We start from the raw sequence: 461,373 nt of genomic DNA on the forward strand, positions 1-461,373 counted from the left end.
GGATAATACGATCAGCACCGATCTTTTCAAGCACTTTGTGATGATAATAGTTTTGCGCTTTCACCCAAATATTAGGGATGTTCAGCTCCTTCAATAACAGCGTCGTCAGCGTGCTTGCCTGAATGTTGGCGCCGATTGCTACGATGACATATTCAAAATTTCTGATGCCGAGCGACTGAAGCTCGCTTTCTTCCGTTGAATTTGCCCGCACAGCATGCGTGGCATAAGAGGAGTATGCGTTGACCCGCTCTTCGCTGATATCGACCGCAAGCACCTCATGCCCCATTTTAAAAAGCTCTTTACAGATGCTTCCGCCGAAACGGCCGAGTCCGATGACGGCAAATTGTTTATTTTTGATTTTTCCCAATCCTCATAACTCCTTAAGAAACTGTTTTCGTCACTCCAAATACAACAAACAAGAATGTACTCCTGTTTCAAGGGTTTGTCAATGCGAGGGCCGGAAGAAAGAAAACAGCACAAAAAAAGACCGGCTGACAAGCGATGGGCTTGTGCCGGTCCGTTTTTCGCAATTATTTGCAGTTGCAAGGCTGTGTCGGCGGTGTGCTGCGTTTTTGAACAACAATTGTGTCCTCAGCATAGAATTTAGAGCCGATGCTTAATGATTTATTTTCTGCACGGAACTTATATGTACCTGCAGCAGGCAATGTTTTATTATTAAGAGAAAGCTTGAATTCCGCTGCGCCGAGCAAATCAATGTTTAACGGAAGTCTGACTGTTTTGCCGTTATTCAGAATCTGTCTTTCACGCAAAGCGTGTCCGTTGACTGTATCTTTTGTTGTAGCCGCAAATCCGCTAGGAAGGGTAAATTCCATAACGCCTAAGCTCAGGATCGTGTTCGGACGGTACGTCAATTCGATATCAGAAAATGACCATTCCTGCTGGCTGGCACCTGTATATTTTGCAAATAAGGTAGCAGTCGCTTTCGTGGACATTTCCGGCTCGTGAACGGTTGAGCCTGACTCAGCGGCGAATGACGCTGTCGGCAGAGAAAGAAGCAAAACCAGGCCGAATAAACTTGCCATGACAGTTGAGAAAAATTTCTGTTTCATTTTCATAAATCCCCCTAAAAAAAATTTGCTGATTGTTCTTAAAAAAGAACGACCATACCTATAAAAATTTACCATCAATTTTAATGGAAGTAAATGGGGTTATGTTCCTATATTTTCTCAAAAATAATCAAATCACGACAAAAAACGCCTGATTTTGATTCAGGCGTTTTTTTCGTCCGTTTCTATCGGAATAAATTTAAAAATCTCCCCGCTCTGAACCGAGTCAGCGAGACGCTTCAGCCAATGATAATAAGCTTTCGAACTTTCAAGCTGATCATATAACTGCCGCGCTTCTTCCTGTAATTCCGCGTTGCCTTCCTCGGCCAGCAAAACGGACTGCAAATCCGCCTGGGCCTGTTCGATGGCGGACAAATTCACCTGAACTTCACGATCCCATTTCGGCGGGAAGAAATTCGTGAAAAACGTAAAGAAATCTTTTTCCGCTACAAACGTATGCTTCCGTGTGCCGCGGTGAAAGGTTTTTTTGACCACATTTAAATCCTGCAGCTTTTTGACGCCTGTGCTCATACTCGGTTTGCTCATCTGCAGTTCCTCACGCATTTCGTCAAGCGTCATTTCATCCCTCATATACATTGTTCCGTATAAAATCCCGACACTCCGGGTGATTCCGTAAAGATCCATCGTCTCTGCAATGGAATCAATGACAAGATCCCTGGCTTGTTCTATAGCTGCGAATTCTGGATTCTCATCCATACTGTCCCTCTTTTCCTCTTGAAGTTTAAATTTGTTAAGTCATTTCTTTATGTTCTTAATCTTAACGAATCATGACAAAATGTCAAAATCTAAACGGACTGACCGGGTTTTGACAGGCAAAAAAACATATGTTAAATTAATATTGTTAAAAACATTAAATTTTTATTTAACAAACTTACTTTTCGGTAAGGAGGACTCTTATGAGCAAAACGCTTTATATCGGCGGCGAATGGATCAGTGCAGAAAAAAAACAGACGCGCCGTATCATTAATCCATTTAATCAAGAAGAAATTGCAACGGTATGCGAAGGAGACCGGGATGATGCGGTGAAAGCCATCGCCGCAGCCAGAAAAGCATTTGATGAAGGGGAGTGGCCGGTGCTTTCCGGGCTCGAGCGCGGACAATTTGTTCTGAAAATTGCGGAATTAATCAGACGCGATCTGAACGAATTAGCTGAGCTGGAATCGCTCGATACAGGAAAAACGATTGAAGAAAGTAAAGCCGATATGGATGATATCGCAAATGTATTTCAATATTATGCCGGTTTGGCGGATAAAGACGGAGGCGAGGTCATTTCATCTCCGATTCCCGATTCCGTAAGTAAAATCGTCAGAGAGCCCATTGGCGTATGCGGACAAATTACGCCGTGGAACTATCCGCTCCTTCAGGCGAGCTGGAAAATCGCTCCCGCTCTTGCGGCCGGAAACACGATCGTTTTAAAGCCGAGCGAGATTACTCCGCTGACAACCATTAAAGTCTTTCAATTAATAGAAGAAGCCGGTATTCCGAAAGGGGTTGCCAATCTTGTGCTGGGGCCGGGCGCCTCTGTCGGCGACGAGCTGGCGAGAAACCTCGATGTCGATTTGGTCTCTTTTACGGGCGGAATTGAAACAGGCAAAAAAATCATGCAGGCGGCAAGCGGCAATGTGAAAAAGATTGCTCTGGAGCTTGGCGGCAAAAATCCGAATATCGTATTCCAAGATGCAGATCTCGAAACAGCTGCAGATCAAGCGCTGAACGCCGTGTTTTTCCATGCCGGCCAAGTATGTTCGGCAGGGTCCCGTCTTTTGGTGGACGAAGCCATTCATGATGAATTTTTAGCCGAGCTGATCAAGCGCACGAAACGCATAAAATTAGGAAACGGTTTTCATGAAGATACGGAAAGCGGTCCGCTGATTTCCGCCGAGCATCGGGCTAAAGTCGAAAAATACGTAGAAATCGGCATCGAAGAAGGGGCAAAACTGGAAACAGGCGGCAAACGTCCTGATGATCCCGCCCTTCAAAACGGTTTCTTCTATGAACCTACTATTTTCTCAAACTGCAAGTCTGATATGCGGATAGTCCAAGAGGAGATCTTCGGCCCCGTTTTAACAGTTGAGTCATTTTCTTCTGAAGAAGAAGTGATCAGACTTGCCAACGATACCATTTACGGGCTGGCCGGAGCGGTATGGTCAAAGGATATTGAAAAATGCGAACGCGTAGCCGCCAAACTGCGGATGGGAACGGTATGGATCAATGATTTCCACCCGTATTTCGCGCAAGCGCCATGGGGCGGGTACAAACAATCGGGCTTCGGCCGCGAACTCGGCAAAATCGGTCTGGAAGAATACACGGAAATCAAACATATTTACCGCAACACGAAACCTGCGGCTGTGAACTGGTTTCAAGCATAACGAGGAGGAGATACAATATGACATTAAATATGAAAGTAGAAAGCATGCATAAATTCCATACATTCGAAATCCCGACAGTCATTAAACACGGAATCGGCGCGATTCAGCACGCGGGAAGTGAAGTCAGAGCGCTTGGCGTCACAAAAGCGCTGCTCGTAACAGACCCGGGAATTTATAACGCGGGAGTGGCAAACCCGGTCATTGAATCTTTACAGGAAGCGGGCATCGAAGTCGTCCTGTTTAACAAAGTGGAGCCGAACCCGCCTGTACGTCTTGTAAACGAAGGATCAGAACTGTATAAAAAAGAAAACTGCAACGGCCTTGTGGCTGTCGGCGGCGGAAGCTCCATGGATACAGCGAAAGCGATCGGGGTAGAAGCGACACACGAAGGAAGTGTGCTTGATTATGAAGCCGCGGAAGGCAAAAAGCCGCTGGAAAACCGTATTCCTCCGCTGACAACGATCCCGACGACTGCGGGAACAGGTTCAGAGGTCACACAATGGGCGGTCATTACAGATGAGGAAAGAGAATTTAAATTCAATACGGGCGGACCGCTTATCGCCGCGCATTTAACAGTCATTGACCCTGAGCTGCACACGTCCATGCCTCCGCATGTGACGGCCATGACAGGTATTGACGCACTTGCGCACGCCATCGAGTGCTATACGATGAAATTCGCGCAGCCGATCACTGATGCCGTCGCTTTAATGGCCATTGAATATGCGGCGCATTATATTAAGCGCGCGTTTGCGGACGGAGAGGATTTGGAAGCAAGATACGGCATGGCGCAGGCGGCGATGCTTGCCGGCCTTTCATACGGCAGTGAATCAGCAGGCGCGGCGCATGCGATGAGCCAGACGCTCGGCGGCATCATCCCTGTCGCTCACGGACAATGCGTCGCAGCTATGATGGGGCCGGTAATGGAATACAACTGGAAAGGTTATCCGGAAAAATTCGCCCGCATCGCCAAAGCATTCGGAATCGATACAAGCAACATGACAACCGAAGAAGCGGCAAAAGCGTCCGTCAACTGGATGTATGATCTTGTAAAAGATTTAGAGGTGCCGAGTTTAGAAGAACAAGGTGTGTCTCCGGACATGATTGAACGTTTATCAAAAGAAGCCATGAAAGATCCGCAAACTTTCGGAAATCCAAGAGATTTGAATGAGAAAGCATACAACTGGATTTACAAACGCTGCTTTGACTTAACGCCGAAAACGGTATAATAAATGAACCCCGCTCCTTTACAGAGCGGGGTTTTTTAAGGATAATGTCAAGAAAAAGGCGGTGGTGGCTGATGTGGAAACGCATAACAGCAAAGACGGAAGGCGTATATATAGCGGATACCGAACAATTTGTTACCAAAAAGATGGACAAGCTTCGTGCGGAATACGGCGGGTTTCCCGGTGACTTGCATTTCGGACTGACAAAAAAGGCCGGCGCGCGTGAGCCGATGTATGAAAGAGGAACAGAAATTTTTAACCGGAGACAGATTTCAATCGTGTCCATGGAGGAATGTGATGACATTGCGGAGAAGATGGGGATTTCTCATATCTTTCCCGAATGGCTCGGCGCTAACATCGCAATCAGCGGTTTTTCTGCACTGACGCCGCTTAAAGAAGGAAGCAGAATGATATTTCCAAGCGGTGCGTCTCTGTTGTGCGAGGGAGAAAATGATCCGTGCATTCAGCCGGGAGAAGTCATTCAATCCTTTTATCCGGATCAGCCAAAACTCGCCGCGGCGTTTGTGAGGCACGCGATGGGCAGAAGAGGAATTGTCTGTATTGTTGAACGCCCGGGTGACATATGCACGGGTGATGCGGTCACCATCCATTCTTATGAACCGAAACGCGCCAAGAAAAAAATCGAGAAGGTCTGACTAGACGGGACTGACCCCATAATATGAGACAAACAAAAAACACCTTCAAGTTTGAAAACGGATCGTTGTTATCCGAAATTAGACTTGGAGGTGTTTTTCTATGAGGGCAAGAGTGAGTTATCCGGTTGAAGTCAAACAGAAGGCTGTAGAAATGAGATTGGCGGGCGTGCCTGTGAAGGAGATCATGCAGGAATTGAATATAAAGAATAAGACGCAGGTGCAGACATGGGTCAGGTGGTATAAAGCTGGGGACACACATCGATTCGAACAACCTGTCGGAAAGCAATATTCTTATGGAAAAGGTCCAGAGTATTCTTCCGAATTAGAGAAACTGCAGGCAGAAAATCGTTATCTGAGACAACAGAATGAAGTGTTAAAAAAGTACAACGAATTGGAAAGGAAGCTGATAGCGAAACGCCAGTCGAGCTTGTAGAAGCATTGCGCAGCACAATGACCATAAAGGATATCTGTATTCATTTAGGTATCTCACGAGCATCTTATTATCGTTGGAAGAAGAATCTGATGAAAGATAACCCTAAATACCATTTAGAAAAACAAATCGGCACGTTGTGCCGAGAACACAAGTATCGATATGGCTATCGGAAAATCACAGCCATATTAAAAAAGGGAATGCGTATGAATCATAAAACGGTTCAGCGCATTATGCAGAAGAATCAGTGGCAATGCCGGGTTAAGGTGAAAAAGCGTAAGAAGAATGGGCAGCCATATGCCGTGGCCGAGAATATATTGGATCGGAACTTTCAGTCTGATCGCCCTCTGGAAAAGCTAGTAACGGATATCACATATTTGCCTTATGGGCAGAAACAATTGTATCTTTCCAGTATATTGGATTTATACAATGGAGAAGTGATTGCTTTTACGATTGGCGATAGACAGGACACAGACTTTGTCTTACACACACTTGATCAGCTGCCCGCACTGCCAGAGAACTGTGTGTTACATAGTGACCAAGGTTCTGTTTATACATCTTATGAGTATCAGAAAGCTGTTAAAACAAAAGGCATTACCATGAGCATGTCCCGCAAAGGGACGCCCGCTGATAATGCCTCCATCGAATCGTTTCATTCCTCACTAAAGTCTGAAACGTTCTACCTCGACAGGTTGGAAAGCACTACGACGACCATCGTAGAACAAACTGTCGAAACCTATATACACTATTATAACAACATTCGTATTCAAACGAAACTAAACAACCAGCCGCCGGTCACATACCGACAGCTGGCTGCTTAAAGGTGTTTTGATCCCTGTCTCAAAAACGGGGGTCAGTCCCGACCTTCTTGATTTTTTGTTTGATTTCTTTTATTTGATTAATGTGACGCTTTTCATGATGGCCGATAAAATCAATCCACTGGCGGATCGTCAGTTCTTGAAAAACAGGATGCGGAAGCACACGTTCAAAGTCTTCCTCGTTTAATGATGAAATAACTGCGGTCAGCTGCTGTCTTGCCGTATCTAATTCTTGTTTTGCTTCAATGACTGATAATCGGTTTTGCTCAGGTTCGAGGTGTGACGGCGCCGGCCGTTTATCTGTTCTGTCCTCTATAAACTCCATCGGTTTTTCTTCTATTTCTTTTAACGGTGCGTCTTTTGCCTGCTTTGATAAAAGGGTCTGCGCTGTTTCGTCAATTTTCTTTAAATGGTCAAGGACTTCCCGCACGCTCCACTCATCAGCCGCGGGCTTTCGGTTGAATTCCTCATCAGAGAGTCCTTTCAGTTCTTCCCAGATCTGCTGTCTGGCTTCATTAAAAATGCTCATCCTATCTCCTCCTTTAGAGTAAACATATCATATCCGGATTGGATAATCATGTAATCAGCCTTCCTTATCAGAAAATTGAAACCATTTACCTTTACATCCGTATATAAAGTAACACTCCGACACCTCGGCCGAAAGGAGGATAGAAGATGGACATATTTCATCTGCCGCTTGAAACGGTCTATCTTTACACATTGATTATTTCGGGAAGTCTCACGCTTTTGATTCTGTTTTTTCAAGATGTGTTTCACGGCCTCTCGGAAGCCATTCCTGTTTCATTTTTAAACCCTGCATTGATTCTGTCTTTTTTAACAATCTTTTCAGCCTCAGGTTATATCGGCGAAATCGCCGCTCCGCTATCAAGTTCTGTCATTGCGTTGCTTTCATTTGTTCTTTCGGTTCTTTTGGTCAGCCTGCTTCACTTCTTCGTCCTTGTCCCGCTTTCATCAGCGGAAGAATCGCTCGCTTATCGGGAGACGGATTTAAAGGGCAGAGTCGGCAGGGTCATTACTTCCGTCCCGAAAGACGGCTATGGAGAAGTGATCATAGAGGGAATAGGGGGCGCCATTTCTAAATCAGCCGTCAGCTTTGATCAAGAACAGATCAAGTACGGAACTGCCGTATTAGTGATTGACGTGAAAGACGGAGTGCTTTTTGTGACGCCGCATGAACCAATCTGATATCTAAGGGGGAACTGTTATGACTATGCCGATTATCATCGTTATCGGAATCGTATTCTTTTTACTCATCGCACTTATTGCTGTATTTATTACGAAGTACCGGACGGCGGGGCCGGACGAAGCCCTTATCGTGACCGGAAGTTATTTGGGAAATAAGAACGTCCACATTGATGAAGGCGGAAATCGTCTGAAAATCGTCCGGGGCGGGGGAACGTTCGTGCTCCCGGTATTCCAGCAGGCAGAACCTCTCAGTTTACTGTCAAGCAAACTTGATGTCTCTACACCCGAAGTCTATACAGAGCAAGGCGTGCCGGTAATGGCCGACGGAACCGCCATTATTAAAATCGGAGGCTCTATCAGTGAAATCGCAACAGCAGCTGAACAATTTTTGGGGAAATCTAAGGAAGACCGTGAGCAGGAGGCGCGGGAGGTGCTGGAAGGCCATCTGCGCTCCATCCTCGGCTCCATGACCGTTGAAGAGATTTATAAAAACAGGGAAAAGTTTTCTCAGGAAGTCCAGCGGGTCGCGTCTCAGGATCTTGCTAAAATGGGGCTCGTGATCGTTTCTTTTACGATTAAAGACGTCCGCGATAAAAACGGCTATCTTGAATCATTAGGTAAGCCGAGAATCGCCCAAGTCAAGCGGGATGCGGACATTGCCACGGCAGAAGCGGATAAAGAGACGAGGATTAAACGCGCGGCCGCTGATAAAGACGCAAAAAAATCAGAGCTGGAGCGGGCGACGGAAATAGCTGAAGCGGAAAAAATCAATCAGCTGAAAATGGCGGAATACAGAAGAGAGCAGGATACAGCAAAAGCCAATGCCGACCAGGCATATGATCTTGAAACAGCAAAAGCCCGCCAGCAGGTGACAGAGCAGGAAATGCAAATTAAAATTATTGAGCGGCAAAAGCAGATTGAATTGGAGGAAAAAGAAATTCTGCGCCGTGAGCGCCAATATGACTCTGAAGTGAAGAAAAAAGCCGATGCCGACCGTTACTCGGTGGAACAAGCGGCCGAAGCCGCAAAAGCGAAGCAGCTCGCGGAAGCGGATGCCGAGCAGTACAGTATCGAAGCGATGGCCAAGGCGGAAGCGGAACGCGTGAGAATTGACGGTCTTGCTAAAGCGGAGGCTGAAAAGGCGAGAGGAGAAACCGAAGCGGAAGTCATCCGCCTGAAAGGTCTCGCAGAAGCGGAAGCTAAAGAAAAAATCGCCGAAGCATTCGAAAAATACGGGCAGGCTGCAATCCTTGATATGATTGTGAAAATGCTGCCTGAATATGCGAAGCAAGTCTCAGCGCCTCTTTCCAACATTGATAAAATAACCGTCGTTGATACGGGAGGAAGCGGTGAAAACGGCGGGGCCAATAAAGTCACAGGCTACGCAACCAATTTAATGGCTGGTCTTCAGGAAAGCTTAAAAGCATCTTCCGGAATCAATGTAAAAGAGCTTATTGAGAATTTTTCAGGCAAAGGAAACATAAAACAAAGTATAAATGAACTTACAAAAGAACTGAGTGATTCGAACGAACGGCACAGCCCGGAATAAAAAAACAGCAGGCGTAAACCGCCTGCTGTTTCAGTTCGTCCGCTTAGATTCAAGAAGCCGCGGCGCAGTCATGAATAATAAGATAAGGACAATGGCCGAAAGGATAAAAGAAGGAATCATATAAGTCGCGTTATAGACGGACGAATAAATCCATACCGGCGTGCCCTTCGGAGCATAGCTTCCGAAAAAGACAGCTCCGGAGACCACATGTGCCGCATAGCGCAGCACACTGCCGATGAAAACACCGCCTATAACATACATCGTTAAAGCGCCTCTTTTTTTATTCAATGCCGATTCCCGTACACCGGAAGCAAACAAGCCGCTGAAACCGAGAACTGCAAAGGCCGCGATGTAATCAAGAAATAGCTGGACCGGGTGCTGCAAAAACAAATTGCCGATGGCGATCTGGACAATCCCTGTCAAAAAGCCTGTCGTAAGCCCGGCTTTCACTCCCCAGCGGAATGAAATCAAAAAAATCGGAATCATCATAATAGAGACCGAACCGCCTTGGGGCATCCGGAGAAACATACCTGAGACAATGTCCAGAATGACAGCCGCCCCGGTCATAATCGCTATTTCAATTAAGCGCACAAGCCGTGTTGAATGATTCATAGTTTTCCCCCTGGTCAGACAACCGTAACAAGGATAAACAAAAAAGCAGCGCGGGGAAGGATGGGAAAAGGTCCGCGCGCTGCTTGCATAAACTGCAAATCATTTGGCTTTGCCACATCCCTACGCCAGCGTTAACTAACAGGTTCAAAGGGTCAGAACAAAATGTTCACTCTCAGCTTTAATGCTCCCCTTGTGGTCATCAAGTATTTAGTTCAATCTTACTATACAAGAAAATATGCCAAACCACAAGACAGCTTATCTTTCTATAGAAGAGAAACTGAAATAAGTATTAAAGAAAATAATTAATGATTTTTTTAAAAAAACTATTGTCATATTTTCAAAAGGGTGTTATATTATTAAACGTCGCTGATGAACAACAGACAACAACGAAAAGCTTCGCAAACAACTTAAAAAAAGTTGTTGACATAAAAGAAGCTGAGTGGTAAGATAATAAAGCTGCTTCAACAAGCGGTAATGATCTTTGAAAACTAAACAAGACAAAACGTACCTGTTAATTCAAAGTTTTAAATAAATCGCACAGCGATGTGCGTAGTCAGTCAAACTACTTTATCGGAGAGTTTGATCCTGGCTCAGGACGAACGCTGGCGGCGTGCCTAATACATGCAAGTCGAGCGGACAGATGGGAGCTTGCTCCCTGATGTTAGCGGCGGACGGGTGAGTAACACGTGGGTAACCTGCCTGTAAGACTGGGATAACTCCGGGAAACCGGGGCTAATACCGGATGGTTGTTTGAACCGCATGGTTCAGACATAAAAGGTGGCTTCGGCTACCACTTACAGATGGACCCGCGGCGCATTAGCTAGTTGGTGAGGTAACGGCTCACCAAGGCGACGATGCGTAGCCGACCTGAGAGGGTGATCGGCCACACTGGGACTGAGACACGGCCCAGACTCCTACGGGAGGCAGCAGTAGGGAATCTTCCGCAATGGACGAAAGTCTGACGGAGCAACGCCGCGTGAGTGATGAAGGTTTTCGGATCGTAAAGCTCTGTTGTTAGGGAAGAACAAGTGCCGTTCAAATAGGGCGGCACCTTGACGGTACCTAACCAGAAAGCCACGGCTAACTACGTGCCAGCAGCCGCGGTAATACGTAGGTGGCAAGCGTTGTCCGGAATTATTGGGCGTAAAGGGCTCGCAGGCGGTTTCTTAAGTCTGATGTGAAAGCCCCCGGCTCAACCGGGGAGGGTCATTGGAAACTGGGGAACTTGAGTGCAGAAGAGGAGAGTGGAATTCCACGTGTAGCGGTGAAATGCGTAGAGATGTGGAGGAACACCAGTGGCGAAGGCGACTCTCTGGTCTGTAACTGACGCTGAGGAGCGAAAGCGTGGGGAGCGAACAGGATTAGATACCCTGGTAGTCCACGCCGTAAACGATGAGTGCTAAGTGTTAGGGGGTTTCCGCCCCTTAGTGCTGCAGCTAACGCATTAAGCACTCCGCCTGGGGAGTACGGTCGCAAGACTGAAACTCAAAGGAATTGACGGGGGCCCGCACAAGCGGTGGAGCATGTGGTTTAATTCGAAGCAACGCGAAGAACCTTACCAGGTCTTGACATCCTCTGACAATCCTAGAGATAGGACGTCCCCTTCGGGGGCAGAGTGACAGGTGGTGCATGGTTGTCGTCAGCTCGTGTCGTGAGATGTTGGGTTAAGTCCCGCAACGAGCGCAACCCTTGATCTTAGTTGCCAGCATTCAGTTGGGCACTCTAAGGTGACTGCCGGTGACAAACCGGAGGAAGGTGGGGATGACGTCAAATCATCATGCCCCTTATGACCTGGGCTACACACGTGCTACAATGGACAGAACAAAGGGCAGCGAAACCGCGAGGTTAAGCCAATCCCACAAATCTGTTCTCAGTTCGGATCGCAGTCTGCAACTCGACTGCGTGAAGCTGGAATCGCTAGTAATCGCGGATCAGCATGCCGCGGTGAATACGTTCCCGGGCCTTGTACACACCGCCCGTCACACCACGAGAGTTTGTAACACCTGAAGTCGGTGAGGTAACCTTTTAGGAGCCAGCCGCCGAAGGTGGGACAGATGATTGGGGTGAAGTCGTAACAAGGTAGCCGTATCGGAAGGTGCGGCTGGATCACCTCCTTTCTAAGGATTTTAACGGAATATAAGACCTTGGGTCTTATAAACAGAACGTTCCCTGTCTTGTTTAGTTTTGAAGGATCATTCCTTCAAAACATAGGAACACCTGCTAAATGCGCCACTTCCTGTGGCAACGCATGTGTTAGCATGTCCTATGCGTTGTTCTTTGAAAACTAGATAACAGAAGTAATTCACATTCAATTAGTAATGCAAGATATCACGTAGTGATTCTTTTTAACGGTTAAGTTAGAAAGGGCGCACGGTGGATGCCTTGGCACTAGGAGCCGATGAAGGACGGGACGAACACCGATATGCTTCGGGGAGCTGTAAGCAAGCTTTGATCCGGAGATTTCCGAATGGGGAAACCCACCACTCGTAATGGAGTGGTATCCATATCTGAATACATAGGATATGAGAAGGCAGACCCGGGGAACTGAAACATCTAAGTACCCGGAGGAAGAGAAAGCAAATGCGATTCCCTGAGTAGCGGCGAGCGAAACGGGACCAGCCCAAACCAAGAGGCTTGCCTCTTGGGGTTGTAGGACACTCTGTACGGAGTTACAAAGGAACGAGGTAGATGAAGAGGTCTGGAAAGGCCCGCCATAGGAGGTAACAGCCCTGTAGTCAAAACTTCGTTCTCTCCTGAGTGGATCCTGAGTACGGCGGAACACGTGAAATTCCGTCGGAATCCGGGAGGACCATCTCCCAAGGCTAAATACTCCCTAGTGACCGATAGTGAACCAGTACCGTGAGGGAAAGGTGAAAAGCACCCCGGAAGGGGAGTGAAAGAGATCCTGAAACCGTGTGCCTACAAGTAGTCAGAGCCCGTTAACGGGTGATGGCGTGCCTTTTGTAGAATGAACCGGCGAGTTACGATCCCGTGCAAGGTTAAGCAGAAGATGCGGAGCCGCAGCGAAAGCGAGTCTGAATAGGGCGAATTGAGTACGTGGTCGTAGACCCGAAACCAGGTGATCTACCCATGTCCAGGGTGAAGTTCAGGTAACACTGAATGGAGGCCCGAACCCACGCACGTTGAAAAGTGCGGGGATGAGGTGTGGGTAGGGGTGAAATGCCAATCGAACCTGGAGATAGCTGGTTCTCTCCGAAATAGCTTTAGGGCTAGCCTCAAGGTAAGAGTCTCGGAGGTAGAGCACTGATTGGACTAGGGGCCCCTACCGGGTTACCGAATTCAGTCAAACTCCGAATGCCGATGACTTATCCTTGGGAGTCAGACTGCGAGTGATAAGATCCGTAGTCGAAAGGGAAACAGCCCAGACCGCCAGCTAAGGTCCCAAAGTATACGTTAAGTGGAAAAGGATGTGGAGTTGCTTAGACAACCAGGATGTTGGCTTAGAAGCAGCCACCATTTAAAGAGTGCGTAATAGCTCACTGGTCGAGTGACTCTGCGCCGAAAATGTACCGGGGCTAAACGTATCACCGAAGCTGCGGACTGTTCTTCGAACAGTGGTAGGAGAGCGTTCTAAGGGCTGTGAAGCAAGACCGGAAGGACTTGTGGAGCGCTTAGAAGTGAGAATGCCGGTATGAGTAGCGAAAGAGGGGTGAGAATCCCCTCCACCGAATGCCTAAGGTTTCCTGAGGAAGGCTCGTCCGCTCAGGGTTAGTCGGGACCTAAGCCGAGGCCGAAAGGCGTAGGCGATGGATAACAGGTTGATATTCCTGTACCACCTCCTCACCATTTGAGCAATGGGGGGACGCAGGAGGATAGGGTAAGCGCGGTATTGGATATCCGCGTCCAAGCAGTTAGGCTGGGAAATAGGCAAATCCGTTTCCCGTGAAGGCTGAGCTGTGATGGCGAGCGAATTATAGTAGCGAAGTTCCTGATTCCACACTGCCAAGAAAAGCCTCTAGCGAGGTGAGAGGTGCCCGTACCGCAAACCGACACAGGTAGGCGAGGAGAGAATCCTAAGGTGATCGAGAGAACTCTCGTTAAGGAACTCGGCAAAATGACCCCGTAACTTCGGGAGAAGGGGTGCTCTGTTAGGGTGCAAGCCCGAGAGAGCCGCAGTGAATAGGCCCAGGCGACTGTTTAGCAAAAACACAGGTCTCTGCGAAGCCGTAAGGCGAAGTATAGGGGCTGACGCCTGCCCGGTGCTGGAAGGTTAAGAGGAGCGCTTAGCGTAAGCGAAGGTGCGAATTGAAGCCCCAGTAAACGGCGGCCGTAACTATAACGGTCCTAAGGTAGCGAAATTCCTTGTCGGGTAAGTTCCGACCCGCACGAAAGGCGCAACGATCTGGGCACTGTCTCAACGAGAGACTCGGTGAAATTATAGTACCTGTGAAGATGCAGGTTACCCGCGACAGGACGGAAAGACCCCGTGGAGCTTTACTGCAGCCTGATATTGAATGTTGGTACAGCTTGTACAGGATAGGTAGGAGCCTTGGAAACCGGAGCGCCAGCTTCGGTGGAGGCATCGGTGGGATACTACCCTGGCTGTATTGACCTTCTAACCCGCCGCCCTTATCGGGCGGGGAGACAGTGTCAGGTGGGCAGTTTGACTGGGGCGGTCGCCTCCTAAAAGGTAACGGAGGCGCCCAAAGGTTCCCTCAGAATGGTTGGAAATCATTCGCAGAGTGTAAAGGCACAAGGGAGCTTGACTGCGAGACCTACAAGTCGAGCAGGGACGAAAGTCGGGCTTAGTGATCCGGTGGTTCCGCATGGAAGGGCCATCGCTCAACGGATAAAAGCTACCCCGGGGATAACAGGCTTATCTCCCCCAAGAGTCCACATCGACGGGGAGGTTTGGCACCTCGATGTCGGCTCATCGCATCCTGGGGCTGTAGTCGGTCCCAAGGGTTGGGCTGTTCGCCCATTAAAGCGGTACGCGAGCTGGGTTCAGAACGTCGTGAGACAGTTCGGTCCCTATCCGTCGCGGGCGCAGGAAATTTGAGAGGAGCTGTCCTTAGTACGAGAGGACCGGGATGGACGCACCGCTGGTGTACCAGTTGTTCTGCCAAGGGCATCGCTGGGTAGCTATGTGCGGACGGGATAAGTGCTGAAAGCATCTAAGCATGAAGCCCCCCTCAAGATGAGATTTCCCATTCCGCAAGGAAGTAAGATCCCTGAAAGATGATCAGGTTGATAGGTCTGAGGTGGAAGTGTGGCGACACATGGAGCTGACAGATACTAATCGATCGAGGACTTAACCAATTTGAATGTATGCTTACTGTTATCTAGTTTTGAGAGAACACTCTCAATGGTTTGGTGGCGATAGCGAAGAGGTCACACCCGTTCCCATGCCGAACACGGAAGTTAAGCTCTTCAGCGCCGATGGTAGTCGGGGGTTTCCCCCTGTGAGAGTAGGACGCCGCCAAGCCATTACACGCAAGTGTAATATACGGAGGATTAGCTCAGCTGGGAGAGCATCTGCCTTACAAGCAGAGGGTCGGCGGTTCGAGCCCGTCATCCTCCACCATTCCTATCATACATAAGTTGGCGTATTAAGCCGGTGTAGCTCAATTGGTAGAGCAACTGACTTGTAATCAGTAGGTTGGGGGTTCAAGTCCTCTTGCCGGCACCACCTTTATATGTTATACTATATAAGTCTCTTGTAATAAGAGCCATTAGCTCAGTTGGTAGAGCATCTGACTTTTAATCAGAGGGTCGAAGGTTCGAGTCCTTCATGGCTCACCATGTTTTTCTTGCGGATGTGGCGGAATTGGCAGACGCGCTAGAATCAGGCTCTAGTGTCTTTACAGACGTGGGGGTTCAAGTCCCTTCATCCGCATTGCCAAACGCGGAAGTAGTTCAGTGGTAGAACATCACCTTGCCAAGGTGGGGGTCGCGGGTTCGAATCCCGTCTTCCGCTCCAACTATACTATACCATCCATGCCGGGGTGGTGGAATTGGCAGACACACAGGACTTAAAATCCTGCGGTAGGTGACTACCGTGCCGGTTCAAGTCCGGCCCTCGGCACTTATTGTTGCGCCCGTAGCTCAATTGGATAGAGCGTTTGACTACGGATCAAAAGGTTAGGGGTTCGACTCCTCTCGGGCGCGCCATACATACTTTTGAAAAACGGGAAGTAGCTCAGCTTGGTAGAGCACATGGTTTGGGACCATGGGGTCGCAGGTTCGAATCCTGTCTTCCCGACCATTTTGGGGCCTTAGCTCAGCTGGGAGAGCGCCTGCTTTGCACGCAGGAGGTCAGCGGTTCGATCCCGCTAGGCTCCACTTGATTTTAATTGTTTTTTGGCGGTGTAGCTCAGCTGGCTAGAGCGTACGGTTCATACCCGTGAGGTCGGGGGTTCGATCCCCTCCGCCGCTACCATTGGACCTTTAGCTCAGTTGGTTAGAGCAGACGGCTCATAACCGTCCGGTCGTAGGTTCGAGTCCTACAAGGTCCACCACTTATACGGAGGAATACCCAAGTCTGGCTGAAGGGATCGGTCTTGAAAACCGACAGGGGTGTCAAAGCCCGCGGGGGTTCGAATCCCTCTTCCTCCGCCATATCTAATTTAATTATCATCGCGGGGTGGAGCAGTTCGGTAGCTCGTCGGGCTCATAACCCGAAGGTCGCAGGTTCAAATCCTGCCCCCGCAACCAAAAAATGGTCCGGTAGTTCAGTTGGTTAGAATGCCTGCCTGTCACGCAGGAGGTCGCGGGTTCGAGTCCCGTCCGGACCGCCATTTATAAAAAGGCTCGGTAGCTCAGTTGGTAGAGCAACGGACTGAAAATCCGTGTGTCGGCGGTTCGATTCCGTCCCGAGCCACCATTTAATTTAATATTGTTTTGGCGGTTGTGGCGAAGTGGTTAACGCACCAGATTGTGGCTCTGGCACTCGTGGGTTCGATTCCCATCAATCGCCCCAAACAACATGCGGGTGTAGTTTAGTGGTAAAACCTCAGCCTTCCAAGCTGATGTCGTGGGTTCGATTCCCATCACCCGCTCCATTTTTATATTGTCATGGGCCTGTAGCTCAGCTGGTTAGAGCGCACGCCTGATAAGCGTGAGGTCGGTGGTTCGAGTCCACTCAGGCCCACCATGATGATTTTCCACAGTAGCTCAGTGGTAGAGCTATCGGCTGTTAACCGATCGGTCGCAGGTTCGAATCCTGCCTGTGGAGCCATACGGAGAAGTACTCAAGTGGCTGAAGAGGCGCCCCTGCTAAGGGTGTAGGTCGTGTAAGCGGCGCGAGGGTTCAAATCCCTCCTTCTCCGCCATAAGGCCCGTTGGTCAAGCGGTTAAGACACCGCCCTTTCACGGCGGTAACACGGGTTCGAATCCCGTACGGGTCATTAAAAAAACCTTGCATACTATGCAAGGTTTTTTTATTATGCGTTCATAGTGTAAATGGTAAAAGACAAGTATGTGGCAAAAGCGCTCCATAATAAATAAGGGACCAGAAGCCAGGCTGAAGCTTTACTGTATTTACCGGCAATGAGCAACAGAATGAGTGTTGTCACAGCCACAAGCAGGCAATCGATAGATGCAGCAAGCAAATTTTTCTGTGTGAATTGAAAATAGCTGAATCCTTGATTCACGATATAATTGATGAGAAGCATCACCCAAAAAGCTTTGGATTCTTTACATGAAAACTTTGCGTATATCAAGGCTGCTGAGAGCGAAATAAGCGCAAACAAAACCGCCCATATGATGCCGATCACTGATCCGCTCGGCGTCCAGTCAGGTTTTTGCAGCGCGTCATACCATTCCCGGTCGATGGGAAAGAGAACCCCCGCTAAAGAAAACAAGACATATGTAATGATAAATACAATAATCGCACCGATATACTTCTTTTTCATTTGTTCCCTCCGTCATTTAAAGTCAATACGATAGTTCCCTTTTTTCGAAAGATTAAACCTTTTGTTCATGCATCATTAAGTGTATGAGTTTTCAGTGTGAAAATGCAGCAAACCATTTATTTGTATTTAAAAACCCCGGCAGGCCGGGGTTTTAATCAGCATGAAGATCGCCAAAGGTCGTCATAATTCCTTCTTCGTCCAGTTCCTGTTCATATTTTTCGTGTGCTTTGCTTGGATACACGGAAATGTTTTTTCCGGTAATATCTGTCGCGATAAAGTTTTCATAATCCTCAGCATAGCCGATGTTTTCTTCTGAGTTCATTGTCATATCCCCATAGCTGAGCGGAGGATCCTCTAAATCCTGAGGCGTTTCTGAGTTTCCGTATTCCTCAACATCCTGATAAGCATCTTCACTATCGTAAGTCGCCCGGATTGATTCATCATCATCAAATTCAAACTGTCCGAACGGTGTTTCCTCCTCAATTGGCCTGTCTTTGGAAACGGCATCCTGCGAGGAATATTCCGCCAATGTCGTAGCCGTCGGCAGAGCTTCGAGTCTGTCATAAGGAATGTCCTTTCCGCTGACTTCACATGTGCCGTATGTGCCGTTTTCAATTTGTTTCAGAGAGTAATCAATGTCGCGAAGGTGCTCCCGTTCATGGTCGAGCAGAGCCAGGTCTTTTTCCCGCTCGTATAATTCGGTCGCCTGATCGCCGGGATGATTGTCATAGGAAGACAATTCGCCGGATGACTGATACGGGAATTCATCAGTTAACTGAAATTGATCATTTTCTTTAAAGCGGCTCAAAATATCATGTCTGGCTTCTTCCAATTCTTTTTTTAAGTGTGTGATCTGTTCGTTTGTAAGCACATCAATCCCTCGTTTCTATGTGATGCTTACTGTTAGTATGAACGCTTTTGCGCAGAAAAATGGTGGATAAAAATAGTCATTTTCCCATGAGGAAGTAAAAGGATACAGTGATTGCCGAGAGTGGGGAAAGAAAATTCAAGTTTGTTTCTTTATTCATTTGCGCAAAAAGGTTTATAATAAGAAATGCAGGCATTTTGTCGTGCTCACATCTGTGTGTTTGACACAAAGTCATCACAGGTGTATTGTATTAAAAGCATTTAACGGATTATGGAGGAATGTCTCATGGTGACAACGGTGCAGCATACGTTCCGAGAGGAAGCAGATCATGCATTACATAAAGCCAAACAAGTCAACCATGCTGTCTTATTGAGCTATTCAAGACGTATTGCGTCTTTAGACCCTCTATCATTTTTCAAAGACGGAGCAAAAAAATATAAAGGCAAACGATTTTTTTGGTCAGAACCCGGTAGTGAATTAACAATAGTCGGTCTTGGCACAGAAGCGCTGTTCCAATCGAATGAAAAAAATGGAAAGCGTTATCACGACGTTTTTGAACAATGGGAGCGCTTTAAAAAGACGGCTTTTCATATTCATGAAGAAGAAGAGGCGGCGCATACCGCGGTCGGCCCTGTCTTATTCGGCGGTTTTTCATTTAATCCCGCTGAAGAGAGAGGAGACGAATGGAACGGGTTCGAAGAAGGACTGTTCTTTATCCCCTCACTCATGCTGACAAAGACGGCAGATGGTGATTATTTAACCGTCAATCAATGGGCGGCAGACGGTAATCAGGCAGAAGATACGCTGAAACGTCTGAAATCTTTTTCGGAAGCTTTTTCAGTTTCTTCAATCGAGTATGAAGAATATCCTGTTTTAACAAAAGCGGAAGAACTTGATGTGGAAAACTGGCTTGAAGCCATTAAAACAGCAACAAATGATATGAAAGCAAATCAATATGATAAAGTCGTGCTGGCAAGGGAAGTCGTTTTGTCATATGATGGGCCTATTCCGGCGGAGAGCGTTGTCCGCAAGCTTTTGAAGGACCAAACGACAAGCTATGTTTTTGCGATTGAGCAGGGAGATAAATGCTTTGTCGGCGCTTCACCGGAACGGCTGATCAAAAAATCCGGCAAAGACGTCATGTCCACCTGTCTGGCAGGTTCAATTAAGCGCGGAGAAAATCAACAAGAAGATGAGCGTCTCGGCAAAGAGCTGCTGCATGACGAAAAAAATCTCGCGGAACATGATTTTGTGGTTCAGATGATACACGATTCTTTCTTGTCGAGCTGCAGCGATGTGAAAAAGCCTGCAGGTCCGCAATTATATAAAACGAAAAGTGTTCAGCATCTATATACACCGATCACAGGCCATCTTAAAACGTCCGCTTCGCTGTTTGATTTAATTGAAAAGCTGCATCCCACACCGGCATTGGGCGGAGCTCCCCAGCAGAAAGCTGTTGAAGTTATCGCTGATATTGAACCGATGACACGTGGATGGTACGCGGCACCGATCGGCTGGATGGACGGCAGGGAAAACGGAGAATTTGTCGTGGCTATCCGATCAGGGCTGATTGAAGGCAAAAGTGCGCGGCTTTTCGCAGGCTGCGGCATTGTTGAAGATTCAGATCCGCAATCAGAATATGAAGAAACACAAATTAAACTAAAGCCGATGATCTCTGCTTTAGGAGGTGAAAGGCTTTGACAAACCCGATTACACATTATATCGGAAGTTTTATTGATGAATTCGCTCTATCGGGTGTCACCGACGCAGTTGTTTGCCCGGGGTCGAGGTCAACTCCCTTGGCGGTTTTGGCGGCGGCCCACCCGGATATTCAAGTCCATATACAGATTGATGAACGATCCGCAGGTTTTTTCGCACTCGGTCTTGCAAAAGCCCGCCAGCGTCCGGTCATGCTGATTTGTACGTCAGGAACGGCGGCGGCTAACTTCTATCCGGCCGTGATTGAAGCTCATTATTCAAGAGTGCCTCTTATTGTCCTGACTGCTGACCGGCCTCATGAATTGAGGGAAGTGGGGGCGCCTCAGGCGATTAACCAGCATTTTCTGTTCGGTAACTTTGTTAAGTTTTTCACAGACTCGGCTCTGCCTGAGGAAAATCCTCAAATGCTGAGCTATATCAGAACATTGGCCGGCAGAGCCGTAAGTGAAGCCGGGAAGCGCCCGATGGGGCCAGTCCATATCAATGTGCCGCTCAGAGAGCCTTTGATGCCGGATTTATCAGCCGGACCTTTTGAAAGAATGAGAAAGGGGCGGCACGTCTCAGTCACAACAGGGATTCAGTCAGCTGCTCAAGACTCTCTCTGTCATATTACAGAGCGTCTCGCGGGTACCGAAAGAGGTATGATCGTCTGCGGCGAAATTCACGGTGAAGCAGAAAAGCAGCAAATCATCGCGCTTGCCGAGATGCTTCAGTTCCCGATTTTGGCTGATCCGCTTTCAAACCTCCGAAACGGGGAGCATGATAAGACGCTGATTATTGATGCTTATGACTCGTTTTTAAAAGATGAAGAAATAAAAGAGGCGCTGCGCCCTGACGCTGTGATCCGCTTCGGTCCGATGCCGGTTTCTAAACCGCTCTTTTTATGGCTCAGAGATGATCCTGCCATTGAGCAGTTTATCGTCGATGAAGACGGAGGATGGAGAGATCCCACCCAGGCCGGCGCGCATATGATTCATTGCCATCCGTCGGTGTTTTTGGAAGCGGTCCGTTCAGCTGAAACCGGAAAGCGGCCGTCCGGATGGCTTGAGAAATGGCAGTTTGTCAATGAGCGTTTCCGGAGTCATTTACAGGACGCGAGCATGGATGATTTATCATTTGAAGGAAATGTATATCGTCAGCTTCAGCACCTTGTCCCTGAAGGCAGTTCGATTTTTGTCGGAAACAGCATGCCGATTCGCGACGTGGATACGTTCTTTGAAAAACAAGATCGCTCCTTCCGTGTCTATGCCAACCGCGGCGCTAACGGAATTGACGGAGTTGTCTCCTCGGCTATGGGACTGTGTGAAGGTACAAAAGCTCCTGTCACGCTTGTAATTGGAGATTTATCGTTTTACCATGATTTAAACGGGCTGTTAGCGGCTAAAAAACTTGGAATTCCGCTTACGGTTATTTTAATAAACAATGATGGCGGCGGGATTTTCTCGTTTTTGCCGCAGGCATCTGATAAGACTCATTTTGAAGAACTGTTCGGTACGCCGACGGGTCTTGATTTCCGGCATGCCGCCGCACTGTACGGCGGGACGTATACTTGCCCTGAGACATGGGAAGCATTTAAGGATGCGTATCAGCCGCAGGCGGACAAGCCCGGACTTCATATAATCGAGCTGAAAACAGATCGGACATCAAGAGTTCAATTCCATCGCGATCTGCTGCAGGCCGCAGTGCGGGAAGTGAAAAAAGAATGGAAACTGTAACAGTTAAAACGGCCGACGGCGTATGCTATCGTGCTGCTGATAGCGGACACGAATCATCTGAAGCTATTGTTTGTCTGCATGGATTTACGGGCAGCAAAGAATCATGGATGTTTTTACGCGGCATGTTTCCCGGCGAACGAATGGTGATGATTGACTGCCTGGGTCACGGGGAGACAGACGCGCCTGTGCAAGCGGCAAGGTACAGTGCGAGCCGGCAGGTTGCGGACCTTGCCGCCGTTTTTGATCAATTAAAACTTCACAAAGTGAAACTTATTGGTTATTCTATGGGGGGAAGACTTGCGTATTCCTTTGCACAGGCATTTCCGCATCGGGTGTCAGCGCTTGTTTTGGAAAGTACAACCCCGGGCCTCAGCACGCTTCAGGAACGCAAAAAGCGGATTCAGTCAGACCGGAAGCTTGCTGACTTTATATTGCGGGAAGGTATAACATCGTTTGTCGATTATTGGGAGGGCATTCCGTTGTTTGCCACGCAGCTTTCTCTGCCGGACAGCGTAAAGGCGTCCATCCGTGCCGGCAGGATGAAAAATAATCCGTCCGGACTTGCAGGCAGCCTGCTCGGAATGGGGACGGGCTCACAGCCTTCCTGGTGGGAGGCATTACACCGCATCAAAGCACCCGTTCTGCTCATATGCGGTGAATGGGATGAAAAGTTTTGCGCTATTAATCAAAAGGTGCATAACCTGCTCCCATCAAGTAAAATAGAGGTTGTCAAAAAGGCGGGGCACACGGTACATGTGGAACAGCCGCGAATTTTTGGTAAGATAGTAAGTGAGTTTTTATACGGCTTGTAAAGCATAAAGAAAATAGCTTTTCGGCCGGACTCAGGCAAAAATGAAGGAGGTCATATCAATGGCTGCAGAATGGAAAAGTGAACGTCAGTACGATGAAATCCTGTACGAGACGTATAACAGTATTGCAAAAATAACAATTAACCGCCCGGAGGTACATAACGCATTTACTCCTAAGACGGTATCAGAAATGATTGACGCGTTTGCTCGTGCGCGTGATGACTCCAATATTGGTGTCATCGTTCTTGCGGGAGCGGGAGATAAAGCATTCTGTTCAGGCGGAGACCAAAAAGTCCGCGGTCACGGCGGATATGTCGGAGACGATCAGATCCCGCGTCTGAATGTGCTTGATCTTCAGCGTTTGATCCGCGTGATTCCTAAACCGGTCGTAGCGATGGTATCAGGCTATGCCATCGGCGGAGGCCATGTGCTTCATATCGTCTGTGATTTAACGATTGCGGCCGATAACGCGATTTTCGGTCAAACCGGACCGAAAGTGGGAAGCTTTGATGCCGGTTACGGCTCAGGTTACCTGGCGCGTATCGTCGGACATAAGAAAGCCCGTGAAATCTGGTACCTGTGCCGTCAATACAACGCGCAGGAAGCGCTCGACATGGGGCTTGTCAATACAGTTGTCCCATTAGAGAAACTTGAAGAGGAAACAATTAAATGGTGTGAAGAAATGCTTGAGAAAAGCCCTACAGCCCTTCGTTTCCTTAAAGCGGCATTTAACGCTGATACAGACGGCCTCGCCGGAATTCAGCAATTTGCAGGAGATGCAACGCTTCTTTATTACACGACTGACGAAGCGAAAGAAGGCCGCGATTCCTTTAAAGAGAAACGCAGTCCCGATTTCGGTCAATTCCCTCGTTTTCCGTGATCAGATGACACTACGAAACAGCTTGAGCCGCTCTGGTCCAAGCTGTTTTCTTTTCAAAAACAGTACTTTTACCTCGGAGATGATAACATGCTGACAGAACAGCCGAATTGGCTCATTCAAAGGGCTCAGCTGACACCAGAGAGAATCGCTCTCATATTTGAAAACAAACAGATGACATTCAGAGAATTATATCATGCTTCTAAACAAATGGCCGCGCGGCTGTCCAAATACTGCTCGCTTAAAAAAGGGGACCGGGCCGCGATTTTGCTTTCTAACAGACCGGAAATGGTTTATGCCGTTCACGCCTGCTTCTTATTAGGGGCGGAAGCTGTGCTGTTGAATACGAAGCTCTCAAAACAGGAACGGTTGTTTCAGCTCGAAGATTCACAGGCAAAGCTTTTATTGACGGAGGACGGTTTTTGCCGCGAAGATTATGAATCTGCAGTCGCCGCTGCGGACGTGGACGAGCTGCAGGCCAAAGCCGCGGGAGACATTGAACCTGAAGCTTATGTAACGCTTGATGATACGGCGACTCTTATGTATACGTCAGGAACAACGGGAAGACCGAAGGGGGTGCAGCAGACTTTCGGTAATCATTATTCCAGCGCTGTATCGTCTGCGCTGAATCTGGGGGTCACGGAGCGGGACCGCTGGCTTATTGCGCTGCCGCTGTTTCATATCAGCGGTCTGTCTGCGCTGTTTAAGTCGGTCATTTACGGCATGCCTGTCGTGCTTCATCAAAAATTTTCTGTCACTGATGTGCTGGACAGCATCAGCTCCCATCAGGTCACGATCATTTCAGCGGTGCAGACCATGCTTTCGGGCCTGCTTGCGGAAACTGAACAATGTCCTGAATCACTGCGCTGCATTCTGCTTGGCGGGGGTCCGGCACCGCTGCCGCTCCTCGAAGAATGCCGCAGGAAACAATTTCCGGTATTCCAATCTTACGGCTTGACTGAAACCTGCTCACAGATTGTCACGCTTTCTCCGGAATTCAGCATGGACAAGCTCGGCTCGGCCGGTAAACCGCTGTTTTCATGCGAAATTAGAATTGAAAAAGACGGAAACCCTTGTGCGCCGTTTGAACACGGTGAAATTACGGTGAAAGGCCCGAATGTAATGAAAGGGTATTACCATCGTGACGACGCAAACCAGGCCGCTTTTCATAATGGATGGTTTAAAACGGGCGATCTTGGCTATTTGGATGATGAAGGGTTTTTATACGTGCTGGACAGGCGGTCGGACCTCATTATTTCAGGCGGAGAAAACATCTACCCGGCAGAAGTGGAAGCGGCGCTGCTTGCCCATCCGGCTGTAGCGGAGGCCGGTGTTTCGGGAGCCGAAGATCCGAAGTGGGGGAAAGTGCCGCATGCTTTTCTCGTGCTGACTTCTTCTGTCAGTTCTGAGGAGCTGACCGCCTTTTGCCGTGAGCGGCTTGCAAAATATAAAATACCGGCTGCTTTTTTCGAGGTTGACGGGCTCCCGCGGAACGCGTCCAATAAACTGATGAGACATCGGCTGAATGAGCTTCGTAAAGGAGAATTGTCATGATTAAGATTGAAAAAATCACCCTTTATCATGTAAGTATGAGGCTGAAAAAACCGTTTAAAACAAGTATTGAAACGCTGCAGGATCGTAAATTTTTGATCGTGGAAGCGATCGATGAAACCGGGAGAACCGGCTGGGGGGAGGTATCGGCGTTTTCTTCTCCGTGGTATACAGAAGAAACGATTCAGACATGCGCGCATATGCTGAGAGATTTTTTCATCCCAAATGTCGTAGGCCGCGAGTTTTTCCATCCGTCAGAAGTGCCTGACAGTCTCGCGCGTTTCAAAGGAAACCGCATGGCAAAAGCGGGGCTTGAATCAGCCGTGTGGGATCTATATGCCAAGAAAAAGGGGATATCTCTCGCAGAAGCCTTAGGGGGCAAAAGAGATAAAGTGCCCGCCGGCGTGGCGGTGGGTCTGGCTTCGGCTGATGAGATGCTTCGGGAAATTGAGCAATACGTAAAAGAAGGTTATCAACGTATAAAAATAAAAATTCAGCCCGGCCATGACGTTGAGCTGGTCAGAGCCATCCGCAGCCGTTTTCCGAACGTACCGCTGATGGCGGATGCCAACTCGGCATATGAACTGAAAGACATCAGCAGGCTGAAAGAGTTGGATGAATTCCAGCTCATGATGATAGAACAGCCGCTTCAGGCAGATGATATTGTCGATCACCGCCACCTGCAGAAACACTTGAGAACCGCGGTATGCCTTGATGAAAGCATATGCTCATATGATGACGCAAGGCGGGCGATTGAGCTTGGGAGCTGTAAAATCATTAACATAAAACCGGCGCGTGTAGGAGGCCTGACAGAGGCTTTAAAAATACATGACTTATGCAGAGAGCATCACATGCCGGTTTGGTGCGGCGGAATGTTTGAAACCGGCATTTCGAGAGCGCAGACAGTCGCGCTTGCTTCGCTGCCGCAATTTACGATACCGGGTGATATTTCCTCATCAGACCGATACTGGGAGGAGGATATTGTCACTCCCGACATGCGGATCGAAGAGGGATTCATCTCTGTTCCGGACGGTCCCGGACTGGGTGTTGAAGTCAATCAGGAAATAATGAGAAAATACGTCACCCAAATGGACGTTTTTACGACAAACAACTGATAAAAAGACATTTCAGCGAGTTGAGCTGCCTGTATGCTGCTGTTATATTGAAATTGTTCATCATCACCCCTTCCCCCGTTTGAACCGGCTGTATCAGCCGGTTTTTTTAATAGGCGGATGCGATGATTTTTTTATTCTTCAAACAGTGTCGGCTTTACATCGCAGGTGTTGCTTTCTGGCTGGGCAAACATGTACATCTTGATAAAAAATTCTGTGCTTGTCATGAATGCGATACTGATCGTACCGTCTGCCGCCTATATTTGCCGACGAACCGCCTTTCTGCCATGCATCTCATCCGCGCGATTTTCCCCGGCTCAAGGGCTGATTTCAAAAAGGCTTGCGGCACGGAAATGAAAAAGAGCTGTATAAAACAGCTCTTTTCTTTTATAAATCATGCGGTTTAAAGGTTTTGCAATCCGTTTCTTCACTTTTTTCAGCGGTTTCGCCTGTATGGCTGACCACATAAATCGCGTCGGCCGTGCATTTGTTTCCTCTGCCCCAATATGAACAGTTATTGACTTCACACAGAATTTTTTGGTCCATGCTGGCTCCCCTCCAAGATAAAAGGTACGCCATTAGTATGAGCCGCCCTGATTTTTGTTATTCCTCCTGGCGGATATAACGTCTGTCTTTCATAAAGAGCTTCCAGAAGAAATAAAACCCGGGAAACAAAATGATGAAAGCGACGATATACGTCATAAACAGCGCCCTGAAGGTTGCCGGCTCCGTAAATCCTGACATGACCGTAATATCCGGATAAATCATATAAGGAAGATGCGCCCGTCCGTATGCATAGCTTGCCAGAAAGTATTGAAGCGCAATGGCGATCATGGCGATTCTCGGTTTGCCGAGGTTGCGGCCGAAGCGCTTATTCGGCAAAAACAGAGCCACGCCGGCAATGATAAATGTGATGACAGACAGAATGAGCCATGTCTTGTCTTTCATCATCCCCGTATACAGCCAGCCGGCTTCAGAGCGTAATGTCAGCATAATGAAGAAGGCGAAAAGAAGCGACAGCGGCCCTGTTAGTAAAGAGCTCCGTCTGTAGATGCGGTACGCATGCTCCTCTTCCGCAACATTTGAAAAATCGGCCAGAAGCAGTGAAGATAAAAATAAAGTGCTTAAAATGGCAAAGCCGATAAACGCATACGCATTAAGGCTTGTAAAGACATTTGCCAAATTCAGTTGATACACTCCGCCCGTCTTCTCAATAAACCCTCCGTGTGTGACCGGAAGGACCAAAATCAGCACAGCGGGAATAATGAAACCTGAAATTCCGGAGATATATCTCATGATTTTTCTTTCCTTCGCCGTATTGGAGAAGACGAGAAAGCCGCTGCGGATGGCTAAGAGCAGCAAAATAATACTTCCCGGGATCAATAAAACGGTTCCCAGCACGAAGGTTGCCCCTGGAAAGAAGCTGAATAGGGCGACAACGATCGCGACGATAAAGACGTTGGTCACTTCCCATGTCGGGGACAAATAACGGTTGGCGATGTTTGTCGCCTTTGTTTGTTCTCTATTTAAATAAATCATCGACCAAAAGCCGGCTCCGAAGTCCATCGTTGCCATGACCGCGTAGATAAACACGAAGCCCCATACGATTGATATCGCAATGAGAGCATCCATGGTAATGTCCATTTTAATTCAGCCCTTTCTATAGTTAGGATTCCGCAGCTTTTACATCCTCCTCAACGGGATGTTTGCGGAAATAATAAAGCAGCACATAAATGACTGCGGCTGCCAAAATGGCGTAAACCACTGTAAACAGGATGAACAGCAAACCGATTGAACCGGTTGTCGTGACGACATCAGACGTTTTCAGGAGATGGTAAATCACCCATGGCTGCCGCCCCGTACAAGCGAATATCCACCCGAATTCAATTCCGATCAGACTGAGCGGTCCTGCGGTTAAAAATAAAATCAAAAGCCAAGTCGGAAAGCTGTCTTTCTTTAAAATTTTTCTCCACACGATGCCGATGATTGAGTACAAAATGAGCAGCATTCCGATGCCGACCATTCCGTTAAACAGTGTATGGATGAATAAAGGCGGCCACTCGTCTTTCGGAAACGCGTTCAATCCTTTGACGACGGTATCAAAGCTGTTTGCAGCCAAAAAGCTTAAAGCCCACGGCACTTCTATCGCCCATTTTACTTTTTCTTCTTTTGCATCAGTAAAACCCCCGATCGCAAGCGGAGCGTGTGATCTAGTTTCAAACAGCCCTTCTGCGCCCGCAAGCTTCTCAGGCTGGTATTCGTAAAGAAGCTGGGCTGACTCGTGACCGTTTAAAGAGGCAATAATGGAGAATATCCCGCCGATCGTTAAGGCGAGCAGCAGCGCTTTTCGGTGAAAGCGGTATACCTGCTCCTGTTTTCTCGTTCTCAGCATTTTATAAGCCGCAACTGACGCAACGATAAATGCCCCGGTCATGAAAGCCGTCAGAACGACATGGCCCGCGGTGGTGAAAAAGCTTGGATTAAAAAACGCTGCCCACGGTTCGACGTCAGTGATTTTGCCGTTTGAAATTTTAAAGCCGGCCGGCGTTCCTTCAAATGCGTGAACATTTGTGATTAAGACGGCAGATGCCGCGGCGCCGATCAAAACGAAAATAACGGCAATGATGCGCATCGCCGGAGTCAGCCGGTCAGCGGCGTAGACATAAATGGACATAAACAGCGCTTCGATAAAGAAAGCATAAATTTCAATCTGAAACGGGAGTGACATCACCCTGCCGATGACCTCCATGAATCCGGGCCACAAAAGGGCAAGCTGTGTACCCGCGATCGTTCCGGTCGGTATCGCCACGCCGAGCAGAACAGCCTGCGCCTTCGTCCACCTTTTCGCCATAATGGCATAATGAGGATCTTTTGTTTTTTGATAAATCAATTCAGCCATTAAAATCATCAGAGGCAAGCCGACACCAAGCGTCGCAAAAATAATATGAAAGCCCATGGTTGTCCCGAACAGACTTCTGGCTAATACTAAATCATCCACGATCATAAACCGCCTTTCTAAATTACCGTTTTATGTAATGTGGTTATATTATTTGCTGAAGCGATTAGATTATTCTTCCGATTCCATATATGTGCAGGGTTTAGAAATCAAGGGATCAGGGCATATATGATTGACAAGCGGATATTTAAGGTTTAAAATAAAACGTAATTATTACGATTTGAGAAAGGGAGATCAGCATGAAAAAAGATATTCATCCGGATAACCATCAAGTGATTTTTCAAGATGTGAACAGCGGCTATCGCTTTTTAAGCCATTCTACGAAAACGTCAGCGGAAACGGCAGAGTGGGAAGACGGAAAAACATACCCGCTGATTAAAGTGGAAGTCAGCTCAGATACCCATCCGTTTTATACAGGCCGCCAAAAGTTCAACGAAAAAGGCGGGAGAGTCGAACAGTTCAACAAAAAATACAATATGGGAAAATAAGACAAGCCCAATGGGGTTTGTCTTATTTATTGAGCACTTTGTCATCTCGTGCGAGGAGTGACGAAATGACCCGTCTTATGTTATATTGTGAATAAAAAAGCAGAAAGGAAACACCAAGATGAGTCTTCTAAACGATATCATGCAATTTAATGAGCAGTTCACTAAAAACAAAGATTATGAAAAATACCAAACATCTAAATTCCCGGATAAAAAAATGGCGATTTTGTCCTGTATGGACACACGTCTTGTAGAATTGCTTCCGCATGCGATGAATATGCGAAACGGCGATGTGAAAATTATTAAAAGTGCCGGCGCGCTTGTCGCCCACCCGTTCGGAAGTATCATGCGCAGCCTTTTAGTGGCCGTATACGAATTAAACGCCGATGAAGTCTGCGTTATCGGCCACCATGATTGCGGCATGAGCAAAATCAACAGCGAGGATATGCTCGATAAAATTATCGACCGCGGTATTCCGAAAGAGCGGATTGACATGCTGAAGCACTCAGGAGTTGATCTTGATCAATGGCTGAAAAGCTTTGGTTCAGTAGAAGCGAGTGTTACAGACAGCGTAAACGTCATTAAACACCATCCGCTATTCCCCGACAATGTGCCGGTGCACGGTCTGGTGATTGATCCTGAAACCGGTAAACTTGATCTGGTGATCGACGGCTACCAGCATATGGACTAATGTTTTTGTTTTTTGTCCGGTACGGGATCAACACCGCCCGGATGAAAAGGGTGGCACTTTAAAATCCGCTTCAGTGTCAGCCATCCGCCTTTTAATGCGCCGTGAGTCTTGACGGCTTCGATTCCGTACTGTGAACACGTCGGATAAAAGCGGCATGACGGCGGCGTCAGCGGAGATATGAACTTCTGGTATCCGCGGATGAACGCAATCATTATGGTTTTCATCAAAAAACCACCTTTCTGATGCTAGTATAGAAAAAAAATTTCAGATTGAAAAGCTTCCGCCACAATTCTTATCGGAAAACTGTGTTATAATGGATGCATATTCTGAAAAAAAGGGAGTGCCATTATGCCTTCAGTAGAAAGTTTTGAGCTTGACCATAATGCGGTTGTGGCTCCGTATGTAAGACATTGCGGAGTGCATAAAGTCGGAACAGACGGCGTCGTGAATAAGTTTGACATTCGCTTCTGCCAGCCGAACAAACAGGCGATGAAGCCGGATACGATTCATACGCTTGAGCACTTGCTTGCGTTTACGATTCGCACACATTCTGAGAAATACGATCACTTCGACATCATAGATATCTCACCGATGGGCTGCCAGACAGGCTATTATCTTGTTGTCAGCGGCGAGCCGACAGCGGAAGAAATTGTAGACCTGCTTGACGCTACGCTGAAAGAAGCCATCGATATTACGGAGATTCCGGCGGCCAACGAAAAACAGTGCGGCCAGGCGAAACTTCATGATTTAGAAGGCGCGAAACGTCTGATGCGTTTCTGGCTGTCACAGGATAAAGAAGATTTGCTGAAAGTGTTCGGATAAAAAACAGGCCTTTTTGCTGACATGCAAAAAGGCTTTTTTACATATTTCTAAAAAATGTCACACCTTATGTGTAAGCGTTTGCTAAAATAGAAGCAAACATAAAGGAGTGATGGGATGAAACGGGCTGTATTGGCAGGTATGTGCGGTATGGTATTTCTATTATCTTCCTGCGGGGGCAATTCGGACAAAACCTCCGCGGATGAAGAGCCTAAAGCGCTTGAGGTCAAGCTTACAGGACCGGAAACGACTGCACCGCATGAAAAAGCGGAATACAAGGCGGAAGTTTTTTACGGCGGCAAGCGTGTCACGGATGCGGATGAAGTCATGTTTGAAGTATGGAAAGAAGGAAAAAAAGGCAGCAGCAAAACAAGCAAGGCCAAGGAGGAAAAAGGGGCGTATCACCTGCGGACTGAATTTGATGAAGAGGGTGTGTATACCGTTCAATCCCACGTAACGGCAAAACAGCAGCATAATATGCCGACTGTAAAAGTGCGTGTCGGGGGTGCTGAAGCTGCCGATGATTCCTCCGGCCATGAGGAACAGACGCATCATCATTAAGGATTTTTTTTATCCGTCAAGCCTTTTGATGCGTCCTCCGGCGGGTCAATCGTATGTTTTACATTATAAGCTCTTACAGTCGACCAGATGGATAAAAGCAGCACGGCGAGCACGATAAGAAAGCCGAAGCTCAGAAGAAGCAGCATGAAATCCCTCCTTTTTAACAAATCATAACATATTTTCCATCCGTAAAATCAAGGGCTAAAAATTTTGTTTTAACACACGATATATAGGGTATATCAATAGTAAACCAAAGGAGGAAGATAGGCATGTCAGAAAAACTATTGGACGCAGTCAATAAGCAAGTTGCAAACTGGACGGTCATGTATGTGAAATTACATAACTATCATTGGTACGTCAAAGGGAAGGACTTTTTCACATTGCATGAAAAGTTCGAGGAGCTGTATAACGAAACGGCTACATATATTGATGATCTGGCAGAACGTCTGCTGGCATTAAACGGCAAGCCGATCGGCACAATGACGGAATCATTGAAGACAGCGTCTGTAAAAGAAGCGGAAGGCAATGAGAGCGCAGAACAAATGGTACAGAACATTTATGATGATTTCACTGTCATTGCGGAAGAGCTGAAAAGCGGCATGGATCTCGCAGATGAGGTAGGAGACGAAACGACCGGTGATATGCTGCTTGCCATTCACCAGAATATCGAAAAACATAACTGGATGCTGAAAGCGTATTTGGGATAATCAACAAGGGAAGACCGGGGCTATAAAGCACTCGGTCTTTTATTTGGCTGCCGAAGAGAGGTGTTGTCCATTTTTCTGAAAAATCCAGTCCGTTCCATTCACTTTTCATAGAATAATGTAAGGCCGTTTCTGTGAAAGGATGTTGGATCAAGTGGGCAAAGACTTTGGCATCTTTTCGTTTTTTGCAGTGATCGTGTCGGCAGCGGGGTTTTTCTTCGGAGGTTTTCAGTATTCGTTTCTGATTTTGCTATCGGTCATGGCGATTGAGTTTATCAGTACAAGCTTAAAAGAATCTCTTTTGCAGCAGCTGAGCGCAAGAAAGCTTTTTGCGCGGCTGGTCAAAAAAATCGTGACCCTGGCATTAGTCTCAGTTTGCCATTTTTTTGACCAGCTGCTTCATACCGAAGGCGCCATCCGTAATTTGGCTATCATGTTTTATATCTTATACGAATCGGTTCAGATCGTGATTACGGCAAGCTCGCTGGGCATACCGGTTCCGCAGGTGCTCGTCGACCTATTGGATACTTTGAAAAATAAATTCAAGCGCAAACCGTAACATTTGCTTCAAAGGAGGCTATACTAGCGGGTATGATGGTTTTCCTCTGAATTTTTGATAAAGGGCTTCCGAACAAACGCAACTGTGGTATGATGTATGGAAGATATGAAGGAACGGATTAGAGGGATAAACATGTACGAGTTTAAAGACTATTATCAGAACACTGTTCAGCTCTCCTTTGAACACCAGCCTTTTTCAGACAGCCCGAAGCACGTATGGGTCATATGCCGATATGGAGATAAGTGGCTTTTGACTGAGCACGAAGACCGGGGGTTTGAATTTCCGGGCGGAAAAGTGGAGCCGATGGAATGTGCGGAGGAAGCGGCCCTGCGCGAGGTGAAAGAAGAAACCGGCGCCGCGGTAAGACATCTGAAGTACGTCGGACAGTATAAAGTTCTCGGCAGGGAAAAGGTAATCGTGAAGAATATTTATTTTGCCGATATTGAAAAGCTTGAACAACAGGCTGACTATTTTGAAACAAAGGGGCCGGTGCTGTTCAGCGAACTGCCGGAGAATCTCCCGCGAAATAAAAAATTCAGTTTCATTATGAAAGATTCGGTGCTTCCGATCAGTCTGAAAAAGCTGAAAGAGGACGGCGTATTTCAATCATAAAAACGAAGACCCGGCGTTTACGCACGGGTCTTTTTTAAATTTTTCCTTTCGTCCATTTTCTTTCTAACAGTTCGACTCCCTGATACATCAATGTCGCAAAAATTGCGATGATCAGAAGGCTTAAGAACACAAGAGTGAAATTGAAGACCTGGAATCCGTAAATGATCATGTAGCCCAGACCTTTTTCGGAAACGAGAAACTCGCCGACGATGACACCGACCCAGGATAAACCGACGTTCACTTTAAGCGCGGAAATAATCGCGGGAGCGCATGCCGGCAGAATGACTTCTTTAAACATGATGCTTCTTTTCGCTCCGAAGGTTTTCATCACTTTAATATAGTTTTCATCCACTTCCTGAAAAGCCGTAAAGACGACGATTGTCGTGATAATGACACTGATGACTGCTCCCATGGCGACAATGCTTGTGAAATTCGGTCCGAGTGCCACGATGAGAATCGGTCCGAGTGCGACCTTCGGCATCGCGTTTAAAATGACGAGGTACGGGTCTAAAACCCGGGCGAGCCTGTTTGACCACCATAACAGAGCGGCGAGGCATGTGCCGAGAAACGTGCCGAGCAAAAAGCCGAGAACGGTTTCTCCTAAGGTTGCGCCGATGTGCGCCGCAAGGGATCCGTCCGCAATCTTTTCAACTAAAAGCCTGCAAACGGCGGAGGGTGAGCTGAAGATTAACGGATCGATCCAGCCCGCCCTGCTCGATATTTCCCATCCGGCAAAAAATACGATAAAAATGGCGGCCTGATACGCACGGATCCGGAGCTTTTCTTTTTGGTGTCTTTTCTTAAACTGCTGATGAAGCTGTTCAATCGTGCCGCTGCTGTTTTTCAAGGGAATTCAGCTCCTTCCATATGGTTTGAAACAGCGGCTGAAAGGCCGGATCCTGACGCGCGTCAAACGGATCTAAAGCCGCGAGCTCCTTAGGCACGGTGAATATTTGGTGGATGGTGCCCGGCTGATTCGAAAATAAATAGATCGTATCGCTCATGGCGATGGCCTCACCGATATCGTGGGTGACGAGCACGGCGGTTTTTTGAAAATCCTTTAATGTTCTGAAGACAAGGTTTTCCAAAGAAAGCTTCGTTTGAAAGTCCAGCGCGGAAAACGGTTCATCAAGGAGCAGCAGGCCCGGGTCCGGCGCAAGAGTTCTGGCAAGTGCCGCCCGCTGCCGCATCCCGCCTGAGAGCTCTTTCGGGTATTTCTTTTCAACGCCGATTAATCCGAGCTTAGGCAGAAGGCTGAGAACTTCAGCTCTTTTTTCTTCTGTTAATGTTTTTGAAATGTGTAAACCGAGCAGCACGTTTTCCTCAATTGATTTCCAAGGAAATAAATAATCCTGCTGAAGCATATAACCGATTTGGTGTTCTTTATGGTTCGGCACGCTTCCTTCAATCAGCACCCGGCCTTGCGCAGGAGTAATAAGGCCGGCCAGAATGGACAGGAGTGTTGTTTTTCCGCATCCGCTCGGTCCGAGAAAGGAGATGAAATCCCCTTTTTCAATCTGAAAATGTATATCTTTCACGGCGGTTGTCTTTTCTTTCAGCGAGAAATAAGTATGTGTTACATGATCCACATGTAAAAAAGACATTCATGTTCCTCCTATTGTTCTGAGGTGACTTTTTTGGCGATTTTTGTGTTGACGAGTTTGCTGTACGGAATGTGTTTCGGGAGCTCTCCGGCTTCATCCATAATAGATTGAAGCTGTTCCCATTCATCCTTTTGCAGAACTGGGTCTGCAGAGAATGACTTTTGTTTTTTATATCGCTCTATTGATGTTTCGATAATGGCCGGATCGGTATCGGCAAATTCCTTCTGAATCGTTTTTGCGATGTCTTTGGCCGGGTGGCTTTCCACCCATTGCTGGGCGCGATAGATGGCGCGGGTGAATTTTTCCGCCGTCTTTTCATTGGTTTTCAAATAACTTTCTTTTGCCATAAAGGTTGTGTATGGCATTTGGCCGGAAGCTTCTCCGAAGGATGCGACGATATGGCCGATGCCTTCTTTTTCAAATTGGGATGCCGTCGGTTCAAACAGCTGCACATAATCACCCGTTCCGGATGCGAATGCGTTGGAAATATTGGCGAAATCAATGTTTTGAACGAGGTTAATGTCTTTTTTCGGCTCTATGTGATTCTTTTTCAGGACGTACTCACCGGCCATTTGGGGCATGCCGCCTTTTCGCTGGCCGAGAAATGTTTTTCCTTTTAGATCGCTCCATTTGAATGATTTCTCATCCTTCCGTGACACGAGAAATGTGCCGTCCGTCTGTGTCAGCTGCGCGAAGTTGATGACCGGATCTTTTGCTCCCTGCGCCTCCACGTAAATGGATGTTTCAGAACCGATCAGCGCGATGTCTGACCCGTTTGACAAAAGCGATGTCATTGTTTTGTCTCCGCCCCATGTTGTTTGAAGTGACACTTGGAGCCCTTCTTTTTTAAAGAAACCTTTTGCTTCAGCGACATACAGAGGCGTATAGAAGATGGAGTGTGTGACTTCCGCCACCTTTACCTTTGTCAGACTTTCTTCCTGTCTGCAAGCCGGAAGAATGAGCAGGAAAAAGGCGCATATGACAAAAACGCAGCCCGTTTTGAGCCATTTGTTCACGGTGTAACCTCCTTGTTTTAAGCGTTAAAATAACCTTTTCTGCTTTACATATCGTATGATGGGTATAAAAAATGTGTGAGTGCCCATATTCACGTTGGGAAAGAATAAAAAAACTGATGATATAAGGAGGCCATTGTTTTGCTGGCAGAAAAGAAAAGGTTCCCGTCTCCGAGTCCGCATATCCGCCTCTTTGAGGTATGCTATGAGTCAGAAGGGCTGAAGGTAAAGGGGCTTCTTGCCGAGCCTGCGGCGCCGGGAACATATGACGGTTTTTTATATTTGCGCGGCGGCATAAAAAATGTCGGCATGGTACGCCCCGGAAGAATCGTTCAATTCGCTTCCCAAGGTTTTGTCGTGTTTGCGCCCTATTACAGAGGCAACCAGGGCGGCGAGGGAAATGAAGATTTTGCGGGAGAGGACAGAGAGGACGCGTTTTCTGCTTTCCGCCTGCTTCGGGAGCATCCGAACGTCAGAGAAGGGCGGGTGCATATTTTCGGTTTTTCCCGGGGCGGAATCATGGGGCTTTTGACCGCGATTGAAATGAGGCATCAAGCGGCTTCGCTCGTTTCATGGGGCGGTGTGAGCGATATGGTGCTTACTTATGAAGAGCGGAAGGATATGCGGCGGATGATGAAGCGGGTGATCGGAGGCACGCCGAAAAAGGTGCCGGATGAATACAGATGGCGTTCGCCGTTTGAAAACGCAGACCGCATTCAGGCCCCTGTGCTGCTCATCCATGGAGAGAATGATGAGAATGTTTCGATCGAACACGCCCGAATGATCGAGGACAAGCTGAAAGAGGCGGGGAAACCGGTGGAAACTTGGTATTACAGCGGTTTTACGCATTATTTTCCGCCGCAGGAAAACAGACGCATTGTCCGGCGGCTGGCGGAATGGATGAAGACACGGTAAGATGCCTGATTTATGATATGATAATAAAGAATAAGAGAATGAAAGGGGATTTTCATTTTGGGAATGCCTGTTGAATTTAATACCATGATTGTGACAAAAGGCAATGAAAAACGGATAGAGGAAAATATCTTTTTATTGGAGAAAGAGGGCTACCGCGTCTATCCTCTTGATATTCCGATGGACGTGCGCAAAACGAAAACCGGCGAGAAATCCGGCACCGGCGAGGTCCAAAAGCTCGAATGGGCGAACGGCCGGACAAGCATTACATACAGACTCACGTCGCTCCATTCGACAAACTGAAAAAACAAAAGCCAAGGGCATAAACGCCCTTGGCATTTTTGATTACACGAGAGGTCCGCCGGCTTTGGCAATCGAGTCCGCATGGGAAAACTTTTTAAAGTTTTCTTTAAACTCATTGGCTAAAAACAGCGCTTTTTCGTTGTATGCTTGTTTATCGCTCCATGTGTTTTCAGGCTGAAGAACTTCATCCGGAACGCCCGGAACATGAACGGGACTACGCAGGCCGAAAATGCTGTCTGCCGTCATGTCAGTCTGGTTCAGTCTGCCTTCAATAGCGGCCTTGACCATCGCTCTTGTATACGAAAGTTTCATCCGTTCTCCGACTCCGTACCCTCCGCCGGTCCAGCCTGTGTTGACCAGGAAGACTTGAACGCCGTGTTCGTCGATTTTATGCCCGAGCATTTCGGCATATACATGCGCCGGAAGCGGAAGGAACGGTGAACCGAAGCACGTGGAGAAAGTCGTTTGCGGAGATGTCACGCCGCGCTCGGTTCCCGCGAGTTTACTGGTGTACCCGCTTAAGAAGTGATACATCGCCTGTTCCTTCGTCAGTTTGCTGATCGGAGGAAGCACGCCGAATGCGTCCGCCGTTAAAAAGACGATCGCCTGCGGATGGCCGGCAATGCTCGGCTGCACGATATTGCCGATCATCTCAATCGGATATGCGGCTCTTGTGTTTTCCGTGTAGAAGGAATTGTCGTAATCCGCTTCACCCGTTTTTTCATCAAGCACGACATTCTCAAGAACAGACCCGAAGCGGATCGCACGAAAAATCTGCGGTTCTTTTTCCTCGCTGAGATTGATACATTTAGCGTAACATCCGCCTTCAATGTTGAAAACGCCGGAATCTGACCAGCCGTGCTCGTCATCGCCGATCAGTTTGCGGTCCGCATCGGCTGAAAGCGTCGTTTTCCCTGTGCCGGAAAGGCCGAAAAACAGGGCGACATCGCCTTTTTCACCGACATTGGCTGAGCAGTGCATCGGCAGTATATCCTGCTGCGGAAGCAGGAAGTTCATAATGGAGAATATTGATTTTTTCATTTCTCCGGCGTATTCGGTGCCGCCGATTAAAATGACGCGCTTTTCGAAAGAGACAATGATAAATGTTTCCGAATGCGTGCCGTCCGTCTCCGGATCTGCTTTAAAATGCGGAGCTGAGAGAATGGTGAAAGGCTGCGCTTGCGTGTCTCTTTCATCCGTCTCCGGTCTGATAAACAGCTGGCGCGCGAATAAATTGTGCCACGCAAATTCATTTACGACCGTAATCGGGAGTCTGTATTTTTCATCCGCTCCCGCGAATCCTTCAAAAACAAACAGTTCATCCCGCTGTTTTAAGTAGCTGACGACTTTGGCGTACAGCTTTTCAAATGCCTCTTCAGAAATGGGCTGATTCACCGCGCCCCAATCAATTTGATTTTCTGTGCTTTGTTCACGGACGATAAATTTATCTTTAGGTGACCGGCCTGTATATGCGCCGGTGGTGGCGCGTACGGCGCCCGTTGATGTCAGCGTTCCTTCATTTCGGCTGATCACTTTTTCGGTAAGTTTTGGAGCCGATAAATTATGATGCACATTCGGACTTGCAAGTAATGCTTGAAGATCTGCGGTTAAATCAACTAATTTCATAAAAACCTTCCTTTGCCGGTTTATTTGTATTTCGCTGAATGTGGAATTAGTATAACATATATCTGAAAATAGTCTATACTATTTGCGGTTTTTTGTTTGTGTTTTTCCATTGCTTCCCGAAATAAAGGCGCGTAATCGCTTTAATTCATATTGACACTTTCCGCCCTTTTACGATAAGATATTTCATTGAGCGGATACTCTTATCCCGAGCTGGCGGAGGGACAGGCCCGATGAAGCCCAGCAACCGGTTTCTCTGTAAAAAAGCAGGTGAAAACACTGTGGGAAACCAAGGTGCTAACCTGATGCAAGGTTTAATATTTTCCTTGAGCGATAAGAGTGAAAGGCACACAGACCAAACCCTTTCCTCGAGTGGAAAAGGTTTTTTTATTTCATAAAATATGCCAATTAACATTCTCTGATATAGTATGACATTGTATTAAGAGGGAGCGAGTTCCGTATCATATGAAAAGGTCTTGCAAAAGATCTTTTTTCAGGAGGAAAAGTGAATGAGTAAAAACCGTCGACTATTTACATCTGAATCTGTTACTGAGGGTCATCCGGACAAAATCTGTGACCAAATTTCTGACAGTATCTTAGATGAGATTTTAAAAAATGACCCGAACGCGCGCGTGGCCTGCGAAACATCTGTAACGACAGGACTTGTGCTGGTAAGCGGAGAGATTACTACATCAACATACGTTGACATTCCGAAAACAGTCCGTGAAACGATTAAAGAAATCGGCTACACACGCGCCAAATATGGATTTGATGCGGAGACTTGCGCTGTTTTAACATCAATTGATGAACAGTCTGCGGATATCGCAATGGGTGTCGATCAGGCTCTTGAAGCGCGTGAAGGCACAATGAGCGATGCTGAAATCGAAGCAATCGGAGCGGGAGACCAAGGCCTGATGTTCGGTTATGCGTGTAACGAAACGAAAGAGCTTATGCCGCTTCCGATCTCTTTGGCGCATAAATTAGCCCGCCGTTTGAGCGAAGTCCGCAAAGAAGACATTCTTCCGTACCTTCGCCCTGACGGCAAAACGCAAGTTACCGTTGAATATGATGAAAACAACAAGCCGGTCCGCATCGACGCGATCGTCATTTCAACTCAGCACCACCCGGAAATTACGCTTGAGCAGATTCAGCGCAATCTGAAAGAGCATGTCATTAATCCTGTCGTGCCTGAGGAACTGATCGATGAAGAGACAAAATACTTCATCAATCCTACGGGACGTTTCGTAATCGGCGGACCTCAAGGTGATGCGGGTCTGACCGGCCGTAAAATCATCGTTGACACATACGGCGGATATGCACGCCACGGCGGCGGCGCATTCTCCGGTAAGGATGCGACGAAGGTAGACCGTTCTGCGGCATACGCTGCGAGATACGTAGCGAAAAACATCGTGGCAGCAGGTCTTGCTGATTCTTGTGAAGTGCAGCTTGCATACGCAATCGGCGTGGCACAGCCTGTTTCTATTTCCATCAATACATTTGATACAGGAAAAGCTTCTGAAGAAAAACTGATCGAAGTCGTACGGAATAACTTCGACCTGAGACCTGCCGGCATTATTAAAATGCTTGATCTGCGCCGCCCGATCTATAAGCAGACAGCTGCTTACGGCCACTTCGGACGTCATGATGTGGATCTTCCTTGGGAGCGTACTGACAAGGCGGATGCGCTTCGCAAAGAAGCACTAGGAGAATAATTTTATAGCCGCTTACTTAAGCGGCTTTCCCTTTTTGTAGATGCTGCCATGCTTATTTTTTACATAGCGTGAAACCAATGGCGTAACAAAGCGTCTATAAAAAGGGGGTCCAATTAGAAAATTACACTTATGGAGGCTATACTATGTGTGGATTTGTCGGTGTTTTTAATAAGCATCCATTAACTCAAACCGCAGATCAAGAAGAGCTAATCAAACAAATGAACCAAATGATCGTTCACCGCGGTCCTGACAGCGATGGGTATTATCATGACGAGCACGTCGGATTCGGCTTCAGACGGCTCAGTATTATTGACGTAGAAAACGGCGGACAGCCTTTATCATATGAAGACGAAAAATATTGGATCATTTTTAACGGCGAAATCTATAACTACATTGAACTGAGAGAAGAGCTTGAAGCGAAAGGCTACACTTTCAATACAGATTCCGATACCGAAGTGCTCCTTGCGACATACCGTCATTATAAAGAAGAAGCTGCTTCAAAGCTTCGCGGAATGTTTGCGTTTTTAATCTGGAACAAAGCTGACCGCGTCATGTACGGCGCGAGAGACCCGTTCGGCATTAAACCGCTGTATTACACAACCATCGGGGATAAAGTATATTTTGCATCTGAAAGAAAAAGTTTAATGGCCGCTCAAAACGGCATTGATCTTGATACAGCTTCTTTACAGCAATATATGTCTTTCCAATTCGTTCCTGAACCGAGCACGCTTGACGCTGAAGTGAAAAAAGTTGAGCCGGGCAGCCAGTTTACGATCCGCCCGGAAGGCGACATCGCGTTTAAAACATATTTCAAAGCGAACTTTAAGCCTGTTCAGTCTGATGAAGATAAATTGGTGAAAGAAGTCAGAGACGCAATCTTTGACTCTGTCAAAGTTCACATGAGAAGTGACGTTCCTGTCGGTTCGTTTCTATCCGGCGGTATCGACTCTTCTTTTATCGTCTCAGTTGCGAAAGAATTTCACCCGAGCCTCAAAACATTTTCCGTCGGTTTTGAGCAGCAGGGCTTCAGTGAGGTTGACGTAGCGAAGGAAACGGCTGCCGCGCTCGGGATTGAAAACATCAGCAAAGTCATTTCTCCTGAGGAGTATATGAACGAGCTTCCGAAAATCGTCTGGCACTTTGATGACCCGCTTGCAGATCCGGCGGCGATTCCTTTGTACTTTGTCGCGAAAGAAGCGAAAAAACATGTAACGGTCGCGTTATCCGGGGAAGGCGCGGACGAGCTGTTCGGCGGGTACAATATTTACCGCGAACCGCTTTCGCTTAAACCGTTTGAACGCATTCCGTCCGGTCTGAAAAAAATGCTTCTTCATGTGGCGTCCGTCATGCCTGAAGGAATGAGAGGGAAAAGCCTCTTAGTCCGCGGCTGCACACCGCTTGAGGAGCGTTATATCGGTAATGCGAAGATTTTTGAAGAGCCCGTGAAAAAACAGCTGCTCAAACATTACAATCCAGAGCTTTCATACCGTGATGTCACGAAGCCGTACTTTACGGAAAGCCGTTCATACAGCGACATTAATAAAATGCAGTATGTTGACATCCATACGTGGATGCGCGGCGACATCCTGTTAAAGGCTGACAAAATGACGATGGCCAACTCTTTGGAACTGCGCGTGCCGTTCCTTGATAAAGTCGTGTTTGACGTGGCTTCTAAAATTCCGGATGAACTGAAAACGAAAAACGGCACGACGAAATACCTTCTGCGCAAAGCTGCTGAAGGGGTAGTGCCTGATCATGTGCTTAACCGCAAAAAGCTCGGCTTCCCTGTGCCGATCCGCCACTGGCTGAAAAATGAAATGAACGAATGGGTTCGCAACATCATTCGTGAAAGTGAAACAGATGCTTATATTGAAAAGGATTATGTCCTTCAGCTTCTGGAAGATCATTGTGCCGACAGAGCGGACAACAGCCGCAAAATCTGGACCGTGCTGATCTTCATGATCTGGCACAGCATCAATGTTGAAAAAAGACTGGTGCCGGAAGAGCTGAATCATCAGCCGAAAGAAGTCATTTTCGTTTAATCCAAAAGGCTTTCGATGTTATCGAAAGCCTTTTTTCTATTGTTTTTTTGTAAACCGTCTATTCCGCTCTGTTTTCGACAAAGTATTACGCAATATTCAGAAAAAGGTTATAATAGGACTAATCGGGTAGATTCCGGAAAGTGTTTTCTGGCTATTTCGTCTCGGTTTGTGTTTCTTTGTCAAAATCAGGGGGAGGGAGAGTTATGCAAAACAAAGAAAAAACGCTTCACCGCGGCTTGGAAGAGCGGCATATCTCGCTTATGTCGTTGGGCGCCGCGATAGGAGTCGGGCTGTTTCTCGGGTCGGCTTCTGCCATAAAGCTTGCCGGACCGGGGATTTTAGCCGCTTACGCCTGCAGCGGGCTGATTATGTTTTTTATTATGCGGGCATTAGGGGAAATGGCGATTCAAAAGCCTGTAGCCGGCTCATTCAGCCGGTATGCCAGAGATTATCTCGGTCCGCTTGCCGGGTTTTTAACAGGCTGGAATTATTGGTTTTTATGGGTTGTTACCTGCATGGCGGAAATCACCGCGGTCGGCATTTATATGGGCTACTGGTTCCCTGACGTGCCGTCATGGATATGGGCGCTTTGTGCACTCGTCATTATGACGGCTGTCAACTTTCTGGCGGTCAAAGCGTACGGTGAGCTTGAATTCTGGTTTGCGCTCATTAAAGTCTTGGCGATTCTGTCAATGATCGCGATCGGTCTGGTGATGATCGTATTCGGCCTCGGAAACGGAGGCGTTGCGCTCGGAATCAGCAATTTATGGAGCCACGGCGGCTTTTTCCCGAATGGGATTAAAGGGGTGCTGCTGTCGCTTCAAATGGTCATGTTTGCCTATCTCGGGATTGAGCTGATCGGTGTCACAGCCGGTGAGGTCAAAAATCCGGAAAAATCACTGGCGCGGGCCATAGATACTGTTTTTTGGCGCATTCTCATTTTTTACGTCGGAGCTTTGTTTGTCATTATGTCAATTTATCCGTGGCAGGAAATCGGTTCAGGCGGAAGCCCGTTTGTTTTGACATTTGAAAAAATCGGAATACCTGCTGCAGCCGGAATCATTAATTTTGTCGTATTGACGGCGGCCCTTTCTTCCTGCAACAGCGGGATCTTCAGCACGGGGCGCATGCTGTTCAATCTGGCGGAACAAAATGAAGCGCCTAAAGCATACGGTACGGTCACAAAAGGCGGTGTGCCGGGAAAAGCGGTATTGGTTTCAGCGGGCGCGTTATGCATCGGCGTTTTGCTGAACTACGTGGTGCCGGCGAAAGTGTTTACGTGGGTGACGAGCATTGCGACGTTCGGGGCGATTTGGACATGGTCGATTATTTTGCTTTCCCAAATGAAATATCGTAAAAGCTTACAGCCGGAACAACGGAAAAAACTGAAATATAAAATGCCTTTATATCCCTTTTCCTCATATATCTCATTGGCATTTCTCGCTTTTGTCGTTGTGCTGATGGCTTTTAATGCAGAGACCCGGGTGGCCGTCATCATCGGGCCTGTCTGGTTCGGCATATTATTAGCCGCCTATTACGGGAAAGGTTTCCATAAAAGAAAAGACATAGGTCTGGAAAACGGACAGACATTCGCCGAAAAAGCGTAAAAAAGAGCCCGGGACATGGGCTCTTTTTTTCATAGGATCGGGCCGGCGGGGGAAGAATAAAACAAATTCCTGAACATTTTGCTTCTGTTTCCTGACAATCGGGAGAATGCAAATGGTTTTTACTTAAATAATATTTTGAAAAATGGTACAGTAGTAAAACAAAGCTGATCTATTCTTATTTCTCTTGCAGTGTTTTATAGTATCGGCCTTTTTCAACATATTCCGTTCTGATTCTTTCCATGTCCCGTATGTCTTCTTCTGTCAGCCGGCGGATAACCTTTGCGGGCCGGCCGAACGCAAGACAGCCGGGAGGAATGGTTTTGCCCGGAGGAACGAGACTTCCGGCGCCGATAAACGCGCCTTCTCCGATTTCCGCCCCGTCAAGAATGACGGAGCCCATACCGATTAAAGCATTCTTTTTGATGATTGCGCTGTGCAGTGTAACCTGATGGCCGATCGTGACGTCATCTTCAATAAGAAGCGGGCGGTTCGGACTTTGATGCAGACAGCTCAAGTCTTGTATGCTGACTCTTTTTCCGATCCTTGTCGGCGCAACATCCCCCCGGATGACGGCTGAGAACCAAATGCTTGATTGTTCTCCGATCACGACGTCGCCCGTAATGACGGCGTTATCCGCAATGAACGCTTCAGGATGTATGTCAGGCGTAAATTGTTTATAAGGGTAGATTATCATGTCTCATCCTTCTTTCTCTAAATTTATGTAAGAGGTGAACTGCATGTGGACTTGGAAAGCAGACAGGCCCGTCGGTACCATTGTCATTATCCACGGGGCAAGCGAATACCACGGACGTTATAAATGGCTCGTTGAAATGTGGAGATCTTCCGGATATAACGTGGTGATGGGCGATTTGCCCGGTCAGGGAACGTCGACCCGCGCCAGAGGGCATATTCGCTCTTTCCAAGAATACATTGATGAAGTAGATATATGGATTGATAAAGCGAGAACGCTTGAAGCGCCCGTTTTCCTTTTGGGCCACAGCATGGGCGGACTGATTGCGATAGAATGGTTTAAGCAGCAGAGAAATCCCCGCATTACGGCACTCATTTTATCATCACCTTGTCTGGGTCTGCAAATAAAAGTCAATAAAGTCCTTGATTTTGCGTCTAAAGGACTGAACGTCCTCGCTCCGTCCCTCAGAGTGGATTCCGGCTTATCACCTGATATGGCAACGAGGAATGCGGATATGATTGAAGCGGATCAAAACGATTCTTTATATGTCACGAAGGTATCCGTAAGATGGTACAGAGAGCTTTTAAAAACCATTGATGCCGCTATGGTGCCGACTGATGCGTTTTTAAAGGTGCCGCTTTTGCTTATGCAGGGCGGAGATGACAAAATCGTCGATAAAATGAAGGTCCGCAAATGGTTTTCCGGTGTGGCTTCCCATAATAAATCGTACCGGGAATGGGAAGGGCTTTATCATGAAATTTTTAATGAACCGGAAAGAGAAACTGTGTTTAAGGCGGCAAAAGCCTTTACAGATCAGTATATTTGAATTCGCTGGGGGTGCATATGTTGACAGTACCGGAACATCCTTTTAACCTTATGACAAAAGTGTATCGGGAAATTTTTCCGCTCGTTCATCAGGAATTGAACATGTGGCGGGAAAAATCAGATTCCATTAAAAATACCGAACTGCGGCAGCAGGCGGCCGCAAGTATCCGCGATAAGTCGTTTCATTGTGAAGGCGGCGGCATTTTAGCCCTGCTTTCGGGAGAACAGAAACAGAAATGCGTACAATTTATCATCGCGTATCAGACAATCAGTGATTATCTGGACAATCTGTGCGACCGCAGCACCTCGCTTGATCCCGAGGACTTCCGCATGCTTCATCTCTCCATGCGTGACGCGCTGACGGTCGGTGCCGAGGTGCGGCCGTACTATCAGTACAGAGACGAGCGGGATGACGGCGGTTATCTTCATGAGCTGGTCAGAACATGCCAGCGGGTGCTCGGGTCAATAGAACATTACGGTATCATTAAACCTTATTTGCTTGAGCTGTGTGATTATTATTGCGATCTTCAGGTTCATAAGCATGTCGTTGAGCATGAACGCGTTCCGAGGCTTAAAGGCTGGTTTGAGCAGTACCGGTCACAGCTTCCGGAAATGGAGTGGTTTGAGTTCTCGGCTTGCGCCGGATCGACGTTAGGCATTTTCTGTCTCGTTGCTTACTCATTCCAGCCTGATTTTAACGAACATACCGCTGAGAAAATCCGCAGCAGTTATTTTCCGTACATACAAGGGCTGCATATACTGCTTGATTATTTAATTGACCAGGAAGAGGATCTGCTTGAAGGCGATCTGAATTTCTGTACGTATTATCAGTCTCATGAAGAAATGATGCAGAGACTGCAGCATTTTATTGAAAAAGCGGATGAACATTTGCAAGGCATTCCGCATGAAAATTTTCACCGGCTGATCAACAGAGGGCTGCTCGGCGTCTATTTATCCGATGACAAAGTCGCCGGCCAAAAAGAAATGGGCCGCCTCGCGCGAAAGCTGATCAGGGCTAGCGGAAAAACGTCATTTTTCTTTTATATCAACGGAAGAGCCTACCGCAAATTTCAGAAGATGGCTTGGACGAAAAGTTCGTAATGGGTGAACTGCGCCTCTCGTGTAAATCATGACGGCGCAGTTTTATTTATGACGTGAAGTATGAAATGAAACATTGTTTGCGCCTGCAGAATATGATACTTTAATTTTATGAAAAAATTAAAGTATTTAGCGGCCATAGCATTACTTTCCATTTCCGGAGGCTGCTCCGTCATCCATGCTTCCGCCGGCTATCATCCTGTCTTGATAGCGCACAGGGGCTCTTCTGCGATTGAGCCGGAACATACAGCTTTGTCTTATGCACGTGCGATTAAAGACAAAGCAGATTATATTGAGATAGACTTACGGGAGACGAAGGACGGCCGTCTGATTGCAATTCACGATAAAACGGTAGATCGGACAACAGATGGTAAAGGGATGACAGATGATCTGTCTTTGGCTCAGATTAAGAAACTGAATGCGGGAAAAGGAGAAAAGATTTTAACATTAGAAGAAATCATACAGAAATTCGGACAAACTGCCAATTACTATATTGAGACAAGAGAAAGCAACGGCAGCCTGGTGATGGAAAAGAAACTGATTGACATATTACAAAAACATAAGCTGATTTCCAGCCATAAAGCAGTCATTGAGTCTTTTAGCGGGAAGAGCTTAAAGAAAGTTCGATCTATGGATAAAAAAGTTCCTCTTGTTCGATTATTAAAAGATAACGAGGCTGAGGAGATAAATGATAAGCAGCTGCAAACCATCAGAACGTATGCTGATACAGTCGGGCTCAACGCCAAATTGGCAAATGAAGCAGTCGTGAAGCGCATTCATCACAATAAGATGAAAGTGCACGTGTTTTTTGATAAGGAAGACGAGCATACGCTGACGCCTATTATGCTGAAACAAAAAGCAGATGGTGTCTTTACGAATAATCCCGCTTATACACGCGGCGTGCTGCAAAACAGTAAATAAAAAGAGACATGCGCATTTTACGCTGTCTCTTTTTTTAACGGTTTCTTTTTTGCCGCAAGGTGCATTGCGAATTTGCCGATCAGCCCGATGACAAAAAATGCAGCAAACCACCAGTAATAGGTTTTTGCGAACTCAAATCCTAAATGTCTTGATAAAATGATGACGAACATCACATAGGGAACACTTGAAAATATGATGCGAAGAATATTCAAACTGCCGCTCCTCCCAGATGTTACACTTAAAAGATGTGCTTTTTTCCATTATTTCATAGTAATTGATTTTTCTTGAAAAGTAAACACAAAAAGAATCGGCCCGCTTATGACAGGCCGATTCTTTATTTGCCGGCAGATTTCTTTTCAATCGCTATAATAAACGGAGGGTCGTTTCGCTGGTTGAGAAAGCCGTAGCTCAGCACGCGCGCTTTTTCCTGATCAAGATTGCTGCAGTACTCCAGTAATGCACTTTTTTCCGTCTTGCCTTCAGGATGCCCGTGGTACACAACGAGAACGATCAGCCCGTTCTCCTTCAGCAGTTCAAGGAGCTGTTCGATCGCGGAAATGGTTGAGTGGCCATTTGTCGTAATGCTTTTATCGCCGCCGGGCAGATAGCCGAGATTAAACACGGCGCAAGCCACACGCCCGTGCGCATCCTCAGGCAGCGATGCCTTTATTTGATCATGGCTCTTATGGTGAAGCGTGACGCGCGGACTGAAGTCGGCACCGAGCCGCTCCTTCGTTTTAGCGAGTGCGTCCGCTTGAATATCAAAGGCATGGACATGTCCTGTCTCACCGACAAGGCCGGCCAGGAAATATGTATCATGTCCGTTGCCCATCGTCGCGTCAACCGTGATATCACCTTCCTGTGCGGCGGACTTCAGCAATTCTTTACTGAAAGGGAGGATGTGCATCAAGGTCATAGGGCGGTCTCCTCCCCGATCTTTCTGAAGAGCTTCCCTTGATAGCTTCCCCGTGTTTCCAGCTCTTTTTGAATGGCGCCCAGTACTTCCCACTTATTGACGCTCCACATCGGCCCGACCATTAATTCGATCGGCCCGTCTCCCGTAATGCGGTGAACGATCATTTCCGGGGGAATGATTTCGAGCTGATCACATACAAGACTTACATATTCTTCTTGAGAAAGGAACTCCAGCTTTCCTTTTTCATATTGCTTCACCATCGGTGTGCCTTTTAATAAGTGAAGCAGGTGAATTTTAATGCCTTGCACATCCAAATCAGCGACGGCTTTGGCCGTCTCCATCATCATGTCCCTGTTTTCAAGCGGAAGCCCGTTAATGATATGGGAACAAACGCGGATGCCGTGTTTTCTCAGTTTATTGACACCCTCAACATAGCAGTCAAAATCATGGGCGCGGTTGATCAGAAGGGCGGTCCGCTCATGCACGGTCTGCAGTCCGAGTTCAACCCACAAATAGGTCCGCTCATTCAGTTCGGCCAAATATTCCACGACATCGTCCGGAAGGCAGTCCGGACGGGTCGCGATCGACATGCCGACAACGCCGTCAAGCTTGAGGACGGATTCGAATTTTTCTCGCAGCTCCTCTACCGGAGCATGCGTATTCGTGAACGCTTGGAAATATGCGATATATTTGCCGTCTTTCCACTTTTCGTGCATGCGGTTTTTGATATCGTGAAATTGCGTGAGTAAGTCATCGGCCCGATTGCCGGCAAAATCGCCCGAGCCCGCCGCGCTGCAGAATGTGCAGCCTCCGTGTGCAACCGTGCCGTCCCGATTCGGGCAGTCAAAACCGCCGTCAAGCGCGACTTTAAACACTTTATGCCCGAAATGCTCCCGCAGATGATAATTTAATGTATGGTACCGTTTTTCCGTATTTGAATAAGGAAAAGGGTTATTCTCGTTCAATGTTCAAAAAGCCTCCCTCACATCAGATGCATCCTAAAATTGTAGCATGAATGATGGGGCGGAACAATGAAACAATTATGGAACGGTCAAGACGTAATATCTACCTGGTTTTTCTGTTGTTGTTTTAAACGTTTTGGAGAAATATCACTGAACAATGCAAAAATAATTCCTAAAATAAGAATTACACTGCCTACTTTGAATGTATTATTAAAACTGTCACTTATTTTTTCATTATATAAATTTGAAATTTTTTTCTGGATAGCCATAACTTCCTTCTTTTGAATATTGAAGCTTTTTTGTACTTTTTCTTTATACGGATCCGGGGTTATAGAGAGAATTTCTTCCTCTTTTTTGTTTAATTCAGCAATACTTTTGCTTCGATCGAAACCTTTACTGTCTGAATGCTTTAAGTGAGTTATTATCTCGTTCTTTGCATTTTTATCAAAAACCTGATTGCTTTCCACAATTTTAATGGCTTCTTTTTTCGCAGTAGCTGTGTGATCATTTATATTCATTGTAAGCACAGATGTAAGTATGGCAATGCCTAGCGCTTGTCCAACTGTCCGCATCATATTAAGAATACCTGAGGCAATTCCTACTTTCTCAGGAGGAATAAGCCGTATCCCTGAACTCATTGCTGGTCCTATTACAAGCCCTAAAGCTAAGCCGGTCAAACATAACAGAATAATTACTGACGTTATAGAACTGTCGTATCGTATGTATCCATATAAATATGTTGTGATTGTTAAACCGAGCATACCTAGACCCGAAAGCCAAATGCCCCCGAGTTTATCAGATAGCTTTCCAGAAAGTACAGAGGTAAACATAGATGATAGAGCTAATGTAGAAACAATTAACCCCGCTTCTAATTCAGTTTTTCCCATTAAATTCGTGAGGAGTAAAGTAATAATAAGGGTACCGCTTGTTAATCCAAGGCCCTGCATAAAGAGGGTGAAAGAACTGAAACTAAACGTACGTATCTTCAGCATGGATAAGGGAATCATCGGGTTTTTAATTTTAGATTCAATAAAGAAAAACAAACAGAATAATAATACAGAGATTACAAAAAGAGAGATAATTAATGGTGATGACCAGCCTAAGTCAGATACTTTTGCAAAACCAAAGGTTAAACAGAAGAGAGCTCCGGATAAAATAAGAATCCCCATGTAATCAATTTTTTTACTCACTGTTTCATCATAACTCTCAGTAATAAAAAATGCTGCTAAAAAAAGAGAAATCAGACCTAAAGGAATATTTATGAAGAAGATAGCTTGCCAATTAAAATTTTCAGTTAATAATCCTCCAAGTACAGGTCCTAATGTAGCTGCTAATCCTGAGAAAGCACCCCAGATTCCAATGATCATTCCTTTTTTATTTTGAGGTACGATAGCTAAAGCTATAGGCATTGTAACAGGTACAATGAAAGCAGCAGATAATCCCTGAATCACTCTAATTGTGACAAGCATTTCAATTGAAGTGCTCAAACATGCAATAACTGATGTCAAAATAAAAAGTGCTAATCCAAACATAAAAGCTTTTTTTCTTCCAAAATGGTCTGCCAGCTTTGATGCACCTACTAATAAAACCGCAAAAGCTAAAGTATAACCTGTAGCCACCCATGCTACTAGAGAAAGGTTACTCGAAAAATAATCCAGCATCTTAGGTAAGGCGATATTTACTATAGTGGTGTCCATTACTGAAATGAATGTACCTAATAATAATGCAGATAGCATAATTAATTTTTGAAAATTCAAACCTACAACCTCCATTAGATATTAATCTAAATTTAAATTCGATATATATCTAAAAACATGATAAATGTAATCTTAAGAGGCGTCAATATTATTCATAAATTGTTTTTTCATCCACTTTTCTCGAAATCATATTTTTATAATTCAACAATTTTGTAACTTGAAATAACTCAATAAGAGCTAAAATTGACCTGTAAACTAGCTGAGATGATTAAGGATTTCTGAAGAGTGTGACATGAGGAGAACACTCAGCAAGAGGTGAGGCAAGTCTAGTAAATCTAGGACTGCTCTTGATAATGCTCAGTCAGGTATGTGCTTAAAGGAAAATTCTTTAAAATTAGAAATGAATATTCTTTGAAAGTTCCCTTTTGATTGATAATATTAAAAATGTAAAATGTCTGGCATGAAGATAGTACAACGTTTTCCTTGTGGAAAAAGACTTTATGGGGTGTGAAAAAGTGCGGTTAATAATTAATGACAGTGTTTCAGAATTCTTTGACAAGATATCCTCTATTCTATTCTTGAAACACGAGGAATTCTTCAAAGATTATACAACCAAATTGGGGTTAAATTTAGATAATGAATATTTTGTATTACTAGATGACCTTAAAAGAATAAAAGAGTTAGATAGTGAGTTTTTAAATTTTTATTTTGGCAGCTTTTGCGACTACAAAGATGTTAGGAATGCAAATATTTTTTGTTTAGCCACAACCTTTTTTAAAATCCCACAAATTTATACGAAAGATTTTTTTGAAATTATTGATTATTTGTCTGTAGTTACAGAAAAAGAGATAAGAAAAAATATTTTAGAGTCTCTAATTTATTTACAAGGAGATCTTAAAACTGAAACATCTACCCAACAGTATTTAAATGATAGGGAAAGTTTATTTGAGCTACTTAATAATTTAAATATAAAGCCCGAATACAAGTGGATCATATTTAAGGTAATGAAATCTCCTAAAACTTATGTAGATCAATTTTGCAGCAAATTAATGTCGGTGAATGGTTATCTTAACGAGGCGATGTATAATTTAATTAAATTTAGAGATGAGTGGATGAATCAAGTAAAAAACATAAATATGGATTTTCCAAAAAAGATAATCAGTACGTTAAAAGGTAAGGAATACTTATCTTGTGATTATATTAATATATATCCAACGCTTTTACCTTACACTGCAACTATTACGAAAAGTGAAGATAACATTTATGTTGGACTTGGTTATAAAGTTGATAAAATTTTCGAAAATACATTAGGGAAAGCTGAGATTAATCATATCATTGATTTTTTGAAGCTTTTATCGGATAAAAGTAAGTTCAAGATATTAATCTTACTTAGTCATAAAAAAATGTATGCTAATGAGATTGCTGAACAGCTAAATTTAACCAACGCAACGATTTCACACCATATGAGAATTTTGACATTGCAAGGTTTAGTTGAGAGTACGAGAAATCAAAATAAAACATACTATTATCTTAATTCTTCAAAATTCGATTCTCTTTTGAACGGTTTGTTGAAAAAATTTAAAGCTGTTCCAGGCTTAGATGGGGATGAGTAAAAAAGGTTTTGGTCTTATAGTTGGTGTTAGTTTCGGGATGATAATTAAAGCTAATAAAAACAGATCGTCTAATGAATTGGATACCCAAAAAATATGATGAATCCTGGGTGTTTTACACAAAAAAGATAATTTGATGGTGAACAATTTAAAGCGAACCGAAGATCTTGTGAGTGATGTGGGAAAATTTTAATGTTTTTAATAAAAGAAGAATTAAGTTATCGTTCTAAAATGAAGGATTTTTATAAAGAGTTAATTCTGTCTTGATTAAGTTTTACATTTAATCGTATTTTATACCATCTCTGTCTTGTGTATGAATTACCTGATATTTCTTGTGAGAATTTATTTGGAATAAGAAATACTATTGATATGACATTATCAATAGGAGGACTGTTTAATGGCAACAAGACAATCAGTAGATGAACATCTCCAAAGAAGCGAACAGGCGTATGAATTTGCGAATGAGCAATTTATGACCGCTTCGAAACAAGAGCATTATAATGATAATGAGTACAGTGAAGCGCAAATGAAGCTTGAAAACGCGGTGAATGAATTAAACAAGCTGTCATTATCTGCGAATGATCAGCAAAGAGAGCAGCTTTATCGAATGAGATTGCAGCTGCAGACCTTGCAAAACAATATGATTTTGCAGCGTAATTTTGATTACTGACCGCGCCGTTTCAAATGGTTCAGCAAACCTGCCGGAATCCCGGCGGGTTTTTTTGTATTTTTTTTAAAAAAGAATTGACAATAGGGCGGAGTGTGTTTATTGTATTACGTGTACTACTTGATGTAATACACATAAAACACTCAAAAAATGAAATCGACATATAAATGTTAAGCATAGGGAAGGGGAACTTTCATGAAAAACAAAAGATCCGTAAAACAAGATGTGCCTCTTATTATCGCCGCCTCGGTTTTGGCAAGCAGTCTGTTTGTCGTTCTTGTCGTCATCGGTTTTCAATGGCAGAACATTTAAAGAAAGAGAGCAGCTCGTAAAAGAAAGAAGGGAAGTAAATGATTCAAATCGATCCGAGAAGCTCAACTCCGATTTATGAGCAGATCATACAGCAACTGAAAGAGCTTTGTTTAAAAGGGATCATGAAGCCGGGGGATAAACTTCCTTCTGTCAGGGAATTGGCAACGATCATTATCGCCAATCCGAACACAGTCAGCAAAGCGTACAAGGAGCTCGAACGCGATGGTGTCATTGAAACGCTGAGGGGAAGAGGAACGTATATATCGGAGAATGCAAAAACGACATTGGTTGAAGGGAAGATGACGATGATAAAAGAGCAATTGAAACAGCTCATCATCGATGCCCATTACGCGGGAGTTGAGCTGGAGAAGCTGCAGGAATGGATAAAGGAAATCAGCGCTGATGTGAAAGGAGGCAAGGATCATGATTGAATTGCGGAATCTCTCAAAAACGATAGACGGTAAAGAAGTGCTCAAGGATATTTCGCTCACCATCGGAAAAGGGGAAATTTTCGGGCTGCTCGGGCGAAACGGATCAGGGAAAACAACACTGCTCCGGCTCATTCAACAGATTCTGCTGCCGGATCAAGGGACGGTTTTATTTAATCAGGTGGAAATAAAGCGGCATCCGAAAGTAAAACAGAACATCATTTATATGCCTGTTGAAAATCCTTTTTATGACAAGTATACATATAAACAGCTTGTTGCGATTGTAAGCAGAATCTATCCGAATTTTGATGTGACTTACGCCAATGAGCTGATGAACAGGTACGGCATTCCGGAAACGAAGAAATACCGTGAATTATCGACAGGCCTGAAAAAACAGCTTGCGCTCGTCCTTGCCTTTGCTTCACGCCCGGCACTTATTCTTTTGGATGAACCGACGGACGGAATTGACGCCGTAACGCGTCATGATGTGCTTCAGCTTATGGTGGATGAAGTGGCTGAACGGGAAACGAGCATTCTGATTACCTCACACCGTTTAGAAGATATTGAGCGAATGTGCAACCGGATCGGGTTTTTGGAAGGAAATCAGCTGACGAATGTGATGGACTTGGATGATATGAAGGAAGAGTACATGAAAATCCAAATGGCATTTGAAGAAAACGTCGCCTTGAAGATCAGAGAACAAAACATACCGATTCTCGACCATGCCGGTGTGTTTTATACGGTGCTGATTCAAAAGAACGATGAGAAGAAAAAGAACTTTCTGCAAGAGCTGCAGCCGAAAGTATGGAACGAGCTTCCTGTGAACTTAGAAGAAGTCTTCATCGCGAAGTTTGGAGGGAACCGAAGATGGTAGACAGGGGATTGCTGTACAGGGAATGGGTGCAGAATCGAACTGTTCTTGTGATGGTCGGCCTTTTTTTAGCCGCGGTCAATCCATTTGAAGTGTTAAATACCTATCTGGTTTATCAAGGCTGTCTGGACACCCCGGAAGCATATTGTAACTTTTATGTGAATTCTTTGGATAGCGGAATGCTGAACTTGAACTGGGCGCCCGCTGTCATTTTGGCGGTTTGCTTATTCGGACTGGAGCGTACGAAAGGTACGATTGATACGCTTTTCAGTCTGCCTTATTCCCGCGCTCAGGTGTTTCACACTAAATTTTGGCTCGGGGCGGCGGTCATTGCCGGATTCCAAATCATCGGCTACGGGCTGGCTGAACTGCTCATTCTTCTGTTAAAGCCTGAGCGCGTATATTTCTTCCACCATTACAGCGTCGGAGAGATTATTGTGAGTGTTTTGGCTTTTACATTGGTCGCGAGCGCAGGCTGCTTAACGGGGAATACGTTCGCCCAGCTGTTAACGGCGTTTGCCGTGTCGATAGCGCCTTACCTGATTATTACGCTGCCCCTGTCCAATGTAGAAGTCATCTTCGGAGTCAGCATGTATGAGCTGATGCCGTCAGTCGAGGCTTATCTCAAAGTAAACAATCTTTTTCAATACTTGAATCCGATCATGTACATTGATACAGATTGGGTATCTGCCAGCAAGTATATATTACTCATCCCGGCAGTGATGAGCATTCTATTTTATGCCATTGGGTACTTTTGCTATGTCAGGCAGCCGGTGGAACGGAACGGCCGTTTTTTTCTCTGGAGACAGCTTGACCGGCCCATTCAGATTGTGGTGATTATAATCGCCGTTCTCGGTTTTGGCCTGGCGGGGTACTCGACGGGACAGACGATGACAGGGTATGTGGCCGGGATGCTGGTCGGAGGAGCGGTCGGATTTTTGGTCAGTTATTTTGCCATATATAAAAAAACGAAGCATGTGTAAGAGAGGAGGACCGGAATGATACCGCGGGGATTGTTGTACACAGAATGGAAGAAAAATCAGTGGTTGTTTTTATGCAGCGGCATTCTTTTAATGGCGGCAAACCCTTTTTTGGTTTATAACAACTACTCAACATATCAAGAATGTTTGAATAACCAAGCTCTTCAAGATTGTGAATTCGTTGTCAATTATACGAATGGGTCGCCTCTTTCCTTCAGCTGGATTGTGAGTGTCATCATTGCCGTCTTCTTATTAGGCTTGGAGCGGACAAAGGGAACGATGGATGCTTTGTTAAGCATGCCTTACAGCAGAGGCCAAATCTTTCAGACGAAATTCTGGCTCGGCGCAGCAGTCATTGTTGTTCCTCAGGCGATAGGCTATGGAGCGGCGTCATTGCTGATATCTTTGCTGAAACCGAGCCATACGTACGATTTTGATCATTTTTCAATCGGAATGATTGTCATCAGTTTTATGGCTTACGCCTTGTTAATGGCATCCGGCGCATTAACGGGACAGATATTCGCCCAGCTGTTAACGGCGTTTACAGTAACGGTTCTGCCCTTTTTACTCATCGGTCTGCCGGCTGCGAATTTGGAGGTCGTTTTCGATATTAGTGTGGGAGATCAATTTTCTTTTATCAGCAGTTATATCGAATCCCGTCTTTTTATATTTGTAACCCCTATTGGATATGTGTTTAACGACTGGATCAGAGAAAGGGATTTGGTTTTAATCATTCCGATTGTGATGAGCCTTGTCTTTTATCTGATCGGTTATGTCAGCTTTCTGAAACACCCGAATGAACGGAACGGCAGATTCTTTCTTTGGAGTAAGTTGGACCGTCCGGTGCAGATCTTGGTGATTGCCTTTGCTGTTATGGGTTTCGGCGTTTTCGGATATGGGGTCACAGACACGATGTTCGGCTATTTAGCCGGCATTATCTTCGGCGCGGTTATCGGGTTTTTCATCAGTTATTTTACGGTTTACAGGAAGTCAAAGCATATGTAGATCTGTTTGAGAATGAACAGTTTGGAGGAAGGCAAGGTGCCGATTAGCGGTTTGCTTTATAAAGAATGGAAGCAGCGGCAGATGCTGCTGCTTCTTACAGCGGGGTTCTTAGCTATTTTAGGCCCTTTGGCAATTATAAATGAGTATTTTCACTATAAGGATTGTTTGAGTGCGCTTCATCAATATTCAGGTTCAGTTTGTACGTTCAGTATTGATTACAGCAATCGGAATTTGATCGGGCTGCATTTCATTCCTCCGGTTATGATGGGGCTTTTTCTGATAAGAGGAGGCCGGGCTGAAAGGATGTTTACACTGAGTCTTCCGTATTCGAGAAGCCGGATATTTCATACGAAGTTTTTCTTGGGAGCAGCCGTGTTAGCCGGCTCGCAGTTTGTTTCTTACGGAGTATCTGACATATTGTTTCTAGCGCTTAATCCTGACGCTGTCCATCATTTTCAATCGTTCAGCGCAGGGATGCTGGTCATCAGCTTGATGATTTATGCATTAGTGACAGCTGCCGGCACGATAACGGGCAATTTAGCGGCGCAGCTGATCACAGCGTTCACGGTTTCCGTCTTTCCGATCGTGGTTATGACGATTTACCTGTTAAACGCTGAGTTCCTTTTTGGCAGGCAGGCTGTGCCGGATATTGATTTCCCTTGGAGCGGATTTCTGATCTATTTCATGCCTGCCGCTTACATCCATACATCATGGATGTATTACATGAAACACGCATTGTTAATTTCCGCATTAATGGGATGTTGTTTCTATCTATTCGGTTATGTGAATTTCCTGAAAATGCCGAGTGAACGAAGCGGACATTTTATCCTAAGCAAACACATTGAACGCATCATTCAATTGCTCGTCATGTCGCTCAGTATGCTGGGAAGTGCGGGGGTATGCGGATATGCTTATAACGGTTCGTATACCGGTTACATATTCGGCATGCTTATCGGCGCGGTTATCGGGTTTTTCATCAGTTATTACTTCATCTATAAAAAAACGAAACAGATATAAGGGGGAGTGGTGTACGTGATAGAAGTACAGCATATTGATCATTCATTTAAAATCGGCAGGAAAGGCAGAGAGAGTGAGGTTCCGGTATTGAAGGATGTCTCTTTGACCGTTGAAAAAGGGGAAATTGCCTGTATCGTCGGTCGGAGCGGTTCCGGAAAATCAACGCTTCTGAATTTAATATCCGGATACATAGCGCCGACGAAGGGCCGTATCGTCATTAACGGCACTGATGTGACGAGCTTCAGTGAAAAAGAGTGGGCGCAGTTCCGCCTCGGGCATTTCGGCTTTATTTTTCAAAGTTTTCAGCTCATTCCGAGTCTGACAACCTATGAAAATGTTGAAATGCCGCTTGCCTTAAAAGGCGTCAAACCGTCTGAACGCAAGCAGAAAGTCGCGGACATGCTGAAACGGGTCGGACTTGAGAATCATGCGAATCATTATCCGAATGAGCTGTCAGGCGGCCAGCAGCAGCGTGTCAGTATCGCAAGAGCCCTGATTTTAAATCCGTCAATTATTTTAGCTGATGAGCCGACGGGAAGCCTTGATTCAGAAACGGAACTTGAGGTGCTTGCATTAATTCAGCAGCTGAACCGGGAGCGTGGGATTACATTTGTCATCATTACGCATGACGATGAAGTCGCTTCGATCGCGCATTCAAAATTCCAGCTGCATGACGGTGTATTAAAAGGGGGCGTTACTGTTGAGATTTAAGGATCAGATTCACTTTATCAGAAGAAATATGAAGAAAAACCGGCTGCGTGTTTTCATGACGGTGCTGGCGACGACAATGGCGTGCGCGTTTTTAGTGGTGCTGGCTTCCGTCGGATTCGGCATCCAAAAAACGATTACAGACATTACGATGAGCCAGCAGATTGTTACGGAAATCAACGTGCTCGGCCAAGAGAACGGAAAAGCCGTGAAGAAATCAGACTTGGAAAAGTATAAAAATGTCAAGTCTGTCGTTGAAAGAACACAAGTGTATGAACCGAACAAAGCGTCATTGGGAAACCGAACAAATGAAGATTCAGCCATTGTGCTGACAAACATGAACGATGAAGTCAAAGCCAATATGGAGCTTGATCAGGGAAGAGTCGCACGCACAGAGAATGAAATCGTGGTCGGCTATGATTTTGCGAAGAACCTATTGACGAAAAAAGAGGCTGACGCTTACGACAAAGAGTTAAATGATCACCAAGGCGACATGTCGGAGGTGAAAAAACCAAAAGGCTATACGAAAGACCTGCTTAATAAAACGATACAGCTGAGCATCTCCAAAACAAACAAAGACGGAGACGTTGAGAAAACGAAAACGTACGACTTTAAAGTAGTCGGAATTACAAAAAAACCGTCCCAAGATTGGATGGAGGATACAAATATTTTTGTGAGTGATCAATTCAAGAAAGACTTCTCAACATTCTTGGATCTGAAGAATGGAAATGCGGAAAAAAGCATTAATGTGTATGCGGACAAATTCGATCATGTCGATCAGCTTACCCATGACCTCACGGATGACGGCTTTTATGTCAGATCTGTCACTACCGAGCTGAAGGGCGTCAACACCTTTTTCCTTGTCTTTAAAATCGGCCTGATCTTTGTCGGCTTTATCGCCGTCGTGATTTCTGCCATCGGTATTTTCAATACGATGACGATGGCGGTGACGGAACGAACGCAGGAAATCGGGATTATGAAAGCGATCGGCGCAAGCCCGTCCATCATCCGCAGAATGTTCCTGATGGAAAGCGCCTATATCGGGATATTAGGTTCTGTCATCGGCATTATCATTTCTTACGGAGTGAGTTTTGCCGTCAATCTGGCTGTGCCGGTTATCTTGAAAGCGGTAGGGGGAAATACCGGAGCTGAAGATCTTCATTATACCTTCTCCTATATCCCGCTCAGCCTCGTTGTGATCGCAGTTGTCATTTGTGCGGGGGTCGCGGTGATTTCCGGTATGAATCCGGCCCGCAAAGCGACAAAAACCAACGTTCTGACTGCATTAAGAAGAGAACTGTAAAGGAAAAAAGCCGGCTGGACATCAGCCGGTTTTTCCTCTATCTATCAGAAAAGGGCGGATACCATGTTTCACATTTTGTTAATAGAAGATGATAACACTTTATTTCACGAGATGAAAGAGAGATTAACGGGCTGGTCATTTGCGGTGCACGGAATAAAAGATTTCAGCCGGGTCATCCGGGAGTTTACCGAAATCAAGCCTGATTTGGTGATCATTGATGTACAGCTGCCGAAATTTGACGGCTTTCATTGGTGCAGAATGATACGCTCCCAATCAAACGTGCCGATTCTCTTTTTGTCCTCGCGCGATCATCCCGCGGATATGGTCATGTCGATGCAGCTCGGGGCAGATGATTTTATTCAGAAGCCTTTTCACTTTGATGTGTTAATCGCGAAAATACAGGCGGTGTTCCGCCGTGTGCATCAATACGGCACAGAACCGGCGCTGATGAAAAGATGGTGCGGAGCGGTCATTGACACAGAAACCAACACGGTCAGCCGTAAAAACGGTTCGGTCGAGCTGACCAAAAACGAAATGCTGATCTTAAAACTGCTGGCTGAGCAGAAAAATAAAATCGTCAGCCGGGAAGAACTCATCAGAAGCCTATGGAATGATGAGCGTTTCGTCAGTGATAATACGCTGACGGTGAATGTCAACCGGCTGCGGAAAAAACTCGATCAATTAGGCATCGGGAAAATGATTGAAACCAAGGTGGGGCAGGGATACATCGCAAAGGAAGAAGACGGTCTTTATGATTAAATCATTTCTGCTCGAAAGAAAGAGCTGGATCGCGATGTTTCTTTTGCAGCAGGCTGTGCTCCTTTTTGCGGCATATATTGATCCGTCTATTCCGTTTTTTTCGGTGCTGTATTTCGTTTACCTATCGCTTCTTGTGTTTCTTGTATTTCTCTTGTTCCGCTATCGTAAAGAGACCGCCTATTATAAAAGCTTAAGAGAGTGGGACGCCAATTTAGATATGTCTTACCTTAAAGCGCCTGACAGTCCGTTTGAGTCTATCGTTGAAGAAAGCATTGAAGGGCAGACAGAGCAGTTAAGAAAAAGCTCCCTCCATCTTCAGGCGGCGTCAGAGCATGAAAAGGACGATCTGATGTCATGGATTCACGAGGTCAAAACACCGCTGACAGCGATGCATCTCATGATCGAGCGCCTTGATGAACAGCCGCTGAAAGCCCCTTTGCTGTATGAATGGCTGCGGATTCACCATCTCCTGGACCAGCAGCTTCATCAGAAACGATTGTCCTTTATTGAAAATGATTTATCATTCCAGCGCATTCAGCTCAGACCGCTCGTTTTCAAAGAAATTAAAAATCTGCAATCATGGTGTATACAAAAAGGGATCGGGTTTGACATTCAGCTTGATTCACCAGACGTTCACAGTGACGGAAAATGGCTTTCCTTCATCATCAGGCAGCTGTTAAGCAATGCCGTCAAATACAGTGAAGCGGATGACATTACCGTAAAAAGCTATGAACAAAACGGCCGGGTGCATGTGGATATCGAAGACCGCGGCATCGGCATCGAGCCCAAAGATCTTCCGCGCATTTTTGATAAGGGATTTACCTCGACGCGAATGAGGCGTGATCACGCGTCAACGGGGATGGGCCTGTATTTGGCTCAAAAAGCCGCGGCTCCGCTTCTCATCCAGATCAGCGTGCGCTCTGAGCCGGAAAGCGGCACGGTTTTTACCTTGGTGTTTCCGAAACAGAACGATGCCGTCAGCATGTTCAGCGTGTGACAAAAGTGTCACATGCTTTTCTCTTTTGTTCGCTTAATCAAACGAAAAAAACGGCTTCTGTTTTTAAAATAAAGATAACCAATGTAAAAGGAGAATCAGAACGTGATGATTTTAGAAGCAGGCAATATCCAAAAAAGCTACGGAAACAAGCTGAATAAACAAGAGGTGCTGAAAGGAATTGATCTTCAGATTCACAAAGGGGAATTCGTCAGCATTATGGGCCCGTCGGGATCAGGGAAAACGACCCTTTTGAATGTGCTTTCCTCCATTGATAAAGTGAGCGCGGGCACCATTAAACTGAATGAGACGGAGATTACATCCATGAAAGAAAAGCAGCTTGCCGAATTCAGAAAACGGCATCTCGGCTTTATTTTTCAGGATTATAATTTATTGGACACCCTGACCGTGAAGGAAAACATACTCCTGCCGTTATCCATTACGAAAATGTCTAAGAAAGAGGCGGACCTGCGATTTGCCGAGACGGCAGAGGAGCTTGGGATCTATGATTTGCGACATAAGTATCCGAGTGAAATTTCCGGCGGGCAAAAACAGCGGACGTCTGCCGCAAGAGCTGTTATTCACGAGCCGGGCATTATTTTTGCTGATGAGCCGACCGGAGCGCTCGATTCAAAGGCTGCCATGGATTTACTGAATAAACTCAGCCGTCTGAATCAAAAACGCCGCGCCACCATTGTGATGGTGACGCATGATCCGGTTGCCGCCAGCTATTCCGGACGTGTGGTTTTCATTAAAGACGGCCGTGTGTATACACAGCTGAATAAAGGCGGCCAGGACAGACCGGACTTTTTTCAGGATATTATGAAAACGCAAAGTGTATTGGGCGGGATTCAGGCATGAGTATTCATCATTTGATCTTCCAGAACCTGAAAAAGAATATGAAAAACTATTACCTTTACGTTTTTGCGCTGGTGTTCAGCGCCGCCCTTTATTTCGCGTTTGTCACGATGCAATACGATCCGGCGCTTGATGAAATGAAAAGCTCCATAAAAGGAGCGGCGGCAATCCGGGCCGCCTCTGTACTGCTTGTGGCGATCGTGTCGGTATTTCTTTTATACGCCAACACCATTTTTATTAAACGGCGCGGCCGGGAAATCGGCTTATTCCGATTAATCGGCATGACGAAAATGCACATTTTCCGCATACTCAGCACAGAAAATTTCATTTTGTATTTCGGATCTATTTGGATCGGTATTTTTGCCGGCTTTTCTCTCTCGAAATTATGTATGATGATGCTGTTTCATACAGTCGGTGTGAAAGCCTCTGTCTCACTGTTTTTTTCAAGCAAGGCGCTCGTTCAGACGTTAATTGTGTTCGGGGCGATTTACGTGCTGATTATGATGATGAATTACTTATTTATTAAACGGCAAAGCATTTTGTCTTTATTTAAAACCGCGTCATCGTCAGAAAGCGGCATAAGACGGCTTTCTTGGGTGCAGATGTCGATCGGCGTTGTCGGTATTGCGGCCATTATCGCCGGCTATGCCGTGTCCGCGGATTTATTCGGAGGCAGTTTTACGAGCATGAATGAACTGTTTTCGGCCATGGTGTTTATTCTCGGCTCGGTCATTATCGGAACCTATCTGTTTTATAAAGGTTCGGTCAGCTTTCTGGCAAATCTCATCCGGAAATCAAAAGGCGGGTATCTGAATGTCAGTGAAGTGCTGTCTTTGTCATCCATCATGTTCCGGATGAAGTCAAACGCCGTCCTGCTGACGATTATTACGACTCTTTCGGCGCTGGCAATCGGTTTGCTGTCTTTAAGCTATATCTCGTACTATTCCGCGGAAAAATCGGCTGAGCAAAATACAGCCGCAGACTTTGCGTTTGATAACCAAAAGGAGACTGACTCATTTACCGCTTTATTGAAGAAAAACGGAATTGAACACAAAGTGAAAACAATCAAGACCATTCAAGCCGGTGTCAATATGAAGAACATCATAAACGGCGACATGAAAAGCTTTCAACAAGACCCGTCCAGCTTGGCGCTGCCGATTATAAGCGAGAAAGACGCAGAAGGGACGGAGCTTTCTGACGGAGAAGCCGTGTTTACCGGATATAATGATATGATGAAAAGATTTCTCGACCTGAAAACGTCAGGATCCATTGATATAAACGGCAAAACGGATAAAATACCGCTGGCGTATAAGGGCTTGAAGAACGACTTCCTCCTGTCATATACATTTACAAGCGGAGGGCTGCCGACCGTTATCGTCACGCAGCAGGTATTTGACCGGATCGAGAAAGATATCGACCCGTCCATTCAGGGAAAATCAAATCGGTTTTTCGGCATTACACTCAAACGTGAAGAGGACATCCAAAAAGCTGATGGTCTGTTTCAGGCGCAGCACTATTCTGACGGCGCGCTTTCACAATTTGAAACGGCTGACACCCAAAAGAAAAACATGGGGCTGATCATGTTTATTGTCGGCTTTTTGGGGTTAACCTTTCTGATCACCTCAGGCTGTATCCTTTATTTTAAACAAATGGGCGAGTGTGAGGATGAGAAGGCTGATTACACGATATTGCGGAAGCTCGGCTTCACAACGGGGGATCTGCTGAAAGGCATCCGCCGGAAGCAGGCGTATCATTTCGGGATTCCGCTCGTTCTCGGGCTGTTCCACAGCTATTTTGCCGTTCAGTCAGGATGGTTTTTATTCGGAACGGAAGTGTGGACGCCGATGATCATCGTCATGGCGCTGTATACGCTGCTGTACTCCATCTTCGGCATGCTGTCGGTGCTATACTATAAAAAGGTCATTCAATCCGCATTGTAAAACAAGTTGAGGAGCCTCCGCATAAGCGGAGGCTTTTTTTGTATGAATAGAAGAAAGCGATTTTTAAAAGAATAGACATACGTCATTTTCTCGCGCGGGGGAGCCTTATGCAGAAGTATTTTCAATTGAAATCTGAAACAGGAGCCTTTCATCTTTTTTCCAAGGAACACATTTTCACGCTGTTGGTCATCGGATTGCTTGGGGTGTGCGTGATCATATTCCGGAAACAGCTCAATCACGGCCGGCCGAATCGCGTTTTCCGCTATGTACTGTTCATTTTCCTTGCCGTGTCGCAGATCAGCTATCATATATGGCTGCTTTGTCATCATGCCTGGTCGCTGAAAACAGCTCTGCCGCTGCAGCTGAGCGACCTTTCCGTCTATTTGGCAATGCTGATGGTCATGACAAAAAGCAAAAAACTGTTCGCCTTCCTCTATTTTGCCGGTTTGGGCAGCGCCGTACAGGCGATGGCAACACCTGATTTAGGGGCGTATTCTTTCCCTCATTTTCGGTACATCGTGTTTTTCGTCTCCCACGGCTGTGTTTTTCTTACCTGCCTATTCATGGCCGCTTCAGAAAGGTACAGGCCGTCGGCGCGCGGACTGTGGGTGTCTGTGCTGGTCGTAAATCTGTACGGGGCGTGTGTCTTTTTTATTGATCGTGTGCTGAATGCGAATTACTTATATTTAATGAAAAAACCGAAGACCGCTTCGCTTCTGAACGTTTTCGGACCTTGGCCGTGGTATCTTCTATCAATGGAAGCGGCGGTGATATTGAGCTTTTTCATTCTGTATATTCCGTTTTGGCTGCTGAGGAAAAGAGCATGAGGCCGGCCTGTTTTTGTGAATCCAATCATTTGTAATTTTTTCAACATTCCGGCATTATTTTTTTCAGATTCTGATGTTGAAAAAAGACGTCCGCGGCGATAGAATGAATGTGCTATGATAACGTGTTTGATACGGAGCCGCGGCTTGCGGTTTCCGTTTTTTCATGGGGTTTTTTATAGAGAGAGGGGGATCGGTATGCCGCGCGCTTTGAAGATATTAATCATCGGAATGTTTATCAATGTGACGGGCGCATCTTTTTTGTGGCCGCTGAATACGATCTATATTCATAATCATTTAGGGAAATCGCTGACTGTTGCGGGGGTTGTTCTGATGCTGAATTCCGGGGCCAGTGTGGCGGGGAATTTATGCGGCGGATTTTTGTTTGATAAAATCGGCGGATTCAAATCCATTATGCTGGGCATTATGATCACATTGGCAAGTCTTCTCGGACTCGTTCTGTTTCATCAATGGCCCGTTTATATTTGGCTGCTCATCATTGTCGGCTTCGGTTCCGGTATCGTGTTTCCGGCCAGCTACGCCATGGCGGGAGCGGTATGGAAAGAAGGCGGGCGGAGAGCTTTTAATGCGATCTATGTAGCTCAGAACGCAGGTGTCGCCGTGGGCTCGGCACTCGGCGGGATGGTTGCGGCGTACTCGTTTACGTACGTGTTTTTAGCCAATGCTTTGCTGTATGTGCTGTTTTTCCTTATCGTATTTTTCGGGTTTCGAAATATCAAAACCCAAAATGCGAGCCAGGTTTCTGTTCTGGACTACGAGCCTGTCAGCAGCAGAACGAAATTTACGGCGCTTCTCATATTGAGCGGCGGGTATGTTCTCGGGTGGATTGCCTATTCGCAGTGGTCCACAACCGTTGCGTCACATACTCAAAGCATCGGTATGCCGCTTTCATTATACAGTGTGCTCTGGACCGTAAACGGAATATTAATTGTCGCCGGACAGCCTCTCATGGGAGCTGTTCTGAAAAAATGGTCCGGTGCGTTAAAAACGCAGATGGTCATCGGCTTTTGTATTTTTATCGTCTCGTTCGGCGTGCTTCTCAGCGCCAAGCAATTTCCGATGTACCTCACCGCAATGGTGATTTTAACCGTCGGAGAAATGCTTGTCTGGCCTGCCGTGCCTACCATTGCCAATCAGCTTGCGCCTAAGGGGAAAGAAGGATTTTACCAAGGATTCGTCAACAGTGCGGCGACGGGCGGCAGAATGATCGGGCCGCTCCTTGGCGGCGTGCTGGTTGATCAGTACGGAATGAGCGTGCTGCTGTTGATCCTGATGGTGCTTCTTGTTGTCAGCATCGCAGCGACGGTGCTGTACGACAAACGCCTGAAAACCGTTAATAAACAAAACGTCCAAGTGCGATGACGACATAAAAAAATCCCGCTGTTTCGGCGGGATTTTTTTGTTTATACGACCGGAAGCACGTTGACGGCGTCCTTAACGTTTAAATATGTCTTTAATGAAGAAAAGCTGGCATCAAGCTGATTCATTCTCATGGCGAGGGTAGGCTTGATACCGGTGATAATCAATTCTGTGCCGATTAATTTAAGCAGGTGGTGCAATTTGAAAATCCGGTCTGCGGTCTGTTCGTTTACCTCGGCCAGACCTGATAAGTCTATAATTAAGTAATCATCTTTAGATGCGGTTAATATGTCTGTCAAAGTTGTCACGATTGAATCAAATCGTTCTTCCGTTAAGTTTCCCACTAACGGCAAAGCGGAGATGCCGTTTCGGATCGGAACAATCGGTGTTGACAGCGTCGTGATTTCTGTGAGGGAATCCTCAAGGAGCTTTTCGTATTCTTTCTGCTCTGTAATGTCTTTTTGAAAACCGACAAAATAGAGCTTGTCTTCAACATAAAGAGGATCAATGTTGAGTTCATTCCAAAATGGGGTGCCGTCTTTTTTGACGTTTTTCAGCCGCACCGTGATCTTTTCTTTCTGGGTTAAGCTCTTTCTGATTTTCGCGACTTGTTGACGGTCGGTTTCTTTGCTTTGCAGAAATCTGCAGTTCTTACCTAATATCTCTTCGGAAGAGTAGCCTGTCATATCCATAAATCCCTGATTTGTATATATGATGGGATTGTCCTCAAGAGAGGGGTCTGTAATCACCACGCCGATGCGTGCGTGATCAAGCGCCTTTTTGATAAGCTCCAGCTGCTCCAGTTTTCCGAATACATTTGAGTCAGCCATGTAAAACCCCCTTTTGGCCGTAAAGCTGCGCGCTTTTTCAGCCGTGTTTCTCCCCTTTTTAAATGAATCTACAGTAACCGTAGCATAACATATGTTCTGATTCAAGCAGCCGAAGTTTGCAATTTGTCATTCGGGCTTGTCCTCATATACACTGAATATATAAAGGGAAGGCACATCATCGCTAAGTAAGTGACTAGGTCATTGTCACTGGGTGAAAAATGAATCTAATGCATCAAGCTTACCGATCATGTGTTCACATATAATGGAAGAAACAAGCTTTTTACTTTCCTGCTCAATCGCCGGTATGTAGATATCGAAAATCATCGTATTCGTAAGGGGGCTGGATGGCCTGAAGTCGCTTTACTAAATAAGGGCTTTAGGAAGGTGATGAAGATGCTGCATCAGGTAATAATTGCTTGTGTAATTGGAGGAATCATGGGGGTTCTCGGTCATGTGAAAAAGAGAGGCAGGCTGGAGAAACCCAGAATGACAAAGCGGTTTATCTATCTCGGTTTTTTGGAAGATGGTTTTATCGGAATGGCTGCTTCCATCTTACTTGTCTTATCCGCTGACCCCGATTCAGGAATTCAACTCGTCATCTTATCCATAATCGCAGGCTACGGCGGAGAAGCTGTTCTCAGGAGCTTTGATTTTGTCAGAGAACAAAACAGTGATTCGGCCGAAGCAAAACCACACCAGCAAAAAAATCCTCCATCAAAATAATATCCCCGCTCATGACCCGTTCCGGGTACATTCCCATTGTATACAAACCTGCTTGCACTTATGAACAGAATTCTATAAAATACAGGTAAGATTACGGTAGCGATAAGAACAGTGAAGAGGAGCAGTAAGAAGCAGATTTTGCAATCAGAGAGTTGACGGCCGGTGCAAGTCAATCAAGTCTGTTTCCGAACTCGCCTCAGAGTTGCAGCGGCAAAACCGCTGACGCATAACTGCGTTAAAAGTATCAAGTGAGTGCGGCTCAAAACCGCGCTAACGAGGGTGGTACCGCGGGAAATAAAAATCTCTCGTCCCTTTTTGGGATGAGGGAGTTTTTTTAGTTTTAGAATAATCTGAATATAATCTTTCTCATCCCGTCAATACTTGGACTACATACGCCGTATTCAATCAGAAGGAGGTTTTTACGTTGAGTTTTCAGCATGAAAAAATAGAAAAGAAATGGCAGAATTACTGGTTGGATCATAAAACGTTCGCCGTCAGTGAAGAGAATGACAAGCCGAAGTTTTACGCGCTTGACATGTTCCCGTATCCTTCAGGAGCCGGCCTTCATGTCGGACATCCGGAAGGCTATACGGCAACCGATATCCTTTCGCGCATGAGACGCATGCAAGGATACAATGTGCTTCATCCGATGGGATGGGACGCGTTCGGGCTTCCTGCCGAGCAATACGCGCTTGACACGGGGAATGATCCGGCCGAGTTCACAAAACAAAATATAGATAATTTCCGCCGCCAGATTCAATCGCTCGGATTTTCATATGATTGGGATCGTGAAATCAATACGACTGATCCGGACTATTACAAGTGGACGCAGTGGATCTTCACCAAGCTGTACGAAAAAGGGCTCGCTTACGTAGACGAAGTGCCGGTCAACTGGTGCCCGGCGCTCGGAACGGTGCTTGCGAACGAAGAAGTCATTGACGGCAAAAGCGAGCGGGGCGGCCATCCGGTTGAACGCCGCCCGATGAGACAATGGATGCTGAAAATCACCGCTTATGCGGACAGGCTTCTTGAAGATTTAGAAGACCTTGACTGGCCGGAAAGCATTAAAGACATGCAGCGCAACTGGATCGGACGCTCAGAAGGCGCAAACGTGCATTTCGCGATCGACGGCACTGATGACACGTTTACCGTGTTTACGACAAGACCGGACACGCTGTTCGGCGCGGCTTATGCCGTACTGGCTCCTGAGCATGAGCTTGTGGAGGCCATCACGACGCCTGAACAAAAAGAAGCGGTAGACGCTTATGTTAAAGAAGTTCAGGCGAAAAGTGACCTGGAACGGACGGATCTTGCGAAAACAAAAACGGGCGTCTTCACGGGCGCATATGCCGTAAACCCTGCAAATGGGGAAAAGCTGCCGATCTGGATAGCGGATTATGTCCTCGCCTCTTACGGAACAGGCGCTGTAATGGCCGTGCCGGCGCATGATGAACGTGATTTTGAATTCGCAAAAGTGTTCAGCCTGCCTGTCAAAGAAGTCGTAAAAGGCGGAAACACGGAAGAAGAAGCGTACACGGGAGACGGAGAGCATGTCAATTCCGGCTTTCTGAACGGACTGAATAAAGCGGAAGCGATTGAAAAAATGATCGCCTGGCTTGAAGAAACGAAAAACGGTGAGAAAAAAGTGACATACCGTCTGCGTGATTGGCTGTTCAGCCGCCAGCGCTATTGGGGCGAGCCGATTCCGGTTATTCATTGGGAAGACGGCACGTCAACAGCCGTTCCGGCGGAAGAGCTGCCGCTGATTCTGCCGAAAACCGATGAAATCAAACCGAGCGGAACAGGTGAATCACCGCTTGCCAACATTAAAGAGTGGGTGGAAGTCACTGATCCTGAAACGGGCAAAAAAGGCAGAAGAGAAACGAACACGATGCCGCAATGGGCGGGAAGCTGCTGGTATTTCCTCCGCTTTATCGACCCGAAAAATCCGGATCAGCTCGCTTCACCTGAGAAACTGGATAAATGGCTGCCCGTTGATATTTACATCGGAGGAGCAGAGCATGCCGTGCTTCACCTTCTGTACGCGCGTTTCTGGCATAAATTCCTCTACGATATCGGTGTCGTGCCGACGAAAGAACCGTTCCAAAAGCTGTATAACCAAGGAATGATTCTCGGGGAAAATAATGAAAAAATGAGTAAATCCCGCGGAAACGTCGTCAATCCGGATGAAATTGTGGCGTCTCACGGAGCAGATACGCTCCGCCTGTACGAAATGTTTATGGGGCCGCTTGATGCATCTATCGCCTGGTCTGAATCAGGCCTTGACGGAGCGCGCCGCTTCCTTGACCGCGTATGGCGTTTGTTTATCGAGGAAAACGGCGAGCTGACGGGCAAAGTGACAGAAGGCGCAGGCGAAACTCTTGAGCGCGTCTATCATGAAACGGTCATGAAAGTGACAGAAAACTTCGAAGCCCTTCGTTTTAACACGGGCATTTCTCAGCTGATGGTCTTCATTAATGAAGCTTACAAAGCGAATGAACTGCCGAAAGAATATATTGAAGGTTTTGTGAAGCTGCTTTCTCCTATTGCGCCGCATTTGGCTGAAGAACTGTGGGAAAAACTTGGCCACGAAGGTTCGATTGCATACGAGGCTTGGCCTGCATATGACGAATCAAAACTGGTGGATGATGAAGTTGAAATCGTCGTCCAGCTGAACGGAAAAGTAAAAGCGAAATTAATGGTTCCGGCTGATGCTGATAAAGCAGCGTTAGAACAGCTCGCACAAGCTGACGAAAAAGTAAAAGAGCAGCTTGAAGGAAAAACGATCCGAAAAATCATTGCCGTACCGGGCAAGCTTGTCAATATCGTGGCAAACTGACCGGACGAAGCCCCTCTCCTACAGAGAGGGGCTTTTTTATCAGCCTCTATCATAGAAATTGCACCGCGGGCTTTGGTATACTTAACACCATAAAGATGAATGGGAGTGTCACACATTGAAAATAAATGAAATCAGCACAGCCGTACTGGAAGAAAAATTAAAAGCGGGAGAAGAGCTGTATCTGATTGATGTCAGAGAAGACGAAGAAGTTGCCGAAGGAATGATTCCGGAGGCCGTTCACATCCGCATGGGGGACATCCCTGAGAAGATGGATGCGTTAGACAAGGACAAGGAATATGTATTTATCTGCCGTTCCGGAAAAAGAAGCATGAACGTTTGTATGTATTTACATGAGCAGGGCTTCCGTACGGTTAATGTTGAAGGCGGCATGCTGGAGTGGGAAGGCGAAACAAAGCCGAAGAAATAACGCTTTGAAGTGAAAGAAGAAAAGGGACGTGCGTCTTTTTCTTCTTTTTTTATAAAAAAACGGGAGGCGAATCAGGTGAAACCGATGATCCGCGCGATGAAAACAAACGATATCAAACAGGTCCGGCAAGTCGCAGAACGAAGCTGGCATCATACGTATGAAGGGATTATTCCCAGACACATTCAGGATCAGTTTCTCGAATCCGCCTATCAGGATGAGATGATGGAACGCCGGCTCTTGCATTCTCTGTTCTTTGTGGCAGAAGAAGAGGGGCGAGTGCTCGGTTTTGCAAATGCCACCCCGGTTCAAAAAGACGGAAATGCGGAGCTGACCGCCATCTATATTGACCCGGATTGCCAGGGAAACGGGATAGGCACGGCACTCCTTAAAGAATGCATCAGGCAGTCCGGCGGGGTAAAAAAGCTTTATGTCCATGCAGAAAAAGAGAACCGCATTGCCTTATCCTTTTATCAAGCGAAAGGGTTTCAATGGGTATGTGAATTTGAAGAAGATTTTAAAGGACACACTTTACAGACGGTCAAACTGGTACTGAACATATAAAAGCGTCCGGCCGCCCAGGACCGGAACGCGAATGATCAGTGATAAGCCGGAAGCCGGTCTTTGTGCGCTTCAAATAAGTCATCGCACAAAGATATGATGTCATTCATGGAAAGCTCGGCGCTCGTATGCGGATCAAGCATGGCCGCCTGATATACGGCTTCCTTTTTTAATGTAACGGCCGCTTCGATGGTTAAAAGCTGTGTGTTAATGTTTGTTCTGTTGAGCGCCGCGAGCTGCTCGGGAAGTTCGCCCGAATAGCACGGCATAATGTGGTTTTTGACGGCTGTGCAAGGCACTTCAACGACCGCTTTCGCCGGCAGATTCGGTATCAGCCCGGTATTCAGCACATTGCCGCCGAATGTGAACGGTTTGCCCGTCTCCATCGCTTCAATAATTCTCGAACCGTATTCTTTTGAGCGTTCATGCGTCAGGTTTTGGTTGTTGATGATGCCGTCTCTCATCGTTTCCCAATTGTTGATTTGTTCCGCGCATCTCCTCGGATATTCATCAAGCGGGATTTGGAGTTCATCTATCAGCTCAGGATACCGGCTTTTTATAAAATACGGGTGATATTCGGCATTATGCTCAGATGATTCCGTTACGTAGCAGCCGAATTTATCCATCAGCTCAAACCGCACCATGTCCTTATGTTTCGTCTTTTGTTTTTCGCGTGCCCGTCTTTTAATTTCCGGATATAAATCAATTCCGTCTTTTTTAATCTCCAAAAGCCAAGCCATATGGTTGATGCCGGCAATGCGTTCTTCCGTCCCTTCGTGATCCATGCCGAGTGAGTCAAACAGATCTTTGGTACATACCTGGACGCTGTGGCACAGGCCGACCGTTTTGACATTTGTATGTCTGAGCATCGCTCCGGTCAGAGAGGCCATCGGATTTGTATAGTTTAACAGCCACGCATCCGGGCAGACCTCTTCCATGTCTTTTGCGATGTCAAATAAAACGGGGATGGTGCGAAGGGAACGGAAAATACCGCCTATTCCGACGGTATCGGCAATCGTCTGGCGGAGACCGTACCGCTTCGGGATGTCAAAGTCAATGACCGTCGCGGGTTTATAACCGCCGACCTGAATGGCGTTTATCACATAGCCGGCGTGTGTAAGCGCCTGTTTTCGGTCATCGTAGGAGATGATGGATATACTCGTATTGTAGCGGTCTCTCATGTTTTCCAGCATGAGCTGGGATTCTTTCAGCCGTACAGCGTCAATATCATAAAGCGCGAATTCAAACCCGTTTAATGCTTCAGTCAGTAAGCAGTCCCCCAGTACATTTTTTGCGAAAATCGTGCTCCCCGCTCCGATAAACGTAATTTTCTTCAACAGAAATTCCTCCCTTTTCTTCTCAGCCTTTGACCGCCCCGGAGGACAGCCCTGAGATAAAATATTTTTGAAGCGCCAAAAACAATACGACCATCGGCAGCATCGCCATAATTGCGGCTGCGGCGACTAAGTGAAGATTGTTCGCATTTTCGCCGAAGAATCCCGCCATGGCCACGGTCAATGTCTGCACCTTTTGATCTTGTAAAAAGAAAATCGCAAATTGGTAATCGTTCCAGATAAACACGCAGGAAATAATGCAGACCGTTGCGGTAATCGGTTTCAACAAAGGAAACACGATTGTATAAAAAGTCCTGATCAATCCCGCGCCGTCCATCCTGGCGGCTTCCTCAAGCTCTTTCGGAATGGAAGAGCGGATAAACCCTGAATATAAGAAAACGGTCAGCGGCATATATGCAGCCGTATTAATGAGAATGGCTGCGGCATGCGTATTGATCAGCCCCGCATCAGCGACCATCTTGTATAAAGGAACCATGGAAGTCAAAGGCGGGATGATCATGATTGAAATCAAAAGGCCGAAGACGATTTTGTTCAGCTTTGTATTTCTTCTTGCGAGCGGGTATGCGGCAAGCGAACCCATGAAAATTAATAAAGCGGCGGAAACGGCTGTAATGATGATCGTGTTCAGAAAGGATTGCCCGAGAGAGGCACGTTCCCATGCTTCACGAAAATTCTGAAATGAAAAGGCGGATGGCAGCGACCATTTTGAACTGTAGTCACCTTTTGCTTTTAATGACGTGGTCAGCAAAATATAAAAGGGGACAATATGAACGCACGAGATAACGGCTGCCAACAGCGTAAAAATCCGCATTCGGGCTGTTTTCATGACATTTCCGTCTCCTTTCGCTTGAAATACACGAGAGCCGAAAAGCTGATGACAAGAATAATGACGGACATAAACACGCCTTGGGCGGCGGCATATCCCGCATCCTGCCGTTTAAAATATAAATCATACATAAACGTTGACATCGATTGAGAGGAATTGCCCGGCCCGCCTGCGGTCAGCGCGAAAATGACATCAAACAGCTTCAGCCCGCCGATGATATTGATGACCATGTTGATGGTGACAGCCGGCATCAATAAAGGCAGGGTGATGGTGAAAAACGGCTGAAGACCTCCCGCGCCATCCATTTTTGCGGCTTCGTAATAATCTTTCGGAATGCTTTGCAGCCCCGCCAAATATACAATCATCGCAATGCCTGCGTATTGATACGTGTTAATCATGACGATAATCCACGGGTTTGCCGCAGGGCTTGCCAAGGCGTTGACAGGACCGATTCCCAGTGCGCCAAGCACATCATTCAGCGCACCCCCGTCATATGAGAAAATAAAATACCAAATGTATCCCATAATCAGCGGACTGATAATGACGGGCAGGTAGACGATCGTTCTTGTGAGCGCCTTCATTTTTAAGCTCTGATTCAAGAGCAGCGCATATAAAAGTCCGAGCATATTCTGAAAAAAAGTGCTTCCGATGCCGTAAAGCAAAGTGTTTTTCACAACAAGCCACGTGTCCGGATCTGTAAAAAGCCTTTTATATTGAGTGACCCCCACCCATTGATACGTCTGTGAGAAGCCGTTCCAGTTTGTAAATGTGATAAAAGCGCCTTTGACAAACGGAAAAATCATGAAAATAAAAACCGTGGCAAGAGCGGGAACGTACATCCACCACAGTGACGCGGGTTTTACCGGCTTTTGATGTTGAAATCCTTGGGTTTCTTTTGCAAGATCACTCATTCTTTTTCAGCTCCCCGTGAATCAGATTGAAGCCGAAGCCGCTTATATTCCCTGCCGAGTTTCGCTGAAATTTCAGCGGGGGTTAAGATATCGGCCATCAGCTCCTGCCCGGCTGTTCCCATCACATCCCACATTCCGTTCGGCAAATAAAGGCGGTCAAAATAAGGCTGCACCTTAATATGCTGATAGCGCTTATAGTCATTTGCGTAGAAAATGTCCGTTTGCACATTCACTAATCCGGCCGGAAGCGAGGTCGCTTCGGCAATTGATTTTGCATGCTCGGGTCGGGCCATAAATGCGATAAACTGTTTCGCTTCTTCAAGCCGCGGGGAATTCTTGAATGCCGCCAGCGTGTAACGTTCGCCTCCGATCCAAACCGGCGCGTCTCCCTTGTGGACGGCCGGGGTCGGTATGATGCCGACTTTTACCTTCGGATTGATTTGAGCGACGTCTTGGCCGAGGGTGCCGCCCTGCAGCGTAAAGGCGATTTTGTTTTGCGCCATCAGTTCAATGAGCTGGGACCGTTTTGCCGTCATGGCATCTATATTGACCAGGTTTTCCTTTTGCATCTCTTTCAGTTTGTCAGATAAATAGGTGAAGTGTGTCCAGCGGAAGGTTCCGTTTAACAGTTGTTTTTTGTAACGGTGTGCGGGATCTGTGATGAGAAGCGGTGCGGCGAATTGATCGTAATATTGGGCAAATGAGCTTTTCTCATAGCCGGCAAACCAGAAGGGGGTGACTGTTCCGCCGCTTTTTTCTTTAATCTGTCTCAATGCCTTCATAAAATCATCCATTGTTTCCGGCGGTTTGATTCCGTATTTTTCCAACAATGTGCGATTGTAGGCCAGTCCGTCCTTTGCCTGATTCAGAGGGAAGGCGTATATTCTGCCTTTGGCGTCTTTGAGCATACTGTTTAAATTCGGATCGAGCCGCTTCGTCCAAGACATGCCGCTGAGGTCGGCGGTATATTCTCCGTAGCGGATTTTGGCCCAGCCGTGTGTGTCAAAAAGATCGGGCATGTCGCCGGCTGCCATTCTGACCCTCATCATATTTTCGTAGTCATTGCCTGGGAAATGAACGTTTACTTGAATGTCCGGATGTTCTTTTTGGAATGAATCAGCCAACTTTCTGAATACGGCGCGTTCGCTGTCTGAGGATATGGTGGAATAGACTGTCAATGTTTTCTGCTTTTCTCCGACGCCGCTCTGTTCTGCCGAGCAGCCGGGAAGTATCATGCAAGTAAAAGAAAGAAACAAAGCCAGTAAGCGTTTCATCTTTTCCTCCTTTAAATATGATATAAACGCTGCGGGACACGTCACCTCCTTTCTTGTGAGCCGCAGCTTTGTCTGACAATCAATGAAGTGGGGAGCGTCACGGCCAGCGGGACGGTTCTGCCGTTTAAACGGTCGAGAAGCAATTTGACACCCGTCCGGCCCATCTCTTCCGTGTATACTTTTACCGTTGATAACGGCGTGCTGGCGTATTCTGCCTCATCAATTCCGTTGAAGCTGACAACCGCCGTATCGCGCGGGACTTGAAGACCGGCTTCCTGCAGGGCTTTTAAAGCGCCGACAGCCATCGAATCACTTGCGATAAAAAAGGCATCGGGGAGACTTCCGCCTTTGATGGCTTCATTCATCAGCCGGAACCCTTCGTGCATGCTGTATTCGCCGATCAGTACATGCTCCGGCTCGGCGCCGGCCATTTGTAAGAAAGCGGTCAGACGCTTATCCTCAATCGTTTTATTGCTGTTTACACCGTCTATGACGGTATGTTCCCGCTCCCGGCCGCCGATATAACCGAGCCGCTGGTAACCGAGCGACAGAAGATGTTCTATCGCCTTTTGCGCTGCGGCATAAAAATCCACGCTGACGGAATCGTAGCGGGCGGGATCGGGGGTGCCGTTAACAAATACCGCGTGCCTGAAAGCGGCGCTGATATTCGTAAGCGCCTCGTCTTGCAGGCTGCCGATGACGATGACGCCGTCCAGTTCGTGAAACATATGCTCTTGAAAAGAACCGAGATGGATAGAAGATGTGATAAAAACTTTTTGTCGAAAGCATTCTTCCTCAATGCCTTTTCGGATCGCCGAAAAATAAGGATCCTGCCGTTCTTCTTCCGGTGACAGGCAGCTGACAACGCCGATCAGGGGCGCTGAATCGCTGCGGCTGCGGTTCTTCCGTTTTTTTGCCGACGGCTGATAGCCCAGCTCATCGGCGATCCTCAGAACTTTTTCTCTAGTTTCATCAGTCACGGCCAAAGAGTCATCCTTATTCAAAATTCTCGATACTGTCGCGCTGGATACAGATGCCTGTAAGGCAATATCTTTGAGACGGACCATTTCGCATCTCCTTTTTACTAAATATTTACTAAACAGAAATGACCTGGTTATTGTTAAAATGATATTATCATACGAGAGTAAGCGTTTTCAACAACTATTTTCGGTTACTTTTAGTAAAAATCAGTAAAAAAGAAAATCTGTTTTTCTCTATCATATTTCAATTGAACCGGAATAAATTGATAGAGAAAGGAGAGGGTGATGTGCTGAAGATAGCTGTTTTTGATGAGGAGCATGAAAAGGATCTGCAGACTGAAGTCAATACATTTTTAAAGGGGATTTCTGATGAACAGCTCGTTGATATTAAATATACGGTAGCGGCGGCCTGTGATCCTGAAGGTGAGCAGCTTTATTGTTTTTCCGCTCTCATTTTATACCGAAAATAAAGAAGCCCGGACGAAATGCCGGGCTTCGTTGTTCATTATGCTTTTTTGACGCGGGGACTTCTTGGTTTTTGGTATTTCTCCGCTTGTTTGATTCCTTTTCTCTCGCTCGCTAATGACTTGTACAGAGACACGATCATCAGAAGGATCACGACTGAAAACGGAACCGCGGCGAGAATGGCCGTGTTTTGCAGTGCGGCCAGACCGCCGGAATATAACAAAACCGCTGCCACGGCGGACTGGATGATGCCCCAGATGATTTTCACCCGGTTTGACGGGTCTAAAGAGCCGTAAGACGTTTGCATTCCAAGCACAAATGTCGCTGAATCCGCTGATGTAATAAAGAATACAGCGATCAGAACAAGCGTTAATACGGATGTCACCATTGTCAGCGGATAGTGGCTGAGTGCGCCGAACAGCATCGTATCCGTTGACATTCCCGCGACATTGAATACGCCTTTCTGCTGAAGATCCATCGCGGATACACCGAAGATCGCAAACCATAAGAAAGCCAATATACAAGGTGTCACCAATACCCCGATTAAAAATTCCCGGATCGTCCGGCCCCTTGATACACGGGCGATAAAAATGCCGACAAACGGCGACCAGGATATCCACCAGGCCCAATAGAAAATGGTCCAGCTGTTAATCCATTCGCGCTTTTGGGGATCATTCGGAGACAAGCGAAAGCTCATCTGCACGATATTTTGTATGTATTGGCCGATAGAATCGGTAAATGAGTTCATAATCAGCACCGTCGGGCCTGCAATGAGCATAAAGATCATTAAAATAGCCGCGAGCGCCATGTTGGTATTGCTTAAGTATTTAATCCCTTTGCCGATTCCGCTCCACGCAGAAATCAAAAATAACACGGTCACGACAGCAATCAGGATCAGCTGAATGGGAAATGTTTTCGGAATGCCGAATAAATAATGCAGACCGCCGTTGATCTGAGTCGCTCCGAGCCCTAAGCTTGTCGCCACACCGACAACGGTCGCAAACACGGCGATACAGTCAATCGCTTTGCCGATCGGCCCGTTTACTTTATCGCCCAAAAGCGGTGTCAGTGTGCTGCTGATCAAACCGGGCGCGTCTTTTCTGAATTGAAAATATGCGATACATAAAGCGACAACCGCATAGATGGCCCAAGCGTGCAGCCCCCAGTGGAAAAATGTGTACCGGAGCGCATCACGAAATGCTTGGGGCGTTTCTGTTTCACCTGAGGGAGAGCTGATGGCGTAATGGCTGATCGGTTCCGCAGCCCCGTAAAATACCAAACCGATTCCCATGCCCGCGCTGAAAAGCATGGCAAACCATGATAATAAGCCGAATTCCGGTTTTTCCCCGGGTTTTCCGAGTTTTATTGTGCCGATCGGACTCACAATGAGAAAGAGACAGAAACCGACAAATATAGAAACGACCAGCAGATAATACCAGCCGAAAGAATCCGTAATAAATTTTTGTGCCGTATCAGTGACTTGCTGCAGGCTGTCAGGAGAAATGGCCCCCCATAAAACCGCAGCGGCTGTGATGACAATCACAATCCAAAAAACACTGGAGATGTTCTTCTTCAAACGTTCTCACCCTCTGACTATTTTTTTCAATACGCCATTTTGTTTTAGTATGGTCGTACGATTGCAGATCATTCCTTTCTTCCTATTCCCTCTATCAGGTGAAACAAAACGCAGAAAACTCTATCATGTTTTTGGTCAATTATCAACGGGGACGCTCAGGTAAATGCGCTTTAAACCATTTAGAGCGAGCGTGAGAAACGTCCTGCATTCAAACCGGCGAGACGCCCTGTGACAAAGGCTGAAGTGATATTGTAGCCCCCGGTATAGCCGTGAATGTCGAGTATTTCTCCGCAAAAATATAAGCCTTCCATTTTTTTAGACGCCATTTGTTTCGGCTCAATCTCTTTTACGGAAACACCTCCGCCTGTGACAAACGCTTTGTCCAAAGAAAGCGTTCCGTCAGCGGCAACCGTAAATTGTTTGCAGTCTTTGACAAAAGCCCTGAATTGATCCTTCGGCAGTTCCGTAAAGCTTGTCTGCGGATCAAGACCGTTCCGTTCCAGAAGAAAAAGCAGGTACCGTTCCTGCATCCACGGCTTCAGCGCATTTTTGAGCGCTTTTTTCGGTGCGTCTTTCAGTTCCTTGTGCATCTTTTGAAATAACTCTTCCTCGTTGATGCCGGGAAACAGATCGATGCGGAGTTTGACCTCTGGCTGCTTTTTCAGTTCTTTGACGACAAACTGGCTGCAGCGGAGAATGGCGGGGCCTGACAAGCCGAAATGGGTAAACAGCATGTCCATCACGTGTGTGACGATTGGTTTGCCTTTTTTATTCAGGACGCTGACGGCCGCGTTTCTAAGAGACAGCCCCTGAAGTGTTTTTTGTTTAATAAACGGTTCTGACGACGTAACCGGCACTTCCGTCGGAAAGAGTTCGGTCACGGTATGACCGGCCGCTTCCGCCCATGCATAGCCGTCTCCGGTGCTGCCGGTATGCGGGACTGATTTTCCGCCGACCGCGATAATGACGGCGTCTGCGTTAATGTGTTCGTCATTGTTTGTCGTAATGCCCGCTGTCCTGCCGTTCTCGTACCGCACTTCTTTGATTTTTTCATTTGTGCGGATGGTGACGTTCAGTTGTTTTAATCGGTTCAAAAGCGCATCGACAACGCTTTGCGCTTTGTCCGTCACCGGGAACATGCGCCCGTGGTCTTCTTCTTTCAGCTGAATGCCGAGTTTTTCAAAAAAGGCGATGATATCTTCATTATTAAATTCGGAAAACGCGCTGTATAAAAAGCGGCCGTTGCCGGGGATGTGTTTGATGATTTCTTCAACGGGGAGGCGGTTGGTCACGTTGCAGCGCCCGCCGCCGGAAATCGCCAGCTTCCGTCCCAGCTTGTTTCCTTTATCGATTAATAATACGTCCGCGCCTTCTTCGCCTGCCGCAATCGCAGCCATTAAACCGGACGGACCGCCGCCGATCACAATCACGTCATAATGTTTCATATTTCATCAACAACTTTCTTTTTCACGTATAATAGGCGGAAATGTCCGCTTTCTGCTATTATAGCGAAAGAAAGGGAATCCTTAAACGTATTTTGTTTTTTAAAGAGTTTTCCCAAAAAGTTTCCCGCTGTAATTATTACCGTCTAATTGCCCAGTTGTGTTAAAATAGAAAAGTTGAATCTTCGTAGAAAATGGTGATGAGGAAACATGTCAAGCAAATTGTTAAGGGGCACGTTCGTGCTGACGCTCGGCACCTATATATCGCGGATTTTAGGGATGATTTATCTGATCCCGTTCGGAGCGATGGTCGGAGCGACGGGCGGAGCTTTGTTTCAATACGGATATAATCAATATACACTGTTTTTAAACATTGCCACGATGGGATTTCCCGCCGCGGTTTCAAAATTTGTCTCGAAATATAACTCCAAAGGAGACTATGAGACGAGCAGGCGGATGCTGAGAGCGGGAATGTCGGTTATGCTCGTAACCGGGATGATCGCTTTTTCAATTCTTTATATTTCGGCGCCGTTTTTTGCGGAAACATCTCTCGGCGGCACGAGTAACAACGGACTTACGATTGACCACGTCGTTTATGTCATCCGGATGGTCAGTCTGGCACTTTTGGTCGTGCCGATTATGAGTCTTGTGCGCGGTTTTTTCCAAGGTCATCAGATGATGGGGCCGACAGCCGTTTCACAGGTTGTGGAGCAGCTTGCCCGGATCATCTTTTTATTGGGCGCAACGTATTTGATTTTAAGAGTGATCAACGGCGGCCTTGTCATCGCAGTCGGATACGCGACTTTCGCGGCGCTGATCGGATCATTCGGAGGGCTTGTCGTCCTTTATATTTACTGGAATAAGCGGAAGGGCGATCTCCTGGCGATGAAGCCGAATCTCGTCCCGTCTGCGAACTTAAGTTATAAAAAAATGTTCATTGAGCTTTTCAGTTATGCCGCTCCTTACGTATTTGTCGGACTGGCGATTCCTTTGTATTCGTATATCGATACGAATACGTTTAATAAAGCGATGATTGCGGCGGGCCACAAGGATATCAGCCAGGACATGCTTGCGATTGTCACCCTTTATGTGCCGAAGCTTGTCATGATCCCGGTTTCTCTGGCGACCGCTTTCGGTCTGACGCTGATTCCGACGATTACTGAATCGTTTACGAGCAGGAATTATAAGCTTTTGAACCAGCAGATTAACCAGACGATGCAAATCATTCTGTTTTTGGTTATTCCCGCCGTTGTCGGGATGTCCGTGTTATCGGGCCCGGCCTATACGTTTTTCTACGGCTCTGAAAGTCTTCGCCCGGATATCGGACAGGATATATTGTTCTGGTACGCGCCTGTCGCGATTCTGTTTTCTCTGTTTACCGTAAACGCCGCGATCCTGCAAGGGATTAATAAGCAGAAATTTGCTGTCGTGAGCCTTTTCATCGGCGTCATTATAAAAGTGGTGCTGAACGTGCCGCTGATCAAGCTGTTTCAGGGAGACGGGGCCATCTTGGCAACGGCGCTCGGTTATATCGCTTCTCTTCTGTACGGTTTTATCATGATTAAGCGCCATGCGGGCTATTCGTATACGGTACTTATAAAACGGGTCATTTTAATCGCAGTCCTGTCCGTCGTGATGGGAGTCGCGGTCAAGCTGACTCAATGGCTGCTCAGTTTCTTTGTAACATACCAAAGCGGCCAGGTGCATGCGGCGATTGTCGTCTTTGTCTGCGCCGCTGTCGGCGGTGCGGTGTACATGTTTGCCGCGTACCGAATCGGATTTTTACAGAAAATGTTTGGAAATCGTCTGCCCCGTGTTTTGAGGAGAGGCAGGCATTCCGCCCATTGAGAAATAATGAATAGTCCGCTTATCGCGGGCTTTTCTTTTTAAAGGAGAGGATCAGGATGAGACTTGATAAGCTGCTTGCCAACAGCGGATTCGGCTCAAGAAAAGATGTGAAAAAAATCGTCAAGGCCGGGGCTGTCATGATTGACGGAGAGCCGGCGAAAGATGTGAAAACCCATGTCGATCCGGAAAAACAGGACATCACGGTATACGGAGAGCCGGCAGACTATCGTGAATTTATTTATGTCATGATGAATAAGCCGCAAGGAGTGCTGTCCGCTACCGAAGACAGCCGCCAGCAAACGGTGGTTGATCTGCTGACGCCTGAAGAACAGCGATTTGAACCGTTTCCGGCAGGACGTCTTGATAAGGATACGGAAGGCTTTTTGCTTCTGACCAATGACGGGCAGCTCGCTCATCGCCTGCTTTCTCCGAAAAAGCATGTGCCTAAAACATATGAGGTCCGGTTAATTTCACCTCTGTCACCGGAAGACATCGTTCATCTGGAAAGAGGCGTCGTCATTGAAGGAGGCTATAAAACGAAGCCGGCAGCCGTTGAAATCATTACAGAAAGCCCGGATGAAACGGTGATTCATTTGACCATTACAGAAGGCAAATATCATCAGGTGAAGCTGATGGCAAAGGCTGTCGGAAATGAAGTGGCTTATTTGAAGCGGCTTTCGATGGGGGCTGTTTCTCTTGACCCGGATCTTAAACCGGGAGAATTCCGCGAGCTGACTGAAGAGGAGCTCGAAACGCTGAGAGGCGCTGAAGTGTAATCGATATCAGAAAAGCCCAAAACAGATTTGTTTTGGGCTTTTTATATAGAGGAACAAAAAACAAGGCAAAGACGCTGCTTTGCCTTGCAGCATGTCAGGCCGAAAAGGGCCTTATGTAATTGTTCGCTTAAGATGTAATTTTCACTTTTTTTCGTGTTGTCTCCCACTTGCCTCGGCTAGGACTATGAACAAGATCATTGTATGCTAACACATTTAAGTCTCGCTGAATGGTTCTAGGTGTAATGCCGAATTCATCAACCAGTTCCTGTGTTGTCACAAGGCCTTTTTCCTGGATGAACATGTAAACTGATTTAATCCGAGTCAGCATACGATTTGTTGAAGGTTTCAAAAAACCACTCCCTATCATAAGATCGGATGGACTTGATATACCACAACTTTCGACTCTAAAACTTCGTACGAATAAGCAACAAAGGATGACATTCTGTTTTTTCTCTTTTAACTGCCTCCATTATACACGATATGGACAACATGAATCTAGGAATAAGCGCAGATAATTTTTTCCAAATGGGTGCCGCCTTGGTGCATTACTATGCCCGGTCCGCTTTTATTATTATGGAAACTGAAACTTTTTTTATACATGTCCGTATGAAAACGGGGGAGTGAGAAGTTTGGGAGAATTATTGAATGCAAACATTGTCTGCGCCGGTTATGCTGACAGGCCGAAGGTGATTTCTGATGTATCTCTGTCAGTCAATGCGGGTGAAATTGCCGGTTTAATCGGAGCGAACGGCGCGGGGAAAAGTACAGTGATAAAGGCGGTTCTCGGGCTTTCCCGGGATATAGAAGGCGGTATTGAGTGGAATGATTCATCTTATGCTTACATACCGGAGCGTCCGAGTTTTTATGATGAACTGACGCTTTGGGAGCATCTCGAGCTGACCGGGTCATTGCGGGGCATGGAAGGGGAAGAGTGCCGTGAGCGGGCAGGGCGGCTGCTTGAAGAGTTTTCGCTGACGTCTGTAAAACATGATTTGCCTTCCGGTTTTTCAAAAGGGATGCAGCAAAAATTGATGCTCATACAGGCATTTTTGGCGAAGCCGGATATTTACATCATTGATGAGCCTTTTATCGGACTTGATCCGATCTCAACGAAGCTGTTTACCGACATGCTGATTGCTGAGAAAGAAAGGGGCGCGGGGATTTTGATGTGCACTCATGTTCTGGATACGGCGGAAAAAATCTGCGACCGGTTTTATTTGCTGGATCAGGGCGCTCTGCTTCTTCAAGGCACGTTAGAGGAGCTTCAGGAAAAAACGGGGAGCCGTTCACTGCTGGATTGCTTTTATTCAGCGGTTCGGAGCAGTCAGCGATGACCGGGCGGGCTTTGTTTTTTCAAAGGCTGTTTCATTATTGGCGGTATCAATGGAAGGTGTTTCAGACGGTCATTGATTGGACGGTCGCGCTGTATATCGTTCTTCCCGCTGCCGCATTTGCCGTTTATCAATATGCTGAATGGCTGAACGGCAGGGGGCTTCTTAATGGAGCGGCAGGAGTATTAGGATGGGGCTGGCTGTATGTATTCAGTGCCTTGCTGTTGTGCACGGGTTTTATTCATACCTTTTTGCTGGAAGCGGATCACGTATTTTTGGTGCATGCAAAACATCTGATGCAAAAGCTGAAACGGTACGCGCTTTTGTATTCGATGTTCCTTTCCCTTATCAAATGGGGTGCGCTTGCCGTATTGTTATTTCCCTTATGGCACCAATACGGTGACTGTACCTTACCGGCATATTCGGGTATGTTTTGCTGTCTGTTCGGCTTCCATACCGCAATATTAGCGGTGCACCGGCACAGAAAAAACAGCAGGCGGACATTCGGGAATCAGGCGGCGGGCTGGCTGAAAGTGATGGTTCTGATGGCGGGTGCGTTTTTTATGATCGTCTTTGCCGCCGAATGGTATTGGCTTTGGCCGGCGGGATGTATATTGTTCATCTGTTCCGCTTTTTTGACTTGGAAAGGGACGGAGACATTATCGGCCTTTGAGGAAGAAGTGCTTGAGGAGAACAGGCGCAAGCTTTCATTCGCGGCCTCTGTTTTGATGCTCAGCCATGATGTGCAGCTCCCGAATGGTAAACATAAAGGGCGGAGCAAGCCGTTTTTATATCCCGGCTCAAAGCACATCTTTACAAAACGGTCGGCGTATACGGCGTGGAAAGAATTGTTCTTTAAAGTGCTGATTCGAAACGGCGGGTATCTCCGGCAGCTTTACCTTTTAACCGCGGCTTTTACGGCTCTTATTCTCGTTCTTCCGCTCTTAGTGAAGCCGGCAGTCCTCATTTTGTTTGCGATCGTCAGCCGCTATGCCGCGTCACTTTTATTTGACCGGATCACGGATAAACCGGTTTTAAGCGGTATCAAGAGAGACAGTGATGACTATTTCAGGGCGCGAAACAGCGCATTAACCGTCATTCAAATCATCTGTTCCGCCTGGTGTCTCATTGCCGCGATTCTTTCCGTTCTTTATATGTGAAAATCCCTTTCCGAAAAAGGAAAGGGATTTTTCTTAATGTCCGTTCAAAATAAAAAGCTGAATAAAAAACAGCACGGCGAAGATGATGACTAAAGGATGGATTTCGCGCCATTTTTTCTTAGCTGCTTTAACAAGCGGATATGAAATGAAGCCGAGTGCGATTCCGGTTGAAATACTGGACGTTAGAGGCATCGCCAAAATGACGAGAAAGGCCGGGAACGCTTCATCAAGCTCATTCCAGCGGATATTCGATACCGCACCCATCATCAGGCTGCCGACAATAATCAGAGCCGGTGACGTAATCGCGGACACTTCCGATAAGACGCTGACAAGCGGGCTGAAAAACATGGAAACGGCAAACATAACGGCAATCGTCAGCGCCGTCAGACCCGTTCTTCCGCCGGCCGCCACACCTGCTGAAGATTCAACGAACGCGGTCGTCGGGCTGGTGCCGAAGATGCTTCCCACCGTTGTAGCGGTCGAATCAGCCAAAAGCGCTCTTCTGGCATTCGGCAGCTGATTGTTTTTGATCAGTCCCGCTTGTTCGGCGACACCGATCATGGTGCCGGTCGTGTCAAAAATCGTAACGAGAAGAAAAGAAAACACAACAGCGTACAGACCGTGATGCACGACATCCCCGAGGGCTCCGAACGGATTTGTGATTAAAAGCCCCTCCGGCAGGTGCGGGAAGGACATGAATCCTTTCGCGAAATGAATCTGACCGGTCAAAAAGGCAATGATAGCGGTCAGCGCCATTCCGATGAACAGAGCCCCGTTAACATTCAGCACCATCAGTACAATACTGATGATAAGCCCGATAAGCGTTAAAATGACGGCGGGCGAATGAAGATCGCCGAGTGCGACCAGATTAGATTTATCAGCCGTGATGATTCCGGATTGGCGTAAGCCGATAAAAGCGATAAATAAGCCGATGCCGGTCGTAATTCCGTATTTTAAATTGTCCGGAATCGCTTCTATAAGTTGTTTTCTTAAAGGCGTTAACGATAAAATAATAAAGATGACTCCCGCGATAAAAACGGCGCTGAAAGCCGTCTGATACGTAATGCCGCTGCCTGTGCCGACAACGTGAAAGGCGAGATACGCGTTTAAGCCCATGCCGGGGGCAATGGCGATCGGAAAATTCGCAGCGAGAGCCATCCATAAAGTTCCGACAATGGAAGCGATAATCGTCGCGGTGAACACCTGGTCAAACGGAATTCCCGCATTGGAAAGGATCACCGGATTGACGACAATGATATACACCATTGTGAAAAAGGTGGTCAATCCCGCGGTAATTTCTCTTTTTATTGTCGTTTGATGCTTGTCGAGATGAAACATAAGTACCTCCAATGACGAACATTTTTTCAAAACATCATCTATATTATTCGTTTTATCGACATTTTGCAAGTCTTTATCAAGAAAGGGGATTTGTGATGAACTGGGAAGTTGAAGTCATCAGAAACAAAGAAGATCTGATCCGTGACACGCAGAAGTTTTTGCAGATCAACAGCGTAATGGACGAATCAACAGCCGGTCCCGGCCGGCCGTTTGGAGAAGGCGTCAATGCCAGCCTGACGTCACTGCTGGAATTCGGTGAAAAAGAAGGCTTCACCGTAAAGAATCTTGATGGCTATGCGGGCCATATTGAATGGGGAACGGGTGACGAAATCGTCGGCGTTCTGTGCCACGTCGATGTCGTTCCGCCCGGAGACGGCTGGACGAGCGATCCGTTTTCAGCCGATATCAGGGACGGCCGGATATATGCCAGAGGCGCCATTGATGATAAAGGGCCGACAATGGCGGCGTTTTATGCGCTGAAAATCGTCAAAGACATGCAGCTCCCTTTATCCAAACGCGTGAGAATCATCATCGGAACGGATGAAGAAAGTGATTGGAGATGCGTGGATCATTACTTCAAACACGAAAAAATGCCTGACATCGGCTTTGCTCCTGACGCAGATTTTCCGATCATTAACGCGGAAAAAGGAATTATAGATGCGTCACTGCGCATTGCAAAAAGCGCTTCTGACAAAGACGAAAAAAACGGGCTTCTGTCATTCCGTTCAGGACTGCGCTTGAACATGGTGCCGGATGCGGCTGAAGCGGTTATTGAAGGGGACGGTCTTGATGCCGTGCACGCATATTTCAGCAAATGGCTTGAGCAGTCAAAAACACAAGGTGAAGCAATTTCGGAAAATGGAAAACTGACGCTTCGGGTATACGGAAAATCATGCCACGCGATGGAACCGGATAATGGTGTCAATGCCGGCTTAAAGCTTGCTGAATGCCTTAACGGAACGGAGCTGGATGGAGCCGGAAAGCACTTTGTCAAAACCGTCAGTGACTATTTTTTAAATGATACACGAGGCAAAAAGCTGAAAATTGATTGCAGGGATGACATCAGCGGAGAGCTTACATTGAATGTCGGCACCTTTACATACAGAAAGGGTGAGGAAGGAGAACTCGGCATCAACATCCGTTATCCCGTCACTTCAGACAGCAATGTCATCCGTGATGCTTTTATGTCTGCTGAAGAATTCCGGCTTGAAGAATTTAAAGACAGCAAACCGCACCACGTTTCTGCCGATCATCCGCTCGTAAAGACGCTTCAAAAGGTTTACGAAGGACAGACGGGAAAGAAAGCGGATCTGATTTCAATCGGCGGAGGAACGTATGCGAGATCCCTTTCGGCGGGCGTCGCATTCGGGCCGCTGTTCCCCGGCCGGCCTGACAGCGCGCATCAAAAGGATGAGTACATTGAAATCGATGACCTTCTCCGGTCAACCGCTTTATACGCCGAAGCCATTTATGAGCTTGCCAAGTGATAATAAAAAGGGACGCCGAAAGCGGCATCCCTTTTTATCATTCAAATGACCATAAATCCGTTGATAAATAACGTTCTCCCGTATCGGCCGTCATACAGATGACGATCTGTTCGGAAGGGAGGCGTTTTGCGGTTTCAATGGCGGCGAAGCAGGCGGCGCCTGAAGACGGGCCGACGAGTATACCTTCTTCCCGGGCCAGACGGCGTGTTGTCGTATACGCATCTTCATCAGATATTTTCATGATTTCATCGTAAACGTCCTGATTCAGTATGCCGGGAATAAATCCGGGGCTTGTCCCGACAAGCTTATGAGCGCCGGGTTTTCCGCCAGACAGGACGGGAGATCCCGCAGGCTCGGCGACATGAACAATCATATCCGGGAAAAGCTCCTTCAGCGTTTCTCCGGTTCCGGTAATGGTTCCGCCCGTTCCCGCCGTTGCCACAAAAGCACCGAGCGGTCTGTTGAGCTGCTGAACGGCCTGATAGATTTCAATGGCGGTCGTTTTTCGGTGGGCATCTGGATTTGCGCCGTTATCGAATTGCATCGGGATAAAACTTCCCGGAATCTGTTCGGCGAGTTCTTTCGCTTTTTTGATGCTGCCGGGCATTCTTTCCGCCCCCGGTGTTAACACAACCTCCGCGCCGTACGCTTTCAGGAGGTTGATGCGTTCTTTCGTCATCGTGTCAGGCATGACGAGGATTGCCTTGTAGCCGCGCGCCGCCGCGTTCATCGCCAGGCCGATGCCTGTGTTGCCGCTTGTCGGTTCGATGATGACAGAGCCGGGTTTTAAATGCCCGCTGTTTTCCGCTTCAATGATCATATTGTAAGCCGCTCTGTCTTTGACACTGCCGCTCGGGTTAAACGATTCTAATTTTAAATAGACCTGTGCTGCATGTTCTGGCTGAAGACGATTGAGCTTTACGATCGGTGTGCCGCCGATCAGCTCCGCCGTGCTGTTTACGATTTTCAAGGCCGGCTCATTCCTTTCTGTATAAAACGTTCGGTACATAATATCCTATCATAATGAGCGGACAGGGTTCTCCTCTCCGCTTATCCGTTTTATAATAACACCATAACCAAAGAGGGGGAGATCCTCGTATGAAAGCTTCATTGCCGCATTATTTTATCGGCATTCCGATTCCGGCTGACATTGCTGAACCGATTTGGGAAGCAGCCAAAAAGGAGCCGGCGTTATCATTCAAAAAATGGGTGCACCCGCATGACTATCATATTACACTCATTTTTCTCGGAGCCGCGGATGAAGAACGGCTTGCGAAATTATCGTCTCTGCTCGCAGATGCTGCGTCGGCAGCGCAGCCGTTTACCGTACAGTTTCAGCATCTGGATATTTTCGGCGACCGCAGACAGCCGAGAGTGCTTCACCTTGAGCCCGAACGGAATGAACAGCTCTTTGATTTGCGGGAAAAAACAAAGCAGGCTGTTTTGAAAGCCGGTTTTCAAGTGGAAAAACGCCCGTATCACCCTCATATGACGATGGCGCGGAAGTGGGCGGGAGACCGGCCGTTTCCTGACGATGTGCCGTTTGAAAGCGGCAGGGTGCAAAGTGCCGTCAGCCGGTTTTCCTTGTTTCAGACCCATCTTGACCGGTCGCCTAAATACGAAGAAATCGCACAGTTTCAATTGACATAAACAAATATTCGGAGTGGAGAAATCACATGGCACAGATCATCAAAATTCACGACTGCATATCCAGATATGAACTTGATCCATATCATTATATGAACCAGTTTATCCGGCTGAAGAAAGAACGCTGGGAGACGCTTCTTGAAGCGTTTGACCGGAAGACGGAAGAACTAGAAACGAAAACGGCTGCCGGCGGGGAAACCGATCAAGCGCCGGCCAGGAAAAAATTTTCCTTAAAAAAGAGAAAAGAAGAAAATATGGCCGATATAAATGAAAAGAGGCACCAATGGTTTGATGAGCCGGAGGGAGAAGAGGCGCTGTTCGGGAATCTCCCGTCTCGAAAGTCTGAGCTCGCGTCTTTTTTCAAAGATCAGCTGTATGACTTTCAATTAAAATGGGCGAGCTCCACGCTTTCTCAAAAGTCTGAGCTTTCACAGGCGGTCAAAAGGGACGGGATGTTAAAAATGCTGGCTCAAAAGCTGCCCGATTCCTATTTTGTGATGTATCATCCGGTTCTGCAAATTCAGCAGGCGTCCGTCGAACTGAGCATGATCATCATCTCGCCGCTGGAGATTTTCTGCGCTGTTTTTATGGAAGCGGAAGAGGACAGCGTATATATCGGATCAAAACACCGTTTTTGGGAAGAAAGAGGCTCCGGCAGCACGCGCCAAGTATTGAATCCGTCTCTCAGCCTGCACCGGACGGGCTCGGTCGTTTCGCAAATCGTAAAAGAAAAGCAGGCCGACATTCCCGTGCGGAAGCTTTTGCTCAGCAGAACGTCTTATATTGATTATCCGGAGCCGCCGTACGGGCTGGAAATAGCTGATAAACGGACTGCCGCAGAGTGGCTGGAAAAGCAGCAGAAAAATACGGCGCCGATCAAGCACCACCAGCTGAAGGCGGCGAAGGCTCTTTTGTCTTACGGCTTGAGCGATTCAAGCCGGAGACAGGAATGGCTAGATTAAAACGGACGTTTGCCGGCTGTCTCTTCATCTATGAAGCAGGTGAAAACAAACGATGAGTCAATGGTTTTTTATTATTAATCCGGTCTCAGGAGGCGGGCGGGGCCGGCGTGTCTGGAAATCAGTTCAAAAAGAGCTGACCAGGCGCGGGGTCAGCCACCGCTCTTTTTTGACCGGGCATCCCGGACATGCGGAGGTGCTGGCGAGGCAGATTTCAATGATGCAGGATCATAAGCTTAAGCGGCTGTTCGTCATCGGCGGTGACGGGACGATGCATGAAGTCATTAACGGACTGAAAGGAACGGATCAGATTGAGCTGACCTTTGTGCCTGCCGGTTCGTACAATGACTTTTCCAAAGGGCTCGGTATTAAGAAGTCGGCGCTTCTCCAAGAAATCAAAAGTCTGCACCGCCCGCTCACACGGAAATTTTTTGCGGGAAACATCAACTTTTTTCATGACAAAGCGCAATCACTTTATTTTATTAACCACCTGTCTGTCGGCTTCGATGCCTCAGTTTTGAAGGCAGCCGCGAATTTTCCGTTATCGCGCGTTCTTCGGTTTTTGCGTCTCGGCTTTGTGATTTACCCGCTCGCGCATTTACATAAGGCCTCGAGGTTTCAGCCGTTCAGATTTGTTTGCACGGCAGACGGCCAGAGGCGTGAATTCCGCAATGTCTGGTTTGTCATTGCGGCTAATCACCCTTATTACGGAGGCGGCATGAAAGCGGCGCCTTCAGCAAATCCCCGTCAAAACCATTTTGATATTGTCATCGCAGAAAACCTGTCCTTTTTCTCGCTGTATCGTTTTTTATGGGCGATGAGCTTCGGCCGGCATATCAAAATGGACGGAGTGACGATGATAAAGGGGAAGGAATTCGTTTTTGAAACAGATGGGAAAATTCCGTTTCACGCTGACGGCGAGCTGATCGGAACGACGCCGTTTCGGCTTATGCCGGGCGGTGCGCCGTTGAAAATAAAAACATAATAAACAAATGAAACCCGTCAAATGTTTCACGGCAAAGAGCGGTTCGCGGCATAAATCTTCAGAATTCACAGGTGTTCTTGCTAGTTTTGCTTGACGAAGTTTGTGCTGTAGCGCTAAAATTTATAGGACGGCTATTGATTAGCATATGAGACTCTCAATAGCTGTCTTTTTTATTCTCATGAAATTGTTTATGACAGGCCGCTCCGCCAATAGAGAAAGGCTGGAGGCCTATTCTAAAATATTTTAAGAAATGATGGGTTGAACATTGATATGAACTGGTTGGGACAATTACTAGGTAGCGATTGGGAGATCTTCCCCGCCGGAGGAGCTACAGGAGATGCATATTATGCGAAACATAACGGCCAACAGCTTTTTTTAAAACGTAATAGCTCGCCCTTTTTAGCCGTGTTATCCGCCGAAGGCATTGTTCCGAAGCTGGTTTGGACGAAACGGATGGAAAACGGAGACGTCATTACGGCTCAGCATTGGATGGCGGGCAGGGAGCTGAAGGCAAAGGATATGAGCGGACGCCCGGTGGCTGAGCTGCTCCGCAAAATCCACACATCAAAAGCTTTGCTCGACATGCTGAAAAGATTGGGAAAAGAACCGCTTGATCCGGGCGCCCTTTTGTCGCAGCTGAAGCAGGCCGTCTTTGCCGTGCGGCAATTTTCGCCGCTTATTCAGGAAGGCCTTGCTTATTTGGAAGCTCATGTGGATCAGGTGCAATTCGGTGAAAAAGTCGTTTGCCATTGTGATGTGAATCATAATAACTGGCTTCTGTCTGAAGACAACCAGCTGTATTTAATAGATTGGGACGGCGCCATGATAGCTGATCCGGCCATGGATCTCGGCCCTTTATTGTATCATTACGTCGAAGAGCCAGCGTGGGACAGCTGGCTTGGGATGTACGGCATGAAGCTCACGGAAGGGCTTCGGCTGAGGATGGCGTGGTACATGTTATCGGAGACCATCACCTTCATCGCCTGGCACAAATCAAAAGGAAACGACAAAGCGTATCATGATGCCATGGAAGAGCTTCATGCCCTGATGAAGCGGATTGTCAAGTAGTCAGGAGTACGAATCCATCTGCTCCACCCATTGGGACAAATGGTTTTGGTGCTCCTGAATATGCGTGTCGATGGAATCGGCCGTGATGCCGGACTGGCTGTAGCGGTAGACATCCTCGAGCACGTTTTTTATATTTGAATCAAGCCCGGTGTTGGCCATCAGTGATTTGATGACGCGCTCCAGCTGTTCATACTCGGCAACCGTGCCGCAGCAATCCAATTGATGGTCGGCCAGTATGTCCTTTAATAACCGGACCTGATGTTCGCTTGTTAAGCCCATGATTCATATACACATCCTTTCTGTGTCATACATTGTGCAAAGCGGTGCGGTTTTATGCATCACATGAGTGTTCCGGACCGGGGAGCCTCTTTTTTTATGCAGCCGGCGCCTTTAAAAGGCGCTTGCGGCTCTTTATGTTTCATGGTATGTTGTTACTCGAAATTATAGATAGAGGTGTCAATCATATGAGAATGCGCCATAAACCTTGGGCGAATGATTTTCTGGCAGAAAACGCTGACATCGCCATCAGTGATCCGGCCCAGTATAAAGGGCGGTGGAACACGGTCTTTGGCAATGACAACCCGATCCATATTGAAGTCGGTACGGGAAAAGGGCAGTTCATTTCAGGAATGGCCAAGCAGAATCCGGATATCAACTATATCGGGATTGAGCTGTTTAAAAGCGTCATCGTCACTGCCGTCCAAAAAGTTAAGGACAGCGGGGCTCACAATGTCCGTTTGTTAAATATAGACGCGGAAACACTGAATGACGTATTTGAACGGGGAGAAATCAAGCGCGTATATCTAAACTTTTCTGACCCGTGGCCGAAAAACCGCCACGAAAAGCGCCGTTTAACATTTAAAACGTTCTTGAAAAAATACGAAGAAGTGATGGGCGAAACAGGTGAGATTCATTTTAAAACCGATAACCGCGGTTTATTCGAATACTCTCTGAAAAGCTTTTCCGAATACGGCCTGCTTCTGACGGAAGTCAGCCTTGATCTGCACAACAGCGATCCGAAGGGCAATATTATGACAGAATACGAAGAAAAATTCTCCGCGCTCGGCCAGCCGATTTACCGGGCCGAAGTTGAATGGAGAACAAAAGACAGACTCTGATGCGGGAGTCTGTTTTTTTATGCCGCCATTTGCTACCATTACATCAGGAGGGATCAAGATGGAGACATTGAATATTGGGAATATTTCATTAACATGGCTGGACGGCGGTGTAACACATATGGACGGCGGAGCGATGTTCGGCGTTGTTCCGAAGCCTTTATGGTCGAGAAAATACCCCGTAAATGACAAAAACCAGATTGAATTAAGAACAGACCCGATTCTGATCAGAAAAAACGGCCTGAATATATTGGTTGACGCGGGTATCGGCCGAGGGAAGTTCTCTGATAAACAAAAAAGGAATTACGGCGTAACACAGGAATCCAATCTGAAACAATCTCTTCGTGACCTCGGGCTTTCCTGTGAGGACATTCATATTGCCGCGATGACCCATCTTCATTTTGACCATGCATGCGGCCTGACGGAGTACAGCGGAGAGGAGCTTGTCTCTGTTTTCCCGAATGCCCGCATTATCACTTCTGCAACAGAGTGGCGCGAAATGAGAAATCCTAATATCAGATCGAAAAATACATATTGGAGAGAAAATTGGGAGGCGGTACAAGATCAGGTCGAAACCTTTGAAAACGAGTATCAGCTGACAGAAGGCATTACGATGCACCACACCGGCGGCCACAGCGACGGCCACAGCGTCATCGTCTTAGAAGACGAAGGGGAGACCGCTGTGCATTTTGCCGACCTGATGCCGACGAATGCGCATAAAAATCCGTTATGGGTGCTGGCCTATGATGATTATCCGATGACCTCTATTCCAGAAAAGCAGAAATGGCAGACGTTCGCGGCAGAAAAAGACGCCTGGCTCATTTTCTATCACGACGCGATTTACAGAGCGGTAAAATGGGGAGAAGATGGCGAAGTGGCCGCGTCTGTCAAACGGGAGAAAAAATAAGCGGATCGATGATTTGCCTGTATGAATTTCGGGAATAAAAGCAAACCTAAGACAAATTGCTTTGAAAGGAAGAGACAGGTGAATCAATTTCAAGTGACGAAAGATGGAGAAATCAAAACAACTCTGCGCGGATTAGAAGTGCTTTCTACGCCTTTTTTAAATAAAGGGGTGGCCTTTACACAGGAGGAAAGAGAGGAACTCGGGCTCGAGGGGTTTCTGCCGCCGAAAGTATTGACAATCGAAGAGCAGGCGAGGCGGGCCTACGAACAATTCAGTTCGCAGCCTGATGAGCTGAGCAAAAATGTGTACTTGACCGCTCTCCATGATCGGAATGAAACGTTATTTTACAGGCTGTTAAATGATCATTTAGGCGAAATGCTGCCGATCGTATATACGCCGACCGTCGGCACCGCGATCCAGCGTTACAGCCATGAGTACAGAAAACCCCGCGGTCTGTATTTGTCAATAGATGATCCTGAGGGAATGCGCGCCGCATTTCAGCAGTTCGGAAAAAATGAAAACATTGACTTAATCGTTGCCACAGATGCGGAGGGCATTCTGGGAATCGGTGACTGGGGCGTCGGCGGCATCGCCATTTCTGTCGGAAAACTCGCGGTGTATACGGCAGCGGCCGGAATTGATCCGTCACGAGTGCTTGCGGTCGTATTGGACGCCGGAACAAATCAGGAAAGCCTCTTAAATGACCCGCTGTATGTCGGAAACCAGCATTCAAGAGTGCGCGGCGAGAAATATGACCGCTTTATTGATGAGTATGTCTCGCTTGCCCGGGAAACATTCCCGAATGCGCTGCTTCATTGGGAGGATTTCGGTACGGCTAACGCCCGCGGCATATTAAAACGGTATAAAGATAAAGTCTGTACGTTTAACGATGACATTCAAGGAACGGGCGCGGTATCGCTTGCAGCTGTTTTAGCGTGTGCAAAAGCATCAAAAGTGCCTTTAAAAGAGCATAAAGTCGTCGTCTTCGGCGCGGGAACGGCCGGTATCGGAATTGCTGAGCAGCTGCGCGAAGCCATGGTGCATGACGGATTAAGCGAAGAAGAATCCTACAGCCATTTTTGGTGTATCGACAGAAACGGATTGTTAACGGATGATATGAAGGACTTGCGTGATTTTCAGGTTCCGTACGCGCGCCCTGCTGATGAAGTGAAAGAGTACGGCCGCAGCGGTGAAGGCGGATCAATTGATCTGGCGGAGACTGTGCGTCAGGCCAAGCCGACGATTCTGATCGGCACATCCACCGTATCAGGCGCATTTACGGAAGAAATCGTCAAAGAAATGGCCTCGCATGTCAAACGGCCGGCTATTTTGCCGATGTCAAACCCGACGACATTATCAGAAGCAAAACCTGAAGATTTGATTAAATGGACGGAAGGCCGCGCGCTTGTCACTACGGGTAGTCCGTTTCCGCCTGTTGCGTATAACGGCGTTACCTACCATATCGGACAGGCGAACAACGCGCTCGTATTCCCGGGACTCGGACTCGGCACGATTGTGACAAAAGCAAGGATCATTACGGACAATATGTTCGTTGCCTGCGCGAATGCCATCGCCGGTATGGTGGATGTCGGCAAGCCGGGGGCGCCGATGCTTCCGAAAGTGGAGGATCTCAGGACGGTATCGGCAACTGTGGCGGTAGCTGTAGCTAAAGCGGCCATTCAGGACGGTGTAGCGGAAACGGAACCCGAGGATCTGATCCAAGCGGTGCAGGATGCGATGTGGCACCCCGTATATAAACGAATTCGGCCGATGTAACCGAATAAAGCCCAAAACGCTGATGGTTTTGGGCTTTATTTTTTGCTTGTCCGAATTATGAGGCGACAGAATCAATGACATCGACAATCTGGCCTGTTTTTGCATTGACCATAACTTCATATTGCTCCAGTTCGCCGAATGCCGAACGTGTCACGCCGGTTTTGTATACCTGGATGGTTTCTCCGTTTACCTGGTAGGGCTCGGGCTCTGTGTAAATCCATGATCCGTCTATCGGCCCGCGCTGTTTAAAAGCCGCTTTCACGATACGGAGCGCTTTTTCTGAAGAGATATAAGGTTTCATCGCATACTTTTTCACTGCGATGGCAGCGCATAATCCGACTCCTGCACCTAAGAGAAAATGACGTAATTTCAATATGAAGCACCTCCAATTATGTCGTAGTTTTTATTATACAGAAGATGCCAGACGGTGTTAAGTAAAGCGGCGGTTTTCCAGCCCATTCAATCTGAGCGCTTGGAAAACGGTTGTTTTTCTAATAAAATAAAAGCATTACATAGAAATGAGGGGAAAATATGAATGAGGAAACGAAAACGCTTTTCCGGACGCTGACGCAGCTTCCCGGCGCACCGGGAAATGAACATCAGGTCCGCTCCTTTATGAAACGGGAGCTTGCGAAATATGCGGATGACATCGTGCAGGACAGACTCGGAAGTGTTTTCGGAGTAAGGCGCGGCGCTGAAGATGCGCCGACCGTTATGGTAGCCGGCCATATGGACGAAGTCGGGTTTATGGTAACGCAGATTACGGATAACGGCATGCTGAGATTTCAGACGCTCGGTGGCTGGTGGAGTCAGGTGCTGCTTGCCCAGCGCGTCGAGGTGCAGACGGATAACGGACCGATTATCGGCGTCATCTCAAGCATCCCTCCCCACATTTTAACGGATGCCCAGCGCGCAAAGCCGATGGAGATCAAAAATATGATGATTGATATTGGTGCCGATGACAGAGAGGACGCGGTCAAAATGGGGATCAGACCGGGACAGCAGGTCGTGCCTGTCTGCCCGTTCACCCCGATGGCCAACGAGAAGAAAATATTGTCCAAAGCGTGGGATAACCGCTACGGCTGCGGGTTAAGCATTGAACTATTAAAAGAGCTGCACGGAAAAGACCTGCCGAACAATCTGTACGCCGGGGCCACCGTTCAGGAGGAAGTCGGCTTGAGAGGGGCGCAGACAGCGGCCAACATGATTCAGCCTGATCTCTTTTTCGCGCTTGATGCCAGCCCGGCAAATGATATGAGCGGCGATAAGGAGCTGTTCGGCCGTCTCGGCGAGGGGGTGCTGCTCCGCATTCTCGACAGAACGACGGTCATGCACCGCGGGATGAGAGAGTTCGTCCTTGATATGGCGGAAACGCACAATATCCCTTATCAATATTTCGCTTCAGGCGGGGGAACGGATGCCGGACGGGTCCACATATCAAACAGCGGGGTTCCGTCTGCCGTCATCGGCATTTGTTCAAGATACATTCATACAAATGCCGCTATCATCCATGTCGATGATTATGCCGCGGCGAAAGAAATGCTCATTAAGCTGGTCATGGCGAGTGACAAACAGACGGTCGAAACGATCAGAGAAAATGTGTAAAAAAATAAGCAGGACCGCATAAAGGCGGCCTGCTTATTCTGTTTCAAATAAATAAGAGAGTGCTTTCATCGCTTGATTGACGGTTTCGACCGTGATATTCGCTTTTCCGGAAAGCTCTTTCAGCGGATGATGAAGTTCTTTCGGACGGATGAGAATGAGCGGCTTTCCTTTTGCGATGGCATAAGAAGCATCCATCGCGGTATTCCACTGCTTATATTTCTCGCCAAACAGGGCGATCACAAAATCGGCTTTTTCCATCAGCACCTCTGTACGGAAATTGTTGATATCAGAAGCTCTGGCGTCTTTTAAAACAGAATCGGGCTGCACGCCCATAATCTCTTCTCCGATATTGTCTGAGCGTTCATGGTTTTCCATCGGGCCGACAAACGTAATCGGCAGGTCCAGCGATGTTGCTTTTTGTTTGATCTCGTCCCGCCAATTACTGTGGATTTCACCCGCTAAATACACGACAAACTGCATCTTTTGTCCCTCCTTATGTACATATTCAGATTTTCGTACGGCTACAACAAAATGGTAAACGAAACTTGCTTGATAATGCAAATGAAATATGATAATGATATTGCATATAGTTGGTCTTGCTGTAAACAGTCTGGTATGATCCAATTGGACAAACATCAGCATATAAAAAACTCATAATCCAGATGGAGGAATGACAATGAAAAAGATTGAAAGCACGGAAGAATTGCAAAAAGCGGTACAAGACGATTGGGCGGTATTTATGTTTTCAGCGGATTGGTGCCCGGACTGCCGCTTTGTGGAGCCGTTTCTCCCTGAGCTGGAAGCGGACTTTCCTGAATTCACTTATTACTACGTAGACCGCGATCAATTTATTGATACATGCGCGGAATGGGAAATTTACGGCATTCCGAGCTTTGTTGTGTTTAACGGAGGAAAAGAAGTGAACCGCTTCGTCAGCAAAGACCGTAAAACAAAAGAAGAAATTGAGCAATTTTTAACCGATTCCCTTGCTAAAGCATAAAGGAGGCCACGGGCTTTGAAAATGACGTCAAGGAAGCTGGCGGATTTATTAAAACAGCGCCTGCAGCACGAGAACCGATCCTTCTTTTTTGACAGAGAAAAAGACACCCTCCGTGTTGAGGATCAAACGACCAAAAAAGGCATCACATTGGAGCTCCCGCCTATCATTGCGAAGTGGGAGACGAAAAAAGAAGAAGCGATCGACGAAATCGTCTACTATGTGTCAGAAGCAATGGAGGCGATGGAAGGCAGCGGACAGGAGATGTCCGGAAAGGAAGCCGGAATCTATCCGGTCATCCGCTCCACATCATTTCCCGATCAAACGAGCGACGGCATTCCGCTCGTGTATGATGACCATACGGCCGAAACGAGAATCTACTACGCGCTTGACCTCGGCAAGACGTACCGCTTAATTGACAGCCGTATGCTCGAGAAAGAAAACTGGACAAAAGAACGAATCAGGGAGACGGCGTCATTCAATCTCCGCTCTCTTCCTTCAGTTGTGAAACAGGATACGGTTGCGGACAATTATTTTTATTTTTTCAGGGCGAATGACGGCTATGACGCCAGCCGGATTCTCAATGACTCGATTCTTCATGAATACAAGCAGGCCGCTGAAGGCGAATTGGCGATTTCCGTCCCGCATCAGGATGTATTAATACTTGCTGACATTCGAAATGAATCGGGTTATGATATTTTAGGGCAAATGTCCATGAGCTTCTTTGCAAGCGGCACGGTGCCGATTACGGCCCTTTCATTTCTGTATAATGAAGGCAGACTGGAACCTGTGTTTATCATGGCGAAAAGCCGGCCGAAAAAGGATTAGAAAGGATTTTTCTTATGAACGCTTTTTACAATAAAGAAGGTGTGGGAGATACGCTTCTGATCTCTCTTAAAGATGCGGCACGCGAAGAAATCGGCTATGTAAGAGAAGGCGATGTCGTCAGAATCTTTAACAAAGAAACAAAAGAAACGACGGGCTTTAATATTTTTAACGTGTCTTCTTATCTACAGATTGAGGACAACGGCCCCGTCGCTTTGTCTGAGACATTCGTTCAGGATGTGAATGAAATACTGAACAGAAACGGCGTTTCAGAAACGCTGACAGTTGACCTTTCTCCGAAATTTGTTGTCGGTCACGTTGAATCGAAAGAAAAACATCCGAATGCGGATAAACTGAATATCTGCCAAGTGAATGTGGGAGAGGAAACCCTCCAAATCGTTTGCGGCGCGCCGAACGTGGACAAAGGGCAAAAAGTCGTCGTCGCTAAAGTCGGCGCGGTGATGCCGAGCGGACTTGTGATTAAAGACGCTGAATTAAGAGGCGTTCCGTCAAGCGGCATGATCTGCTCCGCGAAAGAACTCGCTTTGCCGGATGCGCCGGCGGAAAAAGGGATTCTTGTTCTTGAAGACAGCCGCGAGGCCGGCGAAGCATTTCAATTCTAACTCCCATAAATAAGCGCACAGAATCGAATGATGTGAGAGAAAGCCGTTAAGCAGGCCTGCTTAACGGCTTTCTTCAGTTGGGAGCTTAATCTTTTCTGAGCCGCCCGGCAATGGTATACTAAATATCGTCCCAGACTACTAAAAAGGGAGTTAGAGAGTGATTAAACATGAGTTGGCTGAATAAATTTTTTGACTTATTTTTAGGTGAAAAAGAAGAAGAGCATGAACGTGAACCAAACACGCATGCCCAAATCCCGAAACAGCAGATACCGGATCAGCCAGAAGGCAAATTCACGCGCATGGAAGATCCTAAAATATATTACGAATATCCGAAAGGGAATTTCCGCTTCCCTGTCGTTCCGGACGGCTATAAGCGAACGGAGCAAAACCAAAGACAGCGGGAAAGGCACGAACGCCGCCAGCCGTCCCGGGATTATGCCGCCGGGAAGGAGCAAACCGAGCGGAAACAGCATACACATAAAGAGCCTGATACGGTGAAAAAGCCCTTTAAACCGTCATCCATTCCTTCACCGGTTTACGGCTTTCAATCTCAGCACAGCATAAAAAAAGCGCCTATATCCGAAAAGCGGCGTGAAGAGAACGTAACACTGCTGTCAGAGGAGCAATTTGTTCCGCCAAAAGCCGGTCAGGAAACGGAAAAAGAGCCCGTCTTCACAACATCCGGCATAACAAAACAGACGAATGACCGGCCAGACCCGTTTGTGAAACAAGAAACGGAAGAAATCCCGGCCGTTAAAAAAGAGAAGCTTCACACCGAGGCTGAGAATGCAAAAGAGCAAGTGTTTGCAGCACCAGAACCGCAGCAGACTGAAGAGCGGGAGCACACGGAAAGCGCGGAGTCTGCCGGCTTTACAGAAGAACAAGAGCATGAACAAACCCGCCCGCAGCCTATTAAAGAGCCTGAGTATGAAGTATCCCGAACGGCTGAAAACACAGAGGAACAAGCGGCGCCGCAGGAGGAATATCAGGAGCCTGAGCCGGAAAAAGCACCGCCTTTTGAAACCGCAGAAGAACCGGTGTATACATACACAGAACCCGGATACGATGAGGAAGTTCAGCCGCAGTCTGAAGACAAGCCCGAATCAGCTGAAACCGACGCGGAACAGGAAACAGACTCGCAGCCTGAGTACAATGAAGTCACGCGGCATTCAGACCCCGAGCCTGAACCTGCAAGCATCGAGACTGCCGATGCCCCGTCCCGGCCTGCCGAAGAAAAAACGGAGCATCACGGACAGCCTCAGCCTGTGAAAAAAGCGGAGCGGCCGAAAGAGCGCAATGTTCCGTTTAACGTCATGATGCTTAAAAGTGATAAACACAAGCAGACGAAGACGCCTGAGGGCGGAGCGAGCTATGCCTTTCCGAATCTGTCGCTTTTGGACGTACCGCCGGCGCAAAGACATGACGACCAATCCTGGATTGAAGAACAGCGCGAGCTTTTAAACGTTACACTGAAAAACTTTAATGTGCGCGCCCAAGTCGTTCATGTCACACAAGGCCCGTCCGTCACACGTTTTGAAGTGCATCCTGAGCCCGGAGTGAAAGTAAACAAAATTACAAACTTAGCAGATGATATTAAACTGAGCCTGTCTGCCAAGGATATTCGGATTGAGGCGCCGATCCCCGGTAAAAACACGATCGGCATTGAAGTTCCGAACCGCGTAAGCAAAGTCGTTGATTTAAGGCAGATGATCAGAAGCGCAGCTTTCAGGACGAATCCGTCTCCGCTTACAGCCGCGCTCGGTGTCGATATTTCCGGAAACCCGGTCGTCATTGATTTGAAAAAGATGCCGCACGGGTTGATAGCGGGTGCGACAGGATCGGGAAAAAGCGTCTGCATCAATACCATTTTGGTCAGTCTGCTTTATAAGGCGGATCCGAGTGATGTCAAAATGCTTCTGATTGATCCGAAAATGGTCGAGCTTGCGCCTTATAACCAAATTCCGCATTTGGTCAGCCCCGTCATCACGGACGCCAAAGCCGCGACCGCCGCGTTAAAATGGGTTGTGGAAGAGATGGAACGGCGATATGAACTGTTTGCCCATTCGGGTGTGAGAGATATCGGCCGCTTTAATGAATTAACCGCCGATCATAAGACAGGCGAAAAGCTTCCGTACCTCGTAGTGGTCATTGATGAGCTTGCTGATTTAATGATGGTCGCGCCGAACGATGTGGAAGAAAGCATTGCCAGAATCGCGCAGAAAGCGAGAGCCTGCGGCATTCATCTGCTTGTCGCGACACAGCGTCCGTCTGTCGATGTCATTACCGGAATGATCAAGGCAAACATACCGACGAGGATTGCATTCTCCGTCTCAAGCCAGGTAGATTCCAGAACAATCATCGACATGGCGGGAGCGGAAAAGCTGCTTGGAAAAGGCGACATGCTGTACTGGGAAAACGGTACCGGAAAACCGGTGCGCCTGCAAGGCAACTTTGTATCCGACAGAGAAATTGACCGCGTCGTCTCTCATGTCAGAAAGCAGCTGCCGCCTTCTTATTTGTTTGAACAGGAAGAACTGATCAGGCAGGGAACCGCCCTCAAGGAAGAAGACGAACTGTTTCCTGAGGCGTGCCAATTCGTCGTGGAGCAAAACAGCGCCAGCACCTCAAGCCTTCAAAGAAGGTTCAGAATCGGTTATAACCGCGCCGCGAGGCTGATTGACATGATGGAAGCCGAAGGCATGATCTCAGAAGCGAAGGGCAGCAAACCCCGTGAAGTGCTGATTACGGCCGCTGACATTGCTCAAGAATAAGAATATCGTTCATTTTTCTCACAAACATGGTATGATAGTGGATGGACCATCAAAACTGCATCACTGTCACGCGCTGAAATATCATGCGGCAGGTTTAATCAAAAAGAAAGTTACAGATACTGACGATAACGTAAAAATAAATGGAAGCGCCGCTGTGCGGGCTTTTTGCCCGCGGCGGTCGCAAAATGAAATGAGCGTCATATACTGGGGAACAGATAGACGTTTGTTGGAGGTACGATTATGACTGTTTATCATTTTGTTGGAATAAAAGGGACAGGTATGAGCCCGCTTGCTCAAATCCTGCATGATACAGGGTATCAGGTGCAGGGATCGGATATCGAGAAGCAGATTTTCACTCAGGCTGCCCTTGAAAAAAGAAATATCCCGATCTATCCGTTCAGCGCCGATAACATCAAACCGGGCTTAACGGTAATCGCCGGAAACGCATTCCCTGATTCTCATCCGGAAATCGCAAAGGCGCTCGCTGAAGGGATTCCTGTCATCAGATATCATAAATTTTTAGCTGAATATATGAAAAAATACACAAGTGTCGCGGTAACGGGCGCACACGGCAAGACGTCCACAACGGGCCTCTTGGCACACGTGATGCAGCAGGCGAAGCCGACTTCGTTTCTTATCGGGGACGGAACGGGCAGAGGAAATGAAAGCAGCGAATACTTTGTATTTGAAGCCTGCGAGTACCGCCGTCATTTCTTAAGCTATCAGCCTGATTATGCGATTATGACGAATATTGATTTTGACCACCCTGATTATTTCGCCAACATTGACGATGTGTTTGATGCTTTCCAAAACATGGCGCTTCAAGTCAACAAAGGCATCATTGCCTGCGGTGATGACGAGTACCTGCCGAAAATTCACGCCAATGTGCCTGTCGTGTATTACGGCACGGGAGAAGAAAATGATTTTCAAGCGAGAAACATCGTGAAAAATACGGAAGGCACGACATTTGACGTCTTTGTCCGCAATACGTTTTACGATACGTTCTACATCCCGGCATACGGGCATCACAATGTCCTCAATTCCTTAGCGGTCATTGCAATCTGCCACTATGAAGAGATAGACGTGAACATGATTAAGCGCGGACTTGAATCATTCGGCGGCGTCAAACGCAGATTCAATGAAAAAGTGATCGGCAGCCAGGTATTGATCGACGACTACGCCCACCATCCGACTGAAATCAAAGTCACGATTGAGGCGGCGCGCCAAAAATATCCCGAACGTGAAATCATCGCGGTATTTCAGCCGCATACGTTTACACGGACGCAATCATTCCTTGATGAATTCGCAGAAAGTTTAAGCGCGGCCGATCGCGTGTATCTGTGCGACATTTTCGGCTCTGCCCGCGAGAACGTCGGCAAGCTCACGATCACGGATCTTCAGGAAAAAATCGATAACGCAGAACTCATTGAAGAAAATGACACATCCGTGTTAAAAGCGCATGAAGGCGCAGTGCTGATCTTCATGGGCGCCGGAGACATTCAAAAATATATGAGAGCCTATGAAAACGTCATAGCGTAACGAAAAAGCAGTGGGGCTCTCACTGCTTTTTTGCGCGTGCTGCAAAGGGATTTACCGAGAAACGGAGAAATAGTATACATACAGATCTTTCATATATGTTTATCATTTTAAGAATTGGGTATATACCACTATATCCTGCATTAAGGAGGTATTAGATGATCATCATTCTTTACTTAAGCGTTGCACTCATTGCCGTTGCATTTCTCATCCTCGTCATCTATCTGTCCAAAACATTAAAGTCCGTGCAGATGACTTTAACAAACGTTGCCTCGACTTTAGACGGCCTTGAAGGGCAGATGAAAGGCATTACCGCAGAGACAACCGAGCTGTTACATAAGACAAACCGTCTCGCGGAAGACATTCAGGAAAAGTCAGAGAAATTAAATACGGTTGTCCATGCTGTCCAGGAAGTGGGAACTTCCGTCCAGCAGTTTAATACATCCATAAAGCAGGCAGCAGGTTCCGTTACGGCCTCTGTAAGAGAGAATCAGGATAAGATCAGTCAGGTTGTCACCTGGAGCCAGGCCGCTATGGAAATATGGGACAAGTGGAAGCAAAAGAAAAAAACATCGCTTTAATCATAAGAAAAATCCACTAAGGAGGAATCATAATGAGCAAAGATGGAATCAATAGTAAGGATTTTTTAATCGGAACGCTGATCGGGGGAATTATCGGCGCGACAACGGCGTTGTTTCTGGCGCCTAAATCAGGCAAGGAGCTGCGCGACGATCTCGGCAGCCAGGCTTCTGCGTTAAAGGATAAGACGGACAGAATGACGGCCGACGCGAAAGAAAAAGGCTCTCAATATGTCAGCATCGCCAAAGACAAAACATCTAATATCACCCAGCTGGTAGCTGATCAGTCAGGCCAGATTATGAATAAAGTGAAGGATTTAAAAGACCGTTCTAAGAGCACACTAACCGAGAAAGCCGAAGAGACGAGAAGCGAAATGCAGGACACGGCCCAAAGCATCAAGGCCGAAGCGGAAGACGCCGGGGAAAAAGCCGGTCAGGCAAATCGCTGATCTTCAATAAGGAGAGATAACCGACATGACAAAACAGCTGATATCGTCTGAAGAAGAGTTCAAAAATGCCGCTGAGAAAGAAAACACGCTCGTGTTTTTGAAACACAGCACAACCTGCCCGATCAGCCAAGCCGCGTTTCAGGAGTTTGACGCCTTTGCATCGGAGCATTCGGAAGTGCCTTCTTATTACCTGCAGGTGCAGGACAGCCGGCCGCTTTCAAACTATATCGCCGAGACATACGGCGTGAAACATGAAAGCCCGCAAGTATTCGTCATTGCAAACGGCGAAGTGAAATGGCACGCGTCTCATTCACAAATCACAAAAAACGCAATAGAGCAGCACCTTTCATAATTGCTGGCCGCCGGTTGATACCGGCGGTTTTTTTTTTGAAAAAAACTATTGATCATTTCAGCCGGATCATGTAGGATATCAATATATACTGCTTCAACGCATAAAAGCTTAAAAGCGTTTTGGTGATAAAGTCGAATGTGAAAAAATTTATTATTTCATATTCCTATTTTCGCATAACTGTAGTAAGATGCATGTTAACCATTAAAATAAAACATAGCATAGAAGGGATGAAAAAGATGAGCAACAAGGAATTAGAGAGCCTAAGACAGCAGGCAGACGCACTAAACTTAGAAATCCTTAAATTAATCAATGAACGCGGAGCCGTTGTAAAAGAAATCGGTAAAGCAAAGGAAGCACAGGGTGTCAACCGATTTGACCCTGTCAGAGAGCGTACAATGCTTAACCGCATTATTGAAAGCAATGACGGCCCATTTGAAAACTCAACGATCCAGCATATTTTCAAAGAAATTTTCAAAGCCGGACTTGAACTTCAAGAAGAGGATCACAGCAAAGCGTTGCTCGTCTCCCGGAAGAAAAAAGCAGAAGATACGATCGTTGACATTAAAGGTGAAAAAATCGGTGACGGCGATCAGAGATTCATCGTCGGACCTTGTGCCGTAGAAAGCTATGAGCAGGTTGCCGAAGTAGCGGCCGCAGCGAAAAAACAAGGCATTAAAATCCTGCGCGGGGGCGCGTTTAAACCCCGCACAAGTCCGTATGATTTCCAAGGTCTCGGCGTAGAAGGCCTGCAAATTCTTAAACGTGTCGCTGATGAATATGACCTCGCGGTGATCAGTGAAATCGTAACGCCCGCCCACATTGAGCAAGCGATTGATTACATTGACGTCATTCAGATCGGCGCGCGGAACATGCAAAACTTTGAATTGCTGAAAGCCGCCGGTTCCGTTAAAAAGCCGGTATTGTTAAAACGCGGTCTTGCCGCAACAATTTCAGAGTTCATCAATGCAGCTGAATACATCATGTCACAAGGAAACGACCAAATCATTCTTTGTGAGCGCGGTATCAGAACGTACGAAACGGCAACGAGAAACACACTCGACATTTCTGCCGTGCCGATTTTGAAACAGGAAACTCACTTGCCGGTGTTTGTTGACGTCACACATTCAACAGGCCGCCGCGATCTCCTGCTTCCGACAGCAAAAGCGGCGCTTGCGATCGGCGCTGACGGCGTGATGGCCGAAGTTCACCCTGATCCTTCCGTTGCCCTTTCAGACTCTGCGCAGCAGATGGATATACCTGAATTCGAGAAATGGCTGAACGAATTAAAGCCAATGCTGAAAGTAAAAGCATAATACAACGTTCCGCTCTTTAAAGGCCGCCTCGCGCGGCTTTTTTTCGTATCTTCATTTTATTTAATTATAAAATGAAAGTGAACGTTTTCATCACTGGGAAAAACGTGTATAATTTCATGAGAGATATTTAAATTTGATGAATAATGAAAAATAATGTACACTACTGACTTACGCTTACAATCATAAACGACAGAATGCGAAATCGTACGACATTTCTTTACATAAAGTGTTTATGCTATAGATAAGGATAAGTGTATCCAGTAAAAGGAGTGGTTTCAGTGAGCAACATTACGATATACGATGTGGCCAGAGAAGCAAATGTCAGTATGGCGACTGTTTCCCGCGTCGTAAACGGCAACCCGAATGTAAAACCGACGACCAGAAAAAAAGTATTGGAAGCCATTGACCGGCTCGGCTATCGCCCGAATGCGGTGGCAAGAGGGCTTGCAAGCAAAAAAACGACTACGGTCGGCGTCATCATCCCTGATATCTCAAGCATTTTCTACTCTGAACTTGCGCGTGGAATTGAAGATATCGCGACGATGTACAAATATAATATTATTTTAAGCAACTCGGACCAAAATCTTGAGAAAGAACTGCATCTGTTAAATACGATGCTTGGCAAACAAGTGGACGGTATCGTATTTATGGGCGGCAACATTACGGACGAGCATGTCGAAGAATTTAAGCGCTCTCCTGTGCCGATCGTCTTGGCGGCATCAGTGGAAGAACAGGGCGAGACGCCTTCTGTCGCCATTGATTATGAACAGGCGATTTATGATGCCGTTAAGCTTTTCATTGATAAAGGGCATCGCGATATTGCATTCGTCTCCGGACCGATGCAAGAGCCGATCAACCGTTCGAAAAAACTGCAAGGGTACAAACGGGCGCTTGAAGAAGCGGCGATTCCGTTTAACGAGCAATTCGTAGCGGAAGGCGATTACACCTATGATTCCGGTATGGAGGCGCTTCAAAGTTTGATGGGCCTTGACCGGAAACCGACGGCGATTCTTTCTGCGACGGATGAAATGGCCCTCGGCATTATCCATGCGGCCCAAGATCAAGGTCTTTCGATACCTGATGATCTTGATATTATCGGTTTTGACAATACGAGATTGAGCCTGATGGTCCGCCCTCAGCTTTCAACAGTCGTGCAGCCTACGTACGATATCGGCGCCGTGGCGATGAGACTTTTGACAAAACTGATGAACAAAGAGCCGGTTGAAGAGCATATCGTCGAATTGCCTCACCGCATCGAATTAAGACAATCAACCAAGTCATAAAAAAACGGAAAAGCAAGCTTCACTCTGAGGGGTGGAATCTTGCTTTTTTACTTGAGTAAGGAGAAGATATGAAACGTTTTGATTATCTGACGCCCGTTGGCTTTATGTTAGGCTGTATTATTGTCGCAATCGGTATTCTGTCAGGGACGGGACTGGCGGGAATCAGTTCATTTTTAGATCTGACTTCTTTTTTAATCGTCACAGGCGGCCTTGCTGCGGCGATCTTTATCAGCTTTCCGCCGAGGGATTTAAAGAAAACCCCTTCTGTTCTGAAACAGGTATTCTCCCGTCAGGATGACAATGTGAAAGAGCTTGTCAGAGTATTTGTCAGCCTTTCGGAGCAGGCGCGCAGGCAGGGGCTTCTGTCTCTGGATGACCAGGCGCGTGAGATCAAGGATCCGTTTTTAAAAAAAGGGCTTTTGCTTGCGATTGACGGCTGGGACGAGGAAACGATCCGGCTGGTGATGGATTCTGAGATCGCCGCGATGGAAGAAAGACACAGAAAAGGAAGACGCGTTTTTGAAAAAGCCGGTGATTTCGCACCCGCCTGGGGAATGATCGGGACGCTCGTCGGACTCGTTCTCATGCTCAAAAACTTAAATGACCCGCATACCCTCGGACCGAACATGGCTGTTGCGCTATTGACGACGCTGTACGGAGCGCTGCTTGCCAACTTGGTATTTATCCCAATCGCGGCAAAGCTTGAAGAAAAAACGGAAAGTGAAATTTTCATCAAACAGGTCATGATCGAAGGGGTTGTCGGCATCCAATCGGGCAAAAATCCCCGCAACCTCGAAAGTCAGCTCGTCGTCTTCAGCTCAAGAGAAGACTGGCGTAAAGGACAGCCTGCGAACAAGAAAAAGGGCGCTGTCCATGAAGCTTAGAAAAGAGCGTTTTGAAAGAAGAAACAAACCGGAACATTCCGGCGGTTCACCGAGATGGATGGTGACGTTCGCTGACTTGATCACGCTCATTCTCGTGTTCTTTATATTGCTTTTTTCGATGTCGCAAATAGACGCGGAAAAATTTCAATCTGCCGTTTCATCGATTCATACAAAAGGCAGCGGGGGTGAACTGGCGTCATCAGACAAAGCAAACGAAAATAAAGAACAGGATTTGCTGTTACAAAACGTGAAGACATACATAAAAGCGCATCATTTGAGTTCGAAATTGACGGCGAAGCGCGATGAGCGCGGAGTGGTTCTTGTGCTGCAGGAGGCCGTTCTGTTTCAGACAGGAAAAGCGGATGTGCTGAAAAACGCCGAGCCGGTTCTGCATCAGATCGCGGTGCTTTTAAAAACAATTCCGAATGACATACAGGTAGAAGGCCATACGGACAGCCGCCGGATTTCCACCTATCAATTTCCGTCAAATTGGGAGCTGTCGTCTGCAAGAGCGGCGAGTGTGATCCGGTATTTTACCGCGAATGAAGACTTTTCCGCCAAACGGTTTATCTCTGCCGGGTATGCGGATACGAAACCTGTGAAGGACAACAAAAGTCCCGGACATATGAAAGAAAACCGCCGTGTAGAAATTGTGATCAAAAAAACGACCTCCTCATAAGGTCGTTTTTTATTTAGTTTTATACCGCTGCTCAGACCGGATGGCAAAAAGTGCTTTTTCCACGGTTTGGGCATTTTTTTCTGAAATTTCTTCTTTGCGGGGAATCGGAGGATATAATTGTTCAGGATCACTCCAAAAAGCGGGCAACGTGCAGGGGGAGTGCTTCTGCCATTTATCAATCCATTTCTGCGGTATGCGCTCCCCGGGATCAATCCCTTTCATCTCAAGCCAAATGCGGCTCCATGCTCTCGGGACGACTCTCCAAATATCGTATCCTCCGCCGCCGACCGCGATCCATCTGCCGCTGCAATATTGATGGGCTAATGAATGAGCGAGCCGCGGGATCTCCTGATAAATGGAGATTGTATTGGACAGGTGTGTCAATGGGTCGTAATAATGGGCGTCCGCACCGTTTTGGGTAAGAATCACATCCGGCTTGAAAAAAGCCGCGATTTCTGAGGCGGCCGTATTGTAAGCGTGAAGAAAGGAATCGTCCTCTGTGAAAGCGTCCAGCGGAATGTTAAAAGAATAGCCGTAGCCCTGCCCGCTTCCTTTTTCCAGTACCTGTCCCGTCCCGGGAAATAAATAACGCCCGGTCTCGTGAAAAGAAACAGTGCAGACATCAGACCTGTCGTAAAACGTAAATTGAACGCCGTCGCCGTGATGGGCGTCTGTATCAATGTATAACACTTTTGCCCCGTAGTTCTTCTGGATGTATTGGATGGCCACGGCGCTGTCATTATAGATACAAAAGCCTGAGGCCCTGCCGCGGAAGCCGTGGTGAAGGCCGCCTCCTAAATTGCAGGCGTGGCTAGCTTGTCCCGTCATGACATAATCAGCCGCCGTTAAGGTGCCGCCCACCAGAAGTGACGCGGCTTCATGCATGCCGGCAAAAACGGGGGTGTCTTCCGTTCCGAGACCGTAGCTTTCTCCTTCTGCGGCAGGGAGCCGGCCCGCACCCGCTAGTTCCACCGCCTGTATATAATCCTCCGTATGAACGAGAGCCAGCTCTTCTTTAGCGGCCGCGCGCGGTGTGACGATATCTCCTTCGTCAAACGCATCCGCCGCCTGAAGCAGATCGTATGTTAAAAGCACACGACGCTGATTGAACGGATGTTCCTGATGAAATTGATACGTCTGATAAGAAGGCGAGTAAACAAAAACGCTGTCTCTCATGGCTGATCCCTCAAATGTTTCGGCCATAAGACATTGTATCCGGCTTCTTGAACGGCACGGATAAAAGGGAGCGGATTCATCGTCTTCACCCGGAAGACGAGAATGTTCGACCCGGCGGACTCATGGGGATAGACGAGCACACTCAGGATTTGCAGCTGAAGATCACGGCACATGCAGCTGAGATCAGCAAGGCTTTTTGTCATATCCGTCACCAGGATTTCCACCTGTGATCCCGGCTGGGCCGCGCCTGTCAGGCTGACGAAAGTCCGGAGCACGTCGGTTTTCGTTAAAATGCCCGTCAGCTTATGGTTTACCGTAATCGGCAGACAGCCGATGCCGTGCTCATAAAAGGAAGCGGATATTTCTTCCACAAAGTCAAGCGGATGGGCGCAGATGACATTGCGCTTCATAATGGTCTCCACTTTGTTTGTCAGAAACGCGCCGCGTTCCTTTTGTTCAAAGCTGCCGGGGCCGGCCTGTTTAATGTCTCTGTCTGTGACAATACCGATGACGTGCAGCTCGTCGTCGATGACAGGGAGATGGCGGATATGATATATCTTCATTTTACGGACGGCTGTTTCAATGGAGTCGTGTTTTGAGACGGTGATGACGTCCCGTTTCATGATTTGTTCTGCAATCATCTTTTTATCCCCTTTGTATGTCAGTCAATACATAAATCGCTGATAAAAACGAAGCCTGTCGAACTGTTCAATTGACTCCTGACTGACGTGCCTGCCGATGCGGGCCATCAGACAATTGGCCGGATGAGAGCTGATTTCCGGTTCATCCGTTGCGAACCAGACAAGACCCCCGGCATTCATCATCTTTTCCATGATCTTTCTGTATTCCCACACATCTTTTTTCATTCCTTTTAAATCCCAATGCCAGTAATATTCCGTCGTCATGATGATGTACCGTTCCATCTGTTCATCCATCATGCTGACTGTCAGCAAAGTTTTTCCGACAGAACAGCCCCTGTAGCCGGGAGCGACCTCGATCGCCCCGAGTTCAAGGAGGTCTTCCATATTTCCGTCAGACCATCGTTCAAGCGGATCAGGATATAAATACGTCACATAGCCGATAATCGTCTGTCCGTCCCTGGCAATAATGATCCGCCCTTCAGGAAGCCCGGCGATCTCGATTAACGCTTTGTGCTGTTCATGAGGAAGGCGAAAGGCTGTCAGGCCTTCATGAAACTCATACTGTGCTAGATCCCCTGGAGGAACGGGCCCTTCTACTAAAAGAGGGCCGGCTGCTGTCTGAATTGATGAAGAATGGTACGTTTTATGATGTTTCACTGATTCACCGCCTGTCGGTTCTTAATAAAAACACATCTCTTTTAAGCATAACAAAATATAAAGCGTTTTCAATAGTGTTGTAATTTATATTTTAAAAATTGAGAAAACTGTGAACATCTACTATAATTAGTCTATAGATAAGCAAAGGGGGATGTTGCATGAATTTGAAAGCGTTGCCGGCGGAAAAGGGGAATTATCATCTGCGAAATTATGAGGAAACGTACCGCAGCTTCGATTGGAAAGAGGTCGAAGCGGCGTTTTCCTGGCATCAGACGGGGAAGCTGAATGCGGCGTACGAAGCGATTGACCGTCATGCCGAATCATTTCGAAAAAACAAAGTAGCGCTATATTACAAGGACGCAAATCGGGATGAAAAATACACATTTAAAGAAATGATGGAGGAATCGAACCGGGCGGGAAATGTACTGAGACGGTATGGAAACGTGGAAAAAGGGGACCGCGTTTTTATTTTCATGCCGCGTTCGCCGGAGCTTTACTTTATCATGCTCGGCGCAATTAAAATCGGTGCGATCGCCGGTCCTTTATTTGAAGCGTTTATGGAAGGCGCCGTCAAAGACCGCCTCTTGAACAGCCAGGCAAAGGTTGTCGTGACAACACCTGAACTGGCCGAACGGATTCCGGCGGACAGCCTGCCCGACCTCGAGCATATTTTCATTGTCGGCGGCAGCAAAGAAACGGGAGATAAAATCATTCATTATGATAAAGCGGCTGAGGGAGAAAGCACGAGACTTGATATTGAATGGATGGACAGAAGAGACGGCTACCTGCTTCACTACACATCAGGATCTACCGGAACGCCTAAAGGTGTGCTCCACGTTCATGAAGCCATGATTCAGCAATACCAGACCGGCAAGTGGGTGCTTGATCTTAAAGAAGACGATATTTACTGGTGCACTGCGGACCCGGGCTGGGTGACAGGGACGGTGTACGGGATATTTGCGCCGTGGCTGAACGGAGCGGCGAATGTGATCGTCGGCGGCAGGTTCAGTCCGGAAAACTGGTACGGCACGATTGAGAAGCTCGGTGTCAGCGTCTGGTACAGCGCTCCGACGGCTTTCAGAATGCTTATGGGCGCCGGGGATGAAATGGCATCCAAATTTGACCTTACTTCACTTCGTCATGTCCTGAGTGTCGGAGAACCTTTGAACCCCGAGGTCATCAAGTGGGGACATAAAGTATTCGGCAAGCGCATCCACGACACGTGGTGGATGACAGAAACGGGCGGACAGCTCATCTGCAATTATCCTTGCATGGAGATCAAGCCGGGTTCAATGGGGAAACCGATTCCGGGAGTGGAAGCGGCGATCGTTGACAATCAGGGAAATGAGCTTCCGCCGTACCGAATGGGGAATCTCGCCATTAAAAAGGGCTGGCCGTCGATGATGGATTCCATTTGGAACAACAAAGAGAAATATGATTCTTATTTCATGCCGGGCGGCTGGTATGTTTCCGGAGATTCTGCTTATATGGATGAAGATGGTTATTTCTGGTTCCAAGGCAGAGTCGATGATGTCATCATGACATCCGGCGAGCGCGTCGGCCCGTTTGAAGTCGAAAGCAAACTTGTTGAACATCCGGCGATTGCCGAAGCCGGCGTCATCGGAAAGCCGGACCCTGTCCGGGGAGAAATTATTAAAGCGTTTATCGCGCTCAGAGAAGGGCATGAGCCATCCGATCAGCTGAAGGAGGACATTCGCCTCTTTGTAAAACAGGGGCTTGCCGCGCATGCCGCACCGCGGGAAATTGAATTCAAAGATAAACTTCCGAAAACACGGAGCGGAAAAATCATGAGACGTGTGCTGAAGGCGTGGGAGCTGAACCTGCCGGCAGGCGACCTGTCCACAATGGAAGATTAAAGACGGCGTTGACATCGTATCTTATTTATGTTAAAAATGAGTAAGCTTCATACGAAAAGGTTTTGATTGAGACAAGTAGGATATCTGATTGTTCAAGAGAGCTGATGGCCGGTGAAAATCAGCACATAAGATATGCCGAATACACTCATGAACCGCTTTTGCGAACAAAGCTATTCCAAGGCTTTCAGTAGTGAAAGAACGGACACGGTCCGTTATCAAAAAGAGTGATAAAAGCTTTTTTATGCTTTTATTAGTAGGGTGGTACCGCGATTATATCGTCCCTTCGTTTTAAACGAAGGGGCGTTTTTTATTTTCATAAACAAAGGAGCAGACAAAATGACTAACTTATTAGAGGATTTATCATTCCGCGGCTTAATCCAGCAAATGACGGATGAAGAAGGACTGAATAAACAGCTGAACGAAGAAAAAATCCGTTTATACTCAGGGTTTGACCCGACGGCTGACAGCCTGCACATCGGACACCTTCTGCCGATATTGACACTGCGCCGTTTCCAGCTTGCAGGCCACCATCCGATTGCGCTTGTAGGCGGCGCGACGGGACTGATCGGCGATCCGAGCGGCAAAAAAGCGGAACGTACGTTAAATACTCAGGATATCGTTGTCGAATGGTCGCAAAAAATTAAAAATCAGCTTTCCCGATTTTTAGATTTCGAGGCCGGAGAAAACCCCGCTGTCATAGCGAACAACTTTGACTGGATCGGAAAGCTGAGCATTATTGAATTTCTCCGTGACGTGGGAAAGAACTTCGGAATTAACTACATGCTTGCGAAAGATACTGTAAGCTCAAGAATTGAAACCGGAATTTCTTACACGGAATTCAGCTACATGATCCTGCAATCCTACGATTTTCTGAATCTGTACAGAGAAAAGAACTGCAAACTCCAAATCGGAGGCAGTGACCAGTGGGGCAACATCACGGCCGGTCTTGAACTGATCAGAAAATCAGAAGAAGAAGGGGCGAAAGCTTTCGGTCTTACCATTCCGCTCGTCACAAAAGCTGACGGCACGAAATTCGGCAAAACGGAAGGCGGCGCCATTTGGCTTGATAAAGAAAAAACATCGCCGTACGAATTCTACCAGTTCTGGATCAATACAGATGACCGTGACGTCGTCAAATACTTAAAATACTTTACTTTCTTATCAAAAGAGGAAATTGAAGCTTATGCTGAAAAAACGGAGACGGCTCCTGAGAAAAGAGAAGCGCAGAAACGTCTCGCTGAAGAGGTGACTGTTCTTGTACACGGCCGCGAAGCGCTTGAGCAGGCCGTTCATATCTCCCAGGCGCTGTTCAGCGGCAATATTAAAGAGCTTTCCGCTCAAGACGTCAAGGTAGGATTTAAAGATGTACCTTCGTTTGAAAAAGACCGCTCTGAAGAACTGTCTTTAGTAGACGTGCTTGTGGAATCTAAATTGTCGCCTTCAAAACGGCAGGCCCGCGAAGACATTCAAAACGGAGCTGTTTACATTAACGGCGAGCGCCAGACGGACATCGGGCATCTTCTGACTGCGGAAGACCGCATTGAAGATCAATTTACCGTACTGCGCCGCGGAAAGAAAAAATACTTCCTGATCACGTACTGAAAATAAAAAGCAGTCCGGCCGCTCAATGCGGCAGGCTGCTTTTTTATGTTTTGTGAATACTGCACGGGGAAATGAGTACAGTACATAGTATAAGCAAAACAGGGAAGGGGTGCTGCGCCGTGAATTTCATGTTTACCATCGCAAAAGAAAGATTGCAGCGGGATCATTGGGAACAGCAGCAAAGCATAAACGCCGAAGCCAAAGCCGAGGAATCAGAGACGGAAGAAGAAAATCCGACATCATAAAGGGAAAGCCCCCATTCTGCGGAATGGAGGCTTTTGATTGTCACCATATCAGCCTGACGGCGGCCATCAGCACGACTCCTGTGATGACCGTGATGGATAAGCTTTTTGTCCGTATCGCGCAAAGCAATGTCGGGATGAGAACGATCATTGCTTTCCAATCAAAGGTCAAAGCGCTGTTTGTTTTCACAATCATGCTTTCCGTTACCAGAGCCGTCAAAATACAAAGCGGAATAAAGGAGAGCCATTTTAAAGCCAACTCAGGCATCTGAATGTTCCGGACAAATATAAACGGAACAATGCGCGGCACAAGTGTAACAATCATGCAGCCGAGTATAATCCAGATCATTTGTGTGCTGATGCTCATTTGTCCGTCACCACCCCGATCGTTGCCACAATCACGGTTGAGACGATGACCGCGATGTGTGACGGGACGAAATACGATAACAAGACCATAAAAATGATCATATAGAGTATTAAGGATAGGTTGTGCTTCAGCTTTTCCGACGCGGACGACTGCAATTGCAGCACAAGCAGCGCCGCAAACATAGCGGGCAAAGCAAAGTCCAGGCCGAGCGCGTAAGGATCAGATATCCATTGTCCGAGAAGCCCGCCCATCACGCAGGAAATAACCCAGCACATGTAAGCGGTTATATTGAGGCCGTTCATCCACTTATCGTATAACCTGCCGTTCTGAGCCGCTTTGTTCACCGCTACCCCGAAAGATTCGTCAGTAAGCAAAGCCCCGAAGCCGATATTTTTCGCCAAAGAGTATTTCGTGAAATACGGCGCGATGGTCAGGCTCAGCAGAAGGTGCCGCAGATTGACGATAAACGTCGTTAAAATAATGGCGGAAATCGGACTCCCGGAAACAAGGAGCGAGCAAATAATAAATTGGGCGGCGCCGGCATAGACACACAAAGATAACAAACAAATTTCAAGAATGCTTAGATGAGAGGCAACGCCAACGATGCCGAAAGCAAAACCGATGCTCATATAGCCCAGCAGCGTAGGCACACAATCCCGCACCCCCTGTAAAAACGTATCGTTCATTTCCCGGGAAACGGCGGTTTTTTGCACTTCTGTGTTAATCATTTTTTATACTCCTTTCATAGAGATTATAATGATAACGACTAATGAAAAAATCAAAGAAAATACGGTTCACATTTATATGAACCGATTTCCGGTGACGACATGAAATAACGAATGGTTTTGTTTCATCAGGCCTTCAACTTTCTCAGCCCCTACTTCTTTCACAAGCTCCGCGAACATCAGATCGTGCCTCATATATTCCATAGCCACGAGAACGAGAGCGGGATCTTCTGATTTAATGGCCCAGGCATTCGTCTGCGGAGAAAAATTGGCGATTAAGACTTCTTTATTATCGCGGGCAGCTATCGTTAATCTTCCGCCCATCCGTTTCTCCGCCACTTCAGGAGACATATTATGATTTGTCGTATTTCCGAGCTTCACTTCCGGAGGGCCGAACACAATCGAAAAGACGGGCAATTGTTCGGCGGCGCGTTTGTTAGCGGCTTCTTGAATAAAGGGAATCTGCTGTTCCCAGACAGACAGCCACAACTCTTCCTCGGCTTTTTCAATCATATCCTTCATCTCATTGATGACATGATCATTCGTGCTGATGCGGCGGATGACATTCATCTCCTGCTCGCTTTCCAGTGCCAATAACTTTTCCTCAAGGTAGCCGAATGAACTCTCGAAATCATGCCGGAGCCGGTCGATTAATTCCTTTCCGGCAAGCGGAGCATATGTAACCGGATCAGACGGCACAATATGGACAGCGCCTTTATCAACTAATTTCCCCAATACTTCATAGATCATTGAGCGGGGGACGCCTGACCTTTTGCTGATTTCATATCCGGTAACAGGCGAGTGTTTCAACAAGCCGATATATGCTTTACATTCATATTGAGAAAATCCAAACTTCTGTAATTCTTTCAGAACATCCTCCATAAACATCCTCCATAAACATCCTCCGTAGTGGTTATTCATGAAACTACTATAATGTAAGCGGTTATATCTTGTCAATGGGACTTGAGTGCTGAAAGAAAGATGCGCCTGTTTTGTCGCTTTCCAACTTAGTTTATGGTGAGTTACATGTATGGCTTTTGTGAAAAACGTTGCCGTAGACCCACACGAATGCCGTTTGATACGATAAATTCAAGAAGTTAAAAAGAGGAGGATCACGGTGGAAAACACCTCTAAAATCGCTTTTTTATCGGTTATAAGCAATTCCCTGGTCGTCATGCTCAAAATAGTGGTGGGGATCATAACCGGATCTGTCGCGATACTTTCTGAAGCCATTCATTCTTTTTTAGATTTGATCGCCGCCTTCATTGCCTTTATCTCCGTCAGGATTTCAAAAAAGCCGGCTGATACAGGGCATCCGTACGGTCATGGAAAAGTCGAGAATCTGTCGGGGACTATCGAGACGATTCTGATTTTTGCGGCAGGGATTTGGATGATATATGAATGCGTTCAAAAACTGGTGAACCCGGCGCCGGTTCATCTGCCTGTATTGGGAATTGTTGTGATGCTTGCGGGGGCTCTCATTAATTTGATCGTTTCGAAGTTCGTAAAAAGAGAAGCCGAAAAGGTTAATTCCGTGGCAATGAAATCAAATGCCCTGCATTTACTGACTGACGTGTACACATCATTAGGCGTAGCGGCAAGCCTTTTGGTCGTTACCGTAACGGAGTGGTACATACTTGATCCCATTATAGGTATGGTGCTGGCGGTGTATATCATATATGAAGCGTTTAAGTTAATGAAAGAAGCATTCCCGCCGCTGATTGATACCCGTTTGTCGGAAGAGGAAGAAAAAACAATTTTAAAGATTATTGAAACATTTCAACAGGAATTTATTGAAATTCACGATTTTCGTACAAGACGCTCCGGCCCGCAGGAGTATATTGATTTTCACCTGGTCGTAGCCTCTCACGTGACGATTAAAGACGTGCATGACCTGTGTGACCGCATTGAAAGAGATATTACGAATGAATTCAAACAAGCACAGGTAATGATTCACCCCGAGCCGGAGAGCGAGAGGAAGAAATAAATCGATCTTAAGTTTGCGTTTGTTCCCGGCAAAATGCCTGCAAAAGGCCCGTTCCCACGGGTCTTTTTGTTGTATAAATGACTATTTCTCGCTCATATGAGAGATAAGCTTATACACGTGAGGGGTTCATTTCATACGTTATGTTGTAAAGAAAAAGGGAGGTGAACAGAATTGAACGCTATTTCTGTTAAAGAAATTGAACATGGAGTTGCCGTTGCGGAAAGAGAAGGTTTAGGGGAGTATTTATACCAAGAACCGGTTTCTAAAAAATGTTCGCGCCGTTCCCGCAGCAGAAAACGGACACACCGTTCTCGCAGCAGAAGACGGACGCATCACCGGACACACCGTTCCCGCAGCAGAAGACGGACGCATCACCGGACACACCGTTCCCGCAGCAGAAGACGGACGCATCACCGGACACACCGTTCCCGCAGCAGAAGACGGACGCATCGCCGGACACACCGTTCCCGCAGCAGACGGTCTCATCAAAAACGTAGCCGCAAACGCTGTTTTAAATGCTGACTGCAGACTCTATTACAAGTAACGGGGATCTGCTATAATGGCAAGAGAACTGCATAAAAGATCCAGTATCATCATCTGCGGACACTGAACTGACAACATGGCGCTGTTTGTTCGTGTCCGTTTTTTATGTCAAAAAAGATGCCGGAGGATAAAAAGGAAGGGATGACGCCGAATGAAGCTGAATGAGGATTTTTATAACTCTGAAGGAAAGACAGTCTCTTTGCCAAACATAAGCAGCAAGCTTTTGCATATCACGGACAGCGGGCATATCAGCGTTGACTTCATCAGCATAAGCAGGCTGCGGAAGGCTTCGAAAATCGCGATCTTAGGTGACAGCGTCGCCCGGGGGCTGCGTGCGGAATACGGCTTTGGTGACATTCTGAAAGACCGGACAAACGCTGAAATAACCAATCTGTCTGTCAGCGGCGTTAATATGAGCAACAACGGAAGCGATAACATTTATCAGCAGGCGCTTAAAACAAAGGGACATGATGTCATCATTGTCCAGGGAACAGATGATGATTGGTGCAACCACATTCCCATCGGCACAGATGAAAAAGATATCACCACGTTTTACGGAGGCTTCTGCCAAGTGATCCAGCAGCTGCGGAGCGGAAATAAAGGCGCGAGCATCATTGTGGTGACCCCAACGAGACAAGCCAAAATGTCAAAAGGAAAAATCGTCCGCCGTGATACTGATAAAAATAAACTGGGCCTGAAGCTGGCTGACTATGTGAAAGCCCAAAAAGAAGCCTGCACACTCCTCTCTGTACCGTATGCCGATCTGTTTGATACTGATCTCATCGACCCGTATAATCCCGCTTTCCGCAGCATGTGCATGTCAGAAGGTCTTCATCCGAACGAGAAAGGGCATCAAATCATATTTCAGGAAATCTGCCGGAATTATTATTACTATTATGGGTAACACAGCGCTAACAGATTATTTTCGGCTTTGCTTTTCTAAAAGCTCAATTATTCTTTGAGATGCGTGTTTTTGCGCTCTCAAAAGCGAGACGATATTACCGGTAAAACCGATTAAAATGATAAGCAGCAAAATGATCATCCACATAGCGAACCTCCCGTCGAGTGTTGAAAAACCCACTCTTTATTTTACTTATTATGGATGGGGAGAGAATAGGTCTAACTATTGGGATTTCTTTATAAATCCATAAAAAAATGAACAGACTGAACGGGTCTGTTCATTTTTATTCGCTTATTTCAGCAGGTTCAATGATTCGCGATTAAAGGCTTCCAAATCGTCAGGCGTTCTGCTCGTTACGATGTTATGGCTCACGACGACTTCTTCATCTTTATAATGTGCGCCGGCATTGATTAAGTCTTTGCGGATGCTGCGGAATCCCGTGATATCTTTTCCTTTAAGAAGATCGGTATCAATCAGCAGCTGCGGGCCGTGGCAGATCGCGAAAACGGGTTTCTGATTTTCCACGAATGCTTTAGTGAATTCACCCGGGCGGTCATCTCCGCGCAGAAGATCCGGTGAAAAGCCTCCGGGAATCAATAACGCATCGAATTCCTTGGCGTCTGCGTCTGAGATCGCTTGATCGATCTTTACTTTCTCACCGTGCTTGCCCGTCACTTCTTTCCCTGCTTCCAAATCTATTGTCACCACACTGTGGCCCGCTTCTTTAAATGCTTCCGCCGGGCTTGTATATTCAATATCCTCAAATTGATCTGTCATCAGAACTGCGATTTTTTTGCTCATACATCATGCCTCCTGTGAATTTGTATATGACAAGAATATCAGGCAGATTCCCGCCTCACAACGTATTTGCTTATGAAAAAAGACCCCTCTGAAAAAGAGGAGCCAAAAGGTACGGAGGTCTGCTTAAACTTACGTGTTTAACCTGAGATAAGGCAAGAAATCGAACCAATTACTTTTTGCGTCTTTTTTTCTGCTTTTTACACCCGCATTTCCCCGGATCGCCCGGATCAATGACTTCGTGAATTGTTTCTTCCTTATAAACGTGGCGGGGAACATAACGGATATGCTCTCTGTTAATGTGTTTGATGGGATGGACGTAAACCACTTCTTTGTCAGTATACTTGTCAGTCACAATATACTTAGGGTCACAGTAATACACTTTCGATTTTTTACCCATTCATCTCACCTCCCGTACTTTATTAAATGCTGACAAGGAGGATTTTGCATCGGACAAGTACACCATGGCAAGTCCACAATTTTTCAGCTGCAATTTCGTTTTTCTGATTTTTCCTGAATCCGCCTCAAATTGGAACGGCTAACCCTTTTTGAGCGGGGAAATCTATAAAAAAGAATTCAAAAACGATTCTTTTCTCAGGTCAATCGAGATGCATACATCTTTAGGGGGATTTCAGAATGCTCGATGAAAAAACGATTGAAATCATTAAAAGCACAGTGCCGGTCTTAGAAGAGCATGGTGAAGAAATCACAGGCCGATTTTATGACCTGCTGTTTCAGCATCACCCTGAGCTGCTGAATATCTTTAATCAGACGAATCAAAAGAAAAAAACACAGCGTACGGCCTTGTCGAATGCTGTGATTGCAGCCGCAGCCAATATTGACCGGCTGGAAAACATCGTTCCCGTCGTCAAACAAATCAGCCATAAACACCGGAGTATCGGTGTTAAACCCGAGCATTACCCAATCGTTGGAAAGTACTTGTTAATCGCGATAAAGGATGTGCTAAAAGACGGGGCTGCTCCTGAGGTCATTCAGGCATGGGAAAAAGCATACGGCGTCATTGCAGACGCTTTTATCGGAATTGAGAAGGACATGTATGAACAAGCGGAAACGCAAAAAGGCGGCTGGAAAGACTATAAGGCGTTTAAAATTGATAAAAAGGTAAAAGAAAGCAAGGAGATAACGTCGTTTTATTTAAAACCGGAAGACGGACAAGTTCTCCCCGAGTTCAAAGCGGGACAGTATATCAGTGTAAAAGTATACATTCCGGACACGGGTTATACGCATATCCGCCAGTACAGTTTGTCGGATGTATCCGGTAAGGATTATTACAGGATTTCCGTGAAAAAAGACGGAATTGTTTCTTCATATCTGCATGACCAATTACACGAAAAGGATTCAATTGAGATCAGCGCTCCGGCCGGGGATTTCGTATTAGACCCTGATTCCAAAAAGAATCTGGTTCTCATCAGTGCCGGTGTCGGAATTACCCCGATGATCAGCATGTTAAAGACGGTTGCCAAAACCCAGCCGCAGCGAAACGTTCTCTTTATCCATGCGGCAAGGAGCGGAGAGTATCATGCGTTGCGGCATGAAGCTGAAGAAGCCGCGGAACACTCATCCGTTGACACCCTCTTTATTTACAGCGAGCCGTCCGAACAAGACCGTTCAGAAAACATTCGTTTTCGGGAAGGCCGGATTGACAAACAGCTGTTAGAAGAAGTGATGACAGATAAAGATGCTGATTTTTACCTGTGCGGATCACCGTCATTCATTAAAGAAATGAAAAAGCTGATTTCTGAATTCAATACACCGCCGGAATCCATTCACTATGAATTATTTGAACCGCAGCTGAGTATGGTGTGATTGGAGAAGGAAGGGCGATGATTTTAATGTATGAAGCACCCGGATTGGGTGCTTTTTTATTTATTCTAGATAACAGAACGAACAGGGAATTAGAGCGGGGTGTCCTGTCGATGGCTGCCGCTGAGTACGTTGTTTTGGATAATATAGGAACGCACACGCTGAGGAAAACATTCGGGTACCATTTTTACAGGCAAACAAAAGACGTTGCCATGTTGCAGGAGATTTTTAATCACTCAGACCAGCGGACAACCCTTCGGTACATTGGAATTAACCGATACCATGAACAACGCCAGAAAGAAATCCAAAATATAAGCAGGCTCATCTCATAAACAAGATGAGTCTTTTTTTTGCATATTTTTATTGATTCCCTTCAAAAAGCAAATGTGGAATTCATTTTGTAGGGATATTGCTTGAAAACAAGGGTGGCAAGGGCTGACGCACTTCGGGCAGTTGCACAGTATATAACATATGGGTAATTCGTGGATAATGTGGATACTTCCTGTAAATGTTATATAATAGGGGAAAAGTTTAGGAGTGAAAAATTTGAACTTTGATACGAAGTATCTTATTAGGTGGGGAATACCAGGATGGGTATTCATTATGTTAATAAGCTTGCCAATCTTATTTTTATATCATAATGAATTACTTAAATTAAAAATAGATATATCCAAGACCTTGGGTCTTTTTGTATCATTAGCTTTTTTCGGAGTAACTATCGGATACATAATGCAACAAATTCACTTTTCTAGTCGGTGGTCTAAAAATAAACAAATCATAGATGAAGCTGCTAGAATGATAAATGCTGTTGAGGAGCACGTTAAGGGTGTAAGTCTGTTTGAGTGGGGCGAAAATCATCATCAAGATTATTATGTATTTGAATATGTTTGGCATAGGGGGTTATTGAGATTAAAAGATGCTCAAAGAGATTATGTAGCTGATCGATATAGGCATATACTTAGCACAATTCATAGTTTAGGTACTCTTAGAGTTTCTCTGGTGATTTCCTTTGTGATTAATTTGGTCACTTTAACAAAATATAATTTTGATAGTTATTTTAATTCAACCTTAAATCCAAATATGTATATATTCAATTTAGTTATATTTATAATTTATCTTGGACTTATAGGTTGGTTGTTTAAAGTAGTATCAAAAGGTTACGAGCATTATTCAGCTAACTTAAATGCGTTTCAAGGTTATTTTTTGAACGAGCTAATAAATTGGGGTACTCTCAAAGAAAATAAGCAACAAGAGGAAGAGGAAGAAGTAGAAGCCAGTTATTAAAATGGCACAAACTTGGCAGAATAACGGCACACCATTTTCTTTTAAGTGAGGTATTATGGTAATAGGTAATAAATTTAAGAAGGTTCTCTGGTTCTCAAGAGAGCAGATAATAATTATAGTATTCTTCTCGATCCTATGAGAAGAGATTATAGGAGGATTAGTATGAAAATAAAATCATTATGGATAGTGGTAAAGAATATGTAACAGTGAAATTTGAATCAAAAGAAGACTTAGCGACTAAATTAGGACAATCATCAGATGAGGTTTTGTATTTTTCTGTAGATGATGAAGAAAAAATATATTTGAATGCAGAACACGTCTCCTCTTTTGAAATTCTAGATTAGCATCCTTCGGGTGCTTTTTTTGTTGCATACAATCGAAGGATTTCAGGGGAAAGGGAGGACTACTGCGAACAGCATAAGAGAACCACGCAAGCCTATGACCAATACCGGGAATCATCAGCTGCCAAACGGGGGTATAACAGCAAGTGGAGGCAGTCGCGCGCTGGTTACCTGTCCAAGCATCCGTTATGTGCTGTCTGCTTAATGCAAGGAAGAAGAACCCCGGCGACAGTTATCAATCATATCGTTCCGCATAAAGGCGGCATGAACCTCAAGTAAATGGGCCCTTATGCGCCTCGTGTCATGGCCGGTAGACAGCGACGGAGGATGGAGGATTTGGGAACAGAACATCAAATGAAAGAATGTACAAAATCCCCAAGACTAAAAATTAAATTCTTTTGCGTACACTTAACTTCATCTGTTTCGATGTTATTGTCTTCACTGTTATATACCGAGCATAAAAGAAAAATGGGTAAAAGCAAATTTGTGAAGCTTGTGTGTTTTAAAAAAGATAGGAGGATGTAACCCCTCCTATCTTCTCATTCTTCCTATCCTGATTAACTCCCCAATTATAGCTCCAACTATAAAGATAATTAATGGAATTGGAGTGAATTTATTACCCAAAACAACCATGTAAACAAAATAACAAGCACATAAAACAAGGAACAGAAGGATATATCTCTTTAATATCCTGTTAATACTAGATGTTGCCTTTTCTTGTTGCATATTTTCTCACCTCGTTTTTATGGTCGGCAAGTTGATGGGATTGGCCTGCTTCCAAAGAATTTGGGACTGTCTGCCGTTTTAAGGACTTTCTTTCTTTTAGAGTCTTCGTAGAATTTTGTTCTATTAGCATAAGGGTATGCGCTGCATTTAAAGGCATAACGGTATTGGAATACTGTATAGTATGCAGTTGTTTGGGTACCTGCTAAAAACGCTACAATAGCGAATACTACGTTGTAAGGTGTTTTTGTTAATGTTGAAATAGCTGTGGCTGCCACACCGACAGAAACGCCTTTTAAATTGTATTTATAATTGTATTTCCCCATGTATTTTCCACCGGGCGGTATCTTCATAGTTGACATATTAGAAGAAGAAAATACCCCATCTTCCTCCATAGTAAGGTTAAAATCGACCTCACCGTTTTTATAAAGTGTGTTTGTTTCGTTGTTATATTCAAATTTTGTAACTGTCCCATTTTCCTCAGTAACTTTAGCTTTATTCACAGCTGGGTCAGTAAAGTCGTAAGAATAGACATACTTTTCCCCATCAATCTCAAAAACATTCTCACCTACAGTATCATTTGACATTGATGCAGGGATGTTCAACATTTCATTGCTTTCTGCTTTGGCTTTAAAGTTAGGCATAATACCAACAACCAATGCAGTGACCAAAAACAAAAGTAAAGCTGACCTGAATTTCTTCAAACAATCACACTCCCTATTGTATATTCGTTACGACCCAAATTATACCGGGATTGTTATTTTTTAAGAATAGGGACAGCGAAGTGTAAATTCGACAATGGAGATAAATAGTCCGCTATAATACCGTTCTGAAAAAGTGGGTAAATAGCCTTTTTTTGAAATTGCGCGATGTCGAAAGAGAAAATTGCGCGATGTCGAAAAAAACTTCTATTAATTACATTTTATGTTAAAGGTATGCTGGAATATTATTTGAGAAAATTTAGAATATTTGTAGAAAGAGGGGTTTATCGTATGAGTAAACTGGCTTCTGAAAAAGTTGCAAATATATTAAATGATTGGTATATCGCGATAAAACAACAAGACGTCGAGTCTGCTGAGAAATATTTTAAAGAGATCAAACCGCTTTTAGATGAAATGGGAGACGAACCGATTAATTGGTGTATAGAGGATTTATAAAAAGCGCAGATACTCTGCGCTTTTTTATTTAAGTATTTTCCGAATCATTCGCAGCCCGTTTTTGGAAGAAGGATAACGGAAAGCGAAGTCGAAGCGGTTCGTTTGTTTGACGACGCTTTTTTTGTGCGTAAACGTGTTAAAGCTGTCAAATCCGTGATAGCTGCCGATGCCGCTTTCCCCGACGCCGCCGAATGGCAAATACGGCGTCGCGACGTGCATTAACGTATCATTGACACAGCCTCCGCCAAACGACAGATTCTCTAAAACAGCGCGCTCAGTTTCTTTGTTTGTGGTGAAGAGATACAGAGCGAGCGGCTTTGGGCGCGATTGGACTTTCTCGATGACTTCATCGATATCACCGTATGTAAACAGCGGAAGAATCGGCCCGAAAATCTCCTCCTGCATCACTGGAGAGTCATCCTTCACTTGATCTAGAATCGTCGGCGCTATTTTGTGGTGATCAGGATTAAATTGTCCGCCTGTAAGCGGGACGCCATCATTCAGAAAGCTGAGCAGCCGCTGATAGTGGCGTTCACTGACGATTTTGCCGTACTGCGGATTTTGTTCAGGCTGAGGGCCGTAAAATTCGCTGATCGCACGCTTCATTTCTTCTGTGAGCTTCGTTTTGATATCTTGGTGGACAAATAAATAATCCGGTGCGATGCAGGTTTGCCCTGCATTTGTAAATTTCCCGAAGACGATGCGTTTGGCGGCAAGCTGTATATCAGCATCCTTATGGACAATGCAGGGACTTTTGCCGCCGAGCTCCAAGGTAACGGGAATTAATTGTTTGGCGGCGGCCTCCATGACGATTTTTCCCACGGCAACGCTTCCAGTGAAGAAAATATAGTCAAAGGGCTGCTGTAATAACACAGTGCTGACGTCGGGCCCGCCCTCCGCCATAGCGACATAGTCACTCGGAAAAACGCTGCTGATGAGTTTGGAAAGAACAGCGGAAACCGCCGGCGTATATTCTGACGGTTTGAGAACGACCGTGTTTCCCGCTGCAATGGCTCCAATCAACGGAGAAAGCGCCAGCTGCAAGGGATAGTTCCAAGGCGCAATCACCAAAACGGTTCCATATGGCTCAGGGATAATGATGCTTTTCGAGCCTAGGTGAGTCAGAGGCGTTTTGACTCGTTTCGGTTTGATCCATTTTCCCAGCCGCTTCATCACAAAACTGATTTCCTCCAGTACAATTCCGATTTCTGTCGTGTACGACTCCTGTTCGGATTTGTGGAGATCCTGATAGAGAGCGGCTGTTATATCGGCTTCTTGTGTTTTGATGGCTTGTTTCAGCTTTTGCAGCATGTTCAGTCTCGTTTCTAGCTGTCTCGTATGCCCCGCCGCAAAATAGGCTTTGTGCTTGCTGACGATAGAGGGGATGCTGTTCATTCAGTCGCTCCTTTTTTGTAAGGTATGATGATTCATTATGTAAAAAATCGCTTCTTCTTGTCAAATGGGTTTTTCTAATGTACATGTAGCTGAAAAGCCAGTTGGCACATAAAAAAAGCCCCTGTCCGGGGCTTTTTTTAATAAAGAGAGGGAGCATCTGTCCATTATTCTGACAGCCCAAAAGAAAAACCCCGGAAACATTGTCATTACAACATGTCCGGGGTTTAATCCAATGCTCTTTAAAGAGCGTTTTACTTAACGGGAGTAGAACTCAACGATAAGCGCTTCGTTAATTTCCGGAGCAAGCTCAGAGCGCTCTGGAAGACGAGTGAATGTACCTTCAAGCTTTTCAGCGTCGAAAGTAAGGTACTCAGGAACGAAGTTGTTTACTTCTACAGATTCTTTGATGATAGAAAGGTTTCTTGATTTTTCGCGAACACCGATTGTTTGACCAGGTTTTACTTGGTAAGACGGAATGTCAACGCGGCTTCCGTCAACAAGGATGTGACCGTGGTTAACTAATTGGCGAGCTTGACGGCGAGTGCGCGCAAGACCGAGCTTGTACACAACGTTATCAAGACGTGCATCTAAAAGAATCATGAAGTTTTCGCCGTGTTTACCAGTCATTTTTGCAGCTTTGTCAAACAATGTGCGGAATTGACGTTCGTTTACACCGTACATGTGACGAAGTTTTTGCTTTTCTTGCAATTGCAAACCGTATTCTGATAGTTTTTTACGCTGTCCCGGACCGTGGGGACCTGGTGCGTAAGGGCGTTTTTCTAATTCTTTACCTGTACCGCTAAGAGAGATTCCTAAACGGCGAGACAGTTTCCAAGATGGACCTGTATAGCGAGCCATAATGTGACTCCTCCTTTGGTTTTATTTTGTGGAAAATAAAAACCGTCTGTTCGATCCGACCGTGCACATTTTGTTTTCATGTATCCTCGCTCCAGCAGCAGAGAGTTACACGATACACCTTACAGCTAAGGAACAAAATGCAAACACAGAAGCTGAACAAAAAGGCTGCAATATTTCACACAAAGAACATTATATGATTTTTCTCCGCCGCCGTCAACCATTTCTCCATGAAGAGTGCCGGTTTATGATATAATGTACAAAAATGAGTAGTACATGTTTAGGTGATAAAAATGAAAAAACAAACAATTGATGAAGTGACGGCCTTTCATCAGAAAATGCTTTCTTTTTTCTTAACGAAATCTGAATCCGTCTCATTATCCGACTCGCTGTTATGGCTGGCCTCAGCTCTAGAATCCTGCTTTACATCTCTTTCATTGACCCTTTCACCGGCAGAATCAACACGTTTCACCATAAAAACAGAAGATGAACCGCATTATGCTCCGCTGAAAGAGAGTGACGGCCGTTTTATGATCAGGAATCAGACGTCCGGCAGATCCTTTTATCTGTGCTCGGAAGGCGGGCTGCCGATCCCGGAATCATTGCCTGAGATCGTTACTCAGTTTATTAATCAATCTGTGAGACAAAGCGGGCTGTTTGACAAAACGAAGCATCAGCGGAAAATTCACAGAATGACAGAAATGTTCCATTCGCTTTTGGACCAAAATGAGGTTTTGGAAAAACTGCAGGCAAGTCTGAGTACGGCTTTCCGGTCTTTCCGTTTTTCACTGTTTATCACGCAGGATCAGGATACGGACAGACAGCTTCCCGCAAAAGAATTACATATGGACGGAAAAGATGCCGATCCGTCTGCCCTGAAGGTTTATTTATCGGGGAGACTGCTCAGAAAAGGCAGGTCATCTGCTTATCTGCCGATCAAAGGCCAGCAGGGGACTTACGGGGTTCTGAAGACGGAGGGGCTGCAGGATGCCGTTCTTTCGTGCAGTACTCTCAGTGAAATGCTGCTGCTTGCGGGCGCAGCGGGAAAAGCATTTGAAAATGCGCAGCTCTATGAGCAATCGAAGAAAAGCATTGCGAATCTGGAGCTCATTAATGAAACATCGCGCCAGCTGAATCAGCGCCTCAGACTCACTGATACGATGCGGGAGCTCGCCGCCATTATGACCCAATCGTTTCATGCTGAAGAAGTGGCTTTTTTTCATATTGATCATTTTGAGACGCAAAATCTGCTTCCGGGACATACCGCTTTTTTTAAGACAGAACGTGCGAACCCCTATATCAGCATTGTGAAAGAAAAGCTGTTCGAGGGAGAAAAGGGCGTGTTTATCGGCAGCGGAAAGACTGTATTCGGCGAAAACGGTTTCGGCTCGCTGATGGCGGTGCCGATGATCGAAAATGACACCGTCTTCGGGTTCGCGATTTTATTGAAAAAGGATTTGTATGCTTTTACGTTTGAAATGTATAAACTTTTTCAAGCGCTCATTCACCATGCGACATTGGCGGTCACGAACTCCATGCTGCGCGACAGGCTTGAGCATCTTGTTCAGACAGACCAGCTGACGGAGCTGTATTCAAGAACCTATTTGGATGAGAAAATTCAATACAGCATGAAAATTCATAAACGGGGTGTATTCATCCTCGTTGATATCGATAATTTCAAAAATATTAATGATACATACGGTCATCAAACGGGAGATTCGATCCTGATTCAGGTGGCCTCCGTTATGAAGAACCATATTCGTGAGCATGATGTCGCTGCGAGGTGGGGGGGCGAGGAGCTGGCTGTCTATCTGCCGAATATCAACGTGTCATCCGGAGAACGCATCGCTAAAAGGCTGGTTCGCGCCATCCGGGAAAATACCGAGCCGCGCGTGACGATTTCCTGCGGCGTTTCCTGCTGGTCAAAGACCGGCCCGATGCCGTTGAAATTGCTCGTTCAGCAAGCGGATGAGGCGCTTTATATCGCCAAACGGAACGGCAAAAACCGGCTGATCATCCATCAAAACAGCACGACGACATAAAAAAGGAGCCGGCCTGCCGGCCGGGCTCCTTTTTTTATCCTAATCGTTTTTCAAGCGTTTCAACAAACTTTGCTAAATAGGTTTCGTCCGTTTCATCAAAACGGTTTTTCACGGGGCTGTCAATGTCCAGCACACCGATCACTTCACCGTTTACGCGGATCGGGAGAACAATTTCTGACTGGGAAGCCGCGTCACAGGCGATATGTCCCGGGAACGCATTCACATCGGCAATCCGCTGCACGTCGCCATTAGAGTAGGCAGTGCCGCATACGCCTCTGCCGAACGGAATGCGCACACAGGCAGGAAGTCCTTGAAACGGTCCGAGCACGAGCTCGCCCTCTTTAGCGAAGTAAAACCCCGCCCAGTTGACTTCATGTAATGAATGGTATAAAAGCGCTGACGCATTCGCGTAATTTGCGATCGCATCCGTTTCATCTTCTGTCATGGCTTCGAGCTGTTTAAGCAGAAGCTGATAACTTTTTTCTTTATCTCCGGATTGTTTTTCGACATGAAACATGGAAAACCCTCACTTTTTCTATAATATCAAACAAAGTTCCGGCCGTTCTGCCGGCATTTGTCGAGAAGTTCTTACAGGAACGGCGCCTTTCTGCTTGAATTGTTACACATAAAGGGGTGAGCCGTATGAAAGTAAGCACCAAAGACAAAATTATTAACGCCGCTGTCCAGCTGTTTAACCAAAAAGGTTATTCCGGCACGTCCGTCCGTGAAATCGCAAAGTCAGCTGATGTAAATGTTGCGCACATCTCCTACTATTTTAAAGGGAAAGGCGGATTAATGGAACATTTAGTTTCCGAGTTTTACGAAGGCTATACTGAAGCGCTGGAAAAAGCCGCCGTCAGTATGAACGGTGAAGACGCGCAGGAACGCATCCTGCGGGTGATTTTCGATATTTTATCCTATCAGCACGATAACCGTCAATTAACGCGGTTTGTATACCGGGAAGTGACGATTGATTCCGTGCTTATCAGGGAAATTATGTCTACTTACTTAATGAAAGAAAAATATATTTTCCAGCTGGTGATTGAAGAAGGGCAGTCACGCCACAGGCGGCTGACGCTGCCCGTGCCGCATTTTATTCTGCAATTGAAATCCCTCTTGATGATGCCGTATCTCCAGCCTCAATATATTACGGAGGTACTCTATATGCAGCCTCATGAGCCGTACTTTTATAAAAGGTATTTTGAAGAGGTGAAGATCTGGATCGAAAGCGTATTCCGACGGCCTGATGCGGCGCTTATGAAGTAATGATGTTTTTGTACGTGTCGTAGGAACTGCCGACATCTTCCGCTTGATGGGCGTCCGACCCGAATATGAGCGGGATTTTTTTTTGCTTCGCCGTCTCAGCCATCCAATCCTCCATGTATACTTCCCCCGCAAACTTCTTTCTGAGCCCGGATGTATTCACATCCAGCTCCATTCCGTGTTCTTTCACGGCGTCAAGACAGCGGGCCGCAAGCTCTCTTATTTGAGGTGACATGCTGTAAGGGAAAAGGCGCGCGAATTTTTTGACGAGCGTGATATGGCCGACCCGTTTTGGCTTAAAGGGGCCGAGCGGTGTTACAATGGAAGAATACACAGTTTCATAGTATTGTTCATATACGGCTTCAACGCTTCCGAATTGTGCGACAAGCTGCTGAAAGGCGTGCTCGTCAAAATCGAGGCATATATAAGACGGACCGGTTTTCAAAAAATGAACGGATAAAATGCCGTCATCCAGTGAGGGGCCGTACGTGTTCAGAAACGCCGCGGTTTCCTCTTCATACCCTGTGATAAAATCGGTTTCTAGCCCAGTCAGAATGCTGATTTGTCCATCGTATTCCTTTTTCAGCTGTGACAGCCGCTCCAAATAAACCTCCATCTGTCTGAGATCCATCGCGCTGTCCTGAAGCGGTACGGGATCTTGAAATGACGGAGGAAGGGGGGCGTGCTCTGTAAATGTGATCGAGTCAAAGCCTCTTTCCAGGGCCTTTTCGACATATTGTTTCAGCGCATCCTTCGAGCCGTGAGGGCAAAAAGGGGTGTGGATATGAGCGTCTCGTTTTTCCATTTGTGTCACTCCATTAAAAAATTGCAGAATCCTGCCGAAATTATGCAAAAAGTTTTTGATTTCTGGTCAAAAAATGTTGGTTACATGGTATCATAATAACAATGAAAACGACAGATTTTCTCAATACATATATTGAAATCTTTCTGAATACATAAAACACCCTGACAGATTAAGAGAACAACAAGGGGGCTCATTATGGAGTTAGTCATCGGATTATTGGTTATACTGCTCGCGCTCTTTGCGGCGGGCTACTTTTTCAGGAAAAAAATTTATACGGAAATTGACCGGCTGGAATCATGGAAGATTGAAATTTTAAACCGTTCGATAGTGGAAGAAATGTCCAAGATCAAACATCTGAAAATGACCGGAGAGACGGAAGAGTTCTTTGAAAGATGGCGCGAGGAGTGGGATGAAATTGTCACAGCCCATCTGCCGAAAGTAGAAGAGCTCCTTTATGATGCCGAAGAGAACGCCGACAAATACCGGTTTAAAAAAGCGAATCAGGTGCTTGTCCACATCGACGACCTCCTCACTGCAGCAGAATCAAATATAGAAGGCATACTGCGTGAGATCAGCGACCTTGTGACGAGCGAGGAAAAAAGCCGCGGAGAGATTGAACAGGTGCGTGAGCGGTATTCAAAAGCGCGGAAAAACCTTCTGGCGTACAGCCATCTCTACGGAGAGCTTTATAACAGCCTGGAGACGGATCTCGACGAAATCTGGAGCGGCATAAAAGAGTTCGAAGAAGAGACGGAAAGCGGCAATTACATCAAAGCGAGAAAAGTGCTGCTTGAACAGGACCGCAGACTGGATCAGCTTCAGACATACATAGATGACGTTCCGAAACTGCTTGCGGACTGTAAACAGACCGTGCCGAACCAAATTGCCAAGCTGAAAGACGGCTACCGGGAAATGACGGAAAAAGGCTACAAATTGGAGCATATTCAAATCGAAAAAGAGCTGGATACACTCACAAATCAATTGAAACGGGCCGAAAACGCGCTACTAGAAGAATTGGATGTCGACGAAGCGTCCGCCATCCTTCAGCTGATTGATGAAACCATTCAATCGATGTATGAACAGCTGGAAGGCGAAGTGGAAGCCGGACAGTCCGTATTAAGCAAAATGCCTGAGCTGATCATCGCGTATGAGAAGCTTGAGGAAGAAAAAGACCGCACAAAAACCGAAACGGAGCTCGTCAAGGAAAGCTATCAGCTGACGGCGGGAGAAATCAGCAGGCAGCATGCCTTCGAAAAACAGCTGGAAACGATCGGCCGGCTCCTTGAGCAGGCGAGAGAAAAGCTTGACGGTGAGCATGTCGCTTACTCGCTGCTGATTGAAGAAGTCGAGGCCATCGAAAAGCAGATGGAAGAGGCTCAGAAAGAACATGCCGAATACCGTGAAAATCTGCAGGCGCTCAGAAAAGAAGAACTGCAGGCGCGGGAAACGCTGATGCATCTTCGGAAAACCATTTCTGACACGGCCCGAATGCTGCAAAAAAGCAACGTGCCGGGAATTCCTGAACAAGTCAAGGACAAGCTCGAGACGGCAAATCATCATATAGAAGAAACCGTCAGCCAATTGGAAGAGCTGCCGCTGAACATGGAGGAAGCCGCCAAACATCTGGCTGAAGCCGAAAAGGTTGTTGAGGAAGTCAGCGAAGAGGCGGAAGATCTTGTGATTCAGGTAAAGCTGATTGAGCGGATCATCCAGTACGGCAACCGCTTCCGAAGCCAGAATCATATTTTATCCGAACAGCTGAAAGAAGCGGAACGGCTGTTTTACGCTTACAGCTATAATGAAGCTTATGAGATGGCGGCAGATGCTGTTGAAAAAGCAGCTCCCGGCGCCGTGAAAAAAATTAAAGCTGATCAATCTGCTTCATAGACGCATAAGCAAAAACTGCACCCTGATGGAAATCAGAGGTGCAGTTTTTTAGTTTCTCACGGAATATAAAAAGCGCCTGCGGCTGATATACATCAAACCGCAGGCGCTGAATGTTACGATTTTGCTTTATTTAATTCGATGGGCGGGCTGGTAAAAAACGTGATAATGCAGCCGATGATCGCTCCGGCAATGCCCGGAAGCACCCAGCCGATTCCCATGCTGTAAAGCGGAAGATTTGCGTTTAAGAATGAATCTAATGATCCGAGCGGAATGCCTGCTGCCTTCAAACCGTCCAAGATACTGAACAGCCCTGTTCCGATCAGGCAGGCGATATAGACTTCGCGTCTTTCCTTAAAGATTTTATCAATAAAGGAAAGGACGATAATGACAATCGCCAGCGGGTAAATGGCTGATAAAATAGGAACTGAAAATGCAATAATCTCAGCAAGTCCGAAATTTGAAATCGCCAGACTGAACAGCGTGACAATCGTAACCACCATTTTGTATGATAAAGCGGGAATCAATTTTGAAAAATATTCGCCGCAAGATGTGACAAGCCCGATGCTTGTCGTTAAACACGCAACGGTGATGGCGGCGCCGAGAACGATGTTTCCCAGTGAACCGAACAGGTAATCAGATGAAGCTGATAAAATCTTTGCGCCTTCGCCGAGCGGCCCCACAGCGTCCGTGCTTGTCGCTCCCAAATAGGCCAAAGATAAATAAATGAATGTCAAACCTGCCGCTGCAATCAGACCCGCTTTAATACAAGCGGCGGCGAGCGCTTTACGCTGGGTGACGCCCCTGCTTTTAACAGCGTTGACGACAACGACGCCGAAGACGATCGAGGCGAGCGCGTCCATTGTTTTATAGCCTTCCAAAAATCCTTTGAACACCGGCGTTCCGGAATATGCCTGATGTACGGCGCCCAGTCCGCCCATCGGAGTGACAATGGCTTTTACGACGATGATTAAAATAATACCGAATTTAATAGGAGTCAAAATCTTTCCGACTCTGTCAACGATTTTGGAAGGATTAAGAGCTAAATAATACGTAATAGAAAAAAAGATCAACGTGAAAATAAATAAAGATAATCTTTCCGGAATGCCGCTTAAAAACGGAACTGCACCGATTTCATATGAAACGGTTCCGGTTCTCGGAATCGCGAAAAGCGGCCCGATTGATAAATAAAGCACAACGGTGAAAATAGTCCCGAATACCGGATGAGCTTTATCGGCAAGCCCTTTTGCGTCTTTGCCCGTTAATGCGATGGCGATAATACCCAAAAGCGGCAGACCTACGCCGGTCAGTAAGAAACCGCCCATCGCTTTCCAGACATTATGCCCCGCCGCTTGCCCGAGCTCCGGCGGATATATCATATTTCCTGCCCCGAAAAAAAGTGCGAAAAGCATGAAACCGATAATAACGGTATCTTTGACAGGTAGTGAGTGTTTCATAAAAATCCTCCTAAATACTATGTTGAAATATTCTGTCAATTAATTGTCAGATAATATAACAAAACGAACATTACTTATTATATGGCAATGTACAGAGAAGTCAATACTCGATTTATTGCGAATTTATATTTACTTTTGTTATGGTAGCATAAATATCATACAATGTACCGTTTTCATTAAAGGAGTAAAAAAATGATATATTTAGACAACAGCTCAACGACCGAGCCGTATGAAGAGGTTTTGGAAGTGTATAAACAGACGAGCAGCCGTTATTTCGGCAATCCTTCGTCTCTGCACCGGTTAGGAACTGAGACGGAACAGCTCCTTGAAGCGGCCGCTCAGCAAATAAAAAAAACCTTGCGTTTAAAAAATTATGATATTGTATTTACATCAGGCGCGACTGAAGCGAATAACGCTGCGTTAAAGGGAGCAGCCTGGGCAAACATGAGTAAAGGAAGACATATCATTGCTTCGGCGATTGAGCATCCTTCTGTGACGGAGACGCTTGATCAGCTGACAGAGCTGTTCGGCTTTGAAGTCACATATCTTCCGGCCGATCAAAACGGCTTCGTCTCTTTGAAAGACGTCAAATCGGCTATCAGGCCGGATACGATAATCGTCAGCGTCATGCATGTCAATAACGAAGTCGGCTCCATTCAGCCCGTAAAGGAAATCGGCGGGTTTTTGAAGCAGCACCGGAATATTCTGTTTCATGTTGATCATGTGCAGGGCATTCATAAAGTTCCGCTGTCTATAGAAGAAGCGGGCATTGACCTTTGCACCGTTTCAGGGCATAAGTTTCACGGCTTAAAAGGGACCGGAGCGCTTATCGTCAAAAAAGGAACGCGGCTCATTCCGCTTATCACGGGCGGCTCGCAGCAAAAAGGCGTCCGCGCCGGAACAGAACACACGGCAGGCGCCGTTTCCCTTGCGAAAGCGATCAATCTTTCCGCGCGTGACATGAACGAGCGGCTTTCTTCCGTGGAGGCTGCCAAGAATGCGCTCATGGAAAGGCTGAGCGGGACGGACGGGGTCGTTATCAACACCCCCGCTGAAAACAGCGCGCCGCATATCATTAATTTTTCCGTTCCGGGCGTGAAGGCGGAAGTGCTGCTGCACATGCTTGAGGAAAAAGGAATATATGTTTCCACAACCGCGGCATGTTCGGCAAGAGAGCACAAACCGAGCCGTGTTCTTCTGCAGATGAATAAAGGCGAACAGATTGCATCAAGCAGCATAAGAGTCAGCCTGAACTTCAGCCATACGGCTGACATCACGGAGCCGTTTATGGCCGCGCTGGTACCGGCTGTTCAAAAACTAAAAAAAATGATGAGGTAGCATATGAATTACGATCATATTTTAATCCGTTTTGGTGAAATATCCACAAAAGGAAAAAACAGACGCAGTTTTATTGAAAGATTAAAACAGAATATCCGCCTGGTATTAAAGGATTATAAAAAAGTAAAATACTTTTCAAACCGGGACCGGATGTCAATTACACTTAATGGAGAAAACCCGGAGGAAATTTGTTCCTTATTAAAGAATATATTCGGCATTCAAAGCTTTAGTCTCGCAATTAAATGCGAAAGCAAGCTGGAAGACATTAAAAAAACGGCTTTAGCCGCGATAGAAGGCGAATATAAACCGGGGAATACGTTTAAGGTCGAGACCAAACGGGCTTACAAACAGTTTGAATTAGATACGAATGCGATGAACGCTGAAATCGGCGGCCACATTTTGAAAAACACGGATGGATTAACCGTCGATGTGAAACATCCCGATATTCCGCTTCGGATTGAAATCAGAGAGGAAGCGACGTTCCTGACCATTCGTAACGAAAAAGGCGCCGGAGGCCTTCCTGTCGGTTCCGCGGGTAAAGCGATGCTGATGCTTTCCGGCGGTTTTGACAGTCCGGTCGCCGGTTTTTACGCGATGAAACGGGGATTATCAGTTGAAGCCGTACATTTCTTCAGTCCGCCGTATACGAGTGAACGGGCAAAGCAGAAAGTCATGGATCTCGCGGGATGCCTCGCGAAGTTCGGCGGCAGTATGACACTTCATATCGTGCCGTTTACAAAGACGCAGGAACTCATCCAAAAACAAATCCCGGAGAACTATACGATGACGGCGACGCGGCGTCTTATGCTGCAAATCGCGGACAGAATCAGAGAAGAACGGAAAGCGCTCGCGATCATTACGGGAGAAAGCCTCGGGCAGGTAGCGAGCCAGACGCTTGAAAGCATGTATGCGATCAATGCGGTGACGGCAACGCCGATTTTGCGCCCTTTAATCGGAATGGACAAAACAGAAATCATCGAGAAATCAAAAGAAATCGGCACTTATGAAACAAGCATTCAGCCGTTTGAGGACTGCTGCACCATCTTTACGCCGCCAAGTCCGAAAACACGCCCGAAAAAAGAAAAAATCGAGCACTTCGAAAGCTTCGTTGATTTTGAACCGCTGATTGCAGAGGCCGCTGCCGGCATCGAAACCATCACTGTTTACTCGGAGCAGGAAGCTCACGATAAGTTTGCCGGCCTGTTTTAAAACTGTATACAATTACCAAAGTTTTTTTGAATGAAGACATGTGTTTTATCACATTCTATACTCACAAGGAGGTGATACACATGTCACAACAATCAAACAGCGGAAACAGCAACCAGCTTTTAGTGCCAGGCGCTGCTCAAGCTATCGACCAAATGAAGTATGAAATCGCTTCTGAATTCGGTGTAAACCTTGGACCGGAAACAACTTCTCGCGCCAACGGTTCTGTCGGTGGAGAAATCACAAAACGTCTTGTCTCTTTTGCTCAGCAAAGCATGGGCGGAAGCAGCCAGCAGCAGTTTTAATCACAACTTCACATAATGGCTAAGAGAGCGGGGAATTCCCCGCTCTTTTTTCATGAGTATAGATAGAAGGCGGGAAGCAATTTATGCATATTTTTATTGTAATGGCCTATGTTTATGTATAATGGGGAAAGAAAGTGAGGAGTTGTTCGTGTTAAAACGAGAAGATTTAATCGCCCCAAAGAACTATAACCTTGTAAATGAAATCGAAAAGTTCAGCCGTTCCAAAGAGAAGAACGCGCTTATTTGGGAAGATCAAACAGGCGGTAAGAAAGTCTGGACGTATGAAAAATTGATGGAAGAAACGAATAAAATCGGAGCCCGCCTGAAAGGTCTCGGATTTGAAAAAGGCGATAAGCTGATTGTCATGGTTCCGAGAGTGCTTGAAGCGTATGCCGTTTATTTAGCGATCTTAAAAGCGGGGATGGTCGTCATTCCTTGCTCGGAAATGCTGCGCGCCAAAGACCTTGAATACCGGATCAAACACGCCGAAGTGAAAGGCGCTATCGTTTATCCTTCATTTATAAACGCGTTTGACGAGGTGAATACCGAGCAGCTGGTGACATTGTCAATCGGTGAAAATAATGTCGGCTGGAAAAACCTCCTAACGATTGAAGCGGACGGAGACAGTTTTCAAACAGCTGATACAACAAGAGAAGACATGGCGTTTTTGTCCTATACTTCAGGCACGACCGGCCAGCCTAAAGGCGTTGTACATACACACGGCTGGGCCTTTGCCCATTTAAAAACATCAGCCGGTGCATGGCTGGATATTTCTGAAGACGATACAGTGTGGGCCACCGCGGCGCCCGGCTGGCAGAAATGGGTGTGGAGCCCGCTGCTCGCAATTCTGGGAAGCGGCGCGACAGGAGTCATTTATCACGGCAGATTCAACGCCAAGACGTATTTAGAGCTGCTGGAGCGCCATCAAGTAAATGTCTTCTGCTGTACCCCGACGGAATACCGCCTGATGGCAAAAGTGGAGGAGTTGGACAAATATGATCTTTCTGCCCTTCACAGCGCAGTTTCTGCGGGTGAGCCATTAAACCGGGAAGTCATTGACGTATTCCGGAAGCATTTCGGCATTAAAGTGAGGGACGGATACGGCCAAACGGAGAGCACCCTGTTAGTCGGCGTCCTGAAGGACATGGATATTAAGCCGGGAAGCATGGGCAAACCGACCCCTGGAAATCAAGTGGAGATTATAAACGATAAAGGCGAAATATGCGAAACTGGCGAAACGGGCGATATCGCCGTGCATTTGAGCACACCGGCCTTATTCAAGGAATATTATAAAGATCCCGAAAGAACGAAAAAGCAGATTCGCGGAGATTATTTTCTTACAGGAGACCGCGCGAAAAAAGACGAAGACGGCTACTTTTGGTTTGAGAGCCGCAATGATGACATTATCGTCAGCTCCGGATATACAATCGGGCCTTTTGAAGTAGAGGACGCGCTCGTGAAGCATCCGGAAGTGAAAGAATGTGCCGTCGTGGCGAGCCCGGATGAAATCAGAGGTTCAATCGTAAAAGCTTATGTCGTTTTACAAGACGATGAAAAGCGCAGTGACGAACTTGTCAAAGAACTGCAAAACCACGTAAAAACGATTACGGCGCCTTACAAATATCCGAGAGAAATTGAGTTTGTCGAAAGCCTGCCGAAAACGGCGTCCGCAAAAATCAGACGTGTGGAGCTGAGACAGCGTGAAGAACGGCTGAAGGCTGATAAAAAAGCATAATACAGGATAAAGGGTGAGCGGGGATGAAAGCGATTTGGCACGGCGGCACCATCTATACAATGCTGGACAAGAATCATGTCACTGAAGCCGTTTATACCGAAGAAGGCGTCGTCAGGCAGACGGGCAGCTTCCGGGAGCTCCAAGGAACATACGGTGCGCCTGATACGGAGGAAATCGATTTACATGGAGCTGTGATGTTCCCGGGGTTTACGGACAGTCATATGCATTTAATCGGACACGGGGAAAAACAGCTTCGCCTCGATTTGTCGCAGCTGACGTCAAAAGAAGCGATACTGCGGGCCGCAAAAGAAGCAGAGTGTGAATTGGAAGATGGCGAATGGCTGATCGGCGAAGGCTGGGATGAAAATCTGTTTGAGCGGCCGGTTTACGTCACGAAGCATGACCTTGACCCGCTCTTTCCCGACCGCCCCGTCCTGCTGAAGCGGGTATGCCGGCACGCCGCCGCGGTTAATTCAGCCGCATTGCGCGCGGCGGGAATTACAACCGAAACACCTGATCCAAACGGCGGGATTATCGTCCGGGACGGCACCGGTCCGACAGGCCTCCTGCTGGATAAAGCCCAAGAGCTTGTGACACAGGCCCTGCCGCCCGTCTCACTTCACTATGTCAAACGCGCGCTTCAAACGGCGATTACGGACTGCTGGTCAAAAGGCCTGACCGGCGGGCATTCAGAAGATCTGGCATACTACGGAGACGCGTCCGTTCCCGTTGCCGCGTACGAGTCATTAACCGGCAGCGGCCTTTATCCTTTTCGCGCCCATCTGCTCGTACATCACGAAGCCGTCGACAGCTGGAGCGCTCTGGATAAATCGACCGGACCTTATCTGGAATACGGAGCGATGAAAATTTTTGCTGACGGCGCGCTCGGAGGCAGAACCGCTCTATTGAAAAAGGCTTACCATGATGATCCGTCTGTTTCCGGCGTTCAGGTGCATGATGACGAAACCCTTGCCGCTCTTGTTTATAAAGCGAGAGAGAAAGGGATGGAGATCGCCGTGCACGCGATTGGCGACCTTGCATTTGAAAAGGTGCTGGATGTTATCGAAAGATACCCGGCAAAGCCCGGACAGCTTGACCGGCTCATTCATGCGCAAGTATTAGATGACGGATTGATTGAAAGAGCCGCCCGGCTGCCGATCGGACTTGATCTTCAGCCGCATTTTGTGGCCAGTGATTTTCCGTGGGTGATTGACAGGCTCGGAGAAGAGCGGATGAAAACGGCTTTCGCCTGGAAAACACTGCTGTCAAAAGGGCTGCTGTGCGCCGGAGGTTCAGATGCCCCGATTGAGCCGGCCGATCCGCTTCTGGGCATTCAATCGGCTGTGCTCCGTACGAGCAAGCAGCACCCGGAAGGTCCGGCCTATTATGAAAAAGAGTGTCTGACCGTGTACGAAGCCATTCAGCTTTACACGGAGGGAAGCGCGGCCATCATCCATAAAGAACATAGCCGCGGACGGATCGCCCCCGGCTATGATGCCGACTTTACCGTACTCAGCGGTGATCCGTTCAGGACGGACCCGAAAAAGCTTCATGAATTGGAAGCGGTCAAAACCGTCGTCGGCGGCCGTATCGTATATGAAAAAGAGGACAGGCAGTGATGCCCGTCCTCTTTTTTTATGATAAAAATGATCGTTTTACTTTTTCCCAGAAAGAGTTGTCTTTCAGTTTCACCGTTTTGATTTTTTTATCGGATAGTCTAATCTCAACCTTTTTGACATTCCGCGTGCTGAGCGCTTCATTATCAAGCCCGATAATCGGATGCTCATTGCCGTCTTGCACCACCTGCAGTGTCAGCTTCCGGTCTGAGCTTAAAATAAACGAAGATCCGAGTGTACGGTATGTGTTGTTGTTCAACGATGCCAGTTCGGATACCTGCATGCAGGAAATCAAAGGATCAACAACGGCGCCTGAAACAGATTTATTGTAGGCGGTGCTGCCCGTCGGGGTGGAAATGATCATCCCGTCTCCTCTGAACGTCTCAAAATGAAGATCATCAATTAACACATCCATCACAAACGTTTTAATAATGCTTGAACGGATGGAAACCTCGTTTAAACAGTGAAAATGATTGCTGCCGTCCACCGTTACGTGAATGAGCGGGTATTTTCTGACCTCAAGCTGTTCCGCGGTCATGCTGGCCGCCATTTTTTCAGGCTCATCGCTGTGAAAATCACAGTACAAATGGGCTTTCCCTTTTTTAGCGATGCCGACATACAGGCAGTCATCACGGAATCCGGTTTTTCTGACGGCTTGCAGAAATGAGCCGTCGCTGCCGATGCTGGCGATAATTCCGGCATCCTCCGGTTGAGCCGCAACTGTAAAACCGTGCGATTCAGCAAGCTGCTTCAAAGAGCTGACTTGTTCTTTTGTTTCGTTGTTTTGTTTGTGAAAAAAATAAACATTGCGGCGAAGATCGGTCATATCCCCATTCCCCTTTGCTGTCATATTTACGTTTTTCTCCCAGCAGGTATTGTGTTAAAATACCTGTGGCAATAGTGTAACATGTTTCCTGTTTATCCGTTAAGGGAAAGCGCTTCATGAAAAAAATGAATCTTTTTTTACGGGGGAACGTACGAATATTGACAGAAAAGGAGGAGAACAAATGAATGCAAAAAGATGGATTGCGCTCGTCATCGCGCTCGGCATTTTCGGCGTATCAGTCATTGCAAGTGTGACCGTCGGGGTGCTGAAGAATATCGGAGATACAGGGTCTGACTTTGCATCACTGACAGATGACACAGAGGAAGTGACGCTGGATAAGGGCAGCCCCGGCAGTAAAATCGCCGTGCTTGAAGTGGACGGCACGATTGAGGATAACGGCGGGTCCGCTGGCCTGCTCAGCTCAGGCGGATATGATCACAGATCATTTTTAAAACAGGTTGAGCGTGCGAAAGAAGACAAAAGCGTCAAAGGAATTGTGCTGAAAATCAATTCCCCTGGCGGAGGCGTGTACGAAAGCGCGGAAATACATAAAAAACTGGAAGAACTAAAGAAAGAAACGAAGAAACCGATTTATGTATCCATGGGTTCCATGGCGGCATCGGGAGGCTACTATATTTCAACGGCCGCCGATAAAATCTATGCTTCACCGGAAACGCTCACGGGTTCACTGGGCGTCATCATGGAAAGCGTCAATTATTCCAAGCTCGCCGATGAACTCGGCATCAAGTTTGAAACCATTAAAAGCGGCGCGCATAAAGACATCATGTCCCCGACCCGCGACATGACGAAGGAAGAAAGAAAGATCATGCAGACAATGGTCAACGATTCTTATGAAGGATTTGTCAATGTCATTTCAAAAGGCCGGCACATGTCAAAAGCGGATGTGAAAAAAATTGCCGACGGCCGTGTTTACGACGGCAGACAAGCGAAAAAAATCGGCCTCGTTGATGAGCTCGGTTTTTACGATGACACGATCAGCGCGATGAAAAAGGACCATAAAAATATGAAAAACGCTTCAGTCATCACATACGAGGAAGGATTCGGATTAGGCTCGCTCTTTTCCATGAGCGCAGCGAAAATGTTTAAAAGCGAAATTGATTTTCTGAATATGAAAGAACTCATTTCGCAATCCGGTTCGCCGCGGATGATGTATCTCTATGCAAAGTAGGGGGGAAGAAAGAATGGACGCGACTTACGAAGGCTTTCACGGCAAAGAAGAGGAAGCCGAACAACAGAGGGCGCCCGAGCAGGCATATGCGGGCTTTTGGATCAGGTTTTGGGCGTTTCTTCTTGATTGGCTGGTGGTCTGGGGACTTAACCATCTCATCGTTTCACCGGTTTTCACGCTGATGAAGCTCCCGGCAACAAGCGGAATGTTTACAATCTCAGCTTATTCCGTCACAACCCTGATCGTCTACCTCGCCTATTTTGTGTTCATGACGAAATGGTTTCATCAGACACTCGGCAAGATGGTCTTCGGGTTAAAGGTCACTTCTTTGACGCCCGGAAAGCCGCTGACTTGGAGCACCGTCATTTTCAGAGAAGCGGTGGGGCGTTATATCGATAAAATCTGGATTCTCTATATCGTCATTGCGTTTACGCCCAAAAAGCAGGGCATTCATGATCTGATCGCCGACACAACGGTGATTCACGAAGCGCTGTACCGCAAATAAAAGCAGTAAACCCGGAATAAACGTCCGGGTTTATTTTTTTTGGTTTTGGCGATAATGCTGCTAAGGAAGTGAAGCTTATGGGATATGCCGCAGCAGCTGTTATTCTCATTCTCATTTTGGCCTGGCTGCTCATGAGGATGAAAATCCACCTGACTTTCGAATATCTTCACGATAAAGATAACGACAAACTGACGTTTAAAATCTCGGCCTTATACGGGCTGATCCGTATTAAAAAAACGCTGCCCGTCATTAAAGTAAACAGCGAAGACGCGTCAATTGATGTCAAACAGGACACAAAATCAGAAATGAAAGGTCAGAAAAAAGAGAAGAAAAAAATCACATATGAAGATGTCAAACAGAGCATTCACAGAATAGAAATGATTCTGCACCAAGTCTTTCAGATGCGCCAAATCGCCGCTTCATTTCTTGCGGGAGTCCGTGTTACGAAGTTCGAATGGGTGACGGTTATCGGAATAAAGGACGCCGCCGTTACGGGAATCGCCGCCGGCGGATTGTGGGCCGTAAAGGGAGGACTTACGGCGATGCTGTATGATCATCTGCGTTTCATACATGAACCGGTGTGCGAAGTCATTCCGTCTTTTCAAGTGCCTGCATCCAAGACGCATTTGCAGTGTATATTCTTTTTTCGTTTTGGACATCTTATAGGTGCAGCTTTCAAATTGCTCAAATACGGGCGGAACGGACTTTCTATCATACGAAAGAAACAGCCGGTTCCGGTTGCTTCAAAGAATGATTCATCAGTTTAAGGAGGAGCGCATATGGCAGACCATCCCATTCAAGGTTTAATGAAAACCGCTATGGAAAATTTAAAAGAAATGATTGACGTGAATACAATCATCGGCGATCCTGTTGAAACGCCTGACGGCAGCGTAATCTTAACGGTTTCAAAGGTCGGCTTCGGATTTGCGGCGGGCGGAAGCGAGTTTGGAGGAAAGCCGGCTGAAAAAAGAACCGATGATGATGAAAGAAAAGAGCAGAAGCTCCCGTTCGGCGGCGGAAGCGGCGGCGGAGTATCCATTACGCCGATTGCGTTTCTGATTGTCGGAACAAACGGCGTGCGTATGCTTCATTTAGACGAAAACACCCATCTGATTGATAAACTGTTAGACTCCGCGCCTCAAACGATTGAACGCATCCAGCATATGTTTAAAAAGAATGAAAAAGGCCGGAACCAAAAAAGAACGGATATCGATTTATAACAGAAAAGTTAACTGCCGCCCGCAGTTAGCTTTTTTTACGATGCGGCATAACCTTTGCAGTTTGCATAAAACTCGACTATGATAGAGCTATACATAGATAAAGGGAGGAATCAGAATGGCTGAAATTACATTTAAAGGCGGAGCCGTGACGCTGATCGGACAAGAAGTGAAACCGGGGGACCAAGCTCCTGACTTCACGGTTTTGACAAACGGATTAGAAGAGAAGACATTAGCAGATATGAAAGGGAAAGTAACGATCATATCCGTTATTCCTTCCATTGACACAGGCGTATGTGACGCGCAGACACGCCGCTTCAACGAAGAAGCCGCAAAACTCGGTGATGTGAACGTTTATACAATCAGCGCCGACCTTCCGTTTGCACAAGCGCGCTGGTGCGGAGCGAACGGAATTGATAAAGTTGAAACATTATCGGATCATAAAGAGATGTCATTTGGTGAAGCATTCGGTGTTCACATCAAAGAACTTCGTCTTTTAGCGCGTTCCGTATTTGTCCTTGATCAGGACGGAAAAGTCGTTTACGCGGAATACGTAAGTGAAGCGACAAACCACCCGAATTATGAAAAGCCTATCGAAGCTGCAAAAGCGTTAATCAAGTAAAGAGAGAAAAAGAGCTCCGGGTGCTGCCGCGGAGCTCTTTTCATGGCAAGGAGGAAACAGCATGCAACACGACCATGTCGGTCAGATTTATGAACTTTTAGATGAAGCCGCCCAAGTGATAGCAGAAGGCCTTCAGATTTCTTATATTGAGGGGCTTGCGGAAGCGGGAGAAATGTATTTTCTTGAAAAGGCCGACCAGCTTCCGCTTCAGGAAAAGCAAACCGGCGAGCTTAAAAGCCTGCTCGCGAAAGCAGACTTCAGAAAATGGGAGCATGAATGGATCCGCAAGGCGTTCCAGCTCGCCATTTTAAAAGGGCTGAAAGATAAGTCCCATCCGAACAGACAGATGACGCCTGATACGATCGGCATTTTCATCAGTTACCTCGTGAATAAATTTACGGGCGGCCGAAAAGGCCTGACATTGCTGGACCCCGCCTGCGGCACCGGAAATCTTCTGCTGACCGCGGCAAACCAGCTTTCTGACAAAGCGGCAAAAAGCTTCGGCATTGAAATCGACGATGTCCTTCTGAAGATCGCTTATGCTCAGGCGAATCTGCAGGAAAAAGAAATGGAGCTGTTCTGCCAGGACAGTCTTCAGCCGTTATTTATCGAACCGGCCGATGCGGTCATCTGCGATTTGCCGGTCGGCTACTATCCGAATGACGAAGGCGCTGAAGCGTTTGAGCTGAAAGCGGATGAAGGCCACTCTTTTGCTCACCACTTATTTATTGAGCAGAGCGTCAAACATACAAAACCGGGCGGATACTTATTTTTTATGATTCCGAACCATCTGTTTGACAGCGCGCAAAGCGATAAACTGAAGCGGTTTTTTGCGGAAAAAGTGTATATCAACGCCCTTCTTCAGCTGCCGGCTACTATGTTTAAAGACGAAGCGCAGGCAAAGAGCATTTTAATCTTGCAGAAAAAAGGCGAAGACGCAAAGCCGCCGAAACAAGCGCTTTTGGCGAATCTTCCTTCTTTTGCGAACCAGCAGGCGATGCGGGAGATGACGGCAAAATTGGATCAATGGATTCAAAAAGAAAAATAATGGCGAAAAAGCAGTGTGAGATGCAAAATCCCGCGCTGCTTTTGCTTTTTAAAATGAATGGGAATCAGGACGATAACACAAATTAAGGAAAGAAAATAACATTTCGTAAGACCGTGCCGTCCATTTGGCACAAATGAAATTTATCAGAAAATATCGACTTCATATTGTAAGCGGTACCAATGTGGATGTTGACTTGAAATGCTGAGTTGACAATGTTTAAATGGAAAAGTCAGATATTTTTTGGACTGCAGTTATGGTCTGGGAAAAAAGAACGAACAAACGAAGAAGAATTTTGATAGGAGCGTCATTTATGTCTAAAATTATTGCAATTAACGCAGGAAGCTCATCTTTAAAATTTCAGTTATTCGAAATGCCTTCAGAAAAGGTGCTAACAAAAGGTTTAGTAGAACGGATCGGTATCGCCGACAGCGTTTTCACAATCTCTGTTAACGGCGAAAAAAATACAGAAGTGACAGATATTCCGGATCATGCGGTTGCGGTGAAGATGCTGCTTCACAAGCTGACTGAATTCGGTATTATAAAGGATCTAAATGAAATTGACGGAATCGGCCACCGTGTGGTTCACGGCGGAGAAAAATTCAGCGATTCTGTTTTGCTTACGGATGAAACAATCCGTGAGATTGAAGAGATTTCAGAACTAGCGCCGCTTCACAACCCGGCTAACATCGTCGGCATTAAAGCCTTTAAAGAAGTGCTTCCGAATGTGCCTGCGGTTGCAGTGTTTGATACGGCGTTCCACCAAACGATGCCTGAACAATCCTACCTGTACAGCCTACCGTACGAATACTACGAGAAATACGGCATTCGCAAATACGGTTTCCACGGTACATCTCATAAATACGTGACACAGCGCGCAGCTGAGCTTCTCGGCCGCCCGCTTGAAGATTTGCGTCTGATTTCCTGTCACCTCGGTAACGGCGCAAGTATCGCGGCGGTAGAAGGCGGAAAATCCATTGATACGTCAATGGGCTTCACACCGCTTGCGGGTGTCGCGATGGGAACACGTTCAGGAAACATCGACCCTGCATTGATTCCGTACATTATGGAAAAAACGGATCAGACGGCAGATGAAGTATTAAATACGTTAAATAAAAAGAGCGGACTGCTTGGCGTATCCGGTTTCTCCAGTGACCTCCGCGATATCGTAGAAGCTTCAAAAGAAGGAAACGAAAGAGCGGAAACGGCTCTTGAAGTGTTTGCAAGCAGAATCCATAAATACATCGGTTCTTACGCTGCGAGAATGAGCGGCGTTGACGCGATTATTTTCACTGCGGGTATCGGTGAAAACAGCGTTGAAGTCAGAGAACGCGTGCTTCGCGGCTTAGAATTCATGGGTGTATATTGGGATCCTGCGCTGAACAACGTGCGCGGCGAGGAAGCGTTTATCAGCTACCCTCACTCTCCTGTCAAAGTCATGATCATTCCGACTGACGAAGAGGTCATGATCGCACGCGACGTTGTCCGCCTTGCACAGTAATGATCAAAAAAAGCACATCCTTTTAGGGTGTGCTTTTTTATTGAATGCCCCAGAATCAAACGTTACGATATGTTTATTACATAAACGATGAGGTGAAGCAATGAGTGTGCATGAACATAAACAAGAAGCCCCGTCAGCCGTGCGCTGCAAGGTGATTACAGTCAGCGACACGAGAACGAAAGAAACCGACAAGAGCGGGCGCGTCATGATGGACTTCCTCAGGGAAGCGGGATTTGAAACGGTCGCTTATGACATTGTTAAAGATGAAAAAGATGAATTGCAGAAAGCCGTTTTATCCGGCTGTATGGATGAATATACAGATGCGGTGCTGTTAAACGGAGGGACGGGCATTGCCGAAAGGGATGTCACAATTGAAGCGGTCACGCCGCTGTTTTCAAAAGAACTCCCGGGATTCGGCGAGCTGTTCCGCATGCTGAGCTATACGGAGGACATCGGTTCCGCCGCCATTTTGTCCAGAGCGGCAGCGGGTGTGATCCAAAATACCGCAGTCTTCTGCACGCCCGGCTCCTCAGGCGCCGTAAAGCTTGCAATGAGTAAACTGATTATTCCTGAACTGCCCCATGTGCTCCGGGAAATCCGAAAAGATTTATAAATGTATAAAAAGGCTCTGCTCCGCTCAAAAAAATGGGTGGGGTTTTTTTTATAAAAGGCTTGAAAAAACAGAATTTACTTGTTACAGTGTATACATACAAAATGCATTTTTATTAATTAAAACTAATTTTTATACAAAAGGGAGCTTTTAACATGGCAGAACAAAAAAAGGTTGTATTGGCATACTCAGGAGGTCTTGATACTTCTGTAGCGATAAAATGGCTGCAAGAACAGGGATACGATGTTGTTGCCTGCTGTTTAGACGTAGGGGAAGGAAAGGATTTGGCATTCGTTCAGCAAAAAGCGCTGGAAGTAGGCGCCGTAAATTCCTATGTGATTGATGCGAAAGAAGAATTCGCCCGGGAGTACGCGCTCATTTCTATGCAGGCCCATACAATGTATGAAGGCAAGTATCCGCTCGTATCTGCACTATCCCGTCCGTTGATCGCGAAAAAACTCGTTGAAGTCGCGGAAAAGGAAAACGCGGTGGCTGTAGCGCACGGCTGCACGGGAAAAGGCAACGATCAGGTGCGTTTCGAAGTATCCATTAAATCATTAAATCCTGATCTGGAGGTCATTGCTCCGGTCCGTGAGTGGCAATGGTCGCGTGAAGAAGAAATTGAATATGCCGCAAGCCGCGGCATACCGATTCCGATCAATCTTGACAGCCCGTATTCCATCGACCAGAACCTATGGGGACGCGCCAATGAATGCGGTATATTAGAAGACCCGTGGGCGGCGCCGCCTGAAGGGGCATATGACCTGACAGCATCTCTTGAAAACACGCCGGACGTTCCGGAAATCATCGAAATCGCATTTGAAGCCGGTGTTCCGGTTTCAATCGACGGCGTAACCTACCCGCTCGCTGATTTAATTCTCAAGCTGAACGAGACTGCCGGAAAACACGGCATCGGCCGGATTGACCATGTGGAAAACCGCCTGGTCGGCATTAAGTCCCGTGAAGTTTATGAGTGCCCGGGCGCCATGACTTTGATTACGGCTCACAAAGAGCTTGAGGATCTGACTTTAGTGAAAGAAGTGGCCCATTTCAAACCGGCAATTGAACAAAAACTGTCTGAAATCATCTATAACGGTTTATGGTTCTCGCCGTTAAAAGACGCGCTGCTTGCATTCTTGAAAGAAACCCAAAAACACGTCACCGGCGTCGTGCGCGTCAAGCTGTTTAAAGGCCACGCCATTGTAGAAGGACGTAAGTCGGAATATTCACTCTACGACGAAAAACTTGCGACATATACAAAAGACGATGCTTTTGACCATCACGCGGCAATCGGTTTCATTGAGCTTTGGGGGCTGCCGACGAAAGTAAACAGCATTGTGAAAAAGAAGGAGCAGATTGAAGCATGAAGAAGCTTTGGGGAGGCCGTTTTCAAAAAACACCGGAAAAGTGGGTCGATGAGTTCGGCGCATCCATCACATTCGACCAAAACTTAGTCAAAGAGGATATTACAGGGTCTCTCGCTCATGCGGCAATGCTGAAAAAATGCGGCATTCTGACGGAAGAAGAAGAAGGCGCCATCCGACAGGGGCTGCAGACCCTCCTGCAAAAAGCAGAGGAAGGAACGCTTGAATTCTCTGTTGATTATGAAGATATCCATTTGAATATTGAAAAAATGCTGATCGAAGAAATCGGACCGCTAGGCGGCAAGCTCCATACCGGCAGAAGCCGGAATGACCAGGTGGCGACCGACATGCATTTGTATTTGAAAGATCATGTCTCACATATCATCGTGCTGATTGAACAGTTCCAAAAAGCGCTGATCGAAAAAGCGGAGGCCAATGTCGAGACCATTCTGCCGGGGTACACCCATTTGCAGCGGGCTCAGCCGATTTCTTTCGCCCACCATCTGCTTGCTTATTTTTGGATGCTTGAACGGGATAAAGAGCGTTTTCGCGATGCTATGAAGCGGATTAACATATCGCCGCTCGGATGCGGGGCGCTTGCCGGAACCACGTTTCCGATAGACCGTAACTATTCGGCGGAGCTGCTCGGTTTTGACTCCATTTATGAGAACAGTCTTGACGGAGTCAGTGACAGAGATTTTATTCTCGAGTTTTTAAGCGGCAGCAGCATGCTGATGATGCACCTTTCGCGTTTATCAGAAGAAATCATTCTATGGTGCTCGCAGGAATTCAGATTCATTGAACTGGATGATACGTATGCGACGGGAAGCAGCATGATGCCGCAGAAGAAAAACCCCGACATGGCGGAGCTGATCCGCGGTAAAACCGGACGCGTATACGGTGATATGATGGGGCTTTTCACGATTATGAAAGGGCTCCCGCTCGCTTACAACAAAGACCTGCAGGAAGATAAAGAAGGCATGTTTGACACGGTGAAAACCGTTGAAGGAAGCCTTCAGATTTTCACGGGCATGATTGAAACGATGAAAGTAAACAAAGACATCATGAAACAAGCGACAAAACAAGATTTTTCAAACGCGACGGAACTTGCCGATTATTTAGCTAAAAAAGGCATGCCGTTCAGAGAAGCGCATGAAGTGGTCGGCAAGCTTGTGTACAGCTGCATTGAAAAAGGAATCTATTTAAGTGATATGGCATTTGAAGAATTCCTTCAAGCCAGCAGTCTCTTTGAAGAAGACATCTATACCGTGCTCGATCCGCATCATGCGGTTGAAAAAAGAATGAGCGCCGGCGGAACGGGTTTTCAGCAGGTAGAACAGGCGCTCGTAAAAGCAAAAGCCTGCGCCGGCATTTAATTTGCTGAAATTTCCTTCATATTTTCCCGTCATATCAGACACCCTACATCTATAAAGATGGGAGGTAGAAGGAATGCGCAAAGAACAAGACCGTTACATCTATGATGAAAAAGAAAGTGAAGAAACGGCCAGGCTCATCTCAGAGGCATACGAAAGCGGTTATGTCGGCATGGAGGAAGCCTCTGCTCCTTCAGAAAATTAAGCTGTCTGTAAAGACGGCTTTTTTTTCGTGCGGACGAAGTGCAAAAAAGTGATATTGCCGTTTGTTTATAGTAAAGTAGAGGGAGAAACGTCTTGATTTTATTGAAGCGGCAACGTTGCCTGGGGAGGGTATTCAATGTGCGACATGCTCTAATCACTGCCGGTACAAAGGGATTGGGCCGAAAAGTGACTGAAATGCTTCTGGAAAAAGGCTTTTCTGTCACAGTGAATTACAGACAAGACGAAGAAGCGGTCGCCTGTCTGAAGGCGGATTATCCCGGGTGCCATGACAGATTGCAATTCGTTAAGGGCGATGTAACCCGGAAAGAAGATCTCATGCGGATCGCCGATGCAGCCCTTCAGCGGTTTGGAAGGATTGACATACTGATTAACAATGCCGGGCCGTACATATTTGAGCGCAAAAAGCTTGCCGATTACTCCGATGACGAATGGTATGACATGCTTGAAGGGAATTTAAGCGCCGTTTTCCATCTGTTTAAAGCGGTTATCCCGGTCATGAGACAGCAGCGGTTCGGCCGGATTATTACATACGGTTTTCAAGGAGCGGACCATGCCCCCGGCTGGCTTCACCGTTCCGCTTTCGGAGCGGCTAAAGTCGGATTGGCTTCGTTAACGAAAACCATTGCGATTGAAGAAGCTGAATCAGGCATTACGGCCAATATGGTCTGCCCGGGTGATATTGTAGGAGATATGAAAGAAGCGTCTATAGAGGAAGCAAGACGGAAAATCGGCAAAGAAAAGACGCCGATCGGCAGGTCCGGGACCGGAGAGGACATTGCGAGAATCATCGCCTTTTTATGTGAAGATGATTCCGATCTTGTAACCGGAACGGTCATTGAAGCAACAGGCGGGCTGAATGTGATTAACAGGCATCAATCCCTGTAAGTTTTTTCGTTTGTCAAAAAGGGAACTTGATAAATATTAATTTTTTATGAGGTGAAAACGATGAAAGTGACTTATCACGGACATTCTGTCATTCAAGTGGAAACGAAAACCCATAACATTATTTTTGATCCGTTTCTGACCGGAAACAGTCTGACAAATTTGAAACCGGAAGAAGTGAAAGCGGATGTCATCCTGCTTACTCACGGACACAATGACCATGTCGGAGATACAGAGCAGATCGCTAAACAAAACGATGCGCTCGTCATTGCGCCGAATGAGCTGGCCGTTTATCTCGGCTTTAAAGGTTTAAACGTCCACCCGATGCATATCGGCGGAGCGCGCCAATTTGATTTCGGTAAAGTGAAACTGACACAGGCATTCCACGGATCGGCTGTCACTGATGAAGAAAACAAAACCATTACGTACACGGGGATGCCGGCCGGGATTTTATTGACGATTGACGGCAAAACGATTTTCCACGCCGGGGACACGGCGCTGTTCTCTGATATGAAACTGATCGGGGAACTGAATCACATTGACCTGGCGTTTCTGCCGATCGGTGATAACTTCACCATGGGCCCTGAAGATGCGAAACTCGCGGCTGAGTGGCTGAGAGCGAAACAGGTCGTTCCCGTTCATTACAATACATTTCCTGTCATTGAACAGGACCCTGACGCTTTCGCCGAAAGTCTGCCCGGAGGCGTCGGCAAAGTCATGGCGGTCGGCGAGTCCATTGAGCTTGCCTGACATATGTGTCAAAGACCTTCTGAATCAAGCATTCAGAAGGTCTTTTTGTGATGCCGCCTTTTTTCGGCGTCTCATTGCGAATGAATCCCCCGTACCCTTATAATAAAAGCAGAAGACTGTCCTTAGAGGTGAAACGCTTGGCAACAAAGCATGAACAAATCCTATCATACATAGATTCGCTTCCTGTCGGTGAAAAAATTTCGGTCAGAAGAATTGCGAAAGAAATGAAAGTCAGTGAAGGAACGGCTTACAGAGCCATTAAGGAAGCCGAAAACAAAGGATTCGTTTCCACTATTGAACGTGTGGGGACCATCCGGATTGAACAGAAGAAAAAAGAAAATATTGAAAAGCTGACATACGCCGAGGTCGTCAATGTGATAGACGGCCAGGTGCTCGGCGGAAAAGCCGGTCTGCATAAAACGTTGAATAAGTTTGTGATCGGCGCGATGGAGCTTGACGCGATGATGCGTTATACGGCGGCGGGGAACCTGTTAATCGTCGGGAACCGAATCAACGCCCACCGTCAGGCGCTTGAAGCGGGCGCGGCTGTTTTGGTAACAGGAGGGTTTAATACCGACGACAGCATTATCGAGCTGGCCGATATGCTTGAGCTTCCGATTCTCTCCACGAGCTACGATACCTTTACGGTAGCCGCGATGATCAACCGGGCGATCTATGATCAGCTCATAAAAAAAGAGATTGTGCTCGTGGAAGACATTTTGACGCCCGCAGATCGGACAGTGACGCTGTCCCCTAAGGATAAGCTGGAGAAATGGTACGAAAAGAACTATGAAACCGGACACGGCCGCTTCCCGGTGATCGATCAGCAGATGAAAATCCACGGAATCCTCACATCGAAAGATATCGCGGGGCATGACCGGTCAGTTCCGATTGAAAAAGTAATGACCAAAAACCCTGTCACGGTGATCGGGAAAACATCTGTCGCCTCAGCGGCTCAAATGATGGTTTGGGAAGGAATTGAAGTGCTTCCGGTGACAGACGGGCATCACAAACTGATCGGAATGATCAGCCGCCAGGATGTCTTAAAAGCGCTTCAAATGGTTCAAAAGCAGCCTCAGGTCGGGGAAAAGCTGGATGATATTGTTTCAAGGGGATTTAAAGAAGACGAAGATGACAAAACGCCGGCCGTTTATCAATATGAAGTCACGCCGCAAATGACCAATCAGCTCGGCACGATTTCTTACGGGGTGTTTACGACGATTTTAACCCAGGCCGCCAGCCGATTTTTACGCTCCCGCAAACGCGGCGAGCTGGTCATTGAAAGCATTACGATTTTCTTCCTGAAGCCCGTACAGATGGAGTCGGTCATTGAAGTGAAACCGCGCATTTTAGAGGCGGGCCGGAAATTCGGGAAAATGGAAGTGGAAGTGTCAAGCCAAAGCGGCATCGTTTCAAAAGCGATGCTCATGGTGCAGCTGATGGAGAGAAGTTAAGGGACGCACCCGGGTCCCTCGGCATTCATTATGCGTGGTCCCTCTCCGCTTCCTTTGCATGGATGGGCTCATAATGCTTATAGGCTCTATACCCGGCCCATGCGCTGCCTGCTCCGATTAAAATGAAGACGCCGCCGATGACCAGGGTCAGGACGGAGTGAAACAGAATCATTTGGTTTACTCCGTACAAAAGCACCAGCGCGCCTAATGCCATACTTGATTTAGCCGAAAAACATTCTTTTTCCAGCGCCCGTTTCGTCTGGATTCCTTTTACTTTGTAATACACGTAAAAGCAGGCAGAAAGCCCGATGAGAAAAACAAAAACCAGCATAAATGAAATCCTCCATTATATGAGTTTGCAAAACCGTTTATACCGTTGCTGAAAGATTTTCCTTTTCCATGGATAAAGAGTATGATTAAATGAATAAAAACGAAAAGGAGAAAGCGATGAAATCCGAACTGATCAGAACCATATCATTATATGACACCATTATCTTACATAGACATGTGAGGCCTGACCCGGACGCCTACGGTTCACAGTGCGGCCTTACGGAAATCCTGCGGGAAACGTATCCCGAAAAAAATATTTTTGCCGTCGGACAGCCTGAGCCGTCCTTGTCTTTTTTATATTCCCTCGATGAGGTGGATGACGAAACCTATAAAGATGCTCTTGTCATCGTGTGCGACACCGCAAACCAAGGCAGGGTCGACGATCAGCGCTACCATTCCGGCGCAAAGCTCATGAAAATAGACCACCATCCAAATGAAGATCCGTATGGCGATCTGTTATGGGTCGATACGAATGCAAGCTCCGTAAGCGAAATGATCTATGAGCTGTACCTGGAAGGAAAGCAGCACGGCTGGAAACTGAATACGAAAGCAGCTGAGCTGATCTACGCGGGTATCGTCGGTGATACGGGGCGCTTCTTATTCCCGAACACCACAAAAAAGACATTAAAATACGCGGGAGAGCTCATTGAGTTCCCATTTTCATCGTCAGAGCTGTTCAATCAATTGTATGAAACAAAATTAAATGTGGTGAAGCTTAACGGCTTTATTTATCAAAATGTGTCACTGTCTGAAAACGGCGTCGCTTCCGTGTTCATTAAAAAAGACATTTTGGAGACATATGGAACCACCGCTTCTGAAGCGTCGCAGCTTGTCGGAACACTCGGAAATATTTCGGGTATCCGCGCTTGGGTGTTTTTCGTAGAAGAAGACGATCAAATCAGAGTCCGGTTCCGTTCAAAAGGTCCGGTCATCAACGGAATTGCCCGGAAATACAATGGCGGCGGACATCCGCTTGCGGCCGGCGCATCCATCTTCAGCTGGGATGAAACCGATCAGATTCTTGCTGATCTGGAAGAGGTATGTAACGAACACAAGTAGAGGGGAGACCCTCTTTCTTAGTGTTCATCTGTCACGGGGATGAACCAGCAGCCGAAATCAGTCAGGTCTTCGTAGACGCGGAGATTACAGATTTGGAGTTCTTTTTTTATGAGGGAAGCGAGTGTGTCTGTTTCTGCATATGCGGAATAGCCTTGTCTGATTCGGGCTGCATGATCTTTTGCCAAGCGTCGTTCACTAAAAACCTCCATTTTCCCTTCCTCCCTTCAGAATCATTGAAAATGTCTCATCTACAGTTTATAAAAAAGCGGAGAAAAAAGCGACAGATCTATGGAAAATTTTTAAAAATGACATAATTACGTCGCAAAAGAAATATGAATTTCGACAGACAATCTCGTATAAATCGTCAGTTCCTTTACTTCAGCTTTAAATTCCTTCTCATTTATGGTGTATATTTTGTTTTCGATCGTCCGTTTTAAAAGCTCCTTTGTTTTATACACGCTTTCAATATCTTTTGTGATGACTTCAGAAATATTATCTTTCACTTGTTCCTCAAATTTCATCTTGTCAGGCTGGGCGATTCTGTATTTTTCCCCATTGATCAGCTTCACATCAACACTTTGGATGAGAAGTCTTTGCTTATTATCCTCATTTAATTTATGAAGATCCTTCTGATAGATGGAGATTTGGTTTTTTAAATCCCGCGCGTGCTCACGCTGCTTTTCAATTAACGTCACTTGTTCTTCCTGAAACGTTCCGTATGTAAACAGAAAGAACAGCCAGCTGACGATAGCTCCGCACATCATTCCCGCGAAAAAACGCTGCCATCCCGGTTTTTTATAATACTCGGGAATTCTCATGATGACATATTCTCCTGGGTCAGCCATGAAATGATCAGCCAGCCGGTCTGCGCGCCGCCCATTGCTGAAATAATTAAAAGAAGCTGTTTGAAGATGTCGCGCGTGTTGCCTTCGAACAGCCCCCGCTCGAAACTGTATACCGCGTCAAATGTTCCCCCGATGGCCGCGACAAGCGCCCAGATCTTCAGCCTGTTCGCCAATTTTGTGATCGCCGTCAGCGGAGGCTCGCCTGATAAATAAGCTCCGAGGCCGCCGATCAGCGCGCCGCCGAGCAACACACCGAGGGCGATAAAATAACTGCTGATGAAATTCGCCATAAATCCGGCTTCCTGATCCATATATACACCACCTCACTTTTCTATCATATTGAGCGAAACGGACAAGTATGATGATGAGTCAAAAAAGAACATTTGTTTCTTAAGAAAACCCGTCTTATAATGTAGAAAGGCAAAATGAACGTATGGGAAAGGAGTGGCGGCATTGTCTTTTGTTCACCTGCAAGTACATAGCGGCTACAGTCTGTTAAACAGCGCCGCTTCTGTAAAAGAGCTTGTTACACAAGCGAAGGAACTCGGATATTCATCATTGGCGCTGACGGACGAAAATGTGATGTACGGCGCCATTGAGTTTTATAAAGCATGCAAATCAAACGGAATGAAGCCGATTATCGGTCTGACGGCTTCTATATACACGGACGATACGGAGCTTGAAGCACATCCGCTCATTCTTTTAGCAGAGACAAACACCGGATATCAGAACCTGGTGAAAATCTCAAGTGCGCTGCAATCCATGGCAAAGGGCGGCATGAAGCGAAAATGGATGAAGAGCTATCATGAGGGGCTGATCGCCATTACGCCCGGTGAAAACGGCTACATTGAAAGCCTGCTTCAAGCCGGGAAGTTTGAAGAAGCGGTCCGGGCTGCCGAAGGATTCCGGGAGCTGTTCGGAGACGGCCGTTTTTATTTAGGGTATCAGCCGTTTAAAGGACATGAGACGTTATCAGAAGAGATTCTCCGCCTGTCAGCCGAGACGGAAATCGCTGTCTGCGCTGCGGGGGATGTCCGTTATATCAAGAAAGAAGATCAAGATGCGTACCGCTGTCTGTGCGCTATTAAAGCCGGAGAGAAGTGGGAGGATCAGAGCGGGAATCTGCCGGACTTATACTTGAGGGCGCCTGAAGAAATGGCAGAGCTTTACACGCGGCATCCGGAAGCGATTGAAGCAGCCGCGCGTATCGCCCGGCAATGCCGGGTCGATGTCAGCCTCGGACAGACACAGCTTCCGTCTTTTCCGGCGCCGGACGGCAAATCAGCCGATGACTATTTGGCGGAGATCTGTCATGAGGGGCTGCGCCTCCGTTTCGGCACTCCTGATGAGCGCGCTGTCCGCCGGCTTGAATATGAGCTGGACGTCATCAGGCGCATGAAATTCAGTGATTATTTTCTCATCGTATGGGACTTTATGAAGTACGCGCATGAAAAGGGCATTGTGACAGGTCCGGGAAGAGGGTCCGCGGCAGGCTCGCTTGTCGCTTACTCCCTTTTCATTACCGACGTGGATCCGCTTAAACATTCTCTGCTGTTTGAGAGATTTCTTAATCCCGAGCGGATCAGCATGCCGGATATTGATATCGATTTCCCTGATACGAGAAGGGATGAGGTCATTCAGTATGTACAAAATAAGTACGGGGCCATGCACGTCGCCCAGATTATCACCTTCGGGACATTGGCCGCAAAGGCGGCGTTAAGGGATACCGGGAGAGTGTTCGGAATCAGCCCGAAAGAAGCCGACCAGCTTGCCCGCCTGATTCCGTCAAAACCGGGAATGACGCTTGATGAAGCGAGGCGGCAGTCCGCTCAGCTGAACAGGAGGCTGTCCGAATCCGCCGTTCTTCATAAAGTGTTTCAGATCGCAAGGAAAATTGAAGGTCTTCCGCGGCACACGTCAACACACGCGGCGGGGGTCGTTCTCAGTAAAGAGCCGCTTTCTGAAGTTGTCCCTCTTCAAGAAGGGCATGACGGCGTGTATTTAACGCAGTATGCGATGGATCACTTGGAAGATCTCGGTCTTTTAAAAATGGACTTTTTAGGTTTGCGCAACTTGACGCTTATTGAATCCATTAAAACGATGATTGAAAAAGAGACGAATACGAAAATTGATTTTTCCGAGATTTCTTATCAGGATGAAAAAACGTTCTCGCTATTGTCAAACGGTGATACGACGGGTATTTTCCAGCTGGAATCATCAGGAATGAGAAACGTGCTGAAGCGCCTGAAGCCGTCAAGACTGGAAGACATTGTCGCGGTTAACGCGCTTTACAGGCCGGGACCGATGGAAAATATTCCGTTATTTATCGACCGGAAGCACGGCCGCGCGCGTGTGGAAGTGCCGCACGAGGACGTAAGAAATATTCTCAGTGACACTTACGGCGTCATCGTCTATCAAGAGCAGATAATGATGATCGCCTCGCGCATGGCAGGGTTTTCATTAGGTGAAGCGGATCTGCTCAGACGGGCTGTCAGCAAAAAGCAAAAGGACATTCTGGACAGAGAGCGAAGCCATTTTGTTGAAGGGTGCTTAAAAAAGGAGTATTCTGTAGTCACTGCAAACGAGGTCTACGATCTGATTGTAAAATTCGCTAACTACGGATTCAACAGAAGCCATGCTGTCGCATACAGCATGATCGGCTATCAGCTAGCCTATTTAAAAGCGCATTATCCGTTATATTTTATGTGCGGGCTGTTGACGAGCGTCATCGGTAATGAGGACAAAATATCGCAATATCTGCATGAAGCGAAGGGGAGCGGGATTCAAGTCCTTCCGCCGTCAATAAACAAAAGCGGTTTTCCGTTTGCGCCGGAAAACGGAGCCGTCAGATACAGTTTGCGGGCCGTTAAAAACGTAGGCGTCTCGGCAGTGAAAGATATTTATAAAGCAAGAACACATAAACCGTTCGAGGATCTTTTCGATTTCTGCTTTCGCGTACCCGCAAAAAGCGTGAATCGGAAAACCATCGAAGCCCTTATATTTTCTGGGGCCATGGACGAATTCAATCAAAATCGCGCCGCCTTGCTGGCCTCCGTTGATGTGGCTTTAGAGCACGCTGAACTTTTTCGTGCAGACGATGACCAAATGGGATTGTTTTTGGAAGAATCGTTCTCCATTAAGCCAAAATATGTAGAGGCTGAGGAATTTCCGCTCGTGGACAAGCTTCGGTTCGAAAAAGAAGCTCTCGGTGTTTATTTCTCAAGCCATCCTTTGTCTGCTTTCAGGGATCTCCTGAACAAACGGGGGGCGCAAGCGATCACAGCAGCGCGGCAGATGCCGAAGGGGCAGCTGTCAATCGGCGCTTTGCTCGCGGGCATCAAAACGATTCGGACAAAGACAGGTCAGCATATGGCGTTTCTCACATTAAGCGATGAAACGGGAGAAATGGAAGCCGTCGTGTTTCCTGACCAATATAGAAGGCTGTCTCCGCTGTTAAAGGAAGGCGCGCTTTTATTCGCCGCCGGAAAAATGGAAGAGCGTCAGGAGAAGACACAATTCATCATGTCATCCGCCTCTCTTCTTGAGCAGACGGAGGCAGACAGAGCGCCGTCTGTTTACATCAAAATCGAAGGCAGCCGGCACAATCAGGAGTTTTTGGAAAAGATGAAGCGTATTTTACTGGAGCATAAAGGGGAAACCGGCGTTTATCTTTATTATGAAAAAGACAAGCAGACGATCAGGCTGCCGGATACTTTTCATATTCAGGCGGACCATCAGGCGTTATACCGTTTAAAAGAGCTGCTGGGCCGCGAAAACGTCGTGTTAAAATAGTGGTAACAATAATCGTTTTGTTATACAATTGAAACAATTGTGCTATCTTATTTAAAGATTCTGAAATTTTTCACCTCCAGCGATTGTACCAGTCTATGCGGCAGAATATGTAACAAAGTACTTAAAAGGAGTGTTTAGAATGTCATTAAGAGAAGAAGCGTTACATTTACACAAAGTAAATCAAGGAAAGCTGGAATCAAAAGCAAAGGTAGAAGTCAGAAATGCAGATGACTTAAGCCTTGCCTACTCTCCCGGAGTAGCTGAGCCTTGTAAAGAGATTTATGACGATAAAAACAAAGTATATGATTATACAATGAAGGGGAACATGGTAGCAGTCGTAACAGACGGATCAGCCGTTCTCGGTCTCGGTAATATCGGGCCTGAAGCTTCACTTCCGGTCATGGAAGGGAAAGCGGTGCTGTTCAAAAGTTTCGCGGGCGTGGATGCATTCCCGATCGCGCTTGACACAAACGATGTGGACAAAATCATTGACACTGTAAAGCTGCTTGCACCGACATTCGGCGGTGTCAACCTTGAAGATATTGCGGCGCCGAACTGCTTCATTATCGAAGAGCGCCTGAAAAAAGAAACAAACATCCCGGTTTTCCACGATGATCAGCACGGCACTGCCATCGTAACCGTTGCCGGACTTGTAAACGCGCTGAAATTATCAGGAAAATCCATGTCATCCATTAAAGTTGTGGCAAACGGAGCGGGAGCGGCAGGCATCGCGATCATCAAGCTTCTTTACCATTTCGGCGTACGCAACATCGTAATGTGCGACTCTAAAGGGGCGATTTACGAAGGGCGTCCGGCCGGCATGAACGCAGTGAAAAACGAAGTGGCGAAGTTTACAAACCAAGACCGCAACGACGGTTCGCTTCAGGATGTCATTAAAGATGCAGACGTCTTTATCGGCGTATCAGTCGAAGGCGCGCTGACGAAAGAAATGGTGGAAAGCATGGCGAAAGATCCGATTATCTTCGCAATGGCCAACCCGAATCCGGAAATCATGCCTGAAGACGCGCGCGCAGCCGGCGCAAGCGTAATCGGAACAGGCCGTTCTGATTTCCCGAACCAGGTCAACAATGTTCTGGCATTCCCTGGAATTTTCCGCGGGGCGCTTGACGTTCGCGCGACTCACATCAACGAAGAAATGAAAATTGCTGCGGTTGAAGCGATTGCATCCCTTGTTTCAGAGGAAGACTTAAGCGCTGATTATGTCATCCCGGCTCCATTTGACAAACGTGTGGCTCCTGCCGTTGCGAAAGCTGTTGCGAAAGCAGCGATGGAAACGGGCGTCGCCAGAATTACGGTCGATCCTGAGGAAGTGGCTGAAAAAACAAGACAGCTCACGGTTATCGGCGAATAATAACACAAAAATGAAATGGCAGCGCGTTGGAAAAAAACAACGCGCTGCTGTTCAATATACGGACTGCTGGCATTTTTTTAAGGGCAGGTCTTAAAAAAATTTCAGCAGAATCCTTATTTCTTTTGAAAACGCTGACAGATAAGGCTGAACAACGCTTTTCACGGTATGAAATCCGTCCGTTTCCGTCTGTTTTGCAGCAAAAAATGTCGAATGGAGGATGACACCGTTTGACAAAAAAAGTACAATAGTTTCGGTAAAGTTATTATTAAGTCTATCTAATCGGAAGACATGCAGTGAAGAGAACCCTTCACAAAAGGGAGGTAATCATTTGTTAAAGGATATATTCACAAAAAAGAAAAAATATGCTTCCGTGCCGTCTGAGCAGGCAAAACATGATGTTCCGGAAGGCATTATGACAAAGTGCTCCAAATGTAAAAAAATCATGCTCACAAAAGAGTTAGATAAAAACCTGCGCGTCTGCATGAACTGCGGGCACCATTTCCCGATGAATGCAAAGCAGCGCATTGAAAGCCTCCTGGATGAAGATTCATTCGAAGAATTCAACCAGGGAATGATATCTGAAAACCCGCTCGGTTTCCCGGAATACTTAGAAAAAATCGAAAAAGACCGTGAGAAAACATCGCTGAATGAAGCGGTGGTTACCGGAAAAGGAACCATCAGCGGATTCCCTGCCGTGATCGCGATCATGGATTCAACATTCCGAATGGGCAGCATGGGTTCGGTTGTCGGCGAAAAAATCACGCTTGCAATTGAAAAAGCAAAAGAGGAAAAAGTCCCGTTTATCATCTTTACCGCTTCCGGCGGCGCACGTATGCAGGAGGGGGTCTTAAGCCTTATGCAAATGGCCAAGACAAGCTCTGCATTAAAACTGTTCAGTGAGGAGCAGGGACTGATTATTTCTGTCATGACCCATCCGACGACAGGCGGCGTATCGGCCAGTTTCGCGTCTCTCGGTGATTATAATTTCGCTGAACCGGGCGCCTTGATCGGATTTGCCGGAAGACGTATTATTGAACAGACGATCGGGGAAAAACTGCCGGAAGATTTCCAGACGGCGGAATTTTTATTAAAGCACGGCCAGCTTGATGCGGTGATTCACCGAAACGACATGAAAGACAAACTCGCATTTCTGCTGGACATGCACCAAACAGGAGGTGAGCATGAGTGGCTGCAAGATTAGAATTTGAAAAACCAGTGATTGAACTGCAGACGAAAATCGCCGAACTGAAAAAATTCACCCAAGATTCGGAGATGGATTTAAGCGCTGAAATCGCAAGGCTTGAAGACCGGCTCAGCAAGCTTCAGGATGAGATTTATAAAAACCTGAAGCCGTGGGACAGAGTGCAGATCGCACGCCTTCCCGACCGGCCGACGACGCTTGATTACATTCAATACCTGTTTACCGACTTTTTTGAGTGCCACGGAGACAGAACATACGGAGATGATGCGGCGATTGTCGGCGGAGTCGCCAAATATCACGGCATGCCGGTCACCGTCATCGGACATCAGCGCGGAAAAGACACGAAAGAAAACCTTGTCCGCAATTTCGGGATGCCTCACCCTGAGGGCTACCGCAAAGCGCTTCGTCTCATGAAGCAGGCCGATAAGTTCAACCGCCCGATTATCTGCTTCATCGACACGAAGGGAGCGTACCCGGGTAAAGCGGCGGAGGAACGGGGACAAAGTGAAGCCATCGCCAAGAACCTGTTCGAGATGGCCGGCCTGACAGTGCCTGTCGTTTGTATCGTCATCGGGGAAGGCGGCAGCGGAGGCGCGCTTGCATTAGGTGTGGGCAACCGCATGCTGATGCTTGAGAACTCGACGTATTCCGTTATTTCTCCTGAAGGAGCCGCGTCCATTTTGTGGAAGGACTCCAGCCTTGCGAAAAAAGCGGCCGAATCCATGAAGATTACTGCGCCCGATTTATTAGAATTAGGAATTATTGACGATATGATTAAAGAAGTGAAGGGCGGAGCTCACCACGATATCAAGCAGCAGGCGGGCTACATTGACGGTATACTTAAAGAAACGTTAAAATCTCTTCTTCAATTGAACGCCGAAGAATTGATCTCACAGCGCTATGAAAAATATAAAGCAATCGGGAAAGTTTCGGTTGAGGATCAATATATCGGGGTAAACTGAATAGACGTGAAGCCTATGGCTCACGTTTATTTTTTGTGATTTTTGTGATATTCCTTAAATTTTATTTAAAAACAATTTATTTAATTGTATAATAGGTAAGGTTTCATGGGAGCTCAGGCGTCCCTTTTCATTGTTTTAGGGCAATGATCATGATATGTTTAACATATATATGTTGCTGAGGTGAATAGGAAATGAAGCGTATAGGAGTTTTAACGAGCGGCGGGGATTCCCCGGGTATGAACGCTGCGGTGCGCGCGGTTGTGCGGAAAGCTATCTACCACGACGTCGAAGTGTACGGAATTTATAACGGTTATTCAGGATTAATCAGCGGAAAAATAGAGAAACTGGAGCTTGGTTCGGTCGGTGACATCATCCACCGCGGCGGAACAAAGCTGTATACGGCCAGATGTCCTGAATTCAAAACAGTTGAAGGCCGTGAAAAAGGAATCGAAAATTTAAAGAAACTCGGCATTGAAGGTCTTGTCGTCATCGGCGGAGACGGTTCATACATGGGTGCGAAAAAATTAACGGAACACGGGTTTCCGTGTGTAGGTGTACCGGGTACGATAGATAATGACATCCCGGGAACTGATTTTACGATCGGATTTGATACGGCGTTAAACACCGTAATTGATGCGATTGATAAAATCCGTGACACCGCTACGTCTCATGAGCGTACATACGTTATTGAAGTGATGGGGCGCCATGCGGGCGACATTGCTTTATGGGCAGGTCTTGCAGGCGGAGCGGAATCAATTTTAATTCCTGAAGCGGACTACGATATGCAGGAAATTATCGGCCGTTTGAAGAGAGGGCACGACCGCGGCAAAAAACACAGTATCATCATCGTTGCAGAAGGGGTAGGCAGCGGGGTTGAATTCGGAAAACGCATCGAAGAAGAAACGAACCTTGAAACACGGGTATCCGTTTTAGGGCACATCCAGCGCGGCGGATCTCCAAGCGCTTCTGACCGGGTTCTTGCAAGCCGCCTCGGCGCTTACGCGGTTGAGCTTCTGCTTAAAGGAAAAGGCGGACGCTGCGTAGGTATACAAAACAACAAGCTTGTAGACCATGATATTATAGAAATTTTAGAATCAAAACATACTGTTGAACCAAACATGTATCAGCTTTCAAAAGAACTGTCTATTTAAGGCGGAAGAAGCTGAAGATTTCAGAAGGAAGTGAACGAGTTGAAAAAAACAAAAATCGTTTGTACAATCGGTCCGGCCAGTGAAAGTGTAGAAATGCTGACAAAATTGATGGAAGCGGGTATGAACGTTGCTCGTCTGAATTTTTCACACGGTGATTTCGAAGAGCACGGCGCAAGAATCAAAAACATCAGAGAAGCAAGCAAAAAGCTCGGCAAAAACGTGGGGATTCTCCTCGATACAAAAGGTCCGGAAATCCGCACGCACGATATGGAAAACGGCGCGCTTGAGCTTCAGGCGGGAAATGAAATTATCGTTTCTACGAAACAGGTGCTGGGAACGCTTGAAAAATTCTCAGTTTCTTATGAAGGCCTGGCAGACGACGTGTCAGCAGGGTCTATCATCCTGTTGGATGACGGTTTAATCGGATTGGAAGTGCTAGAATCAAATCCGGAAAAACACGAAATCAAAACAAAAATCTTAAACAGCGGCACGCTGAAAAATAAAAAAGGCGTAAACGTTCCGGGCGTCAGCGTCAACCTTCCCGGAATTACTGAAAAAGACGCCAAAGACATCGTATTCGGTATCGAGCAAGGCGTTGATTTCATCGCTGCGTCATTTGTACGCCGTTCTACGGATGTCCTTGAAATCCGCGAACTGCTTGAAGAGCATAACGCGTCTGACATTCAAATCATTCCTAAGATCGAGAACCAGGAAGGCGTGGACAACCTGGATGCGATCCTGGAAGTATCTGACGGCTTAATGGTAGCGCGCGGAGACCTCGGCGTAGAGATCCCGGCCGAAGAAGTGCCGCTCGTGCAAAAAGAAATGATCAAAAAATGCAACGCGCTCGGCAAACCGGTTATTACTGCGACTCAAATGCTTGACAGCATGCAGCGCAACCCTCGCCCGACACGCGCTGAAGCAAGTGACGTTGCCAACGCCATTTTCGACGGCACAGATGCTATCATGCTTTCCGGTGAGACGGCTGCGGGACAATATCCTGTCGAGGCGGTTCAAACAATGTTTAACATCGCCACACGCACGGAAGAATCTCTGAACTACAAAGAAATTCTGTCTAAACGCAGAGATCAGGTCGGCATGACGATTACCGATGCGATCGGCCAATCAGTTGCGCACACGGCGATCAATCTGAGTGCGGCAGCTATCGTTACGCCTACAGAAAGCGGCCATACGGCGCGTATGATCGCGAAATACCGTCCGCAGGCTCCGATTGTAGCCGTTACGGTTAATGAGTCTGTGTCACGCAAACTCGGCCTTGTATTCGGTGTATTCCCGTCAAGCGGCCAAAACGCGAATTCAACCGATGAAATGCTTGAAGACGCGGTTCAAAAATCACTTGACAGCGGCATCGTGAAACGCGGTGATCTGATTGTCATTACAGCAGGTTCTGTCGGTGAATCAGGCACGACGAATCTGATGAAAGTCCACACTGTCGGCAGCATTATCGCAAAAGGGCAAGGCATCGGACGCAAATCTGCATTCGGTCCGGTCGTTGTTGCAAAAAATGCGAAAGAAGCTGAACAAAAAATGACAGACGGCGCAGTATTGGTTGCTTCAAGCACTGACCGCGACATGATCGCTTCACTTGAAAAAGCATCAGCGCTTATCACTGAAGAAGGCGGTCTGACAAGCCATGCAGCCGTTGTCGGTTTAAGCTTGGGCATTCCGGTTATCGTCGGTCTGGAGAACGCAACTTCAGTTTTAACAGAAGGACAGGTTATCACAGTTGACGCTGCCCGCGGCGCTGTGTATGAAGGCCGCGCAAGCGTTCTTTAAACAGCTTTAAAAAAGAGAGGGGGGTTCTCCCTTCTCTTTTGTCTTTAGGTTGATTTTCCTATTCCCATGCGGGCGGTGACGCGCTTTTAGAAGGGCAGGAGGGCAGAAAAATGAGAGTGTTATTCTTACTGTTTATCGTGTGTCCGGCAATTGAAATCGGTTTGTTTCTGCTGGCGGGAAAATGGCTCGGTATTTTTCCGACCTTCCTTCTCATCATTTTGACAGGCGTGTTAGGCGCCTTGGTGGCAAAAAGACAGGGAACCGATGTGTATCATCGGGTGATGCGCGACCTGCAGCACGGCAAAATGCCGGGGGAAGCGCTTCTTGACGGAATATGCGTCTTTTTCGGAGGCCTGCTTTTGATGCTTCCGGGTTTTCTGTCCGATATTGCAGGGGCCTGTCTTCTGATTCCGTTCACTCGGAACCGCATGAAGCCGCTTTTGTTCAAATGGCTGAGAGGAATGTCAAAAAACAAGCGGATCATTATCAAATAAAAACGGCAGCCTTCTTACAGGGCTGCTGTTTTTATTTGGACTGAACAGTAATATAGGCCCATATTTCTTTTAAAGCGCCCGTTGTGATAAAGGCCTGAATGAAAACGAGCAGCGCGGGCCCCGCAGCCAGTCCTAAAATTCCGAACAATTTAAAGCCGGCAAACAGAGCGATTAAGGTCGCAAGCGGATCAAGTCCGATTGACTTGCTTAAAATTTTCGGCTCCGTCAGCTGGCGCTGGATAAGAACCACAATATATAAAACACCGAGACCGATCGCTTGAGGAAGCTGACCGGCAATGGCCAAATACATAATCCAGGGAACAAAGACCGACCCGGCGCCGAGATACGGGAGAAGGTCCACCAGGCCGATAAAAAAGGCGATGGTTGCCGCATGCTCAATCCCTAAAAGAAAAAGTCCGATAAAGACAATGATCATCGTGAAAAGTATGAGCACGGCCTGCGCCTTAATGAAACCTGCCATCGCTTTTTTCAGCTCTCCCGATACGGCCTTGGCGTTTGCCGAAACCCGTTCCGGAAGAATGGAATAAAGCAGCGCCTTCAGCTTATGCCAGTCCTTTGTCATAAAAAAAGTCGCCAGCATTGCGAAAATGAAGACGGCAGCTGTATTGGGAAGGAAGGCAATCCATTTCGGCACCAGCTCCAAAAGATGTGAAAGCATCAGCCCCGCATTTTTAGCGGCTGTATCACCGAGGGTCTGAATATGCGTCACGATGGATGCCTGCTGATTGGTTTCAAGCCCGTTAAATAAGACGGTCAGCTCGTGGTACAATGGCTGAATGCGGGAAGTGAACAGCTCTTCGCAATACGTCATAAAGGCGCTGATATGGGGAGGGAGCGTTTTGGCCAGATAGGCGGTTCCCGAAATGATTTCCGCAACGAGAAATGTCGCCGCGCCGAGAAGAATAAGCAAAAAGAAGACCAGGACAATGACTGTATTGACTGATCGGGGCATCCCCGTCAGTTTGTCCAGCCAGTCAACTACGGGAATGATCGCTGATGACAGAATAAGGGCGATCAGAAACGGATAAGTTAACGGAAATGAGGCGTAACCGGCCGCTAAAGCGCCGCCGGCCGCAGCGAGTACAAACAGCGCGCGGAAAAAAACAGTTGCATAGTGCGGATTCACATCGATCCTCCTCTCGATGGCACGTCCTATTACATTAGTTTATTCGTCAAAAAAAAGGATATGAATACAGATATGATGAAAGAGGGTGCTTTCAGGATGTTTACACAGGCGAATTTATTTTTACTATTATTGCTGGCCATCGCATTGGTAGCCAAAAATCAGTCATTGCTTTTTGCCGTCGGCTTTCTCATTGTGATAAAAGCTGTCGGTCTTGATCAGAAACTATTTCCGGTTATTCAGTCAAAAGGCATCAACTGGGGGGTCACCGTCATTACAATCGCCGTTTTAGTGCCGATTGCCACAGGTGATATCGGTTTTAAACAGCTCGGAGAAGCGATGAAATCATATTATGCGTGGATCGCTCTCGGTGCCGGGATCGCGGTTGCCTTAATCGCCAAAAACGGTCTCACCTTATTGGAAAACGACCCTCATATTACAACGGCGCTGGTCATCGGCACGATACTTGCCGTCGCGCTTTTCGGAGGCGTCGCCGTAGGCCCGTTAATCGGCGCCGGAATCGCCTACTTGGCCATGCAAATCGTTAAAATATTCACTTCGTAAAGTAAAAAAGCGGCGTAAAGCTGCTTTTTTTGTGGAGAAAATTAGAGTTTGCACTTGCGCATTTTGTAGTTCAGACAAATGCCATTTGCATTATTCCGATGAATGAAGCGGCTTATCATGTAACAAAGAACTTCGGGATTGACGGCGCACATGGAGCGAAAACAGCGATAGTAGATTAAAAGCTGATGGGATTTATGGGCCTGCCTGATACCAAAGCAAAACTTGAAGTGTTGTCAAAATAAGCGGAGACCCTTTCCTTCAATTTGGAAGTTTGTTAAATTTATAATGAGAATGAAAAAACACAATTCGGTTGGTAGTCCGGATGCATGATTTAAAATGTCAGTAACCTTCCCCTCCTCGGGATGTCCATCATTCTTCAGTAAAATTTAGGAGGAGGGAATCGTTATGAAATTAACGGTTTACTACGATGGTCAGTTTTGGGTAGGAGTCATTGAAGTTGTGAATGATGGGAAATTAAGAGCAATTCGTCATTTGTTTGGACAAGAGCCAAAGGATTCAGAAATAATGCATTTTGTTAATAATCAACTTTTACAGACTCTCTCCCACACTGAACAAGAAGGGGTTTGTGTTAAAGCAAAATCTAAGAAATTAAACCCAAAAAGATTGCAGCGACAAGCTTCTAAAGAGATGAAAAATATCGGGATATCAACTAAGGCACAAAAAGCGATAAAACAGGAGCTTGAAGCAAGAAAAGAAAAGAAAAAACAACTGAATAGAAAACAAAGAGAAAAAATAAAGGAACAAAAATATTTAATCAGAAAACAAAAAGCAAAAGAAAAGCATAGGGGAAAATAGTTGGAGAGCCCGATGAAGCCCTTCGATTGAAAAGTTGAGCGGCATCAGTTAGTTTCTTCGGACTGATTTAGAGAAAAAAAGTATAAGTCAGAGCCCTTCTCGAGATGAGGAGGGTTTTTCTGCCATTTATTTAAAATCACTTACATCAGTAAATGAGTCAGTTTCAATTGATGAACGGTTTGATAAGGATATTTACAGCTGAGTACAAAAGCGAAAATCTTGTCTTAGCTGAAGTAATAATAACCTCTCTCTTTTATGAAGGGAGAAGACTTTTCGAAGTTATTAGATATTCAAGATGTAATAAAAAATAAAGGAATGCAAATGTTAAAGTGAAGGGAGATGATTACTATGAAAAAAATAATTGTATTGGTGATCTTATGTTTTTCGTTAAGCTCTATCACAGTGGCTGCTGCTAAACAAGAACACGGCCAGAACCCAAAAGTTTCTCAGGAGCTATTTGGTGTTTTTATGCATGAGCTTTTCTGTAAAAATATATTAGACAGTGCCCGTGAATTCTATAAGGATGACACACTCTCTGTTACCACTAAAGGAGGCGTTAAATTATCCGAAGAAAAAGAAGGCAGGTATATAGTGAAGTTCATAATTATCCCTCATTCAAAGCTTCTGGGTAAAAAAGGCAAGATTTCAGGAACCGATACATTGACTTTCAGAGTAGACCCCTTCCTTTTGGGTTCTGGTTCAAGGGACAGAAATTCAGCAGTTACATTCCTGCATTTAAAGCATAACAACTCCACAAGGCAAAATTGATAAAACAGGATACTCTACATAGGATGTCCTCTTTTGGTAAAAAGGTTCCTGTCTATCACGAATAAACAGAGCAGATGCGAATTTACGGGCCGAGTACGAAAGCGAAACTGAAATCATTATTGAAATGAAAAAATCCCCCGTTTTGGGGGATTACTTTTTCTTCTCTTCTAATAGTTGAATAATTCTTTGATTAGCCTGTTTTTGCGCTCTCAACAACGAAACAATATTCCCTGTGAAACCAATCAAAATGACAAGCAGAAAAATTATAATCCACACAAGGCCATACCCCCTAAGGTGTTATTACCGTCCTGAAAGTCGATTCACTTGTATTGTTTAGACCTTCATACATTGTACTTGTCTTGTATGGGGTTGGAAATAGGACAATTTGATAGTTTTCTTTATCTTCAACTTTCGGCATGTCAATTTCATATATATTTGTGGCATTCTCTTTAACACTGGTAAATGAAACAGGTTTCCCATTAACTGAGCTTTGTTCTGTCCCTGATAAGGCAACTAAGGCATAATCAAGATTCGTATCATGCGAATTAAAAATTTGCAAGTATGTTTTTTGGTTGCTTTTTGATTTGAATAGGATTTTATTTCCGGTTTGTTTTGACGTTAAAAATACTTGTTCGCCCGTTAATTCATCAGTTGTTTTTTGGGGTTTTAGGTCTTCTTTTTCATCCCGGCTTTTCCTGATGTAACGGAGAGTAAAGTTTTCCTGTAAACCTGATGCTATATCAAGGTTAGTGCTTTCTTGTTTGTAATCAGGCTCAGGAATAATAATGAAACTTAACTCGCTGAAATTAGAAGGCGGCTCAAATTCCAGCTTGATTTTTTTTACCGAATCTTTATCCATTTTGAATGTATAAGATTTTTTGTACCCTCCGTTATCTGCTTTGAAAGGAATTGTCTTGAAGTCTGAGAGGATAACCAATCCATATTTTCTTTTGTCATTAAAATAATGACTAAAAGATAATACTTTTTTGTATCTCTTCCCGTTTTTCTTTCCAATATCCAAAGAGTCTAAAATTTGCCCGTCCTCTTCATATAAACCGTATGAAACGGTGTCAGTGCCGGGGCCGGTCAAATCTTCTTGTTCATCATTGTACTTTTCATCATCTGTAACTGCAGAAGTCTGTTTGTTTTGATCTTTATTAAAAAAGTAAAGGGATGCGGCAACTGCCAAAATTACGAAGGGAACACAAATTAAAAGAATCTTTTTCATTCTCATTTTATTTTAAAGAGCGTTTTTTATGTTCCATTTTTTTTGATGCGTTACAGTTTTATATTTTTTTCTTACGTATTTGGAGTTGCCATATGCTTTCCCTTTACATCCATATCCCCCGGTTACTGTTCCCACAGCTTCCGCCCCGGCATAGTTTGAATTACTATTTGTATCAGTTTTGCTTTTTGAAAGCGCTCCGTTATTATAGTACAATCGTGATTTTGCCTCGATTGTATTTATTCTCATTTTTGCGCTGGCCTTTGTCAGCATGGCGTAATTGCATGCGAAAAAGTCCAGTCCCTGTCTACGCTTTTTTAAATTCCAGTTGGTCTTATAATCAGGTTTTGACGCCATTACAGTATACGGGCTTTCGGTTGCTGTCTGAAGAATAGAGCCAGAACCTTGCGAACTGTCTTCAATCGTAATCCATTCTTCATCAGTATTAGATGTAGCAGAGGCGGTGTCTTGATAAGAAAGCAATGATCCGGAAGCTAAAGTAAAGGTAGCCAGGAAAGGTAAAACAAATTTTTTCATCTCAAAATCTCCTTTTTTGTTATTTTGTTACAGTGCCGATTATACAGGTCTATATTTTTTTATGAATGGGGAAAAACATCTGTAGATTCGACAATAGAGAGAAATAGTCCGCTATAATACCGTTCTGAAAAAGTGGGTCAATAGCCTTTTTTTGAAATTGCGCGATGTCGAAAGGGAAAATTGCGCGATGTCGAAAAAAACTCCTATTAATTACATTTTATGTTAAAAGTATGCTAGAATATTATTTGAGAAAATTTAGAATATTTGTAGAAAGAGGGGTTTATTGATGAGTAAACTGGCTTCTGAATGTGTTGCAAATATATTAAATGATTGGTATATCGCGATAAAACAACAAGACGCTGAGTCTGCTGAGAGATATTTTGAAGAGATCAAACCATTGTTTGATGAAATGGAAGAGGATCAGGAAGTTTTGATGTATTATTCTTTGTTGGAGGAAAGGCACAAAATGTTTTTGTATCAGGTGAAAGGGGAGGAGCTTCCGCCCCATTCATATTTTAATGAAAACCACGCTGATGAAATAAAAAAAACAGACCATATGATTGAATATTATTTCTTTCTATTTGAAGCGTTATATGAGTCGCATAAAAGGAACTTTGAGAAAGCAATTACTTTATTCAAAATAGCAGAGAAAAAATTGAAGGATATACCCGATTGTATAGAGCGGGCTGAATTTTATTCGAAAGTGGCGTCTATGTATATGATGCTGCGGCAGAGTCTAATTTCTTTGAATTATATCAATGATGCGCTACAAATTTATAGAGAAAATGAAGGCTATAAACGAAAGCTCGCCACGTCTCTTATGATTGTTGGACAAAACTACACTGATTTAGGACTTTATGAAAAAGCGGAGGAAAGTTATTTAGAAGCAATCAGAATTTCGAGAGTTCTTCACGATTCACTTTTCACAGCTTTAATACATCATAATTTAAGTCTTACATATTCTGCAGCAAACCGCCCCCAAGACTGTATAAATGCCTTGAAAAAAGCCATCAGAAATAAAGAGTGGAGGGGCTCGGTATATTATATAAATTCCCTGTATATGTTTTTGAAAGAGCTTTATAAAATAGGGGATGTAAATAAAATGCCATATTATTATAAAAAGACAAAGGAATATTTTAAACGAAAAGAGAATAAGGTGTATGAGGCTAAAATAAATATTATTTACGGACTTCTGCAGCAGGATCAGAGGAAAAGCATTGAAACTTGTCGAGGTGGTATTTCTTACTTGTACGAAGTAAATGACCTTGATAGCGTTTTTGATCTTTCTTTGATTATTTCAGAACACTGTGAGAAGCATGGACTCTTTAAAGAGGCGCTTGAATTTTCTAAACATGCTATTTTAGCCGAGAAGAAAATGAAGCACCTGGAGGGATTATAATTGAAAAAAATTATTCTTTGTGCAGCCCTAACCTTTGTTACGTTAAGTGGTTTAGCTGTAGTCAAGATTAATCAAGCATCATCAGATGTTAAGATAACAGAGCGCCCGGTGGGTACTCTAAAATTAGCAGAGCGGCCAGTAGGCACATAAAAAAAGCCCCAGACAGGGCTTTTTTTTGCGCTCTTTCTGGCGTTCATTTGTGAATAACCCGGGTAGTGGTGCGTTGTCCTTTTAAACTCCCCTAAAACTCCCCCAATAAGAATACATGGTTTTACAAAGCGCCTGAAAGCAAGCGATTAAATTTATCAACGCAAAACCTTGATATATAGGGCTTTTAAAACATTTTTAGTTAAAAGTCTACAAATTAATCAGATTATTGTTTATAATAAGAATAGGCTTAAACTTAAATAAGCTTATAAGAATTTGTTATGTTCCTCTATAAGCATATCGGTTATGTAACCGCAATCAGTGAAATGTAAGCATTTTCTTAAAGGGGAAAGGGATTGTTTGCATGACTCATTTTAAGTAAGCCGTATGTTTTATATACTCTTTAAAGGGGAATTTTGATTGAAAAGGAGAGGTTGAATATGACAGCAACACGCGGTCTTGAAGGGGTTGTAGCAACAACATCATCTGTAAGCTCTATTATCGACGATACCCTTACATATGTAGGGTACGATATTGACGACTTGACAGAGAATGCAAGTTTTGAAGAAATCATTTATTTGCTGTGGCATCTGCGCCTGCCGAATAAAACGGAACTTGCTGAACTGAAAAAACAGCTTGCGAAAGAAGCTGCCGTTCCACAAGAAATCATTGAGCACTTCAAATCATATCCCCTCAATAACGTACATCCAATGGCTGCGCTCCGGACGGCGATTTCATTACTCGGTCTGACTGACAGTGAAGCCGATGTTATGAATCCGGAAGCGAACTACAGAAAAGCCATCCGTCTGCAGGCGAAAGTGCCGGGCATTGTCGCCGCTTTCTCAAGAATCCGCAAAGGACTTGATCCTGTTGAACCGAAGGAAGAGTACGGAATCGCGGAGAACTTCCTTTACACCTTAAACGGTGAAGAGCCTTCTCCGATCGAAGTGGAAGCGTTTAACAAAGCGCTCATTCTTCATGCGGATCATGAGCTGAACGCATCAACATTTACGGCGAGAGTATGTGTCGCCACCTTATCTGATATTTACTCAGGCATCACTGCCGCCATCGGCGCTTTAAAAGGACCGCTTCACGGCGGAGCCAATGAAGCCGTCATGAAAATGCTGACAGAAATCGGCGAAGTGGAAAACGCCGAGCCTTATATCCGCAGCAAAATGGAGAAAAAGGAAAAAGTAATGGGCTTCGGACACCGTGTGTATAAGCATGGAGACCCGCGCGCCAAACACTTAAAAGAAATGAGCAAACGCCTGACGAATCTGACGGGGGAAAGCAAATGGTATGAGATGTCAATCCGTGTCGAAGAAATCGTGACGTCGGAGAAAAAACTCCCGCCTAACGTTGATTTCTATTCCGCATCTGTATACCACAGTCTCGGCATTGATCACGATCTGTTCACGCCGATCTTTGCGGTCAGCAGAATGTCAGGATGGATCGCCCATATTCTTGAACAGTACGATAACAACCGCCTCATCCGCCCGCGCGCTGATTACACGGGTCCGGATAAGCAGACTTTTGTTCCGATTGATGAAAGAGCCTGATCAAACGGGAGGCTGGTGATTTTCATGTCGTTAGCCTCTTGTTAATCAAGCCCGGATTGGTTTACAATTTTGATAGAATCTTGGGAAAAGTCATTTTATTTTCTATACAAGAAAAATAAAATGTTTTCTAAATATGAATTACATACTGGGAGGTAATATTGTGTCACAAGGTGAAAAAATTACAGTCTCTAATGGAGTATTAAACGTACCAAATAATCCGATTATCCCGTTTATTGAAGGCGACGGCACAGGCCCTGATATTTGGAACGCCGCTTCTAAAGTATTGGAAGCCGCTGTTGAAAAAGCATATAAAGGCGAGAAAAAAATCACGTGGAAAGAAGTTTATGCCGGTGAAAAGGCTTATAATAAAACAGGTGAGTGGCTTCCTGCCGAAACGCTGGAAGACATCAGAGAGTACTTCATCGCCATCAAAGGTCCTCTGACGACACCGGTCGGCGGCGGTATCCGTTCTCTGAACGTGGCGCTGAGACAGGAGCTTGATTTGTTTACGTGCCTGCGCCCTGTCAGATATTTCACGGGAGTGCCTTCTCCGGTCAAACGACCTGAAGATACGGATATGGTCATTTTCCGCGAGAATACGGAAGATATTTATGCCGGAATTGAGTATGCGAAAGGTTCTGAAGAGGTTGAAAAGCTGATCAGCTTCCTGCAAAATGAAATGGGTGTTAACAAAATCCGTTTCCCTGAAACGTCAGGAATCGGCATCAAACCTGTTTCTGAAGAAGGCACAAGCCGCTTAGTCAGAGCTGCCATTGAGTATGCGATCGAAAACGGCCGTAAGTCTGTCACGCTTGTCCACAAAGGAAACATCATGAAGTTCACTGAAGGGGCATTTAAAAACTGGGGCTACGAGCTTGCCGAAAGAGAATACGGAGATAAAGTATTCACTTGGGCTGAATATGACCGCATTGTCGAAAAAGACGGAAAAGAAGCGGCTGATAAAGCGCAGAGCGACGCGGAAGCGGCAGGGAAAATCATCGTCAAAGACAGCATCGCTGATATTTTCCTTCAGCAGATCTTAACCCGTCCGAGCGAATTCGACGTCGTGGCGACAATGAACTTAAACGGAGACTATATCTCTGATGCGCTTGCCGCTCAGGTAGGCGGAATCGGGATCGCGCCGGGAGCGAACATCAACTATGAAACAGGGCATGCGATTTTCGAAGCGACTCACGGAACGGCTCCTAAATATGCCGGCCTTGACAAAGTCAACCCGTCATCCGTCATCCTTTCAGGAGTGCTTCTTCTTGAACACCTGAACTGGAATGAGGCTGCTGACTTGATCATTAAATCTATGGAAAAAACGATTGCTTCAAAAGTAGTAACGTACGATTTTGCTAGATTAATGGACGGCGCAACTGAAGTGAAATGTTCAGAGTTTGGTGAAGAGCTAATCAAAAACATGGACTGAACCTAAAGCAGACTTCTAATGAAGCCAAAAAAGGAGAAGAGAATCATGGGAAAAACACGCAGTAAAGTTTCTGTTATCGGAGCAGGATTTACGGGAGCGACAACAGCCTTTCTTACAGCTCAAAAAGAGCTTGCGGACGTTGTGCTCGTTGATATTCCGCAATTAGAAAACCCGACAAAAGGAAAAGCGCTAGACATGCTCGAAGCAAGTCCGGTTCAAGGATTTGACGCGAAAATCACAGGCACGTCCAACTACGAGGACACAGCCGGTTCTGATATCGTCGTCATCACAGCCGGAATTGCGAGAAAACCAGGCATGAGCCGTGATGATCTCGTATCTACAAACGAAAAAATCATGAGAAGCGTCACACGTGAGATCGTGAAATATTCTCCTGACTGCATTATCGTTGTATTGACAAACCCTGTTGATGCGATGACATATGCGGTGTACAAAGAATCAGGCTTCCCGAAAGAACGCGTCATCGGACAATCCGGAGTGCTTGACACTGCGCGATTCAGAACATTCGTCGCTGAAGAATTAAACCTGTCTGTAAAAGATGTGACCGGTTTTGTTCTTGGCGGACACGGTGACGACATGGTTCCTCTCGTCCGTTATTCCTATGCGGGCGGCATTCCGCTTGAAACGCTTATCCCGAAAGACCGTCTTGATGCGATTGTAGAACGCACAAGAAAAGGCGGCGGGGAAATCGTCAACCTTCTCGGAAACGGAAGCGCCTACTACGCGCCTGCTGCATCACTGACTGAAATGGTAGAAGCCATTTTGAAAGATCAGCGCCGCGTGCTTCCGACCATCGCTTACTTAGAAGGCGAATACGGTCATGAAGGCATTTACTTAGGCGTACCGACGATTATCGGAGGAAACGGCCTAGAGCAAATCATCGAGCTTGAACTGACAGACTATGAAAAAGCGCAGCTGAGTAAATCAGTTGAATCTGTCAAAAACGTGATGAAAGTATTGTCATAAGAAAAAAGGGAAGGCTTCCGAATCAGAAGCCTTCCTCTTTTTACAATTAATGAAAGCGTTTTCTTTTTCCCTGAGCGATCCTTTCTCTGAAAATGATCAAAAAGGCGAATTGTCTGAACGGGCAGTATTGGATAAAATGAAATCATAAAGTGATATGCAGCACATAAAATAGAGAAAATTGGATGTCGGGGAAAATAGACAGCGGAGGGCGCAGCATGAACAAAAAAATTTTAGTTGTAGATGATGAACAATCTATCGTTACTCTTTTACAGTATAATCTGGAACGGTCCGGCTATGATGTCATTACCGCATCAGACGGTGAAGAGGCTCTGGAGCTGGCAGAGAATGAAAATCCGGATTTAATCGTACTGGATGTCATGCTGCCGAAAGTGGACGGAATCGACGTCTGTAAGCAGCTCAGACAGCAGAAAATGATGGTCCCGATCTTGATGCTGACAGCAAAAGATGAGGAGTTTGATAAAGTGCTGGGACTGGAGCTCGGAGCGGATGATTACATGACAAAGCCGTTCAGTCCGCGGGAAGTCACTGCGCGGGTGAAAGCCATTTTAAGAAGGGCTGACATTTCTTCGCTGTCACAAGGCAGAGAAGAGGAAAAGGACGGGCAGATCCTCATCGGCGAGCTGAAAATTCTTCCGGAGCATTACGAAGCGTACTTCAAGTCAGAACAGCTGGAATTGACGCCTAAAGAATTTGAACTGCTTCTGTATTTGGGAAAACACAAGGGAAGAGTGCTGACGAGAGATCTTCTGCTGAGCGCGGTCTGGAACTATGATTTTGCCGGGGACACCCGGATTGTTGACGTTCATATCAGTCATCTGCGCGACAAAATCGAATCAAATACCAAAAAACCCATCTATATTAAAACAATCAGAGGTTTGGGGTATAAACTGGAGGAGCCAAAAATGAATGAATAAAGTCCGTGTGCGTCTGTTCGCTTTACTCGTTGTATGTATCATATTGGTTTTCAGTGTTCTCGGCCTTTTTTTACAGCAGCTTCTTTCTTCATCCGCTGAAGAAAGAACGGCGGATCAGCTGAAAAAGGAATCGGTATACATAGCGGGCCTTCTTGACACCGGCCGAATCGGCAATAAAAGCAATGAAACGGTAATCCGTGACGCCGGCCGCACCCTCGGTATAAACGTCGCCGTGCTCAACGAGAAGGGTGACGCCGTATATCATTCCGGCAGTCATGCTGATGATTCAGCCGTAAAGGAGTTCATTTCTCACAATAAAAGCGAGGAAGCCGTACAGTCGAAAAGCAAAGTCATCCGCGGCACTGCCGTAAAAAATGACGCCGGGAAAATTGCGGGGTATGTACTCGTTTCCTCTGAGATCAACGGCGGTTCAAGCGTTACCGGAGAAATGTGGGGCATGCTGGCAGCAAGTCTTTGTACCGCTTTTATCATTATCGTTTTCTTTTATACAAACATGACGTCCCGTTACAAAAAATCAATCGACGCCGCGACAAAAGTGGCGACGGAGCTGTCCAAGGGGAATTATGACGCCCGCTCCTACAGCGGTTACGCAAGGCGGTCGGACCGTCTCGGGCGTGCGATGAACAGCCTGGCGGTCGATTTAATGGAAATGACGAGAACGCAGGATATGCAGCGCGATCGTCTGTTAACCGTCATTGAAAATATCGGATCCGGTTTGATTTTAATAGACGGGAGAGGTTTTATCAATCTCGTGAACCGGTCATACACGAAGCAGTTTCATACAAAGCCTGAACGTCTGCTTCGGCGTCTTTACCATGATGCGTTTGAACATGAGGAGATCATTCGGCTTGTCGAAGACATTTTTATGACGGAGACGAAAAAATGCCAGCTGCTCAGACTTCCCATCAACATTGAGCGGCGCTACTTTGAAGTTGACGGCGTTCCGATCATGGGCCCTGACGATGAATGGAAGGGCATCGTCCTCGTCTTTCACGATATGACGGAAATTAAAAAATTGGAGCAGATGAGAAAGGACTTCGTCGCCAATGTCTCCCATGAACTGAAAACACCGATCACCTCGATTAAAGGCTTTACGGAAACACTGTTAGACGGAGCGATGAAAGACGAAAAGGCGCTTTCAGACTTTCTGTCTATCATTCTGAAAGAAAGTGAGCGGCTCCAATCTCTCGTGCAGGATTTACTGGATTTATCCAAGATGGAGCAGCAAAACTTTACGATGCGCGTAGAGTCCTTTGACGCCGCAAAAATTCTGCATGAAATTGAAGCGCTTTTGCGGCATAAGGCTGAGGAAAAAGGCATCAGCTTTCAGCTCGATCTCCCGGAAGAGCCGATTTTTGTGACGGGTGATGCGCACAGGCTGAAGCAGGTGTTTTTGAATCTGGCGAACAATGCCCTGACCTACACGCCTGAAAAAGGGACGGTGGGGATTTCGGTACATGTGAAAGAAACCGTTGTCGATATCAAAGTGTCCGATACGGGAATCGGCATTCAGAAGGAAGAGATCCCGAGGATATTTGAGAGATTCTACCGCGTGGATAAAGACAGAAGCCGCAACTCGGGAGGAACCGGGCTCGGCCTCGCCATCGTGAAGCACTTAATAGAAGCCCATGAAGGTAAAATCGAGGTCACAAGCGAGCCGGGACAGGGGACTGTATTTACCGTGACGCTGAAGCGGCAGCCGGAAGCGTGACCAGCTTTACAAAGGATTAACAATTTCTTCATGACCTGTTAAACCTATCTTGTTAGGATATAACAGAACCCCTTCATCCAAGGAGCCAATTTTGACGGCGGGAACGTGTTTTCTTGTTCCCGTCCTTTTTTGCGTTTTCACGGGGTTCGCTCATTTTCCTTTCAAATTGAACTTTGTTAAAATAAGAGAAGCTGTGAGATTAAAAAATAGAGGAATGACGAGCTTTTGCTCTTAGGAGGATATTGAATGACGGAACGAAAAAAATTAGTGCTTGTCGACGGAAACAGTCTGGCGTATCGGGCGTTTTTTGCATTGCCGCTTTTAAGCAATGAAAAAGGCATCCATACAAATGCCGTATACGGGTTTGCGATGATTTTAATGAAAATGCTGGAAGATGAAAAGCCGACCCACATGCTGGTGGCTTTTGATGCGGGGAAAACCACTTTCCGCCACAGCACGTTTAAAGAATATAAAGGCGGAAGACAAAAAACGCCGCCGGAGCTTTCAGAACAGATGCCGTTCATCCGCGAGCTCCTTGATGCCTATAACATCAGCCGCTACGAGCTTCCTGAATATGAAGCGGACGATATTATCGGCACCCTTGCCGTATCTGCTGAAAAAGAAGGCTTCGAAGTAAAGGTAGTTTCGGGGGACAAGGACTTAACCCAGCTTGCAACCGGGAAAACGACCGTTGCCATTACGAGAAAAGGCATTACTGACGTGGAAGATTACACGCCGGAGCACGTGCAAGAAAAGTACGGTCTGACCCCTTTGCAAATCATTGATATGAAGGGATTAATGGGGGATTCATCCGATAACATACCGGGCGTCCCCGGCGTCGGAGAAAAAACCGCGATTAAGCTTTTAAAGCAGTTCCATTCGGTTGAGAAACTGCTTGATTCCATTGATGAAGTCAGCGGAAAAAAATTAAAAGAAAAGCTTGAAGAATATAAGGAACAAGCCCTGATGAGCAAAGAGCTGGCGACGATTATGACAAATGCGCCGATTGAAGTCAAGCCCGAAGATTTAGATTACCAAGGGTTTGACCGTGAACAAGTTGTTGCCATTTTTAAAGACCTCGGTTTTAATACGCTTCTTGAGCGGCTCGGTGAAGAAAGCGGCGAAACGGCGGAAGAAAATTTTGAAGACATCAATGTTGAAACGGCAGAAGAAATCACTGAAGATATGCTCGTTTCGCCGTCCGCTTTGGTCGTCGAACAAATCGGTGATAACTATCACGAAGAACCGATCCTCGGCTTTTCCATCGTGAATGAAACAGGTCTTTATTATATTCCGAAAGAAATCGCCATTCAGTCTGAAGCTTTTAAATCTTGGGCTGAAGATGAATCGATGAAAAAGTGGGTGTTCGACAGCAAACGTTCAGTCGTCGCTTTGCGCTGGCAGGGAATTGAGCTGAAGGGAACGGAATTTGACGCGCTTCTTGCTGCCTACATTATAAACCCGGGCAATTCGTACGACGATGTCGCGAGCGTAGCGAAAGAATACGGGCTGAATATCGTTTCAAAAGATGAAGCGGTATACGGAAAAGGCGCAAAGCGCGCCGTTCCGGCTGAAAAAGAGCTTGCCGATCATCTCGCGCGGAAAGCGTCTGCCGTTAACAGCCTCCGTGACAAACTGCTGCACGCGCTGGAAGAAAATAATCAGCTTGAATTATATGAAGATCTCGAACTCCCGCTTGCGCTAATTCTCGGAGAAATGGAATCAATGGGCGTCAAAGTGGATGTTGAAAGACTGAAGCGAATGGGCGAAGAGCTCAAGGCAAAGCTGAAAGAATATGAAGAAAAAATCCATGACATCGCCGGTGAGCCGTTTAACATCAATTCACCAAAACAGCTCGGCGTCATTCTGTTTGAAAAGCTCGGCCTGCCGCCAGTAAAGAAAACAAAAACAGGCTATTCCACTTCAGCCGATGTGCTTGAGAAGCTCGCAGACAAACATGATATCGTCGCGTACATTCTGCAATACAGACAAATCGGCAAACTCCAATCGACTTATATTGAAGGGCTGCTGAAGGTCACGCGCAAGGATTCTCATAAGGTGCATACACGATTCAATCAGGCATTGACTCAAACCGGACGCCTCAGCTCAACGGATCCGAACCTGCAAAATATTCCGATCCGGCTGGAGGAAGGGCGGAAAATCCGTCAGGCTTTCGTACCGTCCGAACCGGACTGGCTTATTTTCGCCGCCGATTATTCACAAATTGAATTAAGGGTGCTTGCGCATATTTCAAAAGATGAAAATCTGATCGAAGCGTTTACGAATGACATGGACATTCACACAAAAACCGCCATGGACGTGTTTCATGTCAGTGAAGATGAAGTGACACAAGCGATGCGCCGCCAGGCAAAGGCCGTCAATTTCGGCATTGTTTACGGCATCAGTGATTACGGGCTGTCACAAAACCTCGGCATCACCCGGAAAGAAGCGGGCGCTTTTATAGACCGCTATTTGGAGAGCTTCCCGGGCGTTAAGGCGTATATGGAAGAATCGGTGCAGGAAGCGAAGCAAAAAGGATATGTCACGACCCTTATGCAGCGCCGCCGCTATATTCCTGAGCTGACCAGCCGCAACTTCAACCTGCGGAGCTTTGCGGAACGGACGGCCATGAATACGCCGATTCAGGGAAGCGCCGCCGATATTATTAAAAAAGCCATGATTGACATGGCAGCTGAGCTGAAAGAAAAAAACCTGAAGGCGCGGCTGCTGCTTCAGGTGCACGATGAATTGATTTTTGAAGCGCCTAAGGAAGAAATTGAAATATTAGAGAAGCTGGTTCCTGAAGTGATGGAGCATGCTTTGGCATTAGACGTGCCGCTGAAGGCGGATTATGCTTCAGGGCCGTCTTGGTACGATGCAAAATAAACAGAGAAAAAGGAAGTGATGATTGTGCCGGAATTACCAGAAGTTGAAACGGTCCGGCGCACTCTGACCGGTCTTGTGAAGGGGAAAACGATTGAATCGGCGGATATCAGATGGCCGAATATCATCAAAAAACCCGCCGAGCCGGAGGAATTCGCGCGGCAGATTGCAGGAGAAACAATCCGATCCATCGGAAGAAGGGGAAAGTTTTTGCTTTTCCATCTGGATCATTATGTCATGGTGTCCCACCTGCGGATGGAGGGGAAATACGGTCTTCATCAGGCCGATGAGCCTGACGATAAACATGTGCACGTCGTGTTTCACATGACGGACGGAACACAGCTCCGCTACCGGGATGTCCGGAAATTCGGCACGATGCATTTGTTTGCGCCGGGAGAGGAACAGAATGCATTACCGCTTTCACAGCTCGGGCCCGAACCCGATGATGAAGCATTTACCGCTGCTTATTTAAAAGAGCGGCTTGCAAAAACGAACCGCGCAGTGAAAACAGCCCTGCTCGACCAAAAAGCGGTCGTCGGCCTCGGCAATATTTATGTCGATGAAGCTTTATTCCGGGCGCGTATTCATCCTGAGACAAAAGCGAACAGTCTGTCAGACGGGCAGATAAAAACGCTTCATACAGAAATTAAAGACACCCTTCAGGAAGCGATTGACGCGGGCGGGAGCACCGTCCGGTCTTATATCAATTCTCAAGGGGAGATCGGAATGTTTCAGCTCAAACATTACGTATACGGCAAAAAGGATGAACCGTGCAAAACGTGCGGCACGATGATTTCTAAAATTGTGGTCGGCGGAAGGGGTACTCATTTTTGCGCCCGCTGCCAAAAAAAATCATAAACTGAAGCGGTTCAAGCAGGCGGCAGCAGAATGACTTTTTTCTAACACAGTTGATGACCTTTCTCCATATATATATTGTGATTCACCCAATAGGCATATGTCACAATTGCCGATCAAGAGAAAGGGAGAAACGGATATGGAGATTGTTTCTTTGCTGCTTTTGGCTTTTGCTGTCAGCTTGGACAGTTTTTCAGTCGGGTTTACGTATGGTTTGAGAAAAATGAAAATCCCGTTCAAAGCGATTGCCGTGATCGCTTGCTGTTCAGCCTCTGTGATGTTTATATCCATGCTGATCGGCCATTTTCTGACAAAGATTTTTCCCGTATCCGTCACGGAAAAACTGGGCGGACTGATCTTAATCGGAATCGGGGCATGGGTCATCTGGCAATTTTTCAAACCGGCTAAAGAGCCGGATTACTTATTGCATGAAAAAACGTTACTTAATCTTGAAGTGAAATCGCTTGGCATCGTCATTCATATTTTGAAAAAACCGACCAGCGCCGATATTGATCAATCCGGAACCATTAATGGAGTCGAGGCGCTTCTGCTCGGTATCGCCTTATCCATTGACGCGTTTGGCGCCGGGCTGGGAGCGGCCATTCTCGGCTTTTCTCCGGTTATGATGAGCGTGACTGTCGGGCTGATGAGCTCGCTGTTTGTTTCACTCGGCATAAACGCGGGGCATTTGCTTTCAAGATGGAATTGGATAGATAAAATGACATTTTTGCCGGGAGTCCTGCTGATTATCATCGGGATTTGGAAAATGTAAGAAGGAGTGGGCTTTTTGAGCTTGGTCATCGGTTTAACGGGAGGCATCGCAAGCGGCAAAAGCACGGTAGCGCGTATGCTGATCGACAAAAAAATAACAGTCATTGATGCGGATGTCATCGCAAAACAGGCGGTGGAAAAAGGAATGCCGGCTTACGGACAAATTGTGGAGGCATTCGGAAAAGACATCCTGCTGGAAAATGGCGGTATTGACAGAAAAAAACTCGGTTCTATCGTTTTCACTGACGAACAGAAGCGTCTGAAGCTGAATCAGATCGTTCATCCGGCGGTGCGTGCGGAAATGCTGAAACAGCGGGATGAAGCCGTTGCGCGAAAAGAGCAGTTCGTCGTTTTGGATATACCGCTTTTGTATGAAAGCGGGCTTGATTATCTTGTCGGCAAGGTGCTCGTCGTCACCGTACCGGCAGACATTCAGCTTAAACGGCTGATAGAGCGGAATTCCCTTACAGAAGAAGAAGCGATGAGCCGGATAACGTCGCAAATGCCTTTAGCGGATAAAACAAAAAAAGCTGACGCCGTCATTGATAACAGCGGCAGTCTTGAATATACAAAGCACCAGCTTGAGGAAGTATTGAGCGGCTGGGCATAAACAAACACCGTTCGGAAAGCCGAACGGTGTTTTTCTGGTTAAAAATCAAAATTGTCAGGGTCCGGACCGACACGGAGGTTTTCGTTCAGATCATCAATCCGCTTCATATCGTCAGCTGACAGTTCGAAATCAAAGACATTTGCATTTTCTTCAATACGGTGTTTTTTAGTTGATTTCGGAATGGTGATGACACCGTTCTGCAAATCCCAGCGCAAAATCACTTGAGCGGCTGATTTGCCGTACTTCTCAGCGATTTCCTGTAAGACGGTGTGATCAAGCAGCTGACCTTGCATCAATGGCGACCACGCTTCAAGCTGAATGCCTTGTTCAGTGCAGAAAGTAAGCAGTTCTTTCTGTGTCAGACGAGGATGGTACTCCACCTGGTTGATCATCGGCTTGATTTCCGTCTCTTTCATGAGATGTTTCAGATGGTGAATTTGGAAATTGCTGACCCCGATCGCCTTAATGCGTCCATCCCGGTAGAGGGTTTCGAGCGCCCGCCACGCATCGATGTACTTTCCTTCGACAGGCCAATGGATCAAATATAAATCCAAATAATCTAAACCGAGTTTTTCTAAGCTTGTGTCAAACGCTTTTAACGTTTCTTCATATCCTAAATCGGCATTCCATACTTTTGACGTGACAAAAATGTCTTCACGTTTTAATCCCGCTTCTTGCAGCCCTTGGCGGATGCCTTCGCCGACACCTTCTTCATTTCCGTAAATCGCGGCGGTATCAACGCTGCGATAGCCGTGCACCAATGCCGTTTTCACCGCGTTGACGAGTTCCGCGCCTTCCTCTACTTTGAAAACTCCGATGCCGAACCAAGGCATCTCTACTCCGTTATGCAATGTTGCTTTTGCTTGTAAATGTGTTGTCATGTATATATTCCTCCTATTAGTTGTCTGTTGAAACAATCAAAATGCGCTGAAGAAAAACTCACCTCCTTTCAAGGGCAGTGCGATCCCGCTTTTCAAGCTTCCTGCTCCATCCGGTTAATACGACCGCGCTGAGCACCATCAGCGCCCCGATCCAAGCGGTATGAATGATTCCGATTGAGTCTGTAATGATTCCGCCGGCAAATGAGCCGATCGCGATTCCGGCATTAAATGCCGCGATATTTAAGGCTGATGCTGTATCAACGGCGCTTGGCGCAAAACGTTCACTCAGCATCACAACATATACCTGAAGCCCCGGCACATTCATAAACGCCAACAGCCCCATGAAAATAATGGTGATCAGCCCGGCTGTTTTAAACGGTGCGGTAAAAGTCAGAACAAACAGCACAGCAGCCTGGACAATGAACATATAAAACAAGGCTTTCAGCGGATTTCGGTTTGATAAACGGCCGCCAATCATGTTTCCGATGGCAATCGCAATTCCGTAAACGAGCAGGATGGCCGCGACGGTTTCTTTCTGAAAACCGGTTACCTCCTGAAGAAGCGGAGATAAATACGTAAACACGACAAACGTTCCGCCGTAGCCTAACGCGGTAATGATAAATAAAAGCAATAACCGGCCGTTTGTGACGAGTTTGACCTGCTCGGAAAATGCGGTTTTCGTCCCTTTGCGCAAATGCGACGGAACGAGGAGCGCGTTTGTGAGGAATGCGATGATTCCTACCGCCACAATGACGGCAAATGCGATTCTCCATCCGAATTGCTGGCCGAGATAGGTGCCGAACGGAACGCCGGTCACCGTAGCCACCGTCAGCCCCGTGAACATGATGGAAATCGCGCTTGCTCTTTTATGCTCCGGCACGATATTGGCGGCGATTGTTGCCCCGATTGACATGAAAATGCCGTGGGAAAAAGCCGAAATAACCCGTGCCGCCAGTAAGACGCCGATTGAGGAAGCGCTCGCTGCGAGTGTATTTCCGGCGATAAAAATTAACATCACCCAGAGCAGCAGCGTTTTCCGCGACATGCCGGATGTGAGAGACGTTAAAACCGGCGCGCCGAATGTCACGCCCAGAGCATACATGGAAACGGTAAGTCCCGCCGTTGTCACAGGTATATGCAGATCTTGAGATATAAGCGGCAGCAGCCCGACGCTGATAAATTCGGTTGTGCCGATCGCAAAAGCGCTGACGGCTAATGCCAGCAGCGCTGGTAAATAGCTTTGGCGATGTGAAGACATCTGTTTTCCTCCTTGAACGATAATGTATGGTTGAAATGATGCCGGGTAAACGATATAAGTATAAGAGTACATTCCTTTTCAGCCGGCAAATGTCATTATGATCGATAGAAGTGTCATTGAAAAGAACGTACTTTTAAGTGCCATAGGCACTTTTTAGTTCCTATAGATGAGGAGGAATTACCGTTGCTGAAGAAAAAATACAATATATCCGTAGAGGCGGCGCTTGAAGTGATCGGCGGAAAATGGAAGTGTGTGATCCTCTGCCACCTCATGCGCGGGAAAAAACGGACAAGCGAATTGAAGCGGCTTATGCCGGACATCACCCAGAAGATGCTGACACAGCAATTGCGGGAGCTGGAAGCTGACGGCGTCATCAACCGGATCGTGTACAATCAGGTGCCGCCGAAAGTGGAATACGAGCTGAGTGAATACGGGCACAGTCTGGAAAGAATTTTAAACGCGCTGTGCGACTGGGGCGCGATGCATATTGCTAAACGGTACGGCGAGGTGTCTTCCGTTTTAGAGGACAGCATTTTAAATGACAAATTTAAAGAACCGGGACAAATATAAGAAAAAAGCAGGCAGCCTGAGACGCTGATCCTGCTTTTTTTATGGAAGAAAGATCATTTTATATGCAAAAAAACCGATTGAACAACATATTGATCGGTATAAGGGTGGATTTTTATCAAGTTGTACTGGCGGATTTCTTTTAATGTGTTATACTATATATAAATAAAGGTAAATTAGAGTGGCATATTAAAAAGGGGTGACCTGAGCATGAAGGTAAAAGTAGCAATCAACGGGTTTGGAAGAATCGGAAGAATGGTGTTCAGAAAAGCAATGGAAGATGATCAAATTCAAATAACAGCCATTAATGCAAGCTATCCCCCGGAAACGCTTGCTCATTTGATAAAGTATGACACAATTCACGGCAAATATGATCAAGAAGTTGAGACCTCCGACGACAGCCTGATCGTCAACGGAAAACATATTATGCTGTTCAACCGCCGGGACCCGAGAGAGCTTCCGTGGAAAGAATGCGGAATAGACATCGTCGTAGAGGCAACGGGGAAATTTAATTCAAAAGAAAAAGCGATGAGCCATATTGAAGCAGGGGCGAAAAAAGTCATTTTAACGGCTCCGGGCAAAAATGAAGACGTTACCATTGTCATGGGAGTAAATGAAGAGCAGTTCAATCCCGATGAACATGTCATTATTTCAAATGCATCCTGCACGACAAACTGTCTTGCGCCGGTCGTCAAAGTGCTTGATCAGGAATTCGGGATTGAAAGCGGCCTGATGACGACTGTTCACGCTTACACGAATGATCAAAAAAATATCGACAATCCGCATAAAGATCTGCGGAGGGCGAGAGCGTGCGGAGAATCCATCATTCCGACTTCTACAGGCGCCGCCAAAGCGCTGTCGCTCGTGCTGCCTCATTTGAAAGGAAAACTTCACGGTCTCGCTTTGCGTGTTCCCGTTCCGAATGTGTCATTAGTGGACCTTGTCTGCGATCTGAAAACAGATGTGTCGGCCGAGCAAGTAAACGCCGCTTTCCAAAGAGCCGCAAAAACGTCGATGTACGGAATTCTTGATTATTCGGATGAGCCGCTCGTTTCTTCGGATTATAATACGAATTCACACTCTGCGATCATCGACGGTCTGACAACGATGGTGATGGAAGACCGAAAAGTAAAGGTGCTCGCCTGGTATGACAATGAATGGGGATATTCCTGCCGGGTCGTTGATCTTATCCGTCACGTCGCCGCGCGAATGAAACACCCGTCAGCTGTGTAGACTAAAGATCATGGACATTTGTTAGAAAAAAACCCTTAACGGCATATTCGCAAAAAACACACCTTGCAAAATAAACTTAAACACAGTATACTATCTTTCGTGAACTTCTTGCTCGTGACTGCTTCGGAATTACTTAAAGGGTTAGGACCTCTCCGGACTAACTTTCCCCCGTGGTAAATGGCCGGGTCAGTTCTCGGAAATTCACTTTTTTAATTCTTGTTAAGGGGGGTCCATGATTATGGAAACAATGGGGCGTCACGTCATCTCCGAGCTGTGGGGATGCGATTTTGATAAGCTCAATGACATGGATTTTATTGAAAAAACGTTTGTAAATGCTGCTTTGAAATCAGGAGCTGAAGTGCGCGAGGTCGCATTTCACAAATTTGCACCGCAAGGCGTAAGCGGAGTCGTTATTATCTCTGAGTCACATTTAACGATTCACAGTTTTCCTGAACACGGATATGCAAGCATTGATGTTTATACTTGTGGAGACCTGGATCCTAATGTGGCTGCGGATTACATTGCGGACGCATTACATGCAGATACAAGAGAAAACATTGAAATACCGCGAGGAATGGGGCCTGTACAGATTAAACAGGCACAAGCGAAAGTACTGTAATTTTCAAAACGCAAACACAAGGGAGCTAAGCTGAAAAAGCCATTACGCGCTTTGAAGCTGATGCTCCTTTTCTAATGTAAAAAAACAGCATTGCTTTTTCTTTAAGCATTTTTTTTGTAAAATAGAAAAGATAAGGCCGGTCTATCGGCTCTCCCAACAAATAGGCTCATCCTAGAAACGTTGGCGGGCATTTACCGGAAGCTTGCGAACCGCATTACAGCAACGAAACAGATGGGAGCTGATCCAATTTGAAATGTCCTTCATGCCAGCACAACGGTTCCCGCGTACTTGATTCACGGCCTGCGGACGAAGGGAAATCAATCCGCAGAAGGCGGGAATGCGAAGCCTGCCATTACCGCTTCACTACATTTGAGAAGTTTGAAGAGATGCCTCTGATCGTCGTGAAAAAAGAAGGCGTCCGGGAAGAATTCAGCCGTGAAAAAATGCTGCGCGGGTTAATTAAAGCTTGTGAAAAAAGGCCCGTTCCTTTAAAAACATTGGAAGACATGTGCTTTGACATTGAAAAAGAGCTGAGAAACCAAGGTGTATCTGAAGTCAAAAGCGAACTTGTCGGAGAAATGGTAATGGACCGTCTGGCGAAAATCGATGAGGTGTCTTATGTCCGCTTTGCCTCCGTCTACCGGCAGTTTAAGGATATAAACGTGTTTATCGATGAATTGAAAGATTTAATAAAGAAAGAACGCTGAGAGAGCTAAGAGATTGTGTCTGGCTCTTTTCTCATGAGCAAAATTGGCATTTGATAGATCGCAGAAACGGTGTAAAATGAGAGTAGAAACATATCGGAAGGTTTGAGAATCATGGCTGACTATTGGAATGACGTATTACCTGTAGATCCTTATACGGTCAAAAGCCGTTCGCTTCTTCAGGATGTCGACAGACAGGTTTTGACACATCTGTACCAGCCGCTGATCGGTTCTTTTGCATTCTCCCTTTATATGACCTTATGGGGGGAGCTTGAGCAGAACCGCTTGTGGGGAGCGGAATCCACGCACAGGCAGCTGATGGGCATGATGCAGTCAAATTTAAAAAAGATTCATCATGAACAGGGAAAGCTTGAAGGAATCGGGCTGCTGAAAGTGTATATCCGGGAGTCCGAGCAGAAAGAGCGGATGTTTATTTATGAGCTGCTGCCCCCGCTCAGACCGAATGATTTTTTTGAAGACGGCATGCTGAATGTCTTTCTTTATAACAGAGTCGGTAAAACGAAATACCAGCAGCTGAGACAATTTTACACGCACCCTTCCGTCGGCGCGGGCGCAAGGGAAATTACCCGTCCGTTTAATCACGCTTTTGCCTCTTTTCAGCCGAGTGAATGGAAAATGACGCCTGATATGGAAGAGGCGATGAAGCTCCCCGAGGCCTATGAGACGGCGTCTGTCGGACAAGCGCCTTCCTATACGGTGACGGAGGAAGTATTTGATTTTGAGCTTTTCATGGCGGGACTGTCAGAAACGATGATACCGCGTAAATCAATCACGCAGGACGTGCGGGAGAGCATTAAAAAGCTTTCATATTTATACGGAATAGATCCTATCTCCATGCAGCACGTCGTCATGACCGCAATTAATGAACAGGATACGATAACGGCCGAAGCGCTGAGGAAAGCGGCCAGCGACTGGTACCAAATTGAAAGAAGCGGTAAGCTTCCGGAACTGATTGATAAAACACAGCCTGTCACCTTGAGAGAAAACCGGACGGAAAAGGACGATTCATTGAACGGCGAACTCATCGCACAGCTTGAGACCATATCACCGAGAAAGCTTCTTCAGGACATTGCGGACGGGACCGAGCCGTCAAAAGCCGACTTGCAGATTATCGCCGATATTATGTTCGAACAAAAGCTTGAGCCCGGCGTCACCAATGTGCTGATTTATTATGTCATGCTGAAAACGGATATGAAGCTGTCCAAAAACTATATCCAAAAAATCGCCGCCCACTGGGCCAGAAAGAAAGTCAAAACGGTACGGGAAGCAATGAAACTCGCAATAGAAGAGCACAGGCAATATCTTGATTGGGCGGACGGCAAAACAAACGGCGCGGCGCGCGGCAAAAAAACCGTCCGGGAAGAAAAGCGCCCTGATTGGATGAAAGAAGAAAAAACCGGAAAGAAACAAGAACAGCCGGCTCTTTCCGCGCAGGATCTTGAAGAACAGAAGAAAAAAATGATGGAAGAAATGAAAAAACTGAAAAAATACTCTGCCTATTGAGACAGAGAAGCGGGGTGATATTGAATGGAACCGATCAGCCGATCCTTAGAAGGCGTGACGAAAAGACCTGACTTTCAAAAACGCCTGGAACGAATGCAGCAGCAAGTCATGGCCGACGAAGACGTCCAGGCTTTTTTGAAGGAACAGAAAGATGTAATCAATCAAAGCATGATTGACAGAGGGTTAAATAAACTGTACGAATTCGTTCAGCAAAGCAAACAGTGCGCCTTCTGTTCGAAAGACAGCCGGACGAACAGCCTGCTTGAAGGCTATCATCCGAAGCTTGTGATCAACGGGCGTTCCATCGATATTGAATATTACGAATGTCCGGAAAAGAGAAAGCTCGACCGCCAGAAAAGGCAAAAGTCCCTGATGAAGAGCATGTATATCCAGCAGGATCTTCTCGGCGCGACGTTTCAGCAGATCGACATTACCGATCCGAGCAGAGTCGGCATTTTCCAGCATGTGACGGATTTTCTGAAGAGCTATAATGAAACGGGAAAAGGCAAAGGGCTGTATCTGTACGGAAAATTCGGAATCGGAAAGACATTTATTTTAGCCGCCATTGCTAACGAACTGGCGGAAAAAGAGTATTCATCAATGATCGTATATGTTCCCGAATTTGTCAGAGAGCTGAAAAACTCGCTCCAGGATCAGTCGTTGGAGGCGAAACTGAATATGGTGAAAACGACGCCCGTACTGATGCTTGATGACATCGGAGCGGAGTCAATGACAAGCTGGGTCAGAGATGAGGTCATCGGCACCGTGCTTCAGCACAGAATGAGCCAGCAGCTTCCCACTTTCTTCTCGTCTAATTTTTCACCTGACGAGCTGAAGCATCATTTTACGTATTCACAGCGGGGAGAAAAGGAAGAAGTAAAAGCGGCAAGACTGATGGAGCGGATTTTATATTTGGCTTCGCCCGTCCGTCTTGACGGGGAAAACCGCCGCCGTTCATGATGCCGGCGTCCAATGGGAAGGATTTGAGGGAATGAGGAATAAGAAGGCTGTCACTTGGGCTGCGGCTGCGGCGGGAGCGGGCCTTTTGCTGTGGGCAAACCGCAAATATCTGAATCTGTCGCCTAAGGAGATACGGCTGTGGGTGTTATCGTTCGGTGTTTTTGCGCCGCTTGTGTTTATCGGAATTTCCATCGTCAGGCCTTTTGTGCTGTTTCCCGTATCAATCGTTTCCGTCGCCGGAGGATTGGCGTTCGGCCCGCTTTTCGGCACCGTGTATACGCTGGCGGGCTCAATGGGCGCTGCCGCCGCGTCTTTTTTTGCGGCGGGGCTGTTTGCCTTTAATGAGAAAAGCCGTCATGGAAAAATGAAAGCCATTCAAAAGCAGATGAAAACCAATGGCTTCTTTTATATTTTTATCCTGCGTATTCTGCCTGTTAACTTTGATGTGATCAGCTATGCCGCGGGCCTATCGAAAGTCAGGCCGATGACGTATTTTTTGGCGACCGCAGCGGGCATCATTCCGGGGACGATCGTCCTGAATGTGCTCGGCGCGAGCTTTATGTCCGGAAATGTGCTGACCGTACTCGGCGTGATCTGTCTTTACATCGTATTTTTATCGCTTCCCGTTATATTTAAAAAGAAGGTGCGCCATTTGTTCGGCGGTGAAAGCTAACCTTTACGTCTATTTTAAAAACATCCCCCATATACTTGTAACAGATGCCGTAAGGGGGGACAAATATGCTTGAAGTGATCTTTGAAGATGACCACGATACCGCCGCTTTTTTACATCTCATTCAGCAATCGGACGACCGGAGACATTTTATTGTCCGTGAAGGCATAAAAAAAGTCGGAATCGCAAGGTCTGAAACGGCTTTTTGCGTTCAGCGCTTTATTGAGCCGATACTTGTCAGGTTTTTTTTGGAATGCAAAGAAGACGAGCATATGCTTTCGCTTATTGAGGATGCATACTGCTTCACCGATCAGGATGAACAGCAGCAAATCCTTCAGCTTGCACACAGCATTATGGAAGGAGAGCTTGATGATCATCCGTTCGAGCCGAAGAAAGAGCCGCGCACACAGTTTATTTCAGATGCGCTCCGGACGATTTCACTTGATGCGGGTGTTTTTTCCGTGCGTTCGTTTCAGACGTTCCGGCTCAGCAGGTATTATGAGCGGCTCAGAGAATACGCGGAGGCTGCGATAGATGAATATCGGATGGAACAGGAATATCAAAACTTTATCCAGTCTCTGAGAGATTATGTGACATCCAATCCGCCGCGGATGAAGAAAGTCCGCATCGTACATGACCGGGCTTTTACGCTGTGGGAGCTGCGCTATTTGTCAGAACGGGAACAGAAAAAATACATAGACAGACGGTTTGTGCGGGAGCACCCGATGTATATAGATTCCCATCTCCTTGCGCCGCTGATCTCCATTGCGCCTGAGACGGTAGAACTGTATACGGACAAACCGGAGCATATGATGTCCAGAACGATTCAAAACGTGTTTCAGGAGAGGGTGCGCCTTTTTCCGCTGGGCGCGTTTGCAGCCGAGAAGACGGAAGGATAGCCGTACGGACGGCCTTGCGTAAGCGGCAGGGCTGTCTGTGCGAAATCAGACGGAAAACCGAGTTGCATTTTTCTCGCAGACATTTTATAATACATAAAAGATTAATGATTGCTACACGTATTGATAAGGACATGAAGCATTGATACCGGCTTTATAAGAGAGGAGAGCCCAGGCTGAAAGCTTTCCAGCTATGGATCATTGTCTTTACCGCCTTTGAACTTCAGCTGTGAACGCCGGAAGAAGCGCCAGTAATAGCTGACGGGAACTCCCGTTACAGAGTTTAGAGCCGCAGGTGCCGAAACAATCGGCCGCGCGGAAAAAAGGGTGGAACCACGATTCCGTTTATTTAACCTCGTCCCTTTCATAGGGGGCGGGGTTTTTGATTTGCATAAAAAAAGGAGTGACGAAGATGTCAGATATGATCAACATCACATTTCCGGACGGAGCGGTAAAGGAATTTCCGAAAGGAACAACAACAGAAGATATCGCGGCATCCATCAGCCCGGGATTAAAGAAAAAGTCTTTAGCCGGAAAACTGAACGGACAGGAAATTGATTTAAGAACGCCGATTCAAGAGGACGGTGCCGTAGAAATCATTACAGAAGGCACAGAAGAAGGTTTGAACATCATGCGGCACAGCACGGCGCATTTATTGGCCCAGGCGATTAAACGCATTTATAAAGATGTGAAATTCGGAGTCGGCCCCGTCATTGAAAACGGGTTCTATTATGACATTGAAATGGAGCAGGCGCTGACGCCGGATGACCTTCCGAAGATTGAAAAAGAAATGAAACGCATCGTCGGTGAAAATCTGCCGATTATCCGAAAAGAAGTGAGCCGTGATGAAGCAAAAGCCATGTTTGCGGAAATCGGCGATAATCTGAAGCTTGAACTGCTGGATGCCATCCCTGAAGACGAAACGGTCTCTATTTATGAGCAGGGCGAATTTTTTGACCTGTGCCGCGGCGTGCACGTGCCGTCTACAGGCAAAATTAAAGAATTTAAGCTGCTGAGCCTTGCGGGCGCATACTGGCGCGGCGACAGCAAAAACCAAATGCTTCAGCGCATTTACGGCACGGCTTTCTTTAAAAAGGATGACTTGAAAGAGCATTTGCGCATGCTTGAAGAAGCGAAAGAGCGTGACCACCGAAAACTGGGCAAAGAATTAAAATTGTTTGCCAACTCTCAAAAAGTCGGACAAGGTCTGCCGCTCTGGCTGCCGAAAGGCGCGACCATCCGCCGCGTGATCGAGCGCTACATTGTGGATAAAGAGCTGAGCCTCGGTTATGAGCACGTCTATACGCCTGTCCTCGGAAGCAAAGACCTGTACGAAACATCAGGGCACTGGGATCATTATCAGGATACAATGTTCCCGCCGATGGAAATGGACAATGAAACACTCGTGCTCCGTCCGATGAACTGTCCTCACCATATGATGATTTACAAGCAGGACATTCACAGCTACCGCGAGCTTCCGATCCGGATTGCAGAGCTCGGAACGATGCACCGATACGAAATGTCCGGGGCGCTTTCAGGTCTTCAGCGCGTACGCGGCATGACGTTAAATGACGCGCACATTTTCGTCCGCCCTGATCAGATTAAAGAAGAATTCATCCGCACGGTCCGTTTGATTCAAGACGTATACGAAGACTTCGGCCTGAATGATTACACATTCCGCCTGTCTTACCGCGATCCTGAAGATACGGAAAAATATTTTGATGATGATGAGATGTGGAACAAAGCGCAATCCATGCTGAAGGCGGCAATGGATGAGATGGGGCACGACTATTATGAAGCGGAAGGCGAAGCGGCGTTTTACGGCCCTAAGCTTGACGTGCAGGTGAAAACGGCGATCGGCAAAGAAGAGACATTGTCAACTGTACAGCTTGACTTCCTTCTTCCGGAACGCTTTGATCTCACTTACGTCGGAGAAGACGGCAAACAGCACCGCCCTGTCGTTATTCACCGCGGCGTCGTGTCAACGATGGAGCGTTTCGTTGCTTTCTTAATCGAAGAGCACAAGGGCGCCCTTCCGACATGGCTTGCGCCGGTGCAATTCCAAGTCATTCCTGTATCACCGTCCGTGCATCTTGACTACGCGAAAAAAGTGCAGGAGCGCCTGCAGCGCGAAGGCCTGCGTGTCGAGCTTGACAGCCGGGACGAAAAAATCGGCTATAAAATCCGTGAAGCGCAAATGCAAAAAATCCCGTACATGCTTGTGGTCGGTGACCAAGAAGCGGAAAACGGCGCGGTAAACGTCCGGAAATACGGCGAGCAGAAATCAGAAACCGTCTCATTGGACGATTTTGTGAAAAAGGCTGTAGCCGAAGCGAAAAAATAACCGGAAATACAAAAACCCCGTTCATTCAGAATGGGGTTTTTTAGCGTATAAAATTATCTTTCTTTTTGTTTCTCTATAATCGCAAACAGCTCGTGAAGATCGCTGATCACGTAATCAGGCGCAATGTCCGTATCATTTTTCTTTTGCGTCCGGTTAACCCAGACTGTCGTAATGCCTGCCCGTTTCGCTCCCAATATATCAGTATTGAGGTTATCTCCGACCATCATGGCGTCTTCTTTTTTCAGGTTCAGGAGGCCGAGGCAATGTTCGAATATGGAGGCATCGGGTTTCCCTTTTCCGAAAGCGCCTGAGATGACGATTTCATTAAAATAAGGCGCGAGCTCAGGAACGCCGGCGAGTTTTTCTTTCTGCAGGCTGGGATCGCCGTTTGTCAGCAGAAGCAATTCATAAACACCTTTCAGCTTATCAAGCACCGCAAACGTTTCATCATACACATACGGACGCTGTCTGCGTTCCGCCGCGAAAAACTCCGCCAAATATTCGCCGTAAGCCGCATCGTCTATACCGACGCTTTTTAAGCCGTTCGTCCAGGCGTTTCGTCTGTATTCCGGCGCAATCCGATTCAGCTGTTTAAATCCTTCGCTGACCGGCTCGGAAAAATTCGCCCACAATCCTTCAAACGGATTAATGCCGATCATGACCGTATAAGGATAGGTTTCGTATGACATATACAATTCCCGTGCCGCTTTCCGAACCGCCTCTTCAAATGTATGCGGGTCAAGGCCATATTTTTTTTCCGCTTGTAAACATGTTTCCCTGAATGTTGTTCTGACGCTTTTTTCATCCCATAACAGTGTATCGTCCAAATCAAAAAATACGGCTTTCATGATCTTCTCCTCTTTGTTATATTCTGAAACTCTCTGCCGCAAGGCTCCCGTTTATTCTACAATAGATACATAGACTGTGAAAGATGTTTTCAGATGATTTGAAAAAAACAGGCAGGTTTGTGTCAGATTCTGTCTCAGGCTCTAAAACGTGATAAAATACAATTTGAAAGAACAGGTGAAAAGTATGCTGCATTTGATCATCATGATGCTGGAAAGAGTCGGAATTATCGTCATATTGGGATTTGTTCTGGCTCATACCAGATTGTTCAGACAGGCGCTCCAGCAGCCTGAGAGCTATAAAGGCAAAGCGGTGCTGATTTCAATTTTCTCGCTGTTCAGTATCATCAGCAACTATACGGGAATAGAAATTCAGCGGAATACAATCATGAATAATGACTGGGTGTTTCAAATTAATCCGTCCGGTTCAATTGCCAATACAAGAATTATGGGCGTTGAAATCGGCGGACTCTTAGGCGGCCCGTATGTGGGAATCGGCGTCGGCATACTGGCCGGCCTGCATCGTTTATCACTCGGCGGCGCGACGGCAGTCAGCTGTGCCGTCTCATCCGTTTTAGCGGGCATTTTGTCCGGCTGGATCGGACGGTATTTCAGAAAACGCTATGCGATGCCGACACCGCGGGTGGCCGCGCTTGTCGGACTCGGAATGGAATCGCTGCAAATGCTGCTCATCCTCTTGATGGCCAAGCCGTTTTCTGATGCTTGGACGCTTGTGAGCATCATCGGCATCCCGATGATATTGGTAAACGGGTCAGGGACTTTTATTTTTCTTTCGATCATTCAGTCGATTATCCGGAAGGAAGAACGGGCGAGAGCCCTTGAAACCCACAGGGTGCTGATGATTGCCGACCAGACGCTTCCGTTTTTCCGCCAGGGGCTGAATGAAAGCTCATGCAAAAGCGTCGCCGCCATCATTCACAGGCAAACAGGAACGGACGCGGTATCGCTTACGGATAACGAAAAGATTTTGGCGCACGTCGGCGCGGGTGCCGACCATCATATTCCGTCTGAAAGCCTGATCACCGGATTGTCAAAACGCGTCATTAAAACGGGTCATATTATGAAAGCGACATCAAAGGAAGAAATTGAATGCACGCACGATCCCTGTCCGCTGCATGCGGCGATCGTATTGCCGCTGACGTCAAACGGCAAAACGATCGGGACGTTGAAAATGTACTTTAAAAGCCCGTCAGGTTTAAGCCGGGTTGAAGAAGAGCTTGCAGAAGGACTCGCCATGCTGTTTTCCACCCAGCTTGAACTCGGCGAGGCGGAACTGCAGAGCAAATTGCTGAAAGACGCAGAAATAAAGGCGCTTCAGGCACAGGTCAATCCGCATTTTCTGTTTAATGCGATCAATACGATTTCTGCTCTTTGCCGTACGGATGTGGAAAAAACCCGAAAGCTTCTGCTGCAGCTGAGCGTCTATTTCCGTTCCAATCTGCAGGGGGCAAGGCAGCTGCTCATCCCGCTTTCTAAAGAACTGAACCATCTGCAGGCGTATTTATCATTGGAGCAGGCCCGTTTTCCCGGGAAATATAAAATCAGTCTTGAAATCGAACGCGGTTTGGAGGACATCGAAATTCCTCCTTTTGTGCTGCAGATTCTCGTCGAAAATGCGCTCCGCCATGCATTTTCAAGAAAGCAGGACAGCTGTGCCGTCAATGTCAGCGTGGTATCCGCCGGTCAGTCGGTTTTAATGCGGGTTGGAGATAACGGGCGGGGAATTGATCCGGAATTGCTGTCCGTGCTCGGAAACCGTCCGCTGCCGTCTAAAGAAGGGACGGGAACCGCGCTTTACAATTTAAATCAGCGGCTGATCGGGCTGTTCGGCCCCAAAGCAGCCCTGCGATTGGAAAGTGAGGCCGGCAAAGGTACGGACGTATCATTTGAGCTGCCTTTGAAACTGATGACTAAAGGAGAAGAACATGCTGAAGGTGTTAATCGTTGATGATGAAATGCTGGCAAGAGATGAATTAGCTTATTTGCTGAAACGGACGAATGAAGTAAGTGACATAAACGAAGCTGAAAATATTGAATCCGCTTTTGACAGTATGATGGATCAAAAACCGGATCTGCTGTTTTTGGACGTTGATTTGTCAGGAGAAAACGGATTTGACATTGCCAAACGGCTGAAAAACATGAAAAATCCGCCGGCCGTCGTTTTTGCGACGGCGTATGACCAATTTGCTTTAAAAGCCTTTGAAGTCGACGCGCTCGATTATTTAACGAAGCCTTTTGATGAAGAAAGAGTGCGCCAGACGATCAGAAAGTTTAAAAGAGTGAAGCGGGACAGGGCAGGAGCCGTCTCAGAGCAGCCGTCCGCAGCCGGAGCGCATAAACTGGCTGTATCAGCCGGTGAATCTATTGTCATTTTAGATACGAAGGACATTATTTTCGCCGGCATGGAGGACGGACACGTTTCCGTTAAAACGTTTGCCGCGTCTTATTCCGTTCACGAAACTTTGGCGGTCATTGAGAAAAAACTGCCTGATACGGGTTTCTTGAGAGTGCACCGCGCGTTCATCGTGAATACGGAGCATATTACAGAAATTCATCCGTGGTTTAATTCGACGTACAATCTTATCTTAAAAGACGGCTCTAAAATTCCCGTCAGCCGTACATACGCCAAGGACTTAAAAAAGCTGCTTCATATTATATGAGGCGGCTTTTGCATTTCAGCAGCCGTTTTTTGCATTTCAGAATGAATATTCAGCCGTTTGTTATGAAAGCGCTTTAAAAGGCGATTTCTCTTTTATAATGGACCTAACAAAGAGAAAGAGGTGAAGAAAATGAGTGCGAAAAAAGTGTACGGATTTCTGACACAAGCATTTGTTTTTGCCGTAATTATGCTCATATCTAATGGGATTGCAGCGATTGTCCCCATTCCTATACCCGCTTCCGTAGTAGGTTTGGTGTTATTATTTGTCCTCTTATGCCTGAAAGTGATTAAGCTTGAACAAGTAGAAACGCTGGGAACATCATTAACGTCACTGATCGGATTTTTATTTGTCCCGTCGGGCATCTCCGTGATGAATTCACTTGGCGTCATGCAGCAGTACGGCGTGCAGATCGCACTCGTCATCTTACTCGCCACCATCATTCTGTTAGGGGCCACGGGCCTTTTTTCTCAGCTGATCTTGTCTGTCAGCCAAAAACGTCAGAAGGCAGCCCCTGAAAAACAAACGGTGCGCCGTTCCAATCAGGAAAAAGAACTTGTGCAGCATTAGGAGGGAAATCGGATGAGTCCATATTTCGGTATTGTCGTTTCACTTGCGGCCTTTGGCATCGGCACGTATTTATTTAAAAAAACGAGAGGCTTTTTCCTCTTCACCCCGCTGTTTGTCGCGATGGTGCTTGGAATCCTTTTTCTGAAGCTCGGCGGTTTTTCATATGAAGATTATAAAAGCGGGGGAGACATTATTAAATTCTTCCTGGAGCCCGCGACGATCGCTTTTGCGATCCCTTTATACAAACAGCGTGACAAACTGAAAAAATACTGGTGGCAGATCATGTCTTCTATCATTGTCGGCTCTATCTGCTCAGTCACGATTGTCTATTTGATCGCAAAAGGCATTCATCTTGACGCGGCCGTTATGAAAAGCATGCTTCCGCAGGCGGCGACAACGGCAATTGCCCTTCCGCTGTCAAAAGGAATCGGCGGCATCACCGACATCACCGCTTTCGCCGTTATTTTCAACGCCGTTATCGTCTATGCTCTGGGCGCTCTATTCTTAAAATTGTTTAAAGTGAAACACCCAATCTCTAAGGGACTGGCTCTCGGCACATCAGGACACGCACTCGGTGTTGCGGTCGGTATTGAGATGGGGGAAGTAGAAGCGGCAATGGCAAGTATCGCGGTTGTCGTCGTAGGAGTGGTGACGGTGCTGGTCATTCCGGTATTCGTTCAGCTCATCGGAGGATAAACCCGGCCATAGACCCGGGTTTTTTTATTGTGTTGGCACGTCCGCGTGCGGCAAAGAACGAAATTTCACATTTTTCCTTGCGCTCGCCCCGGCATCGTGTTAAAATGAAAAAGTTGATCCGGAGAAGTCATTCTTGACTAATGATCCGGTATTGTGTAGAATAGTTATGAATTGAATATAAATCACAAGCAGAGGCACCCGCTTCTCACCTGATTGACACATTCATGTAGTTGGCAGGTTGACCGTACATTTTTATTTATGCAGATGTTCGTAGTGTGGGTGTGTTGTCATGCCCGCACTTTTTGTTTGCCTGCAGAATGCAGTCAAAAAGCGTTGTGAATCAATTCGAAGAAACTATGGAGGTGGCTCATTATTAGCAAAGATCAATTGGTTAATGAGGGTATCCGTGCACGTGAAGTTCGTCTGATCGGACAAAATGGCGATCAGCTCGGCATCAAGTCCCGTCAGGAAGCACTTGAAATCGCCGGCCGCGCAAATCTTGACCTTGTGTTAGTTGCAGCAAATGCAAAACCGCCTGTCTGCCGCATCATGGACTACGGTAAGTTCAGATTCGAGCAGCAGAAAAAGGACAAAGAAGCACGCAAAAATCAAAAAATCATTAACTTAAAAGAAGTTAGATTAAGTCCGACGATCGATGAGCATGACTTTAACACGAAATTGCGCAATGCGATTAAATTCCTTGAAAAAGGCGATAAAGTGAAAGCTTCTATCCGCTTTAAAGGGCGCGCAATCACTCATAAAGAAATCGGCCAGCGCGTATTGGACCGTTTCTCTGAAGCATGTGCGGAAGTTGCGACAGTCGAAACAAAACCAAAAATGGACGGCCGCAGCATGTTCTTAATGCTTGCGCCGAAAAACGAAAAGCAATAAGGAGGAAATCCCATGCCAAAAATGAAAACTCACCGCGGATCTGCTAAACGTTTTAAAAAGACAGGTTCTGGGAAGTTAAAACGTTCTCATGCATATACAAGTCACTTATTCGCCAACAAATCCCAAAAGCAAAAGCGTAAGCTTCGCAAGGGTGCTATTGTGAGCGCAGGAGACTTCAAACGCATCAAACAACAGCTTGCCAACATCAAGTAATCGGACAAGGAACAATTAGGAGGGAAATATAATGCCAAGAGTAAAAGGCGGAACTGTGTCGCGTCAGCGTCGTAAAAAGGTTCTTAAATTAGCAAAAGGTTATTTCGGTTCAAAACATAGATTATACAAAGTAGCAAACCAGCAGGTCATGAAATCAGGAAACTATGCATTCCGTGACCGCCGTCAGAAAAAACGTGATTTCCGTAAGCTTTGGATCACTCGTATCAACGCTGCTGCACGTATGAACGGTCTTTCTTACAGCCGTTTAATGCACGGTCTTAAGCTTTCAGGCATCGAAGTAAACCGCAAAATGCTTGCTGATCTTGCTGTAAACGATCTTACTGCTTTCAATCAGCTTGCTGATGCTGCTAAAGCTCAGTTAGACAAGTAAGTTGAAAAAGCCGCTCTCTTTCCGGGAGCGGTTTTTTTACGTAAAGGGTGACAATCAATGGCTCTCTTCATTTACGCCGTATTGATAAACGGATACGGCTTTTGGATCATGGGCGCTGATAAAAGAAGAGCAAAGGCGCACAGGTGGAGAATATCAGAGAAACGAATATGGCTCACAGCCGCCATGTTCGGCTCACTCGGCGTATGGATCGGCATGCGCACCTTCAGGCATAAAACGAAACACAAATCCTTTTTATACGGGGTGCCGCTGCTTTTTCTCACTGAAGCCGCCCTTGTGCTGATGTATTTGGTGTATAAAGAATAAAAAGCAGGAGAGCTTATCGCTCGCCTGCTTTTTTCGCTTTTTTGATGGGCTGGTCCCAATCAATCTTGCAATTCGGATACCGCTCCAATACCTTTTTTTCGACTTCTTCAAAATCACCTGCAGAAAAGCGGTTCAGCTTTTCCGGATTTTCGGTCCATACAAATATCGTATGAATAAACAGCGGATGATCTTTGGAAGGGATATGCTTTTCTCCTTCAAAGAGCACTCCTTTATAAGTAAGCTGGAGATTTTTTCGCGTGTTTTTCTGTTCGTCAATAAAATAAAAATTCTCTTTTGATTGCGCCAGTCTGAGCCTTCTTTTCGGGTTTGCGTAGAATTTGACGCCCATGTAAATAAAATAAATAAGAAGTGCAAGCAAGACAATCCTTAATACTGTAATGGCCATATGTGTGAAGGCACCTCCTCACCTTTGTCATGATCTGATGTAATACGAAAAACAAAACAAAAAGTTTCATTTTTTTAAAAGAAATAGATAAAAACATTTACCCGTTTTTCAGGCGAATTAATCGTATGCTTCAGCATTGGTTTTGTATAATAAGAAGGGTAGTGAAAAAAAGGAGGTTTATTGATGACAAAATTAGATGAAACGCTCACCATGCTGAAAGCGTTAACGGATGCAAAAGGGATACCGGGAAATGAGAGAGAAGTAAGACAAGTGATGAAATCATACATAGAACCATTTGCTGACGATGTCACAACAGACCGGCTGGGAAGCTTAATCGCCAAAAAAACCGGCAAAGAAAACGGTCCGAAAATCATGATCTCAGGGCATTTAGACGAAGTCGGTTTTATGGTGACGCAAATCACTGATAAAGGCTTTCTCCGCTTTCAAACCGTCGGCGGCTGGTGGTCTCAGGTCATGCTGGCCCAGCGCGTCACCGTCGTGACAAAAAAAGGGGACATCACGGGGATCATCGGTTCGAAACCGCCTCACATTCTGCCTCCTGACGCCAGAAAAAAAGCCGCCGATATTAAAGAGATGTTCATCGATATCGGGGCGTCCAGCCGTGAAGAAGCAATGGAATGGGGCGTTCTTCCGGGTGACCAGATTGTGCCGTATTTTGAATTTACAGTGATGAACAATGAAAAGCATTTATTGGCAAAGGCATGGGACAACCGTATCGGCTGCGCGATTGCCATCGATGTATTAAAAAATCTGAAAAACAGCGATCATCCGAATGAAGTATACGGGGTCGGAACGGTTCAGGAAGAAGTCGGGCTTCGCGGGGCGAAAACAGCGGCACATACGATTCAGCCTGATATCGCGTTCGGTGTGGATGTCGGAATTGCCGGAGATACACCGGGAATTTCTGAAAAAGAGGCACAAAGCAAAATCGGCGAAGGGCCGCAAATTATTCTGTATGACGCGTCAATGGTATCTCACAAAGGGCTGCGCGACCTTGTCGTGAACACGGCGGAAGAAGCGGGAATTCCTTATCAATTCGATTCCATTGCCGGAGGGGGCACGGATTCAGGTTCCATTCATTTAACCGCAAACGGAGTGCCGGCGCTGTCCATTACGATCGCGACGCGCTACATTCACACTCATGCCGCTATTTTGCATCGGGATGATTATGAGAATACGGTAAAATTGATCACAGAAGTGATTAAAAAATTAGACCGGGAAACGGTTGACCGTATTACTTATCAATAAAGATACGGAAGAATCTGCTTTTTTAAGCAGATTCTTTTTTTTGTCTGTACAAATATGAGCCCTGCGTCTACAATAAGAGAAGACATAGAAAAATCTGACAACACGTTTTTGAAAGCGCTTTAAAAAAGGGGAGGGTTTACAAATGAAAAACAGATTCAGACGCATGATCCGCTTTTCATGCGCAGCCGTTACAGCCGGTCTGCTGCTGATGTCTTCATCTCCGGCATCTGCCGCGTTTTGGGGGGCATCAAATGAATTGCTGCACGATCCGACAATGGCGAAGGAAGGAAACACGTGGTACGCTTTCGGAACCGGTTTGGAAGGGGAGAGGGGGCTTCGCGTCTTAAAGGCGGGCAGCGGCGGCGTATGGACCGTTCAGAAATCAATCTTTACTTCCCCGCTGTCATGGTGGGGCAATTATGTGCCGAATTACGGGCTGAATCAATGGGCCCCCGATGTTCAATATTTTAACGGAAAGTATTGGCTGTATTATGCCGTTTCTTCATTCGGCAAAAATACCTCCGCGATCGGTCTTGCATCATCTACAAGCCTCAGTTCGGGAAACTGGAAGGACGAAGGGCTCGTTATCCGTTCAACAAGCGCCGATAACTACAATGCAATTGATCCGGAGCTGACAATTGATAAAGACGGAAACCCTTGGCTTGCCTTCGGTTCTTTTTGGAGCGGCATTAAGCTGACAAAGCTTGATAAAAATACCATGAAACCGACGGGGTCACTTTATTCCATCGCTGCCAGACCGAATAACGGCGGAGCTTTGGAAGCGCCGGCCATCACCTACCAGAACGGCTACTATTACTTAATGGTGTCGTTTGATAAATGCTGTTCAGGCGTGAATAGTACGTACAAAATCGCTTATGGAAGATCCAAAAGCATCACCGGCCCATATCTCGATAAAAGCGGGAAAAGCATGTCAGAAGGCGGAGGGACGATTCTTGACTCCGGCAATGACCGCTGGAAAGGCCCGGGCGGTCAAGACATTGTGAACGGGAATATTTTAGTGCGTCATGCGTATGATGCCGAAAACAGCGGAATTCCGAAGATGCTCATCAATGATATCGATTGGAGTTCAGGCTGGCCTTCCTATTAATTGATCAGCCGGGCATGTGTGTCCGGCTTTTTTACTTGCAATAAAAGATTGACAGTTTGATTCCTCCTTAACTATAATAAAATTGTTCGTACAAATAAAAGGATAAAAGTTTTTTGGTTTATATTCGTACGTATATTTTTCAAAAATGCAAGCGCTTTATTTTGATAGGAAGGGGAAATGAATGTGCTTCAGAACAAAGAATATGAATTTTGGTTTGTAACGGGAAGCCAGCACTTATACGGAGAGGAAACGCTGCAGCTTGTCGATAAACACGCAAAGGGAATATGTGACGGCCTCAGCGGGGTGTCATCAAGATACAAGATCAGGCATAAACCGGTTGTCACGTCATCTGAAACGATCAGAGAGGTTTTGCGGGAAGCGCAGTATCAAGAAAACTGTGCCGGGGTCGTGACATGGATGCATACATTTTCCCCTGCGAAAATGTGGATTGAAGGTCTTTCCGCTTTTCAAAAGCCGATGCTTCATCTGCATACTCAATATCACCGCGACATCCCGTGGGAAACGATTGATATGGACTTTATGAACAGCAACCAATCCGCTCATGGAGACCGGGAATACGGGTATATCCAGTCAAGAATGGGGCAGACGAGAAAAGTCATCGCAGGCTATTGGGATGATGAGGAAGTCAAACATGACATTTCGCAATGGATGAACACTGCTGCAGCCTGGAATGAAAGCAGGAATATTAAAGTAGCCCGGTTCGGCGACAATATGCGGAATGTGGCGGTTACTGACGGAGACAAAGTCGGCGCCCACATCCAATTCGGCTGGCAGGTTGACGGGTACGGAATCGGCGATCTTACCGAGGTGATGAACAACGTCACCGACACAGAAATTGAGGCGCTTTATGAGGAATACGACAAATTGTATGTCATCAGCGGCGAAACAAAACGGGATGAAGCAAAAGTTGCTTCCATTAAAGAACAGGCGAAAATTGAACTCGGATTAACGGCCTTTCTCGAACGGGGCGGATATACAGCGTTTTCGACCTCCTTTGAAGTTTTGCACGGAATGAAGCAGCTTCCGGGTCTTGCCGTTCAGCGTCTCATGGAGAAAGGGTACGGATTTGCCGGCGAAGGCGATTGGAAAACGGCTGCCCTTGTGCGAATGATGAAAATAATGGCGGACGGAGAACAAACCTCCTTCATGGAAGATTATACGTACCATTTTGAACCGGGGCGTGCGATGATTCTCGGATCACATATGCTTGAAGTATGTCCGACGATCGCCCTTGATCAGCCGAAAATCGAAGTCCATCCTCTCTCAATCGGAGGGAAGGAAGATCCGGCCCGGTTGGTCTTTAACGGAATCGGCGGTTCAGCCATCATCGCCAGCATCATTGATATCGGCGGGCGATTCCGTCTCATTCTGAATGAAGCGGAAGGCAGGGAAATTGATCATGATATGCCGAATCTCCCTGTGGCGCGGGTGCTGTGGAAGCCGGAGCCATCGCTGAAAACAGCTGCAGAAGCATGGATTTTGGCGGGAGGCGCCCACCATACTTGTATGTCCTTCCGGCTTACGGCTGAACAGATGCTTGACTGGGCTGAGATGGCAGGCATTGAAAGCATCTTTATTTCCCGCAATACCGAAATACATGAGCTGAAAAAAGAGCTGAAATGGAATGACGTATTATACCGGCTGGGAGGGAATTGATATGGCGTATACGATTGGTGTTGATTTCGGCACATTGTCCGGCCGGGCGGTGCTTGTCAATGTCCGCACGGGCGAAGAAATCGCGTCTGCGGTAAAAGAATATACTCATGCCGTCATCGACCGCACGCTGCCGAAGACGGGTGAAAAACTCCCTCGGGACTGGGCGCTTCAGCATCCTGCCGATTATATCGAAGTTCTGGAAACGGCGATTCCGAACCTGCTTCAAGAGGCGGGCGCTGATCCAAAAGACGTGATCGGCATAGGAATTGATTTTACCGCCTGCACGATTTTGCCGATAGACGGTGCGGGGCAGCCGCTTTGTATGCTGCCGGAATTTGAACGGGAGCCCCACAGTTATGTGAAGCTTTGGAAGCATCATGCGGCTCAAAAACATGCAGACCGTTTGAACACGATTGCCGAAGACACAAAAGAAACATTCCTTAAAAGATACGGCGGTAAAATTTCTTCTGAATGGATGATCCCGAAAATCATGCAAATCGCGGAAGAAGCGCCGCATATATACAAGGCGGCAGATCGGATTGTGGAAGCGGCAGACTGGATCGTCTATCAATTGTGCGGTTCATTGAAGCGAAGCAACTGCACGGCCGGCTACAAAGCAATCTGGAATGAGGAGACGGGGTATCCGCCGGATCATTTTTTTGAAAAGCTCAACCCGTTAATGAAAACGATTACAAAAGATAAATTAAGCGGCACCATTTATTCAGTCGGGGAAAAGGCAGGAGGTTTGACCGAAAAAATGGCGGAGCTGACCGGGCTTCTGCCGGGGACGGCCGTTGCCGTCGCCAATGTCGACGCCCACGTGTCAGTGCCCGCGGTCGGTATTACAGAGCCGGGGAAAATGCTGATGATTATGGGAACGTCTACCTGCCATGTGCTGCTCGGCGAGGAAGAACATATCGTCCCCGGTATGTGCGGGGTCGTCAATAACGGCATCTTGCCCGGATATGCGGGATATGAAGCGGGACAGTCCTGTGTCGGCGACCACTTTGAATGGTTCGTCAAAACGTGCGTTCCGAGAGACTATGAGAAGGAAGCTGAGGATAAACACATAGACATTCACGAGCTGCTCAGCAAAAAAGCAGCTGAACTTGTTCCGGGGGAAAGCGGCCTTCTCGCGCTTGACTGGTGGAACGGAAACCGGTCAACCTTGGTGGACGCCGATTTGACGGGCATGATGCTCGGCATGACGCTGCACACGAAGCCGGAAGAAATCTACAGGGCATTGATTGAAGCGACGGCGTTCGGAACGAGGATGATTATCGAAACGTTTCGGGAAAACGGCGTACCGGTCGAGGAGCTTTACGCAGCCGGAGGAATCGCCGAAAAAAATCCGTTTGTCATGCAGATTTATGCAGACGTCACAAATATGGACATTCAATTATCCGGGTCTCCGCAGGCGCCGGCACTGGGCTCCGCGATTTTCGGAGCGCTCGCCGCGGGACGGGAAAACGGGGGATACTCCAATATTGCTGAAGCATGTGCGCATATGGGGAAATTAAAAGACGGCTCTTATGCCCCGAACCGGGAAAGAGCTGAGATTTATGACAGCTTATATGCGGAATATAAAGAGCTCGTTCACTACTTCGGCAAAGAAAACAATGTCATGAAACGCCTGAAAGCCATTAAAAACCGTGATTTTGCGAAAGGGGGGAGCCGCCATGCTTGAAGCGTTAAAAGAAGAAGTGCTCGCCGCCAATCTGAAGCTTGAGGAACATAACCTTGTCACGTTTACATGGGGGAATGTCAGCGGCATTGACAGAGAGAGCGGGAGAATCGTCATTAAACCGAGCGGTGTCGATTACAGTGAGCTGACCGCTGACAAACTGGTCGTCCTGAATGAGGACGGAGACATTCTCGAAGGCTCGCTGAAACCGTCTTCTGACACGCCGACCCATCTTTATCTGTATAAAGCGTTTCCGGCTATCGGCGGAATCGTTCATACGCACTCCCGCTGGGCGACGAGCTGGGCGCAGTCCGGAAGAGACATACCCGCTCTCGGAACGACTCACGCGGATTACTTTGAAAGCGCTATACCTTGCACGAGGGAAATGTATGAAGAAGAAATTGTGAAAGATTACGAATATCATACAGGCAAAGTCATAGCCGAAACTTTTCAAAACGAACCGTATGAACAAAATCCGGGTGTCCTCGTCCACAGCCACGGCCCGTTCTGCTGGGGAACGGACGCGCTGAATGCCCTGCATAACGCCGTTGTGCTCGAAACGGTAGCGGAAATGGCCTACCATTCGCTTATGCTGAACAAACAGCTCAGTCCGATCGACAGAGTGCTGCATGATAAGCATTTTTACAGAAAACACGGGGCGAATGCTTATTATGGCCAAACTTGACGCAGCCGGGTTTCTGATTGATTTAGACGGAACCGTATTCAGGGGGCGGGAGCTGATTGACGGCGCAAAAGAAGCCGTTCATACCCTTCAGTCATTGGGCAAAGCCGTTGTCTTTTTAAGCAACCGCGGCAATCTATCAAGAGCAATGTGCCGAAAGAAACTGCTGGGTGCCGGTATCCGCACGGATGAACGGAGCATCGTGCTGTCCTCCAGTGTGACGGCATCATTTTTAAAGAAGCATTATCCTTTGTCAAAGGCGTGGGTGTTAGGAGAAAAAGGGCTGACTGATGAACTCGCTTTAGCGGGTGTCGCCCTGGCGCAAAACCCGCAGGCGGCAGACTGGCTTGTCATCTCCCTGCATGAAACCGTCACCTATGAGGATCTGAATCTCGCTTTTAAGGCGGCTTCCTCCGGCGCGCGCATCATCGCCACGAACCGGGACCGCTCCTTTCCGAATGAAGGCGGCCATGCCATGGACGTCGCGGGAATGATCGGGGCCATTGAAGCATCCGCCGGAGCAAAAACGGAGCTTGTCATCGGCAAACCGTCTTGGCTGATGGCTGAGGCGGCATGTGAAGCGCTCGGACTTCCCTCTGAGGAATGCGCCATTATCGGAGACAGCCTCGAATCAGATATCGCAATGGGCAGCCTGTACGGGATGAAAAGCGTATTGGTTCTGACGGGGTCGGCCAAACTTGGGGAGCCCCGTCTATATGAACCTGACATCGTCCTTGATTCTATTAAAGACCTGACAGAATTAGCGAAGGAGGGAATCCTTTTATGAAACGTTCTCCTGAGGACATTCAATCCGAGTTTGACAAGGAAGGGGCCAGCCGCTCACCGATTCAAATAGAAGATATCGTGATCGGGGCGAATGCAAAAGAAGAGCTTCTCAGATTTCTGCAAAAAAAATGCTGGAATCATCCGGTCATCGTCTGTGACCGGAACACGTACGAGGCGGCGGGGCGTCTGCTTGCGGACGAATTGAGGGCAGGCGGGATCAAAGCGTCAAAAGTCATTATTCCGGAGCATGAAGCCGGGGCCGCCGCGGCTGATGAGAGGACATTGGTCTATACGCTGATCAATCTCGCGGAAGAGACGGATGTCATCATTGCGGCCGGTGCAGGAACGATTCACGACATTACGCGGTTTGCCGCCTGCCAGCGCGGATTGCCGTTTATCTCATTCCCCACCGCTCCGTCAGTCGACGGTTTTACGTCGGCGGGAGCGCCGCTCATATTAAACGGAATCAAAACGACGATTCAAACGAAAGCGCCGATCGCCTTATTTGCGGATACGAATGTATTAAAAGAAGCGCCCCGTTCAATGACAGCCGCGGGCTTCGGAGACATGCTCGGAAAAATAACATCGCTGGCAGATTGGGAGATTTCCCGCAGGGTTGCGGGTGAGCCGTACTCAGAAGCCGGGGCGAAGCTTGTGAAAGACGCGCTTTGGCAGTGCATTGATCACCGCGCTGCCATTGCCATGGGAACGGAGGCCGGCATTCAGATGCTGATGGAAGCGCTGATCGTTTCGGGTCTTGTCATGCTTGCGCTTGACCACTCCCGCCCCGCCTCAGGAGGAGAACATCACATCTCGCATTGGATTGAGATGGAAATGCTGAAGGCAAAACAGCCTCCGATTCTCCACGGTGCGAAGGTCGGCTGTGCGTGCGCGGTGCTGAGTGATATTTACAAAGAACTGGCTTGTCACGAAAAGCTTGCTGAACTGCCGCCGCACTTTCGCGAGGCGATTCAATCTGCATATGAAGGGCTTCCCGACGGCAAGACAATTGCCGGGTGGCTCGCATCTGCGGGAGGTCCCGCCTGTTTCGATGAGATCGGTGTAAAACAGGACCTTGTCAGCGATGCGCTTAAGCATGCGCACACACTGCGAGACCGTTATACCGGTTTAACCATCATAAATGAAAATGCAGCGCTCTTTGCACATCATTTGCATCAATAGCCGCACGGCCTAAAGTGGAAGGGGTAATGACATGAAAAAAACGACCGCTGTATGTTTGGTGCTGATGATGCTCTTCTTGTTTACCGCCGGCTGTTCACAAGAACGGACTGCCGGCCGGCCGGGAGAAACGGAGCTGACGTTTTGGACGTTTAACGGTCTGCACGAACAGTTTTATCAGGAGATGGTCAAAGAATGGAATCAGAAATATCCGGATCGCAAAATCAAGCTGAATACCGTTGTTTATCCTTATGGACAAATGCATGATAATTTATCGGTTTCACTGATCGCGGGTGAGGGGCTTCCCGATATAGCAGACGTGGAATTAAGCCGGTTCTCGAACTTTCTGAAGGGTAAGGATATCCCGCTTGCCGATCTGACGCCGCTGATTGAAAAAGACCGCGATAAGTTTGTGGAAGCGCGTCTGGCATTGTACAGCAAAAACGGAAAATTGTACGGCCTTGATACACATGTGGGGACGACCGTCATGTTTTACAACATGGATATCATGAAAAAAGCGGGCGTTGATCCCGCCTCCATTAAGACATGGGAAGATTACCGGCGGGCAGGGAAAAAAGTGCGTGAAGCCGCTGGAAAACCGATGGGAACGGTTGAAACAAACGACTCCGCCACATTCCTATCCATGATTTCGCAGCAAGGGTCAGGCTACTACAGCAAAAACGGAAAATTGATTCTGAACAGCAAGACGAATACAGACACACTGAATTATGTAAAGGACATGGTAAATGATAAAACCCTTCTGCCGGCTCCCGGCGGCGGCCATCACAGCGAAGAATACTACGGTTTTATGAATCAGGGCGGGGCAGCCTCAGTGCTGATGCCTATTTGGTACATGGGACGGTTTATCGATTATATGCCTGATTTAAAAGGAAAAATGGCGATTTACCCTATGCCGGCCTGGAAAGAAGGCGGTGACAGATCAGCGGGTTTAGGCGGAACAGCCACCGTCGTGCCGAAGCAGGCTGAACATCTGAAGCTCGCGAAAGAATTTCTCGGTTTTGCGAAAGGTTCGAAGGAAGGGAATATAAAGCTTTGGACGGTGCTCGGCTTTGACCCGCTCCGCTGGGACGTGTGGGATTCAAAAGAATTGAAGGAGAAAAACAAGTACACGGATTTCTTCCGGAACGGTACGTCAATTTTTTCCTCGCTCCTTGAAATAAAAGATGAGATCAATCCGATTTATCTGCATGAAGACTTCTCTAAAGCGGCTGATCTCGTTGTCAGACAAGTGCTGTTCGATGCCCTGAAGACGCAGGAAAAAACACCTAAGGAAGCCTTGGACGAGGCGGCAGAGCAATTAGAGAAATAGGAGAAGCCGCCCTATTTAACAGTGAAAGCGGGGGAGCTTTTATGAGACCTGTAAAGACAGAGACAGCGCAAACCGTTTCTGCAGTCCGGAAGAAGCCGCGCCGGCGCAATGTGCTGTATTCAAAAAAAGCGGCGCCTTATCTTTTTACGGCGCCATTTATCATTTCGTTTCTCGTTTTCTTTTTGTATCCGATTATCAGCGTGTTTATCATGAGCTTTCAACGGATACTGCCGGGAGAAATTACATTTGTCGGGTTTTCCAATTATACCGCTCTTCTTAATCCAACCTTTTATACGGCATTATTTAACACATTGGAATATACCTTCTGGACGCTGATCGTGCTGATTCCGGTGCCGCTTCTTTTGGCGGTGATTCTGAATTCGAAGCTCGTCAGGTTCAGAAATGTGTTTAAATCGGCTCTGTTTGTACCGGCTTTAACATCGACGATCGTAGCGGGGATTATTTTCCGTCTGATGTTCGGAGAAATGAATACGTCGCTTGCAAACGAGCTGATGATGAAGCTTGGCGCATCACCCCAAAACTGGCTCAACAACAAAGGCACCGGCATGTTTTTAATGGTGCTGCTTGCGTCATGGAGGTGGATGGGGATTAACATTCTTTACTTTCTGGCGGGATTGCAAAACGTGCCGAAAGAATTGTATGAAGCGGCTGAAATTGACGGGGCGAGTACGTGGAAAAAGTTCCGGCATATTACCCTTCCATTTTTAAAGCCGGTGTCCGTTTATGTGTTAACGATCAGTATTATCGGCGGTTTCAGAATGTTTGAGGAAAGCTATGTGCTTTGGCAGAATAATTCCCCGGGCAATATCGGCCTCACGCTTGTCGGTTATTTATATCAGCAGGGGCTTGCATACAACGAAATGGGGTACGGGGCCGCAATCGGAATTGTCCTTTTGCTTGTCATCTTACTAGTCAGTCTTGTTTCACTGAAACTGTCCGGTTCGTTTAAAGGGGAGGGATAAGCGTTGCGTAACAATCACATGTCTTCCGTGTACAGAGTTGCGTTCACCTTGTTTTTTATCATGCTGAGCCTGTTGTATATCTTTCCGATGATCTGTCTATTGCTCGGTTCTTTAAAGCCATCATCTGAGCTAATGCGCATCGGGCTGAATCTGCGCCTTGATCCGGATGTGATGAGCCTTGATAACTACACCTATTTGTTCAACGGGGGGAGCATTTATTTCAAATGGTTTTTTAACAGCCTGCTTCTCGGCGTTCTCACCACGGTTCTCACGCTGTTTTTTTCCTCTTTGATCGGCTACGGACTCGGTGTCTACGAATTTAAAGGCAGAAATATTATTTTCGTTCTTGTGCTGATCATTATGATGGTGCCTCTTGAAGTGATGATGCTTCCGTTGTTCAAATTGACGGTGGGTCTTCATTTGATCGATTCTTATACTGGGGTGATTCTGCCGTTTATTGTGTCGCCTGTCGCCGTGTTCTTTTTCCGGCAATATGCGCTCGGACTTCCGAAGGATCTGCTTGATTCAGCGAGAATGGACGGCTGCACCGAATTCGGCATTTTTTTCAGAATTATGGCGCCGCTCATGAAACCGGCATTCGGGGCAATGATCATTCTTCAATCTTTAAACAGCTGGAATAACTTTTTATGGCCGCTGATCGTGCTTCGGTCGAAAGAAATGTTTACGCTTCCAATCGGACTTTCAGGGCTGCTGAGTCCGTACGGCAACAACTATGACATGCTGATTTCCGGGTCCGTTTTTGCGATACTGCCGGTGATCATCATATTCTTGTTTTTCCAAAAATACTTCATTTCCGGACTCACAGTAGGCGGAGTGAAGGGATAGAGAGAGGGAGGAAATATAATGAAAAAAGCGGGGATTACAGCAGATAAAGAATATATCATCGGTGAAGTGGACAAACGGATGTACGGATCATTTATAGAACATATGGGCCGGGCGGTGTATGAAGGCATTTATGAGCCCGGACACCCGAAAGCCGACAAGGACGGCTTCAGAACAGACGTGCAGGAGTTAATCAAGGAATTGCAAGTGCCGTTCATCCGCTATCCGGGAGGGAATTTTCTCTCGGGCTACAATTGGGAAGACGGCGTCGGGCCGGTGAAGGACCGCCCGCGGAGGCTTGATTTGGCATGGCAGACGACAGAAACGAACGAAGTAGGGACGAATGAATTTTTAACGTGGGCGAAAAAAGTGAACGCCGAAGTGAATATGGCGGTCAATCTCGGGACGAGAGGGATCGATGCCGCCCGGAACCTCGTCGAATACTGCAACCATCCTGAAGGGTCGTACTGGAGCGACTTACGAAAATCGCACGGATATGAAAAACCTTACGGCATCAAAACATGGTGCTTAGGAAATGAGATGGACGGCCCTTGGCAGATCGGTCATAAAACGGCGCATGAATACGGACGGCTCGCCGCTGAAACGGCAAAGGTGATGAAATGGACGGACCCGACGATCGAATTGGTGGCTTGCGGAAGCTCAAACAGCGGCATGCCGTCCTTCATTGAGTGGGAGGCCGAGGTGCTTGAGCATACGTACGAGCATGTGGATTACATCTCACTGCATACGTATTACGGCAACCATGAAAATGATCTTGAGAACTATTTGGCGAAGTCGATGGATTTAGACCATTTTATTAAATCCGTCACAGCCGTATGTGATTATATGAAAGCGAAAAAACGCAGCAAAAAAACGATTCACCTTTCTTTAGATGAATGGAATGTGTGGTATCACTCAAATGAAGCGGATAAAAAAGTGGAGCCATGGATTACGGCCCGGCCGATTCTTGAAGACATCTACAATTTTGAAGATGCGCTGTTGATCGGTTCACTGCTGATTACCATGCTGCAGCATGCGGACAGACTAAAGATCGCCTGTCTCGCCCAGCTTGTCAACGTAATTGCGCCTATCATGACCGAAAAGGGCGGAGAAGCATGGAGGCAGCCGATCTTTTACCCTTACATGCACGCCTCTGTCTACGGGAGAGGGACTTCAATGAAGCTGCTGGTCACCTCCCCGAAATACGACTCAGCGGATTTTACGGATGTGCCGTATGTTGATGCCGCGGCCGTTTACCATGAAGAGGATGAAGCACTTACCATTTTTGCCGTCAACAAAAGCAAGGAACTGATGGAAACGGAGATCAAGCTGAGAGGGTTTGAAGATTACCGCATTATTGAGCATATCGTGCTGGAGCATCAGGATATGAAAGCGACCAATCAAAAAAACAGAAAAGAAGTCACGCCTCACTCAAACGGAACGTCTTCGGCAAATGCTGAAGGGATAACGGCTCATTTTACTCCGCTGTCCTGGAATGTCATCCGTTTATCAGGCAAATAATGTTCCGAAAAGCCGGGCTGCGCCGCCGGCTTTTTTTTACGCAAAAATCATCTCCTGTTATCTGATAATTGTGATAATATTTAGAAAAAGAGAAAAGGGGCTGGGATTAAATGAATGCGATTACAATCGTCATAGCGTCTATATGTATTCTGGCGATCGCCTATCGGCTTTACGGTACCTTTATGATGGTCAAAGTATTAAAAATCAATGATCAGACACCGACTCCGGCCCATGTGCTTGAGGATGGGAAAGATTATGTGCCGACGAATAAGTGGGTGTCATTCGGCCACCACTTCGCGGCAATCGCCGCTGCCGGCCCGCTTGTCGGACCGATTCTGGCAGCTCAGTTCGGCTATCTGCCCGGGCTTTTATGGCTGTTAATCGGGGCGGTGATCGGAGGAGCCGTGCACGATATTGTCGTATTGTTTGCATCAATGCGGAAAAACGGGAAAACGCTTTCTGAAGTCGCCAAAGAAGAGCTCGGCCCGGTGGCGGGTTTTTGCACGGGTCTCTCGATGCTGTTTATCATTACGATCACGATGGCGGGGCTGTCCATGGTTGTGCTGCACGCGCTTGAGAAAAACCCGTGGGGAACGTTTGCGGTGGGGATTACGATTCCGATCGCGATGGGGGTCGGCCTCTATTATAAAAAAACGGGCAATCTCAAACTCGCATCAACTGTCGGGTTTCTTTTGTTAATGGCCGGTGTTGTCATCGGGCCGCGGCTGCAGACAACGGCTCTCGGGGACATGCTGACACTGGATGCGAAAACGCTTGCAGTGGCGCTTCCTGTCTATGCGTTTTTCGCCGCGGCGCTTCCGGTTTGGCTTTTGCTGGCTCCGCGTGACTATTTAAGCAGTTTTATGAAAATCGGGGTTTTTGCCGCTTTGATCGCAGGCGTCTTTTTCGTCAATCCCGCCATTAAATTTCCGGCCGTAACGGAGTTTATTCACGGCGGAGGGCCGGTGATCGCGGGTCCTGTCTGGCCGTTTATTTCAATAACGATTGCCTGCGGCGCCATTTCGGGCTTTCATGCATTTGTCGGTTCCGGCACAACGCCGAAAATGCTGGATAAATGGAGTGATATAAAGCCGGTTGCTTTCGGAGCGATGCTTGTGGAATGTCTCGTCGGAATTATGGCGCTCATTGCAGCTGCCGCTCTTGAGCCCGCCGACTATTTTGCTATTAACAGCACGCCTGAAATATTCCGCACCCTCGGGATGAATGTCGTCCATCTGCCTGAATTGAGTAAAGAAATCGGGCTCAGTCTGGAAGGAAGAACGGGCGGCGCTGTTACGCTTGCCGTCGGAATGACGTATATCTTTACGGAGATTCCGTTTTTCAGTCATTTGGCTTCATACTTTTTTCAATTCGTCATTATGTTTGAAGCGGTGTTTATTTTAACGGCGATTGATGCGGGAACCCGTGTCGCCCGGTACTTGATTCAAGAGTTTTTCGGAGAGGTCTATAAGCCGCTGAAAAAAACAGACTGGCTGCCGGGCTCGATTTTCTCAAGCGCGCTCGCCTGCCTGCTGTGGGGCTATCTTCTGTGTTCGGGCGACATCAGCTCCATTTGGGCGCTGTTCGGCGTATCCAATCAGCTTATGGCGTCTGTCGGCTTAATTATCGGTGCGACCGTCGTATTAAAAATAGCGGATAAGCGGCGCTATATGCTGACATGCCTGATTCCTCTCGCTTATTTGTACGTGACCGTCAACTATGCGGGTTATTGGATGGTGCGGTATGTGTATTTGAACCCCGAAGCGGCGGGATACAACGTGCTGAATGGCGTTTTATCCATTATCATGCTCATTCTCGGGCTTGTGATTATCATTGCGGCTGTGAAAAAATGGGCGAATGTATGGCGTGATCCGAGTGCCAGACTGGAAGCTTCAATACCCGGATAAATCCGCGGCCGTCCGAACATTGCAGCATCATAAAAAAGCAGAGAGCCGATATGTCTCTCTGCTTTCATCTTATGACAAATCCGCCGCTTCCAAAAGGTAATCCGCCAAATGAACCGCGCGGACACGGCCTGTTAATCCTTCGCGTAAAATGCCGAGCTGCATTTGCAGAAGGCATCCGGGATTGGCTGTCACGATGACGGCCGCCTCCGTTTTTCCGGCGGCTTTCATCTTACTGTCTAATATTTTCATAGACATCTCTGACTCTGTTATATTATAAATTCCCGCCGACCCGCAGCAGCTGTCGGCCTTTTCCATTTCTCTGTACTCAGCCCCTTTAATGCTTTTCAAAAGCGTGCGCGGTTCCTCTGACGTATGCATCACATTGCGGAGATGGCAGGAGTCCTGATATGTGACGATATGAGGAGACTGCGCCCGCAGGTTTTTTTGATGGAACTTCAGATCAACCAGTACGGATGAAAAGTCTTTGAGCTTCCGGACGAATTGTTCGGCACGTTCCGCCCATCCAGGTTCATCTTTCAGTAAATGCGGATATTCCTGAAGAAAGGCGCCGCATCCGCCGGCGTTTGTAATGATATAATCAGCGTCAAGCGCTTCAAAAGCCGCGATATTCCGCTTGGCCAGTTCTTTTCCCATCTCTTTTTCTCCGCTGTGCCCGTGAAGCGCGCCGCAGCACGCCTGGCCGTCCGGGACCGCGATTTCACACCCGGCCGCCTGTAAAAGCGCCGTTGTCGCATGATTTGTCGCTAAAAACATCGTATCCATTAAGCAGCCCGAGAAAAAAGCGGCCCGTTTTTGGACGGGACCCGCGGCAGGAAGAAAACGCGGCCTTTCCTTCATGTCTTTCCGTTTCGGGGCGGGCGGGAGCACTTGTTCCATTGTGCGCAGATGTTCAGGCAAAACGCGCAGCATACCGGTTTTTCTGACGGCGGTCTGCAGTCCCGATCTTTGGTATATTCCGAGAAGATTCACGGCTGTCTGCATGCGGTTTTGATGAGGGAAAAGCCCGGTGAAGGCGGCTTTCCGCAAGAGGCGCACGCCCGGCTTATGCTTTTTATTTTGATGAATGATATCCCTCGCTTCTTCAAGCAGCTGTCCGTAATTGACCCCTGCCGGACAAACGGGCTCGCATGCCCGGCATCCGAGACACAGCGAAAGTGAGCGCTCGACATCTTCATCCGGCTCGATCAGTCCGTCTGTGACGGCTTTCATCAGGGCGATCCGGCCGCGCGGCGAATGGGATTCTTGAAATCCCGATTCAATATAGGTCGGACAGGAAGGAAGGCAGAAGCCGCAGCGCATACAGTTCAGCAATTCACCTTCATCCATGCGGTTTTTGAATTCTGTTTGAATTTGTTGCTGCTCTTTAGCCGTTGTCATTTCATCACCACCACGCGTTTCCTTGATGAATTGGCGAATATTTTTCCCGGATTCAGCAGATTTTGGGGATCAAGCGCTTGTTTGATCGCTTTCATGGCGGTGATGCCTTCTGTTTTCAGTTTCATTTCTAAATACGGCGCTTTTACGATGCCGACCCCGTGTTCACCCGTTATCGTCCCGCCCAGCTCAATCGCTTTTTCAAAAATGGCGGCAAAAGCTTTTTCGACACGTTCCATCTCCTCTGTATTTCGGATATCGGTGGTGCACGTCGGATGGAGGTTGCCGTCTCCGGCATGGCCGAATGTGCAGATGGACAGGCCGTATGTTTCTGCAATCTCGTTAATGGCTTTGACCATGCTGGCAATTTGTGATCTCGGCACGGTCGCATCTTCCAGAATCGTTGTCGGTTTCAGCCGGGCAAGGGCTGATAATGCGGACCGTCTGGCCTCTGTAAGCGCGAATGCCTCTTCCTCGGTTTCAGCCGTTTGGACGGATACGGCTGCTCCGTTTTTACAAATCGCTTCGATTTTTTCCATATCTCGTCTGACCGTTTCGATGTCACCGTCCTGTTCGATCAGCAGCACCGCTTTTGCGTCGGTCGGAAGCCCGATCTTGGCGTAATCTTCAATGACCTGCAGTGTCGGCTGATCCAGAAATTCGAGTGTCGCCGGAATGATTTTTTCAGCGATGATGGCAGAAACCGATTCCGCAGCCGCTTCAATATGTTCATAGAGTGCAAGCAGCGTTTTTTTCGTTTCCGGCTTCGGAACCAGCTTTAAAGTCGCTTCCGTCACAACGCCGAGCGTCCCTTCTGATCCGACGAAAAGCCGGGTCAGATCATAACCGGCGACATCCTTTGTCAGCTTTCCTCCTGTGCGGATGATATCGCCTGAAGCCAATACGGCTTCAAGGCCGAGGACATAATCCCGGGTGACGCCGTACTTCAAACCGCGCAGCCCGCCGGAATTTTCATTAATATTCCCGCCGATTGTCGATATTTTCATGCTGCTCGGATCAGGCGGATAAAATAAACCTTTTTGTTCAACCGCACGGATCATATCTTGCGTAATCACGCCCGGCTGGACGGTTGCCGTCAAATTTTCTTCATCGATTTCTAGAATGCGGTTCATATATTTGAATAAAAGCACAAGCCCGCCTTCAGACGGACATGTGCCGCCGCATAGGTTTGTGCCTGAACCCCTCGGCACGATCGGAATGTCATGCCTGCTGCAAATCGTTAATATACGGGACACGTCATCCGCGCTGCGGGGGGCGATGACCGCATCCGGCATGGCTTGCAGCTGAGGAGCCGCATCATAAGAATACACAAGACGGCCCGCCGCCGAATCATCATAATTCTCCTTCCCGACCGTCCGGATGAACGCTTCTTTTGCCTCTCGTGAAATCATGTTCTCCCAACCTCCCTGATAAGAAAAGCGTTTTCATTTAATTGTAAAGAAAAACGATTCCGCACACTATGGAGAAACATATGAAAAATGATGATATGATTACGTGCTTTTTGTATGTTGATCTAAAAAGCGCAGCGCCAAATAAAAAGCCGTTATGTCTTCAGGGCGGTCCAGCTTCATATTTGTCAGTGATTCCAGTTTGGAAAGACGGTAGCGCAATGTGTTGATATGAATATGCATGTCGTCGGCGGTGCGCTTTAACGATAATTGCCGGTCGAAAAAGGCGCGCAGCGTATCCAGAAGTTCTTCCCGGCCGAGTACATGCTCGAGAACCCGCCGTGAAAATTCCGACCTCGTGCGGGGTGTGATATCGGCAAGACACATATCCAGTTTTAAATCTTCTTCAAAGACGGCCTGCTTGTCACCGATTCCGGCTGAAAGTGCTTTATCTGCCTGTTCGTATGATTCCGTGAGGCGCTCTCCCGGAACGATCCGTCCGATGCCGGCGGTGACAGGCAGCCCAAAAACGGCGCCGATCTTTTTAATGAGCTGTGTTTTGGAAGCCGAATTTGCTTCATGATTAATGAGAATGCGTTCATTTCCCCAGCGGACAAACAGGTCTTCAGGGCATTCGTACTGCCAGAGCCGCCCGAGCTCCTCCGCTTTATATTGCTCATAACGGCCTTGAATGAGTATGATCCGGCGGTATGCGTGAAGGTCTGCGCCGATGAGCTTTGCTTTTTCTAAAAAGCCCGGAGACCATTCTTTCAGCTGCAGCCAATCAACCATAAAGGATTCAAGCATTCTCGCACGCCACTGCGCTTCTTCCATATGGCGCGTTTCTTTAATAAACAGCTCCGTCATTTTTCTGAGCAATTCTCCGAAAGGCAGGATATCGTCAGGGTCTCCTGTCAGGCCGAATACTCCGATCACTTCATGGCCTGAAAAAACGGGGAGGTTCAGTCCTGCTTTTACGCCCTCGAGCCGTTTTTCATCTTCTTTCGTAATGATGACATTCCGTTTTTCGCGCGCGCAGATCAGTGCGCCTTCATGAAACCATCCGGCGCGCGCCTCGTTGGTGCCCGCGATGATCATCCCTTTTGTATCGGCAATAATCACTTCGCGGCTGTACATATGTTTGACTTCGGCAATCAATTTCTTTGCCAGTTCCGGCTGTAACTGCATGGCGATCCCCCTCGCCATTATTATACAAAAAAAAACCGGGTGTCCCATCACCCGGTTCATGCTTATTGCGCAGGTTTTAATCCGCCTTCAAGTGTTTTGAGCATTTCATTTTTTTCTGAGTCCGACGCATGCTGCCAAAGAACTTCGAATAAGACGCCGAGGCCCGGAAGCATTTTTTCTTCACCGCTTTGGATGGCGTCAACGATAGTATGCTCCAGCTGATCCTGGTTATTGCCGGTTACATTGGCAATAACGGCGTTGCGTAAATTAAGATCCATTACAACCGCTCCTTTTTCTGAATGTGATACGCATATTCTTACCGCGCACGCGGTTTATTATGTGCTGTTCTTAAGATATAATAACAACATGCATGAAAAAAGGAGAGCACAGACATAAAGTGAAACGAATCGACTCTGCAAAAAACCAAAAAGTGAAGGACTGGAAAAAACTTCACACAAAAAAAGAGAGACTTAAAACGAATACATTTCTGATAGAAGGAGAGCATCTGGCAGAAGAAGCGCTCAAATCAAAGGGAACGGTAAAAGAAATTCTCGTAAACGATGAGAGCGCCATCCCGGCCGATCTGGACATGAGCATTCCGTGCTACGTGCTGAGCGAAGACGCGTTTTCAGCCGTGACGGAAACAGAAACGCCGCAGCGGATCGCCGCGGTCTGCCATATGCCGGATAAGCAGCCTGATCAGCTGAAGCGGCTGCTTCTGATTGATGCCGTGCAGGACCCGGGGAATTTAGGAACAATGATCAGAACGGCAGATGCAGCGGGGATCGACGCCGTTGTCCTTGGTGAGGGAACAGCAGACCCGTACAATGGAAAAACGCTGCGTTCAGCACAAGGTTCTCATTTTCATATTCCCATTTTGAAACGTCCGCTTGATGAGTTTACCGCTGAGCTGAAATCACAAGGCGTCGCGATCTACGGCACGGCGCTTGAAAACGGTGCGGCTTATCAAAGCGTGAAGCCTGAAGAATCGTTCGCGTTAATCGTCGGGAACGAGGGGGCGGGAGTGGACTCCGGCCTTCTGCAAAAAACGGATCTCAACCTGTACGTTCCGCTGTACGGGCAGGCGGAATCGCTGAATGTGGCGGTAGCGGCCGCCATCCTCGTTTATCATCTCAGAGGATAGGTTGCGAAAAGCCTTGGATTTCACTATAATAGATAGCAATAATGTAAAAACCGTGACAGAGGACGTCAATTTTTGCACACACTGCCTTCCAGGGAGAAAATGCCGCTGACTGAGAGCATTTTTATCGCAGCACAAAAATTGATTTTCACCTCTCGAGTTGTCACCGGGACCGCGCCAAACGCGCGTAAAGGTGAACCGGAACGATCGTTTCCGTTATGTCAATGAAGCTGTCGGCAGATGAAGTCTGCCTTAAAAAGGGTGGTACCGCGGCCACAACTCGTCCCTTCTCTCAAGGGGCGGGTTTTTTTGTTTTCTGAAAAAGGCATAGAACGGTTTGGTTTACATAAAAGGAGGATGCATGATGGAAGAGAAGCTTAAACAGCTCGAACTGGAAGCTGCAGAAAAAGTAGAAGCGGCGGGTTCATTAAAAGAAGTTAACGACATTCGGGTGCAATATCTCGGAAAAAAAGGGCCGATTACAGAAGTTCTCCGCGGCATGGGCAAACTGTCCGCCGAAGAGCGCCCGAAAATGGGAGCGCTCGCCAATGAAGTCAGAGAGCGCATTGCAGCAGCCATTACGGCGAAAAATGAACAGCTTGAACAAGAAGAAATGAATAAAAAACTCAGCAGCCAGACGATTGACGTCACGTTGCCGGGCAGTCAGGTAAACATCGGCGGACGCCATCCGCTGACGGTCGTTATTGAAGAAATTGAAGATTTATTTATCGGCATGGGATATACCGTCGAAGAAGGCCCTGAAGTGGAAACGGATTATTACAACTTTGAGGCGCTGAACCTGCCGAAGGAACATCCGGCCCGCGACATGCAGGACAGCTTTTACATTACAGAAGAAATGCTGATGAGAACGCAGACGTCACCGGTGCAGACGCGCACGATGGAAAAGCATAAAGGAAAAGGCCCCGTCAAAATCATTTGTCCCGGTAAAGTGTATCGCCGCGACAACGATGACGCGACACATTCCCATCAATTCATGCAGATCGAGGGTCTCGTCGTCGACCGCAAAATCAGCATGAGCGACCTGAAAGGCACGCTTGAATTGGTCGCCAAAAAAATGTTCGGCCAAGATCGTGAAATCAGGCTCCGTCCGAGCTTTTTCCCATTCACAGAGCCTTCTGTCGAGGTGGATGTGACCTGCTTTAAGTGCGGCGGACAAGGCTGCTCCGTCTGCAAAAAAACAGGCTGGATCGAAATTCTCGGCGCCGGCATGGTTCACCCGAACGTGCTGAAGATGGCTGGATTCAATCCTGAGGAATACCAGGGTTTTGCTTTCGGAATGGGTGTGGAACGTATCGCGATGCTGAAATACGGCATTGAAGATATCCGCCATTTCTATACCAATGATGTCAGATTCATTTCGCAGTTTAAACAGGCGTAAGAGGAGGATACACATGTTTGTTTCTTATAAATGGTTAGAAGATTACGTTGACTTGCAGGGAATCGACCCGGCCGTGCTTGCAGAAAAAATTACGAGAGCCGGTATTGAAGTTGAGGGTATCGAGTATAAAGGGGAGGGCGTAAAAGGCGTTGTCATCGGACACGTGCTTGAGCGCGAACAGCACCCGAATGCCGACAAACTCAACAAATGCCTTGTTGATATCGGTGCGGAGGAACCCGTGCAGATTATCTGCGGCGCCCCGAATGTTGATAAAGGACAGAAGGTTGCCGTTGCAACGGTCGGAGCCGTGCTTCCCGGCAATTTCAAAATTAAAAAAGCCAAGCTGCGCGGCGAAGCGTCTCACGGCATGATCTGTTCCCTTCAGGAGCTCGGCATTGAAAGCAAGCTCGTGGCGAAAGAATATGCGGAAGGCATTTTCGTTTTTCCGAATGATGCTGAAACGGGAGCTGACGCAATGGCGGCCCTTCAGCTTGATGATGCGATTTTAGAATTGGGCTTAACGCCGAACCGCGCCGACGCGATGAACATGCTTGGCGTGGCTTATGAAGTTGCGGCTATCCTCGGCGCAGAGGTAAAGCTTCCGGGGGCTTCATATGAAAAAGCGGCAGAAAAAGCGGCGGATGCTGTTTCCGTTAAGGTTGAAGATACGCAGGCCAATCCGCATTATGCCGCAAAAATCATTAAAAACGTCAAAATCGGCCCGTCTCCGCTATGGATGCAGACGAAGCTGATGAATGCAGGCATCCGCCCGCATAATAACGTCGTGGACATTACAAACTTCGTCCTCCTTGAGTACGGACAGCCGCTTCACGCTTTCGATTACGACCGGTTCGGTTCAAAAGAGGTCGTCGTCAGAAAAGCGGCGGAAAACGAAACCATCGTAACGCTGGATGAACAAGAGCGCAAGCTGTCAAGCAGCCATTTGGTCATCACAAACGGAAAAAAAGCGCAAGCCGTTGCGGGAGTCATGGGCGGAGCTGAGTCTGAAGTCCGTGAAGACACCACTGCGATTTTACTGGAGGCCGCTTATTTCGACGGACAGACCGTCCGCAAAGCGTCGAGAGACCTCGGATTGAGAAGCGAAGCGAGTGCCAGATATGAAAAAGGCATTGATCCGGCACGCGTTTTGCTGGCGGCTGAACGGGCCTGCAGTCTCATTCAGGCATATGCCGGCGGAGAAGTGCTCTCAGGCACGGTTGAAGAAAACCATCTGAAAATCGAAGCAAACAATATTCACGTGTCTGTTGAAAAAGTGAACGCCGTGCTCGGCATGACAATCGCTAAAGAAGAAATCATCAGCATTTACAAGCGCCTCGGGTTTGCAGTCGGTGAAGCTGAAGACGTTCTCGTCGTAACGGTGCCGTCGCGCCGGGGAGATATTAGAATAGAAGAAGACCTGATTGAAGAAGCGGCGAGATTGTACGGATATGACAATATTCCGTCCACGCTTCCGGAAACGGCCGGCACGACAGGCGGCTTGACACCGTATCAGGCAAAACGCCGGAAAGTGAGACGTTTTCTTGAAGGAGCGGGTCTTTCACAAGCGACCACTTATTCATTAACGAATGATAAAAAAGCGGCCGCTTTTGCGATCGAAAAATCATTCAACACGATGCTTGCTCTGCCGATGAGCGAAGAAAGAAGCATTCTCAGACACAGCCTCGTGCCGAATCTTCTTGAAGCCGTTTCATACAATCTGGCCAGACAGACTGATTCCGTTGCTTTATATGAAACGGGTTCTGTATTTCTGACGAAAGAAGAAAACACAAAACCAGTTGAAAAAGAACGGGTTGCCGGGGCTGTAACCGGATTGTGGCGCAAAAATTTATGGCAGGGTGAGAAAAAGCCGGTTGATTTCTTCGTCGCCAAAGGAATCGTTGAAGGCCTGCTGCATCAATTGAATGTGTCAGACCGGGTTGAATTTGTCCAGTCAGAACGCAAAAACATGCATCCCGGCCGGACGGCAAACATTCTGTTGAACGGTTCGCTTGCCGGATTTATCGGCCAGGTGCATCCGGCAATGGAAAAAGAGCTGGATATCAAAGAAACGTATGTGTTCGAGCTTGATCTGCACGCGCTTCTGACCGAGGAAACAGAACCTGTCGTGTATACGCCGATTCCGAAGTACCCGTCCGTCACGCGCGATATTGCGCTTGTGGCAGATAAAACCGTTACAAGCGGACAGCTCGAAGCCGTGATCAAAGAAGCCGGCGGCGCGCTGCTGAAAGAAGTCACCGTATTTGATGTGTACGAAGGTGAGCATATGGAAGAGGGCAAAAAATCCGTCGCCTTCTCGCTCCAATATGTTAACCCTGAACAAACATTGACAGAAGAAGAAGTGACAAAAGTACATGAAAACGTGCTGAAAGCGCTGGAAGAAACGTATCAGGCCGTATTAAGAGGATAAAGAAAAAGCTTGCAGATCACTCTGCAAGCTTTTTTATTATGACCGCTTCCGTTCAACAAGGCGTTTCGCTTTTTGCGTATTGGCAAAATGAAGTTTGGTGAACGTTCTGAGCGCACCTTCTCCCTTATTGATGATCAGCTTGGCGGCAGCTTCATCGACATGCGGCCCCGCGCCTTTCGGAATCGTCATCCCAGCCTCACGGGAAAGCTTATCCATTTCAATTAAGAAAGAATATCGCGCAATGATAGAGGCTGCGGCGACAGAAAGATGTATGCTTTCCGCTTTCGTGCTGAAAAACGTTTTTTCTTTTACGATATCCCGTCCGGAAAGATGCTTAAAATAAATGCCGGGCTCTGCGAATTGGTCAATCAGAATCGCTTCCGGTTTAACGCCGTTCATTTTTCTCAGCAGATTGGAAATCGCCTGATTATGAAGGAGCGCCTTCATTTTTCCTTGGCTCATGCCTTTTTCCTGCATCTGATTGTATTTTTCATTTTTTAACACAAGCAGGCTGTAAGGAATGGTTTTAATTAACAGTTTGGCGATTTCAATAATCTGCGGATCTTTTAAATCCTTCGAATCCTTCACACCGAGTTCTTTCATTAAAGAAAGCTTTGATTTGTCGGCGTAGGCGCAGGCAACCGTTATCGGCCCGAAGTAATCGCCTGTTCCGACTTCATCAGAGCCGATTACTGACATGGAGGCAATGCCCGCCGGGGGAGCGTAGAGCGGATCGGCCGCTTTTTTGACGGTTTTCTTTGCTTTCGGCGCCTCAGCCGTTCCCCAGCGGGCCGCTTCTGTGCCGGCGTTTTTTCCTTGAAAGAGAACCTTGCCCGAGCGGTAGGCTGTAATGGTACAGCCCGGAGGCTTGGCCTGGAAGACGGCGCCCTGCGGAACGGCGGGAGTAAGGGAGCCGGCATAGGATTGTTTCATTTGTTCCATAGCGGAAGCGGATACTTTTATAACAGAATGGGACACGATATAATCTCCTTTTTTGGCACTTTTCACTGTATATACCAGTGTATCATAACAGCCCGAGGCTCGTCTTTCCATTCAAACGATAATCGTGGTATGATAGGAACTAGGATTCTCGCGGAATGGAGGAGAAACGTTGTCTGACGGCAAAAAAACCAAAACGACAGTAAACATTTACGGCCAGCACTTCACCATTATCGGGGAAGAAAGCAAAGCGCACATGCGCCATGTGGCCGGAGTGGTTGATGATAAAATGAGAGAAATCAACGAGAAAAATCCATATCTTGATATAAATAAGCTCGCTGTATTGACTGCGGTCAATGTCGTGCATGATTATATGAAACTGCAAGAAAAATATGAAATACTGGAGCGGCAGCTTAAAGAAAAGGAATGAACACCATATGATAGATATCATCATCTTAGTTTTGCTCTTAATGGGCACATTGCTTGGATTAAAAAGAGGATTTATCCTCCAATTTATATATTTAACGAGTTTCATCCTCTCGATTGCGTTTGCGGCGCTTTTTTACAAAAATCTGGCCCCGCATCTGAGCTTTATACCCGCGCCTGATTTTTCCGGCGGGCAGGCGGCTCTGTCTTTTATTAAAGGAAACGTAGAGACGGCTTATTACAACGCGATCGCGTTTGTCATTTTGTTTATCATCGCAAAGATTCTGCTCCGGATTATCGGAGCGGCGCTTAATATCATCGCCAGCATTCCGGTTATTAAACAGATCAACAAACTGCTGGGCGGGGTGCTTGGGTTTCTGGAAGTCTATTTATTTGCGTTTATCCTGTTATACGTCGCATCCGTACTGCCGGTAAGCGCGCTTCAGGGTATGCTCGCACAATCGACGCTTGCAAATATCATCACACATCATACGCCGTATCTGTCAGGGCTCCTGCAAGAACTGTGGGCCCAGTACGGGGCATAAAAAACTTCTCTTGACCGGAGAAGTTTTTTTCAAGCTCTGCGTCAGTTGTGCCGGAGGAGAAAAATTTGTATGATGAAAAGCAGGAAACGACTGGGGGTTAACAGTATGCATAAAAAAGATATCATCAGGCTGCTTGAAACGATTGCGGTCTATATGGAACTGAAAGGGGACAACCCGTTTAAAATATCAGCCTTCCGAAAAGCGGCAGCGGCGCTTGAGCAGGATGACCGCAGCCTGTCGGAAATCGACGACATGATGTCTATATCCGGCATCGGAAAAGGCACTTACGGCGTCATTCGTGAATATATGCAGGAAGGTGTGTCCGGCACGCTTCTCCAATTGAAGAAAGAAGTTCCGGAAGGCTTGGTTCCTCTTTTGAAGCTTCCGGGCCTCGGCGGCAAAAAAATCGCCAAGCTGTATCAGGAACTGGGCGTTCATGACGCGGAATCGCTGAAAGAAGCGTGCGAGCAGCAAAAAGTACAGGGGCTCGCCGGTTTCGGCAAAAAAACGGAGGAGAAAATTCTTCAGGCTCTCGGAGAAGCCGGAAAACAGCCGGAACGGTTTCCGATCGGCTATGCGCTCGGCATTGCTTCAGTAATTGAAGAACATTTGGCCCGGCTGACGGATATTCAGAAATATTCCCGGGCCGGCAGTCTCAGAAGAGCGCGGGAGACTGTAAAAGATCTGGATTACATTATCGCTACAGATCATCCGGAGGCTGTCAGAGAACAGCTTCTTTCCCTCCCAAACGTAAAAGACGTGATAGCGAGCGGGGACACAAAAGTATCAGTCATCCTGACCTTTGAATATGAGACGAGTGTGGATTTCCGGCTTGTGACAGAGGAACAGTTTGCCACCACACTGCATCATTTTACCGGTTCTAAAGATCACAACATTAAAATGCGCCAGCTGGCGAAAGAGCGCGGTGAACGGATCAGTGAATACGGAGTAGAAACCATAGAAACAGGAGACGTCAAAACATTCCCGAGCGAAGAAGCGTTTTACGCCCACTTCGGTCTGCCGTTTATTCCTCCTGAGCTCAGAGAAAGCGGGCAGGAGGTCGACACGTACCGGGAAGAAACGGATCTTGTGGAGCATAAAGCGATAAAAGGCGATCTCCACATGCACTCAGCCTGGAGTGACGGCGCTTTTTCCATCAGAGAAATGGCAGAAGCGTGTATGGCAAAAGGCTATCAGTACATGGCGATCACCGACCATTCCCAATATTTAAAGGTAGCCAACGGGTTAACGGCCGAACGGCTCAAAAAACAGGCGGAAGAAATTGACGCGTTAAATGCTGAATTTGAAAATTTTCATATTTTTAAAGGCGTAGAAATGGATATTCTCCCCGACGGTTCGCTCGATTATGATGACAGTGTTCTGTCTGAAATGGATCTTGTCATCGCATCTATTCATTCAAGCTTCAGCCAGCCGGAACATGTCATTATGAAACGGCTTGAACAGGCGCTGACGAATAAGCACGTGGACATTATCGCCCACCCAACGGGACGCCTGATCGGCAGACGGGCCGGCTATGAAGTCGACATCGACATGCTGATTGAACTCGCCGCCAAAACAAATACGGCGCTTGAACTGAATGCAAACCCCGCGCGCCTCGATTTACGGACTGAGCACCTGATCAAAGCAAATGAAAAAGGTGTGACTCTGGTCATTAATACCGATGCCCATAATATCGAGATGCTCGATGATATGAAAACGGGCGTGACCGCTGCGCGCAAAGGCTGGACGGAAACAAAACATGTGTTAAACGCCCGGCCGCTACACGAGGTCAAAGCATTTCTGACGCGCAATGATTAAGTAAGGAGGATCACAAAACCGTGCAGCAAAAAGTGTTATCATCACTTGAATTTCATAAAGTAAAAGAACAGATTACCGCACATGCCGCCTCATCGCTCGGCCGGGAGAAGCTTCTGCAGCTGAAACCTTTGACGGATCTCTCAGACATCCAAAAACAGCTGGATGAAGTCGAAGAAGCATCCGCGGTCATGCGCTTGAGAGGCCATGCTCCGTTCGGCGGCCTGACCGACATAAGATCCGCTTTACGGCGGGCGGAAATCGGCAGTGTGCTGACGCCGGCGGAATTTACCGAATTGTCCGGGCTGCTGTATGCCGTTAAACAAATGAAGCACTTTATCAGCCAAATGACAGAAGACGGCGTCGACATTCCGCTGATACAGGCCCATGCAGAAGAACTGATTACATTGGGCGATTTGGAAAGGGAGATTAACTCCTGCATTGATGATCACGGCGAAGTGCTTGATCATGCATCCCCCGCTTTAAGGGGAATCCGCACACAGCTCAGGACACTTGAATCAAGAGTCAGAGACCGGCTTGAATCGATGCTGCGTTCATCTTCCGCTTCTAAAATGCTGTCTGACACCATCGTTACGATTCGGAATGACCGCTTTGTCATCCCGGTCAAACAGGAATACAGATCAAGCTACGGCGGAATTGTCCACGATACATCTTCATCCGGTGCGACACTGTTTATTGAACCGCAGGCGATCGTAGATATGAACAACTCGCTTCAGCAGGCGAAAGTAAAAGAAAAACAGGAAATCGAACGGATTCTCCGGATGCTGACGGAGCATACGGCTGAACACACACAAGAAATCGCTCAAAATGTGGAAGTGCTGCAGACACTGGATTTCATTTTCGCCAAAGCGCGATACGCAAAAGCAATGAAGTCGACAAAACCACTCATGAACGGAGACGGCTTTATCCGGCTGAAAAAAGCGCGCCATCCGCTGCTGCCCCAAGATCAAGTCGTGGCCAACGATATTGAACTGGGCGGAGATTATTCAACGATCGTTATCACGGGACCGAATACGGGCGGTAAAACCGTTACGTTAAAAACACTCGGGCTGCTGACGATAATGGCGCAGGCAGGATTGCACATACCGGCTGATGAGGGATCGGAAGCAGCAGTATTTGACAATGTGTTTGCCGATATCGGCGATGAACAGTCGATCGAACAAAGTCTGAGTACGTTCTCATCCCACATGGTCAATATCGTCAATATTTTAAAAGACGTGTCTGAAAACAGTCTTGTGCTGTTTGATGAACTCGGTGCCGGAACAGATCCGCAGGAAGGAGCGGCGCTTGCCATGAGCATCCTTGACGAAGTTCACCGGACAAACGCCAGAGTGCTTGCGACAACCCATTATCCGGAACTGAAAGCATACGGATATAACAGACAAGGCGTCATGAATGCCAGCGTTGAATTTGACATTGAAACGCTTTCGCCTACCTATAAGCTTCTGATCGGAGTGCCGGGCCGAAGCAACGCATTTGAAATCTCAAGACGCCTTGGGCTTCCGGAGCATATCATCGGCCAGGCGAAGTCAGAAATGACCGCCGAACATAACGAAGTCGATCTGATGATCGCATCGCTTGAAAAAAGTAAAAAAAGAGCGGATGAAGAGCTTTCTGAAACCGAATCAATCAGAAAAGAAGCAGAAAAACTGCACAAAGATCTTCAGCATCAAATCATTGAGCTGAACGCCCAAAAAGATAAAATGATGGAAGAAGCCGAGCAGAAAGCTGCGGAAAAACTGGAAGCCGCCGCAAATGAAGCCGAACAGATCATCCGCGAGCTCAGGTCCATCAAGCAAGAACACAGATCCTTTAAGGAACACGAGCTGATTGACGCCAAAAAACGTCTCGGAGACGCGATGCCGGCTTTTGAAAAATCAAAGCAGCCGGAAAGAAAGACAGAGAAAAAACGCGAGCTCAAGCCGGGCGACGAAGTAAAGGTGCTCACATTCGGACAAAAAGGGGCGCTGCTTGAGAAAACCGGCGAGAAAGAATGGAACGTCCAAATCGGCATCCTTAAAATGAAGGTGAAGGAAAAAGATCTTGAGTTTCTCAAGTCCGCTCCTGAACCGAAAAAAGAAAAAGCAATCACCGCCGTAAAAGGGAAGGATTATCACGTATCCCTTGAACTTGACCTCAGGGGAGAGCGTTACGAAAACGCCCTCAGCCGCGTCGAAAAATATTTAGATGACGCGGTGCTTGCCGGCCATCCGAGAGTGTCCATCATTCACGGAAAAGGCACGGGCGCCCTCCGAAAAGGGGTGCAGGATCTTCTGAAAAACCACCGCAGCGTGAAAAGCTCGCGGTTCGGGGAAGCGGGAGAAGGAGGATCAGGCGTAACGATTGTCGAACTAAAATAAAAAGGGAGTAAACGTCATGAATGCTTTTTGGGAAAATGAGCTTGTTGAAATCGCGGCTTATTACAGTGTAGCCGTCTTGTGTCTCGTCATTTTTCTGACCGTGTTTGAATTGGTGACATCCTATAAAAACTGGGTGGAAATCCAAAAAGGCAATCTTGCGGTGGCAATGGCGACCGGAGGGAAAATTCTCGGTATCGCAAATGTCTTTCAGCACAGCATCGCCCAGCATAATTCGCTTTTGCAAATGATCGGCTGGGGCGTATACGGATTTATTATGCTTTTAATCAGCTATTTTATCTTTGAATTTCTGACGCCCCGGTTTAAAATTGATAAAGAAATTGAAAAAGATAACAGAGCTGTCGGCTTTATTTCATTTGTCATCTCAGTCGGCCTGTCATTTGTGGTGGCCGCCGGGATTTAAGGGGACGGGGAAAAATGGAGAAGCTTGCGAAAGTGCTGCTGTCGGCAGCGGGAATTTTTCTGTTCATCGGACTTATTTATCTGGTCATGACATCTTAATACTGAAAAAAGGCTGCCGAACTAAAATCGGCGGCCTTTTTTATTGAGAATACCAGTTTATGCAGGCCGTATCAGAGCAAATGACGGCTTCCCAACTCATGGCGCGGATGACAGACGGCATGTCTTGACCTTCCATAAGAAAGAGTGTCGTAAAAGAATCATATATGCTCATAAAAGCGGCGCGCCGTTTTTCATCGGCAATGATCATGTCAGCCCGCAGCAGTCCGCATACATCCGAAGCCGCCGTTTGATTGAGTGAAAATATGCCTTTCTCTTCGACCGGCTCATAATAAGTGCAGTGCTTTATGCCTTTTGAACGGAACACATCCAAAAGTCCCGGAATTAAAAATGGTGAAGTGACATCGTCGCTCGGCAAGTACAGATCGGGATGAAGCCGATTAAACAGCCTGGCGGATTCAGGATGTGCATATTCCTCCCGCAGTGCCGTGACAGCAGTCATAAGCGCAAGCGCCGTCTCTTTTTCAGAGCGCAATCCGCAAACGGTCATGACGGTTTGCCAGGAAACGGGTCTGCCCATCGCGATGATCTCCTCATCACTCGGATAAATATGTTCATAAGGCCGTTTGCGCTTTTGCTCTTCCCACCCATCAGGCATCCGGACAAAGGGATGAAGCAAAAAGGCGGCCGACGTAAACGGCTTCGGCAGCTGGCGCAGGATAGGAACTCCCTCTTCAAAATGCAGCGTTTCCAGCAAGCTCAACACCTCCTGAAACTCGAAATTTCACATGAAACGCTTTCCAATTCCAATCACCCTTCTGCTATAATAATAGCGTATAGGAAAACAGAAGGGAGAGGTATTATGCAGTCTGAAAAGCCATGGCTTTCTCAATATCCCGAAGAGATTCCGCATGAGCTTGAATTTACCGATCAAACCCTGCCATCCAATCTGACAAACTCCGCAGCTCAATTCCCGAACCATACCGCCATTTATTTTCTCGGAAAAAAACTCACATTCCAGGACGTTCTCACAGATTCGTTAAAGCTAGCCGCTTTTTTACGCAAAACAGGCCTGAAAAAAGGTGACAGAGCCGCCATTATGCTGCCCAATTGTCCGCAGTCGGTCATCGCTTTTTACGGTGTATTGTTTGCCGGCGGCATTGTCGTTCAGACCAATCCTCTCTACACGGAACACGAGCTTGAGTATCAGCTGAAAGACAGTGCGCCGCGCGTGATCATCACCCTTGATATGCTGTTTCCGAAGGTGATAAAAATGAAAACGTTATCACTCGTCGAACGCATTATTACAACGAGTATAAAAGATTTTTTGCCGTTTCCGAAAAATATGCTGTATACACTCACGCAAAAACAACAGGTTCATATTGATTATGACGGATGCGAACAAATTCACAAATTAGCGGATATTTTAAAAAACGAAAAAGCGGAGGAAGCGGAGCCATTTGATATTGACCCTGCGCATGACATCGCCGTGCTTCAATACACGGGCGGAACAACCGGCTATCCGAAAGGCGTCATGCTCACACACCGGAACATTCAGGCCAATACAGAAATGTGCGCCGCCTGGATGTACAAAATGAAAAAGGGAGCCGAAAAGGTGCTCGGCATCGTGCCTTTTTTTCATGTGTACGGATTGACCGCCGTGCTCAATTTTTCCATTATGCAGGGATGTGAAATGATCCTTCTTCCCAAATTTAATCCTTTGGATACCCTGAAAACAATCGACAGGCTGAAGCCGACAGTTTTTCCCGGGGCGCCGACGATTTACATCGGGCTGTTGCATCACCCGGAGCTGAATAAATATGATCTGTCCTCCATTGAAAACTGTCCGAGCGGTTCAGCGGCGCTGCCGGTTGAGGTCAAACAGAAATTTGAAAAAGTGACCGGAGGAAAGCTTGTGGAAGGCTACGGATTATCCGAAGCATCACCGGTTACCCATTCAAACTTCATCTGGGGAAAAAATAAACCCGGCAGCATCGGCTGTCCCTGGCCCAATACCGACGCCGGAATCTATTCAGAAGAAAAAGGCGGGCTTGCGGGGCCGTATGAGCACGGCGAGCTGATCGTAAAAGGCCCTCAGGTCATGAAAGGATACTGGAATAAGCAGGAGGAGACGGCGCGTGTCATCAGAGACGGCTGGCTGTTTACCGGAGATATGGGATATATGGATGAGGAAGGATTTTTCTACATCGCCGACAGGAAAAAAGACATCATCATTGCCGGCGGATACAACATTTACCCCCGGGAGGTGGAGGAGGCGCTTTATGAGCATGAAGCCGTTCAGGAAATCGTCGTAGCGGGCGTCCCTGATTCCTACAGAGGGGAAACGGTGAAAGCATTTATCGTTTTGAAAAAAGGCGCCGAGGCAGATGCCGATGAGCTTGATGCGTTTGCAAGAGAGCGGCTTGCGCCGTACAAAGTCCCGAAGCTTTACGAATTCAGAAAAGAGCTTCCGAAAACGGCCGTCGGAAAAATATTAAGAAGGCGTTTAGTCGAAGAGGAAGATGCTTCCCGTGAAAACAAGGTGCCTTAAAAGAAAAACTTGACAAAATCCGGATTCCTTTTTATCATGAAGTTATGAATGAATAGTCATTCATTTATCGAAGGAAGGAACGATGACATTGAACCAAAAACGGCCAAAGTATATGCAGATTATTGATGCAGCAGTAGAAGTCATAGCGGAAAACGGCTATCACCAATCACAGGTGTCCAAAATCGCCAAGCAGGCCGGCGTTGCGGACGGCACCATCTATTTATATTTCAAAAACAAAGAGGATATACTCATTTCTCTTTTTAAAGAAAAGATGGGCCAGTTCATTGAACGCATGGAAGAAGAAGTGAAAGAAAAAACGACGGCAAAAGAAAAACTCGCCCTCGTTATTAAGCAGCATTTCACACTGCTCGGCAATGACCGCCACCTCGCGATTGTGACCCAGCTTGAGCTCAGACAGTCAAATATCAAGCTGCGCCTGAAAATCAATGATATTTTAAAAGGTTATTTAAACATGCTGGACACCATTTTGACCGAAGGAATCAAGTCGGGGGAATGGAAAGACAATCTCGACGTCCGCCTCGCCCGGCAGATGATATTCGGGACGATAGATGAAACAGTGACAACATGGGTGATGAACGATCAGAAATATGATCTTCCGGATTTGTCAGACAAGGTATTGGAGCTGTTGGTGTCAGGAATTCATCAAAACTAAAGGGGGTTGACGGATGAACAGCCTTTCGATGGCGGTAGAACAATCTGTTGCGGTGATCACCATTAATCATCAGCCGGCCAACGCGCTGTCCGGTGCGGTTTTAGACGAGTTGTCCGGTCTGTTCGACCAGTGTGAAACAGATGACAGCGTCAGAAGCATCATCATTCGCGGTGAGGGGAAATTTTTCTCGGCGGGCGCCGATATAAAGGAATTTACGTCGCTTGAAAATCTTGAGCAATCTTCTGCCATGGCGGATAAAGGCCAGCAGCTGATGGAAAGAATTGAAGGGTTTCCGAAGCCCGTTATCGCAGCGATTCACGGCGCTGCGCTCGGAGGCGGTCTTGAGCTAGCCATGGCCTGCCATATCAGAATCGCTACATTAGATGCAAAGCTCGGCCTGCCCGAGCTGAATCTCGGCATTATTCCGGGCTTTGCCGGGACGCAGCGGCTTCCCCGGTACGTCGGTACGGCGAAAGCGCTTGAAATGATCGGCACTTCAGAACCTGTGTCCGGAGAAGAAGCGCTCAGCCTCGGGCTTGTCACGATAGGCGCCGAACATGAGGAAGAGCTGCTGAAAAAGGCGAAAACGCTCGCGGGCAAGTTTGCGGAAAAAAGCCCGCAGTCGATGGCTTCTCTGCTTGAGCTCCTTTATTCAAATAAGATCTATTCTTATGACGGCGGCTTAAAGCTTGAAGCAAAGCGTTTTGGGGAAGCATTTGCATCAGATGACGCAAAAGAAGGCATTCAGGCATTTCTCGAAAAAAGAAAGCCTCAATTCGGTGGGCGAAGATAAAGGGGATAAGATTATGAATCTATTTGTACTGATGAAACGGACGTTTGACACAGAAGAGAAAATCGTCATTGAAGCAGGAAAGATTCAGGAGGACGGGGCCGAATTTATCATTAATCCGTATGATGAATACGCCATTGAAGAAGCCATTCAGCTGAAGGAAGAGCACGGCGGAACCGTTACCGCCGTAACCGTCGGCGGAGAAGATGCGGAGAAAGAACTGAGAACCGCCCTAGCGATGGGCTGTGACCAGGCGGTGTTAATTAATATTGAAGATGATCTGAGCGATCCTGACCAATACTCCATTTCAACTATCTTATATCATTATTTCAAGGACCAGGAATATGATCTGATTCTCGGCGGAAATGTCGCGATTGACGGCGGTTCAGGCCAAGTGGCTCCAAGGCTTGCCGAACTGCTGAACATTCCTTGCGTCACAACGATCACAAAACTGACAATCAGCGGTGATGAAGCTGTGGCAGAGAAAGACAATGAAGGGGATACCGAAATCATTAAAACCTCACTTCCTTTAGTCATCACGGCACAGCAAGGCTTAAACGAGCCGCGCTATCCGTCGCTTCCGGGCATTATGAAGGCGAAGAAAAAACCGCTGGAAGAACTTGAGCTCGATGACCTCGACATTGATGAAGATGATGCCGCACCGAAGCTCAAAACGATCGAACGTTTTCTGCCGCCGCAAAAAGAAGCGGGCAGACTGATCGAAGGAGAAGCCGCTGAGCAGGCGAAAGAGCTTGTGTCACTGCTGAGAAAAGAAGCCAAAGTCGTATAAACCGATATTAAAGAAACTGGGGGATGTCAGAATGGGAAAAAAAGTGATCGTACTCGGAGAAATTCGTGACGGCGCCTTACGGAACGTCACCTTTGAAGCCATAGCCGCAGGCAAAACCATTTCCGGCGGAGGAAATGTCATCGGCGTGCTGATGGGAAAAGGCGCAGCTGATGCAGCACCAGAACTCATTCAGTACGGTGCCGACAAAGTATTTACGGCCGATTCGCCGGGGCTTTCTCAGTATACGGCGGACGGATATGCCGCGGTTCTCGGGGATCTGATCGAAAATGAAAAGCCTGATGCGGTCATTTTCGGCCACACTTCTATGGGAAAAGATTTATCACCTAAGCTTGCGGCACGGTTTGAAACGGGGCTGATTTCAGACAGCACGGATGTAAGCGTTACCGGAGACAACATCGTTTTTACAAGACCGATCTATTCCGGCAAAGCCTTTGAACAGGTGATTTCAACCGATCCGTTCATTTTGGCGACAATTCGTCCGAATAATATTCAGGCATTAGAAAAAGACGCGAACCGGACGGGTGATATTGAAGAGCTTGCGGCGCCGCCGGCAGATTTGCGGACGGTCATTGAAGAAGTAGTCAAAAAAACGGCGGACGGCGTGGATTTATCAGAAGCGAAAATTATCGTAGCAGGCGGCCGCGGTGTAAAAAGCAAAGATGGATTTGAACCGTTAAAAGAACTTGCCGAGGTGCTCGGAGCAGCGGTGGGCGCTTCACGCGGCGCGTGTGACGCGGACTATTGCGATTATTCTCTTCAAATCGGCCAGACGGGAAAAGTCGTCACGCCGGATTTGTATATCGCCTGCGGCATTTCCGGAGCGATTCAGCACTTGGCGGGCATGTCAAACAGTAAGGTCATTGTTGCCATTAACAAAGACCCGGAAGCGGAAATATTTAAAATAGCGGACTACGGAATTGTCGGCGATTTGTTCGAAGTGGTTCCGCTTCTGACCCAAGAATTTAAAAATGCCAATATTCATTCATAATCATAAACCCTCTGGCTTATTTGTCAGAGGGTTTTAATTTGTGTTAATTGGTTCGTACAAATTAAAGGTTGATAAAATAAGAGATTGACATGTACGAACCAATATAATAAGCTTTTGTAAAGCGCTTACAAACTTATCCATTCAGCATACATCCCAGATACATAGATCGGCTGTAGTGCTTTCATTCTTATTAAGGGAAAGGAATGATCAAGTTTGTCTCACAATACGGCAGTCATTCAAACTGATATCACACGGGGAACCATTAATAAAAACATATACGGACATTTCGCGGAACACCTGGGAAGAGGCATATATGGGGGCATCTGGGTCGGAAAAGATTCCGATATTCCGAATACCGGCGGGGTCAGGACGGATGTCGCCGCCGCCCTCAAACAGCTTCAGATTCCCGTCCTCAGATGGCCGGGCGGCTGTTTTGCTGATGAATACCATTGGGCAAACGGCGTAGGGAAACGCAAAACCATGCTGAATACCCATTGGGGCGGGACAATTGATTCCAATGAATTCGGCACGCACGAGTTTATGATGCTTTGTGAACTGCTCGGCTGCGAACCGTACATCGCCGGAAACGTCGGCAGCGGAACGATTAAAGAAATGGCTGAGTGGATTGAATACATGACGTTTGAAGCGGGCACGCCGATGTCCGACTGGAGAAAAGAAAACGGGCGGGAAAAACCGTGGAAGCTGACATATTTCGGAATAGGAAATGAGAACTGGGGCTGCGGCGGAAACATGCATCCTGAGTATTATGCCGACCTTTACAGAAACTTTCAAACCTATGTCCGCAATTACAGCGGTAATGAAATCTATAAAATTGCCGGCGGCGCGAATGTCGATGATTACCGCTGGACTGAAACTTTAATGAAAAAAGCCGCTGATCTCATGGACGGGCTGAGCCTTCATTATTACACAATACCGGGCGATTTCTGGAAGGGGAAAGGATCAGCGACGGAGTTTACGGAAGATGAATGGTTCATCACGATGAAAAAAGCGGCGCATATGGATGAATTGATCACAAGGCACAGCGCCATCATGGATCAGTACGATCCCGAAAAAAGAGTCGGGCTGATCATTGATGAATGGGGCACGTGGCTTGATCCTGAGCCAGGCACGAATCCGGGCTTTCTGTATCAGCAGAATACGATCCGCGACGCCCTTGTCGCAGCCACGCATTTTCACATTTTTCATCAGCATGCAGACCGCGTACAGATGGCCAATATCGCGCAAACCGTCAACGTGCTTCAGGCAATGATCCTGACAGAAGGGAAAGACATGCTGCTGACGCCGACATATCATGTGTTTGATATGTTTAAGGTGCATCAGGACGCTTCTCTTTTGGCGACAGAAACAAAAGCAGCCGGGTACGAATGGAATGACGGCCGGCTCCCGCAAGTCAGCATTTCAGCGTCCAAACAGCAAAACGGAGACATACATATCAGCATTTGCAATATCGATCATCTGCAAAAAGCTGATGTGAAGATTGAACTGCGGGGCATGAAAAAGACAGGGAAGCCTTCGGGAACGATTCTTCACGCGGAAAAAATGAATGCCCACAATACATTCAGCAGTCCGGAAAACGTCAAACCGAAGCCGTTTTCCGGGTTTGCTCAAAAGGGCGGAAAACTTGAGGCGGAGCTTCCTCCGATGGCGGTTGTACTAATCACGCTGCCTGCGGATCCATCTTAAGTTTTGAACGCCTGCCGCCCGGTTATAATACACTGTATAAATAAGATTATTTCCGGCGGGTTCGGGAGAAAATAATATAAGCATTAAAATAGCATGAACGAATGGGAGATGCTATACTAAAAATCATCATTTGACAATTGGAGGAATAACAAATGGCTATCGTAAAAGCAACTGATCAATCGTTCTCAGCTGAAACAAGTGAAGGTGTCGTATTGGCTGATTTCTGGGCTCCTTGGTGCGGACCTTGTAAAATGATCGCGCCCGTTCTTGAAGAGCTTGATCAAGAAATGGGAGACAAACTGAAAATCGTCAAAATCGACGTGGATGAAAACCAAGAAACTGCCGGTAAATACGGCGTCATGAGCATCCCGACACTTCTCGTATTGAAAGACGGAGAAGTCGTTGAAACATCTGTCGGTTTCAAACCGAAAGAAGCTCTTGAAGAGCTTGTAAACAAACATCTGTAAGCCGAAAACTTCCGTTACGGCAGGGCGATTCCTTTGAAAGGGAATCGCCTTTTTTTGATCTTCCAAAAGCTGAGAATGGAGAAAAACAAGTGTTCGTGATACACTGAATGGACACGAGAAATGAATGTAAGGAAGGGTAACGTATGAATAAACAACTGAAAGAAAAGCTGGCCCTCCTTCCCGATCAGCCGGGCTGTTATTTAATGAAAGACCGTCAAAAAACAGTCATCTACGTGGGGAAAGCGAAAGTCTTGAAAAACAGGGTGCGATCTTATTTCACCGGTTCTCACGACGCAAAAACCCAACGGCTTGTGTCGGAGATTGAGGACTTTGAATATATCGTGACTTCCTCCAATCTTGAAGCGCTTATTTTGGAAATGAATCTGATTAAAAAATACGATCCGAAATACAATGTCATGCTGAAAGATGATAAAACCTATCCCTTTATTAAAATCACCCATGAACGCCATCCGCGGCTGATTGTCACCCGGAATGTCAAAAAAGACAAAGGACGCTATTTCGGCCCGTATCCGAATGTGCAGGCGGCGCGGGAAACGAAAAAACTGCTGGACCGCCTTTACCCGCTCAGGAAATGCTCAAAGCTTCCGGACCGCGTCTGTCTCTATTATCATCTCGGACAATGCCTTGCTCCATGTGTAAAGGATATATCTGAGGAGACAAACCGCGAGATTGTTGAAGACATTACCCGTTTTTTAAAGGGAGGGCATAACGAAATCAAAAAAGAGCTCGAAGCGAAAATGGCAGAAGCGGCGGAAAAGCTTGAATTTGAACGGGCTAAAGAATTCCGCGATCAGCTTGCTCACATCGAATCGACGATGGAGAAGCAAAAAATGACCATGAATGACCTTCTGGATCGCGATGTGTTTGCATATGCCTACGATAAAGGCTGGATGTGCGTCCAAGTCTTTTTCATACGCCAAGGAAAACTGATCGAACGCGACGTCAGCATGTTTCCGATGTATCAGGAAGCGGATGAAGAATTTCTGACCTTCATCGGCCAGTTCTACTCTAAAAACAATCACTTTCTGCCTAAGGAAATTCTGGTGCCTGACAGCGTTGACAGGGACATGATCACCGAGCTGTTGGAAACCGCCGTGCATCAGCCGAAAAAAGGCCCGAAAAAAGAGCTGCTTTTGCTTGCGCACAAAAATGCGAAAATCGCTCTGCGGGAAAAATTCTCGTTAATCGAGCGGGATGAGGAACGGTCAATCGGTGCAGCCGAACGGCTTGGCGAAGCGCTGAATATTTACACGCCGCATCGGATTGAAGCGTTTGACAACTCCAATATTCAAGGCACAAACCCCGTATCGGCCATGATTGTCTTTATTGACGGAAAACCGAATAAAAAGGAATACCGCAAATATAAAATTAAAACCGTAACAGGGCCTGATGATTACGGCTCAATGAGGGAAGTCGTCAGAAGAAGATACACGAGGGTGCTTCGCGAAAATCTTCCGCTGCCGGATTTAATCATCATTGACGGCGGAAAAGGGCAGATTAACGCGGCGCGCGACGTGCTCGAGAATGAGCTCGGCCTTGATGTCCCGGTAGCGGGATTGGCGAAAGATGATAAACACCGAACATCCAACCTTTTGATCGGCGACCCGCTTGAACCGGTGTTTCTGGAGCGGAACAGCCAAGAGTTTTACCTGCTTCAGCGTATTCAGGACGAAGTTCACCGTTTTGCGATCAGCTTTCACAGACAGATCCGGGGAAAAAGCGTCTTTCAATCCGTTCTGGATGATATCCCCGGAATCGGTGAAAAACGAAAAAAAATGCTCTTAAAACATTTCGGATCTGTCAAAAAGATGAAGGAAGCAAGCCTTGACGATATCAAAAAAGCGGGTGTGCCGGCCGCGGCGGCCCAGCTGCTGTTTGAAAAATTAAAAAAATAGTATTGTGCTTTTCTGAAAAATCTGCTAGAATGTGAACTAATTTCATAAGATCGTGTTATATGGTGAAGATAGAGGTGCGAACTTCATTAGTAAGCCTTTGGAGAATGATGGATTCTGCGAAAAAGGCTGAAAGGGGAGCGTCGCCGAAGTGTATCACATCCCATCGGTGTGATTTGCTGGCCTTGCATTAAATAAATGTAAGGCTGTCAAGAATTCATTTTCTTGGAGGGCTATCTCGTTGTTCATAATCAATCGTAATGATATGAAAAAGCAATGAGAGCTATTCCTCTCATTGCTTTTTTTATTGTGGACAAAACGCTCTTTTCTCCTCACCCGCACGAACCAAAATGTAAAGGGTGGTCTAGTATGGGTCTTATCGTACAAAAATTCGGAGGCACTTCCGTCGGCTCTGCCGAAAAAATTCAAAATGCCGCAAATCGCGCCATTGCTGAAAAGCAAAAAGGCCATGACGTCGTAGTCGTCGTTTCGGCAATGGGAAAATCAACCGACGCGCTCGTTAACCTCGCGGCTGAAATCACATCTGAACCAAGCAGACGCGAGATGGATATGCTTTTGTCTACGGGAGAGCAGGTCACGATTTCGCTTTTGGCCATGGCGCTTCAGGAAAAAGGATATGACGCCGTCTCTTATACGGGCTGGCAGGCGGGTGTCCGCACGGAAGCCGTTCACGGCAATGCGAGAATTACGGATATTGATATCACGGCGATTCGTTCGCAGCTTGCAGAAGGCAGGATTACAGTCGTTGCCGGTTTTCAGGGCGTAACGGAAGACGGAGGCATCACGACGCTCGGACGGGGCGGTTCCGATACGACGGCGGTCGCTCTTGCCGCAGCGCTGGAAGCGGATAAATGCGACATTTATACAGATGTTCCGGGCGTATTTACGACAGATCCGCGGTATGTCCGGTCAGCGAGAAAGCTGGCGGGAATTTCTTATGATGAAATGCTGGAGCTTGCAAATCTGGGAGCGGGTGTTCTTCACCCGCGGGCGGTTGAGTTCGCGAAAAACTACCAAGTGCCTTTAGAAGTGCGGTCAAGTACGGAACATGAAGCGGGAACATTAATTGAGGAGGAATCATCAATGGAGCAGAATTTAATCGTCAGAGGAATTGCATTTGAAGACCAGATCACGAGGGTGTCCGTTACGGGCCTGACAAGCGGACTGACTACTCTTTCAACAATCTTCACCGCGCTGGCAAAACGAAACATCAACGTTGACATTATTATTCAGACACAGTCGGACGATGGGGAAGCGGATATTTCTTTCTCAGTGAAAACGGAAGATGCCGCGCAAACGGTCGCCGTGCTTGAAGAATATAAAAACGCGCTTGACTATGAAAAAATTGAAACCGAAAGAAAACTGGCAAAAGTATCCATTGTCGGGTCGGGCATGGTTTCAAATCCCGGCGTCGCCGCGGACATGTTTGCCGTACTGGCGGAAAAAAATGTACAAGTCAAAATGGTGAGCACATCTGAAATAAAAGTATCAGCGGTTGTCAGCGAAAATGATATGGTGAAAGCGGTCGAAGCGCTTCATGATGCGTTTGAGCTTTCTAAACAGCCGTCTGCCGTGTAAACGGGCAGGCAAAAAGGCGGGACTTGGAGTCACCGCCTTTTTTCAATTATACAGGGTCCTTCATATCCCATTTTACAGTCAGGACGACTTTATCCGCTCTCTTTTTTACCTGTTCATAAGATTCTGCGATCTGATCGTTCATCAATTGAATCTGTTCGGCTATAAAACCGGCTTCAAGCTGAAAACAAGGCTCTTTCTGATGTTTGAGTCTGCTGGATACGAGCGGTCCTTCCAGTTCAAATTCCAGTTCTTGTTTTTTTGATCCTGCGTTTGTCAAAGTTCCCCAGCCGGCTTTTTCAAAAAAGGCGGGGATTTCTTCCCACGATTGAAGAGGAAATTTGCGGGCGAGGCGTTTTCCCGCCCAATACATCATCGATGAATGCTCCGGGCCGAGGATATCCGGAAGCACGATTTCCCGGATTAATTCGTAGCCGTATGCGCTGACGTCGAGTTCAGTTAAAGGTTCTAAAGCTGCTTCATAATTATTCTTCATATTATGTATTCCCCTCTCTCCTTCGTTTATTATAGCTTAAACAGGGGGGAGGATTACAGGATGATCCTATAAAACACGCGAAAAAATGTGAGAAAGATATCGCAGGAAAATAAAATTTTCCCTCCAGATAATCAATTCCGAAAATTATAATTTATGTACACGTTTTCTTGACGCCCTTTTGAGGGAGGAGTAAAATGAAATTGTCAATAAATTTTAATAAAGTGCTTACAATTGAAACGAAGTGGGGGCAGAGATTTTAGTACATTTCGCACTTAAATCAAACAGGGGGTAAAGTAATGTCTGGGAACAGAGAGTTTTATTTTCGAAGATTGCATTCCTTGCTCGGTGTTATTCCGGTCGGCATCTTTTTGATCCAGCATTTAGTCGTCAACCAATTTGCCGCAAGGGGAGCGGATGCGTTTAACAAGGCGGCCGGCTTTATGGACAGTCTGCCGTTCAGGTATGCGTTAGAAATTTTTATTATTTTCTTACCTTTAATTTATCATGCGGTTTACGGTGTGTACATAGCATTTACTGCGAAAAACAACGCTGGCCACTACAGTTATTTCAGAAACTGGATGTTTGTGCTTCAGCGTGTCACTGGAATTCTCACCCTTATTTTCGTCAGCTGGCATGTATGGCAGACGCGGATTGCCGCGCAGATGGGCGCTGAAGTCAACTTCGATATGATGGCGAATATTTTGAGCTCGCCGTTTATGCTCGGTTTTTACATTGTAGGCGTTTTATCGGTCATTTTTCACTTTTCAAACGGCTTATGGTCTTTTGCGGTCACATGGGGGATCACGGTCACGCCGCGTTCTCAAAGAATTTCGACTTACGTGACGCTGATTATATTTTTAGCGCTTTCATACGTAGGTTTAAAAGCGATTTTTGCGTTTGTGTAAGAGAACTAGATTACTAGAGGGAGAGGGGCTATCATGAGTCAATCAAGCATTATCGTAGTCGGCGGGGGTCTTGCCGGCCTCATGGCGACAATTAAAGCAGCGGAATCAGGCACGGCCGTTAAATTGTTTTCCATCGTTCCGGTCAAACGCTCTCACTCGGTCTGCGCGCAGGGCGGGATAAACGGAGCTGTCAACACAAAAGGGGAAGGAGACTCTCCGTTTGAGCATTTTGATGACACGGTATACGGAGGCGACTTTTTGGCAAACCAGCCTCCTGTAAAAGCGATGTGTGAAGCGGCGCCGTCCATTATCCACTTATTGGATCGCATGGGGGTTATGTTTAACAGAACGCCGGAAGGGCTCTTGGACTTCCGCCGTTTCGGGGGTACACAGCATCACAGAACCGCATACGCGGGAGCGACGACGGGTCAGCAGCTTCTTTACGCACTGGACGAGCAGGTGCGCAGATATGAAGTGGCGGGTCTCGTCACAAAATACGAAGGCTGGGAATTCCTCGGCGCCGTTCTTGACGATGAGCGCACGTGCCGCGGTATCGTAGCCCAAAATCTAACCAATATGCAAATCGAGTCATTCCGTTCTGACGCCGTTATTATGGCGACGGGAGGTCCCGGAATCGTATTCGGGAAATCAACAAACAGCATGATCAATACGGGATCTGCCGCATCAATCGTTTATCAGCAGGGCGCTTATTATGCAAACGGCGAATTTATCCAAATTCACCCGACAGCAATCCCGGGGGACGATAAACTGCGTCTGATGAGTGAATCGGCGCGCGGCGAGGGCGGAAGAGTCTGGACGTACAAAGACGGAAAACCTTGGTACTTCCTTGAGGAAAAATATCCGGCTTACGGAAACCTCGTGCCGCGGGATATTGCGACACGTGAAATCTTTGACGTGTGCGTGAATCAAAAACTCGGCATCAACGGAGAAAACATGGTGTATCTCGATCTGTCGCACAAAGATCCGAAAGAGCTTGACGTTAAGCTTGGCGGCATTATCGAAATCTATGAAAAATTCATGGGCGATGACCCGCGCAAGCTTCCGATGAAAATTTTCCCTGCCGTTCACTATTCAATGGGCGGACTGTGGGTTGATTATGATCAGATGACAAGCATCCGCGGACTGTTCGCAGCGGGAGAATGTGATTATTCAATGCACGGAGGAAACCGTTTAGGGGCGAACTCTCTGCTTTCCGCCATCTACGGAGGAATGGTGGCCGGACCGAATGCGGTGAAATATGTTTCCGGACTTGAAACATCAGCGGAAGACCTGTCTTCTTCATTATTTGATTCCTATGTGAAAAAAGAAGAAGAAAAATGGGCCGATATCATGAAGATGGACGGCGACGAAAATGCCTACGTGCTTCACCGTGAGCTCGGAGAATGGATGACGGCCAACGTCACGGTGGTCCGCCACAACGACAAGCTTTTGAAAACGGATGACAAGATCCAAGAGCTGATGGAACGCTTTAAGAAAATCAATATCAACGATACGACAAAATGGAGCAACCAAGGCGCGATGTTCACCCGCCAGTTCTCCAATATGCTTCAGCTTGCCAGAGTCATCACGCTCGGCGCATATAACCGAAATGAAAGCCGGGGAGCGCACTATAAACCGGATTTCCCTGAAAGAAATGACGATGAGTGGCTCAAAACGACGATGGCGAAACATGCCGGTCCGTTTGAAGCTCCGGAATTTGAATATCAGGATGTCGATGTATCACTGATTGCGCCCCGTAAACGCGACTACTCGAAGAAGAAGGTGGCGAAATAATCATGAGTGAGAAAAAGATACGGTTTATCATTACACGTCAGGATACGCCCGAAAGCGCGCCATACGATGAAGAATTCGAAATCAATTACCGCCCGAATCTGAACGTGATTTCCGCCCTGATGGAAATCCGCAGAAATCCCGTGAATGCAAAAGGAGAGAAAACCACTCCGGTCGCATGGGACATGAACTGTCTTGAAGAAGTATGCGGCGCCTGCTCCATGGTCATCAACGGGAGACCGCGCCAGTCATGTACGGCGCTGATTGATAAGCTGGAACAGCCGATCCGTCTGAAACCGATGAAAACATTCCCGGTTGTCCGTGACCTTCAGGTTGACCGCAGCAGAATGTTTGATTCACTGAAAAAAGTGAAAGCATGGGTGCCGATTGACGGAACTTACGATTTGGGGCCGGGGCCGAGAATGCCGGAAAAACGCCGCCAGTGGGCATATGAATTGTCTAAATGCATGACATGCGGCGTCTGCCTCGAAGCCTGCCCGAACGTCAACAGCAAGTCGAAATTCATGGGGCCTGCCCCGATGTCGCAAGTTCGTCTGTTTAACGCCCATCCGACGGGCGCGATGAACAAAGCAGAACGTTTAGAAGCGTTAATGACAGACGGCGGCCTCGGAGATTGCGGGAATTCACAAAACTGTGTTCAATCCTGCCCGAAAGGCATTCCGCTTACGACTTCAATCGCTGCTTTGAACAGAGATACCAATTTACAAGCATTCCGTAATTTCTTCGGAAGCGACAGAGTATAAGAAAGAGAAAAAGAGCCTCTTCCGCACGGGAGAGGTTTTTTTATAAGGAGCTGAAGGTGATGAAACAGCCGCAATATATTGATATCCCGTTTGAAGAATGGAGACAGTCGTTTTCTTTCTTTACTGAAGTATCGGTTCGTTTTTCAGAAACGGATATGTTCGGCCATATGAATAATGTAACCCCTTTCATCTATTTTGAAGAAGCGCGGATCGCTTATTTCAAACAGCGAGGCATAACGGCGCAAAACTCGGAAACGATGACGGTCGTCGCAAGCCAGCAGTGCGACTATATGCGTCAGGTGATGCCGTATGAAAATCTGCGGATTTATGTGAAAGCAAGCGCTGCCGGAAATGCGTCCGTCACCCTTCATTACCTTGGAGAAAATGAGTCGGGCCTGCCGTGCTTTACAGGTTCCGTCGTTATGGTTCAAGTGTCGAAGAAAAGCGGCAAAGCGGTCAGCTGGACGGAGCGGGAGAAAGGCATTCTGCTCGCCTGAACGGATAACTATTTCTCTAAGAGACGTCACCTCCGAAGCGCCCTTTACATATGATATCTTGACTATATAAACCCATTCGTTTCAGATTCGCTCTCACCTTAGCAAGGAGGGTTACAATACTTGAAGGAGAAAGATTTTCAATCAAAGCCGCTGCTGACCAAAAGAGAAAGAGAAGTATTCGAATTGCTCGTTCAAGACAAGACAACAAAGGAAATTGCAAGCGAGCTATTTATCAGTGAAAAAACTGTACGGAATCACATTTCAAATGCCATGCAGAAGTTAGGTGTGAAAGGGCGTTCGCAAGCTGTTGTCGAGCTTCTTAGAATGGGTGAGCTAGAGCTCTGATTCTTGCCGGTTTTCCTTCTTTTCGAGAAGGAGCCGGTTATTTGCGTTGGCGCCCGGGCTGATGGGCATGCGGTGAAAATCCCGGTTTTTCCTTTTTCTCCGTCAGTCTTGCATTTTCTTAAAAAAAGAAGGAAAATAGACACGGAGCGCATAGCCCAGAAAGATCCTTGAGTGAGGGATGGACAAATGACATCAAAATCTGTAGAGCATGTTGCGGATATCGAAAAATCACTCCGCCATATCGCTGCGATCATTAAACAAAAAGGAAGAGAAATCCTTAACCAATATGCAATTACACCGCCGCAATTCGTGGGGCTTCAATGGCTTTATGAATTGGGGGATATGACAATAGGCGAATTATCAGGCAAAATGTATTTGGCTTGCAGCACGACGACGGATCTGATAGACCGCATGGAAAAAAATAAGCTTGTCGAGCGGGTGAAAGACCCGGCTGACAGACGGGTCGTCAGAATTCATCTTCTCGCTGAAGGAGAGCGCATTATCCAAGAAGTGATTTTGAAAAGACAGGCTTATTTGCGGGATATGTTTGCGACATTTTCCGAAGAAGAAACAGCCGCTTTCGAAAAATCATTATTGAAACTGCAGCATGAAATGAAAAGAAAATGAGGCGATTTTGTTGGAACAGCCGATAGGAGTCATTGATTCCGGGGTTGGCGGGTTAACCGTTGCTAAGGAAATCATGAGACAGCTACCGAAGGAAAATATCATCTATGTGGGAGATACAAAACGCTGCCCGTACGGCCCGCGTCCTGAAGAAGAAGTTCTTCAATACACGTGGGAAATGACCGATTACCTGCTGGAAAACCACCATATCAAAATGCTCGTGATCGCCTGCAATACGGCCACGGCCATTGCCTTGGAGGATATTCAGCGCAAAACGGATATTCCGGTTGTCGGCGTCATTCAGCCGGGTGCGAGAACGGCGATAAAGGTCACGAAAAACCAGCATATCGGCGTCATCGGCACGGTCAATACCATTAAAAGCAGAGCGTATGAGCAGGCGCTGCTCGGGTTAAACGCAGAACTTCAAGTTGAGAACACGGCTTGTCCGCTGCTCGTGCCGTTTGTGGAAAGCGGACGGTTTCTTCAGGAATCAGCGGAGGAAGCGGTTGAAGCATCGCTTGAGCCTTTAAAAGGTACATCAATTGACACCTTGATTTTAGGATGTACGCATTATCCGATTTTAAAAGATCCGATTCAGAACTATATGGGAGAGCATGTGAAAATCATTTCCTCCGGAGACGAGACGGCGAGAGAAGTGAGCACCATCTTGTCTTATAAAGGTTTGTTAAACCAATCGAAACATGCACCGGAGCATCAATTTCTTACAACGGGAGAGCGGAACGGCTTCGCAAAAATTGCCGAAGACTGGTTCGGCCACGAAATCGGCCATGTCGAGTGCATCTCCCTTCAAGAGCCGGTCAGAAAATAAATCAAAAAAACCCGCTGTTTACGGCGGGTTTTTTTGCGCTTCCCGGTCTATTTCCCGGACAGGGCTCGTATACATCATAGTACAAACAGCCTTAGGAGGGAAAAGTATGCTGAAAAAAGGACCTGCAGTCATTGCTGCAACATGTCTTACTTCGGCTTTTGTGTTATCTGGATGCGGTTTGTTTCAATCCGATAAAACAGCCGGGGAAATTGACCCGCCTCAAGACATTTCATATGTAAAGGATGAAGCGGGAATTCAGGCAAAACCAAAGCAGTCAGAGAAAAACGGCACTTCTAAAGCCGACCAGCCGGCCAATACAGTCATGCGAGAGCTGTATCTGATTGATAAAAACGGCTATGTCGCAGCACAGACACTGCCTCTTCCGAACAGTGAGGGAACCGCAAAGCAGGCCCTTGAGTATTTGGTTCAGGGAGGGCCTGTGTCAGAAATCCTGCCGAACGGCTTCAGAGCGGTGCTCCCTGCGGATACGACGGTAAATGTCGATATTAAAAAAGACGGCACTGCCGTCGCTGATTTTTCGAAGGAATTTAAAAACTATAAAAAAGAAGACGAACAAAAAATCCTGCAATCGATTACATGGACGCTTACCCAATTCAGCTCAATAGATAAAGTCAAAATCAGAATCAACGGGCACGAACTGAAAGAAATGCCTGTGGGCGGCACGCCGATTACGGGCGATTTAAGCAGAAAAGACGGGATTAATATTGAAACGGCCGGAGTGAATGATCTGACAGACACCCATCCGCTGACTGTCTATTATCTGGCGGAAACAGAGACGAGCGAATACTACGTGCCTGTCACAAAGCGGATTGACAATTCGGAAACAAATGACATCACCGCTGCCGTTGAACAGCTCGCCGACGGACCGGGCAAAGCAAGCGGGCTTTTGACGGACTTTAATAACGATGTTAAGCTTCTCGGCAAGCCGAAAGTAAAAGACGGCCAAGTTACACTGGACTTTAACAGCTCCATTTACGGAAGCGCCGACGAAAAAACAAAAATGGTATCATCGGGCGTACTGGACAGCATCGTTCTCACATTAACCGAACAGCCGTCGATTAAAAGTGTTTCTATAAAAGTAAACGGAAAATCAGAACTGGTGAATGAAAAAGGAGAATCCCTTTCAAAACCTGTTTCGAGGCCGTCACAAGTGAATACGGGTAGTTTTTAATTTGCGATTTTTGATATACTAGTAAAAAAGAGGTTAGCGTTCCGGCTGCCTCTTTCTTTATTCACAATCCGGAACAAAAGGTTTATGTACATATAATCGGAGGTAAAATATGAGACACGACGGAAGACAGCACGATGAGCTGCGCCCTATCACATTTGATTTGGATTTTATCACTCACCCGGAAGGCTCTGTTTTAATTACAGCGGGAAATACGAAGGTCATCTGTAATGCATCTGTGGAAGACCGGGTGCCGCCATTTTTACGCGGCGGAGGAAAAGGCTGGATCACAGCGGAATACAGCATGCTTCCCCGCGCGACGAATCAAAGAACGATAAGAGAATCTTCAAAAGGAAAGGTCTCCGGCAGAACGATGGAAATTCAGCGGCTGATCGGGCGCGCGCTCCGGGCCGTCGTTGATTTGGAGAAGCTCGGCGAACGGACGATCTGGATCGACTGTGACGTCATTCAAGCTGACGGCGGAACAAGAACGGCTTCCATTACCGGCGCCTTCTTGGCAATGGCCATTGCGATCGGCAAACTCGTAAAAAGCGGCGTTATCAAAACCTCTCCTGTGACAGATTATCTCGCGGCCATTTCTGTCGGGATGGATAAAGAAGAAGGCCTTCTTTTGGATCTGAATTATGAAGAGGATTCGGCGGCTGAAGTCGACATGAATATCATCATGACGGGAAGCGGACGTTTTGTAGAGCTTCAAGGGACGGGCGAAGAAGCCACATTCTCCCGTGAAGATTTAAACGGACTGTTAAGTCTTGCCGAAAAAGGAATCCAGACGCTTATTCAAAAGCAAAAAGAAGTGCTGGGAGAAACATTGCCTGAACTGAAATAAGAAAGAGAGGCCTGATCACCGTGAAAGAAGCCATTATTGCGACACACAATCAGGGAAAAGTGAAAGAATTCAAGGAAATTCTCGAACCGAAAGGCTACAGCGTCTCTTCTTTGGCGGAAATCGGATTTACGGAAGAAATTGAAGAAACCGGACATACCTTTGAAGAAAACGCCATCTTAAAAGCGGAAGCCGTGGCAAAAGCCGTCAACAAAATGGTCATTGCAGACGACTCCGGTTTATCAGTGGACAACCTTGGAGGCAGACCGGGCGTTTATTCAGCCCGTTATGCCGGAGAAGCAAAAGATGATAAGGCGAACATGGACAAGGTGCTGTCAGAATTAAAAGGCATCGAAAAAGAGCAGCGCACGGCCCGTTTCCGCTGCGCCCTTGCCGTCAGCATGCCGGGGCAGGAAACAAAAACGGTCGAAGGTCATGTTGAAGGGTATATTGCGGAAGGACCCGAGGGAGATAACGGGTTCGGCTATGATCCCATTTTTATTGTAAAAGATAAAGATAAAACCATGGCCCAGCTGACAAGCGCTGAGAAAAACAAAATCAGTCACAGGGCTGAGGCGCTCAAGAAACTGTCAAAGCTGCTTGATTCATAAGGGGGAGCGTATGCAATGAAAGTGCTGATAATAAGTGACAGTCACGGCCTTGAAGACGAGCTGGAGACGATTGCAAAGCGGCACGAAGACGAAGCGGATCTGATGATTCATTGCGGTGATTCAGAGCTTGACGCCGCACATCCGGCGCTCACGCCGTATCACACGGTGAAAGGCAATTGCGACTTTGGCGGCGGGTTTCAGGATGAACTCCTTCTGGACGCAGGTTCAAAGAAAATTCTGGCCGTTCACGGGCATCTTCACGGCATTAAACAGTCACTTTTAACTGTTTTTTACCGGGCGGAAGAGCTTGGGGCGGATATCGTCTGCTTCGGCCATTCACATATTGCCGGGAGTGAAGAGCTTCGGGGCAAGCTTTTGATTAATCCGGGCAGCATCCGTCTTCCAAGAGTCCGCAATGTGAAAAGCTATGCCATTCTTACTCTTACAGAAAGAGAAGTCGCCGTGACATTTTACGACGAAACGGGTCGGGAATTGAAGGATTTGGGGACTACAATCAGTTTTTAACAAGTGATGGGGGAGATTTCATTCTTCCCCATCAAAAGTTTTTAAAAAAATATTGACTTATGATTTGAACCTGTATATAATAAATCTTGTCGCTGATACATAATGCAAAAGCTGTCCCAGTAGCTCAGCTGGATAGAGCAACGGCCTTCTAAGCCGTCGGTCGGGAGTTCGAATCTCTCCTGGGACGTACAAAAAAAGAGCTGGTGACATCAGAGTGAAAACTGATGCCGCTGGCCTTTTTTATCGGATGACTATATTGTCAAATCGCTGAAATCATGGTAAAATGATCAGCAGAACAATTTGATTTTCATGTCCCAGTAGCTCAGCCGGATAGAGCAACGGCCTTCTAAGCCGTCGGTCGGGAGTTCGAATCTCTCCTGGGACGTATAAAAAACCTCAAGCCCTGACAATGGGTTTGAGGTTTTTTTGTATTTTATTTTTATTTTACGAAACAAAAGTTCCGTATTTGATGAAAATTGTAAAGTAATTTTAATATAAATGAAACTTAATGTAATATTTACCGTAATAAATATATGTATAAAGATACTTAAGGCGCCCTTGAGTGATAAATTATCTAATTTCTATCATGCATTTTGTCAATGAATGATAGAAAGACAGCAGGAGGAATTAGCTTTTGAAGTACGCATTTGCATATAAAAATCACAATATAGAAACGATCTTTTGCGGAAAAGACGAGCTGTTTGAGGAACTGAAACAATTTCTAATCACTCAATGCGGTTTAATCATCGTTGAGGTTTCAAGGGCTGATTACTATACGGAGCAGGAAATGAATCAGTGGAATGACCGTTATACTCTGTGAATAAGAAAAGAAACCGGCCGTGGGAGGCCGGTTTTTGTATCATCTGAATCCGCTCGGAGCGCTGAAGCCCCCGGCATGGCCGCTGAAACCGCCCCCGAGCGCGCCGGGATGCGCCCCGGCGCCGAGGCTTCCGCCGACGTCACTGAAGGATTGGCCGTAGTACCCGGTTGTATAAGGGTACGGAACGAATTGCTGCCCGGCGAATGACAGCGTGCTTTGCGGGGTCTGCTGTCCGTATCCGGATTGCGGAAATCCCTGCTGAAAAGAAGGGCCGCCTTGATATGGTACTGTATGCATCGGGGCCGGAGGATAGTAAGACTGCGGCGGTAAGACCGGTAAAGGCGGAAATCCAGGAGGCAGGCCCTGCATGCCTGATAACATCTTATTCATGACATCACTCATTTCTTACGAGATAAGAACAGTGTATGCGTATGTCTGTAGAAAGAGCCTGTTCAATCGAACGGAATATCTGACAAGCATGCCGGAAGGACAGAGAAAAATTGTGTAATAAAATGTGACATATTCGTATATGAACGGAAAAATTTCATGTAATCTTGAGAGATTAATAAAAAAATGATAAAAACTTTTAACATTTACAGATCCCTTTGTACCAGTAATGAAAGCGTATACAAAATAGATTGATTAATCTAAATTGTCTAATAATTATAAAAATGCTGTTGACACTGTCTGCAAACGGGCGTAATATGAGTTCAAACAAAAATAAATAAATGATTCACGCTAAAAAGAAAAATCATAAAACACTGAAAAAACAAACAAGTGAAGGTTCTTTTTTAATAAAAGAGCTGCCATAATAAAAAGCGCAGAAGAGGATAAGTAGCTTTGCTGAAGTTTTTCACAGAGAGCCGGTAACGCTGAGAGCCGGTAAAACAAATCAAAGTGAACTCCCCTCAGAGTGCCGGTCTGAAATGTAAAGAGTAGGACTCGGCCGAGTGAACACAATGTTTACTCGTTATCAAAACGGATAATCATTATCCATGAGACGGTCTGCATATGACCGTAAACAAGGGTGGTACCGCGGAAAGCAAAGCCTTTTCGCCCCTTTTGGCTATCGCATGAAATGCTTGGCTGAATGTGGGTGGGAAGGCTTTTTTATTTGCGTCAGCCGGCGCTGCGTTTTATGAATTGGATTTTAGAAAGGAACATTGAAAAGGAGGAACTGAAAATGGGTACAAATGTACAGGCGGATTCTTTGTCTGCCGAATGTACAAAAACAATGAACGGGGCTCTGATGCTGATTGAATCATTAAAGAAAGAAAATGTCGAGATGATCTTCGGCTATCCGGGGGGAGCCGTCCTTCCGATTTACGATAAACTGTATCAATCAGGATTGGTTCACATCCTGCCCCGCCACGAGCAAGGCGCGATTCATGCGGCAGAAGGGTATGCGAGAGTCTCCGGAAAGCCGGGGGTTGTGATTGCTACCTCCGGACCCGGAGCGACAAATTTAGTTACCGGTCTTGCCGATGCGATGATAGATTCATTGCCGCTCGTAGTGTTTACCGGTCAGGTGGCCACTTCGGTCATCGGCAGCGACGCTTTCCAGGAAGCCGACATTTTAGGAATTACGATGCCGATTACGAAACACAGCTACCAAGTCCGCCGTCCGGAAGATCTCCCCCGTGTGATTAAAGAGGCGTTCCATATCGCCACGACGGGAAGACCGGGCCCGGTATTAATTGATATACCGAAGGATGTCGCAGCATTTGAAGGAGAGTTCAGATATGATCACGAGATCAGCCTTCCGGGTTATCAGCCTGTAAAAGAGCCTAACTATCTGCAGATCAGAAAGCTCGTGGAAGCTGTCAGCAGTGCGAAAAAGCCGGTTATTTTAGCCGGAGCGGGTGTTTTGCACGGTAAAGCTTCAGAAGATTTAAAAAATTATGCCGAACAGCAGCAAATTCCGGTAGCCCACACGCTTCTCGGTCTGGGCGGTTTCCCGGCAGACCATCCTCTTTTTCTGGGAATGGCGGGGATGCACGGCACATACACAGCGAATATGGCGCTTTACCACTGTGATTTGTTGATCAGCATCGGAGCGCGGTTCGATGATCGTGTGACCGGAAATCTGAAGCATTTTGCAAAATCGGCCAAAGTAGCGCATATCGATATTGATCCTGCTGAAATCGGAAAAATTATTGAAACGCAGATTCCAGTGGTCGGCGACAGTAAAATCGTCCTTCAGGAATTATTGAAGCAAAACGGAAAACAGGGACAGACAGAGGAATGGAAACAGCAGCTTTCAGAATGGAAAGAAGAATATCCGCTTTGGTATACAGACAACAGAGAAGAGGGCTTGAAACCCCAAAAGCTGATTGAGTATATTCACCAATTCACAAACGGAGAGGCGATTGTGGCGACGGATGTCGGCCAGCACCAGATGTGGGCAGCTCAGTTTTATCCTTTCCGAAAGGCTGATAAGTGGGTGACCTCGGGGGGACTCGGCACAATGGGCTTCGGCCTTCCGGCGGCTATCGGAGCACAGCTGGCCGATCGTAACGCCACGGTCGTTGCCATCCTCGGAGACGGCGGTTTTCAGATGACCCTTCAGGAATTAGATGTCATCCGGCAGCTGAATCTTCCTGTCAAAGTGGTTATCTTGAACAACGAATGTCTGGGCATGGTCAGACAGTGGCAGGAAATCTTCTATGAAGAGCGCTATTCTGAATCCAAATTCTCGGCGCAGCCTGACTTTGTCAAATTGTCAGAAGCCTACGGCATTAAAGGCGTCCGGATTTCATCGGAGGAAGAGGCGGAAGAAGAGCTTAAAAAGGCGCTTTCATCAAAAGAACCGGCCGTTATTGACGTCCGGGTCGCCAAAAGCGAGAAAGTATTCCCGATGATTGCGCCGGGTAAAGGACTTCATGAAATGGTGGGGGTGAAACCTTGAAACGCATTATCACATTAACGGTGGTCAACCGCTCGGGAGTATTAAACCGGATCACCGGCCTGTTTACAAAAAGACACTATAATATCGAAAGCATCACTGTAGGCCACACGGAAACAAGCGGTGTTTCAAGGATTACATTTGTCGTCCATGTGGAAGGCGAAAATGACGTAGAGCAGCTGACAAAGCAGCTTAACAAACAAATTGACGTCCTGAAAGTGACGGATATTACAAACCAATCGATTGTACAGCGTGAGCTGGCATTAATCAAAGTTGTTTCCGCACCGTCGGCCAGAACGGAAATCAATGGAATCATTGAGCCGTTCAGAGCTTCCGTCGTTGATGTCTCAAGAGACAGCGTCGTCGTTCAGGTTACCGGCGAATCTAATAAAATCGAAGCGCTCATAGAGCTGCTCAAACCCTACGGCATTAAAGAAATCGCGAGAACGGGCACAACGGCTTTTGCGAGGGGAACCCAGCAGAAGACGTCATCCAATAAAACAATTTCAATTGTATAACACAAAAAAGGGAGAGATTAAAATGGTAAAAGTATATTATAACGGTGATATCAAAGAGAACGTATTGGCGGGTAAAAAAGTAGCGATTATCGGTTACGGTTCACAAGGTCATGCACACGCGCTGAACTTAAAAGAAAGCGGAATTGATGTCATTGTCGGCGTCAGACAAGGCAAATCATTTACACAGGCCCAAGAAGACGGTCATCAAGTCTTTTCGGTAAGAGAAGCGGCTGCCCAGGCTGATATCATTATGGTTCTTCTTCCGGATGAACAGCAGCAAAAAGTATATGAAGCTGAAATCAAAGATGAATTGACGGCGGGCAAATCATTGGTATTCGCACACGGATTTAACGTCCATTTCCATCAGATCGTGCCTCCAGCTGATGTAGATGTCTTCCTTGTCGCTCCTAAAGGGCCGGGACACCTTGTCAGAAGAACATATGAACAAGGCGCAGGCGTACCGGCATTGTTTGCCATCTACCAGGATGTATCAGGCGAAGCGAAAGATACGGCTCTTGCTTATGCAAAAGGAATCGGCGGAGCGCGTGCGGGCGTTCTTGAAACAACATTTAAGGAAGAAACGGAAACGGATTTGTTCGGTGAGCAGGCTGTTCTGTGCGGAGGTTTAACGGCGCTTGTCAAAGCGGGTTTTGAAACGCTGACAGAAGCCGGCTACCAGCCTGAACTCGCATACTTCGAGTGTCTGCACGAACTGAAGCTGATCGTAGACTTGATGTATGAAGAAGGATTGGCGGGCATGAGATACTCTATCTCTGATACGGCTCAATGGGGAGATTTTGTCTCAGGGCCGCGCGTAGTCGATGCAAAGGTAAAAGAATCGATGAAACAAGTATTAACGGATATTCAAAACGGTACATTCGCGAAAGAATGGATCGTGGAAAACCAAGTGAACCGTCCTCGCTTCAATGCGATCAATGCAAGCGAAAACGAGCATCAGATTGAAAAGGTCGGCAGACAGCTCCGTGAAATGATGCCGTTTGTCAAACAAGGCAAAAAGAAGGAAGCGGTGGTCTCCGTTGCGCAAAATTAATGTTTTCGACACGACCCTTCGTGACGGTGAACAATCCCCCGGGGTCAACCTCAATTCCCGGGAGAAACTGGCGATAGCCAAGCAGCTTGAAAGACTCGGGGTGGACATTATTGAAGCGGGATTTCCCGCTTCATCCCGAGGTGATTTTTTAGCCGTGCAGGAAATCGCAAGAACGATTAAAAATTGTTCGGTAACAGGGCTTGCCCGATCTGTCAAAGGTGACATCGACGCAGCCTGGGAAGCGCTGAAAGACGGGGCCAGCCCGCGGATTCACATCTTTATCGCCACTTCTGACATTCATCTGAAGCATAAGCTGAAAATGACGCGGGAAGAGGTTAAGGAAAAAGCGGTTGAAATGGTGAAGTATGCAAAAGAACGCTTTCCGATCGTTCAATGGTCAGCAGAAGACGCATGCCGCACCGAACTTCCGTTTCTGGCTGAAATCGTTGAAGAAGTGATTGATGCCGGCGCGAGCGTCATCAACCTGCCGGACACTGTAGGTTACCTGACGCCGGATGAATACGGAAACATCTTTAAATATATGAAGGAACACGTTCCGAATATCAGCCGGGTAAAGCTTTCAGCCCATTGCCACGATGATCTCGGAATGGCGGTTGCCAACTCGCTTTCGGCAATTGAGAACGGCGCTGATCAAATTGAATGCGCCATTAACGGCATAGGAGAAAGAGCCGGGAACGCCGCGCTAGAGGAAATCGCCGTTGCGCTTCATGTCAGAAATGACGCGCATCAAGCCGATTCATCTCTCAATCTTCATGAATTGAAGCGGACGAGTGATCTTGTCAGCAAACTGACGGGTATGGCCGTTCCCCGCAACAAAGCAATCGTCGGAGATAACGCTTTCGCACATGAGTCCGGCATTCACCAAGACGGTTTCCTGAAAGAAAAATCAACATATGAAATCATTTCACCGGAACTTGTCGGCGTGACTGCTGATGCGCTCGTACTCGGAAAGCATTCCGGGCGCCACGCGTTCAAAGACCGCCTGAATACGCTTGGATTCCAGTTTGATAGTGAGGAAATCAATAAATTTTTTACGATGTTTAAAGAACTGACCGAAAAGAAAAAAGAAATCACCGATGATGACTTGATTTCTCTTATTTTAGAAGAAAAAGTGACAGACAAAAAAATCGGCTATGAATTTTTGTCTCTGCAAGTGCATTACGGGACGTCTCAGGTGCCGACTGCAACAGTCTCTTTGAAAAATCAGGAAAACGAACAGCTGATTCAAGAGGCGGCAACGGGGGCGGGCAGCGTAGAAGCCGTTTATAATACGCTCGGGCGCTGCATCGATAAAAATATTGAACTGACAGACTACCGCATCCAATCCAACCGGAAAGGCGAAGACGCGCTGGCTCAAGTTTTTGTCAGAGTGACCGTGAACGGAAAAGAAACATCAGGGCGGGGAATCGCGCAGGATGTTCTGGAAGCTTCTGCTAAAGCTTATCTGAACGCCGTGAACCGGCAGCTGGTGCTGGATTGCAATTTAGACGGATTAAAGAGACAGACTGCGGTCGGCTCGTAATAGAAAGGAGAACGTTTGATTTGAAAAAACGCATTGCTTTGCTTCCCGGTGACGGAATCGGACCGGAAGTGGCGGAATCAGCGGCAGATGTATTGAAAAGCGTTGCCGAACAATTCGGACATGAATTTGAATTTGAAAACGGACTGATCGGGGGAGCGGCTATTGACGCCCATCAAAACCCCCTTCCTGAGGAGACGGTGGCTCTTTGTGAAAGATCCGACGCCATCCTGCTCGGGGCAGTCGGCGGGCCGAAATGGGACCAAAATCCTCCGGAGCTCAGACCGGAAAAAGGCCTGCTCGGCATCAGAAAAAAACTCGGCCTGTTTGCCAATCTGCGTCCCGTGACCGTATTTGAAAGCTTGTCTGAGGCGTCTCCGCTGAAAAAAGAATATATCAGCGGCGTCGACTTTGTAATCGTCAGGGAACTGACGGGCGGCCTCTACTTCGGAGAACCGAGCAGACAGTATGTCAATGAAGCGGGAGAAAAGGAAGCGGTCGATACCCTTTTTTATAAGAAAGAAGAAATCGCACGCGTTGTCAGAGAAGCCTTTAAGATGGCTGCCGGCAGAAAAGGAAAAGTGACGTCCGTTGATAAGGCGAATGTGCTTTCTTCAAGCAGGCTGTGGCGTGAAACAGCGGATGAAATCGCAAAAGAATTTCCTGATGTGACGCTTGAACATATGCTTGTCGATAATGCCGCGATGCAGCTCATCTACGCTCCGAGCCAATTTGACGTCATCGTAACTGAGAATATGTTCGGCGATATTTTAAGCGATGAAGCCTCCATGCTGACAGGCTCGCTCGGCATGCTGCCGTCAGCCAGTTTATCAAGTTCAGGTCTTCACTTGTTTGAACCCGTGCATGGATCTGCGCCTGACATCGCCGGTAAAGGGATGGCCAATCCGTTTGCGGCGATTTTATCTGCGGCGATGCTTTTGAGAACATCTTTCGGGCTTGAAAACGAAGCGCAGGCGGTGGAAAAGGCGGTCGCAAAGGTGCTTGCAGACGGCAGCCGTACACGTGATATCGCCCGGGACGGCCAATATGCCGGAACGCATGACATTACTGAAAAAGTAAAAGCCGCATTAGCCGGCTCGAATACAAAATCTATAGTGTGACGCTTTAAAGAAAGCGGTCTTAGTTCATAGGTAGAGGGAGGAAACAAAGATGATGCCTCGAACAATCATCGAAAAGATTTGGGATCGGCATGTTGTAAAAAGCGGTGAAGGAAAACCCGACCTTCTCTATATTGATCTGCACCTCATTCATGAGGTGACGTCTCCTCAGGCGTTCGAAGGGTTAAGGCAGAAGGGAAGAAAGGTCAGACGGCCGCAGAACACATTCGCAACGATGGACCACAATATTCCGACCGTCAACCGTTTTGACATTAAAGATGAAGTCGCAAAGCGCCAAGTAACCGCGCTTGAACGGAATTGTGAGGAGTTTGGCGTCCGTCTTGCGGATCTTCACAGCGCAGATCAGGGAATCGTTCACGTGGTCGGGCCTGAGCTTGGTCTGACACTTCCGGGAAAAACGATCGTTTGCGGAGACAGCCATACATCGACTCACGGCGCATTCGGAGCGCTTGCCTTCGGTATCGGCACAAGTGAGGTGGAACATGTTCTTTCCACTCAGACACTATGGCAGCAGCGGCCGAAAACGCTTGAAATCCGCGTTGACGGAACGCTCCAAAAAGGAGTGACCGCGAAGGATGTCATCTTGTCGGTCATCGGAAAATATGGGGTGAAATTCGGTACCGGATATGTCATTGAATACACCGGGGAAGTATTCAGAAACATGTCTATGGACGAACGCATGACCGTCTGCAATATGTCGATAGAAGCGGGAGCACGGGCGGGACTGATCGCTCCGGATGACACGACGATTGAATATTGTAAAAACCGTAAATACGCGCCAAAAGGCGAGGAATTTGAAAAAGCCGCCGCAGAATGGAAAGCGTTAAAAACTGATCCGGGCGCCGTATACGATCATTCCATCGTGTTAGACGGCAGCGAGATTTCTCCAATGGTAACATGGGGCGTCAATCCCGGCATGGTTCTTCCGGTCGATGCCCAAATACCGGCTCCGGAAACGATTGATTCTGAAGACGGTAAAAAAGAAGCCATCCGCGCGTACGAATACATGGGAATCGCACCGAATCAAAAAATTGAAGATATTAAAGTCGAGCATGTGTTTATCGGCTCCTGTACAAATTCGCGGATGACCGATCTTCGCCAGGCTGCGGATATGATCAAAGGCCGAAAAGTCGCCGACAGCGTCAGAGCTATTGTGGTGCCGGGTTCTCAAAGCGTGAAACAGCAGGCCGAAGAAGAAGGGCTGCACCGCGTGTTTCTCGAGGCCGGATTTGAATGGAGAGAATCAGGCTGCAGCATGTGCCTCAGTATGAACAATGATGTCGTGCCTGAAGGGGAACGATGCGCTTCCACTTCCAACCGCAACTTCGAAGGCAGACAGGGAAAAGGCGCGAGAACACACCTTGTCAGTCCGGCGATGGCGGCAATGGCGGCCATTCACGGGCATTTCGTCGATGTAAGAAAGTTTTATCAAGAAAAAACAGTTGTGTAAGGAGTGCGCGAAAAGATGGAACCTTTAAAAACACATACGGGAAAAGCGGCCGTCTTAAACCGGATCAACGTCGATACGGACCAGATTATTCCGAAACAGTTTTTGAAAAGAATTGAAAGAACAGGATACGGCAGATTCGCGTTTTTTGATTGGAGATACCTTGAGAACGGTGAGCCTGATCCTGAATTTGAATTAAACCGCAAAGTCTATGAAGGCGCGTCCATATTAATTGCCGGAGAGAATTTCGGCTGCGGATCATCCCGTGAGCACGCTCCTTGGGCGCTGGATGATTACGGCTTCAAAATCATCATTGCTCCGTCATTTGCCGATATTTTTCATCAAAACTGTTTTAAAAACGGTATGCTTCCCATCCGTATGCCGTATGATCAGTGGAAAAAACTCGCCGGTCAATATGAAAATCAGTCTCTTAACATGACGGTTGACTTGGAAAACCAGCTCATTCACGACAGTGAAGGAAAAGAGATTTCATTTGAAGTCGATCCTCACTGGAAGGAAATGCTGATAAACGGCTATGATGAAATTTCATTAACGCTTCTGCTGGAAGACGACATACAGCAGTTTGAATCGAAAAGAAGTTCATGGCTTCAAGCCTGAAAAAAGCCGACCGGCATCTGTCCGGCGGCTTTTTTTACCGTGCGCACCATCCTTTCTTGTGTTTCCTGACGCGTGTTGATACACTTGAAAAAAATAGCGCCTGAAAGGAAATAAAGTATGACGCATGACAAGAAAAAAGCTGATATCATTCCTTTCCCCCGTTTGAAAGAACGCTTGGTTGATAAAGGGATGGCCGCCATGAAGGATAAACAGTATCAGGAGGCCCTCGAACTGTTCTCAGAGGCGGTAAGCCACGGCGATACCGAGTCCGACGTACATTTAGGCATGGCGATTTGTTTTCTGGAACTCGGGGAATTGGAAGAAGCAAAACAAGTTTGCGAGAAAATGCTGAATGAAGGGTACGGCCATTATTTCACCGTACTGCAGGTGTACATGACCATTTTAATTCAGCTGAAACAATATGAAGAAGTCAAAAGCACAATTGAAGCTGTGCTGGAAGAAAACCAGCTGCCCGCAGAAAGTGCGGAGCAATTCTACCGGCTGCTCGAATTCAGCCGCAAAATGACCGATCCCGACCAGCAGGATGAAGCGTGGGAGGAGGAATACGAGGACATTCTTGATGCGGAAAAAGTGCTGAACAGCCCCGCTGAACAAATGAATCTGATTCATTCTCTCAAAGACCGCAATATTGCAAAATACACGGGTCTCTTAAAAACGATTCTTCAAGATCCGGGCGCACATCCGCTTATCAAAACGATGATTTTGACGCTGATGGCGGAGCACGACTACAGCAAGCCGGTCCATATTACAAAATTCGGCGATTCAATGACCGCGGTTCCGAGTGAAACGGTTCAGCCTGATGCGGCTCCGATTTTGCATCGCGTTCTCCGGGTGCTTGATGAAACGCTCGGCAATGAAAACCCTACATTATACGCTGCCGTCGAGGAGCTGTGGAGAAGGCATCTGTACGTCCTGCACCCTTTTATGCCGAAGTTTTTGAACGCAGATTTATGGGCGGCGGCGCTTCATAAGGTCGGTTACGAGATGCACGGCATTGACATTGAGCCGGAGGAACTTCATATGATGTACGAGTTTGACAGCCGCGAACTTGAAGAAGCCTGCACGATGATTAAGGATATTGAAGAAATTTCTTATTTGTAAATCACACCATATAGTTGAAAGCGGTAGGCGTTATGTTATAATATAGTGGTTGTATTTATGTATAGCGGTTTAACTGAAATGAGAATTACGGTTGGACAGGCTGCCAGTTCATTACATAATGATTCTGATTCAAAGCGGTTTTTTCTTTGACAAAGCCGCGGATTGCTTTAGAATGGAAGACCGACACAACCTGAATAGATTTTTGGAGGGAAACACATGTCTGTAAAATGGGAAAAACAAGAAGGCAACGAAGGCGTATTAACGGTTGAAGTTGATGCGGATACGTTCAAAACAGCTCTTGATGATGCATTTAAAAAAGTAGTAAAACAGGTTTCTATTCCTGGATTCCGCAAAGGGAAAGTTCCCCGCGGTTTATTCGAACAGCGTTTCGGCGTTGAAGCTCTTTACCAGGATGCTTTAGATATTTTACTTCCTGTAGAATACCCTAAAGCGGTTGAAGAAGCCGGCATTGAACCTGTAGACCGCCCTGAAATCGATGTTGAAAAAATCGAAAAAGGCGAAAGCTTGATTTTCACTGCAAAAGTGACTGTAAAACCGGAAGTGAAACTTGGCGACTACAAAGGCTTAGGAATCGAAAAAGATGACACTGCCGTTACTGACGAAGATGTACAAAACGAACTTAAAGCGCTTCAAGAGCGTCAGGCTGAGCTTGTCGTGAAAGAAGAAGGCGCTGTTGAAAACGGCGATACAGTCGTTCTTGACTTCGAAGGTTTCGTTGACGGCGAAGCGTTTGAAGGCGGAAAAGCTGAGAACTACTCACTTGAAGTAGGATCAGGTTCATTCATCCCGGGCTTCGAAGAGCAGTTAACAGGCCTTGAAGCAGGCGCTGAAAAGGATGTTGAAGTAACATTCCCTGAAGAGTACCACGCTGAAGAGCTTGCCGGAAAACCAGCTGTTTTCAAAGTGAAAATTCATGAAATCAAAGCGAAAGAGCTTCCTGAGCTTAACGACGAATTCGCAAAAGACATTGACGAAGAAGTTGAAACGCTTGCTGAATTAACTGAGAAAACAAAAAAACGCCTTGAAGAAGCAAAAGAAAACGAAGCTGACGCTAAATTGCGTGAAGAGCTTGTTCTGAAAGCATCTGAAAACGCTGAAGCTGATGTTCCTCAAGCGATGATCGACACTGAGCTTGACCGCATGCTGAAAGAATTCGAACAGCGTCTGCAAATGCAAGGCATGAACCTTGAGCTTTACACTCAATTCTCAGGCCAAGACGAAAACGCGTTAAAAGAGCAAATGAAAGAAGATGCCGCAAAACGCGTAAAATCAAACCTGACTCTTGAAGCGATCGCTCAAGCTGAAAACCTTGAAGTAACAGACGAAGAAGTTGAAGCTGAGCTGACTAAAATGGCTGAAGCTTACAACATGCCGGTTGAAAACATTAAGCAGGCAATCGGTTCAACTGACGCGATGAAAGAAGATTTAAAAGTTCGAAAAGCAATTGATTTTCTTGTAGAAAACCGTTAATATGGTTCATAATAATAGACATAATAAAACAGGGCGCGATTAATTCGTGCCTTGTTTTGTACAATTATGATATAACTCTTTTTCTTGGGGCAAGATAGTCATTGCCGGGCTGTTTTTCGTCATACATATAGAATGTGCAAGTGCGAAACACATTGTTACCGTCTTACTGGAAAGTATGGTAAAATGCAATACATACTCGATCGTAGCAAGAACCGTTTTCTTTTGCCCTTCAGGTAAAAGAAAAAGTGAGACAAGATTAAGGGGTGAAAGAATGTTTAAATTCAACGAGGAAAAAGGACAATTGAAATGCTCGTTCTGCGGAAAAACGCAAGATCAGGTTCGTAAGCTGGTTGCAGGACCGGGTGTATATATATGCGACGAATGTATTGAGCTCTGTACAGAAATCGTAGAGGAAGAGCTTGGTACAGAAGAAGAAGTCGAATTTAAAGACGTTCCGAAGCCGCAGGAAATCCGTGAGATTCTGAATGAATATGTCATCGGACAGGATCAGGCGAAGAAATCACTTGCGGTTGCGGTATACAACCATTACAAACGCATCAATTCCAACAGTAAAGTGGATGATGTCGAGCTTTCTAAAAGTAATATTTCTTTAATCGGACCGACTGGAAGCGGGAAAACACTTCTTGCCCAGACGCTTGCGCGTATTCTGAACGTGCCGTTTGCGATCGCGGACGCTACATCTCTGACTGAAGCCGGATATGTCGGTGAGGACGTGGAAAACATCCTCCTCAAGCTGATTCAGGCAGCAGACTATGATGTGGAAAAAGCAGAAAAAGGCATTATTTATATCGATGAAATCGATAAAGTAGCGCGAAAATCTGAAAACCCGTCCATTACACGCGACGTATCAGGCGAAGGCGTTCAGCAGGCGCTGCTGAAAATTCTTGAAGGAACGGTTGCAAGCGTGCCGCCTCAAGGAGGACGCAAACATCCTCATCAGGAATTCATCCAGATCGATACGACGAACATCCTGTTCATTTGCGGCGGTGCATTTGACGGCATCGAACAAATCATCAAACGCCGTCTCGGACAAAAAGTCATCGGCTTCGGCTCTGATAATAAAGCGGCAGACCTGGAAAAAGAAGAACTGCTTTCTAAAGTTCTTCCTGAAGACTTGCTCCGTTTCGGTCTGATTCCTGAATTCATCGGCCGTCTTCCTGTCATTGCAAGCCTTGAGCAGCTTGACGAAACGGCACTGGTTGAAATTCTGACTAAACCGAAAAACGCACTCGTCAAACAATACAAGAAAATGTTAGAACTTGATGATGTCGAGCTTGAATTTGAAGACGAGGCATTATCTGAAATTGCGAAAAAAGCGATCGAGCGTAAAACAGGCGCACGCGGCCTGCGTTCTATCATTGAAGGCATCATGCTTGACGTCATGTTTGATCTGCCGTCCCGCGATGATATTGAAAAATGTGTCATTACCGGAGCGACAGTCGCAGACGGTGAAGCACCGCGTCTTGTATTAAAAGACGGCACAGTTGTCGGCCAAGATAAAACATCAGCATAACATGACAAAACCTCCTGACTCGAATTGATCAGGAGGTTTTTTTTCTTGTCCTGACCCTTCTGAAAATGTTTATTCCGGGCTTTGCTGGGAGATACTAGCGGACAGAGGAATGAATTGGATACATAAATCGTTTTTTCAGGAGGGACCAGCATGAGTTGGACAGGGATCGCATTATTTGTACAGCTGTTTTTCGGGATAGTCATCGGATTATATTTTTGGAATCTGCTCAAAAACCAGCGTACACAAAAAGTGACGATAGATAAAGAATCAAAAAAAGAAATGGAACAGCTGCGCAAAATGCGCGCCATCAGTTTATCAGAACCTTTATCAGAAAAGGTGCGGCCGAAAAGCTTTCAGGACATTGTCGGCCAGGAAGACGGAATTAAAGCGTTAAAAGCAGCGCTTTGCGGACCGAACCCGCAGCACGTCATTATTTACGGTCCTCCGGGAGTCGGTAAAACGGCTGCGGCGCGGCTGGTATTGGAAGAAGCGAAAAAACATAAACAGTCACCGTTTCAAAAGCAGGCTGTTTTTGTTGAACTTGATGCGACGACCGCGCGGTTTGATGAACGGGGGATTGCCGATCCGCTTATCGGTTCAGTGCATGATCCCATTTATCAGGGAGCGGGTGCGATGGGCCAAGCAGGCATTCCGCAGCCAAAACAGGGGGCTGTGACCCATGCTCACGGCGGGGTATTGTTTATTGATGAAATCGGCGAGCTTCACCCGATTCAGATGAATAAAATGCTGAAGGTGCTTGAAGATCGAAAAGTATTTTTAGACAGTGCGTATTACAGTGAAGAAAATACGCAAATACCGAATCACATTCATGATATTTTTCAAAATGGGCTTCCGGCAGATTTCCGTTTGATCGGAGCGACAACGAGAATGCCGAATGAAATTCCGCCGGCCATCCGTTCGCGCTGTCTTGAAGTATTTTTCCGCGAGCTGGAAAAGGATGAACTTAAAATCGTTGCGAAAAAAGCAGCCGACAAAATTCAGAAAGAGATTTCTGACGAAGCTCTCAATGTGCTGACCACATATACGAGAAACGGACGTGAAGCCGTCAATATGATCCAGATCGCCGCCGGCATGGCGGTGACTGAGGACAGAAAAGAAATTACGACAGAAGATATAGAATGGGTTGTTCATTCCAGTCAGCTTACACCTAAAAATGAGCAGAAAATCGCCGATGAACCGCAAGTCGGCATCGTGAACGGACTTGCCGTCTACGGGCCGAACAGCGGCGCATTGCTGGAAATCGAAGTGAATGTCACACCTGCGCAGGACAAAGGAAGCCTGAATATCACGGGAATTGCAGAGGAAGAAAGCATCGGCAGCCAATCGAAGTCGATCCGCCGCAAAAGTATGGCGAAGGGATCTGTAGAAAATGTTCTGACGGTTCTGCGCACAATGGGCATCAAACCTTCAGACTATGACATTCACGTCAATTTTCCGGGCGGAGGCCCGATTGACGGACCTTCAGCAGGTATCGCGATGGCCGCGGGGATTTTTTCCGCGATTCACCGCATCCCGATCGACCATACGGTGGCGATGACGGGAGAAATCAGCCTGACGGGGCTTGTCAAACCGATCGGCGGCGTCATTCCGAAAATTAAAGCCGCAAAACAGGCCGGAGCAAAAACGGTCATTATCCCATATGAAAATCAGCAGTCCATTCTGAAACGAATAGACGGAATCACCATTAAAGCGGTAAAAACGTTCCAGGAAGTGCTGGACGTCATATTGGTTGACCCTCCTTCAGAACAAAAACCGTTTGATATCCAAATGAATAAAGAATCCGTATAAACCCCATTTTTATAATGGGGTTTTTTTATGGAGGACATCTTTTCCTTTTTCAGAACAGAAAGAAAGGGTATACTACGAAGAGACTGTTTTATATACAGGGCAGGCGGATAAGCCGGTTTTGCCCGATCCCGGAATTGTACAACGATGAAAAAGTTGTATTATAATGGTTCATACTAAAGTCACGGAGGTGTCAGTCACATGGCAGAAGATACAAAACGCAGCATCCCGCTCCTCCCTTTAAGAGGCTTATTGGTATACCCGACAATGGTTTTACATTTAGATGTAGGCCGTGACAAGTCGGTTCAGGCTCTTGAACAGGCAATGATGCATGATCATATGATTTTTTTAGCCACTCAGCAGGATATTTCGATAGACGAACCGGGTGAAGAGGATATTTTCGCCGTCGGCACTTATACAAAAATTAAACAGATGCTGAAGCTGCCCAACGGTACGATCAGAGTGCTTGTAGAAGGAATTCAGCGGGCGCAGATCCTTGAATACACCGAGCTCGAAGATTATACTTCGGTCGATATACAGCTGATGCATGAGGATGATTCAAAAGACGTGGAAGACGAAGCGCTTATGCGGACGCTGCTGGACCATTTTGACCAGTACATAAAAATTTCTAAAAAAATCTCCGCAGAAACGTATGCGGCTGTGACTGATATTGAAGAGCCCGGCAGAATGGCGGATATCGTCGCTTCTCATCTCCCGCTGAAATTAAAGGACAAGCAGGACATTTTAGAAACGGCGGATATTAAAGAACGTCTGAATAAGGTCATCCGTTCCATTCATAATGAAAAAGAAGTGCTGGAGATTGAGAAAAAAATCGGTCAGCGCGTCAAACGTTCGATGGAACGCACTCAAAAGGAATACTACTTGCGTGAACAGATGAAAGCCATTCAGAAGGAGCTTGGCGACAAAGAAGGAAAAACCGGCGAAGTTCAGTCGCTCACGGAAAAGATAGAAGAAGCAGGCATGCCTGAGCGTGTCAAAGAAACGGCGCTTAAGGAATTAAGCCGTTACGAAAAAGTGCCGTCAAGCTCAGCGGAAAGCTCTGTTATCCGCAACTATATTGACTGGCTCATCGCCCTTCCGTGGTCGGATGAAACAGAAGATAAACTTGATATTAAAAAAGCCGGGGAAATCTTAGATAAAGAGCACCACGGCTTAGAGAAAGTGAAAGAGCGGATTTTGGAGTATTTGGCCGTGAAACAGCTGACGAAAACGCTGAAAGGGCCGATTCTTTGTCTGGCCGGACCTCCGGGAGTCGGTAAAACATCTCTTGCAAAATCAATCAGTACGAGCATGGGGCGCCGTTTTGTGAGAATTTCACTGGGCGGAGTGCGCGATGAGTCTGAAATCCGCGGGCATCGGCGTACATACGTCGGAGCGATGCCGGGCCGTATTATACAGGGGATGAAAAAAGCCGGCAAACAAAATCCGGTTTTTCTCCTGGATGAGATCGACAAAATGTCGTCTGATTTCAGAGGCGATCCGTCTTCAGCGATGCTTGAGGTGCTGGATCCGGAACAAAACAGCACATTCAGCGACCACTATATTGAAGAGACGTTCGATTTATCGAAAGTGCTGTTTATCGCGACTGCGAATAACCTTGCTTCCATCCCGGGCCCTCTCAGAGACAGAATGGAGATTATCAGCCTGTCAGGCTACACTGAAAACGAAAAGCTGGAGATCGTGAAGGACCACCTGCTTCCGAAACAAATCAAAGAGCACGGGCTCACAAAGAGCAGCCTGCAGATTCGGGACCAGGCGATTACGGACATCATCCGCTACTACACGAGGGAAGCCGGCGTGAGAACGCTTGAACGCCAGATTGCCGCCATTTGCCGAAAGGCTGCAAAAGCCATTGTGTCTGAGGAGAGAAAACGCATTACCGTTACAGAGAAAAATCTGGCCGACTATCTCGGAAAACGGATATTCAGATACGGACAGGCGGAAACCGAAGATCAAATCGGGGTTGTCACGGGGCTTGCGTATACGACGGTGGGCGGAGATACGCTGTCAATCGAAGTGTCATTGTCACCGGGAAAAGGAAAGCTGATTCTGACCGGGAAGCTTGGAGATGTCATGCGGGAATCAGCACAGGCCGCTTTCAGTTATGTCCGCTCGAAAGCGGAACAGTTCGGAATCGACCCGAAATTCCATGAGAAGTATGACATTCATATCCATGTCCCTGAAGGAGCGGTGCCGAAAGACGGCCCTTCTGCCGGAATTACGATGGCCACGGCGCTCGTTTCAGCATTAACGGACCGTGCGGTAAAACGCGAAGTCGGTATGACGGGAGAAATTACGCTGCGGGGCCGCGTGCTTCCGATCGGCGGACTGAAAGAAAAGGCGCTCGGCGCGCACAGAGCGGGCCTGACCACTATTATTGCGCCTAAAGATAACGAAAAAGATATAGAGGATATTCCAGAAAGCGTCAGAGAAGGACTGAAGTTTATATTCGTTTCTCACCTGGATGACGTTTTGGAACATGCCTTAGTAGGAGAGAAGAAATGAAAGTCACAAAGTCAGAAATCGTGATCAGCGCGGTCAAACCCGAACAGTACCCTGATGGGGGGCTTCCGGAAATCGCGCTGGCGGGAAGATCAAATGTAGGAAAGTCATCTTTTATCAATTCATTAATCAATCGGAAAAACTTGGCCAGAACGTCATCAAAACCGGGGAAAACACAGACCCTAAACTTTTACATCATCAATGATGAATTGCATTTTGTCGACGTTCCCGGGTACGGATTTGCGAAAGTTTCCAAAAGCGAGCGGGAAGCATGGGGGAGAATGATTGAAACCTATATGACGACCCGCGAAGAGCTGAAAGCCTGCGTGCAGATTGTCGACCTCAGGCACGCGCCGTCTGCTGAAGACGTGAACATGTATGAATTCCTGAAGTATTACGGCATTCCTGTCATCGTTATCGCGACAAAAGCGGATAAGATTCCAAAAGGAAAATGGGACAAGCACTTAAAGGTTGTCAAACAGACGCTTGATATGGATCCTGAAGACGAGCTGATTTTATTTTCCTCTGAAACGAAAAAAGGCAAAGATGAAGCATGGGGAGCCATTAAAAAAATGATCAGCCGGTAATGAAAAACCCAAAACGCAGTGCGTTTTGGGTTTTATCGTATAGTTTTGTTCCGCTTGATAAACAATAATAAAAGGCTGATTCCGATGAAAACATACGGCCAGTATGTTTTGAAGTGTTCCGTCGGAATATGGACGGACTCCAGCCACGCCGTAATTTGTTTAAAGAAGTATAAAAAGAGGGAAAAACCAATCATGGCAACCGCTTCGTATACATATTCTTTTCTGGCTGCCGCAAATAAGGAGAATCCGAAGACGAAAAGAATCATTTCAAAATCTCCCGGCCACCATGAGAGCTCAGGTTTGGCGAAAAAGTGTAAACCTATGCCGAAAAGAAGCATGCCGATCAGGACGTGAGGCCCGGCCGCTTCCTTTTTGCCCTGGTACAAGAGTACGGCGCCCAAAAGCATAAGGAGCACCGGCCATTCCCCCTGATTCGCAAACAGGTGAACCTGTCCGCTCTGAAGCCATGCGAATAATGAAGCGGCAAGCAGAAGTCCCGGTAATAAAATTGATGTTTTTTTCATCCTGTCACCTACCCGCAGTAAAGGATTTTTAGTATGATGATTACAGTGGAAACGAGCTTTTTATACTATAGCATAACATTTTTGAAATCTGTTCACATTTTCCCGAAGAAACTATGTTATAATTATTATAAATAATAAATTCTATGTTAGAATGATTATAAATAAATTGCGATGTACGGGGGTGCATGAAAGCGATGCATATTCTTGTTGTGGGAGTAGATTATAAATCCGCCCCTATTGAAATACGCGAAAAAATAAGTTTTCAGCCGGATGAGCTTGCAGAAGCGATGCTCCGTTTAAAAGGAGAAAAAAGCGTTCTTGAAAACATTATCGTGTCAACCTGCAACCGCACCGAAATATATGCGGTGGTCGACCAGCTTCATACCGGCCGTTATTATATAAAGACATTTTTATCTGAATGGTTCTCGCTGCCGAAAGAAGAGCTGTCTCCGTTTCTGAAATTTTATGAGAGCGACGCGGCGATCGAGCATTTATTCCGTGTGGCGTGCGGCTTGGATTCCATGGTCATCGGAGAAACGCAAATACTCGGCCAGGTCCGCTCAAGCTTTAAAACGGCGCAGGCAGAAAAGACGATCGGCACCATTTTCAATGAGCTGTTTAAACAGGCGGTGACCGTCGGCAAACGCACGCATGCCGAAACCGATATCGGCGCCAATGCCGTTTCCGTCAGTTACGCCGCCGTTGAACTCGCGAAAAAAATCTTCGGCTCATTGTCAAATAAGCACATTTTGATTCTCGGTGCGGGAAAAATGGGTGAGCTCGCCGCAGAAAACCTGCACGGTCAGGGTATCGGCAAAGTAACGGTCATCAACAGAACGTTTTTGAAGGCAAAAGCGCTTGCTAATCGTTTCTCCGGAGAAGCGCGCAGCTTAAACCAGCTTGAACATGCACTTGCTGAAGCTGATATTTTAATCAGTTCGACAGGCGCAAGTGATTTCGTCGTGTCTAAAGAAATGATGGAGAGAGCGGGCAGACAGCGGAAAGGCCGCCCGTTATTTATGGTGGATATCGCTGTGCCGAGAGATCTCGATCCGGCGCTGAACGATCTTGAAGGTGTTTTTCTGTATGATATTGATGACCTTGAAGGAATCGTTGAAGCCAACTTACAAGAACGCCGTGAAACCGCTGAAAAAGTCGAGCTGTTTATTGAAGCGGCAATTGTTGAGTTTAAGCAGTGGCTTAATACGCTCGGCGTTGTGCCGGTCATTTCGGCGCTGCGTGAAAAGGCGCTGTCCATCCAGTCCGATACGATGCAGAGCATTGAGCGCAAGCTGCCTCATCTGACGGTAAGAGAGAAAAAACTTCTCAGCAAACATACGAAAAGCATCATTAACCAAATGCTGCGCGACCCGATTCTGAAAGCGAAAGAGCTTGCGGCTGAAGCGGATTCAGATGAAAAGCTGAAGCTGTTTATGCAGATATTCGATATTGAGGAAGAGGCCGGCCGCCAGCTGGACAAAAGCCTGGATAATCGCCAGACGGTTCATTCGTTTCAAAAGGCAGAAGCAAAAACGGGCTTACGTCCGCTTGTAAGTGAGTGAGGGCTGTATGATTGATACAGCAATGGCAAGACTTAATGAAGCGACAATTGTTATTTATGCAGTAAGCGTCCTTTTTTACTTTATAGATTTTCTTCAACACAACCGGAAGGCTGGGAAAATGGCCTTCTGGTTGCTTTCTATTGTCTGGACTCTGCAAACCGTCTATCTTTCTTATTTCATGTGGCAGACGGGCAGATTTCCGGTCTTGAATATTACGGAGGCCCTTTACTTTTATGCGTGGGTGCTTGTCACGCTCTCACTTGTGGTCACGCAGATTCTGCGCGTTGATTTTATCGTGTTTTTCACGAATGTCATCGGTTTCTCGATGATTGCGATCCATACGTTTTCACCGACGGATCAGCATTCGGCCGCTTTTTCCGGCCAGCTGGTCTCGGAGCTTTTGGTCATTCATATTACAATGGCGATTCTGTCTTACGGCGCTTTTTCCCTTTCTTTTGTCTTTTCGCTTCTTTATCAGTTTCAATACTCTTTATTAAAGAAGAAAAAGTGGGGAAAATGGCTGTTGAGAATTGAAGATTTGTCAAAACTTGATTATATGGCTTACGTTTTAAATGTCATCGGGGTTCCGATGCTGCTGTTGAGCCTGATATTAGGCGTGATCTGGGCGTATGTGTCGCTGGAAACGCTGTACTGGTTTGATTCAAAAGTGCTCGGCTCGTTTATTGTGCTGCTTTTATACAGCTACTATTTATATATCAGAATGATTAAGGAACTGCAGGGAAAAGTGGCGGCGTTATGGAATTCAGCATGTTTTCTCGTGCTGATGATTAATTACTTCCTGCTCGGAAGCCTGTCGCAGTTCCATTGGTTCAGTTAACGCACGCGCCCAAACAGATTCGGGAGGAAAGAAAATGAGAACGATTAAGGTAGGTTCCAGACGGAGCAAACTGGCTATGACCCAGACAAAATGGGTGATTAACAAACTGAAGGAATTGAACCCTTCCTATAACTTTGAAATCCGGGAGATTGTCACAAAAGGCGACCGCATCCTCGATGTTACACTGTCAAAAGTGGGCGGCAAAGGTTTGTTTGTCAAAGAGATTGAACAGGCGCTGCTGCATCAGGAGATTGATATGGCGGTTCACAGCATGAAAGACATGCCCGCCGTTTTGCCTGAGGGTCTTGTCATAGGCTGCATACCGAAACGTGAGGATCCGCGTGATGCGCTGATTTCAAAGGGGCATCAAAAGCTGGACGACATAAAAGAAGGGGGCATCATCGGCACCAGCAGTTTAAGAAGAAGCGCCCAGATTCTTGCTGAACGCCCTGATCTTACAATTAAGTGGATCAGAGGCAATATCGATACGAGACTTCAAAAGCTTGAAACGGAAGATTACGATGCTATTATTTTAGCGGCTGCGGGACTTTCAAGAATGGGCTGGAAAGATGATGTCGTATCTGAATTTCTCGAACCGGCCCGCTGTCTGCCTGCGGTCGGCCAAGGCGCTCTTGCCATTGAATGCAGAGAGTCAGATGAGGAGCTTTTGAAGCTGTTTGCGCAATTTACCGATGAGTATACGCAGCGCACGGTGGCAGCCGAACGGGCTTTCTTACACGCGATGGAAGGCGGCTGCCAAGTGCCGATAGCCGGGTATGCGTCCGTCAATGACCGGGATGAGGTTGAATTGGTCGGTCTTGTCGCGTCTCCGGACGGAAAGACGATTTATAAAGAAACAGCGGCGGGACATGATCCGGAAGAAATCGGAAAACGCTGTGCGGCGATGATGTCTGACAAAGGAGCCAAAGCATTAATCGACAGCGTGAAACAGGAGCTCGATCAGGATGGCAAATGACCTTCCTTTACAAGGAAAGACCGTGCTTGTCACTCGGAACAAAAGACAGGCCGCTCCGTTCCGAAAAAAAGTGGAGGCGCTCGGCGGAACGGCTGTTTCCGCTTCGCTGATCGCTTTTCAGGAAGCGCTCCCGGATGAATGTGCGGACAGTCTGCGGGAAGACCTTTCTGAGCCGGGATGGCTTGTGTTTACAAGCGTAAACGGTGTCCGGTTCTTTTTTTCCTATCTTGATCGTCACGATCTTGCGCTTTCGGGACGGAAAAAAATCGCAGCCGTCGGTGAAAAGACTGCGCGCGCCCTGAAAGAGCGGGGAGCCCGGACAGATGCGATGCCTGACGAGTATGTGGCGGAATGTCTGGCTGATACTTTAAAACGGCACGCATCAGCTGCCGAACCCATTTCAGTGATAAAGGGCAATTTATCACGCGATGTCATAAAAGCGGAGCTTGAGCCGCTTGGCTATCAAATAAGGGAATGGGTGTTATACAATACCATTCAGGATGAAAAAGGCATGGACGAGCTGAGACGGGCTGCATCCCGCTCTCATTTTGATTTTATTACGTTTACCAGCTCATCGGCGGTGCATACGTTTATGCACGCGGTCGGAGACGGAGAAAAAGCGTGGGAAAACAGCGGTGCGAGCTATATCAGCATCGGCCCTTTGACAGAGAAAGCGCTCTTGGAATACGGGATCTCATCCCATGTGCCTGACACTTATACGATTGAAGGCATGCTGGACGTCATGTGCAGCATGTCGGGAAAGGATTGATAATGATGAATCAAACATTTAACAGACACCGCCGTTTGCGTGCGAACGCTGCGATGAGAGATTTAGTAAAAGAAACACGTCTTCACCCCTCAGATTTTATTTACCCGTTATTTGTCGTTGAAGGGCTCGAAGGAAAAAAAGAAGTTCCTTCCATGCCGGGGGTTTATCATGTATCACTCGATTTGTTAAAGGATGAAATGGCTGAGCTGATATCGCTCGGCATTAAGTCGGTCATCGTTTTCGGCGTGCCGGAAGAAAAAGACGCCTGCGGAACCCAGGCTTTTCACGATCACGGCATTGTGCAGAAAGGGATTGCTGAAATTAAAAAGCATTATCCTGAAATGATCGTAATCGCTGATACGTGTCTCTGTGAATACACGGATCACGGCCATTGCGGGGTCGTAAAAGACGGAGAAATCCTCAATGACGAGTCGCTTGAACTGCTGGCTCAGACAGCCGTCAGCCAGGCCAAAGCCGGCGCTGACATCATCGCTCCTTCAAATATGATGGACGGTTTTGTCACAGTGATCAGGGAAGCGCTCGACAAAGAAGGATTCACGAATATTCCGATCATGTCTTATGCCGTGAAATATTCAAGTGAATTTTACGGTCCGTTCCGCGACGCGGCTGACAGCACGCCGCAGTTCGGAGACCGAAAAACATATCAGATGGATCCGGCCAACCGCTTGGAAGCGCTCCGTGAGGCTGAATCAGACGCGGTAGAAGGCGCTGACTTTTTAATCGTCAAACCGTCTATGTCATACTTAGATATTATGCGTGATGTGAAAAACCGCCATCACCTGCCGCTGGTCGCATATAATGTGAGCGGGGAGTATTCCATGGTGAAAGCGGCAGCCCAAAACGGCTGGATTAAAGAAAAAGAAATGGTGCTGGAAATTTTAACGAGCATGAAACGTGCAGGAGCCGATCTGATTATGACGTATCATGCAAAAGACGCAGCAAAATGGCTTGCTGAGTAACGATTTCATTTGACGGGAGCTGAGCAGATGAGAAGCTATGAAAAATCAAAAGCCGCTTTTAAAGAAGCGCAGAAACTGATGCCGGGCGGAGTGAACAGCCCAGTGCGCGCGTTTAAATCAGTCGATATGGACCCGATCTTTATGCAGCGCGGAAAAGGATCGAAAATTTTTGATATTGACGGCAATGAATATATCGACTACGTCCTGAGCTGGGGGCCGCTCATTTTGGGCCACACGAACGACCGGGTCGTTGAAAGCCTGAAAAAAGTAGCCGAGAACGGGACAAGTTTTGGGGCATCTACTGAAGTGGAAAACGAACTGGCCAAATTGGTCATTGACCGTGTGCCGTCTGTTGAAATCGTGCGGATGGTCAGCTCCGGCACAGAGGCGACAATGAGCGCCCTGCGTCTGGCAAGAGGATATACCGGCCGAAACAAAATTTTGAAATTCGAAGGCTGTTACCATGGCCATGGTGATTCACTGCTGATCAAAGCGGGATCCGGAGTGGCGACACTCGGCCTTCCGGACAGCCCGGGCGTGCCGGAAGGAATAGCAATGAATACGATTACCGTTCCATACAACGACTTGGAAAGCGTTGCACTCGCATTCCGGGAGTACGGTGAAGATATTGCCGGGGTCATTGTTGAACCGGTAGCAGGCAATATGGGCGTTGTTCCGCCGCAGGAAGGCTTTTTACAAGGACTTCGCGACATGACGGAACAGTATGGCGCGCTGCTCATTTTTGATGAGGTCATGACCGGTTTTCGCGTGGATTATAACTGTGCGCAAGGGTATTTCGGCGTGACGCCTGACTTAACGTGTCTCGGCAAAGTCATCGGCGGCGGTCTTCCTGTCGGTGCGTATGGCGGAAAAGCTGACATTATGGAACGAATCGCGCCGAGCGGTCCGATCTATCAGGCTGGAACATTGTCAGGAAATCCGCTTGCCATGACAGCGGGACTTGAGACGTTACAGCAGCTCACACCTGAATCTTACCAAGAATTTGTGAAAAAAGGCGATATGCTTGAAGAAGGCATTTCAAAAGCAGCTGCAGCACATGGCATTCCGCACACGTTTAACCGGGCGGGTTCAATGATCGGCTTCTTTTTCACAAATGAGCCTGTCATTAACTATGAAGCAGCCAAATCTTCTGATTTAAAGCTGTTCGCCAAATATTATAAAGGGATGGCTGATGCAGGCGTATTTCTGCCGCCGTCTCAATTTGAAGGATTGTTTCTCTCCACTGCGCATACAATGGAGGATATTGAAAAAACCATTCAAGCCGCTGAGAAAGTGTTCCAGGCGATCAGCCGCTGATACCGAAAAGCCGATGCAAGCAAGACTTGTATCGGCTTTTTTCAATGCCTCCATTATCATATTTTCCCGGATTGCGGCATACACCTTTAGTGACATCTAATTGTATGGATTAGATGAAAGGAGGATATGAACTTGCCGCATAATCACCGATTGCAATTTTCTGTTGAAGAATCAATCTGTTTCCAAAAAGGACAGGAAGTTTCTGAATTACTTTCGATTTCATTAGACCCTGACATCAGGGTGCAGGAAGTAAATGATTATGTCTCAATTAAAGGATCATTAGAACTTACTGGCGAGTACAACATAGATCACAGCAGTCATTTTGAAGAGCTTGATAGGGAGCTGAGGCATGTAGAGGAAGTGAGGGCGAGGGAGGATGGCACGGCCGAGCTCATTCATTGTTTTCCAGTGGACATTACGATTCCGAAAAATAAAGTGAGCCACCTCAATGATGTTTTCGTATTTATCGATGCCTTTGATTATCAGCTGACGGATTCAAGGATCTTAACCATTCAGGCTGATTTGGCAATTGAAGGGCTGCTTGAGGAATCCGAGCCAAAAGAGCCGGAGATCCCTTTGTACGTGGCGCCTGAATTTGCCAGAGAAGAAATGATCAATCTTGCCGGACATCATTCGGAGGACGAAAACGAACCAGAATTAATGATACGCCATGAGCCTGAAATACCTTTGACTGTATCAGAAGAAGCAGCACAAGAAACCAAGAAGAACGAGGAAGAAATCCCGCCTTTACTCAGGCTGGAGGAAGAAGAGCAGGAAGCAGCCCCGATTTTGAGGGAGCGGGAAGAAGAGCAGGAAACTGCCCCAATTCTGAGGGAACGGGAAGAAGAAGAGCAGGAAACTGCCCCGATTCTGAGAGAGCGGGAAGAAGAGCAGCAGGAAGCAGCCCCGATTCTGAGGGAGCGGGAAGAAGAAGAGCAGGAAGCTGCCCCGATTTTGAGGGAGCAGGAAGAAGAGAAAGAAACTGCCCCGATTTTGAGGGAGCAGGAAGAAGAAGAGCAGGAGACTGCCCCGATTCTGAGGGAGCGGGAAGAAGAAGAGGAGCAGGAAGCTGCCCCGATTTTGAGGGAGCGGGAAGAGGAAGAGCAGGAAGCTGCCCCGATTTTGAGGGAGCGGGAAGAGGAAGAGCAGGAGACCGCCCCGATTCTGAGGGAGCAGGAAGAAGAAGAGCAGGAGACCGCCCCGATTCTGAGGGAGCAGGAAGAAGTGCCGAAACCTGTTTCCTTTACTGAGCCTCCTCCTCCCGTTTCCTTCCAACACGAAGAAGAGCCGGAAGAAGCTGAGGAGCCTGCAATCATGTCGGCTGTGAGGAATGAACCTGTATTTGAGGATGATTCAGCAGAAGTGCAGGAAGAGCCAAAAGATGATAACGAGCCGGTTTTCCCTGCGTTCACTCTGACTCCGCATGCAGAAAAACCAAAAATTGCGGAACAGCCCTTCCTTCAAAAAGAAGAGCAGCCAGAGGCCGAGCCGCTTCTCCGTCAGAGCGATCATGAGGCGGCAGAAGACGAAGATGAGCCTGCGGTTTTTCAAGAAGAGCAGGCGCCTGTTTATCGCGAGTTCGTTCCGGAACGGCAGGAAGAGGAGTTTTACAGCGCTCCTAAGCTGCTTGAAGAAGAGGCTCATGATGAAGAAGGGTTTGAAATTGAGGTAAGGAAGATGGCGCTGCCGGAGGAGGAAACCGGGAAGCCTCTCGATTTGTCTTTTCAGTTTTCCAAACTGCCGCCGGAGGAGCCGGCGCAAGCTGAACCGCCTGAGCCGCTTAAGTCTGAAAGAAAGAATGAAGAAGCGGCACCGGGAACCGAGCAGAAGGAAAATGACAACTCTCATTACTTGACAAAATTATTTACAAGGGAAGAAGAAAAGTTTTCAAGAATGAAAATTTGTATCGTACAGCAGCAAGATACTATCGACCGGGTGTGTGAACGATATGACATAACAACCCAGCAGCTCATCAGAACGAATGCTTTATCGTTTGATGACGAGCTTGAAGAAGGTCAGCTTCTGTATATACCTGAATATAATAACAGCCATGCGTAAGCACAAAGAGGCCGTAAAAATGTGGTGAATGGAATGGAAGCAGTCCAATCAGTGCTTCAGGAATACGGGCTGGCGGCTGAGTATATTGAGCCTGTCAGCCCGCATGTTTGGAAGGTCTACTCAAACTACGGCATTTTTGCTTTGAAACAGCTCAAGCCGGCCCGCAGCAGTGAATTTACGGATCTTATGATTGAGATTGAGGAGAAAGGCTACCGATCATTTGTGCCGATCTGCCGCACGTATGCCGGTGATTTTTTTGCCGGAAGACAGACGGAGAATTCTTATTATTTAATGCCTTGGCTTCAGTACGATCAGGAAGAGGAACGGGATCAAAAACATGTTTACCTTTTTAAAGAGGTCGCGAAGCTCCATTCTGCGACTGTGCGGGACATCCAAATCCGGACTGAAGATATCAGCGGCTTTTATGAAGCAACGAAAAGAGATTGGGAAAATGATAAGCTTGTCTATGAACAATTCGCCGACCGGGCGGAAAAAGAGTGGTATCTTTCACCTTTTGAACTGCAGGCTGTTACGTATCTTACAGAAACGGTTTCCGCCGTCAATTTCGCTCTGGAACGCCTGGAAGAGTGGTTTGACGCGGCAAAGGATCATGACAAGACGAGAGCGGTGATCAACCACGGCAGCTTATCGAGCCGCCACTTTCTGTATAATGATGCGGGATCGGGCTTTTTCACGAATTTCGAGAAAGCTGCGCTGGGCCCTCCGCAAAACGACCTGCTCGGCTTTTACTCCAGAATGTTCAGAAGCTATCCGAAAGCATGCCCGGAATGTCTGGACTGGTTTTATACGTATCACAAATCATTCCCGCTCCGTGAAGCGGAAATCAGCCTGTTTCTCAGCTATATGGCTTATCCGTCCGCCATGTACAAAGTGCTGAAACGGTATCAGACCGGCCAAAGGGGCTCTGAAAAAGAAGAGTGCACGCAATTATTAAGAGCGTTTTGGCAGATGAAAAATGTTGAGCCTTTTCTCATGAAGGTTCATCAGATTGAGCGGGAGAAAAAAATAAAAGCGGAAAACGAGTCCTCTTCATAACGGGACTCGTTTTTTTATATCCATTCCAAATGCAGGGCGCACGCTAAAAACAGCAGGATGGCAAGCAGCAGGACATCAAAAGTCGTCGGAAAGAAAATCGTCCTGATCCCCTGAAAGATCGTAATCGGGATAATGACTTGCACGGATACAAGGCGGACCTGTCTGGCCCACTGGGGGAGCGAATAAGAATTGAATTTTTTTCTCACGGGCAATTCCTCCTCACATTCGCCTTTCTATGTATCGTATGTAAGGGAAAGGGCGGGGTGCATGCCCATTTATGTATGACGGCAGCGGTTTTTGGAAAAGATGATTGACGAATCAAAAACACTTTTACTATAATAAAGAACATAATAAATAAGATCATGAGCTGATATAAATACACCTGCTTTGAACGGGAAGAGTACAAGAAAGACGCATGAAGAGAGAGAAGCTACTGTGCTGAAAGGCTTCTTATGCCGTCTCATTGGAAGGTCGCCCGGGAGCATAATTTCTTGAACATACAGTAGAGAAATTCGGGCCGCACCCGTTATCCGTTTAAGTGCATGAACAAATCTGTTCATGAAAAAAGGTGGTACCGCGAAAGAGCTTTTCGTCCTTTATCAGGATGAAGGCTCTTTTTTAGTTGCTCAGCCATTTCTAAACATGCTGGAGGGTTATCATGGATACAAATGAACAAACAATGCCGACAAAATATGATCCGTCTGCGATTGAAAAAGGCCGCTATGATTTTTGGCTGAAAGGAAAATATTTTGAAGCGGGCGGCGATCAAACGAAACAGCCATATTCTGTCGTTATTCCGCCGCCGAACGTGACGGGCAGGCTGCACCTCGGACATGCGTGGGATACGACGCTGCAAGATATCGTTACGCGTATGAAACGCATGCAGGGCTATGACGTGCTCTGGCTTCCGGGCATGGACCACGCCGGCATCGCCACTCAGGCAAAAGTCGAAGCGAAGCTCCGCGAACAGGGCACAAGCCGTTATGACCTCGGCCGTGAAAAGTTTTTAGAAGAAACGTGGAAGTGGAAGGAAGAGTATGCTGATTTCATCCGCAGCCAATGGGCTAAGATGGGACTCGGACTCGATTATTCACGCGAACGTTTTACTCTTGATGAAGGGCTGAACAAAGCCGTGCGGGAAGTATTCGTCAAGCTGTACAAAAAAGGCTTGATTTACAGAGGCGAATATATCATCAACTGGGACCCTGCCACAAAAACGGCTTTATCCGATATTGAAGTAATTTACAAAGACGTACAGGGCGCGTTTTATCATTTGCGCTATCCGTTAGCAGACGGTTCAGGCTCAATTGAAATCGCGACCACCCGTCCGGAAACGATGCTTGGCGACACGGCTGTCGCGGTTCATCCTGAAGATGAGCGCTACAAGCACTTAATCGGCAAAACGGTGATTCTGCCGATTACAAACCGTGAAATTCCGATTGTCGGCGATGATTATGTTGATATGGAATTCGGATCAGGAGCCGTTAAAATCACGCCTGCCCATGACCCGAATGATTTTGAACTCGGAAACCGCCACAATTTAGAGCGGATTCTCGTCATGAATGAAGACGGAACAATGAATGAAAAAGCGCTGCAATATAACGGCATGGACCGGTTTGAATGCCGCAAAAAACTCGTCAAAGATCTTCAGGAATCCGGTGTTCTCTTTAAAATCGAAGACCATATGCATTCTGTCGGACATAGTGAGAGAAGCGGCGCCGTTGTTGAGCCGTACCTGTCCACACAATGGTTTGTCAAAATGCAGCCGCTGGCCGATGCTGCGGTTGACCTTCAGTCAAAAGAAGAGAAAGTTCACTTCGTTCCAGACCGTTTCGAGAAAACGTACCTGCACTGGATGGAAAATATCCGTGATTGGTGTATTTCCCGTCAGCTGTGGTGGGGCCACCGCATCCCGGCTTGGTATCATAAAGAAACAAAAGAAGTGTACGTCGGCCTTGAGGCGCCTGAGGACAGTGAAAATTGGGAACAGGATTCAGACGTGCTTGATACATGGTTCAGCTCCGCGCTTTGGCCGTTTTCTACAATGGGCTGGCCTGATGAAAACGCTGAAGACTTTAAGCGGTATTACTCAACCGATGTTCTTGTAACGGGATATGACATCATTTTCTTCTGGGTATCCCGGATGATTTTCCAAGGTCTTGAGTTTACCGGCGAGCGTCCGTTCAAAGACGTGCTGATTCACGGCTTAATCCGTGACGAGCAGGGCAGAAAAATGAGTAAATCCCTTGGGAACGGCGTGGACCCGATGGATGTCATCGACAAGTACGGAGCGGATTCCCTGCGCTATTTCCTGGCAACCGGAAGTTCACCGGGACAGGATCTCCGTTTCAGCTATGAAAAAGTGGAATCCACATGGAATTTCGCAAATAAAATTTGGAACGCCTCCCGTTTTGCATTAATGAACATGGACGGCATGACGTATGACGAGCTTGATCTGTCCGGTGAAAAATCAGTTGCTGATAAGTGGATCCTCACAAGATTGAATGAAACGATAGAAGACGTAACCCAGCTTGCGGATCGTTATGAATTCGGTGAAGTCGGACGCCACCTGTACAACTTTATCTGGGACGATGTGTGCGACTGGTATATCGAAATGGCGAAGCTTCCGCTGTACGGGGAAGATGAAGCGGCGAAGAAAACAACCCGTTCTGTTCTGGCATACGTGCTTGACCAGACGATGCGTCTTCTTCACCCGTTTATGCCATTCTTAACGGAAGAAATCTGGCAGCACCTTCCTCATGAAGGCGAGTCAATCACGATCAGCTCTTGGCCGGTTCCGGTGCCGGAGCATACGGATAAAGAGGCAGCGGCGGATATGAAACTGCTCGTTGAATTAATCCGTTCTGTCCGCAATATCCGGAGCGAAGTCAACACGCCGATGAGCAAGCAGGTTGAGCTTTATATTAAAACAGCTACCGAAGACATTGCCGGCCGCCTTGAGAAGAACCGTTCTTACGTTGAACGCTTTACGAATCCGAGCACGCTGAAAATCGGGACGGATATCACTGCGGCAGACAAAGCGATGACAGCGGTCGTCACCGGAGCGGAAGTCATTCTGCCGCTTGAAGGGCTGATTAACATTGATGAGGAGATCGCCCGTCTGCAAAAAGAATTCGACAAGCTGACAAAAGAAGTCGAACGCGTTCAGAAAAAACTCGGCAACGAAGGATTCATTAAAAAAGCTCCTGAGCATGTCATTGAAGAAGAACGCGGAAAAGAGAAAGACTACACGGCAAAACGCGAAGCTGTCCGGCAGCGGATTGCAGAGCTGAAAGGCTGATAAAACAGCGGGGCGGTTTCCTAAGAAACCGCCTTGTCGTATAAAAGAGGGGATTTCATTGTTTAATACGTACAAAGAAGCGATCAGCTGGATTCATGGCAGACTCAAGTTCGGCGTTAAGCCGGGCCTTCTCCGTATGGAAAAGCTGATGGAAAAACTGGAACACCCGGAAAAGAACATTCGCGCCATTCATGTGGCGGGCACAAACGGCAAAGGATCAACCGTCGCTTTTATCCGTTCCGTGCTTCAAGAAGCCGGTTATAAAGTCGGCACGTTCACATCGCCTTACATCATTACGTTTAATGAGCGTATCAGCGTCAACGGCACGCCGATTTCTGATGAGGAATGGAGAACGCTCGTTAATGACATAAAACTGATAGTCGATGAGCTTGATAAGACCGATGCCGGAACGGTGACAGAATTTGAAATCATTACAGCGTGTGCATTTTTATATTTTGCGAAGCGGGCTGATATCGATTTTGTCATTTTTGAAGCGGGGCTCGGCGGCACATTTGATTCAACCAATATTGTGAATCCGCTCCTGTCGGTCATTACAAGTATCGGACATGACCATATGGCGATTTTAGGCAATACCATCGAGGAGATCGCCGGGCAGAAAGCCGGTATCATTAAAAATTCCATTCCGGTCATTACGGGCGTCAATCAGCCGGAAGCACTCGGCGTTATTGAAGCGGAAGCCGAAAAAAAGCAGGCTCCGTATCAGTCACTATATAAAACGTGCAGACTGTTTAATGAAGCGGCGCTTCCGTCCGGTGAAAGTTTTTCGCTGGAAACGGAAACGAAATGTTATGAAAACATTCAAACGTCGCTGATCGGCATTCACCAAAGGCAGAATGCGGCATTGGCGATATTGGCCGCTGAATGGCTGAATCGTCTGGAAGCCGCATCCATTTCTGAAGAAGCGATACGAAACGGCCTGAAAAAAGCATCGTGGCCGGGCCGGTTTGAACGTCTTCAAAGCCTCCCTTTAGTGTTTGCGGACGGCGCCCATAACGAAGAGGGCGTTGAAACGCTGACAGAAACGATCCGGCAGCGCTTTGCCGGTAAAAACGTCCATGTCGTATTCAGCGCATTAAAAGACAAACCGTATCAGGAAATGATTAAAAAGCTTGAAGCCGAAGCAGACTCCATTCACTTTGTATCATTTGACTTTCCGCGTGCTTCAAGCGCCGAAGCCCTTTATAACGCAAGCAGTCTAGCGGATAAGAGTTTCGATGAGAACCCGGACAGTGTGAAAGAGTGGATTGAACAAAAAGATGGTGCGGATGATGTCATCATCATTACCGGCTCCTTATATTTTATTTCAGAAATGAGAAAGCGGCTTATCTGACAGCCCCTCGGATGCCCGACGGACCATTTTCCGGTTTTGCCGGGTGTTTTTATGCTGAAAATATATTTTCAGCCATTTCAGTCATGGTGTTTTTCTTTGCTATAATCTGAGCCAGATTGATAGTAAAGGTGTGGTCTGAGTGCTTTTGATTCTGTTTTTTCTAGGCTTGATTTTCGGTTCTTTTTTTTATACAGCAGCGTGCCGTATCCCGCTGCGAATCTCGGTTATTTCGCCGCGTTCAGCCTGTTCGTTTTGCCGCTTGCCGCTCTCCTGGGGGGAGCTTGTGCCCGTCGTTTCCTATATTCTGCAAAGAGGCAGATGCAGAAACTGCCGTGCGAAGCTGTCGGTTATGTATCCGGCGGCGGAATGCTGGACGGCATGTTTATTCACGGCTGCAGGCTTTCATTTCGGTTTCTCAAAAGAACTGTTAGTCGCGCTGTTATTTCTGTCTCTGCTCATGATTGTTACTATGACGGATCTGCAATATATGCTGATTCCTGACAAAGTTCTGCTGTTTTTTCTTCCGCTTTTCATCGCCGGGCGTATGTTTTCTCCGCTGGATTCATGGTATGCAGGGTTTGCCGGAGCCGTTTGCGGATTTTTTCTGCTTGTTTTTATCATGTTTGTCAGTAAAGGAGGCATCGGCGCAGGTGATGTGAAACTGTTTGGGGTGATCGGCCTGACGCTCGGCGTAAAGCTCGTGCTCATTGCATTCTTTCTTTCCGTTATGATCGGAGCCGTATACGGTATGTGCGCCGCAGCCCGGGGCAGGCTTGGTAAAAAGCAGCCATTTCCGTTTGCGCCGGCCATCTCAGCCGGGAGCGCTTTGAGTTATTTATACGGTGAAGAGCTGTTTTCGTTTTACATCAAGCTCGCTTCAGGAGGGGCTTGAAAAATTTGGCGAACGTTTTTTGGACAAGACGACAAAAGTCTTGTTCTTTTTTTTTTCGCCTATGCTAAAGTGTGAACCATGATCAGTTCAAGGTACGGCCAAGACGAATGCAAGGGGGAAGAGACGTTGAAAAAAAGGAAGAGCAAAAAGCACAGCAAAGCAAAAAACAATGCCCTTAAAGTAACCATTAACGGACAAGAAGAAACGATGTATGGACAAGAAGATGTGAAAGAAGGCGGGGAGAAAACCGTCACATTTTCAAATTGGGAGGAAACAAAAAAGGCGGAGCAGGAGACCGCTGCATCCCATGAAGATCCGAAAGAAGAAGATTTCAATTGGGATCATGAGAAGAATTCTGAGGTATTTGAAGATGACCCGAAAGTCGTTCCGCCATACCAGAAGAAAAAAAACGGCCCTCACTTTCCGAAAAAAAAGCAGCCGTCTTCTCCAGTTAAAAAAGCGGTCACGACAATTGCCGTTGCGGCTGTTTTAGGCACCGGGCTCGGCCTTGTCGCCTTAAATATGTCGGGAAGTAAAGAAGCCTCCGCTCCGGCATCAGCTGACAAAGGTTCACAAGGGCAGACGGCGAAAGCGGGAGATGTTTCTAAAGACAAATCTGAAACAGCCGGCACAGGAGATGCGGAATCTTCAGAGGGAAACTATAAAACATATGCGGTGCAGGCCGGAAAATTTTCATCAGAAAAAGGAGCGCAAACGCTTGTTGACCAGCTGACTGAAAAAGGATACTCGGCCGTCTCTCTGGCTAAAGAAGATGGATACACATACGTGATCGCCGGGCTTGCAGCGGAAAAAAGCCTATCACAGCAATTGGGTCAGACACTGATAGACCATGATTTTGAGGCTTGGGGCGGAAAAGAGCTCAGCTTTGCGGTCGATTCAGGGCTGGAAGACTCTTTTAAACAAGCATCTGAGCTCTCAGCTAAAGCGATTACCGGCAAAGATCTTTCAAAAACGGAAGTGGCTGAAGCGGCAAAAGCGGCAGACGGTGCAGACGCCGCTGACAAAAAGCAGAAAGAGGCCGTGCTTCAAGCGCTGAAAGAACTGGAAACGTCGGGTTCAGAATCCGGCTGGAAAGCCCAAAAAGAGCTTTTAAGTGTTGTAAAATAGTATCTCATTTCCCGTCATCCGGCGGGATTTTTTATTTTGTCATCAAAAAGTTATTTTTCTGAAATTGTGGTTGCCCGTTTGATTTGGTAGGATAGACAAGTATCTTTTTTTCTTAAGCAAACCCTGAAAGGATGACAATCATGACAAAACGCTTAATACTCGCATCACAATCTCCGCGAAGAAAAGAACTCCTTACTCTTCTTCAGATTCCTTACAGCATTATTGCAAGCCGCACAGAAGAAAAATTAAATCGAAACCTTTCGCCGGAAGAAAACGTCCAATGTTTGGCCGAGCAAAAAGCCGGTGCTGTATTGGCCGAAAATCCCGATGCAGTCGTTATCGGGGCTGACACGATGGTGTGCATAGACGGCGAATGCCTCGGCAAACCGCATGACAGAGAAGAAGCGGCACACATGCTGCGGAGGCTTTCCGGCCGAAGCCATCAAGTCATTACGGCGGTCAGCATTCAGACGCATGACCGGAAAGAAACGTTCTGTGACACGACGGAAGTGACGTTTTGGCCGCTCAGTGAAGACGACATACAGCTCTACATTGAAACAAAAGAACCGATGGATAAAGCAGGTGCATACGGCATCCAAGGAAAAGGCGCGCTTTTAGTGAAAAAAATAGACGGTGATTTTTATTCTGTCGTCGGGCTTCCTGTCGCTAAAACAATGAGAGCCTTGAAAGAATTTAATATAAAAGCTTGATGTTCAAACCGGGAAGGGGAACAAGGAGGGGTTGATCATCCGTGATCTGCCGTTAAAATTAAGAGATTTCCCCGAAAAAGAAAAACCGAGAGAGCGGCTTCTGCACTTCGGAGCCGAACATCTCTCTAACAATGAATTGCTCGCCATCCTGCTGCGGACGGGAACGAAACATGAGTCCGTCATGAACCTCGCTCACCGGCTGCTGCGGACGTTTGACGGGCTGCGACTGTTAAAAGGCGCCTCTGCCCAGGAGCTTTCCAGCATTCCGGGAATCGGCACGGTGAAAGCCGTTCAGATTCTTGCCGCAATTGAGCTGGGGAGCCGCATTCATAAGACATCCGCCGGGGAGCATTGCGTCATCCGCTCTCCGGAAGACGGGGCGAAGTATGTGATGGAGGATATGCGCTTTTTATCCCAGGAGCATTTTGTCTGTTTATATTTAAATACCAAAAATCAAGTCATTCATAAACGCACCGTTTTTATCGGAAGTCTGAATTCATCTATTGTCCACCCGCGGGAGGTGTTTAAAGAAGCTTTCAAACGATCCGCCGCGTCCTTCATTTGTGTTCACAATCATCCTTCAGGAGATCCTACACCGAGCAGGGAAGATATAGAGGTAACCAGGCGGCTTTTTGAGTGCGGAAATTTAATCGGCATCGAGCTGCTGGATCATTTGGTCATTGGTGACAAAAAATTTGTGAGTTTAAAGGAAAAAGGATATTTGTAACACTTTTTTTTTCGTTGATTTAAGATATAATAGATTTTATGAGTTTTTCCCTTTAGGGTATTTTTGCTTTAAGAAAGGAAGATACATACATATGTTCGGAATTGGTACAAGAGACCTTGGTATAGATTTGGGAACCGCGAATACGCTTGTGTTTGTTAAAGGAAAAGGAATCGTAGTGAGAGAGCCGTCTGTCGTTGCTCTGCAAACGGATACGAAGTCCATCGTTGCGGTCGGTAACGATGCGAAAAACATGATCGGAAGAACTCCGGGCAACGTGGTAGCGCTCCGTCCGATGAAAGACGGCGTTATCGCTGACTATGAAACAACTGCGACAATGATGAAATACTACATTAATCAGGCTGTGAAAAATAAAGGATTGTTTGCGAGAAAGCCTTACGTTATGGTGTGTGTGCCGTCAGGTATTACGGCCGTTGAAGAACGGGCGGTCATCGACGCGACAAGACAAGCGGGCGCACGTGACGCTTATCCGATTGAAGAACCGTTTGCAGCAGCAATCGGCGCGAATCTTCCGGTATGGGAGCCGACGGGCAGTATGGTCGTTGATATCGGCGGCGGAACAACTGAAGTGGCGATCATTTCTTTAGGCGGCATTGTCACGTCTCAGTCAATCCGTGTAGCCGGTGACGAAATGGACGATTCAATCATCAGCTATATCAGAAAAACATATAATCTGATGATCGGTGACCGTACGGCGGAAGCTATTAAAATGGAGATCGGTTCAGCAGAAACCGGTGAAGAAAATGCGTCAATGGAAATCCGCGGCCGCGATCTTCTGACAGGTCTGCCGAAAACGATCGAAATCACGGGAACGGAAATTGCAAATGCACTGCGTGATACAGTTCTCTCAATCGTTGACGCGGTGAAGAGCACGCTTGAAAAAACACCGCCTGAGCTGGCCGCTGATATTATGGACAGAGGTATTGTATTAACAGGGGGAGGCGCCCTGCTCCGCAATCTCGACAAAGTCATCAGCGACGAAACGAAAATGCCTGTTCTTATCGCTGAAGATCCGCTGGATTGTGTTGCGATCGGCACTGGAAAAGCACTGGAGCACATCCATCTTTTCAAAGGAAAAACAAGATAATCAGGAGTTAAATAGAAGAGGTGTATCACGATGCCGAACAAACGGTTAATGCTATTACTTCTGTGTATTATCATATTGGTGGCTATGATTGGATTCTCGCTGAAGAACGGCCGTAATACCACCTGGCCTGAAAAGCTGATCGGTGATACGACGGGAGTATTTCAAAACATTTTTCACACGCCTGCCGAATATTTTGCAGGGTTCTTCGGGGACATAAAAGACCTGAAAAACACGTACAAGGAAAACGAACGCTTAAGACAAAAGCTGGACGGACAGACACAATATGAAGCGAAGCTCCAAGAACTCAAAGATGAAAACAAGAAGCTGCGTGATGAACTCGGACATGTCAAATCAATTTCCGACTATGATCCGATTTTAGCGACCGTTATCGCCAGAAACCCTGATCAATGGTACAAGCAGATCATGATCAATAAGGGAACGAAGCAGAAAGTGGCCAAAGACATGGCTGTCACGAACGAAAAGGGTGCGCTGGTCGGGAAGATCAAAAGCAGCGGACTCAACAGTTTCACATCCGCCGTTCAGCTGCTGAGCGATGTTGACCGCAATAACAGAGTGGCCACCAAAATCTCCGGCAAAAAGGGAAGCAAAGGCTACGGTTTAATTGAAGGGTATGATAAAAAGAAACAGACTCTGAAAATGACCATCCTTGAGCCGGATGAAAAACGCGAAGTGAAAAAAGGCGACCTCGTGGAGACATCCGGAACGGGCGGCGTATTTCCTCAAGGGCTGACGGTCGGGGAAGTGACCGATGTAGAATCAGATGCTTACGGCCTGACGAAAATCGCTTACGTGAAACCGGCTGCCGACCTGTACGATCTTGACCATGTCATCGTCGTGAACCGAAGCGTAGCAACAGGGGAGGAAGGATCGTGAAACGTTTCCTTCTCCCTTTGATTATGATTTTGGTCTTTTGTGCGGAAAGCATCTATACCGATCTGGTGCGTTTTCCTTTCGTTTCCGTCGAGCAGCAGGTCGTTCCGCATTTTCTTTTGCTTGCGCTGATTTTTATGTCCGCTTATATCAACCAAAAGCATGCGGTGATCTACGGTTTGATTTTCGGATTTCTTTATGACATCAATTATACGGGTGTTTTAGGCGTTTATATGTTTGGTTTTGCCGGTTTATGCTATCTGGCGGCCAAAGCGTTTAAAGTGCTGCAGACAAACGCCCTGATGGTCATTCTGGTTGCGGTGCTGAGCGTATGTGTGCTTGAATTTTACGTCTACGGCATTCAGACGTTAATCCGCAGCGGCACAATGACGTTTAACGATTTTGTCATTCAGAGGTTCTTGCCGACCGCTTTGCTGAATATTGCGGGAGCCGTTATATTAGTCCTGCCCTTCAGGCTGTTTTATATAAGTCTGAAGAAAGAATTAAGAGATGAGTAAAAAGGATTTTATCTTTTTTTGACGAAAAGAGTATGTTGTTGAGGTGAACATTGATGAAGGCCAAAAAGCAGCAATATGTAACAATAAAAGGAACAAAAAACGGCTTAACATTGCATCTGGATGATGCGTGCTCTTTTGATGAGCTTCTCGATGGTCTTCAAAACATGCTGTCGATTGAACAATATACTGATGGCAAAGGGCAAAAAATCAGTGTTCATATTAAACTCGGGCATCGGTATCTGTATCAGGAACAGGCAGAGCAGCTGACTGATCTGATCGCGTCAAAGAAAGATTTAGTCGTGCATTCAATTGACAGTGAAGTCATCGCCAAAGAAGAAGCGCAGCGGATGAAAGAGGAGCAGGAAATTGTTTCTGTTTCCAAAATCGTCCGTTCGGGCCAGGTGCTTCACGTGACGGGAGATTTGCTTTTAATCGGAGATGTGAATCCCGGCGGTACGATCAGAGCCGGAGGAAATATATTTGTTCTCGGTTCATTAAAAGGGATTGCCCACGCGGGTTATAACGGAAATAACCGGGCTGTGATCGCCGCATCAGAAATGATGCCGACACAATTGAGGATCAATCACGTGTTAAATCGCTCCCCAGACCACATTCAAAAAGGGAACGACATGGAATGTGCTTATTTAGATACTGACGGAAATATGGTCATTGAACGCCTTCAGCAATTGGCTCATTTAAGACCTGATCTAACAAGGCTTGAGGGAGGAATGTGAAATTGGGTGAGGCTATCGTAATAACTTCGGGAAAAGGCGGAGTAGGTAAAACAACAACATCTGCAAACCTCGGTACCGCCTTAGCCATTTTAGGGAAGCGCGTCTGTTTGGTAGACACAGATATCGGACTGCGCAACCTTGATGTCGTAATGGGTCTTGAAAACAGAATTATTTACGACTTAGTAGATGTAATTGAAGGCAGATGCAAGACGCATCAGGCGCTTGTCAAAGACAAACGTTTTGATGATCTGCTTCATTTAATGCCGGCTGCCCAGACAAGCGACAAGACGGCTGTTGTCCCTGAGCAGATCAAATCGCTTGTGCAGGAGCTTAAGCAGGAATTTGATTATGTCATTATTGATTGTCCGGCCGGAATTGAACAAGGCTATAAAAATGCCGTCTCCGGAGCTGATAAGGCGATTGTTGTGACGACGCCGGAAATATCAGCGGTGCGGGACGCTGACCGCATTATCGGACTTTTGGAGCAGGAAGATATCGAACCGCCGCGCCTTATCGTGAACCGCATCAGAAATCATCTGGTGAAAAACGGTGACACGATGGATGTGGATGAAGTTGTTCATCATCTCTCTATTGATCTCCTCGGAATCGTTGCTGACGATGATGAAGTGATCAGGGCTTCAAATATCGGCGAACCGATTGCCATGAATTCCAAAAACCGCGCCAGCATTGCGTACCGCAATATCGCCCGGCGCATTTTAGGAGAATCCGTTCCTTTGCAGGTGCTTGAAGAGCAGCAAAAAGGGATGATGGCGAAAATCAAGTCATTTTTCGGCGTGCGTTCATAATATATACCAGAATACAAAGATCTGATGAAGCCCAGCTTATCAGGTCTTTTTTGTTTTTCAAGAGCGCATATTTGCAATGGACAAGACATAGGATGTACAAACCCAACGATTGCAAAGGATGATGGCGATGAGTCACAGAGCTGATGAAATTAGAAAAAGACTGGCCAAAAGAAGAAAACAGCGGCCTGAATCAAAACGGACTTTCGTTCAAAACGCCCAAACGCAGAATTTTCCCGCGTGGCAGACGGTCAAGGAGCAGGAAAAGCACAAGCTTCTACCGGACTACGAATATCAAACGGAACACCCGCCCGAATTTAACGGACGGCATCCATTGATCAGCGCTCATTCTATTATTTTAAAATGCCTGCTGGCCGCCTGTCTCGTACTGATCTCCGCTATTGCCTATAAAACTGACAAACAGCCGCTGAGTCAGATCAAACCGGCGATCGCACAAACCTTTCAAAAAGAATTTCAGTTTGCTGCCGTAAGCAATTGGTTCGTATCTTCCTTCGGAAACCCGCTCGCTTTTCTTACGCCGGGAACGAAAAAGAAGGACGGTCAGGTGGCGGTCAGTCAGGATATGGCTGTTCCTGCCGCGGGGAAAATCCAGCAGGACTTTCAAAATAACGGAGAAGGCGTCGTCGTCGAAACCGCCAGCGAAGCCATTGACAGCGTAAAAGAAGGCTACATTATGGAAGTGAGCAAAGATAAAAAAACAGGACTGACGGTGAAGGTGCAGCACGCCGACAATACCAGCAGCATTTACGGCCGGCTAAAAGATGTTAATGTTTCATTGTACGACTTTGTCGATAAAGGGAAAAAGATCGGTTCGATCAAGCTCAACGATAAAAGTAAAGGCCAGTACTATTTCGCGATCCAGGATGGCGATAAATTCATAGATCCGATCCAGGTGATCACATTTGATGAATAAATGGCTCATCCTCCTTTTTAAAATTCATGTCCATCCTTTTCTTTGGATTATCATGGGGCTTGGTCTTATGACGGGGCACATCAAAGCGCTGCTGTGTCTTTTGCTGGTCGTATCCGTTCATGAGCTGGGGCATGCTGCTCTGGCTGTGTTTTTTTCGTGGCGCATTAAACGCATCTTTCTGCTCCCTTTCGGCGGGACGGTTGAGGTGGAGGAGCACGGAAACCGGCCGCTTAAAGAGGAATTCGCGGTCATTCTGGCGGGCCCGCTTCAGCATGTGTGGCTTCAGGCGGCAGCCTGGCTCTTTTTCATGTCAGGCTTGGCAAGTGAGCAGACATTTGAGATGTTTACCTTTTATAATCTCTCCATTCTTTTCATCAATCTTTTGCCGATCTGGCCGCTTGACGGCGGAAAGTTCGTGTTTTTATACTTCTCTAAACAAATGGCTTTTCAAAAAGCGCATCTCCTCAGCCTGCAGACATCAGCCGTTTCCGCGCTTTTGCTCTGCTGCTGGATTGTGCTGGCCGTCCCCCTTCAGGTCAGCGCATGGGTGCTGTTCGTCTTTCTCGCCGCTTCTTTATGGGACGAATACCGGAAGCGGCATTATATTCAGCTGAGGTTTCTTTTGGAGAGATACTACGGCAAAAACCGCGATGTCGCCATGCTGCATCCTTTGACGGTCGCGGCCGATGCCAAAGTAAAGCATGTCATGGCCGAATTCAAACGGGGATGCAAGCACCCCATTATCGTTGAAAAAGCCGGCGAAAAGCTCAGCCAGCTCGATGAAAATGAAGTGCTTCATGCGTATTTTGCCGATAAACGGACAGATTCCTCTATGGAAGACCTGCTGCTGCCTTACTAGAAATAGATTGACATATCCTTTTGGTTCTGATATATTTTTTAATGTTATGGATGTAGCACCAATGCTACAACCGCTCGGGACAGGTGATAAGAGCTTTAAAGCCCCCTGTTGCTGGCGAGTCTTAGTCTAATAGGAGGTGCAGAGAATGTACGCAATCATTAAAACAGGCGGAAAACAAATCAAAGTTGAAGAAGGTCAAACTGTTTACATCGAAAAACTTGCTGCTGAAGCAGGTGAAACAGTGACGTTTGAAGACGTATTGTTTGTTGGCGGAGACAGCGTGAAAGTCGGCAACCCAACAGTTGCAGGCGCGACAGTTACAGCTAAAGTTGAAAAACAAGGCCGTGCGAAAAAAATCACTGTTTTCCGTTACAAGCCAAAGAAAAATGTTCATAAAAAACAAGGTCATCGTCAGCCTTATACTAAATTGACAATCGAAAAAATCAACGCGTAAGCATGATTGAGGCAACAATTCGAAGATCCCGGAATGACGGGGGCATATTGTCCTTTGAAATGACGGGACATGCCGATTTTGCTGAACATGGACGAGATCTCGTATGCGCCGGGGTCACGGCTGTCGTTTTCGGAGCGGTCAATGCGGTTATCGCGCTGGCTCCTCTCGAACCGATTCTTGATATAGGCGAGGACGGGGGTTATTTCTACTTTGAATTCCCTGAAGCCGCTGATCAGGAAGCTTTGCAAAAAGCGCAGCTGCTGATTGAAGGCATGATTGTTTCTCTTGAAACGATCGAGCGGGATTACAGTGAACACTTACGGTTGACTGCAAACCAAATATAGGAGGTGAGTTACATGCTTAGATTAGATCTTCAGTTTTTCGCTTCTAAAAAAGGTGTAGGTTCTACAAAGAACGGACGTGACTCTGAATCTAAACGTTTAGGCGCTAAACGTGCAGACGGTCAATTCGTAACAGGCGGATCTATCCTTTACCGTCAACGCGGAACGAAAATCTACCCAGGTGAAAACGTGGGCCGCGGAGGAGATGACACTCTTTTTGCTAAAATCGACGGAACTGTTAAATTCGAACGTTTCGGCCGTGACCGCAAAAAAGTGAGCGTATATCCTGTAGCTCAATAATGACACAAAAAACTCCGGTCGTTGACTGGAGTTTTTTTTGCAGTAAGCGGAGTAACATCAAGAATGAAAAGCAGAGGATGCGTGAGTGAACCCCGCCTTGAATGAGGACATCAGCTTCCCATACCCACTGGATATGTTCCCCAAGCAGTGATACCAAAAATGTTTCTGCCTGGCATCCGCATTGTATGCGATCCGAAAAAGGAACATGATGAACCAGGAAAAACAAGTGTTTTTTTAACAAAGCCTTCTCTGTTATAATTCATAGTACACACTTATCAAGACTCCTAAAAAGAAATTAAACGATTGGGAGTGCGAAAATGAAGGATGTATCGAAGAAACAAGAAGAACCTGTAAGCGATGCGGCTCTGATCAATGAGCTGATCCAATTAATGGGCCATTTCCGTCATGATTGGATGAATAAGCTGCAGCTGATAAAAGGAAACTTAAGTTTGCAGAAGTATGACAGGGTCGTTGAAATTATTGACGAAATGGTCATAGATGCAAAGCACGAATCAAAGCTCTCAAACCTGAAAACCCCGCACTTGGCGTTTGACTTTCTTACATTTAATTGGAAGTCCCGTTATATGAGGCTCGAATACGAAGTGCTCGGAGAAATTAAAGATTTATCGGCATATGATCAAAAGCTGTCGAACCTGATGAGAAAACTGTTTCATCTGTTCGGTCTGGCGGTAAACAATGAAAGTGAAAATCATCTGACCGTATCGCTGCAGACGGATCACCCTGACAGACAGCTTATTGTATATCTCGATTTTCATGGAACGATTGCAAATGCAGATGTGTTTGATGAATTTCGCAAATCCCGGCATGAGGACTTTGATGTCATGCAATTTGAGCTGACCGGCCATGAATGTGTGGCCGAAATTGGAATGAACTAGCGGTTTTTTACGGTTTAGAACGGAGGATATTATGTTTGTAGATCAGGTGAAAGTATATGTAAAAGGCGGCGACGGCGGTAACGGAATGGTTGCGTTCCGCCGTGAAAAATATGTGCCGAAAGGCGGGCCTGCCGGCGGTGACGGAGGTAATGGAGGCGACGTCGTTTTTGAGGTTGATGAAGGACTGCGCACGCTCATGGACTTCCGGTACCAGCGGCATTTCAAAGCGATACGCGGCGAGCACGGCATGTCTAAAAACCAGCACGGCAGAAATGCGGACGATATGGTTGTTAAAGTTCCGCCCGGCACAGTCGTAACGGATGACGATACAAAACAGGTCATTGCCGATCTGACAGAGCACGGGCAGCGCGCCGTCATCGCAAAAGGCGGACGCGGCGGACGCGGAAATACCCGCTTTGCGACACCGGCCAACCCGGCACCGCAGCTGTCAGAGCACGGAGAGCCCGGAAAAGAGCGCTATATCGTGCTTGAACTGAAAGTGCTTGCAGACGTAGGCCTCGTCGGCTTCCCGAGCGTCGGAAAATCTACGCTTCTGTCTGTCGTTTCATCGGCAAAGCCGAAAATCGCCGATTATCATTTTACAACGCTTGTTCCGAATCTGGGCATGGTGGAAACGGATGACGGAAGAAGCTTCGTCATGGCGGATCTGCCCGGTTTGATTGAAGGAGCGCATGAAGGAGTCGGCTTAGGCCACCAATTTCTCCGCCATATCGAACGGACGCGCGTCATCGTTCACGTCATTGACATGTCAGCGATGGAAGGCCGTGATCCGTATGAGGATTATGTCACCATTAATCAGGAGCTCAGTGAATATAATCTGCGGCTGACGGAGCGTCCGCAAATTATCGTTGCGAATAAAATGGACATGCCCGAAGCGGCTGAAAATCTTAAAGCGTTTAAAGAAAAGCTTCAGGATGATCACCCTGTCTTTCCGATCAGCGCTGTGACGAGAGAAGGGCTCCGCGATCTTCTGTTTGAAGTCGCCAACCAGCTGGAAACAACGCCTGAATTCCCGCTGTATGATGAAGAAGAACTGGCGGAAAACCGCGTAATGTACACGATGGAAGACGAAGAAATTCCATTTAACATTACCCGTGATCCGGACGGCGCGTTTGTGCTTTCAGGTGACAGCCTGGAACGTCTCTTTAAAATGACTGATTTCTCCCGTGACGAATCCGTCAAGCGTTTTGCAAGACAGATGCGCGGTATGGGCGTTGATGAAGCGCTCAGAGAACGCGGTGCTAAAGACGGCGATATCATCCGGCTTCTGGAATTTGAATTTGAATTTATTGATTAAAAAAACGGAGAGCTTGCAATGCAGGCTCTCTGATGTAAAAGGGAGGGGTGCAGGTGAAAGAAGAGACATTTTATTTAGTGCGTGAAGACGTTCTGCCTGATGCGATGCGGAAAACCCTTGAAGTCAAAAAGCTGCTCGACAGAAAAAAGGCTGAATCGGTTGCAGATGCCGTGCAGAAAGTCGATTTAAGCAGAAGCGCTTTTTACAAATACCGAGACGCGGTTTTCCCTTTTTACACGATGGTTAAAGAACAAATAATCACACTTTTCTTTCATTTGGAGGATCGGTCAGGCGCGTTATCCCAGCTTTTGCAGGCGGTGGCTGACTCAGGAAGCAACGTGCTTTCCATTCACCAGACGATTCCGCTTCAGGGCAGGGCGAATGTCACGCTCTCAATCAGTACGTCCGCAATGGAAGAAAACATTCATACGTTAATGAATAAACTGAGAAAATTTGATTTTATAGAAAAAGTTGAGATCTTAGGGTCAGGCGCGTAAGGAGAGAAGAGACATGAAAGTCGGTTATTTAGGGCCAGAAGCCACATTTACACATCTAGCAGTCAGTTCCTGCTTTCAAAACAGCGTGACACAAGCACCTTATCAAACAATACCGGCATGCATGGATGCGGCGGTTGCGGGAGAAGTTGATCTTGCATTTGTTCCTTTGGAAAACGCGCTGGAAGGCTCGGTTAACTTAACGATTGACTATTTGATTCATGAGCAGCCTCTTGCGATCGTGGGGGAAATGACGCTGCCGATTCACCAGCATCTGCTCGTTCACCCTTCGAGAGAAAATGAGTGGAAAAAGCTTGAGAAAATTTATTCTCATTCCCATGCGATTGCGCAATGCCACAAATTTCTTCACCGGCATTTTTCGTCCGTTCCTTATGAGTATGCGAAGTCAACAGGTGCGGCTGCCAAGTATGTCAGTGAGCATTCGGACCTTCCGATCGGCGTGATTGCAAATGAAATGGCCGCCGCTACATACGGATTGAGCATCGTGAAGCGGGATATTCAGGATTATCAGGACAACCACACGAGATTTGTCATTCTTTCGCCTGAAAAAGACGTCTCATTCGAAGTGAATGCGAAACTGTCTTCACGGCCGAAAACGACGATGATGGTAACGCTTCCCCAAGATGACCAATCAGGTGCGCTGCACAGGGTGCTGTCGGCTTTTTCATGGAGAAACCTGAATTTATCAAAGATCGAATCGCGCCCGACAAAAACGGGTCTCGGCAACTATTTCTTTATTATTGATATTGAACAGGCGATGGATCAGGTTCTCATTCCCGGTGCCGTTCAAGAGATGGAAGCCCTCGGCTGCCGGGTCAAGCTTCTGGGAACATATCAATCCTATTCGATATAAAAAAAGCCCTTCAGGGGGCTTTTTTTAATCTTTTATTAAAATACCCGCGTCGTCCAGCGCTTGGCAGGCTTGGTCAATCCGCTCTTTTGTCGGGGCGCTTAACGTATGGAGGTGCACGCCTCCGGTTAGCTGTGAAAGGTAAGCGGCATTTGTCGAGTTAATGTGATCCATGAATTGTTTGACTTCTTTCCGTGTACTGACTCTTATGGCGGCGGTTAAATCGCCGTATACGGGGTGTTCAATTATGACGTCCTTTATTGTGACGCCTTCATCGACAATGAGTGCAAGCTCTTCTTCCGTCCGCTCCGGGCCGTGCAGACAGGCGACAATCCGTTCGGCATTTTTTTCGCCGCCGGCATTCATGCTGATGTATAAGTAGCCTTGGCTCGTCGCGATAATCGGCTCGTTTTTTGCTTTCAAAAGCGATATGTCCTGCACGATCACCTGTCTTGAGACATTTGCTTTTTTGGCCAATTCGCCTCCTGTTAATGGCGAGCCGGCTTCTTTCAGCCAATGAAGCAGCATGTCGCGTCTTTTCTCCCCAGTAAGCTTCGTTCCTTCTGTCAAATTGCTGATTCTCCTTTCTTTTGCTCCCATAGCGCCGTAAATGTATGTATCAGCATATCGAGCTGTTCACATGTTGTTTCGTTTCCGAATGAGATCCGGAAAAACTGCCGCGCTTCCCGTTCGGTTTTTCCCAGCGCCTTCATAGCTGAAGAAGGGCCGTGGCTGCCGGCGGAACATGCGCTCCCGGTTGAGATGCAAATATCGTTACGATTACATTCTAACATAATATATTGTCCTTCAACGGAGTGAAAAAAACACCCGACAATGTGAGGCAGGCATTCACCGCCGGTTTCTTCCTCTGAAAATGAAATGGGGAGGCCTTGACGCCGAATTTGGTCATACAAATAATTCCTCAGCCTGTCAGCATGCTCACGGTGTTCCTCCATATGTTTCACTGCATACTCCGCAGCAGCGGTAAAAGCGCCGATGGCCGGCACATTCACCGTACCGGGCCTGAACCCGTTTTCATGCACGGTATGCGGATAAACCGGGTTCCAGCTGACACCGGGCCGAATGTAAACAGCCCCGGTGCCTTTCGGGCCGTATACTTTATGACCGGAGATGGAAAGGGCGTCGATTCCCGCCTGATCCGCATCAATCGGCAGTTTGCCGAAACTTTGAACACAATCGCAATGCAGCAAAATGTTTCTCTGGTGAAGAAAAGCGGCCAGACGATTCACAGGCTGGATGAGACCGGTTTCTGAATTGGCGTGCTGTATGGAAACGAGCCCCGTGTCAGGACGGACATGAGCCGCCAGTATGTCCTCGGTTATAAGGCCGTTTTCGTCGGGATATATGATGGTGACATCAATTCCACGGTCAGCTAAAAACGCAGCGGCATTATGGATCGAATGGTGTTCCATTGCGGTCGTAATAAAATGTTTTTTGTGATCGGGCAGGCCGTGCAGCAATGATTGGACGGCCAGGATGTTCGCTTCCGTTCCGCCGCTTGTAAAGTAAATGCCGTCTGCCGCTCCGCCGATCAATTTTCCTGCAGAATGTCTGCAATATTCCAGCACGTCCGCCGCTCTTCCTCCGGCGTCATGAAGGCTGCTTGCATTGCCGTATACCTCTGTGCTGAGATGCTGAAAGACTTTCGCGGCTTCTTTGCTTAAAGGCGCTCCCGCCGCGTAATCAAGATAAATCATACAGCCCGTCTCCTATCCGTTTATGTTAAAAAAAGCTTGAGTTTATTTTATCGTTGTGTAAATATAGGTGTCAAGACAGGTGTAAACGTAACGGGAGGTTGATGTATGTCTGAAAAAACAATTATCGTCATTGGTTCGGGGACGGCGGCCCTTGCCTGTGCTTCCTCATTTCCTCCGTCATACCAAGTGACCGTCATCACAAAAAGAAACGTAACGAACAGCAATTCGCATTATGCTCAAGGCGGGATTGCTGTTTCATACGCAAAAGATGACTCGATAGAATCCCATGTGAACGATACACTGTATGCGGGATGCGGACACAATGACGTGACAGCCGTGCGGCATTTGCTGCAAAGCGGACAGAGCATGATAAACAGGCTGATAGAAGGCCATTTCCCTTTTGATACGAAGTCGGACGGAACGTTTTGTCTCGGCAGGGAAGGCGCTCATTCCAAAAGGAGAATTCTGCACGCCGGGGGAGATGCGACCGGACGGATGTTGGTTGAGTTTCTGGTTCAGCAGGTGAGGGACGGCATACGGATCATTGAACACGAGACGGTTGTTGATCTGCTGATTGAACACGGACGATGCGCAGGTGTTGCCGTAAAGGATGCTTCAGGCGCCGTTTCTTACAGAAGAGCGGATTGTGTAGTGCTTGCATCAGGCGGCTGCGGCAGTCTGTACCAATATCACACAAATGATTCCGCCATAACGGGAGACGGCATCGCTCTTGCCTTCCGCGCGGGAGCTGAGATCACGGATATGGAGTTCACCCAGTTCCACCCGACCCTCCTTGTGAAAAACGGGACTGTGTACGGCCTGATTTCTGAAGCAGTGAGAGGAGAAGGCGGATATTTAGCGGATCGCTTCGGGCGCAGGATCATGGCTGGCAGACACGCGCTTGAAGATTTGGCGCCCCGGGATGTGGTTTCACGGGCGATTTATGAAGAAATGATGAAAGAAAATCCTGTTTTTATAAATTGCAGCCGAATAGCCGATTTTAAGAAACGTTTTCCGACCATAACAGAAATTTGTCAAACAGCCGGTGTTGATCTTGAAAGCGGGGTTCCTGTAGCACCCGGAATGCATTTTTTAATGGGCGGAGTAAAAGCCGATACCTGGGGGAAAACGTCCGTGCCTGATTTGTACGCCATAGGCGAGACCGCCTGCACAGGATTGCACGGGGCGAACCGCCTTGCGAGCAACTCACTGCTGGAAGCGCTGGCAAGCGGGCAACGATGTGCTGAACATATCATTCAAACACCGTTAAACGGAAGATATAAAAAAACCCCGAAGAAATCTGACGTCATCTTACAAGTGCCGGACACAACGCTTCATGTGCTCCAAGCCAAAATGACAACCGGAGCGGGCATTGTCAGGGAAAAAGAAAACATGCAGGCGCTGGCATCCTGGCTTAACAACGTATCTGTGCGTCATATAAATGTGAAGGAAATCACAATAGAACAAGCCGAGCTATCCTGCCTATGGAAGGCTGCGCAACTTGTTGTGACCTCAGCCCTTATTCGGGAAGAAAGCAGGGGGGCTCATTTTCGCGCTGATTTTCCCGGGACGGAGAAAAAGTGGCACGGAAAACAAATCATTCATTCAACATCTGGAACAGCTATCAGAAAAAACGAAAGGATTGGGGAACTATGGACATTCTGCAGCTGAAACAAATGCTGACTCATTTTTTTCAGGAAGATATCGGAACGGGTGATGCGACGTCACAAGCGATTTTTTCTGATCAGCAATGTAAAGCGCGAATCATCGCAAAAACAGACGGCATGTTTGCCGGAGAAGCCGTTATCCGTGAAGGATGGAAGCTTTTACACGATGATATCCGCATCCGCTCCCTGAAAAAAGACGGAGAACGGATGAAAAAAGGAGACGTGCTCGCTGAAATAGAAGGCCAGGCGGCGGCACTTCTTACGGGGGAGCGGGTCATTCTGAATCTCATACAAAGAATGTCAGGCATTGCGACAATGACGGATGAGGCCAAAAGGCGTCTTGATGATCCGACTATCAAGCTTTGTGATACGAGAAAAACGACACCCGGGCTCAGAATGCTGGAAAAATACGCCGTTCGGGTCGGAGGCGGCTTTAATCATCGCTTCGGCTTATATGACGGCATCATGATAAAAGATAATCATATTGCCGCCTGCGGATCGATAAGGGCGGCCATGGAGCGGGCAAGAAAAACGGCGGGGCAGATGCTTGCGGTGGAAGTCGAAATCGAATCCGAACAGCAGCTGCTCGAGGCAATAGAAGCGGGTGCAGACGTTATTATGTTTGACAACTGTCCGCCTGAGTCCGTCCGGCGTTTTGCAGGTATGACACCGGGCCATATCAAAACGGAAGCATCCGGAGGCATAACGCTCGACACATTGCCCGCTTATAAAGGAACGGGGGTCCAATATATTTCACTCGGATTTCTGACTCATTCAGTAAAAAGCGCCGACATCAGCATGGATGTTGAGGCTGCGGAACAGGGGGATTTTTAAGATGTCTATTTTTGACGTGCTAACTGCATCAGCCGAAATGATGCCGAGCCATTATAAAGACATGAGCACAGGAGAAATGGAAAAGCGGGTCGCCGCCATTAAACGGGCTTTCGGAAAGCGCCTGTTCATTCCGGGGCATCACTATCAAAAAGACGAAGTAATACAATTCGCCGATACGGCAGGTGACTCCCTGCAGCTCGCTCAAGTGGCAGAAAAAAATAAAGAGGCGGAATATATTGTGTTTTGCGGCGTGCATTTTATGGCGGAAACCGCTGATATGCTGACTGATGATAACCAAACCGTCATTTTGCCCGACATGCGCGCCGGATGCTCGATGGCTGATATGGCAGATATTCAGCAGACGGACAAAGCATGGCAAGAGCTTCAAGAACTGTACGGTAACACCATCATTCCGTTAACATATGTTAACTCGACGGCGAAAATTAAAGCATTCGTCGGACGGCACGGGGGAGCGACCGTCACCTCTTCAAATGCCCGGAGTGTGCTGAAATGGGCTTTTAAACAAAAAGAGAGGATTTTATTTTTACCGGATCAGCATTTAGGCAGAAATACGGCCTATGACCTCGGCATTCCGCTGACAGAAATGGCTGTATGGGACCCGGTGCAGAACCGATTGCTTACTGACCATCCGGAAAACATTAAGGTTATCCTTTGGAAAGGGCATTGCTCCGTACACGAAAAGTTTACAGCGGAAAATATTTCTCAGCTGAGGCAGCGGGATTCCGGCATCCGCATTATCGTTCATCCGGAATGTTCGCGGGAAGTGGTCTCGCTCAGTGACGACAGCGGGTCTACCAAATATATTATTGATACGATCGAACAGGCTGAACCGGGAAGCAAATGGGCGATCGGCACGGAAATGAATCTTGTTCAGCGCCTCATTCACTCGCATCCGGATAAACAGATTGAATCATTGAATCCCGATATGTGTCCGTGTCTGACTATGAACAGAATCGACCTGCCGCATTTATTGTGGTCGCTTGAGCAGCTTGAAAAAGGCGAGCCGAAGGGTGTCATTAAAGTTCCGGAAGCGGTTCGGACAGAAGCGCTTCGTGCTTTGAACAGAATGCTGAGTCATACGTAATTATAAAAATTTCCCCTCCTTCCCAAATTTTTTATCATCATGCCCAGTCCATCGGCATATAGTGTGAAGAAACGTATTGTAATGACAAATGTACCGTTCACGTTTTGTGCATAGGAGGGGAAAACGTTGAAAATTCATATCGTTCAAAAAGGCGATTCGCTCTGGAAAATAGCTGAAAAATACGGAGTTGATCTTGAAGAGTTAAAAAAACTGAATCATCAGCTTAGCAATCCAGACTTAATTATGCCTGGAATGAAGATAAAGGTGCCTTCAGAAGCCGTTCCGGTCAGAAAAGAACCTAAGGCCGGCTTCGGAACGTCTGCGCATAAGCATGAGCATCCATATGCCAAAGAAAAACCGAAATCAGTTGTGGACATTGAAGACACCATACCGGAAGAACCAAAGCCGTCAATTCCGTATGTGCCGCCAATCCCTGAAAAGCATGAAAATGTGCTGCCGGAAGCTGATATGAACCAATATTACCCGTCCAATCAGCTGTTTCAGCCGTGGTCGCCTCCTAAGCCGGAGGAACCGGTGACACATTTTGTCGAGCCGAAAGAAAAAGAGCATGACAATAACATTCCACAACAGGAGGAAATGATCAACATGGAAAACGCGAATTACCCGAATATGCCAAAGGCGCCTGAAGCCGGAAAGATGGAAGAAGAAAACGCCGCTTATCATCTGCCGAACATGCCAAACATTCCGAATGTCCCGTTTCCGAATATGCCGGCCGTTGAACCGTCTTTTATGCATTACCCGATGCCGTGCATGCCTTGTCCTTGTCCGGTTCCGGTGACACCGATGCTGCCGGGTTCGGGACTATGCCATCCGTGCTTCCCGGTAGGCGGAGGTTTCGGCGGTTTTGGAGGAGGTTTTGGAGGCTTTCCGGTAATGCCGATGCCGTTACCGTACGGATTCCATCATCCGGGATTTGGGCCGCAAGCGGGTTACGGTGAATTTGAAAACCAGGCCCATGAAAATGCAGAGCATTATGATGGTTCTGCATCTGGTTTCGGCGGTGCTCCGTACGGTCAAATGCCGTATTACGGCGGATATTCGTCACATTACGCAAACGCGCCTCATCATGATGGGAAATATAAGGATGATGATTGCGGCTGCCATGATTCACATCATCACCACCATCACCACGGTTCACATCACCATCACGCAAATATGCCTGTGCAGCCGTATCCGAATATGGGTGCAAACGCCGGATATTTTATGCCTTACGGCGGAGCAAATCCTAATGCCGCGCCGAATCAGCCGAGTCCAAATCAAGTATTCGGACGGCCGGAGGAAGAAGAAGATTAATGTTTCGGGACGATGTATGTCGTTCCTTTTTTTATGTCCAACTGAGGAATGGACATAACTGACAAGCTTAAACCCGCCGCCCGCCGCGCATCCTAAACATGAGCGGAAAACGCTCAAAACAGCGATGAATCCACGGGGGGTTTTTCCATTGGGTAAAAAACTGATGACGATCGCGGGCGTTTTAGCCGTGACGGCAAGCTTAACGGCATGCGGAGCAAATAATGCCATGAATGACGGACGCTACAACCAGTCAACACGTCCGGTCGGATATTATTCGAATGATAATGGTAACGGCAGAGGCCAGTATGGAATGGATCATCAAGGACCCGTTTCTGAAATGATGGAAAACCGAAACGGCCGTCATAATACGACAAACGTGTCTGATCAGTACGCGCCTAATGACGGGGTTCCGTTAACGACGGACGGCACATATAACGGCCGAAATGTCAATACGCCGCCGGCAGCAATGTCTTATAATGGGTATGACAACGCCGAAAACATCAGGTTGGCGGCAAAAGTTGCAAACCGCGTGAAAAAAGTAAAAGGCGTACAGGATAGTCAGGTCATCGTGACTGACACGAGAGTCGTCATTGCCGTCAGAACAAATCATCCTTTTACGAAGAATGATGATAAACATGTCAAACATGCGGCCAAAAAATTCGCGGACGGCCGTACAATTCAAGTGTTTACCGACAACGCTACTTTTACAAAGCTGCAAGACATGAACAGAAACAGCCGTTAAACGGGACTGCCGGATGATATCATCCGGCAGTATTTTTATGGATAAAGCTTCATCATTTCTTTACATATTCTTAAAGCGCTCTTTATATTGCGGTGTTAACATAAAAGTAATAAAACGTAACGGAGGGGCCGGGATGAAAAAAACGGAGCATGACAAAAGCCGCAGAGCAAAAACTGTGTATCTGACCGTAAGGGGATACCGGCTCAAACTGACGCCCGGACAAATGAAACTGATTTCAGCCGGCCGGGCATAATCATCGCAGCAGCCCTCATATAGAGAGCTGCTTTTTTTCGGCTGAAACAGACAAATGAAAGAAAACGATTAAGCACCGGCATCTTTGGTCAAACTAGCATCAAGAGTTTGATTGAATAAAGAGGTGTTATTGGTGAAACGAATTTGCGGTGCTCGTCTATTGTTTATGCTTGTCTTATCGGCTGCAGTCCTGATTTGCGGAGGAAAAGGCGCATACGGGGCGGAGGTTGAGCATTACGGGCCGCTTCGGGTGCACGTCCAGCTGGAAAAGGTCTATCTGGACGGTGATGTCGGCATCGAACATACGGATGAAACCGTTTTGGCGATGGAGGATTTTTGGGCCTCATATGCCGGCTGGACGCTCGTTGAGCAGAAAAAAGGCTTCGTCCTTTTCCGTAAGCATGTTGATGACATTTCCCCGCTCAGTAAGGTTAACGGTTATATCGGCGTCACGGACGGAGGCGTCATCTCCACTTTTCACGGCCGTCCCGGATCGCTGGCCGAGCCGATTCAATCTTTCTTCCAGATTGATATAGAAAGACTGGAAAGCCGATTGCAAAAGCACTTGGAACACGGCATACCGTACAGGACAAAAGCGGAGTTTGAGAGCGTGATCGATCATATTAAGACTTACAGCGGCTGACTTTGACGCAAGACATGTGACACATGTCTTTTTTTTCTGAATGGAAGGTGTCAGAGCGAACATACGTTAACTTTTCTATAAGACTTTGGCTGTTTTTGTGTTACAATGATAAGCAGTCAAAGAGGTGAATAGGTGTGATTGAATTCGTGAAGGGGACGATTGATTATGTATCTCCCCAATACATCGTGATTGAAAACGGCGGAATCGGCTATCAGGTCTTCACTCCGAATCCGTTTATTTATAAGGTAAGCAATCAAGAGACCATTTTTACGTATCATCATATAAAAGAAGATGCCTTTTCTTTGTACGGTTTTTCAACCCGGGAAGAAAAAGCGCTTTTTACAAAGCTGCTGAACGTCACCGGCATCGGGCCGAAAGGGGCGCTCGCCATCCTCGGTTCCGGTGATCCCGGAGCCGTCATCGAAGCGATCGAACAGGAAGATGAAGCCTTTTTGTTGAAATTTCCGGGTGTGGGCAAAAAAACGGCGCGGCAGATTATTCTTGATTTGAAAGGCAAACTGGCCGACGTCGTGCCTGAAATGATTGACAACCTGTTCAATCATGAAGCGCGCATTGAAAAACAAGAGGCTGAAACGGCGCTTGACGAGGCGCTTGAAGCGCTCCGGGTTCTCGGCTACGCCGAAAAAGAAATTAAAAAAGTGCTTCCTCACTTAAAAGAGGAAACGGCGCTTTCAACAGATCAATATGTGAAAAAAGCATTGCAAAAATTATTAAAGTAAGGTGATGTTCATGGATGAACGGCTCGTTTCAAGTGAAGCAGACAGCCATGAATCAATAATCGAGCAAAGCCTCAGGCCGCAGAATCTCGCCCAGTATATCGGCCAAAAGAAGGTGAAAGAAAATCTGCGCGTGTTTATCGATGCGGCGAAAATGAGGCAGGAAACGCTGGACCACGTTCTTTTATACGGGCCTCCGGGTCTCGGGAAAACAACGCTTGCGTCTATCGTGGCCAATGAGATGGGTGTGGAGATGCGGACGACGTCAGGTCCCGCCATCGAAAGACCGGGGGATTTGGCAGCCATTTTGACGGCGCTCGAACCAGGGGATGTGCTGTTTATAGACGAAATTCACAGGCTGAACCGCTCAATTGAGGAAGTGCTGTACCCGGCGATGGAGGATTTCTGCCTTGATATCGTCATTGGAAAAGGCCCGTCCGCCCGCTCCGTTCGTCTCGACCTTCCCCCTTTTACGCTTGTAGGAGCGACGACAAGGGTCGGATTATTGACCGCACCGCTCAGAGACCGGTTCGGGGTGCTGTCGCGCCTTGAATACTATACGCAGGAAGAGCTGACAGATATCGTGTCAAGAACGGCTGACGTTTTTGAAGTGGATATCGAAAAAGCACCGGCTCTGGAAATCGCCAGACGGTCAAGGGGAACGCCGCGGGTTGCAAACCGGCTTCTCAGAAGGGTGAGAGATTTTGCCCAGGTGCTCGGCGACAGCCGCATTACGGAAGAAATCGCTCACGACGCGCTCGAACGTCTTCAAGTCGATGCGCTCGGCCTTGACCATATCGACCATAAGCTGCTGATGGGCATGATCGAAAAATTCAGCGGCGGTCCCGTCGGTCTTGATACGATTTCCGCGACAATCGGCGAAGAACCGCATACAATAGAGGATGTGTACGAACCGTATCTGCTGCAGATCGGATTTCTTCAGAGGACGCCGAGGGGACGGGTCGTGACTCCGGCTGTGTATGAACATTTTCGATTGGAGGCGCCCGCCCGTGACTGACTTTCCGAAGGTTCTCATGGTTTTCGGTGCCGTTTTGCTTATTGCCGGCGCAGTCTGGCACTTTGTCGGAAGGCTGCCCGGAGATATTTTCGTTAAGAAGGGAAATGTTACATTTTTCTTTCCCGTTGTCACTTGTATTGTGATCAGTGTGATACTATCCATTCTGCTTAATTTTTTCGGCAGAATGAAATAACAATAGACAGAATTAAGGTGAAATGATGAAAGTCGATTTATTTGATTTTGAACTGCCTGAACGCCTCATAGCCCAAGTGCCGCTGAAAGAGCGTGACGCATCGCGGCTGATGGTGCTCGACAAACAGAAGGGCGGGCTGACGGACAGTTCATTTAAAGAGATTGTAAGCTTTTTTAATGAAGGGGATTGCCTCGTCTTGAACAATACCCGTGTGCTGCCTGCAAGATTATTCGGCACAAAAGAAGATACGGGAGCGAAAGTGGAGCTTCTGTTATTAAAACAGGAAGAAAATGATACATGGGAAACGCTCGTAAAGCCGGCGAAACGTGTAAAAAAAGGAACGGTCCTGACATTTGGCGACGGCCGGCTGACAGCGGTCTGCACGGAGGAGCTTGATCACGGAGGCAGAAAAATAGAATTCCGGTATGACGGGATTTTTTACGAAGTGCTTGAATCACTCGGTGAAATGCCGCTGCCTCCTTATATTAAAGAGCAGCTTGATGATAAAGAACGGTATCAGACCGTCTTTTCAAAAGAAATCGGATCTGCCGCAGCTCCGACGGCCGGACTTCATTTTACGGAAGAGATTCTGGACGAGCTGAAGCAAAAAGGTGTGCGGATTGAATTTATCACACTTCATGTGGGACTCGGCACATTCCGCCCGGTCAGTGCGGATGATGTGGAAGAGCATAACATGCACGCGGAATTTTATGAAATGACGGAAGAAACCGCCGCCTCTTTAAACGAGGTCAGAAAGGCGGGAGGGCGCATTGTGTCGGTCGGGACGACATCCACGCGCACCCTGGAAACCATTGCCGGCGAGCATGACGGCGTATTTACCGCTTCAAGCGGCTGGACGTCCATCTTCATTTATCCGGGATATGAATTTAAGGCGATTGACGGCATGATCACCAATTTTCATCTGCCGAAATCTTCCCTTATCATGCTCGTTTCTGCGCTTGCCGGCAGAGAGCATGTTCTTTCCGCCTACCGTCATGCGGTAGAAGAGGAATATCGTTTCTTCAGCTTTGGCGACGCCATGCTGATTATCTAATTTGAATGACAGGAGGCCTCATACAAAGTGGCTGAACAACCGATACGTTATGAATTTATAAAGGAATGCAAACAAACGGGAGCGCGCCTGGGCAGAGTCCATACGCCCCACGGCTCCTTTGAGACGCCTGTATTTATGCCGGTCGGCACGCTTGCTACGGTAAAGACGATGTCTCCGGACGAGCTGAAATCTATGGATGCGGGCATTATTTTAAGCAATACGTACCATTTATGGCTCCGCCCGGGACACGACATTGTAAAAGAAGCGGGCGGGCTTCATAAGTTTATGAACTGGGACCGCGCGATTTTAACGGATTCCGGCGGTTTTCAGGTCTTTTCATTGAGCAAGTTTCGTAATATAGAAGAAGAAGGCGTTCATTTCCGCAATCACTTAAACGGAGACAAGCTGTTTTTATCTCCGGAAAAAGCGATGGAAATTCAAAACGCCCTCGGCTCTGATATCATGATGGCGTTTGATGAGTGTCCGCCGTATCCGGCAGAGTATGATTACATGAAACGCTCTGTGGAACGGACCAGCCGCTGGGCGGAACGCTGCCTGGAGGCGCACGGGCGCTCAGATGAGCAGGGGTTGTTCGGAATCGTACAGGGCGGAGAATACGAAGACCTGCGGACACAAAGTGCAAAAGACTTGGTTTCCCTTGATTTTCCGGGTTATGCCATAGGCGGATTATCTGTCGGCGAGCCGAAGCACGTCATGAACCGAGTGCTTGAGTTTACAACTCCGCTTTTACCGAAGGACAAGCCGAGATATTTAATGGGTGTGGGTTCACCGGATGCCTTAATTGACGGCGCCATCCGCGGCGTGGATATGTTTGACTGCGTACTGCCCACCCGGATTGCCCGAAACGGCACGGTGTTTACGAATGAAGGGCGTCTGAATATGAAAAACGCCAAATATGAGCGTGATTTCCGTCCGATTGATGAAGAGTGCAGCTGCCATACATGCAAAAATTACTCCCGCGCTTACATCAGACATTTGATCCGCTGTAATGAAACGTTTGGAATTCGATTAACAACTTACCATAACCTTCATTTTCTGTTACACTTAATGGAGCAGGTCAGACAAGCCATCCGAGAGGATCGTCTTGGTGATTTCCGAGAAGAGTTCTTTGAGCGTTACGGCTATAATAAGCCAAATGCGAAAAGCTTCTAAATAAAACCATTCTTGAAGGGAGGGAAACAGATGGGTACTTTAGGTACAATCGTTCCTATTATTTTAATGTTTGCAGTGCTTTATTTCCTGCTCATCCGTCCGCAGCAAAAGCAGCAGAAGGCCGTACGCCAGATGCAGGAAGAGCTGAAGAAAGGGGATTCAGTGGTGACAATCGGAGGATTGCACGGCACTGTTGATTCAATTGATGAAAGCAAGGTCGTCATTAAAACAGGTGATAACACCCGTTTAACATTTGACCGCCGCGCAATCAGAGAAGCTTCCGCTGAATAACAGCGAAGCTCATACATACAAAAAAAGAGCGGAGAATCCGCTCTTTTTTTATTACGCTGATCTGCTTCCTTTCAAATTCACTCCGAAAATGCCGCCCAGCATGCTGACTCCCAAAAAGCCGAGATGAAACAAAAGCTGACCGGATGTAAACGTTTTTCCGAACCCTAAATATTGAAACAGCAAGATGATTAATGAAAAACAGACGGCGGTTAACGCTCCGATCATCCAGCCTTTTTCCTTCGCTTTGCCGCCCGATATAAAACCGCCCGCAAATAAAGAAAGAAAGGAAAGCGCGGTGATCAGCCAGCTGAAAGATGACTCTTCCATTGAGGTAACCGTCAGTAAAAGCGAAATCGCCAAACTCGTAAGAAGCATCACCGCAAAGATAGCCACTAAGCCGTACAAGACGCCTCTTCCCACTTGTTTCGTTTCTTCCATTTTTATCTCCTCTCCGCCCTGCGGCCTGATATATGACAAGCCGGAGCCCGTCTTTTTCTAAATGTATTCTCTGAATGTTCGAATTAGACGTAAATGCATGATGTTCAGCCCGTTTCTTACATAATTCAGAGCCGATGGCAAATGCTATGACCGTTGGAGGTGCGATATGGAAGATATTTTCATTATTACGTTTCGTACGATTGTGCTTTATTTTATCATTCTTGTGATTTTCAGACTGATGGGAAAACGGGAAATCGGAGAACTGAGCATTTTAGACCTTGTCGTCTCCATTATGATTGCCGAGATTGCCGTATTGGCAATTGAAAATGTAAAAGATAAGCTTTTGCATACGATTGTGCCGATTGTCGTTTTGATGATTATTCAAGTAAGCCTTGCTTTTATTTCGCTCAAAAGCCAAAAAATACGGCAGCTGCTTGACGGAAAACCCACCATTATTATAAAACAGGGAAAAATTGATGAACGGGCGATGAGATCGCAGCGCTACAATTTTGACGATCTTCTTATGCAGCTGAGGGAGAATAACATCGATAGAATCTCTGACGTGTCATATGCCATTTTGGAGTCTTCAGGCAAACTGTCGATCGTCAAAAAGAAAGACAATAAGGATAAGCAGATGGAAACATCGCTTATCGTTGACGGGGTCATTCAGAACGAGCATCTGGACAGAATCGGGAAAGATAAACACTGGCTCGAAAAAAAATTAGCAAAAAGAGGATATCGCGATCTTTCGGTTATATCATTCTGCACGTTTACGGACGGCGCTTTTTTTATTGATCTTAAAGATGAAAAAGGGGAGCCATGAATCGGTTTCACCGCGTCACGAACTTGCCGATGACCGGAATCCGGATCAGCTCTTCCCTTTTAATCAGCCTGAATAACAGAAGAAGCGCAATGTACAAAATCGCGGTCATTGCAATCCAGCCTGTGAGATTAACAGCCTCTGACCCTGAAAAATGAACGGCGTGTTTGATGATGCGGCTGACATAGCCGCAAATGAATATGACGGCAAAACAGAGCGCGTATTCTTTTATTTTAATGCTGATCGGAAGCACCTTGCTTACGGTGGCCGCATGCAGCAGGGTGACAAGAACCATCCCCGTTACAATCGCAAGTGCGGCGCCCATGATGCCCAAGGAAGGCCTGGTCGCCAAAACAAAAATTAGGCCAGTTTTGACAGCGGCGCCGATAAAACTGTTCATCATGGCGGCCCCGGCTAAATTGAGAGCCTGCAGCACCGCCTGAAGGGGCCCCTGAAAATAATAAAGCAGAAAAAACGGCGCCATCACTTTAACAAATACCGCCGCATTAGTTGATCCGTACATGACGGACATCAGTTCATCAGCGAAAGAGAATAAAATAACCACCGAAATGCCTCCGCTTAAAAGACACAGCCGCATCGCCTGTTCCAGACGGTATTCGACAACTTGCAGCTTTTTTTGCTCCATTCCTTCACTGATCGCAGGAACAAGCGCCGTTGACAGAGAATAGGTTATAAAGCTGGGCAGCGTCAAAACCGTCATGGCAAATCCGGTCAGCTCCCCGTACTGGCTGGTGGCGGCAGCGGTGGCCACTCCTGCAATCGCAAGGCTTTGCGCGACGACAATAGGTTCAAAAAACCAAGATAAATTTCCGATGAAGCGGCTTCCGGTTGTCGGGAGCGACACGCTCATCAGCTGGCGGAATGTTTCTTTTCCATTTGCGATCGACTTGAAAAATTGTTTTCTGATTCTGATTGTTTTATTTGCTTTAAAACAAATGAATAAATAAATAAGAGAGGCAAGCTCCCCGATGACAGACGAAATCATGGCTCCGGCTGCGGCATATTCAATCCCGTACGGCAGAAACACCGTCGTGCAGACTGCGACAAGTGAAATCCGCACGATCTGCTCAAGTACTTGGGAAAACGCCAGCGGGTTCATATTCTGCCTGCCCTGAAAGTAACCGCGCAGCACGCTGGAGATCGCGATAATCGGCACGACGGGCGTAATCGCCAGAAGCGGGTAAACCGTGCGCTGATCCGTCAGCATCGTTTCGGACATAATCGGCGCAAAGCATAAAAACAGCGGCGTGAAGATGAGACTTAATATCCCGGTGACGGTAAGCGACATCACTAAAATGTGTTTCATTTTCTGCCGGTCCCCCCGCGCGCTTGCTTCAGCGACAAGTTTGCTGATGGCAACGGGGAGGCCGAATTGAGTCAAAGTGGTGGCCAAGAAAAATGTCGGGGCAGCCATCATGTATAAACCGACCCCTTCTTCACCGATAAACCGGGCGATAACCACCCGGTTGACAAAGCCGAGCATTCTCGTAATCATCCCGGCTGCGATGAGAATAAGAGTGCCCCTTAAAAAAGTCTGTTTTGCCATTTTATAAACCCCTGCCTTCTCAAACTACCTGGAATCATATACAATAAAGATATGCGCCGATGTCGTCCGAGCATGACAAGTCTTCGAGAAAAATGGAAAAAGGAGCGAGCGCCCAGTGGAGAAACATCCCGCCGAAATGTACAAAGATCATTTGCGGCCTTTCTTGTACAGTAAACTTGAAGAGTTCAAAATCCTCGGATACGATGATGTTGAGCACGAGAGTTTATGGTCATACTTAATACATAAAAAGTGGAAACAGAAAAAGGAACTGCCGCTGCATGAATTGGCCGGTCATATTTTATCAGTTAAAATTGGCGATTTTATGAACTATGCAACCGTTGAAGCTTTTAAGTCGTCTAATTGGCTGGAAAGCGATGAGGGTCAGGAAGCTTTAGATGAACTGCTGAGATAATGATTTGACGGCATAGGTTTAAGGAGGAAATACATAATGAAAAAAGGACGCTTGATTGCGTTTTTCCTGATCGTATTATTGATCGGCACAGGGCTGGGGTATTTTACAAAACCGGCTGCCAATAATATTACGTTAGGATTGGATTTACGCGGCGGGTTTGAAGTTCTGTACGATGTGCAGCCCGTCAAAAAAGGCGATAAAATCACAAAAGACGTGCTCGTCAGCACGGTGCAGGCGCTGAACCGCCGGGCTAACGTTCTCGGCGTAAGCGAGCCGAATATTCAGATTGAAGGAAATAACCGCATCCGCGTACAGCTGGCGGGCGTCACGAATCAGAACAGGGCGCGCGAAATTCTGTCAACGGAAGCGCAGCTCTCGTTCAGGGATACGAATGATAAAGAGTTGTTAAACGGCTCTGATCTCGTGGAAAACGGCGCGAAGCAAACCTTTGATCCGACGACGAACGAACCGATTGTCAGCGTTAAGCTGAAGGATGCGGATAAGTTCGGCGAAGTGACGAAAAAAGTCAAGAAAATGGCGCCTAATAATCAGCTTGTGATCTGGCTTGATTACCAAAAAGGCGATTCATTTAAAAAAGAAGTCGGCAAAAAACATCCGAAATATGTATCCGCTCCGAATGTGAGCCAGGAATTAAACACGAAGGATGTCACAATTGAAGGCCAGTTTACCGTTCAAAAAGCGAAGGATTTGGCCAATATTTTAAACGCGGGCGCGCTGCCTGTGAAACTGACCGAAAAATACTCTACTTCAGTAGGGGCGCAATTCGGACAGCAGGCTTTGCATGATACGGTAGAGGCCGGCATTATCGGTATTGCAATTGTTTTCTTATTTATGCTGCTTTATTACAGACTGCCTGGACTCATAGCGGTAATTACGCTTTCTGTATACGTGTATATTACGCTTCAAGTGTTTGACTGGATGCAGGCGGTGCTGACGCTTCCGGGTATTGCGGCGCTCATTTTGGGTGTCGGGATGGCGGTTGACGCCAACATCATCACCTATGAACGGATAAAAGAAGAATTGAAGCTCGGCAAATCCGTCCGCTCAGCTTTCCGTTCAGGGAACAGACGGTCATTCGCGACGATTTTCGATGCGAACATCACAACGATCATCGCAGCGGTCGTGCTCTTTATTTTCGGGACAAGCTCTGTAAAAGGGTTTGCGACGATGCTGATTTTGTCAATTCTGACAAGCTTTATTACAGCTGTCTTCCTTTCAAGATTCCTGCTCTCCCTTCTCGTGGAAAGCAGATGGCTTGACCGGAAAAAAAGCTGGTTCGGCGTCAAGAAAAAACATATTATGGACATTCAAAAAACGGATGAAAATACTGAACCGCATACGGCATTCCAAAAATGGGATTTCACGAGCAAGCGAAAATATTTCTTTATTTTCTCAAGCGCTGTAACCATTGCGGGAATTATCATCTTACTGGTCTTTAAGCTCAACCTGGGAATCGATTTTGCAAGCGGCGCGCGGATTGACGTGCAGAGCAATCATTCTTTGACGGCGCATCAGGTTGAAAAAGATTTTGATTCTCTCGGCATGGAGCCGGAAAACATCGTGCTTTCTGGTAAAGAGAACCATGTTGCCGCGGCCCGGTTTGTCGGAGAGCCATCTAAAGAAAAAATCGCTGAAATCAAAACGTACTTTAAGGACAAATACGGATCTGAACCGAACGTCAGCACGGTATCGCCGACAGTCGGAAAAGAACTGGCCCGTAATGCTTTATATGCTGTCGCCATTGCATCAATCGGCATCATTATTTACGTATCAATACGTTTCGAGTACAGAATGGCTATCGCCGCGATTGTATCCCTGCTGTATGACGCTTTCTTTATCGTCGCGTTTTTCAGCATTACAAGGCTGGAGGTTGACGTAACCTTTATCGCCGCTATTCTCACCATAATTGGTTACTCGATAAATGATACGATCGTTACATTTGACCGGATACGCGAGCAGATGAAAAAACGCAAGCCGAAGTCATTTGCCGATCTGGAACATATCGTGAATCTGAGCTTGCAGCAAACCTTTACACGTTCGATCAATACGGTCTTGACCGTTGTGATTGTTGTCGTCGTGCTGCTCATTTTGGGCTCATCGTCAATTACAAACTTCTCCGTCGCCTTATTGGTCGGTTTATTGACGGGCGTTTATTCCTCTCTTTACATCGCCGCGCAGCTGTGGCTTGTATGGAAAGGTAAAGAATTTAAAGGGAAAAAATCAATCGAAGAGTAAAATGGGAACAGGCTGTCTTCCGGAAGGCAGCCTGTTTTTTCAGGCCGCATTGAACTTAAAACCTGCATTTGCTATAATGACATACGCTTACATAATCAATCATCATTGTAAAAACATGTAGGAGGGTTCTTATGAACGTTCGTGAGTCGGAGCTTCCGGGCATCGGCCAGAAAGTAGAAGTCATTACGAAAAATCACGATAAAATCAGTATTATTCTTCATGATGACGGCAGAAAAGAGCTCTATTACTTCGATGAGAATGATCATGACGAATGCTTGGCATCCGTTGAATTTAACGACGAAGAGGCGAGGCAGATTTCCGCTATTTTAGGTGGTATGACGTATAAGCCGAAAGCGCTGGAATCTGTGGAAGTCGCGCTTGATGACCTCGTCATTGAGTGGTTTAAAGCCGAATCTCATGCACCGGCTGTCAGCCGTACAATCGGAGATTTGGAGATCAAGAAACATTACAACGTCCAGATTATTGCGATCGTAAAGAAAAACCGGCAAAAACAGCTGAGCCCCGGCATTGATACCGTAATTGAAGAAGGGGACACCCTCGTCATATCGGGAGAAAGGAGCGGACTGAAAAAGCTGGTCCGCGAGCAGTTAACGGCCCGGATTTCCTGAGACCGGGGTTTACTCCCGGGAAAATGGGGGAAAAGATAAGAATGAACAATTGGGGGCAGACGCATGAATAAACAATGGACTATTATATTCGCTTTACTATTTACTTTGATTGTCGCCATCTTTGCTGTCATTAACGTGCGGGCGGTTGAGGTTGATTATCTGTTCGGAACCGCTGAATGGCCGCTGATTTTAGTCATTTTAGGCTCTGTGTTAATGGGAGCGCTGATCGTGTTTTCGGCCGGTATCTTTCAAGTGATGAAGCTGAAGCGCGAAATTAAAATGCTGCGGAAAGAAAACAGATCCGCAGGTGAATTGACGGCTGATTCGGACGGCCAAAAAACAGCCGCGCCGCCGGAAGAAATGCTTGAAGAGAAAAAAGGATCAGAATAACATTTGAAACCCCTCAGTCCGCTCTAGTATAATAGGGTGGTTGAGGGGTGAATTTATGTTAGCGTCAAAAATGCGCTGGGAAATCCAGCAGCCGGATCAGGAAAAAGTCAAATCACTCACAGAACAATTGGACATAACACCTCTTGTGGCATCACTGCTTGTAAAAAGAGGTTTTGATACTGCCGAAAGCGCAAGGCTGTTTTTACATACAAAGGATGCAGACTTTTATGACCCGTATGAATTAAAGGGAATGCGGGAAGCAGTTGATCGGATAAAACTGGCGGTTTCTCAAGGGGAACCGATTATGATTTACGGAGATTACGATGCAGACGGCGTTACAAGCACGTCGGTGATGCTGACGGCACTCAGACAGCTGTCGGCGGACGTTGACTTTTATATTCCCGACCGTTTCACAGAAGGCTACGGCCCGAATGAACAAGCTTTCCGCTCCATAAAAGAGCGGGGATTTTCGCTGATCATTACAGTGGATACGGGAATCGCCGCCGTCCATGAAGCTGAAGTCGCAAAAGAGCTGGGCTTAGACGTCATTATTACCGACCACCATGAGCCGGGACCCGAGCTTCCTGACGTATTTGCGATCATCCACCCGAAGCAGCCGGGCTGCGGCTATCCGTTTAAAGAATTGGCCGGCGTCGGTGTGGCGTTTAAGCTTGCCCACGCGCTTACGGGTTCTTTGCCGGAAGCTATGCTGGACTTGGCGGCAATCGGTACGGTTGCAGATCTGGTGCCTCTTCATGATGAAAACAGATTAATTGCGTCACTCGGAATCGAAAGGCTTCGGACGACAAATCGGCCGGGCCTCAAAGCCCTGATTAAGCTTTCCGGCGGAGATATCGGACAAGCTGATGAGGAAACGATCGGATTTCAGGTCGCGCCAAGGCTCAATGCCGTCGGAAGAATAGAACAGGCCGATCCCGCCGTCCATCTGCTGATGACCGAAGATCAGTTTGAAGCGGAGGAACTGGCTTCGGATATTGACCGGCTGAATAAAGAGCGGCAGAAAATGGTGAAAACCATGACCGAAGAGGCTGTTGAAATGGTTCAGCAGCAAGGCGGAAACCCGTCTGCCATTGTAGTGGCAAAAGCCGGCTGGAACCCGGGAGTCGTCGGTATTGTCGCATCGAAGCTGGCTGAACGTTTTTACCGGCCCGCTGTTGTGCTTGGGATAGATGAGGAGCAGGGAATCGCTAAAGGGTCGGCGCGAAGCATCAGAGGCTTCAACCTGTTTACGAGCCTTTCACAGTGCAGAGACATTCTTCCTCATTTCGGCGGGCATCCGATGGCGGCAGGAATGACGTTGAAGGCTGAAGATGTGGCGGAATTAAGGGACAGGCTGAATCAAATGGCTGAAGAAACCCTTACGGAAGAGGATTTTATTCCCGTTCAGGAGGTTGATCTTGTCTGCGGCGTTGAAGACATAACCGTTGAAAGCATTACAGAATTGAATATGCTGTCGCCGTTCGGCATGCTTAACCCTAAACCGCATGTGATGGTGAAAAATGCGGTGCTTGATGATGTGCGCCTGATCGGAGCGAATAAAAACCACGTGAAAATGACGGTAAAAAGTGATTCCGCCGTCCTTGACTGCGTCGGCTTTAACAAAGGAGAGCTTGAAGCCGGAGTTGTCCCCGGATCAACGATTTCCATTGTCGGCGAGATGTCTATTAATGAATGGAACAACAGAAAGAAGCCCCAGCTGATGATTAAAGACGCTGCGGTGCCGGAATGGCAGCTTTTTGATATCAGGGGCAAGCGGACGTGGGAAGACACGGTCACCGCGCTGCCGAAGGAAAAACGGGTGCTCATCAGCTTTAACGAAAAAACCGCTCAGAAGCTCCATGCAAAAGAGCTGTCGGGCGAGCTGGCCGGTATCACTTCGGAATCCGAGGCGGAAGCTCTCCAGCTTGACGGAAAATATGCCGTTTTTCTGGATGTGCCGCCGTCAGCGGATCGCCTGCAGCATTTGCTTGACGGAAAGAAGCCGGAACGGATTTATTTTGTTTTTATCAATCATGAAGAACATTTCCTGTCCTCATTTCCATCGCGGAATGATTTCAAGTGGTTTTACGCATTTCTCTTGAAAAGGGGCGCTTTTGACTTCGGCAAGCATGGTTCAGAGCTTGCGAGACACAGAGGATGGTCAATTGACACAATCAATTTCATGACAAAGGTGTTTTTTGATCTCGGTTTTGTTAAAATAGAAGATGGTGTGCTGTCTGTCGTGAGCGGCGCGAAAAAACGCGACCTGGCAGATTCGCAAACCTATCAGGTAAAACAGCAGCTGATGGAATTAGACCAGAAGCTCAATTATTCCGCAGCCCATGAGCTGAAGGAATGGCTGAATAAGCTGATGAACCAAGGTTCAGAAGCTTATGAAAGTACGAGGAGGACATAGAACAGATGGATCTTAAAAAATACGTAACAATTGTGCCCGATTACCCGAAAGAAGGCGTACAATTTAAAGATATTACGACATTGATGGACAAAGGCGACGTATACCGTTACGCCACTGACCAAATTGTTGAATATGCAAAAGAAAAAGAAATTGATTTAGTTGTCGGGCCTGAAGCGCGCGGCTTTATTATCGGCTGTCCGGTTGCATACGCTCTCGGAGTGGGCTTTGCGCCGGTTCGGAAAGAAGGAAAACTTCCGCGTGAGGTCATTAAAGTCGATTACGGTTTGGAGTACGGAAAAGACGTACTGACGATTCATAAAGATGCAATTCTGCCGGGACAGCGCGTGCTGATTACTGATGACTTGCTTGCAACAGGCGGCACGATCGAAGCAACAATTAAGCTGGTCGAAGAACTGGGCGGCGTTGTAGCCGGTATTGCGTTCTTAATCGAGCTTTCTTACCTTGACGGCAGAGACAAGCTTGACGATTACGATATTTTAACATTAATGAAATATTAACCGCATATGGAAAAAAGCACTCGTGTCAGGGTGCTTTTTTCCTATTATTTCATCATCCTGACAGATTCTTTAGGTGTTTTGAACTTCTGCCCTTTACATCTCTCGTTTTTTTCTTGATAATAAACTAATACAGTTTACATTTAAAAAAGGTGATTCCATGGCGAACGAACAAGTATTGACTGCCGAGCAAGTAATAGATAAAGCGCGCACTTATCTGCCGGAGGAGCAGATTGCGTTTGTTGAGAAAGCTTACCTGTATGCGCAAAACGCGCATCGCGAACAGTACCGCAAATCAGGTGAGCCGTACATCATTCATCCGATTCAGGTGGCGGGGATCCTCGTCGATCTGGAAATGGACCCTTCCACAATTGCGGGCGGATTTCTGCATGATGTGGTAGAGGACACGGATGTCACCCTCGACGACCTGAAGGAAGCATTTTCTGAAGAAGTGGCGATGCTTGTCGACGGCGTGACGAAGCTCGGTAAAATTAAGTATAAATCTCAAGAGGAGCAGCAGGCGGAAAACCATCGAAAAATGTTTGTCGCTATGGCTCAGGATATCAGAGTCATATTGATCAAGCTGGCGGATCGCCTTCACAATATGCGGACGTTAAAGCATCTTCCGCAGGAAAAGCAGCGGAGAATTTCAAATGAGACGCTGGAAATTTTCGCTCCGCTGGCCCATCGGCTCGGGATTTCTAAAATCAAATGGGAGCTGGAAGACACCGCTCTCCGTTATTTGAATCCTCAGCAATATTACAGAATCGTCAACCTCATGAAGAAAAAGCGCGCGGAACGCGAACTTTATGTCGAAGAGGTTGTCAATGAAGTGAAAAAACGCGTCGAAGAAGTGAATATCAAAGCGGACTTTTCAGGACGTCCGAAGCACATCTACAGCATTTACCGCAAGATGGCGCTGCAAAATAAACAGTTCAATGAAATATATGATCTGCTCGCCGTCCGTATTCTTGTCGGAAGCATTAAAGACTGCTACGCCGTCCTCGGCATTATTCATACGTGCTGGAAGCCGATGCCGGGCAGATTCAAAGATTATATTGCGATGCCTAAGCCGAATATGTATCAGTCGCTGCATACGACCGTAATCGGGCCTAAAGGCGATCCGCTGGAAGTGCAGATCAGAACGTTTGAGATGCATGAGATCGCTGAATACGGGGTGGCCGCACACTGGGCATATAAAGAAGGCAAGGCTGCAAACGAAGAAGCGACATTTGAGAAAAAACTGTCCTGGTTCCGTGAAATTCTGGAATTCCAAAACGAGTCTACCGATGCGGAAGAATTTATGGAATCGCTGAAAATCGATCTGTTTTCTGACATGGTATACGTATTTACGCCAAAAGGCGATGTCATTGAACTGCCGTCAGGCTCTGTGCCGATTGATTTTTCCTACAGGATCCACTCGGAGATCGGCAACAAAACAATCGGGGCGAAAGTGAACGGAAAAATGGTGACGCTTGACCATAAGCTCCGGACGGGCGACATCGTCGAGATTCTGACGTCCAAGCATTCATACGGTCCGAGCCAAGACTGGGTCAAACTGGCGCAGACGTCCCAGGCGAAACACAAAATCCGCCAATTCTTTAAGAAACAGCGCCGTGAAGAAAACGTCGAAAAAGGCCGTGAGCTTGTCGAGAAAGAAATTAAAAATCTTGATTTTGAAGTGAAAGATGTTTTAACACTCGAAAATCTTCAAAAAGTTGCCGACAAGTTCAATTTCTCAAATGAAGAGGATATGTACGCGGCGGTCGGGTATAACGGCATTACCGCTCTTCAGGTGGCCAACAGGCTCACCGAAAAAGAACGGAAGCTGCGTGACCAGGAAGAGCAGGAAAAAATCGTTCAGGAAGTCACTTCCGAGCCGAAACATTATCCGCAAGGGAGAAAACGGGAAGCGGGTGTGCGCGTAAAAGGCATTGACAACCTTCTCGTCCGCTTGTCGAAATGCTGCAACCCGGTGCCGGGCGACCATATCGTCGGTTTTATTACAAAAGGGCGCGGTGTATCCGTTCACCGTGATGACTGTCCGAACGTCAAAACGAATGAAGCGCAGGAACGTCTGATCCCCGTTGAATGGGAGCATGAATCACAGGTTCAAAGACGCAAAGAATATAACGTTGAGATTGAGATTTTGGGGTATGACCGTCTCGGGCTTTTAAATGAGGTGCTCCAAGCCGTAAATGAAACGAAAACCAACATCTCCTCTGTCTCCGGCAAATCCGACCGCAATAAAGTCGCTACGATTCATATGGCGATTTTTATTCAAAACATCAATCATCTGCATAAAGTGGTCGAGCGGATTAAGCAGATCAGAGACATCTATTCAGTCCGCCGGGTAATGAACTAAAAGGAGCTTGCTATGAAATTAGTTGTTCAGCGTGTAACAGAAGCGAGTGTGACGGTTGACGGCGCTGTTGCCGGCCGGATCGGACCCGGTATTATGGCGCTTGTCGGCATCACTCATGAAGATACAGAAGAAGATGCCGCTTACTTGGCGGATAAAATCGTGAATCTTCGGATTTTTGATGATGAAAGCGGCAAGATGAATTTATCGCTTTTGGATACGGGCGGGGAGATTTTATCCGTTTCACAGTTTACGCTTTACGGCGAAACGAAGAAAGGGAGACGCCCGAATTTTATGAATGCGGCTAAACCGGATCAGGCTGTGCTCCTTTATGAAAAGTGGAACGAACTCCTTCGGGAAAAAGGAGTCAAAGTGGAAACCGGAATATTCGGAGCCATGATGGATGTTCAGCTGACGAATTCCGGGCCGATTACATTGATTATGGATTCTAAACAATAAAAAAGCTGCCGTTCGGCAGCTTTTTTTTATGATTGAAAATAATGTTCCAATCCGCTTTCAATTCCGTCTGTCACTTTTTCCTGATAAGAGCCGCTATGTATGATTGTTTCTTCTTGCGGTTGACTGAGATAGCCGAGCTCATACAGCATGGCAGGCCGTTTATTTTCCCTCAGGACGTAATAATCGCCAAACAGAACGCCGCGATCCGGGATAGGGGAACGCTTCACTACTTCAGAATGGACGTCTGAGGCAAGCTGGCGATCCTTAGACGGACTGTAATAATAAGCCGTGCTTCCCCGTGTTGACGTATCGGCATAGCTGTCATAGTGAATGCTGATAAAGGCATCCGCATTCCGGTAATGAGAGGTTGAAACCCTGGCCTGCAGGCTGATAAAAGTATCATCCTGTCTGGTGATATACACGTTTGCACCGGCCGCCCGCAGTTTTTGGGCCAGCAGCTTAGCGGTTTTAATGGTTACGTTTTTCTCAAACTTTCCGGAGTAGCCGATCGTTCCGCTGTCTTTTCCTCCGTGTCCGGGATCAACGACGATCGTTTTGTTTTTAAGTGAGCCGCTGCCGCCTGACGTGTCGGGAGAAGGTGCTTCACCTGTTTCCTCACCGCTTTTTGACGTTTGTACGACCCAGTTTGCCACATATGCGGTTTGTCCGTTTTCAAGCCGGACTTCATACCATTTGCCGCTTGAGCCGACAATCGGGTAGGCTGCGCCTTTATCTGCTCTTTTTACGATAGAAGCGGAAGTCGAGGCCGAGCTCCTTAAGTTGGTGCCGCCGTAAACAATATACGCTTTTTTCGAGGAGCCTGAGCCCGCAGAACCGTCTCCCGAGCCGGATGCGCTGTCCGATGAGTCAGAATCCTTTATGATGTAGTGGCTTGCTGCCCAGCCTTTTTGCCCGTTTGCTTCAATTTTCAGCCAGCCGTGGTCTTCACTTAAGATGGAAACCTTTGTTCCGCGTGATAATTTAGTCATAATCGCTGAATCATGTGACGCTGCACTTCTGACATTCAATGAAGAAACGCCGACAGTCCCGTTTTTTGACCCGCTTCGGGCCGAAGTTGCTTTCGTATCCGATCCGCCGCTGTCCGCGGTGACGTATTCGGAAGAAACCCATCCGGTTGTGCCTTGATAAGAAATGTTCACCCATCCGCTGTTCTTGTCAAGCACGGATGCATGTGCGCCTTGCGGAAGTTTGCCGATGACTTCATATGATGTCCCCGGGCCTTTTCTGATGCGGAGGTCAGGATCGGTGGAAGTGACCGTTCCGCTTGTTGCGGATGAATGGTCTGCTCCTCCGGCTGTTTTTGATATCAGCCAGGAAACGACCCATCCGGTTTTACCGGGGCTCAGCTGAAGCTGCACCCAGTCTCCCTCTTCTTTAGCGATCGGGTATCTTTCCCCTTTTTTTACTTCAGCCTTAATTCCATAGCTCAGGCCGGGACCGCCTCTGACATTGATCTTGTCTGTCGCGATGACCGCTTCTCCCTCTGCGGCGATTGCGGTGTGGAATGACGGAAGAAGCGCTGTGATGATGACGCCGCATAAAATAAGAGCAAGAGTTCTCTTCTTCATGGCTGTCCTCCTTTCTGAACTAACTAAAATACATTCTTGTATAATATCGTATTTTCCTTGCTGAATGTTAAATAAAAATAAAATGGTTTGTTTATACTAGTCATAAATACAGCGAAAAGGTGTGCAAATCATGAAATATCAACCAAAAATGGGACGCGCGCTGCACGATGCGGAAGGAAATCTGCACTTCAGTGATCAGAGCGATAGAGAAAAGGCGGGTTTTCTTGAAGAGACGGCGACGGAGTTCGGTCTTTTATCGAAAGATGCGGTCGCAAGGAAAAACAGACGGAATAAAACTTGACAGGGGAGTGCAATCCCATTATTATAATAGAAATTGATGTACATAAGTCATGATAACGATTTTGAACCGATAATGGAGAAGAGTAGGTCAGAATGCATGGAGAAGAGAGGAACCGTCCCGGGCTGAAAGCGGATCCGCACTGCATCTTTCTCGAAACAACACTCCGGAGGTTCCCTGCTGAACGCTTTTGTAAGTCATTAGGCAGCGGACGTGAACCTGCGTTAAAGGTCAGAGCGGGGATGCTTCGGCATTCCAACTAGGGTGGCACCACGGGTATAACTCTCGTCCCTACTATACATGTATAGTAGGAGCGGGAGTTTTTTTATTTGAAGAAAGACATTAAGGAGGCCTGTAACATGGCATATCACATTCCAAGAGGCACACAGGACATACTGCCGGGTGAATCAGACAGATGGCAGTTCGTCGAACAAATTATGAGGGAGACGTGCCGCACTTATCAATATAAAGAAATCCGCACGCCGATCTTCGAACATACGGAATTGTTCGCAAGAGGCGTCGGTGAGTCTACAGATATCGTGCAGAAAGAAATGTACACGTTTGAAGACCGTAAAGGGAGAAGCCTGACGCTTCGGCCGGAAGGAACAGCCGCCGCAGTCCGCGCGTTCAATGAAAATAAATTATTTGCGAACCCGGTGCAGCCGACGAAGCTTTATTATGTCGGACCGATGTTCCGTTACGAACGTCCGCAGACGGGGCGTTTCCGCCAATTCTATCAATTCGGAATTGAAGCGATCGGCTCCAAAGATCCGGCCGTGGATGCAGAAGTCATTGCGCTTGCGATGAGTATTTACCGTAAAGCCGGTTTGAAACATGTCAAGCTTGTGCTGAACAGCCTTGGTGACCAGGACAGCCGCAAATCCTACCGGGAGGCGCTCGTCAAACATTTTGAACCGCGCATCGGAGAGTTTTGCTCAGACTGCCAGTCGCGCCTGCACACAAACCCGCTCAGAATTCTTGACTGCAAGAAAGACAGAGAGCATGAACTGATGAAAACGGCTCCGTCCATTCTTGATTACTTAAATGAAGAATCAGCCGCTTATTTTGAAAAAGTAAAACAATACTTAAACGATCTCGGCATCCCGTTCGAAATAGATCCGAACCTTGTCAGAGGGCTTGATTATTATAACCATACCGCTTTTGAAATTATGAGCAATGCCGAAGGATTCGGAGCGATTACAACACTTGCCGGCGGGGGCCGCTATGACGGGCTTGTTGAACAGATCGGCGGACCTGAAGCGCCGGGTATCGGATTTGCGATGAGCATCGAACGTCTGCTGGCAGCCATTGACGCTGAGAAAACAGAGCTTCCCGTCAATCAGGGGATTGACTGCTACATCGTGACGCTCGGAGAAAAAGCGAAGGATTATTCCGTTTCCCTCGTGTACAAACTGAGAGAAGCGGGCATCTCAAGTGAAATCGATTATGAAAATAAAAAGATGAAGGGCCAATTTAAAACGGCTGACCGCCTCGGCGCACGTTTTATTGCGATTTTAGGGGAAGATGAGCTTGCCCAAAATAAAATCAATGTAAAAGATGCGGAAACAGGAGAGCAGCGTGAAGTGGTGTTAGACGAGCTGATACAAGTGTTAAAGGCAGATCAAAAGCAGTGAAGGAGAGGAACGCTATGTTTGGAAAAACATATTATTGTGGCGAGATAACTGAAAAAGCGATTGGCGAAACCGTCAAACTGAAAGGATGGGTGCAGAAGCGGCGCGATCTCGGCGGCTTGATTTTCATTGATTTGCGCGACCGCTCGGGTATTGTGCAAGTCGTGTTCAACCCTGACGTATCGAAGGAAGCCCTTGCCGCAGCGGAAGCAATCAGAAACGAATATGTGCTTGATATCGAAGGCACTGTTTCTGCCCGTGAAGAAGGCACGGTGAATCCCAACCTGAAAACCGGTAAAATTGAAATCAAAGCTGAAACGGTGACGGTGCTCAGTACGGCGAAAACGCCTCCGTTTCCGATCAGTGACCAGGCGGCTGACGTTTCTGAAGACGTCCGGTTAAAACACCGCTATTTGGATTTGCGCCGCCCGGCGATGTTTCAAACATTGCAAATGCGCCACCAAGTCACAAAATCCATCCGCCATTTCTTGGATGAAAACGGATTTCTTGATATTGAAACACCGATTTTAACAAAAAGCTCTCCCGAAGGCGCCCGTGATTACTTAGTGCCGAGCCGGGTGCATGAAGGAGAATTTTACGCCCTTCCGCAATCGCCGCAGATTTTTAAACAGCTTCTGATGGTGTCGGGCTTTGAACGGTATTATCAAGTGGCCCGCTGCTTCCGCGATGAAGACTTGCGTGCCGACCGCCAGCCGGAATTTACGCAGATTGATATCGAAATGTCCTTTATGAGTCAAGAGGACATCATGGCTCTGGCGGAAGAGATGATGGCGAAAGTCATGCTTGAAACAAAAGGTGTTGAAGTACCGCTTCCGCTTCCGCGAATGACATATGAAGAAGCGATGAACAGCTACGGTTCCGACAAGCCTGACACCCGCTTCGGCATGCTGCTGACGGACGTGTCAGACATAGTGAAAGATACTGAATTTAAGGTGTTCTCATCAGCCGTGGCAAACGGCGGCGTTGTAAAAGCGATCAATGTCAAAGGCGCTGCCGGCGACTATTCCAGAAAAGATATCGATGCGCTCGGCGTTTTTGCCGGAAATTACGGCGCGAAAGGTCTCGCCTGGGTGAAAGTTGAAGCTGACGGTGTAAAAGGCCCGATTGCGAAATTCTTTGATGAAGAGAAGCAGGCAAAACTGGCTGAAGCGCTTGATGCTTCTGAAGGCGATCTGCTCCTGTTCGGCGCTGATAAGTTTGAGGTTGTGGCCCAATCCCTCGGCGCGCTTCGCTTAAAGCTCGGCAAAGAACGCGGCCTGATTGACGAAAGCCTCTTCAACTTCCTGTGGGTTGTGGACTGGCCGTTACTGGAGCATGACGAGGAGGAAGGCCGTTTCTATGCGGCTCACCATCCGTTTACAATGCCTGTGCGTGAAGATCTTGACCTGATTGAAACGGCGCCTGAAGATATGAAAGCGCAGGCTTACGACCTTGTCTTAAACGGCTATGAACTCGGCGGAGGCTCAATCCGTATTTTTGAAAAAGACGTTCAGGAAAAAATGTTCGGGCTTCTCGGCTTTACAAAAGAAGAAGCGGTGGAGGAGTTCGGATACCTTCTTGAAGCCTTTGAATACGGCGCCCCTCCGCACGGCGGAATCGCGCTCGGCTTAGACCGATTGGTTATGCTTCTTGCAGGACGCACAAACTTAAGAGATACGATTGCTTTCCCGAAAACGGCAAGCGCAAGCTGCCTTCTTACGGAAGCGCCCGGCGAAGTGAGCGACGCCCAGCTTGAAGAACTTCACCTTTCTGTCAAAAGAAAAGTGAAACAGTAAAGATCAGCAGTTTGTTTCTTGAAAATCAAAATCTGCTGTGATATGATTTTGACAAGTTAAATAAAGTCCTGATGTGTTAGTTGTACACCTAGTTTTGACCGAACATTTTTTTGATTTGGGAGCCCGCATTTTTAAATGGCGTACATGCCTCTTTTCATTCGTTAAGAGGACTTACAAGATTTAAAAAAGGGCACCCACCTGCTGAGAGCGGGTTCAAAACGAAGGAAAGCTGCAACGGCACAATTGGGACTTTATTTTTTGTGCGCTAAAACCAGCGGCTTTTTGACAAGCCGAGTTTATAAAACCAGAATGTGGAGTGAGGTTCTTGTTACATCAGTTTTCCAGAAATGAGCTAGCGATTGGAAAAGAAGGGCTGGACACGTTAAAAAACAGCACGGTGGCCGTTCTCGGCGTCGGCGGAGTCGGTTCATTCGCAGCCGAAGCATTGGCGAGGTCCGGAGTGGGGCGGATCGTGCTTGTCGATAAAGATGATGTTGACATTACAAACGTAAACCGCCAGCTGCATGCGCTCTTGTCGACGGTGGGACAGCCGAAAACAGACTTGATGAAAGCGCGGATCGCGGATATTAATCCGGATTGCGATGTCGTCGCCTTAAAAATGTTTTATACAGAAGAGACATATGAGCAGTTCTTTGAGCATCCGCTTGATTACGTCATTGACGCGTCGGATACGATTCATTATAAAATTCATCTGATGAAAGAATGTCTGAAACGGAATGTTCCGCTGATTTCAAGCATGGGAGCGGCGAATAAAACAGACCCGACACGCTTTCAGATTGCTGATATTTCAAAAACCCATACCGATCCGATTGCCAAAGTCGTCCGCACAAGGCTTCGCAAAGAGGGCATTAAAAAAGGCGTACAGGTCATTTTTTCTGATGAAAGCCCGATCGTCATCCGTGAGGACGTCAGAAAAGAAGTCGGGAATGATGAAGCGAAAATCCGCAAAGCGCAAATGCCGCCGTCTTCCAACGCCTGGGTTCCGTCAGTGGCCGGTCTGATTATGGGCGGACATGTTGTCATGGAGCTCTTAAAGGACATCGACATTAAACGGGTTAAAGATAAATAAAAAGAAAAACAGCCTTCTTCAGGAAAGGCTGTTTTTTTTATTTGAATCCGCCGTTTACACGAAAGATTTTGGCCGGTATCAAAAAAGACAAGAACACATAGGGTGTCCTTGTCCGGTTATTTTTTCTGCTTCATCAGTTTTTCATACACTTGCTTTATGGCGGCTTCAAATTTCCCCGTTTGTTTCGGTTTATAGTATTGCTTGTTTTTTAACGGATCAGGCAAATATTGCTGTTCGACCCATCCGTTCTCGAAATCGTGAGGATATTGATAGCCGATCCCGCGTCCGAGCTCTTGGGCCCCTTTATAGTGGGCGTCTTTTAAATGTTTCGGCACATCGCCGATTTTACCCGTCCTGATGTCTTTGAGCGCCTCATCAACGGCTGAGATGGCGGAGTTTGATTTTGGCGAGAGGCATAATTCGATTACCGCATTGGCCAGCGGAATTCTCGCTTCCGGAAAGCCGATCCGTTCTGCGGTCTGAATCGCGCTCAGCACCCGGGGGCCTGCCTGCGGGCTTGCGAGGCCGATATCTTCATAGGCGATCACGAGAAGTCTTCTTGATATGCTTTCAAGGTCGCCGGCTTCGATCAGACGGGCCAGATAATGAAGGGCGGCGTTTGCGTCCGAGCCTCGGATCGATTTTTGGAAGGCGGATAAGACGTCATAATGCGCATCGCCGTTTTTATCATGAGTATAGCTTTTTTTCTGCAGACATTCTTCCGCCGTCTCCCGTGTAATCCGGATCGTGCCGTCGCTTGATTCCTTTGTGGAGAGCACGGCAAGCTCAAGTGCGTTCAAAGCGGAGCGGACGTCTCCTCCGCACCCTTGCGCGAAATGATCCATCGCGTCGTCGTCCACCGAAACGCTGTAGGAACCGAGCCCCCGGTGTTCATCTGTGAGCGCTCTTTCCAATGCCTGCTTGATCAGATCGGGTGTTAACGGTTCAAGCTCAAATATCTGGGTCCGGCTTCTGATGGCCGGGTTAATGGCATGATAAGGGTTGGCGGTCGTCGCGCCGATTAAAATAATCATGCCGTTTTCTAAATAGGGCAGCAGAAAATCCTGCTTTCCCTTATCAAGCCTGTGCACTTCGTCAAGGATTAAAATGACCTGGCCTGACATTTTCGCTTCCTGTACGACAATCTCCATGTCTTTTTTATTATGAATGACGGCATTCAATTTCCTGAATGCGATGCTTGTCGATCCTGCGATCGCTGTGGCGATGGACGTTTTTCCGATGCCCGGCGGTCCGTACAGGATCATGGATGATAAGTGCTTTGCACGCACCATTCTGCCGATGATTTTATCCTCTTTGACCAAATGTTCCTGGCCGATAATGTCTTCGATATTGGCAGGCCGCATCCGATACGCCAATGGTTTCATGAACATCTCTCCTTACATATACAGGGTAACGGAAAACGGACGATTAGAAAAGCGAATTGCGGCGGGCCCCGTGTTTCAATGAAAATTAGGATAAGTTATGTTATAATAACAGTTGGTCTATAAGATACTAAACAGATTATTCATATCCATTTACTTGTATAAATTAACAATTAGAATTGACTGGGGTGTTCATATTGAAAATATCGACAAAGGGAAGATACGGGCTCACCATTATGATTGAATTGGCGAAAAAGCACGGAGACGGTCCGACGTCGCTCAAAAGCATCGCCCAAACAAACAGCCTTTCTGAGCATTACTTGGAACAGCTTGTATCACCGCTCAGAAACGCCGGACTCGTAAAAAGCATCAGAGGCGCTTACGGGGGTTACGTGCTCGGGGGCCAGCCTGAAGAGATAACGGCCGGAGATATTATCAGAGTGCTGGAAGGGCCGATCAGCCCGGTAGAAGTGCTTGAGGATGAAGAGCCTGCCAAGCGGGAGTTATGGATCCGCATCCGCGACGCTGTAAAAGACGTGCTGGACAGCACGACGTTAGAAGACCTTGCGAGCTACACGGACGGCGAGCAGGAAGCTTATATGTTCTATATTTAAACCAGAGGTGTACAGACAATGGAACGGATTTATTTAGATCATGCCGCGACTTCCCCGATGGATGAGCGTGTGCTCGAAGAGATGAAGCCCCATTTCTTCGGCAGTTTCGGCAACCCGTCAAGCATTCATTCATTCGGGAGAGAATCCCGGAAATGGGTCGATGAAGCGAGAGCGGACATCGCGCGCGAAATCAGTGCGAAAGAACAGGAAATTATTTTCACAAGCGGCGGCACGGAGGCTGATAATTTAGCGATTTTCGGAACGGCTGCCGCCCGGAAGAATGAAGGTAAGCATATCATTACGACCGCTATTGAGCATCATGCTGTATTGCAAGCCTGCGAAAAGCTGGAAGAAGACGGCTTTGAGGTGACATACCTCATCCCCGGCCCTTCAGGACGGATCAGTGCAAATCAGGTGAAAGAAGCGCTCCGTGATGATACAATCCTTGTTACCGTCATGTATGGCAATAACGAAGTCGGTACCATTCAGCCGATTGACGAAATCGGAGAGCTGTTAAGCGGGCATCAGGCCTATTTTCACACAGATGCCGTCCAGGCATTCGGTTATATGCCGATTGACGTGAAAAAAAGCAGAATTGACATGCTGTCTGTTTCCGGTCACAAGCTTAACGGGCCTAAAGGGACAGGCTTTTTATATGTAAATCAAGAGGTGAAGCTGTCACCGATTCTTCTCGGGGGAGAGCAGGAACGAAAGCGCCGCGCGGGGACGGAAAATGTACCGGGCATCGCCGGCTTAAAAGAAGCGGTCGTCCTTTCAAACCGTGAGAGGGAAGAGAAAACAGCGAAGTATAAGGAGTTTAAGAACATCATCATGAGCACGCTGGAAAAATCCGGCGTCACAGCGGAGGTGAACGGAGATGCCGAGAAATGCCTGCCTCATATTTTAAACCTTTACTTTCCCGGTGTGCCGGTGGAAGCGCTGCTGGTCAATCTTGACATGGAAGGCGTTGCCGTCTCCAGCGGATCTGCTTGTACGGCAGGATCCGTTCTTCCGTCCCATGTGCTTACGGCCATGTTCGGAAGTGAGAGCGGCAGGCTGACTTCGTCAATCCGCCTCAGCTTCGGCCTCGGCAATACGGCGGAACAAATCGAAACAGCCGCCGAAAAGCTTGCCGCCGTCGTTAAACGGCTTGCTTAAAACGGCGGACTTACGTTTTTAATGGAGTGAATGCAAATGGAAAAACGGCCGGAGGATACAAGAGTCGTAGTCGGCATGTCCGGCGGCGTGGACTCTTCCGTGGCGGCCCTTCTGCTGAAGGAGCAGGGCTACGATGTAATCGGAATCTTTATGAAAAACTGGGATGATACGGACGAAAATGGTTTTTGCACGGCGACGGAAGATTATGAAGACGTCATCCGGGTCTGCAACCAGATCGGAATTCCGTATTATGCCGTCAATTTTGAGAAGCAATATTGGGAAAAGGTATTTCAATATTTCCTTGATGAATATAAAGCCGGAAGAACCCCCAATCCGGATGTCATGTGCAATAAAGAAATTAAGTTTAAGGCTTTCTTGGATCATGCTCTGTCACTCGGCGCGGATTATCTTGCGACGGGCCATTACGCCCGCGTGGACAGAAGCGCAGGTACAGTGCGCATGCTCCGCGGTCTGGATGAAAACAAGGACCAGACTTATTTTCTGAATCAGCTCAATCAGGAACAGCTCAGCAAAGTCATGTTCCCGATCGGTGATCTGCAAAAAAGCCGCGTGCGGGAAATCGCCAAAGAAGCGGAACTTGCGACAGCTGCGAAAAAAGACAGCACGGGAATCTGCTTTATCGGTGAACGCAACTTCAAAACGTTTCTCAGCCAATATCTCCCCGCTCAGCCGGGCGATATGATGACAATGGACGGAGAAGTAAAAGGGCGTCATGACGGTCTGATGTATTATACTATCGGACAGCGCCACGGTCTTGGAATCGGCGGAAGCGGCGAGCCGTGGTTCGCCGTCGGTAAAGATCTTGAAAAAAACATTTTGTATGTTGATCAAGGGTTCCATAATCCGCTTCTGTATTCTGATAAGATCACGGCGACAAATGTCAGCTGGACGCGTCCCGGTCTGATGGACGGCGGCGAAATGACATGCACGGCGAAATTCCGCTACCGTCAGGAAGATCACAAAGTAACGGTGAAAATGACGGGTGATGATGAAGCGGAAGTCATTTTTGACGGGCAGGTACGCGCCGTTACGCCGGGACAAGCCGTCGTTTTTTATGACGGAGAAGAGTGCCTCGGCGGCGGAACGATAGATGACGTTTCTAAAGACGGAACAAAACTGTGGTACGTATAACACATGTAAAAAACCTCAACTCGCATGTTGGGGTTTTTTAGCGAAAGGAAGTTAAAAATGGATTATAATAAAATCGGGATTGACGCCATGCAGGAGGGCGATTTTGAAAAAGCGGCGGAGGCTTTTACGAAAGCGATTGAGGAAAACGGCCAAGATCCGGTGCCGTATATCAACTTCGCAAATCTGCTTTCTTCTGTGAACGAACTCGAACGGGCGCTTGCATTCTATAACAGAGCGCTTGAATTGGACAATTCGGCGGCAGCCGCTTATTACGGTGCGGGAAACGTATATGTGATGAAAGAATCGTTTTCCGAAGCGAAGGATATGTTTGAAAAAGCGCTTCGCTCCGGAATGGAAAACGGAGATTTGTTTTATATGCTGGGGACCGTTCTCGTTAAATTAGAGCGGCCGAAGCTTGCACTGCCGTATTTGCAGCGTGCCGTTGAATTAAACGAAAATGACACGGAAGCACGCTTCCAGTTCGGAATGTGCCTCGCAAATGAAGAAATGCTGGATGAAGCTCTGGCGCAGTTTGAGACGGTGATCGAGCAGGACCCAAGCCACGCGGACGCATTTTATAATGCCGGGGTCGCTTACGCGTACAAAGAAAATCGTGAAAAGGCGCTTGAGATGCTGGAAGGCGCAATCGGCATACAGCCTGATCATATGCTTGCGCTTCATGCGAAACAGCTTATCACCCAGTCATAACAAAAGGAGGGAAGGCTCGTGGATCAGCTGAACATCGAAGAACAGCCGTATGTAAAAGGCGTCATTCATACGGTCATTTATCATAATGACACCAACCTGTATACAGTGCTGAAAGTCAAGGTTGCAGAAACGTCTGAGGCGATCGAAGACAAGGTCGTATCCGTAACGGGCTACTTCCCTCTGCTGCAAGAAGATGAGACCTACACATTTTACGGAAAAACCGCCACGCATCCTAAGTTCGGCCTGCAATTTCAGGCTGAACACTTTAAAAAAGAAATTCCGACCACAAAAGAAGGGATCATTCACTACTTATCAAGTGATCTGTTTGAAGGAATCGGAAAAAAAACGGCGGAAGAAATCGTCAAAAAGCTCGGAGACGGCGCGCTCAATAAAATTCTGACGGATGCGTCGGTGCTTTACGATGTGCCGAAAATGTCGAAAAAGAAAGCGGATAAGCTTGCCGGAGAGCTGCAGCGGCATCAGGGGCTTGAGCAGATTATGATCTCTCTGAACCAATACGGTTTCGGGCCCCAGCTATCCATGAAAATATATCAGGCCTACGAAACGGAAACACTGGAGAAAATTCAGGAAAATCCTTATCAGCTTGTAAAAGACGTTGAAGGCATCGGCTTTGTGAAAGCTGACGAGCTGGGCGGAAAAATGGGTCTGTCAGGAAACCACCCGGAGCGGATCAAAGCGGCTATCTTATATACAATTGAATCGACCTGTCTTTCAGAGGGCCACACGTACATAGAAACAAAGCAGCTGATAATCAATACGCAAACGCTCCTGAATCAGTCCGCTGAAGGCGGCCGCGTCACGGAAATGGATGCGGCTGACGGCATCATCGCCCTCGGGGAGAGTAAGGATATCGTCATTGAAGGAGAACGCTGCTATTTTCCGTCCTTGTTTTACGCCGAACAAAATGTCGCAAAACGCGTGCTCGACATTGCGGCTCAGACGGAGTATGCCGATCAATTTCCTGAATCGGAATTTCTGCTTGCACTCGGTGAACTGGAAGAACGGATGAATGTTCAATACGCACCAAGCCAAAAGGATGCCATTCAAAAAGCGCTGTCTTCACCGATGCTTTTACTGACCGGAGGACCTGGGACGGGGAAAACGACCGTTATTAAAGGAATCGTGGAATTATACAGTGAACTGCACGGAGTATCACTTGACCCCGGTGATTATAAAAAAGACGAGGCGTTCCCGGTGCTGCTTGCCGCGCCGACCGGAAGAGCCGCAAAACGGATGAGCGAATCTACGGGTCTGCCGGCTGTTACGATTCACAGGCTGCTTGGCTGGAATGGCGCTGAAGGCTTTACCTACAATGAAGATCAGCCGATTGAAGGGAAACTGATCATTATAGACGAAGCGAGTATGCTCGATATCTGGCTCGCCAGCCATTTGTTTAAGGCGCTTCCTAAGCACATTCAGCTCATTGTCGTCGGTGATGAAGACCAGCTTCCTTCAGTAGGACCGGGGCAGGTGCTCAGAGACCTTTTGGCTTCTGAGGTGCTGCCGACCGTGCGCCTGACAGATATTTACCGTCAGGCTGAAGGATCATCCATTGTGGAACTTGCGCATGATATGAAAAAAGGACTGCTTCCAAAGGGGCTGACCGCGCCGACAAAGGACCGCTCATTTATCCGCTGTAATTCTTCACAGATTAAAGAAGTCGTGGATCAGGTCGTTTCGAACGCGTTAAAAAAGGGGTATACCTCCAGGGATATTCAAGTGCTTGCCCCGATGTACAGGGGAAAAGCGGGAATTAACGAGCTGAATATGCTTCTTCAAGACATCATGAATCCGCCGAAAGAAAAAAGGCGGGAGCTGAAATTCGGTGATGTCGTCTACAGGACGGGCGATAAAATATTACAGCTTGTCAACCAGCCGGAAAACAATGTGTTTAACGGCGATATCGGCGAAATCGTATCCATTTTTTATGCCAAAGAAAATACGGAAAAAGAAGACATGGTCGTCGTCTCGTTTGACGGCAACGAAATCACCTTTACGAAAAAGGATTTCAGCCAGTTTACCCACGCTTACTGCTGTTCCATTCATAAGTCGCAGGGAAGCGAATTCCCGATTGTCGTACTGCCTGTCGTCAAAGGCTACTATCGAATGCTCAGGAGAAATCTGCTTTATACCGCCATAACAAGGGCGAAAAAATTTCTGATTCTTTGCGGAGAAGAAGAAGCGCTTGAATGGGGCGTCAAAAACAATGATGCCACCGTCAGACAGACGTCGCTTAAAAACAGGCTCACAGAGCAGACTGAAGAGATGGATGCAGAACTGGCCGCCCTGCAAAAAGAGCTGCCGTTCAGTGTATATGATGCGAACATCGGAATGGAAGGCATCACGCCGTTTGACTTTATGGAAGAAAAAGCGTAAATAAAACCCGGAGCATAAACATGCGCCGGGTTTTCGCCTGTGGAAGTCATTTCAAAGTATGCTGCCCCGCTTCTTGGCAAAACCTATACGTGTTCAACAAAAGGTGGTTGATCACACTTTGAGAACATGCCATGCAGCTGAAGGACGAACAGTATATGACGAAAACACCGGGCGCAGTCTCGGGATGATATCGGATGTATGTTTCTCTCTGGACGGCCGGTTTCTCGGTTTCGTGCTGGAGCAGAAACGCCTGTTTCACAACCGCCATCTTTTTTTAGAGGCAAGTGATATAAAAGAGATGGATCAAGAAGCCGTAGCTGCCGGTCATGCTCATTTGCAGCCTTTGCCGAAGAGCTGTTTCACCTTTGAACAGATTAAGATGCAGCCGGTGAAATCGCCTGATGGTGAAATGTTCGGTTTGCTGGAAGATGTATACTTTTGTTTGGACAGGGGCATAATCGTAGCATATGAACTCTCGGACGGCTTCTTTTCAGATCTGGCCGGCAGACGCCAAGTGCGTCGCGCCGCCGATACGCTTATTGAAGCGGGGAAAGAAGGCATCGTCCTGAACGGATAAGAGGTGTAGTCTGTGCTTGTATGTCCGAACTGCAAAAGTAAAGATATCGGCAAAATCGGCGTAAACCAATACTATTGCTGGGGCTGCTTCATTGAGCTGACGGTGGCTAAAGGCAAAATTGCGACACATCAAGTAGAGGAAGACGGCACGTTAAGCAGTCTTGATGATTTGTTTTCTGAAGACGAACGCAGTATCAATTTTTAAAGTTGAAAGGAGATACGCGCGATGGGCAGAACAATGACCTCTCTGTTGGCTTTAGGAGCTGGAGCCGTTATGTATCGTATGGCTTCTCAGTCCGATATGCTGAATAAAAAAGGTATGAAACGGATGAGAAGACGAGTCATGAAAATGTTTTAAGCAGAAAAAAGGATACTTCTCCGGAAGTATCCTTTTTACGTTTGTCTCGCTTCCAGCCGTCTGGCTGCGAGAGACAGGCAGTAATTGACCGCGAAATACATCAGGGCCGCCAGCAGAAAGATCGGGAAAAAATATCCCCCGTCAGCGCTTTGTCCGTTTAAAATCTGCGCGTTATGAATCAGTTCGGGCAGAGCGATGACGACCGCAAGTGACGTATCCTTTAATAAGGAGATAAACTGGCTCACAATCGGAGGAACCATACGCCTGAGCGCCTGCGGCATGACGACGAGAAAAAGAGTCTGCGTATACGTCAGTCCTGAAGAACGCGCCGCTTCAATCTGTCCTTTGTCAACGGATTGCAAACCGCTTCTGATGATTTCTGACAGCATGGCCGATTCAAAAATCGTCAGCGCCGTGATGGCGGCCGCGGTAATTTCCAGTTTGATCCCGATTTCCGGTAGGGCAAAAAACGTAAAGAAAATGATTAATAACAGCGGCAGGTTGCGGATGGTTTCCACAATGGCCGCTATAATGCCCGAGACGATAGGAATTTTCGCATAGCGCAAAGTGCCGGCGGCAAGCCCGAAAATAAAACTCAGGACAATGGAGATCAGCGCAACATAAAGTGTGACCAAAAAGCCGTCCCATAAAAACAGCAGATGGTCAGGTGTATAGGCGCCGCTAAAATCCATGTTTTTCACTCTCCTTCTCTAATAACTCTTTCCGAGACGTCTTTCCAAATAGTGAACCCCGATGCTGAGCGGGATCGTTACTATCAAATAAAAAAGCGCGACGAAAATATAGACATCAAACACGACAAGAGTGCTTGAGGAAACGAGATCCGCCTGATACATCAAATCGAGTCCCGCCACCACTCCGAGTATTGATGAGTTTTTGACAAGGTTGAGAAATTGGTTTCCGAGCGGGGGAATCACGATTTTTACGGCCTGAGGAAGAATGACGTATCTCATCGCCTGACTGTAGGTGAAGCCTGACGATCTGGCCGCTTCCATCTGCCCTTTGGAGACAGTCTGAATTCCGGCTCTGATGGCTTCTGCGATAAAGGCCGACGTGTATATCGTCAGCGCAATCGTTCCCGCCTGAAAGCCGTCCAGTCTCAGCCCGGCGTTCGGAAGTCCGAAATAAAAAACGAATGTGATGAGGAGAAGCGGGATGTTGCGGATAAATTCCACATACGCAGTGCCGATCCATTGAAGGGGTTTGAAAGCCATGATTCTCATGACTGCGATCAGAACGCCCAGCGCAAAGCTGCCTGCCAGCGCGATGAAGCTCGCAAGCAATGTGTGCAGGAAACCGTCCATATACATATCGAAGTTTTCCGTTAAAATTGAAAAGTTCATCTATGTCACTCCTTATAAAACGGGGATGAGCATGCCTGCTCATCCCGCGGTCCTTTCTATTTTGCCGGTTCTTCTTTAATCCATTTTTTATAGATTTTTTCGTACCTGCCGTCGGCTTTCATTTTTTTCAAAGAGGCGTTGATTTCCTTGATGAGTCCGGATTGGCCTTTTTTGACGGCGATTCCGTAAGGTTCATCGGTGAAGGTTTCGCCTGTCAGCTGATATTGTTTATTTTCATCTGCCATGCCGTATAAAATCGCATTATCAGTTGTGAGCGCATCTCCCTGTCCCGCTTTAAGCGCAGTGAACGCTTCGGCGTAATTTTCAAATTCCAGCACTGAGGCGTCAGGCGCTTTTTCTCTGATGTTTTGTGAGGAAGTAGAGCCTTTTACCGCCAATACTTTTGAGCCTTTTCCCAGGTCTTCGGTGCTTTTGATGCTGCTTCCTTTTTTGACGAGCAGGGATTGCCCGGCTTCAAAATAAACATCTGAGAAATCAACTTCTTTTTTCCGCTCATCCGTTATTGTCATCGTGGCGGTGATGGCATCGATATCGCCGTTTTGCAGCATCGGAATTCTCGTTTTTGACGTCACTTCTTTAAATTCCGCTTTCTTCTCATCCCCCAGAATATCTTTTGCGAGCTGTTTTGAGATATCAATATCGAAGCCTTCAATATCACCGGAGCTTGGGTTTTTCAGCCCGAATAACCTCGTGTCGGTTTTGACGCCGAAGATGATTTTGTCTCTGTCTTTAATAGAGGCTAACGTGTCTTTTCCCGTTCCTTTTGAATCTCCGGACGTTTCTTTCCCTCCGCAGGCGGCCAGCATAAAGACGGCCAGCAGTGATATCAACCCGAATGACAACCATTTTGTTACACGTGACATAAGCACTCCTCCGTTTCTTTTCAGTGATTTAAAATACGGCTTAAGAATAAACGCGCCCTCTCTTCACGGGGGCTTTCGTAAAATTCAGCCGGTGCAGCTTCTTCTAAGATGGCTCCGCCGTCGATAAACACGATGCGGTCCGCCACTTCTTTTGCGAATCCCATTTCATGTGTGACGACTGCCATGGTCATGCCTTCCTTTGCGAGTGTTTTCATGACATCCAGCACTTCCCCGATCATTTCCGGATCAAGCGCGGATGTGGGTTCATCAAACAGCATAATTTCGGGCTTCATCGCAAGCCCCCTGGCGATGGCGACACGCTGCTGCTGGCCGCCGGAAAGCTGTGAAGGATAAGCGTCCGCTTTTTCCGGTATACCGACTTTTTTCAAATAGTATAAGGCCGTTTCTTTTGCTTCTTCTTTTGATTGCTTAAGCACTTTGATCGGTGCGAGCATGATGTTTTGCAGAACGGTTTTGTGCGGGTACAGATGAAAATGCTGGAACACCATGCCGATATTGCGGCGGACCTTATTTATATCCGTTTTCTTGTCATGGATGGAGACGCCGTTTACCGTTAAGGCGCCTCCATCAACTGTTTCCAGCTGATTAATGCAGCGGAGAAGCGTGCTTTTTCCCGATCCTGAAGGTCCGATGATAACGACGACTTCCCCTTTTTTAATGTGCAGATTAATGTTTTTCAGCACGTGGAAATGTCCGTAGTGCTTATTTACATCCTGAAATGAAATCATGGCCATCCTCCTTAAAAAACATGAGTCATATTGACTGGACAGTTTTTGAAATCCTTTAACACATTACGATGGTTATACAGATTTTTATGAATATTATTTAGATTATTTCGTAATTTCTGATAATTATTTCCGTCAAGAGGTCTGCGTCATAAGGCGGAGTTTATGAAACGGGAATAATTCCGGCTTTCTGTCAAAAGATAAAGCAAGAGGTGAAACGTCATGCTTCAAAAACCGCTGCAGATCTTAATGTGGACGGCTGTATGTCTGCTCGTTTTGTTAACAGTGTATGTCTTTTGCATGCTCGATATGTTATGGTCTCCCATTTGGCTTGTTATAAAATCTCTCTTTATTCCTATATTCATCGCAGTATTTATTGCTTATCTTTTACTTCCGATTACTGAATGGCTTCATAGAAAAGGGATGCCTAGAACTTTAAGCCTGCTTCTGATTTATTGCCTGTTTTTCGGCGGAATCGGCTGGGGGGTTTATAAAGGGATTCCTGTTTTAATTGAACAGCTGCAGGATCTGTCTGAGAGCATTCCCGGTCTTGCCAAAAACTACAACAGCATGCTGAAGCATCTGCATAATCACACGGATCATTGGCCTGACGGCATGCACCATCGAATGGACAAAATGATTCAGCAGACAGAAACGTTTCTTGCCAGCACGATTGAAAGCACGATCAGAAGCATCCGTTTCGTGCTTGATTATATCCTGATCGCGGCGACGATTCCTTTTCTCGTGTTCTATATGGTGAAGGATATAGACGTCATGAAAAAGACAGTCTGGTATTTGACGCCGAAGTCCTGGAGAAAAAGGGGGAGTGAATTTCTGCGGGATGTGGACGACTCTCTCGGTGATTACATCCGCGGTCAGCTTCTCGTTTGTTTTTTGCTCGGGCTAATAGCCGGCGTTTCATTTTGGCTGTTCGGGCTTCCTTACCCGCTGATTTTGGGCCTTGCCATCGGGATTACGAATGTCATCCCGTATTTCGGTCCGTTTATCGGCGCTGTACCGGCGCTGCTCCTTTCGCTGGCGATTTCTGCTAAAGCCGTGATCATCGTAATCGTCACGATTTTTATTCTGCAATTTATAGAAGGAAACATTTTGAGCCCGCTTATTGTCGGGCGCAGTCTCAGAATGCACCCCGTCGTGATCATGCTGGCGCTCCTTGCCGGCGGAGAGCTCGCGGGCATTCCCGGCATGATTCTCGCTGTTCCGGCGGCAGCCGTTTTAAAAGTGACGGCCATACACTTTTTGCGGATCAGGACGGAACATTGACATTCGGGTTCTGCTTGTCTATAATTTCGAGTAGAATACATACGAATCTCGAGTGACGGATATGAGTACGCCGAAGCCCTGTTTAAGAGAGAAGCTCCGATACGCTGAAAGGAGCTTCAGCAGAAGATCGGCCGAAGCTAATCCTGAGTGCAGTTAAAGGCTGCCGCAGTCCTGCGTTACGGGATGAAAGGTGACAGGCCTTTTTCGGCCTGTAATCAGGGTGGTACCGCGAGACAGCTCTCGTCCCTGTGTGAACGCATGGTTTGCATAGGGAGAGAGCTTTTTTGCTGTCGCAAAAGAGAATTTCGGGTAGTGATAAGGAGGAATATAGATGAAACACTTAACTTCTGCTGAAGTGCGTCAAATGTTTTTAGATTTCTTTAAAGAAAAAGGCCATGCCGTTGAACCGAGCGCCTCATTGGTTCCGCATGAAGATCCGTCTTTATTATGGATCAACAGCGGCGTTGCGACGCTGAAAAAATACTTTGACGGCCGCGTTGTGCCGGAGAATCCGAGAATTGTAAACGCGCAAAAATCAATCCGAACAAATGATATTGAAAATGTGGGGAAAACGGCGCGCCACCACACGTTCTTTGAGATGCTCGGAAACTTTTCCATCGGTGATTATTTTAAAGAAGAAGCGATCACGTGGGCATGGGAGTTTTTAACGAGCGAAAAGTGGATCGGCTTTGATCCGGAGCTGCTGTCTGTAACGGTTCACCCTGAGGATGAAGAAGCTTATACGCTATGGGCGGAAAAAATCGGCGTTCCGGAAGAAAGAATCATCCGTCTGGAAGGGAACTTCTGGGATATCGGCGAAGGCCCGAGCGGACCGAATACGGAAATTTTCTATGACCGCGGCGAGAAATACGGCAATGACCCGTCAGATTCTGAATTGTATCCGGGCGGCGAAAATGATCGTTATCTTGAAGTATGGAACCTGGTATTCTCAGAGTTCAACCACAACCCGGACGGCACGTACACACCGCTTCCGAAGAAAAACATTGATACGGGCATGGGGCTTGAACGGATGGTCTCCGTGATTCAGGATGTCCCGACAAACTTTGACACTGATTTGTTTATGCCGATTATTGAAGCAACAGAGCGCATTTCCGGAGATGCTTACGGAAAGGATGCAGTGAAGGATACGGCCTTTAAAGTGATCGCCGATCATATCAGAACGGTCGCATTTGCGGTAAGCGACGGGGCGCTGCCTTCGAACGAAGGGCGCGGGTATGTACTGAGACGCCTCTTGCGCCGGGCAGTGCGATACGCGAAAACCCTCGGTATCAGCCGTCCGTTTATGTACGAGCTAGTACCGACTGTTGCAGGAATTATGGACGCTTTCTATCCGGAGGTGAAAGAAAAGCAAGAGTTTATCGCCAAAGTCATCAAAACGGAGGAAGAGCGCTTCCACGAAACATTAAACGAAGGTCTGGCCATTTTATCCGACGTGATAAAGAAAGAGAAGGAAAAAGGCAGCGGCATCATCTCCGGAAAAGACGTATTCAAACTGTACGATACGTACGGATTCCCGGTTGAATTGACGGAGGAATACGCGGAAGATGAGCAAATGACGGTTGACCATAAAGGCTTTGAAGCCGAAATGGAAAAACAGCGTGAACGGGCGAGAAATGCGCGCCAAGATGTAGGAAGCATGCAGGTTCAGGGCGGCGCGTTGCGCGATATTACCGCAGAAAGCACATTTGTCGGCTACAGTGCCGTAAAAGCTGAAGCGAAGGTGATCGAGCTTCTTCATGACGGGCAATTAATCAGCGAGGCGCATGAAGGGGATACCGTCCAAATCCTTCTTGACAAAACGCCTTTCTATGCTGAAAGCGGCGGACAGATCGGTGACAGAGGAGTGCTGAGAAGCGAGCAGGCTGTCGTAACCATTAAAGACGTGAAAAAAGCTCCGAACGGTCAGCATGTACACGAAGGCACGGTGGATAGCGGCACGATTCAAAAAGGCGCAAGCGTGACGGCTGAAGTTGAAGATCAAATGAGAAGCGGCGTGGTGAAAAACCATACGGCTACCCACCTTCTGCACCAGGCGCTGAAAGACGTTCTCGGCACACATGTCAACCAAGCGGGTTCACTCGTTACCGAAAACCGCCTGCGTTTTGACTTCTCTCATTTCGGTCAAGTGACGAAAGAAGAACTTGAACGCATTGAAGGAATCGTCAACGAAAAAATCTGGAAGAGCATTCCGGTAGTGATTGATTTGAAACCGATCAATGAAGCGAAAGAAATGGGCGCGATGGCCCTGTTCGGCGAGAAATACGGCGATATCGTCCGCGTCGTACAAGTCGGAGATTACAGCCTTGAGCTTTGCGGCGGATGCCATGTCACGAATACGGCTGAAATCGGCCTGTTTAAAATCGTATCCGAATCAGGGATCGGCGCAGGGACACGAAGAATTGAAGCCGTAACAGGAAAAGGCGCTTATCAGGAAATGAACAGCCAGCTCAGCCTTCTGCAGCATGCTGCGGACGAGCTGAAATCAAACGTAAAAGACGTACCGAAGCGAATTCAGTCTCTTCAAGCGGAGCTGAAGGAAGCGCAAAGAGAAAATGAATCATTGCTCAGCAAACTCGGCAATGTGGAAGCCGGAGCCATTCTGTCTAAAGTAAAAGACATCGGCGGCGTAAAAGTGCTGGCTGAAAAAGTAAATGCGAAAGACATGAACCACCTTCGCACTATGGTGGATGATCTGAAAGCGAAGCTCGGTTCTGCGGTCATCATTCTCGGCGCCGTGCAAAATGAGAAAGTCAACCTTTCAGCAGGCGTGACGAAAGACCTGATCGAAAAAGGCCTTCATGCCGGCAAAATGGTCAAACAAGCGGCTGAAGTCTGCGGAGGCGGAGGCGGAGGCCGTCCGGACATGGCACAGGCCGGCGGAAAGCAGCCTGAAAAATTGGAAGAGGCGCTCGCATCTGCGGTAGATTGGATAAAATCCGTTTTATAATCCTTTCAAGTAGTGTAGAATGATGATAAGATGAGGACCTCAGGCTGAACTTTGCCTGCGAATTTGGGAAAGAGGTGCAAAACGGTGAGCTCGTTTGATAAAACGATGAAATTTAATTTCTCCGATGATTCTGCTGAAACAAACGTCGAAGAAGTGCTGAATACGGTATATGATGCGCTTCAGGAAAAGGGGTACAATCCTATCAACCAGATTGTCGGATACTTGCTGTCTGGAGATCCTGCATACATTCCTAGGCATCGCGACGCCCGGAACTTAATTCGCAAACTGGAACGTGACGAATTAATTGAGGAATTGGTAAAATCCTATCTAGAACAGCATAAAGAGGCGTAAATACATTCATGAGAATATTGGGACTTGATCTTGGAACGAAAACACTCGGCGTAGCTTTAAGCGATGAAATGGGCTGGACCGCTCAAGGCATTGAGACGATAAAAATAAACGAGGCTGAAGGAGATTACGGTCTGGACCGTTTATCCGAGCTGATGAAAGACTATAATGTAGAGAAGATCGTGCTCGGTTTTCCGAAAAACATGAACGGGACGATCGGTCCGAGAGGCGAAGCCAGCCAAACATTTGCGAAACTGCTTGAAACAGCGTACAATGTCCCTGTTGTGCTGTGGGACGAGCGTCTGACGACGATGGCGGCTGAAAAAATGCTGATCGCGGCTGACGTCAGCAGGCAAAAACGAAAAAAAGTCATTGATAAAATGGCGGCTGTCATGATCCTTCAAGGATATCTGGACAGTTTAAACTAAGAGGTGAAAAAAATGGAACACGGCGAAAAACACATTACAATTGTCGATGATCAAGGCAACGAACAGCTTTGCGAAGTGCTGTTCACATTTGAAAACGACACATTCAACAAATCTTACGTACTTTATTATCCGATTGATGCTCAAGACGATGATGAAATCGAAATTCACGCTTCAAGCTTCGAACCGAACGAAAATGGTGAAGACGGCGAACTGATGCCGATTGAAACCGATGAAGAGTGGGAAATGATCGAAGAAACGCTGAACACGTTTTTAGCGGAGGAAGACGAAGAATAAAATGAACGGAAAAAGCCGGAGCGCATATGTGCTTCGGCTTTTTTTTGTAATAAATTGCCGAATGCACATGAATCATGTAGTATAAGAGCTGTTGGGAGGAAAATACTTGTATGAATATCAATCAGACTAAACATTCATTTCCGCGTAAAAACAAAAAAACGACGATAATACTGTCCTCCGTGATCGCTCTGCTTATCATCATTTGCGGTGCTTTTTTCTATGGAAAATCTCTGCTGTCTCCGGTTGACAAAGGCAGCAAAACGGCAGTCAATATTAATATTCCGAGCGGTTCTTCCGTTTCGGCAATCGCTGAAATTCTTGAGGATCAGCATGTCATCAAAAGCAAAAAAGCATTTCAGCTGTATGTGAAGTATAAAGGCGCTTCCGGATTTCAGGCGGGATTTTACCACCTGAATAAAGGAATGGATGCGGATGCGATTATCAAAAAACTGACCGCGGGATCAACGGGATATGCTTTTCAGATCTCCGTTCCTGAAGGAAAACAGCTTACGCAGATTGCGGATGCGATCGCAAAAGAAACATCATATTCAAAAGAAGAGATCATGGCGAAACTGGATGACAAAACATTCATCGGCAAACTGAAGAAACAGTTTCCTGATACGATAACGGACGCGCTTTCAAACAAGAAGCTCAAGCATCCGCTAGAAGGCTATCTGTATCCGGCCACATATCCTTTTAATGATCCGGATGCATCGCTTGACACGATTTTGACGGCAATGGTTCAGGAAACAAACACCCGTATCGAAACATATAAATCTGAACTGGAAAAAAAGAAACTTTCCGTCCATAACGCGCTGACAATGGCATCGCTTATTGAAGAAGAAGCCACCGCCAAAGCCGACCGTCACAAAATCGCCAGCGTTTTTTACAACAGGCTCGAAGAAAAAATGCCGCTGCAGACTGACCCGACGGTATTATATGCGGCCGGTAAGCATAAAAGCCGGGTCTACTACAAAGACCTGAAAATTGATTCTCCGTTTAATACGTATAAACATAAGGGGCTGCCGCCGGGACCGATTGCAAATGCCGGTGATTCATCATGGGAAGCGGCTCTCCGCCCTGACAAAACGGATTATCTCTATTTCCTTGCAAAATCAAACGGCGAGGTTGTTTTCACCAAAACATTAAAAGACCATAATAAAGCGAAGGAAAAGTATATTTCCAAAAAAGACAGCGAATAAAAGGAGGGCAAAAGCTCTCCTTTTATTCCATTCTGAAAGGTTTTATGATAAAATATATCGGGTTGTTTACTTATGGATAAAGAAGTGTCTTAAGAGAGTGTCCCCGCGGATTCGTCAGGGGCACTCCTTTTTAGAACGGAGGCTGTTTGCCGTGAATGATCGGTATGAACAAATAAACGAGTATATAAACGCGATGCTGAAGCCTCGGCCTGATAAAGTGAAAAAGCTTGAAGCCTATGCAAAAGAGCACCATGTTCCGATTATGGAAGAAGCGGGCATTGAAGTGCTGCTTCAAATGCTGTCGATTCAACAGGCGAAAAACATTTTGGAAATCGGCGCGGCAATCGGATATTCCGCCATACGGATGGCGCTTGAGCTTCCGGATGCGAATATTTACACGATTGAACGGGACGACAAACGCTATGAAGAAGCTGTGAACAATATAAAAGACTTTGAAATGGAAAACCGGATTCACGTAGTGCACGGGGATGCGCTGGAACTTTCTGAGTCTGTCCGTGTCACGGCTCCTTATGATGCCATTTTTATCGACGCGGCCAAAGGCCAGTACACGAACTTTTTTGAGCTCTATGAACCGATGCTTGCGCCGGATGGAGTCATTTTTACGGACAATGTTCTGTTTAAAGGGCTGGTGGCGCAAAATCACTCGGACATTGAGCCGAAAAGAAGACGGAAGCTTGTTGAAAAAATTGATCAATATAACCAATGGCTGATGGACCGGCCTGACTATCAAACGGTCATACTGCCGGTCGGAGACGGCATCGCCATCAGTAAAAAGAAGAGGTGAAGGATCATGAAAAAACCTGAACTTTTGGTGACTCCGACTTCTGTACAGGATATTCTTCCGCTCATTCAAGCGGGCGCAACGGCCCTGTTGGTCGGAGAACAGAGATACGGCCTGAGACTGGCCGGTGAATTTTCAAGAGAAGATATAAAAGAAGCCGTAAAGACAGCTCATCAGGAAGGCGCGAAAGTGTACGCCGCCGTCAATGCTATTTTTCACAACGAAAAAGTGGACGAGCTGAACGGCTATCTTGCCTTTTTGCAGGAGGCCGGCGTTGATGCGGCTGTTTTCGGTGATCCGGCCGTTTTAATGGCGGCGCGTGAAGCGGCTCCCGAGCTTAAACTGCATTGGAGCACGGAAACAACGGGAACCAACTACTATTCCTGCAATTACTGGGGACGCAAAGGCGCACGGCGGGCAGTGCTGGCTAAGGAATTAAATATGGACAGCATCATTGACATAAAAGAAAACGCCGAAGTGGAAATTGAAATTCAAATCCACGGCATGACGTGCATGTTCCAATCGAAGCGTTCTTTAGTGGGCCATTACTTCGAATACCAGGGTAAAGTCATGGACATCGAACAGAAGAAAAAAGAAGCGGGGATGTTTCTGCATGACAAGGAACGGGGCAATAAATACCCGATTTTTGAAGATGAAAACGGCACGCACATCATGAGCCCGAACGATGTGTGCATGATTGATGAACTAGAGGACCTGATGGACGCCGGCATCGATTCTTTCAAAATCGACGGAGTTTTGAAGTCTCCTGAATACTTAACTGAAGTGACCCGCATGTACAGAGAAGCAATCGATTTGTGCTTCGAAAGCCGAGAGACATACGAAGAGAAAAAAGAGAGCTGGATAGAGCGGATTGAAAGCATTCAGCCTGTGAACAGAAGCATCGACACAGGATTCTTCTTTAAAGAAACGGTCTATTAAAAAGGAGGGTGCAACGGATGACAGCCGTAAATCAAACCATTTCCAAAGTCGTAAACGGAAAACGCGTCATTACGAAAAAACCTGAACTCCTTGCTCCGGCAGGAAACCTTGAAAAATTAAAAATTGCCGTTCATTACGGAGCGGACGCGGTTTTTATCGGAGGACAGGAATACGGACTCCGCTCAAATGCGGATAACTTCTCAATAGAAGAAATCGCAGAGGGCGTAGAATTTGCCAAAAAATACGGGGCAAAAATATATGTGACAACAAACATTTTCGCCCATAATGAAAATATGGACGGTCTGGAAGAATACTTAAAAGCGTTGGGAGACGCAAAAGTTGCCGGAATTATCGTCGCTGATCCGCTGATTATTGAAACATGCCGGAGAGTGGCCCCGGACGTAGAAATTCACCTCAGCACACAGCAGTCCCTTTCCAACTGGAAAGCGGTGCAGTTCTGGAAAGAAGAAGGGCTTGACCGCGTAGTGCTTGCCCGTGAAACGAGCGGACTGGAAATTAAAGAAATGAAGGAAAAGGTGGATATTGAAATTGAAACCTTTATCCACGGCGCCATGTGTATCGCTTATTCAGGCCGATGCGTGCTGAGCAATCACATGACGGCCCGGGATTCTAACCGCGGCGGCTGCTGTCAGTCCTGCCGCTGGGATTATGACCTGTATCAGACAGACGGTGCAAACGCGGTCGCGCTCTACGACGAAGAAGACGCTCCGTTTGCGATGAGCCCGAAAGATTTAAAATTGATTGAATCCATCCCGCAAATGATCGAGATGGGCATCGACAGCCTGAAAATTGAAGGCCGGATGAAATCGATTCATTACGTTGCGACGGTTGTCAGCGTGTATCGCAAAGTCATCGACGCATACTGCGCTGATCCTGAAAACTTTGTCATTCAAAAAGAATGGCTGGATGAGCTGGACAAATGTGCAAACCGGGATACCGCGCCTGCTTTCTTTGAAGGCACGCCCGGGTATGAAGAGCAGATGTTCGGTGAACACGGAAAGAAAACAACATTTGATTTTGCCGGTCTCGTGCTCGCGTATAACGAGGAAACTCAAATGGTGACGCTCCAGCAGCGCAATTTCTTTAAACAAGGTGACGAAGTGGAATTTTTCGGTCCTGAAATCGACAATTTCACATTCACAATCGGCACTATTTGGGACGAAGACGGAAACGAGCTTGATGCTGCCCGCCATCCCCTGCAAATCGTTACATTTAAAGTAGACAAAAAGATTTATCCGAGCAACATGATGAGAAAGGGGAAGTAATCACCAATGGGTAAGAGTCCTGTAGTTATAGGCATCGCAGGAGGTTCCGGATCAGGAAAAACAAGCGTCACCCGTTCCATCTATGAACAGTTTAAAGGACACTCGATTTTAATGATCCAGCAAGACCTTTATTATAAAGACCAAAGCCATCTTCCGTTTGAAGAAAGGCTGAACACAAACTATGATCACCCGCTCGCATTTGATAATGACTATTTAATCGAGCATATTCAAGAGCTTTTGAATTACCGGCCGATAGAAAAGCCGATTTATGATTATAAACTGCATACGCGTTCTGAGGAAACCATTCCGGTTGAGCCGAAGGATGTCATTATTCTGGAAGGCATTCTCGTTCTCGAAGATAAAAGACTTCGCGACCTCATGGATATGAAACTTTATGTCGACACGGACGCGGATCTCCGTATCATCAGACGGATTATGAGAGATATTAACGAAAGAGGCCGTTCAATCGATTCTGTCATTGAGCAGTATGTGTCCGTCGTCAGACCGATGCACAATCAGTTTGTTGAACCGACGAAACGCTACGCGGACATCATTATTCCGGAAGGCGGACAAAACCACGTCGCGATTGATCTGATGGTCACGAAGATTCAAACGATCCTTGAACAAAATGCAATTTTGTAATACCATAGCATAGACATAAATAACTCAGACCATATTATGTATAGGCTGGAAGGGAATGAGACAGTTCCCTTCTTTCCCTGTTTATAAACCGAAACATTTGCAGAAAACACACATTCAGTTTAAGATAAACAGTACCTATATGGGAGAGAAGAACGAGGACTGCCCTGTGTTCTCATTCTTGATTTTTTCGTTTATGCTCTCATACATAATCACACGTTATTGTTGAGGGACAACCACCAAGGAGTGAAGGAACATGGCACAAGAAAAAGTTTTTCCGATGACTCACGAAGGAAAACAAAAACTAGAACAAGAATTAGAGCAATTGAAAACGGTTAAACGTAAAGAAGTAGTAGAACGCATTAAAATCGCAAGAAGCTTCGGAGATCTGTCAGAGAACTCTGAGTATGATTCTGCAAAAGAAGAACAGGCATTTGTGGAAGGGCGCATCACGACGCTTGAAAACATGATCCGCAATGCGAAAATCATCGAGGACGACGGCGGTTCAAATGTAGTCGGTTTGGGAAAAACCGTATCATTCATCGAATTGCCGGACGGTGAAGAAGAATCTTACACGATTGTCGGAAGCGCTGAAGCTGATCCGTTTGAAGGGAAAATTTCAAACGACTCGCCAATCGCCAAAAGCCTGCTCGGCAGAAAAGTGGACGAAGAAGTGACAGTTCAGACGCCGGGCGGAGAAATGCTCGTGAAAATTGTGAAAATTTCATAAGATCCGTTTAACAATGAAACACCTCGTCCAAAATGTGGATGAGGTGTTTTTTTATGATCGTATCAAAAAGGCTGAAAGCGGCCGTGATTTGTTTTCTGCTCGTGTTTTTCTTTCTGCTTGCGAGGCTGGCTGAAATTCAGCTGTTTTTTACAGAATCTTTTTCAAAATCCAATATTAATCTGATTCAGGAAAGCGTCAAGCAGCGGACGGAAGAAGTCCTTATTTCAGACGGACGCGGCTCTTTTCTTGATCGGAACGGCAAAGAACTGACCGGAAAAAAGCAGCCTGCCGTCATACTGTTTCCCTTTCTCGTGACGCAGGATTGGCCGGTTGACCGGGTATCAGACATTCTCGGAATGAAACAGGGGGAGCTCAGGCAGCTGCTCACGGAAGCGAAAAAACCGGTGGTCCTGAACAGCAGAAAAATAAAACATTTGACGAAACAATCCGTGTCAAATATCAATTCTTTGAAATATCCCGGCATTTACGGCGTATATATGAAAGACAGCAAAGAAACAAACATAGCCGCTCATCTGTTGGGCGCGACAAACCAGGACCCTGAGCTTTTGAAAAAGAAATACCCCGGCAGGAAGGAACTGCCGATCACGGCAAAGATCGGGACAAGCGGGATGGAGCGGACGTTTGATGAGTTTTTACTGGCGGATCAGGACACAAAACTTTTGTATCATGTCGACGGAAGGGGAAACCCTTTATTCGGAATGGACGTCAAATATACGGCTGAAGCAAACGCGTTTTATCCGCTGCAAGTCAAAACCTCCATCGACCGCAATATTCAAAAAGCAATGGAAGATGTATTGAAAGACCGCGGGTTAAAAAAGGGGGGAGCCGTCCTTTTAGACATTGAAAAAAGCAGTGTGCTCGGAATGGTATCAAAGCCTGACGCCGACATGTCAAAGCAGCAGACACTGCAAAATTACATGCTGACGCCGATTTATCCGGGATCAGTGTTTAAAACGGTGATCGCCGCAGCCGCCATAGAACAAAACGAAGTGAAGCCGGGCACATCCTTTAACTGCAATCTCAACCTGTACGGAGAGCCGGGGGATGACAAAGGCACGCTCAGTTTTGGAGAAAGCTTTGCCCAAAGCTGCAATTATACGTTTACAAGCCTTGCGGAAAAATTGATCAAAAAAGATGATTCCGTTATTGAAAACATGGCGGAAAAACTCGGTCTCACCCAGCGGGCGGGCTGGGAAGGCAAGCTGTACCGGGAAGACGGATTCAGGCAGCTGTATAATGAAAAAAGCGGGGTCATTTGGGGAGATGACAAAGACAAAACCGTAAAAAAAGCCGTCGCACAGACGGCGATCGGGCAAAAAAACGTGAAAGTCACGCCTCTTGAAGTCGCCAATATGATGGCGGCGATCGCGCGCGGCGGTGAAAAAAAACAAGTCAAAATCGCGGACAAAATTGAATACAAAAACAAAACGACGATGGCGTCATTCAAAGATCAGCCGTTAAAAGGGGAAAACATCGACAAATATACGGCGCAGCAGCTTCAAAAAATTCTCAGAGAAGTCGTCACCTCACCGAAAGGAACCGGCCGAAGGTTTCAGGATCTGCCGTATGAGATAGCAGGCAAATCGGGAACGGCCCAGACGGGAATGTTCACAAAAGAAAAACAGACGCTTTACCACAAATGGTTTGCGGGATACTTTCCCGCGGACAAGCCGAAATATGCTCTCGTGGTGCTGCACATGGACACGCCGGGGGATAAGGCTCTGACAAATACAGTGTTTTATGATATTGTTAAAAAGGTACATGAAAATGAAATAAATCAGACATAGAACAACCGCTCAGCCCATGTTAAAATATATGCTGAGCAAGAGGGATAAAGGAGTGCAGAATGATTGAGCAATAAACAATCTCGTTTTGAAAACCGTGATAAGCGCAGAAAAGCAAATATGGTGCTTAACATTTTAATTGCTATCGTATCTATTCTTATTGTCGTCGTTGCCGTCAGCCTCTTCATCAACAGTCCGTCGAGCGACGTGAGCGAAAAAGCGGACACGAGCCAGAAGCAGGAAACACCTGCATCAGGCAAGACGAAGCAGACATCGGATGAAGACATAAAAGACAGCAAAAAAGATACGGCATCAGACGATGACAAAAAAGATAAACAGGATAAGGACACATCTGATTCATCTTCAGACTCTGACAGCAAAAAAGACGATGATTCATCGAAAAGTGATGACAGCAGCAAAAAAGACTCTGATTCAAGCGATCCTTTTAAAGGCGCAAAAATAACAGAGGGCGGCTCATCAAGCGATGTCGAGAAAACAATTGTTAACCCAAAATGGAAAGCGGTCGGCACAAAGCAGACGGGAGAACATGCGGCGACGTATGACTCAAGCTCTGAAGACTGGTCCGAAATGCTTGACGCCATCTCTTACGCAACAGGCGTGTCAAAAGATCATATGACAGTGCTGTGGCTCGGAAACAATGGAAGCCCGCAAGATGCGAAGGGTAAAGTTTTAGACAAAACGAACGGCAAAAAGTATCAGGTCACCATCACTTGGAAAGACAAAAAAGGCTGGAAGCCGACAAAAGTAGAAACCTTAAAATAACCGCAAAAAAGCAGCTGATTATTCAGCTGCTTTTTTCTGTCATACGTCAGCTGAAAAATGCACCGACGCGCTGTAAAGGATTCTGCCGTCAACGGCCGTCACCTGATGGGATATGGAACGGACGCGAAGCATAATCGCCTGGTTGTTTTCAATCTGAACGTTTATTTTCTTTTCAAGCTCCTGCAAAGATGCCGCTTCGAAAAATTCTACTTTATCTTTGATTAAATCCAATTGAAAATTCATCAGTACAGATCCTCCTGATTTTTCTTCTGAGTCAATGAAAGTATAAGCCTTTCTGCCGTAATTGCGCAATAATCCCAAAGTATTTTAGTACCCTTCCATTCTTTTTTGTGATAGGATAGGAACTGTTCCACGATTAATCCATACTATACTCATAGGAATTATAAATTATGGAGAGTGAAAAATATGGGCCGTGAATTTATTCCTTTATTTGAAGATTGGGCAGCGACTTATGACGCCACAGTGCACGGGGCTGACAAACAATATGCCGCTGTTTTTAAAGGATATGACAACATTCTTGACAGCATTGTCGCACTTTCAGGTTCAAACGTTTTAGAGTTCGGACCGGGAACGGGGAATTTAACGGCGAAATTAGCCGCTGCGAACAAAAAGGTGTTTGGTGTAGAACCGTCTCCGTCAATGAGAAAACTGGCGGCTGACAAGCTTTCTGACAAAGCCGTGTTCAGTGACGGAGATTTTCTGGAGTTTCCCGCTCCGCCTTTTCAAATAGATACCATCGTCAGCTCGTACGCCTTTCATCATTTAACCGATGAAGAAAAGCGAACGGCTGTAAAGCAGTATGGCGCAATCCTTCAGAAGCATGATAAAATAGTGTTTGCCGATACAGTCTTTAAAGATCATGAAGCTTATGATGAAGCCATTAAAAAAGCAATCCGAAACGGCTATCATCAATTAGCGGACGATTTAAAGACGGAACATTATCCGACACTCGGGACAATGAAAAACATCTTTTCAGAAGAGGGATTTGCCGCGCGGTTTACGCAGCAAAATGACTTTGTCTGGATAATGGAGGCGATTAAACGGTAAATCGAAGGGATTGTGTATAAATGAAACTGGCAGTCATCGGAGCAATGGAAGAGGAAGTTACGATTTTAAGAAGCAAACTGAAAGACGCAAAACAAGAGATGATCGCTCACTGTGAGTTTACAACTGGCAGCTATGAAGGCGTCGAAGTCATCTTGCTGAAATCAGGTATCGGGAAAGTCAACGCGGCGATCAGCACGACGCTTCTGCTTGACCGTTTCAAACCTGATTATGTGATTAACACAGGCTCAGCGGGCGGTTTTCATCATACATTGAATGTAGGCGACGTCGTCATCTCAACAGATGTCCGCCATCATGACGTGGATGTGACGGCGTTTGACTATGAATACGGACAGGTGCCGGGTCTTCCGGCAGCATACAAAGCTGATGAAAAGCTGATCAGTATTACTGAGGAAGCGGTTTCTGAACTGAACGGCATTCAAGTCGCCAAAGGCACAATCGCAACGGGAGATTCTTTTATGAATGATCCGAAGCGGGTTGAAGACGTACGCGCCAAATTTGCGGATTTGTACGCGGTTGAGATGGAAGCTGCGGCTGTCGCACAGGTGTGCCATCAGTTCAAAACGCCTTTTGTTGTCATCAGAGCTTTATCTGATATTGCCGGAAAAGAATCTGACGTTTCATTTGATAAATTTTTAGAACAGGCTGCCGTTCATTCAACTGAGCTTGTCCTGAATGTCATCAAACGAATTCACTAAGCGGGGGATTCTCGTTCTCCTCCGCTTTTCCAGGAGGAGGACATATATTGAACGTGATAACAGATATTACAGAACTGATCGGAAATACACCGCTGCTCCGTCTCAAGCATTTTGATCTACCGGAGGGAACAGCGGTTTATGCTAAGCTTGAGATGATGAATCCGGGCGGAAGCATTAAAGACAGGCTGGGCGGGATGCTCATTGAAGATGCGCTTCGCACGGGAAAGGTGAAACCGGGCGGCGTTATCATTGAGGCGACTGCCGGAAACACCGGGATCGGACTCGCTCTGTGCGCCAGAAAGCATCAGCTTCGCGCCGTTTTTTGCGTCCCGGAGCATTTCAGCAGAGAAAAGCAGCAAATTATGAAAGCTCTCGGAGCGGACATCGTGCATACGCCGAGAGAAGAAGGCATGCAGGGAGCCATCCGAAAAGCGCTTGAACTGGAGAGAGAAATTAATAATTCTTATGCCGTTCTGCAATTTAAAAACCGAGTAAATCCATTGACTTACTACAAAACGATCGGACCTGAAATATGGAACGCGCTCGGCGGGGATATCCACGCTTTTGTCGCAGGAGCGGGTTCCGGCGGCACCTTTGCCGGTACGGCAGCTTATTTAAAGGAGAAAAATCCTGCTGTCAAAACGGTGATCGTTGAACCGGAAGGCTCGATCCTGAATGGCGGAGAGCCGCATGCCCATAAAACGGAAGGCATCGGCATGGAGTTTATCCCGGATTATATGGACGAGAACCATTTTGACGCCATTTACACGGTGGAAGACGATACGGCGTTTTCGCTAGTCAGAGAAGCGGCCGAGAAAGAAGGCCTCTTAATCGGAAGCTCTTCAGGGGCGGCTCTTTATGCAGCGCTTGAAGAAGCGAAAAAAGCGCCCGCCGGATCAAATATCGTCACCATTTTCCCTGACGGCAGCGATCGATATATAAGCAAAAACATTTTTCAAGGAGGTCAGTAAGATGAAGAAAAAAACGCTGATGGTGCACGGAGGAATTACGGGAGATGAAAAAACAGGAGCGGTTTCCGTACCTATTTATCAAGTAAGCACGTACCGGCAGCCGAAAGCGGGCGAGCACACGGGTTATGAATATTCAAGAACGGCCAATCCGACGCGGACGGCGCTTGAAAGCTTAATTGCGGAGCTTGAAGGCGGCGCGGCGGGATATGCGTTCGGCTCAGGCATGGCTGCGATTACTGCCGTCATGATGCTGTTTGACAGCGGCGATCATGTTATTTTGACGGATGATGTATACGGCGGCACTTACCGGGTGATGACAGGCGTGCTGAACCGTTTCGGCATTGAAGCGGACTTTGTCGATACGAGCAGCAAAGAAAAAGTCAAAAAGGCCATTCGCCCGAATACGAAAGCCATTTATATCGAAACACCGACAAACCCGCTATTGAAAGTGACTGACCTCAAACTGATGTCTGACATCGCAAAAGAAGCGGGTGTATTGCTTATCGTCGATAATACGTTTTACACGCCGTATTTCCAACAGCCGCTCAGCTTCGGCGCGGACATCGTGCTGCACAGCGCGACAAAATATCTCGGCGGCCACAGTGATGTCGTCGGCGGCTTAGTCGTCACGGCTGATAAAGAACTGGGCGAAAAGCTTCATTATGTGCAAAACTCAACGGGCGGCGTTTTAGGACCGCAGGATTCATGGCTTTTGATGAGAGGCATTAAAACGCTGGGACTCAGAATGGATGCCATCAATCACAGCGCCGGAAAAATCGCCGAGCTGCTTGAAGCACATGATGCCGTTCAGACGCTCTACTATCCCGGATCAGCGAAACACCCGGGCCATGAGCTGACAAAAGCGCAAAGCTCCGGTTTCGGCGGAATGATTTCCTTTGATGTCGGCAGCAGCGAACGCGTCGACGCGTTTTTAGAAAAATTGAACCTGTTTACGATCGCGGAAAGTTTAGGAGCGGTTGAAAGCCTAATCTCCGTGCCGTCCAGAATGACGCACGCATCGATCCCGCGCGACCGCCGGCTTGCGCTTGGCATTACCGACGGGCTCGTGCGGATCTCGGTCGGTATTGAGGATACTGAGGATTTAACGGCGGATGTGAAACAGGCGCTTGATTCACTTTTATAAAGAATGGATAGATTTACATTCTCTGTCGGCTGTCAGCTTGTATTATAATGTTGGTAGACTATAAAACTGGCAGGTGACCTTATATGGAGAAGAAAAGACTGAAATCATTAATAGAAGATTTTAAGCATTACGCATTTATTCTGCTTGCAGTCAGCACCTTCATTTATATCGGCGCGGTTCTTCCCGGACAAGGGCTGACTGCGGGCCAGAAAATGCTGATGTTTGTAACGGATTGTGTATTTTTAGCGGGCGCTTATTTCTGCGTTGACCGTTCACTTATTTATAAAAAGAGGCTGGAAGAGGCCGATGAATAAAAAAAAGCCATTGTCTTTTGACAATGGCTTTTTCGTTTCTTATTCAGACGGGGGTTCGCGTAATTCTTTTCCCATCCCTTTTAAAAACTGCAGCCCGAAGCCGAGCGCGCGGTTAATATCAGGATCACCGACGGCTTTCATCAGTTCAAACATACTGACTTTCCTGTCCTCTTTTAAAAATCTTTGCGCCTGATCCGTCCCGGCCATGGCGCTTTCTAAAAGTCTGCCCATAAATTCGGGATCAGCTTTTGACAGCGCGCCTCCCGCGGCCATCATCGTATTTAGGAGATTGGTGACAGGTTCCCGGGAAATCTGTCCGAGTGCGATTTTGGCAATCTCCTCTTTTGCCTGGAGCATATAGCCGGCGGCATCAAAAATGCCCAAGCCATTCAGCTCTGCCATGATGGACATCGTTTTCGCGACAGCTTCTTCATTTTCTGCGAGAAGCGTCTTCAGTTCTTCCAGTTTTTCAGCTTTCAGCTGTTCCTCTGTTTTCGTTTCTTTTTGAATTTCAGTAATTGGGCTTGCCATAATGTTTCCTCCTTTCCTTAATCAGTTAAGTGCACATAGCCCGGACGGTTCCATTTTCGCTGAGCTTCCACACCGTTTTGCGGATGACGTTTTTTGTTCCGCGGATTTGTTTTCGGAAGCGGCGGAGTATCACAGGAACCAAGCACTTCCATGCGGACTTTTGTCTGCTTATAGGCAGGTGTATGTGTCCGTGAATCATACGCAGGCCCGGTCAGGAAATTAATCGCAGAATCTTTATCTGTAGAGTTCATCGGCAGATAAAGCTCATTTGCGCGGACGCGGTCTGTCACAAGCGCGTTCAATTTAACCGCCCCAAAAGGAGAGACGAGCCGGATCATTGTTCCGTCGCAAATTCCGCGTTCAGCCGCGAGCTCCGGCGATACTTCAACAAATACATCCGGAACTTTAGACTGAATGCCTTTTGACTTGTTTGTCATGTTTCCTTCGTGGAAATGTTCAAGCATCCGTCCGTTGTTAATATGCAGGTCATATTCTTCAGGGAATACAGCAGGCTCCACCCAATCGCTCAGCGCAAAACGGGCTTTTTTGTCCGGGAAGTTAAAGCCGTCTTCATAAAGAAGCGGAGTGCTTTCTCCCGTAAAGCTTCCCCACAAGAAGCTGTTCCAGCCGCTAAGAACGTCATAACTTGCTTTTCCGAACAGCGGAGAAAGGCTCGCCATTTCTGAGAAAATGTCGCTAGGATGCGTGTAATTCCAATCAGCGCCTAAACGATTGGCGACTTCCTGAATAATCCACCAGTCGGGTTTTGCATCGCCGAGTGTCGGAAGCGCCTGATACAATCTTTGCACACGCCGCTCTGTGTTTGTAAATGTTCCGTCTTTTTCAAGAGATGGAACCGCAGGCAGGATGACATCCGCGTATTGCGCCGTTCTTGAAAGGAAAATATCCTGCACAACAAAGAAATCAAGGCTGGATAAAATGTTATGAACATGGTTGGCGTTTGAATCGACGAGCGCCATATCTTCACCGACGAGATACATGGCTTTCATGTTTCCTTCTTCAATCGCATGGAGCATTTCGATATTATCAAGACCCGGCTTGCCGTCAATTTCAACACCGTAAGCTTTTTCGAATTTAGCGCGTGCCGCATCATCGGTAATATGCTGATACCCCGGAAGCCAGCCTGGAAGAGTTCCCATATCGCAAGCGCCTTGAACGTTGTTATGTCCCCGCAGCGGATAGGCTCCGGCGCCCGGACGGCGGTAGTTTCCTGTGGCAAGCAGCAGGTTGGAAATCGCCGCTGATGTATCAGAGCCGCCTGTATTTTGAGTAACGCCCATGCCCCAAAGAACACAAGTGCCGTCTGCATCACGAATCATTTCGGCAATGCGGATGATCGTATTCTGAGAAAGTCCGGTGATGCGCTCCGCATATTCCAATGTGTATTTTTCCAGCGTTTCTTTATAATCATCAAAGTAGTTGACATTTTCATCAATAAACGCTTGATCGTGCCAGCCTTGGTCAATCATATATTTCGTTACTGCCATGAGCCAGACCTGGTCAGTCCCTTGTTTCGGGCTGATAAAGAGGTCGGACCGTTCAGCCATTTCATTTCTGCGCAGATCGGCAACAATCAGTTTTTGGCCGTGCAGTTTATGGGCGCGTTTCACGCGTGTGGCCAGAACCGGATGTCCTTCCGCCGGATTGGCGCCGACGATGAGCACGAGGCCCGCTTTTGCGATATCTTTAATTGTGCCGGCGTCTCCGCCCATACCGACGGTGCGGAATAAGCCGTCCGTTGCCGGTGACTGGCAGTAGCGTGAGCAGTTATCCACGTTGTTGGTTTCAAATACTTGGCGCGCTAATTTTTGGATGACATAGTTGTCTTCATTCGTAATTTTAGAAGAAGAAATAAAACCGACAGAACCATTTCCGTGTTCGGCCTTGATCGAACCGAGTCTTGAAGCGACAAGATCAAGAGCTTCTTCCCATGACGATTCAACAAATGCGCCGTTTTTCCGGATAAGCGGTTTTGTAATCCGTTCTTCCGAATTCACGAAGTCCCAGCCGAATTTCCCTTTCACACAAGTGGAAATCGCGTTAACCGGAGCATCAGAAACAGGCTGAATTTTAAGGATGTCACGTCCTTTTGTCCATACTTCAAAAGAGCATCCGACGCCGCAGAACGTGCAGACTGTTTTTGTTTTTTTCGTCCGTTTATCGCGCATAGCCGCTTCCACTTCAGACACGGCGAAGATGCTTGTATAGTCGGGTTCAACATTTTTCACTAAATCAATCATCGGTTCCATGACATCTTCTTTTATTCCTGTCATAAATCCGGCTTGGCCGAGCATTGATTTTTCCATCAGTGCGTTACAAGGACAGACAGTGACACACTGGCCGCAGCTGACGCAGGAAGATTCATTAATGGCGACGCCTTCATCCCAAATGACCCGCGGGCGGTCGCGCTCCCAATCAATTGAAAGGGTCTCATTCACCTGAAGGTTTTGACACACTTCCACACATTGGCCGCAGGCGATGCATTGGTTCGGATCATAGCGGTAAAACGGGTGAGACATATCAACCGCGCACTTTGAATCATCTTTCGGCGTATACGGATATTTCTGATGCTCAATTCCCATCATTTCCGCTGTATTATGCAGTGTGCAGTTGCCGTTGTTGTTATCGCATACCGTACAGTAAAGCAGGTGATTCTCGAGCAGGCGGTCCATGGCCTCTGTCTGAGCCTCTTTTACCCTTCCCGACGTAAGCGAGATGGACATCCCGTTTTCTGCAGCCGTGGAACAAGAGCGCTGCAATTTCCCGTTTACTTCAACAATACAGGTGTCACATGTTTGAATCGGATCCACTTCCGGTACATGGCATATTTGCGGAATCTCAATTCCGTTTTGGTTTAAAATATCTAAAATCTTAGACCCCTCTGGTGCTTCATACTCCGTGCCGTCAATTTTGACACGGATAGACTGAACGTCTGTCACTTCCAATTCCCCTCCATCTTTTAAACTCGAAAAAAAGCCATGCACATAGATACCGGCCTCCTGTACGGAAAACGGTATAAATACGCATGGCGGAATAGTTCACTAGCAAGTCTTACTAACAGACCAATCCTATTTGTATAAAACGATAGACTCATAACACGTTTCCTATTACAAATCCATCTTCACTGCTTTTATTATAAGGTGATATTTATTATAATACAATACGAAAGGAAAACTTTAACCAGGTGAAATGTCACAAAGGGGAACCGGGAATGTCTTTCATAGGCTAAAATCGGAGGGGACAATATGTCTAAAAAAATTCATGAATTTAACGATATTATCCGGAAATTGCGCAAAGAATTATTTGGAAAGGGGCCTGAACGAATTCACACCGTTTTTGTGGATAACATGGCGGTATCTACACTTTACGGCAATCTAAGCGCAAGTGAGCAGTTTATCGCACGCACGCCTGAAGGAAGAGAAATGGTTCATGCGGCGCGTACCAGCTTAATTCAGGAACTGTATTCAAAACAAACGCCTGACGGAATGGAAGAGCTCATCGGAGCAAAGCTTGTGCATCTGTTTTCAGATATTAAAATAGAGGAAAATATTGCCGTATCGGTGTTTGTCTTTGACCGCTCAATTGAAGAGCATAAAGAAGAAATCAAAAGCTGACAATATTCAATTGACACGAAATTGTCACATTTGATATGATATGAACTGCCAGCAGTGGCCTAAGGACGATTTTTTATGGAATGTGTGCATGATCTGTACATATTCTATACCGCATATTTTCATTCTGCTTGATATTGTTGTATGGGTATGCATACAAGTTAGGCAGCATTCAAACCCCGTTTTTTCAGACGGGTTAGTTGAATGCTGCCTTTTTTGTTAGGCGTCTTTGGAAACTGCGGGCTGAAATGATAAATGGAGGGGTTATTATGGCTTTTCGTAAACCGGACGAAATAGCGGAGCTTGCGGTCGAATCAGGGGTAAAAAAGGTGCATTCACCGCTTTCAGCACTGATTGTATTAGGATTTTTGGGAGGAGCGTTTATCGCACTCGGTTATTTGCTTGATATCCGTGTCATCGGCGACCTTCCGAAAGAATGGGGAAGCCTGTCGAGTTTAATCGGGGCGTCCGTGTTTCCCATCGGATTGGTGCTCGTCGTTCTTGCCGGCGCGGAGCTGATTACGGGAAATATGATGTCGGTATCCATGGCGCTGTTTTCCAGAAGAATATCCGCCGGTGCATTAGTGAAAAATTGGGTGATCGTGACGTTGATGAATCTTGTCGGCGCACTGTTTGTCGCTTACTTTTTCGGACATGTTGTCGGATTAACCGAAACAGGACCTTACTTGGAAAAAACAATTGCGGTCGCACAAGGCAAATTGGATATGCCGTTTGGAAAAGTCATTGTTTCGGCGATCGGCTGTAACTGGCTTGTCTGTTTGGCCGTCTGGCTTTCTTTCGGTGCAGAAGACGGAGCCGGAAAAATCGCGGGTATATGGTTTCCGATTATGGCGTTTGTCGCAATTGGTTTTCAGCACGTTGTAGCCAATATGTTTATCATCCCGGCTGCGATATTTGCAGGTTCTTTTTCGTGGGGTGATCTGATTGGCAATCTCATTCCGGCCTTTATCGGGAATGTCATCGGCGGGGCAGTGTTTGTCGGCCTTATTTATTTTATTGCATATTCAAAAAAAGATCAGAAAAAGCAAGGGATGAAAAGAGTTTCCTGAGGTAAGAAAGATGCCGGAAAACACGGACAATTGAAGCGGAATGCCAGCACATTTTCCGTCCAAATCTTGAAAAAAATGTTTACAAAATGGAAGCTGATGGATATACTTACAAAGTAAGAAAAAAGCAAAGGGAGGTTGAATCACATGACGACGTTAAACGGCAATCAAAATCTACAATTGAACCGATTCAGCCTGTGGAAGAGTTCGTGTCCTTCCTTAACCTCTGCCCGTCAAGCACGTTAATTTCGGAGTATCAGGACATTCGCAGCTCCCCGCAGGGAAAGAAGCACCGTCTTCTTTTGTCTGCGGATTTAGTCTGCCCGCAGCGCATATGAACTTTGCTGCGGGTTATTTTCGCTTGTGCGGATATTGAAAGGGGGTGAGCGATAATGACCATTAATCTTTTCTTTTTAACACTGACCATTTCAAAGCGTTTTAAAAGTGCGGAAGAGTATGAACGAGAACAGCAGGTCGAAGAGTTTTATAATGAAGCGAAAGAACGCCAGCTGAAACACTTTTATATGAACTAACGGACACGAAGGGCCAAAACGGAGGAGAAGGAGGAGATCATCATGTTCAGAATTGAACTGCTGAATCATTACACAATGGAGAAGGACCAGGTTTAGCGAGGATGTTGCTGTCACGTCGCAGACGGCCTGCATACCATGGTAAAGAAAGAAAAATTGGTAAGCGGGTGATAGCATGCAAGGCGGTCAGAACAGAATTCCATCCATCGGGCACGGGTATGCGTCAATGCCCCATTCATTTAAACACGGCTACGGCAACCCGTATCGCCGGCAGAGAATGGCGGCGCTTTCCCGGCAGACAAGATATATAGCACCGTGTTATTGGTACTAGAGCAGGCGGAAAACCTACGTTTTCCGTCTTTTTTTTATGAAAACAAATATAAATTTCAAATAAATCGAAACGTTCATGAAGAGAAGTGCGTCTAGTTAGTACCTCATACTAATACGAGGTAATATTATTTCTGAATAATAAATCACAGGAATGGAAAAGCGGGTGTTATACAATGTTGCAACATACATCTTCAGCATTAAAACGAATGCGCGCGAAATACTTTGCTGCATCAGAACCGGCGGAGTCAGTCATTCAGCAAATATTGATGGACATACAGGAATACGACCGCATTTTGGAAATCGGGACCGGAAACGGCTCAATGTTTAAACAAATCATCGGACAGCTTGAAAAGGGCAGTCTTAAAAGCATAGAAACATCGAAACGTAAAATACGGAAAACACAGCGCGCAAACCGTTCGGTTATAAAAGCCGGGCTCGGAAACATTCAGCAGGGGAGGCCGGAAAGCATACCGTTCCGCGACCGCAGTTTTCATAAAGTCTTCTCATTACATACTGCTGAAACAGTCAGCGATTACCGGACAGCATGTAAAGAAGTGTACCGCGTTCTTCAAATTGACGGGTGTTTCTATATGGTTTTGAAACCTTCGCGGATGAGTGAAAAGGATGTGATTGAGGTGCTCTATGATCAGCATTTCAGAGACATTTCAGTTGTCAGCAGAGATTCATTCCATTTTATTACTGCCATTAAATAGAATATTTCTTGGGAAATAAAAAGAGCTGCTTAAGTCACTGCAGCTCTTTTTGTGAAATTGGGCATATTTCCTTATTTTTGGTTATTTCACATATATTTTATATTAAAAAAAGTTTTTTTCTTATACAATAGTAATCAGATGACCGTACATTTTAAATATTTTGAACAAACGGAATGAATATTCATTCCGCATTTAGAAAGGGGGATGAAATGACAGCTTCAAACAAGGTTGAACTCATTATGAAAGCGTCGCTTACTTTGTTTACAGATAGAGGATTTGACGCCACGACGATTCCGATGATTGCCGCTCAGGCCGATGTTGGAACCGGCACAATTTACCGTTACTTTGACAGTAAAGAGACACTTGTGAACGTACTGTATCAGGAAAGTGCGCAGCGTTTTATGAAAAAAGTCAAAACGGACTTTCAGGGGATATCTGTAAGAGAAGGGTTTCATCACCTGTTTTATTGTCTGATTGATTTTACGAAGGAAAGTGAGTATGCATTGTTTTTTCTTGAAACGAATAAGGACGCCTACTTTCTGAATGAAACGAGCCGTAAGCTTCTTGATGAAATAACACAGATGCTTGACGTCTTTTTTCAGCGCGGCAAGTCTGAAGGTGTGCTCCGCAATCTGCCGTCCAATGTGCTGATGGCGCTGCTGCTCGGGGCATATCTCAAACTCTATCAGCTTATCCGGACGGGAAGCGTCGAAATAACAAAACCGTTTTTGAAAGAATTGGAACAATGTTCTTGGGATGCCATCAGAACTCATTAATTATTCGCCGAAGGAAGGAAGATCGATATGAAACAGCTAAGCGCTATACCGCAGCCGAAAACATACGGGCCTCTGAAAAATCTCCCTCACTTGGAAAAAGAAAAACTGTCACAATCGCTTTGGAAAATTGCCGAAGAATACGGCCCGATCTTTCGTTTTGAATTTCCGAGCTCTGTCGGGGTCTTCGTCTCAGGCCGCGAGCTCGCGGCAGAAGTCTGTGATGAAAAGCGATTTGACAAAAATCTCAGCAAAGCTTTGCTGAAGGTCCGTGAGTTTGGCGGTGACGGACTATTTACGAGCTGGACTCACGAAAAGAATTGGCAGAAAGCGCATCGGATTTTATTGCCGAGCTTCAGCCAGAAGGCGATGAAAGGCTATCATTCAATGATGCTGGATATTGCCATGCAGCTCGTGCAGAAGTGGAGCAGATTAAATCCGAATGAAGAAATTGACGTTGCCGAAGATATGACGCGCCTGACGCTGGATACAATCGGCCTGTGCGGATTTCATTACCGCTTTAACAGCTTTTACCGCGACACACAGCATCCTTTTATCACAAGTATGCTTCGTGCGCTGCAGGAGGCAATGCGCCAATCACAGAGACACAGCCTGCAGGACAAGCTGATGATCAAAACGAGACATCAGTTCCAGCAGGATATTGAAGAGATGAATTCGCTTGTAGACCGGATCATCGCTGAGCGGAGGGAAAATCCGGATGAGAATCTGTCTGACCTTTTAGCATTGATGCTTGAAGCGAAAGACCCTGTAACGGGGGAAAGGCTGGATGATGAAAATATCCGTTATCAAATCATTACTTTTTTGATCGCGGGGCATGAAACCACAAGCGGGCTGCTTTCTTTTGCGATATACTGCCTGCTGAAAAATAAAGATAAATTGAAAAAAGCCGTTCAGGAAGCCGAGCGGGTGCTGACGGGAGAGACCCCTGAATATAAGCAGATTCAGCAGCTGACATATATCCGCATGGTGCTAAACGAGACTTTGCGGCTGTATCCGACTGCCCCGGCATTTTCTCTGTACGCGAAAGAAGATACGGTTCTCGGCGGGAAATATCCGATTGCGAAGGGACAGCCGGTGACGATTCTGACTCCGCAGCTGCACCGGGATAAAAGCGCGTGGGGAGAAGATGCCGAGTTATTCCGCCCGGAAAGGTTCAGCGATCCCGCGGCAATTCCGGCTGACGCGTATAAGCCGTTTGGAAACGGACAGCGCGCATGCATCGGGATGCAGTTTGCCCTGCAGGAAGCGACAATGGTGCTCGGCCTTGTCCTGAAACATTTTGAACTGATTGATCATACTGATTATGAGCTTACGATTAAAGAAGCTCTAACCATTAAGCCCGGTGATTTTAAAATCCGTGTGAAAAACAAGGACGTGTCCAATCATCAGCCCGTACAAAACCATAAAGCTGAAGGAAGCGGTCACAAAGAAGAAACGAAAGAAATCCCGTCCCACGGAACGCCGCTTCTCATTCTTTACGGATCAAATTTAGGAACTGCGGAAGGAATCGCGGAAGAGCTGGCTGATATCGGAAGAAGCAAAGGATTTTCAACTGAAACCGGCCCGCTCGATGATTATGCCGGGAAACTGCCTGTAAAAGGCGCGGTCGTTATTGTTACGGCTTCTTATAACGGGGCGCCGCCTGATAATGCGGCGGGTTTTGTGAAATGGATGGAAACCCTTGAAGATCAGGAATTAAAGGGTGTTTCTTACGCCGTCTTCGGCTGCGGAGACCGCAACTGGGCCGCCACTTACCAAAGGATCCCCCGCCTGATAGACAAAGTGCTTGAAGAAAAAGGGGCAAAACGGCTGACCTCTATCGGGGAGGGCGACAATGCCGATGATTTTGAGTACAGTCAGGAAGCCTGGGAAGACTCATTCTGGAAGGACATCATGAAGGCTTTTCATATAGAGGCCGCTCCAAAACAGACAAACAAATCACAGTTATCAATCGAATACGTAAGTGAAGCAGCCGAGACGCCGATTGCCAAAACGTACAAAGCATTTGAGGCGGAGGTCATCACGAACAAAGAGCTTCATACCGAAAGCAGCAAGCGCTCAGTCCGGCATATTGAGCTGCGTCTCCCCGAAACAGAAACGTATCAGGAAGGAGATCATCTCGGGGTGCTTCCGCAAAACAGCGGGGAACTGATCAGCCGTGTCATTCGCCGATTCGGTCTTGATCCGAACCAGCACTTTAAGATCAAGGGCCGGCAGCTGCCTCATCTGCCGATGGACCGGCCGGTTAATGCGCCGGAGCTTTTGGCGTCCTATGTAGAGCTGCAGGAGCCGGCAACGAGAGCCCAGCTTCGCGAACTTGCCGCACATACCGTGTGCCCGCCGCACCAAAAAGAATTGGAGCATCTTTATTCTGATGATGCGGCATATAAAGAAAACGTGCTGAAAAAACGAATGACCATGCTGGACCTGCTGGAAGATTATCCTGCATGTGAACTGCCGTTTGAGCGCTTTTTAGAACTTCTGCCGTCCTTAAAGGCGCGCTATTATTCAATCTCAAGCTCACCGAAGGCAACCAGCGGGGAGCTCAGTATCACGGTCGGCGTTGTGACGGCTCCGGCATGGAGCGGCCGTGGGGAATACCGGGGCGTGGCTTCGAACTATTTAGCCGGATTACAAAAAGGCGATTCTGCCGTCTGTTTCATCCGCTCGCCGCAGTCGGGTTTCGCATTGCCTGAAAATCCGAAAACGCCTCTCATTATGGTCGGAGCAGGCACAGGAATTGCGCCGTTCAGGGGATTTATCCAGGCGCGGGCTGCCGAAAAAATGTCCGGTAACAGCCTGGGCGAAGCTCATTTATACTTCGGCTGCAGGCATCCCGAGGAAGACGATCTGTACAAAGATGAATTCGACCATGCGGAGAAAAACGGCCTTGTCACCGTGCATCGGGCGTATTCCAGGTTAGATCAGGACTGTAAAGTATATGTACAGGATGTTCTGCTTCGCGAGGCTGCACAAATTATTGCCCTTCTTGACCAAGGCGGCCATCTCTATATATGCGGTGACGGAAGCAAAATGGCTCCGGCTGTCGAAAATGTACTGCTTCAGGCGTATGAAAAGGTGCATAACACCGATTCAAAAGTTTCCTTGGAGTGGCTTGAACAGCTGCAGGCGGAAGGAAGATATGCGAAAGATGTTTGGGCAGGTATGTAACAGAAGAGTGAGACAACTGAAGAATGTTTTTTAATTGAAGAAAGCCGGCACGATATTTGAAATCTACTGAATCAAAAGGAATAGTTATAGGGAGTATCGTGCCGGCCTTATCCTTAGTATCGGCCAAAAGACACAAATCTTTAATGTTTTTATTGATTTACATGCAGGCGGCTATGTCCCTTTTTTCTGAATTCCGCCAGAAATAAAACCGGATAAGACAGCAATAGCAAAACCGAAATAAATGAAATGATACCGATCCAATGAAAATGCGTCCAAAAGAAACCGCCGCAAGACCCTGCCACGCTTGAACCGATATAGTATGCAAGCAGATATAATGAAGAGGCTTGCGCACGATGATCACCGGCTGCGCGGCCGACCCAGGCGCTTGCGATCGAATGCGCGCCGAAAAAGCCGAAGGTAAAGACGGCAATCCCCGCGATTTTAAGCGCAAGCTGGGGCAAAAGTGTCACCGCTGCGCCGGCAAGCATAACAAAAATCGCAATCTTAATCATTTTCGCGCTTCCGAAAAGATCTGCTTTTTTCCCCATATAGACAGAGCTGAACGTTCCCGCGAGATAGACAATAAAAATAAAACCGATCACAGTCTGCGACAAATGATAAGGAGCCGCCATTAAATGAAAGCCGATATAATTATATAATGTCACAAAACTCCCCATTAATATAAATCCCAGAGATATTAACAAAAGCAGCCGTTTGCGGTGCAGGACCGCTCCGTATTCCTTACATGCCGCTTTTACGCCCGCATGCCGCTGAGATGAATGGCGCGGAGCCGGAAGAAAACGCCAAAACAAATAGCTTAATACAATAGAAAGAATGCCGATGATGGCAAGCGCCGGCCGCCAGCCGAATACATCGGTCAGAAGCCCCGTTAACAGCCTGCCGCTCATTCCCCCGATGCTTGTGCCGCTGATATACAAGCCCATCATTTTCCCGAGGCCCTTCGGATCAAACTCCTCGCCTACATATGTCATAGCGACAGCCGGAACGCCTGCCAGGAAAATACCGAGCAGCGCCCTCATCGCCAAAAGCGCGGGAAAAGCCGGACTGAACGCTGTTAATAGACCTAAAACAGAAGTAGCTGTTAACGACAGCACCATTAATTTTTTTCTGCCGAATCCGTCAGACAACGAAGCGGCGGCCAATAATGAAAATGCCAAAACGGCTGTTGAGATGGATAAAGTTAAGCTGGCAGCCGCAGCGGAAATATGAAACTCTTCCGAAAACAAAGGCAGAAGCGGCTGTGTCGTGTAAAGCGTGGCGAAGGTCACAAAGCCGCTGATAAACAGAGCCAAGCTGGCCTTTCTGAAAGCATTTGTATGAGGCTGAATAAACGTCATGAATGTCCCTCTTTTCTCACTGTTGGTTATATATGTATCGTACGCTTTTCATTTCAATGTGTCTAATTTATAATAACTATAGAATTAATGCGTGTAGGTTATGGAGGAAGGGGAAAAGGAGAAAATGGAGCTTCATCAAATTGACAACTTCATTGCGGCGGCAGCTCATCAGCATTTCACAAATGCGGCAAAAGAAAGAATGATTTCTCAGCCGGCATTAAGCCGATCGATTATCAGGCTCGAAGAAGAATTAGGCGCGCCGTTATTTTACAGAGAGACAAAAGCCGTCCGGCTGACAAGGCACGGAGAGCAGTTCTTAATAAAAGCAAAACAAGCGAGACGAGCTTTAAATGAAGGCGTTGAACAAGTGAAAAAGAATATGAGCCTGGAGCACGGCGAAATATCTGTATCTTTTCTTCATACGCTCGGGCTGCGCTTAATGCCTCAGCTGATTGCCGAATTTAAAAAGCTATACCCAAACGTGACCTTCCGGCTTTATCAAGGCGCAAATGAAACGCTTCGCAAAATGGTGGAAACGGGAGATGCGGATATCTGTCTCAGCTCCCCGCCGCTTCCCAGCGAGCTTTTACAATGGACAGTGCTGGAGAAAGAGCCTCTTTATGCGGTGCTACCTGAGAACCACCCGCTTGCAGGAAATAAAAGCATTCAAATGAAAGAGATGCAGGACGAGGATTTTGTGGGTTTTAAACCGGGATACGGGCTGAGGTATATGTTTGATCTGATGTGCCGGGATTTGAATATACACCCGCATCTCGCATTTGAAGGAGAGGAAGTGTCAACCATATTAGGGCTGACCGCCGCGGGTCTGGGGGCTGCAGTGCTGCCGAAAACCGCGGAGCATTCATACTTTCCGGTCGTTTTTCTACCGGTTGCAGATTACCAATGCGAACGCACCATAGCGCTAGCCCAGCTGAAAAACCATGCTCTTTCTCCCGCTGCTGAGCGTTTTAAACAGTTTGCACTTGAGTATTACAAAGCACGCAACTGAGCGGTCATTTTATTAAAATCGAAGTTGAAAATAAAGCAGAAAGAAATACAGAAAACGGAGGAAAACCATGGCGAAAAAAACAGTGAAAACAAATGCTGTCCGTATCATTGAGCAGCAAAACATTCCCTATGAGCTATTAGGTTACAAAACAGAAGGGGGACAGCCCGCAGACGGTCTTTCCGTTTCACAAAAAATCGGATACGCTGCCGAATATGTTTATAAAACCTTAGTGGCATCTGCAGGTACTGATCGTTATTACGTCTTTGTCGTTCCCGTTGCAAAAGAACTGAATCTGAAAAAAGCTGCGAAGGCGGCAGGTGAGAAGAAAATAGAAATGATTGCCATGAAGGACCTTTTGGGAGTAACCGGCTATATGCGCGGCGGCTGCTCTCCGATCGGCATGAAAAAAAGGTTTCCGACTTTTATTGATAGATCCGCTGAAACACTGGAGTTTATGATTGTCAGTGCGGGGAAAATCGGAATGCAGCTGAAAGCAGCGCCTCAAGATTTAGCCGAAGCAAGCGGGGCGGTATTTACAGACATTGTATAAATGTCCGATGAATCTAATAGAACACGTGTCAAGGGAGAATGATAATGAAAAAAAGATATGAAAACTTGAATGGCGTGAAGAATGAACATGGATTCAGGGACATGTGGAAATGGATGAAAGAACGAAGAGAAAAAAGTAAAGACTTGAGCGAGAACATTCCGAAAGCGGTCACAAGGGATGTCCGTGATGTTGCCGTCAATCGGACGGAAACCGCCATAACTTGGATCGGCCATTCTTCATTTCTGATCCAAATACAGGGGCTTAACATAATGACCGACCCTGTATGGGCGCGGCGGATGGGTTTTCAAAAACGGCTGACAGAGCCGGGATATGAATTGAGCGAACTGCCTGACATTGATGCCGTGCTCATTTCACACGGGCATTATGACCATCTTGATTTTCCGAGTATAAAAAAACTGAGAGGAAACCCGGATTTTTACGTGCCTGCGGGATTGAAAAAGCTGTTCAACAAAAAAGGCCGCAAAAACGTTCATGAAATGAATTGGTGGGATCGTTTTGAGATGCGGGGGGTGAATATATCATTTGTTCCGGCCCAGCACTGGACACGGAGAACGCTTTGGGATACCGATACCTCTCATTGGGGAGGCTGGGTCATAGAAAGCAAAAACGGCGAGTCCATCTATTTTGCAGGAGATACAGGCTATTTTGAAGGCTTTAAAGAAATCGGAGAGAGGTTTCGTATTAAGGCGGCTCTGATGCCGATCGGAGCATACGAACCGGAATGGTTTATGCAAGTGTCACATATCAATCCGGAAGACGCCGTAAAAGCGTTTTTGGAGCTGAAGGCTGACAGCTTCATTCCCATGCATTACGGGGCATTCCGGCTTGCTGATGATACAGGCCCGGAAGCATTAAGCAGACTGCACGGCGAGTGGGATCGGCTTGCATTACCTCCTGAAAACCTGAAAGCATTAGCGCTTGGCGAAACATTTTGGCTGTAACAGCAGGTTTTCGCTGCCGACACCAATCGTTTAAAAACGGTTGGTGTTTTGACGTCAATCAAAGGTGAATTGTCTCTGTATAAAACATGATTTTTCCGGAACATGCGGTAAAAAACAAAACTTTTTACTCTTTTGTTTCACTATAAAATGAAAACGGTTTCGTATGCGCAGTATATTTAACCTATCACAATTGCTCCAGCAGAAACGGACAGGAAGGATAGAAAAACAGATGAAATACATGAATTCAAGGCAGAAAAAGATTTTGTATCTGTTGTTATCTGAACCTGATGACTACTTAGTTGTGCAAGATTTCGCAGACAGGGTCCGCTGTTCTGAAAAAACGATCAGGAATGATTTGAAAACGATTGAAGATTTCCTGAATGAACATGCTCAAGCTCAGCTGATCCGCAAACCGGGATTAGGCGTCTATTTACATATATCTGAACAGGAAAGGTCACGGTTAAGCCGGCAAATTTATAATGAGCACTTTACGTGCGGGCACAAGACCGATGAAGAAAGAATACTTCACATCGCTTATGATTTATTAATGAATTCAAAGCCCGTTTCCGCAAAAGAAATTGCCGCACAGCATTTTGTAAACAGAGCTTCCATTAAAAAGGATGTAAGTGCGGTTGAGGAGTGGCTGAAGCGATTTGATCTCATACTGGTTTCTAAACAGCGGCTTGGCTTAAAGATTGAAGGGGACGAAAAAAACAAAAGAAAAGCATTGGCGCGAATTTCAGATTTGATTGATAATACGGAGTTTACAAGCCAATTTATAAAAAGTAAGTTTTTAAGTCATGAAGCGGACTTTGTGAGAAAAGAAATCAAGTTATTACAAAAAAACCATTCTATCTATTTTACGGATGAAACATTTGAAAGTTTGCTGCTGCATACATTGCTGACTATCCGCCGTATCAAAATGAAACAGCCGGTCGCCATTTCTGCAAGACAGCTGGACGCGGTAAAAAAGAAGAAAGAATATGAATGGACACTGGCTTGTTTAAAACGGCTTGAGCCGGTATTTGCCATCCGGTTTCCTGAGGAAGAAGCCGTCTATTTAACTTTACATATAATAGGCGGGAAAGTCCGCTATCCATCGCAGCAAGAAAAGAAGCTTGATCTTGAAGATTCTGAGCTTTCCAAAGTCGTCAGGCATTTGATCAATCGTGTTTCAGAACTGCAAATGCTGGATTTTCATAAAGACCAGGAACTAATCAACGGATTGAACATTCATCTCGATCCGGTGTTGAAGCGGCTGAGCTATGATCTCTCTGTTTCAAACCCCATGCTTCACGACATCAAAAAAATGTACCCTTATTTGTTTCATCTTATCATTGACGTTTTAGAAGACATCAATCAAACATTTGATCTTTATATTCCTGAAGAAGAGGCGGCCTATTTGACGCTGCATTTTCAGGCAGCGATCGAACGGCTGCGCCGAAACAGTCATAACCCTAAAAGGACGATCATCGTCTGCCATATGGGCATTGGCATGTCGCAATTGCTGCGGACTAAAATTGAACGCAAATTTCATCACATTACGGTAAAAGACTGTATCGCAAAAGCGGAGCTGACAGAGTATATCAAAAAGCATAAAGATATAGATTTCGTCATTTCTACGATAGGGCTTGGAAATGTAACGATCCCTCATATTGTCGTATCACCGCTTTTGGAGTCTGCTGATGAAAAGAAGCTCAGCGCATTTATGCAACAGCTTGATACATCACATCGCCGGGAGCAAAAAACGTTTAAAATGCTGAACGACACGACTCCGTTTCTCGTTTTTTTACAGCAAGAGACAGAGCACCGTTATCAGGTCATTGAAAAGCTGGCGCAGGCTTTGTATGAAAAAGGCTATGTAGAAAAAGAGTATGGCATTCATGCAGTAATGAGAGAAAAAATGTCGGCGACAAATATCGGGGCGGGTATTGCCATCCCTCACGCGAACTCTAAATATATCAAACAATCAGCCATTGCAATCGCCACCTTAAAAGAGCCGATTGAATGGGGGACAGAAAAGGTGTCGCTCGTTTTTATGCTTGCCGTCAAACACGAAGATCAAAACAAGGTAAAGCAATTATTCAGTGAGCTTTCCTATCTTAGCGAGCAGCCGGCATTTATTCAAAAACTGACGGAAGAAAAAAATGTGATGACGTTTTTATCGTATTTAAACTATTAAAAGCAGGGAATGGCTCCCTGCTTTTTTTCTGTTTATAGGGAAAAATGCCGTTATTTCCGGAACTTATGGTAAAAAAACGCGCTTATCACAGGCTGATTTCAGTATAAAGTTGAGACAAGATCTTGAAATTCAGACTGCAAAGGAGGATTTATATGAAACTGTTAGCGATTACATCATGTCCGAACGGCATTGCCCATACGTATATGGCTGCTGAAAATTTACAAAAAGCAGCCGGCAGATTAGGCGTTGAGATCAAAGTGGAAACCCAGGGCGGAATCGGGGTGGAAAATAGGCTGACCGAAGAGGAAATCCGGGAAGCAGACGCAATCATTATCGCGGCGGACCGCTCGGTGAACAAAGACCGATTCGCGGGAAAAAAGCTGCTGGCCGTCGGGGTTCAGGAAGGCATCCGCAAACCGGAAGAATTAATTCAAAAAGCGCTTAGCAGTGAAGTGCCGGTCTATCAATCTGCTTCAAAAGCTGAATCCGCAAGTCAGCAGGGCAAAAAACAAAACCCGATTTACCGTCATTTAATGAACGGCGTTTCTTTTATGGTTCCTTTCATTGTCGTCGGCGGATTATTGATAGCGGTTGCATTGACGCTTGGAGGAGAAAAAACACCAAAGGGCTTAGTCATTCCGGACGAGTCTTTTTGGAAGACGATTGAACAGATCGGCAGTGCTTCTTTTTCATTCATGATCCCGATTTTAGCCGGGTACATCGCGTTCAGCATCGCTGATAAGCCGGGTCTTGTCCCCGGAATGATCGGCGGATATATTGCGGCATCCGGCAGCTTTTACGACAGTGCAAGCGGCGCAGGATTTCTTGGAGGAATCATTGCGGGATTTTTGGCGGGATATGCGGCGCTTGGAATCAAAAAATGTAAAGTTCCTAAAGCAATACAGCCGATTATGCCGATCATTATTATTCCGGTGTTTGCCTCACTGATCGTCGGTTTGGCGTTTGTATTTCTGATCGGCGCCCCCGTCGCTCATATTTTCGCATCATTAACGGTTTGGCTTGCGGGAATGAAAGGTTCGAGTTCAATTCTTCTGGCATTGATTTTAGGAGCGATGATCTCCTTTGATATGGGAGGACCCGTAAACAAGGTGGCCTTTCTTTTCGGATCGGCAATGATCGGAGAAGGAAATTATGAAATCATGGGCCCGATTGCCGTTTCCATTTGTATACCGCCGATAGGGCTTGGGATTGCAACGTTTTTAGGAAAAAGAAAATTCGCCGCCGCAGAAAAAGAAATGGGAAAAGCATCATTTACGATGGGCCTTTTCGGTATCACGGAAGGAGCCATTCCATTTGCGGCCCAAGACCCCCTTCGTGTGATCCCGAGTATTATGGCGGGTTCTATGACCGGATCGGTGATAGCGATGATCGGCCATGTGGGGGACAGAGTGGCACACGGCGGCCCCATCGTTGCTGTACTTGGAGCAGTAGATCATGTACTGATGTTTTTTATCGCTGTAACAGCAGGTTCTCTTGTCACCGCTCTGTTGGTTAATGTACTGAAGAAAGATATGGCGAAATCCCCCGCGCCCGGCGAGGTGCTGCCGTCTGCCGCACCAAATGAAGCTGCAGCGGCAAAAGAAACAAAGGAACCATCTCAGGCTGACAGCCGAAAAGCCGGGATGACCGAAATCAAAAAACTGACTGACATTATCAGTACGGACTTGATTGAACCGCATTTATCCGGCGAAACGAGGGATGACATTATCGATGAAATGATCGAGAAAATGTCCCGTAAAGGTATGCTGCTGTCTGACAGCGGATTTAAGCAGGCCATTTTGAGCCGGGAACAGCAGGGAACCACGGCGATAGGTATGAATATCGCCATTCCGCACGGAAAGTCTGAAGCCGTCAAAACGCCGGGTGTCGCATTCGGAATAAGACGTTCGGGTGTTGACTGGAACAGCCTTGATGGTTCTGATGCAAAACTGATTTTTATGATTGCCGTACCGAAGGAAAGCGGCGGAAATCAGCATCTGAAAATATTGCAGATGTTATCCCGAAAACTGATGGATGACAGCTATCGGGAAAGGCTGCTCTCCGTTCAGACAAAAGAAGAGGCGTATGAGCTTCTGGAAGAAATCGAATAAAGCGGGGGATGATCATGTCTACTGAACCGATATTTTTCAATCCGGTTTTCAAAGAAAGAATCTGGGGAGGCGCCGCCCTGCGTGATTTTCACTATAATATTCCGTCCGAGCGGACAGGGGAGTGCTGGGCCTTCGCCGCTCATCAAAATGGACAGAGCACAGTTCGAAACGGCATGTATAAAGGATGTACGCTCGGTGAATTGTGGGAGCATCACAGAGATTTATTCGGAAACCTTGAAGGAGACCGTTTTCCTCTTCTTACAAAAATTTTGGACGCGGACCAAGACCTGTCCGTTCAGGTGCATCCGAATGATGACTTTGCCAAAATGCATGAAAACGGGGAACTTGGAAAAACCGAATGCTGGTATATCATTGATTGTGAAAAAGATGCGGAGATCATTTTCGGCCACAACGCAACAACAAAAGAAGAACTGATGTCCATGATTGAGCGGGGAGAATGGGACGGGCTCCTGAACAGAGTTAAGGTAATGCCGGGAGATTTCTTCTTTGTCCCAAGCGGCACCGTACACGCGATTGGAAAGGGCACACTTATTTTAGAGACGCAGCAAAATTCAGATACGACTTACAGATTGTATGACTACGGAAGAAAAGATGCGGACGGCAGGATGCGCGAGCTCCATTTGAAAAAAAGTATAGAAGTGATAGACGTTCCATCTGTCCGTGAACGGCCGACCGTTCAATATAAACAAACAGATGATTTGCTGGCAGCTGTTTTAATAGAATGTCCTTATTTTTCAGTCGAAAAGTGGGTTGTAAAAGGTGAAGCAAATCTATTCCAGCATCATCCCTTCCTTCTTGTCAGCGTGATCGAAGGAGACGGAATAATGATTGCAGGCGGGCATGAATATCCCTTTAGAAAAGGAGATCATATTCTCCTGCCTTCCGGTTTGGGAGAATATAAACTGGCAGGCCATGCAAATTGTATTGTGTCTCATCTGTGATCCTCAAAACCCTTCTCTGGCATCAGAGAAGGGTTTTACAAAAAGGGCGAAATCTCCAGTGTATCAGTGTTTTCGTTCCTGAATTTATTCTCTCAATTTGTATATCTCCCGAGCCATTGATTCAAGTATGTACATAGCGGGGATTTGGGTGGTGATATTCGCATTTTCAACCCATTCTTCCGTCACGTAATATGAAATATTCACATCGGACATTTTGGCAATGGTTGAATGTTTATGATTTGTAATACTGATGACCCGGCTGCCTTCTTGTTTCAGCTGATTCAGATGAGTCACCGTAGAATCTCCTTCACCTGAAACCGATAATGCGATTGTGATGCTGTTATGGCGGAAATGGGAATGGGCCGGAAAGTAAGGATCTTTAATATACATTGAAAGTTTCCCTAAGCACGAAAAATATCTGGCTCCGTATTCGGCGAGAATTCCTGAACTTCCCACTCCGATAAAAATAACGCTTTCTGCATCCGCCGCAAGGGCTGCTGCTTCCTTCAGCTTTTCTTCCATCCCTCCGCTTACTGTTCTTTCAAAAAATTCGGCAACGGAATGATGGGGACTCTTTAAAATCGTTTTTTTATTTGCCTCCGTATACATTTTCAGCTTCACCTTAAACTCCGAAAACCCTTCACAGTTTATTTTTTTGCAGAAACGTAAAATAGAAGCCGTAGATACATGGGTTTCATTTGCCAATTCACGGATTCGCATATAGACGACTTTCTCGCTGTTTTGGGAGATGTAGTTGTATAAAGAAGTTTCAAGCTCGTTAAATGAAGCAATCATTTCGTGTGTGAACATGCAGGGGGATTCTCCTTTTTATGAGAATGGTGAATGTACATCTAATCGTAACATATCATTTTTAAAAGAAACATAGTGTTATATTTATGTGACAAATCACTTTTTGTGTCATTCAAAACAAGACGTCAGCCAATGATTTACGGCGCAAAACAACTGCGGATATAATTCGTTCATACGCTTTATGCATGATCTCTTCAAGGGTCTCTGACAAAAGCGGCCGAAAAAAGGAGGACAATATGAGTATCAAACTGATAGCAGTTGATATGGACGGAACGTTTTTGAATGATGAAATGGCATATAACAAAGAGCGTTTTATGAATCAGTATCGTGAATTAAAATCGCGGGGGATTAAATTTGCCGTAGCAAGCGGAAACCAATATGCGCAGCTTACATCCTTCTTTCCGGAAATCAAAAGTGAAATCGCTTTCGTTGCTGAGAATGGCGCTTTCGTCGTGAATGCCGGAGAAGAATTATTCGCGGGTAACATGTCTGAAGACACTATAAAAGCAGTGATCCTTGCTTTAGAGCAGTATGAGGTGAAAAACGTCATTGTCTGCGGAAAAAAAAGCGCGTATATTCATGAAAATGCCGGTGAAGATGAATATCTGCATGCCAGTAAGTATTATTATGTGTTAAAAAGGGTGCCGCATTTTGAAAACATCGATGATGACATTTTGAAATTTTCCATCAGCTTTCCCGCCGAACATTGTTCCGCACTTCTGAGCTATTTAAAAAACGCAATCGGGTCTTTCGTTACGCCTGTATCAAGCGGGCACGGTGACATAGATCTGATCATACCGGGGCTTCATAAAGCGAGCGGGATTAAGCTTCTCCAGAAACAATGGGGGATGGGTGATGAAGAGTGTGCGGCCTTCGGAGACAGCGGCAATGATCTGGAGATGGTGTCCGCCGTGAAATACGGGGTCGCCATGGATAATGCGCAGGAAAGCATTAAACAGGCTGCCGCGCATATCACGCAATCAAACAATGAAGAAGGGGTCTTAAATGCGATTGATTCCATTCTAAAATGTGAAAAACCCTTTGTCTGAAAAAGACGTTTTAACTGCGGAGGTGCTGAACGATGATTAAATTAGTGATTACGGATTTAGACGGTACATTTTTAAATAATCAAGGCGATTTTGACAGAACGTTATTTGAAAAGACAAAACGAGTAATGGAGGAACAGCATGTCGCTTTCGCCATCTGCACCGGGAAGCAGTGTGAAAGAGTGGAAGCTTTATTCGGAGAAGATGCGAAAGATTTTTGGATTTTAGGAGACAGTGCCACACGTATAAAAAAGAACGGCAAGTTCGTATATGAATCTTTGATCAGCAATGAAGCGGGACTGTCAATTATAGGCGCTTTAGAAAAAATCAGCTGCGGGCATAGCATTATCGCATGCACAAAAAATGGTGCGATCGTAAAAGAAAATCTGTCTGAAAGTGAGATGAAATATGTAAATGCCTCTTATGCACATGTAACGAAAATAACTGATTTTACTGAGATAAAAGATGATTTTATCAAGATTACGGTTCATGATCCCGACGCCAACTGTCCGGAAACGAGAGAAAAGCTGCATGAATTTTTTCACCAATTATATATCGTAGCATCAGAGGATACCTGGATGGACATAGCAAATATCGGAATACATAAAGGAACAACAGTACAAGAACTGCAGCGATTATTAGGGGTTTCGGCTGATGAAACAATGGCGTTCGGAGACGGCCGCAATGACAAAGAATTGATGGAAGCGGCATCCTACAGCTTTGCGGTTAAGAATGCCATTGACGAAATAAAAGATGCGGCGCACTTTGTCATCAAATCAAATGAGGAAAGCAGCGTTATGCACACGATTATGAGAATATTAGCGCTGCAAAAACAATGAGCTAAAATCAATGCGGCAGGACTTACTAGGGATAGAAAAAGCGGGCTATCCTCAGACTTTAATTCACTCCTGATTTTCCTAAAGTATGTTAAAAATGAATAAATATCTATATTTGACTCGATGGTATTGGTATAATATGTATAAAATGAATGAAGCGGTTTAATATCAAGATGAAAAAAATCACTTCATATCAGACAAAAAGCAGGAACTGCCTCGTTTTGAAATTGGGAGGTGTTTGTATTAGCCCGCTGTTGAGCCCCGCGTATATCATTCTTATTTTTCTTCCGGCAGCTTCTTTTCTGTTAGGGATTTTAGGATATTTCATCTTTAAAAAAGTATGGATGATGGTTGTTATTGTATTCTTTTTGTCCTTGATATTCATGTTTATTGTAATAGGTGCCGAACCGACATTTTTCATTTGGGTGGCTATGATGACGGGGAGCTGTTTTGTCTCCGGTTCAATCACTAAGACGATATGGACTTTCGCAAAGAGAAAATATTAGACAGAAGAATCCTGTTTGAACAGCTATCCTTTTTTTGTCGATTGAAGAAAAAGAAGTATAGAGTTATCCGTTATGTTCTTATATTTTGTCTGTTGTTGTCAGATCGGGCTTTCTGTTGAAAATGTCTGTCTATCGTTTTGTTCTTTTTTAACTAAACGGAGCACTATAATTGAACTGTAGATACATAGAAAAACAAAAAAGGATAAGGAGGATTTTTATGTTTCAAACCTTAGACCATTTTTTGAAATCTTGGGAATTCGAAGCCGATGCGACACAAAAACTGCTGAATCATCTGACTGATGAATCACTTAAACAAGAAATCACTTCACAACATTGGACTTTGGGCCGTATTGCATGGCATACTGTCGCTGCCATTCACATCATTACCTCAAACACAGATTTAACGTTTCACGCTCCGGCCGAAGATTATCCTGTTCCTGCATCGGCGCGGTTTATTGCTGAGAGTTATCATCAAGCCAGTAATGCATTTGTACAGGCGTTAAAAACGCAATGGACTGACGATACACTTCAAGAATGTGTCAACTTTATTGGTCAGCAATTGCCAAATGGTTCACTTTTGATGTTTTTAATTCAACATCAAAACCATCATCGAGGACAAATGACTGTCCTTATGAGACAAGCAGGTTTACCTGTTCCGGGTATTTACGGTCCGGCAAAAGAGGAATGGACTAAATTCGGTTTGGAAGCTCCGAAATAGGATATTGTTGTAAGGGCTCGAATGAATAGATGATACCAATCGATGTTGGTATCTTTTTTGTTTTTTAGAGTTATTAAACCGGTATCCATGACATGCAGACGAATCAACAGTTCAAAAGATGTAAATTAAGGTCAATAAATACAGAAAGGTGATTATGATGATAACTAAAATGACGCGATTCAATATGAAAGACTTCAATAAACCAAACGAATCTTTCGTTGTTTCAGGGAGAATCATCCCTTCATTTGAAAACAATGTTTGGACATATACAGAGGAGAAATTTGCTGAACCTTATGTCAAAAAATATGATGATGAAGACATTGATGTCAGTTATATTGAAGAAGAGGATAAAGTTGTCTTTTTTTATTACGCAGAGAACGACTGTGTCGGCCGGAGTAAGCTTCGTTCTAATTGGAATGGATACGCACTGATTGAAGACATTGCCGTTGCAGAAGATTATAGAAAAAATGGTGTCGGGACGGCTTTATTGCATAAAGCGGTTGAGTGGGCAAAGGAGAATCATTTATGCGGTCTTATGCTTGAAACACAAGATATTAATGTTTCAGCTTGTCATTTTTATGCCAAAAATAACTTTGTCATAGGAGCGGTCGATACAATGCTATATTCCAATTTTTCAACAGCAAATGAAATTGCGGTTTTTTGGTACTGTAAATTTTAAATATAACAGTATTTGATGTTTCGTCATTCAGCGGGTGTGTCGCGAAGTATTCAAAACATCGGCTTGAGGATTTATAATAAGGTATATCAATCAATGCAGGGGGAGTTATGGATGAAGTGCAAAATCCTTTGTTGACCCTGCACTGGGGAAAAATGTCTTGTTTATGATGGGCGTCCTTTGCGGAGGCCTGATATTCGGCACTGCTGCAGGATTTGTGTCTATGGTTCCTTATATGATGAAAGATGTTCACCATTTAAGTACTGCGGCAATTGGAAGCGGGATTATGTTTCCTGGAACGATGAGCGTCATCATCTTCGGTTACATTGGAGGATGGCTTGTTGATCGGAAAGGTTCTTTATATGTGCTGACCATTGGGATTGCATTGATGTCTTCCAGCTTTTTAATCGCTGCCTTTTTTATAGATGCGACACCTTGGCTCATGACCGTTATCATCGTTTTTGTTTTTGGGGGGCTCTCCTTCACAAAAACGGTTATATCTACAATGGTATCTGGCAGTTTGAAACAAAAGGAAGCCGGCGCCGGAATGAGTCTGCTTAATTTTACCAGCTTTCTATCAGAGGGAACGGGTATTTCGATTGCAGGCGGTTTATTATCGACCCGCTTGCTGGATCAAAGGCTGCTGCCTGTTAACGCTGATCATTCCGCTTATTTGTACAGTAATATGCTCATTCTTTTTGCAGGAATCATCGTTATGAGCTGGCTGGTAAACATGAATGTCTATAAACGTTCGCAAAGGAATGACTAAAAAGGGAAAAGGATCAAACTTGATAAAAGTTTTGATCCTTTTTTTGAGGAGCTTCCTTATTCCGAAACCTTTTTTCGATCAATGAAAGGGGAGTTAAAGTGAATTACATTTATAAGAAAAAGGAAAAGAAAAATGGAAATTGTATCATTTCAATCAGAGATAAATGGGAGAATGCACTTATTGAGTTTGAACAAAAAAATAATCAAATTGAGATCATGATCAATTATCGTAACGAGAAAATAACCAAGTTTTCACTGCCAATCGAGACTTTTGAGAAAGTGTATGAGGATATTAAAATAGGCCGGAGAGAAAGTTAATCATTCTGTTTGAAAATGACCATGATGTTCGTAAGCAGTATGGTTTTAACACGCATTTGGATTTCCCTGGCAAAGTAAAGGTTTTTGGGGATTTATGTTAAAATAATAGTAAGAACCTTGTGCAGCGGACAGGGAGTTTCGTTGCTTTATAAGGAGAGGGAACTATGAAAAAAAATATTCACATACTGGGAGCCTCCGGAGTCGGAACTTCAACATTGGGTGTTGCATTATCAAAGCATTTGCCTCATACGCATCTTGATACTGATGATTACTATTGGACAGATAAATTCACTAAGAAAAGAGAAATTCCTGAAAGAAGAAAGTTGCTTGAAAAAGACTTGACAATAAATGAGAAATGGATTCTTTCTGGCGCAGTGTGCGGCTGGGGCGATGATCTAAAAAGTTACTTTGACCTTGTCATCTTCTTATGGATTCCGCAAGATATACGGCTTGAGAGATTAAGGCATAGGGAATTTCAGCGTTATGGAAACGAAGTGTTAGCCGGCGGCAGTAAATATGAACAATCAAAAACATTTTTAGAGTGGGCTTCTTTATATGATAATGCTGGAATGGAAGTTAGAAGCAAAGCTTTACACGAACATTGGATGGCAGATTTATCTTGTCCATTGCTAAAAATTGAAGGAGATTACTCAGTCAATGAAAGAGTTGATCGTGTCTTGGATTATCTGAATTCTAATTAAACTAACGGACGGAGATAACTGGAAAACCAAAATTCAAAGACAGTTCCGGCCATTTTTTTAACGGAGCTGTTTTTTTATACCGCTTTCAGTTTCTCTGTTGTGAAGTGATTTATTTTCGGCAGTATCCCACAATAGAGAAGTGATTTGTTCTTCGTTAAGTTCTCCGTTGGAGTATCTCTCTAAAATTCTTATAAATCGTTCATCACCTAATTAATTATTTCTTTGTTTATTTTTATTCTCCATCTCATTTTCAGACCGAATTAAAGCCCTCTCATAACGAGAAGGGCTTTCCGCCTTTTAATACTTTCTCCTTAAAAAGAAGGGGAAGGCTCTATCCGTTTATCCCTCGTATCGTTTATTAATCAACTCTGTAAACATGGGGAATTATTGGTTAACTTGGAATTTTTTCAATCCAAACAAATATCTTTAAAAAAGTTACCGGCAACTTTCTGGGGCATATCGCAGTGTTCGATTGTTTAGTCCCTTTTTTTTATAATCTTTACAAATCTGAAAAAGTCATCATCATCCGGCAGGGGCTTGTCACCTTCGCGTCCATTGCAATGCATATGCGGATCAGAGTGATGTTCATTGTAGAACTCTACGATATGGAATCCGCACTTATTCACATAGAAGTTGATATTTCGCTTTTCAAAATAAGGTGTCACGGTTTCCCAAAGCACAGTATCCGGATACTGTGCTTCTATGGCTTTCCAAGCAGAAAGACCAATCCCCTGGCTGTGATGTTCTGGAGATACATAGAATAAATCTAGCGAATTATGATGTGTTTCGCTGTTGATACGTACTACTGCACCACCTACCTTCTCACCATCCCGAAGAATATGATATACGACTGCTCCGGGAGCGTCGAAAGACTCCTGAACATCATTGTCCGATGGAATCGGTCCATCTTCGCAATCACCGAACGTTTCAATCACGGCGATCGCAAAGGCCTCTTGTAATTTTTTTTGGAATTCTGGCAGATCAGATTCCTTTGCTGGTTCCAGAATAACTTTTGGTTCCTTTTTTGTTTTCATGATTGCTCACTCCCTCAGTTGCTGAAATAACGAGTTCAGTCGTTCAGTGTAATTCCAGCTGCTCTGCCGCTCTTTCTTCCGCGGTAAATTTGGCGTTAAAATACTTCAAAAGCTTTTTCCTGTCTTTTTGTATTTTTTCTTTGTTTCATTGGAAAACAAGCTGCATGTAACCCTTATTTACTATCGTTCACTACCGTATTAAGTGTCGTATGCGGGATTTGTCATCATTCTCGAATTTTTCCTGCGAAAAGTTACAAAAATAGTCGAATGGGCCGCCTTTGACTATGAACATGCGTAAAAGATTCAATTTACTTTCGATCATGAGCAATGCACATTGAGTAAACTCCGGTGGATTTATTAGCCCAAAGAAGCCTAAATGATATAAAAATAACTAGTATATATATCAAATCTATCCGTTTAATGCCCGCTTCAGTCAACAACAAATTTGAAGTCATGCAATCTGTGCAAAGGGATTATTTCTGTATTGATTTTTCCGAATGCAGCGGAGTTGCTTTAGGACTCCCGTTTACTTTGCCGTACGTCAGCTTGCGCCATACTAATTCCATCGGACCGTACTTAAATCGTTTCAACCACAATGTACTAAAGCTCATAAGCACGAAGTACACGGCCAGACTGAACATGAACGTGCCGGCGGATTGAATATGATCCGCAAGCCCGAATCCGTACCTGAGGAACAGAACTGTTCCAATGATAGAGTGAAGCAGATAACAGGTCAATGACATCCGTCCGACTTTGGTGAATATCATCATAGGGCCTCGCAGCTGAGGAACATACAGAAACAGCATTGCAAAAGTGCTCATATAAAACATACTTCCGGTTAAGCCGCCATTTTGACCCAAGACAGAGGAAATGTCCTTCCACAGCATATTCTCAGAAAAATTAAACATGTCTAGTAATATACTGCTTTGTGTTATTAGAAAAGCGATTGTGCTAATGATCCAGATACGCTTCCATATGAACTTTTTCGCTTCCATGTCTTTGAAAAATTCCATCTTAACAAAGTACACGCCCAGCAGAAACATGAGAAACATGGAATAGATCATGGAGAAAGAGCCAGCAGCCATCGTGACCATATCTGTCCACCGGGTGCTGATGGATTCCATGTAGGTAAGGCTTGTGTGGCTAAACAAAGTAAACTCTGAAAAATTCGGGTTTTTTGACCCTGCAGTATTGATGACATTGTACAACATTGTGAAAACAGGAATCAGGAATTGAAACACGATAAGTGCGATAATCCATCTAAGAACCGTTTTGGCCGTGCGTTTATAGAAAGCGAGTAACAGGAAGCCGCTTACGGCGTAAAAGGTCAATATGTCACCGACCCAAACAAATGTGATGTGCAAAATGCCAAACCCCAAAAGGATAGATAACCTGCGGGCAAACAGCTTGTTGGGACTATCTACCTTCTGCGCGGCTCGATCCATAAAGATCATAAACCCAACTCCGAACAAGAAGGAGAATAATGTAACGAATTTCCCTTCGGCAAACCAGGAAACCAGATTGTGCAGGAGGTCACCGGAGGCCATTTCGAATCCCTTTACTGAATCTACGATCAGAAAATAGTTGACAATAATAATGCCAAGCAAGGCAAATCCACGTACGATATCCAGAAAATGAACCCGTTCCCGCAGACTCACTGGTTGCCCGCGTTCTTCTTTTTGTACAATCATATCAATACTCCTTTCCCATTTACCATTGCAATGTGCAGTGCGGATCTGAAAAACTCGAGCCTTACAATGGATAAATATAAAGACAGAATCTTAACAATTTATGAAGGTTCATCATTTTTTTTAAAATGTGACAAAATTGTGGCGGACATCAGCTTTCATAAACTGTTAAGATTTACGTAGTATCTTATAACGTACGTTACTTATGAATGATATATAGTAAGGTGACAGAAATAACATCAAGAATCATGAGGTGAAAAAGGCATGACCCATCGAATATTAGTCGTAGAGGATGATCGGGATATTGGTGATCTTTTGAAGGAATCCCTTACGCGTTCAGGCTACGAGGTGCTAAGAGCCAAGGATGGAAAGCGAGCATTGCAACTTGTGAATGATTCGCTTGATTTGGTTATTTTGGATATTATGATGCCAGGCATTTCTGGAATCGAAACCTGTCAGCACATTAGGAAAACCTCTAACGTCCCAATTCTGTTTCTGACGGCCAGATCGAGTACACTCGATAAAACTGAGGGATTACTCGCCGGCGGCGATGATTATATGACTAAACCCTTCTCGGAAGAGGAACTTCACGCTAGAGTGATTGCCCAATTACGCAGATATACAATCTATCAGGAAAAGAAGGAACAGGAAGAAACATTTCTTATCGGGGGCAAACTGAGAGTGAGCGAAGAATTTAATGAGGTTTGGAAAGAGGAGCAGCAAATCAAGCTGTCAGATCTGGAATATCGTATCCTGAAACTGCTGATGAGCAAACGCAACAAAATATTTTCTGCTCAAAATATATATGAGAGTGTGTGGGGACAGCCTTACTTTTACTGTTCTAACAATACGGTGATGGTGCATATTCGGAAACTGCGCTCCAAAATTGAGGATGATCCGGCACGTCCGGTTTATATAAAAACTGAATGGGGAAGAGGATATCGATTTGGCACATCGTAAATTCACGCTAACCAAAAAACTGGCTTTGCTGATCATGGTTGCTGCGATTGTGAGCGGTGTGATCTTTCTGACGCTGCAAAAGATTACAGATGATCTGATCGAGGGATATCTGAGTTCGGATGAGTATTATCACAAGGAGTCAGCGAGATACATTCAAAAATTCAGTCAGTACGTTTCAGAAAATGGGTTGTCTACATCGGATAGAAAAGCGTTTGGCGAGTGGGTCAAAAAAGAAAATTACATTAACCTCACCATATTCAAGGATCAGGAGCTGCAATATGATTCCGTTTATTCCGAATCGGATTATGGAAAGGAAAAGCTGACTCAGTACGCTCAAAATCATTCACATCCTGTCAAGTTCAGCGATGGTGAAGGACGAGTCATTATCGACGGTTTCTACTCTTCCCGATATTATGATCTGGCCTTTACATTGGATTTGCTCGGTGCAACCCTCATCTTTTTAATCATTGTTCTCTTGGGCATTCGCCAAAGTCTTCGCTACCTTAAAACGCTTCACCAAGAGATTCATATTCTTGAAGGGGGCCAGCTGGACTACGAGATGACGATAAAAGGGCATGATGAATTAGCGATGATTGCAAAGAGCATTGAGGATCTGCGGAAAGCTTTCTTGGACAAACTTAAAGCGATCGAGGAATTGCAAGCAGAGAGCCGCAGCCTGGTTACCGAAATGTCGCACGATATGCGCACACCGCTGACGTCGCTGATCATGAATCTGGAGTTTGCCAAAAAAGAAGGAGGCGAAGCGGGTACAAGCAAAGATCGTTATGTAGCCAATGCTTATGGTAAAGCACTGCAATTAAAAAACTTGTCTGACAATCTGTTTGCGTATTTCCTGCTGAATAAGGAACATGGGGCCGACCTGGAGACCGTTGCAGTGAAAGAAGTGATCTACGATCTAATATCAGATCAGATTGCTATCCTTCATCAGGAGCATTTCCGGGTCCATATTTCAGGCGAGCTGCCGGAAACCTATATTAACGTGAATTTGGAGGAGCTTGGTCGTGTATTTGATAATGTGATGTCAAACTTATTTAAATACGCAGATCCGGAAGAAGAAATCAGCATCACGTTTGTATCGGATCAAGAAATATTTGAGATTCATATCAGCAATACGATTAAACTTGCGGATGTAACACCGGAAAGCAACGGACTCGGTGAAAGAAGCATTGCGCGAATGATGTCCCGCATGCAGGGGCAGTTTCACAGTATACAAAAGAATTCCAAGTACTGCATCGTGCTGCGATTTTGGAACAGAAAGATGTAGGCTGCGAATCAAAACGACGAAAATATTGAAATAGGAGACAACAAGATGAGATTTTTCAACAATTTCAAAAAGGCACCTTACCTGTTACAAGCGCTTCTCAATGTCTGCCTGTTCTTCCTGGCCATAGCCTTAAGCGGACTTCTGATCAGCGAGACATGGTACATTGTGCAATTCGTATACAAGTCACTGTTCAACAAAGTGGACAGCTATTATGAGATGCTTGGGGAACTGCTTATATTCTTCATGTACTTTGAGTTCATTGCTTTGATTATCAAATACTTCAAATCAGACTTTCATTTCCCGCTTCGCTACTTTATTTATATTGGCATCACGGCTGTCATTCGTTTGATAATCATCGATCATGATCAGGCGATCTCAACGTTCTGGTGGGCGATGGCCATTCTTGCAATGATTTGTGCATTCTTTATTGTCAATAGGCGAAATTCTGTTGTTGAACATTAATAAATTAGTTCACTTTATACCGATACGCCACTGAAATGTCCTATGACTTACTTGAATACTGAATAGGTGTAAAGTAGTTATTCATACGGATTGAAAAAGAAGAACACGCAGCAGATTCACTTGCTCTTGTTTGGGGCAAGTGTTGACAACCCTATACTGGTTTAATTAAAGAAGGAGTATAAAACCTGTATCAATGGTGTTACTCGATATCTGCGACACAGGTTTTATATGCAGGTAACTAATATTCTGATATATGTAACATTGCATTTTTATTATGCAATAGTTCACTCTATTTCTGCTTTCAATTTTTCGAACCACTCTAAATTAACCAAGTGATGTGAACGGGAATTTTCGTTCATACGGCGAAAGTAATTGATTGTGCCGGGAATTTCTTGAGTAATGGACAGGTATTCATCAAGGAGCTCGATACGAGCTTTAGTCTGATCGATTTGTGATTGGATCAGATCCAGTAATTTATTTTTGTCGAATTCATCGGCAAATAGTAACGCCCCATAAAATTGCAGGTTCACATATTCCGATTTGGTGCCGTATCTGATCATTAATTTTTCGAATTCTGCCCTTCCCGATTCTGTGACTTTAAAGTTACGGATTTCACGCCCGCTGGTTGAGGGTTTCTGCTGAATCTGTTCAATAAAACGCTTTTCTTCAAGTTGCTGCAGATTGTAATAAAATGAACCTTTCGTGAAGTTAACAATGTATTTGTAATGACGTTTTTCCATTAAGGCCAGAAGTTCATAGCCGTGAGCTCCGGGGTTTTGGATTAGCAAGCCAAGGATAAGTAAGGGAATCATGGTTTCATCACCTTCGCCATCCGCGCCTCAAATTCCGCGTACGTAATTTTACCCGAAGCCAAATCCATACTATGAAGGTAAATCTGTTCTGTTTTAGAATAGTCACCATTCACTTTCAGCGATTGCTCCTCTCCCGAAATGGGTTTCAGGATATGGTGCTTTTTCGAAAAAGCCTCGAAATAGCGGTAACCTAATTTGCGTTGTGAAGCTGCGTCTAAATGAATGCCATCAGGATTCGCAGTCAAACCTGCTGCAGTAACAAAATAACAATTCTGTTGTTGATCAGCAAAACGCAGCAATTGTTCATTAACCTGTCGAAATTCAGTCGCGTGCTGTCCAAAACCAGTCTTCCCAAGAAAGTCACCAAGCCCTCCAATAATCAACGGTACCTCATCTAATTCCAACTCGTTTCTTAGCGTCCCGATGATAAGAGTTAATTTCTCGTAATAAGTTTCATGCAGCGAACGATAACTGTCACTCTCACCTTGATGCCAAAGGATTCCGCAAATTTGACTGGATCGGAGGGCGAAGCGGGCTTCGGACAAAGCATGCTGAAAAAGGATGCCTTCCGGATGCCAGTCATTCAATGAACTGCCGCCTTCCGCACAAGGGATCAAGCCAATTTCTTCATCGGGATGAGCTTTCGACCATGCATCTGCAAAAGATGCCGCCAGGCCAACGCCGGAAACCGGACGATCGTAATTAATCGGCTCTGTCATCATCTGCCATTGTCCATTGCGCAGCATTTTTATTTTTTCATTATAGATAGGGTCTACTTCATTCAAAAATCCACGGCCTGCCATATTCGACTGCCCTAACATTAAAAAAGACTTTATCATCTAATTTTTTCACTTCTTTACATCAATATTTTAGTCTAATTAGACTATAGTCCATTCAGCTTGTCTTGTAAAGTTTCAACTAGGTTTTATTTTTTTATTAGTATGTATGAAAAACAAACTAACATTGAACATTTGGTGGATGTATTTGAGAAATAGCAAGTTTTTTTGCTTTAGGTCTTGATAAACAATGAAAAAACAACAAAAACCCTGTGATGTAAGGGTTCCTATGAGGTTCAAAATCATTTTTCATAGGAAATACATTCAATGATGGGGGGGTATAAAGGGGGGCTGTGTTGAATGGGTTAAATATCAATGAAAAATTATTAAAAAGGTTAACGATTGTACCAATTCTATTCATTTGTTATGTTTTATTTTTAAATCCTGAAGTTATACTTGAAGAGCAATGTCCTAAAATGCAGAAAAAGCCGGGATGTCAGATCCGGCTTTTCGCTCACTTTCCCTTCTTCTTCCGCTTCTCCTTCTCCGCCCGATAAAACTCATGGAACATCTTCATCAATGCGCGTTTTTCAATCCGCGACACATAACTCCTTGAAATGCCGAGCTCCTTTGCGATCTCGCGCTGCGTTTTTTCTTTTTTTAAATCAAGCCCGAAGCGGCCGACGATGACTTCTTTTTCGCGGTCGTCTAAAATATCGATATATTTTTTGACCTTTTCAAGTTCCATGTTGAGCTGAATGGTGTCGATCACATCTTCGCTTTCCGACTTGAGGACATCGATCAGGCTTATTTCATTCCCTTCTTTATCCTGGCCGATCGGATCATGAAGGGAGACGTCTTTTTTCGTTTTTTTCAATGCGCGCAGATGCATTAAAATCTCATTTTCAATACATCGTGCAGCATATGTGGCAAGCTTCGTGCCTTTTCCGGCTGAGTAGCTTTCAATTCCTTTAATCAGCCCGATTGTACCGATGGAGATCAGATCTTCTGCGTCCTCTCCCGTGTTTTCGAATTTTTTCACAATATGGGCGACTAAACGGAGATTGTGTTCGATCAGCATGTTGCGGGCGTGTTCATCTCCTTCAGCCATAAGGTCTAAGTATTTTTTCTCCTCACTATTCGAGAGCGGTTGTGGAAAGGCATTATTTTTCACGTATGATACTAAAAACACGAGTTCTTTCACAATAAACCCGAGCGCTGCAAAAACACCTGTCACCATCCTCACCTCCACAAAGTTATGTAGGCAAAAGCCTATATGTAACTGTATGTGGCAGTCAGGCTGTTTGTGTCTGTACAGGGAAATTAATCAAAGGCAGGTTTTATTTCTTACAGCCTCTTGATTTTTGCTGATTGAGCCTGTATATTGTTAAAAAAAGTAAGGGTGAAAACAATATAACCGAAAAGCGCTGAAGAGACGAGTAGACAGATATCATTCATGACAGAGAGCTCCGGGAGCTGTGAAGGAGTATGAATGGATGTGTTGAAGCAAACCTCTTAGCTTCGCATCGGAATCATGCAACACGAGGATGATGCGGCGGATACTCCTGTTACCGAGTAAGCTTTGTACCCGGCTTAGGCCGGCACCAAACCGAATTGAGGTGGCATAGCGGGCTGTTTCCCGTCCTCAAGACTTTATTGTCTTGAGGGCGTTTTTTATTTTTAAGGGAGGGATAAGATGAAAAACCTGAAGTCTTGGCGGTACCCGATGCTTCTGTTAACCGGAATCGGGATAGCAAATATTGGTGAATGGATTTATTTTTTGTCTCTTAATCTTATTGTTTTAAAAGAAACGGAGTCTGCTTTTGCGGTTTCCATTCTTTATTTAATCAGGCCTGCGGCTGTTTTGATGACAAATGGGTGGGCGGGCAGCATCATCGACCGGTGTAACAAACGGAATATGATGATGTCGCTTGATTTCATCCGGGCTGCATTCATTGCCGTTCTGCCGCTGATGTTTACTGTACGGTCTTTGTTTTCCGTTTATTGTATCGTGTTTTTGATTCAAATGGCCAATGCGATGTTTCGTCCGTGTTCCATGGCGTATGTGACGATGCTTATTCCGGCTGAAAGGAGAAAACGATTCAATTCACTAAGGGCTTTGTCGGAATCAGGGGCTTTTCTCCTCGGGCCGGCTGCGGCCGGGCTGCTTTTTATCGCCGGCACGCCGATTTTTGCGATTTGGGTGAATGCGGGGGCTTTAGTGCTGTCCGGTTTCATCACGATGATGCTGCCGAACCTTGAAAATGAGCCTCACGTACATTCTCCCAGACAGAAGCTTTCTTTGGCAGTGTGCAAAGAAGATTGGAAGCTCGTCTATCGCTTCAGCCGAACGGCGCGAAACGTCATGATCATTTATTTTTTATTCAGTCTGGTCATGACCGTTATGCCATCAGCGCTTGATTCGCTTGAAGCCGCTTTTGCAAAAGAGGTTCTTCAGCTGACTGATGCCGATTACGGTTTTCTCGTCAGTGTCTCAGGGGCAGGCATTATCGCGGGGGCGCTTGTCAATGTGTTCTTTAATAAAAAAATGCCGGCTTCTTTATTGATGGGAATGGGCTCTTTATTCACAGCGGCCGGATATATGATTTATGCGTTTTCTGACGTTTTTTGGACGGCTGCTTTCGGATTTTTCCTTCTCGCTTTTTTTCTGGCGTTTGCCAATACAGGCTTTCTGACGTTTTATCAAAAGAATGTTCCGGTGGACATCATGGGGAGAGTGGGGAGCTTTTATTCATTAGTCGAAGCCGTCTTCATTATAGTAGTAACGGCGGTTTTCGGAGCGGCTTCTGTCAGTTCTTCCGTCCGCGGCATCGTCATCGCAGGCGCTGCTGTTATGCTGGCGTTGGCAGCCGTTTTATGCTCGTTCTTATTTGCGTCCGCAAAAAGGAGGACTCCTGATGTATTTCAAGCGGATCAATTTAAACAAACATAAAGAGACGGCCGTTTCGTTTCGTGAGGATTCGTTTTTCGTCAGATTTGGCACGGCGGATCATTTTAATAGGGATGAATATCTAAGGTGGCTGTCATCCCAAATCAAATGCTTTCCCGACGGTTTTATGCTGCTTTTTCATAACGGGCAGCCGATCGGACAGCTTGAAGCTTCCATCAAATTTTACCGCAGCCAAAAAATCGGTTATGTGCACCTTTACTGAGCAGCAAAGAGAACGCGGAACGAAGCTGCATCAATTTAGAATTAAACGGAAAAGTTCTCAGAATGAGAGGAGCCGTACCGCCGGAATAGGGGGCGGTACGCGCTTCATTTTTTCGTTGTTTTTAAAAGGCCGGGAAACTTCTTATAAATGACCGCCATTAAGACGAGCATATACATTCCGTAAATCCCGAAAGACAGCAGTTTGTTGCTTGTAAATGAAGCGCCTGCGACGGTCACGATCACAATGTTCGGAATTTTGCCGAGCACCGACGCAGAAAAAAAGATCGGCCATCGTATATTACTCAGCCCGCAGACGGTATTCATGGCAAGCGACGGTATAATCGGAATCAGCCGCCCGAAAAGCACCGCCGTAAACGCGTGCTGATGAAATGAATCTTCATATTGGGCCGCTGCCGGGTAAGCCAGCAGCTTTTTTCTGGCCCAGTCTCTGAATCCGTACCGGACGAGAAAAAACAATGCCATTGTTCCGAGCATCGCGCCTGACAATGTAATCCACACCCCGTTTACAATCCCGAAAACCGCTCCGTTTAAGGCCGCGATAATGGCGAATGGAACGATCGGAAAAAATACGTCAGCTGCGACCAGAAGGATACTCATAAGCACGGCGTACATGCCGCCCGCGCGAATCATGCTGAGCCAGACGTCTTTTTGCATAAAGCCGATCATCACGACAGCAATGATGACGGCAAGACTGAATCCCTTTTTTATCATCTGCACGTTCACCTCTTTTCAATTAGTATACAGCACAAATCTATCTCCTTCTATTAAAATAAGCTGTCCGATAAGCGTACTTGTTTATCAGCATTTGCCGTTTGATGAGAAACGGCTGGCACCCGGATTTGGACAAAAACAAGCGGGAAGCGGGTGATGTGCATCATTTGATGCAGAGAATGATTTTTTATAAAAGGGGACACGTTAACAGTAGTGTTTACTGGAGGTGTAAACGTTGAGATGCTTTCATCTGATCATCATGATATGCGTCCTCACGAGTCTCACTGCCGTGTCCGCCGAGGCGAAATCTTTAAAAAGAAGTGACATGGAGAAGACGGGAAACGTGTACTGGGATATAAGGTCTGAAAAAAAGAAACTATCTTTAACCTTCGATGACGGCCCCCATCCTGTCTATACGGAGGCTGTGTTAGACGTGTTGAAACAGCACAATGTTAAAGCAACCTTTTTTTGTGTCGGGAGCCGTATAGACAAATACCCCATAACGGCAAAACGCATCGTTGAAGAAGGGCATGAAATCGGCAACCATACGATGAACCATGTTTATTTTCACCGTCTGAAACGCAAAGACATTTTACAAGAGCTTCACAGCTCAGCGCATCATATCACATCGCTGCAGCCGGAAGGGGACAAGTTATTCCGCCCGCCGGGAGGGTCGCTGAATCATACGGCTTTCAAAAGCATCTTAAAAGAGGGCTATCATATCATCATGTGGTCATGGAACCAAGACCCGAGGGACTGGAAAAGGCCCGGGAAAGGAAAAATCGTCAGGCACGTTGTTTCACATGCCAGAGATGGAGATATCGTTCTTCTGCATGACGGCGGAGGAAACCGGCGCCAGACGGTTGAGGCTTTGAAAGAAATCATTCCCAAGCTGAAAAAGCAGGGCTACACGTTTGTTAAGGTTTCGGATTTAATCGGACAGGATTCCGGCCCTTTTCATATCCAGTAAAGAGAGCGCCGCGTTGAAAGCCGCCAAAGAGATGTGTACCATTGAAGGTAAGGTTTGGGGGGAGAGAAAATGAAGTTTGCTGTTCTTTTTATTACGATAATCTGTCTGTTATCAGGATGCGCCGCGGGCAAAGAAAAAAGTGTTGTCGCGTTCGGCGACAGCAATACGCGCGGTTCCAACTGGGATTATCGTGATTATCCGAAGGCGCAGCAGTGGGTAAACATTTTAAAAACAGCGGAACGCGGCCGTCTTACGGTTATAAATGCGGGAATAGGCGGCCAGACGACTGAGGATGCGCGCCTGCGCTTTCAAAGCGACGTGCTGGAGCGTAAGCCCCAATATTTATTTATCATGTTCGGAACAAATGATGCGGGCATTTTGACGGGCGATCAGCCGCGGGTATCAAAGAAACGGTTTAAAGAAAACCTGACTTATTTCATAAACGAAAGCAGAAATCACGGCATAAAGCCGATTTTAATGACGTGCATCCCGGTTATAGAAGGAAACGGAACGCATCATCTCTATTACTATTCGAGATATAAAGCCTCAGCCTTTAAAGAAAAAGGCGGCGCGAGAAAATGGCATAATTCCTATAACGGCGTTACGAGGCAGGTTGCAGCTGAGTTGAAAGTGCCGCTGGTGGATAACTGGAAACACTTTATACGCGCGGACGGCGGCAAAGATACAGACCGGGCGCTGATTCAATCCGGACTGATAGATCCCTCCGGAAATCATATGACGCCAAAAGGCGCCAGAATCTTAATTGAAGGCATAAAAAATGGGCGGGTTTTGGAACGCTGACGCCGTCAGCTGCCTAAACCGTTTTGCTTCTGATTCATAGGCTGTAGAAAAAACATCTTTTTGGAGGCGATTGCTATGAACCGCGGTTTCCCTCCGCAATATCCTGTATGCCCGCCTCCTCGGGTGAATGCGGGGTACTGGTACGCATTTTTTGTTGTGCTGCTCGTCGTCATTCTCGTCCTGGGCGGTCTGTATTGGTTCAATATATAGCAGCCGTCCTCTTAAACACCTCTATTTTAGGGGTGTTTTTTGTTGAAAGTGGTAGTAATGCGCATAACCGAAGTGATATAATATCAGTCATCTGAGTAAAAAAAGGAAATTCGCCCGGGAATTTTTTTCTGTTTAAGAAGAAACGGAAATAATGTGTCCGAGCGATCTTCTTTTGATTTCGTTTTCAATTAACTCGATAAATTCACGGCTCAAATTCATTTCATTGGCTTTGAAATAAGATTCTATTAGTAATTCATCAGAAAGCTTTCTCATGCCGGGGACCCAATTAATGGGAGTGGCACCTCCTTATAATTGTAATCAATCATCAGACGCAAGCATATGATGGAAGGTTGCGTTTCAATCATGGTGAGGTTATCTTTAATCTACCATGAAATACAAATAAGAACAATCGTTCTGTTATCCACACTCGTAAGTGGATAACTTGTTAGTATCTTGTTTATAATCTGGATAAATCCGGATGTAATAAGAGTGGATAATGTGTGTAATTTTATCCACAACTGGTGAAGAAACCCAATTTTTGTCGAAATTTTTTTACTGAGTCCGACTTTGTTTTTAAATCTGACAGGTTTCGACATATAGATGATAGAAAGAAAAGGAAGGGTGCGGGTTTTGTTAAAAAAGTTTTTTTTACCTGACGAATTTGTGAAAAATATATTTCATATCACACCGGAAAAGCTCAAAGAACGCAATGTGAAAGGGATTATTACAGACCTTGACAACACGCTTGTGGAGTGGGACAGACCGAGTGCGACACCTCGATTAATCGAGTGGTTTGAAGAAATGAAGGAGCACGGCATTAAAGTCACGATCGTCTCCAATAATAATGAACGAAGAGTGAAATTATTCTCGGAGCCGCTTGGCATACCGTTTATTTATAAGGCAAGAAAACCGATGGGACGCGCCTTTAAAAGAGCCGTCAGCAGCATGGATCTGAAAAAAGAAGACTGTGTGGTCATCGGCGATCAGCTGCTTACTGATGTTCTCGGCGGAAACAGAAACGGGTATCATACGATCCTCGTCGTGCCTGTCGCTTCCTCTGACGGAGTCATGACGCGCTTTAACCGCCGGATTGAACGGAGAATATTGAGTTCTTTGAAACGTAAAGGCCATATTCAGTGGGAGGATTAGAAATGGAAAAGGTTGTTTGCATCGGCTGCGGAGTAACGATCCAGACCGAGGATAAACAAGGTCTCGGATACGCGCCAAAGGCATCGCTCACGAAAGAGAATGTCATCTGCCAGCGCTGCTTCAGACTGAAAAATTACAATGAAATTCAAGATGTTTCATTAACGGATGATGACTTTTTAAATATCTTGCACACAATCGGCGATACTGACTCTCTTATTGTCAAAGTCGTTGATATTTTTGATTTTAACGGAAGCTGGATAAACGGGCTGAACCGCTTTGTCGGCGGTAATCCGATCATTCTTGTCGGTAATAAGGCCGATATCCTGCCGAAATCCGTAAAACGGGAACGGCTCGTTCAATGGATGAAACGCGAAGCGAAAGAATACGGCTTAAAACCCCTTGATGTCTTTTTAATCAGCGCTTCCCGCGGACAAGGGATGAAGGAAGTCATTGACGCCATTGAACATTACCGCGAAGGGCGCGATGTGTATGTGGTGGGCTGTACCAATGTCGGCAAATCCACATTTATCAACCGGATTATTAAAGAGGTCTCAGGGGAAGAGAATATTATTACCACCTCTCAATTTCCGGGCACGACGCTTGACGCGATTGAAATCCCGCTCGATGACGGATCTGCGCTTTACGATACGCCGGGAATCATTAACCATCACCAGATGGCGCATTACGTGGACAAGCGTGACTTAAAGGTGCTGACACCGAAAAAAGAACTGAAGCCGCGCACTTTTCAGCTGAATGAAAAACAAACGCTTTATTTCGGCGGGCTTGCCCGGTTTGACTATGTATCAGGCGATAAAACGGCGTTTGTCTGCTATATGCCGAATGAATTGATGATTCACAGAACAAAGCTTGAAAATGCTGATGCCTTATACGAAAAGCATGCGGGAGAACTGCTTACCCCGCCCGGAAAAGATCATTTGGATGAATTTCCGGAGCTTACGCCCCACACGTTTACGATTAAAGAAGGAAAGACGGATATCGTTTTTTCCGGTCTCGGCTGGGTCACGGTGCAGCAAGCAGATAAAAAAATAACGGCATACGCTCCGAAAGGCGTACACGTATTTGTCCGCCGTTCATTAATATAGAGAGAAGGGGAGAGGGAGCATGAAACAATTGTACGGAGTAATCGGTAATCCGATCGGGCATTCAATGTCACCCGATATTCATAACGCGGCTTTGCAAGATAAGAACATCAACGGGCAGTATTTTGCGTTTCAGGTGGAACCTCATCATCTCAAGGACGCCGTTAACGGAATCAAGGCGCTTGGCATCTGCGGAGTGAACGTCACAGTCCCGCATAAAGTCGCGATCATGGAGCATCTGGATGAAATACATGAAAGCGCGAAAGTACTCGGGGCCGTAAATACCGTCAAAAGAGAGGGAGACAGGCTCATCGGGTATAATACTGACGGAGATGGGTTTTATAAATCCTTAGTCAAAGTATTGGACAAACCGATATCAGAGCTCACCATCCTCATGATTGGGGCGGGAGGAGCGGCAAGAGCGATTTTTACGACGATCGTCCGCAGAGAGCCGAAACAATTTGACGTTTGCAACCGCACGCCGGAAAAAGCGGAAAGCCTGATTGCGGCTGCTCCCTCTTTTCAGCAGAAACGCGCCCTTACTTTAAAAGAAGCTGAAAATCAGCTTGAACAATATGACGTCATTATTCATACAACATCTGTCGGCATGTATCCGAAAACGGATGCCGTGCCGCTCTCATTGGAACGGGCCAAAACGGGCGCCATCGTTTGTGATATCGTATACAACCCGATTCAAACGGCGTTCTTAAAAGAAGCTGAAAAAAGAGGTTTAACAACCATTGACGGTGTCGGCATGTTTGTGGAACAGGCCGCACTGTCTTTCAAGCTGTGGACGGAACAAGAGCCTGACAGCGGCTTAATGAGAGCGATTGTTGAAGGAAAACTAGGAGGAACACAATGTTAACAGGAAAACAAAAACGGTTTTTGCGTTCAAAAGCGCATCATTTAACGCCTATTTTTCAAGTGGGAAAAGGCGGAGTCAACGAAAACATGGTGAAACAGATTGCCGAGGCTTTAGAAGCAAGAGAGCTGATTAAAGTCAGCGTGCTTCAAAACTGCGAAGACGATAAAAATGATGTCGCAGAAGCCCTTGTGAAAGGCACCCGCTCACAATTGGTGCAGACGATCGGAAATACGATCGTACTGTATAAGGAATCAAAGGAAAATAAACAAATCGAGCTTCCGTAAGGTGGTTGACATGAAGAAAATCGGAATATTCGGGGGCACATTTGACCCTCCGCACAACGGACATCTTCTGATGGCTAATGAAGTCCTTCATCAGGCGGAGCTCGATGAGATTTGGTTTATGCCCAATAAAATCCCTCCGCATAAGCAGAATGAAGACTTTACAGACAGCCGGCACCGGGTGGAGATGCTGAAGCTTGCCATCAGCTCTAATTCCGGCTTTAAGCTTGAGCTTGCGGAAATGGACCGGAAAGGCCCTTCTTATACCTATGATACCGTCCGTTTACTGAAGGAGCGGCACCCGAACGACAAGCTTTTCTTTATTATCGGGGCGGATATGATTGAATATCTGCCGAAATGGTACAAACTGGACGAACTGCTCACGCTCATTCAATTTATCGGAGTGCGGCGCCCGGGGTATCATATTGAGACCCCGTACCCGCTGCTTTTTGCCGACGTTCCGGAATTTGACGTTTCGTCAACGATGCTGAGAGAACGTCTCAAAGCAAAAAAGCCGACGCAATACTTAATGCCGGATAAAGTGAGGCAGTATATAGAGGAGAATGATTTATATGAATCGTGAGGAAGCACTTGCCTGCGTCAAAGAGCAGCTGACCGAGCATCGCTACATCCACACAATCGGCGTGACAGATACGGCGGTTATTCTCGCAGGCCGGTTCGGAGCAGACCCGAAAAAAGCGGAAATGGCGGCTATTTTTCATGATTATGCGAAATTCCGGCCGAAAGAAGAAATGAAGCAGATCATCGTGCGGGAAAAAATGCCGGCTGAGCTCTTGGATTACAATGCCGAGCTGTGGCATGCCCCTGTGGGAGCGTATTTGGCTGAGAAAGAAGCGGGGATCACTGATCCTGAGATCTTGGATGCAATCCGCTATCACACGTCAGGGCGTCCCGGAATGACCCTTTTAGACAAAGTCATTTACGTTGCGGATTACATTGAACCCGGACGCCATTTCCCCGGAGTGGAAGAGGTGCGCCGTCTGGCGGAAACAGATCTGAACGAAGCGCTCATACAAGCAATGAAAAATACAATGATATTTCTGATGAAAAAAAACCAGCCGGTCTTTCCGGAGACGTTTGCAACCTATAATTGGCTGGTGTCTCAAAATTGACAGGAGGAATTTAAAGAATGAATCAAGCTTCCGTATTAAAAATCGCGGCAAAAGCATGCGACGATAAACGTGCAGAAGATATTTTAGCGCTGGACATGGAAGGAATCTCACTTATAGCGGATTACTTTTTAATCTGCCACGGGAATTCTGATAAGCAGGTTCAGGCAATTGCGCGTGAAATTAAAGATCAGGCAGAAGAAAACGGCATTGATGTCAAAAAGATGGAAGGGTTTGATGAGGCCCGCTGGATTTTAGTTGATCTCGGCGACGTCATTGTCCACGTTTTCCATAAAGATGAAAGAAGCTACTACAATCTTGAAAAGCTATGGGGCGACGCGCCGCTCGCAGAGCTTGAACTCGGCTTGAACTCATGATTTACCAAGGCTTCGCCGGCGTATATGACGAGTTAATGTCACATGCGCCGTATGATGAATGGGCGGGCTGGATCGAAGCGTCTCTTCCGGAAAAGGGAAGGGTGCTTGATCTTGCCTGCGGAACCGGAGAAATATCCATCAGGCTTGCTGAAAAAGGCTGCGAAGTCACGGGGATTGATTTGAGTGAAGATATGCTGAGCTGTGCCCAGCAGAAAAAAACGGGAAAGCCGATTCTTTTTCTCCAACAGGATATGAGAGAGCTTTCCGGTTTTGAAGAACAGTTTGATGCCGTTGTCATCTGCTGTGATTCCCTAAATTACTTAAAAACGAAAAATGATGTCTTAAGCACCTTCAAAAGTGTTTTTCAAGTTTTGAAGGAGGGCGGCCTGCTTCTGTTTGACGTCCATTCCCCATTTAAAATGACGGAGCTTTTTCCGGGCAGCACCCATGCGGATCAGGATGAGCAGATCAGCTATATCTGGCAAAGCTTTGCCGGCGATGAAGAGCTTTCTGTCATCCATGATATGTCTTTTTTCGTATGGAACGGACAATCTTATGACCGTTATGACGAGACGCATGAGCAAAAAACATTTTACATTGAAGAATATGAACAAATGCTTGCAGAGACCGGATTTGAACTGAAGAAGGTGACGGCTGATTTTACAGACCGGCCTCCTTCAACAGAGTCTGAACGTCTTTTCTTCACGGCAGGCAAACCAAAAACCATCGTTTAAACGGAACGATGGTTTTTAAAATGCATTTTTTGCGATTGGCGCGATAAAGCACTTTATGGCATACTCAGTTACACGTGAAATTGCTTCTTCACTAACGATATATCTTCATCGTATTTGTCATGTGTACGCTGAAAGACACGGTTGAACATATCCTGAACACCGCTTTCGAGAGCCTTCAGTCCTTCTCCGGTTACGCCGCCTTTTACGCATACTTTTTCCTGCAAGGCGGGAAGTGTGTAATGCCCTGTTTCCAGAAGCTTGCCGAGACCTACAAGCATTTCCGTCGACATAATCACGGCTTCTTCTTTGGTGATGTCCGTTTCTTCCACTGCCGCGTCAATAAAGCGCTGAACGAGATAACTCATAAAAGCGGGCCCGCAGCTGACAATGTCTGACGCCGCTCTTGTAATGCCACTGCTGATTTCCACAGGTTTTGAAATATGAGTGAACAGCGTTTGAATATCCGCTTTTGCAGACTCGCTGCAGCTTTTGCCGAACGTAACAAGCGAGACGCCGGCCAAGGCGCGGTTCGTAATGCTCGGAATGACGCGGGCCGTCTGACACGGAACCGTATGTTCAATCTGATCCGTCTGAACGGGGCTGGTAATGGAGATTAAAATGTGATCTTTCCGTAAATGCGGTGTGAGTTTTTTCAGCAAAGGATATATATCCAGCGGTTTTACACAAATGAATATTATTTCATTTTCCTGTACGAGCTTTTCCTGATCCTCGGTGACATGGATGCCGCTGAAACGTTCTTTTAGTTTTAATGCTTTTTCGATTGTTCTGTTTGTGATGGTGATATGTGAGGGATCGGCAGCGTTTGATTCGATAAACGATTCAATCAGGATCGTTCCCATGTTTCCGGTGCCGATAAAGCCTATTTTCAATGAATTCCCCTCCTTTTTCCCTTAATCCTCTAAACCTTATGCGGGGAGGCAATGCAATATGACGAAAGCGATGATGACGGAGCGGCTGCGGCGGAACCTGAAAATTCTGGGCGCTTGTCTTGCGGCAGGGGCGGTTTTTATCTGCATTTGGCTGTTTCGTTCTGAAAAGGAAGAGCCGGTCAAACAGCAGTCTGTGCTCGGCCAAACAGCCTCAGCATCCGTCGCGGACAAAAAAGACACCGCAGCCGATAAGATTATGATTGATGTGAAAGGCGCGGTCCGAAATCCCGGCGTGTATGAAATGAAAGCGGGAGACAGGGTGACGCAAGCCATTGAAAAAGCCGGCGGCCTGAAGAAAAAGGCGGATGAATTGAATGTTAATTTAGCAGAGCAGCTGCAGGACGGGACGATTGTTTATATTCCGAGTGAAGGCGAAGAGGAGAATCGCCCGAAAACAGCAGCGGGTGAAAAGGAGAATGCAGCTGTCAATATCAATACGGCATCTCTGGACGAACTTCAGGCGATTTCCGGGGTGGGGCAGAAAAAAGCGGAAGCGATTATCGCCTACCGAGAAGAAAACGGACGGTTTCAGACTGCTGAAGATTTGATGAATGTATCAGGCTTTGGAGAAAAGTCATTTGAGCGGATAAAAACTTCCATTACGGTAAAGTGAATTGACGGTTTTGCTTAAATCTATGTAAACTTAGAAAAGCAACAAGACTTTTTGGAGGGAACACTTGTGGAACGAATCTCATGGAATCAATATTTTATGGCGCAAAGCCATTTGCTGGCGCTGAGAAGCACATGCCCGAGACTGTCAGTCGGGGCAACCGTAGTCAGAGACAAGCGGATGATTGCCGGCGGATACAACGGCTCAATCGCCGGCGGCGTCCATTGCGCTGATGAAGGATGCCTTTTAATAGATAATCATTGCCAGCGGACCATACATGCAGAGATGAATGCGATTCTGCAATGTTCTAAGTTCGGTGTTCCGACGGAGGGCGCCGAAATTTATGTGACGCATTATCCTTGTATTCAATGCTGCAAATCAATTATCCAGGCAGGCATCAAAACGGTTTATTATGCGGAAGATTACAAAACACAGCCTTATGCAAAAGAGCTGTTCAGCCAAGCCGGAGTCAAGGTGGAGCAGGTCGAACTTGATGAAATGATCATCGATCTGAAAAACCGCGAAAAATTGTCTTTTGTAGCAGGTCTGATTCAGCAATTATCTGATGCGGGGGTTAAGGCAGATGAACTGAAAAAAATTCATAAACAGGCCAATGAGCTGTTTACCAGTTACGTATAAATGAAATATAAATACCTTCTTCTGCCTCTGGCGGCGGTTTCTGCAACTGCGGGAATTGCCGCCGCTCATGTCTTCTTGGTTCTGCTCCTTTTTCTTCTGTATCTTCTCTTTATCATTGTAAAAACAAAGCAGCATGCTCCGGTTATCGTCTGCCTCGTTTCTTTTTGTCTTTATTTCTTTCTTTATACGGTTTGTGACGTTGCGAATGTAACGCGGTATCAGGCCGGCAGTTATACTGAACAGGCCGTCATCACTAATATTCCGAAGGTTGACGGAGCGAAAATGTCAGCCGTTATCCGTACACATGACAAGGAAAAATGGGCGGCTTCGTACAAAATCCGGTCTCTTGAGGAAAAGAGACTCATTGAACAGCTTGAACCGGGGATGCGCTGCACGTTTACAGGCTCTCTGGAACAGCCTGCACATGCGACGGTTCCCGGAGGTTTTGATTATAAGGAATATCTTTACTCTCAGCAGATTCACTGGTTATTTTCCGTGACTTCCATTCAGCAGTGTGAAAAATCCAAACAGCCGCTGTTTAAACTGCTGAACATCAGAAAAAATTTGATTTCGATCATTCGGAATCACGTGCCTGAATCTTCCGCCGGAATTGTTGAAGCGCTGACCTTAGGTGAAAGATTTTCTATAGAGGACGATATACTGAGTGCATATCAAAATTTGGGAGTCGTTCATTTAATGGCGATTTCCGGAATGCATGTCGGTCTTATTACGGCGGGATTATTTTATGCTCTGATCAGAATCGGGCTGACAAGAGAAAAAGCAGGAATTTTGCTGCTGCTGTTTTTGCCGGTGTATACACTGCTGAGCGGTGCCGCCCCATCCGTATTGCGCGCATCCCTCATGCTGGGATTTTATATCGCCGGAACTCTTGTTAAACGCGGCATTCATTCCTCTGCTGCATTGTCCCTGTCTTATCTGCTGCTCCTGCTGTTTAATCCTTACTTCCTTTGGCAGGCGGGCTTCCAGCTTTCCTTTGCGGTAAGCGCCTCTTTAATTCTGTCATCCTCCATTTTAAAGAAAGCAGGGGAAAGCAAACTTGCCGGGCTTGCGATGGCTTCATTGATTGCAGAGCTCAGCTCACTTCCGTTTCTTCTCTATCATTTTCAGCAGATTTCACTTGTCAGTTTTCCGATGAATATGGTGATGGTGCCTTTTTATACGTTATTTGTCATTCCGGTTTCTGTCATCGGTTTCCTTCTTCTTTTACTCTCAAGGCAGATGGGAGAATGTTTGTTTGGTATGTTTGACCTTGTGATGAAGCCTGTGCATGATTTCATTACATATGCGGCATCCGTTGATTTATTTACTATGATTGTGTCAAAGCCTGACTTTCTTTCCCTTCTTCTGCTTGCGGTTTCCGTTTTTACGCTTTTTGCGGCTTTGGAAAAGGGAGGTTTTTTAAAACTCAGGAAATCGGCTCTTTTTTTCTGCGCGGTTTTGGCTTATTTAATATGCCGTCCGTATTTCAGTCCATGGGGAGAAGCGGATATGCTTGATATCGGGCAGGGAGACTCACTGTTTATAAGCGCGCCGCACCGCAAAGGGACCGTAATGGTTGATACAGGGGGAGTGATTGCTTATCCCGGAGAATCATGGAAAGAAAAACGCCACCCGTATTCTATCGGCGAGAAGGTTTTGATTCCATTTTTAAACGGAAAAGGGGTGAAAAAGCTGGATGCACTGATTTTAACCCATGCGGATCAAGATCACATCGGGGAAGCCGGAGTGTTAATCAAAAATCATAGAGTCAAACGGTTAATTGTCCCCGTAGGATTCGTAAAAGAACCGAAAGATCAGAACATATTAAATATGGCGAAAGAAAACAACATTCCCGTTGCCGAAGCAAAGCGGGGCGACACCATTACAGCCGGTGATCTTCAGTTTCAGGTGCTGTCTCCGGAGTCGTCTGACGGAAAGAGTAAAAATGATTCGTCACTGGTGCTTTGGACGGTTTTAGGCGGAGTGAGCTGGCTTTTGACGGGAGATTTAGAATCGGACGGCGAAACGGAAGTGCTGAAAACGTATCCGAATCTGAAGGCTGATATATTGAAGGCGGGTCATCACGGCAGCAAAAGCTCAACGAGTGAAGCCTTTTTGAAGCAGCTTCAGCCGGAAGCAGCGCTGATTTCAGCAGGAAAAGAGAATCGATACCATCATCCGCATGAAGAAGTGCTGGATCGTTTGAAGGCGTACTCTGTAAATGTGCTTCGCACCGATATCAGCGGAACGATTCAATACAGATTTAAAAAAGGCGCCGGAACGTTTTCCGTCTTCCCTCCATATGATATAGAAGAAACCAGGGCGCAAGAAGTAAAAAAGACTGCCGATTGACAGCAGCCCGGAATGCGGCTAAGAGCCGATAAGATGGATGGCTGTTGCCATCACGAACAAAAAGGCGAAAAATCCGAAGGACACGACAAAACCGACAGCTGAGTCAACAGCATCATTTCGTTTGCTTTGAACGTTTTTTTCAAAATCATTCAATTTCATCCCTCCTGACTTCCCTAAGTATACTGGAATTGTTTTGAAAAATCTAGAAGTGATGGTAACGTTTTCTGTTCTTGTGATTATCGCCTTTTTACAAGCAGACCCGGGAGCTTGTGAATCAGGCGTTTATTATAAATGAGGAAGCTGTCCTTAAAGCTTCCTCTTTACTATTTGCCGAACTCAATTTAGGATAGAAGGGGATCAAGAAAGAGAGGAAGTCATACGATCATGGTATTTGATGTTTGGAAAGCCCTGAAAAAAGGGGATGTCCGCTCCGTTTATTGCTTATACGGAAAAGAAACGTATCTGCTCCAAGAGACTGTCAGCCGGATCAGACAAGCTGTCGTTGATGAGGAGACAAAGGATTTTAACCTGTCTGTTTTTGATCTTGAAGAGGATCCGCTTGACCAGGCCGTAACCGATGCGGAAACGTTTCCGTTTATGGGAGAGAAGCGGCTGGTCATCGTAAAAAATCCGTCTTTTTTAACAGGGGAAAAAAAGAAAGAAAAAATAGAGCATAATACAGCCGCTCTGGAGACTTATCTGAAGGAGCCTGCACCTTATACGGTCTTTGTGATTGTGGCTCCGTATGAGAAGCTGGACGAACGGAAAAAGCTGACGAAAGCGCTGAAGCAAAAAGCCCTTATGATTGAAGCTAAGGAGCTGAATGCAAAGGAGACGACGGATTTTACGATTAATCTGGCGAAATCCGAAAATAAAATGATCGATACAGAAGCTGCCGAGCATTTGGTTCTGCTTGCAAACGGCCATCTGTCTTCCATATATCAGGAAATACAAAAACTCTCCGCCTACACCGGTGACAGACATGAGATCACACTTGAAGATGTCCGTGAGCTCGTCGCAAGAAGTTTGGAGCAGAATATTTTTGAGCTGATCAACAAAATCGTGAACCGAAAACGGACGGAAAGTCTTCAAATATTTTATGATCTTTTAAAACAAAACGAAGAACCGATCAAAATTATGGCGCTGATCGCCAACCAATTCCGTCTGATTATGCAGACAAAGTATTTTGCGGGACAAGGATACGGCCAAAAGCAAATCGCTTCCAACTTAAAGGTGCACCCCTTCCGGGTAAAACTGGCGATGGATCAGGCGAGGCTTTTTTCTGAAGAAGAGCTGCGGCGTATTATAGAAAGACTCGCAGTGATGGATTATGAAATGAAAACGGGGAAAAAGGACAAGCAGCTCTTGCTGGAGCTCTTTCTCCTTGAGCTTCTCCGGACTGAATGAAAAAAACGATCCCCGTTAAAGGGATCGTTTTTGTATTATGCAGAAAGTCCGTTCACTTGTTTCGCAAGTCTAGATTTGTATCGAGCTGCGGCATTTTTGTGTACAAGACCTGTTTTCACTGCTTTATCAATGCGTTTCGCTGCTTCAGAAAGAGCAGTTTTCGCTTTATCCGCTTCGTTGTTAGCAACAGAAGCTTCAACTTGTTTGATTGCAGTACGCATAGCAGATTTGATTGTCGCGTTATGAGCGCGGCGTTCGTTGTTTGTTTTTGTACGTTTAATCGCTGATTTAATGTTTGGCATGTGTTTCACCTCCTAAGATACAACCTGTAGCACAGTGTCTTAAGGTTAAATCTTCTTCACAATAGAACAAATTGTATTCTATCAAACAGAACTTTAGATTGCAATATAAATGTAAAGTATTTTTCGTTGATGGGTAAATTCGCATGATTCGTTTTGTAAATGGCCACACTATGTACCACGATGATTGAAGGAGGTCTTCCCTGTGAAAAACAACGAACTGGATGTCAATCAATTTCTGATACGGACGGATTTAGCGGTAGAAACGAAACAGGCGGTAAAAGACGGACAAGCCGGTCAGAAAAAAGAAATAAACGGGTTTATTGAAAAAGAACGCGACAAGGGCGGCATTAAAGTCAGAACCGTCGATATTACCAAAGAAGGCGCCGAGCTATCGGGGAAAAAGCAGGGACGCTATGTCACGATCGAGGCTCAAGGGGTTCGGGAACACGACTCTGACATGCAGGAAAAAGTAACGGAAGTGTTTGCCGAGGAATTTTCCGCCTATCTGTCGGCATTAAAGATTCCAAAGGATGCAAGCTGTTTGATCGTCGGTCTGGGCAACTGGAATGTGACGCCGGATGCGCTCGGCCCTCTCGTGACCGAAAACCTTCTTGTGACAAGGCATCTGTTCAGGCTTCAGCCGGAAAACGTGCAGGAAGGGTACAGGCCGGTCAGCGCGCTTGCTCCCGGTGTGATGGGATTAACGGGAATTGAAACGAGCGATATTATTCAAGGTGTGATCAAAGAATCAAAGCCGGATTTTGTGATCGCGGTAGACGCTCTTGCGGCCAGAGCCGTTGAAAGGGTGAACACGACCATCCAATTTTCTGATACGGGCATTCACCCGGGATCAGGCGTCGGCAATAAGAGAAAAGAATTAAGCAAGGAAACGCTCGGCATTCCCGTCATCGCAATCGGGGTACCGACTGTCGTTGATGCGGTTACGATCGCAAGCGATACGGTGGATTATATATTAAAACATTTCGGAAGAGAGATGAAAGATGACAGCCCGTCAAGATCTCTGGTGCCCGCCGGAATGAACTTCGGCAAAAAGAAGGTGCTGACAGACGAAGACCTTCCCGGAGAAAAAGAACGCCAATCCTTTCTCGGTATTGTCGGCACGCTGGACGAAAACGAAAAACGCCAGCTGATTCACGAAGTGCTTTCTCCGCTCGGCCATAATCTGATGGTCACGCCGAAGGAGATTGACACCTTTATTGATGATATGGCGAACGTGCTTGCAAACGGGTTAAACACCGCCCTTCATGAAAAAGTGTCACAAGATAACAAAGGTTCTTATAATCATTAAAATGGTTCTACCTCCTCTAGCTTGTTCATAGAGTAATTACTAGACAAGCGCTGGAGGGATTCAAATCATGAGAAAAAAACGCAGAAACCGTCAAATTGTCGTTGCAGTAAACGGTGGAAATGCGCTCAAGGGCATGTTTTTGTTTATGACAAGCCTTATCGTAATTTTCGTATTATCGGGTGTGCTCACATCGCTTCGCCCTGAACTGAGGCTTTCTTCGGATTCTCTTCACGGAATTGCCGGAGAACTTCCGGGTGACGCGTTTGCACACCTCCTCGGCATGGAAAATCATTATTTCGCCTCAGAGCTTCCTGAAAAAGACTCTTTTCAGCTGTCCAGGCTTTCCTTAAAACTGGCGACAAGCATTAATATGGAAGACCCGCGGAGTTTCTTGGGACGTGAGCTGCCGGGATTTGCCCAATACGATACGGAGATCCTTTTGGCGGGGCAGGGGACGGATTATACGAATATGCCGGCTGAATCTCCGCCGCCGTCAAAGGTGATGGAAAAAGAAAAAGAAGTGAACCTGGCAGAAATCGAAAACAAAACGAAAAAAGAAGAAACGGCGCCGCCGAAACATTCAACAGGCAGCAAAAAAGTCGTTTTTATTTACCACACTCATAATACCGAATCCTATCTTCCTCTGTTAAAGGGGGAAACAAATCCGGATAACGCCCGCCATTCGAAGGCCAATGTCACGCTTGTCGGAGATATGTTCGGAAAAGCGCTTGAAGCGCAAGGTGTAGGAGCGACCGTAGATAAAACCGACATTCAGGCCCGCCTGAACAAAGACGGCTTAAATTATGCGCGAAGCTACGACGAATCAAGGCCGGTCGTAAAAAGCGCGCTCGCCAAAAATAAAAACCTGCAATATACCATAGACATTCACCGGGATTCCCGCCGCAAGAAAAATACGACAGCCGACATCAAAGGAAAAAGCTATGCCAGAGTCGCCATCGTCGTCGGCAAAAAAAGCGCTAATTTTGAAGAAAACTATAAACTCGCAAGTGAACTTCATAAGCTCATGGAGAAAAAATACCCCGGCTTAAGCGTCGGTGTTTTATCAAAAGGCTCTCCGGGAGATAATGGAGTATACAACCAAGATTTAAACGACCGGTCGCTTCTGCTGGAATTCGGGGGCGTGGATAACAATCTTGAAGAACTGAGGCGCGCATCAGATGCCGTGGCCGATGTGTTCAGCGAACTGTACTGGGATGCAGAAAAGGTCAGCTCGCAATCAGGAGAGAAGAAAAAACAATAGAAATCAGGTGATTCGAATGATCCGTTTTACCGGCAAATGCCTGCTGATCGCCATTGTCATGTTTTTCGGCGTTTTGTTCGGCATGCAGCAGGCAAACAGCGGAATGCTTGATATGAAAGGATACAAAGATCCCTCCTTAAAAGGAGCATTCACGCTCGGCGGCGGAGAAGGACAGGAAAAAGAAGCTTCCATTTTGGGGCAAACCGTTACGGCGAAAGATCTGGAAGAAAAACAAAAACAGCTGGAACAGGCGGAAACCTTCAACCTGTTTTCAAAAGCCGGAGAAACCCTTTCAAATACCGTGACGGACTCGGCGCAGGCGATGTATGAGTGGGTTTCGAAACTGAACCGTTAGCATTGATGAAGAGAAAAGCGGATGATTCCTTAAAGGAAGCTTTTCTCTTTCTTGTTTTAATTGAATGTTTACAATCCTATTGATATAATCTAAGCTAGTGTATTTTGCGTTTAATAGTAGGAGTGATAGATTGTGACAGATAAAGAAAAGCGTTTAGAGAGGCAGTCAAGAATCCGGAATTTCTCCATCATCGCCCACATAGACCACGGCAAATCGACCTTGGCGGATCGGATTTTAGAAAAAACATCGGCGATCACCCAGCGGGAAATGAAAGAACAATTGCTTGATTCAATGGACCTTGAACGCGAACGGGGAATTACCATCAAATTAAATTCCGTTCAGCTGAAATACAAAGCTAAAGACGGAGAAGAATATATATTTCATCTCATCGACACGCCCGGACACGTCGACTTTACATATGAAGTTTCGCGAAGCCTGGCTGCCTGTGAAGGCGCGATTCTCGTTGTTGATGCGGCTCAGGGAATAGAAGCGCAGACATTGGCGAACGTCTATCTGGCGCTTGATAATGATCTTGAGATTCTTCCTGTCATTAATAAAATCGATCTCCCGAGCGCAGAGCCAGAACGTGTGCGTCAAGAGGTTGAGGACGTTATCGGCCTTGACGCTTCAGACGCCGTCCTCGCTTCAGCGAAAGCGGGCATCGGCATCGAAGACATTTTAGAACAGATCGTAGAAAAAGTGCCGGCCCCCGCGGGAGACCCGGAAGCTCCGCTGAAAGCGCTCATCTTTGACTCGCTTTATGACGCGTACCGCGGAGTCGTCGCGTATATCAGAGTCGTAGAAGGAACGGTCAAACCGGGCCAGAAAATTAAAATGATGGCAACCGGAAAAGAGTTTGAAGTCATCGAAGTCGGCGTCTTCACGCCGAAAGCGCAGCCGGCTGACGAATTGACAGTCGGTGACGTAGGCTATTTGACAGCCGCAATCAAAAACGTCGGCGACACCCGTGTCGGTGATACGATCACGAGCGCGGTTAAGCCTGCGGCAGAAGCGCTTCCGGGCTACCGCAAACTCAATCCGATGGTATACTGCGGACTTTATCCGATTGACACAGCCAAATATAATGATTTGCGCGAGGCTCTGGAAAAACTTGAATTGAACGATTCATCTCTTCAATACGAGGCGGAGACGTCACAAGCCCTCGGCTTCGGTTTCCGTTGCGGATTTTTAGGTATGCTTCACATGGAAATCATTCAGGAGCGGATTGAGCGTGAGTTTAAAATCGACCTGATCACAACGGCACCGAGTGTTATCTATGATGTGTATATGACAGACGGCGAAAAGGTTGTTGTCGACAACCCGTCCAACATGCCTGACCCACAAAAGATCGAAAGAATCGAGGAGCCGTATGTAAAAGCGACAATGATGGTTCCGAACGATTATGTCGGTGCGGTGATGGAGCTTTGCCAAGGAAAACGCGGCAATTTTATCGACATGCAATATTTAGACGCAAATCGTGTCAGCATTGTCTATGACATGCCATTAGCGGAAATCGTCTATGAGTTTTTTGATCAGCTGAAATCAAGCACAAAAGGCTACGCGTCCTTTGATTACGAACTGATCGGCTACAAACCGTCTAAACTTGTCAAGATGGACATTATGCTGAACGGAGAAAAAATCGACGCCCTTTCATTTATCGTGCATCGCGATTACGCGTACGAACGCGGAAAAGTAATTGTGGAAAAACTGAAAGAGCTTATTCCGCGCCAGCACTTTGAAGTACCGATTCAAGCGGCGATCGGACAGAAAATCGTGGCCCGCTCAACCATTAAGGCCATGCGGAAAAACGTCCTTGCAAAATGTTACGGAGGAGACATCTCGCGGAAACGGAAGCTTCTTGAAAAACAAAAAGAAGGAAAACGCCGGATGAAGCAGGTCGGCTCAGTAGAAGTGCCGCAGGAAGCGTTTATGGCCGTTCTTAAAATGGATGACAGCCCGAAAAAATAACGGAAGCCGCCGCAGTCCCGCGCTGCGGCTTCTTTCTGTAAAGAAGAAGGTGTTTCAAAATGAAATCAGCTTATATTCATATTCCGTTTTGTGAGCATATCTGCCACTATTGCGATTTCAATAAATATTTTATTCAGAGCCAGCCTGTCGATGAGTACTTAAACTCACTCGAAAAGGAAATGATAAATACAATAGAACGGACGGGACGCCCTGATCTCCGCACGATTTTTATCGGGGGAGGCACGCCGACATCGCTCTCACCCGTCCAGCTGGAAAAATTGATGGATTCCATTCACCGCGTGCTGAAGCCTTCTGACGGACTCATAGAATTTGCCGCGGAAGCGAATCCGGATGATTTGTCTCCGGAAAAATTAAAAATCCTGAAAAATGCCGGTGTCAACCGGCTGAGCTTCGGTGTTCAAACCTTTGAAGATGAGCTTTTACAAAAAATCGGAAGAGTGCATAAACAAAAGGACGTATTCACTTCCTTTGAACGTGCGAGGGCTCTCGGCTTCGACAACATCAGTCTCGATTTAATGTTCGGCCTGCCGGGTCAGACGCTGGCCGATCTTGACAATTCCGTCAAAACGGCTTTGTCTCTTGATGCGGAGCACTATTCCGTTTACTCGCTGATCGTAGAGCCGAAAACGGTGTTTTATAATTTAATGCAAAAAGGCCGCCTGCATCTCCCCGCGCAAGAACAAGAGGCCGAGATGTATGAAACAGTCATGAGGCAGATGAGTGAAGCGGGCATCCGTCAATACGAGATCAGTAACTTTGCAAAGCCCGGATACGAGTCGCAGCATAATCTGACGTATTGGAGCAATGAAGAGTATTTCGGTTTTGGCGCAGGCGCTCACGGATATATCAGCGGCACGCGCACCGTCAACGCCGGGCCTGTGAAACATTACATGCAGCTCATCGAAGAAAAGGGGCTGCCTTACCGTGACACGCACGAGGTGACACGTGAGGAGCAGATTGAAGAAGAAATGTTCCTCGGTCTCAGAAAAATGTCCGGCGTACAAAAGCAAGCTTTTCTCGATAAATTCGGACGCTCGGTCGACGAACTGTTTCCCGATGTTCTCAAAGATTTAACCGAAAAAGGCCTAATCTGTGACACGGAAGAATCGGTTGCATTAACGCATGAGGGCAAATTATTAGGAAATGAGGTTTTTGGCGCTTTTTTGGGTGAGTTATAATTGACATTTTTCTTTTGGTTTGTTACTTTTGATATAGAATTAGCACTCGCTGACCTTGAGTGCTAACAGGGGTGATGATGATGTTAACAAATCGTCAGCTGTTGATCCTGCAAGTGATTATTAATGATTTTATACAATCAGCGCAGCCTGTAGGATCAAGAACTCTTTCAAAAAAAGACGAGATTACATTCAGCTCTGCAACGATCAGAAACGAGATGGCTGACTTGGAGGAATTGGGCTTTATTGAAAAAACCCATTCATCCTCAGGACGGATTCCGTCGGAAAAAGGGTACAGGTATTATGTCGATCATTTGCTGTCACCCGTCAAGCTGACAAAAACCGATCTGGATTTAATTCACTCGATATTTAAAGAAAAAATCTTCGAGCTGGAAAAAACAGTCCAAAAATCAGCGCAAATCCTGTCCGACCTGACAAACTACACATCGATTGTCCTCGGGCCGACGCTGAGCGAGAACTATCTTAAACAGATTCAAATCGTACCGATCCAGCCGGATAAGGCGGTCGCCATCCTCGTCACGAACACGGGGCATGTCGAAAACCGCACCATCAATTTCCCGGCTAAAGTGGATTTGGCCGATATTGAAAAACTGGTCAATATACTAAACGATCGATTGGCGGGCGTGCCGATGGACGAACTGAATGAGCGCATTTTCAAAGAGGTTGTCACATATTTAAGGCAGCATATCGCCAACTATGACAGCATACTTGAATCGCTCCGCTCCACATTCCATCCGGCGGCCCACGTTGAGAAATTGTTTTTCGGCGGAAAGATCAACATGCTGAATCAGCCGGAGTTCCATGATATTGAAAGGGTCCGCTCGCTCTTATCTTTAATTGAAAAAGAGCAGGATGTTCTGAAGCTGTTTCAGTCATCAAAAGCCGGGATTTCAATCAAAATCGGGAAAGAAAACGACTACGAAGAAATGGAAAACTGCAGCTTAATCACGGCCACCTATACAGTTGATACGAAGCAGATCGGATCAATCGCCATTATCGGGCCGACGCGTATGAATTATTCAAGAGTCGTCAGCCTGCTGCAGCACGTGACTTCGGACTTGTCAAAAGCATTCACAAGTTTGTATGATGAATAAGGGAATTTTGGCAATCATTTTCAGTCATCTTTTTACAGCATTTGAGGGAGGTGAACACAATGTCAGAAGAAAAACAAACCGCAGAACAGGTTGAAGCAGCAGAACAAGAAGAAGTGACAGAACAGGCAGAACAAGCCGCTTCACAAGAGCAGCATGAAGAAACGGCAGGTCAGGAAGAAGCCCTTCAGCACCAAATTGATGAATTGCAGGGTTTGCTTGATGAAAAAGAAAACAAGCTTTTGCGTGTTCAAGCAGACTTTGAAAACTATAAACGACGCAGCCGCCTTGAAATGGAAGCTGCTCAGAAATATCGTTCTCAAAACGTCGTAACGGAAATCCTTCCGGCTCTCGACAACTTTGAACGGGCGTTACAGGTAGAAGCTGAAAGCGAGCAGACAAAAAGCTTGCTGCAAGGTATGGAAATGGTCCGCCGCCAGCTGATGGACGCACTTGAAAAAGAAGGCGTTGAAGCCATCGAAGCTGTCGGTCAGGAATTTGATCCGAACCTTCACCAAGCCGTCATGCAGGTGGAAGATGAAAACTTCGGCAGCAATATTGTTATCGAAGAACTGCAAAAAGGCTACAAACTGAAGGATCGCGTCATTCGTCCTTCAATGGTAAAAGTGAATCAATAACTACATAGCAGGAGGTAATTCAAAGTGAGTAAAGTAATCGGAATTGACTTGGGTACGACAAACTCATGTGTGGCAGTGCTTGAAGGCGGAGAGCCTACAGTTATCGCCAACGCTGAAGGAAACCGTACGACTCCGTCAGTCGTTGCATTTAAAAACGGCGAGCGCCAAGTAGGGGAAGTGGCGAAACGCCAATCCATCACAAACCCTAACACAATCATGTCTGTCAAACGCCATATGGGTACTGACTATAAAGTGGAAATCGAAGGAAAAGACTACACGCCTCAAGAAGTGTCAGCTATTATCCTTCAGCATCTGAAAGCATATGCTGAAAGCTACCTCGGCGAAACAGTTTCAAAAGCCGTTATCACGGTTCCTGCATACTTCAACGATGCAGAGCGCCAAGCGACAAAAGATGCCGGTAAAATCGCCGGTCTTGAAGTAGAGCGTATTATCAACGAGCCGACTGCAGCAGCGCTTGCATACGGACTTGATAAAACGGACGAAGACCAAACAATTCTTGTTTACGACCTTGGCGGCGGTACGTTTGACGTATCTGTTCTTGAACTTGGCGACGGCGTGTTTGAAGTCCGTTCAACTGCCGGTGACAACCGTCTTGGCGGAGACGACTTTGACCAAGTCATCATCGATCATCTCGTAGCAGAATTCAAAAAAGAAAACGGCATTGATCTTTCAAAAGACAAAATGGCGCTTCAGCGTTTGAAAGATGCGGCTGAGAAAGCGAAAAAAGATCTTTCCGGCGTTTCATCTACACAAATTTCTTTACCATTTATCACAGCGGGAGAAGCAGGTCCTCTTCACCTTGAGCTGACACTGACCCGCGCTAAGTTCGAAGAGCTTTCCGCTCACCTTGTTGAGCGCACAATGGCTCCTGTCCGTCAGGCTCTTCAAGATGCGGATCTTTCTGCGAGCGAAATCGACAAAGTTATCCTTGTCGGCGGATCAACACGTATTCCTGCCGTACAGGAAGCAATCAAAAAAGAAACGGGTAAAGAAGCGCATAAAGGCGTAAACCCTGATGAAGTTGTAGCGCTGGGTGCAGCGATTCAAGGCGGCGTCATCACGGGAGACGTAAAAGACGTTGTTCTTCTTGACGTTACACCGCTTTCTCTCGGTATTGAAACAATGGGCGGCGTGTTCACGAAACTGATCGACCGCAACACGACAATTCCGACGAGCAAGTCTCAAGTATTCTCAACTGCAGCTGACAATCAAACGGCTGTTGACATTCACGTGCTTCAAGGTGAGCGCCCGATGTCTGCCGACAACAAAACGCTCGGCCGCTTCCAGCTTACTGATATCCCGCCTGCACCGCGCGGCGTACCGCAAATCGAAGTTTCTTTCGATATTGACAAAAACGGTATCGTAAACGTAAGAGCGAAAGACTTAGGCACAGGAAAAGAACAAAACATTACAATCAAATCTTCTTCAGGTCTTTCTGATGATGAGATCGAACGCATGGTAAAAGAAGCGGAAGAAAACGCTGACGCTGATGCGAAGAGAAAAGAAGAAATCGAAGTCCGCAACGAAGCTGACCAGCTTGTGTTCCAAACGGAAAAAACATTAAAAGATCTGGAAGGCAAAGTGGACGAAGAGCAAGTGAAAAAAGCAAACGACGCGAAAGACGCGCTGAAAGCCGCTATCGAGAAAAACGAAATTGAAGACATCAAAGCGAAAAAAGATGAGCTTCAAACAATCGTTCAAGAGCTTTCTATGAAGCTTTACGAAGAAGCGGCGAAAGCGCAGCAGGCTGAAGGCGGAGCAAACGCTGAAGGCAAAAAAGCGGATGACAACGTTGTCGATGCGGAATACGAAGAAGTAAAAGACGACGAAACGAAAAAATAAGTTCTGTCCCGCATGGCTATAGGCGGAAGAACACACAGCATATTCTGATTCAACAGACAGAAAGTCAAAGTCAGGCATCTCTTGGCTTTGACTTTTTTTCTTGCCCGGGATAAAAGGAATTGAAAAAACATAATTCAAAATGATACAATCTAATTTATGTGAGAAATTCGGGAGAGTGAAGCGAGATGAGTAAGCGTGATTACTATGAAGTGCTTGGGGTAAGTAAGAGCGCTTCAAAGGATGAAATCAAAAAAGCCTATCGGAAGCTTTCAAAAAAATATCATCCTGATATCAATAAAGAATCCGGAGCAGATGAAAAATTCAAAGAGGTAAAAGAAGCGTACGAAGCGCTCTCAGACGACCAAAAACGCGCTCAATATGACCAATTCGGCCATACAGACCCTAACCAGGGATTCGGCGGCGGTTTCGGAGGCGGCGGAGACTTCGGCGGCTTCGGTTTCGATGACATCTTCTCAAGCATCTTCGGAGGCGGCACGAGACGCCGTGACCCGAATGCGCCGCGGCAAGGCGCGGATCTGCAGTATACAATGACCCTGTCATTTGAAGACGCGGCTTTCGGGAAAGAAACGATCATTGAAATTCCGCGCGAAGAGAATTGCGAAACATGTAAAGGGTCTGGCGCGAAGCCGGGAACAAAGCCGGATACGTGCTCGCACTGCGGAGGTTCTGGCCAGCTGAACGTCGAACAGAACACGCCGTTTGGCAAAGTGGTTAACCGAAGAGTCTGCCACCACTGTGAAGGAACAGGAAAAATCATCAAAAACAAGTGTTCTGACTGCGGCGGCACGGGCAAAGTGAAAAAACGGAAAAAAATCAATGTCACGATTCCTGCCGGTGTGGATGACGGACAGCAGCTGCGCGTTCCGGGCCAAGGTGAACCGGGCGTAAACGGAGGGCCTGCGGGAGATCTGTTTGTCGTATTCCATGTGCGCGCCCACGAGTTCTTTGAGCGCGACGGAGACGATATTTATTGCGAAATGCCGTTAACGTTTGCCCAAGCGGCACTCGGAGACGAAGTGGAAGTGCCGACGCTTCACGGAAAAGTGAAATTGAAAATACCTGCCGGCACACAAACAGGCACGAAATTCAGATTAAGAGGCAAAGGCGTTCAGAACGTCCGGGGCTACGGACAAGGCGACCAGCACATTGTCGTCCGCGTCGTCACACCGACGAATCTGACAGACAAACAAAAAGACATCATCCGCGAGTTCGCTGAAGTCAGCGGAAACCTGCCGGATGAACAAGAAATGAGTTTCTTTGACAAAGTAAAACGCGCATTTAAAGGCGAGTAATGATTGGATAGGAGTTGGTAGTTTTGAAATGGTCCGAAATCAGCATTCACACAACACATGAAGCGGTTGAACCCATCTCAAATATTTTGCATGAAGCTGGTGCGAGCGGGGTTGTCATCGAAGATCCGCTTGATTTAATGAAAGAGCGTGAGAATGTTTACGGGGAAATCTACCAGCTCGACCCCAATGATTACCCCGATGAGGGTGTCATTGTCAAAGCGTATCTGCCGATCAACAGTTTCCTCGGCGAAACGGTGGACGGCATTAAAGAGACGATTAATAATCTGCTTTTGTACGACATTGATTTGGGCAGAAACACAATCACCATTTCTGAAGTTAATGAAGAAGAATGGGCGACAGCTTGGAAAAAGTATTATCATCCTGTGAAAATTTCTGAAAAGTTCACGATTGTTCCCACTTGGGAAACGTACACACCTGTTCATACAGATGAACTGATTATCGAAATGGATCCGGGTATGGCATTCGGTACGGGAACGCATCCGACAACGGTTCTGTGCATTCAGGCGCTTGAGCGTATCGTTCAAAAAGGCGACCGTATAATTGATGTCGGCACCGGTTCAGGAATTTTAAGCATCGCGGCCGCCATGCTTGAGGCCGAATCGGTTCATGCGTATGACCTTGATCCGGTCGCTGTTGAAAGCGCGCGTCTGAATGTGAAATTGAACAAAGTGAGTGATACGGCCGAAGTGAAGCAGAACAATTTGTTAGACGGCATCACGGGCGAACATGATGTCATTGTCGCAAATATTTTGGCGGAAGTGATTCTCCGCTTTACATCACAGGCGTACGACCTGCTCAAAGACGGAGGCCATTTTATTACTTCAGGCATTATCGGCCAGAAAAAACAGGAAGTAAAAGAAGCGTTGGAAAAAGCCGGCTTTACCATCATAGAAATTCTGTCTATGGAAGATTGGGTCAGCATCATCGCGAAAAAATAACAGTTAGTAGGTGTCACAGCGTATGCAACGATATTTTATCGAGCTCACGAAGCAGGAGATGGACGAAACTCCTGATTTTCAAATCACGGGGGAAGACGTCCACCATATAGCGAACGTCATGAGAATGAGTGCGGGAGACCGGATTATCTGCTGTTCGAAAGACGGCCATGAAGCGTTATGCCTGCTTAAAGAGGTTTCTAAAGATCATATATCATGCAGCATTGCTGAATGGACGGGTGAAAACCGTGAACTGCCTTTGAAGATCAGGATCGCCAGCGGCCTCCCGAAAGGCGATAAGCTTGAATGGATTATCCAAAAAGGGACCGAGCTGGGGGCAAGTATGTTCATCCCTTTTCAGGGCGCCAGATCCGTCGTTAAGCTAGACGACAAAAAGGCAAAGAAAAAGCGGGAGAGATGGGCGAAAATCGCGAAGGAAGCGGCGGAGCAATCGTACCGCAATGAAATTCCCGAAGTGAAAACCGTTCATACGTTCCGGCAGCTGCTTGAAATGGCGGAGAATGTCGATAAATGTGTCGTTGCATACGAGGAGTCATCAAAGCAGGGAGAAACGGGCGCTTTCGCTGCGGAGCTCAAAAGCCTTCCGCAAGGTTCGTCTCTTTTAATCGTATTCGGCCCTGAAGGCGGTCTGACTGAGTCTGAAGTTCATCAGCTTTCAGAAAAAGGCGCCGTCTTATGCGGCCTCGGACCGAGAATTTTACGGACTGAAACTGCGCCTCTTTACGCGTTAAGCGCAGTTTCCTATCATACAGAGTTATTAAGAGGTGATCAGTAATGGCAACTGTTGCTTTTCATACCCTTGGCTGCAAGGTCAACCATTATGAAACAGAAGCAATCTGGCAGCTGTTTAAAGATGCGGGTTATGAACGAAAAGAATTCGAACAGACAGCAGATGTATATGTCATTAATACATGTACGGTAACAAACACGGGAGATAAAAAAAGCCGTCAAGTCATCAGACGGGCGATCCGCCAAAATCCTGACGGCGTCATCTGCGTAACAGGGTGCTATGCGCAAACCTCTCCGGCGGAAATTATGGCCATCCCGGGTGTTGACATCGTCGTCGGCACGCAGGATCGTGAAAAAATGCTCGGTTACATTGAGCAGTACAGGGAAGAGCGCCAGCCGATCAACGGCGTCGGCAATATTATGAAAGCACGCGTGTTTGAAGAGCTGGATGTTCCCGCTTTTACTGACCGCACAAGAGCGTCGTTAAAAATCCAAGAGGGCTGCAACAATTTCTGTACGTTCTGCATTATCCCTTGGGCGCGCGGCCTGCTTCGTTCCCGCGATCCGGAAGAAGTCATTAAACAGGCGCAGCAGCTGGTGGATGCCGGCTATAAAGAAATCGTCCTGACGGGGATTCATACGGGCGGCTACGGCGAAGATATGAAAGATTATAATTTCGCCAAGCTTCTCCGCGAGCTTGATACACGTGTAGAAGGACTGAAGCGGATCAGAATTTCATCTATTGAAGCAAGCCAAATCACTGATGAAGTGATTGAAGTGCTGGATGCGTCTGATAAAATCGTCCGTCACCTTCATATCCCGATTCAGTCAGGATCAAACACCGTTCTGAAACGGATGAGACGCAAATATACGATGGAATTTTTCGCGGACCGTTTAAATAAGCTGAAAGAAGCGCTGCCGGGTCTTGCCGTCACATCTGATGTCATCGTCGGTTTCCCGGGAGAAACGGAAGAAGAATTTATGGAAACATACCGGTTCATTAAAGAACATAAGTTTTCAGAGCTTCACGTATTCCCTTACAGCAAACGCACCGGAACACCTGCGGCCAGAATGGAAGACCAGGTTGACGAGAACGTGAAAAACGAACGGGTGCATAAGCTGATCGCGCTGTCTGACCAGCTTGCAAAAGAATACGCCTCCGATTATGAAGGAGAGGTTCTGGAAATCATTCCGGAAGAGGCGTTTAAAGAGTCTGATGAGGAGGGCATGTTCGTCGGCTATACGGACAATTACATGAAAGTCGTCTTCAAAGGCACGGAAGATGTAATCGGCAAACTTGTCAAAGTCAAAATTCAAAAAGCGGGCTATCCGTATAACGAAGGACAATTCGTCCGCGTCGTTGAGGATGAAATGACCCGAAACATGCGCATGTCTTCATAACTGATAAAAAAACCGGTGCCTTCCCGCATCGGTTTTTTTACGGTTTCGGAGGAATCAGCCTGTCAATCAGCCGGTAAAACAAATGTGTGAACGGCAGAAACAATAAGGCGGTGACTACGTTAAATAACAGGCTGAAATGCGCAATCATCTGCGCGGGATCATCAGACAGGCGCTCCGTAAAACCTGCTGATGCGGACAGGAAGGGAAATACGAGCAGCACGCCGAGAATATTAAACACAACGTGAGCACCGGCGGTCTGTCTGGCGGCATAACCGCCTGAAACAGCAGCCATGACGGCCGTGACGCATGTCCCGATATTAGATCCCAGAACGACGCTGACCGCTTGTTCAATGCCGATCACCCCTTCGTTCATAAAACTCATCAAAATGCCGATGCAGACGGAGCTTGAATGAATGATTGCCGTCAATATCATGCCGATAAAAAGAGCGGACCAGCTCGAATCATTCACATGTCGCAAAACCTCCGCCCCCGCCTTCATTTCTGTCAGCGGAACGGCGAGCCGGCTGAAGCATGTGATGCAAAAAAAGATGATGCCGAGACCGAGGAAGCTTATGCCGATCTGCCTGAACGGATATTTACGGAGGAGGATAAACACAAGGCCTCCGATAAAAAGCACCCAAATGAGCACATCCATCTTTATGGCTAAAAACTCCGTCGTAAACGTGGAGCCGACATTCGTGCCGAGAATCATCGGAATGGTCCGTTTAAAAGATAAAGCGCCTGCGCTGACAAAGCCGATGACAATGACCATGAAGGCTGAGCTGCTCTGAAGAAAACCAGTGAATACGATGCTTATGAGAAAAGCTTTCAAAGGGTGGTCGGTAAATAAGAGCAGGCTCTTCTCAATTTTTGAATACGTTAATGCGATCAGCCCCTGCCTGAGCAGGCTCATTCCGAGTAAAAAAATCAGGATAAGTGCGGTAAAGAGAATCAGTATCATCAAATGAAACACCCCTTTCCATCATTATATAGACAAGCAGCTTTATTCATGACGGAAAAGTGAGCTCGCTTAGTTGACCTGACTGATGGCTTATATTATAATGTCAAAGTACATGTTTATATATGTATCTTTTTAAAGGTAGTCGATTGGTGTATTCGGAGGGAGGGAAAGAGAATGTCAAAAACGGTCGTTAGAAAAAACGAATCGCTTGAAGATGCTCTTCGTCGCTTCAAACGCAGTGTATCAAAGACAGGTACTTTGCAAGAAGCAAGAAAGCGCGAATTTTATGAAAAACCTAGCGTAAAGCGCAAGAAAAAGTCAGAAGCTGCTAGAAAACGCAAATTCTAAAAGAGGGTGGATTTATGAGTCTTCTTGAGCGACTTAACCAAGATATGAAGCTGTATATGAAAAGCCGTGAGAAAGACAAACTGACTGTCGTTCGAATGGTGAAAGCTTCACTTCAAAACGAAGCAATTAAGCTTAAGAAAGACAGTTTGACCGAGGATGAGGAACTTACTGTCCTATCTCGTGAACTTAAGCAACGTAAAGACTCCCTCCATGAATTTTCAAACGCTAATCGTTTAGATTTAGTAGATAAAGTTCAAAAAGAGCTGGACATTTTAGAAGTTTATTTACCGAAGCAGCTTTCTGAAGAAGAGCTGCAGACAATCGTAAATGAAACCATCGCTGAAGTCGGTGCGAGCTCCAAAGCGGACATAGGCAAAGTGATGAGTGCTATTATGCCTAAAGTAAAAGGTAAAGCTGACGGCAGCGTAATTAACAGACTTGTCAGCAGTCAATTATCTTAATTGACAAGAAAAAAGACATCTTTCCTTGAGAGATGTCTTTTTTTATACATAAAAAAATGAAACTAAAGTACATTTGTTACGTATATAAAGAAGAACGAAACGGGAAGGAGGGTATATTTGCCTTGTTCCAAAAAAAAACCGGAATTGCTGTTGCTCTATTGGGCTTATTTGTATTATCTTTATTAGGGGTTCAATTGAACGCGAAAGCTGATCACCCATCGGTTTATGTCATCCCGGTTGAGAAAAATGTCGAACAGGGGCTCGCCTCGTTTTTATCGCGTTCTTTCAAAGAAGCGAAGGAGTCCGGCGCGTCACACATTATTCTTGACATCAATACACCGGGAGGCGCCGTTCAATCAGCCTTGGATATTGCTGATATCATCGGCCGCGCGGATGTGCCTGTTACCGCTTACGTTAATAAACGGGCGCTTTCTGCCGGAGCGTATATAGCGCTTCAGGCAGATGAAATCTATATGGCGCCGGGCGGAAAAATGGGTGCCGCAGCCATCATCGACGGAAAGGGAAACGCGGCAGACAAAAAGGCCCAATCACTGTGGCATGCAGAAATGGAGGACGCAGCGGTTAAAAACAACCGAAATCCGAAATACGCCCTGGCCATGGCAGATCCCGCCATTAATGCAAAGGAAGCGGGCGCCCCAAAGGGAAAACTGCTGACACTGACAGCTGAAAAAGCCAAGGAAGTCGGATATTCGGAGGGCACGGTTTCAGACCTTGATGCTTTATATACAAAGCTCGGTTTTGACAAAGCGGATGTTCACCATGCAAAAGAAGGTTTCGTCGGCAAACTGGGCAGATGGCTGACAAATCCGTTTGTTGTCCCCGTCTTATTAACGCTTGCTTTGCTTGGTTTGACCATTGAATTGTTCTCGCCGGGCCTCGGGATACCGGGTGCCGTCGGACTGACGGCCATGCTGCTGTTTTTCACCGGGCATATCGCTGCCGGATTCGCCGGCTATGACAGCGTATTCTTATTTTGCGCGGGCTTGGTTTTTATCCTTTTAGAGATATTTCTGCCCGGAGGCATAATCGGTCTTATCGGTATTGCAGGCGTCATCGCGAGCCTCTTTCTCGCTGCGGGCAGCTTTACCGTAATGGCGGTTTCTCTATTGATCGCCATTGCTGTGTCTATTACAGCCTTTATCATATTAACAAGGGTGTTGGGGAAACGAATGAAATTCTTTAAAAAATTAATATTAACTGATTCAACAAGCACGGAGAGCGGTTATGTTTCAAATCAGAACCGGACGGAGCTGTTGGGAAAAGTCGGCGTTACCGCTACAGCCCTCAGACCGTCAGGCACCGTCATTATTGATGATGAACGTCTGGATGTCGTCTCAGAAGGATCATTCACTGAAAAAGACAGACAGGTGAAAGTAGTGAAAGCGGAAGGCTCACGCATTGTCGTGAGAGAAATATAGATGATAACCTTGAGGAGGAATTAGATGGAACTGTCAAGTTTGGCGATTTTAGCATTAGTTGCTGCTGCCATTATTGTGTTAGCCATATTCTTCACCTTTGTACCGGTGATGCTATGGATTTCGGCGCTTGCGGCAGGAGTCAGAATCAGCATTTTCACTTTGGTCGGGATGAGGCTGCGGCGCGTCATACCAAGCCGCGTTGTCAATCCGTTAATTAAAGCGCACAAAGCCGGCCTGTCCGCAACAACAAATCAGCTCGAAAGCCATTATCTGGCCGGAGGTAATGTCGACAGGGTGGTCAATGCCCTGATTGCGGCACAGCGCGCCAATATTGAGCTGTCATTTGAACGCTGCGCAGCCATTGACCTGGCCGGGCGTGACGTATTGGAAGCCGTACAGATGAGCGTTAATCCGAAGGTCATTGAAACACCGTTTATCGCGGGTGTCGCCATGGACGGAATTGAAGTAAAAGCAAAAGCCAGAATCACGGTAAGAGCCAATATTGAGCGCCTTGTCGGAGGAGCGGGAGAAGAGACGGTTGTCGCCCGTGTCGGAGAAGGGATTGTCTCGACAATCGGTTCTTCTCACAATCATAAAAAAGTGCTTGAAAACCCTGATATGATTTCGCAGACCGTACTTGGCAAAGGGCTGGATTCAGGCACCGCATTTGAAATTCTTTCGATTGACATCGCCGACGTTGATATCGGCAAAAACATCGGAGCGATTCTTCAGACGGATCAGGCAGAAGCAGACAAAAACATTGCGCAGGCCAAAGCCGAAGAGCGCCGCGCCATGGCGGTCGCCCAAGAGCAGGAAATGCGCGCTCGCGTAGAAGAAATGCGTGCAAAAGTCGTGGAAGCAGAAGCCGAAGTGCCGCTTGCGATGGCAGAAGCGTTGCGTGAAGGAAACATCGGCGTCATGGACTATATGAACATAAAAAATATCGACGCGGATACGGACATGAGGGATTCTATCGGCAAGCTGACGAATGACCAGCAAGATGAAGACCAACAATAACCTCTCTATTAAGGAGGGAGCCGCTATATGCACGAGATTCTGACAAATCCGCTCGTCATTGCCGCCGTCATCGGCATTATATCGGCAATATTCGGCAAGAAAAACAAAGATGAAAAACGTCCGCCGGGTACACGTCCCGGAAATCAGGCAAAAAAGCAGGATCAAAAACAGCCGCAGAAAGAGCATAAGCCGGAAGCGGAAGAATGGCCTGCCGTTTCAGAAGAGAACCCTTTTGAGCAAAAAAGAAGGGAAGCTGAAAAGCGCCTAGCGGAGACGGAGCAGATGTTTAACGGGCTCGAACATAAGCTGACATCCGCACGCGCACGAAACGCGTCTCTGAAGAAATCAGCCCTCAAAATAAATAAAGAAACTGCGGTCCAAGGCATTATATTCAGTGAGGTTTTGGGTCCGCCCCGTGCAAAAAAACCGCACCGGACCATGCGGAACATCGGTAAAAAATAAAGTGTTAGAACCCCTTTTCAAATCATACATATGAGATGAAAGGGGGTTCTTTTTTTATGGGGCAAAGAAAGAATCGTGTAAAGGCATGGCTGACAAGAGCATTGGAAATTCCCCCGGACGTTATGATGGATCTGCCTCGTATTACGATGGTCGGCAGACTTCATATCTACATAGAGAATCACAGAGGCCTCCTGCTGTTCAGTGAAGAAGAAGTCAGGCTGATGCTCAAGCAGGGGCAGTGTATCATATCAGGAAAAAACTTGGTCATTAAGGCAATCCTTCCTGAGGAAATCCTTTTGGAAGGCACGATAGATCACGTACGATATGTCGATTCATAAAGCCGGGGGGAAATAATGTGAAAAACAAATGGCTGTCATTTTTTTCGGGTAAAGTCCAAATGGAAGTCAAAGGAAAAGGGATTGAACGGCTGCTGAATGAATGCACGAGAAACGGAATCGCCATCTTTGCGGTGAAAAAAAAGCAAGACTGTGTTCTGCTGATGATTCAGCTTCAAGATGTACATGCTTTCAGAAGAGTCATCAGAAAACATGAATGCAAAGCAAGCTTTACAAAAAGAAAGGGTCTTCCCTTTCTGCTTCTCAAATCAAAATTAAATCTGGGCTTCACTGCGGGATTTGTGATATTTTTTGTTATATTGTTTCTTTTGTCCAACATGATTTGGGAAATTGATATTAAAGGGGCCAAGCCCGAAACCGAGCATCAGATGGTAAAGCACCTTGAAGAAATCGGTGTGAAAAAAGGCCGTTTGCAATTTTTAATGATGACGCCGGAAAAAATTCAAAAATCATTAACAAACGGCATCGATAATATTACGTGGGTCGGTGTGGAATTGAACGGGACAGCCCTTCATATGAAAGTGGTCGAAAAGAACGAACCGACAAAAGAAAAGTACGTAAGCCCCCGCCATATCGTTGCCAAAAAGAAGGCGGTCATCAAAAGGATGTTCGTGCAAAAGGGGCAGCCGATGGCTTTTGTGAACGATCATGTTGACAAAGGACAGCTCCTCGTCTCAGGACTGATCGGAAATGAAGACCGGAAAGTCGCCTCAAAAGCGGAAATTTACGGAGAAACATGGTACAAGTCAGAAGTAACCGTGCCCCTTGAAACATCATTTACGCTATATACGGGTAAAGTAAGGACGAAGCACAAGCTGTCTTTCGGATCATGGGGCGTGCCTTTTTGGGGCTTTGAATTTAATGAGAAGCCGCTGAAACATCCGAAAACAGAGGAAGAAAAGCATCCGTTTCAATTTCTGGGGATGAAGCTTCCGGTTTCTTACGTTTCAGAACAGACAAGAGAAAGTGAAACATCCGTGCGGACTTATACGAAAGGCGAAGCGGTTCAGGCCGGTATCAAAATGGGAAGACAAGATGTAGAAAAGCGATTAAACGGCAGCGGAGAGGTGGAAAGTGAAAAAGTTTTGCACCAATCCGTTGAGAATGGTAAAGTAAAGTTGATTATTCTCTACCAAGTTATAGAAGATATCGTTCAAACCACACCTATTGTTCAGGGAGACTAAAGAATGGCAGAACATTTACTTGCGATTAATCACAAACTGAAAAGCCCGGACGAAGCACTTTCTTTGTTCGGCAGCCAAGATGCTTTTTTACATTTAATGGAGAAGGATCTGGGCATTAGCCTCATCACACGCGGTGAAACCATTTACGTTTCCGGGAATGATGAAACATTTGAGATCGCTGACAGATTATTGGGCTCGCTCCTTACTTTAATTCGCAAGGGGATCGAGATTTCGGAACGTGATGTGCTGTATGCCGTGAAAATGGCAAAAAAAGATGAACTGGACTATTTTGAAAGCATGTATGAAGAGGAAATAACGAAAACGGCAAAAGGCAAACCGATCCGTGTCAAAACCATCGGCCAAAGAGAATATGTGGCGGCGATGAAGAAAAACGACATGGTGTTCGGCATCGGGCCGGCGGGAACCGGCAAAACTTATTTGGCGGTCGTAAAAGCGGTGCACGCTTTAAAAAACGGCCACATTAAAAAAATCATTTTAACAAGACCCGCTGTGGAAGCCGGCGAGAGCCTCGGTTTTCTGCCCGGAGATTTAAAGGAAAAAGTAGATCCTTATCTGCGCCCGCTGTATGACGCGCTCCATGATGTGCTCGGAAGCGACCATACGGAGCGTCTTATGGAAAGAGGGGTTATCGAAATCGCCCCGCTTGCCTATATGAGAGGGCGGACGCTTGACGACGCGTATGTGATTCTTGATGAAGCCCAGAATACCACTCCCGCTCAAATGAAAATGTTTTTGACGAGATTGGGTTTTGGCTCTAAAATGATCATTACGGGCGACGTAAGCCAAATTGACCTGCCGAAAGGCGTCACATCGGGACTTGCAGTAGCGAAGGACATGCTGAAGGACGTAAACGGCATCTCCGTGATTGAACTTGACCAGACAGATGTGGTCAGGCATCCGCTTGTTGCAAAAATTATTGAAGCTTATGATAAGCAAAAGTAATGCAAAAATGACCCGATCTCCCGTTATCGGGTCATTTTTATATGATGTGTTCCTGATGTTTCAGGGAGGAGGTTCTTGTTTTGAAAAAGAAGGGAAAGGGCAAAAGCGCCCGGGAACGGTTCCGCAGTTTCAGACATGCCCGCTCAGCCCATGTGCTGCTGTACCTGCTGCTTTCAGCGATCATGTTTGGTTTGCTCTTTATTCATGTAAAACCTGAATCACTTAATTTGGATTTGTTTGCAGTCAGTGATAAAACGATTTACGCGCCCGCCACAGTGGAAGATCAGCAGGCGACGGAATCGAAAAAACAGGCGGCCGAAGATGCGGTGGAAGATCAATACACTCTGAAAAAAGGCTATACCGACAATCGGCTTGACCTGATCACTTCCATTTTTGACAGCATCGGCGAAGTGAAAAAAGATGCGGAAAAAGACAAAAAGTCACCTTCGGAAAAATCACTGGTAAAATCGGTGAAAAACAAGCTGACACAGGATGTCAATGAATCCGTCTCGGAAGATGCCATTAAATCGCTTCTCCATGCAAACAATGAAGATTTCTCATTTGTGAGGGATTCCGTCATTACCGCGGTGAATACGGTGATGAGCAGTGAAATTCCTTCTGAAAAGCTTGCCGAAGCGAAGGATAAGGTCGCAAAAGAGCTGAAAAACGCTTCTGTGCCGTCAAAATATTTAGCGGCTGCGACTGAAATCGGAAAATACGCGGTCATCCCGAATTATGTTTTTGATCCGAAAGCGACCGATGAAAAACGCCAGGAAGCGTCAGACAGCGTCCAGCCGGTACAGATCAAACAGGGACAGGTTCTCGTGGAAGAGAATGACCTGATTGACCGGGAAGTATACAGGAAGCTTGAACTGACGGGTCTTTTGAATAATTCCAACCTGTTAAAACCGATCAGCGGTCTCCTTCTGATGATCGGCCTGTTTATTGCCACGCTTGTCTACTATTTTGAGAAACAGCAGCAGGAGCTTAAGCTGAAAAATAAATCTCTTTTGCTGTTTTCTATCATTACAACGCTTATTCTCGTCATTATGGAAGTCGTCAGTCTCTTTCAGAAGATTGAATACACCAATATCGGCTATCTTGTGCCGATCGCCGCCGGTGCGATTTTAATCAGGCTGCTGCTCAATGAAAGGCTCGCCATTTTAGGAAGCATCATTCTGGCGATCTGCGGCAGTATGATGTTTAATCAGGGTGTGACGGGAACATTTAATTACGTCATCGGCATTTACTATTTAATCAGCAGCATTTCAGGCATTCTGTTTTTGGGAAAACATAATGCGAGGTCAAAAATATTGCAGACGGGACTGTTCGTCTCATTTATTAATATGATTATCGTGCTGTCGCTTTTATTAATACAAAATACGGCGCTGTCACCGGTTGAAATCGGAACGCTGATGCTGATGGGGGTCGTCTCGGGACTTGCTTCATCCGTTTTGATTATCGGTCTGATGCCGTTTTTTGAGACGGGATTCGGCATTCTTTCAACAATGAGGCTGATTGAACTGTCTAATCCGAATCATCCCCTGCTTCGAAAGATTTTAACGGAAACACCCGGTACATATCATCACAGCGTCATGGTGGCAAATCTGTCGGAAGCGGCTTGTGAAGCCGTAGGGGCAAACGGTCTTTTAGCACGGGTCGGAGCGTATTATCACGATCTCGGCAAAACGAAACGTCCGCAATATTTTATTGAAAATCAGATGAATATGGATAATCCGCATGACAAGCTGTCTCCGCAGCTCAGCAAAAATATCATTATCGCACATACGACAGACGGTGCGAATATGCTCAGAAGCTATAAGTTTCCGAAAGAGCTTGTGGATATCGCGGAGCAGCATCACGGAACGTCCCTTTTAAAATTCTTTTATTATAAAGCGAAAGAAAAGGGCGACCAGATTACAGAGAAAGAGTTCCGCTACCCGGGGCCGAAGCCGCAATCGAAAGAAGCGGCTATTATCTCAGTGGCCGACAGCGTTGAAGCCGCCGTCCGTTCCATGCATAATCCCAATCCCGAGCGGATCGAAAAACTGGTGCGGGGAATTATATCCGATAAGCTTCAGGACGGACAATTCTCAGAATGTGATCTCACGTTCCGAGAACTGGATACGATCGCAAAAACACTATGTGCGACTTTAAAAGGAATTTTCCACTCCCGGATTGAATATCCGGAGGCTACGAAGAAGGTGAAATAAATGAGTTTACTCATAGATATTGTTGATGAAACGAATAGCGTCTCAGCTGATGCGCTCCAAGAAGTGGAGAAGCTGCTCCAATTCGCGGCGGAAAAAGAAGGCGTTCAGGACCAGGCTGAAGTATCGGTCACGATTGTGACAAATGAGGAAATCAGAGAAATCAACAGAGACTACCGGGGAAAAGACACTCCGACTGACGTCATTTCGTTTGCGCTTGAAGAAGAAGGCGAAGACGAGGTTGAAATCGTAGGCGCCGACATGCCGCCTGTTTTAGGAGATATTATCATCAGCGCAGACAGAACGAAAGAGCAGGCGGAAGAGTACGGCCATTCGTTTATGAGAGAGCTCGGTTTTCTGGCCGTGCACGGCTTTTTGCATTTGCTTGGCTATGATCACATGACAAAAGAAGAAGAGGAAGAAATGTTTTCAAAGCAAAAGGATTTGCTGGATGAGTATGGACTCACGAGATCATAAAAACGAGTGGAGCAGGTTCCTGAAGAGCTTTGTCCATGCATGGAGGGGAATCTGGAAAACGGCGCGGTCAGAGCGGAATTTTCAATTTCATATTACCGCGGCCTGCGCCGTTATCGTTTGCGGTTTTCTCACCGGGCTGAGCACAGCCGAATGGGCCGTTGTTTTGATGCTGATCGGAGGAATGCTTGCTTTGGAGCTGTTAAATACCGCGATAGAGCATGTTGTGGATTTAGTTACCGATCAGTATCACCCGCTCGCAAAAGCGGCAAAGGACGCGGCCGCCGGAGCCGTTTGCGTCTTTGCCGTGATATCGTGTATCATTGGTTTACTCATCTTCTTGCCGAAGATATGTTAGCAGAAGATTCTTACAATTATTTTACATTGCCAAAAATGGGCGTGAAAAACCAATCATAATTATGTAAAATAAAAGTGACAGCGGTATCATACAGGATAAAGGTAAGAGAGGAATTAAGTACACATGAACAGACAAGAATTGATTGCAGAAGCATTAAAAGCGCGGGACACAGCGTATGTGCCGTATTCAAATTTCAGAGTGGGAGCCGCTCTTCTTACCAAAGACGGAAAAGTGTACAGAGGCTGCAACATCGAAAATGCGGCATACAGCATGTGCAACTGTGCTGAACGCACGGCGATATTCAAAGCTGTTTCCGAGGGGGATACGGAATTTGCGATGCTCGCCGTGGCTGCGGATACTCCGGGACCGGTTTCGCCGTGCGGAGCCTGCAGACAAGTAATTTCCGAGCTGTGCTCAAAGGATATGCTTGTTATTCTGACCAACTTACAAGGACAAATAAAAGAAATGACTGCGGAAGAATTATTACCGGGCGCATTTTCATCGGAGGATTTACATGACGAACGAAAGCTTTAAATCAGGATTTGTATCTATCATCGGAAGGCCGAATGTAGGAAAGTCTACCTTTTTAAACAGGGTCATCGGTCAAAAGATCGCCATCATGAGCGACAAACCCCAGACGACAAGAAATAAAGTCCAAGGGGTGCTGACAACCGGCACGTCGCAGACCATTTTTATTGATACACCGGGCATTCACAAACCAAAGCACAAGCTTGGCGACTTTATGATGAAAGTGGCGCAGAATACGCTGAAAGAAGTTGACTTGGTGTTATTTATGATTAACGCCGAAGAAGGGTACGGAAAAGGCGACGAGTTTATCATTGAAAAGCTCGGACAGACGTCTACACCGGTCTTTCTGATCGTTAACAAAATTGATAAGATCCACCCTGACCAGCTGCTTCTTTTAGTTGATGAGTATCGTACGCGCTATCCGTTTAAGGAAATCGTGCCGATCTCAGCTTTGGAAGGGAACAACGTCGAAACCCTTCTCGCGCAGATTGAAGCGTATTTACCGGAAGGGCCTCAGTTCTATCCGAGCGATCAGGTGACTGACCATCCCGAGCGGTTCATTATTTCTGAACTGATCAGGGAAAAGGTGCTCCATCTGACAAGGGAAGAAGTGCCGCACAGCATCGCTGTCGCCATCGAGTCCATTAAAGGGCAGGAAAACGGCTCCGTCCATGTCGCCGCCACCATTGTGGTCGAGCGGGATTCTCAAAAAGGCATCGTCATCGGCAAAAAAGGAGCGCTTCTGAAAGAAGTCGGCAAAAGAGCGCGGGCTGATATTGAAGCTCTTTTGGGCTCACGCGTTTACCTGGAATTATGGGTGAAGGTGCAGAAGGACTGGCGGAATAAAATGTCTCAGCTGCGTGATTTCGGCTTCAAAGAGGATGAATATTAATTCATCTAAGGCGCATGCCTGAGGTGTGAGATTACCTCACAGAAGCAGGGATTCGTTAGCAAAATTTGTTTAACATGAAAAGGAGGACATCAGGTCAAGATAAGGGTAAGAATTTGGATAGCAAGCTAGTTTAATGATGAAAGGTGGGTTTTTTGTGTTGAATTTTACCTGGAACGTATTTTCTCAAACAGGAAGTGTTGATACGTACCTTCTTTTTAAAGAACTGGAAAAAGAGAACCTGGAAAGACCCGAAGAACCGGAAGATGAGCTAGCCCGAATTGATTTTCCAATTTTGTAAACCTCTTGGCCCCTCCCGTTGTTGGAAGGTGCGGAAATGCTGACTAAAAGTGAAGGAATCGTGCTCCGTACGAATGACTACGGGGAGACGAATAAAATCGTGACATTGCTGACGAGGGAACACGGCAAAATCGGCGTCATGGCAAGGGGCGCCAGGAAGTCAGCCAGCCGGCTGTCAGCAGTCAGCCAGCCGTTTTTGTACGGGTCATTTTTAATGCAAAGAACATCCGGACTCGGCACGCTCCAGCAGGGTGAAATGATTCTCAGCATGAGAACGATCAGAGAAGATTTATTTTTGACGGCGTATGCCGCTTTTATCGCTGAACTCACTGACAAAGGAACGGAAGAGAAGAAACCGAACCCCTATTTATTCGAATTGATTCTCGAATCCTTTAAGAGGCTGAATGACGGGACTGACCCGGACGTGATCACCTTCATCGTGCAGATGAAAATGCTCGGCGTCATGGGGCTGTATCCGGAGCTGAATCATTGTGTCCACTGCAAAAGCGGGGAAGGGACGTTTCATTTTTCGATAAGAGATAACGGGTTTATCTGCCACCGCTGCTTTGAAAAGGATCCGTACAGAGTTCCGATGTCGCCGCAAACGGCAAGGCTGCTAAGGCTTTTTTATTACTTTGATATCGGAAGGCTCGGCAGCGTCTCGTTAAAACAGGAAACCAAAAACGAAATTAAACGGGTCATTGATCTGTATTACGAGGAATATTCAGGACTTTATTTAAAGTCAAAACGGTTTTTAGATCAGATGGAAAGCATGAAGAACCTTTTGGATGAAAACAAAAGTTGACATTCTGCCCATCTTTTTATATGATCATTTATTATAAAATATGTTGCAGTGACAGAAAGAAGTACTTGCGTCCAACTCATACAAGCGACCTTAGGGCAGTGTAAGCTAAGGATGAGCGCGCAACGAAAGGCATTCTCGAGCAACCCTTTAAAAAGAGGCTGAGTGATTCACATCCTCAGCAACTAGGGTGGAACCGCGGGAGAACTCTCGTCCCTATGTTTGCGGCCGGCAAGCATAGAGACGGGAGTTTTTTGGTTGCCGCCGCACTTGTAAAAGAATGGAGAAAGTGGAGGTGCTTGAAATGAACATTCAAGATATGATTTTAACCTTGCAGAAGCACTGGTCGAATGAAGGCTGTGTGCTCATGCAGTCGTATGATGTGGAGAAAGGCGCAGGCACAATGAGCCCGTATACATTTTTACGAAGCATCGGGCCGGAACCGTGGAGAGTGGCTTACGTTGAGCCGTCCAGACGGCCTGCTGACGGACGGTACGGTGAAAACCCGAACAGGCTCTATCAGCATCACCAATTCCAAGTCATTATCAAGCCGTCGCCTGATAACATTCAAGAGCTTTACCTTGATTCATTGCGTGCGCTCGGCATTGACCCGCTTGAACATGATATCCGTTTCGTAGAAGACAACTGGGAAAACCCGTCTTTAGGCTGTGCAGGTCTCGGCTGGGAAGTATGGCTTGACGGGATGGAAATTACTCAGTTTACATACTTCCAGCAGGTGGGCGGAATTGAATGTAAACCGGTATCCGTTGAGATCACATATGGTATTGAACGTCTCGCGTCATATATTCAGGATAAAGAAAACGTCTTTGATCTTGAATGGACGTCAGGATTTACTGTGAAAGATTTATTTATGATGGCTGAATATGAGCATTCCGTTTATACTTTTGAAACATCTGACGTGGATATGCTTTTCCGTTTGTTCAGCACCTATGAAAAAGAAGCGATCAGACAAATGGATAACGGGCTCGTGCATCCGGCCTATGATTATGTGCTGAAATGCTCTCACACATTTAATCTGCTCGATGCAAAAGGCGCGATCTCGGTGACGGAGCGGACGGGTTATATCGGCCGTGTCCGCAACTTAGCGAGAAAAGTGGCAAAAACGTATTATGAAGAACGGGAAAAATTAGGGTTCCCAATGCTTAAAGAGGAGGGCTCTTCCCATGAGTAAACAAGACTTGCTTTTAGAGATCGGACTCGAGGAAATGCCGGCGCGGTTTTTACATGACAGCATGGTGCAGCTCGGTGAAAAGCTGACCGGCTGGCTGGCTGAAAAAAATATCGCCCACGGCGAAGTGAAACTTTTTAATACGCCGAGACGTCTGGCAGTATATATAAAAGACGTAGCAGAAAAACAGGCTGATATTCAGGAAGAAGCAAAAGGCCCTGCGAAAAAAATCGCTCTGGATGCTGACGGAAACTGGACAAAAGCCGCTATCGGATTTTCAAAAGGCCAAGGCGCCGGAGTGGATGACCTGTATATAAAAGATGTAAACGGCACGGAATATGTCTTCGTTCAAAAATTCCAGGCGGGACAAGAGACGAAGACACTTTTACCGCAGCTGGAAAATTTGATTGCCGGAATGCATTTTCCGAAAAACATGCGCTGGGGCACGCAGGATCTGCGCTATATCCGTCCGATCAAATGGATTATCGCTCTCTTTGGAAAAGACGTCATTCCGTTTAAAATCACAAATGTCGAGACGGGCCGGAACACACAGGGACACCGCTTTCTCGGCCAAGAAGTATCTGTTGATGCACCGTCATCATACGAAAAGCTGCTGAAAGAACAAAGCGTCATTGCTGACCCGAAAGAACGCAAACAAATGATCCAAAGCCAGCTGGACGCGCTTGCAGCCGAGAAGAAATGGAACATTCCGATCGATGAGGACCTGCTGAACGAAGTCAACCATCTGGTGGAATACCCGACGGCGCTTTACGGATCTTTTGAATCCGAGTTTCTTTCTATCCCTGAAGAAGTGCTTGTAACAACAATGAAAGAGCATCAGCGCTACTTCCCGGTAAAAGATGAAAACGGGAATCTGCTGCCTCATTTTATTACGGTAAGAAACGGGAACAGCCATGCAATTGAAAATGTTGCCCGCGGAAACGAGAAAGTGCTGAGAGCAAGGCTTTCAGATGCTGCGTTCTTCTACAAAGAAGACCAAAAGCTGAACATTGATGAAAACGTGAAGAAACTGGAAAATATCGTTTTCCATGAAGAGCTCGGCTCCCTTGGAGATAAAGTAAGGAGAGTGGCCGCCATTGCGGGCAAACTTGCCGTCCGCCTGAAAGCGGATGAACAGACGCAAAACCTTGTGAAGCGCGCCGCAGAGATTTCTAAATTTGACCTGGTTACACATATGATCTATGAGTTCCCTGAGCTTCAAGGCGTGATGGGAGAAAAATATGCGCGCATGCTCGGTGAAGATGAAGCCGTCGCTGCCGCTGTCAATGAGCACTATATGCCGAGAGCGGCCGGGGGAGAAGTGCCTTCAACCTTTACCGGCGCGGTTGTGGCGTTAGCTGATAAACTGGACACGATTGCTTCCTTCTTCAGCATTGACGTGATTCCGACAGGTTCTCAGGACCCGTACGGATTGCGCCGTCAGGCAAGCGGCATCGTTTCCATTCTGATCGACCGCAACTGGGGCATTTCTTTTAAAGAGCTGCTGTCATTGACAGAAACGGAAAAAGAAAATGAGCTCCTCGATTTCTTTACACAGCGTCTGAAATACGTCTTAAACGCTGAAGACATCCGTCATGACGTTATCGAAGCCGTTCTGGACAGCACAGAGCTTGAGCCGTATGCAGCCGTTCATAAAGCAAGAGTGCTTGAGAAGCACCTCGGCACACCCGGCTTTAAAGAAACGGCTGAATCACTCGGCCGGGTCATCTCCATCAGCAAAAAAGGCGAGAGCCGCGATATCAATCCGGATCTGTTTGAAAATGAACAGGAGAAAAAGCTGTTTGACGCTTATCAAAAAACAAAAGACAGTGTCGCGGAAAGCTTTGCCTCCAAAAACTATGAACAGGCGCTTGCCGTGCTCAGCGGATTAAAGGAGCCGATTGAAGACTACTTTAATCACACGATGGTAAATGCGGACGATGAAGCATTAAAAACCAACCGTTTAGCGCAAATGACCGCTCTTGCAGATGTGATCAAGTCTTTTGCTAATATGAATCATCTTATTGTAAAATAAAGAAAAAGACGGTTGCTGTGTGATCGGCAATCGTCTTTTCCCCTTTTACATAAACATCACAGAATGAAAACATAGATAAAGAAACCCTTCCATAAAGGTGGTGAGTACGATCGAATTAAATAAACGGCAAGAACAAATTTTACAGATTGTAAAGGAAAACGGCCCGATTACCGGAGAGCATATCGCAGAACAGCTCAATTTAACGAGGGCCACGCTGCGGCCGGACTTGGCCATACTCACCATGTCAGGCTTCTTAGAGGCCCGTCCGCGGGTCGGTTATTTTTATACGGGGAAAACGGGAAATCAGCTGCTTGCGGATAAACTGAAAAAGCTGCAAGTGAAAGATTTTCAATCGATCCCTGTTGTCATCAATGAGAATGTCTCGGTATACGATGCCATCTGCACCATGTTTTTAGAAGATGTCGGCACGTTATTTGTCGTAGATCGTGATGCTGTCTTAGTCGGTGTGCTGTCACGCAAAGATTTGCTGCGGGCGAGCATCGGCCAGCAGGAACTTGCCTCAATACCGGTTCATATTATCATGACAAGAATGCCGAATATCGCCGTCTGTCGGCGTGACGATTATGTGATGGACATCGCCAAGTATTTAATTGAAAAACAGATCGATGCCCTGCCCGTTATTAAAGATACGGATAAAGGCTTTGAGGTCATCGGCCGGTTTACCAAAACGAATATGACTAAGATACTTGTCAGTTTATCAGAAAATGAAATCATATAAGCTTGAAAACTAACGGGGGGATAACATGGACAATCGCATCATTTATGTAGTATCAGACTCAGTCGGAGAAACCGCCGAACTCGTTGTAAAAGCCTCGCTCAGCCAGTTTAACGGCTCAGCCGATGATACGCATATCAGAAGAATACCTTATGTGGAAGATATCGGCACCATTAATGAAGTCGTGTCTCTCGCCAAAGCGGACGGCGGCATTATTTGTTTTACGCTCGTTGTTCCTGAAATGCGCAAATACCTGGTTGAACAAGCGGAAAAAGCGAATGTGCTGTATTACGATATTATCGGTCCGCTCATCGATAAAATGGAATCGGCTTACGGTCTGACCGCCAAATATGAACCGGGCCGCGTCCGCCAGCTTGATGAAGATTATTTCAAAAAGGTCGAGGCGATCGAGTTTGCCGTCAAATATGACGATGGCAGGGATCCAAGAGGCATTTTAAAAGCCGATATCATCCTGCTCGGAGTATCCAGAACGTCTAAAACCCCATTATCACAATATCTTGCCCATAAGCGTCTGAAAGTGGCCAATGTGCCGATCGTTCCTGAGGTCGATCCGCCGGAAGAACTGTTCAGCGTTGATCCGAAAAAATGCATCGGCTTAAAAATCAGCCCTGATAAACTGAACCATATACGAAAAGAACGGTTAAAATCTCTCGGCTTAAATGACAAAGCCATTTACGCCAATATCAACAGAATTAAAGAAGAGCTGGAGTATTTTGAGAAAATCGTGGACCGGATCGGCTGCCAAGTCGTTGACGTTTCGAATAAAGCGGTCGAGGAAACAGCGAACATCATTCATCACCTCAAAACAAAGGGCCGATAACTCAGGACGCTTTATCCTGGGTTTTTGGGTATGCAAATAGGGAATAAACAAAAAGGATGGCATCTTCGCGAAGTTTGTATTATAATAAAAAATTGTGATAAAATGTTTATTTTTAGGTTTAAGCTTCGTGTGATACGAATAAACTATTATGGGTAAGATGTCAAGAATAACTCCCGGAAATTTTTCGACAAAGCTCAAAATAGATCCGCAGTCATGGAGCATATGCGATTTCGCTTGTTTTTATGCAGGAGATTGATGGAGGGATGGAGAATTAGTCTTCTAAATGAAAAAGAAAAGACGATTTTTGTCGATGCAGACGCATGCCCCGTAAAAGAGGAAATAATGCTCATTGCATCGCAATACAGCGTTCGGGTTATTTTCGTCGCATCATTTGAACACTACCAGCTTTCCAGAAGCAAAGACGAGAACTGGGTATACGTTGATCCTCATAAAGAAGCGGCAGACTTATATATCGCAAACCATGTGAGATCGGGAGACGTCGTAGTCACGCAGGATATCGGTTTAGCCTCTCTTTTGCTGAACAGAAATATTGCCGTCTTATCGGAAAGGGGCCGTTCTTATACTGAAGACACGATTGACTTCGCTCTGATGAGCCGTCATATGTCAGGCAAAATGAGAAGAAGCGGCATTCATTCCAAAGGACCTAAAAAATTAAATAAAGAAGATCGGAATCGATTTGTTACCCTGCTTAAAAAAATCCTGTCGAATGATGAAGGGATTTCAAATCAAAACATCGAATAATGTACGACGGAGTGTTATAAGATGGGAAACCGCATACCAGATGAAGTAGTTAATCAGGTGCAGCAGTCAGCAGACATTGTTGAAGTCATAGGTGATTATGTCCAATTGAAAAAGCAAGGCCGCAACTACTTTGGGCTCTGTCCGTTTCACGGGGAAAACACGCCCTCGTTTTCCGTCTCCAGCGATAAGCAGATCTTTCATTGCTTCGGATGCGGTGCGGGCGGGAACGTTTTCTCTTTCTTACGGCAGATGGAAGGTTATTCATTTACGGAAGCTGTTTCTCACCTTGCGGATAAATATCAGATTGATTTCCCTGATGATATAACGATTCACTCTGCATCCAGGCCGGAATCTTCCGGAGAGCAGAAGATGGCGGAAGCCCACGAGCTTCTGAAGAAATTTTACCATCATTTGCTAATAAATACAAAGGAAGGCCAGGAAGCGTTAGATTACCTTTTATCAAGGGGTTTTACGAAAGAGCTCATAGATGAGTTTGAAATCGGCTACGCGCTGGATTCCTGGGATTTCATGACGAAATTCTTGAAAAAGCGCGGTTTTGAGGAAGAACTGATGGAAAAAGCGGGTCTGCTGATCAGAAGGGAAGACGGCAGCGGGTATTTTGACCGTTTCAGAAACAGAATTATGTTTCCCATTCATGATCACCACGGAGCCGTGGCGGCTTTTTCAGGAAGGGCGCTCGGAAGCCAGCAGCCGAAATATATGAACAGCCCGGAAACGCCGCTGTTTCATAAATCTAAGCTGCTGTATAACTTTCATAAGGCGCGCCTGCCGATCAGGAAAGAGGAGAGAGCCGTTCTGTTTGAAGGCTTCGCTGACGTCATATCCGCCGTCAGCTCAGGCGTAAAAGAAAGTATCGCCACAATGGGGACGTCGCTCACCGAAGAACATGTGAAAATCCTCAGGAGAAATGTTCAGGAGGTCATTCTCTGCTACGATTCGGATAAAGCCGGGTACGAAGCTACGCTGAAAGCGGCCGGCCTGCTCCAGAAAGCCGATTGTAAGGTAAGAGTAAGCATGCTGCCTGACGGGCTTGATCCTGATGATTATATCAGAACCCGGGGCGGAGAAAAATTCCGGACCGATATCATTGATGCAAGCGTTACGGTCATGGCTTTTAAAATGCAGTATTTCCGCAAAGGGAAAAACTTATCTGACGAAGGAGACCGGCTCGCTTACATGAAAGAAGTGCTGAAAGAAATCAGCGCTCTTTCCGGGTCGCTTGAGCAGGAAATGTATGTGAAGCAGCTCGCCTCAGAATTTTCTCTTTCGGTAGAATCTTTGACGGAACAGCTTTCCATCTACGCCAGACAAAACGCCCCCGGCGACAAAAACGCCGAACCGCAGACAAGACGGGCCCGGGTGACGACAAAAGCGAAACGGCGCCGTCTCCGTCCCGCCTATGAGAACGCGGAAAGACTTCTGCTCGCTCATATGCTGAGAGACCGAAACGTCATAAAGAAAGTGATTGAGCGTGTCGGCTTTGAATTTAACATTGACGGACATCGTGCGCTGGCAGCATACCTGTACGCTGTATATGAAGAGGGGGCTGACATGACGCCGCAGCATCTTATGGCGAGAATGCAGGATGAGGAAATCAGCCAGCTGCTTTCAGATATAGGGATGCTCCAAGTAAACGAGGAGCTCTCAGAGGCCGAGTTATCCGATTACGTAAAAAAAGTGTTGGATCACCGAAAATGGTCAATGATAAAGGAAAAAGAAGCAGAAAGAGCGGATGCGGAGAGGCAGAAAGACTTCGTGAAAGCTGCGTCTCTGGCTCAAGAAATTGTTGCATTGAACCGATCATTAAAGTAACACCACAAAGAGGCTTGCGTTCTGATTGGCAATGATTCCTTGCGGAGGAGCAAATAGATCGCTTAACCTCATCATGAATTGTCATTTATTATCCGCAGCCCTGCATGCTGAAAAAGAGAGAAGGCTTCCGGGTCGGATAAGAAACATACCGCTTTTAGAATTCGTTGCAAGCTTTGGAAGGAGGGATCCATAATGGCTGATAAACAAACCCACGAAACAGAAACAGAACTTACATTAGACCAGGTAAAAGAGCAGCTTACTGAAACTGGAAAAAAACGTGGCGTTTTAACATATGAAGAAATTGCTGAACGCATGTCCAGCTTTGAAATTGAATCAGACCAAATGGATGAGTATTATGAATTTTTAGGAGAACAAGGTGTTGAATTAATTAGTGAAAATGAAGAAACGGAAGATCCTAATATTCAACAGCTTGCCAAAGCCGAAGAAGAATTTGACCTTAATGACCTCAGCGTACCGCCTGGCGTAAAGATCAATGATCCAGTCCGCATGTACCTTAAGGAAATCGGACGGGTAAATCTTCTTTCTGCTAAAGAAGAAATCACCTACGCTCAAAAAATTGAAGAGGGTGACGAGGAATCTAAACGCAGACTGGCTGAAGCAAACCTTCGTTTAGTTGTCAGCATTGCTAAACGGTATGTCGGCCGCGGCATGCTTTTCTTAGACTTGATCCAAGAAGGAAACATGGGTCTCATGAAAGCCGTCGAGAAGTTTGACTACCGTAAAGGATATAAATTCAGTACGTATGCGACTTGGTGGATCAGACAGGCGATTACACGCGCCATCGCTGACCAGGCGAGAACAATCCGTATCCCGGTTCACATGGTGGAAACCATCAACAAATTAATCCGGGTGCAGCGTCAGCTTCTTCAGGATCTTGGCAGAGAGCCGACACCGGAAGAGATTGCTGAAGACATGGATCTTACACCTGAAAAAGTCCGTGAAATATTAAAAATTGCTCAAGAGCCTGTTTCTTTAGAAACGCCGATCGGTGAAGAAGACGACTCACATCTCGGTGATTTCATCGAAGACCAGGAAGCGACATCTCCGTCGGATCATGCGGCATATGAGCTTTTAAAAGAACAGCTGGAAGATGTGCTGGATACGTTGACAGATCGTGAAGAAAACGTGCTGCGTCTCCGTTTCGGTCTGGATGACGGACGCACAAGAACTTTGGAAGAAGTAGGCAAAGTGTTTGGAGTAACGAGAGAGCGTATTCGCCAAATTGAAGCAAAAGCGCTTCGCAAATTGAGACATCCGAGCAGAAGCAAACGTCTGAAGGATTTTCTCGAATAGAATGGAACGGGTCTTTTTGATCCGTTCTTTTTTATGTATAAGATATATGGATAATATACCTTTATTTTACTGGATAAGCATATGTTTTGCAAATGAGTTTGGAAAAAATGCGGCATGTCCTGAAAGGGGGAAAATGAGATAAGTTTATTTATATTCTTTATTGTAAGCGTATACAATTCATTATACAATAGAATAAAGATAATTTTGTGATAAACAAAACAGTTATTTTTGCTTTTTGTATAAATTGTGAAATCAATGAAATTGCTGAGCAAGACCATTTACTTTTTGTAAAAATAAGTTAGAATTAGAAGTGTTTACATAGGGGGAGAATGAAAAAGGGGGATGGAGATATGAAGTGGAATCCGCTGATTCCTTTTTTGCTCATTGCAGTGCTGGGAATAGGGCTGACTTTCTTTTTAGCTGTAAAAGGCAATGGAGATGCGCATCAGATCGCAAGCGGCGGTGAAAGCAAAAATGCCGAGAAGGAAACTGCAAACGCTTCACCTGAAGAGATTTATAAAGCGAACTGCATCACCTGTCACGGGGAAAACTATGAAGGTGTGTCAGGGCCGAACTTAAAAGGCGTCGGCAAAAGAAAAGATGTCGCTGAGATTAAAACAAAAATTGAAAAAGGCGGCAACGGGATGCCCGCAGGCCTTGTGCCGGCCGAAAAGCTGGATGACATGGCAAAATGGGTTTCTGACATTAAATAAAGCTTTACCGGTCCCTATATAAAAGACAAATGAAAAACTCTATCCGCCGCTTGGATTCCGGGCGGTTTTTTTATATGATAGTAAAGGAAAAAGAACCTGAGAAAAGTTGTGATATTGTGAATGAAATGAAGTTATCTAAAAGATTGCAGTCTGTGGCGGAATATATCCCTCCGGGTGCCCTGGTTGCTGATATCGGGTCGGACCACGCGTATCTTCCTTGCTATGCCGTTTTGAATCATTTGGCAAGCCGGGCAATCGCCGGTGAAATTACAGACGGACCGTTTCTATCCGCCAAACAGCAGGTGGAAAAACTGGACTTAAGCACTCTTATCTCCGTAAGGAAAGGTGACGGGCTGAGCGTTCTTGAAAAAGGAGAAGCCGGCGCCATTACAATCGCTGGTATGGGCGGAGCGCTGATCGCTCATATTTTGGACTCCGGAAAAACGAAATTGACGGGGCGTGAACGGCTGATTCTGCAGCCGAATATTCATGCCGTTCATATAAGAGAGTGGCTGTATCAGGAAGGCTATGAACTGATTGATGAAGTGATTCTCGAAGAAGACGGAAAGTGTTATGAAATCCTCGTTGCGGAAACTGGCGACCGTGATGCGCCGTATCGGGACGTGCCGATGGCTGCCGGAATGCTTGCGGGTCCGTTTTTATTAAAAGAGAGGAATGAAGTGTTTCTTCGGAAATGGAGCCAGGAACTTAAGCATACTGAACAAATTTATGAACAGATCAGCCGCAGCGCAAAGCATGAAAGTCATGAAAAATTAGCTGAATTGAAAGAGCGGATTTCTCTGCTGAAGGAGGTAATCGCACATGCCTAAACATGTGAACGGACAGGAAATCATCCAGCTGTTTGAACAATTTTCACCGAAGGCTTTTGCGGTGGAAGGAGATAAAATCGGCCTGCAGATCGGTACATTGAATAAGCCGGTGAAAAATGTCATGGTGACACTGGATGTTCTGGAACAAACGGTAGATGAAGCCATTGAGAAAAAAGTTGACTTAATTATCGCCCACCATCCGCCGATTTTTCGGCCGCTTAAACAGATCACCACTGATCAGCCTGGCGGAAGACTGATTGAGAAATGTATAAAGCATGATATTGCCGTATATGCGGCTCATACGAATCTTGATGTGGCGGACGGCGGTGTGAATGATCTGCTTGCCGAAGCTCTCGGCCTGACAGACACAGAAGTGCTTGTCCCGACATATTCGGACCCGATGAAAAAGCTTGCCGTCTATGTTCCGAAAGACTATGAAGAAGCTGTAAGAACCGCACTTGGCAACGCCGGAGCGGGACATATCGGCAATTACAGCCATTGCGCGTTCTCCTCTGAAGGAATCGGCAGCTTTAAGCCGCTGGACGGGGCAGAACCGTTTATCGGACAGACGGGAGAACTGGAGCTCGTCCATGAAGTGAGACTTGAGACCGTTTTTCCGGCAAGTATGGAGAAAACCGTCGTAAAAGCGCTGAAAAAAAGCCATCCGTATGAAGAGGTGGCATATGATATTTATCCAGTGGAGCAGTCTCCGCTTGAAAAAGGGCTCGGCCGCATCGGAAAACTTCAGCAAGACATGACGCTTGAAGAGTTTGCTCTGTTTGTGAAAGAAAAGTTTGACGTTAACGGAGTCCGGATGGTCGGAGAGCGAAACAGCAAGGTGAAAAAAGTCGCGGTTCTTGGCGGTGACGGAAATAAATATATTTATCAGGCAAAGCGGAAGGGTGCAGATGTTTACGTGACGGGCGATCTTTATTTCCATGTAGCGCATGATGCGATGATGATGGGGTTAAACGTCGTGGACCCGGGGCATTATGCTGAAAAGATCATGAGAAAAGGCACGGCTGAGAAGCTTACGGCAATGGCCGGAGAGAAAAACTATGACGTCCGCATTTTCGCTTCCGAAACAGATACAAACCCATTTACCTTCTTATAAAAAAACTGAGGCCCCGGGCCTCAGTTTTTTATTTTTACTTTCGGAAGGATTTTTTTAAGTGGCACACTGTGTTCAAGCTGCCATGTCGATTCATCGTTGTGGTCAAACTGCTCTAAAAAGCGGATGACTTCCTTTGTAATCGGTGTCGGTGTTGATGCGCCTGCGGTAACGGCGACGGTATTGACGTCTTTCAGCCATTCGAGCTTCAGTTCACTGATGTCTCCGATTCGGTAGGCTTTTGTTCCGGCGATTTCTTCTGACACTTGAGCCAGTCTGTTGGAGTTATTGCTTTTCGGATCACCGACAACAATGGTTAAGTCCGCTTTTTTTGCCTGCTCTGATACAGCTTCTTGACGAACCTGTGTGGCCAGGCAGATTTCCTGATGGTATTCCACGTACGGGTACTTTTCTTTGACTGATTCCATAATATCGTGGACGTCCCACTGGGACATTGTCGTTTGGTTTGTAACGATTAATTTCTCAGCCTGAATATCGAGATTTCTCACGTCTTCCTCTGTTTCAACGAGATGAACGATTTCAGGAGCGACGCCGACGGCTCCTTCAGGCTCGGGGTGGCCTTTTTTACCGATGTATATGACGTGATAACCTTCAGCTTTTACTTTTCGGATTAAGTCATGTGTTTTCGTGACGTCCGGGCATGTGGCGTCAATCGTAACAAGCCCTTTTTCCTCAGCGGCTTTTCTTACTTCCGGAGATACCCCGTGAGCCGTGAAAATAACGGTTCCTTTTTCCACCTGCTTTAAAATCTCCAGACGGTTTGTGCCGTCAAGCGTGTAAATGCCGTCTTCCTCAAACGCATCTGTGACATGCTTATTATGAACAATCATTCCCAGTATATATATAGGTCTTGGCAGTGTTTTATCGAGTGACGCGTTTTTGGCTATGACCATGGCATCAACAACGCCGTAACAGTAGCCGCGCGGCGATATTTTGATAACGTCCAATGTAGATGTCCTCCTATCAAAAGTGAGTGTAGAGGCAATATAAAAAGCCGTAGTTAAACGGCTCAAATCTTGCATTCTTCTGATCTCATTATAGCTAATCTTTCGTGAGATATCAAAGAATGTTAAATATATAATTTCGGCTTTGATCTGCCCGATGTTCTTTTTGGACGCGGCTGTTCCGCTGAGTCTGCCTGTGCGGCGTCTTTTTCTTTTGAAGCGGATGCTTTTTCAGACGTCTTCTTTGATGTTTTGGATGAGGCGTCTGATTTGTTTTCATCTTCTGTTTCATCTGTTTCATCTGTTTTTTCAGCTTCATCCTTTTTGTTCTGTTCGTCTGTTTCTTTCGTCTCGTCAGATTCATTCTCGTCATCACTGCTGCTTAATTGGCTGTAAAGCTTCATCATGGCGGGCAGACTCCGTACTAAAGGACCGTACTGCTGAATCATCGGCGTAACCTGCTGCGCCACGCCGAGCACCTTCTGAACGTTGCCGAGCATGCTCGACAGGGATGCCGGACTTGCCAGGTTCTGTATTCCCTGCAGTCCTGCACCTGCTCCTCCGCTGGCCGCCGCCGGTGCCGACGCGGCAGCGCTTCCTCCTCCTGAACCGGGTAAAAAACGGGAAAGCATCCCTTTTAAGCCCCCTCCGCCGCCCGTGCCTGCGTTTCTCAGGCCCGCTCCGGCAATCTGCTGCTGAGGGAAAAGCTGCCGTCCCTGCTGCATTAGCTGCCGTCCCGGCAATGACGGTCTTCCTCCCATCATCATACGCGGATTCATAAACGGCCGTCCCTGCTGCGCCATATTTCTCATCGGCTGCTGTGGAAACATACTTGTACCTCCTTTCTGTCTCTCTGCTATTACAATATGCATCGGAGGGGGCATTTGCTTTTCTGTCTCGAAAACAGGATTCCCCCAAGACATGGTGTTTTTAAGTAAAATCGGTTATAATGTGATGATGGACACAGAATGTGCCGCTTTAAGGAGCTGGGAAAAATGAAAGAAACTAAATTTGATGGATACAACTTAAAACCGTTTATTATAGATGCAGTTCACCGCCTTGGTTTTTATGAACCGACAGATATTCAAAAGCGTCTGATACCTGCCGTACTGAAAAACGAAAGCGTGATCGGGCAGTCCCAGACGGGGACGGGGAAAACCCACGCCTATTTATTGCCAATTTTGAATCGGATTGATCCGGGTTCTGATACGGTACAGGCCGTTATCACGGCGCCGACGAGAGAGCTTGCCAATCAGATTCATCAGGAAGCGCTCAAAATCACACAGGGTGCGGAAGATGAGCCGATCCGGACAAAATGCTTCATCGGCGGGACGGACAAGCAAAAATCAATTGATAAGCTGAAAACACAGCCTCATCTCGTCGTCGGAACGCCGGGCCGGATCGCGGATCTGATTAAGGCGCAGGCATTGAACGTCTATAAAGCGCAGTCTCTCGTCATTGACGAAGCTGATCTGATGCTTGATATGGGCTTTTTAGAAGACGTTGATTATATCGGATCGCGTATGCCGGAAGAACTGCAGATGCTTGTGTTCTCAGCTACGATTCCGGAAAAGCTGAAGCCGTTTTTGAAAAAGTATATGGAAAATCCGAAGTACGCGCATGTTGAGCCGAAAAGAATCACAGCCGAAAAGATTGAACATGTGTTGGTTCCTTCTAAACAGCGTGATAAAGACAAACTGCTTTTTGATATGATGTCTCATCTGAATCCTTATCTGGGCATTGTGTTTGCAAATACGAAAAACACGGCTGACCATATTGCGAAATACCTGACTGAAAAAGGAATGAGGGTCGGTCTTCTGCACGGGGGATTAACGCCGCGTGAGCGCAAAAAGGTAATGAAGCAGATTAATGATCTGGAATTCACTTATGTCATTGCGACAGACCTTGCGGCTAGAGGAATTGACATTAAAGGCGTAAGCCACGTCATCAACTACGAGCTTCCGGACGATTTGGATTTTTATGTTCACCGTGTCGGAAGAACTGCACGCGCCGGTTCATCAGGCCAAGCACTGACCATTTATGAGCTTTCTGACGAAGATGCGCTCGCAAGACTTGAAAAGATGGGCATTGTGTTTGACTATGCGGAGCTTGTAAACGGGGAATGGAAGAAAGGCGATGACCGCCACCGCCGTAAAAATCGCAAAAAGACGGCAAATGAGGCTGACCAAATTGCGAAACGCCTCGTAAAAAAGCCGAAAAAAGTAAAGCCGGGCTATAAAAAGAAAATGAGCTACGAAATGGAAAAAATTAAAAAGAAGCAGAGAAGAAACCAATCTAACAGAGGAAAGTAGGGGGAATCGGGTTGCTGAAAATAGGTTCACACGTCTCAATGAGCGGAAAACATATGCTCCTTGCCGCAAGCAAGGAAGCTGTTTCGTACGGGGCGAATACATTTATGATCTATACGGGCGCTCCCCAAAACACGCGCCGCAAAAAAATTGAAGACTTGAATATTGAAGCGGGCCGCGCCCATATGAAGGAAAACGGTATCGACGAGATTGTCGTGCATGCGCCGTACATCATTAACATCGGAAATACGACAAATCCGGCAACATTTGAGCTGGGCGTTGATTTTCTGCGTTCTGAAATTGAAAGAACGGCAGCGATCGGCGCGAGACAGATCGTGCTTCATCCAGGGGCGCATGTCGGAGCCGGAGCTGAAACGGGCATCAAAAAAATCATTGAAGGTTTAAACGAAGTGATTGTTCCCGGGCAAAACGTGCAGATTGCGCTGGAGACAATGGCGGGCAAAGGATCAGAATGCGGGAGAAGCTTTGAAGAGCTGGCCGAGATCATTGCGGGAGTCACGCATAATGAACATCTATCCGTCTGCTTTGACACTTGCCACACCCATGACGCCGGGTATGATGTCGCTAATGATTTTGACGGTGTTCTTAACGAGTTTGATAAAATCGTCGGCATCGATCGGATAAAAGTCCTTCATGTGAACGACAGTAAAAATATTAAAGGCGCCCGGAAAGACCGCCATGAAAATATCGGGTTCGGAGAGATCGGTTTTGACGCTCTGCAGTACATCGTTCATCACGAGCAGCTTGCCGATATTCCGAAAATCCTCGAAACA

Annotated in this window: 456 protein-coding genes, 23 tRNA genes, 3 rRNA genes, 1 other RNA gene, 7 pseudogenes, 3 riboswitches and 8 other annotated features (2 of these 501 only partly in view); of the genes and pseudogenes, 389 read left to right on the plus strand and 101 right to left on the minus strand. The window is 46.7% G+C overall.

Annotated features, from left to right (window positions below; genetic code table 11):
• The 3 genes from ABK447_RS05010 to ABK447_RS05020 form a co-directional block, all read right to left on the minus strand.
• Positions 1 to 367, minus strand: partial view of a TrkA family potassium uptake protein gene (locus tag ABK447_RS05010; protein ID WP_094031236.1) — the 5' portion only. Its footprint begins 302 nt before the window's first position; 367 of the gene's 669 nt are visible here — the first part of the coding sequence; the start codon lies at positions 365 to 367; the stop codon falls past the left edge of the window.
• A gap of 163 nt (positions 368 to 530) precedes the next feature.
• Positions 531 to 1,070: a biofilm surface layer hydrophobin BslA gene (gene bslA / locus ABK447_RS05015; protein WP_015240450.1), complete on the minus strand. Its 540-nt coding sequence runs from the start codon at positions 1,068 to 1,070 to the stop codon at positions 531 to 533.
• A 159-nt stretch (positions 1,071 to 1,229) separates the two neighbouring features.
• On the minus strand, positions 1,230 to 1,784 hold the full coding sequence (locus ABK447_RS05020) for a GbsR/MarR family transcriptional regulator (RefSeq protein WP_007410170.1): 555 nt from the start codon (positions 1,782 to 1,784) through the stop codon (positions 1,230 to 1,232).
• Positions 1,785 to 1,984: 200 nt separating this feature from the next.
• Between ABK447_RS05020 and betB the strand changes: the two genes are divergently transcribed.
• The 4 genes from betB to ABK447_RS05040 all read left to right on the plus strand — a co-directional run bounded on the left by betB (position 1,985) and on the right by ABK447_RS05040 (position 6,587).
• Positions 1,985 to 3,457 carry a betaine-aldehyde dehydrogenase gene (gene betB, locus ABK447_RS05025; RefSeq protein ID WP_014418720.1) on the plus strand — a complete coding sequence of 491 codons (1,473 nt, stop codon included), beginning with the start codon at positions 1,985 to 1,987 and terminating at the stop codon, positions 3,455 to 3,457.
• A gap of 17 nt (positions 3,458 to 3,474) precedes the next feature.
• Positions 3,475 to 4,683, plus strand: a complete 1,209-nt coding sequence (gene gbsB / locus ABK447_RS05030) for a choline dehydrogenase (protein ID WP_003152181.1) — start codon at positions 3,475 to 3,477, stop codon at positions 4,681 to 4,683.
• 71 nt (positions 4,684 to 4,754) lie between these two features.
• Positions 4,755 to 5,336, plus strand: a complete 582-nt coding sequence (locus ABK447_RS05035) for an MOSC domain-containing protein (RefSeq protein ID WP_003152182.1) — start codon at positions 4,755 to 4,757, stop codon at positions 5,334 to 5,336.
• A gap of 100 nt (positions 5,337 to 5,436) precedes the next feature.
• Positions 5,437 to 6,587, plus strand: a protein-coding gene (locus tag ABK447_RS05040; protein ID WP_094031235.1) for an IS3 family transposase whose coding sequence is annotated in 2 segments (ribosomal slippage) — positions 5,437 to 5,710 and positions 5,710 to 6,587 — 1,152 coding nt in all. Because the reading frame shifts where the segments join, the coding sequence is not laid out codon by codon here.
• 19 nt (positions 6,588 to 6,606) lie between these two features.
• On the opposite strand, the gene ABK447_RS05045 is transcribed toward ABK447_RS05040, so the two are convergent.
• Positions 6,607 to 7,113: a DinB family protein gene (locus tag ABK447_RS05045; protein WP_094031234.1), complete on the minus strand. Its 507-nt coding sequence runs from the start codon at positions 7,111 to 7,113 to the stop codon at positions 6,607 to 6,609.
• 146 nt (positions 7,114 to 7,259) lie between these two features.
• Between ABK447_RS05045 and ABK447_RS05050 the strand changes: the two genes are divergently transcribed.
• Complete coding sequence (locus ABK447_RS05050; RefSeq protein WP_007410165.1) at positions 7,260 to 7,790, plus strand: NfeD family protein; 531 nt, start codon at positions 7,260 to 7,262, stop codon at positions 7,788 to 7,790.
• A gap of 19 nt (positions 7,791 to 7,809) precedes the next feature.
• Entirely contained in the window at positions 7,810 to 9,339 is a 1,530-nt protein-coding gene (locus ABK447_RS05055; protein ID WP_032867221.1) for a flotillin family protein, read from the plus strand.
• A gap of 30 nt (positions 9,340 to 9,369) precedes the next feature.
• Here the strand turns inward: ABK447_RS05055 and thiT are convergent, their stop codons facing one another.
• Complete coding sequence (gene thiT / locus ABK447_RS05060; RefSeq protein ID WP_349909613.1) at positions 9,370 to 9,951, minus strand: energy-coupled thiamine transporter ThiT; 582 nt, start codon at positions 9,949 to 9,951, stop codon at positions 9,370 to 9,372.
• Positions 9,952 to 10,051: 100 nt separating this feature from the next.
• Positions 10,052 to 10,152: riboswitch (TPP riboswitch) on the minus strand.
• Between the two features lie 366 nt (positions 10,153 to 10,518).
• Here thiT and ABK447_RS05065 point away from each other — a divergent pair.
• The 24 genes from ABK447_RS05065 (at position 10,519) to ABK447_RS05180 (ending at position 17,318) form a co-directional block, all read left to right on the plus strand.
• Positions 10,519 to 12,068 (plus strand): 16S ribosomal RNA (locus ABK447_RS05065).
• Between the two features lie 233 nt (positions 12,069 to 12,301).
• Positions 12,302 to 15,231 (plus strand): 23S ribosomal RNA (locus ABK447_RS05070).
• A gap of 50 nt (positions 15,232 to 15,281) precedes the next feature.
• Positions 15,282 to 15,397, plus strand: a 5S ribosomal RNA gene (rrf, locus tag ABK447_RS05075).
• The 16S, 23S and 5S rRNA genes sit together here with 21 tRNA genes alongside, the layout of an rRNA operon.
• 23 nt (positions 15,398 to 15,420) lie before the next feature.
• Positions 15,421 to 15,496: transfer RNA gene (locus tag ABK447_RS05080), tRNA-Val, on the plus strand.
• A 29-nt stretch (positions 15,497 to 15,525) separates the two neighbouring features.
• Positions 15,526 to 15,601, plus strand: a tRNA-Thr gene (locus ABK447_RS05085).
• A gap of 37 nt (positions 15,602 to 15,638) precedes the next feature.
• A tRNA-Lys gene (locus ABK447_RS05090) sits at positions 15,639 to 15,714 on the plus strand.
• 10 nt (positions 15,715 to 15,724) lie between these two features.
• Positions 15,725 to 15,808: transfer RNA gene (locus ABK447_RS05095), tRNA-Leu, on the plus strand.
• A gap of 9 nt (positions 15,809 to 15,817) precedes the next feature.
• Positions 15,818 to 15,892, plus strand: a tRNA-Gly gene (locus ABK447_RS05100).
• Between the two features lie 19 nt (positions 15,893 to 15,911).
• Positions 15,912 to 15,997 (plus strand) — tRNA-Leu (locus tag ABK447_RS05105).
• 9 nt (positions 15,998 to 16,006) lie between these two features.
• A tRNA-Arg gene (locus ABK447_RS05110) sits at positions 16,007 to 16,083 on the plus strand.
• Positions 16,084 to 16,100: 17 nt separating this feature from the next.
• Positions 16,101 to 16,177, plus strand: a tRNA-Pro gene (locus ABK447_RS05115).
• Between the two features lie 4 nt (positions 16,178 to 16,181).
• Positions 16,182 to 16,254 (plus strand) — tRNA-Ala (locus tag ABK447_RS05120).
• A gap of 20 nt (positions 16,255 to 16,274) precedes the next feature.
• Positions 16,275 to 16,351, plus strand: a tRNA-Met gene (locus ABK447_RS05125).
• Between the two features lie 2 nt (positions 16,352 to 16,353).
• Positions 16,354 to 16,430 (plus strand) — tRNA-Ile (locus tag ABK447_RS05130).
• Between the two features lie 7 nt (positions 16,431 to 16,437).
• Positions 16,438 to 16,530, plus strand: a tRNA-Ser gene (locus tag ABK447_RS05135).
• Between the two features lie 19 nt (positions 16,531 to 16,549).
• Positions 16,550 to 16,626 (plus strand) — tRNA-Met (locus ABK447_RS05140).
• A 6-nt stretch (positions 16,627 to 16,632) separates the two neighbouring features.
• Positions 16,633 to 16,709 (plus strand) — tRNA-Asp (locus ABK447_RS05145).
• A 10-nt stretch (positions 16,710 to 16,719) separates the two neighbouring features.
• Positions 16,720 to 16,795, plus strand: a tRNA-Phe gene (locus ABK447_RS05150).
• Between the two features lie 20 nt (positions 16,796 to 16,815).
• A tRNA-His gene (locus ABK447_RS05155) sits at positions 16,816 to 16,891 on the plus strand.
• 8 nt (positions 16,892 to 16,899) lie between these two features.
• Positions 16,900 to 16,973: transfer RNA gene (locus ABK447_RS05160), tRNA-Gly, on the plus strand.
• Between the two features lie 15 nt (positions 16,974 to 16,988).
• Positions 16,989 to 17,065: transfer RNA gene (locus ABK447_RS05165), tRNA-Ile, on the plus strand.
• 9 nt (positions 17,066 to 17,074) lie between these two features.
• A tRNA-Asn gene (locus tag ABK447_RS05170) sits at positions 17,075 to 17,149 on the plus strand.
• Between the two features lie 3 nt (positions 17,150 to 17,152).
• Positions 17,153 to 17,243, plus strand: a tRNA-Ser gene (locus tag ABK447_RS05175).
• A gap of 3 nt (positions 17,244 to 17,246) precedes the next feature.
• Positions 17,247 to 17,318, plus strand: a tRNA-Glu gene (locus ABK447_RS05180).
• A gap of 36 nt (positions 17,319 to 17,354) precedes the next feature.
• On the opposite strand, the gene ABK447_RS05185 is transcribed toward ABK447_RS05180, so the two are convergent.
• Positions 17,355 to 17,825: a TspO/MBR family protein gene (locus tag ABK447_RS05185; RefSeq protein ID WP_020956249.1), complete on the minus strand. Its 471-nt coding sequence runs from the start codon at positions 17,823 to 17,825 to the stop codon at positions 17,355 to 17,357.
• Positions 17,826 to 17,976: 151 nt separating this feature from the next.
• Entirely contained in the window at positions 17,977 to 18,696 is a 720-nt protein-coding gene (locus ABK447_RS05190; RefSeq protein ID WP_039063508.1) for a TraR/DksA C4-type zinc finger protein, read from the minus strand.
• A 282-nt stretch (positions 18,697 to 18,978) separates the two neighbouring features.
• On the opposite strand from ABK447_RS05190, the gene ABK447_RS05195 reads away from it, so the two are divergent.
• From ABK447_RS05195 to ABK447_RS05225, 7 genes are all read left to right on the plus strand, one after another.
• Positions 18,979 to 20,394, plus strand: coding sequence for an isochorismate synthase MenF (locus ABK447_RS05195; RefSeq protein ID WP_053103905.1), 1,416 nt, complete (start codon positions 18,979 to 18,981; stop codon positions 20,392 to 20,394).
• Positions 20,391 to 22,127, plus strand: coding sequence for a 2-succinyl-5-enolpyruvyl-6-hydroxy-3-cyclohexene-1-carboxylic-acid synthase (gene menD / locus ABK447_RS05200; protein ID WP_032868315.1), 1,737 nt, complete (start codon positions 20,391 to 20,393; stop codon positions 22,125 to 22,127). Before ABK447_RS05195 ends, menD begins: the two co-directional genes overlap by 4 nt.
• Entirely contained in the window at positions 22,115 to 22,939 is an 825-nt protein-coding gene (menH, locus tag ABK447_RS05205; protein WP_349909617.1) for a 2-succinyl-6-hydroxy-2,4-cyclohexadiene-1-carboxylate synthase, read from the plus strand. The genes menD and menH overlap by 13 nt, the downstream gene beginning before the upstream one ends.
• 58 nt (positions 22,940 to 22,997) lie before the next feature.
• A complete protein-coding gene (gene menB / locus ABK447_RS05210) occupies positions 22,998 to 23,816 on the plus strand; it encodes a 1,4-dihydroxy-2-naphthoyl-CoA synthase (RefSeq protein WP_349909619.1) in 819 nt (272 codons plus the stop codon).
• An 87-nt stretch (positions 23,817 to 23,903) separates the two neighbouring features.
• Positions 23,904 to 25,367, plus strand: a complete 1,464-nt coding sequence (locus tag ABK447_RS05215; RefSeq protein ID WP_020956246.1) for an o-succinylbenzoate--CoA ligase — start codon at positions 23,904 to 23,906, stop codon at positions 25,365 to 25,367.
• The gene (gene menC, locus ABK447_RS05220; RefSeq protein ID WP_020956245.1) at positions 25,364 to 26,479 is read left to right on the plus strand and encodes an o-succinylbenzoate synthase; all 1,116 of its coding nucleotides are present in this window, start codon (positions 25,364 to 25,366) and stop codon (positions 26,477 to 26,479) included. Before ABK447_RS05215 ends, menC begins: the two co-directional genes overlap by 4 nt.
• A gap of 122 nt (positions 26,480 to 26,601) precedes the next feature.
• On the plus strand, positions 26,602 to 26,883 hold the full coding sequence (locus ABK447_RS05225; RefSeq protein ID WP_032871652.1) for a hypothetical protein: 282 nt from the start codon (positions 26,602 to 26,604) through the stop codon (positions 26,881 to 26,883).
• Here the strand turns inward: ABK447_RS05225 and ABK447_RS05230 are convergent.
• Genes ABK447_RS05230 through ABK447_RS05240 form a run of 3 tightly spaced genes read right to left on the minus strand, consistent with a single transcriptional unit; the run spans position 26,864 to position 29,474 of the window.
• Entirely contained in the window at positions 26,864 to 27,022 is a 159-nt protein-coding gene (locus ABK447_RS05230; RefSeq protein WP_007408842.1) for a DUF1540 domain-containing protein, read from the minus strand. The two genes, ABK447_RS05225 and ABK447_RS05230, sit on opposite strands and share 20 nt — an antisense overlap.
• Before the next feature lie 57 nt (positions 27,023 to 27,079).
• The gene (locus ABK447_RS05235) at positions 27,080 to 28,120 is read right to left on the minus strand and encodes a cytochrome d ubiquinol oxidase subunit II (RefSeq protein ID WP_020956244.1); all 1,041 of its coding nucleotides are present in this window, start codon (positions 28,118 to 28,120) and stop codon (positions 27,080 to 27,082) included.
• Between the two features lie 22 nt (positions 28,121 to 28,142).
• Positions 28,143 to 29,474: a cytochrome ubiquinol oxidase subunit I gene (locus ABK447_RS05240; protein WP_007408840.1), complete on the minus strand. Its 1,332-nt coding sequence runs from the start codon at positions 29,472 to 29,474 to the stop codon at positions 28,143 to 28,145.
• Between the two features lie 197 nt (positions 29,475 to 29,671).
• Between ABK447_RS05240 and ABK447_RS05245 the strand changes: the two genes are divergently transcribed.
• Both ABK447_RS05245 and ABK447_RS05250 read left to right on the plus strand, forming a co-directional pair.
• Positions 29,672 to 29,920, plus strand: a complete 249-nt coding sequence (locus ABK447_RS05245; protein ID WP_007408839.1) for a type B 50S ribosomal protein L31 — start codon at positions 29,672 to 29,674, stop codon at positions 29,918 to 29,920.
• A 118-nt stretch (positions 29,921 to 30,038) separates the two neighbouring features.
• On the plus strand, positions 30,039 to 30,608 hold the full coding sequence (locus tag ABK447_RS05250; protein ID WP_349909624.1) for a carbonic anhydrase: 570 nt from the start codon (positions 30,039 to 30,041) through the stop codon (positions 30,606 to 30,608).
• Here the strand turns inward: ABK447_RS05250 and yidD are convergent.
• A complete protein-coding gene (yidD, locus tag ABK447_RS05255; protein WP_007408838.1) occupies positions 30,605 to 30,832 on the minus strand; it encodes a membrane protein insertion efficiency factor YidD in 228 nt (75 codons plus the stop codon). The genes ABK447_RS05250 and yidD overlap by 4 nt on opposite strands.
• A 124-nt stretch (positions 30,833 to 30,956) precedes the next feature.
• On the opposite strand from yidD, the gene ABK447_RS05260 reads away from it, so the two are divergent.
• Together ABK447_RS05260 and ABK447_RS05265 are read left to right on the plus strand one after the other, a co-directional pair.
• On the plus strand, positions 30,957 to 31,430 hold the full coding sequence (locus ABK447_RS05260) for an S-ribosylhomocysteine lyase (protein ID WP_003152237.1): 474 nt from the start codon (positions 30,957 to 30,959) through the stop codon (positions 31,428 to 31,430).
• Between the two features lie 114 nt (positions 31,431 to 31,544).
• A complete protein-coding gene (locus ABK447_RS05265) occupies positions 31,545 to 31,988 on the plus strand; it encodes a FixH family protein (RefSeq protein WP_020954287.1) in 444 nt (147 codons plus the stop codon).
• Here the strand turns inward: ABK447_RS05265 and ytzI are convergent.
• On the minus strand, positions 31,985 to 32,134 hold the full coding sequence (ytzI, locus tag ABK447_RS05270; protein WP_007408836.1) for a YtzI protein: 150 nt from the start codon (positions 32,132 to 32,134) through the stop codon (positions 31,985 to 31,987). The two genes, ABK447_RS05265 and ytzI, sit on opposite strands and share 4 nt — an antisense overlap.
• A gap of 123 nt (positions 32,135 to 32,257) precedes the next feature.
• On the opposite strand from ytzI, the gene ABK447_RS05275 reads away from it, so the two are divergent.
• From ABK447_RS05275 to ytkD, 3 genes are all read left to right on the plus strand, one after another.
• A complete protein-coding gene (locus ABK447_RS05275) occupies positions 32,258 to 32,695 on the plus strand; it encodes a Dps family protein (RefSeq protein ID WP_007408835.1) in 438 nt (145 codons plus the stop codon).
• Positions 32,696 to 32,846: 151 nt separating this feature from the next.
• Positions 32,847 to 33,251 carry a holin family protein gene (locus ABK447_RS05280; RefSeq protein ID WP_007408834.1) on the plus strand — a complete coding sequence of 135 codons (405 nt, stop codon included), beginning with the start codon at positions 32,847 to 32,849 and terminating at the stop codon, positions 33,249 to 33,251.
• 132 nt (positions 33,252 to 33,383) lie between these two features.
• Positions 33,384 to 33,863, plus strand: a complete 480-nt coding sequence (gene ytkD / locus ABK447_RS05285; RefSeq protein ID WP_007408833.1) for an RNA deprotection pyrophosphohydrolase — start codon at positions 33,384 to 33,386, stop codon at positions 33,861 to 33,863.
• Positions 33,864 to 33,897: 34 nt separating this feature from the next.
• On the opposite strand, the gene ABK447_RS05290 is transcribed toward ytkD, so the two are convergent.
• Genes ABK447_RS05290 through ABK447_RS05300 form a run of 3 tightly spaced genes read right to left on the minus strand, consistent with a single transcriptional unit; the run spans position 33,898 to position 36,483 of the window.
• Positions 33,898 to 34,710: an ABC transporter permease gene (locus ABK447_RS05290; RefSeq protein WP_258334714.1), complete on the minus strand. Its 813-nt coding sequence runs from the start codon at positions 34,708 to 34,710 to the stop codon at positions 33,898 to 33,900.
• Complete coding sequence (locus ABK447_RS05295; RefSeq protein ID WP_003152246.1) at positions 34,685 to 35,467, minus strand: ABC transporter ATP-binding protein; 783 nt, start codon at positions 35,465 to 35,467, stop codon at positions 34,685 to 34,687. The genes ABK447_RS05290 and ABK447_RS05295 overlap by 26 nt, the downstream gene beginning before the upstream one ends.
• An 11-nt stretch (positions 35,468 to 35,478) precedes the next feature.
• Positions 35,479 to 36,483: an ABC transporter substrate-binding protein gene (locus ABK447_RS05300; RefSeq protein ID WP_007408830.1), complete on the minus strand. Its 1,005-nt coding sequence runs from the start codon at positions 36,481 to 36,483 to the stop codon at positions 35,479 to 35,481.
• A 138-nt stretch (positions 36,484 to 36,621) separates the two neighbouring features.
• Between ABK447_RS05300 and ABK447_RS05305 the strand changes: the two genes are divergently transcribed.
• Positions 36,622 to 37,395, plus strand: coding sequence for a S9 family peptidase (locus tag ABK447_RS05305; protein WP_106080462.1), 774 nt, complete (start codon positions 36,622 to 36,624; stop codon positions 37,393 to 37,395).
• 57 nt (positions 37,396 to 37,452) lie between these two features.
• Positions 37,453 to 37,695, plus strand: coding sequence for a DUF2584 domain-containing protein (locus tag ABK447_RS05310; protein WP_003152249.1), 243 nt, complete (start codon positions 37,453 to 37,455; stop codon positions 37,693 to 37,695).
• Positions 37,696 to 37,737: 42 nt separating this feature from the next.
• On the opposite strand, the gene pckA is transcribed toward ABK447_RS05310, so the two are convergent.
• Positions 37,738 to 39,321: a phosphoenolpyruvate carboxykinase (ATP) gene (gene pckA / locus ABK447_RS05315; protein ID WP_007408828.1), complete on the minus strand. Its 1,584-nt coding sequence runs from the start codon at positions 39,319 to 39,321 to the stop codon at positions 37,738 to 37,740.
• Positions 39,322 to 39,518: 197 nt separating this feature from the next.
• Positions 39,519 to 39,658: riboswitch (SAM riboswitch) on the plus strand.
• Positions 39,659 to 39,827: 169 nt separating this feature from the next.
• On the opposite strand from pckA, the gene metK reads away from it, so the two are divergent.
• From metK to alaP, 3 genes are all read left to right on the plus strand, one after another.
• Positions 39,828 to 41,030 (plus strand): methionine adenosyltransferase, encoded by a 1,203-nt coding sequence (gene metK / locus ABK447_RS05320; protein ID WP_003152253.1) that lies wholly within the window; start codon positions 39,828 to 39,830, stop codon positions 41,028 to 41,030.
• Positions 41,031 to 41,173: 143 nt separating this feature from the next.
• Positions 41,174 to 43,072, plus strand: coding sequence for an asparagine synthase (glutamine-hydrolyzing) (gene asnB, locus ABK447_RS05325; protein WP_003152255.1), 1,899 nt, complete (start codon positions 41,174 to 41,176; stop codon positions 43,070 to 43,072).
• A gap of 203 nt (positions 43,073 to 43,275) precedes the next feature.
• On the plus strand, positions 43,276 to 44,679 hold the full coding sequence (gene alaP, locus ABK447_RS05330) for an alanine permease AlaP (RefSeq protein ID WP_007408827.1): 1,404 nt from the start codon (positions 43,276 to 43,278) through the stop codon (positions 44,677 to 44,679).
• Between the two features lie 175 nt (positions 44,680 to 44,854).
• On the opposite strand, the gene ABK447_RS05335 is transcribed toward alaP, so the two are convergent.
• On the minus strand, positions 44,855 to 45,370 hold the full coding sequence (locus tag ABK447_RS05335; protein WP_025285156.1) for a gamma carbonic anhydrase family protein: 516 nt from the start codon (positions 45,368 to 45,370) through the stop codon (positions 44,855 to 44,857).
• A 46-nt stretch (positions 45,371 to 45,416) separates the two neighbouring features.
• On the opposite strand from ABK447_RS05335, the gene ABK447_RS05340 reads away from it, so the two are divergent.
• The 3 genes from ABK447_RS05340 to ABK447_RS05350 all read left to right on the plus strand — a co-directional run bounded on the left by ABK447_RS05340 (position 45,417) and on the right by ABK447_RS05350 (position 48,214).
• A complete protein-coding gene (locus tag ABK447_RS05340) occupies positions 45,417 to 46,196 on the plus strand; it encodes an alpha/beta hydrolase (protein WP_003152261.1) in 780 nt (259 codons plus the stop codon).
• A gap of 20 nt (positions 46,197 to 46,216) precedes the next feature.
• Positions 46,217 to 47,296: a tetraprenyl-beta-curcumene synthase family protein gene (locus ABK447_RS05345; RefSeq protein WP_038464600.1), complete on the plus strand. Its 1,080-nt coding sequence runs from the start codon at positions 46,217 to 46,219 to the stop codon at positions 47,294 to 47,296.
• Between the two features lie 108 nt (positions 47,297 to 47,404).
• Complete coding sequence (locus tag ABK447_RS05350) at positions 47,405 to 48,214, plus strand: glycerophosphodiester phosphodiesterase family protein (RefSeq protein ID WP_038464213.1); 810 nt, start codon at positions 47,405 to 47,407, stop codon at positions 48,212 to 48,214.
• Between the two features lie 17 nt (positions 48,215 to 48,231).
• Here ABK447_RS05350 and ABK447_RS05355 read toward each other — a convergent pair whose 3' ends face one another.
• From ABK447_RS05355 to ABK447_RS05370, 4 genes are all read right to left on the minus strand, one after another.
• Positions 48,232 to 48,426, minus strand: coding sequence for a hypothetical protein (locus tag ABK447_RS05355; RefSeq protein WP_003152265.1), 195 nt, complete (start codon positions 48,424 to 48,426; stop codon positions 48,232 to 48,234).
• 122 nt (positions 48,427 to 48,548) lie between these two features.
• A complete protein-coding gene (locus tag ABK447_RS05360) occupies positions 48,549 to 49,130 on the minus strand; it encodes a class I SAM-dependent methyltransferase (protein ID WP_003152267.1) in 582 nt (193 codons plus the stop codon).
• Complete coding sequence (locus tag ABK447_RS05365) at positions 49,127 to 50,095, minus strand: TIGR01212 family radical SAM protein (protein ID WP_007408822.1); 969 nt, start codon at positions 50,093 to 50,095, stop codon at positions 49,127 to 49,129. The genes ABK447_RS05360 and ABK447_RS05365 overlap by 4 nt, the downstream gene beginning before the upstream one ends.
• Positions 50,096 to 50,181: 86 nt before the next feature.
• On the minus strand, positions 50,182 to 51,849 hold the full coding sequence (locus ABK447_RS05370; protein WP_038464210.1) for an MFS transporter: 1,668 nt from the start codon (positions 51,847 to 51,849) through the stop codon (positions 50,182 to 50,184).
• Between the two features lie 440 nt (positions 51,850 to 52,289).
• Here ABK447_RS05370 and ABK447_RS05375 point away from each other — a divergent pair, with 440 nt between their 5' ends.
• The 15 genes from ABK447_RS05375 (at position 52,290) to ABK447_RS05450 (ending at position 67,448) form a co-directional block, all read left to right on the plus strand.
• Positions 52,290 to 53,402, plus strand: a complete 1,113-nt coding sequence (locus tag ABK447_RS05375) for a helix-turn-helix transcriptional regulator (RefSeq protein ID WP_052125186.1) — start codon at positions 52,290 to 52,292, stop codon at positions 53,400 to 53,402.
• A 394-nt stretch (positions 53,403 to 53,796) separates the two neighbouring features.
• Positions 53,797 to 54,069: a YtzC family protein gene (locus tag ABK447_RS05380; protein WP_038464207.1), complete on the plus strand. Its 273-nt coding sequence runs from the start codon at positions 53,797 to 53,799 to the stop codon at positions 54,067 to 54,069.
• A 347-nt stretch (positions 54,070 to 54,416) separates the two neighbouring features.
• Complete coding sequence (gene ytrA, locus ABK447_RS05390) at positions 54,417 to 54,809, plus strand: GntR family transcriptional regulator YtrA (RefSeq protein ID WP_003152275.1); 393 nt, start codon at positions 54,417 to 54,419, stop codon at positions 54,807 to 54,809.
• Positions 54,802 to 55,680 carry an ABC transporter ATP-binding protein gene (locus tag ABK447_RS05395; RefSeq protein ID WP_007613240.1) on the plus strand — a complete coding sequence of 293 codons (879 nt, stop codon included), beginning with the start codon at positions 54,802 to 54,804 and terminating at the stop codon, positions 55,678 to 55,680. The genes ytrA and ABK447_RS05395 overlap by 8 nt, the downstream gene beginning before the upstream one ends.
• Positions 55,674 to 56,660 (plus strand): ABC transporter permease subunit, encoded by a 987-nt coding sequence (locus ABK447_RS05400; protein ID WP_025285148.1) that lies wholly within the window; start codon positions 55,674 to 55,676, stop codon positions 56,658 to 56,660. The genes ABK447_RS05395 and ABK447_RS05400 overlap by 7 nt, the downstream gene beginning before the upstream one ends.
• Positions 56,661 to 56,675: 15 nt before the next feature.
• The gene (locus tag ABK447_RS05405) at positions 56,676 to 57,662 is read left to right on the plus strand and encodes an ABC transporter permease (RefSeq protein ID WP_038459573.1); all 987 of its coding nucleotides are present in this window, start codon (positions 56,676 to 56,678) and stop codon (positions 57,660 to 57,662) included.
• A gap of 36 nt (positions 57,663 to 57,698) precedes the next feature.
• A complete protein-coding gene (locus tag ABK447_RS05410; RefSeq protein ID WP_038459571.1) occupies positions 57,699 to 58,679 on the plus strand; it encodes an ABC transporter permease ytrC in 981 nt (326 codons plus the stop codon).
• Positions 58,680 to 58,694: 15 nt separating this feature from the next.
• Positions 58,695 to 59,390 (plus strand): ABC transporter ATP-binding protein, encoded by a 696-nt coding sequence (locus tag ABK447_RS05415; RefSeq protein WP_032871660.1) that lies wholly within the window; start codon positions 58,695 to 58,697, stop codon positions 59,388 to 59,390.
• Entirely contained in the window at positions 59,380 to 60,690 is a 1,311-nt protein-coding gene (locus ABK447_RS05420; RefSeq protein WP_015240422.1) for an ABC transporter permease, read from the plus strand. The genes ABK447_RS05415 and ABK447_RS05420 overlap by 11 nt, the downstream gene beginning before the upstream one ends.
• Positions 60,691 to 60,753: 63 nt before the next feature.
• Complete coding sequence (locus ABK447_RS05425) at positions 60,754 to 61,449, plus strand: response regulator transcription factor (protein ID WP_014305616.1); 696 nt, start codon at positions 60,754 to 60,756, stop codon at positions 61,447 to 61,449.
• Positions 61,442 to 62,446: a sensor histidine kinase gene (locus tag ABK447_RS05430; RefSeq protein WP_052827747.1), complete on the plus strand. Its 1,005-nt coding sequence runs from the start codon at positions 61,442 to 61,444 to the stop codon at positions 62,444 to 62,446. Before ABK447_RS05425 ends, ABK447_RS05430 begins: the two co-directional genes overlap by 8 nt.
• A 102-nt stretch (positions 62,447 to 62,548) precedes the next feature.
• The gene (locus tag ABK447_RS05435; RefSeq protein ID WP_015240420.1) at positions 62,549 to 63,304 is read left to right on the plus strand and encodes an ABC transporter ATP-binding protein; all 756 of its coding nucleotides are present in this window, start codon (positions 62,549 to 62,551) and stop codon (positions 63,302 to 63,304) included.
• Complete coding sequence (locus tag ABK447_RS05440) at positions 63,301 to 65,241, plus strand: FtsX-like permease family protein (protein ID WP_032868344.1); 1,941 nt, start codon at positions 63,301 to 63,303, stop codon at positions 65,239 to 65,241. Before ABK447_RS05435 ends, ABK447_RS05440 begins: the two co-directional genes overlap by 4 nt.
• Positions 65,242 to 65,348: 107 nt before the next feature.
• Complete coding sequence (locus tag ABK447_RS05445) at positions 65,349 to 66,068, plus strand: TIGR02206 family membrane protein (protein ID WP_038459565.1); 720 nt, start codon at positions 65,349 to 65,351, stop codon at positions 66,066 to 66,068.
• Between the two features lie 195 nt (positions 66,069 to 66,263).
• Positions 66,264 to 67,448: an MFS transporter gene (locus ABK447_RS05450; RefSeq protein ID WP_038459562.1), complete on the plus strand. Its 1,185-nt coding sequence runs from the start codon at positions 66,264 to 66,266 to the stop codon at positions 67,446 to 67,448.
• 41 nt (positions 67,449 to 67,489) lie between these two features.
• On the opposite strand, the gene ABK447_RS05455 is transcribed toward ABK447_RS05450, so the two are convergent.
• Positions 67,490 to 68,275, minus strand: a complete 786-nt coding sequence (locus ABK447_RS05455) for an STAS domain-containing protein (protein ID WP_007408808.1) — start codon at positions 68,273 to 68,275, stop codon at positions 67,490 to 67,492.
• Positions 68,276 to 68,662: 387 nt separating this feature from the next.
• Here ABK447_RS05455 and ABK447_RS05460 point away from each other — a divergent pair, with 387 nt between their 5' ends.
• The 4 genes from ABK447_RS05460 to ABK447_RS05475 all read left to right on the plus strand — a co-directional run bounded on the left by ABK447_RS05460 (position 68,663) and on the right by ABK447_RS05475 (position 72,825).
• Entirely contained in the window at positions 68,663 to 68,998 is a 336-nt protein-coding gene (locus ABK447_RS05460; RefSeq protein ID WP_015418038.1) for a DUF4257 domain-containing protein, read from the plus strand.
• 102 nt (positions 68,999 to 69,100) lie between these two features.
• Positions 69,101 to 69,314, plus strand: a binding site (T-box leader).
• Between the two features lie 108 nt (positions 69,315 to 69,422).
• Entirely contained in the window at positions 69,423 to 71,837 is a 2,415-nt protein-coding gene (leuS, locus tag ABK447_RS05465; RefSeq protein WP_038459560.1) for a leucine--tRNA ligase, read from the plus strand.
• 115 nt (positions 71,838 to 71,952) lie between these two features.
• Positions 71,953 to 72,264: a rhodanese-like domain-containing protein gene (locus ABK447_RS05470; RefSeq protein ID WP_038464197.1), complete on the plus strand. Its 312-nt coding sequence runs from the start codon at positions 71,953 to 71,955 to the stop codon at positions 72,262 to 72,264.
• A gap of 84 nt (positions 72,265 to 72,348) precedes the next feature.
• A complete protein-coding gene (locus ABK447_RS05475) occupies positions 72,349 to 72,825 on the plus strand; it encodes a GNAT family N-acetyltransferase (RefSeq protein WP_079891821.1) in 477 nt (158 codons plus the stop codon).
• Between the two features lie 35 nt (positions 72,826 to 72,860).
• Here ABK447_RS05475 and melA read toward each other — a convergent pair whose 3' ends face one another.
• The 5 genes from melA to ABK447_RS05500 are packed head-to-tail and all read right to left on the minus strand — an operon-like array spanning position 72,861 to position 78,255.
• Positions 72,861 to 74,159, minus strand: coding sequence for an alpha-galactosidase MelA (gene melA, locus ABK447_RS05480; RefSeq protein WP_031378733.1), 1,299 nt, complete (start codon positions 74,157 to 74,159; stop codon positions 72,861 to 72,863).
• Positions 74,160 to 74,181: 22 nt separating this feature from the next.
• Positions 74,182 to 75,003, minus strand: a complete 822-nt coding sequence (locus tag ABK447_RS05485) for a carbohydrate ABC transporter permease (protein ID WP_007408803.1) — start codon at positions 75,001 to 75,003, stop codon at positions 74,182 to 74,184.
• Positions 75,000 to 75,914, minus strand: coding sequence for a carbohydrate ABC transporter permease (locus ABK447_RS05490; protein WP_015240414.1), 915 nt, complete (start codon positions 75,912 to 75,914; stop codon positions 75,000 to 75,002). Before ABK447_RS05490 ends, ABK447_RS05485 begins: the two co-directional genes overlap by 4 nt.
• The gene (locus tag ABK447_RS05495) at positions 75,911 to 77,188 is read right to left on the minus strand and encodes an ABC transporter substrate-binding protein (protein WP_038459554.1); all 1,278 of its coding nucleotides are present in this window, start codon (positions 77,186 to 77,188) and stop codon (positions 75,911 to 75,913) included. Before ABK447_RS05495 ends, ABK447_RS05490 begins: the two co-directional genes overlap by 4 nt.
• Before the next feature lie 41 nt (positions 77,189 to 77,229).
• Complete coding sequence (locus ABK447_RS05500) at positions 77,230 to 78,255, minus strand: LacI family DNA-binding transcriptional regulator (RefSeq protein WP_038459551.1); 1,026 nt, start codon at positions 78,253 to 78,255, stop codon at positions 77,230 to 77,232.
• 200 nt (positions 78,256 to 78,455) lie between these two features.
• Here ABK447_RS05500 and ABK447_RS05505 point away from each other — a divergent pair, with 200 nt between their 5' ends.
• A complete protein-coding gene (locus tag ABK447_RS05505; protein WP_003152309.1) occupies positions 78,456 to 78,638 on the plus strand; it encodes a sporulation protein Cse60 in 183 nt (60 codons plus the stop codon).
• Between the two features lie 35 nt (positions 78,639 to 78,673).
• Here the strand turns inward: ABK447_RS05505 and ABK447_RS05510 are convergent, their stop codons facing one another.
• Together ABK447_RS05510 and ABK447_RS05515 are read right to left on the minus strand one after the other, a co-directional pair.
• The gene (locus ABK447_RS05510) at positions 78,674 to 80,209 is read right to left on the minus strand and encodes a BCCT family transporter (protein WP_038459548.1); all 1,536 of its coding nucleotides are present in this window, start codon (positions 80,207 to 80,209) and stop codon (positions 78,674 to 78,676) included.
• Between the two features lie 179 nt (positions 80,210 to 80,388).
• Entirely contained in the window at positions 80,389 to 81,654 is a 1,266-nt protein-coding gene (locus ABK447_RS05515) for an NAD(P)/FAD-dependent oxidoreductase (protein WP_007408798.1), read from the minus strand.
• A gap of 207 nt (positions 81,655 to 81,861) precedes the next feature.
• On the opposite strand from ABK447_RS05515, the gene ABK447_RS05520 reads away from it, so the two are divergent.
• Both ABK447_RS05520 and ABK447_RS05525 read left to right on the plus strand, forming a co-directional pair.
• Positions 81,862 to 83,499 (plus strand): polysaccharide biosynthesis protein, encoded by a 1,638-nt coding sequence (locus ABK447_RS05520; RefSeq protein WP_003152313.1) that lies wholly within the window; start codon positions 81,862 to 81,864, stop codon positions 83,497 to 83,499.
• 56 nt (positions 83,500 to 83,555) lie between these two features.
• Complete coding sequence (locus ABK447_RS05525; protein WP_007613195.1) at positions 83,556 to 84,275, plus strand: pseudouridine synthase; 720 nt, start codon at positions 83,556 to 83,558, stop codon at positions 84,273 to 84,275.
• Positions 84,276 to 84,402: 127 nt separating this feature from the next.
• Here the strand turns inward: ABK447_RS05525 and ABK447_RS05530 are convergent, their stop codons facing one another.
• Positions 84,403 to 84,624 carry a DeoR family transcriptional regulator gene (locus tag ABK447_RS05530; RefSeq protein WP_003152337.1) on the minus strand — a complete coding sequence of 74 codons (222 nt, stop codon included), beginning with the start codon at positions 84,622 to 84,624 and terminating at the stop codon, positions 84,403 to 84,405.
• Between the two features lie 280 nt (positions 84,625 to 84,904).
• Here ABK447_RS05530 and ABK447_RS05535 point away from each other — a divergent pair, with 280 nt between their 5' ends.
• Complete coding sequence (locus ABK447_RS05535; RefSeq protein WP_007408794.1) at positions 84,905 to 85,609, plus strand: ABC transporter ATP-binding protein; 705 nt, start codon at positions 84,905 to 84,907, stop codon at positions 85,607 to 85,609.
• Positions 85,606 to 86,766: an ABC transporter permease gene (locus ABK447_RS05540; RefSeq protein WP_038459546.1), complete on the plus strand. Its 1,161-nt coding sequence runs from the start codon at positions 85,606 to 85,608 to the stop codon at positions 86,764 to 86,766. Before ABK447_RS05535 ends, ABK447_RS05540 begins: the two co-directional genes overlap by 4 nt.
• A gap of 33 nt (positions 86,767 to 86,799) precedes the next feature.
• Here the strand turns inward: ABK447_RS05540 and ABK447_RS05545 are convergent, their stop codons facing one another.
• Positions 86,800 to 88,104, minus strand: a complete 1,305-nt coding sequence (locus ABK447_RS05545) for an NCS2 family permease (protein ID WP_014418668.1) — start codon at positions 88,102 to 88,104, stop codon at positions 86,800 to 86,802.
• A 95-nt stretch (positions 88,105 to 88,199) separates the two neighbouring features.
• Here ABK447_RS05545 and pepV point away from each other — a divergent pair, with 95 nt between their 5' ends.
• Positions 88,200 to 89,591 carry a dipeptidase PepV gene (pepV, locus tag ABK447_RS05550; RefSeq protein ID WP_038459543.1) on the plus strand — a complete coding sequence of 464 codons (1,392 nt, stop codon included), beginning with the start codon at positions 88,200 to 88,202 and terminating at the stop codon, positions 89,589 to 89,591.
• A 37-nt stretch (positions 89,592 to 89,628) separates the two neighbouring features.
• Here pepV and cysK read toward each other — a convergent pair whose 3' ends face one another.
• The gene (cysK, locus tag ABK447_RS05555) at positions 89,629 to 90,600 is read right to left on the minus strand and encodes a cysteine synthase A (RefSeq protein ID WP_020954278.1); all 972 of its coding nucleotides are present in this window, start codon (positions 90,598 to 90,600) and stop codon (positions 89,629 to 89,631) included.
• An 89-nt stretch (positions 90,601 to 90,689) separates the two neighbouring features.
• Here cysK and thpR point away from each other — a divergent pair, with 89 nt between their 5' ends.
• The 4 genes from thpR (at position 90,690) to ABK447_RS05575 (ending at position 94,250) form a co-directional block, all read left to right on the plus strand.
• The gene (gene thpR, locus ABK447_RS05560; protein WP_094031893.1) at positions 90,690 to 91,241 is read left to right on the plus strand and encodes an RNA 2',3'-cyclic phosphodiesterase; all 552 of its coding nucleotides are present in this window, start codon (positions 90,690 to 90,692) and stop codon (positions 91,239 to 91,241) included.
• A 26-nt stretch (positions 91,242 to 91,267) separates the two neighbouring features.
• Positions 91,268 to 92,200 carry a hypothetical protein gene (locus tag ABK447_RS05565; RefSeq protein ID WP_094031892.1) on the plus strand — a complete coding sequence of 311 codons (933 nt, stop codon included), beginning with the start codon at positions 91,268 to 91,270 and terminating at the stop codon, positions 92,198 to 92,200.
• Between the two features lie 52 nt (positions 92,201 to 92,252).
• Positions 92,253 to 93,182: a YegS/Rv2252/BmrU family lipid kinase gene (locus ABK447_RS05570; protein ID WP_099320062.1), complete on the plus strand. Its 930-nt coding sequence runs from the start codon at positions 92,253 to 92,255 to the stop codon at positions 93,180 to 93,182.
• A 270-nt stretch (positions 93,183 to 93,452) separates the two neighbouring features.
• The gene (locus tag ABK447_RS05575) at positions 93,453 to 94,250 is read left to right on the plus strand and encodes a phosphotransferase family protein (RefSeq protein WP_003152355.1); all 798 of its coding nucleotides are present in this window, start codon (positions 93,453 to 93,455) and stop codon (positions 94,248 to 94,250) included.
• Here ABK447_RS05575 and ABK447_RS05580 read toward each other — a convergent pair whose 3' ends face one another.
• Positions 94,251 to 94,529: a YtzH-like family protein gene (locus ABK447_RS05580; protein WP_003152357.1), complete on the minus strand. Its 279-nt coding sequence runs from the start codon at positions 94,527 to 94,529 to the stop codon at positions 94,251 to 94,253.
• Between the two features lie 185 nt (positions 94,530 to 94,714).
• On the opposite strand from ABK447_RS05580, the gene trmB reads away from it, so the two are divergent.
• The 3 genes from trmB to ABK447_RS05595 all read left to right on the plus strand — a co-directional run bounded on the left by trmB (position 94,715) and on the right by ABK447_RS05595 (position 98,048).
• Entirely contained in the window at positions 94,715 to 95,368 is a 654-nt protein-coding gene (trmB, locus tag ABK447_RS05585) for a tRNA (guanosine(46)-N7)-methyltransferase TrmB (RefSeq protein ID WP_003152359.1), read from the plus strand.
• A 58-nt stretch (positions 95,369 to 95,426) separates the two neighbouring features.
• Positions 95,427 to 96,272, plus strand: coding sequence for an MBL fold metallo-hydrolase (locus tag ABK447_RS05590; RefSeq protein WP_025285125.1), 846 nt, complete (start codon positions 95,427 to 95,429; stop codon positions 96,270 to 96,272).
• A 78-nt stretch (positions 96,273 to 96,350) separates the two neighbouring features.
• Positions 96,351 to 98,048: an NAD-dependent malic enzyme gene (locus ABK447_RS05595; RefSeq protein WP_094031891.1), complete on the plus strand. Its 1,698-nt coding sequence runs from the start codon at positions 96,351 to 96,353 to the stop codon at positions 98,046 to 98,048.
• Between the two features lie 55 nt (positions 98,049 to 98,103).
• Here ABK447_RS05595 and ABK447_RS05600 read toward each other — a convergent pair whose 3' ends face one another.
• Positions 98,104 to 98,421 (minus strand): PepSY domain-containing protein, encoded by a 318-nt coding sequence (locus ABK447_RS05600; protein WP_003152366.1) that lies wholly within the window; start codon positions 98,419 to 98,421, stop codon positions 98,104 to 98,106.
• A gap of 158 nt (positions 98,422 to 98,579) precedes the next feature.
• Between ABK447_RS05600 and ABK447_RS05605 the strand changes: the two genes are divergently transcribed.
• A complete protein-coding gene (locus tag ABK447_RS05605; protein WP_003152370.1) occupies positions 98,580 to 99,653 on the plus strand; it encodes a M42 family metallopeptidase in 1,074 nt (357 codons plus the stop codon).
• Positions 99,654 to 99,686: 33 nt separating this feature from the next.
• Here ABK447_RS05605 and ABK447_RS05610 read toward each other — a convergent pair whose 3' ends face one another.
• The gene (locus ABK447_RS05610) at positions 99,687 to 100,133 is read right to left on the minus strand and encodes a YtoQ family protein (RefSeq protein ID WP_012118214.1); all 447 of its coding nucleotides are present in this window, start codon (positions 100,131 to 100,133) and stop codon (positions 99,687 to 99,689) included.
• A 196-nt stretch (positions 100,134 to 100,329) separates the two neighbouring features.
• Between ABK447_RS05610 and ABK447_RS05615 the strand changes: the two genes are divergently transcribed.
• The 12 genes from ABK447_RS05615 to motS all read left to right on the plus strand — a co-directional run bounded on the left by ABK447_RS05615 (position 100,330) and on the right by motS (position 111,943).
• Positions 100,330 to 100,653: a thioredoxin family protein gene (locus ABK447_RS05615; protein ID WP_003152373.1), complete on the plus strand. Its 324-nt coding sequence runs from the start codon at positions 100,330 to 100,332 to the stop codon at positions 100,651 to 100,653.
• 15 nt (positions 100,654 to 100,668) lie between these two features.
• A complete protein-coding gene (locus tag ABK447_RS05620) occupies positions 100,669 to 101,478 on the plus strand; it encodes a DUF1444 domain-containing protein (RefSeq protein WP_012118213.1) in 810 nt (269 codons plus the stop codon).
• A gap of 14 nt (positions 101,479 to 101,492) precedes the next feature.
• Positions 101,493 to 102,098 (plus strand): YtpR family tRNA-binding protein, encoded by a 606-nt coding sequence (ytpR, locus tag ABK447_RS05625; protein ID WP_094031890.1) that lies wholly within the window; start codon positions 101,493 to 101,495, stop codon positions 102,096 to 102,098.
• A gap of 167 nt (positions 102,099 to 102,265) precedes the next feature.
• Entirely contained in the window at positions 102,266 to 104,869 is a 2,604-nt protein-coding gene (locus ABK447_RS05630; protein ID WP_042635428.1) for a DNA translocase FtsK, read from the plus strand.
• A 240-nt stretch (positions 104,870 to 105,109) separates the two neighbouring features.
• A complete protein-coding gene (gene murC / locus ABK447_RS05635; RefSeq protein ID WP_007408778.1) occupies positions 105,110 to 106,408 on the plus strand; it encodes a UDP-N-acetylmuramate--L-alanine ligase in 1,299 nt (432 codons plus the stop codon).
• Positions 106,409 to 106,563: 155 nt separating this feature from the next.
• On the plus strand, positions 106,564 to 106,986 hold the full coding sequence (locus tag ABK447_RS05640) for a DUF948 domain-containing protein (RefSeq protein ID WP_007408777.1): 423 nt from the start codon (positions 106,564 to 106,566) through the stop codon (positions 106,984 to 106,986).
• 32 nt (positions 106,987 to 107,018) lie between these two features.
• Positions 107,019 to 107,432, plus strand: a complete 414-nt coding sequence (locus tag ABK447_RS05645; protein ID WP_003152380.1) for a YtxH domain-containing protein — start codon at positions 107,019 to 107,021, stop codon at positions 107,430 to 107,432.
• A gap of 25 nt (positions 107,433 to 107,457) precedes the next feature.
• Positions 107,458 to 107,784, plus strand: a complete 327-nt coding sequence (gene ytxJ / locus ABK447_RS05650) for a bacillithiol system redox-active protein YtxJ (protein ID WP_023357089.1) — start codon at positions 107,458 to 107,460, stop codon at positions 107,782 to 107,784.
• A 236-nt stretch (positions 107,785 to 108,020) separates the two neighbouring features.
• Complete coding sequence (locus tag ABK447_RS05655) at positions 108,021 to 109,097, plus strand: bifunctional 3-deoxy-7-phosphoheptulonate synthase/chorismate mutase (protein ID WP_003152383.1); 1,077 nt, start codon at positions 108,021 to 108,023, stop codon at positions 109,095 to 109,097.
• Between the two features lie 278 nt (positions 109,098 to 109,375).
• Complete coding sequence (gene ccpA, locus ABK447_RS05660; RefSeq protein ID WP_003152385.1) at positions 109,376 to 110,380, plus strand: catabolite control protein A; 1,005 nt, start codon at positions 109,376 to 109,378, stop codon at positions 110,378 to 110,380.
• Between the two features lie 68 nt (positions 110,381 to 110,448).
• The gene (motP, locus tag ABK447_RS05665; protein WP_007408775.1) at positions 110,449 to 111,264 is read left to right on the plus strand and encodes a flagellar motor protein MotP; all 816 of its coding nucleotides are present in this window, start codon (positions 110,449 to 110,451) and stop codon (positions 111,262 to 111,264) included.
• A complete protein-coding gene (gene motS / locus ABK447_RS05670; RefSeq protein ID WP_032871679.1) occupies positions 111,254 to 111,943 on the plus strand; it encodes a flagellar motor protein MotS in 690 nt (229 codons plus the stop codon). Before motP ends, motS begins: the two co-directional genes overlap by 11 nt.
• Before the next feature lie 9 nt (positions 111,944 to 111,952).
• Here the strand turns inward: motS and ABK447_RS05675 are convergent, their stop codons facing one another.
• From ABK447_RS05675 to ABK447_RS05685, 3 genes are read right to left on the minus strand one after another with little or no spacing between them, the layout of a single operon-like run.
• The gene (locus tag ABK447_RS05675) at positions 111,953 to 113,119 is read right to left on the minus strand and encodes an acetoin utilization protein AcuC (RefSeq protein WP_032866492.1); all 1,167 of its coding nucleotides are present in this window, start codon (positions 113,117 to 113,119) and stop codon (positions 111,953 to 111,955) included.
• The gene (locus tag ABK447_RS05680) at positions 113,116 to 113,760 is read right to left on the minus strand and encodes an acetoin utilization AcuB family protein (protein WP_007408772.1); all 645 of its coding nucleotides are present in this window, start codon (positions 113,758 to 113,760) and stop codon (positions 113,116 to 113,118) included. Before ABK447_RS05680 ends, ABK447_RS05675 begins: the two co-directional genes overlap by 4 nt.
• Before the next feature lie 24 nt (positions 113,761 to 113,784).
• Positions 113,785 to 114,417 (minus strand): GNAT family N-acetyltransferase, encoded by a 633-nt coding sequence (locus tag ABK447_RS05685; protein ID WP_007408771.1) that lies wholly within the window; start codon positions 114,415 to 114,417, stop codon positions 113,785 to 113,787.
• Between the two features lie 158 nt (positions 114,418 to 114,575).
• Here ABK447_RS05685 and acsA point away from each other — a divergent pair, with 158 nt between their 5' ends.
• The 3 genes from acsA (at position 114,576) to ABK447_RS05700 (ending at position 118,141) form a co-directional block, all read left to right on the plus strand.
• Complete coding sequence (acsA, locus tag ABK447_RS05690) at positions 114,576 to 116,294, plus strand: acetate--CoA ligase (protein ID WP_032871681.1); 1,719 nt, start codon at positions 114,576 to 114,578, stop codon at positions 116,292 to 116,294.
• A 53-nt stretch (positions 116,295 to 116,347) separates the two neighbouring features.
• Positions 116,348 to 116,580, plus strand: a binding site (T-box leader).
• A gap of 50 nt (positions 116,581 to 116,630) precedes the next feature.
• Complete coding sequence (tyrS, locus tag ABK447_RS05695) at positions 116,631 to 117,896, plus strand: tyrosine--tRNA ligase (RefSeq protein WP_007613147.1); 1,266 nt, start codon at positions 116,631 to 116,633, stop codon at positions 117,894 to 117,896.
• A 119-nt stretch (positions 117,897 to 118,015) separates the two neighbouring features.
• On the plus strand, positions 118,016 to 118,141 hold the full coding sequence (locus ABK447_RS05700; RefSeq protein ID WP_007408768.1) for a hypothetical protein: 126 nt from the start codon (positions 118,016 to 118,018) through the stop codon (positions 118,139 to 118,141).
• 40 nt (positions 118,142 to 118,181) lie between these two features.
• Here ABK447_RS05700 and ABK447_RS05705 read toward each other — a convergent pair whose 3' ends face one another.
• The 3 genes from ABK447_RS05705 to ABK447_RS05715 all read right to left on the minus strand — a co-directional run bounded on the left by ABK447_RS05705 (position 118,182) and on the right by ABK447_RS05715 (position 120,112).
• Complete coding sequence (locus tag ABK447_RS05705; RefSeq protein WP_038459520.1) at positions 118,182 to 118,505, minus strand: AzlD domain-containing protein; 324 nt, start codon at positions 118,503 to 118,505, stop codon at positions 118,182 to 118,184.
• Positions 118,502 to 119,233 carry an AzlC family ABC transporter permease gene (locus ABK447_RS05710; RefSeq protein ID WP_038459518.1) on the minus strand — a complete coding sequence of 244 codons (732 nt, stop codon included), beginning with the start codon at positions 119,231 to 119,233 and terminating at the stop codon, positions 118,502 to 118,504. The genes ABK447_RS05705 and ABK447_RS05710 overlap by 4 nt, the downstream gene beginning before the upstream one ends.
• Positions 119,234 to 119,305: 72 nt before the next feature.
• Positions 119,306 to 120,112: a TrmB family transcriptional regulator gene (locus ABK447_RS05715; RefSeq protein ID WP_007408765.1), complete on the minus strand. Its 807-nt coding sequence runs from the start codon at positions 120,110 to 120,112 to the stop codon at positions 119,306 to 119,308.
• A 235-nt stretch (positions 120,113 to 120,347) separates the two neighbouring features.
• On the opposite strand from ABK447_RS05715, the gene ABK447_RS05720 reads away from it, so the two are divergent.
• From ABK447_RS05720 to ABK447_RS05730, 4 genes and pseudogenes are all read left to right on the plus strand, one after another.
• Positions 120,348 to 121,217, plus strand: coding sequence for a cation diffusion facilitator family transporter (locus tag ABK447_RS05720; RefSeq protein ID WP_014418648.1), 870 nt, complete (start codon positions 120,348 to 120,350; stop codon positions 121,215 to 121,217).
• A gap of 171 nt (positions 121,218 to 121,388) precedes the next feature.
• Positions 121,389 to 121,439: pseudogene (locus tag ABK447_RS20895) on the plus strand (hypothetical protein); the annotation flags it as partial.
• A gap of 47 nt (positions 121,440 to 121,486) precedes the next feature.
• Positions 121,487 to 121,714: a hypothetical protein gene (locus ABK447_RS05725; RefSeq protein ID WP_038462250.1), complete on the plus strand. Its 228-nt coding sequence runs from the start codon at positions 121,487 to 121,489 to the stop codon at positions 121,712 to 121,714.
• 197 nt (positions 121,715 to 121,911) lie between these two features.
• Positions 121,912 to 122,664 (plus strand): SGNH/GDSL hydrolase family protein, encoded by a 753-nt coding sequence (locus ABK447_RS05730; RefSeq protein WP_007408762.1) that lies wholly within the window; start codon positions 121,912 to 121,914, stop codon positions 122,662 to 122,664.
• Between the two features lie 15 nt (positions 122,665 to 122,679).
• Here the strand turns inward: ABK447_RS05730 and ABK447_RS05735 are convergent, their stop codons facing one another.
• The 4 genes from ABK447_RS05735 to ABK447_RS05750 form a co-directional block, all read right to left on the minus strand.
• Complete coding sequence (locus ABK447_RS05735; protein ID WP_007408761.1) at positions 122,680 to 122,808, minus strand: hypothetical protein; 129 nt, start codon at positions 122,806 to 122,808, stop codon at positions 122,680 to 122,682.
• A gap of 144 nt (positions 122,809 to 122,952) precedes the next feature.
• A complete protein-coding gene (locus ABK447_RS05740) occupies positions 122,953 to 123,462 on the minus strand; it encodes a type 1 glutamine amidotransferase domain-containing protein (protein WP_007408760.1) in 510 nt (169 codons plus the stop codon).
• 169 nt (positions 123,463 to 123,631) lie between these two features.
• Positions 123,632 to 123,859 (minus strand): hypothetical protein, encoded by a 228-nt coding sequence (locus ABK447_RS05745; RefSeq protein ID WP_007408759.1) that lies wholly within the window; start codon positions 123,857 to 123,859, stop codon positions 123,632 to 123,634.
• 5 nt (positions 123,860 to 123,864) lie between these two features.
• Positions 123,865 to 123,909: a hypothetical protein gene (locus ABK447_RS05750; RefSeq protein WP_223198295.1), complete on the minus strand. Its 45-nt coding sequence runs from the start codon at positions 123,907 to 123,909 to the stop codon at positions 123,865 to 123,867.
• Positions 123,910 to 124,095: 186 nt separating this feature from the next.
• Between ABK447_RS05750 and hmpA the strand changes: the two genes are divergently transcribed.
• The 5 genes and pseudogenes from hmpA (at position 124,096) to ABK447_RS05775 (ending at position 127,222) form a co-directional block, all read left to right on the plus strand.
• On the plus strand, positions 124,096 to 125,286 hold the full coding sequence (gene hmpA / locus ABK447_RS05755) for an NO-inducible flavohemoprotein (RefSeq protein ID WP_007408758.1): 1,191 nt from the start codon (positions 124,096 to 124,098) through the stop codon (positions 125,284 to 125,286).
• A 113-nt stretch (positions 125,287 to 125,399) separates the two neighbouring features.
• A pseudogene (locus ABK447_RS05760) lies at positions 125,400 to 125,615 on the plus strand (tyrosine-type recombinase/integrase); the annotation flags it as partial.
• A 205-nt stretch (positions 125,616 to 125,820) separates the two neighbouring features.
• Positions 125,821 to 126,567, plus strand: coding sequence for a hypothetical protein (locus tag ABK447_RS05765; protein WP_234631111.1), 747 nt, complete (start codon positions 125,821 to 125,823; stop codon positions 126,565 to 126,567).
• Positions 126,568 to 126,746: 179 nt separating this feature from the next.
• Positions 126,747 to 126,911 carry a hypothetical protein gene (locus ABK447_RS05770; protein ID WP_157774308.1) on the plus strand — a complete coding sequence of 55 codons (165 nt, stop codon included), beginning with the start codon at positions 126,747 to 126,749 and terminating at the stop codon, positions 126,909 to 126,911.
• 39 nt (positions 126,912 to 126,950) lie between these two features.
• Positions 126,951 to 127,222: pseudogene (locus ABK447_RS05775) on the plus strand (HNH endonuclease).
• Between the two features lie 429 nt (positions 127,223 to 127,651).
• Here the strand turns inward: ABK447_RS05775 and ABK447_RS05780 are convergent.
• Positions 127,652 to 128,335 carry a hypothetical protein gene (locus ABK447_RS05780; RefSeq protein WP_038464164.1) on the minus strand — a complete coding sequence of 228 codons (684 nt, stop codon included), beginning with the start codon at positions 128,333 to 128,335 and terminating at the stop codon, positions 127,652 to 127,654.
• Positions 128,336 to 128,623: 288 nt separating this feature from the next.
• Here ABK447_RS05780 and ABK447_RS05785 point away from each other — a divergent pair, with 288 nt between their 5' ends.
• On the plus strand, positions 128,624 to 128,788 hold the full coding sequence (locus ABK447_RS05785; RefSeq protein ID WP_269775692.1) for an aspartate phosphatase: 165 nt from the start codon (positions 128,624 to 128,626) through the stop codon (positions 128,786 to 128,788).
• A gap of 24 nt (positions 128,789 to 128,812) precedes the next feature.
• Here ABK447_RS05785 and ABK447_RS05790 read toward each other — a convergent pair whose 3' ends face one another.
• A complete protein-coding gene (locus ABK447_RS05790) occupies positions 128,813 to 130,183 on the minus strand; it encodes an aldehyde dehydrogenase (RefSeq protein ID WP_038464162.1) in 1,371 nt (456 codons plus the stop codon).
• Positions 130,184 to 130,438: 255 nt separating this feature from the next.
• Positions 130,439 to 131,041 carry a 30S ribosomal protein S4 gene (rpsD, locus tag ABK447_RS05795; protein ID WP_003152406.1) on the minus strand — a complete coding sequence of 201 codons (603 nt, stop codon included), beginning with the start codon at positions 131,039 to 131,041 and terminating at the stop codon, positions 130,439 to 130,441.
• Positions 131,042 to 131,331: 290 nt separating this feature from the next.
• Here rpsD and ABK447_RS05800 point away from each other — a divergent pair, with 290 nt between their 5' ends.
• Positions 131,332 to 133,080 (plus strand): sensor domain-containing diguanylate cyclase, encoded by a 1,749-nt coding sequence (locus ABK447_RS05800; protein ID WP_007408036.1) that lies wholly within the window; start codon positions 131,332 to 131,334, stop codon positions 133,078 to 133,080.
• Positions 133,081 to 133,114: 34 nt separating this feature from the next.
• Here ABK447_RS05800 and ABK447_RS05805 read toward each other — a convergent pair whose 3' ends face one another.
• Positions 133,115 to 133,597 carry a GAF domain-containing protein gene (locus ABK447_RS05805; RefSeq protein WP_007408037.1) on the minus strand — a complete coding sequence of 161 codons (483 nt, stop codon included), beginning with the start codon at positions 133,595 to 133,597 and terminating at the stop codon, positions 133,115 to 133,117.
• 125 nt (positions 133,598 to 133,722) lie between these two features.
• On the opposite strand from ABK447_RS05805, the gene refZ reads away from it, so the two are divergent.
• Positions 133,723 to 134,346: a forespore capture DNA-binding protein RefZ gene (gene refZ / locus ABK447_RS05810; RefSeq protein ID WP_007408038.1), complete on the plus strand. Its 624-nt coding sequence runs from the start codon at positions 133,723 to 133,725 to the stop codon at positions 134,344 to 134,346.
• On the opposite strand, the gene hisJ is transcribed toward refZ, so the two are convergent.
• A complete protein-coding gene (gene hisJ / locus ABK447_RS05815; protein ID WP_094031887.1) occupies positions 134,336 to 135,148 on the minus strand; it encodes a histidinol-phosphatase HisJ in 813 nt (270 codons plus the stop codon). The two genes, refZ and hisJ, sit on opposite strands and share 11 nt — an antisense overlap.
• Positions 135,149 to 135,343: 195 nt before the next feature.
• Here hisJ and ezrA point away from each other — a divergent pair, with 195 nt between their 5' ends.
• Positions 135,344 to 137,035 (plus strand): septation ring formation regulator EzrA, encoded by a 1,692-nt coding sequence (ezrA, locus tag ABK447_RS05820; protein WP_025285108.1) that lies wholly within the window; start codon positions 135,344 to 135,346, stop codon positions 137,033 to 137,035.
• A gap of 113 nt (positions 137,036 to 137,148) precedes the next feature.
• Here ezrA and brnQ read toward each other — a convergent pair whose 3' ends face one another.
• Positions 137,149 to 138,489, minus strand: a complete 1,341-nt coding sequence (gene brnQ / locus ABK447_RS05825; protein ID WP_038464159.1) for a branched-chain amino acid transport system II carrier protein — start codon at positions 138,487 to 138,489, stop codon at positions 137,149 to 137,151.
• Positions 138,490 to 138,681: 192 nt separating this feature from the next.
• Between brnQ and ABK447_RS05830 the strand changes: the two genes are divergently transcribed.
• From ABK447_RS05830 to ABK447_RS05850, 5 genes are all read left to right on the plus strand, one after another.
• Positions 138,682 to 139,827, plus strand: a complete 1,146-nt coding sequence (locus ABK447_RS05830) for a cysteine desulfurase family protein (protein WP_025285107.1) — start codon at positions 138,682 to 138,684, stop codon at positions 139,825 to 139,827.
• A 3-nt stretch (positions 139,828 to 139,830) separates the two neighbouring features.
• Positions 139,831 to 141,036, plus strand: a complete 1,206-nt coding sequence (thiI, locus tag ABK447_RS05835) for a tRNA uracil 4-sulfurtransferase ThiI (RefSeq protein WP_007408042.1) — start codon at positions 139,831 to 139,833, stop codon at positions 141,034 to 141,036.
• 80 nt (positions 141,037 to 141,116) lie between these two features.
• Positions 141,117 to 141,338, plus strand: a complete 222-nt coding sequence (locus ABK447_RS05840; RefSeq protein WP_007408043.1) for an alpha/beta-type small acid-soluble spore protein — start codon at positions 141,117 to 141,119, stop codon at positions 141,336 to 141,338.
• A gap of 148 nt (positions 141,339 to 141,486) precedes the next feature.
• Positions 141,487 to 143,073: an acyl-CoA synthetase MbcS gene (gene mbcS, locus ABK447_RS05845; protein WP_012118182.1), complete on the plus strand. Its 1,587-nt coding sequence runs from the start codon at positions 141,487 to 141,489 to the stop codon at positions 143,071 to 143,073.
• Between the two features lie 23 nt (positions 143,074 to 143,096).
• Positions 143,097 to 144,692 carry an amidohydrolase gene (locus ABK447_RS05850; RefSeq protein WP_038459494.1) on the plus strand — a complete coding sequence of 532 codons (1,596 nt, stop codon included), beginning with the start codon at positions 143,097 to 143,099 and terminating at the stop codon, positions 144,690 to 144,692.
• A gap of 16 nt (positions 144,693 to 144,708) precedes the next feature.
• On the opposite strand, the gene ABK447_RS05855 is transcribed toward ABK447_RS05850, so the two are convergent.
• A complete protein-coding gene (locus ABK447_RS05855; RefSeq protein WP_025285105.1) occupies positions 144,709 to 145,515 on the minus strand; it encodes an NAD kinase in 807 nt (268 codons plus the stop codon).
• A 181-nt stretch (positions 145,516 to 145,696) separates the two neighbouring features.
• Here ABK447_RS05855 and sppA point away from each other — a divergent pair, with 181 nt between their 5' ends.
• From sppA to ABK447_RS05925, 14 genes are all read left to right on the plus strand, one after another.
• Positions 145,697 to 146,704, plus strand: coding sequence for a signal peptide peptidase SppA (gene sppA, locus ABK447_RS05860; RefSeq protein WP_003152419.1), 1,008 nt, complete (start codon positions 145,697 to 145,699; stop codon positions 146,702 to 146,704).
• 13 nt (positions 146,705 to 146,717) lie between these two features.
• Complete coding sequence (locus ABK447_RS05865) at positions 146,718 to 147,209, plus strand: RDD family protein (protein ID WP_038464156.1); 492 nt, start codon at positions 146,718 to 146,720, stop codon at positions 147,207 to 147,209.
• A gap of 77 nt (positions 147,210 to 147,286) precedes the next feature.
• On the plus strand, positions 147,287 to 147,976 hold the full coding sequence (locus ABK447_RS05870; RefSeq protein WP_038464154.1) for a DUF2953 domain-containing protein: 690 nt from the start codon (positions 147,287 to 147,289) through the stop codon (positions 147,974 to 147,976).
• Positions 147,977 to 147,988: 12 nt separating this feature from the next.
• Complete coding sequence (gene ytfJ, locus ABK447_RS05875; RefSeq protein ID WP_003152423.1) at positions 147,989 to 148,429, plus strand: GerW family sporulation protein; 441 nt, start codon at positions 147,989 to 147,991, stop codon at positions 148,427 to 148,429.
• Positions 148,430 to 148,544: 115 nt separating this feature from the next.
• Complete coding sequence (gene tpx, locus ABK447_RS05880; protein WP_007613091.1) at positions 148,545 to 149,048, plus strand: thiol peroxidase; 504 nt, start codon at positions 148,545 to 148,547, stop codon at positions 149,046 to 149,048.
• Between the two features lie 61 nt (positions 149,049 to 149,109).
• Positions 149,110 to 150,096, plus strand: a complete 987-nt coding sequence (locus ABK447_RS05885) for a class I SAM-dependent methyltransferase (RefSeq protein ID WP_038464151.1) — start codon at positions 149,110 to 149,112, stop codon at positions 150,094 to 150,096.
• A 310-nt stretch (positions 150,097 to 150,406) separates the two neighbouring features.
• Positions 150,407 to 151,594: an acetate kinase gene (locus ABK447_RS05890; RefSeq protein WP_007408053.1), complete on the plus strand. Its 1,188-nt coding sequence runs from the start codon at positions 150,407 to 150,409 to the stop codon at positions 151,592 to 151,594.
• 100 nt (positions 151,595 to 151,694) lie between these two features.
• On the plus strand, positions 151,695 to 152,207 hold the full coding sequence (locus ABK447_RS05895) for a molybdenum cofactor biosynthesis protein B (protein WP_007408054.1): 513 nt from the start codon (positions 151,695 to 151,697) through the stop codon (positions 152,205 to 152,207).
• 152 nt (positions 152,208 to 152,359) lie between these two features.
• Positions 152,360 to 153,571, plus strand: a complete 1,212-nt coding sequence (locus ABK447_RS05900; protein ID WP_003152428.1) for an argininosuccinate synthase — start codon at positions 152,360 to 152,362, stop codon at positions 153,569 to 153,571.
• Positions 153,568 to 154,944: an argininosuccinate lyase gene (argH, locus tag ABK447_RS05905; RefSeq protein ID WP_003152429.1), complete on the plus strand. Its 1,377-nt coding sequence runs from the start codon at positions 153,568 to 153,570 to the stop codon at positions 154,942 to 154,944. The genes ABK447_RS05900 and argH overlap by 4 nt, the downstream gene beginning before the upstream one ends.
• Positions 154,945 to 155,017: 73 nt before the next feature.
• Positions 155,018 to 155,146 carry a hypothetical protein gene (locus ABK447_RS05910; protein WP_007408056.1) on the plus strand — a complete coding sequence of 43 codons (129 nt, stop codon included), beginning with the start codon at positions 155,018 to 155,020 and terminating at the stop codon, positions 155,144 to 155,146.
• Positions 155,147 to 155,283: 137 nt separating this feature from the next.
• Entirely contained in the window at positions 155,284 to 156,051 is a 768-nt protein-coding gene (locus ABK447_RS05915) for an SDR family oxidoreductase (protein WP_012118176.1), read from the plus strand.
• Between the two features lie 60 nt (positions 156,052 to 156,111).
• Positions 156,112 to 156,798: a metal-dependent hydrolase gene (locus tag ABK447_RS05920; RefSeq protein ID WP_094031886.1), complete on the plus strand. Its 687-nt coding sequence runs from the start codon at positions 156,112 to 156,114 to the stop codon at positions 156,796 to 156,798.
• Between the two features lie 137 nt (positions 156,799 to 156,935).
• Positions 156,936 to 158,252 carry a CBS domain-containing protein gene (locus ABK447_RS05925; RefSeq protein WP_012118175.1) on the plus strand — a complete coding sequence of 439 codons (1,317 nt, stop codon included), beginning with the start codon at positions 156,936 to 156,938 and terminating at the stop codon, positions 158,250 to 158,252.
• Between the two features lie 28 nt (positions 158,253 to 158,280).
• Here ABK447_RS05925 and ABK447_RS05930 read toward each other — a convergent pair whose 3' ends face one another.
• Positions 158,281 to 158,583 (minus strand): YtpI family protein, encoded by a 303-nt coding sequence (locus tag ABK447_RS05930; protein ID WP_014418625.1) that lies wholly within the window; start codon positions 158,581 to 158,583, stop codon positions 158,281 to 158,283.
• Positions 158,584 to 158,699: 116 nt separating this feature from the next.
• Here ABK447_RS05930 and ABK447_RS05935 point away from each other — a divergent pair, with 116 nt between their 5' ends.
• On the plus strand, positions 158,700 to 159,641 hold the full coding sequence (locus ABK447_RS05935; protein ID WP_003152435.1) for a bifunctional oligoribonuclease/PAP phosphatase NrnA: 942 nt from the start codon (positions 158,700 to 158,702) through the stop codon (positions 159,639 to 159,641).
• A gap of 17 nt (positions 159,642 to 159,658) precedes the next feature.
• Here ABK447_RS05935 and ABK447_RS05940 read toward each other — a convergent pair whose 3' ends face one another.
• The 3 genes from ABK447_RS05940 to ABK447_RS05950 form a co-directional block, all read right to left on the minus strand.
• Positions 159,659 to 159,850, minus strand: coding sequence for a hypothetical protein (locus ABK447_RS05940; protein ID WP_007408061.1), 192 nt, complete (start codon positions 159,848 to 159,850; stop codon positions 159,659 to 159,661).
• A 105-nt stretch (positions 159,851 to 159,955) separates the two neighbouring features.
• Positions 159,956 to 160,459: a sporulation membrane protein YtrI gene (ytrI, locus tag ABK447_RS05945; RefSeq protein WP_007408062.1), complete on the minus strand. Its 504-nt coding sequence runs from the start codon at positions 160,457 to 160,459 to the stop codon at positions 159,956 to 159,958.
• Positions 160,456 to 160,797, minus strand: coding sequence for a YtrH family sporulation protein (locus tag ABK447_RS05950; RefSeq protein WP_003152438.1), 342 nt, complete (start codon positions 160,795 to 160,797; stop codon positions 160,456 to 160,458). Before ABK447_RS05950 ends, ytrI begins: the two co-directional genes overlap by 4 nt.
• Positions 160,798 to 160,939: 142 nt before the next feature.
• On the opposite strand from ABK447_RS05950, the gene dnaE reads away from it, so the two are divergent.
• The 7 genes from dnaE (at position 160,940) to ABK447_RS05985 (ending at position 171,255) form a co-directional block, all read left to right on the plus strand.
• Positions 160,940 to 164,278, plus strand: coding sequence for a DNA polymerase III subunit alpha (gene dnaE, locus ABK447_RS05955; protein ID WP_038464148.1), 3,339 nt, complete (start codon positions 160,940 to 160,942; stop codon positions 164,276 to 164,278).
• Between the two features lie 139 nt (positions 164,279 to 164,417).
• Positions 164,418 to 165,650, plus strand: a complete 1,233-nt coding sequence (locus ABK447_RS05960) for an NADP-dependent malic enzyme (protein WP_038464145.1) — start codon at positions 164,418 to 164,420, stop codon at positions 165,648 to 165,650.
• A gap of 328 nt (positions 165,651 to 165,978) precedes the next feature.
• Positions 165,979 to 166,851 carry an acetyl-CoA carboxylase, carboxyltransferase subunit beta gene (gene accD / locus ABK447_RS05965; protein WP_007613077.1) on the plus strand — a complete coding sequence of 291 codons (873 nt, stop codon included), beginning with the start codon at positions 165,979 to 165,981 and terminating at the stop codon, positions 166,849 to 166,851.
• On the plus strand, positions 166,836 to 167,813 hold the full coding sequence (gene accA / locus ABK447_RS05970) for an acetyl-CoA carboxylase carboxyl transferase subunit alpha (protein WP_025285100.1): 978 nt from the start codon (positions 166,836 to 166,838) through the stop codon (positions 167,811 to 167,813). The genes accD and accA overlap by 16 nt, the downstream gene beginning before the upstream one ends.
• Positions 167,814 to 168,004: 191 nt before the next feature.
• A complete protein-coding gene (pfkA, locus tag ABK447_RS05975) occupies positions 168,005 to 168,964 on the plus strand; it encodes a 6-phosphofructokinase (protein WP_007408068.1) in 960 nt (319 codons plus the stop codon).
• A 39-nt stretch (positions 168,965 to 169,003) separates the two neighbouring features.
• Positions 169,004 to 170,761 (plus strand): pyruvate kinase, encoded by a 1,758-nt coding sequence (gene pyk, locus ABK447_RS05980; RefSeq protein ID WP_017418349.1) that lies wholly within the window; start codon positions 169,004 to 169,006, stop codon positions 170,759 to 170,761.
• Positions 170,762 to 170,871: 110 nt separating this feature from the next.
• Positions 170,872 to 171,255, plus strand: coding sequence for an FxsA family protein (locus tag ABK447_RS05985; protein ID WP_012118168.1), 384 nt, complete (start codon positions 170,872 to 170,874; stop codon positions 171,253 to 171,255).
• A 31-nt stretch (positions 171,256 to 171,286) separates the two neighbouring features.
• Here the strand turns inward: ABK447_RS05985 and ytvI are convergent, their stop codons facing one another.
• Positions 171,287 to 172,402 (minus strand): sporulation integral membrane protein YtvI, encoded by a 1,116-nt coding sequence (gene ytvI, locus ABK447_RS05990; RefSeq protein WP_012118167.1) that lies wholly within the window; start codon positions 172,400 to 172,402, stop codon positions 171,287 to 171,289.
• Positions 172,403 to 172,498: 96 nt separating this feature from the next.
• Between ytvI and ABK447_RS05995 the strand changes: the two genes are divergently transcribed.
• The 3 genes from ABK447_RS05995 to ABK447_RS06005 all read left to right on the plus strand — a co-directional run bounded on the left by ABK447_RS05995 (position 172,499) and on the right by ABK447_RS06005 (position 174,547).
• Positions 172,499 to 172,963, plus strand: coding sequence for a DUF441 domain-containing protein (locus ABK447_RS05995; RefSeq protein WP_003152447.1), 465 nt, complete (start codon positions 172,499 to 172,501; stop codon positions 172,961 to 172,963).
• 405 nt (positions 172,964 to 173,368) lie between these two features.
• Positions 173,369 to 173,779 (plus strand): YjdF family protein, encoded by a 411-nt coding sequence (locus ABK447_RS06000; RefSeq protein WP_015240369.1) that lies wholly within the window; start codon positions 173,369 to 173,371, stop codon positions 173,777 to 173,779.
• 348 nt (positions 173,780 to 174,127) lie between these two features.
• Positions 174,128 to 174,547 (plus strand): hypothetical protein, encoded by a 420-nt coding sequence (locus ABK447_RS06005; RefSeq protein ID WP_032871707.1) that lies wholly within the window; start codon positions 174,128 to 174,130, stop codon positions 174,545 to 174,547.
• 289 nt (positions 174,548 to 174,836) lie between these two features.
• Here ABK447_RS06005 and ABK447_RS06010 read toward each other — a convergent pair whose 3' ends face one another.
• Positions 174,837 to 175,775 carry a hypothetical protein gene (locus ABK447_RS06010; protein ID WP_197200367.1) on the minus strand — a complete coding sequence of 313 codons (939 nt, stop codon included), beginning with the start codon at positions 175,773 to 175,775 and terminating at the stop codon, positions 174,837 to 174,839.
• Positions 175,776 to 175,787: 12 nt separating this feature from the next.
• A complete protein-coding gene (locus tag ABK447_RS06015) occupies positions 175,788 to 176,309 on the minus strand; it encodes a hypothetical protein (protein ID WP_025285097.1) in 522 nt (173 codons plus the stop codon).
• Between the two features lie 286 nt (positions 176,310 to 176,595).
• Here ABK447_RS06015 and ABK447_RS06020 point away from each other — a divergent pair, with 286 nt between their 5' ends.
• The 11 genes from ABK447_RS06020 (at position 176,596) to coaE (ending at position 189,616) form a co-directional block, all read left to right on the plus strand.
• A complete protein-coding gene (locus ABK447_RS06020) occupies positions 176,596 to 177,708 on the plus strand; it encodes a tetratricopeptide repeat protein (RefSeq protein ID WP_038464137.1) in 1,113 nt (370 codons plus the stop codon).
• A complete protein-coding gene (locus tag ABK447_RS06025) occupies positions 177,709 to 177,858 on the plus strand; it encodes a PhrK family phosphatase-inhibitory pheromone (RefSeq protein WP_164463356.1) in 150 nt (49 codons plus the stop codon).
• 437 nt (positions 177,859 to 178,295) lie between these two features.
• On the plus strand, positions 178,296 to 179,414 hold the full coding sequence (gene citZ / locus ABK447_RS06030; protein ID WP_003152453.1) for a citrate synthase: 1,119 nt from the start codon (positions 178,296 to 178,298) through the stop codon (positions 179,412 to 179,414).
• Positions 179,415 to 179,574: 160 nt separating this feature from the next.
• Positions 179,575 to 180,846 carry an NADP-dependent isocitrate dehydrogenase gene (gene icd, locus ABK447_RS06035; RefSeq protein ID WP_007408075.1) on the plus strand — a complete coding sequence of 424 codons (1,272 nt, stop codon included), beginning with the start codon at positions 179,575 to 179,577 and terminating at the stop codon, positions 180,844 to 180,846.
• Between the two features lie 45 nt (positions 180,847 to 180,891).
• Positions 180,892 to 181,830 carry a malate dehydrogenase gene (gene mdh, locus ABK447_RS06040; protein WP_003152455.1) on the plus strand — a complete coding sequence of 313 codons (939 nt, stop codon included), beginning with the start codon at positions 180,892 to 180,894 and terminating at the stop codon, positions 181,828 to 181,830.
• 215 nt (positions 181,831 to 182,045) lie between these two features.
• Complete coding sequence (locus ABK447_RS06045) at positions 182,046 to 182,765, plus strand: response regulator transcription factor (RefSeq protein WP_003152457.1); 720 nt, start codon at positions 182,046 to 182,048, stop codon at positions 182,763 to 182,765.
• A complete protein-coding gene (gene pnpS, locus ABK447_RS06050) occupies positions 182,758 to 184,497 on the plus strand; it encodes a two-component system histidine kinase PnpS (RefSeq protein WP_038464134.1) in 1,740 nt (579 codons plus the stop codon). The genes ABK447_RS06045 and pnpS overlap by 8 nt, the downstream gene beginning before the upstream one ends.
• Positions 184,498 to 184,743: 246 nt before the next feature.
• Positions 184,744 to 187,383 carry a DNA polymerase I gene (gene polA, locus ABK447_RS06055; protein ID WP_038464131.1) on the plus strand — a complete coding sequence of 880 codons (2,640 nt, stop codon included), beginning with the start codon at positions 184,744 to 184,746 and terminating at the stop codon, positions 187,381 to 187,383.
• 24 nt (positions 187,384 to 187,407) lie between these two features.
• Entirely contained in the window at positions 187,408 to 188,238 is an 831-nt protein-coding gene (mutM, locus tag ABK447_RS06060; RefSeq protein ID WP_025285093.1) for a DNA-formamidopyrimidine glycosylase, read from the plus strand.
• A 136-nt stretch (positions 188,239 to 188,374) separates the two neighbouring features.
• On the plus strand, positions 188,375 to 189,007 hold the full coding sequence (ytaF, locus tag ABK447_RS06065) for a sporulation membrane protein YtaF (protein ID WP_003152461.1): 633 nt from the start codon (positions 188,375 to 188,377) through the stop codon (positions 189,005 to 189,007).
• A 15-nt stretch (positions 189,008 to 189,022) separates the two neighbouring features.
• On the plus strand, positions 189,023 to 189,616 hold the full coding sequence (gene coaE / locus ABK447_RS06070; RefSeq protein ID WP_038464128.1) for a dephospho-CoA kinase: 594 nt from the start codon (positions 189,023 to 189,025) through the stop codon (positions 189,614 to 189,616).
• A gap of 38 nt (positions 189,617 to 189,654) precedes the next feature.
• Here the strand turns inward: coaE and ABK447_RS06075 are convergent, their stop codons facing one another.
• Both ABK447_RS06075 and ABK447_RS06080 read right to left on the minus strand, forming a co-directional pair.
• Positions 189,655 to 190,497, minus strand: a complete 843-nt coding sequence (locus ABK447_RS06075) for an aldo/keto reductase (RefSeq protein ID WP_038464125.1) — start codon at positions 190,495 to 190,497, stop codon at positions 189,655 to 189,657.
• Between the two features lie 58 nt (positions 190,498 to 190,555).
• The gene (locus ABK447_RS06080) at positions 190,556 to 191,755 is read right to left on the minus strand and encodes an MFS transporter (protein ID WP_038464123.1); all 1,200 of its coding nucleotides are present in this window, start codon (positions 191,753 to 191,755) and stop codon (positions 190,556 to 190,558) included.
• A 183-nt stretch (positions 191,756 to 191,938) separates the two neighbouring features.
• Here ABK447_RS06080 and ABK447_RS06085 point away from each other — a divergent pair, with 183 nt between their 5' ends.
• The 9 genes from ABK447_RS06085 to thrS all read left to right on the plus strand — a co-directional run bounded on the left by ABK447_RS06085 (position 191,939) and on the right by thrS (position 201,272).
• The gene (locus ABK447_RS06085; RefSeq protein WP_003152469.1) at positions 191,939 to 192,325 is read left to right on the plus strand and encodes a helix-turn-helix domain-containing protein; all 387 of its coding nucleotides are present in this window, start codon (positions 191,939 to 191,941) and stop codon (positions 192,323 to 192,325) included.
• Positions 192,326 to 192,532: 207 nt separating this feature from the next.
• Complete coding sequence (locus ABK447_RS06090; protein ID WP_007408083.1) at positions 192,533 to 193,555, plus strand: glyceraldehyde-3-phosphate dehydrogenase; 1,023 nt, start codon at positions 192,533 to 192,535, stop codon at positions 193,553 to 193,555.
• A 238-nt stretch (positions 193,556 to 193,793) separates the two neighbouring features.
• Positions 193,794 to 194,174, plus strand: a complete 381-nt coding sequence (speD, locus tag ABK447_RS06095) for an adenosylmethionine decarboxylase (protein ID WP_003152471.1) — start codon at positions 193,794 to 193,796, stop codon at positions 194,172 to 194,174.
• Positions 194,175 to 194,422: 248 nt separating this feature from the next.
• A complete protein-coding gene (gene nrdR / locus ABK447_RS06100) occupies positions 194,423 to 194,881 on the plus strand; it encodes a transcriptional regulator NrdR (protein ID WP_003152473.1) in 459 nt (152 codons plus the stop codon).
• A gap of 111 nt (positions 194,882 to 194,992) precedes the next feature.
• A complete protein-coding gene (locus ABK447_RS06105) occupies positions 194,993 to 196,402 on the plus strand; it encodes a replication initiation and membrane attachment family protein (RefSeq protein ID WP_061046571.1) in 1,410 nt (469 codons plus the stop codon).
• 24 nt (positions 196,403 to 196,426) lie between these two features.
• Positions 196,427 to 197,362 (plus strand): primosomal protein DnaI, encoded by a 936-nt coding sequence (gene dnaI / locus ABK447_RS06110; protein WP_012118157.1) that lies wholly within the window; start codon positions 196,427 to 196,429, stop codon positions 197,360 to 197,362.
• Between the two features lie 31 nt (positions 197,363 to 197,393).
• A complete protein-coding gene (locus ABK447_RS06115; RefSeq protein WP_061046955.1) occupies positions 197,394 to 198,035 on the plus strand; it encodes a TVP38/TMEM64 family protein in 642 nt (213 codons plus the stop codon).
• 65 nt (positions 198,036 to 198,100) lie between these two features.
• Positions 198,101 to 198,931, plus strand: a complete 831-nt coding sequence (ytxC, locus tag ABK447_RS06120; RefSeq protein WP_033574195.1) for a putative sporulation protein YtxC — start codon at positions 198,101 to 198,103, stop codon at positions 198,929 to 198,931.
• Positions 198,932 to 199,340: 409 nt separating this feature from the next.
• Complete coding sequence (gene thrS, locus ABK447_RS06125; RefSeq protein WP_043021587.1) at positions 199,341 to 201,272, plus strand: threonine--tRNA ligase; 1,932 nt, start codon at positions 199,341 to 199,343, stop codon at positions 201,270 to 201,272.
• 53 nt (positions 201,273 to 201,325) lie between these two features.
• On the opposite strand, the gene ABK447_RS06130 is transcribed toward thrS, so the two are convergent.
• Positions 201,326 to 202,120 (minus strand): HAD family hydrolase, encoded by a 795-nt coding sequence (locus ABK447_RS06130; protein WP_061046572.1) that lies wholly within the window; start codon positions 202,118 to 202,120, stop codon positions 201,326 to 201,328.
• A 184-nt stretch (positions 202,121 to 202,304) separates the two neighbouring features.
• Between ABK447_RS06130 and ABK447_RS06135 the strand changes: the two genes are divergently transcribed.
• The 8 genes from ABK447_RS06135 to ABK447_RS06170 all read left to right on the plus strand — a co-directional run bounded on the left by ABK447_RS06135 (position 202,305) and on the right by ABK447_RS06170 (position 207,880).
• On the plus strand, positions 202,305 to 204,086 hold the full coding sequence (locus tag ABK447_RS06135) for a sensor histidine kinase (RefSeq protein ID WP_007408090.1): 1,782 nt from the start codon (positions 202,305 to 202,307) through the stop codon (positions 204,084 to 204,086).
• A complete protein-coding gene (locus ABK447_RS06140; protein WP_007408091.1) occupies positions 204,064 to 204,798 on the plus strand; it encodes a LytTR family DNA-binding domain-containing protein in 735 nt (244 codons plus the stop codon). The genes ABK447_RS06135 and ABK447_RS06140 overlap by 23 nt, the downstream gene beginning before the upstream one ends.
• Positions 204,799 to 204,927: 129 nt before the next feature.
• On the plus strand, positions 204,928 to 205,365 hold the full coding sequence (gene lrgA / locus ABK447_RS06145) for an antiholin-like murein hydrolase modulator LrgA (protein ID WP_099320060.1): 438 nt from the start codon (positions 204,928 to 204,930) through the stop codon (positions 205,363 to 205,365).
• 12 nt (positions 205,366 to 205,377) lie between these two features.
• On the plus strand, positions 205,378 to 206,061 hold the full coding sequence (gene lrgB / locus ABK447_RS06150) for an antiholin-like protein LrgB (protein WP_007408093.1): 684 nt from the start codon (positions 205,378 to 205,380) through the stop codon (positions 206,059 to 206,061).
• 180 nt (positions 206,062 to 206,241) lie between these two features.
• Positions 206,242 to 206,372, plus strand: a sequence feature (ribosomal protein L20 leader region).
• Between the two features lie 58 nt (positions 206,373 to 206,430).
• Complete coding sequence (infC, locus tag ABK447_RS06155) at positions 206,431 to 206,952, plus strand: translation initiation factor IF-3 (protein WP_071543361.1); 522 nt, start codon at positions 206,431 to 206,433, stop codon at positions 206,950 to 206,952.
• 12 nt (positions 206,953 to 206,964) lie between these two features.
• A complete protein-coding gene (rpmI, locus tag ABK447_RS06160) occupies positions 206,965 to 207,165 on the plus strand; it encodes a 50S ribosomal protein L35 (protein ID WP_003152493.1) in 201 nt (66 codons plus the stop codon).
• 31 nt (positions 207,166 to 207,196) lie between these two features.
• Positions 207,197 to 207,556: a 50S ribosomal protein L20 gene (rplT, locus tag ABK447_RS06165; RefSeq protein ID WP_007613019.1), complete on the plus strand. Its 360-nt coding sequence runs from the start codon at positions 207,197 to 207,199 to the stop codon at positions 207,554 to 207,556.
• A gap of 57 nt (positions 207,557 to 207,613) precedes the next feature.
• On the plus strand, positions 207,614 to 207,880 hold the full coding sequence (locus tag ABK447_RS06170) for a DUF1294 domain-containing protein (RefSeq protein ID WP_015240352.1): 267 nt from the start codon (positions 207,614 to 207,616) through the stop codon (positions 207,878 to 207,880).
• Between the two features lie 13 nt (positions 207,881 to 207,893).
• Here ABK447_RS06170 and ABK447_RS06175 read toward each other — a convergent pair whose 3' ends face one another.
• Complete coding sequence (locus ABK447_RS06175) at positions 207,894 to 208,286, minus strand: hypothetical protein (protein ID WP_007408095.1); 393 nt, start codon at positions 208,284 to 208,286, stop codon at positions 207,894 to 207,896.
• A 183-nt stretch (positions 208,287 to 208,469) separates the two neighbouring features.
• On the opposite strand from ABK447_RS06175, the gene ABK447_RS06180 reads away from it, so the two are divergent.
• From ABK447_RS06180 to cstA, 12 genes are all read left to right on the plus strand, one after another.
• Positions 208,470 to 209,555, plus strand: coding sequence for a M42 family metallopeptidase (locus ABK447_RS06180; protein WP_007408096.1), 1,086 nt, complete (start codon positions 208,470 to 208,472; stop codon positions 209,553 to 209,555).
• Positions 209,556 to 209,697: 142 nt separating this feature from the next.
• Positions 209,698 to 210,663, plus strand: a complete 966-nt coding sequence (locus ABK447_RS06185) for a glycoside hydrolase family 43 protein (RefSeq protein WP_012118149.1) — start codon at positions 209,698 to 209,700, stop codon at positions 210,661 to 210,663.
• Between the two features lie 183 nt (positions 210,664 to 210,846).
• On the plus strand, positions 210,847 to 212,340 hold the full coding sequence (gene araA, locus ABK447_RS06190; RefSeq protein ID WP_032871715.1) for an L-arabinose isomerase: 1,494 nt from the start codon (positions 210,847 to 210,849) through the stop codon (positions 212,338 to 212,340).
• A gap of 1 nt (position 212,341) precedes the next feature.
• Complete coding sequence (gene araB, locus ABK447_RS06195; RefSeq protein WP_221663836.1) at positions 212,342 to 214,027, plus strand: ribulokinase; 1,686 nt, start codon at positions 212,342 to 212,344, stop codon at positions 214,025 to 214,027.
• Positions 214,020 to 214,709: an L-ribulose-5-phosphate 4-epimerase gene (araD, locus tag ABK447_RS06200; protein ID WP_003152509.1), complete on the plus strand. Its 690-nt coding sequence runs from the start codon at positions 214,020 to 214,022 to the stop codon at positions 214,707 to 214,709. Before araB ends, araD begins: the two co-directional genes overlap by 8 nt.
• A complete protein-coding gene (locus ABK447_RS06205; RefSeq protein WP_373366195.1) occupies positions 214,687 to 215,493 on the plus strand; it encodes an HAD-IIA family hydrolase in 807 nt (268 codons plus the stop codon). The genes araD and ABK447_RS06205 overlap by 23 nt, the downstream gene beginning before the upstream one ends.
• Complete coding sequence (locus ABK447_RS06210; protein ID WP_039063384.1) at positions 215,490 to 216,674, plus strand: sn-glycerol-1-phosphate dehydrogenase; 1,185 nt, start codon at positions 215,490 to 215,492, stop codon at positions 216,672 to 216,674. The genes ABK447_RS06205 and ABK447_RS06210 overlap by 4 nt, the downstream gene beginning before the upstream one ends.
• 31 nt (positions 216,675 to 216,705) lie before the next feature.
• A complete protein-coding gene (locus ABK447_RS06215) occupies positions 216,706 to 218,001 on the plus strand; it encodes an ABC transporter substrate-binding protein (RefSeq protein WP_012118143.1) in 1,296 nt (431 codons plus the stop codon).
• Between the two features lie 41 nt (positions 218,002 to 218,042).
• Positions 218,043 to 218,984 carry a carbohydrate ABC transporter permease gene (locus tag ABK447_RS06220; protein ID WP_007408105.1) on the plus strand — a complete coding sequence of 314 codons (942 nt, stop codon included), beginning with the start codon at positions 218,043 to 218,045 and terminating at the stop codon, positions 218,982 to 218,984.
• An 18-nt stretch (positions 218,985 to 219,002) separates the two neighbouring features.
• Positions 219,003 to 219,830 (plus strand): carbohydrate ABC transporter permease, encoded by an 828-nt coding sequence (locus tag ABK447_RS06225; protein WP_032871724.1) that lies wholly within the window; start codon positions 219,003 to 219,005, stop codon positions 219,828 to 219,830.
• An 18-nt stretch (positions 219,831 to 219,848) separates the two neighbouring features.
• Positions 219,849 to 221,348 carry an alpha-N-arabinofuranosidase gene (locus tag ABK447_RS06230; RefSeq protein ID WP_012118142.1) on the plus strand — a complete coding sequence of 500 codons (1,500 nt, stop codon included), beginning with the start codon at positions 219,849 to 219,851 and terminating at the stop codon, positions 221,346 to 221,348.
• 110 nt (positions 221,349 to 221,458) lie between these two features.
• A complete protein-coding gene (gene cstA, locus ABK447_RS06235) occupies positions 221,459 to 223,255 on the plus strand; it encodes a carbon starvation protein CstA (RefSeq protein WP_150941343.1) in 1,797 nt (598 codons plus the stop codon).
• A gap of 69 nt (positions 223,256 to 223,324) precedes the next feature.
• On the opposite strand, the gene ABK447_RS06240 is transcribed toward cstA, so the two are convergent.
• From ABK447_RS06240 to sspI, 4 genes are all read right to left on the minus strand, one after another.
• On the minus strand, positions 223,325 to 224,653 hold the full coding sequence (locus tag ABK447_RS06240) for a (Fe-S)-binding protein (protein ID WP_061890762.1): 1,329 nt from the start codon (positions 224,651 to 224,653) through the stop codon (positions 223,325 to 223,327).
• The gene (gene glcD / locus ABK447_RS06245) at positions 224,650 to 226,062 is read right to left on the minus strand and encodes a glycolate oxidase subunit GlcD (RefSeq protein ID WP_191974036.1); all 1,413 of its coding nucleotides are present in this window, start codon (positions 226,060 to 226,062) and stop codon (positions 224,650 to 224,652) included. The genes ABK447_RS06240 and glcD overlap by 4 nt, the downstream gene beginning before the upstream one ends.
• Before the next feature lie 99 nt (positions 226,063 to 226,161).
• Positions 226,162 to 227,247 carry a sugar diacid recognition domain-containing protein gene (locus ABK447_RS06250; RefSeq protein WP_072589439.1) on the minus strand — a complete coding sequence of 362 codons (1,086 nt, stop codon included), beginning with the start codon at positions 227,245 to 227,247 and terminating at the stop codon, positions 226,162 to 226,164.
• Between the two features lie 62 nt (positions 227,248 to 227,309).
• Positions 227,310 to 227,525, minus strand: a complete 216-nt coding sequence (gene sspI / locus ABK447_RS06255; RefSeq protein ID WP_003152527.1) for a small acid-soluble spore protein SspI — start codon at positions 227,523 to 227,525, stop codon at positions 227,310 to 227,312.
• Between the two features lie 119 nt (positions 227,526 to 227,644).
• Between sspI and ABK447_RS06260 the strand changes: the two genes are divergently transcribed.
• The 3 genes from ABK447_RS06260 to pheT all read left to right on the plus strand — a co-directional run bounded on the left by ABK447_RS06260 (position 227,645) and on the right by pheT (position 232,215).
• Positions 227,645 to 228,391: an RNA methyltransferase gene (locus tag ABK447_RS06260; protein ID WP_052827709.1), complete on the plus strand. Its 747-nt coding sequence runs from the start codon at positions 227,645 to 227,647 to the stop codon at positions 228,389 to 228,391.
• Between the two features lie 361 nt (positions 228,392 to 228,752).
• The gene (gene pheS, locus ABK447_RS06265) at positions 228,753 to 229,787 is read left to right on the plus strand and encodes a phenylalanine--tRNA ligase subunit alpha (RefSeq protein ID WP_003152530.1); all 1,035 of its coding nucleotides are present in this window, start codon (positions 228,753 to 228,755) and stop codon (positions 229,785 to 229,787) included.
• A 13-nt stretch (positions 229,788 to 229,800) separates the two neighbouring features.
• Complete coding sequence (pheT, locus tag ABK447_RS06270; RefSeq protein ID WP_076425076.1) at positions 229,801 to 232,215, plus strand: phenylalanine--tRNA ligase subunit beta; 2,415 nt, start codon at positions 229,801 to 229,803, stop codon at positions 232,213 to 232,215.
• 36 nt (positions 232,216 to 232,251) lie between these two features.
• Here pheT and rnhC read toward each other — a convergent pair whose 3' ends face one another.
• Positions 232,252 to 233,193, minus strand: coding sequence for a ribonuclease HIII (gene rnhC / locus ABK447_RS06275; protein WP_007408113.1), 942 nt, complete (start codon positions 233,191 to 233,193; stop codon positions 232,252 to 232,254).
• A 133-nt stretch (positions 233,194 to 233,326) separates the two neighbouring features.
• Between rnhC and zapA the strand changes: the two genes are divergently transcribed.
• The 5 genes from zapA to ABK447_RS06300 all read left to right on the plus strand — a co-directional run bounded on the left by zapA (position 233,327) and on the right by ABK447_RS06300 (position 238,742).
• Positions 233,327 to 233,584, plus strand: a complete 258-nt coding sequence (gene zapA / locus ABK447_RS06280) for a cell division protein ZapA (RefSeq protein ID WP_007408114.1) — start codon at positions 233,327 to 233,329, stop codon at positions 233,582 to 233,584.
• A 7-nt stretch (positions 233,585 to 233,591) separates the two neighbouring features.
• Complete coding sequence (locus ABK447_RS06285; protein ID WP_025285079.1) at positions 233,592 to 234,125, plus strand: CvpA family protein; 534 nt, start codon at positions 233,592 to 233,594, stop codon at positions 234,123 to 234,125.
• Positions 234,126 to 234,230: 105 nt separating this feature from the next.
• Positions 234,231 to 235,943 (plus strand): DNA polymerase/3'-5' exonuclease PolX, encoded by a 1,713-nt coding sequence (polX, locus tag ABK447_RS06290; protein ID WP_059368165.1) that lies wholly within the window; start codon positions 234,231 to 234,233, stop codon positions 235,941 to 235,943.
• A 20-nt stretch (positions 235,944 to 235,963) separates the two neighbouring features.
• Positions 235,964 to 238,321, plus strand: a complete 2,358-nt coding sequence (locus ABK447_RS06295) for an endonuclease MutS2 (protein WP_191974037.1) — start codon at positions 235,964 to 235,966, stop codon at positions 238,319 to 238,321.
• 16 nt (positions 238,322 to 238,337) lie between these two features.
• Complete coding sequence (locus tag ABK447_RS06300) at positions 238,338 to 238,742, plus strand: DUF350 domain-containing protein (protein WP_003152541.1); 405 nt, start codon at positions 238,338 to 238,340, stop codon at positions 238,740 to 238,742.
• A 138-nt stretch (positions 238,743 to 238,880) separates the two neighbouring features.
• Here ABK447_RS06300 and ABK447_RS06305 read toward each other — a convergent pair whose 3' ends face one another.
• The gene (locus tag ABK447_RS06305; protein ID WP_043021571.1) at positions 238,881 to 239,555 is read right to left on the minus strand and encodes a DUF2711 family protein; all 675 of its coding nucleotides are present in this window, start codon (positions 239,553 to 239,555) and stop codon (positions 238,881 to 238,883) included.
• Between the two features lie 105 nt (positions 239,556 to 239,660).
• On the opposite strand from ABK447_RS06305, the gene ABK447_RS06310 reads away from it, so the two are divergent.
• From ABK447_RS06310 to ABK447_RS06350, 9 genes are all read left to right on the plus strand, one after another.
• Positions 239,661 to 241,349, plus strand: a complete 1,689-nt coding sequence (locus ABK447_RS06310; RefSeq protein WP_191974038.1) for an AMP-binding protein — start codon at positions 239,661 to 239,663, stop codon at positions 241,347 to 241,349.
• Between the two features lie 88 nt (positions 241,350 to 241,437).
• Positions 241,438 to 242,022: a TetR/AcrR family transcriptional regulator gene (locus ABK447_RS06315; protein ID WP_007408119.1), complete on the plus strand. Its 585-nt coding sequence runs from the start codon at positions 241,438 to 241,440 to the stop codon at positions 242,020 to 242,022.
• 13 nt (positions 242,023 to 242,035) lie between these two features.
• Positions 242,036 to 242,815, plus strand: a complete 780-nt coding sequence (locus ABK447_RS06320) for an enoyl-CoA hydratase (RefSeq protein WP_072589434.1) — start codon at positions 242,036 to 242,038, stop codon at positions 242,813 to 242,815.
• 13 nt (positions 242,816 to 242,828) lie between these two features.
• Complete coding sequence (locus tag ABK447_RS06325; RefSeq protein ID WP_072589433.1) at positions 242,829 to 243,602, plus strand: electron transfer flavoprotein subunit beta/FixA family protein; 774 nt, start codon at positions 242,829 to 242,831, stop codon at positions 243,600 to 243,602.
• 31 nt (positions 243,603 to 243,633) lie between these two features.
• Complete coding sequence (locus ABK447_RS06330) at positions 243,634 to 244,611, plus strand: electron transfer flavoprotein subunit alpha/FixB family protein (protein ID WP_012118130.1); 978 nt, start codon at positions 243,634 to 243,636, stop codon at positions 244,609 to 244,611.
• Positions 244,612 to 244,824: 213 nt separating this feature from the next.
• On the plus strand, positions 244,825 to 246,315 hold the full coding sequence (locus tag ABK447_RS06335; RefSeq protein ID WP_150941339.1) for an alpha-N-arabinofuranosidase: 1,491 nt from the start codon (positions 244,825 to 244,827) through the stop codon (positions 246,313 to 246,315).
• 152 nt (positions 246,316 to 246,467) lie between these two features.
• A complete protein-coding gene (gene trxA, locus ABK447_RS06340) occupies positions 246,468 to 246,782 on the plus strand; it encodes a thioredoxin (protein ID WP_003152560.1) in 315 nt (104 codons plus the stop codon).
• A gap of 143 nt (positions 246,783 to 246,925) precedes the next feature.
• Positions 246,926 to 248,698, plus strand: a complete 1,773-nt coding sequence (gene uvrC, locus ABK447_RS06345) for an excinuclease ABC subunit UvrC (RefSeq protein WP_007408126.1) — start codon at positions 246,926 to 246,928, stop codon at positions 248,696 to 248,698.
• Positions 248,699 to 248,759: 61 nt separating this feature from the next.
• Positions 248,760 to 248,939, plus strand: a riboswitch (Lysine riboswitch).
• Between the two features lie 125 nt (positions 248,940 to 249,064).
• A complete protein-coding gene (locus ABK447_RS06350; RefSeq protein ID WP_007408127.1) occupies positions 249,065 to 250,294 on the plus strand; it encodes an aspartate kinase in 1,230 nt (409 codons plus the stop codon).
• Positions 250,295 to 250,340: 46 nt separating this feature from the next.
• Here the strand turns inward: ABK447_RS06350 and ABK447_RS06355 are convergent, their stop codons facing one another.
• Positions 250,341 to 250,787 carry a YslB family protein gene (locus ABK447_RS06355; RefSeq protein ID WP_007612940.1) on the minus strand — a complete coding sequence of 149 codons (447 nt, stop codon included), beginning with the start codon at positions 250,785 to 250,787 and terminating at the stop codon, positions 250,341 to 250,343.
• A 296-nt stretch (positions 250,788 to 251,083) separates the two neighbouring features.
• Between ABK447_RS06355 and sdhC the strand changes: the two genes are divergently transcribed.
• The 14 genes from sdhC to ABK447_RS06425 all read left to right on the plus strand — a co-directional run bounded on the left by sdhC (position 251,084) and on the right by ABK447_RS06425 (position 260,534).
• Positions 251,084 to 251,692 carry a succinate dehydrogenase cytochrome B558 gene (sdhC, locus tag ABK447_RS06360; protein ID WP_003152571.1) on the plus strand — a complete coding sequence of 203 codons (609 nt, stop codon included), beginning with the start codon at positions 251,084 to 251,086 and terminating at the stop codon, positions 251,690 to 251,692.
• 33 nt (positions 251,693 to 251,725) lie between these two features.
• Positions 251,726 to 253,486 carry a succinate dehydrogenase flavoprotein subunit gene (gene sdhA, locus ABK447_RS06365; RefSeq protein WP_003152573.1) on the plus strand — a complete coding sequence of 587 codons (1,761 nt, stop codon included), beginning with the start codon at positions 251,726 to 251,728 and terminating at the stop codon, positions 253,484 to 253,486.
• Between the two features lie 2 nt (positions 253,487 to 253,488).
• Entirely contained in the window at positions 253,489 to 254,247 is a 759-nt protein-coding gene (gene sdhB, locus ABK447_RS06370) for a succinate dehydrogenase iron-sulfur subunit (protein ID WP_003152575.1), read from the plus strand.
• A 59-nt stretch (positions 254,248 to 254,306) separates the two neighbouring features.
• Positions 254,307 to 254,744 carry a thioesterase family protein gene (locus ABK447_RS06375; protein ID WP_012118126.1) on the plus strand — a complete coding sequence of 146 codons (438 nt, stop codon included), beginning with the start codon at positions 254,307 to 254,309 and terminating at the stop codon, positions 254,742 to 254,744.
• Positions 254,745 to 254,864: 120 nt separating this feature from the next.
• Positions 254,865 to 255,089: a spore germination transcription factor GerE gene (gene gerE, locus ABK447_RS06380; RefSeq protein WP_003152579.1), complete on the plus strand. Its 225-nt coding sequence runs from the start codon at positions 254,865 to 254,867 to the stop codon at positions 255,087 to 255,089.
• Positions 255,090 to 255,275: 186 nt separating this feature from the next.
• Positions 255,276 to 255,716 (plus strand): MarR family winged helix-turn-helix transcriptional regulator, encoded by a 441-nt coding sequence (locus tag ABK447_RS06385; protein WP_003152580.1) that lies wholly within the window; start codon positions 255,276 to 255,278, stop codon positions 255,714 to 255,716.
• 7 nt (positions 255,717 to 255,723) lie between these two features.
• Positions 255,724 to 256,542 (plus strand): glutamate racemase, encoded by an 819-nt coding sequence (racE, locus tag ABK447_RS06390; RefSeq protein ID WP_012118125.1) that lies wholly within the window; start codon positions 255,724 to 255,726, stop codon positions 256,540 to 256,542.
• A 106-nt stretch (positions 256,543 to 256,648) separates the two neighbouring features.
• Positions 256,649 to 257,734 (plus strand): GerMN domain-containing protein, encoded by a 1,086-nt coding sequence (locus ABK447_RS06395; protein WP_007408133.1) that lies wholly within the window; start codon positions 256,649 to 256,651, stop codon positions 257,732 to 257,734.
• 109 nt (positions 257,735 to 257,843) lie between these two features.
• Positions 257,844 to 258,581 (plus strand): ribonuclease PH, encoded by a 738-nt coding sequence (gene rph / locus ABK447_RS06400; RefSeq protein WP_007612934.1) that lies wholly within the window; start codon positions 257,844 to 257,846, stop codon positions 258,579 to 258,581.
• Between the two features lie 11 nt (positions 258,582 to 258,592).
• A complete protein-coding gene (locus ABK447_RS06405; protein ID WP_087920775.1) occupies positions 258,593 to 259,189 on the plus strand; it encodes an XTP/dITP diphosphatase in 597 nt (198 codons plus the stop codon).
• Between the two features lie 15 nt (positions 259,190 to 259,204).
• Positions 259,205 to 259,714 (plus strand): YfcE family phosphodiesterase, encoded by a 510-nt coding sequence (locus ABK447_RS06410; protein ID WP_015240324.1) that lies wholly within the window; start codon positions 259,205 to 259,207, stop codon positions 259,712 to 259,714.
• A 113-nt stretch (positions 259,715 to 259,827) separates the two neighbouring features.
• Positions 259,828 to 259,901 (plus strand) — tRNA-Arg (locus tag ABK447_RS06415).
• Positions 259,902 to 260,025: 124 nt separating this feature from the next.
• Positions 260,026 to 260,099, plus strand: a tRNA-Arg gene (locus ABK447_RS06420).
• A 249-nt stretch (positions 260,100 to 260,348) separates the two neighbouring features.
• Entirely contained in the window at positions 260,349 to 260,534 is a 186-nt protein-coding gene (locus ABK447_RS06425; protein WP_007408136.1) for a hypothetical protein, read from the plus strand.
• Between the two features lie 39 nt (positions 260,535 to 260,573).
• On the opposite strand, the gene ABK447_RS06430 is transcribed toward ABK447_RS06425, so the two are convergent.
• Positions 260,574 to 260,924, minus strand: a complete 351-nt coding sequence (locus ABK447_RS06430) for a DNA helicase (protein ID WP_164463362.1) — start codon at positions 260,922 to 260,924, stop codon at positions 260,574 to 260,576.
• 422 nt (positions 260,925 to 261,346) lie between these two features.
• Positions 261,347 to 261,598, plus strand: a binding site (T-box leader).
• 119 nt (positions 261,599 to 261,717) lie between these two features.
• On the opposite strand from ABK447_RS06430, the gene ilvB reads away from it, so the two are divergent.
• The 13 genes from ilvB to yihA all read left to right on the plus strand — a co-directional run bounded on the left by ilvB (position 261,718) and on the right by yihA (position 278,815).
• A complete protein-coding gene (gene ilvB, locus ABK447_RS06435) occupies positions 261,718 to 263,442 on the plus strand; it encodes an acetolactate synthase large subunit (RefSeq protein ID WP_032866714.1) in 1,725 nt (574 codons plus the stop codon).
• Positions 263,439 to 263,957, plus strand: a complete 519-nt coding sequence (gene ilvN, locus ABK447_RS06440; protein WP_012118120.1) for an acetolactate synthase small subunit — start codon at positions 263,439 to 263,441, stop codon at positions 263,955 to 263,957. Before ilvB ends, ilvN begins: the two co-directional genes overlap by 4 nt.
• Before the next feature lie 22 nt (positions 263,958 to 263,979).
• Positions 263,980 to 265,008: a ketol-acid reductoisomerase gene (gene ilvC / locus ABK447_RS06445; protein ID WP_007408142.1), complete on the plus strand. Its 1,029-nt coding sequence runs from the start codon at positions 263,980 to 263,982 to the stop codon at positions 265,006 to 265,008.
• Positions 264,995 to 266,551: a 2-isopropylmalate synthase gene (locus tag ABK447_RS06450; protein ID WP_094031872.1), complete on the plus strand. Its 1,557-nt coding sequence runs from the start codon at positions 264,995 to 264,997 to the stop codon at positions 266,549 to 266,551. Before ilvC ends, ABK447_RS06450 begins: the two co-directional genes overlap by 14 nt.
• Before the next feature lie 20 nt (positions 266,552 to 266,571).
• Positions 266,572 to 267,669: a 3-isopropylmalate dehydrogenase gene (leuB, locus tag ABK447_RS06455; RefSeq protein WP_003152604.1), complete on the plus strand. Its 1,098-nt coding sequence runs from the start codon at positions 266,572 to 266,574 to the stop codon at positions 267,667 to 267,669.
• A gap of 49 nt (positions 267,670 to 267,718) precedes the next feature.
• The gene (leuC, locus tag ABK447_RS06460; RefSeq protein WP_003152606.1) at positions 267,719 to 269,137 is read left to right on the plus strand and encodes a 3-isopropylmalate dehydratase large subunit; all 1,419 of its coding nucleotides are present in this window, start codon (positions 267,719 to 267,721) and stop codon (positions 269,135 to 269,137) included.
• Positions 269,138 to 269,152: 15 nt separating this feature from the next.
• Positions 269,153 to 269,752: a 3-isopropylmalate dehydratase small subunit gene (gene leuD, locus ABK447_RS06465; protein WP_007408146.1), complete on the plus strand. Its 600-nt coding sequence runs from the start codon at positions 269,153 to 269,155 to the stop codon at positions 269,750 to 269,752.
• 117 nt (positions 269,753 to 269,869) lie between these two features.
• The gene (ddcA, locus tag ABK447_RS06470; protein WP_012118117.1) at positions 269,870 to 270,874 is read left to right on the plus strand and encodes a DNA damage checkpoint antagonist DdcA; all 1,005 of its coding nucleotides are present in this window, start codon (positions 269,870 to 269,872) and stop codon (positions 270,872 to 270,874) included.
• Positions 270,875 to 271,090: 216 nt separating this feature from the next.
• Positions 271,091 to 272,365, plus strand: a complete 1,275-nt coding sequence (gene tig / locus ABK447_RS06475) for a trigger factor (protein ID WP_003152618.1) — start codon at positions 271,091 to 271,093, stop codon at positions 272,363 to 272,365.
• A 271-nt stretch (positions 272,366 to 272,636) separates the two neighbouring features.
• A complete protein-coding gene (gene clpX / locus ABK447_RS06480; RefSeq protein ID WP_007408149.1) occupies positions 272,637 to 273,899 on the plus strand; it encodes an ATP-dependent protease ATP-binding subunit ClpX in 1,263 nt (420 codons plus the stop codon).
• Between the two features lie 150 nt (positions 273,900 to 274,049).
• On the plus strand, positions 274,050 to 275,708 hold the full coding sequence (gene lonB / locus ABK447_RS06485) for an ATP-dependent protease LonB (RefSeq protein WP_025285062.1): 1,659 nt from the start codon (positions 274,050 to 274,052) through the stop codon (positions 275,706 to 275,708).
• Between the two features lie 198 nt (positions 275,709 to 275,906).
• Positions 275,907 to 278,231: an endopeptidase La gene (gene lon / locus ABK447_RS06490; protein WP_052827698.1), complete on the plus strand. Its 2,325-nt coding sequence runs from the start codon at positions 275,907 to 275,909 to the stop codon at positions 278,229 to 278,231.
• Positions 278,228 to 278,815, plus strand: coding sequence for a ribosome biogenesis GTP-binding protein YihA/YsxC (gene yihA, locus ABK447_RS06495; protein ID WP_003152626.1), 588 nt, complete (start codon positions 278,228 to 278,230; stop codon positions 278,813 to 278,815). Before lon ends, yihA begins: the two co-directional genes overlap by 4 nt.
• Positions 278,816 to 278,847: 32 nt before the next feature.
• Here yihA and ABK447_RS06500 read toward each other — a convergent pair whose 3' ends face one another.
• Positions 278,848 to 279,339, minus strand: a complete 492-nt coding sequence (locus ABK447_RS06500) for a hypothetical protein (RefSeq protein WP_015240316.1) — start codon at positions 279,337 to 279,339, stop codon at positions 278,848 to 278,850.
• A gap of 194 nt (positions 279,340 to 279,533) precedes the next feature.
• On the opposite strand from ABK447_RS06500, the gene hemA reads away from it, so the two are divergent.
• From hemA to ysxE, 8 genes are all read left to right on the plus strand, one after another.
• Positions 279,534 to 280,901, plus strand: coding sequence for a glutamyl-tRNA reductase (gene hemA, locus ABK447_RS06505; protein WP_085342376.1), 1,368 nt, complete (start codon positions 279,534 to 279,536; stop codon positions 280,899 to 280,901).
• Between the two features lie 7 nt (positions 280,902 to 280,908).
• Positions 280,909 to 281,739, plus strand: coding sequence for a cytochrome c biogenesis protein (locus tag ABK447_RS06510; protein ID WP_007408154.1), 831 nt, complete (start codon positions 280,909 to 280,911; stop codon positions 281,737 to 281,739).
• A gap of 34 nt (positions 281,740 to 281,773) precedes the next feature.
• On the plus strand, positions 281,774 to 282,715 hold the full coding sequence (gene hemC, locus ABK447_RS06515) for a hydroxymethylbilane synthase (RefSeq protein WP_032870756.1): 942 nt from the start codon (positions 281,774 to 281,776) through the stop codon (positions 282,713 to 282,715).
• Positions 282,705 to 283,484 (plus strand): uroporphyrinogen-III synthase, encoded by a 780-nt coding sequence (locus ABK447_RS06520; RefSeq protein WP_032870754.1) that lies wholly within the window; start codon positions 282,705 to 282,707, stop codon positions 283,482 to 283,484. The genes hemC and ABK447_RS06520 overlap by 11 nt, the downstream gene beginning before the upstream one ends.
• 5 nt (positions 283,485 to 283,489) lie before the next feature.
• On the plus strand, positions 283,490 to 284,464 hold the full coding sequence (gene hemB, locus ABK447_RS06525) for a porphobilinogen synthase (RefSeq protein ID WP_094031929.1): 975 nt from the start codon (positions 283,490 to 283,492) through the stop codon (positions 284,462 to 284,464).
• Positions 284,465 to 284,491: 27 nt separating this feature from the next.
• Positions 284,492 to 285,781 (plus strand): glutamate-1-semialdehyde 2,1-aminomutase, encoded by a 1,290-nt coding sequence (gene hemL, locus ABK447_RS06530; protein WP_021494394.1) that lies wholly within the window; start codon positions 284,492 to 284,494, stop codon positions 285,779 to 285,781.
• Positions 285,782 to 285,913: 132 nt separating this feature from the next.
• A complete protein-coding gene (locus ABK447_RS06535) occupies positions 285,914 to 287,839 on the plus strand; it encodes a LysM peptidoglycan-binding domain-containing protein (protein ID WP_094031870.1) in 1,926 nt (641 codons plus the stop codon).
• Between the two features lie 33 nt (positions 287,840 to 287,872).
• Positions 287,873 to 288,895: a spore coat protein YsxE gene (gene ysxE, locus ABK447_RS06540; RefSeq protein WP_012118110.1), complete on the plus strand. Its 1,023-nt coding sequence runs from the start codon at positions 287,873 to 287,875 to the stop codon at positions 288,893 to 288,895.
• Positions 288,896 to 288,909: 14 nt separating this feature from the next.
• On the opposite strand, the gene ABK447_RS06545 is transcribed toward ysxE, so the two are convergent.
• The gene (locus ABK447_RS06545) at positions 288,910 to 289,101 is read right to left on the minus strand and encodes a hypothetical protein (RefSeq protein WP_003152639.1); all 192 of its coding nucleotides are present in this window, start codon (positions 289,099 to 289,101) and stop codon (positions 288,910 to 288,912) included.
• Between the two features lie 172 nt (positions 289,102 to 289,273).
• Positions 289,274 to 289,495 (plus strand) — a binding site (T-box leader).
• Positions 289,496 to 289,553: 58 nt separating this feature from the next.
• On the opposite strand from ABK447_RS06545, the gene ABK447_RS06550 reads away from it, so the two are divergent.
• The 20 genes from ABK447_RS06550 (at position 289,554) to pheA (ending at position 307,525) form a co-directional block, all read left to right on the plus strand.
• The gene (locus tag ABK447_RS06550) at positions 289,554 to 292,196 is read left to right on the plus strand and encodes a valine--tRNA ligase (protein ID WP_020956152.1); all 2,643 of its coding nucleotides are present in this window, start codon (positions 289,554 to 289,556) and stop codon (positions 292,194 to 292,196) included.
• 58 nt (positions 292,197 to 292,254) lie between these two features.
• Positions 292,255 to 293,547, plus strand: coding sequence for a folylpolyglutamate synthase/dihydrofolate synthase family protein (locus ABK447_RS06555; protein ID WP_033574186.1), 1,293 nt, complete (start codon positions 292,255 to 292,257; stop codon positions 293,545 to 293,547).
• A 139-nt stretch (positions 293,548 to 293,686) separates the two neighbouring features.
• Positions 293,687 to 294,439 carry an A24 family peptidase gene (locus ABK447_RS06560; protein ID WP_033574185.1) on the plus strand — a complete coding sequence of 251 codons (753 nt, stop codon included), beginning with the start codon at positions 293,687 to 293,689 and terminating at the stop codon, positions 294,437 to 294,439.
• Positions 294,440 to 294,565: 126 nt separating this feature from the next.
• Positions 294,566 to 295,567, plus strand: coding sequence for an SPOR domain-containing protein (locus ABK447_RS06565; protein ID WP_012118106.1), 1,002 nt, complete (start codon positions 294,566 to 294,568; stop codon positions 295,565 to 295,567).
• A 140-nt stretch (positions 295,568 to 295,707) separates the two neighbouring features.
• Positions 295,708 to 296,277, plus strand: a complete 570-nt coding sequence (locus ABK447_RS06570) for a nucleoside triphosphate pyrophosphatase (RefSeq protein WP_007408164.1) — start codon at positions 295,708 to 295,710, stop codon at positions 296,275 to 296,277.
• A 31-nt stretch (positions 296,278 to 296,308) separates the two neighbouring features.
• Entirely contained in the window at positions 296,309 to 297,004 is a 696-nt protein-coding gene (gene radC / locus ABK447_RS06575) for a DNA repair protein RadC (RefSeq protein WP_007408165.1), read from the plus strand.
• A gap of 91 nt (positions 297,005 to 297,095) precedes the next feature.
• Complete coding sequence (mreB, locus tag ABK447_RS06580; RefSeq protein ID WP_003152647.1) at positions 297,096 to 298,109, plus strand: cell shape-determining protein MreB; 1,014 nt, start codon at positions 297,096 to 297,098, stop codon at positions 298,107 to 298,109.
• Positions 298,110 to 298,139: 30 nt separating this feature from the next.
• Entirely contained in the window at positions 298,140 to 299,003 is an 864-nt protein-coding gene (gene mreC, locus ABK447_RS06585) for a rod shape-determining protein MreC (protein ID WP_007408166.1), read from the plus strand.
• Positions 299,000 to 299,518 carry a rod shape-determining protein MreD gene (gene mreD, locus ABK447_RS06590; RefSeq protein ID WP_007408167.1) on the plus strand — a complete coding sequence of 173 codons (519 nt, stop codon included), beginning with the start codon at positions 299,000 to 299,002 and terminating at the stop codon, positions 299,516 to 299,518. The genes mreC and mreD overlap by 4 nt, the downstream gene beginning before the upstream one ends.
• Before the next feature lie 53 nt (positions 299,519 to 299,571).
• Complete coding sequence (gene minC / locus ABK447_RS06595; protein WP_031378910.1) at positions 299,572 to 300,252, plus strand: septum site-determining protein MinC; 681 nt, start codon at positions 299,572 to 299,574, stop codon at positions 300,250 to 300,252.
• Positions 300,253 to 300,254: 2 nt separating this feature from the next.
• A complete protein-coding gene (minD, locus tag ABK447_RS06600) occupies positions 300,255 to 301,058 on the plus strand; it encodes a septum site-determining protein MinD (RefSeq protein ID WP_003152655.1) in 804 nt (267 codons plus the stop codon).
• A 127-nt stretch (positions 301,059 to 301,185) separates the two neighbouring features.
• Positions 301,186 to 301,989, plus strand: a complete 804-nt coding sequence (locus ABK447_RS06605) for a M23 family metallopeptidase (RefSeq protein ID WP_007408168.1) — start codon at positions 301,186 to 301,188, stop codon at positions 301,987 to 301,989.
• Positions 301,982 to 302,848, plus strand: a complete 867-nt coding sequence (locus tag ABK447_RS06610) for a M50 family metallopeptidase (protein WP_015417924.1) — start codon at positions 301,982 to 301,984, stop codon at positions 302,846 to 302,848. Before ABK447_RS06605 ends, ABK447_RS06610 begins: the two co-directional genes overlap by 8 nt.
• 58 nt (positions 302,849 to 302,906) lie before the next feature.
• Positions 302,907 to 302,980, plus strand: a sequence feature (ribosomal protein L21 leader region).
• A 13-nt stretch (positions 302,981 to 302,993) separates the two neighbouring features.
• Positions 302,994 to 303,302 (plus strand): 50S ribosomal protein L21, encoded by a 309-nt coding sequence (gene rplU, locus ABK447_RS06615; protein WP_003152660.1) that lies wholly within the window; start codon positions 302,994 to 302,996, stop codon positions 303,300 to 303,302.
• A gap of 2 nt (positions 303,303 to 303,304) precedes the next feature.
• Positions 303,305 to 303,646, plus strand: a complete 342-nt coding sequence (locus ABK447_RS06620; protein WP_012118103.1) for a ribosomal-processing cysteine protease Prp — start codon at positions 303,305 to 303,307, stop codon at positions 303,644 to 303,646.
• Positions 303,647 to 303,658: 12 nt separating this feature from the next.
• The gene (gene rpmA / locus ABK447_RS06625; RefSeq protein ID WP_003152662.1) at positions 303,659 to 303,943 is read left to right on the plus strand and encodes a 50S ribosomal protein L27; all 285 of its coding nucleotides are present in this window, start codon (positions 303,659 to 303,661) and stop codon (positions 303,941 to 303,943) included.
• A gap of 317 nt (positions 303,944 to 304,260) precedes the next feature.
• A complete protein-coding gene (locus ABK447_RS06630; protein ID WP_007408171.1) occupies positions 304,261 to 304,839 on the plus strand; it encodes a sporulation initiation phosphotransferase B in 579 nt (192 codons plus the stop codon).
• Between the two features lie 31 nt (positions 304,840 to 304,870).
• Positions 304,871 to 306,157, plus strand: coding sequence for a GTPase ObgE (gene obgE, locus ABK447_RS06635; RefSeq protein ID WP_007408172.1), 1,287 nt, complete (start codon positions 304,871 to 304,873; stop codon positions 306,155 to 306,157).
• A 53-nt stretch (positions 306,158 to 306,210) separates the two neighbouring features.
• The gene (gene thrR, locus ABK447_RS06640) at positions 306,211 to 306,654 is read left to right on the plus strand and encodes a transcriptional regulator ThrR (protein WP_007408173.1); all 444 of its coding nucleotides are present in this window, start codon (positions 306,211 to 306,213) and stop codon (positions 306,652 to 306,654) included.
• Between the two features lie 13 nt (positions 306,655 to 306,667).
• Complete coding sequence (gene pheA / locus ABK447_RS06645) at positions 306,668 to 307,525, plus strand: prephenate dehydratase (protein WP_003152668.1); 858 nt, start codon at positions 306,668 to 306,670, stop codon at positions 307,523 to 307,525.
• Positions 307,526 to 307,549: 24 nt separating this feature from the next.
• On the opposite strand, the gene ABK447_RS06650 is transcribed toward pheA, so the two are convergent.
• Both ABK447_RS06650 and ABK447_RS06655 read right to left on the minus strand, forming a co-directional pair.
• Positions 307,550 to 308,092: a transcription repressor NadR gene (locus ABK447_RS06650; RefSeq protein WP_012118101.1), complete on the minus strand. Its 543-nt coding sequence runs from the start codon at positions 308,090 to 308,092 to the stop codon at positions 307,550 to 307,552.
• The gene (locus tag ABK447_RS06655; RefSeq protein WP_077392145.1) at positions 308,089 to 309,240 is read right to left on the minus strand and encodes an IscS subfamily cysteine desulfurase; all 1,152 of its coding nucleotides are present in this window, start codon (positions 309,238 to 309,240) and stop codon (positions 308,089 to 308,091) included. Before ABK447_RS06655 ends, ABK447_RS06650 begins: the two co-directional genes overlap by 4 nt.
• 105 nt (positions 309,241 to 309,345) lie before the next feature.
• Here ABK447_RS06655 and nadB point away from each other — a divergent pair, with 105 nt between their 5' ends.
• The 13 genes from nadB to yajC all read left to right on the plus strand — a co-directional run bounded on the left by nadB (position 309,346) and on the right by yajC (position 320,263).
• Positions 309,346 to 310,911, plus strand: a complete 1,566-nt coding sequence (gene nadB / locus ABK447_RS06660; RefSeq protein WP_221663826.1) for an L-aspartate oxidase — start codon at positions 309,346 to 309,348, stop codon at positions 310,909 to 310,911.
• A complete protein-coding gene (gene nadC / locus ABK447_RS06665) occupies positions 310,893 to 311,741 on the plus strand; it encodes a carboxylating nicotinate-nucleotide diphosphorylase (protein WP_033574179.1) in 849 nt (282 codons plus the stop codon). Before nadB ends, nadC begins: the two co-directional genes overlap by 19 nt.
• A 1-nt stretch (position 311,742) precedes the next feature.
• Complete coding sequence (gene nadA, locus ABK447_RS06670; protein WP_221663824.1) at positions 311,743 to 312,846, plus strand: quinolinate synthase NadA; 1,104 nt, start codon at positions 311,743 to 311,745, stop codon at positions 312,844 to 312,846.
• 126 nt (positions 312,847 to 312,972) lie between these two features.
• On the plus strand, positions 312,973 to 314,160 hold the full coding sequence (safA, locus tag ABK447_RS06675; protein ID WP_015417918.1) for a SafA/ExsA family spore coat assembly protein: 1,188 nt from the start codon (positions 312,973 to 312,975) through the stop codon (positions 314,158 to 314,160).
• 148 nt (positions 314,161 to 314,308) lie between these two features.
• Positions 314,309 to 314,902: a YhcN/YlaJ family sporulation lipoprotein gene (locus ABK447_RS06680; protein WP_014721606.1), complete on the plus strand. Its 594-nt coding sequence runs from the start codon at positions 314,309 to 314,311 to the stop codon at positions 314,900 to 314,902.
• 133 nt (positions 314,903 to 315,035) lie between these two features.
• The gene (locus ABK447_RS20900) at positions 315,036 to 315,155 is read left to right on the plus strand and encodes a hypothetical protein (protein WP_373431975.1); all 120 of its coding nucleotides are present in this window, start codon (positions 315,036 to 315,038) and stop codon (positions 315,153 to 315,155) included.
• A gap of 132 nt (positions 315,156 to 315,287) precedes the next feature.
• The gene (locus ABK447_RS06685; protein WP_015417917.1) at positions 315,288 to 315,797 is read left to right on the plus strand and encodes an intercompartmental signaling factor BofC; all 510 of its coding nucleotides are present in this window, start codon (positions 315,288 to 315,290) and stop codon (positions 315,795 to 315,797) included.
• Positions 315,798 to 315,931: 134 nt separating this feature from the next.
• Entirely contained in the window at positions 315,932 to 316,537 is a 606-nt protein-coding gene (gene ruvA, locus ABK447_RS06690; protein ID WP_203249385.1) for a Holliday junction branch migration protein RuvA, read from the plus strand.
• Positions 316,538 to 316,547: 10 nt separating this feature from the next.
• Positions 316,548 to 317,552: a Holliday junction branch migration DNA helicase RuvB gene (gene ruvB / locus ABK447_RS06695; RefSeq protein WP_007408185.1), complete on the plus strand. Its 1,005-nt coding sequence runs from the start codon at positions 316,548 to 316,550 to the stop codon at positions 317,550 to 317,552.
• The gene (locus ABK447_RS06700; protein ID WP_031378914.1) at positions 317,545 to 317,745 is read left to right on the plus strand and encodes a DUF2905 domain-containing protein; all 201 of its coding nucleotides are present in this window, start codon (positions 317,545 to 317,547) and stop codon (positions 317,743 to 317,745) included. The genes ruvB and ABK447_RS06700 overlap by 8 nt, the downstream gene beginning before the upstream one ends.
• A 25-nt stretch (positions 317,746 to 317,770) precedes the next feature.
• Positions 317,771 to 318,799, plus strand: coding sequence for a tRNA preQ1(34) S-adenosylmethionine ribosyltransferase-isomerase QueA (gene queA, locus ABK447_RS06705; protein WP_203249475.1), 1,029 nt, complete (start codon positions 317,771 to 317,773; stop codon positions 318,797 to 318,799).
• A gap of 27 nt (positions 318,800 to 318,826) precedes the next feature.
• A complete protein-coding gene (tgt, locus tag ABK447_RS06710) occupies positions 318,827 to 319,972 on the plus strand; it encodes a tRNA guanosine(34) transglycosylase Tgt (protein ID WP_007408186.1) in 1,146 nt (381 codons plus the stop codon).
• A gap of 30 nt (positions 319,973 to 320,002) precedes the next feature.
• Positions 320,003 to 320,263: a preprotein translocase subunit YajC gene (yajC, locus tag ABK447_RS06715; RefSeq protein WP_003152695.1), complete on the plus strand. Its 261-nt coding sequence runs from the start codon at positions 320,003 to 320,005 to the stop codon at positions 320,261 to 320,263.
• A gap of 51 nt (positions 320,264 to 320,314) precedes the next feature.
• Here yajC and ABK447_RS06720 read toward each other — a convergent pair whose 3' ends face one another.
• On the minus strand, positions 320,315 to 320,701 hold the full coding sequence (locus ABK447_RS06720; protein WP_003152697.1) for a TIGR04086 family membrane protein: 387 nt from the start codon (positions 320,699 to 320,701) through the stop codon (positions 320,315 to 320,317).
• Positions 320,702 to 320,867: 166 nt separating this feature from the next.
• Here ABK447_RS06720 and ABK447_RS06725 point away from each other — a divergent pair, with 166 nt between their 5' ends.
• Entirely contained in the window at positions 320,868 to 321,524 is a 657-nt protein-coding gene (locus ABK447_RS06725) for a DUF421 domain-containing protein (protein ID WP_032866624.1), read from the plus strand.
• Positions 321,525 to 321,531: 7 nt separating this feature from the next.
• Here the strand turns inward: ABK447_RS06725 and spoVB are convergent, their stop codons facing one another.
• The gene (gene spoVB / locus ABK447_RS06730) at positions 321,532 to 323,088 is read right to left on the minus strand and encodes a stage V sporulation protein B (RefSeq protein WP_007408188.1); all 1,557 of its coding nucleotides are present in this window, start codon (positions 323,086 to 323,088) and stop codon (positions 321,532 to 321,534) included.
• Positions 323,089 to 323,203: 115 nt separating this feature from the next.
• Here spoVB and ABK447_RS06735 point away from each other — a divergent pair, with 115 nt between their 5' ends.
• The 8 genes from ABK447_RS06735 (at position 323,204) to dtd (ending at position 332,527) form a co-directional block, all read left to right on the plus strand.
• Positions 323,204 to 323,500: a post-transcriptional regulator gene (locus ABK447_RS06735; protein WP_007408189.1), complete on the plus strand. Its 297-nt coding sequence runs from the start codon at positions 323,204 to 323,206 to the stop codon at positions 323,498 to 323,500.
• Between the two features lie 36 nt (positions 323,501 to 323,536).
• Positions 323,537 to 325,756: a protein translocase subunit SecDF gene (gene secDF / locus ABK447_RS06740; RefSeq protein WP_033574175.1), complete on the plus strand. Its 2,220-nt coding sequence runs from the start codon at positions 323,537 to 323,539 to the stop codon at positions 325,754 to 325,756.
• Between the two features lie 131 nt (positions 325,757 to 325,887).
• Positions 325,888 to 326,385: a cation:proton antiporter regulatory subunit gene (locus ABK447_RS06745; protein WP_012118088.1), complete on the plus strand. Its 498-nt coding sequence runs from the start codon at positions 325,888 to 325,890 to the stop codon at positions 326,383 to 326,385.
• A gap of 63 nt (positions 326,386 to 326,448) precedes the next feature.
• Complete coding sequence (locus ABK447_RS06750) at positions 326,449 to 326,775, plus strand: lipopolysaccharide assembly LapA domain-containing protein (RefSeq protein WP_014418528.1); 327 nt, start codon at positions 326,449 to 326,451, stop codon at positions 326,773 to 326,775.
• 55 nt (positions 326,776 to 326,830) lie between these two features.
• Positions 326,831 to 329,191, plus strand: a complete 2,361-nt coding sequence (recJ, locus tag ABK447_RS06755) for a single-stranded-DNA-specific exonuclease RecJ (protein ID WP_033574174.1) — start codon at positions 326,831 to 326,833, stop codon at positions 329,189 to 329,191.
• Between the two features lie 5 nt (positions 329,192 to 329,196).
• Positions 329,197 to 329,709 (plus strand): adenine phosphoribosyltransferase, encoded by a 513-nt coding sequence (locus ABK447_RS06760; protein ID WP_003152714.1) that lies wholly within the window; start codon positions 329,197 to 329,199, stop codon positions 329,707 to 329,709.
• A gap of 157 nt (positions 329,710 to 329,866) precedes the next feature.
• Positions 329,867 to 332,071, plus strand: a complete 2,205-nt coding sequence (relA, locus tag ABK447_RS06765; protein ID WP_003152716.1) for a GTP diphosphokinase — start codon at positions 329,867 to 329,869, stop codon at positions 332,069 to 332,071.
• Positions 332,072 to 332,083: 12 nt separating this feature from the next.
• Positions 332,084 to 332,527, plus strand: coding sequence for a D-aminoacyl-tRNA deacylase (gene dtd / locus ABK447_RS06770; RefSeq protein ID WP_007408194.1), 444 nt, complete (start codon positions 332,084 to 332,086; stop codon positions 332,525 to 332,527).
• Positions 332,528 to 332,553: 26 nt separating this feature from the next.
• On the opposite strand, the gene ABK447_RS06775 is transcribed toward dtd, so the two are convergent.
• The gene (locus ABK447_RS06775; RefSeq protein WP_015240291.1) at positions 332,554 to 334,116 is read right to left on the minus strand and encodes an SH3 domain-containing protein; all 1,563 of its coding nucleotides are present in this window, start codon (positions 334,114 to 334,116) and stop codon (positions 332,554 to 332,556) included.
• A 130-nt stretch (positions 334,117 to 334,246) separates the two neighbouring features.
• On the opposite strand from ABK447_RS06775, the gene ABK447_RS06780 reads away from it, so the two are divergent.
• The 5 genes from ABK447_RS06780 (at position 334,247) to ABK447_RS06800 (ending at position 338,931) form a co-directional block, all read left to right on the plus strand.
• On the plus strand, positions 334,247 to 334,417 hold the full coding sequence (locus ABK447_RS06780) for a YrzK family protein (RefSeq protein ID WP_020956141.1): 171 nt from the start codon (positions 334,247 to 334,249) through the stop codon (positions 334,415 to 334,417).
• A 60-nt stretch (positions 334,418 to 334,477) separates the two neighbouring features.
• Positions 334,478 to 334,710, plus strand: a binding site (T-box leader).
• A 63-nt stretch (positions 334,711 to 334,773) separates the two neighbouring features.
• On the plus strand, positions 334,774 to 336,048 hold the full coding sequence (gene hisS, locus ABK447_RS06785) for a histidine--tRNA ligase (protein ID WP_012118082.1): 1,275 nt from the start codon (positions 334,774 to 334,776) through the stop codon (positions 336,046 to 336,048).
• Between the two features lie 14 nt (positions 336,049 to 336,062).
• Positions 336,063 to 337,841, plus strand: a complete 1,779-nt coding sequence (aspS, locus tag ABK447_RS06790) for an aspartate--tRNA ligase (RefSeq protein WP_033574172.1) — start codon at positions 336,063 to 336,065, stop codon at positions 337,839 to 337,841.
• Between the two features lie 62 nt (positions 337,842 to 337,903).
• Positions 337,904 to 338,095, plus strand: a non-coding RNA gene (ssrS, locus tag ABK447_RS06795) — 6S RNA.
• Between the two features lie 71 nt (positions 338,096 to 338,166).
• Positions 338,167 to 338,931 (plus strand): ThiF family adenylyltransferase, encoded by a 765-nt coding sequence (locus ABK447_RS06800; protein ID WP_015240289.1) that lies wholly within the window; start codon positions 338,167 to 338,169, stop codon positions 338,929 to 338,931.
• Positions 338,932 to 339,047: 116 nt separating this feature from the next.
• Here the strand turns inward: ABK447_RS06800 and ABK447_RS06805 are convergent, their stop codons facing one another.
• On the minus strand, positions 339,048 to 340,316 hold the full coding sequence (locus ABK447_RS06805) for a replication-associated recombination protein A (RefSeq protein WP_015240288.1): 1,269 nt from the start codon (positions 340,314 to 340,316) through the stop codon (positions 339,048 to 339,050).
• Between the two features lie 194 nt (positions 340,317 to 340,510).
• On the opposite strand from ABK447_RS06805, the gene cymR reads away from it, so the two are divergent.
• From cymR to ABK447_RS06845, 8 genes are all read left to right on the plus strand, one after another.
• On the plus strand, positions 340,511 to 340,927 hold the full coding sequence (gene cymR, locus ABK447_RS06810; RefSeq protein WP_003152730.1) for a cysteine metabolism transcriptional regulator CymR: 417 nt from the start codon (positions 340,511 to 340,513) through the stop codon (positions 340,925 to 340,927).
• Positions 340,928 to 340,945: 18 nt separating this feature from the next.
• Positions 340,946 to 342,085: a cysteine desulfurase family protein gene (locus tag ABK447_RS06815; protein WP_221663823.1), complete on the plus strand. Its 1,140-nt coding sequence runs from the start codon at positions 340,946 to 340,948 to the stop codon at positions 342,083 to 342,085.
• A 36-nt stretch (positions 342,086 to 342,121) separates the two neighbouring features.
• Complete coding sequence (gene mnmA / locus ABK447_RS06820) at positions 342,122 to 343,237, plus strand: tRNA 2-thiouridine(34) synthase MnmA (protein ID WP_033574171.1); 1,116 nt, start codon at positions 342,122 to 342,124, stop codon at positions 343,235 to 343,237.
• An 87-nt stretch (positions 343,238 to 343,324) separates the two neighbouring features.
• A complete protein-coding gene (locus tag ABK447_RS06825) occupies positions 343,325 to 343,945 on the plus strand; it encodes a lipopolysaccharide assembly protein LapB (protein ID WP_088461189.1) in 621 nt (206 codons plus the stop codon).
• An 18-nt stretch (positions 343,946 to 343,963) separates the two neighbouring features.
• On the plus strand, positions 343,964 to 346,342 hold the full coding sequence (locus ABK447_RS06830) for an ATP-dependent RecD-like DNA helicase (RefSeq protein ID WP_007408204.1): 2,379 nt from the start codon (positions 343,964 to 343,966) through the stop codon (positions 346,340 to 346,342).
• 118 nt (positions 346,343 to 346,460) lie between these two features.
• A complete protein-coding gene (locus tag ABK447_RS06835; protein WP_007408205.1) occupies positions 346,461 to 346,919 on the plus strand; it encodes a PRC-barrel domain-containing protein in 459 nt (152 codons plus the stop codon).
• 12 nt (positions 346,920 to 346,931) lie between these two features.
• Positions 346,932 to 347,123 carry a hypothetical protein gene (locus ABK447_RS06840; RefSeq protein ID WP_003152738.1) on the plus strand — a complete coding sequence of 64 codons (192 nt, stop codon included), beginning with the start codon at positions 346,932 to 346,934 and terminating at the stop codon, positions 347,121 to 347,123.
• 21 nt (positions 347,124 to 347,144) lie between these two features.
• The gene (locus ABK447_RS06845; protein ID WP_003152741.1) at positions 347,145 to 347,276 is read left to right on the plus strand and encodes a YrzQ family protein; all 132 of its coding nucleotides are present in this window, start codon (positions 347,145 to 347,147) and stop codon (positions 347,274 to 347,276) included.
• Positions 347,277 to 347,311: 35 nt separating this feature from the next.
• Here ABK447_RS06845 and ABK447_RS06850 read toward each other — a convergent pair whose 3' ends face one another.
• Genes ABK447_RS06850 through ABK447_RS06865 form a run of 4 tightly spaced genes read right to left on the minus strand, consistent with a single transcriptional unit; the run spans position 347,312 to position 350,270 of the window.
• Positions 347,312 to 347,968, minus strand: coding sequence for an amino acid ABC transporter permease (locus tag ABK447_RS06850; RefSeq protein ID WP_012118075.1), 657 nt, complete (start codon positions 347,966 to 347,968; stop codon positions 347,312 to 347,314).
• Positions 347,969 to 347,986: 18 nt separating this feature from the next.
• Positions 347,987 to 348,637: an amino acid ABC transporter permease gene (locus ABK447_RS06855; protein ID WP_032866635.1), complete on the minus strand. Its 651-nt coding sequence runs from the start codon at positions 348,635 to 348,637 to the stop codon at positions 347,987 to 347,989.
• 56 nt (positions 348,638 to 348,693) lie between these two features.
• Positions 348,694 to 349,521: a transporter substrate-binding domain-containing protein gene (locus tag ABK447_RS06860; RefSeq protein ID WP_007408208.1), complete on the minus strand. Its 828-nt coding sequence runs from the start codon at positions 349,519 to 349,521 to the stop codon at positions 348,694 to 348,696.
• Between the two features lie 20 nt (positions 349,522 to 349,541).
• Positions 349,542 to 350,270, minus strand: a complete 729-nt coding sequence (locus tag ABK447_RS06865) for an amino acid ABC transporter ATP-binding protein (RefSeq protein WP_007408209.1) — start codon at positions 350,268 to 350,270, stop codon at positions 349,542 to 349,544.
• 219 nt (positions 350,271 to 350,489) lie between these two features.
• On the opposite strand from ABK447_RS06865, the gene ABK447_RS06870 reads away from it, so the two are divergent.
• From ABK447_RS06870 to ABK447_RS06930, 13 genes are all read left to right on the plus strand, one after another.
• A complete protein-coding gene (locus ABK447_RS06870) occupies positions 350,490 to 351,551 on the plus strand; it encodes an AI-2E family transporter (RefSeq protein ID WP_100001557.1) in 1,062 nt (353 codons plus the stop codon).
• A 43-nt stretch (positions 351,552 to 351,594) separates the two neighbouring features.
• Positions 351,595 to 351,802: a binding site (T-box leader), on the plus strand.
• Between the two features lie 80 nt (positions 351,803 to 351,882).
• A complete protein-coding gene (gene alaS / locus ABK447_RS06875; RefSeq protein ID WP_038464103.1) occupies positions 351,883 to 354,519 on the plus strand; it encodes an alanine--tRNA ligase in 2,637 nt (878 codons plus the stop codon).
• A gap of 84 nt (positions 354,520 to 354,603) precedes the next feature.
• On the plus strand, positions 354,604 to 354,870 hold the full coding sequence (locus tag ABK447_RS06880) for an IreB family regulatory phosphoprotein (protein ID WP_012118070.1): 267 nt from the start codon (positions 354,604 to 354,606) through the stop codon (positions 354,868 to 354,870).
• A gap of 8 nt (positions 354,871 to 354,878) precedes the next feature.
• Positions 354,879 to 355,295, plus strand: a complete 417-nt coding sequence (gene ruvX, locus ABK447_RS06885) for a Holliday junction resolvase RuvX (RefSeq protein WP_003152750.1) — start codon at positions 354,879 to 354,881, stop codon at positions 355,293 to 355,295.
• A 12-nt stretch (positions 355,296 to 355,307) separates the two neighbouring features.
• Entirely contained in the window at positions 355,308 to 355,589 is a 282-nt protein-coding gene (locus ABK447_RS06890) for a DUF1292 domain-containing protein (RefSeq protein WP_003152751.1), read from the plus strand.
• 110 nt (positions 355,590 to 355,699) lie between these two features.
• Positions 355,700 to 356,791 (plus strand): endolytic transglycosylase MltG, encoded by a 1,092-nt coding sequence (mltG, locus tag ABK447_RS06895; RefSeq protein ID WP_007408212.1) that lies wholly within the window; start codon positions 355,700 to 355,702, stop codon positions 356,789 to 356,791.
• 151 nt (positions 356,792 to 356,942) lie between these two features.
• Positions 356,943 to 357,596: an O-methyltransferase gene (locus ABK447_RS06900; protein WP_025285043.1), complete on the plus strand. Its 654-nt coding sequence runs from the start codon at positions 356,943 to 356,945 to the stop codon at positions 357,594 to 357,596.
• Between the two features lie 6 nt (positions 357,597 to 357,602).
• The gene (locus tag ABK447_RS06905; protein ID WP_007408214.1) at positions 357,603 to 358,532 is read left to right on the plus strand and encodes a peptidase U32 family protein; all 930 of its coding nucleotides are present in this window, start codon (positions 357,603 to 357,605) and stop codon (positions 358,530 to 358,532) included.
• 17 nt (positions 358,533 to 358,549) lie between these two features.
• Positions 358,550 to 359,818, plus strand: coding sequence for a U32 family peptidase (locus ABK447_RS06910; protein ID WP_003152759.1), 1,269 nt, complete (start codon positions 358,550 to 358,552; stop codon positions 359,816 to 359,818).
• Between the two features lie 6 nt (positions 359,819 to 359,824).
• Positions 359,825 to 360,460, plus strand: a complete 636-nt coding sequence (gene udk / locus ABK447_RS06915) for a uridine kinase (protein ID WP_003152763.1) — start codon at positions 359,825 to 359,827, stop codon at positions 360,458 to 360,460.
• A gap of 253 nt (positions 360,461 to 360,713) precedes the next feature.
• Positions 360,714 to 361,187, plus strand: a complete 474-nt coding sequence (greA, locus tag ABK447_RS06920) for a transcription elongation factor GreA (RefSeq protein WP_003152766.1) — start codon at positions 360,714 to 360,716, stop codon at positions 361,185 to 361,187.
• A gap of 53 nt (positions 361,188 to 361,240) precedes the next feature.
• Positions 361,241 to 362,995 carry a penicillin-binding protein 2 gene (locus ABK447_RS06925; protein ID WP_015240280.1) on the plus strand — a complete coding sequence of 585 codons (1,755 nt, stop codon included), beginning with the start codon at positions 361,241 to 361,243 and terminating at the stop codon, positions 362,993 to 362,995.
• Between the two features lie 63 nt (positions 362,996 to 363,058).
• The gene (locus tag ABK447_RS06930; RefSeq protein WP_014305483.1) at positions 363,059 to 363,775 is read left to right on the plus strand and encodes a YrrS family protein; all 717 of its coding nucleotides are present in this window, start codon (positions 363,059 to 363,061) and stop codon (positions 363,773 to 363,775) included.
• A gap of 39 nt (positions 363,776 to 363,814) precedes the next feature.
• Here ABK447_RS06930 and ABK447_RS06935 read toward each other — a convergent pair whose 3' ends face one another.
• Positions 363,815 to 364,018, minus strand: coding sequence for a YrzA family protein (locus tag ABK447_RS06935; RefSeq protein ID WP_100001724.1), 204 nt, complete (start codon positions 364,016 to 364,018; stop codon positions 363,815 to 363,817).
• Positions 364,019 to 364,201: 183 nt separating this feature from the next.
• Between ABK447_RS06935 and ABK447_RS06940 the strand changes: the two genes are divergently transcribed.
• The 5 genes from ABK447_RS06940 to ABK447_RS06960 all read left to right on the plus strand — a co-directional run bounded on the left by ABK447_RS06940 (position 364,202) and on the right by ABK447_RS06960 (position 367,988).
• On the plus strand, positions 364,202 to 364,843 hold the full coding sequence (locus tag ABK447_RS06940; protein ID WP_012118064.1) for a class I SAM-dependent methyltransferase: 642 nt from the start codon (positions 364,202 to 364,204) through the stop codon (positions 364,841 to 364,843).
• Positions 364,844 to 364,863: 20 nt separating this feature from the next.
• Positions 364,864 to 365,559 (plus strand): 5'-methylthioadenosine/S-adenosylhomocysteine nucleosidase, encoded by a 696-nt coding sequence (mtnN, locus tag ABK447_RS06945; protein ID WP_003152774.1) that lies wholly within the window; start codon positions 364,864 to 364,866, stop codon positions 365,557 to 365,559.
• Between the two features lie 47 nt (positions 365,560 to 365,606).
• Positions 365,607 to 366,530 (plus strand): O-acetylserine dependent cystathionine beta-synthase, encoded by a 924-nt coding sequence (locus ABK447_RS06950; RefSeq protein ID WP_007408220.1) that lies wholly within the window; start codon positions 365,607 to 365,609, stop codon positions 366,528 to 366,530.
• Position 366,531: 1 nt separating this feature from the next.
• Complete coding sequence (locus tag ABK447_RS06955) at positions 366,532 to 367,674, plus strand: bifunctional cystathionine gamma-lyase/homocysteine desulfhydrase (protein ID WP_038459323.1); 1,143 nt, start codon at positions 366,532 to 366,534, stop codon at positions 367,672 to 367,674.
• An 83-nt stretch (positions 367,675 to 367,757) separates the two neighbouring features.
• Positions 367,758 to 367,988: a YrhC family protein gene (locus tag ABK447_RS06960; RefSeq protein WP_012118061.1), complete on the plus strand. Its 231-nt coding sequence runs from the start codon at positions 367,758 to 367,760 to the stop codon at positions 367,986 to 367,988.
• 39 nt (positions 367,989 to 368,027) lie between these two features.
• On the opposite strand, the gene ABK447_RS06965 is transcribed toward ABK447_RS06960, so the two are convergent.
• Together ABK447_RS06965 and fdhF are read right to left on the minus strand one after the other, a co-directional pair.
• Complete coding sequence (locus tag ABK447_RS06965) at positions 368,028 to 368,519, minus strand: DUF1641 domain-containing protein (protein WP_085342221.1); 492 nt, start codon at positions 368,517 to 368,519, stop codon at positions 368,028 to 368,030.
• 17 nt (positions 368,520 to 368,536) lie between these two features.
• Positions 368,537 to 371,479, minus strand: a complete 2,943-nt coding sequence (gene fdhF / locus ABK447_RS06970; protein WP_100001722.1) for a formate dehydrogenase subunit alpha — start codon at positions 371,477 to 371,479, stop codon at positions 368,537 to 368,539.
• Between the two features lie 306 nt (positions 371,480 to 371,785).
• Here fdhF and ABK447_RS06975 point away from each other — a divergent pair, with 306 nt between their 5' ends.
• The 7 genes from ABK447_RS06975 to ABK447_RS07005 all read left to right on the plus strand — a co-directional run bounded on the left by ABK447_RS06975 (position 371,786) and on the right by ABK447_RS07005 (position 378,756).
• Positions 371,786 to 372,154, plus strand: coding sequence for a DUF2294 domain-containing protein (locus ABK447_RS06975; RefSeq protein WP_007408224.1), 369 nt, complete (start codon positions 371,786 to 371,788; stop codon positions 372,152 to 372,154).
• A 266-nt stretch (positions 372,155 to 372,420) separates the two neighbouring features.
• Positions 372,421 to 373,221 carry a formate/nitrite transporter family protein gene (locus tag ABK447_RS06980; RefSeq protein ID WP_007408225.1) on the plus strand — a complete coding sequence of 267 codons (801 nt, stop codon included), beginning with the start codon at positions 372,421 to 372,423 and terminating at the stop codon, positions 373,219 to 373,221.
• A gap of 389 nt (positions 373,222 to 373,610) precedes the next feature.
• Positions 373,611 to 373,751: a YrzI family small protein gene (locus tag ABK447_RS06985; protein WP_003152787.1), complete on the plus strand. Its 141-nt coding sequence runs from the start codon at positions 373,611 to 373,613 to the stop codon at positions 373,749 to 373,751.
• A 172-nt stretch (positions 373,752 to 373,923) separates the two neighbouring features.
• Entirely contained in the window at positions 373,924 to 374,079 is a 156-nt protein-coding gene (locus tag ABK447_RS06990) for a hypothetical protein (protein ID WP_164463361.1), read from the plus strand.
• A gap of 172 nt (positions 374,080 to 374,251) precedes the next feature.
• The gene (locus ABK447_RS06995) at positions 374,252 to 374,791 is read left to right on the plus strand and encodes a class I SAM-dependent methyltransferase (protein WP_007408228.1); all 540 of its coding nucleotides are present in this window, start codon (positions 374,252 to 374,254) and stop codon (positions 374,789 to 374,791) included.
• A gap of 209 nt (positions 374,792 to 375,000) precedes the next feature.
• Positions 375,001 to 375,567 carry a TetR/AcrR family transcriptional regulator gene (locus ABK447_RS07000; RefSeq protein WP_003152789.1) on the plus strand — a complete coding sequence of 189 codons (567 nt, stop codon included), beginning with the start codon at positions 375,001 to 375,003 and terminating at the stop codon, positions 375,565 to 375,567.
• A gap of 27 nt (positions 375,568 to 375,594) precedes the next feature.
• Positions 375,595 to 378,756, plus strand: a complete 3,162-nt coding sequence (locus ABK447_RS07005) for a bifunctional cytochrome P450/NADPH--P450 reductase (protein ID WP_042635378.1) — start codon at positions 375,595 to 375,597, stop codon at positions 378,754 to 378,756.
• 149 nt (positions 378,757 to 378,905) lie between these two features.
• Here ABK447_RS07005 and ABK447_RS07010 read toward each other — a convergent pair whose 3' ends face one another.
• Complete coding sequence (locus tag ABK447_RS07010) at positions 378,906 to 380,114, minus strand: MFS transporter (RefSeq protein ID WP_094031862.1); 1,209 nt, start codon at positions 380,112 to 380,114, stop codon at positions 378,906 to 378,908.
• Between the two features lie 124 nt (positions 380,115 to 380,238).
• On the opposite strand from ABK447_RS07010, the gene ABK447_RS07015 reads away from it, so the two are divergent.
• The 6 genes from ABK447_RS07015 (at position 380,239) to manA (ending at position 387,890) form a co-directional block, all read left to right on the plus strand.
• Positions 380,239 to 381,123 carry a LysR family transcriptional regulator gene (locus tag ABK447_RS07015; protein WP_015240269.1) on the plus strand — a complete coding sequence of 295 codons (885 nt, stop codon included), beginning with the start codon at positions 380,239 to 380,241 and terminating at the stop codon, positions 381,121 to 381,123.
• A 67-nt stretch (positions 381,124 to 381,190) separates the two neighbouring features.
• Positions 381,191 to 381,673 carry a Cys-tRNA(Pro) deacylase gene (ybaK, locus tag ABK447_RS07020; RefSeq protein WP_012118054.1) on the plus strand — a complete coding sequence of 161 codons (483 nt, stop codon included), beginning with the start codon at positions 381,191 to 381,193 and terminating at the stop codon, positions 381,671 to 381,673.
• A gap of 44 nt (positions 381,674 to 381,717) precedes the next feature.
• Positions 381,718 to 382,635, plus strand: a complete 918-nt coding sequence (locus ABK447_RS07025; protein ID WP_015240268.1) for an MBL fold metallo-hydrolase — start codon at positions 381,718 to 381,720, stop codon at positions 382,633 to 382,635.
• 229 nt (positions 382,636 to 382,864) lie between these two features.
• Positions 382,865 to 384,817: a BglG family transcription antiterminator gene (locus tag ABK447_RS07030; RefSeq protein WP_015240267.1), complete on the plus strand. Its 1,953-nt coding sequence runs from the start codon at positions 382,865 to 382,867 to the stop codon at positions 384,815 to 384,817.
• Between the two features lie 152 nt (positions 384,818 to 384,969).
• On the plus strand, positions 384,970 to 386,928 hold the full coding sequence (locus ABK447_RS07035) for a fructose-specific PTS transporter subunit EIIC (protein WP_015240266.1): 1,959 nt from the start codon (positions 384,970 to 384,972) through the stop codon (positions 386,926 to 386,928).
• Positions 386,929 to 386,942: 14 nt separating this feature from the next.
• Entirely contained in the window at positions 386,943 to 387,890 is a 948-nt protein-coding gene (gene manA / locus ABK447_RS07040; protein ID WP_015240265.1) for a mannose-6-phosphate isomerase, class I, read from the plus strand.
• Positions 387,891 to 387,974: 84 nt separating this feature from the next.
• On the opposite strand, the gene ABK447_RS07045 is transcribed toward manA, so the two are convergent.
• Positions 387,975 to 388,700 (minus strand): MurR/RpiR family transcriptional regulator, encoded by a 726-nt coding sequence (locus tag ABK447_RS07045; RefSeq protein ID WP_025285032.1) that lies wholly within the window; start codon positions 388,698 to 388,700, stop codon positions 387,975 to 387,977.
• Positions 388,701 to 388,936: 236 nt separating this feature from the next.
• On the opposite strand from ABK447_RS07045, the gene ABK447_RS07050 reads away from it, so the two are divergent.
• The 8 genes and pseudogenes from ABK447_RS07050 (at position 388,937) to ABK447_RS07085 (ending at position 394,269) form a co-directional block, all read left to right on the plus strand.
• Entirely contained in the window at positions 388,937 to 389,749 is an 813-nt protein-coding gene (locus tag ABK447_RS07050; protein ID WP_100001556.1) for a Cof-type HAD-IIB family hydrolase, read from the plus strand.
• Between the two features lie 32 nt (positions 389,750 to 389,781).
• Positions 389,782 to 390,585 (plus strand): HAD-IIB family hydrolase, encoded by an 804-nt coding sequence (locus ABK447_RS07055; protein WP_025285030.1) that lies wholly within the window; start codon positions 389,782 to 389,784, stop codon positions 390,583 to 390,585.
• 170 nt (positions 390,586 to 390,755) lie between these two features.
• Complete coding sequence (locus ABK447_RS07060; protein WP_080686311.1) at positions 390,756 to 391,088, plus strand: DUF2651 family protein; 333 nt, start codon at positions 390,756 to 390,758, stop codon at positions 391,086 to 391,088.
• 217 nt (positions 391,089 to 391,305) lie between these two features.
• Complete coding sequence (locus tag ABK447_RS07065; protein WP_100001555.1) at positions 391,306 to 391,806, plus strand: DinB family protein; 501 nt, start codon at positions 391,306 to 391,308, stop codon at positions 391,804 to 391,806.
• A gap of 157 nt (positions 391,807 to 391,963) precedes the next feature.
• Positions 391,964 to 392,485 carry a streptothricin N-acetyltransferase SatA gene (satA, locus tag ABK447_RS07070; protein WP_032866673.1) on the plus strand — a complete coding sequence of 174 codons (522 nt, stop codon included), beginning with the start codon at positions 391,964 to 391,966 and terminating at the stop codon, positions 392,483 to 392,485.
• A gap of 127 nt (positions 392,486 to 392,612) precedes the next feature.
• Positions 392,613 to 393,251, plus strand: a pseudogene (locus ABK447_RS07075) (MFS transporter); the annotation flags it as partial.
• 98 nt (positions 393,252 to 393,349) lie between these two features.
• Positions 393,350 to 393,568 (plus strand): hypothetical protein, encoded by a 219-nt coding sequence (locus ABK447_RS07080; protein ID WP_060562648.1) that lies wholly within the window; start codon positions 393,350 to 393,352, stop codon positions 393,566 to 393,568.
• A gap of 164 nt (positions 393,569 to 393,732) precedes the next feature.
• On the plus strand, positions 393,733 to 394,269 hold the full coding sequence (locus tag ABK447_RS07085) for an AAA family ATPase (protein ID WP_032866675.1): 537 nt from the start codon (positions 393,733 to 393,735) through the stop codon (positions 394,267 to 394,269).
• Between the two features lie 476 nt (positions 394,270 to 394,745).
• On the opposite strand, the gene ABK447_RS07090 is transcribed toward ABK447_RS07085, so the two are convergent.
• Together ABK447_RS07090 and ABK447_RS07095 are read right to left on the minus strand one after the other, a co-directional pair.
• Positions 394,746 to 395,303 (minus strand): GNAT family N-acetyltransferase, encoded by a 558-nt coding sequence (locus ABK447_RS07090; protein WP_094031857.1) that lies wholly within the window; start codon positions 395,301 to 395,303, stop codon positions 394,746 to 394,748.
• Positions 395,304 to 395,776: 473 nt separating this feature from the next.
• The gene (locus ABK447_RS07095) at positions 395,777 to 396,994 is read right to left on the minus strand and encodes a DUF418 domain-containing protein (protein ID WP_094031856.1); all 1,218 of its coding nucleotides are present in this window, start codon (positions 396,992 to 396,994) and stop codon (positions 395,777 to 395,779) included.
• Between the two features lie 261 nt (positions 396,995 to 397,255).
• Between ABK447_RS07095 and yrkP the strand changes: the two genes are divergently transcribed.
• From yrkP to psiE, 3 genes are read left to right on the plus strand one after another with little or no spacing between them, the layout of a single operon-like run.
• Positions 397,256 to 397,951 carry a two-component response regulator YrkP gene (gene yrkP / locus ABK447_RS07100; RefSeq protein ID WP_094031855.1) on the plus strand — a complete coding sequence of 232 codons (696 nt, stop codon included), beginning with the start codon at positions 397,256 to 397,258 and terminating at the stop codon, positions 397,949 to 397,951.
• On the plus strand, positions 397,938 to 399,236 hold the full coding sequence (gene yrkQ / locus ABK447_RS07105; RefSeq protein WP_015417874.1) for a two-component system sensor histidine kinase YrkQ: 1,299 nt from the start codon (positions 397,938 to 397,940) through the stop codon (positions 399,234 to 399,236). The genes yrkP and yrkQ overlap by 14 nt, the downstream gene beginning before the upstream one ends.
• A 45-nt stretch (positions 399,237 to 399,281) precedes the next feature.
• Positions 399,282 to 399,698 (plus strand): phosphate-starvation-inducible protein PsiE, encoded by a 417-nt coding sequence (psiE, locus tag ABK447_RS07110; RefSeq protein WP_033574155.1) that lies wholly within the window; start codon positions 399,282 to 399,284, stop codon positions 399,696 to 399,698.
• Between the two features lie 284 nt (positions 399,699 to 399,982).
• Here psiE and ABK447_RS07115 read toward each other — a convergent pair whose 3' ends face one another.
• The 3 genes from ABK447_RS07115 to sigK form a co-directional block, all read right to left on the minus strand.
• A complete protein-coding gene (locus tag ABK447_RS07115) occupies positions 399,983 to 400,510 on the minus strand; it encodes a PadR family transcriptional regulator (RefSeq protein WP_094031854.1) in 528 nt (175 codons plus the stop codon).
• On the minus strand, positions 400,507 to 401,349 hold the full coding sequence (locus ABK447_RS07120) for a sialate O-acetylesterase (protein ID WP_094031853.1): 843 nt from the start codon (positions 401,347 to 401,349) through the stop codon (positions 400,507 to 400,509). Before ABK447_RS07120 ends, ABK447_RS07115 begins: the two co-directional genes overlap by 4 nt.
• Positions 401,350 to 401,800: 451 nt before the next feature.
• A complete protein-coding gene (sigK, locus tag ABK447_RS07125) occupies positions 401,801 to 402,526 on the minus strand; it encodes an RNA polymerase sporulation sigma factor SigK (protein WP_020956104.1) in 726 nt (241 codons plus the stop codon).
• A 456-nt stretch (positions 402,527 to 402,982) separates the two neighbouring features.
• Between sigK and ABK447_RS07130 the strand changes: the two genes are divergently transcribed.
• Positions 402,983 to 404,239, plus strand: a complete 1,257-nt coding sequence (locus tag ABK447_RS07130) for an MFS transporter (RefSeq protein WP_094031851.1) — start codon at positions 402,983 to 402,985, stop codon at positions 404,237 to 404,239.
• The gene (locus ABK447_RS07135) at positions 404,205 to 404,459 is read left to right on the plus strand and encodes a hypothetical protein (RefSeq protein WP_227749546.1); all 255 of its coding nucleotides are present in this window, start codon (positions 404,205 to 404,207) and stop codon (positions 404,457 to 404,459) included. The genes ABK447_RS07130 and ABK447_RS07135 overlap by 35 nt, the downstream gene beginning before the upstream one ends.
• A 104-nt stretch (positions 404,460 to 404,563) precedes the next feature.
• Here ABK447_RS07135 and ABK447_RS07140 read toward each other — a convergent pair whose 3' ends face one another.
• Complete coding sequence (locus tag ABK447_RS07140; protein ID WP_012118035.1) at positions 404,564 to 405,190, minus strand: TVP38/TMEM64 family protein; 627 nt, start codon at positions 405,188 to 405,190, stop codon at positions 404,564 to 404,566.
• Positions 405,191 to 405,425: 235 nt separating this feature from the next.
• On the opposite strand from ABK447_RS07140, the gene ABK447_RS07145 reads away from it, so the two are divergent.
• The 3 genes from ABK447_RS07145 (at position 405,426) to ABK447_RS07155 (ending at position 407,171) form a co-directional block, all read left to right on the plus strand.
• Complete coding sequence (locus tag ABK447_RS07145) at positions 405,426 to 406,160, plus strand: polysaccharide deacetylase family protein (protein ID WP_015240250.1); 735 nt, start codon at positions 405,426 to 405,428, stop codon at positions 406,158 to 406,160.
• A 69-nt stretch (positions 406,161 to 406,229) separates the two neighbouring features.
• Entirely contained in the window at positions 406,230 to 406,961 is a 732-nt protein-coding gene (locus ABK447_RS07150; RefSeq protein WP_025285021.1) for an SGNH/GDSL hydrolase family protein, read from the plus strand.
• A 75-nt stretch (positions 406,962 to 407,036) separates the two neighbouring features.
• Positions 407,037 to 407,171 (plus strand): hypothetical protein, encoded by a 135-nt coding sequence (locus ABK447_RS07155; RefSeq protein ID WP_003152848.1) that lies wholly within the window; start codon positions 407,037 to 407,039, stop codon positions 407,169 to 407,171.
• A gap of 132 nt (positions 407,172 to 407,303) precedes the next feature.
• On the opposite strand, the gene ABK447_RS07160 is transcribed toward ABK447_RS07155, so the two are convergent.
• Entirely contained in the window at positions 407,304 to 407,444 is a 141-nt protein-coding gene (locus ABK447_RS07160) for a sporulation histidine kinase inhibitor Sda (protein ID WP_003152850.1), read from the minus strand.
• Between the two features lie 357 nt (positions 407,445 to 407,801).
• On the opposite strand from ABK447_RS07160, the gene ABK447_RS07165 reads away from it, so the two are divergent.
• The 8 genes from ABK447_RS07165 to ABK447_RS07200 are packed head-to-tail and all read left to right on the plus strand — an operon-like array spanning position 407,802 to position 412,807.
• Entirely contained in the window at positions 407,802 to 408,320 is a 519-nt protein-coding gene (locus ABK447_RS07165; RefSeq protein WP_007408254.1) for a YqeG family HAD IIIA-type phosphatase, read from the plus strand.
• Between the two features lie 2 nt (positions 408,321 to 408,322).
• Complete coding sequence (gene yqeH, locus ABK447_RS07170) at positions 408,323 to 409,423, plus strand: ribosome biogenesis GTPase YqeH (RefSeq protein WP_007408255.1); 1,101 nt, start codon at positions 408,323 to 408,325, stop codon at positions 409,421 to 409,423.
• Between the two features lie 19 nt (positions 409,424 to 409,442).
• On the plus strand, positions 409,443 to 410,285 hold the full coding sequence (aroE, locus tag ABK447_RS07175) for a shikimate dehydrogenase (protein ID WP_094031849.1): 843 nt from the start codon (positions 409,443 to 409,445) through the stop codon (positions 410,283 to 410,285).
• On the plus strand, positions 410,279 to 410,569 hold the full coding sequence (yhbY, locus tag ABK447_RS07180) for a ribosome assembly RNA-binding protein YhbY (protein ID WP_007408257.1): 291 nt from the start codon (positions 410,279 to 410,281) through the stop codon (positions 410,567 to 410,569). The genes aroE and yhbY overlap by 7 nt, the downstream gene beginning before the upstream one ends.
• A 10-nt stretch (positions 410,570 to 410,579) precedes the next feature.
• Complete coding sequence (locus ABK447_RS07185) at positions 410,580 to 411,149, plus strand: nicotinate-nucleotide adenylyltransferase (RefSeq protein WP_007408258.1); 570 nt, start codon at positions 410,580 to 410,582, stop codon at positions 411,147 to 411,149.
• Complete coding sequence (yqeK, locus tag ABK447_RS07190; protein ID WP_014418422.1) at positions 411,139 to 411,699, plus strand: bis(5'-nucleosyl)-tetraphosphatase (symmetrical) YqeK; 561 nt, start codon at positions 411,139 to 411,141, stop codon at positions 411,697 to 411,699. Before ABK447_RS07185 ends, yqeK begins: the two co-directional genes overlap by 11 nt.
• A 17-nt stretch (positions 411,700 to 411,716) precedes the next feature.
• Entirely contained in the window at positions 411,717 to 412,073 is a 357-nt protein-coding gene (gene rsfS / locus ABK447_RS07195) for a ribosome silencing factor (protein WP_007408260.1), read from the plus strand.
• A complete protein-coding gene (locus tag ABK447_RS07200; protein ID WP_076424998.1) occupies positions 412,070 to 412,807 on the plus strand; it encodes a class I SAM-dependent methyltransferase in 738 nt (245 codons plus the stop codon). The genes rsfS and ABK447_RS07200 overlap by 4 nt, the downstream gene beginning before the upstream one ends.
• Before the next feature lie 68 nt (positions 412,808 to 412,875).
• Here the strand turns inward: ABK447_RS07200 and comER are convergent, their stop codons facing one another.
• Positions 412,876 to 413,697 (minus strand): late competence protein ComER, encoded by an 822-nt coding sequence (gene comER / locus ABK447_RS07205; RefSeq protein ID WP_012118027.1) that lies wholly within the window; start codon positions 413,695 to 413,697, stop codon positions 412,876 to 412,878.
• A 58-nt stretch (positions 413,698 to 413,755) separates the two neighbouring features.
• Here comER and ABK447_RS07210 point away from each other — a divergent pair, with 58 nt between their 5' ends.
• From ABK447_RS07210 to ABK447_RS07220, 3 genes are all read left to right on the plus strand, one after another.
• Positions 413,756 to 414,370, plus strand: a complete 615-nt coding sequence (locus ABK447_RS07210) for a helix-hairpin-helix domain-containing protein (protein WP_043021637.1) — start codon at positions 413,756 to 413,758, stop codon at positions 414,368 to 414,370.
• Between the two features lie 66 nt (positions 414,371 to 414,436).
• On the plus strand, positions 414,437 to 415,006 hold the full coding sequence (locus tag ABK447_RS07215; protein ID WP_094031848.1) for a ComE operon protein 2: 570 nt from the start codon (positions 414,437 to 414,439) through the stop codon (positions 415,004 to 415,006).
• A complete protein-coding gene (locus ABK447_RS07220; protein WP_094031847.1) occupies positions 415,007 to 417,358 on the plus strand; it encodes a DNA internalization-related competence protein ComEC/Rec2 in 2,352 nt (783 codons plus the stop codon).
• Positions 417,359 to 417,376: 18 nt separating this feature from the next.
• On the opposite strand, the gene ABK447_RS07225 is transcribed toward ABK447_RS07220, so the two are convergent.
• Positions 417,377 to 417,511 carry a YqzM family protein gene (locus ABK447_RS07225; protein WP_003152870.1) on the minus strand — a complete coding sequence of 45 codons (135 nt, stop codon included), beginning with the start codon at positions 417,509 to 417,511 and terminating at the stop codon, positions 417,377 to 417,379.
• Positions 417,512 to 417,551: 40 nt separating this feature from the next.
• Here ABK447_RS07225 and ABK447_RS07230 point away from each other — a divergent pair.
• Positions 417,552 to 417,703: pseudogene (locus tag ABK447_RS07230) on the plus strand (hypothetical protein).
• A 39-nt stretch (positions 417,704 to 417,742) separates the two neighbouring features.
• Positions 417,743 to 418,784: pseudogene (gene holA / locus ABK447_RS07235) on the plus strand (DNA polymerase III subunit delta).
• A gap of 16 nt (positions 418,785 to 418,800) precedes the next feature.
• On the opposite strand, the gene rpsT reads toward holA, so the two are convergent.
• Positions 418,801 to 419,067: a 30S ribosomal protein S20 gene (rpsT, locus tag ABK447_RS07240; RefSeq protein ID WP_003152876.1), complete on the minus strand. Its 267-nt coding sequence runs from the start codon at positions 419,065 to 419,067 to the stop codon at positions 418,801 to 418,803.
• Positions 419,068 to 419,269: 202 nt separating this feature from the next.
• Here rpsT and gpr point away from each other — a divergent pair, with 202 nt between their 5' ends.
• The 12 genes from gpr (at position 419,270) to mtaB (ending at position 433,189) form a co-directional block, all read left to right on the plus strand.
• Complete coding sequence (gene gpr, locus ABK447_RS07245; RefSeq protein WP_007408268.1) at positions 419,270 to 420,376, plus strand: GPR endopeptidase; 1,107 nt, start codon at positions 419,270 to 419,272, stop codon at positions 420,374 to 420,376.
• Positions 420,377 to 420,443: 67 nt separating this feature from the next.
• Positions 420,444 to 421,637: a stage II sporulation protein P gene (gene spoIIP / locus ABK447_RS07250; protein WP_007612673.1), complete on the plus strand. Its 1,194-nt coding sequence runs from the start codon at positions 420,444 to 420,446 to the stop codon at positions 421,635 to 421,637.
• A 16-nt stretch (positions 421,638 to 421,653) separates the two neighbouring features.
• Positions 421,654 to 421,992 (plus strand): YqxA family protein, encoded by a 339-nt coding sequence (locus tag ABK447_RS07255; protein WP_007408270.1) that lies wholly within the window; start codon positions 421,654 to 421,656, stop codon positions 421,990 to 421,992.
• A 132-nt stretch (positions 421,993 to 422,124) separates the two neighbouring features.
• Positions 422,125 to 423,960, plus strand: a complete 1,836-nt coding sequence (lepA, locus tag ABK447_RS07260; protein WP_015240241.1) for a translation elongation factor 4 — start codon at positions 422,125 to 422,127, stop codon at positions 423,958 to 423,960.
• A 59-nt stretch (positions 423,961 to 424,019) separates the two neighbouring features.
• Complete coding sequence (gene hemW / locus ABK447_RS07265) at positions 424,020 to 425,159, plus strand: radical SAM family heme chaperone HemW (protein ID WP_007408272.1); 1,140 nt, start codon at positions 424,020 to 424,022, stop codon at positions 425,157 to 425,159.
• 80 nt (positions 425,160 to 425,239) lie between these two features.
• Complete coding sequence (gene hrcA / locus ABK447_RS07270) at positions 425,240 to 426,271, plus strand: heat-inducible transcriptional repressor HrcA (RefSeq protein ID WP_003152889.1); 1,032 nt, start codon at positions 425,240 to 425,242, stop codon at positions 426,269 to 426,271.
• A 59-nt stretch (positions 426,272 to 426,330) separates the two neighbouring features.
• Positions 426,331 to 426,906, plus strand: coding sequence for a nucleotide exchange factor GrpE (gene grpE, locus ABK447_RS07275; RefSeq protein ID WP_003152892.1), 576 nt, complete (start codon positions 426,331 to 426,333; stop codon positions 426,904 to 426,906).
• A 24-nt stretch (positions 426,907 to 426,930) separates the two neighbouring features.
• Positions 426,931 to 428,769, plus strand: a complete 1,839-nt coding sequence (dnaK, locus tag ABK447_RS07280; RefSeq protein WP_007408273.1) for a molecular chaperone DnaK — start codon at positions 426,931 to 426,933, stop codon at positions 428,767 to 428,769.
• 185 nt (positions 428,770 to 428,954) lie between these two features.
• The gene (gene dnaJ / locus ABK447_RS07285; protein ID WP_003152895.1) at positions 428,955 to 430,082 is read left to right on the plus strand and encodes a molecular chaperone DnaJ; all 1,128 of its coding nucleotides are present in this window, start codon (positions 428,955 to 428,957) and stop codon (positions 430,080 to 430,082) included.
• A gap of 23 nt (positions 430,083 to 430,105) precedes the next feature.
• Positions 430,106 to 431,041 (plus strand): 50S ribosomal protein L11 methyltransferase, encoded by a 936-nt coding sequence (gene prmA / locus ABK447_RS07290; protein ID WP_015240238.1) that lies wholly within the window; start codon positions 430,106 to 430,108, stop codon positions 431,039 to 431,041.
• 22 nt (positions 431,042 to 431,063) lie between these two features.
• Positions 431,064 to 431,834: a 16S rRNA (uracil(1498)-N(3))-methyltransferase gene (locus ABK447_RS07295; RefSeq protein ID WP_007408275.1), complete on the plus strand. Its 771-nt coding sequence runs from the start codon at positions 431,064 to 431,066 to the stop codon at positions 431,832 to 431,834.
• Positions 431,834 to 433,189, plus strand: a complete 1,356-nt coding sequence (gene mtaB, locus ABK447_RS07300; RefSeq protein ID WP_007408276.1) for a tRNA (N(6)-L-threonylcarbamoyladenosine(37)-C(2))-methylthiotransferase MtaB — start codon at positions 431,834 to 431,836, stop codon at positions 433,187 to 433,189. Before ABK447_RS07295 ends, mtaB begins: the two co-directional genes overlap by 1 nt.
• Positions 433,190 to 433,226: 37 nt before the next feature.
• Here mtaB and ABK447_RS07305 read toward each other — a convergent pair whose 3' ends face one another.
• The gene (locus ABK447_RS07305; RefSeq protein WP_015240237.1) at positions 433,227 to 434,153 is read right to left on the minus strand and encodes a Na/Pi symporter; all 927 of its coding nucleotides are present in this window, start codon (positions 434,151 to 434,153) and stop codon (positions 433,227 to 433,229) included.
• Positions 434,154 to 434,324: 171 nt separating this feature from the next.
• Here ABK447_RS07305 and rpsU point away from each other — a divergent pair, with 171 nt between their 5' ends.
• From rpsU to ABK447_RS07430, 25 genes and pseudogenes are all read left to right on the plus strand, one after another.
• The gene (gene rpsU, locus ABK447_RS07310; RefSeq protein ID WP_003152957.1) at positions 434,325 to 434,498 is read left to right on the plus strand and encodes a 30S ribosomal protein S21; all 174 of its coding nucleotides are present in this window, start codon (positions 434,325 to 434,327) and stop codon (positions 434,496 to 434,498) included.
• A 14-nt stretch (positions 434,499 to 434,512) separates the two neighbouring features.
• Positions 434,513 to 434,959 (plus strand): GatB/YqeY domain-containing protein, encoded by a 447-nt coding sequence (locus tag ABK447_RS07315; RefSeq protein WP_094031845.1) that lies wholly within the window; start codon positions 434,513 to 434,515, stop codon positions 434,957 to 434,959.
• Between the two features lie 122 nt (positions 434,960 to 435,081).
• Positions 435,082 to 436,398, plus strand: coding sequence for a nodulation protein NfeD (locus ABK447_RS07320; protein ID WP_094031844.1), 1,317 nt, complete (start codon positions 435,082 to 435,084; stop codon positions 436,396 to 436,398).
• 24 nt (positions 436,399 to 436,422) lie between these two features.
• Complete coding sequence (floA, locus tag ABK447_RS07325) at positions 436,423 to 437,415, plus strand: flotillin-like protein FloA (protein WP_007408280.1); 993 nt, start codon at positions 436,423 to 436,425, stop codon at positions 437,413 to 437,415.
• Between the two features lie 27 nt (positions 437,416 to 437,442).
• Complete coding sequence (locus ABK447_RS07330; protein ID WP_060562635.1) at positions 437,443 to 437,877, plus strand: hypothetical protein; 435 nt, start codon at positions 437,443 to 437,445, stop codon at positions 437,875 to 437,877.
• A 56-nt stretch (positions 437,878 to 437,933) separates the two neighbouring features.
• Positions 437,934 to 438,215 carry a sporulation protein YqfC gene (yqfC, locus tag ABK447_RS07335; RefSeq protein WP_003152966.1) on the plus strand — a complete coding sequence of 94 codons (282 nt, stop codon included), beginning with the start codon at positions 437,934 to 437,936 and terminating at the stop codon, positions 438,213 to 438,215.
• Positions 438,216 to 438,232: 17 nt separating this feature from the next.
• A pseudogene (yqfD, locus tag ABK447_RS07340) lies at positions 438,233 to 439,457 on the plus strand (sporulation protein YqfD).
• Positions 439,421 to 440,380: a PhoH family protein gene (locus ABK447_RS07345; protein ID WP_007408283.1), complete on the plus strand. Its 960-nt coding sequence runs from the start codon at positions 439,421 to 439,423 to the stop codon at positions 440,378 to 440,380. Before yqfD ends, ABK447_RS07345 begins: the two are co-directional and overlap by 37 nt.
• Positions 440,381 to 440,460: 80 nt before the next feature.
• The gene (locus ABK447_RS07350) at positions 440,461 to 442,593 is read left to right on the plus strand and encodes an HD family phosphohydrolase (RefSeq protein ID WP_094031843.1); all 2,133 of its coding nucleotides are present in this window, start codon (positions 440,461 to 440,463) and stop codon (positions 442,591 to 442,593) included.
• A complete protein-coding gene (gene ybeY / locus ABK447_RS07355; RefSeq protein WP_012118016.1) occupies positions 442,594 to 443,067 on the plus strand; it encodes an rRNA maturation RNase YbeY in 474 nt (157 codons plus the stop codon).
• On the plus strand, positions 443,048 to 443,422 hold the full coding sequence (locus ABK447_RS07360) for a diacylglycerol kinase family protein (RefSeq protein WP_015240233.1): 375 nt from the start codon (positions 443,048 to 443,050) through the stop codon (positions 443,420 to 443,422). The genes ybeY and ABK447_RS07360 overlap by 20 nt, the downstream gene beginning before the upstream one ends.
• Positions 443,423 to 443,545: 123 nt before the next feature.
• Entirely contained in the window at positions 443,546 to 443,956 is a 411-nt protein-coding gene (locus ABK447_RS07365; protein ID WP_003152976.1) for a cytidine deaminase, read from the plus strand.
• Positions 443,937 to 444,842 carry a GTPase Era gene (era, locus tag ABK447_RS07370; protein ID WP_094031842.1) on the plus strand — a complete coding sequence of 302 codons (906 nt, stop codon included), beginning with the start codon at positions 443,937 to 443,939 and terminating at the stop codon, positions 444,840 to 444,842. Before ABK447_RS07365 ends, era begins: the two co-directional genes overlap by 20 nt.
• Positions 444,843 to 444,996: 154 nt before the next feature.
• Positions 444,997 to 445,140 carry a YqzL family protein gene (locus tag ABK447_RS07375; protein ID WP_007408286.1) on the plus strand — a complete coding sequence of 48 codons (144 nt, stop codon included), beginning with the start codon at positions 444,997 to 444,999 and terminating at the stop codon, positions 445,138 to 445,140.
• Positions 445,141 to 445,176: 36 nt separating this feature from the next.
• Positions 445,177 to 445,944 (plus strand): DNA repair protein RecO, encoded by a 768-nt coding sequence (gene recO / locus ABK447_RS07380; RefSeq protein WP_015240232.1) that lies wholly within the window; start codon positions 445,177 to 445,179, stop codon positions 445,942 to 445,944.
• A 301-nt stretch (positions 445,945 to 446,245) separates the two neighbouring features.
• Positions 446,246 to 447,133 (plus strand): glycine--tRNA ligase subunit alpha, encoded by an 888-nt coding sequence (gene glyQ, locus ABK447_RS07385; RefSeq protein ID WP_094031841.1) that lies wholly within the window; start codon positions 446,246 to 446,248, stop codon positions 447,131 to 447,133.
• Positions 447,126 to 449,165, plus strand: a complete 2,040-nt coding sequence (glyS, locus tag ABK447_RS07390; RefSeq protein ID WP_059368104.1) for a glycine--tRNA ligase subunit beta — start codon at positions 447,126 to 447,128, stop codon at positions 449,163 to 449,165. Before glyQ ends, glyS begins: the two co-directional genes overlap by 8 nt.
• 100 nt (positions 449,166 to 449,265) lie before the next feature.
• On the plus strand, positions 449,266 to 449,904 hold the full coding sequence (gene ccpN / locus ABK447_RS07395; RefSeq protein ID WP_003152989.1) for a transcriptional regulator CcpN: 639 nt from the start codon (positions 449,266 to 449,268) through the stop codon (positions 449,902 to 449,904).
• A 25-nt stretch (positions 449,905 to 449,929) separates the two neighbouring features.
• On the plus strand, positions 449,930 to 450,742 hold the full coding sequence (locus ABK447_RS07400; protein WP_003152991.1) for a pyruvate, water dikinase regulatory protein: 813 nt from the start codon (positions 449,930 to 449,932) through the stop codon (positions 450,740 to 450,742).
• A 255-nt stretch (positions 450,743 to 450,997) separates the two neighbouring features.
• Entirely contained in the window at positions 450,998 to 451,504 is a 507-nt protein-coding gene (locus ABK447_RS07405; RefSeq protein WP_007408289.1) for a YaiI/YqxD family protein, read from the plus strand.
• 21 nt (positions 451,505 to 451,525) lie between these two features.
• On the plus strand, positions 451,526 to 453,337 hold the full coding sequence (gene dnaG / locus ABK447_RS07410) for a DNA primase (RefSeq protein WP_007408290.1): 1,812 nt from the start codon (positions 451,526 to 451,528) through the stop codon (positions 453,335 to 453,337).
• A 192-nt stretch (positions 453,338 to 453,529) separates the two neighbouring features.
• Positions 453,530 to 454,651 carry an RNA polymerase sigma factor RpoD gene (rpoD, locus tag ABK447_RS07415; RefSeq protein WP_003152998.1) on the plus strand — a complete coding sequence of 374 codons (1,122 nt, stop codon included), beginning with the start codon at positions 453,530 to 453,532 and terminating at the stop codon, positions 454,649 to 454,651.
• Between the two features lie 350 nt (positions 454,652 to 455,001).
• On the plus strand, positions 455,002 to 455,364 hold the full coding sequence (cccA, locus tag ABK447_RS07420; RefSeq protein ID WP_003152999.1) for a cytochrome c550: 363 nt from the start codon (positions 455,002 to 455,004) through the stop codon (positions 455,362 to 455,364).
• 125 nt (positions 455,365 to 455,489) lie between these two features.
• Complete coding sequence (locus ABK447_RS07425) at positions 455,490 to 456,194, plus strand: tRNA (adenine(22)-N(1))-methyltransferase TrmK (protein ID WP_094031927.1); 705 nt, start codon at positions 455,490 to 455,492, stop codon at positions 456,192 to 456,194.
• On the plus strand, positions 456,187 to 457,308 hold the full coding sequence (locus ABK447_RS07430; protein ID WP_007408292.1) for a Nif3-like dinuclear metal center hexameric protein: 1,122 nt from the start codon (positions 456,187 to 456,189) through the stop codon (positions 457,306 to 457,308). The genes ABK447_RS07425 and ABK447_RS07430 overlap by 8 nt, the downstream gene beginning before the upstream one ends.
• A gap of 20 nt (positions 457,309 to 457,328) precedes the next feature.
• Here ABK447_RS07430 and ABK447_RS07435 read toward each other — a convergent pair whose 3' ends face one another.
• Together ABK447_RS07435 and vrrA are read right to left on the minus strand one after the other, a co-directional pair.
• A complete protein-coding gene (locus tag ABK447_RS07435; RefSeq protein ID WP_012118007.1) occupies positions 457,329 to 458,273 on the minus strand; it encodes a 4-hydroxy-3-methylbut-2-enyl diphosphate reductase in 945 nt (314 codons plus the stop codon).
• A gap of 122 nt (positions 458,274 to 458,395) precedes the next feature.
• On the minus strand, positions 458,396 to 459,100 hold the full coding sequence (gene vrrA / locus ABK447_RS07440; protein ID WP_043021624.1) for a VrrA/YqfQ family protein: 705 nt from the start codon (positions 459,098 to 459,100) through the stop codon (positions 458,396 to 458,398).
• A 165-nt stretch (positions 459,101 to 459,265) separates the two neighbouring features.
• Between vrrA and ABK447_RS07445 the strand changes: the two genes are divergently transcribed.
• Entirely contained in the window at positions 459,266 to 460,582 is a 1,317-nt protein-coding gene (locus ABK447_RS07445) for a DEAD/DEAH box helicase (protein ID WP_015240227.1), read from the plus strand.
• A gap of 11 nt (positions 460,583 to 460,593) precedes the next feature.
• On the plus strand, positions 460,594 to 461,373 hold the 5' portion of the coding sequence (locus ABK447_RS07450; protein ID WP_012118004.1) for a deoxyribonuclease IV. It continues 114 nt past the right edge of the window; 780 of the gene's 894 nt are visible here — the first part of the coding sequence; the start codon lies at positions 460,594 to 460,596; the stop codon falls past the right edge of the window.

The sequence above is a fragment of the Bacillus sp. hwrm1 genome (assembly GCF_040207805.1).
GTDB lineage: Bacteria > Bacillota > Bacilli > Bacillales > Bacillaceae > Bacillus > Bacillus velezensis.

Excerpts from the sequence above, each read along its gene's own strand:
- ABK447_RS07400 (WP_003152991.1), top strand. The coding sequence starts at position 449,930 with ATGGACAATCGCATCATTTATGTAGTATCAGACTCAGTCGGAGAAACC.
- dnaI (WP_012118157.1), top strand. The coding sequence starts at position 196,427 with ATGGAACCGATCAGCCGATCCTTAGAAGGCGTGACGAAAAGACCTGAC.
- ABK447_RS06385 (WP_003152580.1), top strand. The coding sequence starts at position 255,276 with ATGACATCAAAATCTGTAGAGCATGTTGCGGATATCGAAAAATCACTC.
- clpX (WP_007408149.1), top strand. The coding sequence starts at position 272,637 with ATGTTTAAATTCAACGAGGAAAAAGGACAATTGAAATGCTCGTTCTGC.
- ABK447_RS06570 (WP_007408164.1), top strand. The coding sequence starts at position 295,708 with ATGACAAAACGCTTAATACTCGCATCACAATCTCCGCGAAGAAAAGAA.
- ABK447_RS07015 (WP_015240269.1), top strand. The coding sequence starts at position 380,239 with ATGGAGCTTCATCAAATTGACAACTTCATTGCGGCGGCAGCTCATCAG.
- ABK447_RS05950 (WP_003152438.1), bottom strand. The coding sequence starts at position 160,797 with ATGGATCAGGAAGCCGGATTTATGGCGAATTTCATCAGCAGTTATTTT.
- tyrS (WP_007613147.1), top strand. The coding sequence starts at position 116,631 with ATGACTAACTTATTAGAGGATTTATCATTCCGCGGCTTAATCCAGCAA.
- metK (WP_003152253.1), top strand. The coding sequence starts at position 39,828 with ATGAGTAAAAACCGTCGACTATTTACATCTGAATCTGTTACTGAGGGT.
- thiT (WP_349909613.1), bottom strand. The coding sequence starts at position 9,951 with ATGAATCATTCAACACGGCTTGTGCGCTTAATTGAAATAGCGATTATG.
- ABK447_RS07060 (WP_080686311.1), top strand. The coding sequence starts at position 390,756 with ATGAAAAAAATCACTTCATATCAGACAAAAAGCAGGAACTGCCTCGTT.
- ABK447_RS05455 (WP_007408808.1), bottom strand. The coding sequence starts at position 68,275 with ATGGCTGACTCAAATGTATTCGGAAAACTGGAGCAGCTGGAGCTTATC.
- manA (WP_015240265.1), top strand. The coding sequence starts at position 386,943 with ATGTCTACTGAACCGATATTTTTCAATCCGGTTTTCAAAGAAAGAATC.
- lrgA (WP_099320060.1), top strand. The coding sequence starts at position 204,928 with ATGAGTGCGAAAAAAGTGTACGGATTTCTGACACAAGCATTTGTTTTT.
- lrgB (WP_007408093.1), top strand. The coding sequence starts at position 205,378 with ATGAGTCCATATTTCGGTATTGTCGTTTCACTTGCGGCCTTTGGCATC.
- glcD (WP_191974036.1), bottom strand. The coding sequence starts at position 226,062 with ATGATTTCACGAGAGGCAAAAGAAGCGTTCATCCGGACGGTCGGGAAG.
- era (WP_094031842.1), top strand. The coding sequence starts at position 443,937 with ATGACGAACGAAAGCTTTAAATCAGGATTTGTATCTATCATCGGAAGG.
- tpx (WP_007613091.1), top strand. The coding sequence starts at position 148,545 with ATGGCTGAAATTACATTTAAAGGCGGAGCCGTGACGCTGATCGGACAA.
- ABK447_RS06185 (WP_012118149.1), top strand. The coding sequence starts at position 209,698 with ATGAAAAACAGATTCAGACGCATGATCCGCTTTTCATGCGCAGCCGTT.
- ABK447_RS05020 (WP_007410170.1), bottom strand. The coding sequence starts at position 1,784 with ATGGATGAGAATCCAGAATTCGCAGCTATAGAACAAGCCAGGGATCTT.
- hemA (WP_085342376.1), top strand. The coding sequence starts at position 279,534 with ATGCATATTCTTGTTGTGGGAGTAGATTATAAATCCGCCCCTATTGAA.
- ABK447_RS07160 (WP_003152850.1), bottom strand. The coding sequence starts at position 407,444 with ATGAGAAAGCTTTCTGATGAATTACTAATAGAATCTTATTTCAAAGCC.
- grpE (WP_003152892.1), top strand. The coding sequence starts at position 426,331 with ATGTCAGAAGAAAAACAAACCGCAGAACAGGTTGAAGCAGCAGAACAA.
- ABK447_RS05485 (WP_007408803.1), bottom strand. The coding sequence starts at position 75,003 with ATGAAAACAGCCCGAATGCGGATTTTTACGCTGTTGGCAGCCGTTATC.
- ABK447_RS05745 (WP_007408759.1), bottom strand. The coding sequence starts at position 123,859 with ATGGGTAAAAAATCGAAAGTGTATTACTGTGACCCTAAGTATATTGTG.
- ABK447_RS07345 (WP_007408283.1), top strand. The coding sequence starts at position 439,421 with ATGGCAGAACATTTACTTGCGATTAATCACAAACTGAAAAGCCCGGAC.
- ABK447_RS05895 (WP_007408054.1), top strand. The coding sequence starts at position 151,695 with ATGAGTGTGCATGAACATAAACAAGAAGCCCCGTCAGCCGTGCGCTGC.
- aspS (WP_033574172.1), top strand. The coding sequence starts at position 336,063 with ATGTTTGGAAAAACATATTATTGTGGCGAGATAACTGAAAAAGCGATT.
- ABK447_RS06995 (WP_007408228.1), top strand. The coding sequence starts at position 374,252 with ATGTTGCAACATACATCTTCAGCATTAAAACGAATGCGCGCGAAATAC.
- ABK447_RS06210 (WP_039063384.1), top strand. The coding sequence starts at position 215,490 with ATGAAACGTTCTCCTGAGGACATTCAATCCGAGTTTGACAAGGAAGGG.
- ABK447_RS05495 (WP_038459554.1), bottom strand. The coding sequence starts at position 77,188 with ATGAAACGCTTACTGGCTTTGTTTCTTTCTTTTACTTGCATGATACTT.
- ABK447_RS06130 (WP_061046572.1), bottom strand. The coding sequence starts at position 202,120 with ATGAAAGCCGTATTTTTTGATTTGGACGATACACTGTTATGGGATGAA.
- rpsU (WP_003152957.1), top strand. The coding sequence starts at position 434,325 with ATGTCAAAAACGGTCGTTAGAAAAAACGAATCGCTTGAAGATGCTCTT.
- sdhB (WP_003152575.1), top strand. The coding sequence starts at position 253,489 with ATGAGTGAGAAAAAGATACGGTTTATCATTACACGTCAGGATACGCCC.
- ytxJ (WP_023357089.1), top strand. The coding sequence starts at position 107,458 with ATGACAAAACAGCTGATATCGTCTGAAGAAGAGTTCAAAAATGCCGCT.
- murC (WP_007408778.1), top strand. The coding sequence starts at position 105,110 with ATGACTGTTTATCATTTTGTTGGAATAAAAGGGACAGGTATGAGCCCG.
- ABK447_RS05920 (WP_094031886.1), top strand. The coding sequence starts at position 156,112 with ATGAAAGTGACTTATCACGGACATTCTGTCATTCAAGTGGAAACGAAA.
- ytaF (WP_003152461.1), top strand. The coding sequence starts at position 188,375 with ATGGAGATTGTTTCTTTGCTGCTTTTGGCTTTTGCTGTCAGCTTGGAC.
- ABK447_RS06935 (WP_100001724.1), bottom strand. The coding sequence starts at position 364,018 with ATGAATTTTCAATTGGATTTAATCAAAGATAAAGTAGAATTTTTCGAA.
- thiI (WP_007408042.1), top strand. The coding sequence starts at position 139,831 with ATGAATTACGATCATATTTTAATCCGTTTTGGTGAAATATCCACAAAA.
- ABK447_RS05935 (WP_003152435.1), top strand. The coding sequence starts at position 158,700 with ATGAAATCCGAACTGATCAGAACCATATCATTATATGACACCATTATC.
- cccA (WP_003152999.1), top strand. The coding sequence starts at position 455,002 with ATGAAGTGGAATCCGCTGATTCCTTTTTTGCTCATTGCAGTGCTGGGA.
- ABK447_RS06605 (WP_007408168.1), top strand. The coding sequence starts at position 301,186 with ATGAGTCACAGAGCTGATGAAATTAGAAAAAGACTGGCCAAAAGAAGA.
- ABK447_RS05705 (WP_038459520.1), bottom strand. The coding sequence starts at position 118,505 with ATGAGCATCAGCACACAAATGATCTGGATTATACTCGGCTGCATGATT.
- ABK447_RS07200 (WP_076424998.1), top strand. The coding sequence starts at position 412,070 with ATGATTTACCAAGGCTTCGCCGGCGTATATGACGAGTTAATGTCACAT.
- ABK447_RS06325 (WP_072589433.1), top strand. The coding sequence starts at position 242,829 with ATGAATCTATTTGTACTGATGAAACGGACGTTTGACACAGAAGAGAAA.
- queA (WP_203249475.1), top strand. The coding sequence starts at position 317,771 with ATGAAAGTCGATTTATTTGATTTTGAACTGCCTGAACGCCTCATAGCC.
- ABK447_RS06205 (WP_373366195.1), top strand. The coding sequence starts at position 214,687 with ATGCTTATTATGGCCAAACTTGACGCAGCCGGGTTTCTGATTGATTTA.
- ABK447_RS07135 (WP_227749546.1), top strand. The coding sequence starts at position 404,205 with ATGTATTTCAAGCGGATCAATTTAAACAAACATAAAGAGACGGCCGTT.
- yqeK (WP_014418422.1), top strand. The coding sequence starts at position 411,139 with ATGAATCGTGAGGAAGCACTTGCCTGCGTCAAAGAGCAGCTGACCGAG.
- ABK447_RS05735 (WP_007408761.1), bottom strand. The coding sequence starts at position 122,808 with ATGTGGATGATCATTTTGCTGCTTATCATTTTAATCGGTTTTACCGGT.
- ABK447_RS05490 (WP_015240414.1), bottom strand. The coding sequence starts at position 75,914 with ATGAGTGATCTTGCAAAAGAAACCCAAGGATTTCAACATCAAAAGCCG.
- ABK447_RS05590 (WP_025285125.1), top strand. The coding sequence starts at position 95,427 with ATGGAGACATTGAATATTGGGAATATTTCATTAACATGGCTGGACGGC.
- citZ (WP_003152453.1), top strand. The coding sequence starts at position 178,296 with ATGACAGCAACACGCGGTCTTGAAGGGGTTGTAGCAACAACATCATCT.
- ABK447_RS07255 (WP_007408270.1), top strand. The coding sequence starts at position 421,654 with ATGATCCGTTTTACCGGCAAATGCCTGCTGATCGCCATTGTCATGTTT.
- pheS (WP_003152530.1), top strand. The coding sequence starts at position 228,753 with ATGGAAGAGAAGCTTAAACAGCTCGAACTGGAAGCTGCAGAAAAAGTA.
- hmpA (WP_007408758.1), top strand. The coding sequence starts at position 124,096 with ATGCTCGATGAAAAAACGATTGAAATCATTAAAAGCACAGTGCCGGTC.
- ytxC (WP_033574195.1), top strand. The coding sequence starts at position 198,101 with ATGCTTGAAGTGATCTTTGAAGATGACCACGATACCGCCGCTTTTTTA.
- ABK447_RS06750 (WP_014418528.1), top strand. The coding sequence starts at position 326,449 with ATGAATAAACAATGGACTATTATATTCGCTTTACTATTTACTTTGATT.
- ABK447_RS07150 (WP_025285021.1), top strand. The coding sequence starts at position 406,230 with ATGAAGTTTGCTGTTCTTTTTATTACGATAATCTGTCTGTTATCAGGA.
- yhbY (WP_007408257.1), top strand. The coding sequence starts at position 410,279 with ATGTTAACAGGAAAACAAAAACGGTTTTTGCGTTCAAAAGCGCATCAT.
- ABK447_RS05450 (WP_038459562.1), top strand. The coding sequence starts at position 66,264 with ATGCCGCGCGCTTTGAAGATATTAATCATCGGAATGTTTATCAATGTG.
- ABK447_RS05730 (WP_007408762.1), top strand. The coding sequence starts at position 121,912 with ATGAAGCTGAATGAGGATTTTTATAACTCTGAAGGAAAGACAGTCTCT.
- dtd (WP_007408194.1), top strand. The coding sequence starts at position 332,084 with ATGAAATTAGTTGTTCAGCGTGTAACAGAAGCGAGTGTGACGGTTGAC.
- ABK447_RS06960 (WP_012118061.1), top strand. The coding sequence starts at position 367,758 with ATGGAGAAGAAAAGACTGAAATCATTAATAGAAGATTTTAAGCATTAC.
- ABK447_RS07445 (WP_015240227.1), top strand. The coding sequence starts at position 459,266 with ATGAAAGAAACTAAATTTGATGGATACAACTTAAAACCGTTTATTATA.
- ABK447_RS06045 (WP_003152457.1), top strand. The coding sequence starts at position 182,046 with ATGAACAAAAAAATTTTAGTTGTAGATGATGAACAATCTATCGTTACT.
- ABK447_RS05610 (WP_012118214.1), bottom strand. The coding sequence starts at position 100,133 with ATGCAGTTTGTCGTGTATTTAGCGGGTGAAATCCACAGTAATTGGCGG.
- motP (WP_007408775.1), top strand. The coding sequence starts at position 110,449 with ATGAAACGTTTTGATTATCTGACGCCCGTTGGCTTTATGTTAGGCTGT.
- pfkA (WP_007408068.1), top strand. The coding sequence starts at position 168,005 with ATGAAGCGTATAGGAGTTTTAACGAGCGGCGGGGATTCCCCGGGTATG.
- ABK447_RS06005 (WP_032871707.1), top strand. The coding sequence starts at position 174,128 with ATGAAAAAAATAATTGTATTGGTGATCTTATGTTTTTCGTTAAGCTCT.
- pepV (WP_038459543.1), top strand. The coding sequence starts at position 88,200 with ATGAACTGGGAAGTTGAAGTCATCAGAAACAAAGAAGATCTGATCCGT.
- ytpR (WP_094031890.1), top strand. The coding sequence starts at position 101,493 with ATGAACGCTTTTTACAATAAAGAAGGTGTGGGAGATACGCTTCTGATC.
- ABK447_RS05605 (WP_003152370.1), top strand. The coding sequence starts at position 98,580 with ATGAATGAGGAAACGAAAACGCTTTTCCGGACGCTGACGCAGCTTCCC.
- ABK447_RS06955 (WP_038459323.1), top strand. The coding sequence starts at position 366,532 with ATGAAGAAAAAAACGCTGATGGTGCACGGAGGAATTACGGGAGATGAA.
- mdh (WP_003152455.1), top strand. The coding sequence starts at position 180,892 with ATGGGAAAAACACGCAGTAAAGTTTCTGTTATCGGAGCAGGATTTACG.
- ABK447_RS05430 (WP_052827747.1), top strand. The coding sequence starts at position 61,442 with ATGATTAAATCATTTCTGCTCGAAAGAAAGAGCTGGATCGCGATGTTT.
- ABK447_RS06910 (WP_003152759.1), top strand. The coding sequence starts at position 358,550 with ATGACAGCCGTAAATCAAACCATTTCCAAAGTCGTAAACGGAAAACGC.
- ABK447_RS06230 (WP_012118142.1), top strand. The coding sequence starts at position 219,849 with ATGAAAAAAGCGGGGATTACAGCAGATAAAGAATATATCATCGGTGAA.
- ABK447_RS07000 (WP_003152789.1), top strand. The coding sequence starts at position 375,001 with ATGACAGCTTCAAACAAGGTTGAACTCATTATGAAAGCGTCGCTTACT.
- trxA (WP_003152560.1), top strand. The coding sequence starts at position 246,468 with ATGGCTATCGTAAAAGCAACTGATCAATCGTTCTCAGCTGAAACAAGT.
- lon (WP_052827698.1), top strand. The coding sequence starts at position 275,907 with ATGGCAGAAGATACAAAACGCAGCATCCCGCTCCTCCCTTTAAGAGGC.
- ABK447_RS05275 (WP_007408835.1), top strand. The coding sequence starts at position 32,258 with ATGTCAGAAAAACTATTGGACGCAGTCAATAAGCAAGTTGCAAACTGG.
- ABK447_RS06115 (WP_061046955.1), top strand. The coding sequence starts at position 197,394 with ATGAGGAATAAGAAGGCTGTCACTTGGGCTGCGGCTGCGGCGGGAGCG.
- ABK447_RS06985 (WP_003152787.1), top strand. The coding sequence starts at position 373,611 with ATGACCATTAATCTTTTCTTTTTAACACTGACCATTTCAAAGCGTTTT.
- ABK447_RS07140 (WP_012118035.1), bottom strand. The coding sequence starts at position 405,190 with ATGATAAAAAAGGGATTCAGTCTTGCCGTCATCATTGCTGTCGTGATG.
- ABK447_RS05245 (WP_007408839.1), top strand. The coding sequence starts at position 29,672 with ATGAAAAAAGATATTCATCCGGATAACCATCAAGTGATTTTTCAAGAT.
- hemC (WP_032870756.1), top strand. The coding sequence starts at position 281,774 with ATGAGAACGATTAAGGTAGGTTCCAGACGGAGCAAACTGGCTATGACC.
- ABK447_RS07130 (WP_094031851.1), top strand. The coding sequence starts at position 402,983 with ATGAAAAACCTGAAGTCTTGGCGGTACCCGATGCTTCTGTTAACCGGA.
- ABK447_RS06805 (WP_015240288.1), bottom strand. The coding sequence starts at position 340,316 with ATGAAACCATTGGCGTATCGGATGCGGCCTGCCAATATCGAAGACATT.
- ABK447_RS07430 (WP_007408292.1), top strand. The coding sequence starts at position 456,187 with ATGCCTAAACATGTGAACGGACAGGAAATCATCCAGCTGTTTGAACAA.
- ABK447_RS05645 (WP_003152380.1), top strand. The coding sequence starts at position 107,019 with ATGAGCAAAGATGGAATCAATAGTAAGGATTTTTTAATCGGAACGCTG.
- uvrC (WP_007408126.1), top strand. The coding sequence starts at position 246,926 with ATGAATAAACAACTGAAAGAAAAGCTGGCCCTCCTTCCCGATCAGCCG.
- ABK447_RS06135 (WP_007408090.1), top strand. The coding sequence starts at position 202,305 with ATGCTGCATTTGATCATCATGATGCTGGAAAGAGTCGGAATTATCGTC.
- ABK447_RS06870 (WP_100001557.1), top strand. The coding sequence starts at position 350,490 with ATGCTTCAAAAACCGCTGCAGATCTTAATGTGGACGGCTGTATGTCTG.
- ytzI (WP_007408836.1), bottom strand. The coding sequence starts at position 32,134 with ATGCTGCTTCTTCTGAGCTTCGGCTTTCTTATCGTGCTCGCCGTGCTG.
- ABK447_RS05865 (WP_038464156.1), top strand. The coding sequence starts at position 146,718 with ATGGACGCGACTTACGAAGGCTTTCACGGCAAAGAAGAGGAAGCCGAA.
- ABK447_RS05440 (WP_032868344.1), top strand. The coding sequence starts at position 63,301 with ATGAGTATTCATCATTTGATCTTCCAGAACCTGAAAAAGAATATGAAA.
- ABK447_RS07030 (WP_015240267.1), top strand. The coding sequence starts at position 382,865 with ATGAAATACATGAATTCAAGGCAGAAAAAGATTTTGTATCTGTTGTTA.
- ABK447_RS05680 (WP_007408772.1), bottom strand. The coding sequence starts at position 113,760 with ATGATTGCAGAACAAATCATGAAACGGGACGTCATCACCGTCTCAAAA.
- ABK447_RS05930 (WP_014418625.1), bottom strand. The coding sequence starts at position 158,583 with ATGCTGGTTTTTGTTTTTCTCATCGGGCTTTCTGCCTGCTTTTACGTG.
- ABK447_RS05630 (WP_042635428.1), top strand. The coding sequence starts at position 102,266 with ATGAGTTGGCTGAATAAATTTTTTGACTTATTTTTAGGTGAAAAAGAA.
- ABK447_RS06170 (WP_015240352.1), top strand. The coding sequence starts at position 207,614 with ATGGCTCTCTTCATTTACGCCGTATTGATAAACGGATACGGCTTTTGG.
- ABK447_RS06410 (WP_015240324.1), top strand. The coding sequence starts at position 259,205 with ATGAAAGTGCTGATAATAAGTGACAGTCACGGCCTTGAAGACGAGCTG.
- psiE (WP_033574155.1), top strand. The coding sequence starts at position 399,282 with ATGAGATTTTTCAACAATTTCAAAAAGGCACCTTACCTGTTACAAGCG.
- ABK447_RS05800 (WP_007408036.1), top strand. The coding sequence starts at position 131,332 with ATGAAAAAACAAACAATTGATGAAGTGACGGCCTTTCATCAGAAAATG.
- betB (WP_014418720.1), top strand. The coding sequence starts at position 1,985 with ATGAGCAAAACGCTTTATATCGGCGGCGAATGGATCAGTGCAGAAAAA.
- hemB (WP_094031929.1), top strand. The coding sequence starts at position 283,490 with ATGAATCAAACATTTAACAGACACCGCCGTTTGCGTGCGAACGCTGCG.
- ABK447_RS05675 (WP_032866492.1), bottom strand. The coding sequence starts at position 113,119 with ATGAGAGACAGCGTTTTTGTTTACTCGCCTTCTTATCAGACGTATCAA.
- ABK447_RS05870 (WP_038464154.1), top strand. The coding sequence starts at position 147,287 with ATGGGATATGCCGCAGCAGCTGTTATTCTCATTCTCATTTTGGCCTGG.
- ABK447_RS05545 (WP_014418668.1), bottom strand. The coding sequence starts at position 88,104 with ATGTTTCATCTCGACAAGCATCAAACGACAATAAAAAGAGAAATTACC.
- ABK447_RS06140 (WP_007408091.1), top strand. The coding sequence starts at position 204,064 with ATGCTGAAGGTGTTAATCGTTGATGATGAAATGCTGGCAAGAGATGAA.
- obgE (WP_007408172.1), top strand. The coding sequence starts at position 304,871 with ATGTTTGTAGATCAGGTGAAAGTATATGTAAAAGGCGGCGACGGCGGT.
- pckA (WP_007408828.1), bottom strand. The coding sequence starts at position 39,321 with ATGAAATTAGTTGATTTAACCGCAGATCTTCAAGCATTACTTGCAAGT.
- sppA (WP_003152419.1), top strand. The coding sequence starts at position 145,697 with ATGAATGCAAAAAGATGGATTGCGCTCGTCATCGCGCTCGGCATTTTC.
- rplU (WP_003152660.1), top strand. The coding sequence starts at position 302,994 with ATGTACGCAATCATTAAAACAGGCGGAAAACAAATCAAAGTTGAAGAA.
- ABK447_RS06015 (WP_025285097.1), bottom strand. The coding sequence starts at position 176,309 with ATGAAAAAATTTGTTTTACCTTTCCTGGCTACCTTTACTTTAGCTTCC.
- recJ (WP_033574174.1), top strand. The coding sequence starts at position 326,831 with ATGTTAGCGTCAAAAATGCGCTGGGAAATCCAGCAGCCGGATCAGGAA.
- yidD (WP_007408838.1), bottom strand. The coding sequence starts at position 30,832 with ATGAAAACCATAATGATTGCGTTCATCCGCGGATACCAGAAGTTCATA.
- ABK447_RS05715 (WP_007408765.1), bottom strand. The coding sequence starts at position 120,112 with ATGGAGGATGTTCTGAAAGAATTACAGAAGTTTGGATTTTCTCAATAT.
- ABK447_RS06850 (WP_012118075.1), bottom strand. The coding sequence starts at position 347,968 with ATGGATTTTAGCGGCGCCTATACACCTGACCATCTGCTGTTTTTATGG.
- ABK447_RS06855 (WP_032866635.1), bottom strand. The coding sequence starts at position 348,637 with ATGAACTTTTCAATTTTAACGGAAAACTTCGATATGTATATGGACGGT.
- ABK447_RS06080 (WP_038464123.1), bottom strand. The coding sequence starts at position 191,755 with ATGTCTTCACATCGCCAAAGCTATTTACCAGCGCTGCTGGCATTAGCC.
- ABK447_RS07035 (WP_015240266.1), top strand. The coding sequence starts at position 384,970 with ATGAAACTGTTAGCGATTACATCATGTCCGAACGGCATTGCCCATACG.
- dnaG (WP_007408290.1), top strand. The coding sequence starts at position 451,526 with ATGGGAAACCGCATACCAGATGAAGTAGTTAATCAGGTGCAGCAGTCA.
- ABK447_RS07115 (WP_094031854.1), bottom strand. The coding sequence starts at position 400,510 with ATGATTCCCTTACTTATCCTTGGCTTGCTAATCCAAAACCCCGGAGCT.
- glyQ (WP_094031841.1), top strand. The coding sequence starts at position 446,246 with ATGAACATTCAAGATATGATTTTAACCTTGCAGAAGCACTGGTCGAAT.
- aroE (WP_094031849.1), top strand. The coding sequence starts at position 409,443 with ATGAAACAATTGTACGGAGTAATCGGTAATCCGATCGGGCATTCAATG.
- ABK447_RS07330 (WP_060562635.1), top strand. The coding sequence starts at position 437,443 with ATGCACGAGATTCTGACAAATCCGCTCGTCATTGCCGCCGTCATCGGC.
- argH (WP_003152429.1), top strand. The coding sequence starts at position 153,568 with ATGAAGAAGCTTTGGGGAGGCCGTTTTCAAAAAACACCGGAAAAGTGG.
- ABK447_RS05195 (WP_053103905.1), top strand. The coding sequence starts at position 18,979 with ATGGTGACAACGGTGCAGCATACGTTCCGAGAGGAAGCAGATCATGCA.
- ABK447_RS06500 (WP_015240316.1), bottom strand. The coding sequence starts at position 279,339 with ATGAAAAAAACATCAATTTTATTACCGGGACTTCTGCTTGCCGCTTCA.
- mtnN (WP_003152774.1), top strand. The coding sequence starts at position 364,864 with ATGAAACTGGCAGTCATCGGAGCAATGGAAGAGGAAGTTACGATTTTA.
- ABK447_RS07095 (WP_094031856.1), bottom strand. The coding sequence starts at position 396,994 with ATGATTGTACAAAAAGAAGAACGCGGGCAACCAGTGAGTCTGCGGGAA.
- minC (WP_031378910.1), top strand. The coding sequence starts at position 299,572 with ATGAAGGCCAAAAAGCAGCAATATGTAACAATAAAAGGAACAAAAAAC.
- mreC (WP_007408166.1), top strand. The coding sequence starts at position 298,140 with ATGCCGAACAAACGGTTAATGCTATTACTTCTGTGTATTATCATATTG.
- ABK447_RS20900 (WP_373431975.1), top strand. The coding sequence starts at position 315,036 with ATGAAAAAAACGGAGCATGACAAAAGCCGCAGAGCAAAAACTGTGTAT.
- ABK447_RS06815 (WP_221663823.1), top strand. The coding sequence starts at position 340,946 with ATGGAACGGATTTATTTAGATCATGCCGCGACTTCCCCGATGGATGAG.
- menB (WP_349909619.1), top strand. The coding sequence starts at position 22,998 with ATGGCTGCAGAATGGAAAAGTGAACGTCAGTACGATGAAATCCTGTAC.
- ABK447_RS05380 (WP_038464207.1), top strand. The coding sequence starts at position 53,797 with ATGGCAACAAGACAATCAGTAGATGAACATCTCCAAAGAAGCGAACAG.
- ABK447_RS07185 (WP_007408258.1), top strand. The coding sequence starts at position 410,580 with ATGAAGAAAATCGGAATATTCGGGGGCACATTTGACCCTCCGCACAAC.
- satA (WP_032866673.1), top strand. The coding sequence starts at position 391,964 with ATGATAACTAAAATGACGCGATTCAATATGAAAGACTTCAATAAACCA.
- ABK447_RS05340 (WP_003152261.1), top strand. The coding sequence starts at position 45,417 with ATGTGGACTTGGAAAGCAGACAGGCCCGTCGGTACCATTGTCATTATC.
- ABK447_RS06350 (WP_007408127.1), top strand. The coding sequence starts at position 249,065 with ATGGGTCTTATCGTACAAAAATTCGGAGGCACTTCCGTCGGCTCTGCC.
- ABK447_RS05840 (WP_007408043.1), top strand. The coding sequence starts at position 141,117 with ATGTCACAACAATCAAACAGCGGAAACAGCAACCAGCTTTTAGTGCCA.
- ABK447_RS05035 (WP_003152182.1), top strand. The coding sequence starts at position 4,755 with ATGTGGAAACGCATAACAGCAAAGACGGAAGGCGTATATATAGCGGAT.
- leuD (WP_007408146.1), top strand. The coding sequence starts at position 269,153 with ATGGAACCTTTAAAAACACATACGGGAAAAGCGGCCGTCTTAAACCGG.
- ABK447_RS05520 (WP_003152313.1), top strand. The coding sequence starts at position 81,862 with ATGTCAAGCAAATTGTTAAGGGGCACGTTCGTGCTGACGCTCGGCACC.
- ABK447_RS06220 (WP_007408105.1), top strand. The coding sequence starts at position 218,043 with ATGAGACCTGTAAAGACAGAGACAGCGCAAACCGTTTCTGCAGTCCGG.
- ABK447_RS07360 (WP_015240233.1), top strand. The coding sequence starts at position 443,048 with ATGGACTCACGAGATCATAAAAACGAGTGGAGCAGGTTCCTGAAGAGC.
- ABK447_RS05405 (WP_038459573.1), top strand. The coding sequence starts at position 56,676 with ATGATACCGCGGGGATTGTTGTACACAGAATGGAAGAAAAATCAGTGG.
- ABK447_RS05615 (WP_003152373.1), top strand. The coding sequence starts at position 100,330 with ATGAAAAAGATTGAAAGCACGGAAGAATTGCAAAAAGCGGTACAAGAC.
- sdhA (WP_003152573.1), top strand. The coding sequence starts at position 251,726 with ATGAGTCAATCAAGCATTATCGTAGTCGGCGGGGGTCTTGCCGGCCTC.
- ddcA (WP_012118117.1), top strand. The coding sequence starts at position 269,870 with ATGACGCATGACAAGAAAAAAGCTGATATCATTCCTTTCCCCCGTTTG.
- hemW (WP_007408272.1), top strand. The coding sequence starts at position 424,020 with ATGAAATCAGCTTATATTCATATTCCGTTTTGTGAGCATATCTGCCAC.
- ABK447_RS06760 (WP_003152714.1), top strand. The coding sequence starts at position 329,197 with ATGGATCTTAAAAAATACGTAACAATTGTGCCCGATTACCCGAAAGAA.
- ABK447_RS05740 (WP_007408760.1), bottom strand. The coding sequence starts at position 123,462 with ATGAGCAAAAAAATCGCAGTTCTGATGACAGATCAATTTGAGGATATT.
- ABK447_RS06610 (WP_015417924.1), top strand. The coding sequence starts at position 301,982 with ATGAATAAATGGCTCATCCTCCTTTTTAAAATTCATGTCCATCCTTTT.
- leuC (WP_003152606.1), top strand. The coding sequence starts at position 267,719 with ATGATGCCTCGAACAATCATCGAAAAGATTTGGGATCGGCATGTTGTA.
- ytrI (WP_007408062.1), bottom strand. The coding sequence starts at position 160,459 with ATGAGAATTCCCGAGTATTATAAAAAACCGGGATGGCAGCGTTTTTTC.
- rsfS (WP_007408260.1), top strand. The coding sequence starts at position 411,717 with ATGAATCAAGCTTCCGTATTAAAAATCGCGGCAAAAGCATGCGACGAT.
- pheT (WP_076425076.1), top strand. The coding sequence starts at position 229,801 with ATGTTTGTTTCTTATAAATGGTTAGAAGATTACGTTGACTTGCAGGGA.
- ABK447_RS07155 (WP_003152848.1), top strand. The coding sequence starts at position 407,037 with ATGAACCGCGGTTTCCCTCCGCAATATCCTGTATGCCCGCCTCCTCGG.
- ABK447_RS06430 (WP_164463362.1), bottom strand. The coding sequence starts at position 260,924 with ATGAATAAGATGTTATCAGGCATGCAGGGCCTGCCTCCTGGATTTCCG.
- ilvB (WP_032866714.1), top strand. The coding sequence starts at position 261,718 with ATGGGTACAAATGTACAGGCGGATTCTTTGTCTGCCGAATGTACAAAA.
- ABK447_RS06010 (WP_197200367.1), bottom strand. The coding sequence starts at position 175,775 with ATGAAAAAGATTCTTTTAATTTGTGTTCCCTTCGTAATTTTGGCAGTT.
- floA (WP_007408280.1), top strand. The coding sequence starts at position 436,423 with ATGGAACTGTCAAGTTTGGCGATTTTAGCATTAGTTGCTGCTGCCATT.
- dnaJ (WP_003152895.1), top strand. The coding sequence starts at position 428,955 with ATGAGTAAGCGTGATTACTATGAAGTGCTTGGGGTAAGTAAGAGCGCT.
- ABK447_RS05260 (WP_003152237.1), top strand. The coding sequence starts at position 30,957 with ATGCCTTCAGTAGAAAGTTTTGAGCTTGACCATAATGCGGTTGTGGCT.
- yqeH (WP_007408255.1), top strand. The coding sequence starts at position 408,323 with ATGGAAAAGGTTGTTTGCATCGGCTGCGGAGTAACGATCCAGACCGAG.
- ABK447_RS05850 (WP_038459494.1), top strand. The coding sequence starts at position 143,097 with ATGAAAGCGATTTGGCACGGCGGCACCATCTATACAATGCTGGACAAG.
- ABK447_RS07365 (WP_003152976.1), top strand. The coding sequence starts at position 443,546 with ATGAACAGACAAGAATTGATTGCAGAAGCATTAAAAGCGCGGGACACA.
- recO (WP_015240232.1), top strand. The coding sequence starts at position 445,177 with ATGCTGACTAAAAGTGAAGGAATCGTGCTCCGTACGAATGACTACGGG.
- ABK447_RS05805 (WP_007408037.1), bottom strand. The coding sequence starts at position 133,597 with ATGTTTCATGTCGAAAAACAATCCGGAGATAAAGAAAAAAGTTATCAG.
- ABK447_RS05565 (WP_094031892.1), top strand. The coding sequence starts at position 91,268 with ATGGCACAGATCATCAAAATTCACGACTGCATATCCAGATATGAACTT.
- ABK447_RS06725 (WP_032866624.1), top strand. The coding sequence starts at position 320,868 with ATGGAAGATATTTTCATTATTACGTTTCGTACGATTGTGCTTTATTTT.
- ABK447_RS06320 (WP_072589434.1), top strand. The coding sequence starts at position 242,036 with ATGAACAGCCTTTCGATGGCGGTAGAACAATCTGTTGCGGTGATCACC.
- ABK447_RS06965 (WP_085342221.1), bottom strand. The coding sequence starts at position 368,519 with ATGGCAAGCCCAATTACTGAAATTCAAAAAGAAACGAAAACAGAGGAA.
- ABK447_RS06240 (WP_061890762.1), bottom strand. The coding sequence starts at position 224,653 with ATGACAACGGCTAAAGAGCAGCAACAAATTCAAACAGAATTCAAAAAC.
- greA (WP_003152766.1), top strand. The coding sequence starts at position 360,714 with ATGGCACAAGAAAAAGTTTTTCCGATGACTCACGAAGGAAAACAAAAA.
- ABK447_RS05900 (WP_003152428.1), top strand. The coding sequence starts at position 152,360 with ATGGCAGAACAAAAAAAGGTTGTATTGGCATACTCAGGAGGTCTTGAT.
- ABK447_RS05790 (WP_038464162.1), bottom strand. The coding sequence starts at position 130,183 with ATGAACAGCATCCCCTCTATCGTCAGCAAGCACAAAGCCTATTTTGCG.
- ABK447_RS07220 (WP_094031847.1), top strand. The coding sequence starts at position 415,007 with ATGAAATATAAATACCTTCTTCTGCCTCTGGCGGCGGTTTCTGCAACT.
- ABK447_RS05425 (WP_014305616.1), top strand. The coding sequence starts at position 60,754 with ATGTTTCACATTTTGTTAATAGAAGATGATAACACTTTATTTCACGAG.
- ABK447_RS07425 (WP_094031927.1), top strand. The coding sequence starts at position 455,490 with ATGAAGTTATCTAAAAGATTGCAGTCTGTGGCGGAATATATCCCTCCG.
- ABK447_RS06180 (WP_007408096.1), top strand. The coding sequence starts at position 208,470 with ATGACAAAATTAGATGAAACGCTCACCATGCTGAAAGCGTTAACGGAT.
- ABK447_RS06300 (WP_003152541.1), top strand. The coding sequence starts at position 238,338 with ATGAATGCTTTTTGGGAAAATGAGCTTGTTGAAATCGCGGCTTATTAC.
- ABK447_RS06250 (WP_072589439.1), bottom strand. The coding sequence starts at position 227,247 with ATGCAGTTACAGCCGGAACTGGCAAAGAAATTGATTGCCGAAGTCAAA.
- araD (WP_003152509.1), top strand. The coding sequence starts at position 214,020 with ATGCTTGAAGCGTTAAAAGAAGAAGTGCTCGCCGCCAATCTGAAGCTT.
- udk (WP_003152763.1), top strand. The coding sequence starts at position 359,825 with ATGGGTAAGAGTCCTGTAGTTATAGGCATCGCAGGAGGTTCCGGATCA.
- trmB (WP_003152359.1), top strand. The coding sequence starts at position 94,715 with ATGAGAATGCGCCATAAACCTTGGGCGAATGATTTTCTGGCAGAAAAC.
- yqfC (WP_003152966.1), top strand. The coding sequence starts at position 437,934 with ATGGGGCAAAGAAAGAATCGTGTAAAGGCATGGCTGACAAGAGCATTG.
- ABK447_RS06865 (WP_007408209.1), bottom strand. The coding sequence starts at position 350,270 with ATGATTTCATTTCAGGATGTAAATAAGCACTACGGACATTTCCACGTG.
- ABK447_RS05580 (WP_003152357.1), bottom strand. The coding sequence starts at position 94,529 with ATGGGCTTAACAAGCGAACATCAGGTCCGGTTATTAAAGGACATACTG.
- spoVB (WP_007408188.1), bottom strand. The coding sequence starts at position 323,088 with ATGGCAAAACAGACTTTTTTAAGGGGCACTCTTATTCTCATCGCAGCC.
- motS (WP_032871679.1), top strand. The coding sequence starts at position 111,254 with ATGAAGCTTAGAAAAGAGCGTTTTGAAAGAAGAAACAAACCGGAACAT.
- yihA (WP_003152626.1), top strand. The coding sequence starts at position 278,228 with ATGAAAGTCACAAAGTCAGAAATCGTGATCAGCGCGGTCAAACCCGAA.
- ABK447_RS05770 (WP_157774308.1), top strand. The coding sequence starts at position 126,747 with ATGGATAGTGGTAAAGAATATGTAACAGTGAAATTTGAATCAAAAGAA.
- ABK447_RS06075 (WP_038464125.1), bottom strand. The coding sequence starts at position 190,497 with ATGACAACACATTTACAAGCAAAAGCAACATTGCATAACGGAGTAGAG.
- hemL (WP_021494394.1), top strand. The coding sequence starts at position 284,492 with ATGAGAAGCTATGAAAAATCAAAAGCCGCTTTTAAAGAAGCGCAGAAA.
- ABK447_RS05940 (WP_007408061.1), bottom strand. The coding sequence starts at position 159,850 with ATGGAGGTTTTTAGTGAACGACGCTTGGCAAAAGATCATGCAGCCCGA.
- refZ (WP_007408038.1), top strand. The coding sequence starts at position 133,723 with ATGAAAGTAAGCACCAAAGACAAAATTATTAACGCCGCTGTCCAGCTG.
- ABK447_RS07315 (WP_094031845.1), top strand. The coding sequence starts at position 434,513 with ATGAGTCTTCTTGAGCGACTTAACCAAGATATGAAGCTGTATATGAAA.
- tig (WP_003152618.1), top strand. The coding sequence starts at position 271,091 with ATGTCTGTAAAATGGGAAAAACAAGAAGGCAACGAAGGCGTATTAACG.
- ABK447_RS06310 (WP_191974038.1), top strand. The coding sequence starts at position 239,661 with ATGCAGTCTGAAAAGCCATGGCTTTCTCAATATCCCGAAGAGATTCCG.
- ABK447_RS05395 (WP_007613240.1), top strand. The coding sequence starts at position 54,802 with ATGATTGAATTGCGGAATCTCTCAAAAACGATAGACGGTAAAGAAGTG.
- rpsD (WP_003152406.1), bottom strand. The coding sequence starts at position 131,041 with ATGGCTCGCTATACAGGTCCATCTTGGAAACTGTCTCGCCGTTTAGGA.
- ABK447_RS06745 (WP_012118088.1), top strand. The coding sequence starts at position 325,888 with ATGAACGTTCGTGAGTCGGAGCTTCCGGGCATCGGCCAGAAAGTAGAA.
- mtaB (WP_007408276.1), top strand. The coding sequence starts at position 431,834 with ATGGCAACTGTTGCTTTTCATACCCTTGGCTGCAAGGTCAACCATTAT.
- ABK447_RS05475 (WP_079891821.1), top strand. The coding sequence starts at position 72,349 with ATGATCCGCGCGATGAAAACAAACGATATCAAACAGGTCCGGCAAGTC.
- gbsB (WP_003152181.1), top strand. The coding sequence starts at position 3,475 with ATGACATTAAATATGAAAGTAGAAAGCATGCATAAATTCCATACATTC.
- asnB (WP_003152255.1), top strand. The coding sequence starts at position 41,174 with ATGTGTGGATTTGTCGGTGTTTTTAATAAGCATCCATTAACTCAAACC.
- ABK447_RS05445 (WP_038459565.1), top strand. The coding sequence starts at position 65,349 with ATGCAGAAGTATTTTCAATTGAAATCTGAAACAGGAGCCTTTCATCTT.
- bslA (WP_015240450.1), bottom strand. The coding sequence starts at position 1,070 with ATGAAACAGAAATTTTTCTCAACTGTCATGGCAAGTTTATTCGGCCTG.
- ABK447_RS06000 (WP_015240369.1), top strand. The coding sequence starts at position 173,369 with ATGAAATTAACGGTTTACTACGATGGTCAGTTTTGGGTAGGAGTCATT.
- ABK447_RS05265 (WP_020954287.1), top strand. The coding sequence starts at position 31,545 with ATGAAACGGGCTGTATTGGCAGGTATGTGCGGTATGGTATTTCTATTA.
- ABK447_RS06975 (WP_007408224.1), top strand. The coding sequence starts at position 371,786 with ATGTCTAAAAAAATTCATGAATTTAACGATATTATCCGGAAATTGCGC.
- ezrA (WP_025285108.1), top strand. The coding sequence starts at position 135,344 with ATGGAGTTAGTCATCGGATTATTGGTTATACTGCTCGCGCTCTTTGCG.
- rpoD (WP_003152998.1), top strand. The coding sequence starts at position 453,530 with ATGGCTGATAAACAAACCCACGAAACAGAAACAGAACTTACATTAGAC.
- rpmA (WP_003152662.1), top strand. The coding sequence starts at position 303,659 with ATGCTTAGATTAGATCTTCAGTTTTTCGCTTCTAAAAAAGGTGTAGGT.
- hisS (WP_012118082.1), top strand. The coding sequence starts at position 334,774 with ATGGCATATCACATTCCAAGAGGCACACAGGACATACTGCCGGGTGAA.
- ABK447_RS06215 (WP_012118143.1), top strand. The coding sequence starts at position 216,706 with ATGAAAAAAACGACCGCTGTATGTTTGGTGCTGATGATGCTCTTCTTG.
- ABK447_RS05725 (WP_038462250.1), top strand. The coding sequence starts at position 121,487 with ATGTTCGCGCCGTTCCCGCAGCAGAAAACGGACACACCGTTCTCGCAG.
- ABK447_RS05540 (WP_038459546.1), top strand. The coding sequence starts at position 85,606 with ATGACCGGGCGGGCTTTGTTTTTTCAAAGGCTGTTTCATTATTGGCGG.
- ABK447_RS07050 (WP_100001556.1), top strand. The coding sequence starts at position 388,937 with ATGAGTATCAAACTGATAGCAGTTGATATGGACGGAACGTTTTTGAAT.
- ABK447_RS06980 (WP_007408225.1), top strand. The coding sequence starts at position 372,421 with ATGGCTTTTCGTAAACCGGACGAAATAGCGGAGCTTGCGGTCGAATCA.
- ilvC (WP_007408142.1), top strand. The coding sequence starts at position 263,980 with ATGGTAAAAGTATATTATAACGGTGATATCAAAGAGAACGTATTGGCG.
- spoIIP (WP_007612673.1), top strand. The coding sequence starts at position 420,444 with ATGAGAAAAAAACGCAGAAACCGTCAAATTGTCGTTGCAGTAAACGGT.
- glyS (WP_059368104.1), top strand. The coding sequence starts at position 447,126 with ATGAGTAAACAAGACTTGCTTTTAGAGATCGGACTCGAGGAAATGCCG.
- ABK447_RS05055 (WP_032867221.1), top strand. The coding sequence starts at position 7,810 with ATGACTATGCCGATTATCATCGTTATCGGAATCGTATTCTTTTTACTC.
- nadA (WP_221663824.1), top strand. The coding sequence starts at position 311,743 with ATGTCTATTTTTGACGTGCTAACTGCATCAGCCGAAATGATGCCGAGC.
- ABK447_RS05855 (WP_025285105.1), bottom strand. The coding sequence starts at position 145,515 with ATGACCGATCTTCGCCGCAATGTTTATTTTTTTCACAAACAAAACAAC.
- ABK447_RS07120 (WP_094031853.1), bottom strand. The coding sequence starts at position 401,349 with ATGATAAAGTCTTTTTTAATGTTAGGGCAGTCGAATATGGCAGGCCGT.
- ABK447_RS07405 (WP_007408289.1), top strand. The coding sequence starts at position 450,998 with ATGGAGGGATGGAGAATTAGTCTTCTAAATGAAAAAGAAAAGACGATT.
- ABK447_RS05995 (WP_003152447.1), top strand. The coding sequence starts at position 172,499 with ATGTTTACACAGGCGAATTTATTTTTACTATTATTGCTGGCCATCGCA.
- rph (WP_007612934.1), top strand. The coding sequence starts at position 257,844 with ATGAGACACGACGGAAGACAGCACGATGAGCTGCGCCCTATCACATTT.
- ruvX (WP_003152750.1), top strand. The coding sequence starts at position 354,879 with ATGAGAATATTGGGACTTGATCTTGGAACGAAAACACTCGGCGTAGCT.
- yrkP (WP_094031855.1), top strand. The coding sequence starts at position 397,256 with ATGACCCATCGAATATTAGTCGTAGAGGATGATCGGGATATTGGTGAT.
- ABK447_RS05985 (WP_012118168.1), top strand. The coding sequence starts at position 170,872 with ATGAGAGTGTTATTCTTACTGTTTATCGTGTGTCCGGCAATTGAAATC.
- ABK447_RS06395 (WP_007408133.1), top strand. The coding sequence starts at position 256,649 with ATGCTGAAAAAAGGACCTGCAGTCATTGCTGCAACATGTCTTACTTCG.
- menC (WP_020956245.1), top strand. The coding sequence starts at position 25,364 with ATGATTAAGATTGAAAAAATCACCCTTTATCATGTAAGTATGAGGCTG.
- ABK447_RS05500 (WP_038459551.1), bottom strand. The coding sequence starts at position 78,255 with ATGGTCCGTCTCAAAGATATTGCCTTACAGGCATCTGTATCCAGCGCG.
- secDF (WP_033574175.1), top strand. The coding sequence starts at position 323,537 with ATGAAAAAAGGACGCTTGATTGCGTTTTTCCTGATCGTATTATTGATC.
- araB (WP_221663836.1), top strand. The coding sequence starts at position 212,342 with ATGGCGTATACGATTGGTGTTGATTTCGGCACATTGTCCGGCCGGGCG.
- ABK447_RS06780 (WP_020956141.1), top strand. The coding sequence starts at position 334,247 with ATGAAATATCAACCAAAAATGGGACGCGCGCTGCACGATGCGGAAGGA.
- ABK447_RS05400 (WP_025285148.1), top strand. The coding sequence starts at position 55,674 with ATGGTAGACAGGGGATTGCTGTACAGGGAATGGGTGCAGAATCGAACT.
- ABK447_RS07065 (WP_100001555.1), top strand. The coding sequence starts at position 391,306 with ATGTTTCAAACCTTAGACCATTTTTTGAAATCTTGGGAATTCGAAGCC.
- ABK447_RS05350 (WP_038464213.1), top strand. The coding sequence starts at position 47,405 with ATGAAAAAATTAAAGTATTTAGCGGCCATAGCATTACTTTCCATTTCC.
- thpR (WP_094031893.1), top strand. The coding sequence starts at position 90,690 with ATGAAAGCTTCATTGCCGCATTATTTTATCGGCATTCCGATTCCGGCT.
- ABK447_RS05225 (WP_032871652.1), top strand. The coding sequence starts at position 26,602 with ATGATTTTTTTATTCTTCAAACAGTGTCGGCTTTACATCGCAGGTGTT.
- rpmI (WP_003152493.1), top strand. The coding sequence starts at position 206,965 with ATGCCAAAAATGAAAACTCACCGCGGATCTGCTAAACGTTTTAAAAAG.
- brnQ (WP_038464159.1), bottom strand. The coding sequence starts at position 138,489 with ATGAAACACTCACTACCTGTCAAAGATACCGTTATTATCGGTTTCATG.
- yajC (WP_003152695.1), top strand. The coding sequence starts at position 320,003 with ATGGGTACTTTAGGTACAATCGTTCCTATTATTTTAATGTTTGCAGTG.
- thrS (WP_043021587.1), top strand. The coding sequence starts at position 199,341 with ATGTCAGATATGATCAACATCACATTTCCGGACGGAGCGGTAAAGGAA.
- sigK (WP_020956104.1), bottom strand. The coding sequence starts at position 402,526 with ATGGTGACAGGTGTTTTTGCAGCGCTCGGGTTTATTGTGAAAGAACTC.
- ABK447_RS05050 (WP_007410165.1), top strand. The coding sequence starts at position 7,260 with ATGGACATATTTCATCTGCCGCTTGAAACGGTCTATCTTTACACATTG.
- nadC (WP_033574179.1), top strand. The coding sequence starts at position 310,893 with ATGGACATTCTGCAGCTGAAACAAATGCTGACTCATTTTTTTCAGGAA.
- hrcA (WP_003152889.1), top strand. The coding sequence starts at position 425,240 with ATGTTAACAAATCGTCAGCTGTTGATCCTGCAAGTGATTATTAATGAT.
- nadB (WP_221663826.1), top strand. The coding sequence starts at position 309,346 with ATGTCTGAAAAAACAATTATCGTCATTGGTTCGGGGACGGCGGCCCTT.
- acsA (WP_032871681.1), top strand. The coding sequence starts at position 114,576 with ATGAATTTGAAAGCGTTGCCGGCGGAAAAGGGGAATTATCATCTGCGA.
- ABK447_RS06175 (WP_007408095.1), bottom strand. The coding sequence starts at position 208,286 with ATGGCCATTACAGTATTAAGGATTGTCTTGCTTGCACTTCTTATTTAT.
- ABK447_RS07010 (WP_094031862.1), bottom strand. The coding sequence starts at position 380,114 with ATGACGTTTATTCAGCCTCATACAAATGCTTTCAGAAAGGCCAGCTTG.
- ABK447_RS05360 (WP_003152267.1), bottom strand. The coding sequence starts at position 49,130 with ATGACCTTGATGCACATCCTCCCTTTCAGTAAAGAATTGCTGAAGTCC.
- ABK447_RS06890 (WP_003152751.1), top strand. The coding sequence starts at position 355,308 with ATGGAACACGGCGAAAAACACATTACAATTGTCGATGATCAAGGCAAC.
- ABK447_RS05890 (WP_007408053.1), top strand. The coding sequence starts at position 150,407 with ATGTCTAAAATTATTGCAATTAACGCAGGAAGCTCATCTTTAAAATTT.
- ABK447_RS05250 (WP_349909624.1), top strand. The coding sequence starts at position 30,039 with ATGAGTCTTCTAAACGATATCATGCAATTTAATGAGCAGTTCACTAAA.
- ABK447_RS06020 (WP_038464137.1), top strand. The coding sequence starts at position 176,596 with ATGAGTAAACTGGCTTCTGAATGTGTTGCAAATATATTAAATGATTGG.
- pheA (WP_003152668.1), top strand. The coding sequence starts at position 306,668 with ATGAAAGTCGGTTATTTAGGGCCAGAAGCCACATTTACACATCTAGCA.
- ABK447_RS06720 (WP_003152697.1), bottom strand. The coding sequence starts at position 320,701 with ATGGAAGAAACGAAACAAGTGGGAAGAGGCGTCTTGTACGGCTTAGTG.
- ABK447_RS06285 (WP_025285079.1), top strand. The coding sequence starts at position 233,592 with ATGATAGATATCATCATCTTAGTTTTGCTCTTAATGGGCACATTGCTT.
- ABK447_RS05710 (WP_038459518.1), bottom strand. The coding sequence starts at position 119,233 with ATGATTAACACAGAAGTGCAAAAAACCGCCGTTTCCCGGGAAATGAAC.
- ABK447_RS05575 (WP_003152355.1), top strand. The coding sequence starts at position 93,453 with ATGAACTGGTTGGGACAATTACTAGGTAGCGATTGGGAGATCTTCCCC.
- relA (WP_003152716.1), top strand. The coding sequence starts at position 329,867 with ATGGCGAACGAACAAGTATTGACTGCCGAGCAAGTAATAGATAAAGCG.
- ABK447_RS05515 (WP_007408798.1), bottom strand. The coding sequence starts at position 81,654 with ATGAAACATTATGACGTGATTGTGATCGGCGGCGGTCCGTCCGGTTTA.
- ABK447_RS07210 (WP_043021637.1), top strand. The coding sequence starts at position 413,756 with ATGACGAAAGCGATGATGACGGAGCGGCTGCGGCGGAACCTGAAAATT.
- ytkD (WP_007408833.1), top strand. The coding sequence starts at position 33,384 with ATGTACGAGTTTAAAGACTATTATCAGAACACTGTTCAGCTCTCCTTT.
- ABK447_RS06860 (WP_007408208.1), bottom strand. The coding sequence starts at position 349,521 with ATGTCACGTGTAACAAAATGGTTGTCATTCGGGTTGATATCACTGCTG.
- ABK447_RS05655 (WP_003152383.1), top strand. The coding sequence starts at position 108,021 with ATGAGCAACAAGGAATTAGAGAGCCTAAGACAGCAGGCAGACGCACTA.
- ytrA (WP_003152275.1), top strand. The coding sequence starts at position 54,417 with ATGATTCAAATCGATCCGAGAAGCTCAACTCCGATTTATGAGCAGATC.
- ABK447_RS06845 (WP_003152741.1), top strand. The coding sequence starts at position 347,145 with ATGGGCAGAACAATGACCTCTCTGTTGGCTTTAGGAGCTGGAGCCGTT.
- mreB (WP_003152647.1), top strand. The coding sequence starts at position 297,096 with ATGTTCGGAATTGGTACAAGAGACCTTGGTATAGATTTGGGAACCGCG.
- ABK447_RS06090 (WP_007408083.1), top strand. The coding sequence starts at position 192,533 with ATGAAGGTAAAAGTAGCAATCAACGGGTTTGGAAGAATCGGAAGAATG.
- ABK447_RS06925 (WP_015240280.1), top strand. The coding sequence starts at position 361,241 with ATGATCGTATCAAAAAGGCTGAAAGCGGCCGTGATTTGTTTTCTGCTC.
- ABK447_RS06990 (WP_164463361.1), top strand. The coding sequence starts at position 373,924 with ATGCAAGGCGGTCAGAACAGAATTCCATCCATCGGGCACGGGTATGCG.
- ruvB (WP_007408185.1), top strand. The coding sequence starts at position 316,548 with ATGGATGAACGGCTCGTTTCAAGTGAAGCAGACAGCCATGAATCAATA.
- ABK447_RS06225 (WP_032871724.1), top strand. The coding sequence starts at position 219,003 with ATGTCTTCCGTGTACAGAGTTGCGTTCACCTTGTTTTTTATCATGCTG.
- ABK447_RS05640 (WP_007408777.1), top strand. The coding sequence starts at position 106,564 with ATGATCATCATTCTTTACTTAAGCGTTGCACTCATTGCCGTTGCATTT.
- ABK447_RS05230 (WP_007408842.1), bottom strand. The coding sequence starts at position 27,022 with ATGGACCAAAAAATTCTGTGTGAAGTCAATAACTGTTCATATTGGGGC.
- ABK447_RS05960 (WP_038464145.1), top strand. The coding sequence starts at position 164,418 with ATGTCATTAAGAGAAGAAGCGTTACATTTACACAAAGTAAATCAAGGA.
- ABK447_RS06905 (WP_007408214.1), top strand. The coding sequence starts at position 357,603 with ATGAAAAAACCTGAACTTTTGGTGACTCCGACTTCTGTACAGGATATT.
- hisJ (WP_094031887.1), bottom strand. The coding sequence starts at position 135,148 with ATGGAAAAACGAGACGCTCATATCCACACCCCTTTTTGCCCTCACGGC.
- ybaK (WP_012118054.1), top strand. The coding sequence starts at position 381,191 with ATGGCGAAAAAAACAGTGAAAACAAATGCTGTCCGTATCATTGAGCAG.
- ABK447_RS06940 (WP_012118064.1), top strand. The coding sequence starts at position 364,202 with ATGGGCCGTGAATTTATTCCTTTATTTGAAGATTGGGCAGCGACTTAT.
- ABK447_RS05570 (WP_099320062.1), top strand. The coding sequence starts at position 92,253 with ATGAGTCAATGGTTTTTTATTATTAATCCGGTCTCAGGAGGCGGGCGG.
- ABK447_RS06630 (WP_007408171.1), top strand. The coding sequence starts at position 304,261 with ATGAAGGATGTATCGAAGAAACAAGAAGAACCTGTAAGCGATGCGGCT.
- ABK447_RS07295 (WP_007408275.1), top strand. The coding sequence starts at position 431,064 with ATGCAACGATATTTTATCGAGCTCACGAAGCAGGAGATGGACGAAACT.
- ABK447_RS06105 (WP_061046571.1), top strand. The coding sequence starts at position 194,993 with ATGGCTGACTATTGGAATGACGTATTACCTGTAGATCCTTATACGGTC.
- cysK (WP_020954278.1), bottom strand. The coding sequence starts at position 90,600 with ATGTACCGAACGTTTTATACAGAAAGGAATGAGCCGGCCTTGAAAATC.
- mltG (WP_007408212.1), top strand. The coding sequence starts at position 355,700 with ATGAATATCAATCAGACTAAACATTCATTTCCGCGTAAAAACAAAAAA.
- alaS (WP_038464103.1), top strand. The coding sequence starts at position 351,883 with ATGAAACACTTAACTTCTGCTGAAGTGCGTCAAATGTTTTTAGATTTC.
- ABK447_RS06775 (WP_015240291.1), bottom strand. The coding sequence starts at position 334,116 with ATGAAGAAGAGAACTCTTGCTCTTATTTTATGCGGCGTCATCATCACA.
- rpsT (WP_003152876.1), bottom strand. The coding sequence starts at position 419,067 with ATGCCAAACATTAAATCAGCGATTAAACGTACAAAAACAAACAACGAA.
- ABK447_RS05460 (WP_015418038.1), top strand. The coding sequence starts at position 68,663 with ATGAAGATGCTGCATCAGGTAATAATTGCTTGTGTAATTGGAGGAATC.
- ysxE (WP_012118110.1), top strand. The coding sequence starts at position 287,873 with ATGGAAGCAGTCCAATCAGTGCTTCAGGAATACGGGCTGGCGGCTGAG.
- ABK447_RS06655 (WP_077392145.1), bottom strand. The coding sequence starts at position 309,240 with ATGATTTATCTTGATTACGCGGCGGGAGCGCCTTTAAGCAAAGAAGCC.
- ABK447_RS05185 (WP_020956249.1), bottom strand. The coding sequence starts at position 17,825 with ATGAAAAAGAAGTATATCGGTGCGATTATTGTATTTATCATTACATAT.
- sspI (WP_003152527.1), bottom strand. The coding sequence starts at position 227,525 with ATGGATCTTAATTTACGCAACGCCGTTATTGCCAATGTAACCGGCAAT.
- ABK447_RS06375 (WP_012118126.1), top strand. The coding sequence starts at position 254,307 with ATGAAACAGCCGCAATATATTGATATCCCGTTTGAAGAATGGAGACAG.
- ABK447_RS05785 (WP_269775692.1), top strand. The coding sequence starts at position 128,624 with ATGAGTAAACTGGCTTCTGAAAAAGTTGCAAATATATTAAATGATTGG.
- ABK447_RS05375 (WP_052125186.1), top strand. The coding sequence starts at position 52,290 with ATGGGGTGTGAAAAAGTGCGGTTAATAATTAATGACAGTGTTTCAGAA.
- ABK447_RS06330 (WP_012118130.1), top strand. The coding sequence starts at position 243,634 with ATGGGAAAAAAAGTGATCGTACTCGGAGAAATTCGTGACGGCGCCTTA.
- lonB (WP_025285062.1), top strand. The coding sequence starts at position 274,050 with ATGAGTTGGACAGGGATCGCATTATTTGTACAGCTGTTTTTCGGGATA.
- ABK447_RS06355 (WP_007612940.1), bottom strand. The coding sequence starts at position 250,787 with ATGAAGAATAATTATGAAGCAGCTTTAGAACCTTTAACTGAACTCGAC.
- ABK447_RS07055 (WP_025285030.1), top strand. The coding sequence starts at position 389,782 with ATGATTAAATTAGTGATTACGGATTTAGACGGTACATTTTTAAATAAT.
- polX (WP_059368165.1), top strand. The coding sequence starts at position 234,231 with ATGCATAAAAAAGATATCATCAGGCTGCTTGAAACGATTGCGGTCTAT.
- ABK447_RS05525 (WP_007613195.1), top strand. The coding sequence starts at position 83,556 with ATGAGACTTGATAAGCTGCTTGCCAACAGCGGATTCGGCTCAAGAAAA.
- ABK447_RS06825 (WP_088461189.1), top strand. The coding sequence starts at position 343,325 with ATGCAGGAGGGCGATTTTGAAAAAGCGGCGGAGGCTTTTACGAAAGCG.
- rplT (WP_007613019.1), top strand. The coding sequence starts at position 207,197 with ATGCCAAGAGTAAAAGGCGGAACTGTGTCGCGTCAGCGTCGTAAAAAG.
- ABK447_RS05885 (WP_038464151.1), top strand. The coding sequence starts at position 149,110 with ATGCAACACGACCATGTCGGTCAGATTTATGAACTTTTAGATGAAGCC.
- ABK447_RS07045 (WP_025285032.1), bottom strand. The coding sequence starts at position 388,700 with ATGTTCACACACGAAATGATTGCTTCATTTAACGAGCTTGAAACTTCT.
- ABK447_RS05910 (WP_007408056.1), top strand. The coding sequence starts at position 155,018 with ATGCGCAAAGAACAAGACCGTTACATCTATGATGAAAAAGAAAGTGAA.
- ABK447_RS07025 (WP_015240268.1), top strand. The coding sequence starts at position 381,718 with ATGAAAAAAAGATATGAAAACTTGAATGGCGTGAAGAATGAACATGGA.
- ABK447_RS07090 (WP_094031857.1), bottom strand. The coding sequence starts at position 395,303 with ATGAAAACAAAAAAGGAACCAAAAGTTATTCTGGAACCAGCAAAGGAA.
- cstA (WP_150941343.1), top strand. The coding sequence starts at position 221,459 with ATGAATGCGATTACAATCGTCATAGCGTCTATATGTATTCTGGCGATC.
- alaP (WP_007408827.1), top strand. The coding sequence starts at position 43,276 with ATGCAAAACAAAGAAAAAACGCTTCACCGCGGCTTGGAAGAGCGGCAT.
- ABK447_RS05235 (WP_020956244.1), bottom strand. The coding sequence starts at position 28,120 with ATGGACATTACCATGGATGCTCTCATTGCGATATCAATCGTATGGGGC.
- ytfJ (WP_003152423.1), top strand. The coding sequence starts at position 147,989 with ATGGCAGACCATCCCATTCAAGGTTTAATGAAAACCGCTATGGAAAAT.
- ABK447_RS05215 (WP_020956246.1), top strand. The coding sequence starts at position 23,904 with ATGCTGACAGAACAGCCGAATTGGCTCATTCAAAGGGCTCAGCTGACA.
- menH (WP_349909617.1), top strand. The coding sequence starts at position 22,115 with ATGGAAACTGTAACAGTTAAAACGGCCGACGGCGTATGCTATCGTGCT.
- ABK447_RS06620 (WP_012118103.1), top strand. The coding sequence starts at position 303,305 with ATGATTGAGGCAACAATTCGAAGATCCCGGAATGACGGGGGCATATTG.
- vrrA (WP_043021624.1), bottom strand. The coding sequence starts at position 459,100 with ATGTTTCCACAGCAGCCGATGAGAAATATGGCGCAGCAGGGACGGCCG.
- ABK447_RS07005 (WP_042635378.1), top strand. The coding sequence starts at position 375,595 with ATGAAACAGCTAAGCGCTATACCGCAGCCGAAAACATACGGGCCTCTG.
- sdhC (WP_003152571.1), top strand. The coding sequence starts at position 251,084 with ATGTCTGGGAACAGAGAGTTTTATTTTCGAAGATTGCATTCCTTGCTC.
- ABK447_RS05295 (WP_003152246.1), bottom strand. The coding sequence starts at position 35,467 with ATGTCTTTTTTACATGTGGATCATGTAACACATACTTATTTCTCGCTG.
- pnpS (WP_038464134.1), top strand. The coding sequence starts at position 182,758 with ATGAATAAAGTCCGTGTGCGTCTGTTCGCTTTACTCGTTGTATGTATC.
- mnmA (WP_033574171.1), top strand. The coding sequence starts at position 342,122 with ATGGAAAAACGGCCGGAGGATACAAGAGTCGTAGTCGGCATGTCCGGC.
- ABK447_RS05045 (WP_094031234.1), bottom strand. The coding sequence starts at position 7,113 with ATGAGCATTTTTAATGAAGCCAGACAGCAGATCTGGGAAGAACTGAAA.
- ABK447_RS06550 (WP_020956152.1), top strand. The coding sequence starts at position 289,554 with ATGGATACAAATGAACAAACAATGCCGACAAAATATGATCCGTCTGCG.
- ybeY (WP_012118016.1), top strand. The coding sequence starts at position 442,594 with ATGAGTTTACTCATAGATATTGTTGATGAAACGAATAGCGTCTCAGCT.
- ABK447_RS06510 (WP_007408154.1), top strand. The coding sequence starts at position 280,909 with ATGATTGATACAGCAATGGCAAGACTTAATGAAGCGACAATTGTTATT.
- polA (WP_038464131.1), top strand. The coding sequence starts at position 184,744 with ATGACGGAACGAAAAAAATTAGTGCTTGTCGACGGAAACAGTCTGGCG.
- ABK447_RS06520 (WP_032870754.1), top strand. The coding sequence starts at position 282,705 with ATGGCAAATGACCTTCCTTTACAAGGAAAGACCGTGCTTGTCACTCGG.
- speD (WP_003152471.1), top strand. The coding sequence starts at position 193,794 with ATGGAAACAATGGGGCGTCACGTCATCTCCGAGCTGTGGGGATGCGAT.
- ABK447_RS07085 (WP_032866675.1), top strand. The coding sequence starts at position 393,733 with ATGAAAAAAAATATTCACATACTGGGAGCCTCCGGAGTCGGAACTTCA.
- ABK447_RS05830 (WP_025285107.1), top strand. The coding sequence starts at position 138,682 with ATGATATATTTAGACAACAGCTCAACGACCGAGCCGTATGAAGAGGTT.